General features: G+C 40.5%; 322 protein-coding genes, 3 tRNA genes, 4 pseudogenes and 5 riboswitches (1 of these 334 running past the window's edge). Of the genes and pseudogenes, 243 read left to right on the top strand and 86 right to left on the bottom strand.

What is annotated here, in order from left to right; all coding sequences use genetic code 11:
- Window positions 1–274: 274 nt before the first annotated feature.
- The 7 genes from gyrA to dnaA all read right to left on the bottom strand — a co-directional run bounded on the left by gyrA (window position 275) and on the right by dnaA (window position 9,348).
- Entirely contained in the window at window positions 275–2,854 is a 2,580-nt protein-coding gene (gyrA, locus tag H0185_RS12340) for a DNA gyrase subunit A (protein ID WP_221873783.1), read from the bottom strand.
- A gap of 48 nt (window positions 2,855–2,902) precedes the next feature.
- The gene (gyrB, locus tag H0185_RS12335; protein WP_221873805.1) at window positions 2,903–4,825 is read right to left on the bottom strand and encodes a DNA topoisomerase (ATP-hydrolyzing) subunit B; all 1,923 of its coding nucleotides are present in this window, start codon (window positions 4,823–4,825) and stop codon (window positions 2,903–2,905) included.
- Between the two features lie 61 nt (window positions 4,826–4,886).
- Window positions 4,887–5,141, bottom strand: a complete 255-nt coding sequence (remB, locus tag H0185_RS12330; RefSeq protein WP_221873782.1) for an extracellular matrix regulator RemB — start codon at window positions 5,139–5,141, stop codon at window positions 4,887–4,889.
- A gap of 10 nt (window positions 5,142–5,151) precedes the next feature.
- Window positions 5,152–6,270 (bottom strand): DNA replication/repair protein RecF, encoded by a 1,119-nt coding sequence (gene recF, locus H0185_RS12325; RefSeq protein WP_221873781.1) that lies wholly within the window; start codon window positions 6,268–6,270, stop codon window positions 5,152–5,154.
- A gap of 18 nt (window positions 6,271–6,288) precedes the next feature.
- Window positions 6,289–6,504, bottom strand: coding sequence for a S4 domain-containing protein YaaA (yaaA, locus tag H0185_RS12320; protein ID WP_221873780.1), 216 nt, complete (start codon window positions 6,502–6,504; stop codon window positions 6,289–6,291).
- A gap of 176 nt (window positions 6,505–6,680) precedes the next feature.
- Window positions 6,681–7,817, bottom strand: a complete 1,137-nt coding sequence (gene dnaN, locus H0185_RS12315; RefSeq protein WP_221873779.1) for a DNA polymerase III subunit beta — start codon at window positions 7,815–7,817, stop codon at window positions 6,681–6,683.
- Between the two features lie 184 nt (window positions 7,818–8,001).
- Window positions 8,002–9,348, bottom strand: a complete 1,347-nt coding sequence (gene dnaA / locus H0185_RS12310) for a chromosomal replication initiator protein DnaA (protein WP_221873778.1) — start codon at window positions 9,346–9,348, stop codon at window positions 8,002–8,004.
- Between the two features lie 719 nt (window positions 9,349–10,067).
- Between dnaA and rpmH the strand changes: the two genes are divergently transcribed.
- From rpmH to H0185_RS12255, 11 genes are all read left to right on the top strand, one after another.
- Window positions 10,068–10,202 carry a 50S ribosomal protein L34 gene (rpmH, locus tag H0185_RS12305; protein WP_101658869.1) on the top strand — a complete coding sequence of 45 codons (135 nt, stop codon included), beginning with the start codon at window positions 10,068–10,070 and terminating at the stop codon, window positions 10,200–10,202.
- Window positions 10,203–10,496: 294 nt separating this feature from the next.
- On the top strand, window positions 10,497–10,859 hold the full coding sequence (gene rnpA / locus H0185_RS12300) for a ribonuclease P protein component (protein WP_221873777.1): 363 nt from the start codon (window positions 10,497–10,499) through the stop codon (window positions 10,857–10,859).
- 193 nt (window positions 10,860–11,052) lie between these two features.
- Window positions 11,053–11,829, top strand: a complete 777-nt coding sequence (gene spoIIIJ / locus H0185_RS12295) for a YidC family membrane integrase SpoIIIJ (RefSeq protein ID WP_221873776.1) — start codon at window positions 11,053–11,055, stop codon at window positions 11,827–11,829.
- Window positions 11,829–12,452 carry an RNA-binding cell elongation regulator Jag/EloR gene (gene jag / locus H0185_RS12290; protein WP_221873775.1) on the top strand — a complete coding sequence of 208 codons (624 nt, stop codon included), beginning with the start codon at window positions 11,829–11,831 and terminating at the stop codon, window positions 12,450–12,452. The genes spoIIIJ and jag overlap by 1 nt, the downstream gene beginning before the upstream one ends.
- Window positions 12,453–12,816: 364 nt before the next feature.
- Window positions 12,817–14,202, top strand: a complete 1,386-nt coding sequence (mnmE, locus tag H0185_RS12285) for a tRNA uridine-5-carboxymethylaminomethyl(34) synthesis GTPase MnmE (RefSeq protein WP_221873774.1) — start codon at window positions 12,817–12,819, stop codon at window positions 14,200–14,202.
- Between the two features lie 194 nt (window positions 14,203–14,396).
- On the top strand, window positions 14,397–16,286 hold the full coding sequence (gene mnmG, locus H0185_RS12280; protein WP_221873773.1) for a tRNA uridine-5-carboxymethylaminomethyl(34) synthesis enzyme MnmG: 1,890 nt from the start codon (window positions 14,397–14,399) through the stop codon (window positions 16,284–16,286).
- Between the two features lie 172 nt (window positions 16,287–16,458).
- Window positions 16,459–17,175, top strand: coding sequence for a 16S rRNA (guanine(527)-N(7))-methyltransferase RsmG (rsmG, locus tag H0185_RS12275; RefSeq protein WP_221873772.1), 717 nt, complete (start codon window positions 16,459–16,461; stop codon window positions 17,173–17,175).
- A gap of 106 nt (window positions 17,176–17,281) precedes the next feature.
- Entirely contained in the window at window positions 17,282–18,151 is an 870-nt protein-coding gene (gene noc / locus H0185_RS12270) for a nucleoid occlusion protein (protein ID WP_221873771.1), read from the top strand.
- 475 nt (window positions 18,152–18,626) lie between these two features.
- On the top strand, window positions 18,627–19,388 hold the full coding sequence (locus H0185_RS12265) for a ParA family protein (RefSeq protein WP_221873770.1): 762 nt from the start codon (window positions 18,627–18,629) through the stop codon (window positions 19,386–19,388).
- Window positions 19,381–20,226: a ParB/RepB/Spo0J family partition protein gene (locus H0185_RS12260; protein WP_221873769.1), complete on the top strand. Its 846-nt coding sequence runs from the start codon at window positions 19,381–19,383 to the stop codon at window positions 20,224–20,226. Before H0185_RS12265 ends, H0185_RS12260 begins: the two co-directional genes overlap by 8 nt.
- A gap of 173 nt (window positions 20,227–20,399) precedes the next feature.
- Window positions 20,400–21,113 (top strand): DUF554 domain-containing protein, encoded by a 714-nt coding sequence (locus tag H0185_RS12255; protein WP_221873768.1) that lies wholly within the window; start codon window positions 20,400–20,402, stop codon window positions 21,111–21,113.
- An 81-nt stretch (window positions 21,114–21,194) separates the two neighbouring features.
- On the opposite strand, the gene yyaC is transcribed toward H0185_RS12255, so the two are convergent.
- The gene (gene yyaC, locus H0185_RS12250; protein ID WP_221873767.1) at window positions 21,195–21,812 is read right to left on the bottom strand and encodes a spore protease YyaC; all 618 of its coding nucleotides are present in this window, start codon (window positions 21,810–21,812) and stop codon (window positions 21,195–21,197) included.
- 250 nt (window positions 21,813–22,062) lie between these two features.
- On the opposite strand from yyaC, the gene H0185_RS12245 reads away from it, so the two are divergent.
- The 25 genes from H0185_RS12245 to H0185_RS12125 all read left to right on the top strand — a co-directional run bounded on the left by H0185_RS12245 (window position 22,063) and on the right by H0185_RS12125 (window position 47,028).
- Window positions 22,063–22,260, top strand: coding sequence for a DUF951 domain-containing protein (locus H0185_RS12245; RefSeq protein ID WP_221873766.1), 198 nt, complete (start codon window positions 22,063–22,065; stop codon window positions 22,258–22,260).
- 70 nt (window positions 22,261–22,330) lie between these two features.
- Complete coding sequence (locus tag H0185_RS12240; RefSeq protein WP_221873765.1) at window positions 22,331–24,340, top strand: molybdopterin-dependent oxidoreductase; 2,010 nt, start codon at window positions 22,331–22,333, stop codon at window positions 24,338–24,340.
- A 188-nt stretch (window positions 24,341–24,528) separates the two neighbouring features.
- A complete protein-coding gene (gene ychF, locus H0185_RS12235; protein WP_221873764.1) occupies window positions 24,529–25,629 on the top strand; it encodes a redox-regulated ATPase YchF in 1,101 nt (366 codons plus the stop codon).
- A gap of 310 nt (window positions 25,630–25,939) precedes the next feature.
- Window positions 25,940–26,227, top strand: a complete 288-nt coding sequence (rpsF, locus tag H0185_RS12230) for a 30S ribosomal protein S6 (protein WP_221873763.1) — start codon at window positions 25,940–25,942, stop codon at window positions 26,225–26,227.
- Between the two features lie 70 nt (window positions 26,228–26,297).
- Window positions 26,298–26,795: a single-stranded DNA-binding protein gene (ssb, locus tag H0185_RS12225; RefSeq protein ID WP_221873762.1), complete on the top strand. Its 498-nt coding sequence runs from the start codon at window positions 26,298–26,300 to the stop codon at window positions 26,793–26,795.
- Between the two features lie 50 nt (window positions 26,796–26,845).
- Window positions 26,846–27,082, top strand: coding sequence for a 30S ribosomal protein S18 (gene rpsR, locus H0185_RS12220; RefSeq protein ID WP_221873761.1), 237 nt, complete (start codon window positions 26,846–26,848; stop codon window positions 27,080–27,082).
- A 140-nt stretch (window positions 27,083–27,222) separates the two neighbouring features.
- The gene (locus H0185_RS12215; RefSeq protein ID WP_221873760.1) at window positions 27,223–28,167 is read left to right on the top strand and encodes a YybS family protein; all 945 of its coding nucleotides are present in this window, start codon (window positions 27,223–27,225) and stop codon (window positions 28,165–28,167) included.
- A 30-nt stretch (window positions 28,168–28,197) separates the two neighbouring features.
- Window positions 28,198–30,171 carry a DHH family phosphoesterase gene (locus H0185_RS12210; RefSeq protein WP_221873759.1) on the top strand — a complete coding sequence of 658 codons (1,974 nt, stop codon included), beginning with the start codon at window positions 28,198–28,200 and terminating at the stop codon, window positions 30,169–30,171.
- Window positions 30,168–30,617 (top strand): 50S ribosomal protein L9, encoded by a 450-nt coding sequence (gene rplI, locus H0185_RS12205; RefSeq protein WP_221873758.1) that lies wholly within the window; start codon window positions 30,168–30,170, stop codon window positions 30,615–30,617. Before H0185_RS12210 ends, rplI begins: the two co-directional genes overlap by 4 nt.
- Window positions 30,618–30,804: 187 nt before the next feature.
- Window positions 30,805–32,169, top strand: a complete 1,365-nt coding sequence (gene dnaB / locus H0185_RS12200; protein ID WP_221873757.1) for a replicative DNA helicase — start codon at window positions 30,805–30,807, stop codon at window positions 32,167–32,169.
- 211 nt (window positions 32,170–32,380) lie between these two features.
- A complete protein-coding gene (locus H0185_RS12195) occupies window positions 32,381–33,673 on the top strand; it encodes an adenylosuccinate synthase (protein WP_221873756.1) in 1,293 nt (430 codons plus the stop codon).
- Between the two features lie 300 nt (window positions 33,674–33,973).
- Window positions 33,974–34,049: transfer RNA gene (locus H0185_RS12190), tRNA-Lys, on the top strand.
- Between the two features lie 44 nt (window positions 34,050–34,093).
- A tRNA-Glu gene (locus H0185_RS12185) sits at window positions 34,094–34,165 on the top strand.
- A 119-nt stretch (window positions 34,166–34,284) separates the two neighbouring features.
- Window positions 34,285–34,566, top strand: a complete 282-nt coding sequence (locus H0185_RS12180; protein WP_221873755.1) for a hypothetical protein — start codon at window positions 34,285–34,287, stop codon at window positions 34,564–34,566.
- Between the two features lie 28 nt (window positions 34,567–34,594).
- A tRNA-Phe gene (locus H0185_RS12175) sits at window positions 34,595–34,667 on the top strand.
- A 411-nt stretch (window positions 34,668–35,078) separates the two neighbouring features.
- A complete protein-coding gene (locus H0185_RS12170; protein ID WP_221873754.1) occupies window positions 35,079–36,560 on the top strand; it encodes a peptidoglycan DD-metalloendopeptidase family protein in 1,482 nt (493 codons plus the stop codon).
- 220 nt (window positions 36,561–36,780) lie between these two features.
- On the top strand, window positions 36,781–37,491 hold the full coding sequence (yycF, locus tag H0185_RS12165) for a response regulator YycF (protein ID WP_221873753.1): 711 nt from the start codon (window positions 36,781–36,783) through the stop codon (window positions 37,489–37,491).
- An 8-nt stretch (window positions 37,492–37,499) separates the two neighbouring features.
- Window positions 37,500–39,332: a cell wall metabolism sensor histidine kinase WalK gene (walK, locus tag H0185_RS12160; RefSeq protein WP_221873752.1), complete on the top strand. Its 1,833-nt coding sequence runs from the start codon at window positions 37,500–37,502 to the stop codon at window positions 39,330–39,332.
- Window positions 39,329–40,651 (top strand): YycH family regulatory protein, encoded by a 1,323-nt coding sequence (locus tag H0185_RS12155; protein ID WP_221873751.1) that lies wholly within the window; start codon window positions 39,329–39,331, stop codon window positions 40,649–40,651. Before walK ends, H0185_RS12155 begins: the two co-directional genes overlap by 4 nt.
- Window positions 40,638–41,426, top strand: a complete 789-nt coding sequence (locus H0185_RS12150) for a two-component system regulatory protein YycI (protein WP_221873750.1) — start codon at window positions 40,638–40,640, stop codon at window positions 41,424–41,426. The genes H0185_RS12155 and H0185_RS12150 overlap by 14 nt, the downstream gene beginning before the upstream one ends.
- A gap of 6 nt (window positions 41,427–41,432) precedes the next feature.
- Complete coding sequence (locus tag H0185_RS12145) at window positions 41,433–42,227, top strand: MBL fold metallo-hydrolase (RefSeq protein ID WP_221873749.1); 795 nt, start codon at window positions 41,433–41,435, stop codon at window positions 42,225–42,227.
- A gap of 197 nt (window positions 42,228–42,424) precedes the next feature.
- Complete coding sequence (locus H0185_RS12140) at window positions 42,425–43,654, top strand: S1C family serine protease (protein ID WP_246629143.1); 1,230 nt, start codon at window positions 42,425–42,427, stop codon at window positions 43,652–43,654.
- A 166-nt stretch (window positions 43,655–43,820) separates the two neighbouring features.
- Window positions 43,821–43,982, top strand: coding sequence for a CxxH/CxxC protein (locus H0185_RS12135; protein WP_221873748.1), 162 nt, complete (start codon window positions 43,821–43,823; stop codon window positions 43,980–43,982).
- Between the two features lie 91 nt (window positions 43,983–44,073).
- Window positions 44,074–44,553 carry a 23S rRNA (pseudouridine(1915)-N(3))-methyltransferase RlmH gene (rlmH, locus tag H0185_RS12130; RefSeq protein ID WP_221873747.1) on the top strand — a complete coding sequence of 160 codons (480 nt, stop codon included), beginning with the start codon at window positions 44,074–44,076 and terminating at the stop codon, window positions 44,551–44,553.
- 666 nt (window positions 44,554–45,219) lie between these two features.
- Window positions 45,220–47,028 carry an endo-1,4-beta-xylanase gene (locus H0185_RS12125; RefSeq protein ID WP_221873746.1) on the top strand — a complete coding sequence of 603 codons (1,809 nt, stop codon included), beginning with the start codon at window positions 45,220–45,222 and terminating at the stop codon, window positions 47,026–47,028.
- A gap of 309 nt (window positions 47,029–47,337) precedes the next feature.
- Here the strand turns inward: H0185_RS12125 and H0185_RS12120 are convergent, their stop codons facing one another.
- Window positions 47,338–48,570 (bottom strand): EAL and HDOD domain-containing protein, encoded by a 1,233-nt coding sequence (locus H0185_RS12120; RefSeq protein WP_221873745.1) that lies wholly within the window; start codon window positions 48,568–48,570, stop codon window positions 47,338–47,340.
- Window positions 48,571–49,091: 521 nt separating this feature from the next.
- On the opposite strand from H0185_RS12120, the gene H0185_RS12115 reads away from it, so the two are divergent.
- Window positions 49,092–49,613: a DoxX family membrane protein gene (locus H0185_RS12115; protein WP_246629142.1), complete on the top strand. Its 522-nt coding sequence runs from the start codon at window positions 49,092–49,094 to the stop codon at window positions 49,611–49,613.
- Window positions 49,614–49,704: 91 nt separating this feature from the next.
- On the opposite strand, the gene rluF is transcribed toward H0185_RS12115, so the two are convergent.
- From rluF to H0185_RS12100, 3 genes are all read right to left on the bottom strand, one after another.
- Window positions 49,705–50,412 (bottom strand): 23S rRNA pseudouridine(2604) synthase RluF, encoded by a 708-nt coding sequence (gene rluF, locus H0185_RS12110; RefSeq protein ID WP_221873744.1) that lies wholly within the window; start codon window positions 50,410–50,412, stop codon window positions 49,705–49,707.
- A 315-nt stretch (window positions 50,413–50,727) separates the two neighbouring features.
- Window positions 50,728–51,513 (bottom strand): SDR family NAD(P)-dependent oxidoreductase, encoded by a 786-nt coding sequence (locus tag H0185_RS12105; RefSeq protein ID WP_221873743.1) that lies wholly within the window; start codon window positions 51,511–51,513, stop codon window positions 50,728–50,730.
- A 152-nt stretch (window positions 51,514–51,665) separates the two neighbouring features.
- The gene (locus tag H0185_RS12100) at window positions 51,666–52,856 is read right to left on the bottom strand and encodes a coenzyme F420-0:L-glutamate ligase (protein ID WP_221873742.1); all 1,191 of its coding nucleotides are present in this window, start codon (window positions 52,854–52,856) and stop codon (window positions 51,666–51,668) included.
- A 135-nt stretch (window positions 52,857–52,991) separates the two neighbouring features.
- Here H0185_RS12100 and H0185_RS12095 point away from each other — a divergent pair, with 135 nt between their 5' ends.
- Complete coding sequence (locus H0185_RS12095) at window positions 52,992–53,879, top strand: LysR family transcriptional regulator (protein ID WP_221873741.1); 888 nt, start codon at window positions 52,992–52,994, stop codon at window positions 53,877–53,879.
- 91 nt (window positions 53,880–53,970) lie between these two features.
- Here the strand turns inward: H0185_RS12095 and H0185_RS12090 are convergent, their stop codons facing one another.
- The 3 genes from H0185_RS12090 to H0185_RS12080 form a co-directional block, all read right to left on the bottom strand.
- Entirely contained in the window at window positions 53,971–55,389 is a 1,419-nt protein-coding gene (locus tag H0185_RS12090) for a peptide MFS transporter (RefSeq protein ID WP_221873740.1), read from the bottom strand.
- Window positions 55,390–55,693: 304 nt separating this feature from the next.
- Window positions 55,694–56,590: a sulfurtransferase gene (locus H0185_RS12085; RefSeq protein ID WP_221873739.1), complete on the bottom strand. Its 897-nt coding sequence runs from the start codon at window positions 56,588–56,590 to the stop codon at window positions 55,694–55,696.
- 1,040 nt (window positions 56,591–57,630) lie between these two features.
- Window positions 57,631–58,398 (bottom strand): nuclease-related domain-containing protein, encoded by a 768-nt coding sequence (locus tag H0185_RS12080; RefSeq protein WP_343223143.1) that lies wholly within the window; start codon window positions 58,396–58,398, stop codon window positions 57,631–57,633.
- A 266-nt stretch (window positions 58,399–58,664) separates the two neighbouring features.
- Here H0185_RS12080 and H0185_RS12075 point away from each other — a divergent pair, with 266 nt between their 5' ends.
- From H0185_RS12075 to H0185_RS12060, 4 genes are all read left to right on the top strand, one after another.
- Window positions 58,665–60,245, top strand: coding sequence for a BCCT family transporter (locus H0185_RS12075; RefSeq protein ID WP_221873738.1), 1,581 nt, complete (start codon window positions 58,665–58,667; stop codon window positions 60,243–60,245).
- Window positions 60,246–60,643: 398 nt separating this feature from the next.
- Entirely contained in the window at window positions 60,644–61,153 is a 510-nt protein-coding gene (ectA, locus tag H0185_RS12070) for a diaminobutyrate acetyltransferase (protein ID WP_221873737.1), read from the top strand.
- Window positions 61,154–61,228: 75 nt separating this feature from the next.
- Window positions 61,229–62,509, top strand: coding sequence for a diaminobutyrate--2-oxoglutarate transaminase (gene ectB, locus H0185_RS12065; RefSeq protein WP_221873736.1), 1,281 nt, complete (start codon window positions 61,229–61,231; stop codon window positions 62,507–62,509).
- Between the two features lie 13 nt (window positions 62,510–62,522).
- Window positions 62,523–62,924: an ectoine synthase gene (locus H0185_RS12060; protein WP_221873735.1), complete on the top strand. Its 402-nt coding sequence runs from the start codon at window positions 62,523–62,525 to the stop codon at window positions 62,922–62,924.
- A 103-nt stretch (window positions 62,925–63,027) separates the two neighbouring features.
- Here the strand turns inward: H0185_RS12060 and H0185_RS12055 are convergent, their stop codons facing one another.
- Complete coding sequence (locus H0185_RS12055) at window positions 63,028–63,396, bottom strand: DUF3899 domain-containing protein (RefSeq protein WP_221873734.1); 369 nt, start codon at window positions 63,394–63,396, stop codon at window positions 63,028–63,030.
- Window positions 63,397–63,739: 343 nt separating this feature from the next.
- Here H0185_RS12055 and H0185_RS12050 point away from each other — a divergent pair, with 343 nt between their 5' ends.
- The 5 genes from H0185_RS12050 to H0185_RS12030 all read left to right on the top strand — a co-directional run bounded on the left by H0185_RS12050 (window position 63,740) and on the right by H0185_RS12030 (window position 69,678).
- On the top strand, window positions 63,740–65,419 hold the full coding sequence (locus H0185_RS12050; protein WP_221873733.1) for a peptide ABC transporter substrate-binding protein: 1,680 nt from the start codon (window positions 63,740–63,742) through the stop codon (window positions 65,417–65,419).
- A 172-nt stretch (window positions 65,420–65,591) separates the two neighbouring features.
- Window positions 65,592–66,521, top strand: coding sequence for an oligopeptide ABC transporter permease (opp3b, locus tag H0185_RS12045; protein ID WP_221873732.1), 930 nt, complete (start codon window positions 65,592–65,594; stop codon window positions 66,519–66,521).
- A 1-nt stretch (window position 66,522) separates the two neighbouring features.
- Complete coding sequence (opp3C, locus tag H0185_RS12040; protein ID WP_221873731.1) at window positions 66,523–67,677, top strand: oligopeptide ABC transporter permease; 1,155 nt, start codon at window positions 66,523–66,525, stop codon at window positions 67,675–67,677.
- Window positions 67,678–67,693: 16 nt separating this feature from the next.
- A complete protein-coding gene (locus H0185_RS12035) occupies window positions 67,694–68,746 on the top strand; it encodes an ABC transporter ATP-binding protein (RefSeq protein ID WP_221873730.1) in 1,053 nt (350 codons plus the stop codon).
- Complete coding sequence (locus tag H0185_RS12030) at window positions 68,743–69,678, top strand: ABC transporter ATP-binding protein (RefSeq protein WP_221873729.1); 936 nt, start codon at window positions 68,743–68,745, stop codon at window positions 69,676–69,678. Before H0185_RS12035 ends, H0185_RS12030 begins: the two co-directional genes overlap by 4 nt.
- Before the next feature lie 52 nt (window positions 69,679–69,730).
- On the opposite strand, the gene H0185_RS12025 is transcribed toward H0185_RS12030, so the two are convergent.
- Window positions 69,731–72,118 carry an immune inhibitor A domain-containing protein gene (locus tag H0185_RS12025; protein ID WP_221873728.1) on the bottom strand — a complete coding sequence of 796 codons (2,388 nt, stop codon included), beginning with the start codon at window positions 72,116–72,118 and terminating at the stop codon, window positions 69,731–69,733.
- Window positions 72,119–72,423: 305 nt separating this feature from the next.
- Here H0185_RS12025 and H0185_RS12020 point away from each other — a divergent pair, with 305 nt between their 5' ends.
- Both H0185_RS12020 and H0185_RS12015 read left to right on the top strand, forming a co-directional pair.
- On the top strand, window positions 72,424–73,596 hold the full coding sequence (locus tag H0185_RS12020; RefSeq protein WP_221873727.1) for a TraB/GumN family protein: 1,173 nt from the start codon (window positions 72,424–72,426) through the stop codon (window positions 73,594–73,596).
- 345 nt (window positions 73,597–73,941) lie between these two features.
- Window positions 73,942–75,273 (top strand): hypothetical protein, encoded by a 1,332-nt coding sequence (locus H0185_RS12015; protein ID WP_221873726.1) that lies wholly within the window; start codon window positions 73,942–73,944, stop codon window positions 75,271–75,273.
- A gap of 28 nt (window positions 75,274–75,301) precedes the next feature.
- On the opposite strand, the gene H0185_RS12010 is transcribed toward H0185_RS12015, so the two are convergent.
- A complete protein-coding gene (locus H0185_RS12010; RefSeq protein WP_221873725.1) occupies window positions 75,302–76,474 on the bottom strand; it encodes an MFS transporter in 1,173 nt (390 codons plus the stop codon).
- 446 nt (window positions 76,475–76,920) lie between these two features.
- Here H0185_RS12010 and H0185_RS24285 point away from each other — a divergent pair, with 446 nt between their 5' ends.
- The 5 genes from H0185_RS24285 (at window position 76,921) to H0185_RS11985 (ending at window position 84,299) form a co-directional block, all read left to right on the top strand.
- Window positions 76,921–78,549, top strand: coding sequence for an LPXTG cell wall anchor domain-containing protein (locus H0185_RS24285; RefSeq protein WP_221873724.1), 1,629 nt, complete (start codon window positions 76,921–76,923; stop codon window positions 78,547–78,549).
- Window positions 78,550–78,786: 237 nt separating this feature from the next.
- Complete coding sequence (locus H0185_RS12000; RefSeq protein ID WP_221873723.1) at window positions 78,787–80,712, top strand: midas domain-containing protein; 1,926 nt, start codon at window positions 78,787–78,789, stop codon at window positions 80,710–80,712.
- 61 nt (window positions 80,713–80,773) lie between these two features.
- A complete protein-coding gene (locus H0185_RS11995; protein ID WP_221873722.1) occupies window positions 80,774–81,274 on the top strand; it encodes a hypothetical protein in 501 nt (166 codons plus the stop codon).
- 277 nt (window positions 81,275–81,551) lie between these two features.
- Window positions 81,552–81,663, top strand: a riboswitch (SAM riboswitch).
- Window positions 81,664–81,768: 105 nt separating this feature from the next.
- Window positions 81,769–83,094: a Na+/H+ antiporter NhaC family protein gene (locus H0185_RS11990; protein WP_221873721.1), complete on the top strand. Its 1,326-nt coding sequence runs from the start codon at window positions 81,769–81,771 to the stop codon at window positions 83,092–83,094.
- 482 nt (window positions 83,095–83,576) lie between these two features.
- Window positions 83,577–84,299 (top strand): Crp/Fnr family transcriptional regulator, encoded by a 723-nt coding sequence (locus H0185_RS11985; RefSeq protein ID WP_221873720.1) that lies wholly within the window; start codon window positions 83,577–83,579, stop codon window positions 84,297–84,299.
- 250 nt (window positions 84,300–84,549) lie between these two features.
- Here the strand turns inward: H0185_RS11985 and H0185_RS11980 are convergent, their stop codons facing one another.
- Both H0185_RS11980 and H0185_RS11975 read right to left on the bottom strand, forming a co-directional pair.
- Window positions 84,550–85,290: a DUF4230 domain-containing protein gene (locus tag H0185_RS11980; RefSeq protein ID WP_221873719.1), complete on the bottom strand. Its 741-nt coding sequence runs from the start codon at window positions 85,288–85,290 to the stop codon at window positions 84,550–84,552.
- Between the two features lie 132 nt (window positions 85,291–85,422).
- Window positions 85,423–86,913 (bottom strand): peptide MFS transporter, encoded by a 1,491-nt coding sequence (locus tag H0185_RS11975; RefSeq protein ID WP_221873718.1) that lies wholly within the window; start codon window positions 86,911–86,913, stop codon window positions 85,423–85,425.
- A gap of 421 nt (window positions 86,914–87,334) precedes the next feature.
- On the opposite strand from H0185_RS11975, the gene H0185_RS11970 reads away from it, so the two are divergent.
- The 3 genes from H0185_RS11970 to H0185_RS11960 all read left to right on the top strand — a co-directional run bounded on the left by H0185_RS11970 (window position 87,335) and on the right by H0185_RS11960 (window position 90,528).
- A complete protein-coding gene (locus H0185_RS11970) occupies window positions 87,335–88,525 on the top strand; it encodes a ParM/StbA family protein (RefSeq protein WP_221873717.1) in 1,191 nt (396 codons plus the stop codon).
- A gap of 17 nt (window positions 88,526–88,542) precedes the next feature.
- A complete protein-coding gene (locus tag H0185_RS11965) occupies window positions 88,543–89,136 on the top strand; it encodes a hypothetical protein (protein ID WP_221873716.1) in 594 nt (197 codons plus the stop codon).
- 201 nt (window positions 89,137–89,337) lie between these two features.
- Window positions 89,338–90,528 (top strand): class I SAM-dependent rRNA methyltransferase, encoded by a 1,191-nt coding sequence (locus H0185_RS11960; RefSeq protein WP_221873715.1) that lies wholly within the window; start codon window positions 89,338–89,340, stop codon window positions 90,526–90,528.
- Between the two features lie 51 nt (window positions 90,529–90,579).
- On the opposite strand, the gene gdhA is transcribed toward H0185_RS11960, so the two are convergent.
- Entirely contained in the window at window positions 90,580–91,965 is a 1,386-nt protein-coding gene (gene gdhA, locus H0185_RS11955) for an NADP-specific glutamate dehydrogenase (protein WP_246629140.1), read from the bottom strand.
- Between the two features lie 164 nt (window positions 91,966–92,129).
- Between gdhA and gltC the strand changes: the two genes are divergently transcribed.
- Complete coding sequence (gene gltC, locus H0185_RS11950; protein ID WP_221873714.1) at window positions 92,130–93,044, top strand: glutamate biosynthesis transcriptional regulator GltC; 915 nt, start codon at window positions 92,130–92,132, stop codon at window positions 93,042–93,044.
- Window positions 93,045–93,115: 71 nt separating this feature from the next.
- Here the strand turns inward: gltC and H0185_RS11945 are convergent, their stop codons facing one another.
- Window positions 93,116–94,126, bottom strand: coding sequence for a DUF1646 family protein (locus tag H0185_RS11945; RefSeq protein ID WP_221873713.1), 1,011 nt, complete (start codon window positions 94,124–94,126; stop codon window positions 93,116–93,118).
- A gap of 584 nt (window positions 94,127–94,710) precedes the next feature.
- Here H0185_RS11945 and H0185_RS11940 point away from each other — a divergent pair.
- Genes H0185_RS11940 through H0185_RS11930 form a run of 3 tightly spaced genes read left to right on the top strand, consistent with a single transcriptional unit; the run spans window position 94,711 to window position 98,465 of the window.
- Window positions 94,711–95,403 carry a response regulator transcription factor gene (locus H0185_RS11940; RefSeq protein WP_221873712.1) on the top strand — a complete coding sequence of 231 codons (693 nt, stop codon included), beginning with the start codon at window positions 94,711–94,713 and terminating at the stop codon, window positions 95,401–95,403.
- A complete protein-coding gene (locus H0185_RS11935) occupies window positions 95,381–97,600 on the top strand; it encodes a histidine kinase dimerization/phospho-acceptor domain-containing protein (protein ID WP_221873711.1) in 2,220 nt (739 codons plus the stop codon). The genes H0185_RS11940 and H0185_RS11935 overlap by 23 nt, the downstream gene beginning before the upstream one ends.
- Window positions 97,601–97,640: 40 nt before the next feature.
- Window positions 97,641–98,465, top strand: a complete 825-nt coding sequence (locus H0185_RS11930) for an undecaprenyl-diphosphate phosphatase (protein ID WP_221873710.1) — start codon at window positions 97,641–97,643, stop codon at window positions 98,463–98,465.
- Window positions 98,466–98,513: 48 nt separating this feature from the next.
- On the opposite strand, the gene pepT is transcribed toward H0185_RS11930, so the two are convergent.
- Window positions 98,514–99,746: a peptidase T gene (pepT, locus tag H0185_RS11925; protein ID WP_221873709.1), complete on the bottom strand. Its 1,233-nt coding sequence runs from the start codon at window positions 99,744–99,746 to the stop codon at window positions 98,514–98,516.
- A 353-nt stretch (window positions 99,747–100,099) separates the two neighbouring features.
- On the opposite strand from pepT, the gene H0185_RS11920 reads away from it, so the two are divergent.
- Window positions 100,100–102,268: a choice-of-anchor J domain-containing protein gene (locus tag H0185_RS11920; protein ID WP_221873708.1), complete on the top strand. Its 2,169-nt coding sequence runs from the start codon at window positions 100,100–100,102 to the stop codon at window positions 102,266–102,268.
- 208 nt (window positions 102,269–102,476) lie between these two features.
- On the top strand, window positions 102,477–103,397 hold the full coding sequence (locus H0185_RS11915; RefSeq protein ID WP_221873707.1) for an NAD(P)/FAD-dependent oxidoreductase: 921 nt from the start codon (window positions 102,477–102,479) through the stop codon (window positions 103,395–103,397).
- Window positions 103,398–103,948: 551 nt separating this feature from the next.
- Here the strand turns inward: H0185_RS11915 and H0185_RS11910 are convergent.
- Window positions 103,949–105,481 carry an FAD-dependent oxidoreductase gene (locus tag H0185_RS11910; protein WP_221873706.1) on the bottom strand — a complete coding sequence of 511 codons (1,533 nt, stop codon included), beginning with the start codon at window positions 105,479–105,481 and terminating at the stop codon, window positions 103,949–103,951.
- Between the two features lie 143 nt (window positions 105,482–105,624).
- On the opposite strand from H0185_RS11910, the gene ybaK reads away from it, so the two are divergent.
- Both ybaK and H0185_RS11900 read left to right on the top strand, forming a co-directional pair.
- Complete coding sequence (ybaK, locus tag H0185_RS11905; protein ID WP_221873705.1) at window positions 105,625–106,101, top strand: Cys-tRNA(Pro) deacylase; 477 nt, start codon at window positions 105,625–105,627, stop codon at window positions 106,099–106,101.
- Between the two features lie 138 nt (window positions 106,102–106,239).
- Window positions 106,240–107,331 carry a PRK06851 family protein gene (locus H0185_RS11900; protein ID WP_221873704.1) on the top strand — a complete coding sequence of 364 codons (1,092 nt, stop codon included), beginning with the start codon at window positions 106,240–106,242 and terminating at the stop codon, window positions 107,329–107,331.
- 75 nt (window positions 107,332–107,406) lie between these two features.
- On the opposite strand, the gene H0185_RS11895 is transcribed toward H0185_RS11900, so the two are convergent.
- Window positions 107,407–108,768, bottom strand: coding sequence for a YjiH family protein (locus H0185_RS11895; RefSeq protein ID WP_343223142.1), 1,362 nt, complete (start codon window positions 108,766–108,768; stop codon window positions 107,407–107,409).
- A 246-nt stretch (window positions 108,769–109,014) separates the two neighbouring features.
- On the opposite strand from H0185_RS11895, the gene H0185_RS11890 reads away from it, so the two are divergent.
- The 4 genes from H0185_RS11890 (at window position 109,015) to H0185_RS11875 (ending at window position 113,402) form a co-directional block, all read left to right on the top strand.
- Complete coding sequence (locus H0185_RS11890; RefSeq protein WP_221873703.1) at window positions 109,015–110,379, top strand: FAD-binding oxidoreductase; 1,365 nt, start codon at window positions 109,015–109,017, stop codon at window positions 110,377–110,379.
- A gap of 208 nt (window positions 110,380–110,587) precedes the next feature.
- Window positions 110,588–111,262: a DNA alkylation repair protein gene (locus H0185_RS11885; protein ID WP_221873702.1), complete on the top strand. Its 675-nt coding sequence runs from the start codon at window positions 110,588–110,590 to the stop codon at window positions 111,260–111,262.
- Window positions 111,263–111,394: 132 nt separating this feature from the next.
- On the top strand, window positions 111,395–112,249 hold the full coding sequence (locus H0185_RS11880) for a Cof-type HAD-IIB family hydrolase (RefSeq protein ID WP_221873701.1): 855 nt from the start codon (window positions 111,395–111,397) through the stop codon (window positions 112,247–112,249).
- Between the two features lie 43 nt (window positions 112,250–112,292).
- Window positions 112,293–113,402: a PQQ-dependent sugar dehydrogenase gene (locus H0185_RS11875; RefSeq protein ID WP_425515823.1), complete on the top strand. Its 1,110-nt coding sequence runs from the start codon at window positions 112,293–112,295 to the stop codon at window positions 113,400–113,402.
- A 40-nt stretch (window positions 113,403–113,442) separates the two neighbouring features.
- Here H0185_RS11875 and H0185_RS11870 read toward each other — a convergent pair whose 3' ends face one another.
- From H0185_RS11870 to pdxK, 10 genes are all read right to left on the bottom strand, one after another.
- Window positions 113,443–114,345 carry a FixH family protein gene (locus tag H0185_RS11870; RefSeq protein WP_221873700.1) on the bottom strand — a complete coding sequence of 301 codons (903 nt, stop codon included), beginning with the start codon at window positions 114,343–114,345 and terminating at the stop codon, window positions 113,443–113,445.
- 2 nt (window positions 114,346–114,347) lie between these two features.
- Window positions 114,348–115,016 (bottom strand): ABC transporter ATP-binding protein, encoded by a 669-nt coding sequence (locus H0185_RS11865; protein ID WP_221873699.1) that lies wholly within the window; start codon window positions 115,014–115,016, stop codon window positions 114,348–114,350.
- Window positions 115,017–115,811 carry an ABC transporter permease gene (locus tag H0185_RS11860; protein ID WP_221873698.1) on the bottom strand — a complete coding sequence of 265 codons (795 nt, stop codon included), beginning with the start codon at window positions 115,809–115,811 and terminating at the stop codon, window positions 115,017–115,019. It lies immediately after the preceding gene.
- Window positions 115,812–115,831: 20 nt separating this feature from the next.
- Window positions 115,832–117,139, bottom strand: coding sequence for a nitrous oxide reductase family maturation protein NosD (gene nosD, locus H0185_RS11855; protein ID WP_221873697.1), 1,308 nt, complete (start codon window positions 117,137–117,139; stop codon window positions 115,832–115,834).
- Window positions 117,136–117,702, bottom strand: a complete 567-nt coding sequence (locus H0185_RS11850; RefSeq protein ID WP_221873696.1) for a hypothetical protein — start codon at window positions 117,700–117,702, stop codon at window positions 117,136–117,138. The genes nosD and H0185_RS11850 overlap by 4 nt, the downstream gene beginning before the upstream one ends.
- A gap of 80 nt (window positions 117,703–117,782) precedes the next feature.
- Window positions 117,783–119,654, bottom strand: coding sequence for a Sec-dependent nitrous-oxide reductase (nosZ, locus tag H0185_RS11845; RefSeq protein WP_221873695.1), 1,872 nt, complete (start codon window positions 119,652–119,654; stop codon window positions 117,783–117,785).
- Window positions 119,655–119,709: 55 nt separating this feature from the next.
- Window positions 119,710–120,177, bottom strand: a complete 468-nt coding sequence (locus H0185_RS11840) for a c-type cytochrome (protein WP_221873694.1) — start codon at window positions 120,175–120,177, stop codon at window positions 119,710–119,712.
- A 186-nt stretch (window positions 120,178–120,363) separates the two neighbouring features.
- Window positions 120,364–121,029 carry a bacillithiol biosynthesis deacetylase BshB2 gene (bshB2, locus tag H0185_RS11835; RefSeq protein WP_221873693.1) on the bottom strand — a complete coding sequence of 222 codons (666 nt, stop codon included), beginning with the start codon at window positions 121,027–121,029 and terminating at the stop codon, window positions 120,364–120,366.
- A gap of 23 nt (window positions 121,030–121,052) precedes the next feature.
- Window positions 121,053–121,400, bottom strand: coding sequence for a YojF family protein (locus H0185_RS11830; RefSeq protein ID WP_221873692.1), 348 nt, complete (start codon window positions 121,398–121,400; stop codon window positions 121,053–121,055).
- 73 nt (window positions 121,401–121,473) lie between these two features.
- Window positions 121,474–122,295: a pyridoxine/pyridoxal/pyridoxamine kinase gene (pdxK, locus tag H0185_RS11825; RefSeq protein ID WP_221873691.1), complete on the bottom strand. Its 822-nt coding sequence runs from the start codon at window positions 122,293–122,295 to the stop codon at window positions 121,474–121,476.
- Between the two features lie 573 nt (window positions 122,296–122,868).
- On the opposite strand from pdxK, the gene fdhD reads away from it, so the two are divergent.
- The 15 genes from fdhD (at window position 122,869) to H0185_RS11750 (ending at window position 138,103) form a co-directional block, all read left to right on the top strand.
- Complete coding sequence (fdhD, locus tag H0185_RS11820) at window positions 122,869–123,663, top strand: formate dehydrogenase accessory sulfurtransferase FdhD (protein ID WP_221873690.1); 795 nt, start codon at window positions 122,869–122,871, stop codon at window positions 123,661–123,663.
- A 106-nt stretch (window positions 123,664–123,769) separates the two neighbouring features.
- Window positions 123,770–126,757: a formate dehydrogenase-N subunit alpha gene (gene fdnG, locus H0185_RS11815; RefSeq protein ID WP_221873689.1), complete on the top strand. Its 2,988-nt coding sequence runs from the start codon at window positions 123,770–123,772 to the stop codon at window positions 126,755–126,757.
- Window positions 126,757–127,587 (top strand): 4Fe-4S dicluster domain-containing protein, encoded by an 831-nt coding sequence (locus H0185_RS11810; RefSeq protein WP_221873688.1) that lies wholly within the window; start codon window positions 126,757–126,759, stop codon window positions 127,585–127,587. The genes fdnG and H0185_RS11810 overlap by 1 nt, the downstream gene beginning before the upstream one ends.
- On the top strand, window positions 127,580–128,290 hold the full coding sequence (locus tag H0185_RS11805) for a formate dehydrogenase subunit gamma (protein ID WP_343223141.1): 711 nt from the start codon (window positions 127,580–127,582) through the stop codon (window positions 128,288–128,290). Before H0185_RS11810 ends, H0185_RS11805 begins: the two co-directional genes overlap by 8 nt.
- 292 nt (window positions 128,291–128,582) lie before the next feature.
- Window positions 128,583–129,395: a formate dehydrogenase accessory protein FdhE gene (locus H0185_RS11800; protein ID WP_221873686.1), complete on the top strand. Its 813-nt coding sequence runs from the start codon at window positions 128,583–128,585 to the stop codon at window positions 129,393–129,395.
- A 171-nt stretch (window positions 129,396–129,566) separates the two neighbouring features.
- Window positions 129,567–130,166: a molybdenum cofactor guanylyltransferase gene (gene mobA, locus H0185_RS11795; RefSeq protein WP_221873685.1), complete on the top strand. Its 600-nt coding sequence runs from the start codon at window positions 129,567–129,569 to the stop codon at window positions 130,164–130,166.
- Window positions 130,167–130,210: 44 nt separating this feature from the next.
- Window positions 130,211–131,443, top strand: a complete 1,233-nt coding sequence (locus H0185_RS11790; RefSeq protein WP_221873684.1) for a molybdopterin molybdotransferase MoeA — start codon at window positions 130,211–130,213, stop codon at window positions 131,441–131,443.
- A gap of 15 nt (window positions 131,444–131,458) precedes the next feature.
- A complete protein-coding gene (locus H0185_RS11785; RefSeq protein ID WP_221873683.1) occupies window positions 131,459–133,378 on the top strand; it encodes a molybdopterin biosynthesis protein in 1,920 nt (639 codons plus the stop codon).
- A gap of 369 nt (window positions 133,379–133,747) precedes the next feature.
- Window positions 133,748–134,212, top strand: coding sequence for a molybdenum cofactor biosynthesis protein MoaE (locus tag H0185_RS11780; protein ID WP_221873682.1), 465 nt, complete (start codon window positions 133,748–133,750; stop codon window positions 134,210–134,212).
- The gene (moaD, locus tag H0185_RS11775; protein ID WP_221873681.1) at window positions 134,205–134,438 is read left to right on the top strand and encodes a molybdopterin converting factor subunit 1; all 234 of its coding nucleotides are present in this window, start codon (window positions 134,205–134,207) and stop codon (window positions 134,436–134,438) included. Before H0185_RS11780 ends, moaD begins: the two co-directional genes overlap by 8 nt.
- A gap of 61 nt (window positions 134,439–134,499) precedes the next feature.
- Window positions 134,500–135,519, top strand: a complete 1,020-nt coding sequence (locus H0185_RS11770) for a thiazole biosynthesis adenylyltransferase ThiF (RefSeq protein WP_221873680.1) — start codon at window positions 134,500–134,502, stop codon at window positions 135,517–135,519.
- A gap of 125 nt (window positions 135,520–135,644) precedes the next feature.
- On the top strand, window positions 135,645–136,271 hold the full coding sequence (locus H0185_RS11765; RefSeq protein WP_221873679.1) for a GyrI-like domain-containing protein: 627 nt from the start codon (window positions 135,645–135,647) through the stop codon (window positions 136,269–136,271).
- Window positions 136,272–136,464: 193 nt separating this feature from the next.
- Window positions 136,465–137,136: a uracil-DNA glycosylase gene (locus H0185_RS11760; protein WP_221873678.1), complete on the top strand. Its 672-nt coding sequence runs from the start codon at window positions 136,465–136,467 to the stop codon at window positions 137,134–137,136.
- 123 nt (window positions 137,137–137,259) lie between these two features.
- Window positions 137,260–137,577 (top strand): YwdI family protein, encoded by a 318-nt coding sequence (locus H0185_RS11755; protein ID WP_221873677.1) that lies wholly within the window; start codon window positions 137,260–137,262, stop codon window positions 137,575–137,577.
- A 154-nt stretch (window positions 137,578–137,731) separates the two neighbouring features.
- Window positions 137,732–138,103, top strand: coding sequence for a DUF423 domain-containing protein (locus H0185_RS11750; RefSeq protein ID WP_221873799.1), 372 nt, complete (start codon window positions 137,732–137,734; stop codon window positions 138,101–138,103).
- A 54-nt stretch (window positions 138,104–138,157) separates the two neighbouring features.
- On the opposite strand, the gene gerQ is transcribed toward H0185_RS11750, so the two are convergent.
- Complete coding sequence (gene gerQ / locus H0185_RS11745) at window positions 138,158–138,679, bottom strand: spore coat protein GerQ (protein WP_221873676.1); 522 nt, start codon at window positions 138,677–138,679, stop codon at window positions 138,158–138,160.
- A gap of 185 nt (window positions 138,680–138,864) precedes the next feature.
- The gene (gene hemQ / locus H0185_RS11740) at window positions 138,865–139,614 is read right to left on the bottom strand and encodes a hydrogen peroxide-dependent heme synthase (RefSeq protein WP_221873675.1); all 750 of its coding nucleotides are present in this window, start codon (window positions 139,612–139,614) and stop codon (window positions 138,865–138,867) included.
- A 274-nt stretch (window positions 139,615–139,888) separates the two neighbouring features.
- On the opposite strand from hemQ, the gene pta reads away from it, so the two are divergent.
- Window positions 139,889–140,863, top strand: a complete 975-nt coding sequence (pta, locus tag H0185_RS11735) for a phosphate acetyltransferase (protein ID WP_221873674.1) — start codon at window positions 139,889–139,891, stop codon at window positions 140,861–140,863.
- A 130-nt stretch (window positions 140,864–140,993) separates the two neighbouring features.
- Entirely contained in the window at window positions 140,994–141,830 is an 837-nt protein-coding gene (gene lipL, locus H0185_RS11730) for an octanoyl-[GcvH]:protein N-octanoyltransferase (protein WP_221873673.1), read from the top strand.
- A gap of 141 nt (window positions 141,831–141,971) precedes the next feature.
- On the opposite strand, the gene H0185_RS24280 is transcribed toward lipL, so the two are convergent.
- A complete protein-coding gene (locus H0185_RS24280) occupies window positions 141,972–142,952 on the bottom strand; it encodes an RsfA family transcriptional regulator (protein WP_221873672.1) in 981 nt (326 codons plus the stop codon).
- A gap of 444 nt (window positions 142,953–143,396) precedes the next feature.
- On the opposite strand from H0185_RS24280, the gene H0185_RS11720 reads away from it, so the two are divergent.
- From H0185_RS11720 to H0185_RS11710, 3 genes are all read left to right on the top strand, one after another.
- Window positions 143,397–143,618 carry a YuzB family protein gene (locus H0185_RS11720; protein WP_221873671.1) on the top strand — a complete coding sequence of 74 codons (222 nt, stop codon included), beginning with the start codon at window positions 143,397–143,399 and terminating at the stop codon, window positions 143,616–143,618.
- A 599-nt stretch (window positions 143,619–144,217) separates the two neighbouring features.
- Window positions 144,218–145,492: an HD domain-containing protein gene (locus tag H0185_RS11715; protein WP_221873670.1), complete on the top strand. Its 1,275-nt coding sequence runs from the start codon at window positions 144,218–144,220 to the stop codon at window positions 145,490–145,492.
- Window positions 145,493–145,537: 45 nt separating this feature from the next.
- The gene (locus tag H0185_RS11710) at window positions 145,538–146,047 is read left to right on the top strand and encodes a YwgA family protein (protein WP_221873669.1); all 510 of its coding nucleotides are present in this window, start codon (window positions 145,538–145,540) and stop codon (window positions 146,045–146,047) included.
- A 140-nt stretch (window positions 146,048–146,187) separates the two neighbouring features.
- Here the strand turns inward: H0185_RS11710 and H0185_RS11705 are convergent, their stop codons facing one another.
- Window positions 146,188–146,373, bottom strand: coding sequence for a 2-hydroxymuconate tautomerase (locus H0185_RS11705; protein ID WP_221873668.1), 186 nt, complete (start codon window positions 146,371–146,373; stop codon window positions 146,188–146,190).
- A gap of 187 nt (window positions 146,374–146,560) precedes the next feature.
- On the opposite strand from H0185_RS11705, the gene H0185_RS11700 reads away from it, so the two are divergent.
- Window positions 146,561–147,214, top strand: coding sequence for a site-2 protease family protein (locus H0185_RS11700; RefSeq protein WP_221873667.1), 654 nt, complete (start codon window positions 146,561–146,563; stop codon window positions 147,212–147,214).
- Between the two features lie 15 nt (window positions 147,215–147,229).
- Window positions 147,230–147,742 (top strand): YwhD family protein, encoded by a 513-nt coding sequence (locus H0185_RS11695; RefSeq protein ID WP_221873666.1) that lies wholly within the window; start codon window positions 147,230–147,232, stop codon window positions 147,740–147,742.
- 160 nt (window positions 147,743–147,902) lie between these two features.
- Here the strand turns inward: H0185_RS11695 and H0185_RS11690 are convergent, their stop codons facing one another.
- Complete coding sequence (locus H0185_RS11690) at window positions 147,903–149,975, bottom strand: transglycosylase domain-containing protein (RefSeq protein WP_221873665.1); 2,073 nt, start codon at window positions 149,973–149,975, stop codon at window positions 147,903–147,905.
- Between the two features lie 820 nt (window positions 149,976–150,795).
- On the opposite strand from H0185_RS11690, the gene speE reads away from it, so the two are divergent.
- From speE to argS, 4 genes are all read left to right on the top strand, one after another.
- Window positions 150,796–151,623 (top strand): spermidine synthase, encoded by an 828-nt coding sequence (speE, locus tag H0185_RS11685; RefSeq protein ID WP_221873664.1) that lies wholly within the window; start codon window positions 150,796–150,798, stop codon window positions 151,621–151,623.
- Between the two features lie 166 nt (window positions 151,624–151,789).
- A complete protein-coding gene (speB, locus tag H0185_RS11680) occupies window positions 151,790–152,662 on the top strand; it encodes an agmatinase (RefSeq protein WP_221873663.1) in 873 nt (290 codons plus the stop codon).
- 164 nt (window positions 152,663–152,826) lie between these two features.
- On the top strand, window positions 152,827–153,228 hold the full coding sequence (locus tag H0185_RS11675) for a YwiB family protein (protein ID WP_343223140.1): 402 nt from the start codon (window positions 152,827–152,829) through the stop codon (window positions 153,226–153,228).
- On the top strand, window positions 153,225–154,895 hold the full coding sequence (gene argS, locus H0185_RS11670) for an arginine--tRNA ligase (protein ID WP_221873662.1): 1,671 nt from the start codon (window positions 153,225–153,227) through the stop codon (window positions 154,893–154,895). Before H0185_RS11675 ends, argS begins: the two co-directional genes overlap by 4 nt.
- 408 nt (window positions 154,896–155,303) lie before the next feature.
- On the opposite strand, the gene uvsE is transcribed toward argS, so the two are convergent.
- Window positions 155,304–156,260: a UV DNA damage repair endonuclease UvsE gene (gene uvsE / locus H0185_RS11665; RefSeq protein WP_221873661.1), complete on the bottom strand. Its 957-nt coding sequence runs from the start codon at window positions 156,258–156,260 to the stop codon at window positions 155,304–155,306.
- A 12-nt stretch (window positions 156,261–156,272) separates the two neighbouring features.
- Window positions 156,273–157,472: a cardiolipin synthase gene (cls, locus tag H0185_RS11660; protein WP_343223139.1), complete on the bottom strand. Its 1,200-nt coding sequence runs from the start codon at window positions 157,470–157,472 to the stop codon at window positions 156,273–156,275.
- Window positions 157,473–157,748: 276 nt separating this feature from the next.
- Here cls and H0185_RS11655 point away from each other — a divergent pair, with 276 nt between their 5' ends.
- The 13 genes from H0185_RS11655 to H0185_RS24275 all read left to right on the top strand — a co-directional run bounded on the left by H0185_RS11655 (window position 157,749) and on the right by H0185_RS24275 (window position 173,603).
- Window positions 157,749–159,860, top strand: coding sequence for a (Fe-S)-binding protein (locus H0185_RS11655; RefSeq protein WP_221873659.1), 2,112 nt, complete (start codon window positions 157,749–157,751; stop codon window positions 159,858–159,860).
- 265 nt (window positions 159,861–160,125) lie between these two features.
- Window positions 160,126–161,310 (top strand): acetyl-CoA C-acetyltransferase, encoded by a 1,185-nt coding sequence (locus H0185_RS11650; RefSeq protein ID WP_221873658.1) that lies wholly within the window; start codon window positions 160,126–160,128, stop codon window positions 161,308–161,310.
- A gap of 377 nt (window positions 161,311–161,687) precedes the next feature.
- Window positions 161,688–162,533 (top strand): 3-hydroxybutyryl-CoA dehydrogenase, encoded by an 846-nt coding sequence (locus H0185_RS11645; protein ID WP_221873657.1) that lies wholly within the window; start codon window positions 161,688–161,690, stop codon window positions 162,531–162,533.
- A 31-nt stretch (window positions 162,534–162,564) separates the two neighbouring features.
- Complete coding sequence (locus H0185_RS11640) at window positions 162,565–163,695, top strand: acyl-CoA dehydrogenase (protein ID WP_221873656.1); 1,131 nt, start codon at window positions 162,565–162,567, stop codon at window positions 163,693–163,695.
- Between the two features lie 219 nt (window positions 163,696–163,914).
- Window positions 163,915–165,054, top strand: a complete 1,140-nt coding sequence (locus H0185_RS11635) for an acyl-CoA dehydrogenase (RefSeq protein ID WP_221873655.1) — start codon at window positions 163,915–163,917, stop codon at window positions 165,052–165,054.
- Window positions 165,055–165,618: 564 nt separating this feature from the next.
- The gene (locus tag H0185_RS11630; protein ID WP_221873654.1) at window positions 165,619–166,269 is read left to right on the top strand and encodes a TetR/AcrR family transcriptional regulator; all 651 of its coding nucleotides are present in this window, start codon (window positions 165,619–165,621) and stop codon (window positions 166,267–166,269) included.
- Window positions 166,266–169,547, top strand: a complete 3,282-nt coding sequence (gene icmF / locus H0185_RS11625) for a fused isobutyryl-CoA mutase/GTPase IcmF (protein ID WP_221873653.1) — start codon at window positions 166,266–166,268, stop codon at window positions 169,545–169,547. The genes H0185_RS11630 and icmF overlap by 4 nt, the downstream gene beginning before the upstream one ends.
- Window positions 169,548–169,864: 317 nt before the next feature.
- A complete protein-coding gene (locus tag H0185_RS11620; RefSeq protein WP_221873652.1) occupies window positions 169,865–170,047 on the top strand; it encodes a hypothetical protein in 183 nt (60 codons plus the stop codon).
- Between the two features lie 144 nt (window positions 170,048–170,191).
- Window positions 170,192–170,752: a DNA-directed RNA polymerase subunit delta gene (gene rpoE / locus H0185_RS11615; protein WP_221873651.1), complete on the top strand. Its 561-nt coding sequence runs from the start codon at window positions 170,192–170,194 to the stop codon at window positions 170,750–170,752.
- A 310-nt stretch (window positions 170,753–171,062) separates the two neighbouring features.
- Window positions 171,063–172,664, top strand: a complete 1,602-nt coding sequence (pyrG, locus tag H0185_RS11610; RefSeq protein WP_221873650.1) for a CTP synthase — start codon at window positions 171,063–171,065, stop codon at window positions 172,662–172,664.
- 346 nt (window positions 172,665–173,010) lie between these two features.
- Window positions 173,011–173,220: a hypothetical protein gene (locus H0185_RS11605; protein ID WP_221873649.1), complete on the top strand. Its 210-nt coding sequence runs from the start codon at window positions 173,011–173,013 to the stop codon at window positions 173,218–173,220.
- Entirely contained in the window at window positions 173,217–173,375 is a 159-nt protein-coding gene (locus H0185_RS11600) for a hypothetical protein (RefSeq protein ID WP_221873648.1), read from the top strand. Before H0185_RS11605 ends, H0185_RS11600 begins: the two co-directional genes overlap by 4 nt.
- A gap of 99 nt (window positions 173,376–173,474) precedes the next feature.
- Window positions 173,475–173,603 (top strand): hypothetical protein, encoded by a 129-nt coding sequence (locus H0185_RS24275; RefSeq protein WP_281427607.1) that lies wholly within the window; start codon window positions 173,475–173,477, stop codon window positions 173,601–173,603.
- 46 nt (window positions 173,604–173,649) lie between these two features.
- Here the strand turns inward: H0185_RS24275 and H0185_RS11595 are convergent, their stop codons facing one another.
- Entirely contained in the window at window positions 173,650–174,183 is a 534-nt protein-coding gene (locus tag H0185_RS11595; RefSeq protein WP_221873797.1) for a DUF2529 domain-containing protein, read from the bottom strand.
- A 170-nt stretch (window positions 174,184–174,353) separates the two neighbouring features.
- On the opposite strand from H0185_RS11595, the gene H0185_RS11590 reads away from it, so the two are divergent.
- The 11 genes from H0185_RS11590 to spoIIR all read left to right on the top strand — a co-directional run bounded on the left by H0185_RS11590 (window position 174,354) and on the right by spoIIR (window position 187,312).
- The gene (locus H0185_RS11590) at window positions 174,354–174,722 is read left to right on the top strand and encodes a response regulator (RefSeq protein WP_221873647.1); all 369 of its coding nucleotides are present in this window, start codon (window positions 174,354–174,356) and stop codon (window positions 174,720–174,722) included.
- 290 nt (window positions 174,723–175,012) lie between these two features.
- Window positions 175,013–175,870: a class II fructose-bisphosphate aldolase gene (locus H0185_RS11585; protein ID WP_221873646.1), complete on the top strand. Its 858-nt coding sequence runs from the start codon at window positions 175,013–175,015 to the stop codon at window positions 175,868–175,870.
- A 102-nt stretch (window positions 175,871–175,972) separates the two neighbouring features.
- The gene (gene fsa, locus H0185_RS11580) at window positions 175,973–176,617 is read left to right on the top strand and encodes a fructose-6-phosphate aldolase (protein ID WP_221873645.1); all 645 of its coding nucleotides are present in this window, start codon (window positions 175,973–175,975) and stop codon (window positions 176,615–176,617) included.
- Between the two features lie 384 nt (window positions 176,618–177,001).
- On the top strand, window positions 177,002–178,288 hold the full coding sequence (locus H0185_RS11575) for a UDP-N-acetylglucosamine 1-carboxyvinyltransferase (RefSeq protein WP_221873644.1): 1,287 nt from the start codon (window positions 177,002–177,004) through the stop codon (window positions 178,286–178,288).
- Between the two features lie 397 nt (window positions 178,289–178,685).
- Window positions 178,686–179,948, top strand: coding sequence for a transcription termination factor Rho (gene rho, locus H0185_RS11570; protein WP_221873643.1), 1,263 nt, complete (start codon window positions 178,686–178,688; stop codon window positions 179,946–179,948).
- A gap of 357 nt (window positions 179,949–180,305) precedes the next feature.
- On the top strand, window positions 180,306–180,515 hold the full coding sequence (gene rpmE, locus H0185_RS11565; RefSeq protein ID WP_221873642.1) for a 50S ribosomal protein L31: 210 nt from the start codon (window positions 180,306–180,308) through the stop codon (window positions 180,513–180,515).
- A gap of 135 nt (window positions 180,516–180,650) precedes the next feature.
- Complete coding sequence (locus tag H0185_RS11560; RefSeq protein ID WP_221873796.1) at window positions 180,651–181,271, top strand: thymidine kinase; 621 nt, start codon at window positions 180,651–180,653, stop codon at window positions 181,269–181,271.
- 605 nt (window positions 181,272–181,876) lie between these two features.
- Window positions 181,877–182,950 carry a peptide chain release factor 1 gene (gene prfA, locus H0185_RS11555; RefSeq protein WP_221873641.1) on the top strand — a complete coding sequence of 358 codons (1,074 nt, stop codon included), beginning with the start codon at window positions 181,877–181,879 and terminating at the stop codon, window positions 182,948–182,950.
- Window positions 182,943–183,803 (top strand): peptide chain release factor N(5)-glutamine methyltransferase, encoded by an 861-nt coding sequence (gene prmC / locus H0185_RS11550; protein WP_221873640.1) that lies wholly within the window; start codon window positions 182,943–182,945, stop codon window positions 183,801–183,803. Before prfA ends, prmC begins: the two co-directional genes overlap by 8 nt.
- Before the next feature lie 365 nt (window positions 183,804–184,168).
- Window positions 184,169–185,746, top strand: a complete 1,578-nt coding sequence (locus tag H0185_RS11545; protein ID WP_221873639.1) for a Vga family ABC-F type ribosomal protection protein — start codon at window positions 184,169–184,171, stop codon at window positions 185,744–185,746.
- Window positions 185,747–186,280: 534 nt separating this feature from the next.
- Window positions 186,281–187,312 carry a stage II sporulation protein R gene (gene spoIIR / locus H0185_RS24475; RefSeq protein ID WP_221873638.1) on the top strand — a complete coding sequence of 344 codons (1,032 nt, stop codon included), beginning with the start codon at window positions 186,281–186,283 and terminating at the stop codon, window positions 187,310–187,312.
- 182 nt (window positions 187,313–187,494) lie between these two features.
- Here the strand turns inward: spoIIR and H0185_RS11535 are convergent, their stop codons facing one another.
- A complete protein-coding gene (locus tag H0185_RS11535; protein ID WP_221873637.1) occupies window positions 187,495–187,836 on the bottom strand; it encodes a cupin domain-containing protein in 342 nt (113 codons plus the stop codon).
- A gap of 159 nt (window positions 187,837–187,995) precedes the next feature.
- On the opposite strand from H0185_RS11535, the gene H0185_RS11530 reads away from it, so the two are divergent.
- The 34 genes from H0185_RS11530 to spoIID all read left to right on the top strand — a co-directional run bounded on the left by H0185_RS11530 (window position 187,996) and on the right by spoIID (window position 221,508).
- Window positions 187,996–188,451: a hypothetical protein gene (locus tag H0185_RS11530; RefSeq protein WP_221873636.1), complete on the top strand. Its 456-nt coding sequence runs from the start codon at window positions 187,996–187,998 to the stop codon at window positions 188,449–188,451.
- 208 nt (window positions 188,452–188,659) lie between these two features.
- Window positions 188,660–189,697 (top strand): L-threonylcarbamoyladenylate synthase, encoded by a 1,038-nt coding sequence (locus H0185_RS11525; RefSeq protein ID WP_221873635.1) that lies wholly within the window; start codon window positions 188,660–188,662, stop codon window positions 189,695–189,697.
- 130 nt (window positions 189,698–189,827) lie between these two features.
- Entirely contained in the window at window positions 189,828–190,376 is a 549-nt protein-coding gene (locus H0185_RS11520) for a manganese efflux pump MntP (RefSeq protein ID WP_221873634.1), read from the top strand.
- Window positions 190,377–190,544: 168 nt separating this feature from the next.
- Window positions 190,545–190,982, top strand: a complete 438-nt coding sequence (locus tag H0185_RS11515) for a low molecular weight protein arginine phosphatase (RefSeq protein WP_221873633.1) — start codon at window positions 190,545–190,547, stop codon at window positions 190,980–190,982.
- Between the two features lie 90 nt (window positions 190,983–191,072).
- Window positions 191,073–191,513 (top strand): ribose 5-phosphate isomerase B, encoded by a 441-nt coding sequence (gene rpiB / locus H0185_RS11510; protein WP_221873795.1) that lies wholly within the window; start codon window positions 191,073–191,075, stop codon window positions 191,511–191,513.
- Window positions 191,514–191,549: 36 nt separating this feature from the next.
- Entirely contained in the window at window positions 191,550–192,125 is a 576-nt protein-coding gene (locus tag H0185_RS11505; RefSeq protein ID WP_221873632.1) for a TIGR01440 family protein, read from the top strand.
- 1,211 nt (window positions 192,126–193,336) lie between these two features.
- On the top strand, window positions 193,337–194,578 hold the full coding sequence (gene glyA, locus H0185_RS11500; RefSeq protein ID WP_221873631.1) for a serine hydroxymethyltransferase: 1,242 nt from the start codon (window positions 193,337–193,339) through the stop codon (window positions 194,576–194,578).
- Window positions 194,579–194,761: 183 nt separating this feature from the next.
- Complete coding sequence (gene upp / locus H0185_RS11495) at window positions 194,762–195,391, top strand: uracil phosphoribosyltransferase (protein WP_221873630.1); 630 nt, start codon at window positions 194,762–194,764, stop codon at window positions 195,389–195,391.
- A gap of 364 nt (window positions 195,392–195,755) precedes the next feature.
- Window positions 195,756–198,071, top strand: coding sequence for a S8 family serine peptidase (locus tag H0185_RS11490; protein WP_221873629.1), 2,316 nt, complete (start codon window positions 195,756–195,758; stop codon window positions 198,069–198,071).
- A gap of 238 nt (window positions 198,072–198,309) precedes the next feature.
- Window positions 198,310–198,531, top strand: coding sequence for an AtpZ/AtpI family protein (locus H0185_RS11485; RefSeq protein WP_221873628.1), 222 nt, complete (start codon window positions 198,310–198,312; stop codon window positions 198,529–198,531).
- A 24-nt stretch (window positions 198,532–198,555) separates the two neighbouring features.
- On the top strand, window positions 198,556–198,915 hold the full coding sequence (locus H0185_RS11480; RefSeq protein ID WP_425515822.1) for an ATP synthase subunit I: 360 nt from the start codon (window positions 198,556–198,558) through the stop codon (window positions 198,913–198,915).
- A gap of 22 nt (window positions 198,916–198,937) precedes the next feature.
- A complete protein-coding gene (atpB, locus tag H0185_RS11475; RefSeq protein WP_221873626.1) occupies window positions 198,938–199,648 on the top strand; it encodes a F0F1 ATP synthase subunit A in 711 nt (236 codons plus the stop codon).
- A 72-nt stretch (window positions 199,649–199,720) separates the two neighbouring features.
- Window positions 199,721–199,933, top strand: coding sequence for a F0F1 ATP synthase subunit C (gene atpE, locus H0185_RS11470; protein ID WP_221873625.1), 213 nt, complete (start codon window positions 199,721–199,723; stop codon window positions 199,931–199,933).
- Between the two features lie 138 nt (window positions 199,934–200,071).
- On the top strand, window positions 200,072–200,614 hold the full coding sequence (gene atpF, locus H0185_RS11465) for a F0F1 ATP synthase subunit B (RefSeq protein ID WP_221873624.1): 543 nt from the start codon (window positions 200,072–200,074) through the stop codon (window positions 200,612–200,614).
- On the top strand, window positions 200,611–201,147 hold the full coding sequence (locus H0185_RS11460) for a F0F1 ATP synthase subunit delta (RefSeq protein ID WP_221873623.1): 537 nt from the start codon (window positions 200,611–200,613) through the stop codon (window positions 201,145–201,147). Before atpF ends, H0185_RS11460 begins: the two co-directional genes overlap by 4 nt.
- 24 nt (window positions 201,148–201,171) lie before the next feature.
- Window positions 201,172–202,680, top strand: a complete 1,509-nt coding sequence (gene atpA, locus H0185_RS11455) for a F0F1 ATP synthase subunit alpha (RefSeq protein WP_221873622.1) — start codon at window positions 201,172–201,174, stop codon at window positions 202,678–202,680.
- Between the two features lie 199 nt (window positions 202,681–202,879).
- Entirely contained in the window at window positions 202,880–203,737 is an 858-nt protein-coding gene (gene atpG / locus H0185_RS11450; protein WP_221873621.1) for an ATP synthase F1 subunit gamma, read from the top strand.
- An 85-nt stretch (window positions 203,738–203,822) separates the two neighbouring features.
- On the top strand, window positions 203,823–205,244 hold the full coding sequence (gene atpD, locus H0185_RS11445; RefSeq protein WP_221873620.1) for a F0F1 ATP synthase subunit beta: 1,422 nt from the start codon (window positions 203,823–203,825) through the stop codon (window positions 205,242–205,244).
- Window positions 205,245–205,265: 21 nt separating this feature from the next.
- Window positions 205,266–205,673: a F0F1 ATP synthase subunit epsilon gene (locus H0185_RS11440; RefSeq protein ID WP_221873619.1), complete on the top strand. Its 408-nt coding sequence runs from the start codon at window positions 205,266–205,268 to the stop codon at window positions 205,671–205,673.
- A gap of 960 nt (window positions 205,674–206,633) precedes the next feature.
- Window positions 206,634–207,011: an NADH-quinone oxidoreductase subunit A gene (locus H0185_RS11435; RefSeq protein WP_221873618.1), complete on the top strand. Its 378-nt coding sequence runs from the start codon at window positions 206,634–206,636 to the stop codon at window positions 207,009–207,011.
- Window positions 207,002–207,514, top strand: coding sequence for a NuoB/complex I 20 kDa subunit family protein (locus H0185_RS11430; RefSeq protein WP_221873617.1), 513 nt, complete (start codon window positions 207,002–207,004; stop codon window positions 207,512–207,514). The genes H0185_RS11435 and H0185_RS11430 overlap by 10 nt, the downstream gene beginning before the upstream one ends.
- A gap of 3 nt (window positions 207,515–207,517) precedes the next feature.
- Entirely contained in the window at window positions 207,518–208,705 is a 1,188-nt protein-coding gene (locus tag H0185_RS11425) for an NADH-quinone oxidoreductase subunit C (RefSeq protein ID WP_221873616.1), read from the top strand.
- Between the two features lie 3 nt (window positions 208,706–208,708).
- The gene (locus H0185_RS11420; protein ID WP_221873615.1) at window positions 208,709–209,809 is read left to right on the top strand and encodes an NADH-quinone oxidoreductase subunit D; all 1,101 of its coding nucleotides are present in this window, start codon (window positions 208,709–208,711) and stop codon (window positions 209,807–209,809) included.
- A complete protein-coding gene (gene nuoH, locus H0185_RS11415) occupies window positions 209,809–210,822 on the top strand; it encodes an NADH-quinone oxidoreductase subunit NuoH (RefSeq protein ID WP_221873614.1) in 1,014 nt (337 codons plus the stop codon). The genes H0185_RS11420 and nuoH overlap by 1 nt, the downstream gene beginning before the upstream one ends.
- A 104-nt stretch (window positions 210,823–210,926) precedes the next feature.
- Window positions 210,927–211,346 carry an NADH-quinone oxidoreductase subunit NuoI gene (gene nuoI, locus H0185_RS11410; RefSeq protein WP_221873613.1) on the top strand — a complete coding sequence of 140 codons (420 nt, stop codon included), beginning with the start codon at window positions 210,927–210,929 and terminating at the stop codon, window positions 211,344–211,346.
- A complete protein-coding gene (locus H0185_RS11405; RefSeq protein WP_221873612.1) occupies window positions 211,343–211,870 on the top strand; it encodes an NADH-quinone oxidoreductase subunit J in 528 nt (175 codons plus the stop codon). Before nuoI ends, H0185_RS11405 begins: the two co-directional genes overlap by 4 nt.
- Window positions 211,867–212,181: an NADH-quinone oxidoreductase subunit NuoK gene (gene nuoK / locus H0185_RS11400; protein ID WP_221873611.1), complete on the top strand. Its 315-nt coding sequence runs from the start codon at window positions 211,867–211,869 to the stop codon at window positions 212,179–212,181. Before H0185_RS11405 ends, nuoK begins: the two co-directional genes overlap by 4 nt.
- Before the next feature lie 113 nt (window positions 212,182–212,294).
- Window positions 212,295–214,160 (top strand): NADH-quinone oxidoreductase subunit L, encoded by a 1,866-nt coding sequence (gene nuoL / locus H0185_RS11395; protein ID WP_221873794.1) that lies wholly within the window; start codon window positions 212,295–212,297, stop codon window positions 214,158–214,160.
- Window positions 214,160–215,662 (top strand): NADH-quinone oxidoreductase subunit M, encoded by a 1,503-nt coding sequence (locus tag H0185_RS11390; protein WP_221873610.1) that lies wholly within the window; start codon window positions 214,160–214,162, stop codon window positions 215,660–215,662. The genes nuoL and H0185_RS11390 overlap by 1 nt, the downstream gene beginning before the upstream one ends.
- Before the next feature lie 6 nt (window positions 215,663–215,668).
- Window positions 215,669–217,180, top strand: a complete 1,512-nt coding sequence (gene nuoN, locus H0185_RS11385; RefSeq protein ID WP_221873609.1) for an NADH-quinone oxidoreductase subunit NuoN — start codon at window positions 215,669–215,671, stop codon at window positions 217,178–217,180.
- Window positions 217,181–217,527: 347 nt separating this feature from the next.
- Window positions 217,528–217,764: a DUF1146 family protein gene (locus H0185_RS11380; RefSeq protein WP_221873608.1), complete on the top strand. Its 237-nt coding sequence runs from the start codon at window positions 217,528–217,530 to the stop codon at window positions 217,762–217,764.
- Between the two features lie 347 nt (window positions 217,765–218,111).
- Window positions 218,112–218,831, top strand: coding sequence for a YwmB family TATA-box binding protein (locus H0185_RS11375; RefSeq protein ID WP_221873607.1), 720 nt, complete (start codon window positions 218,112–218,114; stop codon window positions 218,829–218,831).
- A gap of 32 nt (window positions 218,832–218,863) precedes the next feature.
- Entirely contained in the window at window positions 218,864–220,171 is a 1,308-nt protein-coding gene (murA, locus tag H0185_RS11370) for a UDP-N-acetylglucosamine 1-carboxyvinyltransferase (protein WP_221873606.1), read from the top strand.
- A 302-nt stretch (window positions 220,172–220,473) separates the two neighbouring features.
- Window positions 220,474–221,508: a stage II sporulation protein D gene (gene spoIID / locus H0185_RS11365; protein WP_221873605.1), complete on the top strand. Its 1,035-nt coding sequence runs from the start codon at window positions 220,474–220,476 to the stop codon at window positions 221,506–221,508.
- 68 nt (window positions 221,509–221,576) lie between these two features.
- On the opposite strand, the gene H0185_RS11360 is transcribed toward spoIID, so the two are convergent.
- Together H0185_RS11360 and H0185_RS11355 are read right to left on the bottom strand one after the other, a co-directional pair.
- The gene (locus H0185_RS11360) at window positions 221,577–222,578 is read right to left on the bottom strand and encodes a nuclease-related domain-containing protein (RefSeq protein ID WP_221873604.1); all 1,002 of its coding nucleotides are present in this window, start codon (window positions 222,576–222,578) and stop codon (window positions 221,577–221,579) included.
- Window positions 222,579–222,864: 286 nt separating this feature from the next.
- A complete protein-coding gene (locus H0185_RS11355) occupies window positions 222,865–223,284 on the bottom strand; it encodes a VanZ family protein (RefSeq protein WP_221873603.1) in 420 nt (139 codons plus the stop codon).
- 136 nt (window positions 223,285–223,420) lie between these two features.
- Here H0185_RS11355 and spoIIQ point away from each other — a divergent pair, with 136 nt between their 5' ends.
- The 12 genes from spoIIQ to H0185_RS11295 all read left to right on the top strand — a co-directional run bounded on the left by spoIIQ (window position 223,421) and on the right by H0185_RS11295 (window position 236,095).
- Window positions 223,421–224,371 (top strand): stage II sporulation protein SpoIIQ, encoded by a 951-nt coding sequence (gene spoIIQ, locus H0185_RS11350; protein WP_221873602.1) that lies wholly within the window; start codon window positions 223,421–223,423, stop codon window positions 224,369–224,371.
- Window positions 224,372–224,473: 102 nt separating this feature from the next.
- Entirely contained in the window at window positions 224,474–226,465 is a 1,992-nt protein-coding gene (locus H0185_RS11345; RefSeq protein ID WP_221873601.1) for a penicillin-binding transpeptidase domain-containing protein, read from the top strand.
- 992 nt (window positions 226,466–227,457) lie between these two features.
- Window positions 227,458–227,640 (top strand): hypothetical protein, encoded by a 183-nt coding sequence (locus tag H0185_RS11340; RefSeq protein WP_221873600.1) that lies wholly within the window; start codon window positions 227,458–227,460, stop codon window positions 227,638–227,640.
- 75 nt (window positions 227,641–227,715) lie between these two features.
- Window positions 227,716–228,021, top strand: coding sequence for a DUF4212 domain-containing protein (locus H0185_RS11335; protein WP_221873599.1), 306 nt, complete (start codon window positions 227,716–227,718; stop codon window positions 228,019–228,021).
- A 28-nt stretch (window positions 228,022–228,049) separates the two neighbouring features.
- A complete protein-coding gene (locus tag H0185_RS11330) occupies window positions 228,050–229,720 on the top strand; it encodes a sodium:solute symporter family protein (RefSeq protein WP_221873598.1) in 1,671 nt (556 codons plus the stop codon).
- Complete coding sequence (locus H0185_RS11325) at window positions 229,701–231,581, top strand: DUF294 nucleotidyltransferase-like domain-containing protein (RefSeq protein ID WP_221873597.1); 1,881 nt, start codon at window positions 229,701–229,703, stop codon at window positions 231,579–231,581. The genes H0185_RS11330 and H0185_RS11325 overlap by 20 nt, the downstream gene beginning before the upstream one ends.
- 72 nt (window positions 231,582–231,653) lie before the next feature.
- Window positions 231,654–232,316, top strand: coding sequence for a 3'-5' exonuclease (locus H0185_RS11320; RefSeq protein ID WP_221873596.1), 663 nt, complete (start codon window positions 231,654–231,656; stop codon window positions 232,314–232,316).
- A 349-nt stretch (window positions 232,317–232,665) separates the two neighbouring features.
- Window positions 232,666–232,938 (top strand): sporulation transcriptional regulator SpoIIID, encoded by a 273-nt coding sequence (spoIIID, locus tag H0185_RS11315; RefSeq protein ID WP_046522783.1) that lies wholly within the window; start codon window positions 232,666–232,668, stop codon window positions 232,936–232,938.
- A gap of 419 nt (window positions 232,939–233,357) precedes the next feature.
- Window positions 233,358–234,359 carry a rod shape-determining protein gene (gene mreB / locus H0185_RS11310; RefSeq protein WP_221873595.1) on the top strand — a complete coding sequence of 334 codons (1,002 nt, stop codon included), beginning with the start codon at window positions 233,358–233,360 and terminating at the stop codon, window positions 234,357–234,359.
- Between the two features lie 292 nt (window positions 234,360–234,651).
- Entirely contained in the window at window positions 234,652–234,918 is a 267-nt protein-coding gene (locus tag H0185_RS11305; protein ID WP_221873594.1) for a DNA-directed RNA polymerase subunit beta, read from the top strand.
- A 99-nt stretch (window positions 234,919–235,017) separates the two neighbouring features.
- Window positions 235,018–235,440 (top strand): 3-hydroxyacyl-ACP dehydratase FabZ, encoded by a 423-nt coding sequence (gene fabZ, locus H0185_RS11300; protein WP_221873593.1) that lies wholly within the window; start codon window positions 235,018–235,020, stop codon window positions 235,438–235,440.
- Between the two features lie 238 nt (window positions 235,441–235,678).
- Window positions 235,679–236,095 (top strand): hypothetical protein, encoded by a 417-nt coding sequence (locus H0185_RS11295; RefSeq protein ID WP_221873592.1) that lies wholly within the window; start codon window positions 235,679–235,681, stop codon window positions 236,093–236,095.
- Between the two features lie 63 nt (window positions 236,096–236,158).
- Here H0185_RS11295 and H0185_RS11290 read toward each other — a convergent pair whose 3' ends face one another.
- Complete coding sequence (locus tag H0185_RS11290) at window positions 236,159–236,593, bottom strand: YwpF-like family protein (protein WP_221873591.1); 435 nt, start codon at window positions 236,591–236,593, stop codon at window positions 236,159–236,161.
- Window positions 236,594–236,851: 258 nt separating this feature from the next.
- Here H0185_RS11290 and ssb (H0185_RS11285) point away from each other — a divergent pair, with 258 nt between their 5' ends.
- The 9 genes from ssb (H0185_RS11285) to H0185_RS11245 all read left to right on the top strand — a co-directional run bounded on the left by ssb (H0185_RS11285) (window position 236,852) and on the right by H0185_RS11245 (window position 243,952).
- Entirely contained in the window at window positions 236,852–237,241 is a 390-nt protein-coding gene (gene ssb / locus H0185_RS11285; protein ID WP_221873590.1) for a single-stranded DNA-binding protein, read from the top strand.
- On the top strand, window positions 237,222–237,425 hold the full coding sequence (locus H0185_RS11280; protein ID WP_221873806.1) for a hypothetical protein: 204 nt from the start codon (window positions 237,222–237,224) through the stop codon (window positions 237,423–237,425). The genes ssb (H0185_RS11285) and H0185_RS11280 overlap by 20 nt, the downstream gene beginning before the upstream one ends.
- A gap of 444 nt (window positions 237,426–237,869) precedes the next feature.
- A complete protein-coding gene (locus H0185_RS11275; protein WP_221873589.1) occupies window positions 237,870–238,292 on the top strand; it encodes a VOC family protein in 423 nt (140 codons plus the stop codon).
- Between the two features lie 49 nt (window positions 238,293–238,341).
- Entirely contained in the window at window positions 238,342–239,196 is an 855-nt protein-coding gene (locus H0185_RS11270; protein WP_221873588.1) for an MBL fold metallo-hydrolase, read from the top strand.
- Between the two features lie 188 nt (window positions 239,197–239,384).
- Window positions 239,385–240,923: a glycine betaine uptake BCCT transporter gene (locus H0185_RS11265; RefSeq protein ID WP_221873587.1), complete on the top strand. Its 1,539-nt coding sequence runs from the start codon at window positions 239,385–239,387 to the stop codon at window positions 240,921–240,923.
- Between the two features lie 106 nt (window positions 240,924–241,029).
- Complete coding sequence (locus tag H0185_RS11260) at window positions 241,030–241,491, top strand: DUF2062 domain-containing protein (RefSeq protein ID WP_221873586.1); 462 nt, start codon at window positions 241,030–241,032, stop codon at window positions 241,489–241,491.
- A 105-nt stretch (window positions 241,492–241,596) separates the two neighbouring features.
- A complete protein-coding gene (locus H0185_RS11255) occupies window positions 241,597–242,061 on the top strand; it encodes an NUDIX hydrolase (protein ID WP_221873585.1) in 465 nt (154 codons plus the stop codon).
- 137 nt (window positions 242,062–242,198) lie between these two features.
- Window positions 242,199–243,194, top strand: coding sequence for a D-cysteate sulfo-lyase (gene cuyA / locus H0185_RS11250; protein ID WP_221873584.1), 996 nt, complete (start codon window positions 242,199–242,201; stop codon window positions 243,192–243,194).
- Between the two features lie 80 nt (window positions 243,195–243,274).
- Window positions 243,275–243,952 carry a YdeI/OmpD-associated family protein gene (locus tag H0185_RS11245; protein WP_221873583.1) on the top strand — a complete coding sequence of 226 codons (678 nt, stop codon included), beginning with the start codon at window positions 243,275–243,277 and terminating at the stop codon, window positions 243,950–243,952.
- A 532-nt stretch (window positions 243,953–244,484) separates the two neighbouring features.
- Here the strand turns inward: H0185_RS11245 and H0185_RS11240 are convergent.
- The gene (locus H0185_RS11240; RefSeq protein WP_221873582.1) at window positions 244,485–247,394 is read right to left on the bottom strand and encodes a DEAD/DEAH box helicase; all 2,910 of its coding nucleotides are present in this window, start codon (window positions 247,392–247,394) and stop codon (window positions 244,485–244,487) included.
- A gap of 73 nt (window positions 247,395–247,467) precedes the next feature.
- Entirely contained in the window at window positions 247,468–249,078 is a 1,611-nt protein-coding gene (locus H0185_RS11235; protein ID WP_246629153.1) for an SWIM zinc finger family protein, read from the bottom strand.
- A 596-nt stretch (window positions 249,079–249,674) separates the two neighbouring features.
- On the opposite strand from H0185_RS11235, the gene H0185_RS11230 reads away from it, so the two are divergent.
- Both H0185_RS11230 and H0185_RS11225 read left to right on the top strand, forming a co-directional pair.
- Window positions 249,675–250,337 carry a hypothetical protein gene (locus H0185_RS11230; RefSeq protein ID WP_221873580.1) on the top strand — a complete coding sequence of 221 codons (663 nt, stop codon included), beginning with the start codon at window positions 249,675–249,677 and terminating at the stop codon, window positions 250,335–250,337.
- Between the two features lie 17 nt (window positions 250,338–250,354).
- Window positions 250,355–251,731 (top strand): efflux RND transporter periplasmic adaptor subunit, encoded by a 1,377-nt coding sequence (locus tag H0185_RS11225; RefSeq protein ID WP_221873579.1) that lies wholly within the window; start codon window positions 250,355–250,357, stop codon window positions 251,729–251,731.
- A gap of 288 nt (window positions 251,732–252,019) precedes the next feature.
- Here the strand turns inward: H0185_RS11225 and H0185_RS11220 are convergent, their stop codons facing one another.
- The 4 genes from H0185_RS11220 to crcB (H0185_RS11205) all read right to left on the bottom strand — a co-directional run bounded on the left by H0185_RS11220 (window position 252,020) and on the right by crcB (H0185_RS11205) (window position 255,492).
- On the bottom strand, window positions 252,020–253,264 hold the full coding sequence (locus tag H0185_RS11220; RefSeq protein WP_221873578.1) for a cysteine desulfurase-like protein: 1,245 nt from the start codon (window positions 253,262–253,264) through the stop codon (window positions 252,020–252,022).
- A gap of 168 nt (window positions 253,265–253,432) precedes the next feature.
- Window positions 253,433–254,455, bottom strand: coding sequence for a DUF3231 family protein (locus H0185_RS11215; RefSeq protein WP_221873577.1), 1,023 nt, complete (start codon window positions 254,453–254,455; stop codon window positions 253,433–253,435).
- Window positions 254,456–254,764: 309 nt separating this feature from the next.
- The gene (crcB, locus tag H0185_RS11210; protein ID WP_221873576.1) at window positions 254,765–255,121 is read right to left on the bottom strand and encodes a fluoride efflux transporter CrcB; all 357 of its coding nucleotides are present in this window, start codon (window positions 255,119–255,121) and stop codon (window positions 254,765–254,767) included.
- The gene (gene crcB, locus H0185_RS11205) at window positions 255,118–255,492 is read right to left on the bottom strand and encodes a fluoride efflux transporter CrcB (protein ID WP_221873575.1); all 375 of its coding nucleotides are present in this window, start codon (window positions 255,490–255,492) and stop codon (window positions 255,118–255,120) included. Before crcB (H0185_RS11205) ends, crcB (H0185_RS11210) begins: the two co-directional genes overlap by 4 nt.
- A gap of 205 nt (window positions 255,493–255,697) precedes the next feature.
- Between crcB (H0185_RS11205) and H0185_RS11200 the strand changes: the two genes are divergently transcribed.
- Entirely contained in the window at window positions 255,698–256,348 is a 651-nt protein-coding gene (locus tag H0185_RS11200) for a hypothetical protein (protein ID WP_221873574.1), read from the top strand.
- Window positions 256,349–256,599: 251 nt separating this feature from the next.
- On the opposite strand, the gene H0185_RS11195 is transcribed toward H0185_RS11200, so the two are convergent.
- From H0185_RS11195 to H0185_RS11185, 3 genes are all read right to left on the bottom strand, one after another.
- Window positions 256,600–257,016, bottom strand: coding sequence for a hypothetical protein (locus H0185_RS11195; RefSeq protein ID WP_221873573.1), 417 nt, complete (start codon window positions 257,014–257,016; stop codon window positions 256,600–256,602).
- A 206-nt stretch (window positions 257,017–257,222) separates the two neighbouring features.
- Window positions 257,223–258,575, bottom strand: coding sequence for a TrkH family potassium uptake protein (locus H0185_RS11190; RefSeq protein WP_281427604.1), 1,353 nt, complete (start codon window positions 258,573–258,575; stop codon window positions 257,223–257,225).
- 576 nt (window positions 258,576–259,151) lie between these two features.
- Window positions 259,152–259,427, bottom strand: a complete 276-nt coding sequence (locus tag H0185_RS11185; protein WP_221873572.1) for a hypothetical protein — start codon at window positions 259,425–259,427, stop codon at window positions 259,152–259,154.
- Window positions 259,428–260,847: 1,420 nt separating this feature from the next.
- Here H0185_RS11185 and H0185_RS11180 point away from each other — a divergent pair.
- Window positions 260,848–261,558, top strand: a complete 711-nt coding sequence (locus H0185_RS11180) for a hypothetical protein (protein WP_221873571.1) — start codon at window positions 260,848–260,850, stop codon at window positions 261,556–261,558.
- A gap of 197 nt (window positions 261,559–261,755) precedes the next feature.
- On the opposite strand, the gene H0185_RS11175 is transcribed toward H0185_RS11180, so the two are convergent.
- The gene (locus H0185_RS11175) at window positions 261,756–262,127 is read right to left on the bottom strand and encodes a winged helix-turn-helix transcriptional regulator (RefSeq protein WP_221873570.1); all 372 of its coding nucleotides are present in this window, start codon (window positions 262,125–262,127) and stop codon (window positions 261,756–261,758) included.
- A 204-nt stretch (window positions 262,128–262,331) separates the two neighbouring features.
- On the opposite strand from H0185_RS11175, the gene H0185_RS11170 reads away from it, so the two are divergent.
- Window positions 262,332–263,528, top strand: a complete 1,197-nt coding sequence (locus H0185_RS11170) for an MFS transporter (protein WP_221873569.1) — start codon at window positions 262,332–262,334, stop codon at window positions 263,526–263,528.
- A 19-nt stretch (window positions 263,529–263,547) separates the two neighbouring features.
- Window positions 263,548–264,390: an aldo/keto reductase gene (locus tag H0185_RS11165; RefSeq protein ID WP_221873792.1), complete on the top strand. Its 843-nt coding sequence runs from the start codon at window positions 263,548–263,550 to the stop codon at window positions 264,388–264,390.
- Window positions 264,391–264,483: 93 nt separating this feature from the next.
- Here the strand turns inward: H0185_RS11165 and H0185_RS11160 are convergent.
- Window positions 264,484–264,807 (bottom strand): annotated as a pseudogene (locus tag H0185_RS11160) (organic hydroperoxide resistance protein); the annotation flags it as partial.
- Window positions 264,808–264,899: 92 nt separating this feature from the next.
- Between H0185_RS11160 and H0185_RS11155 the strand changes: the two are divergent.
- From H0185_RS11155 to H0185_RS11125, 7 genes are all read left to right on the top strand, one after another.
- A complete protein-coding gene (locus H0185_RS11155; protein ID WP_221873568.1) occupies window positions 264,900–265,349 on the top strand; it encodes a MarR family winged helix-turn-helix transcriptional regulator in 450 nt (149 codons plus the stop codon).
- A gap of 79 nt (window positions 265,350–265,428) precedes the next feature.
- Entirely contained in the window at window positions 265,429–265,704 is a 276-nt protein-coding gene (locus tag H0185_RS11150; protein ID WP_221873567.1) for a hypothetical protein, read from the top strand.
- A 3-nt stretch (window positions 265,705–265,707) separates the two neighbouring features.
- Entirely contained in the window at window positions 265,708–265,881 is a 174-nt protein-coding gene (locus H0185_RS11145; protein WP_221873566.1) for a hypothetical protein, read from the top strand.
- A 521-nt stretch (window positions 265,882–266,402) separates the two neighbouring features.
- Complete coding sequence (locus H0185_RS11140; RefSeq protein ID WP_221873565.1) at window positions 266,403–266,678, top strand: hypothetical protein; 276 nt, start codon at window positions 266,403–266,405, stop codon at window positions 266,676–266,678.
- A 160-nt stretch (window positions 266,679–266,838) separates the two neighbouring features.
- A complete protein-coding gene (locus H0185_RS11135) occupies window positions 266,839–267,354 on the top strand; it encodes a sigma-70 family RNA polymerase sigma factor (protein WP_425515825.1) in 516 nt (171 codons plus the stop codon).
- Window positions 267,351–268,820 carry a DUF4179 domain-containing protein gene (locus H0185_RS11130; protein WP_221873563.1) on the top strand — a complete coding sequence of 490 codons (1,470 nt, stop codon included), beginning with the start codon at window positions 267,351–267,353 and terminating at the stop codon, window positions 268,818–268,820. Before H0185_RS11135 ends, H0185_RS11130 begins: the two co-directional genes overlap by 4 nt.
- Window positions 268,821–268,843: 23 nt before the next feature.
- Window positions 268,844–269,251 (top strand): ribosomal maturation YjgA family protein, encoded by a 408-nt coding sequence (locus H0185_RS11125; RefSeq protein ID WP_221873562.1) that lies wholly within the window; start codon window positions 268,844–268,846, stop codon window positions 269,249–269,251.
- Between the two features lie 61 nt (window positions 269,252–269,312).
- On the opposite strand, the gene H0185_RS11120 is transcribed toward H0185_RS11125, so the two are convergent.
- From H0185_RS11120 to H0185_RS11105, 4 genes are all read right to left on the bottom strand, one after another.
- The gene (locus H0185_RS11120) at window positions 269,313–270,344 is read right to left on the bottom strand and encodes a hypothetical protein (protein ID WP_221873561.1); all 1,032 of its coding nucleotides are present in this window, start codon (window positions 270,342–270,344) and stop codon (window positions 269,313–269,315) included.
- Entirely contained in the window at window positions 270,337–271,572 is a 1,236-nt protein-coding gene (locus H0185_RS11115; RefSeq protein ID WP_221873560.1) for a glycosyltransferase family 2 protein, read from the bottom strand. Before H0185_RS11115 ends, H0185_RS11120 begins: the two co-directional genes overlap by 8 nt.
- A complete protein-coding gene (locus tag H0185_RS11110; protein WP_221873559.1) occupies window positions 271,569–272,354 on the bottom strand; it encodes a hypothetical protein in 786 nt (261 codons plus the stop codon). Before H0185_RS11110 ends, H0185_RS11115 begins: the two co-directional genes overlap by 4 nt.
- A 296-nt stretch (window positions 272,355–272,650) precedes the next feature.
- Window positions 272,651–273,694, bottom strand: a complete 1,044-nt coding sequence (locus H0185_RS11105; RefSeq protein ID WP_221873558.1) for a C40 family peptidase — start codon at window positions 273,692–273,694, stop codon at window positions 272,651–272,653.
- Window positions 273,695–273,882: 188 nt separating this feature from the next.
- Between H0185_RS11105 and H0185_RS11100 the strand changes: the two genes are divergently transcribed.
- Entirely contained in the window at window positions 273,883–274,038 is a 156-nt protein-coding gene (locus H0185_RS11100) for a YwzD family small protein (RefSeq protein WP_221873557.1), read from the top strand.
- A gap of 145 nt (window positions 274,039–274,183) precedes the next feature.
- Window positions 274,184–274,269: riboswitch (cyclic di-GMP riboswitch) on the top strand.
- 21 nt (window positions 274,270–274,290) lie between these two features.
- Complete coding sequence (locus H0185_RS11095) at window positions 274,291–274,431, top strand: hypothetical protein (RefSeq protein ID WP_221873556.1); 141 nt, start codon at window positions 274,291–274,293, stop codon at window positions 274,429–274,431.
- Window positions 274,432–274,483: 52 nt separating this feature from the next.
- On the opposite strand, the gene H0185_RS11090 is transcribed toward H0185_RS11095, so the two are convergent.
- Entirely contained in the window at window positions 274,484–275,269 is a 786-nt protein-coding gene (locus H0185_RS11090) for an SGNH/GDSL hydrolase family protein (RefSeq protein ID WP_221873555.1), read from the bottom strand.
- Window positions 275,270–275,470: 201 nt separating this feature from the next.
- Here H0185_RS11090 and H0185_RS11085 point away from each other — a divergent pair, with 201 nt between their 5' ends.
- The 21 genes from H0185_RS11085 to H0185_RS10990 all read left to right on the top strand — a co-directional run bounded on the left by H0185_RS11085 (window position 275,471) and on the right by H0185_RS10990 (window position 297,393).
- The gene (locus H0185_RS11085; RefSeq protein WP_221873554.1) at window positions 275,471–276,220 is read left to right on the top strand and encodes a YveK family protein; all 750 of its coding nucleotides are present in this window, start codon (window positions 275,471–275,473) and stop codon (window positions 276,218–276,220) included.
- The gene (locus H0185_RS11080) at window positions 276,210–276,911 is read left to right on the top strand and encodes a CpsD/CapB family tyrosine-protein kinase (RefSeq protein ID WP_221873553.1); all 702 of its coding nucleotides are present in this window, start codon (window positions 276,210–276,212) and stop codon (window positions 276,909–276,911) included. The genes H0185_RS11085 and H0185_RS11080 overlap by 11 nt, the downstream gene beginning before the upstream one ends.
- A 115-nt stretch (window positions 276,912–277,026) precedes the next feature.
- Window positions 277,027–277,791: a tyrosine-protein phosphatase gene (locus H0185_RS11075; RefSeq protein WP_221873552.1), complete on the top strand. Its 765-nt coding sequence runs from the start codon at window positions 277,027–277,029 to the stop codon at window positions 277,789–277,791.
- A 483-nt stretch (window positions 277,792–278,274) separates the two neighbouring features.
- Complete coding sequence (galU, locus tag H0185_RS11070) at window positions 278,275–279,159, top strand: UTP--glucose-1-phosphate uridylyltransferase GalU (protein WP_221873551.1); 885 nt, start codon at window positions 278,275–278,277, stop codon at window positions 279,157–279,159.
- 22 nt (window positions 279,160–279,181) lie between these two features.
- Window positions 279,182–279,850 carry a sugar transferase gene (locus H0185_RS11065; RefSeq protein WP_221873550.1) on the top strand — a complete coding sequence of 223 codons (669 nt, stop codon included), beginning with the start codon at window positions 279,182–279,184 and terminating at the stop codon, window positions 279,848–279,850.
- A gap of 9 nt (window positions 279,851–279,859) precedes the next feature.
- Window positions 279,860–280,966: a glycosyltransferase family 4 protein gene (locus tag H0185_RS11060; RefSeq protein WP_221873549.1), complete on the top strand. Its 1,107-nt coding sequence runs from the start codon at window positions 279,860–279,862 to the stop codon at window positions 280,964–280,966.
- Between the two features lie 680 nt (window positions 280,967–281,646).
- Window positions 281,647–282,678: an EpsG family protein gene (locus H0185_RS11055; protein ID WP_221873548.1), complete on the top strand. Its 1,032-nt coding sequence runs from the start codon at window positions 281,647–281,649 to the stop codon at window positions 282,676–282,678.
- Window positions 282,679–282,812: 134 nt separating this feature from the next.
- Entirely contained in the window at window positions 282,813–283,898 is a 1,086-nt protein-coding gene (locus H0185_RS11050; RefSeq protein WP_343223137.1) for a glycosyltransferase family 1 protein, read from the top strand.
- A gap of 4 nt (window positions 283,899–283,902) precedes the next feature.
- Entirely contained in the window at window positions 283,903–284,880 is a 978-nt protein-coding gene (locus H0185_RS11045; protein WP_221873547.1) for a glycosyltransferase family 8 protein, read from the top strand.
- Between the two features lie 73 nt (window positions 284,881–284,953).
- A complete protein-coding gene (locus H0185_RS11040) occupies window positions 284,954–285,886 on the top strand; it encodes a WaaS/CpsH family glycosyltransferase (RefSeq protein WP_221873546.1) in 933 nt (310 codons plus the stop codon).
- Between the two features lie 82 nt (window positions 285,887–285,968).
- Window positions 285,969–287,390 (top strand): MATE family efflux transporter, encoded by a 1,422-nt coding sequence (locus H0185_RS11035; RefSeq protein WP_221873545.1) that lies wholly within the window; start codon window positions 285,969–285,971, stop codon window positions 287,388–287,390.
- Window positions 287,391–287,506: 116 nt separating this feature from the next.
- Window positions 287,507–288,385: a glucose-1-phosphate thymidylyltransferase RfbA gene (gene rfbA, locus H0185_RS11030; protein WP_221873544.1), complete on the top strand. Its 879-nt coding sequence runs from the start codon at window positions 287,507–287,509 to the stop codon at window positions 288,383–288,385.
- 23 nt (window positions 288,386–288,408) lie between these two features.
- Entirely contained in the window at window positions 288,409–288,975 is a 567-nt protein-coding gene (gene rfbC / locus H0185_RS11025) for a dTDP-4-dehydrorhamnose 3,5-epimerase (protein WP_221873543.1), read from the top strand.
- Window positions 288,972–289,826 carry a dTDP-4-dehydrorhamnose reductase gene (gene rfbD, locus H0185_RS11020; RefSeq protein WP_221873542.1) on the top strand — a complete coding sequence of 285 codons (855 nt, stop codon included), beginning with the start codon at window positions 288,972–288,974 and terminating at the stop codon, window positions 289,824–289,826. Before rfbC ends, rfbD begins: the two co-directional genes overlap by 4 nt.
- Window positions 289,827–290,852, top strand: coding sequence for a dTDP-glucose 4,6-dehydratase (gene rfbB, locus H0185_RS11015; RefSeq protein WP_221873541.1), 1,026 nt, complete (start codon window positions 289,827–289,829; stop codon window positions 290,850–290,852). It abuts the gene before it with no gap.
- 205 nt (window positions 290,853–291,057) lie between these two features.
- Window positions 291,058–292,449, top strand: coding sequence for a UDP-glucose dehydrogenase family protein (locus tag H0185_RS11010; protein WP_221873540.1), 1,392 nt, complete (start codon window positions 291,058–291,060; stop codon window positions 292,447–292,449).
- Complete coding sequence (locus H0185_RS11005) at window positions 292,418–293,455, top strand: GDP-mannose 4,6-dehydratase (protein WP_246629137.1); 1,038 nt, start codon at window positions 292,418–292,420, stop codon at window positions 293,453–293,455. The genes H0185_RS11010 and H0185_RS11005 overlap by 32 nt, the downstream gene beginning before the upstream one ends.
- Before the next feature lie 1,153 nt (window positions 293,456–294,608).
- Window positions 294,609–295,172, top strand: coding sequence for a hypothetical protein (locus H0185_RS11000; RefSeq protein WP_221873539.1), 564 nt, complete (start codon window positions 294,609–294,611; stop codon window positions 295,170–295,172).
- A 502-nt stretch (window positions 295,173–295,674) separates the two neighbouring features.
- On the top strand, window positions 295,675–295,776 hold the full coding sequence (locus H0185_RS24470; RefSeq protein ID WP_343223136.1) for a putative holin-like toxin: 102 nt from the start codon (window positions 295,675–295,677) through the stop codon (window positions 295,774–295,776).
- Window positions 295,777–296,115: 339 nt separating this feature from the next.
- The gene (locus tag H0185_RS10995) at window positions 296,116–296,679 is read left to right on the top strand and encodes a DUF7713 domain-containing protein (RefSeq protein WP_221873538.1); all 564 of its coding nucleotides are present in this window, start codon (window positions 296,116–296,118) and stop codon (window positions 296,677–296,679) included.
- 156 nt (window positions 296,680–296,835) lie between these two features.
- The gene (locus H0185_RS10990; protein WP_221873537.1) at window positions 296,836–297,393 is read left to right on the top strand and encodes a transposase; all 558 of its coding nucleotides are present in this window, start codon (window positions 296,836–296,838) and stop codon (window positions 297,391–297,393) included.
- A 1,076-nt stretch (window positions 297,394–298,469) separates the two neighbouring features.
- On the opposite strand, the gene H0185_RS10985 is transcribed toward H0185_RS10990, so the two are convergent.
- The 3 genes and pseudogenes from H0185_RS10985 to H0185_RS10975 all read right to left on the bottom strand — a co-directional run.
- A complete protein-coding gene (locus H0185_RS10985) occupies window positions 298,470–299,534 on the bottom strand; it encodes a DUF6236 family protein (protein WP_221873536.1) in 1,065 nt (354 codons plus the stop codon).
- 607 nt (window positions 299,535–300,141) lie between these two features.
- Window positions 300,142–300,465, bottom strand: a complete 324-nt coding sequence (locus H0185_RS10980; protein ID WP_221873535.1) for a MerR family transcriptional regulator — start codon at window positions 300,463–300,465, stop codon at window positions 300,142–300,144.
- A gap of 81 nt (window positions 300,466–300,546) precedes the next feature.
- A pseudogene (locus H0185_RS10975) lies at window positions 300,547–300,666 on the bottom strand (ATP-binding protein); the annotation flags it as partial.
- Between the two features lie 327 nt (window positions 300,667–300,993).
- On the opposite strand from H0185_RS10975, the gene H0185_RS24015 reads away from it, so the two are divergent.
- From H0185_RS24015 to H0185_RS10965, 3 genes are read left to right on the top strand one after another with little or no spacing between them, the layout of a single operon-like run.
- A complete protein-coding gene (locus H0185_RS24015; RefSeq protein WP_343223134.1) occupies window positions 300,994–301,560 on the top strand; it encodes a magnesium chelatase domain-containing protein in 567 nt (188 codons plus the stop codon).
- Window positions 301,561–301,585: 25 nt separating this feature from the next.
- A complete protein-coding gene (locus H0185_RS24465; protein WP_343223133.1) occupies window positions 301,586–302,527 on the top strand; it encodes a YifB family Mg chelatase-like AAA ATPase in 942 nt (313 codons plus the stop codon).
- Window positions 302,527–303,087: an REP-associated tyrosine transposase gene (locus tag H0185_RS10965; protein WP_221873534.1), complete on the top strand. Its 561-nt coding sequence runs from the start codon at window positions 302,527–302,529 to the stop codon at window positions 303,085–303,087. The genes H0185_RS24465 and H0185_RS10965 overlap by 1 nt, the downstream gene beginning before the upstream one ends.
- A 108-nt stretch (window positions 303,088–303,195) precedes the next feature.
- Here H0185_RS10965 and H0185_RS10960 read toward each other — a convergent pair whose 3' ends face one another.
- The 7 genes from H0185_RS10960 to H0185_RS10930 all read right to left on the bottom strand — a co-directional run bounded on the left by H0185_RS10960 (window position 303,196) and on the right by H0185_RS10930 (window position 308,230).
- Window positions 303,196–304,074 (bottom strand): hypothetical protein, encoded by an 879-nt coding sequence (locus H0185_RS10960; protein ID WP_221873533.1) that lies wholly within the window; start codon window positions 304,072–304,074, stop codon window positions 303,196–303,198.
- A 122-nt stretch (window positions 304,075–304,196) separates the two neighbouring features.
- Window positions 304,197–304,715, bottom strand: a complete 519-nt coding sequence (locus tag H0185_RS10955) for a competence protein ComK (protein WP_221873532.1) — start codon at window positions 304,713–304,715, stop codon at window positions 304,197–304,199.
- A gap of 319 nt (window positions 304,716–305,034) precedes the next feature.
- Window positions 305,035–305,271: a helix-turn-helix domain-containing protein gene (locus H0185_RS10950; protein WP_221873531.1), complete on the bottom strand. Its 237-nt coding sequence runs from the start codon at window positions 305,269–305,271 to the stop codon at window positions 305,035–305,037.
- Window positions 305,272–305,674: 403 nt separating this feature from the next.
- A complete protein-coding gene (locus H0185_RS10945) occupies window positions 305,675–305,818 on the bottom strand; it encodes a YvrJ family protein (RefSeq protein ID WP_221873530.1) in 144 nt (47 codons plus the stop codon).
- A 67-nt stretch (window positions 305,819–305,885) separates the two neighbouring features.
- Window positions 305,886–306,104, bottom strand: coding sequence for a DUF2922 domain-containing protein (locus tag H0185_RS10940; RefSeq protein WP_221873529.1), 219 nt, complete (start codon window positions 306,102–306,104; stop codon window positions 305,886–305,888).
- A gap of 34 nt (window positions 306,105–306,138) precedes the next feature.
- Window positions 306,139–306,354, bottom strand: a complete 216-nt coding sequence (locus tag H0185_RS10935; RefSeq protein ID WP_221873528.1) for a DUF1659 domain-containing protein — start codon at window positions 306,352–306,354, stop codon at window positions 306,139–306,141.
- Window positions 306,355–307,285: 931 nt separating this feature from the next.
- Entirely contained in the window at window positions 307,286–308,230 is a 945-nt protein-coding gene (locus H0185_RS10930; protein ID WP_246629136.1) for a C40 family peptidase, read from the bottom strand.
- A gap of 584 nt (window positions 308,231–308,814) precedes the next feature.
- Between H0185_RS10930 and H0185_RS10925 the strand changes: the two genes are divergently transcribed.
- The 3 genes from H0185_RS10925 to H0185_RS10915 all read left to right on the top strand — a co-directional run bounded on the left by H0185_RS10925 (window position 308,815) and on the right by H0185_RS10915 (window position 313,529).
- Window positions 308,815–311,037 (top strand): competence protein CoiA family protein, encoded by a 2,223-nt coding sequence (locus tag H0185_RS10925; protein WP_221873527.1) that lies wholly within the window; start codon window positions 308,815–308,817, stop codon window positions 311,035–311,037.
- 173 nt (window positions 311,038–311,210) lie between these two features.
- Window positions 311,211–311,864 (top strand): hypothetical protein, encoded by a 654-nt coding sequence (locus H0185_RS10920; RefSeq protein ID WP_221873526.1) that lies wholly within the window; start codon window positions 311,211–311,213, stop codon window positions 311,862–311,864.
- Window positions 311,865–312,440: 576 nt separating this feature from the next.
- Complete coding sequence (locus H0185_RS10915) at window positions 312,441–313,529, top strand: YkvI family membrane protein (RefSeq protein WP_221873525.1); 1,089 nt, start codon at window positions 312,441–312,443, stop codon at window positions 313,527–313,529.
- A 726-nt stretch (window positions 313,530–314,255) separates the two neighbouring features.
- Here the strand turns inward: H0185_RS10915 and H0185_RS10910 are convergent.
- Window positions 314,256–315,857, bottom strand: a complete 1,602-nt coding sequence (locus H0185_RS10910) for an acetamidase/formamidase family protein (protein ID WP_221873524.1) — start codon at window positions 315,855–315,857, stop codon at window positions 314,256–314,258.
- A 634-nt stretch (window positions 315,858–316,491) separates the two neighbouring features.
- Window positions 316,492–316,575, top strand: a riboswitch (cyclic di-GMP riboswitch).
- A gap of 23 nt (window positions 316,576–316,598) precedes the next feature.
- On the opposite strand from H0185_RS10910, the gene H0185_RS10905 reads away from it, so the two are divergent.
- From H0185_RS10905 to H0185_RS10885, 5 genes are all read left to right on the top strand, one after another.
- A complete protein-coding gene (locus H0185_RS10905) occupies window positions 316,599–316,721 on the top strand; it encodes an anti-repressor SinI family protein (protein ID WP_425515821.1) in 123 nt (40 codons plus the stop codon).
- Between the two features lie 741 nt (window positions 316,722–317,462).
- Window positions 317,463–319,193: a carbon starvation CstA family protein gene (locus H0185_RS10900; RefSeq protein ID WP_221873523.1), complete on the top strand. Its 1,731-nt coding sequence runs from the start codon at window positions 317,463–317,465 to the stop codon at window positions 319,191–319,193.
- Between the two features lie 65 nt (window positions 319,194–319,258).
- A complete protein-coding gene (locus H0185_RS10895) occupies window positions 319,259–319,522 on the top strand; it encodes a cory-CC-star protein (RefSeq protein WP_221873522.1) in 264 nt (87 codons plus the stop codon).
- Window positions 319,523–319,542: 20 nt separating this feature from the next.
- Window positions 319,543–320,466 (top strand): ArsA family ATPase, encoded by a 924-nt coding sequence (locus H0185_RS10890; RefSeq protein WP_221873787.1) that lies wholly within the window; start codon window positions 319,543–319,545, stop codon window positions 320,464–320,466.
- Window positions 320,467–321,271: 805 nt separating this feature from the next.
- Window positions 321,272–321,375, top strand: a riboswitch (purine riboswitch).
- A gap of 109 nt (window positions 321,376–321,484) precedes the next feature.
- The gene (locus tag H0185_RS10885) at window positions 321,485–322,348 is read left to right on the top strand and encodes a 5'-methylthioadenosine/S-adenosylhomocysteine nucleosidase (RefSeq protein WP_221873521.1); all 864 of its coding nucleotides are present in this window, start codon (window positions 321,485–321,487) and stop codon (window positions 322,346–322,348) included.
- Window positions 322,349–322,514: 166 nt separating this feature from the next.
- Here the strand turns inward: H0185_RS10885 and H0185_RS24460 are convergent.
- The 8 genes and pseudogenes from H0185_RS24460 to glmS all read right to left on the bottom strand — a co-directional run.
- Window positions 322,515–323,006: pseudogene (locus H0185_RS24460) on the bottom strand (NUDIX hydrolase); the annotation flags it as partial.
- 87 nt (window positions 323,007–323,093) lie between these two features.
- Window positions 323,094–323,303: pseudogene (locus tag H0185_RS24455) on the bottom strand (NIPSNAP family protein); the annotation flags it as partial.
- Window positions 323,304–323,927: 624 nt separating this feature from the next.
- Window positions 323,928–324,071: a YvrJ family protein gene (locus H0185_RS10875; protein ID WP_221873519.1), complete on the bottom strand. Its 144-nt coding sequence runs from the start codon at window positions 324,069–324,071 to the stop codon at window positions 323,928–323,930.
- Between the two features lie 67 nt (window positions 324,072–324,138).
- The gene (locus H0185_RS10870; RefSeq protein WP_221873518.1) at window positions 324,139–324,357 is read right to left on the bottom strand and encodes a DUF2922 domain-containing protein; all 219 of its coding nucleotides are present in this window, start codon (window positions 324,355–324,357) and stop codon (window positions 324,139–324,141) included.
- Between the two features lie 32 nt (window positions 324,358–324,389).
- Window positions 324,390–324,605, bottom strand: coding sequence for a DUF1659 domain-containing protein (locus H0185_RS10865; RefSeq protein WP_221873517.1), 216 nt, complete (start codon window positions 324,603–324,605; stop codon window positions 324,390–324,392).
- A gap of 407 nt (window positions 324,606–325,012) precedes the next feature.
- The gene (locus H0185_RS10860) at window positions 325,013–326,173 is read right to left on the bottom strand and encodes a glycosyl hydrolase family 18 protein (protein WP_221873516.1); all 1,161 of its coding nucleotides are present in this window, start codon (window positions 326,171–326,173) and stop codon (window positions 325,013–325,015) included.
- 62 nt (window positions 326,174–326,235) lie between these two features.
- Window positions 326,236–329,520, bottom strand: coding sequence for a trifunctional glycoside hydrolase family 18/polysaccharide deacetylase/glycosyltransferase family 2 protein (locus tag H0185_RS10855; protein WP_221873515.1), 3,285 nt, complete (start codon window positions 329,518–329,520; stop codon window positions 326,236–326,238).
- Window positions 329,521–329,590: 70 nt separating this feature from the next.
- The gene (gene glmS, locus H0185_RS10850; protein ID WP_221873514.1) at window positions 329,591–331,393 is read right to left on the bottom strand and encodes a glutamine--fructose-6-phosphate transaminase (isomerizing); all 1,803 of its coding nucleotides are present in this window, start codon (window positions 331,391–331,393) and stop codon (window positions 329,591–329,593) included.
- 275 nt (window positions 331,394–331,668) lie between these two features.
- Between glmS and H0185_RS10845 the strand changes: the two genes are divergently transcribed.
- Window positions 331,669–331,923: a helix-turn-helix domain-containing protein gene (locus H0185_RS10845; protein ID WP_221873513.1), complete on the top strand. Its 255-nt coding sequence runs from the start codon at window positions 331,669–331,671 to the stop codon at window positions 331,921–331,923.
- Between the two features lie 227 nt (window positions 331,924–332,150).
- Entirely contained in the window at window positions 332,151–333,245 is a 1,095-nt protein-coding gene (locus H0185_RS10840) for an acyltransferase family protein (RefSeq protein ID WP_221873512.1), read from the top strand.
- 71 nt (window positions 333,246–333,316) lie between these two features.
- Here H0185_RS10840 and H0185_RS10835 read toward each other — a convergent pair whose 3' ends face one another.
- Window positions 333,317–333,490 carry a hypothetical protein gene (locus H0185_RS10835; protein ID WP_221873511.1) on the bottom strand — a complete coding sequence of 58 codons (174 nt, stop codon included), beginning with the start codon at window positions 333,488–333,490 and terminating at the stop codon, window positions 333,317–333,319.
- A 387-nt stretch (window positions 333,491–333,877) separates the two neighbouring features.
- Here H0185_RS10835 and H0185_RS10830 point away from each other — a divergent pair, with 387 nt between their 5' ends.
- The 9 genes from H0185_RS10830 (at window position 333,878) to H0185_RS10790 (ending at window position 349,916) form a co-directional block, all read left to right on the top strand.
- Complete coding sequence (locus H0185_RS10830; RefSeq protein ID WP_221873510.1) at window positions 333,878–335,797, top strand: LPXTG cell wall anchor domain-containing protein; 1,920 nt, start codon at window positions 333,878–333,880, stop codon at window positions 335,795–335,797.
- A gap of 480 nt (window positions 335,798–336,277) precedes the next feature.
- Window positions 336,278–336,363, top strand: a riboswitch (cyclic di-GMP riboswitch).
- Between the two features lie 23 nt (window positions 336,364–336,386).
- Window positions 336,387–341,321, top strand: a complete 4,935-nt coding sequence (locus tag H0185_RS24450; RefSeq protein WP_221873509.1) for a pectinesterase family protein — start codon at window positions 336,387–336,389, stop codon at window positions 341,319–341,321.
- 490 nt (window positions 341,322–341,811) lie between these two features.
- On the top strand, window positions 341,812–343,410 hold the full coding sequence (locus H0185_RS10820; protein WP_221873508.1) for a transglycosylase domain-containing protein: 1,599 nt from the start codon (window positions 341,812–341,814) through the stop codon (window positions 343,408–343,410).
- Between the two features lie 21 nt (window positions 343,411–343,431).
- Window positions 343,432–345,693 (top strand): O-antigen ligase family protein, encoded by a 2,262-nt coding sequence (locus H0185_RS10815; protein WP_221873507.1) that lies wholly within the window; start codon window positions 343,432–343,434, stop codon window positions 345,691–345,693.
- A 139-nt stretch (window positions 345,694–345,832) separates the two neighbouring features.
- Entirely contained in the window at window positions 345,833–346,864 is a 1,032-nt protein-coding gene (locus H0185_RS10810) for an LPXTG cell wall anchor domain-containing protein (protein WP_221873506.1), read from the top strand.
- Between the two features lie 85 nt (window positions 346,865–346,949).
- Window positions 346,950–347,531 (top strand): class D sortase, encoded by a 582-nt coding sequence (locus H0185_RS10805; protein WP_221873505.1) that lies wholly within the window; start codon window positions 346,950–346,952, stop codon window positions 347,529–347,531.
- Between the two features lie 112 nt (window positions 347,532–347,643).
- Window positions 347,644–347,838 (top strand): hypothetical protein, encoded by a 195-nt coding sequence (locus tag H0185_RS10800; protein ID WP_221873504.1) that lies wholly within the window; start codon window positions 347,644–347,646, stop codon window positions 347,836–347,838.
- A 56-nt stretch (window positions 347,839–347,894) separates the two neighbouring features.
- Entirely contained in the window at window positions 347,895–348,914 is a 1,020-nt protein-coding gene (locus H0185_RS10795; protein WP_221873503.1) for an acyltransferase, read from the top strand.
- 816 nt (window positions 348,915–349,730) lie between these two features.
- On the top strand, window positions 349,731–349,916 hold the full coding sequence (locus H0185_RS10790; RefSeq protein WP_221873502.1) for a hypothetical protein: 186 nt from the start codon (window positions 349,731–349,733) through the stop codon (window positions 349,914–349,916).
- Window positions 349,917–349,998: 82 nt separating this feature from the next.
- On the opposite strand, the gene H0185_RS10785 is transcribed toward H0185_RS10790, so the two are convergent.
- Window positions 349,999–350,184, bottom strand: coding sequence for a hypothetical protein (locus H0185_RS10785; protein WP_221873501.1), 186 nt, complete (start codon window positions 350,182–350,184; stop codon window positions 349,999–350,001).
- Window positions 350,185–350,533: 349 nt separating this feature from the next.
- Window positions 350,534–350,965, bottom strand: a complete 432-nt coding sequence (locus H0185_RS10780) for a cupredoxin domain-containing protein (protein WP_221873500.1) — start codon at window positions 350,963–350,965, stop codon at window positions 350,534–350,536.
- A gap of 618 nt (window positions 350,966–351,583) precedes the next feature.
- Between H0185_RS10780 and xylE the strand changes: the two genes are divergently transcribed.
- The 7 genes from xylE (at window position 351,584) to H0185_RS10745 (ending at window position 357,952) form a co-directional block, all read left to right on the top strand.
- Complete coding sequence (xylE, locus tag H0185_RS10775; protein ID WP_221873499.1) at window positions 351,584–353,005, top strand: D-xylose transporter XylE; 1,422 nt, start codon at window positions 351,584–351,586, stop codon at window positions 353,003–353,005.
- 273 nt (window positions 353,006–353,278) lie between these two features.
- The gene (locus H0185_RS10770) at window positions 353,279–353,539 is read left to right on the top strand and encodes a hypothetical protein (RefSeq protein WP_221873498.1); all 261 of its coding nucleotides are present in this window, start codon (window positions 353,279–353,281) and stop codon (window positions 353,537–353,539) included.
- A gap of 34 nt (window positions 353,540–353,573) precedes the next feature.
- Window positions 353,574–353,810 carry a hypothetical protein gene (locus H0185_RS10765; RefSeq protein WP_221873497.1) on the top strand — a complete coding sequence of 79 codons (237 nt, stop codon included), beginning with the start codon at window positions 353,574–353,576 and terminating at the stop codon, window positions 353,808–353,810.
- 70 nt (window positions 353,811–353,880) lie between these two features.
- On the top strand, window positions 353,881–354,408 hold the full coding sequence (locus H0185_RS10760; protein WP_221873496.1) for a stage II sporulation protein M: 528 nt from the start codon (window positions 353,881–353,883) through the stop codon (window positions 354,406–354,408).
- 5 nt (window positions 354,409–354,413) lie between these two features.
- Entirely contained in the window at window positions 354,414–355,004 is a 591-nt protein-coding gene (locus H0185_RS10755) for a YIP1 family protein (protein ID WP_221873495.1), read from the top strand.
- A 35-nt stretch (window positions 355,005–355,039) separates the two neighbouring features.
- Window positions 355,040–356,689 (top strand): M48 family metalloprotease, encoded by a 1,650-nt coding sequence (locus H0185_RS10750; RefSeq protein ID WP_221873494.1) that lies wholly within the window; start codon window positions 355,040–355,042, stop codon window positions 356,687–356,689.
- Window positions 356,690–356,830: 141 nt separating this feature from the next.
- Window positions 356,831–357,952: an efflux RND transporter periplasmic adaptor subunit gene (locus H0185_RS10745; RefSeq protein WP_221873493.1), complete on the top strand. Its 1,122-nt coding sequence runs from the start codon at window positions 356,831–356,833 to the stop codon at window positions 357,950–357,952.
- A 398-nt stretch (window positions 357,953–358,350) separates the two neighbouring features.
- Here the strand turns inward: H0185_RS10745 and H0185_RS10740 are convergent, their stop codons facing one another.
- Window positions 358,351–359,055, bottom strand: a complete 705-nt coding sequence (locus H0185_RS10740) for a toxin regulator (RefSeq protein WP_221873492.1) — start codon at window positions 359,053–359,055, stop codon at window positions 358,351–358,353.
- A 766-nt stretch (window positions 359,056–359,821) separates the two neighbouring features.
- Between H0185_RS10740 and H0185_RS10735 the strand changes: the two genes are divergently transcribed.
- The 4 genes from H0185_RS10735 to H0185_RS10720 form a co-directional block, all read left to right on the top strand.
- Complete coding sequence (locus H0185_RS10735; protein WP_221873491.1) at window positions 359,822–361,423, top strand: acyl CoA:acetate/3-ketoacid CoA transferase; 1,602 nt, start codon at window positions 359,822–359,824, stop codon at window positions 361,421–361,423.
- Window positions 361,424–361,495: 72 nt separating this feature from the next.
- The gene (locus H0185_RS10730; RefSeq protein ID WP_343223131.1) at window positions 361,496–362,734 is read left to right on the top strand and encodes an L-lactate MFS transporter; all 1,239 of its coding nucleotides are present in this window, start codon (window positions 361,496–361,498) and stop codon (window positions 362,732–362,734) included.
- Between the two features lie 14 nt (window positions 362,735–362,748).
- Window positions 362,749–363,708: a DUF561 domain-containing protein gene (locus tag H0185_RS10725; protein WP_221873489.1), complete on the top strand. Its 960-nt coding sequence runs from the start codon at window positions 362,749–362,751 to the stop codon at window positions 363,706–363,708.
- A 135-nt stretch (window positions 363,709–363,843) separates the two neighbouring features.
- Window positions 363,844–364,522, top strand: the beginning of a protein-coding gene (locus H0185_RS10720; RefSeq protein ID WP_221873488.1) for a sigma-54 interaction domain-containing protein. It continues 701 nt past the right edge of the window; the window shows 679 of its 1,380 coding nt (coding positions 1–679); the start codon lies at window positions 363,844–363,846; its stop codon lies beyond the right edge, outside the window.

Below are 364,522 nucleotides of genomic sequence, written 5' to 3'. Positions count from 1 at the left end.
TTTGTTTAGTTTTCAAAGAGCAATCATCGCTCATAAGCGACTATATTAATATAACATTTCACTATCTAATAGTCAACAACTTTTTTCACTTTTATAAGTGGTAAGTTGTTCCGTTGCTGACTTTGAAAAGTATATCAGCATTTCCCCAACTAAGCAAGGTTTTATGTGTGTTTTTAAAAAAAAAGATTATATGCATCAACAAAAACCTGTTCTAAAAACATTACTCAACAAAAGTAAAGAAAAAAAGGAACACAAATGTGCTCCTTTTTAAACATTACTCGTTATTATTTTCATCTGTATCATGATTTTCCGTTTCTTCAGTAACTGGTGTTTCTTCAGTATCTACAACTTCGCTAGCTTCTTGATCCTGAAGTGATTCTAGCTTAAGTTCGTTTTCATCTAACTCTTCGTCTTTTTCTTCTTCTTTATCAACTTGAGCGACGGTAGAAACAGATTCGTCCACATCTTTGTTGAGACTGATTAATTTAACACCTTGAGTGTTTCTTCCTGTAATTGAAATACCGCTCACAGGAATTCGAATGATAACTCCTCCAGTTGTAATGACCATTAAATCTTCTTCGCCATTAACTACCTTCATTGTTACAAGGTCTCCGTTTTTATCAGTGATATTACAAGTCTTGATTCCTTTACCACCACGACCTTGTCTTCTATATTCCGTCGCAGGTGTTCGTTTTCCAAACCCATTTTTCGTAACAACCAAAATATCTGCACTTTCTTCAAGTACTTCCATTCCAACTACTTCATCACTTTCATCAAGGGAGATTCCTTTAACCCCTGTAGCTGTACGCCCCATAGAACGAACGTCGGTTTCAGGGAATCGAATCATAAGACCATTTTTAGTACCAATAATGATTTCTTTATCGCCATCCGTTAGACGAACAGAAATTAGTTCATCTCCTTCACGGAGGTTAAGAGCGATAAGACCATTATTTCTAATATTAGCAAAGGATGTAAGTGGAGTACGCTTCGCAATTCCATCTTTTGTTGCAAAGAAGAGGCTCCAATCTTCATTGAACTCTTCAACATGGATAATTGCATTTACCCATTCCCCTTTTTCAACTCCTAGGAGATTGATGATTGGGATCCCTTTTGCTGTTCGACTAAATTCTGGTACTTCATAGCCTTTTGTTCGGTATACCTTCCCTTTATTTGTAAAGTAGAGAATTGTATCATGGGTGGATGTTGTGATTAAGTGTTCAACAAAATCATTTTCATTTGTACCCATTCCCTGAATGCCTCGTCCACCACGTTTTTGTGCACGGTAGGTAGATACAGGGAGGCGCTTGATATATCCATTATGCGTTAAGGTAATAACGACATTTTCTCTTGGAATTAAATCTTCGTCTTCAATCATTTCAATACCAGCCGTAACAATCTCTGTACGGCGCTTATCGTTGAATCGTTCTTTTACCTCAAGTAATTCTTCCCTAATGATTTCAAGAATCTTTTCCTCATCTGCTAGAATTGCTTTTAGCTCATTGATCAACTGTACAAGACTTTGGTATTCTTCCTCAATCTTTTCGCGCTCTAATCCAGTTAAACGCTGCAAACGCATGTCTAGAATTGCTTGTGCTTGTTTTTCTGACAAATTAAACTCAGTCATCAATCCTTCACGGGCAATGTCTGTTGTGCGTGAGCCGCGAATTAAAGCAATAATGGCATCCAAATTATCAAGTGCAATTCTTAACCCTTCAAGAATATGTGCACGTGCTTCTGCTTTTCGAAGTTCAAACTCTGTTCTGCGGCGAATAACCACTCTTTGATGGTCTAAGTAATAAACTAAGCATTGTTTCAGATTTAACACTTTCGGTTGTCCATCGACAAGAGCAAGTGTATTGATCCCAAAGCTTGTTTGAAGAGCTGTTTGTTTGTAAAGATTATTCAAAAGGACGTTTGCGTTTGCATCTTTGCGCACTTCAATGACAATACGAAGACCATCTCGGTCGGATTCATCGCGTAAGTCAGTAATTCCATCGATTTTTTTATCACGAACAAGCTCAGCAATCTTCTCAATTAATCGAGCTTTATTTACTTGGTATGGAATTTCATTAACAACAATAACTTCCTTACCGTTCGACTTTGTCTCAATCTCTACCTTAGACCGCATCGTAATTGAACCGCGACCTGTTTCATAAGCCTTTCTGATTCCACTTCTTCCGAGAATAAGCCCACCTGTTGGGAAATCTGGTCCTGGAATAATTTCCATCAACTCTGGAATTGTAATCTCTGGATCCTTACTAATCGCAAGGACACCATCAATGACTTCCCCTAACTGATGTGGTGGAATGTTAGTCGCCATTCCTACGGCAATTCCAGAAGTCCCGTTAACAAGCAAGTTAGGAAAACGCGCTGGAAGTACAATAGGCTCACGCTCTGAACCATCGTAGTTATCTTGATAATCAATCGTATCTTTATTGATATCACGCAATAATTCCATCGAGATTTTGGACATACGTGCTTCTGTGTAACGCATTGCTGCTGCCGAGTCACCATCAACAGAACCAAAGTTACCATGGCCATCAACAAGCATATAGCGATAGTTAAAGTCCTGTGCCATTCGGACCATTGTTTCATAAACAGCCGAATCACCATGAGGATGGTACTTACCAATTACTTCTCCGACAATACGTGCTGATTTTTTATAGGCTTTATCAGAGTGCATTCCGAGATCATGCATTGCATAAAGGATACGGCGGTGCACTGGTTTTAACCCATCACGAACATCTGGCAAGGCTCTAGCCACGATTACACTCATGGCATAGTCCAAGAAAGATGTTCTCATTTCAGTACTAATATTTATTTCTTTCACACGAGGATTAGGCGTCTCAGCCATTTGAAAACCTCCCTTAATAGAAAAGCAGGATAGACATCATCTACCCTGTTAAATGTCTAAATTTTTAACATAAACGGCATTTTCTTCGATAAATTGACGTCTTGGTTCAACTTTATCCCCCATCAACATTTCGAAAGTTTCATCTGCCTCAATTGCATCCTCTAGACTTACCTGAAGCAATAAACGATTATCTGGGGACATGGTTGTCTCCCAAAGTTGGGCTGGATTCATCTCTCCAAGACCCTTATAGCGCTGAATGCCTGGTTTTGGTTGCGCTGGAAGTGATGCTAAAGTTTCTTCAAGCTGTTTATCATTGTAGGCATATTCAACCCGTTTTCCTTGTTGAATTTTATATAAAGGTGGCTGCGCAATATAAATATAGCCCGCCTCAATAATTTGCCTCATATATCGATAAAAGAATGTTAATAATAAGGTTCGAATATGTGCACCATCGACATCCGCATCAGTCATGATAACAACTTTATGATAACGGGCCTTGGCAATATCAAAGTCCTCACCGATTCCAGTACCGATACCTGTAATCAAAGCTCTAACCTCATTGTTTGAAAGAATACGGTCAAGACGTGCCTTTTCTACGTTCAGAATTTTACCGCGAAGTGGCAAGATTGCTTGGAAGTGGCGATCACGTCCTTGTTTGGCTGAGCCACCGGCAGAGTCACCCTCTACGATATAGATTTCACTAATCGAAGGGTCCTTCGAAGAACAGTCTGCCAATTTCCCTGGTAAACTTGATACTTCTAATGCACTCTTCCGTCTAGTTAACTCACGTGCCTTTTTCGCTGCAAGTCTTGCTCTAGCAGCCATTAACCCCTTGTCAACAACTTTACGTGCTACTGAAGGATTCTCAAGCATAAAGCTTTCAAAGCGTTCCGAAAAAGTTGTGTCCGTAACGTTCCGAACCTCTGAATTACCGAGTTTCGTTTTCGTTTGTCCTTCGAACTGTGGGTCAGGGTGCTTCACCGAGATAATCGCGGTGATGCCTTCACGAACGTCTTCCCCAGAAAGGTTCGCATCATTTTCTTTAAAAATGCCATGCTTTCTAGCATAATCATTGATAACTCTTGTTAATGCAGTTTTAAAACCGGACTCATGGGTTCCACCTTCATAGGTGTGAATATTATTCGCAAAGGAATAAATATTCGTAGTAAATCCATCGTTATATTGTAAGGCGACTTCGACGTTAATCCCATCCTTTTCACCCTCAATATAGATAGGCTCCTCATGAAGAACATCTTTTGTACGGTTCAAGTGTTCTACATAAGACTTAATTCCACCTTCGTAATGATACTCATTCTTTTTCCCATCTGGTCGTTTGTCTTCAATGCCGATTTTCAATCCTCTGTTCAGAAACGCTAGCTCACGTAAACGTGTTGCAAGAATTTCATACTCGTACTCAAGAGTTTCTGTGAAGATTTCACCATCTGGGATAAAATGAACGGTTGTCCCAGTGTGGTCTGTATCCCCAATAACCTTCAATTCTGATTTGATCTTTCCTCGTTCAAAGGAGATATAATGAACCTTACCGTCCCTATGAACATATACCTCAAGAAGGGTTGATAAGGCATTTACTACAGAGGCACCCACTCCATGAAGGCCCCCTGATACCTTATAACCGCCTCCACCAAACTTTCCTCCAGCATGAAGGACAGTCATGATTACTTCAACGGCTGGTCGCCCCATTTTTTCATGCATCCCAACTGGAATTCCCCGGCCATTATCTTCGACAGTTATACTGTTATCTTTTTCAATAATCACCTTGATTTCATCACAATACCCGGCAAGTGCTTCATCAATACTATTATCAACAATCTCCCAAACGAGGTGGTGAAGGCCCCTTCCACTTGTTGAACCGATATACATCCCCGGACGTTTCCGAACTGCCTCTAATCCTTCGAGGACTTGTATTTGGTCCGCCTCATACGATTGTCCTTGCATGGCTTCCTGCTCCATTGCCATATCAATCACCATCACTTTCATTTTGCAAATCATTTTGAAACAAAATTAATAGAGACTATAAAATAAACTCCTGAACAGATATTTTCTGAGAACGTTTTTTTAGTGTTCCAGCTGCCAAAGGAGAGTAATAAACTTGATCTGTTGTGATAACAATAGATTTGTACTGTTTCTTGGATAAGTGCACAACATCTAAGTTTTGCCGCTTGAGAAACTCTTCAAGGACATCAGAAAATCCTGTGCTTTCCTTATCTAAAATCGCAATGATCTCACTTGTTCGAACTAAGGTATCTTCCCCAATATGCAGGTACATAAGTTTCACCTCATTGGATTTTTGTCATAACGCCAGATTCCACTCGGTAAGCAGCTGCTTCTTTTAACGTTTTATGATCAATTCCATCTACACTAGTTGTTGTAACAAAGGTTTGAACCTTCCCTTGGATCGTATTTAACAAATGTGACTGGCGATAGTCGTCCAGTTCTGACAGAACATCATCAAGAAGGAGAATAGGATATTCTCCAATTTCTTTATGAATTAATTCAATTTCAGCAAGCTTTACTGATAAGGCTGTTGTACGTTGCTGACCTTGGGAGCCAAAAGTTTGAACATCCCGATTATTTACGATAAATTCTAAGTCATCTCGGTGCGGGCCGAATAAGGTTGTCCCACGCTCAATTTCCCTAGTTTTAATTTTGTTGAATTTTTCTTCAAAGACTTTTATCATTTTCGACAAGTCTTGTTCTTCTGATACATCCACTGACGGTTTATACTCAATTTTCAAGGTTTCAAGTCCTCGAGAAATTCCTTGATGTATAGGCAATGCCCATTGTTCCAACATCCGGATAAACTCGTACCGTTTAGCAACAATTTTAGCTGCCATTTGGATAAACTGTTCCGTTAAAATATCAAGCATCGTTAGATTCGACTGTTTTTTTATCTGCAATTGTTTTAAATAGTGATTACGTTGTTGAAGAATCTTTTGATATTGGCTGATATCATGCAAATAGACAGGGGATACCTGTCCGATTTCCATATCAATAAAACGGCGCCTTACTTGTGGACTTCCTTTAACAAGGTTGAGGTCCTCAGGCGCAAACATGACAACATTCATATTTCCAACATACTGACTAAGTTTTTTCTGCTCAATATGATTATACTTTGCACGTTTCCCTTTTTTGGAAACAACAAGTTGCATAGGCACAGACCCATGATGTTTCACAATCCTACCTTCTATTTTAGCATAATCCATGTCCCAACGAATAAGTTCTTTATCATTTGATGTTCGATGAGATTTTGCCATTGCTAAAACAAAGATTGATTCCATGACATTGGTCTTTCCTTGGGCATTCTCACCAAGGATAACATTTACTTTATTTTCAAACTGCGCTTCTAGCTGTTCATAGTTACGATAATTCTTTAATTGTATTTCTTCAATATGCATGAATGGCCCATCCTTTGATCATTGACTGACTAGGAATTTGCCGAACCCAGGGATATCAATTTCATCACCGTTCCTGAGTTTCCTTCCTCTTCTTTGATCTTGTTCTCCGTTGACATAGACTTCATGTTCACTTAAAAACCACTTAGCCATTCCGCCGGACTGAATAATCTCTGCTAACTTAAGAAACTGGCCCATTGTAATGAACTCTGTGTCAATTTTAATTTCCTCGCTCATTTTTTTCACCATTTCTTTAAAAGGATTTAATACTTTATTTTACTAAATAAACGTTCAAGAGACAAGCAAAGAAAAAACCCTCGCCTGTTTGACAAGGGTTTTAGACGCAGAAACAAGCTAGGAAAGAGCTTTAACCTTGAGGTTTTTTCAAAACCTATTGCTTGTGCTTTTCTTTATTAGTAAGTTCTAACAGGTAAAATTAACTGAAGAATTGCTTCGTCATTTAGTGGACGAATAACAAAAGGTCTCATTGCACCTGTGAAAGAAATTTGAATTTCACTACCTTCTAGGGCTTTTAAAGCGTCCATCATGTATTTCGCACTAAAAGAAATCTTCAGTTCTTCCCCTTCAACAGATTGAGCCGGAATTTCTTCGACTACCTTCCCAATTTCAGGAGTGTTCGAAGAAACTTCAATCGTATTTCCCTCTAAAATTGCAAATTTTACAACGTTGTTTTTCCCTTCTCTTGCCAATAAAGAAGCACGGTCAATTGCTTGAAGGAATTCTTTTGTATTGACTACCACATCTGTCTTTCTCTCGTTCGGAATCAATCTTGCTGTATCAGGATAATTCCCTTCTAGAAGTCGGGAGAAGAATAATAAGTGCTTTGTTTTAAAGAGTACTTGATTTTCGGTTATAACAATGTCTACCATCGCTGCCGTATCATCGAGGATTTTGCTAAGCTCTGTCAAACTTTTACCAGGAATCACAACATTATGTTTCCCAACTGCTTCTGTTTCAAGTCTAGCCTTTCTTAAAGCTAAGCGATGGCTATCTGTTGCAATACAGATCAATTCATTGTCTTCTACCTTCCAGTTGACACCTGTCAAGATTGGACGTGTTTCTGAGGTGGACACTGCGAAAACAGTTTGGCGAATTAAAGCCTTTAGTAAATCCGTTGGAATTCGAAATACATTTTCTTCAGCAATTTGTGGTAAGTGAGGATACTCTTCCGCATCTAACCCGTTTAAATTGAATTCTGATTTTCCGGATCGAATTACAGTTTGTAAGTGGTTCTCAACTACAATTTCTACAGTATCAGTCGGTAATTTTCTAACAATCTCACTAAAGAATTTAGCTTGTAGAACAATAGAGCCTGTTTGTTTAATTTCAACAATTTCTTTATCGCCATCTTCTTTCGGAATAAACGATTCAATTGAAACGTCGGAGTCACTACCCGTTAGTGTTACCCCTTCTTCGGAGACAACAATTTTAATTCCAGTCAAAATTGGAATGGTTGTTCTGCTTGTTACTGCCTTCATCACATCTTGAACACTTTGTAATAAATAGTCCCTCTGGATGATAAACCTCATTTTAAAAATCCTCCAATTTGGTATTTATTTCGATTTTAAGGCATATATTTATATTTTAAAAATATAGTAAAAGTACTAATAGGCGCTGTGGATTTGTGGATAACCTATTTTTCGACAAGGAAACACAGCCTATCAACATGTGGACAGACTGTGTGTAAACTGGTTTGAGTTATTCACAATTTCCCTAAATTTTTAACTGCTCATGGATTTCTTTTAACTGCTTTTGAAGTGCAGAGTCGGTCGCAAGGAGCTTTGAAATCTTTTCATGAGCATGAATGACAGTTGTATGATCACGGCCTCCGAACTCTTCCCCAATTTTCGGAAGGGAGAAGTCAGTTAGTTCTCGAGAAAGATACATAGCGATTTGCCTTGGGAAAGCAACTGATTTCGTTCGTTTCTTTGCTTTAAAATCTTCAAGTTTAACATTGTAATGCTGACCAACAGTCCTTTGAATATCAAGGATTGTAATGACTTTTGGCTTTGAACTAGGAATAATGTCCTTCAATGCCTCTGCTGCAAGGTCAGCGTTAATGTCTTTATTAATAAGCGAAGAATATGCCACTACTCTTATTAATGCCCCTTCGAGCTCACGAATATTGGAATCGATCTGATTTGCAATGTACAACATGACCTCGTTCGGAATGTCTAGACCCTCTGCTTTTGCCTTTTTCTTAAGAATGGCCACCCGTGTTTCCAGGTCTGGAGGTGTAATATCAGTGATTAAGCCCCATTCGAAACGGGATCGTAGACGATCTTCTAGGGTTGGAATTTCCTTTGGTGGTCGATCACTAGAGATAATAATTTGCTTACTTTCCTCATGGAGAGTATTAAACGTATGGAAAAACTCTTCCTGAGTTGATTCTTTTCCAGCTAGAAACTGAATATCATCTATAAGAAGAACATCGACTTTACGATACTTGTTCCGAAACTCAACAGCTTTGTTGTCACGAATCGAGTTAATGAACTCGTTTGTAAACTTTTCAGAAGTTAGATAGACAACCTTGGCGGAAGGGTTATGCTCCTGAACATAATGACCAATCGCGTGCATGAGGTGAGTCTTTCCTAAACCGACACCACCATAAATAAAGAGTGGATTGTATGCTTTTGCGGGAGCTTCAGCGACTGCTAGTGAGGCAGCATGGGCAAAGCGGTTCCCCGAGCCAATAACAAAGCTATCGAAGATATATTTTGGGTTTAGCATATTATTCGGAAGGTCATGCGAATCGTCTTCCTTACTCATCTTCCTTGGTGGAACCGGTAAATTAATATCTTCCTCGCTTTGATTTTGCGGAATAATAAACTTTATAGCGAGGTTTTCTCCAGTCACCTCATAAAGAATCCCGCTTATTAGCTGAGAATACCGTTCTTCTAGCCAGTCGCGGGCGAACTCATTCGGGGCTGTAATGGTCAGTGTATCTCCCTGGAGTGAATGAGCCTTGGTTGCTTTTAACCATGTATCAAAACTTGGTTTACTTATTTTTTTCTCAATTTTCGACAAGGCCTGGTTCCAGAGGTCCGCGATATTTTCCAATCCATAACCCTCCTTTTAGCAAGATTTACTTCAAGTGCATAACCATTGCATAAGCCGAAAGTGGCGAAATTTATAATTATACAAGTCTATTAATGTGGAAAAATATATAATAGGAAATAATGCGGTTATTCGACAATATCCACTGATTGTGGACAAAGTGTAAATCACAGTCTTGGATAACCTATCCACAGGTTGTCCACAATTTGTGGATAACTAATATTTAGTGCACCAGTTGTTAAGAGTGAAAACACAAATATAATATCAAATAAATTAAGAAGGCGCAACGCTTTTTCATACTTTATCCACAATACCATGCCTATGTGGAAAATAATTGTCCACAGGACCATTTATTGTGCAAAAGGTGTGAATTGCTATTGTGGATAAAGAAAAACGTGTCGATTTTTGTCCACAAGCAGATGTAGAGGGGGTTCTTGTTTCTATACAATAGGCTGCTTTTACATTTATTTGTGTTCCAGAAAACAGATCTCTATTTGAGAAGACAGACAGAATGATCTATGTGAACTTCAAATAAAGTCTTTCCAGAATCAACACAGTGGTTTTTACTAATCTTTGAACAAGAGGGAGATTCTAAACTGGAAAAACTTATCTTAGTGGAGTCTTGCAGTTTTCTTCCGGTTACTATTGACATTTTACTGGTACCGTCCTTATAATTAGTAGGACTGTCTGATAGCAGCTAATTCCTCAGGGAGGTGTCATATATGAAAAGAACTTACCAACCAAATAAACGTAAGCATAGTAAAGTTCACGGCTTCCGTAGCCGCATGAGTACTGCAAACGGCCGCAAGGTTCTTGCTCGCCGTCGTCGTAAAGGAAGAAAAGTATTATCTGCTTAGGCCACTGAACTGTCAGTGGTCTTTTTTTCCTTTTATCAAGGGTCTTTTCCTATAACTTATGTTGCTTTTGGATATAAGTTATGATGGATTAAGCCTTGTTTCTCTGAAAAATTAACGAGAAAAGAGCTTACGAATAACTAGCAACAAACAAGACAGCTTGTTTTGGGGTAAGAATGGGTACTAGGGTTTTTGCTACATCCTTACGAATTTAGCTCAAATTTATTGAAAATAGGTTTGTAAGACCCAAAAAAAGCCCATTATAAGGTTCGTAACTCTGAGTGAAGGTGTGTTCGAATGAAAAAAGAATTGCGGATTAAAAAAAATAAAGAGTTTCAACAAGTTTTTCAGAACGGGAAATCCTTTGCAAATCGTCAATTTGTTGTGTATGTTTTAAAAAAGCAGGATCAGGAAACATTTCGAATTGGGTTATCTGTTAGCAAAAAGCTTGGGAACGCCGTTACGCGAAATCAAATTAAGAGATATATCCGCCAATCATTCCTTGAATTAAAGGAAGAGGTAAGACCGGGAAATGATTATGTGATTATTGCCAGGAAACCAGCCGCTGATATGGGGATGCAGGAGATAAAGAAGAGTCTTGAACATGTATTAAAAGTTGCACGCGTTTTGAAAAAAAGGAACAATGGTCATAATGTTTGAGGAAATTAATGATATTGTTCCTTTTTTTAAAGCGCTTTTTTATAAAAGATGATAAAATACATTTGGACTGACTATAGAAATGTTTTCTTGACCAGTGCGGGAATAGTACATACAAAGTGGAAAAATGCTCTAGGTCATTCAAATTATATGAATTATGCGAGATGTAAACATCACGGTTAGGAGGAAATAGGGATTGAAAAATAGAATGTTTCTTATCATTGGTCTATTGCTTCTGGTAACAGTTCTTTCTGGCTGTACAGAATATAATCAGGCCATCACATCTGAAAGCGAGGGCTTTTGGAATGAATATATTGTTTATCCACTATCATGGTTAATTGTGAGCATGGCAGGGTGGCTTGGTGGTAGCTTTGGACTTTCTCTAATTGCCGTTACGATTTTAATTCGTTTTGCAATTTTGCCACTTATGATTAAACAGACAAGAAGTTCAAAAGCAATGCAAGCTATTCAGCCTGAACTAAAAGAATTACAAGCAAAGTACAGCTCAAAGGACCAGAAAACACAGCAAAAATTGCAACAAGAAACGATGGCCTTATTTCAAAAGCATGGCGTCAATCCACTTGCTGGATGTATGCCAATCTTTGTGCAAATGCCAATCCTAATTGGTTTTTACCACGCAATCGTAAGAACAAGGGAAATAGCTGGGCATAATTTTCTTTGGTTTGATTTAGGTTCTCCAGATCCAATTTACCTGTTGCCAATATTAGCGGGGATCACCACTTTCACGCAGCAGAAAATTATGATGATGGGAATGCCAGATAATCCACAAATGAAAATGATGCTTTGGATGATGCCAATCATGATTCTTGTTTTCGCTATTTCACTTCCTTCAGCTTTATCCTTGTACTGGGTTGTGGGGAATATTTTTTCTATTATCCAAACAATACTTATTAAAGGGCCGGATTTGAAAAATCAACCAGCTACCGGCAATGCGGGAGGAGCTAAGAAGTAGTGAAACAGATAACTGCTACAGGACAAACAGTCGAAGAAGCAGTAAAATCGGCACTGGCTCAATTACAGACAACGAAGGACCGCACAGAAACTCAGGTGATTGATGAAGGGAAAAAAGGAATCTTTGGGATCTTTGGTTCTCGGCCAGCAATCGTCAAGGTAACAGTGAAGATTGATCCATTTGAAGAAGCAACCAACTACCTTAAGATGGTTGCAAACGGGCTCGGTGCTCCAGCAGAAGTGGAAGTAAAAAAAGAGGGAAGGCAAGTTCACTTTATATTGACTGGCGAAAAGATTGCTTTGTTGATTGGAAAAAGAGGACAAACGCTTAACTCACTCCAATATTTAACTCAACTTGTGATGAATCGTTACTCAACTCAATTCTATACTGTCTTGGTTGATGCGGAGGATTATCGCAAACGAAGAAATGACACGCTGGTCCAATTAGCAGAACGTCTTGCCCAAAAGGCACTTAAAACAGGAAAAGACGTTGCACTTGAACCAATGCCTTCTTATGAGCGGAAAGTTATTCATACCGCTTTGATGAAGAACAAAAAGGTAAAAACATTTTCAGATGGCAGTGAGCCACATCGTCACATTGTTATATCTCCTGCTGGAAAATAAAATATTTAGACAAAACCGGTCTGTTAAGCAGATCGGTTTTTTTAGTTTTCTAGGACTTGATTCTATTGGGATGGAATTGGCTAGCTTGTTTAGGTCTTTAATTTGCAGCATAGTACTATTAATTTTTGGTTGATTTGACGAAAAGCAACACCCAAGTCAAATGAAGGGGAAGAGATTTCTTGCAGTCCAGCGTTTGGATTTATTGTTATTCACATGTGGATAAGTTAAAATAATTTATGTTTAAATTTATTGTGGATAAGCCCTGATAGGATTCTATTTTTTTTATAGTAGGTGTGATATTCTATAATTTTGGTGAACAATAAGAATGAAATAGATGGACGGTTCAAAGTAATGAGGTGAAAAGATGGAGTTTGATACAATTGCTGCGATTTCCACCCCCATGGGAGAAGGCGCGATTGCGATTGTTCGCTTAAGCGGGGATGATGCTTTTAACATAGCGGACAGGCTTTTTAAGGGAGTCGGAAACAAAAGGTTGATGGATGTTTCTTCTCATACGATTCATTATGGACATATTGTTGACCCAAAGTCGAACGAGGTAGCAGAGGAAGTAATGGTTTCGGTGATGAAAGGGCCAAAAACGTTCACGAAGGAAGATGTAATCGAAATCAATTGCCACGGTGGTTTGGTGTCAGTAAATCGAGTGTTACAGTTGGTCCTTAATGAAGGTGCAAGGTTAGCAGAGCCAGGGGAGTTTACCAAGAGGGCTTTCTTGAACGGGCGTATCGATCTTTCACAGGCAGAAGCGGTGATTGATTTAATTCGTGCGAAAACGGATAGAGCAATGAATGTTGCTCTAGGACAAATGGATGGACGCCTATCACGCCTTATTCGTAAGCTTCGTCAGGAAATCCTTGAAATATTAGCACATGTAGAAGTGAATATAGATTATCCAGAGTATGATGATGTTGAAGAGATGACTCATCAGATGCTCCTTGAAAAATCAAGATATGTTCATCAGGAAATAGAAAAATTGCTGCAGACCTCGCAGCAGGGGAAAATTCTTCGCGAAGGGTTATCAACCGTGATTGTTGGTCGCCCAAATGTAGGGAAATCTTCGTTGTTAAATAGTCTGGTACAAGAGAATAAGGCGATTGTTACAGATATTCCTGGAACAACAAGAGATGTCATTGAAGAATATGTAAATGTAAGAGGGGTACCGTTACGATTATTAGATACAGCCGGTATTCGTGAAACCGAAGATATTGTTGAGCGAATTGGTGTTGAACGTTCGCGGCAGGTTCTAAAGGAAGCGGATCTAATTCTCTTGGTCCTTAACTACTCAGAAGAGTTTTCAGAAGAAGATCGGAACTTATTCAAAGCGGTGGAAGGCATGGATGTCATCGTGATTGTCAATAAGACAGATCTACCACAGCAGTTAGATCTGGGTGAGGTAAATACCCTTGCTAAGGATTACCGAATTGTCACAACGTCGCTAAAAGAAGATGAGGGAATCAATGAGCTTGAAGATGCAATTTCATCCTTGTTCTTTACGGGTGCGATTGAAGCAGGCGATATGACTTATGTATCGAATAGTCGCCATATTGCTCTTTTAAATCAAGCAAATCGTGCCATTGAGGAAGCAATTGATGGAGTAGAAATGGGCACGCCAATTGACATCGTCCAAATAGACTTAACTCGCTCATGGGAACTACTTGGAGAAATCATTGGAGACAGTGTACATGAAAGTCTAATTGACCAGTTATTTTCTCAATTCTGTTTAGGCAAATAGAATAGCAAAGGTGCTAAGGCACTGCAGCTGGACAAAGAAAAGCGGAATTGCCCTGTTCAGCTGCGTATTGCCTGGCGCTATAACCTCGTGAGCGAGGGCTACAAGCTAATTGAATGCTCCTGAACAATAATTCAAGAAAACTTATACTTACGCGTTAAATGAACAAAACTTAATAAGATAAAGGAGGCAGCCAAATGTCATATGAAGCCGGAAATTATGATGTCATCGTAATTGGGGCGGGTCATGCTGGTAGTGAAGCAAGCCTTGCGGCGGCACGCATGGGTGCCAAAACATTAATGATTACCATCAATCTTGATATGATTGCGTTTATGCCCTGCAATCCTTCAATTGGTGGGCCAGCTAAAGGGATTGTTGTGAGAGAAATTGACGCTCTTGGTGGCGAAATGGGTCGTAATATAGATAAAACGTATATCCAAATGAGGATGTTAAATACAGGAAAAGGGCCAGCAGTAAGGGCTTTGCGGGCACAAGCAGATAAATTTGCTTATCAACATGAAATGAAAAAGACAATGGAAGAAGAACCAAACTTAACGATGATTCAAGGAATGGTTGAACGTCTAATCGTAGAAGATGATGTTTGTAAAGGCGTTGTGACGATGACAGGAGCAGAGTACCGCTCCAAAACAGTAGTCATTACAACTGGTACATTCCTACGTGGGGAAGTTATTCTTGGAGAATTAAAATATTCAAGTGGGCCTAATAACCAACAACCTTCTATCAAGCTTTCAGAGCATCTTGAAGAGATTGGGCTAGACTTAGTTCGATTTAAAACAGGGACTCCTCCAAGAATTCATAGCAACACAATTGACTATTCGAAAACAGAGATACAACCAGGGGACGAAACCCCAAGAGCCTTTTCGTATGAGACAACAAAATACATTACTGAGCAATTGCCTTGTTGGCTAACGTACACAAATGAAAAAACGCATGAAATTATTGACCAAAATCTTCATCGCTCACCAATGTTCTCAGGAATGATCAAAGGAACAGGTCCGCGATATTGCCCGTCAATTGAAGACAAGGTTGTCCGTTTTAATGATAAGCCGCGGCATCAGATCTTTCTTGAGCCAGAAGGACGGCATACACAAGAAGTTTATGTACAGGGATTATCGACGAGCTTACCTGAGGAAGTTCAGCATCAAATAATAAAATCAATTCCAGCACTTGAACATGCAAAAATGATGCGTCCAGGTTATGCAATTGAGTATGATGCGGTTGTGCCAACACAATTATGGCCAACATTAGAAACAAAAGTTGTGAAAAACCTTTATACTGCTGGACAGATTAACGGGACATCTGGTTATGAAGAAGCAGCTGGGCAAGGGTTGATGGCAGGTATTAATGCAGGAAGAAGAGCCCTTGGAAAAGAGGAAGTGATCTTAAGTCGCTCTGATGCTTATATTGGGGTGATGATTGATGACCTTGTGACCAAGGGAACGAACGAACCGTACCGATTGCTTACATCAAGAGCGGAATATCGTTTGTTACTTCGCCATGATAATGCTGATTTACGACTAACCGAAAAAGGCTACGAACTCGGAATGATCTCCGATGAACGGTATGCTCGTTTTCTTCAGAAGAAAGAAGCAATTGAGGCAGAGGTTAAGAGATTACGCTCACTCATCATAAAGCCTTCCGAAAAAGTTCAGAGCCTTATTCGCTCATTAGGCGGAAGTGAACTGAAGGATGGTATTCGTGCTGCCGATTTCCTAAGACGTACGGAAATTTCCTATACCCATATTAAACAGCTTGTTCCTTCTGAGACAGCTTTAGATTCAGATGTTGAAGAGCAAGTGGAAATTCAAATTAAGTACGAAGGTTATATTGAAAAATCATTACAGCAAGTAGACCGTCTGAAAAAAATGGAAGATAAAAAGATCCCAGATAACATTGATTACGATGCTATTTCCGGGATTGCAACTGAGGCACGACAGAAGTTGAAAAATGTTCGCCCGCTGTCCATTGCCCAGGCTTCACGGATTTCTGGTGTTAATCCTGCCGATATTTCAATATTACTTGTTTATATTGAACAAGGAAGAATTGCCAAGGTTTCCAACGATTAATGCCATTTTTATAGAAGGACGTTAAAGAATGTTCTAAAATCTACAAGCTGATTTTTGCAAAAGAACAGTTTGTTATGAAGGTTTAAATATGTTTGCAAGCTCTTTTCTCATATTTTTTTGCTTGTTACAGCAATGAAGTTTGAGAAAAGAGCCTTGTAGAAAGGATTAGTCTATGAATCCAGAGCAGTTTCAAAAGGCCTTACTTGAAAAAGGAATTACTCTCTCAGAGAAACAGATGAAGCAATATGAAGTTTACTTCAACACGCTTGTTGAGTGGAATGAGAAAATGAATTTAACGGCGATAACAGAGCAGGAGGAAGTTTATCTTAAACACTTTTATGATTCTGTCTCGGCTGCTTTTTATTATGATTTTACCCAACCACTGACAATTTGCGATGTGGGCGCTGGAGCAGGATTTCCAAGCATCCCCTTGAAGATTGCCTTTCCAAGTTTACGAGTCACAATTGTTGATTCACTCAATAAGCGAATCAATTTTCTTGAACACTTAGCTCAAGAGCTCGGTCTTGAACATGTGCAGTTTGTCCATGACCGCGCAGAGACGTTTGGAAAGAACCCAAATCACCGTGAAAAGTACCAGCTTGTCATGGCGAGGGCAGTAGCAAGATTATCTGTTTTAAGTGAGCTTTGCCTTCCTTTAGCACAAGTTGGCGGCACATTTATTGCCATGAAGGGTGGACAGGCTGAGGACGAGTTACAGAGTGGGAAAAAAGCATTGACTGTTCTTGGTGGAAAATTAGCTAGTGCTCATGCTTTTAAATTGCCAGTAGAAGAAAGTGAACGAAATATCTTAATCATTCATAAAGAGAAAAAAACACCGAAGCAATATCCAAGAAAACCAGGTACCCCAAATAAAACTCCCATTGAATAGGGGGTACCTTCTACCCAAATTTAGTTTATAATAATAGGTAGATGCAGGAACTTGTCTTTAGATAGAGAATATGTTAAAGGGAGTTTCATAAAGGTGGTGCAGGGGAATGAAGCCTTCTTTTTCACGCTTTTTTGGTCTGGGTGAAAAGCAGGAACAGATAGAACAGATCGAACAAGTAGAAGTAGAGAAACCGGAAAATCGAGATGAAATTAAGAAAATCCCAATCGGTGATATCGTTCCGAACCAATTTCAGCCAAGAACGGTGTTTGACGATGAAAAAATTGAGGAGCTTGCCCGTACAATCCACACGCACGGAGTCATTCAGCCCATCGTCCTCAGGGAATTTGAAGATGGTAAATACGAGATCATCGCTGGAGAACGTCGTTGGCGGGCGATGAAATCCCTTGGCTGGGAAGAAGTTCCGGCTATTATTAATAATTTAAGTGATGCAGAAACAGCATCAGTCGCTTTAATTGAGAATCTTCAGCGCGAGGAACTATCCCCGATAGAGGAAGCGATTGCATACGGGAAACTATTAGAGATTCATAGTTTAACTCAAGAGGCATTAGCTCAACGTTTAGGCAAGGGACAATCCACTGTTGCAAATAAACTTCGACTACTCAAATTGCCTCAGGAGGTTCAGGATGCGTTATTAAATAAAACCATTTCTGAACGACACGCTCGGTCATTAATTCCTTTAAAAGATCCAGAAAAACAAGTTCAACTTTTAGCGGAGATCATTGAAAAGTCGCTAAATGTCAAACAAACAGAAATCAGGGTCGAGAAGCTACTAAACCAATCAGCTGAAAAGCCTAAACCAAAACGAAAAGCATTTAGCAAAGACATGCGGATAGCTGTTAATACGATCCGACAATCGTTATCGATGGTGACCGATTCAGGGATTAATTTAAAGTCAGAAGAAGAGGAATTTGACGATTTTTATCAAATCACGATTCAAATTCCGAAAAAGAAATAAGACAAAAAAGTGAGAAACAAGTACCGTTTCTCACTTTTTTTTGTAGAATTTTAGATTGCTAGAATCTGTTTATGATAAAATAAAAGACATAATTGTTTTTATATGATGCTATTGTAAAATTTGATGTGTGATTCCTTATAATAGGCTGTGTGTAAAAGTGAAAATTATTTTCACATCTTTGATTTTCGCGGAAGGCACGAAGACTCCTACTAGAGTGCAAGGCCAAGGGAGACCCTGCAGGAGCGAAGCGACGAGGAGATAGAAAAGCGGAAGCGCCTTGTTCAGCCCCGACAAGCGCTGGAGGTCCGGCAGATGAAGTCGTTCTTTGACTTCAACTGCCGGGCCGAAGCGACTAGAGGGGCTAGGCGCTGGAGCTGGCCAGGCTCCCGGATTGCCCGCGAATCGCTCGTGCCTGGGGCGGAAATCAACAGCCATTTTAAAAATTTGAGCTATAGGTTTGAAGGTAGGTGACAATGTGGGCAAAATCCTTGCAATTGCTAACCAAAAAGGAGGAGTTGGGAAAACGACAACTTCAGTTAATTTGGGGGCCTGCTTAGCATATATCGGTAAAAAAGTATTGTTAGTAGATATTGATCCACAGGGGAATGCCACAAGTGGCGTGGGAATAGAAAAAGCAGATGTGAATCAATGTATTTATGATGTACTGGTAGATGACGTTGATGCAAATGCAGTTATTCTCCCAACATCGGTGGACAAACTCTTTATTATTCCTGCTACCATTCAGTTAGCAGGAGCAGAAATTGAGTTGGTGCCAACTATTTCCCGGGAAGTTAGATTAAAAAGGGCTTTAGAAGAGGTTAAAGGGGACTTTGATTATATTCTAATTGATTGCCCACCTTCCCTTGGATTATTGACCCTTAATTCGTTGACAGCATCAGACGCTGTTTTGATTCCGGTACAGTGTGAATACTACGCCCTAGAAGGGTTGAGCCAGCTTTTAAACACTGTTCGTTTAGTGCAAAAACACTTAAATCATGAATTAAGGATTGAAGGTGTATTGCTTACAATGTTGGATGCCCGTACTAATTTAGGCATTCAGGTTATTGAGGAAGTAAAAAAATATTTTCAAGACAAGGTTTACAAAACGATAATTCCGCGCAATGTTCGTCTCAGTGAGGCTCCAAGTCATGGTGAGCCAATTATTATTTATGATCCAAGGTCGCGTGGCGCTGAGGTTTATTTAGATCTTGCAAAGGAAGTGCTTTCACATGGCTAAAGGGTTAGGAAAAGGGTTAAATGCATTCTTTAATATGGAAGTTGAAAAAGAGGAAATCGTTAAAGAAATAAGCATAAAGGAACTGCGGCCCAATCCTTATCAGCCCCGTAAAATCTTTCAAGAAAAAGCAATAGAAGAGCTGAAGGACTCCATCCTTGAGCATGGAATCCTTCAACCAATCATTGTTAGGAAAAGTATTAAGGGGTATGAAATTGTTGTTGGGGAGCGCCGCTTTCGTGCTGCCAAAGCAGCAAAGCTTCAAACCGTTCCAGCTGTTGTCCGTGAGCTAGATGAGAAACAAATGATGGAACTAGCTGTGCTCGAAAACTTGCAGCGTGAAGATTTGAACCCAATTGAAGAAGGGGCAGCATATCAAACCTTGATGGAAAAGCTCGGATTAACGCAAGAGGAGCTTGCTAAACGACTAGGAAAGAGCCGCCCTCATCTTGCCAACCATATAAGATTGTTGAGTTTACCCTCTAAGATTCAGACGTTGATTTCTGATGGGAAAATTTCAATGGGGCATGGTAGGGCTTTATTAGGATTGAGGCAAAAAGAGCAGCTTCAAGCTATTGCTGAGAAGATAGTAAGAGAAGGATTGAATGTTCGGCAACTTGAGTTATTGATTCAGCAACTAAACAATGCGGTTCCACGTGAAACGAAGAAAAAGCCAGAAAAAGATGTTTTTATTCGGGCTCAAGAAAGTCAGCTTCGTGAGCGTTTTGGCACAACGGTGACCATTAAACAGACAAAGAATAAAGGAAAGATTGAAATAGACTTCTTTTCTAAGGATGACCTTGAGCGCATTCTCGAGTTAATCGGTAAAAAACACTCGTAAGCTATCGTAAAGATGGCTTTTTTTTTGATAGGCTCTATTCTTAAACTAGGATAATTTTTTCAGAATAAAGTAGGATAGGTGGAGCAATGAGTGATTTAAAATAGCTTTAAATGCTTCTAGTGGTCGTTACAATTTTTATAGTTTTGAAATTTTACTTAAATTAGGTGAACAACATGTTTTTATTAGGAACTATTGTTAATGGATTACTCATTGTTATTGGAACTCTTCTCGGAAAGCTTTTGAACCGCATACCAGAGGGGATGAAAACAACGGTCATGTACGGAATTGGCCTTTCCGTTATTGTACTAGGTTTACAGATGGGGTTTAAAAGTGAGAACTTTTTAATTGTAATTATAAGTCTTGTCGTGGGTGCAGTAATTGGAGAGTACTTTGATTTAGATGGAAAGCTGAATTCCGTTGGGTATTGGTTAGAAACCAAGATTGGGAACACAGGCCAGGGAAGTATTTCGCAAGGGTTTGTCACAGCGACTTTAATTTTTGTGATTGGAGCCATGGCGATTATTGGTGCTCTTGACAGTGGAATACGGGGAGATCATGATGTCCTTTATACGAAATCCATCATTGATGGATTTACAGCGTTAATTTTAACAACAACACTGGGGATAGGTGTCATCTTTTCAGCTATTCCAGTTGTGCTGTACCAAGGATTGATTGCTACTTTTGCAACACAGATTGATCGTTTTATCCCAGCTGAATTAATGGATAGCTTCATCTTGGAACTAACAGCCTCAGGCGGAGTGATGATTTTTGCAATCGGGTTAAATCTACTAGGTTTGACAAAAATCAAAGTTGCGAACCTCTTACCTGGCATTCTCGTGACGGCCATGATTGTATCGGGAATCTATGGATATCAGTTATTAATGTAATTAGAGCGTAGCTTTGAGTGACAAGGTGGCATCGGTTGGAATTGAATAAATGAGAAGAGGAAGGCACTTGGCCTTCCTCTGTTAATTTGTATGTTCATGGTCTAAGTCCCATTTAAGATCAGACCAAGTTTGTTTTTTAGGCAAGAGGGTGCTGGTTTCATGGAGACCGTTTGCGATGGTTTTGGCCATATTCACCACAAGATTAAGTCTTGTATTTTGAAGAACAAAAAACTCCATAAAACCACTGACATTGACAATCCCTGTAATATGAATGTCGCCAACTTCCGGCAAGTCTTTATTTACGCCGGCACCTGGTTTAACGGGCCCTGTGGCTACTTGAATCGTTCCAACACTTTTCATCCGACCTAGACAAGCATCTATCCCAATAATAAAGGGATTAAAATGTGTTTCATTAATTTCTTTTAGCTTTTCTTCAAGATTGACTGCATGTATGGGGTGAGCTAATGTGCCGTAGACATGGATAGGCGAAATATCTTTTTCCTCAAGAAAGGTACCGATTAGTGGGCCTAATGAATCACCTGTAGACCGATCAGTTCCAATACAAACAATGACGATAGGACGGCTTGAAACAGTGGGCGTTATTGAAAGGATTTGTTTAGCAAGTTTAGTAGCAGCATGAGGATCTTCATGGTTAACCTTGAACTCACTACCTTTCCTATCAAAAAAATTCAGATTCATTGGCTCCACTCCCTTAAATTCATAATACCAGTATACGGAAATTTTCTGATTTCTATACATGAATGGAAAAAAGAAACAAACTGTATCTGTTTTTTGCTAAAAGATTCTTCATTTACTAAAATGATACATAAAGGAACAGAACCATTTTCTTTTGCATTAGGATGAAACTTGTTAAAATAAAGATAATTCTTGTTACCCAGTGCGAAAAGGGGTAGCATTTGAAACCTTGTTGCCAATAGGAGGTAAAGGTGTGGAACAAAAAGAATTTCAATTAAACGATATTGTTGAAATGAAAAAGCCTCATCCGTGTGGAACCAATAAGTGGAAGATTATTCGCCTTGGAATGGACATTCGGATTAAGTGTGAAGGCTGTGGACATAGTGTGTTGATCCCTAGAAGGGACTTCACCAGAAAAATGAAGAAGATACTCGTAAGGCAGGAAGATTAATCCTGCTTCTTTTTATCTTAAAATTGATTACGATCTAAACTAAATAGAAAAAAAGTGGGGATGAGAGCAGTTGGCTAAAGTATTTCATGCGGCATGCCCGCTAAATTGCTGGGATAGCTGTGGATTTAAGGTGGCGGTTGAAGACGGCAAAGTGGTAAAGGTGGAAGGGGACGAAGATCATCCCATTACAAAGGGGAAAATATGTGGCCGTGGGAGAATGCTTGAAAAACGGGTAAACTCTGGGGAGCGTCTGCTATACCCTTTGAAGAAAGTTGCTGGTGAATTTGAAAGGATTTCCTGGGAACAAGCTTTGGATGAAATTTCTGAGAAATTAAGAGAATATAAAAAGCAATATGGTTCAACGTCCGTCCTACATAGCCATGACTATGCGAATGGTGGGTTGTTAACCAATCTTGATGGGCGCTTTTTTAACAATTATGGTGGCGTAACAGAAATAACAGGATCGATTTGTTGGGGTTCAGGGATTGAAGCCCAAACTTGGGATTTTGGTGATGCCTATAGCCATGCTCCAGGTGACATTATGAATAGTAAGAGCATAGTGGTTTGGGGAAGAAATGTAGCAAGAACGAATATGCATTTATATGGCGAATTACAAAAGGCAAAAAAGTTAGGGGCAACCTTGTATGTTATTGATCCTATCTTCAATGCAACAGCAAAACTGGCTGATGAGTATATCTCAATTAAACCCGGGTTTGATGGGTTACTAGCAGCGGGGATAATGAAAGAAATACTTCGATTGGGCTTCGAACATCAAGAGTTTATCGAAAACCATTCAGTTGGTTTTGAGGATTTTAAAAGCTTATTAGATGAAGTTTCTCTTGAGTATATACAAACTGTTACAGAAGTTCCGGTAAAAATCATGACCATGCTTGCAAAAGTTTACTCACAAAGACCAGTTGCGACTCTACTTGGTTTAGGTATGCAACGCTATGCCAATGGGGGGAATACCATTCGCTTAATTGATGCTTTAGTTGCAATTAGTGGAAATATTGGCTTACCAGGTGGTGGAGCTAATTTTGCCAATAAGCATGTTGGTCAAAGTTTTGATATTGAAGCTTTAACAATGCCACATCGAAAAACAGAAAGCAGAACGTTTACGATGATGAAACAGGCAGAGGGAATCGTAAATGCTACAGAACCGGAAGTGAAAATGGCCATTGTAACTTGTGGGAATCCATTAACGCAGCTCCCTGACACAAATAAAGCAAGGAAAGCATTCTCCTCTTTAGAGACGCTTGTTGTAATTGATCAGTATATGACTGACACAGCTGAAGTAGCGGATTATGTATTGCCCGTGACGGCAGCATTTGAGACAGAGGATATCTATTATTCTTCTATGTATCATCATTATGTAAACCATGGACCAAAGCTTGTTGAACCACCAGGTGAGGCTAAGACGGATGAGTGGATTTGGACGGAGTTAGCAAATCGACTTGGCTTTGGAGAAGAATTTGCATATACAAGAGAAGACTATTTAAGAATGGGCCTTTCTTCTTTAGCACATGATGGAATCACGTTAGATTATTTACGAGAGAAGAAATTCGCAGAGTTGCCAGTCGCTCCTATTCCTTGGAAGGATTGGAAGTTTAAAACGCCTAGTGGGAAATATGAGTTTACTTCGAAAGCAGCTAGAAATGTAGGATTAAATGGGGAATTAAGTTTATCTCTTCCAACTGAGTCAAAGTGGACGAATCCATCACTTGCTGAAAAATACCCATATTCACTATTAAGCATTCATCCGCTTCGTTCTAATCATTCGCAATTCTATCACCTCCTGGGTGGGACTCCTGAAGTAAAGGTAGAGATTGCTGAAGATATTGCAAAGGAAAAGGAACTTGTGGAAGGCGAATTTGTACTTGTCTGGAATGAACGTGGCAAAATAAGAGGAAAAGTCTCCATTTTCAAAAAAGCCCATCCTGGAACGATTAATATCGATGAAGGGAATTGGCAAAAGTTTGGCGGCTCAGTCAATCAACTCACATCAGACCTAGAATCGGATAACCGCCAAGGAAGTACTTTGTATGATTGTCTCGTAAATATTAAAAAACTACCTTTCTAACAAGTTGTCTAAAGAAGATGGACTCAGGAATGATAGACTTTATTGGAGTCTACATATGCGAGGACATTTCTAGATGGCTTGTCTTTTTATTTCTTACTATCTATAATTGTGGGAGGAAAATTTGTTTCTGTCAGTTAAACTGCGAAATAAGTAAGTTAAAATAGATCTTTTTTAGAGGAGTGACAAGGATGGCCTTAACAGCAGGGATTGTCGGGCTTCCGAACGTAGGGAAATCGACCTTGTTTAATGCAATTACACAGGCTGGTGCTGAATCTGCAAACTACCCATTCTGTACGATTGATCCAAATGTGGGAATTGTTGAAGTACCAGATCATCGTTTAACAAAATTAACTGAATTGGTTCAACCGAAGAAAACCGTACCAACTGCATTCGAATTTACTGATATTGCGGGGATTGTAAAGGGTGCAAGTAAAGGAGAAGGGCTTGGAAACAAGTTTCTTGCTCATATTCGTGAAGTAGATGCAATCTGCCAAGTTGTTCGTTGTTTTGCAGATGATAATATCACCCATGTCTCTGGGAAGGTAGATCCAATATCTGATATTGAGATCATAAACTTAGAGCTTATTCTTGCTGACTTAGAATCGGTTGAAAAGCGAATTAGTCGTGTTGGGAAAATGGCTAAGCAAAAGGATAAAGAAGCAATGGTGGAGTTTCCAATCCTTGAAAGACTAAAGGAAGCGTTGGAAAATGACCAGCCTGCACGAGCAGTAGAGTTTACTCCTGAAGAAGCAAAGGTTGTTAAAGGACTTCATTTATTAACGGCTAAGCCAATGCTTTATGTTTCAAATGTTGGCGAAGATGATGTTCAGGACCCATCTACCAATGAATACGTACAAAAGGTCCGTGAATTTGCAGCGAAAGACAACGCAGAAGTAATTGTTGTCTGTGCAAAGATTGAGGAAGAAATCTCTGAGTTAGATGCCGAAGAGAAGGAAATGTTCTTATCTGAACTTGGTATTGAAGAATCAGGATTGGATCAATTAATCCGTGCAACCTATAATTTACTTGGTCTTGCAACCTACTTTACAGCAGGAGTTCAAGAAGTTCGTGCTTGGACTTTCCGTCAAGGAATGAAAGCTCCACAATGTGCGGGAATCATTCACTCAGACTTTGAAAGAGGCTTCATTCGAGCTGAAACTGTTTCTTATGATGATCTAGTGGCAGCAGGTTCAATGACTGCAGCCCGCGAAGCAGGAAAAGTACGATTAGAAGGAAAAGATTACGACGTAAAAGACGGAGATATTATTCACTTCCGTTTTAATGTTTAGATTTTGATAGAGGACATAGTAAGTAACCGTTGATTGGAGCGGAAATCAACTACTAGTTTATACAGGAATATCTAATGAACCCGGAGAAATACTACGGGTTCATTTTTCATATACATATTCAAGTTGGACAATAAACCGAACGTATGTTAGTATTTAGTTGTAGTTAAGTTAAGCAGCCTGAAAAATATTCCACATTTTTAGTGGAGTTGCTTTTGTTGAATTGCTATGCTATAATCTTACCTTGTGAGTAATGTATAATTGCTCCTTGCCCATCAAGGATGGGCCGTTAGACCAAAAGGAGGTGAAAGTGATGAGAAAGTACGAAATTATGTACATCATCCGCCCAAACATTGAAGATGAAGCGAAGAAAGCGCTAATCGAGCGTTTCAACGGCATCTTGACTGATAATGGTGCGGAGGTTACTGAAACGAAGGACTGGGGTAAGCGCCGTCTTGCATACGAAATCAATGATTTCCGCGATGGTTTCTACCAAATCCTTCAGGTGAATGCTGCTCCAGCTGCGGTTGATGAATTCTCCCGTCTTGCTAAAATCAGCGAAGATATCATTCGCCATATGGTAATTAAAGACGAAAAATAATTTTTAAATATAACCTTTCAGTAACTTTGTTCCACGTGGAACTTTCTGGAAGAAAAGGGGTTGATTACTGATGATGAATCGTGTAGTTCTTGTCGGCCGTTTAACCAAGGATCCAGAACTTCGATATACACCAAACGGAGTAGCAGTTGCCTCTTTTACTCTAGCTGTTAATCGTTCGTTTACGAACCAGCAAGGAGAAAGAGAAGCAGACTTCATTAACTGTGTGGTTTGGCGTCGTCCAGCTGAAAACGTTGCAAACTTCTTGAAAAAGGGGAGCTTAGCAGGCGTTGATGGACGCGTTCAAACTCGTAGTTATGAAGGTCAGGACGGTAAACGCGTTTATGTAACTGAAGTAATGGCTGAGAGTGTTCAGTTCCTTGAACCAAAAGGTCAAAGCCAGAACTCTGATAGAGGTGGAGACAATTTCACTTCTCGTCCGAGTGGTGGACAAGAGTACCCGTTTGGAAATCAGAATCAACGCCAACCACAAAGAAACACGAAAGTGGATGATGATCCATTTGCGGGTGGCGGTCAGATTGATATTTCCGATGATGACTTACCATTCTAGTGTTCCTTTTTAATAAAATATAATGGTAAAGGAGGGAAAACCTCATGGCAATGGGAGGACGTAGAGGCGGTCGCGCTAAGCGCCGTAAAGTTTGCTTTTTTACAGCTAACGGAATCACACACATCGATTATAAAGATGTTGATCTTCTAAAGAAATTTATCTCAGAACGTGGTAAAATTTTACCTCGTCGTGTAACTGGTACAAGCGCTAAATACCAACGTAAACTAACAGTTGCAATCAAACGTTCACGTCAAATGGCATTATTACCATACGTATCAGGAGAATAATGTTCAGAAATCAAAAGGCAGCGGGGATTCCCGCTGCCTTTTGTCATAATGTTAATCATCTGATACGCCAATTAGTTGAATCTATTGTGTGGACTAGATAAAATAGTTTTTGTGAAGATCTTTTTGTTAGAGGTGAAAAATTGAGGAAAATTACATATAGGTTGACAGAAGGGGCCATTCTGCTGGCCATTTTTACAGTATTATTGTTAATTACATTGTATATACCAGGATTAGGTCTTGTCGTCAATTTCTTCCTAGCAATGCCATTTATCATGTTTGCGGCAAAGCATGATTGGAAAAGTGCATCTGTGTTTACAATTGCAGCTACGCTCCTGGCTCTGATTGTAGGTAGCTTTTTAGCCATACCACTAGCGCTTACTTATGGAATCACTGGTAGTGTAATGGGGATATTGATTGGCAAAGGCAAGAGTAGGCTTGCAATTTTTGTAGCGGGATCTCTTGTATTTCTAGCGAACACTGTTCTTCAATATGCTGCGACAGTCGTGTTATTTAACATGAATATCATTGAAGAATTTATGGCAAGCTTCCAACAATCTATTTCTACTTCAGTTAAGATGTTAGAAGGTATGGGACAAACCGTTGATGAAAAGGTTCTTGAACAATTTGAGAGTTCTGTTTCCTTAATGGAGACATTGATGCCAAGTATGTTTGTTATGGCTTCATTTATGATTGTCTTTTTTATTCAATTAATCTGTTTCCCACTTCTGAAACGTTTTGGCGTTAACATCCCATCATGGATGCCATTAAGAAATATGTCTTTACCGAAAAGCTTGTTATGGTATTACCTTTTTTCACTTATTGCTACCATGTTTCTTCAACCTGAGGTTGGAAGCTACTGGCATTGGGCCTTAACAAATCTTGTGTTTGTTTTGCAATTCTTCATGTTACTACAGGGATATACCTTCATTGCTTATTATTCTCATCTTAAAGGGTATCCTAAAGCAGTCCTGATTGTGACCATTATTCTTTCGGTCTTAATTCCATTAATTCTTTATATTGTAAGGATATTAGGTATAATTGACTTAGGCTTCGATTTAAGGAAACGTCTTGAAGCGAAAAAATGAGTGTGAATTTACAACTTAGGAGCTGAGTACATGCCCTCTTACTTTGAAAGGCGGCAAATAAAATATCCTTTATATGGGTTAATAGCTGTGCTCCTTGTTCTTCTAGGGTTCTTGTCTTTTTATAATTGGCTGATTGGAGCTATTGGCTATTTACTTACTGGTATTCTTATTTTTTTCCTTTTTCATGTTTTTTTTCAAATAAAGAAGGAAACAAAAGAGTATATTTCAACATTATCCTATCGTGTAAAGAAAGTCGGGGAAGAAGCCCTGATGGAGATGCCGATTGGAATTATGTTAATTAATGATGATTATCTTATTGAATGGACAAATCCATTTATTGCGTCCTGCTTCAATGAGGATACCTTGGTTGGTCGCTCCCTCTATGATGTAGCCGATGTCATCATTCCTTTAATCAAACAAGAAGTTGAAACAGAAGTAGTTTCTCTCCATGAGCGCAAATTTAGGATTGTTCATAAAGCAGAAGAACGGTTGCTCTACTTTTTTGATGTAACGGAACAAGCAGAAATTGAAAAGCTTTATTATAATGAAAGAACGGTTATTTCATATATTTATTTAGATAATTATGATGAACTTACTCAGGGAATGGACGACCAGACGAGAAGCAGTTTAAATAACCTCGTTACATCGATCTTAAATACTTGGGCTACCAATAACGGAGTATTTCTAAAAAGAGTCTCTTCAGAACGCTTTATTGGTGTTTTTAATGAACATATTCTTCAGCTGTTAGAAAAAGGGAAGTTTTCGATACTCGATGAAGTACGTGACACCGCATTAAAACAGAATGTTCCACTCACGCTTAGTATAGGAGTGGGGACAGGGGTTTCATCTTTACCTGAGTTAGGGGTACAGGCTCAGTCTAGTTTGGACCTTGCACTCGGACGTGGTGGCGATCAGGTAGCGATTAAACAGCCAAATGGAAAGGTTAAGTTCTTTGGCGGTAAAACAAACCCTGTTGAAAAACGGACACGTGTCAGAGCAAGAGTTATCTCTCATGCATTAAGGGATTTAATTTCAGGAAGTGATAAAGTTTTAGTTATGGGTCATAAATATCCGGATATGGATGCGATTGGCTCAGCAATTGGAATTCTAAAAGTTGCTCAGATGAACAAACGTGAAGGCTATATAGTCGTGAATAAGCAGGAAATCGACGTAAGTGTTCAGCGAATGATGGGAGAGATTCAAAAAAACGAGGAGTTATATGCACGCTTTATTAGTCCTGAACAGGCCTATGAAATTGCAACGGATGATACGCTTTTAGTTGTAGTCGATACGCATAAACCATCGCTTGTCATTGATGACCGTCTGCTGAATCGAATTGAAAACACGGTTGTTATTGACCATCATCGTAGAGGAGAAGAATTTTTGAAGAATCCTTTACTTGTATATATGGAACCGTACGCTTCCTCTACAGCGGAATTGGTCACAGAACTTTTAGAGTACCAACCGAAAAATGGGAAAATCCAAATGCTTGAGGCGACAGCTCTGCTTGCGGGGATTATTGTAGATACGAAGAGCTTCACGTTACGAACCGGTTCACGGACATTTGATGCAGCATCCTATTTGCGAAGTCATGGAGCAGATACGATTCTAGTTCAAAAGTTTCTAAAGGAAGATGTCGATACGTACATCAAACGAGCACGGATTATTGAGAATGTATACTTCTATCATGAGGGGATTGTCATTGCTCGCGCAGAGGAAGAGGAGCTAAGCAATCAGGTGATTATTGCTCAAGCAGCAGACACATTGCTAACGATGGATGGCGTAAATGCATCCTTTGTGATTTCTCGAAGGGCTGACAACCTTATTGGTATTAGTGCTCGTTCACTTGGTGATGTGAACGTCCAGGTGATTATGGAGAGTCTACATGGCGGTGGACATCTGACCAATGCGGCGACACAGCTTCAAAATGTATCACTAAAAGAAGCGGAGGAAATGTTAACCGCTGCCATTACTGATTATTTAGAAGGGGGAAATAAAGAATGAAAGTAATCTTTTTGAAAGACGTTAAAGGCAAAGGGAAAAAAGGCGAAGTGAAAAATGTACCTGATGGCTATGCTCATAATTTTCTTTTCAAGCAAGGGCTTGCGGCTGAGGCAACAGCTTCAGCAATGAGCTCGCTTAATGCCCAAAAGAAAAAAGAGGAAAAGCAAGCCGAGGCTGAACTAGAAAATGCTAAAGAGTTAAAAGATAAAATTGAAAAGATCACAGTAGAACTTTTAGCCAAATCAGGTGAAGGTGGTCGCTTATTCGGATCTATTACGAGCAAACAAATTGCTGAAGAGCTACAAAAAAAGCATAAAATTAAGATTGATAAACGTAAAATTGAAATGGATGATGCCATTCGTTCTCTTGGAGTAACAAAGGTGCCAGTCAAGCTTCACACTGAAGTAACTGCTACCCTAAACGTCCATGTAAAAGAAACAAACTAAATTTGGCAGTTCTTTTACAGAAGAAACATGTTAAAATAAAAGAACCGACAGAAATGCGGACATGCTTTCTGTCCTTTCTATGTAATTCTTGTGATTAGTTGATAAGGCTGATCACTTTTTTCTTTTCAAAAAGAAAGATAGAGGAAGAGACTTTCCCTATATATCTTCTTAAATAGGAGGTTTTCAGATGAATGAATTATTAGCTGATCGGATGCCGCCGCAAAATATTGAAGCGGAACAGGCAGTTTTAGGTGCTATTTTCTTAGAGCCTTCATCTTTGACAGTTGCCTCTGAAGTCCTTATTCCTGACGACTTTTATCGAGCTGCACACCAGCAGATATTTAATGTCATGCTAAACCTAAACGACAAAGGAAAGGCAGTCGACTTGGTTACAGTGACAGAGGAACTTGCTGCAGCAAAGCTCCTTGAGGATACAGGTGGAGTTAGTTATTTGAGTGAACTAGCTGCATCGGTGCCAACAGCAGCCAATATCGAATATTATGCAAAAATTGTTGAAGAGAAGTCTCTACTAAGAAGGTTAATCCGAACAGCCACAACAATTGCTTCCGATGGATACTCTAGAGAAGATGAGGTTGAGTCACTATTAAGTGAGGCTGAAAAAAGTATACTAGAGGTTGCACAGCGAAAGAATGCTGGAGCCTTTCATAATATAAAAGATGTACTAGTGCGCACATACGACAACATTGAAACGATCGCTAATCGTGTTGGTGATGTAACAGGTATTCCAACAGGATTTGCAGAGCTTGATAGAATGACAGCAGGATTCCAGCGGAATGATTTAATCATTGTAGGAGCACGTCCTTCTGTAGGTAAAACAGCATTTGCTCTTAACATTGCTCAAAATGTTGCCACTAAAGCTCAAGAGAATGTGGCTATTTTTAGTCTCGAGATGGGTGCTGAGCAGCTGGTTATGCGTATGCTTTGTGCTGAGGGCAATATCAATGCTCAAAATTTAAGGACTGGTTCTTTAACGGATGAAGACTGGGGTAAGTTAACGATGGCAATGGGAAGCCTATCAAATTCTGGTATTTTCATAGATGATACCCCAGGGGTTAAAATCGGTGAGCTTCGCTCAAAATGCCGCCGCTTGAAACAAGAGCATGGATTAGGGATGATTCTAATTGACTATCTACAGCTTATTCTAGGGGATGGGCGGTCTGGAGAGAACCGACAACAAGAGGTTTCGGAGATTTCACGTTCTCTTAAAGCCCTTGCCAGAGAGTTAGAGGTCCCGGTTATTGCTTTGTCTCAGCTATCTCGTGGTGTGGAACAACGTCAAGATAAGCGCCCAATGATGTCAGATATCCGTGAATCAGGAAGTATTGAGCAGGATGCTGATATTGTTGCCTTCTTATATCGTGATGACTACTATGATAAGGAATCAGAAAACAAGGACATCATTGAAATTATTATTGCGAAGCAACGTAATGGTCCAGTAGGGACTGTACAGCTTGCATTCGTAAAAGAATATAATAAGTTCGTTAACCTGGAGACACGGTACGACTCGTCTGCCATTCCACCAGGTGCTTAAAAGATTAGCCTACTATAGGTTAATCTTTTTTTCTATTTAGGGAAGAATATGTTTTGGAATAAGTAGATCTCCTGACTATTACGAACGAATAAATAATTTAATTGTAAAACGTTCGTGTTTTACTGGAATTTTTTCTTTTTTTCTGTTAGAATTGTTTTGTTAAATAGGAAATAAGGATTTTACATAGACCAATTATGGAGGTGCTTTCTGTATGTCATCAGTTGTTGTAGTCGGAACGCAATGGGGAGACGAGGGAAAGGGGAAAATCACTGATTTTTTATCTGAAAATGCTGAAGTGGTTGCCCGTTATCAAGGTGGGAACAACGCAGGCCATACGATTAAATTTAATGGCGAAACGTATAAGCTTCACCTAATCCCATCTGGTATTTTTTATCAAGATAAAATCTGTGTGATTGGCAATGGAATGGTCGTTGATCCAAAAGCATTGGTACAAGAACTAGCGTACCTCCATGATAGAGGAGTTAAAACAGATAATTTACGTATTAGCAACCGAGCCCATGTTATTTTGCCGTATCACCTAAAGCAAGATGAGGTTGAAGAGGCAAGAAAAGGTGATAACAAAATTGGAACAACGAAAAAAGGAATCGGACCTGCTTATATGGATAAAGCTGCACGAGTGGGGATTAGAATTGCTGATCTACTTGATCGTGAGGTTTTTGAAGAGAAACTTACACGTAATCTTGAAGAGAAAAATCGCCTATTTGAACGTATGTATGAAACAGAAGGATTTAAGATAGAAGATATCCTAAATGAATATTATGAGTACGGACAACAGGTAGCGAAGTATGTTTGTGATACATCGGTGGTTTTAAATGACGCACTAGACGAAGGTCGTCGAGTTCTTTTTGAAGGGGCACAAGGGGTTATGCTTGATATTGACCAAGGGACATACCCATTTGTCACCTCTTCAAATCCAGTTGCCGGTGGGGTAACTATTGGTTCAGGAGTAGGACCAAGTAAAATCAATCATGTTGTAGGGGTATGTAAGGCCTATACAACCAGGGTAGGAGATGGACCTTTTCCGACGGAGTTAGACAACGAAATAGGGCATCAAATTCGTGAAGTTGGTCGTGAATATGGAACAACAACAGGGAGAGCACGTCGTGTTGGGTGGTTCGACAGCGTCGTTGTTCGCCATGCTCGCCGGGTAAGTGGACTTACTGATTTATCCTTAAATTCAATTGATGTTTTGACCGGAGTTGAAACACTTAAAATTTGTGTAGCATATCGTTATAAAGGTGAAGTAATTGAAGAGTTTCCAGCAAGTTTAAAAGCCTTAGCAGAATGTGAACCTGTTTATGAGGAACTCCCAGGTTGGACAGATGATATCACTTCTTGTAAAACACTTGGTGAGTTACCGGATAATGCTAGACATTATATTGAAAGAGTCTCACAGCTAACAGGTATCCCATTGTCTATCTTCTCTGTTGGACCTGATCGTAACCAAACAAACATCGTTCGTAGTCCATGGAGACAAATCTAAACCATCATTAAAACTCCCGCTTCGGGAGTTTTTTTCACTTTTTAAAAAAAATATTAAAAAAACCTTTTACAAAGAGATTTCATCATGATACTATAAAAAAGTCGTCGAAATCGGTGGAGAAAATTGTCGGATTTACGCGAATACATTTAGAGCCATTAGCTCAGTTGGTAGAGCAAGTTTCTCGCTTCATTGACTTAGCTTCTTCGGAAACTTGCGAGAAAGGCCGTGAGGTCTTTCGAGCAGCGTAGATGCGCTACCCGGTAATATAATGGAAGAAGTATCATGTAATCTAAACATTTAGAGCCATTAGCTCAGTTGGTAGAGCATCTGACTTTTAATCAGAGGGTCGAAGGTTCGAGTCCTTCATGGCTCACCAGATTTTTTACGATAGTCCTTATTCTAGGAAAATTTTTTTTACATGGCCCCTTGGTCAAGCGGTTAAGACACCGCCCTTTCACGGCGGTAACACGGGTTCGAATCCCGTAGGGGTCACTTTTACATATACATATCATTAGTATGGCTCAGTAGCTCAGTCGGTAGAGCAGGTTGCTCACATCACCGAAAAGGCATCTGCGGCAATCTGCGAGAAAAACCGGAAGGTTATTCGAGCAATGGACTCGCAAAAACAATGTAGAGAAATGAAATATTATTTTGGCTCAGTAGCACAGTCGGTAGAGCAGGTTGCTCACATCACCGAAAAGGCATCTGCGGCAATCTGCGAGAAAAACCGGGAGGTTATTCGAGCAATGGACTCGCAAAAACAATGTAGAGAAATGAAATATTATTTTGGCTCAGTAGCTCAGTCGGTAGAGCAGGTTGCTCACATCACCGAAAAAGCATCTGCGGCAACCTGCGAGAAAAACCGGGAGGTTATTCGAGCAATGGACCCGTAAAAACAACGTAGAGATTGAATATTAAAATGGCTCAGTAGCTCAGTCGGTAGAGCAATGGACTGAAAATCCATGTGTCGGCGGTTCGATTCCGTCCTGAGCCATCAAAAAGGGGAGCGTGTATAAACTACACGTTCCTTTTTTTATACTTTTATAGACATTTGTTACTTATGTTACAAAAATATTACAAAAATAGATTATATAATATTAACACTATATCTAGGTGTTTAAATAACACAAAGCAGTTTTATAGGACCTTTAACACCCCTCGTAATTCCTATATTTTCAGGGAGGATTCGACTTTTTTCGAGCAACTGCGGTCTTCTATATATACCTTTTGTTTTTTTTATGTATCAGAGACTAAAAGTAGTTAAATGTCAGTTATTATACATTTTTGTTACATTATGAATTCGATTAATATTTTTATATAAAGATATGGTAACCTATAAAAGGTTAATATAAAAATATATTTTAATGGTACTAGTTTCTCAGATTGTACCTTGCAGGAGGATAACATGGCAAAGAGGAGAAATACATTTTCTGGTCTTACTAGTAAATGGAATACTAAAGTAAAACCAGTAATGAAAAACGCAATCGTAGCCGCATTGACCGTTTCTGCGCTTACTTTCGGATCAGGGAATGCTATGGCAGCCCCCAATTTAGAACTATCGACTTTCTTTCATGTCTACATACAAGATGAGTTTGTCGGCACAGTTGAAGATAAAGAACAAATTGAGTCTTTCATTCAAAATAAATTAGCTTCAATGGAAGAGACATATAAGGATATAGATTTAGAAATAGGATCAGAAGTAACCTATATTCCAGAACAAGCTTTTCAATTTAATCCTTCAACAGAAGTGGAAGAAGTTTTAAATCAAGTAGATTCAAAACTTGATATTAAGGCAAATGCATCAGCACTTGTTCTTGATGGCCAAGAAGTTGCCTTTGTAAAAGATGAAGCTACAGCACAGGACGTAATGGATTCACTCATGCTAGAACATGTGAGTAAAGAGGATCTTGAACAAGTTGAGAAAAGACAAGATGATCCTAATCAATCATTACCCCAACTAAAAGAAAATCAAACTCGTATATTAGACGTTAAACTCTCTAAAGAAGTTTCATTTGCTGAAAAAAAAGTGAACCCTGATGAAGTCTTATCAGTAGAAGAGGTTGTTAAGCTCTTTAAAAAGGGAACTTTAGAAGAAAAGAAATACGAAGTGAAATCTGGCGACGTATTAGGGGAAATTGCTGATTCTCATGATTTAACTTTAGAGCAGCTATTATCCCTTAACTCTGAATTAAAAGCAGATACGGTTTTACGACCAGGAATGGAGTTAATCGTTACGTATCAAAAGCCACTTGCTATCGTGGAAGTTAACAAAGAAACCTATAAAACGGAGGAAGTTCCGTTTGAAAAGAAGGTAGAGGAAGATTCTTCTATGTTTAAAGGGGACACAAAGGTAAAGCAGGAAGGTAGCGATGGACTAAAGGGCGTAACTTATTCTGTAACAGAACAAAACGGACGAGAAGTTAAAAAGGAAGCAGTAAACACGAAAGTTCTTAAAGAAGCTGTTGAAGAAATCACAATCAAAGGAACGAAAGTTGTTCCTTCTCGTGGAACAGGCAGCTTTGCTTGGCCTACAAATGGTGGGTATGTTTCAAGTAATATGGGATATCGTTGGGGAAGAATGCATAAAGGAATGGATATTGCCAGACCTAGCGAGAGAAGTATTAAGAGCGTAGATAATGGTGTAGTTGTATCGACAGGTAATCGTGGTGATGGGTATGGAAACAAGGTAATTATCGATCATCAAAATGGATATCGTACGTTGTATGCACACTTATCTTCCATTTCAGTTGAACCAGGACAAACTGTACCTAGAGGTGCAAAAATCGGAGTTATGGGTTCTACTGGTGACTCAACTGGTGTTCATCTTCATATTGAAGTGACTAAAAATGGGAAACTCGTTGATCCACGTACAGTATTAGGGAAGTAATAATAAATAGAACGGAAGCCTCTAGAACATGCTAGAGGCTTTTGTTATTTTTAGGAAGTGGATTTTATGAATGGCTGAAAAGGATTTGAATTGCTATGGATTGGTGGAGAAAAATTTAGTTTTTCTCTAGAATAAAGTAGAATAGATAAGATAGAACCAATTATGAGTTTGGATAAAATTGAGTATAGACCTATTTCCCAGATAGAAAGGAGAATTGATTATGGAGAAAAAAATCCTTGTTGTGGATGATGAAAAGCCGATTGCAGATATTTTACAGTTTAATTTAAAAAAAGAGGGTTACGAGGTACATTGTGCTTATGATGGAAATACCGCTCTTGAAATGGTAGAGGAGATTCAACCAGATATAATCCTATTAGATATCATGCTTCCTTTAAAAGATGGAATGGAGGTTTGTAGGGAAGTACGTAAGAAATATGAAATGCCAATTATTATGTTAACTGCTAAGGATTCTGAAATCGATAAAGTCTTAGGCCTTGAATTAGGTGCTGATGATTATGTCACAAAACCATTTAGTACGCGAGAATTAATTGCACGAGTAAAGGCCAATTTACGCAGACATCAACAAGTCACATCTCAGGTTGAGGAGAAAGAGGAAACGAATGAAATTACGATTGGCTCGTTGACGATCCATCCTGATGCATATGTAGTCTCAAAAAGAGGAGAGACGATTGAGCTAACACATCGTGAGTTTGAGTTGCTTCACTACTTAGCCAAACATATCGGCCAAGTTATGACGAGAGAACATTTACTCCAAACCGTTTGGGGCTATGACTATTTTGGCGATGTCCGTACAGTCGATGTTACGGTAAGGCGTCTACGGGAAAAAATTGAAGACAACCCAAGCCATCCTACATGGATTGTTACACGCAGAGGGGTTGGCTATTATCTAAGAAACTCTGAACAGGAGTAAGAAGGTTCATGAAGAAGGTTGGTTTTTTTCGTTCGATTCACCTTAAGTTTGTCATTATCTATGTTCTCTTGATTTTGATTGCCATGCAAATCATTGGAGTTTATTTTGTCAGAACATTGGAAGATACACTGATGACAAACTTTCAAAATTCTCTTAAACAGCGGGTTAATATGCTTGTTTTTGATCTTCAAGAGGAAATGGTAAAAGAAAGAGGGAAAGAAGACCCGACGAAAGAAGAAGCAGTTCGACTTATATTAAAAGATTATAAAAATAAGAGTACTGATTTCTCTGAAGTCCAAGCAATTGACGGTGGAAGTCTCCGAATTATTGGAACATCGGACCAAAGCAGGCAAGGGGTTGTTGGTCAACGAACAACAGCGTTAAAGGTTAAGCGCTCCATTGTTACAAACCGTGATGAAGGGAGCATTCAGGTTGATAAACAGACAGGGAATAGAGTTTGGGTACAATCTACGCCTATTAGATCAAAAGGAGAAGTTATTGGTGCTGTTTACTTAGTTGCAAAAGTTGAAAATATCTTTTCGCAAATGAAGGATATCAATAAAATTCTCTTTACTGGTACAGGCATTGCACTAGTCTTTACAGCGTTGCTAGGGATTCTTCTTGCTAAGACCATTACCCGGCCAATTGCGGATATGAAAAAGCATGCCCTGGTCATGACTAGGGGGAACTTTACTAGAAAAGTTAAGGTTTATGATAATGATGAAATCGGTCAGCTTGCGATGACATTTAATGATTTAACGAGGAAGCTTCAGGAAGCAACTGCGACTACTGAAGGAGAGAAGCGAAAGCTTAGCTCAGTCATTTCAAATATGACAGATGGTGTCATCGCGACTGACCGTAAGGGAAGAGTGATTTTAATCAATGAACCTGCAACGAAGATGTTGGATGTTTCACGTGAAACAGTTTTATCCACTCCAATTGATGCTGTACTTGGTCTAGAGGAAGAGTATAGTTTCGATGATTTATTATTGGAGCAAGAATCCGTCATTTTGGACCTTAGTAATAAAAAGAAGCATCTAATTTTACGGGCAAACTTCTCAGTTATCCAAAAGGAAAGTGGTTTTGTGAATGGATTGATTGCTGTGCTTCATGATATTACAGAACAAGAGAAGATTGAAATGGAGCGTCGTGAATTTGTTGCAAACGTTTCGCATGAGCTTCGTACGCCTCTAACAACTATGAGGAGTTATTTAGAGGCATTAGCAGACGGTGCATGGAAAGATGATGAAATTGCACCGCAGTTCTTGCAGACGACGAGGACAGAAACTGAGAGAATGATTAGACTAGTGAATGATCTATTACAGCTCTCTAAAATGGACCGGGAGGATTATCGCTTATCCAAGGAATGGATTGACTTCTCTATCTATTTTAATAAAATTATTGACCGCTTTGAATTAACTAAAAACCAAAATGTCACCTTTATTCGCGAAATACCAGAAACGCCAATGTTTGTGGAAATTGATCAAGATAAAATAACACAAGTACTAGATAATATTATTTCAAATGCGATGAAGTATTCCCCAGAAGGTGGACGGATTACTTATCGAATTAAAGAAGAAGATACGCAAATTGTTGTCAGTATCTCTGATGAGGGAGTTGGGATCCCTTCAGAGAATGTGAATAAAATATTTGATCGTTTTTACCGAGTTGATAAAGCTAGAACGAGAAGGCTTGGAGGTACGGGACTAGGGCTTGCTATTGCAAAAGAAATGGTACAAGCACACCAAGGCGACATTTGGGCAGAAAGTGTGGAAGGTGAAGGAACGACAGTCTATTTCTCGCTTCCTTATGACCGAATGGCAGAGGATGATTGGTCATGAACTATGAAAAAGTAAAAACAATGATACTAACGATTTTAATTGTCCTTAGTTCAATTTTGACATGGAATATTTGGACGTTTCAGCCAAAATACGAAACAATGGAAATTGAAAAAACCGTGAATGAAGTGGCCATTGGCTCAAAGCAGGAGTTAAGAGATATTGTAAGGCCCCATCAAGTAATCTTTCACTCTGGAGCAAAACAGTATGGCAGTATTGAAAATGCTGAAATTGATAAAATCCTAAATATGATCGGAAAATGGAAATATTACAATGTAAGGAAATTGGCAGATAGTCGATCTGTATTGATACAATCCCTTTCCGAAGGACAATATACGGAGCTTATCTTCCCTGATAGAATACCGATTGAACTCTATAAGAAGGTTCTAAACTTTGAAGATCAAGATATCCCTAAGTTTGAATTTGATCGGATGATGATTAATGCTAAGGCTGGGGAGAGCCAAGAGGGGTATATTTACTTCTACTCTACGAAAAGTAATGAATCCTATATAAGCAATGTAAACCTGGCAGCCATAACTGAGTTCTCTGAAGCATTCTATAAGAAGGCCAATCTATATAACCCATATTTTGTTCATCAGTTAGAAAATAAAAAAACAATTTATCTCCCAACTTATAGAACTGAAATGAAAAGGTACACGTATTACCGTAATCCTATTGAACCAGAACAATTAAAAGACGCGTTGTTTAGGGACCCTAGTTTTGTACAAAAAAGCTTTGTACCGGAAGGCGAAGAATTTACAGATGAAGCCAGTAAAATGACAGTAAATCATAATACCAGTTTGATTATCTATGTGAATCCTTTTAGGGAAAGCGAAGCCGTAATTGGAACGGAAAATATCATTCAGAAAAGCATTGAACATATTAATGGTCATAGTGGCTGGACGGACCCTTTCCGCTTTGTCTATAAAGATGATTTTAACCAACAAGTCATTTTTAGAATGTACAGCGATGAAGGCTACCCTATTTTTAATGAGATTGGTTTATCAGAAATCATCCAAGAGTGGGGGCAAACAGAGATTAAGCACTATGTTCGGCCAAGCTTTAACTTAGAATTGCCTATTAATCCCGAAACTCAAACGGTAACTATGCCTTCTGGTGAAGAAATTGTAACGAAAATAAAGGATAAAAAGGAATTGAACCTTGAGCTTCTTGACGATATTTCATTAGGATATTATTTGGTTAAGGAAGGAAGAGATTCCTCTGTTATCTCGTTAGAACCAGGCTGGTTCTATCAGTATGATGGAATATGGTTTCAGTTTCCATTAGAAGAGGAAGAGAGGGTGTATAATGGATTGGAGTAGAATCAAAACCATTTTTATCATCAGCTTTCTTCTCCTAGATATCTATCTTATTTTTCAATTTATGAATACAAGAAGTGAAGCAAAGTTAGAATTTATTGAAGAAGCTTCCTTTGAAGAAAGGCTGAAAAATAACGACATTATTTACAATGAGCCGTCCCAAGAATTGAAAAAAGAGCGGTATATTAGTGTCAAACCGAAAATTTTCACTAAAAAGGATTTAGCGGCTAATCAAATTTTGAAAAGCAGTCCCGACGAGGAAGGATCTTCCACGATTATAGGGCAGTTAGACAAACCGATAAAAATTACCGATAAGTTTAACCCTGAGGAGTTTGCAACTGCCGTAAATGCATATGTCCAGTATGGGGAAAAATACCGTTTTTGGAAAATAGACAATACCACTAGAACCATCACGTTTTATCAACTATACGAAGGCAAAATGATGTATAATAATTTGAACGGTAAGCTGACTTTTTTTATTGATGAAAATAATGAAGTGATGCTTTTTGAGCAGACCTATATTGAAGAGGTCGAAGAATTATCAGATGAGCAAGAGATTTTAACCGCTTTGGCTGCAGTGGAGGTTTTATTTACTAAAGGTTATTTAAAGCCTAAGAGTGAGATTACCAAAGTCGAGTTAGGTTATTCTACTCTCATCCAACAAGTACTTGCACCGACATGGAGAATTGTAATAAACGGGGAAGAAAATCTGTTTGTTCATGGATTTGAGGGTCAAGTTATAGAGTTTAAAAACGATGAAAATAATATAACGGAGTGAATAGATATGAGTTTGCATTTTAGTGTTCTCGCGAGCGGGAGTACGGGAAATGCGATCTATGTGGAGACGGAGGACCAGAGATTTTTGGTCGATGCTGGCTTAAGCGGAAAGCAGATGGACGCTTTATTTCAGCAAATCGGTCGAGAAATGAAGAACCTCACAGGCTTATTAGTGACGCATGAACATAGCGATCATATTAAAGGCATAGGAATCGTTGCCCGTAAATATAAATTACCGATTTACGCAAATGAAAAGACATGGAAAGCGATGGATGGGTTAATTGGGGAAGTGCCAGTTGAGCAGAAATTTACGTTTGATATGGAAACCGTAAAAAGTTTTGGGTCCTTGGATATTGAATCCTTCGGTGTTTCCCATGATGCCGCTGAACCAATGTTCTATGTGTTTCACCATGAAGGAAAAAAGCTGGTCCTTATAACTGATACAGGGTATGTGAGTGATCGAATGAAGGGAATTATCTCAAATGCAGATGTATTCGTCTTTGAAAGCAATCATGATGTTCAGATGCTCCGAATGGGTAGATATCCTTGGAATATTAAAAGAAGGATATTGGGTGACTATGGACATGTTTCAAATGAAGATGCTGCGATTGCAATGAGTGAAGTTATTGGAGACAATACAAAGGAAATCTACCTCGCTCATTTAAGTTTGGATAATAACATGAAAGACCTTGCACGAATGGCAGTATCCCAGACACTTGAAGGACGTGGAATTAGGGTTGGAGAGCAATTTAATCTCCTAGATACAGACCCGAAAAAACCAACGTCACTAAAGGCAGTTTAAGATGGCAAGACACAAGAACAGGAATGGAGGCAATGTTGCCTTCATTCCTGTTTTGAATTCCTGAGTATGTAGCTGTAGGTGTTATTCGCCATATGTTTTGTAATTTGACGATTTCTATTAATTAAAATTTACGCAAACAACAGTTATAATGGATATAGAAAATATGATTTATAAGCTTTTTGAAAGGATTTGATATCATGGGCTATTACGATGATGATCAACATACCCGCTTTCAGCGTCAAAAAGGAAATAAAGGTGGTTTTCTATTTGCTAGTTTAGCGGGAGCTATTATTGGCGGTCTCATAGTGGTCTTTACCGTGCCAACGCTAGCTGAGTTGGGAGCTCTTCCATATGACGTAGAGCCAAAAAGTAATGAACAAATGGGGCAAAAACCAGAGAAAAGAGTTGGAGAATCAAAAAATGTTTCTGTGAACGTCCAAACAGCTATAACAGAAGCTGTTGAGAAAACAAGTGAAGCTGTGGTAGGGATTACGAATATCCAAAAGGGACGAGGCTTTTGGTTTGATACGGAGCAGAGTCAACAGGCTGGCACAGGATCAGGTGTTATTTATAAAGTAGATGGAGAAAAAGCCTATGTGGTATCGAATTACCATGTTATTGAAGGTGCATCAGACTTAGAGGTTACATTTAGTGATGGAAACAAGACTCCGGCAAAACTAGTAGGCGGGGATCAGTGGACCGACTTAGCTGTTCTTGAGATCCCTTCAGAAAATGTAAAAAAGACAGCAGAGTTTGGAGACTCAGATGAATTGCAAATTGGCGAACCTGCCATTGCGATTGGAAATCCACTAGGTTTAACCTTTTCTGGTTCCGTGACACAAGGGATTATATCTGGACTTGAACGTTCAATTCCTGTTGATATTAACCAAGATGGTAGCCCTGATTGGCAATCGGAGGTCCTGCAAACAGATGCAGCTATTAACCCAGGAAACAGCGGTGGAGCCCTCGTTAATATTGATGGTCAATTAATAGGAATTAATTCGATGAAAATTGCCCAGTCGTCCGTGGAAGGAATAGGGTTAGCTATACCAATTAATTATGCAATTCCAGTCATCGAAGACCTAGAGCAATATGGGGAAGTGAAACGACCTTATATGGGCGTCTCTTTAAGTTCAGTGAATGAAATTCCAGTACGTTATCAGCAAGATACATTAAAATTACCTGAAGATATTAATTATGGGGTAGCAATTCTTGAAATTGTACCGAATTCACCAGCCGATCAAGCCGGACTACAAGAATATGATGTAATTGTTGAAATGGATGGAGTCAAAATTAATGACTCAGTCGATTTACGTAAGCATTTGTACAATGAAAAAGAACCTGGCCAGGAATTAAGCATTAAATTCTATCGTAATGGAGAAGTAAAAGAAACAAGTATGACGCTCGTGGAAGAAAATCTTCAATAAGAATTATAGTTGATGTGACAGAAGGCAATATGCTTTCTGTCTTTTTGACTTTAGTATCAATAACCATCAATTTCACCTTTTTGCTGAATCTAAAACTAGTCTGTGGATAAATTAATAAAGGCTGATTATACTGATAAAGAAAAGGGAAGAGATTGGAGATGAAGAAATGATATATTGCTGTGAAGAACATGTAGAAAAAGCTTTAGATGAAGTTGTAGGTCAACACGAGACCGCTCCTACGTTTGAAAAGATAGAAAATGTGGAAAACCGCCTAGATTCCTGTGGATATTGTGGAAAACCTGCTGCATATATGGTGGGGAACGAATGATCTACATACTAAATGTGGATACCGCTGTGAATATGTGGATAACTCCTGTGAATAACTTGTTTGTAAACTGTTTGTAAAGTGGGGATGAACTGTGCATATCTCAATTGTAACGGTTGGGAAATTAAAAGAAAAGTACTTGAAACAAGGGATAGAGGAATATATAAAACGGCTAAATAGCTATGCTAAAATAGAAATTTTTGAAGTTCCAGATGAAAAGGCTCCTGAAGAATTAAGTGAAGTCGAGATGGAGCAGGTGAAACAAAAAGAAGGGGAGAGAATCTTAGCAAAGATTCACCAAGATACATATGTAATCGCCCTCGCGATTAATGGCAAACTAAAGACATCTGAAGGGCTAGCTGAAAACCTTGATAAACTGGCCACCTACGGGAAAAGCAAGGTGGCATTTGTAATCGGTGGTTCACTAGGACTAAGCAATGAAGTGTTAAAGCGGGCAGATGAGCAGTTGAGCTTCTCAAAAATGACGTTTCCGCATCAGTTAATGCGGCTTATTCTAGTCGAGCAGATTTATCGGGCATTTCGGATTAATCGTGGGGAACCGTATCATAAGTAAATGAAGTTTTAAAATTAGCGATTCCTAAAATAGGAGTCGCTTTTACTGTCATTAATCTTTTTCCAATAAGGATGTTAGGTAAGTGACAAAGCTTATTATTTTCTATTGTCTATTACCTTATAACTTGTATTACTAACGACCTATTATTTCGACATATTACTACATTAGCAATTGGTTATTCGGAGTTTAGTTTGATAGGAAGGGACTATGTTTCAGGTGGATTCTACAAGCGTGTGTCCTAATATGGGTTCTTTTGTCTGAAAATAACTAACATTAAATGTTTCCGGTTGGGAATTATTTATATACAATGATTCATAAGAATTGAATTTATATGAAAAGGAGGTTCCTCTTTTTATTGCTAGGTTAGCAAACTAGTAACTATAGTGTGGGAAAAAGTCTTTCTCTTAATACGATAAATTGGAATTTTTAATGTAAACCCTTCCATTAATGAAGCATGAGTCAGAAAATCTTAACCAGTGTTTACTATCTTGATGTGATTCAAGGTAAAGTAACAGCATAGATCATAGCAATGAATACTATTTCCTTTCTTCTTAAAACAGTAGCGAATCTCTATTGGGGTTTTAAATGCTACTTTGTTCGTTCGCTAGATGAACATAGTGAAATTCAAGAAGCAAATATTAATATTAAATGAAAGGACAAAAAATCATGAAAAATATGAGAAAGTTATTTTCTATTTGTTTGGTGCTTGCTCTCCTGGCTGGAGTTTTTACGATGCCAGCCTTGGCTAACACCAGTGATACCTCTCCACAGACGGCCTTGGACAAGTTCGAGGCTCTTGATGAGAATGTTTATACCCCGGCAACGTATCGGTTGGCCAAAATGGAATACGATAAGGTAAAGGGTCTTGTTGAGAATCAAAACGCCACGCAAGACGAAATTAATGAGGCAATCACTGCTTTAAACAAACGTATCGCATCACTGAGAGTCGCAAACGGCTCTGAGTCACTATGGAAAACCTATGAGGATTACTTCGAAATGGGCAACATTTATAGCGGCTCTGGAAATTTGGATTCGGGCAATACTCGAGGCTTGTTGACATCTAGCCATTTCAACATCCTCACCGCAGAAAATAACATGAAGCCTGAAAGCCTTTCCAGTGGAAACGCTGGACAGAAGGGTACTTTTAATATCTACAAGGGGTCGAATCACGCCTCTGACCAGTTAGTAAGAGAAGCACAGGAAAGCGGCAAGAAGGTGCATGGACACGTGCTGGTATGGCACAGTCAGACTCCGACCTGGGTCAACGGCGGTACTAGAGGCAACTACACGAGAGCACAGGCCAGAGAAAACATGGAGCACTATATCAAAACTGTAGTACAGCATTTTGACACCAATTATCCGGGTGTAGTCACAACTTGGGACGTCGTCAACGAGGCATTCATTGATGAATTGCCAAGCGTTCCTAATGACGCGAATTGGAAAGATTATCTTCGCGAAGGAGACCAGAGCGGCTGGTATAAGGCTTATAGCAACGGGATGGTAGAAGGGGAAGACCCGAGCGACTTCATTTATGATGCTTTCGTATTTGCACGTAAATATACGGACGCCAAGTTATTCTACAACGACTTTAATATGTACGAGGATGGAAAGTCAAAGATGGCCGCAATGATGGTGAAAGAACTCAACGAGCGGTACAAAAATGAGTATCCGAACGATTCTCGCCAGTTAATTGAGGGTGTGGGGATGCAGTCCCACAATTACATTATGGATACCCCACCATCCAAAGTGGAAAACGGCATCCTTAATCTTCTGTCCGCTGGAGTCGATCTGATGATCACTGAGCTTGATTTGTTCGCCTGGTATCCTTGGAACGCCGAGCCTACTGGTTCATCTACTGGTTACAGGGATTTGAGAGACCGTGGGATTGAACATATCATCGGTGCGACAGGCACAGAGGAACAGAGAAATTACTGGATTAATCGTGGAATCACCAACGGCTCTGAGATTGAGGTAATCCAGGCTGAGGTTTTTGCGGAATACTTAAGACTCTATAAAAATTACGCAGCGAGTATCGACCGCGTTACATTCTGGGGTCTGAACGACAGTCAAAGTTGGAGAAGAGGCCACAATCCGCTGCTTTGGAACAGTGATTTCTCTCCGAAGGACGCTTTCTACGCAGTATCCGATCCTGAAGGCTACTTGGGCGTTGACCCTATAGATGTTAAACCAATCCCTGCCTCCAAAGTGGCTGAGATCATTCTAGATTACAATAATCTGAAGCCTGCTTATAAAAATGGAAAAAAAGGTGGGAACTTAATCAGTGAGGTTGCTAGGGAGATGGGTCCTAAGGCATCTTTTAATAACGAGCCTCGTTCGATTAAGAAAGGAGAAAAGGAATTATCCAATCCTGCCTACAGGAAAGCAGTATTCAATTTTCTTGAATCCCATCCAGCGTTGGAAGAAAGAATTTTAATCATGCCTCCAGACACATTCTTTATTGATGGTAAGAAATAATTCACAAATTTTGTACAAAAGATAAAAGATATAGCTATATAAAGTAGTCCCCTTGGAGTTTTTCTCAAGGGGATCTTTTTATTCAAACGTAGTATACCCAGTGGACACGAACAAGCCCTCCAAGTGAATAGAAACTATTTAATTTAATAACTTATATAGATCTATTGAAGTGAACCGTATCATATGGAATTGAGGGTTTCTGGTGAACCTTCTATAAGGAAGAGTAGCTTGATCCTCTTTTAAAAAAGAAAGATGGGAAGCTTTAAAACTACCCATCTTTCCACCTCCGTTACCTGCAAATTAAGATTACTAGATATTTGCCAAACCTTTTGACCATTTAAAGGCTTCATTATGAAATGTAAGAGCTGTTCTTTCGTCAATCTGGAGATCCAGGCATTTAAGACTAACGTTAGTCCAATCTCCTTTTTCTACTGAAATACATAACTCCAGGATTTCTCTTAACTGATTTGGCTCCCCTAAAATTGCATCACATATTTCTTTTTGTAAAGGCATTAGATTTAATATTTTTTTCATTTCTATACCAATTATCGCATCCATTAGAGAAAACATACCTGTTAAAAAGTAGGACGGTGCTTCATGCTTAATTTTTTTATGAACGGCGATTCGTTCACACATCTTTGCTCTAGTTAGGCTGTTCATATATAACTCATTTGTCCATTCACTATTCTTAGTACTATTTCCACGGATAGCTAGGATATATAGCCATTTCTTAAGCTCCTTAAAGCCTAGGCGAATAATGGCCTGTTTAATGGAATTAATTTTATTTACTGGACGATAGGCTGGTGAATGAATTAATTTAAGTAATTTGTAAGATAGAGATAAGTCTTGTTCGATTAACTGAGTTATATAATTGAGATCAGGTTCATTCGTAGATAAATGATTGATTATTAGAAGATAGTTTTGAAAATAGTCAGGAACATCATTACTAGATACAATGGAGGGTTTAGAAAAAAAGTAACCCTGAAAGTACTCATAGCCATTTTTAGCCGCTAATTCATATTCCTCCAATGTCTCTACCTTTTCCGCTAGTAATTTAATCTTGTATCTTAAAGCGATTTCTTCAATTTCTTTTCTCATAGGTACGGTCGTTTCTCTAAAATCCACCTTAATAATATCTATGTATTCCATAATTTTTAATGTGAATGGGTTATCCAAATGTAAAACAAAATCATCAAGGGCAATTTTGTACCCTTGAGCTTTGAGTTCTTTACAAATATCTAAAAGGGTTAGATCTACTGCTACTGATTCTAATATTTCTACTACAATTTGGTTTGGCTTAAAATAGGTTGGAATTTTAGATTGTAGAAGGTTTTTTGTAAAATTGATAAAACAGGGTTTTCCATTAGCAAGTTCATCCATGCCTATATTAATAAAGCTATTGATAATGACATCAGCTGTGGCAACATCACCATCAATATTGGAAAAGCCATTATTGTTATCATTTCGATAGAGCAATTCATAAGAATAGATTTCTTTTGATTTTGTATAAATTGGTTGTCTAGCAACAAAAACCTCCATCATAATCCCCCTAGTTACAAAACGCAGTTTCCTGTTGTATTCTTCAATAATTATACATTTTTTTCTATTTTTGGGTATTTAAATTGGAAATTTTTTAGAAAATAGTAGAATGCTTTATAGATGGTTCCTGACCCCAATGGTGCACACTACTTTTTATTAGATTAAAGCCTCATTAGATTAAGGAACACAGTATTCACAAATTTTCTTAAGGGGATGTAACTTTTCATTGGTTAGCAACCGCTCTATGGCCAATACCTAGAATAGAAGTAGCTACTATGTGTTAGTGAATGAATAAAATTATTTCCTAGTAAATTGATTTAAATCAATGTCAATGATGGAATAACTCGTTAATATAATCATCATACAAGAATGAAAGGGGAAAGCTTGCTGATGAGAAACTTAGAAACTAGTAGATGTGTAGAGGGTTAAGTGAAATAATTCACAATTTTTTATAGTAGACTACATCGGATTTTAGGATTTTCAGTGGATCCTGTGGACTGATAGAGAACTAAAAGGAGAAAGTGATGATGAGAAAATTTTTAGGTACAAGAAAGTTGGCATTCTTGTTAGCTATATTACGAATTTGGTTAGGGCTTCAATGGCTAGATGCAGGTTATTCAAAAATTAGATCTGGATTTGATGTAAGTGGATTTTTACAAGGAGCAATTTCAAGTGCAAGGGGGGACCAACCTACAGTTCAAGGGTGGTATGCTTCTTTCCTTGAAGGATTTGCGCTCCCAAATCAAGAGTTTTTTAACATCCTTATCCCTTGGGGAGAATTTCTTGTTGGCTTAGGGTTAATCTTAGGGTTAGCGACTATTCCAGCTTTAATAGCGGGTGCCTTCATGAATATTAACTTTATACTGGCTGGAGTTGGTTTAGCTAGCCCAGATTCGAAGTTTTTCGTAGTAGCAATGATTCTATTATTTATTGGCAAAGGAAGGTATTACTACGGCCTTGACCATTTTGTTATCCCATATATCAAAAAGCAGTTTGATACAAAAAAGGTTGGAACGGAAATGAAAGAAGTTCGTATTCGGTTCTAGTGTTTCCTCGCTACCGTTTTTCAGAAGTGAAGAGAGTGAAGGGCATGCTTTGGATTGCATTGCCCTCCAATCTTACTAAAATATTTTCCCCTTACCATTCTTTTGGTTCATAGTTTAGTTCGTTAAATAATTGTGTACGTTCCTTTTTTGATAAATCTCTCCATTGTCCAGGAGGGAGGTTTCCCAAATGAATATTCATAATCCGAGTTCTTTGCAGTCTATAGACTTCATAGCCTAACTCTTCGCACATGCGGCGGATTTGCCGATTTAACCCCTGTGTTAAAATAATTTGAAAATCAAATTTTGATAACGGTCTTACTTCACAAGGAAGTGTTTTTGTACCTAGTATTTTAACTCCTTCAGACATTTTTTTTACAAACTCAGGAGTGATCGGCTTGTCTACTGAAACAATATATTCTTTTTCATGCTTATTTTCAGAGCGTAAAATTTCATTAACAATATCACCATCGTTTGTAAGGAGGATTAGGCCTTCTGAATCTTTATCTAGTCGTCCTATATTAAAAACTCTTAATGGATGATTCACTAAGTCAACAATATTTCCCTTTACTTTCTTTTCTGTGGTACTTGTAATCCCTACAGGTTTATTTAAGGCAAGATAGACATAATTTCTAGCTACCCGAACCGGTGCTCCATTTACTAGGACATCATCCCCAGGCTCGACTTGATCGCCTATTTGTGCACGTTTTCCATTGATTGTGACTCTTCCTTCGGTAATTAATTTGTCCGCACCTCGCCTAGATGCTTTTCCAGCTTCACTAATATATTTATTAACACGCATGTTTATCACGACCTTAGTTTAATAATTGTTTGGTGTAACAAATATACCTTAGTTTAAAGAGCGAATCAAAACCTCATTTAAATAATTACTTTGGTTCTTACCAATAGTAAATGAGATTTTGACTCGATGTATAGCATTCAAGAGGGGGATGGAATTTAGATATGTGCTAGAAGAGACACTTACCTTGGTGAACTTTTTGTAAAAGGTAGGTTGTAAGAGTCAAGTGGTATACATATTACAAGTTTGTTGAGAGGCATAGTTAGACGGTGGTCATATTTGAAAAAAACGATCATTATGAAACAATGATGTGTAGAGTTAAAGTGTTTTTATCTTTTTTGCAATGATGTCCGTTGCTTTTTTAGGATTTAAACGATATAAAAAATCCATTATTTTCGCATCATTGCCAGCTAATACTCGGTATTTATTATTTTCCATCCCATTAATAATGATTGCAGCTGCTTCATTTGGACTGAGCATCTTATATGAATGGCTCTCTACTCCACTTCTATCTATTCCAGAGTTTTGGACGAGGTTCGTGTCTACGCCACCAGGAAACACAACCGTAACGCCTACATTGGTACCTCTAAGCTCTAACTGTAGGCCTTCTGTTAACATTTTTACGGCTCCTTTTGAGGCTGAATACACCGATTGAAGCGGCACAGGTAGAAACCCACCCATGCTGGAAACATTAGAAATGTGGGCTTCTGGTCGTTTTAAAAGATAGGGTAAGAAGGATTTACACATATAAAGCGTACCGTAAAAGTTAACATCCATGACTTTTTGTATTTGTTCATAGTCAAGGTCGTTTAGACTGTGAAAATGTTGAACGATGCCTGCATTATTAATAATGGCATCTATGCACCCGTGAGCAGCAATAATATCCTCTGGAAGCTTTTCCACCTCAGCTCTGATTGCTAAATTAGCCTTATGTGTTGAAATCTTGTCGCCATAGGTGGATGCTAATCCCTGTATATCCTCAAGTCCGGATTTGTGAATAATTGCAGCCACTCTAGCTCCTTTTTCTAGAAGTTGTTTCACAAGTTCTTGCCCAATTCCACCACCAGCACCTGTTACGACAATGACTTTATTGAAGACTTTCATCCCATACCCCCATATATTTTTGTAATAAAAAATGAACTATTTAATATATATATGTGGTTTAAATGTCTGGCATTCTTTGTATTATGGTTTAAGCAGTAATTAAGCAGAACAGAAAGAGGATACCTATGCAGGCATCCTCTACTGTTTTAACATTACTTTGTATAGTTATCAAAATAACCTTGAATATAAATGAATGGTGTTCCTTTATCACCACTGCCAGAAGTTAAATCAGACAATGATCCGATCAAATCTGTTAGTTGGCGAGGGGTTGTCCCTTGCGCTTCCATAGCACCCACAAGGTCTTCATCTTTGTTTACGATGTATTCAGAGATGGCTTGTTTTAATTCTTCACCACGAAGATGAGCGAAGTTATTGTCAGCCAAGTATTTTAATTTCACTTCGTTTGGAGTACCTTCAAGTCCCGCTGTGTAAGCAGGGGAAACAACTGGGTCAGCGAGCTCCCAAATCTTTCCGACAGGGTCTTTAAACGCACCATCACCATAAACCATGACTTCAACTGTTTTTCCAGTCTTTTCCTTAATGGTCGCTTGAATAGCATCAACAAGTGGTTGGCAATTATTTGGGAATAATTTTACGCTTTCTTCTGTTGCTTTATTTGATCCAAGCAGACCATAAGCTTCATTAAAGCCACTATCATTGACTGACTCAGTTAGAATATCATCTAAGCCATAGACCTTCTCCGCACCATTGTTTGTGAGGATGCGCTTTGTACGGAAACGTGTGTGAATGTCACAAGTTAAGACACTCTTTGTATAATCTAAGATTGTCTTAGGGTTGTTTGAGAAGATCACTTCGCAGGTAGCGCCTTCAGCTTCCACTAAACTTTTGTAGTATTCGATATAGTCCACACCAGTAAAGGTATGTTTGTTAAAACCGAAATGCTCGCGGAATTCAGCTTCTGTTAATACATCTGTCCAAGGATTAATTCCTTTTTCGTCTAATTGATCGATACTGACTAGGTGGTTTCCAACTTCATCAGACGGATAGCTTAGCATTAAGACAACTTTTTTAGTTCCTTTGGCAATTCCACGTAGCAAAATAGAAAAGCGATTACGGCTAAGAATTGGGAAGATAACTCCAACGGTATCTTCGCCAAATTTACCTTGTACATCTGTAGCGATGTCGTCAATGGTCGCATAGTTTCCTTGTGCACGCCCTACAATGGACTCCGTTACAGTAATAATGTCGCGATCATTAATTGAAAAACCTTCGACTTTTGCAGCATTTAATACTGTATCTACAATAATCTCTTCTAAGTTATCACCTTTATTAATAATTGGTCCACGAAGACCTCTTACGGTTGTTCCAACGACTCTTTCCAATTGAATCTCTCCTCTAAAATCAATCAATATGTATAAAACTATTTATAATCTTTGTTAGCTCCATATTTACTATACCCTTATAACATGATATAAGTAAAATTAATAATTATAATATCTGCTATTAGGAGAATTAATGTGAAGGGGAAATTAGATTTATATCGGGTCTTTAATGTAGTTAGTCAAAAAAACAGTTTTTCAAAAGCAGCAGAGGAACTGTTTATGACACAGTCCGCTGTAAGCCAATCCATTTTGAAGCTTGAGAAGGAGTTGGACATTCAGCTTTTTTATCGAACATCAAAGGGCGTAGTCTTAACAAACGAAGGAAAAATACTAAATGATTATGTGAACTCCGCTCTAGGCATTATTCAAGCAGCTGAAGATAAACTGCTCGATTTTAAAATGTTGAAGAACGGGGAGTTGCGAATTGGTGTTGGCGATACCATCTCCCGCTATTTTTTATTACCATATTTAGAGGACTTTCGTTTCAAATATCCTGGGATTAAACTAAAAATTCTTAATGGAACGACTTCCGAAATTGTCACCTTTATCAAATCAGGTGCAGCAGATGTCGGGATATGTAATCTGCCTATCCATGATGAACATCTTGAGATTACTCCGTGTATGGAGATTCATGATATTTTTGTCTGTGGCACCAAGTATAAAAAAATAACAGCAAAACCAGTTCGTTTAGAGCGTTTAATGGAATTACCTTTAATATTTTTAGAGAAAAAAACAATTTCCCGAATGTACGTGGAACGTTTTATTAAGAAAAAGGGGTTACAGGTTTCGCCGGTTTTTGAGCTTGGGTCCTATGATTTAGTGATGGATTTTGCAAAAAACAACTTAGGTATTTCATGTGTGGTAAAGGAATTTGCAGAAGAGTATTTAAGTAAGGGCCTTTTATACGAAGTGGTATTAGAAGAGGAAATCCCAAGTCGGAGTATTGGGATCGTAAGCTTAAAATCAGTACCATTATCCCGTGCAGCAGAGAAATTTGTGGGGGGCATAAACGCTCTTAAATAAGTAAGTGTGGGGCGTACTTTACAAAAGCATTGTAACAAAAAAGTACAACTAGTTGAACCTAGTTGTACTTTTTTGTAGAAGCTGATTTCTCTTAATTTGCTTTTAATAAGACATCTTCAACTTGTTCTGCCTCTTTTTCGTCATCGCCTAACATTTTCACAAGCTTTTTGGATAGTGAAAGAAGGACGAGGCCAAGAACGATCGCAGCAAGGCCAATGACAGCAAACACTTCAAGATAGCCCATGCTTTCAGTAAAGGCTCCTAATTGACCAGCAAGGATATTTGCTACGAATGAGCTTGCCATCCATACGGCCATTAGTAAAGAAGCAAATTTAATTGGCGCATATTTACTTACAAATGAAAGACCTACAGGAGATAGGAACAATTCACCAATTGTATGGAAAAGATAGGTGAAAATGATAAACATGATGTTCGCTTTCGCTGTAATATTGCTTTCATCGCTACCTGTTTGCATAATCGCAAATAATAATACGATGAAACCAAATCCTAGCATAATCATTCCAAATGCCATTTTTGTAGGGACTGGTAGGTCGCCACGCTTTGTATTTGATAGTTTAGTCCATAGCATCGATACAAGCGGTGCTAGGAGAATAATGAATAATGGGTTAACGGATTGGAACCAAGATGTTGGTACTTCCCATCCAAAAAGAGTACGATCAATAAATTTATCTGTATAAATGCTTAGTGCACCGCCGGCTTGTTCAAACCCAGCCCAGAAGAAAACAACAAACGCTGCTAAGATAAAAATCACTTTCGTTCTGTTTTTCTCCACTTTTGTGAGTGTTTGTTTTTCTACTATACTAGTAGTTGAATCCTGTGGTTTTTCAACAGGTTTTTTACCAATATTGCCTAAGAAACGATTGCCTAACATATTAAATAGGATCTGACCAATGATCATACCGATTGCCGAAGCAAGGAATCCATATTTATAACCATATTCGATGATTCCGCTCGCCTGTACTGCGAACCACTTATCAGTAATAGCACCGATTATTAGCGGTGCGAAGAAGGCACCTGTATTAATCCCCATGTAGAAAATGGTGAACGCAGCATCCCGGCGTTTGTCGGTTGGACCGTAGAGCTCACCAACAATAGTAGAGATATTTGGTTTGAAAAACCCATTCCCAATAATGAGTAAGCCTAAACCGATATATACGGCAGTAAAGCTTTGATGAGCAAATAGCACAAAGTTTCCTGCTGCCATTGTGAACCCGCCAATTGTAATCGCTAAGCGTTGGCCTAAATATCTGTCGGCAAGAAAACCACCGATTAAGGGTGTAAAATAAACAGCTCCTGTAAAAAATCCATATAACATTAGAGCAGAACCTTCATTCATTCCTAATCCGCCACTTACCAAGGACTTGGTCAAATAAAGAATTAGAATGGCTCTCATCCCATAATAACTAAATCGTTCCCACATTTCTGTCATAAACAACAGATATAATCCAGGAGGATGCTTCTGTGTTTGCTTTGTCATGGTGGTATCCATGTTACGCCTCCAAATAAAATATTATTTTAGCATAATTATTCTAATTTTTTATTATAAATACGTCAATAGAAAAATTTAAGAATAATAGGAAGAAAACAACAGTTTCACAGAGAATTCGAAAATAGAGGAGGGATAAAAGGGGTGATAGCAGTTGTTGAAAAAAACTGAATATTTATTCTACTAGTATAGCAAGGGACGTACAAAAAAACTCTTGGAGTACTCTGACCTAGCAGCAGGGGAAAAGGGCGAAAAAAAGATGGAAAAGTCTTTGTGACCTTCCCATCCTATTATGTAAGTTTAGAGTTTAGCTACCTGTAATTAACGGGCAATCAGGGTCACTTGCCCACTCATTCATTGAACCGTCATATACAGCTACATTCTTTTGTCCTAGCATATTTAGAAGAAGCGCATTCCAGGTAGCGGCTATCCCACCACCGCAGTAGGTGATTACTTTTTTATTAGGGTCTAATGCTCCCACCTTTTCAAAGGTCTCTCGTATACTAGTTTCATCGTTGACCTTCCTGGTTTTCGGATCGCCATGACTACCAAAGAAAACATTGACGCTAGTAGGAATATGACCCTTTCGTGGATAAGTGTTTGTTTCGCCTCGGAAATCCTCGGGTGATAAGCTATTGATGAGAATAATACTTTCATCTTGCATTGCTCTTTTAACATCTTCTTTTGTAGCCAATAGCTCTGGACGGCGGCTACCGGTAAATTTCGCTCGTGAATAATGACCGGGCTCAGTTGTAATGGGGCGTCCTTCTTCTTTCCATTTTTGAAAACCACCTTCAAGGACAGAAATATCATCAAACCCTTCATAGCGCAGCTGCCAAGCTAATCGTGAAGCCCACTGAGCAGCAACCACTGGACTCCCTACTAATGCGCCTTGATCGTAAATAACTACATATGTTCCGTCTCCAACACCTAGTTCCTCTATTTTATTGACAAATTGCTCCCGTGGCGGAACCATCATGGGAAGAGGGGCTTCGGGGTCGGATAGTTCATGCATTAAATCGGCGTAAACTGCTCCAGGAATATGACCTTGATTATAGGCATCTCTCCCTGACCACATGCCCACCTCTTCATTTTCTTTATCTGGCATTTTTAAAAATGTAGTGGCATCTAGGATCCTTAAATTTGGATCTTCTAACCTCTCCGCTAACCACTCTGTATTCACTATCAATGGGTGCTTGTTCATCTTAATCCTCCGTTTCACTCAATCAAAACCTTCTAAATTAACCTTACCATATAAAAGAAAAATATGAGTATAATGACGGTTTCTTGAGGTTTAATGATGCGTTTTCTTAGCGATACACTCTGGTAATTTTAGGAGGAGTTTGATGCATAATCCTAATCGGAACAGCAAATTTGTAGGATGAAGTTGGTCTGGTCCAGTTTAAGATTGTTCGGACAGAGTAGGAGGAGAAAGAATAGTCAGAGTCCGAATAGAGGTGGAGTTCGGACAGAGGAGGCAGAGAAAGGGAGGTTTGGGTCCGAATAGAGGTAGAGTTCGGACAGAGGAGGGGGAGAAAGAGAGTTTTGAGTCCGAATAGAGGTAGAGTTCGGACAGAGGAGGCAGAGAAAGAGAGTTTTGAGTCCGAATAGAGGTGGAGTTCGGACAGAGTAGGCGGAGAAAGAAGAGTTTTGAGTCCGAATAGAGGTAGAGTTCGGACAGAGGAGGCAGAGAAAGAAGAGGTTTGAGTCCGAATAGAAATGCGGTTCGGACAGAGGGAAGGAGAAAGAAGAGGTTTGAGTCCGAATAGAGGTAGAGTTCGGACAGAGGAGGCGGAGAAAGAATAGTCAGAGTCCGAATAGAGGTAGAGTTCGGACAGAGGAGGGGGAGAAAGAGAGGTTTGAGTCCGAATAGAGGTAGAGTTCGGACAGAGGAGGCAGAGAAAGAGTTTTGAGTCCGAATAGAGGTGGAGTTCGAACAGAGGAGGCGGAGAAAGAAGAGGTTTGAGTCCGAATAGAGGTGGAGTTCGGACAGAGCAAGCGGAGAAATGAAAGTGCAAGTCCGAATAGGGGTGCTATTCGGACACTGGATCCTGCAAAAAGGTAAACTTAGTCCGAAGATAAGGGCTATTCCAAACTCAGGACTATGTATAATACGTATCACTTGTTTTTCCGTATGCAGTAAAATGTCTTTTTAGAATTCTATGAAATGTTTTGGTACTTAAATCTACGTTGCACCAATTCTTAATTTCTTTAGAGGTAACCTTTTTTTCAGGGAATAACAGCTTATACTCCTTCGACATTCCTTAAAACAGCTGGTGCAATCTCTTCATGGCAGCCGCAATGATTGCATACCAATTTGTTGTTTTCTACGGAAATCAAAAAGGAAAAACAATTTTTACAATAGACTCCTGGTTGCAGTTGCCCGTAAGAATAATTGGGTAAAACGGTGAATGGGTTGTGGTTTTTGTGCAGTGAAATTAACTTTTGTGCAAGTTTTTTGTGTCCATCATTTAATTTAGATGGGTTTCCATTTAAATCCTTTAAAAAGCGGTTTAGTTGAGTAGGAAGGATAATGGGGTAATTCATTGGAGCTTGGTATAAGGTGAATTCAGGGTTATTAAAAATTGCTACTGATTCAATCGGGTAACTTAGTTTTAAGTCACGGAGTAGTTGATGAAGTAGAGCTGTACTCCTTTTAAGCTGATCAATAGGATTTTTATATTCACGATTGTTAGCGACAGCATATAGCTTGTCTGATTCTAAGTAGAAATCACCTTGATAGTTTTTTATCTCCAAAAGGTGAATAGCCTCCTGTGAGATAATCATTGTATCTATTTGAAAATAGGAATTGTTTACTTCTAGCAGTAAGTCATTAATGATATATCTTTCTTCCGCAAGACCTTCTATTAGAAGATCAAACCTTCGTTCACCTTCATAGCCCTTTTCGAGGTTTAAATAATGAAATTTATCTTTTGTAGGTAAGTCCATTCGAGTATTTAAATAGCGCAAACCCAATAATTCTGTTGATTCCGTTCGACGTTTAAGTAACATTCGCCACTTCCTTTCTTGGTCTATAAGTCAATTTTATTATAAATAATGTATATACTTTTTTTCGGTTATGTATGTTCTGTTAACTTTTTAGGAAGGTCTACATAACTACAATGCTTATATAGTTTTGACTATGTTGGCAAGGAAACCAATTACCTTTAGCAAAGAGTTAGCCCTTGTAGCACCATTTTTTGGATAATCTGAATAGTTCCCCTTAATTCGTTAAAAACTGGGTAATAATATATAAGAGATTTGTTGGGGGGACTGACATGAATAACAATAGCTGGAAGAACACTGTATTTTTAGTGTCGGCCATAGTGATATCCATACTGGTTGTATTGGGAGCGGTGGTACCAAAAAAATTTGGTGATGTGGCAGGAAAGCTCTTTGATTTTACAACGATAAACTTTGGATGGTTTTACTTACTTGCCGTATTAATTTTAATTATTTTCCTAGTTGGCCTTGCTATCAGTAAATATGGGGCAATTCGTTTGGGAGGAGAAAAAGAACGCCCTGAATTCTCTTTCTTTACTTGGATTGGGATGTTGTTTTCAGCTGGCTTTGGGGCAGGGTTGGTTTTCTGGGGAGTTGCTGAGCCGATGAGCCACTTTTTCACGCCCCCCACACATGGAACGACTCCTCAAACAGAAGAGGCGGCACGTCTTGCAATGGGATATTCCTTTTTTCACTGGGGCGTTAGTCAGTGGTCGGTATTCGCAATCGTGGGACTTGTCATTGGATTTTTACAGTTTCGAAGACAGAAAGATGGACTGGTCTCCACTGCATTAGAACCAGTCACTGGGGATAAACCTGCAGTTAAAAAAACCATTGATTCTTTAGCTGTTATTGCAACCGTTATGGGGATTGCCACCTCGATTGGTCTAGGGGTTTTGCAGATGAATGGTGGTTTAAATGTGGTCTTTGGGATGAAGAATTCAGTCGCTGTCCAAATGATCATTATCATCGTTATATTCATTGCCTATATGCTATCTTCATCAACGGGTCTGGAAAAAGGTATAAAATACTTGAGTAATCTTAATTTAGGATTAGCCATAGTCCTTTTATTATTTGTTTTTTTTACTGGACCAACAGTGTTTATCTTAGAGTCCTTTACATTGGGGCTAGGTGATTATTTGACAAACTTTGTCCAGTATAGCCTAAGGTTACAGCCATATAGAGGCGGAACCTGGGTCCGAGATTGGACGATCTTTTATTGGGCTTGGGCTATTGCCTGGTCTCCTTATGTGGGTGCTTTTGTTGCGAGGGTTTCTAGAGGTAGGACGATACGTGAATACATCATAGGGGTTATGATCATTCCACCCCTGATTGCTTGTATTTGGATTGCGACATTTGGTGGTACTGGTTTGTGGAATGACTTAACTAATGGGACTAATATTGCTGGAGCCGTTAACGCTGATTTAACGAAAGCACTATTTGAAACCTATGAATATTTACCGTTTAAAACAATTCTATCTATATTGTCAATATTGCTCATTTTTACCTTTTTAGTTACATCAGCAGACTCTGCTACTTATATTCTTGCTAGTATGACGATGTTTGGTAGCTTGAACCCACCGCAATATGCAAAGGTAGTCTGGGGAGTGCTAATGTCAGCCATTGCAGCTGTTTTATTATATGCTGGAGGACTAGAAGCATTGCAAACCGCCTCATTGATTGCGGCTCTACCATTCACCATTATTTTAATGCTCCTTATGTTTGCTATTGGAAAACTGCTTGCAAAAGAACCATTGCCGATTAGAAAAGCGGATTTAAGGCGATTCCGCCGACTAGAGGAAGCAGCCAATAAGGCGCAAGAAACGGGAAAAAAGGAAAAAAAGAAAAATAAATAAGGGAAATGTAAAAGCCGAGTAGATCATTTGTTTAACAGATGATTACTCGGTCTTTTTGTTGTAATCAAAAGGTTTTTCCGATACAAAAAGGGCTTAAAGAGCGTTTGTTTAAAATTTGAAATATTTTGTCGATTCGGAGTATTTAAGAGGAAACAAGGGGATTTTGATATCTGAACAAGCTGAGCATACCTTATTACAATTCAGCCTTGATTATATACATTAACCGTAGAATAAGCGCTTTGACGCTATTTTTTATTCCCGTTATGATAATTAACGTTAGGGGATTTAGGAAATGCGGAGGCATCCGCCAGTGAATTCAATAGTCACTTGGTGCCAGGGCTAGACAATTTCCTAAATGAATTTCTATCTTTGATCAAAGGAGGATCCAAACACCATAAATGATAAAAACAACAGAGTTAGATAAACTTACCTCGTTTTCCTATCGAAATCCTACTAAAGAAGATGGGGCGAAAATGTGGGAACTGATTAAAAATACCAGTAATATGGATTTAAACTCAGCCTATTCTTATCTCATGTTTAGCAACTACTTTGGTGATACATGTGTAGTCGCAGAAGATAAGGATGAAATGATCGGCTTTGTGTCCGCTTTCCGTCCACCTGCATCTCCTGATACGATATTTGTTTGGCAAGTAGCTGTTAACCAAATGTATCGGGGGCAAGGAATAGGGAATAAGCTTTTAAATGAGTTATTGAGCAGAGATGCATGTGAAAATGTTCACTACCTAGAGGCAACTGTATCTCCTTCTAACCTGCCATCACAATCCCTCTTTAAAGGCCTAGCTAAGCGGATGAATTGTCCCTGTGAAATTTCAGATTGTTTTACTGAAGAGATGTTTCCGGAACCCGGACATGAAGCTGAGCAAACATATCGTATAGGTCCCTTTTAAACAGATAAGAAAAGCTCACTTGCTTTGGTAGTTTACAACTAAAAAAGACCGAATATTCCGAAAGGTTGTGTGTGGATGCAAGCTATAAAAGAATTAGATTCGCAATTAAGCGTTTTTGAAAGTCTGGAGTCTGAGGTACGCGGATATATACGGAGTTTTCCAACTACATTTGTTAAAGCCAAAGGATCCATGATGTGGGATGTGAATGAAAAAACGTATATTGATTTCTTTGCTGGTGCTGGGGCATTGAATTATGGACATAACAATTCAAAGATGAAAGAAAAGCTAATCAACTACATTGCAGAAGATGGAATTACCCATAGTTTAGATATGGGAACACAAGCAAAAGCAACCTTTCTAACTTGCTTCAACGAAGTGATTTTAAAACCTAGAAACCTTGAATATAAGGTCATGTTTCCGGGACCTACGGGAACAAATACAGTGGAAAGTGCCTTGAAGCTGGCTCGAAAGGTGACAGGACGTGAATTAGTCATTAGTTTCACCAACGGGTTTCATGGGATGACACTCGGTTCATTGGCTATCACAGGAAACTCCTTTAAGCGTCATGGTGCAGGTGTTTCACTAAATCATAGTGTAGCAATGCCGTTTGATAAGTATTTAGGTGAAGATGTGGATACGGTTGACTATTTAGAGCGTTTCTTAGAAGACAATGGAAGTGGTGTAGCTTTACCAGCAGCGATTATTCTTGAGACCGTTCAAGGAGAGGGTGGCTTAAATGTAGCGAACGCGGATTGGCTGAAGCGAGTAGAAGAGATCTGTCGTCGATGGGATATTTTGCTCATTGTTGATGATGTTCAGGCTGGTTGTGGACGAACTGGTACCTTCTTTAGCTTCGAACAAGCTGGCATTAACCCTGATATCGTTTGTTTATCTAAATCTATAAGTGGCTATGGAACTCCGATGGCGCTAACACTCATCAAGCCAGAGTACGATATTTGGGCAGCTGGCGAACATAATGGTACGTTCCGTGGACATAATTTGGCGTTCATTACAGCTACAGAGGCCTTAACCTATTGGGAAAATGACGATTTCACAAAAGAAATTATTGATAAAGGGTTACTAGTAGATGAATTTTTACATGAGCTAGTAAAAAAGTATCCGGAATTAGAAGGCGAAGTTCGTGGGAAAGGTCTTTTTAGAGGGATTGCTTGTGGGGTGGAAGGATTAGCTGATAAAATCTGTGCCCAAGCATTTGAAAGAGGTCTTATCATGGAAACGTCAGGCCCAAAGAGTGAAGTATTTAAAATCATGCCAGCCTTAACAATTGATTGTGAAACCTTAAAACAAGGTTTTGCCATAATAGAAGAAAGCGTAAAGAATAGTCTCACCAACTAAAGGAGGAATTATCGTGATTGTAAAAAATTTAGACGAAGTAATTGGATCAGAAGACCATGTAAAGGGAGAAACTTGGGAAAGTAGAAGAATCATTTTAAAAGATGCGGGAATGGGCTTTTCCGTTCACGATACGATTATTTATGAAGGAACAGAGTCTATGTTCTGGTATAAATATCACCAAGAAGCGGTTTATTGCATCGAAGGTGAAGGGGAAATTGAGGACCTAGGGACAGGAAAAATCCATCCGATTAAGCCGGGAACCTTGTATGCACTTGTAGGACATGAAAAACATCTACTGCGGGCAACGAAAGGGAATATGAGAATGGTTTGTGTGTTTAATCCTCCATGTACAGGAAAAGAAACACATGATGAAGAAGGAGCGTATGCACTTCCAAAAGAAGAAGCTAACTTATAATAGAAGATACTAGATTATAATAGAAGATACTAGTACCTAGTATGTATAAAAGGACTAAGTCGATAGAGAAGAAAGTGCCACCATTAGGGGCACTTTCTTGATGTCAAAGAACGAAGTAATATAAACCGAGTAAAAGGATTAAAACAAGGATTAAACTAATACTTTGAAAGATTATCATATGGTATACACTTGGTTGGATCTTTTCGGAAGGAAGAGGTTTATCACGCCATTCTTCCATATAATCATTTTTATTAAATAGTTTATGATGGAATCTTCTAAACCCAAATGTAATCCCATCAAAGAATCCGCCTTTCATAGTATATTGAATTAGAAAGATGATCACATATAGGAAACAGATATAAAAAACCATATTGATATAGTGTAGAAGGGTATACTCATCAGCAGAAATGAAAAAGAAAATAAATGATAATAATATATTGATTAAAAAAAGAGACCAATTCCTTTTGAACATGTTTTTCACCTTTATAGTTAAATTTTAAAGAAAGTGTAGGACCGTTCAAATTATACTATAAATAATTTAAACTAGATAGGAATCACAAATAAAGCTAAGAGTACATATTATTGCAATGTAATGGAATAATTATACATATTAAGGGAAAATAACCGGGGAGCTTTGTTGGAAATACTAGTAAATCTGAAGTTTTACTATTTTGGTTTTATTATAATATAGTATTTTTTGATTTTTTTATTAATTTAACCTTTACAAAAATACTAAAAACAAAGTATACTTTCTTTAGCTTCTACAAAATAGCTAGAATTGCCAGAAAATAAAAATAAATAAGGGGGCATAACAAATGAAGCGAAAATTTGCGTGGCTGTTATCACTAGGCCTTGTACTTAGTATGTTCTTAGCTGCATGTTCAGGCGGCGGAGAAGATACTAAAGAAGAACCAGCAGATGAAAAAGACCAAGCTGCTGAAGATACAGGAGAAAAGGTTCTAAACTTTGTTAATGGCGATACAATTCCATCTATGGACCCATCAATGGCAACTGATGAATACGGTTTCCAGTTCTTGGGTGCTACTATGGAAGGTCTATATCGTTTAGATGAAAATGCACAACCTGTTGAAGGTATTGCATTAAGCCATGAAACAAGTGAAGATGGTCTGACTTGGACTTTCAAATTACGTGAAGATGCTAAATGGGAAAATGGTGACCCTGTTACAGCAAACGATTTCGTTTATGCTTGGCAGCGTGCTGTAAACCCTGACACAGGATCAGAGTATGGTCCATACATGATGGCTGGCGTAATTAAAAACGCTGAAGCAGTTAGCAAAGGGGAAGCTGAGCTTTCTGAACTAGGTGTTAAGGCAGATGGCGACTATTCTTTAGTTGTTGAGCTTGAACATCCAACTCCTTATTTCCACTCTTTAACAACTTTCGGTACATTCTTACCATTAAATCAAAAGTTTGTTGAAGCACAAGGTGATAAGTTTGCAACAAGCACTGAGACTTTATTATCAAATGGACCATTTAAGCTAGCGAACTGGGAAAGTACTTCTAGTGAATGGGAACTAGTTAAAAATGATACTTATTGGGATGCAGATACTGTACAATTAGATAAAATGACTTATGTAGTTGTAAAGGATCCTCAAGTAGGTGTTGACTTATATGAAGAAGGTACTGTTGATCGTACTGGTCTTTCTTCTGACTTAGTTGACCAATATGCAACACATGATGATTATGCAGTAACTCCTGAAACTTCTGTTTTCTACTTTAAGATGAACCAAACAAGAAACGAAGCTCTTGCAAATGTTAATATCCGTGCTGCACTTAGCAGAGCGTTTAACAAAGAAGATCTAGTAAATGAAATCCTTAACAACGGTTCTATCGTTGCAAACGGTCTTATTCCAAAAGACTTTGTTACACTACCAGGCACTGAAGACGACTTCCGTGAAGTTAGTGGCGACCTTGTAACATATGATGTTGAAAAAGCAAAAGAATTCTGGGCAAAAGGTCTAGAAGAATTAGGCACAGATAAAGTTGAAGTTGAATTCCTAGGTGGAGACACTGAAACTTCTAAAGTAATGAATGAATACCTTAAGAACCAACTTGAAACAAACCTTCCAGGTTTAACAGTAACATTGAAGCAAGTTCCTTTCGAACAACGTCTTGACTTAGACACAAATCAGGATTATGACCTTCAGTTTGCTGGATGGGGTCCTGACTACCTAGATCCATACACCTTCTTAACTCTTTGGATTACTGATGGTGGAAACAACAAAATGGGTTACTCAAATGCTAAGTATGATGAGTTACTTAAAGAATCTGCGACAACACTAGCACAAGATAACGAAGCTCGTTATCAAAACTTCCTAGAAGCGGAAAAAATTCTTTTTGAAGATGCAGCAATTGCTCCTGTATACCAAAGTGCAATGGCACAATTGATTTCTCCAAAAGTTGAGGGTGTATTCGTTAACCCATTTGGAGCAACATATGAGTATAAGTGGGCTTCTGTTGGATCTGCAGAATAAGCCAAATCAGCTTTTTCTATAGAATATTCCTATTCTAGCAATAAGACCAAGAGAGTGTGTGCTTTTATGGCATATACTCTCTTTTCTCCTTTTTCAAGGAGAAAAGTCTGATAATAATAAAAATTATTTAGGGTACGTTAAAAAATACTGAAGTAAATTAGGGGGTGCAGGAATGACTCGCTATATTCTGCGTCGTTTATGGTACATGTTTATTACATTATTCATCATTGCCTCGGTTTCATTCTTCCTCATGAAGTTGCTACCAGGTAGTCCATTGAATGCTGAAGATAAATTAAGTGAAGAGCAAAAAGCTATTGTATTAGAGAAATATGGTCTTAATGAGCCTGTTCCAGTTCAGTATGTGAAGTATATTGGTGGGCTCGTTCAAGGTGACTTAGGGATTTCTTTTGCATTTGATAATACACCTGTTTCAAAAATTTTAGCCGATAGGATGGGGCCATCAGCTTTACTAGGATTCCAAGCATTAGTTATAGGAACAATAGTCGGTATCCTCTTAGGATTAACTGCCTCAATCTTCCGTAATGGGCCCCTTGACTACTCATCGACAATTATTGCTGTATTAGGAACCTCTATCCCATCCTTTGTTTTTGCCGGTTTATTGCAATATGTTTTTGCCGTAAAGTTAGGGTTATTCCCTGTAGCATTGTGGGGAAGTTTCGAACATACAATTCTTCCTACGATTGCATTAGCAATCCATCCTATGGCTACGGCTGCACGTTTTACACGTACTGAGATGGTGGAAGTTCTTCACTCAAATTACATTACAACTGCTCGTGCAAAAGGTGTGAACGAATCAGGAATCATCTGGAAGCACGGACTTCGAAATGCCTTAATTCCACTAGTTACAGTAATTGGCCCGATGGCTGTTAGTTTGATGACTGGTTCTATGGTAATTGAGCAAATCTTTGCGATTCCTGGAATTGGGGAACAGTTTGTCAAGTCTGTAATGGTGAATGACTATCCAATCATTATGGGTACTACGTTGATGTTTGCTTTCTTATTTGTTGCGATTATCTTAGTAGTCGACCTCCTTTATGGATTAATTGATCCTAGAATTAGACTTACAGGAGGAAATAAATAACATGGATAACAAAAATCAAAACAATATACCGAAGGAACTTTTTAAGCCACTTGTTCGTAAAGAGGATACAAGCGAAAAGATTTCAAGTCCTAGTCGGACTTTCGGTCAAGATGCAAGAAGAACTTTATTTGCTAATAAAATGGCAATGTTTAGTATATTCGTTCTAATTTTCATCATTATTATGAGTGTGGTTGCACCTATATTTAATGAATACGGAAATGATGATCAAGACTTATCAAGGGCAAAAATGCCACCGCGTGTTCCTGTGTTAGAAGATATCTCATGGTTAGGGTTTAATGGTACTCTTAAAGGAACTTATGAAGGTAAAGATGCAGAAGATGCTACTAGAAAGGCAATTGCTCGATATGACAATGCTGAAGACTTTATTGATATCGAGGTCCTTAACGAGGGTGATGGTAGTAAGAATTCAGCTAAAGTAAAAGCAACGTATCATATCTATGAAGCAAAAGGATTACAAGACACTTACTTCTGGATTGGAACAGATACACTAGGTCGTGACCAATGGACGCGTCTATGGTTAGGAACAAGGGTATCATTAATCATCGCTTTTGTTGCAGCAGTCATTGACCTTGTCATTGGTGTTGCTTATGGTGGTATTTCAGGATTCTATGGTGGGAAAGTAGATAACTACCTGCAACGTATTGTAGAAATTCTTGTTGGGATACCGAACTTAGTTATTATCCTCTTGATGATGTTGGTTTTACAGCCTGGTATTATTTCCATTGTAGTTGCCTTAACGATAACTGGATGGACAGGCATGGCCCGGATTGTCAGGGGTGAAGTGTTAAAGGTAAAGAGCCAAGAATTTGTACTTGCAGCGCGTACTTTAGGAACGCCAAATGGAACAATCATTCGAAAGCACTTGGTTCCGAATATTAGTGGGATCATTATCATCAACACAATGTTCACGATTCCAGGGGCGATTTTCTTTGAAGCCTTCTTGAGCTTTATCGGTTTAGGGATTGTTCCTCCAGATGCATCCCTAGGTTCATTAATAGATATTGGATTTGATAACTTAAGACTTTATCCATATCTACTTGTATTCCCTGCAATCTTAATCTCCGTTATTATGATTGCGTTCAATATTGTTGGTGACGGTCTGCGTGATGCATTTGACCCTAAAATGCATAAATAAAAGGTAGGTGTTTAGAATGAGTAAATTATTAGAAGTTAAAGATTTGAAAGTTTCATTTGACACCTACAACGGTGAAGTGCAGGCTGTTCGTGGTGTTAGCTTTGATTTAAATAAAGGTGAAACATTGGCGATTGTTGGGGAATCAGGTTCGGGTAAATCTGTTACATCAATGGCGTTAATGCAACTCCTTGCTGGTCAAGGATATATAAAGGATGGTCAGATCCTTCTTGAAGGCGACGATCTAGTAAAGAAATCTGTAAAAGAAATGCAAAAAATCCGCGGAAAAGATATTTCCATGGTGTTCCAAGATCCAATGTCATCACTAAATCCGACAATGAAAATTGGAAACCAAATCATGGAGGGTCTTATTAAGCACCAAAATATGAGCCGCGAGAATGCTAAGAAAAGAGCTCTTGAGCTTCTAAACCAGGTGGGAATTCCCCAACCTGAAGTTCGGATTAATCAATACCCACACCAATTCTCTGGTGGAATGCGACAGCGTGTTGTCATTGCGATTGCACTAGCGTGTAACCCAAAGGTTCTTATTGCCGATGAACCAACAACCGCTCTTGATGTTACGATTCAAGCGCAAATACTAGAATTGATGAAGGAAATTCAAAAAGAAACAGACAGTGCCATCATTTTTATTACTCATGACCTTGGTGTAGTAGCTAATATTGCCGATAAGGTAGCAGTTATGTATGCAGGGAAAATTGTTGAAATGGGTACTGTTGATGACATTTTCTATAATCCTAAGCATCCATACACATGGGGATTATTAGGTTCAATGCCTACATTAGATAGCACGGATGAAGAATTATATGCAATTCCTGGCACGCCTCCAAATATGCTTAAACCGCCAGTAGGAGATGCGTTTGCTCCAAGGAATGAATACGCTTTGGAAATTGATACACAGATGGAACCACCAATGTTTAAAGTTAGTGATACTCACTATGCAGCTACTTGGTTATTGCATCCTGATGCACCTAATATTGAACCGCCTGAATCTGTCAAACAGAGAATGCTAGGGTTTGCTAATACAGGTCGCAAGGATGGTGAAAAGCGATGACAAAAGAAAAAGTGTTAGAAGTAAAAGACTTAAAAAAACACTTTTCAGCTGGGAAAGACAAGGTCATTAAAGCGGTGGATGGAATCACCTTTGATATCTATAAAGGCGAAACCTTTGGATTGGTTGGAGAATCTGGTAGTGGAAAATCCACTGCAGGAAGAACCATCATTCGTCTTTACGATGCAACTAGTGGTGAAGTGAAGTTTAATGGCGAAGATGTTCATGGGTCGAAAAATCGCAGTCAATTACGGAAATTTAACCGTAAAATGCAAATGATTTTCCAGGATCCATCTTCATCATTAAATCCGAGAATGACTGTTCTGGACATTATCGCTGAAGGTATTGATGTTCATAAATTGGCGAAGAATGATGCAGAACGTAAAAAGAGAGTAGAAGAACTACTAGAAGTAGTTGGATTAAATAAAGAGCATGCTACTCGTTTTCCACATGAATTCAGTGGTGGTCAAAGACAAAGGATTGGGATTGCCCGTGCTCTTGCCGTTGAACCTGAATTTATCATTGCGGACGAGCCAATCTCTGCTCTAGACGTATCCATTCAAGCCCAAGTAGTCAACCTACTTAAAAAGTTGCAGAAAGAAATGGGTTTAACGTACTTATTCATTGCCCATGACCTTTCAATGGTTAAATACATCAGTGACCGAATTGGTGTAATGTATATGGGGAACCTAGTGGAACTAGCAGATAGTGACGAGCTATACAATAATCCGGTTCACCCTTATACAAAATCCTTACTATCTGCCATTCCATTGCCAGATCCACGCTATGAGCGTGAACGTCAACGGATTACCTATGACCCGATGGCCCATGATACAAGTGAAGAGCCTGAATTCAGGGAAATTAGACCAGATCACTGGGTTCGTTGTACAACGAAGGAATTCGAACAGTATAAAAAGGATCTTGCTAAAAAGTAACTTAAAAAAGCCTCATTGTTGTTCATGCAACAATGAGGCTTTTTCTGTTTATCTACTTAGAGATTAGGACCTTACCAACTGTACCATCAGCACTCTGACCTACAACACGGAATTTCAATCCGTAAGTTGGAACATTACGTCCAGCATCGACATGACCTGGATTTGAATAATCGGCACTGTCATCGAACAGTGGAGTACGTTTTGTAAAGTTGTCTTTTAGTGTGATTCCATTAATGGACGTATAATCTAAGAACATTTTGCTAGATTTCTCTAAACTAAACGCAGCATCATTCAGCTGATAACGTGTAGCCCCTACAGCTTTATCGCTCCAGTAATTTGTATGCTGGTCCGCATCCACAACACCTAGGAAGCCATCACCAGGGTGAACGCCTGTCCAGTTGTTGTCATAAGACTCATCTACATACCAAACCACAAGACCCGGGTCATACGACATTAGGCTTGCACCACGGCGGATGTTCTTTAAGCCTTTATCGATACCGTTTTGGGAACGCCATTCTAATAGATAATAGTGATTTGTCATATATTTTCCATCATGCTTTTCAAAGCCATCTAAAGTAAATTTCGGTTCTCCCTCAGCACCATCAAAGAATACTTCAGCACCATCTGCGGTTACTTTTACGTTGTCAGCAAAGAATCCATCTAGGTTTGTTGCCCAGTCAGTCATAGAGCGGAATTGTAATTGAATTTCTTGTCCAGCATATGCACTTAAATCGATAGTCTCATGTACCCATCCGTTACTTGAGCCAGTGTAGCCTGGTAGGTTTTCTTTTATCGCTGGGTAACCGCCAGGGTCTAGAGTGGTGCTTGTACGATCACTAGATAAGGATTCCCACGTTTTCCCGCCATCTGTAGAAACCTGAACCATTGCGTAATCCCAGTCTTGCTCGATATTATACCAAGCATCAAAGTCAAGTGTTGCACTCGATGCACCCTTTAAGTCAACAGTTGCCACCATTTTATGATCTGCTTCATCGCCTTTGCCACCATAGTATTCAAATGAGCCTTCTTTTGGAGAGTTAAGGACATTTTCCTTACTAGGTAAATCAATACGAACAGCATCATTATTGGTTCCTTTTGTAACTCCCTCGTCAAGAAGGATTGTTTCACCTTTAGTTGTAATATCATCGGCGTTAAGTGTTGTTCCACTTAACCAGTTACCACCATGGTTGCTTTGGAGCATCTCTTTTGCGTATGGGCTGAATCCTGTTGGTTCTGTACCAGCAATATTTCCTGCCCAGCTACCACTAGCCATGATTGACCAGTACGCAACGGCTTCACCAGTGCCTGTGTACTGTGTATCATATTCATCGGGTAGTCCAAGGTCATGACCATATTCGTGTGCGAATACGCCCATTGCGCCATCTTCAGGTTCAATAGTGTAGTCGTAGGCGCCTAATAATCCGCCGAAGCGGTCACTATTAGAAGTACCACCTGGAACAGCTGTCAGTGCACCTAGATCCCAACGGTGAGACCAAATTGCGTCGCCACCTAAAGATCCACCGCCTGCTTCTTCACCAACACCTGCATGAATCACCATTAAGTGGTCAATGATTCCGTCTGGCTCATTGTACACACCATCGCCATCATAATCATCGCGATCCCAAACATCGTACTCACTTAAATCAACATTGGGGTCTTGTCCAGCTTTTGTAAGGGCTTCATAGATTAACTCACGGGGACGGATGTCACTGCCATCTGGAGCTGGGTCGTTGGCTCCATAATATGCAGCTGGATGATCTGCTGTATACCAACCAGCAACAGTACCGTCGACGGTATAGCTGCCACCAGACTGCTGTTCATAATATTGCTTCATTGATAAGAGGTTTTCACCGTTTGGACCTTTATAGCCATCATCACCAAAGATCATGTCCTGAAAATGTTGATTAGGATATTCTTCATACCACATATCGGTTTCTTCTTTTGTAATAGAACTCTTTTCATAGTCTGGGAAATCAATGGCTAGAACGAGTACCTTATCGGAACGAACGTCACCATCATAGCCTTCTTTTACTACACTATCTACTTCGTTCTTCTTTGCTTGTCCTAGCTTATTCCCTTTGCCGTTTTGTAGCCCATTGTTCTCTGGCTTTTTAGCCTTAGGAGCTTCAGCTAATGGCTTTGGTAGTTTATCTTTTGTTTTACCCAACTGGGATTTCCCTTTTAAATACTTGTTTAAAGCTTTTTCAGCTTCAGCAGGGCTTGCGTCCTTGGCAATTTTTCCTTCCTTTTTCAACATATCTATTAATCTCTCATCATTGGCAATTGCCGCATCAAACGCTCCTACCTCTTTGTATGTAGGTGTTGCTGCTTCAGGAGTTTCAGCACTACCAACTAATGTTCCAGCAAATAGGCTGGTGGCTACAACCGTGCTTGCAGCAAAACTTGAAAAGACCTTTAAAGGCCAGTTTCCCTTTGACAAAATAACCCCTCCTTAAAACTATTTAGTGTTTCTAAATAATAATCTAGTAACAGAATTTGTTAAATAGGGACTTGTACCTATTTTTTGAATAGTTGAAATCCTTTAGTTCACTAAATTTTAGTGTTTGTAAAGAGTGCAACTAATTACTTACTCTTACTAATTATTTTCAAGTAATGGTGTTCATGTAATTAAAAGCGAAAGTAAACTTTCAGTTTAGGTTTCATAGACGAATATTGTATAATGAGAAGTAGAATGATTTTTTCGAAAACATACATTTAGACAGTTGATAAAAGGAAGGTACATATATGCCTCAGGAAAGTGATAATATTTCAAGGGTTCATTTGGATGGGAAAGAGTACATCTTGATTGGAACCGCCCATGTATCGAAGAAAAGTGCAGAGCTGGTCAAAGAAGTAATTGATGCTGAACAACCAGATTCTGTTTGTATTGAACTTGATCAACAAAGATATCAGTCCATTAGTGAGGGAAACAAGTGGAAGGAAATGGACATTTTTAAAGTGATAAAAGAAAAGAAGGCTTCATTGCTTTTGATGAACTTGGCCATCTCTTCCTTTCAAAAACGAATGGCTAAACAATTAGGTGTACAAGCAGGGCAGGAAATGATTCAAGGGATTGAATCAGCAAAAGAGAATGGAGCTGAACTTGTTTTAGCTGACCGAAATATTCAGGTAACCTTCTCACGCATTTGGGGTAACCTCGGGTTAAAAGGAAAGGCACTCCTCCTTAGTCAGATTGTCTATGGAATTTTTAGCAATGAGAGTATTTCAGAAGAAGAACTCGAAAAAATGAAATCTCAGGATATGCTAGATTCAATGCTCCAGGAATTTACCGAAAGCTTTCCGAGGTTGAAAAAGCCGTTAATAGATGAAAGAGATCAATATCTCGCTCAAAAAATTAAGGAAGCACCAGGACAAAAGGTTGTTGCTGTTTTAGGAGCAGCACATGTCCCGGGTATAAAAGAGGAAATTAAAAAAGACCATGACCTAGCAAGCTTAACCAAGCTGCCACCAAAGTCAAAAGCGCCTAAAATCATTGGGTGGTCGATACCCGCTTTGATTTTACTCATCATCGCCTATACGTTTATTGCAAATCCATCGGCTGGTTACCAACAGGCGATTAGCTGGGTAATCTGGAATGGTTCGTTATCAGCAATTGGCACGGCCATTGCCTTCGGTCATCCTTTAGCCATTCTAACGGCCTTCATCGCAGCGCCGATTACCTCATTAAACCCTTTGCTCGCAGCTGGTTGGTTTTCAGGTGCGGTTCAAGCTTATATGAGTCGTCCAAGTGTTAAAGATTTTGAAACCCTTACTGAAGATGTTTTTAGTGTAAAAGGGTTCTGGAAAAACAAAGTCACACGTGTGTTACTAGTTGTTGTACTTGCAAACCTTGGAAGTTCAGTAGGGACCTTTATTGGCGGAGCCGATGTTATTCGTCTGTTTTTCCAAAACTTATAATCAAAAATTAAGAATGCCTATCCGTAACGGAATAGGCATTCTTTTTTGTTCTAAAAAGAAAAATCCAAGAAGGAGGGGAAAGGAATGAGCAATATGAAGAAGGTATTAATAAACATCATGGTTATGAATAAAGCCGACAACGGGAGGTATATTCAAAATCTATGAGGCATTACCGGTTACCAGGTTTTCTGTGGTATTGGGTTGAAATTGAGGGTCTACGAGGTGTTTTTTGTTTATAACAATGGTTTACAAATACAGCCTTGTAAATAAATCAATTGAAAAGCTTAGGGTTAAGACTTACGATGGAAATAGGTAGGTTTTGGTGTTAGGTGGAGGAGAAATGAGATGAGAAGTTATTTAATTTTGGGGATGTGTGCGTTATTCATCATTCAATATTTTACTCAAGTGCAGTGGTTACAATATGTTGTGTTTACACTGGCAATGCTTGCCTTCGGTGGAAGTGCTACTAATGCAGACCGCTTTCCACGTTTATTAGGCATAATAATGATGACAACTGGGCTAATAATGGAATGGGCGAAAGGCACTGGGTTCGGTGGAATTATCCAAGGGATATTTTTAATTCTCCCATTAATTTGTTTAATTACATTAGCACCCCTTTTATCAATTCCGCTAAAAATGGGTGGGTATTTTGAGGCTGTCTCAAGTTTACTTCATAGATTTTTGAACCAACCAAGAAAATTATACGCTGGATTGACCGGGACATTGTTCTTTATAAGTCCTATTTTGAATCTAGCCTCTGTCAGAATCCTAAATGAGTTCATTGAAGAACTAAAACTTCCATCAGCAATGTCAGCAAAAGGGTACCTTGTGGGTTTTACCACTGCATTGACATGGTCACCTTATTTTGCCTCTGTCTCGTTGGTTCTGCATTATTTAGATGTCCCATTTAGTGAGTATATTTTATATGGGTTAGGATTATCAATCATGTCGTTAGTCGTCGGGAACCTCTTATTTGCCTTATGGGAGAAACGGAATCCGATACGATATGATGTGAATACCAGTGAGGCTTTCAATAGGCAACACCGGACTCGTTTGATGAAGCTTGGTTTCTTCGTTCTCCTCCTTATGAGCCTGTGTTTATCGATTGAAAAACTAACGAACTGGTCCATGATTATCATTGTGTGCCTCATTTCTATGACGATTCCACTTGTTTATGTATTTAAAACCAAGAATCGACAGAAAATGACTCCGCTATTCATAGATTTTCGTGATCGAACAGTTCCGATGATGAATAATGAAGTGACTCTCTTTATGAGTGCTGGGATGTTAGCATTTGCTTTACAAGGCACAACATTTGCGAATAAAATGAGTACCTTCCTTACGAGTCTAGCAAATGAGTCCTTTTTCTTATTCGCGAGTGCAGTCATGCTGATTGTGCTTAGCATAACGTACATTGGAATCCATCAGATTGCCGCAATTGGCGCTTTAGCGATGCAATTGAAGGCAGAGGAGCTAGGGGTGACGGATATAAGCTTAGTGATGCTTCTAATGCTAACCTGGGTCATATCCACTGCATTAAGTCCATTCTCAGGGTTAAACCTGATGATCAGCCGCTTTTCAGGAATATCTGGGTTTCGCTTAGGTATCAAGACGAATGGTCTTCATCTGTCCATTGTGGCCATTATTGGAATTGCGATTATTTCATTTGTTGCATAAAAAAAGGGAGCAGAATCTGCTCCCTTTTCTAATTCTCAACTTGAACATTTCTAAGACGGACTTTGTATATTTGGAAGACCATGAATGCAATAATGGATAAAAATAAACCGTACAAATATGGCATACCGATTGTAATCGAAAAGAGCAAGCCTCCAAGTGGCGGACCAATGATTCGACCAAGCGAATCAAAAGAGGATAACAGCCCTGTTACACTACCATGTCCTGAAGAGGATGTTTTGGTTAGAAGGGAAGACACTCCAGGTCGAATAAGTCCATTCCCTATTCCAAATATCGTTAAGAAAAGGGCAGCGGTAAAAAAGTTTTCGGTAAAGAGAATCAGACTAAACCCCACAGCTGAAATAAATATCCCAAGCTGAATGACAAAACCTTCACCAAACCTTTTTGTTAATTTCCCCACTAAACCTCCTTGTACAACTGCCTGTGCCAACCCCATAATCATGAAAATATACCCAAGCTGCACGGCTTCTAGTCCAGCTGTTGTAGCGGCAAAATAAGCATAAGTAGCTTCCAAACCTGCTAATGATAGAGTTACAAATAATTGGAGGAAAAATAAAATGGCATTAGGTCCCTTTAAGGCTGCCATGAAAGGTGCCTTTTTCTTTGTTTCCTGAGCCTTCCGCTGTTCGGAGGATAAGGATTCTTTTAACACGAACAATACAAAAATGAAGGTTAACAAGGAAAAGCCACCAGCAAGATAAAAGGGGATATGTAAACTTTGCTCCGAGAATACACCGCCAATTGCTGGCCCAAAAATAAATCCTAGCCCTGTTGCTGCTCCGATAATACCCATGCCTTTTCCACGGTCTTCTAGCGAGGTAATGTCGGCTACATAGGCCATGACCGTAGGCATATTTGCCGAAGATAAGATCCCACCAATAATCCTTGCGGCAAAAAGCATCCAAAGCTCTGTGGATAAAGCCATCATAAAGAAGGAAAGCGAAAGGCCTAATATCCCAATCATAATCACTGGCTTGCGCCCAATTTTATCAGAAATTCTCCCCCAAACAGGTGCAAAGAGAAGCTGCATAAATGAATACACCGCCATTAATAGACCTAATTGTGTTGGCGATGCCCCAATCTCCTCAGCATAGAATGGTAGGACAGGAATGATAATTCCAAACCCAACCATGACAAGGAACATAACCGCGAAAAGAATGGGCAATGTCTTTTTTGTTTCCATATGTACTTCACTCCTGTACTTCGTTGTTTCTATATTATAGGCTCTTTCCCATCTTTGTTACTTTTAAAGGGAAAAGGAAATTTATTTAAGTCTTTTCTAACCAATCAATAAAACTAACCTCAATTTTGAAAAAGAGACTGCAGCTTAAACCTAATAACTGGCTGTTAAAACGGTATAGGATATTAGCAACAATCTTTGCATAGACAAACCTTTTGTATGTGTCTATGCTACTAGTTCTATATGTGTTTCATTATACACAACAAACAGTAATAGATATCGGTTAATTTTACGAAAAAGTGAGAAATAACGAGGAAACAGGATTATAACGAACAAAAAGTGTTCTTTATAGTGAAATACGACAAAAAACGGTGATTTTCAATTGTTACTTTGTTCCATATAATGAACATTAAGTTCTATAAAAATAATACAGCGGAAGGAGGAATAGAATGTTCAAAAAGTTCTTAGTTACATTATTGTTGTTTCAGACCATCACAGTTGGTGCTAATGCAGCCTATGCTGCCGAGCCAAATGGTATTGAGCTGGATGAACAGTCCGTAAATCTTGTACAAACAGTACATGAAACTCAATTAGATGATGGAACGATTGAAGAGTCTGAAAATCCTGAGACGGTAAAGACAGATAGTGACAGTAACTTATCAGAATCGACAGAGGAAGTACCCGACAATAATCCTGAACTATCGACAAATGATCCAGAAGTAGATTTAAATCAGGACCAATCAAGTGACAGGAAGGTAAACCAGAATCAAGATGTTTCAACTGGTGTCACAATAGGTCAAGATCAAAAGGCAGATGAAGTTGTTTGTCAGGATCAAGTCTTTCAGGTTGGTGTTACTTGTGATGAAGAAAAAGCAACACCTGGACAGCTAGAACAAAATCAAACAGTGGAGTTGGAGGCAGTCCAAAGCCAACATGCACAGTCTGAAGAGCAACTTCAAGTCGACCAAAGTCAATCAGTGGAGGTAGACTCTGGCCAAACCCAGGGTGTAGATGTTTCACCTGGTGAAGAGGATAAGCAGTACCAAGAGACTGGTATTAAAACAAAGCAAGAACAGTCCGCTGAGGGAAAAAGTGGAGAAGTCACACAAGAACAAGGTACGAAGGTAACTCATAACCAAAGTCAAAAACTAGCAGCTAAAAAGGACGAGCAAAGTCAAGAAACAACGGTTGAAACAGTTCAATCCCAAGAATTGAAAACCAAGGATTCTGCAACCCTTAAACAGAAACAGGAGATAGAGGTTAGTGGCGAGGTTGTTGATACTTTTGGGAAAAAAGTTCAAGAGACTGTAAAAGTAACATCAGATAGTGTAATAAAGATTATTAAAAAAGCTAAGAAGACCATCTTGAAACTAGTTCAGAAAATCAAAGTGGGCGACGATGAAGAAATCAACCATAAACAAAGCTATGAGGTAAAAGGAACAGGCACTTTAATCCCATTAACCAGCCATATTCAGCAACAGTATGCTTATAGTTGGGGGCATGTCGCTGTAGACAATCTGGCCTCAGTTACTTATGATGAAGAATCACAAAGTTTCCTAGCAAAAATGGATAGTTTTTTCAAAGTTTTATTTAGATTAGAACAATCGGCCCCAAGAGATTCAGAGTTTCCTAAGGAAGACGTGATACCAGATTGCGGATGTAGTGATGACGAAGAGCCAGAAACTCCACCTACACCTGAAGAGCCAGAAACTCCGGAAGAACCTGAGATACCGGTAGATCCAGAGACTCCAGAAGTTCCAGAAACACCGGAACAACCAGAGACTCCAAAAGTTCCGGAAACTCCGGTGCAACCAGAGACTCCAGAGCAGCCTGAAGTTCCAACTCCAGAGGAAGAAGAACCTGAAGCTCCTGTGTTCGAAGATGAAGAACCAAAAGCACCGACTCCTGAAAAAGAAATAGTAACTCCAGTAAAGTATGTAGAACAGGTTACTCCAGTTACAAAAATAGAGAATGAACTACCTAACACAGCGACGAACACATTTAATTTTCTTCTACTTGGATTGCTTAGTGTACTAGCAGGAACAGTTCTTTTCTTCCGAAAAAAGCGGTTTAACTAAATAAATGAGTAATCGATAGAGCATTTATGATTTTAAATCATAGGTGCTCTTTCTTTTTTTTTCAAAATTAAAAAACTGAGAAAAACAGAGTAAATTCTTAATAGAGAACGATAAGCGTTCTATATATGGAAAATTTGCCCGAATTTGAGATTTTTCGAACCGTTCTTTAAAACGTATACTACGGGTAGGAAATGTTTATTACAATATTTTCAAAATGCCATTGGGAGGTAAGGATATTTGGAAAACGTAAAAGGATTTAGAAATGTACTAAACTGGAAAAAACTAATCGGAGCAGGATTGGCTGCGGGGCTTATAGTCGGTTCAGCTTCTGGAGCTTTTGCATCACATGGAAGTGTCAAACAGGAGCAAAAAAGAGATAAACAAGAATTCTCTGCTCAAGCTTATATTGGGACGTTGATTGGTCAAAACCAATCTACTAGTGAAACAACTGGTCAATTCCAAAGCGATACATTCTCTTGGGGCTCTAAGCAGTTCCAGAAAACTGCTAAAGGTTCTGTACAATTACAAGGTGGCCTAGGTGCATTGATTGGTCAAAACCAAAATGTGTTAAACGGATCCATTCAAACACAAAATGTAACATTTGACAAGAAGTCTAAGCAGGTACAGGTTACTGATGACAATTCTGCACAATTACAAGGTGCTTTAGGTTTGTTGATTGGTCAGAACCAAGATGCATTCAATGGTACACTGCAAACCCAAAACTCAACTGGAAAATACAATGATCAGGTTCAAGTAGGTGGCAACACAAACCTACAAGGCCAACTTGGTGCAGGGATTCTAGTTGGTCAAAACCAAGACGTAGCAAATGAAGCTATTCAAAATGCTGACGTTGTGGGTATAGGAAACGACCAAACTCAAAGCTACGACAATACAAATCTTCAGGGACAATTAGGTTTGGGTATTCTAGTTGGTCAAACACAAGGATCTACTAACAGTTCAAGCCAAGATGCAGCAGCAGGTGGATTGTTCAACGATCAGGACCAAGATGTTGATAACACTACTGCTCAAGGTCAGCTTGGGTTAGGTGTACTTATTGGTCAATCTCAAAATTCCTCAAATGAGTCTGTGCAACTTGCTGACACTGATGGGTTTGCAAATGAGCAAGATCAAGATGTAGAAACTGAAACAGCACAAGGAAAAATTGCAGTCGGTGCTCTTATTGGACAGTCGCAGGATTCCTATAATGGATCTGCACAAAGTGCAACTTCTGAAGGTGCTAAGAACGAGCAAAGCCAAGGTGTTGCTGATGCAACAGAGCAAGGTCAAGTTGCAGTAGGAGTAGGTGTATCTCAAGGTCAAACATCTGCAAACACAAATACCCAAACCTCTGACTTAGATGGCAAGTCAAATGAAGCTACTCAGGTAGGAGCGAATGTAACAGATCAAGGCCAATTAGGTGGATCCGGTACAGACCAAGCTCAAGCTTCTACTAATGATTCTACTCAATTAGCTAGTGCAGAAGGCAAATATAATGATTCTGTACAAGTAGGAGTGAATGTAACAGATCAAGGCCAAGAAGGTACAACTGGCGCTGACCAAGCTCAAAACTCTGATAACGATACTCTCCAAGGAACAGTGGCAGAAGGCAAGAACAATGATCAAGCACAAGTATCAGCAAATACTACTGAGCAAGGTCAATCCGGCTCAACTGGTGTAGACCAAGCTCAAAGTGCTTCTAATGATACAGAACAATATGCAGAAGCAGAAGGAAAGAATAACGACCAAGCACAAGTAGCTGTAACGGAAACTGCACAATCTCAGGGTGGAGAGTGTGATGCGGATCAAGACCAAAGCGCTGACACTACTACTACACAAGGAGCAGAGGCAGACGGCAAGAATAATGATCAAGCACAAGTAGCTGCAGCTACAACTGAACAGGCTCAAGTTGGTGGGGAAGATGCTAACCAAGGTCAACATTCTTCTACAACTGCTAGCCAAAGTGCAGTAGCAGTTGGTGCAAATAATGAACAAACACAAGTAGCTACTGCTGAAACACAACAAAATCAAGGTGCGGCTGGAGATGCGACTCAAAACCAAACTTCCAATAGCGTTTCATCCCAAGTATCTGCTGCATTTGGATCTAACTCTACACAAAGCCAGTCTTCTAGCTCTGTTGTAGTTCAATCACAAACAGCTAACTAATAGAATGTTTGACTAATTCAGCTCCATCTAGTCTTATGCTGGATGGAGTTTTTTATTCAAAATGACATTCTTTCTATTTACAATCATTCTAGTAATTATTGGAGGTCTATATATGTTGAAAAAAGGGATTGGGACTATAGTCGCTGTATCATTAGTTAGTTTAGGAATAGCAGGCGCTGCCTCGGCAAATCAAACAGGCCCTGCAACGATTAAAGCTGAGCAAGAGAGAACAAGTTATGTGCAATCCACTTTTGGAGGTGGAGGAACAGCTACTGCTTTTAAATTTCAAGGTGGAAGTGTGAAGGCTCCCGCAACATTTAGCCAAAAAAGTAACACCAATTTAAATTTATCTAATGGGGGATCAACCACGACGGTAACTGCTGGTTCGGAGCAAACAACTGAAACAACTGAACCAAGTCAAGTATCCCAAGCACAAGTTGAGAATACATCTGCCGTACAGGTCGACGCAACATTTAGTAACGGAAAAACCATGCAACACCAAGCAATTCAGCGCACTTCTGTTAATTATCAATTGTCACTTAAAACATATTTTGGTAGATAATAAAATAAGCAAGTGGGGCCCTGTCTTAATAGACAGGGCCTTTTCAAGAAGGATAGACACTGTTTTAAAATATATTTATATAGCAACAAATTAAGACAACAATCTTAAGCCTAATAGTGAAAAATACTCCAAGCTAGCATTATAGACCTTAGAAGTTCAATTAGTTGATTCAAGAATTGGAGGGATTTGGTGGGGTTTCCTGAAAAAGTAGTTGTATTAATACATAGAATAATATAAGATATGTCTAGTTCAGAAAAAAGTAATTAATTATATAATCTTCTTATCCAGAGAGATGGAGGGACTGGCCCTATGATATCTCGGCAGCGGAACTCAAAGTGTATGAGTTGCTGTGCCAAATCCAGCAGACAGAAATGTTTGAAAGATAAGAAGAGTGACTTATCGATATGTATAAGACCTCTTCTTATTTGTTTTAAGAAGGGGTCTTTTTGTTTTATTAAGGGGCGCTATCATTATATATTATGGGGGGAATCATCATGGGAGTGGAGAGAAAGGGAAATGCATGGGCTTTACTGCCGTTTGCGGTCTTTTTAATTTTATTTATTGGAACAGGATTCGTAACAGGCGATTTTTATGCGTTTCCGGTGATCGTGGCGATTGCAATTTCAGCAGCAGTTGCTTTAGCAATGAACCCGAAGGAGTCTTTTACGAAAAAAGTAGACATTTTCTGTCGTGGTGCTGGGAATGGCAGTGTGATGCTTATGGTTGTTATTTTCTTATTAGCTGGAGCTTTTTCAGCTACTGCAAAGGGAATGGGAGCAGTGGACTCAACGGTAAACCTAGCGTTATCAGTGGTTCCACAAAATCTCCTGATGGTTGGGATGTTCGTGATTGCCTGTTTTATTTCTTTATCAATGGGAACATCAATGGGGACGATTGTTGCCCTTGCTCCAATTGGTGTTGGGATTAGTGAACAAACAGATATATCTTTGGCGCTTTCGATGGCCGCAGTGATTGGGGGAGCGATGTTCGGAGATAATCTATCCTTTATCTCAGATACGACCATTTCGGCCGTTCGTTCTCAAAATACACAGATGAAAGATAAATTTAAGGTGAACTTTTGGATTGTCTTACCGGCAGCCATCATTACGTGCGTGCTATTAGGGATATTAACAATGGGTGAAAGTGCTCAGATTGAACAGTATGAATACAGCTTAGTGAAAATTTTGCCCTATTTATTGGTCATTGTGACAGCTCTTGTTGGGGTCAACGTCTTTCTTGTTCTTGCATTAGGAATCGTTTTTGCAGGAGGAGTTGGATTGGTAGATGGTAGCTATAATCTGATGGGCGTTGTTCAAAGTATTGGAGAAGGCATGGCGGGGATGTACGAGATTGCCTTTCTTGCGATTCTCATTGCTGGAATGGTTGAAATCATTAAGCATAATGGTGGAATTGATTTCTTGCTCCATCTTGCAACAAGTAAAATAAAAACCAAAAAAGGCGCAGAGTTCGGGATTGCTGGTTTAGTTGGGTTAACAGACTTATCTACGGCAAATAACACGATTGCGATTATTATTACAGGTCCATTAGCAAAGGATATTGCAGACAAGTACGAGATCGATCCACGTAAATCATCCAGTATTTTGGATATTTTCTCATGTTGTGTACAAGGTTTAATTCCTTATGGAGGTCAAATTCTCGCAGCAACAGCCGTTGCAGGGATTTCTCCAATTGCCGTTTTACAATATTCCTATTATCCTATTTTAATTGGAATTTGTGGAGTGATTGCCATTTCAATGGGGTATCCAAGGTTTACAAGTAAAACGAAACGAGCTGAATCTTTAAGTTCGCAAGCATCCTAACTAGAGTGCACCTGATCATCGGAAATGATGGTCAGGTGTTTTTGTTTTTCAGGTGTTAAAGTACATAGTAAATTTCCACCCAACTGTTGGTTGGAACGGAAGGCAGAAAGACTCCTGTAAAATGATATGGCCAAGCTACCACCAGCAGGTGAGTGATGAGTAGAAGAAAAACGGCAGCGTCTTGTTTAGCACCAACAAGCTGGTGGCCCGTCAGATGAATTGTTCTTTTATCTCCAGTGACGGGATAGAAGCATCTCTCGGAGGCTAATCGCTGAATGCTAGTACCAAGCCCCGAGGGCCCGCTTTAGAATGGTTTGTGAGATGCCTGGAGCGAAAATAAACAATGGTTTTAATCGGGTCTCTTTGAAAAAGCAGTGGTGTATAGGCTAGGTGATTTAAATCACACCAGATGGACGTAGCGAATGCTATATTTTAAGGTAGGAAACTCGTATTCAAAAAAAATTTCTTATTGGGTGATAAAAATGACAGAGCATAGTTGTACACGATGTGACCAATATAGTGATCATGGACCTTGTGCTAAGAAGGTTCCTATTTTTATTTCGTTATCTGATAAAGAAATTTTAAAAATAACAAGGATGATCAGCCACAAACAGTTTAAGAAGGGCCAAGCGCTTATTCATGAAGGGGAAAGATCAGACAAGCTATTTATCATTAATAAAGGTCAGGTAAAACGTTCAAAGTTTACCGTGAATGGAAAAGAACAAATTCTTGATATCATGACATGTGGGGAATTCTTCGGAGAACTGAATCTTTTCAATGCGGAGGAAGTAAATAATTTTACAGCTTATGCTATTGAAGATACAGAGATTTGTATGTTAACCAAAGATGATATCGATCGGATTATGGCTGCACATCCTGATATTGCAATTAAATTATTAAAAGAAGTAACAAAAAGACTAGCACATACAGAAAATTTGGCGCAAAATCTAGCTACAAAGGATCCAGAAGTCCGTATAGCTCAAATGATTTTAGAGTTTTGTCAAAAGTTTGGGGTAAACGAGAAGGACGGAGTACTGATTCAATTACCCATTACACGCGAAGAAATTGCAAGTTATGTAGGTGTTACGAGGGAAACAATTAGTCGTAAACTAAGCAAATTTGAAGACTTAGCGCTCATTTCGATACTAGGAAATAAACAAATTCTAGTTAAAGACCAGAGTTCTTTAGAGGAATATACCAAATAACTAGACTAAAAAAGACAAGTATCTCCTGTTTGAAACAGGTAAGACACTTGTCTTTTTTGGGGCTCTTTTCTCAAATTTTGTTGTATTTAAAGAGCAAAAACCATTGTTCTAGCACATTCTGAATTACAAAAAAGTTTACTAATGAGAAAAGAGCTTGAAAATGAATTTAAAACTTAATAACTAGCTGAACTTGCGCTAAAATCGGCTTTAGGATATTAGCAACAACCTTTACGAAAACAGCCTTTTTCGTCTATTCAAAGCTTATAGTAGAGCGATAACCGAGATGTTCAAAAAAGGAGCTAAGGACTTGAACTGCGCTTTCTTCTGCTTTAGATAAAATACCCAACTCAATTGCTTCGTGTTCTATTTGTTCTTTTGCCTTTACTGCAAGGTCAAACCCCTCGTCCCAATGAACTTCACTTCGAAAGAGGCCTTCCTCCGAGTATGTTTGAACTTTGTCCATCTGAATGGATGGCTCTTGAATTAGTTGTGCGTGTGGAATCGTTATTGAAATTTCTTTGGTTTCTTCATTTATCTCCATGTTCTCTGCTGAAACAAGCTGTAAATCCACTCCGGCTAGGACGGTAGCAGGAACGATGAGCAACAAAGTACGCTTTGTTCCAGGGAGGTTGACATTTATATCTTTATTAAAAAGTTTATGATCTTCTTCTTTAATGATTGTGGTAACAAAAGCCTCAGCAGTAGCAAGAGTAGCTAAGTCTTGTACACTTTCAACCATACTAAAGGATTCTGATTTATAGGTGGTACCAGCAAATAGATTTGTATAAGTAAAGATTCCTAACCCACTAATGAATAGGAGAATAAGAACAATGGTTAAGATTCGGACAGTCAATTTTAACTTTAGGAAAGGGAAAAGGCTATGGCGGTGCTGTCTACTTTTGTCAATTGCTAATGTTGCAGCCGACTCGTGTCTAGCAGACTGAATTTCTTCTTTAGAGAAATGCGCATGTTTCTTTTTCTTTGCGCTCATGTTGGATCCCCCTATATTTCGACTAGTATAGACATCATAACAGAATATCCTACTAATTTCTTAATAAAAAATAATGAACAATAAAAAAAACCAGAAGTTGGCCTTCTGGTTTCTAATACATTGTATCTTCTCCTAACGGACACCTTTCATAAATCCCTGAATCTTTGGTGCAAAGATAAAGAGAATAATGGAAAGAACGATGGATGCACCACCTATCATCCCAAAGTAAACCATTTCTGTTGCAGGAGAATAGAATTTTACTAACTGAGCGTTAATTGCTTGGGCTGCAGCATTGGATAGAAACCAAAGGCTCATGGTTTGGGCTGAGAATGCAGCTGGAGCTAACTTCGTTGTCGCTGATAATCCTACAGGTGATAAGCATAATTCCCCGAGTACAACAATGAAATAGCTTAGTACAAGCCATAATGGGTTAACCAATGAATCTGTGCCACCAAAGTAAGCAGGTAACAGGATGACTAGGAAGGATAAACCAGCAAACAATAAACCAATTGAAAACTTTTGTGGGATTGTTGGTTGGCGCTTTCCTAATTTCATCCAAAACCAAGCAAATACAGGGGCTAAGACAATAATAAACAGCGGATTTAGTGACTGGAACCAAGCAGGAGAGATTGAAAATCCTGCAAATTCGAGCTGCGTTCTTTTATCCGCATAACTAGCCAAGATAGTAGAACCTTGTTCTTGGATTGCCCAAAACATAACAGCTGCAATGAAAAGCGGGATATAAGCAATGAGTCGTGAACGCTCTTCGGCAGTTGTTTTAGGGCTACGATACATAGTGATAAAATAAGCAGTTGGAATTCCAATTCCTAATATCCCAACAAGGGCAATAAAGCTTTCAAAGGTCAAAAGTCCTGCTGGTATGGTGATAGCAACTAAAATAGCAATGAGAACAAGAGCAATTCCAAACGTTGTGAATACCTTCTTTCTTTCAGTAGGGGAGAGAGGATTCGCAACAATGGTTCCTGCTAAACCGAGATTTTTCTTCTTTGTCAACATAAATACAAGTAACCCGACGAACATTCCGACAGCAGCAATTCCAAAGCCTAAGTGGAAGCTTGTTTTCGCCACTTCACCGGTGATTAATGGAGAGATAAAAGCTCCTAGGTTAATACCCATATAGAAGATACTAAATCCTGCGTCACGGCGATTGTCTTCCATGCTGTAGATTTCTCCGACAACACTCGACACATTCGGCTTTAATAAACCTGTACCGAGGACGATCAGAACCATAGAGATAAAGAATGTTGCCAAACTTCCTGGTATCGCTAATACGATATGTCCAAACATAATCAAAATACCACCGTAGAACACGGCTTTTGATGTACCTAAGACACGGTCGGCTAACCAACCACCGATAATTCCTGACATATAAACCAAAGAACCGTATATTGACATGATGGAGAAGGCAAGGGATTCATCAAGACCGAGCCCACCTTTGGATACTTCATAATACATATAGAAGACGAGGATTGCTCGCATTCCATAATAGGAAAATCGCTCCCAGAATTCTGTAAAGAATAACGTGAATAATCCCTTAGGGTGTCCAAAGAAACCTGTTTGAGGAACACTATCCACAATTTTCTGTTTATTAAAGTCTGACATCATACAACCTCCTTGATATTCTAACATAATAATATGATAGCCAGTTTTAGTCAAAAACTATTTTTGGAAAATTAGGGATAGTATGTATGAACCTTATTAGCATGAAATAAATAGAATACAACTGAGAGTAGGGGAGGGTAGCCTATCTACATTATAACCAAATGACAGGAATTCTTTGCATGTATACAATAATGTATACATGTGTACAAAAATGTAAACTTAATGTATACAATTCCGTTTACATGTTTACAAATACGTATACATATTGAATTAAAGGGATGTGTACAGTTTTGTGTACTTGTGTACGTTTTTGTACATATTGTACACATAAAAGTATACAACTAAAGTAGGATTGACCAATGGGACATCTTGCAATATTATGTAATTAATAGAAATTAATTTTTTTGAGAGGATTGATAGAATGAGTACTAGTAGAATTTGTGCTGTTGACGTTGGAAATGATGCTGTAAAGGCAGTTTTTGGAAAGCTAGATTATGAACTTTACATACCGAATGTAATCGCGAGAGATACGGCAGACCGTCCTGTTATTGGAATTGAAGATTTAAATGAGAAGAATCCACTCAGCGGTATTCATATAAGAGTACACTCCCCTGCCCTTATGGATAACAATGTCATTTACCGTGTTGGGGACTTAGCGACGAAGAGTGATAATGCTAGTGAACTAGATCCAGGAAGCAGTAAATCTGAAGAAGATCAAACGCTTGTTATGCTTTTTGCAACTCTAGCATTGGATGCTGTTCGCGAGGAAAATGCTTCTATTTTTAAAAGAAATAATAATGTAGTAGATGCGAACTATACATTAGGTACAGGACTTCCATTGCGTGAAGTGAAAGAAGGAAAAGATGTCGGTTACCGTTCACAACTACTAGGTTCTGTTCATCAAGTTGAATTCCTAGTTACTCCTAAATATCAAGGTTTAAAGGTAAATATTAGGTTTGACCAAGTAAAAGTCTATCCAGAAGGCTTTGCAGCTTATATTAATCTAGTAATGGACAATGATTTAAACGTCATTAACCGTGATTTAATTGATAAAAATATCTTGATTCAGGATATTGGTGGATTATCTACAGATATCGCTGTCATTAAAAGTCGAAACGTGGATGACGATAAGGCACAGGGCTTTAACCTTGGAGTAGCGGAAGCTTTAGAGGCGATTCGAGAAGAAATTAGATCAAAGCACGGAGTGGAGTTAGATAGCCGACGTGATGTTGTAGACATTATTACTAGAAAAAATGATCGTAACCATATTATGGTGCGAGGTAGCCGTACAAGCGTTCATGACATTACGGACCGAATTTTAGTCGATTTGGCAAAGAAACAATACCGTCATCTGCGTAATGTTTGGCAAAAGAACTCACAAACAGAGATTTGCTACTTTGTTGGTGGTGGCTCCATGGTCCTTAAGGAGTATATTAAGACGCTTAATAATAATCTAGATGGCTACAATATTGAGTTCTTCGAAGACGAGAAGGAAAGTATCTGGATGATGGCAAATGCTTACTACAAATTAATCTCGGACTTTGTTCGTAAAACAGAGAAGGCAAACCACAAATCAGCTAAAGAACCTGTTAAGCAATCTTCAAATAAGTAAGATGATAAGGTGATTTCATGGACAAAAAGGGAATGACTCGCATCCAGAGGGGGCAGGCGATTACCTTCCGCCTCCCTTCCGATACCCCTGACCACATCTTAAAGCAGTTACAGAGGCTTAAGGAAACGGAGAAACGCAACTTTTCTAGTAAGATAGCTGAATTTGCTATTGAGGGTGTCGGAAACACCATTGCTAAGGAAAAGGAAACCGTTACAATCCCCCTTCCGAAGCAACTGAGCAAAGAACAGCGTAACTGGCTAAAGCATTCTCATTCTGAAGCGATGTTAGGAACAATTGTCTATCAATTGCTTGCTGATCCAGTTAGGGCAGCTGCCATTCTAGCTACTTTGAACAGTAAAGCCCTTGACATAGATGAGGCATTATATCTTCAGGAGGGGTTCCAGGAGGAGTCAATGCCTGCTAAGGTAGAAGAAGTATCCAATGCAGACGAGACGCAGCCAGACACCTTTGAGGACGATCTGATGGACTTTGATTGGGAATCGGCGTTACAAGAACAAGCATCGTCAGTGGATGAATCCGATTCAGAAGAGGCTGAAGACGAGGACCCCGATGATCTTCTTGGTGGTTTTTTAACATTAATGAATAAGTAAGGTTATTTAGAATTAAGTGATGACAGGCTACCTATTAAAAAATAGGTGGTCTTTTTTTAAGCTCATTATTCAAGCCTTGTACTAGCATTCGGAATCAAAAACAATGTTTACTTAAAAGTTTTTTAACCACTGCCGGAAGTTTTATATATACGTTTAAAACGGTATAATGGCAAATAAAACTCTATAGATTGGACGGAAAAAATGGAATATCGTTTAAAAGTGAAATCAAAGTATGTGAACAGGTTTAAAAGCGGATATCCGCTCATTTTTAAGGATGCAATACTGAATTTGAATGAAGTGAAAGAAGAAGGAGCGATTGTGAGGCTCGTAGATGAACGGAATCAGTTTCTTGCAAAAGGATATTACGGGAAGCAAAACAAAGGCTTTGGCTGGGTCTTAAGTAAAAATGAACAAGAGCAATTTAATCAGCCTTTTTTTAAACAAAAGCTTCATGAAGCTATTCAACGAAGACAGCATTTTTATGAAAATCCAGATACAACAGCTTTCCGGATTTTTAATGGTGAAGGCGATGGCGTTGGTGGGGTAACCATTGAATACTTCGCTGGCTATTACTTGATTCATTGGTACAGCCAAGGGATCTACACATTTAAGGACTATATCATTGGCGCATTAAAAGAATTGGTGGAATTCAAGGGGATTTATCAGAAAAAGCGCTTTGATACAAAGGGTCAATACATTGAAGAAGATGATTTTGTTATAGGTGAACGAGGAGAGTTCCCTTTGATTGTGAAGGAAAATGGAATGAACTACGCTGTTTATCTCAATGAAAGTGCCATGGTGGGTGTCTTCCTTGATCAGCGGGACGTACGGAGGACGATACGTGACCAATATGCTAAAGGGAAGACGGTACTGAATACCTTCTCTTATACAGGGGCTTTCTCGGTTGCTGCAGCCCTAGGGGGAGCCGCAAAGACGACCAGTGTCGACTTGGCAAATCGGAGCCTACCGAAAACACAAGAGCAATTTAGCATCAACCGTATCGATGCCGAGGAGCAAGATATCCTTGTCATGGATGTTTTTAAGTACTTTAAGTACGCAGTAAAGAAAAACCTTAAGTTTGATATGGTTATTCTTGATCCACCGAGCTTTGCACGATCAAAGAAATTTGTTTTTAGTGCTGAGAAGGATTATAAAGATTTGTTAAAAGAGGCTATTGCGATTACGGAGAAAAACGGTGTCATTGTTGCTTCTACCAACGCTAGCAACTTTGACATGAATAAGTTTAAGGGATTTATTAAAACGGCCTTTAAAGAAAGCAATGAAAAATATCATATTATTGAGGAGTTCTCATTACCGAAGGATTTTAGAACAATAAATGCCTTCCCAGAAGGTGATTATTTAAAGGTTTGTTTTATAAAAAAACTTGGGTAACGAAAGAATAAAAGGGTGAAATCCAAATGGATTTCACCCTTTTATTTTAAATTAAATCACTCCTTGAGCAATCATCGCGTCGGCTACTTTAATGAAACCAGCGATATTGGCACCCATGACAAGGTTATCAGGTTGACCAAACTCTTCTGCAGCTTCCACGCTGTTCTGGTAAATGTTTTTCATGATATTCTGTAGCTTTTGATCGACTTCTTCAAAAGTCCAAGTCAACCTCATGCTATTTTGTGACATTTCAAGTGCAGATACAGCTACACCACCTGCATTTGCAGCTTTGGCTGGTCCGAATAGAACCTTGTTTTCTAGGAATAATTCAATAGCCTCCAAAGTAGATGGCATATTAGCGCCTTCACCGATTGCTTTTACACCATTTTCTACTAATGTCTTAGCAGAAGCTTCATCAATTTCATTTTGAGTCGCACATGGTAAGGCGATATCACATGGAATGGACCAAATGCCTGTGCACCCTTCGTAGTACTCTGCTTGTGGATGCTCCAATACGTAGTCACTAATACGTCTTCTTTCAACTTCCTTTAAACGTTTAACCGTATCAAGGTTGATCCCGTTTGGATCGTACACATAGCCGTCAGAGTCGCTACAAGCGATTACTTGAGCTCCTAACTGGTAGGCCTTTTCAATCGCATAAATAGAAACGTTTCCTGACCCAGAAACAACCACGGTACTGTCCTTAAAGCCCATTCCTTTATCCGCAAGCATTTCTTCTACAAAATACACTGTTCCATAGCCTGTTGCTTCTGGTCGTGCTGGGCTACCGCCATAAATAGGTGCTTTCCCTGTTAGGATACCAGCTTCATAACCACCACGGATCTTTTTGTATTGACCAAATAGGTAGCCGATTTCTCGTGCGCCAACACCAATATCTCCTGCAGGAACATCAATATCTTGACCGATGTGACGATAGAGTTCACTCATAAAGCTTTGTGTAAAGCGCATCACTTCTCCATCTGATTTGCCCTTTGGATCAAAGTCAGAACCGCCTTTTCCGCCGCCAATTGGCAAGCCTGTTAAAGAGTTTTTAAAGACCTGTTCAAAACCAAGGAACTTAATAATACTTGCATTAACAGATGGGTGGAAGCGTAGTCCGCCTTTATAAGGTCCAATACTACTGCTGAATTGAACACGAAAACCACGGTTTACTTGAACGTTTCCTTGATCGTCAACCCATGGAACACGGAAAGTAATCATTCGCTCAGGTTCTGAAATTCTCTCTAAAATATTGTGTTCAATATATTTGGGGTATTTGGCAAAAATAGGGACAAGTGAATCGAAAATTTCCTTTGCTGCCTGGTGGAATTCATACTCGTGGGGGTTACGTTTTTTGACTGCTTCATATACTTCATTTACGTATTTTTTCGCTGCTTGCAACTCTGGTGTTGAGGTATTGTTGATCATCATTGCCATATCGTTCTTCCTCCCTTGTTTTATAAAAAGTATGTATAGGATCCATTAGGGAACTTTTTAGGTTTTCAATATGCAGAATTATAAAACTATTATCCGGTCTAATCAATATAAATAGTAGATGAAAACAATGCCAATGTGAGATGATAAACAGGGAGGTGGGACAAATGGAGCTAAGACAAATTGAATATTTTATCGAAGTTGCCAAGCGTGAACATGTAACGGAGGCCGCCCTAAATTTACATGTGGCGCAGTCTGCAGTGAGTAGACAAATTTTCAACCTAGAAGCAGAGCTTGGGGTAGAGCTGTTTATTAGAGAGGGGCGTAATGTTCGGTTAACTCCCATTGGTAGGAGCTTTTTAGAGCATATGGAACAAGTGAAAAAGGTGATTGAAAATGCCAAGGGTGAAATTTCAGACTACCTTGATCCTGAGCGGGGTACCGTTCGAATCGGTTTCCCGAGCAGTTTGGCTGCATATACACTTCCAACAACCGTTTCAGCTTTCCGTGAACAATTTCCAAATGTAAAATTTCAGTTGAATCAAGGTTCCTATCATGAGTTAGTTGAAGGTGTGGTTAAAGGTGAATTTGACTTAGCTTTAATAGGCCCAGTGCCAAAACACGAGAAAAAAGTCACGGGGAAAACGTTGTTTACGGAAAAAATTGTCGCCTTACTGCCCACTAATCACCCTTTAGCGGAGCTCCCATATATCGAGTTAAATCAGCTTCGGAATGATTCGTTTATTCTTTTTCCGAAGGGGTTTGTTTTACACGATATGATTGTGGATGCTTGTGAGCAGCACGGCTTTCAACCTACGGTAAACTTTGAAGGAAAAGATATTGATGCAATTAAAGGACTGGTTTCTGCTGGCCTAGGAATTGCCCTTATCCCGGAAATTACCTTAGTAGATAGTTTGCCAAGGTTAACGGTCAAAAAAAAGTTGGTGAAGCCCAATATTACTCGTACGGTTGGAATTATTATTCCGAGTGAACGAAAACTCCTTCCGACGGAAGTGATTTTTTATGAGTTTATTCAAGAGTTGTTTTCGAAAATTAACCAATTTCAAAATGACTTATTTTAATTGGTATGTAAAGCTCAGCTAAAGGTTTGTTGTGTTCCATAAAGCAGGATCAAAAACATGCTTAAGCTTGATTAATAAAAAACAAATAAAACAAGAAAGTAAATGGCCATGGTGTTTAAGCCAAGCGGTACAGCGAACTGGGCCCACTCTTTACTGGTAATATTCAACTTTCCAGCAGCAATGATATTCGGAATGTTCCCTGGAATCAGCATACCACCGCTTATGAGCAGACCAAGCAAAATGGCTTGAATGGTGTCTGCCTCCATTGCCGGGCTAATCTCGGCAGCAGCAAGCGTTGCATTGTCTAAGATGGCTGAAATCATATTGATCCAATATAAAGTGGTGGGATGCAAATCAAGAATATAGGTAGTAATGAAAGGCTCAAATCCATTCCCAAGTAACGTTAACCCCATCACAAATAGGTAAATTTTAACCGTTCGGATTAAAATGTGTTTGTAACTTTCTGGCCGCTGGTCTATATCCAACCCTTTTGCATTCTTCCGGGGATTCACAAAGAACATTGTTAAAATCCCAAATACAACGATTGCCGTGACAACTTCTGGGCCAATTAGCTTTAATAAATAAAAGAAGTCTTGATTTAATTTTCCAACAGTAATGGTCGATAACGGTTCCCCAATCGGCGTTAACGCCGCCCCAAGGCCAATAGAAAAACAGGCAATAATCGTAAAACGAACCCGAGATTCACGATTCAGCGGGAGCACATTTACGATAATCACGAGAATAATAGCCGCGATAATGGCTGTGATCAAACTCGAAACAAGTCCTAACACCATCACCGTCAAGCCTGCAAATATGCGTGGTGACAATGCTCTACTTAAGGTTTGAATTGTTCTTTCAAGCTGGACATGCAGCCATTTCGTGAGTAGCCCTGCCACCAATACAGCGATGGTAATCTTGATGGGGTCGACGAGTGCTTTTTTCATTAAGGTTGCATCCATAATCCCACTGACGGTTGCCGCCGCAAGCCCCATTACAAATAAAAAAACTTCTAAATTCCGCTCAACTTTTTGCACAGTAAACGGCAAAAATAAGACCAACACTAAAATAATCAATAACCCCATTTTGCTCCAAATCCTTTACATTTTGATGTATACCCTATCCTATTAATGACTTGTACAAAAAATCACTCAGTTGGGTGAAATTTAATCTATAGAACAGTTCAAGGCTGAAAAAGGTAGCTTGAGTCCGGGTGAGGGAAGGGTTCGGACAGTGCTGGGTTGAAAAATGGAAATGGAGTCCGAATGAGAGTTGAGTTCGGACAGCCCCAGGTAGAAAAACAGAAATGGAGTCCGAATGAGAGGTTGAGTTCGGACAGCACCAGGTAGAAAAACAGAAATGGAGTCCGAATGAAGGTTGAGTTCGGACAGTCACAGGGTGAAAAACGAAAATGGAGTCCGAATGAAGGTTGAGTTCGGACAGCCCCAGGTTGAAAAACAAATATGGAGTCCGAATAAGGGCTGAATTCACGGAAAGCCTCAACTAAAAAAAGGAAATTCTCAGTCCGAATGAATACATCCTACCCCTAAAAGAGTGAATTCCCCCAAAAACAATCCCCAATCTTAAGAAAGTCTTAAGAAAAATAGTCAGCTTTCATTAAGATTTGCTGTTTACAATAAAGACAAGGTTGATGACAGGAGAGTGGACCATGGCTACATATAAAGTTTTGGTAGTAGATGATGACAAGGAAATTCGTGATGCAATCGAGATTTACCTTAAGAATGAGGGAATCTCAGTTATGAAGGCAAAGGATGGAATTGAGGCAATTGAAATATTAAATGAGCAGACCATTCATTTGATCGTGCTCGATATTATGATGCCGCGTTTAGATGGAATCTCAACCGCTTTTAAAATTCGTGAAGAAAAGAACATCCCCATCATCATGCTAAGCGCTAAAAGTGAAGATACCGATAAAATCCTCGGTCTCCAGGTGGGCGCGGACGATTATGTGACTAAGCCTTTCAATCCACTTGAATTAATTGCCCGGGTAAAGTCACAGTTGAGACGGTATGTGACCTTAGGGACGTTCGAAGGGGGCAACAAGGTCATTGATTTACACGGGCTGACGATTGACCCTACTGCAAAGGAAGTTACCGTCAACGGGGACGTAGTCAAGCTAACCCCGATTGAATACCGTATCGTGGAACTGTTAATGAAAAATGCAGGCCGTGTATTTTCCATAGATGAAATTTATGAACGGGTGTGGAAAGAACCAGGCATCAATGCGGAAAACACGGTTGCGGTCCACATCCGAAAGATTCGTGAAAAGATAGAAATTGATCCGAAAAATCCAAGGTACTTAAAGGTGGTATGGGGAATTGGCTACAAAATCGAGAAATAAGTTAATCAAGTTATTTGTTTTTATTTTTTTACTCACATATGGCATAAGTGGTATTTTCATGACCATTACATCGGGTGGAAACTATATTAAAAATTATTATGAAACGGAAGAGTTTCGGCAGGAATATTATCAATTTGTCGACCTTTTAGGCATCTTTGAATTAAAGAATTTGTCAAAGGAAGAGGTAAAAAAAGCAATATCGGTTAGCGCCGAGGAAATTGAAGAACATCGTACGCACTATGGGGATTTAGCTAGCCAAATTGAGAATATTGAAGAACAATATCGCTATCGGATTGAGGAAGCAGAAGAGGCAAATAAAGAAATAGCAGATGTTTACCGAGAAGAGCGTGATAAGAAAATTGCAGACATCACCGAAAATTTTAAGAATGATGATCATGTGCGTGCGAAGATTGTGAAAGAGAAAGAAGAACAGCTAGATGATTATTTTCAACAAATTGAGGGATATCGAAGTCAATTTCTACTATACGAAGACTCATTTAAATATTATTTAAAAAATAAAAAGAGTGGAGAAGTGATTACAAATCTAGCGGGGGTAGAGGATAAGCCTGTTGAGGAGCTTTTAAATAAGCAAAATACGAATTTTATTCAGTATTACCCTAGCAAAGGTTCTGGATATCTAACAGGGAATGAGAACTTTGTGTATGGTGAGTATAATGATGTGATTTTAGAGGTGTATAAAGGACAGACCTTTGAGGGGGTCATTGGAGTCCCAAAAACAAAGACAGCAAACAATGTCGTGTCTGGTTGGGCTAAAGACTACGAGAAACGACAAATCATGATGCTGGTGTTTGTCTCTACTAGTTTAATTGCGCTCATACTTAGTTGGTTTCTTAGAAAATGGGCGAGTATTCCAATGGAGATAGAAAGGAAACTGGTAGACTTTTATGTACGGATTCCAATTGATGTTAGGGTAATTTTAATAGGAATTACCGCTATTTTCGTGTTAATTAGTTTCTTTTTTATCAGTGATAGTATGCTTTATTTTCAATTAGGTGATGAGGTAGTTGCCATCCTAATTGCTAGTATTTTGGTGTTCATATTACACTTCCAAGGAAAATGGCTTTTAAGGGATTGGCCAGAGGGTACAGACCCACAATGGAAAAACGGGGAACAGCTTCGGCATGAGTGGAAGCAAAGCTTAGTAAGTAAATTCTATTTGCTGTTGAAGGAGTTCTTCCTAAATCGTAGCATTGGGATGCAAATGACCATTCTCTTAAGCTTTGTCTTTTTATTAGGTGCAAGTATTGTGATTGTTGTCATTGAACCAGTATTTGTGTTGGTCCTTGGCGTACTTTTAGTAACTGGTGTAATCGCGTTAATTGTGATCATGAAATTCACTGGTTATTTTAATAAAATTGTTGCAAATACAGATGAACTTGCTTCAGGAAGATTAGGAGCAGATTTACCTGTAGAAGGGAAAAGCATTCTGGCTAGGCTAGCAGCGAATATCAATATCCTTAAACATGGGGTAAAACAATCGAAAAACGAACAAGCCAAAAGTGAACGGTTAAAATCAGAATTGATCACAAACGTTAGCCATGATTTGCGTACGCCGTTGACGTCGATTATCACGTATAGTGAGCTTTTAAAGACTCCTGATTTGTCTGAGGCCGACCGTGCGGCCTATATTGAAATCATTGATAGCAAGTCTAAGCGATTGAAGGTGTTGATCGATGATTTATTTGAAGCATCCAAAATGGCGAGTGGTAGTGTAGAACTAGTAAAGGAAAAAGTGGACCTTGTTCAGCTATTACAGCAGGCACTGGCTGAGCATAATGGAGCATTTGAGAACGCAGGATTACAGTTGCGTATTGTAACTCCTGAGAAGGCAGTTTATGCTATGGTAGATGGGCAGAAACTTTGGAGAGTGTTTGATAATCTGATTGGAAATATCCTTAAATATTCATTAGAAAACACACGGGTGTATATCACATTAAACCAAAATGATGGTGAGTCAATCATTACGTTTAAAAATGTCACTAAATACGAATTAAGTGAGAATGTGGACGAATTGTATGAACGGTTCAAGCGTGGCGATGAATCTAGGAATACAGATGGTTCTGGCCTGGGACTTGCAATTGCCAAGTCAATCATTGATCTCCATGAAGGGGAAATGAACATTGATGTAGATGGAGATTTGTTTAAAGTGACGATTACCTTAGATAGCCTTCAGTAGATTCCGCCATTAGAAAAATGCAAACGAGGTAAAACAAAAAATGATTGAGTTCTTTGATATTATAAAAGCCATTCTTCTTGGCATGGTAGAAGGGCTAACAGAGTTTGCTCCAGTGTCTTCAACAGGTCATATGATTATCGTTGACGATATGTGGCTCCAGTCCCAAGAATTCCTTGGGAAATATGCAGCCAACACCTTCAAGGTCGTCATCCAACTAGGTTCGATTTTGGCCGTTGTCATTATTTTTAGGAAACGGTTTGTGGAAATGTTAGGGTTAGGTAGAAAATCTGAGAGAACGGAAGGCCGTTTGAAGTTAACTCAAGTAATCGTTGGGTTGCTTCCGGCTGGGATTCTTGGGGTGCTTTTTGAGGATTATATCGATGAGCACTTGTTCTCACTTTCTACGGTCATCATTGGATTGGTCATTGGGGCAATTTTTATGATTTTTGCGGATCTATTCCGCAAGAAAACTCCTACGGTAGAAACAGTTGACCAAATTAGCTATAAACAGGCATTTACCGTTGGGCTCATTCAATGCTTCTCGCTATGGCCGGGCTTTTCCCGCTCAGGCTCCACCATTTCTGGAGGCGTTCTGCTTGGGATGAGTCACCGTGCCGCATCTGATTTTACCTTTATCATGGCGGTACCGATTATGGCAGGAGCAAGTCTGCTGTCGCTTGTGAAAAACTGGCAGTACTTTTCGATTGAGGCGTTGCCATTCTTTATTGCAGGTTTTATTACAGCCTTTGTTTTTGCGATCGTTTCGATTCGGTTCTTTTTAAAACTGATTAATAAAATAAAACTAATTCCCTTTGCGATTTATCGAATCCTATTAGCTTTCCTAATCTATGTTTTTTATTTTTAAAATGAAAAAGGCTGACTCCAATGGAATCCATTAGAGTCAGCCTTTTTCTTATGCCTTAGCTTCGTATAGCTTAGCAATTTCAAGAACAACATTTACCGCCTTTTCCATATTATCAACGGAAATATATTCGTAGCGTCCATGATAGTTTTCTCCACCTGTAAATACATTCGGTGTAGGTAGTCCCATATAACTTAGTTGAGAACCGTCTGTACCACCACGGATCGGCTTAACGATTGGTTGAATACCGAGGTTCATCATTGCTTCGTGGGCAAGGTCAACGATATGTTTTACTGGTTCAATTTTATCTTTCATATTGTAGTATTGATCATTCATTTCAAGAACGATGCGATCTTGGCCATAGACTTTTTGAAGATCATCTACGATTGAAGCAAGCATTGCTTTTCGATCTTCAAACTTTTCACGGTCATGGTCACGGATAATGTAAGCTAGTTTCGTTTCTTCCACATCCCCATTGAACGAGATGAGATGGTAGAACCCTTCATATCCCTCAGTATGTTCAGGTGCCTCTTCAGCAGGAAGGCGACTGTTTAACTCCATTGCAATTTTTGCAGAGTTCACCATTTTTCCTTTTGCTGTCCCAGGGTGAACGTTTTTCCCTTTGATGGTAATTTTAGCGGCAGCAGCATTGAAGCTTTCATATTCAAGCTCACCCAGCGGTCCGCCATCCATTGTATAAGCGTATGTAGCGTCGAAGGCTTTGACATCAAAGCGATGTGGTCCTCGGCCAATTTCCTCATCAGGAGTAAAGGCAACGCGAATGGTACCATGTTTGATCTCAGGATGCTGAATCAGGTGGTTCATCGCTGTCATGATTTCAGCAACCCCAGCTTTGTTGTCAGCTCCAAGAAGGGTGGTCCCATCTGTTGTAATCAAAGTATGCCCTTTGTATTGAGGAAGCTCTGGAAACTCTTTTGTTGAAAGAACAATTTGCTGACTTTCATTTAAGACAATGTCGTTTCCATCATAGTTTTCGACGATTTGTGGATTGACGTTTTTTCCGGTAAAATCAGTCGCCGTATCAACATGGGCAAGGAAGCCGATTGTTGGGACTTCTTTATCTGTGTTCGCAGGAAGCGTAGCCATCACGTAGCCATTTTCATCGATGGTCACATCTTCCATACCGATGGTTTTCAATTCTTCTACTAACTGGTTCGCTAACACCAATTGTCCTGGTGTTGAAGGACAGGTTTCGCTGCTTTCATCCGATTGTGTATCTACTTTTACATAGGAAATAAATCTTTCCATGATTTCTGATCTCATGCGTTATCCACTCCTATTGATTTAATAGAGATAGTTTATCACAAAATGGGGGATTTCTTATCATTTCTATATAGTAAGGATTTTTCAGGAGAAACCACCTTTAAAGGTTTTAGAAATATTTGAATTCATTTGTCGGGCGAATAGGTAGAAAAACCTATAAAATTAGCGTAATTTAACAAAGTTCAAATGAATCTCCCATGAATTGGGTCATTTAGCCTGCGTTTATTGAAGAAAGTATGGTTAATTTGTAGAAATTCAGAAAATTAATATAGTCATAACGTCACTGTTTTCTGAATATTGTATATGTTACGATTTATTTACTTTTATTTCGGAACTCGAAAGGGGACACAACCATGAAGAAAAAGAAATTATTATCGATTCTTTCCACAGGTGCACTAGCATTATCTTTGCTTGCACCTACAGTAGTGCCAACGCAAACAGCAGAGGCAGCAACAACTGCAAAATGGGATGTCGAGCGCTATGGCGATCGTGTGGATATTGATGGGCAGTTGAATCGACTTTCTCAAGATGAAAACTTTTTGAAGAAAGCTGAGGCTGATTTAAAAAAGCAGGCTGAGGGGATTAATTTTGATGAAAGTGTAAGTACTCAATCTTCAGCAGCTGATAGTACCTTTACATATGACGGTGGGACAAAGTTGTTCCTCGATAGAGATTTAGCTTTTAAGGAATTTACTTTACGTAGTGTGGGAGAGAATGTTGAGATTTGGGTTGCGGAAGATCTTAGCTTCCCGGATGAGCGACCTGCACATGTTGTCACACAAGAACAAGTAGATAAGCTTCGTGATGAATTCGATAGCAATATTTATCCGAAAGCAACGGAATTCTTTGGAACGCCAGACCCACTAGATGGCTCACATTCTCCGCTTCCAGGGATGGTAGGTTTACCTGAGGGATATTATGAAGGCAGCGATAAAGTCATTATGCTTGTTGATAATGTGAAGGATGAGGGATATTATGACCCATCTTATCCATTCTTCGTTGCTGGGTTCTTCTGGCAAACACTAGAAAACTATATCGATCGTAACATCATTACCATTGATACAAATAGCTGGGAAACACGTCTTGAGAGCACATTCTTTGGGACAACCATTCATGAGCTTCAACACTTGATTCATGCTGATAATGATGGGGATGAAGAAACTTGGTTAAATGAAGGGATGTCGACTTTCTCTGAGTATCTTGGTGGGTATGGACTTGATGCTAGCTCAATCAACTTTTATCTAGACCATCCTGAAAACTCTTTGACACTTTGGGATGATCATGTAGGGGCAGAAACAGGCCCAGAAACCATTGCTGATTATGGACAAGTTCAATTGTTTACAACTTATTTAAATGACAAGTTTGGACAGGAATTTATTCGTGATTTGGCAGTTAGTGAAACAAATAGTATTGATAGTATTGAAGAAACTTTTGCAAAGCATAATATTGATATGACGTTTACAGAGGTTTATCAAAACTTTATTACAGCTCTTGCAATCGATAGCGATCGCGTAGGCAAGGGAATCTACGATATTGATAGTGTTGACCTCCGTGCCTTACCAGTTGACAGTGAGGGTACAGAGCGTGGAAAAACAGTTGATTATGAAAAAGCGTTAACCTACGAAAAAGATGGCGTTCCAGCATGGGGTGGGGATTTCAAAAAACTTGAATTCCAAGATAAAATTAGTGGAATCTCTTTTGATGGTGTGGATTTCTTAGGAACACAGTGGGAGTCTGTTGCTGATCCTATAAATGCTGCAAATAAGGTGCTTTGGGGAAATGAAGGCGATGAAGCGGATAACCACTTAATTCTAGAGGCAGATTTAAGCAGTGTTGGTTCCGCTACACTTAACTTCGATCATTTCCTTGATATTGAAGAGCAATGGGACTTTGGGGCAGTTCAAGTTTCAACAGATAATGGCCAAACTTGGACAAGTCTAGAAAACGAAAATACTCGTTCCGATGTAGTTGACGAAGGCTATCCGAAGATTAAAGAGAATGTTCCAGGATTTACAGGAAATGTGAAAGAATGGAGTAGGGAAAGTTTTGATCTAAGTGAATACGCTGGCCAAAAGATATTGGTTTCATTCCGCTACTTAACGGACTGGGGTCATACTGACTCAGGTTGGTTCGTGGATAATATTGAAATCCCAGAAATCAGTTATAGCAATGACGGCAGCTCTATCGATGAGTTTAAGTCATTAAGTGAAGTTTTTGAAGACTATGTTGAGTACACGGTCACATTCATCAATGAAAGAGAAGTTGGCAACAAAAAAGGTGCGAAAACAAACTACAAGGTCATTACAGTAGACCCATTCAATGTAACTGAAGAAAACGCGCTTCAATTACGTCAGCTCTTCAAAGATGGCAATAACTACATGATTACTTCGTACGCAGCACCAGCTGATCAGAAGAATTCTGTTGATTTCACTTATGAGGTGAAATTAAAAGAGAATAACGGTAAGAAAAACTCAAATAAAGGTAACAACAAAAATAATAAAAACAAAAATAATAAAAACTAAGAAGAAAGCTGCGTATATTGGGGCGCAGCTTTTCTAGTTAAACAAAATGATTTCAAGTGTTGGAAAGTTGGCTGAGAGATAGAAAAAAGAGATTTTTGAAATCTAAAAACCCCCTAATTTCAGTATAAATCCCCCTACAAAGCGAATCATAATCAAAATATATAATATGATTTTTGTAATTAAAAGACAGAATAGGAAGGTGACGGGTTTGCTTTATGACTGCATCATTATCGGAGGAGGAATAGCTGGCTTGCAGGGGGCGATTCAGCTTGGTCGGTATAAGCATAAGGTTCTTGTCATTGATGCAAATGACGGACGGTCTACAATTTGTCAGAGCTACCATAACGTTCTGGGCTATCCAGATGGCGTCAGTGGACCTGAGCTACGAAGCATTGGGCAAAAGCATGCGAAAAGCCTAGGAGTACAGTTTGCGGCTGACCGCGCGGCGCTAGTTGAAAAGATTCCCAGTGGGTTTATGGTGAAAACGGAAAGTGGGGAGCACTTTAATGGGAGACGATTGCTTCTTTCAACTGGAATCGTTGATCGAATTCCACCTTTTCCTGAGCTTCTCCCTTGTCTCGGAATCAGTGTGTATGTGTGCCCTGATTGTGATGGATATGAGGTTTCTGACCGAAAGACAATTATAATGGGATCGGGGAATACCGGTGCTAATATGGCTTTAATGCTTAATTATTGGACGGACAAGATAGTCTATGTGAACCACGAACAAAAGGATGTAGACGAGGACTTACTTTTTAAGTTAAAGGAAAAGAAGATTGAGGTGATTCATTCACCAATTGTAGACGTCCTGACCGATGGTCCAGACTTCAAAGGTGTTACCCTAGAAGGTGGGGATCAGTTAAAGGCGGAACGCGGCTTTGTTGCCTTTGCTGGGAATGAAGTGAAATCACAGCTAGCACGGCAGCTTGGGGTTGAACTGCATGAGAATAAACATATTTTGGTGGATCCCCGCACTAAAATGACAAACGTTGAGCATGTCTGGGCGGCTGGTGATATCGTAGCTCATTCGGAACAGGTTACGATTGCAATGGGGGATGGCTCGCAAGCAGCAATTTGGATACATAAAACATTATTAGAAGAACAGGAAAAATCCCGTGGTCAGTTATGAACCACGGGATTTTTATTAGGTTGAAAACTCAATGAAAGGTGCCCAATTACTGGATGCCGAATCAATAAGCGATAACGGTGAAATTGCCTAATGGCCGTTCCGAAAGGTTGGGACAATAAAATTCTTACCGAGTTTGGGTTCGAGGGGCTCTGTTAGTTCCCATACTTAGAAATTATTAAGAAGTAAGGGAACTGAGAGCTTCAGTCAATGCCCATACTCAAGGTTTAATACCAAGTAAGGGAACAGAGAGCCCCCGTCAATGCCCATCCTCAGGGTTTAATAGCAAGTAAGGGAACAGAGAGCCCCCGTCAATGCCCATCCTCAAGGTTTAATACCAAGTAAGGGAACTGAGAGCCCTAGTCAATGCCCATCCTCAAGGTTTAATAGTAAGTATGGGCACTGAGGGACTCAGTCAATGCTCATACTCAGTAGATAATAGGAAGTAAGGGAACTGAGAGCTTCAGTCAATGCCCATCCTCAGGGTTTAATACCAAGTATGGGAACAATGAAGCTCTTTCCATGCTTATATTTAGAAAATAAGAGAGCTCCAATCACCCATTCTCCGAAAGCTGAGTTAACGGTGTTTCTGCTGGCCCTTCTAACACTTCTCCTTTATAGGAAAAACGGGAACCATGGCATGGGCAGTCCCAAGAGCGGTCGCCATTATTCCATTCAAGTTCACAGCCCATATGAGTGCAAGTTGTATCAACAAGGTGAAGCTCGCCATTTTCATCACGATAAGCACCAGCACGCTCTCCATTCACCATGACGGTGGCACCTTCATTGTTTCCTAATTCTTCTGGGCGTGTCGTTGGTTGCTCAAGCTTTCCTTCAACAAGCTCTTTTGCTACTTGTGCATTTGTTGATAAAAACTTCTTTACATCTGGATCGGCGTGGAAGCGGCTTGGATCAAACACCTCTTTGTAAGGGTTATCTCGTTCTAAAATCATATCGGTCATTAAGTGAGCGGCTACTGTACTATTGGTCATGCCCCATTTACGATAACCCGTTGCCACATAAATATTTGAAAGCGTTGCGGAATAGTTCCCAATATAAGGAATCTTATCTAAAGTAGCAGGATCCTGTGCAGACCAGCGGTAAGGAATTTCCTTGATTCCGAAGGTTTCTGCTGCAAAGGTTTCAAGCGCTTCATAATGCTGGTGAGTGTTTTTATCTTGACCAGTTTTATGGCGGTCACCACTGAAAAGGACAACTTTTTCCCCGTTAATTTTGGTATAGCGCAAAGAACGAGTTGGTTGTTCGATATTAATGTACATACCACCAGGAAATTCTTTTTCTGTCTTAACCGCAAGAATGTAGGAGCGGGAAATGGACAATCTCGAGAAGTAAAAGCCTTTCACATCATAGAAAGGATAATGGGTGCTGACGATCATATGCTGGCAGCTAACTTTAAATCCATCCCTTGTGGTGACGCGTGGCTCGTTTCCTTCCTCAATATCAACGCCAGTTGTATTCTCATAGATTTGTCCGCCTAGCTTTGTAAATTCCTCTACAAGGTGTTTTAAGTATTTTACTGGATGAAATTGAGCTTGATTCCGCATAACAATTGCTGCTTTATGCTCGACTGGAATCGGCATGGAACTCTTATACTCCCGCTCCTTGATATCTAGTTTTTCGTAGGCATCATATTCCTTAATTAATTTCTGCAAATCTTGCTGTGAATTTGTAAAAAGGTAAGCGTCCTCGTCTGAAAAATCACAGTCTATTTGTTGCTCTTGTACAAGGTTTCGAATAAATTCCAACGCTTCAGCATTCGCTTGGTAGTATGCTTGAGTCTGCTCTTTCCCAAAGTGGTTAAGGAGTTCATCATAAACAAGCCCATGCTGTGCGGTCACCTTGGCAGTCGTATGGCCAGTAGTCCCATTTAGAATGCGACCGGCCTCAAGGAGTACAACTTTTTTTCCTTCCTTGGCGAGGAGATACGCGGAAGTGATTCCTGTTATCCCGCCACCAATAACCGCAACCTCAGTACGAATATCCTCCTGTAATTTCGGAAAGGTTGGAAGCTCGGCACTTCCTAGCCAATATGCCTCTGGAAATTGGGGCATTGAGTTACTCGTCATATACAAATCCTCCTAAAAGTACATTAATAACCGTATTTTTCCCTTAAGGATAAAAATAATCCTGATTTTTAACACACCTGATTGATTGCCCGAGAGGAAGTCTTATCGGTAAAATAAAAGAAAGACCAAATGGAGGAAGTAAAATGGCAGGAATCAAAACGAATGCAATGCGGATTTTAGATCAAAAAAAGATTACGTATACCATGCATGCTTACGACAATAAGGACGGAAAAATTGATGGTGTCTCCGTTGCAGGAAAAATCAACAAAGACCCGAAAGAAGTGTACAAAACGCTAGTTGCTCAGGGAGCATCAAAGGAATTGTACGTGTTTATTATCGAGGTAGGAGCCGAGCTTGACTTGAAAAAGGCAGCAAAAGTAGCCGGAGAAAAGAAAGTCGAAATGCTACCTGTTAAGGATATTCAAAAATATACAGGCTATATCCGTGGTGGCTGCTCGCCTCTTGGTATGAAAAAACAGTATACAACGATTATTGATACTGAAGCGGAGCAGCTTGAAACAATCGTGGTAAGTGCCGGCAAAATTGGTTACCAAATTGAACTCTCCCCACAAGATTTACAACAAGTCATTGGTTCTCATTTTTACGATGTCCGAAAGTAATTCTTTCCTTGGCAGATATTGCCCAATAAACATGGGCTTGATTTTGTTTGTCCATTGAACATAGGCATTCACCCAAGATACATAAAAAGCATAGGCTATATGGAAAGCAAAAAGGTTGCAGCCGGAAGGAGTGTTTATATGGGAAAGGTGCTTAATTATTATGCTGGAGGGAACACAGCCCGCGGCTTTTATAGCTTATATGAATCGAACTTAGAAGGACTCTCACGTTTGTTTATTTTAAAAGGTGGGCCTGGTACTGGGAAATCCTCATTAATGAAAAAGCTCGGGAAAGAGTGGAATGAGAGAGGCTACGATATTGAATATCTACACTGTTCTTCGGATAACGATTCAATTGACGGTTTAATCATTCGCTCTCTTGGAGTGGGGATTGTGGACGGAACAGCCCCACATGTTATTGAGCCGAAATTACCGGGCGCAGTAGAGGAATACGTTAATCTAGGCGTAGCATGGGATTCTGCAAAGCTACAAGCCAAAAAAGCTGAGATTGAAAAAATCTCAACAGAAATGAGTGCGGCATTCACAGGAGCTTACACATTATTTGGTGAAGCACTTCGAGTTCATGATGAATGGGAGAAAATCTATATTGAAAATATGGATTTTGATAAAGCAAATGCTCTTACAGAAGAGTTGCTTGGAAAACTCTTTGAAGATAAGAAATTGAATAAAAAAGCAGATGTCAGACATCGCTACCTAGGTGCAGCAACTCCAAAGGGTGCTGTGGACTTTGTTCCAAACTTAACTTCAGGATTGGCCGTACGTTACTTAATAAAGGGACGACCGGGCTCAGGAAAATCCACCATGTTGAAAAAAATTGCTTCGGAAGCAGAAAGAAGAGGCTTTGACACAGAAGTGTATCATTGTGGGTTTGATCCGCACAGCCTCGATATGATTGTCGTCAGGGAATTAGGGTTTGCTATTTTTGACAGTACTGCTCCCCATGAATACTTTCCGGAGCGAGTCAATGACCGGGTCATTGACATGTATGGGACCATTATTGCCCCAGGAACTGATGAGAAATATGAAGCTGAAATTAAAGATGTTTCCAAGAGGTACCGTGAGTATATGAATCATGCAATCTCATCCCTTGCCCAAGCGAAAAACCTCCATGATGAACTAGAGAGCATTTACATTGAGGCAATGGACTATCAAAAAATTGATGAGATTACCGCAGAATTAAATGATGAAATCAAAAGGCTAGCGGAGAAATAAATAGACAAAAGAGAGCACTCAGCGGGGGAGTGCTCTCTTTATGTTTAAAGGGGATTACTAAAATCAAGAACGTTATTAAAAAATAATATGTGCTGCTAAAACAACAATTGGGAGAGTAACCAATGTTCTCTGTAAGAAAATGATAAATAGCTCCCAGAAGGAAACAGGGATCTTAGATCCTAACAGCAAACCACCCACTTCAGACATATAGATCAATTGAGTAACAGACACAGAAGCAATGATAAACCTTGTCATTTCGCTTTCAATATTAGCACCAATGACAGATGGTAAAAACATATCTGCAAAGCCTACAACAAGCGTCTCAGAGGCCGCTTTTGCTTCAGGAACCTGCATTAATTCAAGAAGTGGGATAAAAGGTACCCCAAGCCACTGAAAAACAGGCGTATATTCTGCAACGATAAGGGCAAGGGTCCCTAGGGCCATAACAATAGGGGCGACACCCATCCACATATCAAGAATGTTTTTTCCACCAGATACAAAGAAATCATTCACACCACGGTTACGACTGGCTTTGTCCATAGCTTGATGCATTCCCCATGTGAACGAGTTATACCCGGTCGGAATATCATCCTCATTGTAATCATCTGCTCGTTCAGTATGAAAGGTATCCGGTTTCCGTGAAAGGGGTGGAATCCTTGGGAGAATAATTGCTGCAATCAGACCAGCAACGGTAACCGTTAAGTAAAATGGAACAAACAGGTGAGCAAGTCCAACCTGAGAGATGATGACAAGGCTAAAGGTGATTGACACCACCGAAAAGGAAGTTCCAATTACAGCTGCTTCTCGTTTCGTAAACAAGCCTTGTTCATACTGTTTACTCGTTAACAATACTCCAATCGTTCCATCCCCAAGCCAGGAGGTCATACAGCCGACAGATGAAAGTCCTGGGAGGGTAAACACGGGTCTCATCACTTTGGTTAATAACGTACCAAAAAGCTCTAGTAGACCGAAATTTAATAGAAGCGGCAGGAATAATCCAGCGAATAAAAAAATCGCAAATAGAACGGGCAATAGATCGTATAAAAGAAGTCCTCCAGTATTTTCAGACCAAATCATTTCTGGTCCCCACTGAAAAAGGACAGCAACTGCAAACGCAGCACCAAGAATCCTAGCAATAAACCAAATCATTGGAACATTAAACAACGTTTTTAAGAAAAGGTTTCGTTCGATTATTTCAGGTCTTACGGTTTTTGCAAGAATCGTTCCAATCATAGTAAGGACAATGATAATGGTCATGATTTGCGGAAGGAAATCAGCTAGCCCTTCTTGAAGCCATCCCGAAAGAATGGCAATCGGGATGGTAATTTCATCTTTATATGAAATAGGGGTCATAAATAAAAACACCCCTAGTACGGAAGGCAACATGAAGGTAAAAAAGGTTTTTAGCGAGTGCTTTTTTTGTAGTACTTGTTCCACTTTTAACTCATCCTCAAATACATATTTATAAGACTTCGTTCATTTTAATGCGTTGTGATCTTTTTGCCAACCCTTTTTCCAGAACTGATTATTCCGTATATTATTTCCTGGGAGATTTGAAATAACCAAATTGAAGGCAGTATTTTTGCTGTATAACTTTTAAAATTTTCTAAATTTTAACATAAAATACAGTGGAATCCTTTATAATTTATATAGGCTCAACGAACTACGGGAGGGGTAGGTATTTTGTATCAATCGTTAAAAAAAGAACTTGATAATCGAGTTATCGTTTCTGGAGATGAAGGATATAATCAGAAGCGAAAAGTATGGAATGCAACCATTGATAAACATCCTGGAGCAATTATTGTTTGTAAATCAGAAGAAGATGTATTGAAAGCAGTACAGTTTGCGAACGAAAAGGGTTTACATATGACGGCACGTGCAGGTGGTCACCATGTGGGTGGATTTGCTACCTGTGATGAGGGCATTATGATTGACCTATCACAGATGAACACCGTTACAGTGGACCAAGGACGACAGGTTGCTCTTGTTGAAGGCGGAGCCAAATTAGGCGATATTGATGCCGAGACACAGAAATTTGGCCTAGCGACTCCAACAGGTACCATTTCTGAAACCGGCGTCGCTGGACTAGCGCTTAGTGGCGGACTAGGCTATCTTCGAGGAAAATATGGTCTGACATGTGACAATCTTGTCGGGGCAAACATCGTCACAATGGATGGACAGCTATTACATGTAAGTGACGAGGAACATCAGGACCTTTTTTGGGCGATCCGTGGTGGTGGCGGTAACTTTGGGATTGTCACTCAATTTGAATTTGCCTTATTCCCTGTTGGACCAGAAGTTCTAGCAGTTGATGTTATGTATGATTATCAAGATGCTAAGCAGGTCCTTTTAAAAGCTCAAGAATATATGAATCAGGCTCCTGATGAGGTATCCTTTAATTTAACCGTTACCATGCTTCCACCTGTCCCGTTTTTACCTGAATTTCTTCATAATAAAAAGGTTGTTATGTTGGGTGGAATGTATGCGGGCGATCCAGAAGTAGGGAAGGCAGTGGTGAAACCTTTGCAGGAGTTCGCTTACCCAATTGTCGACCAAACCGGGGTTATCCCGTATGTTGCTTTGCAGAAGAAATTAGATGCAATGGTTCCTGACCATGTTGCTGTACATGGAACCTCTTTGTATTTTTCAAAGCTTACTGAAGAAAGTATTGATCTATTATTAGCGAAGCTAGACAATGCACCAATGCCAACATACCTTGCCCAGCTATGGGCCTTGAGTGGGAAAATGAATCGGATTTCTCCTGAAGAAACGGCCTTTACAAATCGTGACTCTTCCTTTGTATTGTTACTAGATTACATGGACATGGGCGCAGGACCAGAGGTATGCAAGCAATGGGTTGACTCTGTTTATGATGGGTTATTGCCATTATCCAATAAGGGAACATCCTATTTAAATGGAATTGGAGCAAATGAAACAGTTGTTAAGAACACACTTGGCGTGAACTATCAAAGATTAGCAGAAATTAAGAAGAAATATGATCCAAATAATCGATTAAGACATAACCACAATATCCAACCAGCTGAATAATTTTAGGAAAGGGGAACTCATTTGTTGTGAGTTCCCCTTTTTTTGCATGTGAACCTGTTGGTCTATCAATGAAAACTCGGATAGTCTAATTCAAACAGCAAAGCACTCCAGTAGCTCTCTTTCTACATATAGCACTCATTTCTACTTTGAATACCATTAATGCTAAAATAAAAAAGGAACAAAAATGACCAGTTAGAGGAAGAGATAAATGAAAAAGCTTATAGATAGCTTAAGACAAAGATTGTCGGACAAGGCGAATAGGGATAATGCAGAGCAAATGAGTCGCTACTTGAAAAATCATTTTATTTTCTTTGGCATTAAAACGCCTGAGCGAAGAGAGATTAGCAAGCTGTTTTTTCAGGAAACGGGTATCTTGAAGGAACCTTATAATGAGGAGTTTGTATTAGCATTATGGGAGCAACCAGAAAGGGAATTTCAACTGCTGGGGTTAGATTATATAGCAAAGTTTCAAAAAAAATTGGCGAAGCATCATATTGCCCATATTGAAAAGCTAATCACGACTAAATCATGGTGGGACACGGTTGATATGCTTGCACAACATCCAGCTGGAACCATCATTGCAAAACATCCAGAGCTCATTGAGGAGCTGGTAGACAAGTGGGCAGTTTCAGAGGATATGTGGCTAAGACGAACCGCAATTATCCATCAGTTAAGATACAAAGAAAACACCAATGAAGACAGGCTGTACAAATACATAAAACTAAATGCCGACAGCAAGGAGTTTTTTATTCAAAAGGGGATTGGCTGGGCCCTTCGAGAGTATTCAAAAACCAATCCATATTCTGTAAAGCAATTTATTGAGTCGAATTCTCTTGCGCCATTAAGTGTGCGGGAGGGAAGCAAGTACATCCCAAAAGAGTAGTGTTAACCAAAAGCATACATTAGGACATATACCTACGCTGCTGAGCAGGCTGCTTGCACGTTCCTTAGAAATACATGGTAGAATGGCACATAATGAATCTATTAGATAGAAAACATGGACAGGGGTGGCGGAATGATTAAATGCATCGCATCCGATATGGATGGAACGTTATTAAATGCGTATCAAAAGATTACCGATGAAAATAAAGCAGCTATTTTAAAAGCACAGGAGCAGGGCGTGGAATTTGTCGTCGCGACTGGCCGGTCATACGAAGAAGCACAATTTGTGTTAGAGGAAGCAGAAATAAAATGCCCGGTCATCTGCGTGAATGGTGCCGAGGTGCGCTCAAAAGAAGGCGAATTAATTAGCTCTAATCCTTTATCAAAAGCCCAAGCGAGAGAAATAGCTCATATATTAAGAGACCAAGGAATCTACTTTGAAATCTATACCAATCAAGGAACGTATACGGATAACGAAGATAAAGGCATTTCCGCCATTATTGATATTTTTACGAGTGCCAATCCAGAGGCTTCTATGGAGTTAATTGTTAGTGGAGCAAAGGAAAGATTTGAGAAAGGGCTTGTTCATGTAGTGGGCAGCTATGATCGTGTCTTTGAAGATGATGATTATCAAATTTACAAGTTTTTAGCATTCTCTATGAGTGAAAAAGAACAAGCAAGTGGAAAAGAAGCTCTTAAAAAGATAGACGGACTAGCCGTTAGTTCATCAGGCTACATGAATATCGAGATTACTAGCGAGCAGGCCCAAAAAGGAGTAGCCCTCGAAGCGTTTACATCAAAAAGAGGCATTGAAATGTCTGAAACGATGGCAATTGGCGATAATGAAAATGATTTATCCATGTTTGCTCGTGCCGGCAGAGCGGTGGCAATGGGCAACGCTTCATTCGAAATCCAAATGGAATGCGATGTTGTGACGGCAACGAATGATGAAAATGGCGTAGCGCAGGCGATATTGGAAGTACTGTAACAGCAAAAGAGTAAACACCGTTCGCCTCTAAAGGGAGGAAAGGATGGTAGGAATAATGAAAAAGTGGCTAATGCTTTTTCTCGTCGCGGGGCTTCTTTTATATGGATGCTCCAATGAGGAAACTGAAAATACAAGCCGATCTCCGAAGAAACCAGAAACGGTAGAAGAAAAGGAAACAGTAGCTCGCCCTGTGGAACTTCAGGTACTAGCACAGGATCTAAGGATTCCTTGGGCAATCAATAAAACCAATGATACTTTTTACATCAGTGAACGAGAGGGAGCTGTTGTAAAAGTAGAAAATGGCAAGCAAACGAGGCAAGAGGTAGTATTTGAAAAACCACTTGCGAATGCGCCTGAGGCTGGATTCCTCGGGTTTATTTTGGCACCTGATTTTCACGAAACAGGAAAAGCGTTTGGCTATTATACCTATCAAGATCAAGGTCAGTTCAATCGAATCATTGAGTTAACCATAGAAGGAAATCAGTGGCGTGAAGCAAAGCTTTTGTTGGATAAAATCCCAAGCGGAAACATTCATCATGGTGGTCGATTAGCTCTTGGACCTGATGGGAAATTATATGCAACCGCCGGGGATGCGGCAGAAGCTGAGCTGGCGCAAGACTTGAATCATTTAAATGGGAAAATATTGCGGCTGAATCAGGATGGCACGGTTCCAAACGATAATCCATTTGAGAATTCGTATGTGTATAGCTATGGTCATCGGAATCCTCAGGGCCTTGTTTGGGCTGAAGATGGTACAATGTATGCAAGCGAGCATGGTCCGAATGCGCATGATGAAATCAATATCATTGAATCAGGAAAGAATTATGGCTGGCCAGTAATTGTTGGGGACGATAAGCAAGCTGAAATGGAGTCACCTTTATTTCATTCTGGTACGACAACATGGGCTCCATCAGGGATGGCGATTTCAGATGGGAAGCTTTATGTGGCAACTTTAAGAGGGAATGCAGTGCGCGAATTTAACCTGGAGACGAAGGAAACCAAGGAAGCTGTTTCTGGTTTAGGGCGAATTCGTGATGTACTTCTAGAGGGCGATCAGTTGTATTTTGTGAGCAATAATACCGATGGTCGTGGGATTCCTCAGGAGAATGATGATAAGCTGTATCAGATATCCCTTTCATCATTAGGCGAATAGTATAGCAAAAGAGCAGCTGTTTAAGGCTGCTCTTTGCGCGTTATAAAAGCTCAATTTCTAGCGAGTCGACTTGCGAAACTAGTAATTCTTCATACTTTTTTTCTGCTGTAAATCGAACTTCCTGGTCACTTGCTTCCGGGGAGTCTTTTTTCACTAACTCAATCACATCGGCTTGCACCTTTTGTGTTAGGACGATTTTTTGATATTGGGCTTCTTGATACTTCCAAAACTTGTCTTCACCGTATTCGGCAATTAACCTTTTTGCTGCTTTTGATTCTTCATACTGGCTACGTACCTTTTCAACCTCAGCTTGAACCTCTTCTTCTGTTGCTTGATGACCTTTTTCTTCACCAAGCATGGCCATCGCACGTAATCGGATAATTTGCGCAACCAGTGTGTTTTGATTGTTATTCATTTCTTCTTGCGAGTCCCAATAGTTCATTGCTTCCTCAAGTTCTTCACCTGAATATTTTTCCGAATCTGTTTCTCGCGCCATTTCAATATGAAGCGTATTAATAAACCGGTAAAAATCCACGTCTTCCTCTGTAATCCATTCTCCGTTAATGGAAGCAACACCTGCTGCCTTTTCTACGTCTAGCTCTATCACTTTTTCAACCTCTTGGCCGTCCTTTACTAGAAAAAAGACCGCTTCATACTTGCCTGCCATCGGGAACTCAGCATGACCTGCATATTTTCCATCTGCATCTTCTTCTAATGTGACCTCGAGTGTTCCGTGATCCATCTCGACCATGGTGAACTGTGCGGTTGCCTCTACACCGTTAACCGGCTTAGCATCTTCTGTTATCTCAATTTCAATGGTTGAAGTTTTGCCTTTTAAAAATGCGGGGTCCTTAGTGATTTCTACTTCCCAGCTTGGCTTGCTGCTACAGGCGGAAAGTAGGATGGTCAGCAAGATTACCCCCAATATTGACCACTTGTTCATGTTTATCTTCCTCCCAAATGCTGAAGCTGTACAAATTCTTCAACAGGATATTTTGTAATTTTCCCTTCATCCAAGTATGCGACATGGGTACAAAGCTGCTTAATCTCATCAAGGTGGTGAGAGGATAAGAGAATCGTTTTATTCGTAAGACCTTTTAGAATCTCAAGAATTTCATTCCGACCGATTGGGTCGATGCCGCTTGTGGGTTCATCAAGAATAATGATGTCTGAATCCTGATAAAGGGTAATACCGAGCCCCAACCGTTGGAGCATTCCTTTCGAATAGCCTTTGATCGGAGCATCTTTATCATCCCAGAGACGGACCGAGGTGAGTATCTCCTTCATTTTTGTTTCATCAAGTTGTTTTTTGCTTGTTTTAGCGAAAAACAGCATGTTTTCATAGCCAGTTAAGGAGGGGTAAAGCATAAATTTCTCTGGCAAATAGGCGATTTCATTCCGCCAGTGCTGTTTTTTACTACGTTCCTTGCCGTTTATTTTAATGGTACCTGTCTTTACAGGTAGTAGCCCTAGTAAGCTATTAATGAAGGTGGACTTACCGGCGCCGTTACGACCAACTAGTGCACACACTTCATTTTCTTTTACGGAGAGTGTTGCTTGGTTAAGGATCGTTTTTTTACCATAAGACTGTGTTAAGTTTTGAACGTCAATCATTCAGGAGCCCTCCTTACGATGGAGAAGTACTGCAAAAGCAAATGTTACGCCAATCCAAAATACTAGGTTCATCCCAAAGAAAACAGAAGGGGATAACCACATGAATGACTCTAGTAGCCGAGACATGTTTCCAAATGAATAGAGTCCAAGTCCGGATTCTAAAAACATTCTAACTGCCTGAATCGGGTTCAAAAAGTAGGCTACCGAGAATAGTTGGACATTGTCATGCGTAATGGTTGGAAGTACAGATAATAAGATAAAATCATGCAGAAAGAAGAAATAAAACCATACAACGACGGCGATTCCGGCTATTTGCATTCTCGAAGTGCTAATGCTACCGATGAACACACCAATTTGGGTGAATACTAGGATAAACCCAAGTAAGGCTACCAGAAATAAAAAATAATGACGAAGGTCAACAACAAAATTCATTTTTAAAGGGATCAAGTAGATAAAAAACCAGACAAAGGTAGGTGCAAGAAGGACTAGTTGAATGGCTAGACTCTTTTTACCTAAAAAGGAGAGCGTGCTTTCTTGTCTGGTTACCAACATCACAAGTGTTTTTTGCTCTTTCTCTTGAAAAATAGAAAAGGCTCCGAGAAAAAGGCAAAGGATTGGGACAAAATAGATGAGCCCTTCAAATAGGTTGATTAGTAACAGATAAAATCCTTGGTCTAAACTAAAGTCTGATGATCTTGAAAGCATGAGTAAGGAAACAATGATGATGATTCCCAACGAAAGCCATAGACCTTTGCTGCGGATACTTTCCTTCCATTCCTTCCAAATATAATTCATACTAAAATGTCTCCCTTGCATCATGTTTTAGAGGGGAAGAATTTCATTTTCATCATGACCACAACCCCTAGAACTAAAAGTACAACTATCCATAGAACCCCTTGTTTTTTAGGATGACTGACTAAAGGATGCTCATCTTCAAACATGATTTTGCTTTTATTAAGAAGTTCGTTCATTTTTTCATAGATAGATATTGCCGGGCTTTTTAGAAACAAATAAGTAAGTTCCTGGTCCTCAATCAGCTCGTAAAGGGAAGATTGGTAGATGGCTGAATGATCCCCGATTCTGTTTTGGTCAAGGTCGAGGATCGGGAAACTTCTTCCCCAATCGTTGCCAATAGCATCCTTGCTCCATGCATTATTCCCAGTGCCTCCAAGTGTAACGGCGGGGATTGTATTATCTGAGATGGTATTTTGGGTGAAAATTTGGTCCGTAGAGCTTGCCCAGAGTTCAATGCCAATTTGATTTTGATAAATGTGATTGTCACGAATGGTGTTTCTAGTTGCTTGATCTATATACAACCCTCTTTGGTTCATGTAGAAAGTGTTGTTTTCAATTTGATTATCGTTCGCGGATAAGAGCAAGAGTCCAAAGGAACGATGGCCATAATTAAAAATAAATTGATTATTTTCGAGTGTTAGTCCATTTGAATGCATGACGGCTGCTCCACCTGTATTAAAGGTGAATATGTTGTTTTTGAATTCATTTTCATTTGAATACATATAGTGTAGACCGTATCTAGTTTTCGTCATTTTATTGTTTAGTACTATATTGCCATCTGCATAATCGAAGAACATTCCATCACGGGTACCTTCGATTTCATTATTCGTTAAGGTGTTTTGATTAGAGTAATAGATGTGCAGTCCGTTCCCTTGACCGGCTATTTCCTCGTCGCCACTGCCTTGGACTTGAACCTGATCAATGGTGTTGTGATGCGCCTTGCTTAAGTAGATTCCATGAAAGGAGTCTTTTATCGAGAGCTTTCGCAAGGTATTGCCATTGGTATAAACCTTTACAGCTGCATATTCTTCAGAACTGTTGCGGTCCATGCTACTATTCTCAACAGCAATATTTTCTAGTGTCACGCCCTCAGCTCGTACAGAAATCACATTTCCTGTGCCGTCTCCTTTAATAGTGGTATCATCCTTGCCAATTAGGTGTATTGGCTTCTCTATGACAATGTTGCCTTCATAGGTTTTATTCTCAAGTTGAATGGTGGCTCCGTCAGAAGCCTCGTCAATCATCGATTGCAGGTTTTCTGTTGCTCCTGGCCTGCAGGGGCCAATAAATAGAACAAACAGAAATAGCAGGCTCAGGATTTTTTTCATCTTCTTCGATCCTTCCATAATGGAATCAGTAATAAAATAAAGGCTGCCACAACAAGAAAGGAACCTGTCTGTAATGAGCTATACGTCGTGAAATTGGCAACAATATTTTCTCCAAACATTGGCGGAACAAAGGGAGCCATATCAATTGGTGCCATGGGATCCAAGTTGGTACCAAAGTCTTTTAACCAGCGCTTTAAGTCCCAGACACCCAAAGTGCCGCCAATTGCAAATAGCCCTAGGACAATGTATAAGTATGATTTTTTTCTAATGAATGCGGCAGATAAAACAATGAGTGCCAAGCCGGCAATTAAAAATTTTAGATACTGCAATTCTGGGAAGTTTTCTTCACTAAAGTTTTTCATTCCAATATAGTGATTCAATGCATTGATATTATTGATGTCTCCCTCTAGCTTGTCAGGGTAGACAATGATATCTAGGCCTTCAGGATACTGTGGTGCCCAAAACTCCATTTTCCACCAGGGGAAAAGTAGGGAAGCGAAGATGAGTACAGCAGCGAGAATCATCAAGATGGAAGATACGATTGAAAGTTGTTTTCCTTTCATCCTTCTACACGCCTTTCATGAATAGGAAGAGGGCATCAAACGAATGGTTGATACCCTCCCTATATTTTTATCCGTGAACTTTAAGGCTTAACTAGGAAGTACCCGGACATTTCCTGGTGTAGTGCTGAGCAGAAGTTTGTACAGTAAAGTGGGAAGGTTCCTTCTTTATCTGCAGTGAATTCAATGGTATTTGTTTGACCAGGTTGTACTTCCATATTCAAATCATATTGATTGATGGCAAAACCATGGGTAATATCTTGGTCAAAGTCAATGTTGGTAAGGTGGATAAACACTTTATCTCCTTTATTGACTTCAATGACGTCAGGACGTTCTGCCTTAGCGTCAAAAATAAATTTAGATCTCATTGCTATACCGTATACGTGAACTTCATTGCCTTTGCGCTCAATCCTTGTTTCTTCTTGGTTGTAGACAGCGTTTGGATTCTTATCATCTTTGTCATAGACGGAGATGGTTTTAATTTTGTCTGCTTTCACCAACTGAGCATAGTGTGGCTCAGGGTTTACAGGTGCCGATTGAATGACTTCCATCTTGTCACCACGAAGGTCAATCAACTGCATCGACTCTGGGTGAGATGGTCCTACAGATAGATAACTATCTTTGGCAATTTTATTAAGGGCGATAATGTATTTTCCATCTGGTGCGACGGTATCACCTTCAGCAGCAACGGCATGGCCTGGAGAATACTGAACAGGTACGCGGTCTAATGTTTCACCAGAGTTCGGATCCCATTTGACAATTTCAGAAGAAATGAACATCGTTGTGTAGGCCATTCCTTTATCATCAAATTGGGTATGAAGCGGTCCAAGAGCATTTTCAGGGTTTACTTCGCGTTCCATAACAGATTCGTATTTTACAATCGGAATGCCATTACGTTCGCCAGCAAAATCTTGATTTTTAATCGCTTCAAATGCCTTTTCAAACGAGAACACCGTCATCGCAGGAGCTAGTTTTCCAGATGCGATAAAACGAGTTCCATCTGGGGTAACGTCCACACCATGTGGAGATTTGGCCACAGGAATGAGGTAGATGCCACCTTTATGCTTTTCAGGGAAAATCATTTTTTGTCCAGTAACCTCATCATAATCGCCATCTTTCACTTTTTGCTCAAGTTCTTTCCAGTTGATGAGGACGATGTAGTCACGGTCTGCCTGGGAAGCATTGATCTCTAAATTTGTTGTTGCTTCTTCCGTGTTATAGGTGGTAATAACGGCCCAGTCACCAGACATTCCTTTACCAGCATCTGATAAATCATAGGACCATGGTGGAAGAGCAACCTGATAAGCCACATTTAACTTTTCTTTTTCTTCATCAAACGTAACAGCAGACATAACGCCACGGTATTGTTCGCTATAATCGTCTAATGAAGCATATTCACTGCCAATTGGAACAGCGAAGCGAGTAGGTAAGAACATGTACTCGGTATTTTGCGTTACAAATGCGGCACAGTGAGGTCCACTTGTATTTGGAACATTAATGATGTCTTTCGTTGTAAAGGTTTCTAAGTTCATAACTGCGGCACGACTGTTCGCAACATCGGTAGCGAATAAGTATTTTCCATCATAATCGCCTTCCGTTTCAGATAGGGCAGGGTGGTGAAGGTCACCCCAAGTAAAATCACCCATCATTTCTTTTGTATGGTTGTCAAAACCATACCCTGTTGCAGAGTCAGGTGAGAAAACAGGGACAGTACGAATATGACGCATTGATGGAACACCGTAAATAAACATTTGACCAGAGTGTCCGCCAGAGGCCATCAAATAGTATTCATCTTTTTCCCCAAAAGGGACGTACACTTTTTCAGCATTGCTTTTGTTGCTGTTGTTGTCGGCTGTTACTTGTGTCGTTTTTTCCGGAGAAAAGTCAGCGAAAAAAACGGTTGCCGCAAGCAATCCGGTTACAATCCCGGCAACAGGAGGAATCCATTTCTTCATTAACTGCACCACCTTATTTGATTATTTATATAGATTTGAAAAGTCGTAGGAGTTCTTATTTAGAAGCCTCTTGAAGTGCATCAACCACTTGTTGAATTTCTTCGTCTGTTAATGGGTTTCCGCCAATGACAGTAGACATAACGGCTGAGGTTGGTTCTTTCAAAAACTCATTAAGCGGCTTGCCATGCTTTCCTTCAACTTCGGTGAAAGCTTTAGATAAGTCTGGTCCAGTTGCTCCGCCTTCTAAATTGAGTGAAGAAACAGAGTGGCAGGATAAGCATCCTTTCGTATTCAGGATTTCACTGTTGGCAGATGTTACAGACTCAGTAGTAGGTTGTTTTGCTTCCTCATTTGAACTGTCTTCAGCAGGTGTATTGTCTTCGTTGGACTCAGTATTGACTGCGGTTTCAGTTGGAGCATCGGTAGAAGCGACGTCATCTTTTCCAGCTATTTCAAAACCCGCAAAGCCAATACCAAACCCAAGAATCGCACAAATAATAAAACTAGCCACAGAGTTTGGCATTCTCTTTCCCCCTTTAGATGAATTTACAATTTCATCCTACCCCTTGGTACGGGAGTTGAAGTGTGATTTGACTCACACTTTTCCAGCGGTTTTGTGAAAGGTTTGTGAAGAGGAGAAGAACGGAGAAATAAAAAGGCCTGACCCTTTGTTGCGTTACTGCAATGCAACAAAAGATCAGGCTTTTTATTAATATTTGTAGGTCCAAAAGCGCTCGAAGTTTAGTCTAGCCATTACCTCAGGGTCTTGATTTTTTAAGCCTTCTGCCATGCCAGCCATCATGAGTTGAGTCTGGGATTGGTGGGCTTTTATAGAATCAAACTTTTGGTCAGCGACAGCACTGACATCAAAGACGATATCGGCTTCACCAAGTTCTTCAACACAATTATTTGAAAAGGCGACACAATGTAATGTTGGTCGCTTTTCTACCGGCAATTTTTCTACCGCACGGACAACGGCAGCACCGGTTGCATCGTGGTCAGGATGGACAGAGTATCCAGGGTAGAAAGTGATGATAAGCGAAGGATCAAGTTCTTTAATCATGCTAGATATTTCATTTGTAAGCTTATCAGGGTCTTCAAATTCAATGGTTTTGTCACGATAACCTAGCATGCGTAAATCGGAGATTCCTAGGACTCTAGCCGATTCTTTTAGTTCATACTTGCGAATGCTCGGAAGTGTTTCTCTATTTGCAAATGGCGGGTTACCCATATTGCGGCCCATCTCACCAAGAGTTAGGCAGGCATAGGTAACAGGTGTCCCCATATTGACGTGTGAGGCAATCGTGCCAGAAACGCCGAATGCCTCATCATCTGGATGAGGAAATACAACCAGTACTTGTCGTTCTTTTTTCAACTGCTTTCCACGCTCCTTTAAACCTATTCGAAAGGTGTAGTGCTAATTTGTAGTGCTACAGCTAACTTCCCGTCATAATCATGTCCGGCAAGCAATAATCGCCCTTTATCATCTTGTTCATAATGGGTAATTCCTTCTGCATAAACCCATCCGAACGGAATTTTTAATCCTACTCGATACGGTCCAGCACCTGTAATCTTAGCACGCTCATAGGTTAACTTGGCGTTTCGGATATAAGCACCAGCTGAAAAGAACTGTTCATTATGATGCGACGCATATGCTCCGTTTGTGGTTTCAAGATGGACATATACTTCTGTATCCAGAAAGCCTTCAAGAGCATCCTGGACACTCTTCATATTCACTGGATCCATCGTTCTCCTCCTCCTTCCGGCAACAATTTAGTAGCTTACGTATAATCTATCTGATGCTTTAATGTAGTAGTCCTTATTCTGCTTTGCGGCCGGCCCCAAAGCGGGTATAGGCCCCGTGCATAACTGGTCCAACATATTCATTTAGCTTAAAGCCATGCTTGATTGCTTCCGATACAAAATCTTTGGCAACTGCAAATGCTTCCTCTGCCGGCAGTCCTTTTCCTAGGCCTGCTGCAATTGCTGCAGCGAACGTACAGCCTGCCCCATGCGTGTAGTTGGTGTCAAATTTCTCTGATTCATATAAACGGAACTCTTTTCCGTCATACATCAAATCAACTGCTTTATCATGTTGCAATTTACGGCCACCTTTAATCATGACATACTTTGCACCAAGGTCATGAATTTTCGCAGCTGCTTCTTTCATATCATCAATGGTTTTAATTGGGCCAGTCTGTGCAAGTTGCCATGCTTCAAATAAATTTGGAGTGACAACCGTAGCGCGTGGAAGAAGAAGCTCTCTCATCGCATCTGTGTTTTCTGGTTGAAGTACTTCATCTTCGCCTTTGCATACCATTACGGGGTCGATGACTACTTGGTCTAAACGATGCTCATCTATTTTACGAGCCGTTAACTCAATAATATCGACGGATCCTAGCATCCCAGTTTTCATTGAATCGATGCCGACCGAAAGAATGGTTTCAAGTTGCTTTTCAACTAATTCTACTGGTTGAGGGAAGACACCATGATGCCAGCCTTTTGGGTCCATGGTCACAACGGTTGTCAAAGCGGTCATCCCATAGACACCAAGTTCCTGAAAGGTCTTGAGGTCAGCTTGGATGCCAGCTCCACCACTTGAGTCTGAACCTGCAATTGTTAGTACCTTTTTCATTGTCATGTTCGTTTTCCTCCTTGAAGTTCCTTCATATGTAGTGCCATTCATCTATTTTAAGATTATACCACTCGTTTAACTGTATACAAAGAAAGACGTTTAAGAGATTGAGTCACTAAACTACGCCTTATGTCAACCGGCTAAATTAAGTTTTTTTGGGGGCGAGTGGTGATAAATGTAACTGAAAACCTTTTTTATTTCCATTACCATAGAAAAAGTATCGCTAGACAACCTTCGTTATATCTAGGATTTATCTTTAAAAAACTACCAAAGATTCCCTACACAGAATAGACAAAGTTTTGAAAAGGGATTGTAACAATTCAGACAAGGGAACTAGTTGATTTTCCTGTAAATTGGAATTATAGAGTACCAGTTAACTAGTACCTTCGTTGGGTTTGTCGGTACTTGTACAAGGTTTGTTTTAAAACCCTTGATTGAAGCGAGAAGCAACAAGGGATTTTGGAACTGTGATAATTTTTACAGATTCTCTATTTTATTGTTTCTAAAATACAAAGGGAATGTAGGAACCTTGCTTGCAGATTCCTAGGAGGATTAGGCAAATCTTAAGGGGTGAAGAAAATGCTAAAGAAGGGGTGTCCTGATGAGTACCCGATTACACTCGTTGTGAATGGGTACGAAGTAGCTGTTTTTCAGCTAACAAACCAGGATTTAGAGGATTGGGCTTATGGTTATCTCTTTTCGGAGGGATTCATTGGTAGCCCTGAAGAAGTAGAAGAAGTTGAAGTGAATGAGGATACAGGAACGATACAAGTTTCTTTAAATAATGATTTTGAACCTGAACAGATGTTTTCAAAAAAGAAACATTACACCGCTGGTTGTGGCCGGGGAGTAACGTTCTTTTCAATGACGGATGTAAAAAACTTCCGAAAGGTAACGTCGCATGAGAAATTTGCGCTTAGTTATCTATTGAAAAAGCGGAGTGAGTTTGCGCAGAACACACCTTTATATATAGAAACGGGTGGGATGCATGGGGCATGTATTATTCACGAGGACGGAAGTATTTCTGTTCGTGAAGACATAGGTCGGCATAATGCAGTGGATAAAATAATTGGTCACGCACTCAGAAAGCGTTTGCAACCAGATCGTCTTGTACTGCTTACAACCGGTAGGGTCTCATATGAAATGCTCTCAAAAACAGCGAAATTTGGTTTTGCGGTAATAGGGTCTCGGACAGCAGCTACTAAGCAAGCAATCCAGTTAGCAAGGTTTCTTAATATTGAAGTGGTTGGGTACTTAAGAGGCAAAATGGCAACGGTCTATACATCATCAGGAAGAGTCTATGATGATGTCTCAAACTCAACTGTTGCAGCTAAACCAATTGAAAGGGGTGAGGTTCTCACTATTTTCAATTAAGGAACAAAATGAAAGTGTTAAAGAAAGCATGCGCTTTCATTGAGCAAGTAAAGGGATACCTAGGGATAAGGGCTGTTTTAGGTAAATTTGGGAAGGAGAGAGAGAAATGGTTGAAATCAATCTGAATCGCAGGCAGTTTTTGAAATTGACTGGGGCGGCGGCAGCGACATTAGCTGTTGTAGAACTGGGCTTCAATGAAAAAGAAGTCCATGCCTCAACAAAAGAGTTTAAAATTGCTAAATCAACTGTAACACCAACCATTTGTTGCTACTGTGGTGTAGGATGTGGCATCTTGGTTCATACAAAAGACGACACCGTGGTTTATACAGAAGGGGATCCAGATAACCCAATCAATGAGGGGAAACTGTGCAGTAAAGGGACCACATTAAGACAATTATATACGTCAGAAAAGCGTCTGACGAAGCCGCTATACCGTGCCCCAGGTAGTGATAAATGGGAAGAAAAGTCTTGGGATTGGATGTATGACACAATCGCTAAGCGTGTAAAAGAAACGCGTGATAAGACATTTGTTCATAAAGAAGATGGCATGATTGTGAATAAAACAGAGACCATCGCAAGTCTTGGTGGAGCAGCATTGGATAATGAAGAAACGTATCTGCTTGCAAAATTAATGAGAGGGCTTGGTGTCACTTATATTGAGCACCAGGCACGAATATGACACAGTTCAACGGTTGCCGGTCTGGCACCATCGTTTGGACGTGGAGCAATGACAAACCATTGGAACGACTTGCAGCATACAGATGTCTGCATGATCATCGGGGCAAACCCTGCTGAAAACCACCCAATCAGTTTCAGATGGTTGTTAAAAGCTAGGGAAAGAGGCGGAAAAATCATTTCCGTTGACCCGCGTTTTACTAGATCTTCCTCACAGGCGGATATTTATTCTCCATTACGTTCAGGAACAGATATCGCGTTTATTGGTGGAATGATCCATTATGCAATTGAAAATAACCTATTCCACAAGGAATATGTTGCTAAATATACAAATGCCTCATTTATCGTCAAAGAAAGTTTTAAATTCAATGACGGCTTATTCTCTGGATTTGATGAAGGTACAAGTTCTTATGATAAAACACAATGGGCTTTTGAAACAGATAAAGAGGGCAACCCTCTTAAGGATGAAAAGTTGGAAAACCCTCGTTCTGTCTTCCAGCTTATGAAAAAGCATTACTCTCGTTATGATGCCGACACTGTATCAACAGTAACAGGGGCACCAAAAGAAGATTATGTAAAGATTTGTGAGTTATTCTGTTCAACTGGACAGGTAGGCAAGGCCGGAACCATCATGTATGCAATGGGAACCACTCAACATACGGTTGGAACTCAAAATGTTCGTAGTTACGCAATGCTTCAATTGCTCCTTGGGAATATCGGATTACCAGGTGGTGGGGTAAACGCACTGCGTGGTGAATCCAATGTACAAGGCTCAACGGACTTTGCCTTACTTTGGGGTGATCTTCCAGGATATCTTGGTGCTCCTAAAGCAATACCAGAACATGCAACACTGAAGGCCTTTCTTGAAAAAGAAACTCCGAAGTCAGGTTATTGGATCAATAAGCCTAAATTTTACGTTAGCTTGTTAAAGGCCTGGTATGGTCCGAATGCAACGAAAAACAATGAATTTGCCTATCAAATGCTACCAAAAGGAAATAAAAACTATTCACATATTTCATTGTTCAATGCCATGTATAAAGGCGAACTTGAAGGTGCGTTCTTATTCGGACAAAACCCTGTAGTCGGTGGCCCGAATGCTGGAAAGGAAAAAGAGTCTTTATCTAACTTGAAGTGGATGGTTGCCGTTGACCTTTGGGAAACAGAAACCTCTTCCTTCTGGCAAAAAGAGGCTGGAAGTGATCCTTCAAAAATTGCCACAGAAGTGTTCTTACTTCCTGCTTCTGCTTCTTTTGAAAAGGAAGGAAGTATCACAAATAGTTCACGCTGGATGCAATATCGTTGGAAGGCGATCGATTCTAGAGGGGAAGCGAAAGCAGACCTAGAAATTATTCATGTTCTAGCCACAAAAATTAAAGCGTTATATAAAAATGAAAATACTCCGGCAGCCCAGCCAATAAAGGCATTACATTGGGAATATGGCCACGGAGACCATCCGGACATTGACATAGTTTGTAAGGAAATCAACGGCTACGATTACAACACAGGCAAACAGGTGGTTGGTTTCGGTGCTCTTATGGATGATGGAAGCACATGCAGCGGGAACTGGATTTATTCAGGGTTTTATCCTGAAGAAGGCAATAATCGATCAAAAGCACGCGATAGCAAAAATACGGACGGCGGAACCAACTTCTTAAACTGGTCTTATGCTTGGCCAGCAAATAGGCGGATTCTTTACAATCGTGCTTCTGCTGACCCAAGTGGAAAGCCTTGGAGTAGTGAGCGAGCTGTAATCAGTTGGGATAGAGCGCAGAAGAAGTGGGTAGGAAACGATATCCCTGACTTTGTCCCAACAAAAGCACCAACAGATGAGGGCGGAATAAATCCTTTCATCATGTTAGGTGATGGAGTCGGAGGGATGTATGCCCCAACTTTAAATGATGGTCCATTCCCTGAACATTATGAGCCATTTGAAAGTCCGATTCCGAATGTTTTCTCGAGTGTCGAGATGAATCCAACCGTAAAAGTTTGGGATGGAGAGTTTAATAAGAAAGGGAATAACAAAGATTTCCCAATTGTAGCAACAACCTATCGTGTCAGTGAACATTGGCAATCAGGATCTATGACTCGAAATCAGGAATGGTTATCTGAATTAGTTCCCCATATGTATGTTGAGATGAGTGAGGAGCTTGCTAAAGAAAAAGGCATTAAAAATAAGGATAAAATTGTTGTCAGTTCGGCACGTGGGGATGTTACAGCCTATGCAATGGTAACAAAACGTTTTAAACCATATAAGCTTAAGGGTGGTACGATTCACCACATTGGAATGCCATGGCACTTTGGCTATAAAGGATATGCAACAGGAGATACAGCCAATCGTTTAACACCTCATATTGGGGATGCAAATACGATGATACCTGAATACAAAGCATTCCTCTGTAATGTAAGGAGGGCAGATTAATGGCTACTGAATATGTAAAATATGTCGATGTAACCAAATGTGATGGTTGCCGTGCTTGTATGGTTGCTTGTAAGAACTGGAATGACTTACCTGCAGAACCACAGGACTTCCTTGGGACAATGCAATCTCATGCCAATGTAACGGCAGACACATGGAACGTCCTCACGTTTGTTGAACATGAAAATTCAAAAGGCAACTTAGACTATCTCTTCCGCCATTCTTCTTGCTTTCACTGTACAGATGCAGCTTGTGAAAAGGTTTGTCCAGAGAATGCAATCAGTTACACCGACAAAGGAATGGTCGTTGTCGATCAAGATACATGTGTTGGTTGTGGCTATTGCGTGCAAAACTGCCCATTTGATGTTATCCAGCTAAAGAATTATAAGGATGAAAACGGGAAGGAATATCGGAAAGCTCATAAATGTACAATGTGCACAGACCGCCTAGATGAAGGGTTGCAACCTGCTTGTGTGACCACATGCCATACTGGAGCAATGGAATTTGGCGAAAAGGATGACATAATCAGGAAGGCAGAAAAGCGTGTGAACGAAATAAAAGAACGCTATCCAAATGCCATGGTTTATAACCCCCAAGGAGTAGGTGGAACACACACAATCTATGTACTTGCTGAAAAGCCATCGGTTTATGGCTTACCTGAGAATCCCAAGGTTCCTACATCTGCTGTTCTATGGAAAGACTATGCACAGCCAATAGGGAAGGCAATGGTTGGTGGCGTTGCCATGGCACTAGCGGGTGCTTTCGTTGCCAATAAGTTCTTTGATAAGAAGAACGGAGGACATGAAGAGGATGGGGGTGGAAACCGTGAGTAAAACACAAAACTCTCAAGTGCAGGTAAAGCGTTTTTCGAAGGCCTTTGTAGTGGCACATGCTATTAATGGTATTGCATTTATCGGGCTATATATAACCGCATTACCAATGTATACAGAGTTTTTCGATTGGTTATATCCATTGCTGGGTGGGCCAGAGGGTGCTCGTCTCGCACACAGAGTTCTTGCAGTCGCGTTTATCCTGCCTACATTTATCTTCTTAATTTTTGATCCTAAAGGATTTATGAATTGGATGAGGGAATTGGTAACTTGGAAGAAAAGAGATCTTCAGTTTTTCTCAGAGTTTGTTAAGGAGTTATTTGGCTTTAAATCAAAGCATGTGAAACAAACGTTTTTTAATGCTGGTGAGAAGATTAACTCGATTCTACAGATTGTCTGTGCGATTCTATTAATTGCGTCAGGTTTCACGATGTGGTTTCCAGATCTATTCCCTACCGCTCTCGTTCAGTGGGGATATTTCCTTCATAATGTTGGGTTTGGTCTCGGTTTTGCCGTAGTCCTTGGTCATATTTATCTGAGTGTTATTCATAAACATTCGCGACCAGGATTTACTGGTGTCATAACAGGGAAAGTTCCAGCAGAGTGGGCAAAAAGCCACTATACAGAATGGTATGAGGAAGAAGTTAAAAAAGGCAACTTCCCTGACTTAGATGATCCAAAGAACAAAAAGAATAAAGGTGCATGATAAATAGAAAAGCGGAACCGCCTTGTTTAGCTCCGACAGGCATAAGATGCACCTGAATAGAAGGCGTTCTTTGCCTTCAATTCAGGGGTAGCTTATGACCCGAGGAGCTAGGCGGTGCAGCTAGACCATAGAAAAGCGGAACCGCCGTGTTCAGCTATAGCTTCACACTGAAAACTATATAGAGCAAGGAACAAAATGGCTGTCTGTAATAGGACAGCCATTCCTAAAAAAAGAATAAGTGTTTAATAGTGATAAATAGAAGAGTTTGTAAATTTGAAAGAGGTGTAGCAGGATGAAAAAATCCGTTGTTTCAAAGGAATACACAAACCTACAGAAAGAAATCGTTAAGCTACAGGAACAGTGGAAGCAAAGCCTCAATCCTGATAGGATAAAGCCGAACCTGGATAAGGCTGCACTGAACGCTGGAGTGCCAGTGGCGGCATTAACGGTTATTGATTTTGAAATTACCCTATTCATACAGTGGATAGATGAGATAAATAAACTTATTGCAAAGAATAATCCGGAATTAGAAGGAAAGTTAACTAAGGTTAGTGAATTACTTAATGAGGAAACTGCAATTCGTTGGATTGATGAAGCATTTGCTTTAAACCACATTTATTTTAATCGTTTTGCGCAGGAGAATGAAATCGAAGAATGGATTCCACAGTTTTTAGCAGAAACGGCATTAAGACCTTATTTACAGCTTACAGCAGAAAAGGTCCAGGTCGAAATCCATCAGGCTATTCCAGGCTCAGGATGTCCGGTATGTGGGGAACCTGTTCGTTTAGCGCAATTAGAGGGTGAAGGGAAAAAGGTCATCCACTGCCCACGCTGCTTAGCACATTGGGCAGAAAAACGTATTGCTTGTTCACACTGTGGGAATGACGATCACAAAACAATACAAAATATTACAATAGAGGAAGACCCTACCTCACAAATTCAGGTTTGTGAAAAATGCCATGGTTATGTGAAGGTAATCGATACAAGACAATATATTTCCAAGCCTTCTTCTGCTATCCTTGACCTAAACACCATTCATCTTGATTTTATCGCACAAGAAAATGGTTACAAAGCTGTAGTAGATTATAATGATTCAATTAGATAGAGAAAAAGATTTCTGATTAATAGGCTTTGTTAAAAGGCATTTTCGTTTTACTCTTGTTGATGGGAGCAAGGCGGCAGGATATTCCTTGGAACCCTGCGAAAAGCGAGTAGATGGAGTGGGAATCAATCTGCTTTTTAATTAACAAAGATAAATTTAGAAGAGGTGCTATTGATGAAAGCCGGGGCCATTATTTTAGCAGGCGGCAAATCAAGTAGAATGGGGAAGAATAAAGCGCTTCTTCCATTTAATGATAAGACAAATATAGAGAGAATCAGAAATGAACTTCAATCTCTGTTTGATGATATAATTTTAGTAACAAATAATCCAGAATCCTATGAATTTTTAAATCTTAAATCGATTTCAGATGAATTTACTGGCAAGGGACCTCTTGCCGGGATTCATGCTGGGTTAATGGCCTCTGACTATGAGGAAAATATCGTGGTCGCATGCGACATGCCTTTTGTTTCGGCTGAGCTTGCATCTACCCTTGTTCAAAACTTAAAGCATTTTGACGCGATTATCCCAGTTATCGGTGGGAAAAAGCATCCATTATTTGCAGCTTACCAAAAGCGGATTGTTCCTGAGATTCAAGCCTGTTTAATGGAAGACCGCTTACGAGTCATACATTTATTGGACAAACTCAATGTCCGCTATCTGGATGAAAATGATTTACAGGTTTATAGTGATGGAAGTTTAGAAGAAATCTTTTTCAATATGAATGTACCGGAAGAATACGAAGAAGCGAAACAACGAGTGGAAAAAGGGGAATAACCACAGAGACTACAAGGTTCGTCAGAAGAAAGGGTGGAGTGGAGATGCAATTCTTTAAAGTGAAAACCGTAGAGGAGACCTTTGCCTTAATACAGGAAAAAATAGCTAAGGTTGGGGAGGTGTCTGTCTGCGCTCTTGAAGAGGCTCTTCATTGCGTCCTTGCCGAACCTGTTGCAGCAGGTGAGAATGTTCCAGCTTTTGATCGGTCAACCGTTGATGGATACGCCGTTGTCGCGAAGGATACCTATGGTTCATCTGAGTCAATGCCTGGATTTTTAACTGTTTCAGGGGAAGTTAAAATGGGAGAGGCAGCAACGACACCTTTATCACGTGGGGAAGCCATTTATGTTCCGACAGGAGGAATGCTTCCTCCTGGTAGTGATAGTGTCTTAATGATTGAACATTGTGAGGAAATTAGCGGTTTATTAAATACATATAAACAAATTGCTCCAGGTGAAAATGTCATCCGCGCTGGGGAAGATATCAAGGCTGGAGAAATCTTGCTTGAAGCAGGTACTAAGCTTCGTCCCCAAGAAATTGGGGCGCTCGCCTCTCTGGGGATATCGAAAGTAAGCGTCTACCGTCCGATTAAGGCAGCCTATCTTTCAACAGGAGACGAAATTGTTCCATATGATACAGAGAAGTTGGAAATTGGACAAATTCGCGATATCAATTACTTGACTGTCTCTGGTCTTGCACGTGAATGGGGCGTTGAAGTGATCTATGGAGGAATTACCACTGATGATTACGATGTGTTCGCTTCGAAAGCCCGTGAACTTTATGAACAGGCGGACATTTTGATTTTATCAGGAGGCAGTTCAGTCGGAGCGAAGGATTATACGACTGAAGTGATTCAATCCCTTGGAGACCCGGGCGTGTTTGTTCATGGAATCAGTATCAAGCCTGGGAAACCGACAATTTTAGCTGTTGCAGAAGGAAAGCCTGTCATTGGGCTACCTGGACATCCGGCTTCTGCGATGATCATTTTTAGACTGTTTGGTGAAAAAATCATCAAGAAATTGCAAGGAGAACAAGCTCAACCAAAGCCTGAGCGAGTCTTTGCACGCATGACCAAGAATATTGCCTCTTCACCAGGACGTTCCGATTATATTCGCGTCCGTCTGTTTATGAAAGAAGGCGAATGGTGGGCAGAGCCAATCATCGGGAAGTCGGGGTTGATCACAACATTGGTAAAAAGCGATGGGATTGTTGAAATTAGTTCGGAAAAAGAAGGAATCTCACAGGGTGAATACGTACCTGTTTTAGCATCGAAATAAGGGGGAGCTTAAATCATGGATGAAAAGAGATACCAACGGAAAATTTACCTGGAGGACAAGCCAAGGGCTGAGGCGTTACGGGAAATTCTTGACTATGCCAGCTTGTCGCCTGAAACCGAACTCATCCCAATTAGCGATGCTTTAGGCAGGATTACGGCAGAACCAATCTTTGCAAATGTTTCAATGCCCCATTACCATGCTTCAGCAATGGATGGGATTGCTGTCAATGCGGAAGAAACGTATGAAGCACATGAACAGAGGCCGCTTCATTTAAAAAAAGGCGAACAATTTGTTTATGTTGATACAGGCAATGCGATCCCGCAACATTTTAATGCCGTCATTATGATTGAAAATGTTCAAATCCTCGATAACAATACGATTGAGATCATTGAACCGGCAACACCTTGGCAGCATATTCGTCCAATCGGTGAAGACATTGTTCAGGAAGAAATGCTTTTCCCACAAGGACATCAATTGCGCCCAGCGGATTTAGGGGCTTTATTAGCGGCGCAGATTACCATGGTACCGGTAGCGAAGAAACCATTGGTGACCATCATTCCAACTGGAAATGAATTAATTCAAGCAGATGCATCACTAGCTGCGGGGAAAATCATTGAATTTAATGGCACGGTATTTGCCAATTATATAAAAGAATGGGGCGGAAACCCAGATTTAAAAGAGATCGTTAGGGATGAGCCAGAAAATATAAAAAAGGCCCTTATTGATGCGGTTGAGACTTCGGACATTGTGGTTATAAATGCGGGGTCATCCGCAGGCTCAAAGGATTATACAGTCCATATTCTTGCAGAATTAGGTACAGTTTTTACCCACGGGGTCGCGACAAGGCCTGGAAAACCGGTCATCCTTGGCGAAATCAATGGGAAAATAGTTGTAGGTGTGCCTGGATATCCAGTGTCCGCTTATTTGGCACTAGAGTGGTTTGTTCGACCGCTTGTTTGTCAATATTTGCAAGTTCCTGTTCCGAAAAGACAAACACTTCAAGTGAAATTAGGACGTCGAATTGTCTCAACAATGGGTGCAGAGGACTTTATTCGAATGAATATCGGCTATGTGAATGGCCAATTTATTGCCAATCCGTTAACGAGAGCGGCAGGTGTAACAATGTCACTCGTACGAGCTGATGGTCTACTTGTCATTCCTCCGGAGTTGCTAGGATATGAACAAGGTGATACGGTTGAAATCGAATTGCTCCGTCCACTGGAGGAAATTAAAAGTGCAATTGTTTTTTCTGGAAGTCATGATCTGACGATTGATTTGCTTTCATCCCAACTTAAACGAGAGCGGACTGACATGAAAATTGTATCTTCCCATGTAGGAAGCATGGCTGGTGTCATGGCAATTAGAAAAGGGGAAGCCCATGTAGCGGGCATTCATTTGTTAGACCCTGAAACAAAGGAATATAATGTTTCCTATGTAAAGAAACTTTTGGCTGGACAAGAGGTTGTCCTGTATCCATTTTTAAAAAGAACTCAAGGGTGGATTGTGCCAAAGGGAAATCCATTAGAAGTGACTGGAGTTGCTGAATTAGCACAAACCCAAGCGGATTATGCCAACCGCCAAAAAGGTGCAGGAACGAGAATCCTATTTGATTTATTGTTAAAAGAACAAGGATTAACGCCAGAACAAATCAATGGGTATGACCGTGAGATGTTCTCTCATTTAAGTGTGGCAGCAGAAGTAAAAGGAAATGAACGGGCAGTGGGGCTAGGCATTTACCCAGCAGCGAAAGCAATGAACCTAGAGTTTATCCCAGTAGCCGACGAATCTTATGACCTGTTAATGACAAAGGCCTTTTTTGAAAGCGATAAAGGGCGTTGGCTGCAAACGGTTATTCAGTCAGATGCTTTTAAAGCAGAAGTCGATAAAATTGGCGGGTATAAAGTCGTAAGTCAGGCTGAGCCTGTGTTTTTGTAGGTTTTATGAGCAGAATGTTTATTTTATATAACGAGTGATTGGAGCGGAGGGCACGAAGACTCCTGCGGGAGTACGGGGCAGGGGAGACCTAGGTTGAATTGGTCCGCGTGAGGGACCAATTAACCCCACAGGCGCATAAGCGCCGAGGAGATAGAAAAGCGGAAGCGCCTTGTTCAGCCCCGACAAGCGCTGGAGGGCTGGCAGATGAAGTCGTTCTTTGACTTCAACTGACGGACCGAAGCGACTCGAGGGGCTAGGCGCTGGAGCTGGCCAGGCTCCCGGACTGCCCGCGAACCGTTCGTGCCTGGAGCGCAAATCAACCCACTTATAACAGAGCAATGTTTTTAACAGAACCTTGAGGTGAACAAAATGATGTATGAAATCGCAAAGGATCCGATTGACATTCAATCGGTTATTGATAAAGTGGTTCAGCGAGAAGCCGGTGCCATTAACACGTTCATTGGAACCGTTAGAGAGCTAACCAAGGGAAAGAAAACTCTCTATCTCATTTACGAAGCTTATGAACCAATGGCTGTTAAGAAGTTGGAGCAGATTGGCAATGAGATTAAGGAACGCTGGGAAGGGGCAGAAGTAGCCATCACGCACCGAGTGGGTAAACTTGATATTACCGATGTTGCTGTTGTGATTGCCGTATCAACACCCCACCGTGCGGATTCCTATGAAGCGAATCGATATGCAATTGAACGAATTAAAGAGATTGTGCCAATCTGGAAAAAAGAGCATTGGGAAGACGGACAAGAATGGATTGGAAACCAGCTTGAGACAGTCGCATACCCAAGTGGAAAGCCAGAGGAGGGTGATTTGAATGAATAAGATTTTGTTTTTCGCCCACTTAAGGGATGAAGTAGGGGAAGAATCAGTAACCATTGATGCATCGGGGAAAACCGTAGCTGAAGTAAAAGCGCTAGTGGCTGAACAATATAAGCTACAAAAACTTGACTCGGCGATGACGGCAATCAATGAAGAATTTGCTCCGAACGATGAAGTCATTAAGGATGGAGACGTCATAGCCTTTATTCCACCAGTAAGCGGAGGCTGATGTCTCCGTGTTTTTTTCTTATCAGGATCAAATAGATTATTTTAACTAGGAGGAATCTCCGATGTCAGAAAGATATTCACGCCAGACCCTATTTCCTCCAATTGGCAATGATGGTCAGGAAAAAATAAGACGTAAGCATGTATTGATTATTGGTGCTGGTGCCTTAGGTTCTGGTAACGCTGAAGTGATAACGCGGGCTGGAGTCGGTAAGTTGACAATAATAGACCGAGATTATGTTGAGGCAAGCAATCTGCAGCGACAACAACTATATACAGAAGAAGATGTAGCGGAAAAGCTACCGAAGGCTGCTGCTGCAGAAAAAAGGTTGAAGGCAATTAACTCAGAGGTTGAAATCCGCTCTATTATTGGGGATGCAACACCCGAAAAACTAGCTGAACTAGGTGCTGATGTAGATTTAATTCTCGACTCAACTGACAATTTTGAAACAAGAATGGCGATTAATGATATCTCTCAAAAGTTTGAAATCCCTTGGATTTATGGAGCTTGCGTGGCCAGCTTTGGGATGAGCTTTACGGTTGTTCCGGGGCAGACTCCATGTCTAAATTGTCTGTTAAAAACAATCCCAATTCAAGGAATGACCTGCGATACCGGCGGCATTATTGGGCCTGCTGTGCAAATGGTCATTGCTCATCAAACGGCGGAAGCATTGAAAATCCTTGTCGAAGATTGGGAAGCAGTGAGAACGTCATTCGTTAGCTTTGATTTATGGAGAAATCAATACTCGAGTATGAAGATGTCGCGTGCGAAGGACCCTGGATGCTTATCTTGTGGGGAACATCGGGAATACCCGTACCTCAATGCTGAAAACATGACCAAAACCAGCGTTCTATGTGGACGAGACACCGTTCAAATTCGCCCGCCACATTCTGAAGGGGTCGATTTAAGAGATATGGCTGGGAAACTTAAAGCACTAGGATATGAAGTGAAGGGAAATCCTTACCTACTATCTGCAGAGATGGACTCTAATCGTTTTGTCCTGTTTCAAGACGGACGAGCTCTCATTCATGGAACAAAAGACATTACGCAGGCTAAGAGCTTGTATAATCGATTGCTAGGCTAATAGTAAGTGACAACAGCTTCAATTTAAAGATTGAAACCAGTACTTCTCTAGTAAAACGTAATGATTTCTCCATATTGAAAAATCATTACGTTTTTTATTTTAGTTTGATAGGGATGTGTTATAAAATGAGTAAGTTTGAATGGAGAAAACAATTAAAGGAACTTTATCTACCAAAGAACCAGCCTGTTATTATTGAGGTCCCCACAATGAACTATCTCACTATAGAAGGCAGGGGAAATCCGAACGGTGAACGATTCAGGGAAAAGATCGAAACCCTATATTCTTTATCATATGGTATTAGAATGTTGCCTAAAAAAGGGATAACACCAGAGGGGTATTTTGAGTATACGGTATTTCCTCTTGAGGGAGTCTGGGATTTAGACGAAGAAGGTAGAAAATTGGATTATTTAAGCAAGGAACATTTCGTCTATAAATTAATGATTAGACAACCTGATTTTGTGACAAAAGAGTTATACGATTCTGTCTTGGAAATGGTAAAGAAAAAAAAGCCCGACCTCCAGTTAGACAATAGTAAATTTGAAAGGATTGGAGAGGGTTTATGTGTTCAAGCGATGCATAATGGAAGTTATGAGACTGAACCACAAACCTTTGCTTTAATGGAACAGTTTTGTAGCCAAAATAATCTTAAAAGAGTCGAAAAAACACATAAGGAAATATATATTACCGACGTTAGAAAAACAGCTCCAGAGAAACTAAAGACGGTTCTTAGATTTAAAGTAGCGGAAATATAACTTTTTTTTAGTTTTGGCCTTTGGGAACATCTCATTCTATTTGAGGTGTTTTTTTTAATACAAGTGCTTGTAAACGAATAGAAACCACACTCTTACATTAAAATTGGCTTTAATCTTTACTAAAGCAGCCTTGTTTAATCTGTTAAAATAGATAAGAGTCATTTGGTATTCATAGATTGAAAGGAAGATAGGAATGGACCAAGAACGAATAGATAACCGTTGGGGCGAGCTCCTAAAGGATGAATTCAACAAGGAGTATTTTTTACATTTAAATACGTTTCTTGACAAGGAGTATGAAGAGCAAACCATTTATCCCAAAAGAGAAGATATGTTCAATGCACTTAAGTATACAGATTTCGATGATGTAAAAGTGGTACTACTTGGACAAGACCCTTATCATGGACCAAATCAAGCACATGGCTTAAGCTTTTCGGTGAAGCCAGGAGTGAAAATTCCACCTTCATTAAGAAATGTGTTTAAAGAGCTTCAACATGATATGGGGTGTAGCATCCCGGATCATGGCTATTTAGCAAAGTGGGCAGATCAAGGTGTTTTGTTATTAAATACCGTTTTAACCGTACGTGAAGGGGAAGCACACTCCCATAAGGGGAAGGGGTGGGAAGTATTAACGGATAAAATCATTTCACTATTAAATGACCGTGAGAAACCAGTTGTTTTCTTGCTCTGGGGAAAACCAGCACAATCCAAAATGAACCTAATAAATCTACAAAAGCATTTCATTCTTACTTCAGTCCATCCTAGTCCACTTTCTGCGAGTAGAGGATTTTTTGGGAATCATCATTTTTCACGAATCAATGAGTATCTTCGCTCCAAAGGCGAAAAAGAAATAGATTGGCAGTTATAATGCATAGTACTTCGACATGTTCCACGTGGAACAGACAATTCTTGTTTCATGTTTCGTGTAAAAAACGTTGAATTAAGGTAGAATGGTATCGAGAAATGACAACTAGTAAAGCGTGGTGAAACTGTGAATATATCGCTACAAAAATTACTTTTAAAAATGGAGAAAGAATTAAAAAGTGCAAAAGAGGCTGGATCAGAGTCGACCATGAGAGAGCGAATTCATTCTCTTAAAACATTATGTGAGTTAGTGCTAGATGAACCAGGAACAGGCAGTACGGTACAACCAGTACTACCGCAGAGCCAGAAAATGTCTGCACCACCCATACATAATGCCATAGTCTCACCAACACATGTCCCTTATCAGCCCCAACAAGGAATAACTCAATCGAAAAAAATTGAAATGGATGATGAAGCGAACGGAGATTCTTTGTTAGACTTTTAATAAAAGGCTGTGTTAATTCGATCTGGTTTACGTTCATTCAGTTGATTCAAGCTGGCTAGGGTATCGGGCGTTCCTTATAGAGCAAGGTGCCTGGAGTGGAAAATGAACAACTAGTTTACAGAAATTTGAAATAAAACATGAGGGAGAGTAGATGATGAAACTCTTTATTATTATTGGAGCAGTTAATGCCTTTCTTGCTGTGGCACTAGGGGCTTTTGGTGCACATGGTTTAGAGGGAAAAGTACCTGCAAAGTATTTGGAAACCTGGCAAACAGGTGTGACCTATCAGATGTTTCATGCGGTGGGTATTTTAATTATTGGAATTTTACTAGGGAACCTACCAGCAACATCCTTATTAAGCTGGTCAGGATGGCTAATGTTAATCGGCATCATCCTTTTCTCTGGTAGTTTGTATGTATTAACTTTAACGCAAATTAGTGTTCTTGGTGCTATTACTCCATTAGGAGGCGTCTCTTTCCTCGTTGCCTGGGTATTGCTGATTATCGCGGCAGTTCGATATATGTAAACCTAAACAAAAAAGGAGCTCTGCAGGAGCTCCTTTTTGTGTGGAAAATGCGTTTTACCTTGGAGGATAGGCAGTTAACCCAGCTCCGCCAAATGGATAGTCGTACTCAATTTCTTCTTCAAAAGTGACATAATCTAAGTAAACCATCAATAGGAGATACCGCATACCTGTTTGTGGGTCACTAAGGATGATATGATCTCTTCCGGCAGCTTCAATAATGCCTTTGAAAATCTTGGAATTCCATTCTTGACTGGCATCAAAGCTCATATAAACTGTTGCGAGCTTTCCTTTATTTAGACGAAGGATGTTTTCAATATAAGATTGTTCAGCTGGCAGCATACCTGGTACTTGAATCCCTGTTCCACTAGATGATGGAAAAACTCCCTGTGGTGGTGGCGTCATCGGTTGTGCTCCCGCCATGCCACCGTTCATTTGTGGTTGTGCAGTTTGACTATAAGGATAGCCGTTGTTCGCTTGTGTTGGGTAACCTTGTTGACCCTGGCCATTTGACCCTCTAAAAGGTGTATAAGCCTGAGGATATGTCTGATTGTAATATGGATAATTCGATTGACTCATTCTTTTCCCTCCCGAATGAAAATAATAGTCACGAAAAATAAAGAAGCCTCACTATTTCAACTTTATGAGGAGAGACGGGATTTATGACAAAAAGAATTTGAGATAGGTCCACTGTAGCTGATTGTAATTGTAGGGGATAATGATAAAAAAATACCCTATAGAAGGCTCTATAGGGTAGGATTAAATTACTTTACATCAAGAAAGGACTGAACACGGTCAACATCAAGAAGGTTTCCAACAAAGAAAGACCCAAATTCACCATAACGTGCACTTACCTCATCAAAGCGCATTTCATAAACAAGCTTTTTAAATTGAAGAACATCGTCAGCAAACAAAGTGACGCCCCATTCGTAGTCGTCAAAGCCGACAGAACCAGTAATAATTTGCTTCACTTTGCCTGCATATTGACGGCCAATCATACCGTGGCTGTACATCATCTTTTTGCGATCTTCCATGGAAAGCATGTACCAGTTATCGTTTCCTTGACGACGCTTGTCCATTGGATAGAAGCATACATGGTTTGCTTTTGGAAGCTCAGGATATAGACGAGCCCGTACATGTGGATTTTGGTAAGGGTCGCCACCTTCACCAGCAAGATAGTTGCTTAATTCTACTACAGATACATAAGAATGAGCTGGAATTGTATATTCCGCTAGTTTTGATTTATTGAATTCGGTTTCAATTTCATTTAATTCTTCCATTGTTGGGCGAAGAATCATCATCATAAAATCTGCCTTTTGTCCGACAATGGTATAAAGGGCATGGCTACCTTGTTGCTCAGCTTGAGTCTTGTTCCATTTCTCAACAAGTCCTAAGAATTCATTAATGGCTGCCTGGCGCTCATCACTAGGCGTCATTTTCCAAGTAGTCCAATCGATTGTGCGGAAATCATGTAGGCAATACCAACCATCGAGCGTTTGTGCTGCTTCACTCATTTATCTCACTCCTAAAAATCGATAATTTACAACAATACTATATCACAGTTTTGCCATAGAATACTCGAATAACACCTTCCTGGACATTTGTTTTGGAATACACAAGGAAAAGTCGGATATTTTAGCAAGCAGATGTAAATAATGATGTTGGATATATCGTTTTCGTTTAAAAATTGGCAAAAAAGAAACTTTTTTGTCGAAAACGCTAACAACCTTGAATTTTTAATAGGGTAAAGTATGCTAGGAAAGTAAAGGTTAAAGAGGAGGATTCAGTATGAGTGATTTATTTACTGGCCTAAAAGAAAAACTAAGCGGACAAAATTTACGCATTGTTTTTCCAGAAGGATTAGATGAAAGAGTATTAACAGCAGCTGGTCGTTTAGCTGCCGATGGAGTACTTACCCCAATTTTAGTAGGGAATATTGAAGAAATTCAAGCAAAGGCAAGTGGACTTGGCGTAGCTCTTGATTCAGTAGAAATCTACGATCCAAACAGCTTTGCTGCGATGGATGAGCTTGTGGCTTCTTTCGTTGAAAGACGAAAAGGAAAAGCAACTGAAGAGCAAGCGCGTAAAATTCTACTTGATGAAAACTACTTTGGAACGATGCTTGTACATACAAACCGTGCGGACGGTCTAGTGAGCGGAGCCGCACATTCGACTGCAGACACAGTGAGACCGGCGTTACAAATCATTAAGACGAAGGAAGGCGTACGCAAAACTTCTGGTGTCTTCATTATGGTTCGCGAAGATGAAAAATATGTGTTTGCTGATTGTGCCATCAATATCGCACCAGATAGCCAAGACCTTGCTGAAATCGCGATTGAAAGTGCAAAAACGGCAAGAATGTTTGATATCGATCCGCGCGTTGCGATGCTAAGCTTCTCTACAAAAGGTTCAGCGGTTTCACCGGAAACAGACAAAGTTTCTACAGCAGTTGCTGCTGCGAAAGAGCGTGAACCTGAGCTTGTATTAGATGGAGAATTCCAATTTGACGCTGCCTTTGTTCCATCTGTAGCCGAAAAGAAGGCACCAGATTCAGTTCTTAAAGGCGATGCAAATGTATTTGTATTCCCAAGCTTAGAAGCAGGGAATATTGGTTATAAAATTGCCCAACGTTTAGGAAACTTCGATGCAGTGGGACCAATTCTTCAGGGCTTAAATCGTCCAGTAAACGATCTTTCCCGTGGTTGTAGCGAGGAAGATGTCTATAAACTGGCGATTATTACAGCAGCACAAGCTTTGGCCTAGTAAAAATTAAATCCTTGATTGAGCCGGTTTCAAAGGTGGGAACCGGTTTTTTCTATAGGTCAAGGAAGGGTAAGCTACGTAGAAAATGGTATACTATCCTAGTGAATACTAGCCAAAAAGGAGAATGACAATGGATGAGGCGCTTCATTTATTGCGTCAAAGTCGTTGGAGACTAATTGACCAATCAGCGATTGGACCGCATTTTCATGCTCTCCAATCGTTTGCAACGGATGATACATTATGCGAGTCGGTGGGGACAGGGAAATCGCCTGCGGTGGCAAGGTCTTGGGTTCATCATCAGACAGTGGTACTAGGAATACAGGATACAAAGCTCCCGTTTTTACAGGAAGGTTTAGATTACCTTAAGCAGCAAGGATATCAATACATTGTCCGTAACTCTGGTGGGTTAGCCGTCGTATTAGATGAGGGCGTGCTCAACCTTTCGTTAATTTTACCGGAAGTGGAAAAAGGAATAGATATTAACCGTGGCTACGATGCCATGTGGATGTTAGTTAAAAAGATGTTTTCCGATTTTGATATAGAAATAGATGCCCGAGAAATCGTTGGTTCTTATTGCCCAGGAAGTTATGATTTAAGTATCGGGGGCAAGAAGTTTGCGGGAATCTCACAGCGAAGGTTGAAAAAAGGGGTAGCCGTGCAAATTTACCTTTGTGTAACAGGCAGTGGCAGTGAACGCGCCGAGGTGATAAGGAATTTTTACGAACTGGCAAGAAATGGCGAGAAAACAAAATTCCTATATCCTGAGGTGAAGCCAGAAGTGATGTCGTCACTTTCTGAACTGCTGAGTACTCCGATGACCATTCAAGATGTAATGCTCCGGTTTATCACATTTTTACATCAAAATAGCGACGAAATCCTCACGGGACAATTACAACCAGAGGAGTTTGAACTATTTACTCATTATTATGATCGTATTATTGAGCGAAACAGTAAGTTTCTTGATTAAAAGCTCTGGCCAGTGGCGTATGGCTGAAGCTTAAGTTAAGACTGTTATCCTTTCTATCTATAAATAAAGATAAAAACAGGCCGTAAACTTTTATCCTAGTTTACGGCCTGCCTTGTGAAAGGATGTTGTTGCCCAATGCGATTATTCAGCGACTTTTTCAAGATTGCCGTTGCGGTCCATTTTGAACTTAGTAGCAGGACGTTCTTCATCTTCATCAAATAAAACGAGTTTACGTGCTCGGTTCATGATTTTCATGAGTGTCTCGTAATCTTCCTGCATGGTATTCGCATTGGCTTCGAGCTTTTTCACTTTCCCCTTAAGCTCTTCATTTTCTTTCCTTAATGTCACGATTTCACGCATTAATCTTTCATTCTCGCTCTTATAAATATCGGCGCTAAAATTTGTACTATTTAAATTTTGTAAATAGGCAATAACATGGCCAAGGGTTAGTCCACTTGCTGGTACAGAGTGCGTTGGCCTTGCCATCTGTGACTGTTGAACCGGTTGTGCTGGCATGTTCATTTGTGGCACCGGTTGTACTGGATTTGTTTGCTCTTCTTGGACAACTGTTTCAACTTCTGTAGCTTCTGTATCATCATTTTGATTACTCTCTTCGTTGAAATCAGGAGTTTCTGAGACTCCTTTAGACTCAGTGTTTTCAGTATCGGAATCTTGTAAAAGCAAATCATGTAATCCATCTAAACCATAGGTATCTTGCATTTCTAATGTGTTTAGAGTATTAAATGGTTGTGGGGAATCTCCTTGAGTTGTGTTTACCTCAGGTGTTAATTCACTAGACATTTCTGCGCTACCTTGGATTCCGAGTTCATCAAAAGATGGTACAGGTGGGGAATATAATAGTTTCTTCTTTCCACCTTGGTCTTTTCCAAGAATTCTTTGGCGTTGCTTACGCTGCTTTTTTGCAAGTTGTAACGCTTTTTCATATTGATGGCGGACAACCGCATTCCACCTAAACCCACATGCTGCTGATGTACGGTCGAGCTTGTCCCCAACCTCCTCAAAGGCATTCAGCTGTGTACTTCCTTCACGAACATGTCTTAATACGGTTTCGGCAAGCAATAAATCGTTTTCCTCCGTCCAGGCGTCCTGGCGAACTTTCATATTTCTTCAACTCCCTTTAAAAATCATTAAAATGATTGCACTTCTAGTCAAAGGATGTCCGATTTTTAAAAGGTTTATACATTCCTGATTAAAAGGATAGTAGATTTTTTCCATTTTTTCATAGAAACGGTTAAAAATTCCCAAGTTGCAATCGTGGGGTGGAAGAGGTAAAATACCTTTTAGTTAAAAAATAAGAAAAGCGGAAGTGCCATGTCCGCGGCGTATGGCCTGGAGCGCTCCAACTGAGATGAAGGAAACACGAAGAGCCGGAGGCGCATTCGTGCTTGACACAATCGGTGAGGCGGAGAGCGAAGGACACTAGCCGCTAGGGCGCTGGAGCTGGCCAATTCTCTAAGTTTAAACTTTTATACTTTCCTATTTTTATAAAAAAGATTCTTCAAATAACAGGAAAACGAACTTCTAATATAGAAAGGGTTGTCATCAATGGCAAACGAATTTCGAGTTTGCGACGATTGCCAGGCCGTAAACCTAAAAACACTTATCCCTCTATTAAAAGGGAAAGATCCAGAGGCAAAGATTGAAGTTGGGTGCCAATCTTATTGTGGCCCCGGCCGAAAGAAAACCTTTGCGTTTGTGAACAATCGTCCCGTCGCAGCACTCACTGAAGACGAACTTATGGAGAAAATTGATAAAAAATTAAAATGATGTTGGTTCACATCATAGAGTCATCTTTAGGGCAATTGCATAAAGGTGACTTTTTATTTTTCCTTTAGCTGCACAAATGTACATTGATAGTTTTCAACGGTTGATTGGAGCGGAAGGCACGAAGACTCCTCGAAAATGAACTGCACATTTTCTCGTGCGTGGGTCTATTCGAGGATGCTATTCAGTGTCCTGCGGGAGTACGGGGAAGGGGAGACACCGCAGGCGCTAAAAGAGCCGAGGAGATAGAAAAGCGGAAGCGCCTTGTTCAGCCCCGACAAGCGCTGGAGGGCCGACAGATGAAGTCGTTCTTTGACTTCAACTGACGGACCGAAGCGACTCGAGGGGCTAGGCGCTGGAGCTGGCCAGGCTCCTCGGCACGCCCGCGAACCGCTCGTGCCTGGAGCGGAAATCAACCCCCTTGTTAAGTATGAAATCTAGCAATTTTAGATTTTGGTAATTTTTATTTACCAGACAGTGTTAGCTAATGGTAGCTTGTCCAAAGAATGGAGAAATTTGTGAGATTTTGCAGGATTTTGGGATGATTTGACGATGGAAACGGGCTATAATAGAAACATGTTATTCGTGAGAGAAGGGAAGCAATGGACTATTCGGCCGAGAAACTAAACGAAGAAAAAGTGTTTAAAGACCCAGTCCACCGCTATATTCATGTCCAAGACCAGGTGATTTGGGACCTGGTTGGGACAAAGGAATTTCAGCGGTTACGGCGAATTAAGCAGTTAGGAACCACCTTTTTGACTTTCCATGGAGCTGAGCATAGTCGGTTCAACCACTCGCTTGGTGTCTATGAAATTGTCCGTCGAATCGTCGATACGGTGTTCGTTGGACGACCGGAATGGAATCAGGAGGATAGATTGCTGAGTCTTTGTGCAGCACTTCTCCATGATTTGGGCCATGGTCCGTATTCTCATTCCTTTGAAAAAGTATTTGAACTCGATCATGAATATTTTACAAAAGCGATTATCCTAGGGAAAACGGAAGTGAATCAAGTATTGTCACGGATTTCACCTGATTTTCCGAAGAAGGTGGCAGAGGTCATTGATAAGACCTATGAGAACAAGCTTGTTGTGAGTTTGATTTCTAGTCAAATTGATGCCGATCGTATGGATTACCTACAAAGGGACGCTTATTATACTGGAGTTAGTTATGGACATTTTGATATGGAGCGGATCCTACGTGTTATGCGGCCAAGAGAAGATCAGGTCGTTTTTAAGCACAGTGGCATGCACGCGGTTGAGGATTACATCATGAGTCGGTATCAGATGTATTGGCAAGTCTATTTCCACCCGGTCACTCGGAGTGCGGAAGTCATCTTGACAAAAATCCTTCACCGAGCAAAGCATCTCCATGAGCAAGGACATGCTTTCAAACATATGCCGCTCCATTTTTATTCCTTTTTTAAAGAGGATGTTAAGCTAGAAGACTATTTAAAATTGGATGAGGGAATCGTTCTCTATTATTTCCAAATGTGGCAAGAAGAAGACGATGAAGTCTTGAGAGATTTGTGTTCACGCTTCATTAACCGGAATCTTTTTAAATATGTCGAGTTTGACCCAGCTAAGGAATATAAAAAATTGGCGCGTTTGTCGCAGCTATTTGAAGAGGCGGGAATTGATCCGGAGTATTACTTGGTCGTCGATTCATCCTCTGATTTACCGTATGATTTTTACCGTCCAGGTGAGGAGGAAGAGCGCCTTCCGATTCATCTGTTAATGAAGAGTGGCGAGCTTCGGGAGCTATCAAGAGAATCAGATATCGTGGATAGCATCTCAGGCAAGCGACGCACGGACCATAAATTATATTATCCTGCCGATCTTATTGGAAAGAATGAGGAGATTCGAAAGCTTCTTGAATGATAGCCAATGGTAGAAAGGAACTTTTGAAACAGGAGTTGAAGCGTTTTGTTAAAAGATCATGCAAAAATCATTCACGCAATTGCACTTTCCGGGGAAGTCATTGGACGGAAGAAGCTGCAAAAGATGATTTATATTGCGAAAAAGATGAATTTTCCGTTTCAGGAAAGGTTTCAGTTCCATTTTTACGGGCCATATTCCGAGGAGCTGACGCTCAGGGTGGAAGAACTGTGCAATATGGGTTTTCTGAACGAAGTGAAAGAGAAGAAAGGCGGGTATTACCAGTACCGCTATACGTTAACAGAGGATGGCAAGGAGTTCCTTGGCGTTAACAATGTGGACATGCCTCAGCTTGGAGATTGCCTGAAGGACATCAACACACAAAATGCCAGATTCCTTGAACTCGTCTCGACGATTTTATATTTTGATAATCTACCAACAGACGAAGTGAAGGAAAAAGTCCAAACGGTAAAGAAAAGCCAAAAATTCACCGATGACGAATTTGCCAACGCCTATCAATATATTGAGATGTTAAAGAACAGGACCAGTCAGTGCTAAGTGCATGGCTGGTTTTTTTATGGGGGTGAGGAGGGGGTGTCAATGGAACCTAACCATAGAACACTAAGGCTGCTGATAGTCCAACCCAAACCAAAGTTCAAATAAAAAAGCTGACCCCGAGGCCAGCTTCATCCACTCATCTATTGATCGCTTAAGCGTTTTCCGCCGACGCCGTAATGGTCAGGGCGTAATTCTTCAATAAATACAACGATTTTTTCTTTTGGTGCGCCGGTTGTCTCACTAACAGCTTCTGTTACTTTTTCAACGAGGGCCTTTTTCTGTTCGTCGGTGCGTCCTGGTAGCATCTCTACTGTCACATAGGGCATAATTTTTCCTCCTACAAAATAGTCTTGTTTTGAGTTTTCCATATTTTCATTAAATGTGCAAGTACAGGGTTTTTAATTTTATGAAAGAATAAGGTATACTTGAAGCATCTATTTGAATCTATATGTAATCCATCAATGGGGAAAACCATTCATTTATGGGGAATCGCGAAAAAAGGGGTTAAAGAATGTGGGTCTTGCTTATTCATTAGATCAATTTATCTATGTTGCGATTACGTTGGTGATTGCGTTTACGCTGCACGAATTTGCTCATGCGTTTGTGGCTTATAAATTTGGCGATCAAACGGCGGCGAGGCAGGGACGGCTAACCTTGAATCCACTGAAGCATTTGGACCCACTAGGGACGATACTGATCTTTATTGCTGGATTTGGTTGGGCAAGGCCAGTACCTGTGAATCGATTCTTTTTTAAGAATCCACGTTTAGCAGGTGTTTTGGTGTCCGTTGCAGGGCCGCTAAGCAATTTGTTGTTGGTGATTCTAGCTTTAGCGATATGGTATGGACTTCTCGCAACAGGGTTAGGAGCAAGCATGCCAGATGTTGCTGTTGAGTTCATCAACATTTTTGTTGGGCTAAACACTGTGCTATTCGTGTTTAACTTGCTTCCATTTCCACCACTGGATGGGTACCGAATTATTGAGGATTTGGCACCTGCAGATGTTCGAGCAAAGCTCACGCAGTATGAACATTACGGGATTATCATCTTTTTAATCCTTGTGATTACACCGCTTGATCAGTATACGATTACGCCACTGTTTAATACGGTTATTCCCTTTATACTAAGTGGCTTGAGTGATTTCTTTTTACAATTGTTTTTAAGGTAGGAGGGTGTTTAGTTTATGGAAGAAAAGAAGAAGAAAAATATTGGCTTTAATATTATCAAGGCAGATCCGATGGACAATCATAAAGGCTTTGGCAAAGGAAGCTTGACCTTGGACAATGTATCGCCAGTTATTGTGGATGTTGAGGCAGGTGAGGCGACCGTCGATATTGGTGCAATGCATGCCCGCAGTGTGGTTGAGAAGGGAATTAAATTCTTGCCCAACCGCGACGAGGTGCCAGATGCAAAGCTTTATTGGCTAGTGTGGGTAACGATGGACCGGAGTGAAGAAGGTCCTTATTATGCGGGAGTGACAGCATGCGATATGACGGTGAATCGAGAAATTCGCCGTGGCTACAAGTCTTTGCCAGAGCATGTAAATCGTTTAGATAAATCAATCAAACGCCATATTATCGTTGACCATATGGATGACAAAGCAAAGCAAATCCTGGCTGACTTCTTGAAAAAGCATGACCCAGGCATGTGGGAGCGGTCTCCTGAGCAATTGAAAACAGGTCTGGAAACAGCCTAACATATGGGTTGCGTTCTTGATATTTCCAGTGTAAACTAGTAGTCAACGTGTACACACGTTGCTAGGACAGGAAAAACCCCGAATTCTCATTGAATTCGGGGTTTTTCTTTTTATCCTTGTTGAGATAGACATCATCACGTTAGTGGAGCGAAGCACACGCCTATAGGCCAAAGATCTTTTTATACCATGGTTTTTTATCAGGTTTTTTCTCGGTCTCATCCTTAGGTTTTTGCAACTGCTCGCCTTCATCAAGATGTTCGGTGCAGTATTCCTGAGGCTCGGTGCCGTCTTTAAAATAAGTCAGCCGCTTTACTGGGCAATTTGCCGTAGCAATTTTACCGTTCTCTGGATTGATAAACACTCCAACCGTTCCTTTGGCTGTTTTAAAATTGGTCGCTGGCACACCTTCATGGGCCTTTTCCATAAAATTCACCCAGACATTTTTACTAAAAGCTTTCTCATTAGACTTCTCGATTGGTTTCCCTTTATCGTAGCCTGTCCAAACGGCGGAAACGAGTTGTGGGGTATAGCCAATCATCCAACTATCGGTATTCGTGGAACCAGATTTCCCGGCATAAGGCCGACTAATTTCATCGGTCATGGTACTACCGGTTACGGAGGCATAGCCATTGAGTTTAGGATCAAACATCCCCGTCATCATATGGTTCATCACGGAAGCCAACTCAGGCTCGAGGATTTGTTCACCCTTTTCTTCATGTTCATAAATAACCTCACCATCATGGCTTTCCACCCGTTCAATCAGCACAGGCTCAACATATTTCCCACCGTTGGCAAACATACTATAAGCCGAAGCCATTTCAATAACGCTTACCCCAGATGTACCAAGTGCAAGGGAAGGGACCTGTGCCATTTTTGATGAAAGCCCAAACCTTTTTGCGGTATCAACTAGAACGTCCTGACCAAGAAACAAATGCGTTTTCACGGCAAAGACATTATCGGAAACTGCAAGAGCTTGTGCCATTGTAATTTCCTCGTTCGCATACTTATTATTAAAATTATGTGGCGTATACTCCGTTTTTCCATCTTCTAATCTGAAAGTGGTAAGTTCACTTTTCATTGTCGTTGTCGGTGTAAACCCGTGCTCAAGTGCGGCATAGTATAAAAGCGGCTTAATGGTAGAACCAGGCTGCCTTACCGCTTGAATGGCGCGGTTGAAGGGACTTTCCTCATAATCTCTGCCACCAACCATCGCTTTCACATGACCTGATTTTGGATCCATGCTAATAAATCCTGTTTGTATTTCTGAATCCTCGGTGATATGCTCTGTTACCATTTCTTCAGCCAATTCTTGTTGCTTCATGTCAAGGGTGGTATACACCTTTAACCCGCCAAGCTTAATGGTCCGCTCGTCTAGGTTGAGACTATACTTTAGCTCATTTTGAACGGCATCCTGAAAATAAGGGGCTTTCCCAAGCGATTCAGTTGGGTGTTTTCCAACTAACGTCAGTTTTTCTGCAGCTGCCGCTTTCGCTTCCTCCTGGTCGATATAACCCTTCGTTTCCATCGCTGTTAAAATCGTTTGCTGTCTGCTATTGGCTCTTTCTTCATTGGTTAATGGTGAATAATAGCTTGGCCCCTTCGGGATGCCAGCGAGCATGGATGCCTCGCCAAGGGTTAATTCGCGAGCATCTTTGCCAAAATAGTACTGGCTAGCCGTTTGAACACCATAAGCGCCACTGCCGTAGTAAATCGTATTTAAATAGCCTTCAAGAATTTCATTTTTACTATAATTCATTTCAAGTCGAAGCGTATAAAAGGCTTCAGTTAGTTTTCGCTTCCACGTTTTATCGTGACTGAGGTAAAGGTTTCGGGCATACTGCTGCGTGATGGTACTTGCTCCCTGCACCTTCGCCATTGCTTTTAAATCGGCAAGCAGTGCACCAGCAATTCGCTTGTAGTCAAATCCTCTATGCTCATAAAAATTTCGATCCTCAATGCTAATGGTCGCTTTGACAAGGTCAGGGGAGATATCCTTTAACGGAACCCAGTACCTTTTTTCACCGGTGTGACTTTCTCCGATAACAGTCCCATCATCAGCCATATAAATCGTCGACTGGGGCACAGCAAGCGGTGGGGGACCTAGAATCTTGGCGTAACCAATAATTGAAAAATAAACAAGAAAAAATAAGGCAGCTACAATCATGCCAATAAAAACAAACGCTCTAAAAACCTTCGCCGTCTTACGGAACCGTTGGTCAGTCATGATTTCCATCGCAAGTTCCCCCCTTAAAATATATCTTTGTAGGCCATCTAGTTTACCAGAAGAGCCCAAAATTACTCTATTAACCATTATGAAAACATTTCATTCATTTTAAACCTAGTGGAGAGACATTTATTTAAGTATAATCTATGATTTTCAACCCGTTGATTGGAGCGGAAGACAGGAAAACTCCTGTGGACATTGAACTCGCCAATGTGCCCGTATTCCTATTTCAGTTGAAGTTTAGTCACATTGGACCCGTCAAAGTGCCCGTAAATCCGATTACAGTAGAAGATTGGTCACGATGGACCTGCCAATGTGACTGTATTTCCTATTCAGTTGAGGTTTAGTCACATTGAGCCCGTCAAAGTGCCCGTAAATCCGATTACAGTTGAAGTTTGGTCACATTGGACCCGTCAAAGTGACTGTATTTCCTATTTCAGTTGAAGTTTAGTCACATTGAGCCCGTCAAAGTGCCCGAATTTCCTATTTCAGTGAAGTTTGGTCACATAGAACTCAAAGTTGGGGCGAATCGACGAGGAGATAGGGGGTGGCTTCCAGTACGCCCTAAGGTGCGTGGGAAACACCCGAAGCGCAAATAAACGCAATGTTTACACCAGCCACTTGTTTACTGGTAAGGTCCGGGGGATTTTACCAATTGGTCAAAAATAACATTGACAATCACACTATATAGTACAAGTTTTACTTGCATTTTTAGAAGATTCAACTATACTTTTCTGGTATTTGTGTTTTTTACAAGCTTCTTGGGGAACTATAAAAAATATTGTCTCGTTACGCTATTTTTTATTATCGAAAGGAAGGTTGAACCACAATGGGTATTTGGTTTACAGAAAAGCAAACAGATCACTTCGGGATTACAATGAAAGTGAATCGAACCTTACATACAGAACAAACTGATTTTCAAAAGCTTGATATGATTGAAACAGAAGAGTGGGGCAATATGCTGCTGCTTGATGACATGGTCATGACCTCGATTAAAGATGAGTTTGTGTACCATGAAATGGTTGCCCATGTACCGTTGTTTACTCATCCGAACCCTGAGAATGTTCTGGTTGTTGGTGGAGGAGATGGAGGCGTCATTCGTGAAGTTCTCAAGCATCCGCAGGTAAAAAAAGCGACATTGGTTGATATTGATGGCAAAGTGATTGAGTACTCAAAGAAATTCTTGCCTGAAATTGCCGGCAAATTAGACGACCCACGTGTGGATGTTCAAGTTGGCGATGGCTTTATGCATATCGCAGAAAGTGAAAACGAATATGATGTGATCATGGTTGATAGCACTGAGCCTGTAGGTCCAGCAGTAAACCTGTTTACAAAAGGCTTTTATGCAGGAATTTCAAAGGCGCTTAAAGAAGATGGCATCTTTGTTGCACAGTCAGACAACCCGTGGTTTAAGGCAGACCTTATCCGTAATGTACAAAAGGATGTAAAAGAAATTTTCCCAATTACTCGTTTATATGTGGCCAATATCCCAACCTACCCAAGTGGACTTTGGGCGTTCACAATTGGATCGAAGAAACATGACCCACTAGAAGTGAGTGACGACCGTTTCCATGAGATTGAAACAAAATATTATACAAAAGAGCTACATAAAGCTGCTTTCGTGCTGCCAAAGTTCGTTGGCGATTTAGTGAAATAAAGGCTGTTTGCGTAAGTATTTGTTGTTAAAATTGTAAAAATCCTAAAGCCGATTTTAACGCAAGATAAGCTGTTTTGTACGTAATAGTAAGTTTGCAAGCTCTTTTCTCAATAAAAGCAACAAGGATTGAGAAAAGAGCCTAGATAGAAGAAAAGAGGGGTTAAACATGCGTTTTGATGAAGCTTATTCGGGGAATGTGTTTATCGGGGCAAACCCGGATTATAATGAAAGCAAGGTGGTTCTTTACGGCATGCCGATGGACTGGACAGTAAGCTATCGTCCAGGATCTCGTTTTGGTCCGGCAAGAATTCGTGAAGTGTCAATTGGACTTGAAGAATACAGTCCGTACCTTGATCGTGAACTATTTGATTTGAACTACTATGATGCAGGCGATATTCCATTGCCGTTTGGGAATCCGCAAAAAAGCATCGATCTAATCGAAGACTATGTTGGCAAGCTGTTAGCGGAAGATAAGTTCCCGCTTGGTATGGGCGGCGAGCATTTGGTTTCTTGGCCAGTGATGAAAGCGATGGCGGCGAAGTATAAGGACCTTGCCATTATTCATATGGATGCCCACACTGATTTGCGTGAGCATTATGAAGGCGAGCCGCTTTCACATTCCACACCGATTCGTAAAATTGCTGAACATATCGGGCCAAAAAATGTCTATTCATTTGGTATTCGTTCGGGAATGAAGGAAGAGTTTGACTGGGCGAAGGAAAATGGGATGCATATCAGCAAATTTGAAGTACTAGAGCCGTTAAAGGAAATGCTTCCTAAGCTTGCAGGACGTCCGGTATATGTGACGATTGATATCGATGTTCTCGACCCAGCTCATGCACCAGGTACAGGAACTGTGGATGCAGGGGGAATTACGTCTAAAGAATTACTTGCATCCATTCATGAGATCGCTCGTTCAGAGGTGAACGTCGTGGGAGCCGACCTGGTCGAAGTTGCTCCGATTTACGATCATTCAGAGCAAACAGCCAATACAGCAAGCAAGCTGATTCGCGAAATGATGTTGGGGTTTGTAAAGTAAGCAATCTGACTAAAATAAGAAGAGAGCTGGCTAGCTTGGTCAGCTCTTTTTTGTTATTAAGAATAGAACAGGGTGCGGTGCGCTTTTCTCTTTAACTTCTTGCGATTTTCCCCTACAATATCTATACTTGAAAGTTATAATAGTATAAGTAAGGATGGGTGTCAGTGTCTGCGCAAATTCCTGTTAAGGTAAAAGTAAAAACAGTGATCAATAAAGAGCCTTTTGAGTTGACGGCATTTGGTCGTTATTCGGAAAAAGGAGATAGTACATATCTTCAATACGATGAAATGATGCCTGAGGGAACCATTCATACGACCATCAAGCTTAAAAATGGAGAAGTAGTAATTCTTCGAAAAGGTGCGGTCGATATGCGGCTACATTTTATCACCAATAAAAAAACACCTGGGACCTTTAATACAGAACTCGGCTTGATGCTGACAGAGGCTGATACGAAGAAAGTAGCCATCGGTGAAGGCCAAGTAGAGATTCACTACGATCTAGATATTCAAGGATCCTATGCAGGTACATATCATATGAACATCCAATACGAGGAGGTATCGGAATGAACGTCGTAGAACAAGTTCAAACCAAGTTAAAAGAAGAAATCAAAGCAGCGGTTATCAAAGCGGGCCTTGCAGAGGAAGCACAAATTCCTGATGCGGTTCTTGAGCTGCCGAAAGACAAGGCTCATGGTGACTACGCAACAAATATGGCGATGCAATTGGCACGTGTAGCTAAAAAGGCACCACGTAAAATTGCTGAGGAACTTGTTGAGAACTTTGATAAAAACAAAGCATCGATTGAAAAAATTGAAATTGCCGGACCAGGCTTTATCAATTTTTATATGAACAATAGTTATTTAACCGATTTAATTCCAGCGATTCTTAATGCCGGTGATCGTTATGGGGAGTCAACGGTTGGAAACGGCGAGAAAGTTCAGGTTGAGTTTGTTTCAGCGAATCCTACAGGTGATTTGCATCTTGGACATGCCCGTGGTGCAGCAGTAGGGGATTCATTGAGCAATGTTCTCGCAAAAGCAGGTTATGATGTTTCTCGTGAATACTACATTAACGATGCTGGGAACCAGATTAATAACTTAGCTCTATCAGTTGAAGCGCGTTATTTCCAAGCGCTTGGCGAAGAGCGTGAAATGCCTGCGGACGGATACCATGGTGTTGATATTATTGGCATCGGAAAAAAATTAGCGGAAGAGCATGGCGACAAGTATGCGAAAATGAGCGACAAAGAGCGCTTTGATGCATTCCGCCAATATGGGTTGGAATATGAACTAGAAAAGCTGAAAAAGGACTTAGAAGCGTTCCGTGTTGGCTTTGATGTGTGGTTCTCAGAAACCTCACTTTATCAAAATGGGAAAATTGAAAAGGCACTTGAGGTGTTGAAGGAGAAAGGTCATATCTATGAAGAAGACGGAGCAACTTGGTTCCGCTCAACTACTTTTGGCGATGACAAAGATCGGGTATTAATTAAGCAAGATGGTTCATTCACGTACTTGCTGCCGGATATTGCTTACCACCAAGACAAGCTTCAACGTGGCTTTGAAAAGCTAATTAACATTTGGGGTGCGGACCATCATGGCTATATTCCACGGATGAGAGCGGCGATTCAAGCGCTTGGTTATGAAGGCGAAACGCTTGAGGTTGAGATTATCCAAATGGTTCAGCTGTATAAAGATGGCGAGAAAATGAAGATGAGCAAACGGACAGGGAAAGCTGTGACGATGCGTGATCTGATTGATGAGGTCGGCCTCGACGCCACTCGCTACTTCTTTGCCATGAGAAGCTCTGATACGCATATGGACTTTGACCTTGATCTTGCTGTGTCTCAGTCGAATGAAAATCCAGTTTATTATGCGCAATATGCTCATGCACGGATTTGCAGTATCTTACGTCAGGCGGATGAACAAGGCTTTGCGGTCGACGTTAACGCCGACTTTAGCTTGGTTGCAGCTGAAAAGGAAATTGACTTATTGAAGAAATTAGGCGAGTTCCCACAAGCGGTGGCAGAAGCAGCACAAAAGCGTGTGCCACATCGTGTAACGAATTACATCTTTGATTTGGCATCCGCGTTCCACAGCTTCTATAATGCGGAAAAAGTATTAGATGCTGAGCAAAAAGAGCGTACAGCAGCACGTTTAGGATTGATCAAGTCAGTTCAAATCAGCTTAAAGAATGCGTTAGATTTAATTGGGGTATCTGCTCCGGAAAAAATGTAACAAAATAGTAGATGTGCCTGACCCCTGGTAATGAACAGGGGGATCAGGCACCTTTTTTTTACGGTGGATAAGGTGCCCCGTAGGGTATTTATTCCCGTGCGGGGAATAAAACGTCTCTAAGGGGGAATATAATGCTCTTAAGGGGGAATATAATTACCTGTTTCAGAAAAGGCGGCCTGGAGTGAGGGTATTATTAATAGGTTTTTAACGAAAACAGAGGTTTAGCGGTCAATCCAGGATAAAAATACCCACCCTACTAGTATAGGTCATTAGGTTTTGAAGGGAAAATGCGCTTTTTTGTAGGTTTTGAGTGCAAACTGGAGGATTATTTGATTGGAATTTCGCTATATACAATACGTAGTAGGGGTATTAAACGGCGAAGCGAAGCAAGAGAACCGCCCCCTTGCTTCACTTCCACTCCAACGTCGCTCCACCAATTCGTTTCACGCCTCTAATTTTACTTAAATCTTCGACCAAGGCTAATGCGGCTTGGTCTTTTCGTTTTGCCTCAATCATAAAATCAACATCTTGGCCGATCCCACGCAGTACGTCGATTAACGGCATAATAAACTCCGGGTCAACATGGTCAGCATGAGAACGAAAGGCTTTTTCCGTTTTAGGAGAAGAGATATGAATCTTTGGTCGAATTCCAATTCGTTCCCAGGTGGCAAAACCTGCTGGAAGTAGCTCTTCTAGTGGCCTCTCACAAAGGTTTGCCATGTGATGATGATAGTCAAACACAAGGGGAATGTCTTCCTTTTGACAAGTTACCAATGTTTCTTCCGCGTTGTACGTTTTGTCATCATTTTCAAGCGTCATCCGTTTTATAATAGGAAGAGGAAGTTTGCGCAAATTTTCATGGAAACGAACAATGGTTTCTTCCTTATTCCCATATGCACCGCCAATATGGATATTGATGACACCTTCTTCCTCCAAGCCCATTGCCTCGAGCATTCGATAATGGTACTCCATATCAATGACCGCATTATCGGATACCTCAGGGCGAGGCGAGGTGAACAACGTATATTGATTAGGATGAAAGCTTGTGCGCAATCCTTTTGCTTTCACAAGCCGGCCAATTTCTTCCCACTTCTCTTTAAAAGGCGTGACAAAGTCCCAAAGAACTTCGGGATGGGTGGCAAGGGGCGCAATGGAGCTCGAAAACCGGTACAGCGGAATTTCATGGGCAATATTATAATGAATCATTCTTGCTGTGCTTTCTAAATTGAGATACGTGAGGGACATTAACTTGTCCACTCGCTCTGATTCCGTCATTTTACTATACCGAGTAAACGTAAGGGTTCGCGACGGAGACGCTTCCCAAAGTGTAATAGCAGTTGAGACATACCCGAAACGAATTTTCATCTGTAGCTCCTTTCAAAGAAAGTAAGAAATTGTTTGGGCCGCCCGCTCTTTTAGACTTCTAAAGGGATTAAATCGATTTAAGTCTGAAAGGGAGACCTGCTCAGAATCAAGGAGATCTTGATACAAAATCGTTTTCACCTGGCGGATCACATCTTGGTTGTAAATTAAACAATTCAGTTCAAAGTTTAGAAACATGCTACGTTTATCAAAATTGGCGGTTCCTAAATCACAAAGCTTATCGTCGATGACGAGGACTTTCGCATGATAAAACCCTTTTTTATATTGGTGAACTTCTGCCCCCTTTTTTAGCAGTTTACGTAAATACGTATAAGACGCTTCTTTTACAAGCGGATGGTCGGCTGTAAATGGAACTAGGAGGGTTAGGGAGACACCTCGATCAATGGCCTTCAAAAGCTGTCTAAAGATGCTGTCACTTGGAATAAAGTAGGGCGTGCCGATGATGATCGCTTTCTCTGCTATGTTGATTAAATCATACAAAGTTTCTTCAAGGAGATTGCCTTCTGACGGAATGAACTGGTGCCGTATTTCCCCTTTAGGTAAGGAAGGGAAATAGAGTTGGTTTTGTAAAAGGTCAATTTTAGCGGCTTTTTTCCAATCTAAAAGAAATTCCTTCTGAAGATCCTGAACGCCTTCACCTGTAAGCTTTACATGATAATCACGCCAGGGAGACAATTTCTTATCTTGGTTGATGTATTCTTTCCCAATATTATATCCACCGGTATAACCAATTTCCCCATCAATTACTGTAATTTTTCGGTGATTTCTCACTTGCGATGTGTAAAACAAGAAGGGAAGCTTTGGAGCTTGACTTTGAACGAATGCGACCCCAGCTTCTTTTAACTTCTTCTTATATTTACGGGAAACCGTGCCTCCAACCCAGTCGACAAGAAGGCGAACCTCTACTCCGGTCTGTGCCTTTTTTATTAAAATTTCAAGAAACTCCTGACTAAACGAGTCATTCTTTACAATATAAAAGAGAACGTGAATGTGTTTTTTTGCTTGTTTTACCTCTGTAAAATAATCTTCAAACAAGTCGGGTCCATTGGTGAAGATCGCTAGCTGGCTATTTCTCAAAGGGAATGTTTGTTTATTGATTTGAGCTAAATGCCGTTTTCTCCCGATGGAAAAGTCGAGTGCCAGTAGAAGGGTAAGTCCGATGAACAGGATAATAATCCAATAAACAATCTCCACAACAAATCCGGCTCCTTTATGTAATTTTTTCGCGCTTTGCATAAAAGAGATAAACGCGAGTACCCGATAGTTTTTCCGAAAAAATGATTATCTATGACGTTTTTCCTAAATAGGCAAAGAAAGTAAAAAATTTGAGAAAAATCGTTGACTGAATGCTCATTCATAATATAATGGAGGTACAGGTATATTCAGAAAATTTTATCGGTTTAAAATTTTCTTCTTTTGAGCGGTCGCTCAATCACAAAAGAATTTTACAGAAGGGGGTAGAGGTAAAGTATGAACGGTCTATTATGGGTTAACCTGATTGCAACTGTAATTGTAATCGCTTACGCTGTCAGTTTGTTTCTGTATGTGGTCAAAACCAGGATTGAATACATCAAGCTTGGGAAGAAATCCGAGTTCAATGACCACGTAAAAGAACGTTGGGACAGAATTTGGGTCATGGTATTTGGCCAAAAGAAATTAATGAAAGACAAGAAGAGTGGGGCTATCCACGTCATGTTCTTCTACGGCTTTATCCTAGTTCAATTTGGGGCAATTGATTTTATTATTAAAGGAATTAAGCCGGGAGCACACCTTCCACTAGGTCCACTCTATCCTGGGTTCACATTCTTCCAGGAAATTGTAACCTTGACGATCCTTGTAGCGGTCGTTTGGGCTTATTATCGTCGTTATATTGAACAACTAGTTCGCCTAAAGCGCGGAATTAAAAATGGTCTTGTTCTTATTTTTATCGGAGGCTTAATGCTTTCTGTACTACTTGGAAATGGAATGAGCTTAATCTGGCATGATCACGCAGGAACTTGGACAGAGCCAGTTGCATCGCTCATTGCGGCTGCGTTTACGTGGCTACCTGAAACCGGGGCCATCGCAATCTTTTATATTGCATGGTGGGCTCACTTGCTATTCTTATTAACGTTCTTAGTCTATGTACCACAAGGAAAGCATGCTCACTTAATTGCTGGACCAGCGAACGTTTATTTTACCCGTGTAGGGCCAAATGCAAAGCCAAGTAAAATTGATTTTGAAGATGAAACACAAGAAAGCTTTGGGGTAGGAAAAATTACCGACTTCACGCAAGAGCAGATGATTGACTTCTATGCTTGTGTGGAATGTGGACGCTGTACGAATATGTGTCCAGCAACAGGCACTGGTAAAATGCTGTCACCAATGGATTTAATTCTAAAAATGCGTGATCACTTAACCAATCATGGAGCTGCTGTTACGTCAAAACAACCATGGGTACCAACTTTCGCATTTTCAAATACAACGGGGAATCAGCTTGCGCTTGCAGGAGCGGGTGCTGGAGCAGAGGAAGCTGCGGCTAGCCTTGCATACTCTCCAAGCTTGATTGGCGATGTGATCACTGAAGAAGAAATTTGGGCTTGTACGACTTGCCGTAACTGTGAAGATCAATGTCCAGTTATGAACGAGCATGTTGATAAAATTATTGACTTACGCCGTTATCTTGTTTTAACAGAAGGGAAAATGGATGCCGATGCACAGCGTGCGATGACAAACATCGAGCGTCAAGGAAATCCATGGGGCTTAAACCGTAAAGAAAAAGAAAAATGGCGCGAGCTTCGTGACGATGTGGTTGTACCTACTGTGAAAGAAATGAAGAAATCCGGCGAGGAATTTGAATACTTATTCTGGGTTGGTTCAATGGGTGCCTTTGACAACCGTAGCCAAAAGATCGCACTGAGCTTTGCCAAACTTTTAAATGAGGCAGGCGTTAAATTCGCAATTTTAGGAAACAAAGAAAAGAACTCTGGCGATACGCCAAGACGTCTTGGGAACGAGTTCTTATTCCAAGAGCTTGCCACCAATAATATTGCGGAATTCGAAAAGGCTGAAGTCAAGAAAATCGTCACAATTGATCCGCATGCCTACAATATCTTTAAAAATGAGTATCCTGACTTTGGCTTTGAAGCGGAAGTTTATCACCATACAGAGTTGCTGGCTGAGCTTGTAAAAGAAGGCAAGCTTGTACCGAAGTATTCTGTTGATGAAACCATCGCGTTCCATGATTCATGTTATCTTGGCCGATACAACGAAGTGTACGATGCGCCGCGTGATATCATGAAGGCCATTCCTGGGGTGAACCTGAAGGAAATTGAACGAAATCGTGAAGACGCAATGTGCTGTGGAGCCGGTGGAGGATTAATGTGGATGGAAGAAGAAACTGGCCACCGCATTAACGTTTCCCGTACAGAGCAAGCACTTGCGGTAAATCCAACCGTTATTTCTTCCGGCTGTCCTTACTGCTTGACGATGTTATCAGACGGTACAAAGGCGAAGGAAGTAGAAGAAACAGTTGGTACGTATGATGTAGCCGAACTCCTTGAAAAATCTGTGTTTGGTGAAACCGAGCAACAAGCATCTTAAAAAACTAGTAGGATAGAAGAAGATCATCGTAGATTATTCACTCACCTGTACAGCTTAGAATTCAGCGACGGAATGTTTCGTCGCTGAATCTCATAAAATTGTATGGGTGTTTGTTTTTATTATTGGATTTAAAGCGCTTACACCATGGGGATGGGAGTAAGTTTAGCGTGCAGTGACCTTGAGCGAGCGTTCGGTCAGTTGTCTTTATTATTCTTGAATAATGTTAAAAGGCTATTTTTCAACTTTTCATAAAGGGGCGAGAGATATGGGGAAGACAGTTATTTTGGCAGGAGCAAGAACTCCTTTCGGCAAATTAGGTGGAAGCTTAAGCAGCTTTACAGCATCTGAGCTTGGTGGTTTTGCGATAAAAGAAGCTTTGAAACGTGCAGATATTAAACCAAACGATGTCGGGGAGGTTATTCTCGGGAATGTTCTCCAAGGTGGTCAGGGACAGCTTCCTTCGCGTCAAGCCGCAAGGAATGCAGGAATTCCGTGGGAAGTAAAAACTGAACTTGTAAACAAGGTATGTGCTTCGGGAATGCGCAGTGTGACCTTGGCAGATATACTCATTCGCTCTGGTGAAGAAGAAGTCGTGGTTGCCGGGGGGATGGAGTCAATGAGCAATGCCCCGTATATGTTACCAAAAGCACGTTGGGGTTTGAGAATGGGCGATGGCCAAGTCAAAGACCTTATGGTTCATGATGGCTTAACTTGTTCGTTTACTGGTGTTCACATGGGAACGTACGGAAATGGTGTTGCGGCAGAAATGGAAATCAGCCGAGAAGAGCAGGATCAGTGGGCGTTAAGAAGTCACGAAAAGGCACTTGCGGCGATAGATTCTGGAACGTTGGCAGAGGAAATTGTTGCTGTAGAGGTTCCGCAGCGTAGAGGAAATCCAGTGGTGGTTGACCAGGATGAGGCACCTCGCCGGGATACTTCGATTGAAGGTCTTAGTAAATTAAAGCCTGTTTTTAATCATGACGGTACCATTACGGCCGGCAATGCCCCTGGCGTCAATGATGGAGCGGCAGCACTTGTGCTGATGAGTGAAGAACGTGCGGCCCGTGAAGGTAGAAAAGCAGATGCTGTAATTCTTGCTCATGCAGCGATTGCGACGGAAGCGAAGGATTTCCCGAAAACTCCTGGAATGGTCATTAATGAGTTGTTGAAGAAGTCTGGGAAATCGGTTGAGGAGATTGATCTATTTGAAATCAACGAGGCGTTTGCTGCGGTGGCACTAGCAAGTAGCCAAATTGCCGGTTTAGATGCCGATAAAATCAATGTCAATGGCGGTGCGGTCGCCCTCGGACATCCAATTGGCGCTAGCGGCACAAGAATTATTTTAACACTCATGCATGAACTCAAACGACGCGGAGGCGGAATCGGCATTGCAGCCATCTGCTCAGGCGGCGGTCAGGGAGATGCTGTGATGATTGAGGTTCCGCGGTAGTAGGGTAGGTTTTTGCTAATAGATTGGGAGTTTGGGTGGAGAGAATTAAAGATTATGTGAATAGATTGGTGGTTTGCAAATAGAAATTAGTTTTGTGCAAATAGACTGGTGATATCTGCAAATAGAGTTCAGATTCCTGCAATTAGAGTAGTGATATGCAAATAGAATTGAGTTTACTGCAAATAGCCTAGTAGTATTTGCAAATAGAAGAGTGTCATCTGCAAATAGAATGGTGATTTGCAAATAGAAATAGGTTTTCTACAAATAGATCAGTGAATTCTGCAAATAGGAACAGGTTTTCCGCAAATAGGACTTAGTTTCCTGCAAATACACGGCAGAAACTTATTAAAAATAGATCCAAAATTGGAGGTACGTACATGCAAAAAATTATGGTGATTGGTGCGGGGCAAATGGGCTCAGGGATTGCCCAGGTTTGCGCGCAGGCGGGGTACAGCATTGTGTTAAATGACTTGAAGACAGAATTTGTTGAGCGAGGGCTTGCTGTAATCAATAAAAATCTATCTCGTCAGGTAGATAAAAATAAATTAACAGCGGAGCAGAGGGATGAAATTCTTGCGAGAATCACGCCTTCCACCACACTTCAAGATGCAGAGGGTGTGGACCTTGTAATTGAGGCGGCGGTTGAGAATATGGAAATCAAAACAAAGATTTTTGCTCAGCTTGATGAGATTGCACCGAAGCAGACGATTCTTGCGTCTAACACTTCTTCGTTGCCAATTACGGAAATTGCTGCGGCAACAAATCGTCCGGAAAAGGTGATTGGCATGCATTTTATGAACCCTGTGCCGGTGATGAAGTTGGTTGAAATTATCCGCGGACTAGCGACGGCGGATGAAGTCTATCAAACGATTGAAGATATTACTAAAAAGATAGGAAAGGTTCCGGTAGAGGTCGAAGATTTTCCAGGCTTCGTTGCCAACCGAATCTTGATGCCAATGATCAATGAAGCTATTTACACCTTGTATGAGGGGGTTGCTACGAAAGAATCGATAGATGAAGTGATGAAGCTTGGCATGAACCATCCGATGGGGCCGTTGACACTGGCCGATTTTATCGGGCTTGATACTTGCCTTTACATCATGGAAACCTTATATGAAGGCTTTGGTGACCCGAAATACCGACCATGTCCATTGCTTCGTAAATATGTAAAAGCAGGCTGGCTCGGAAAGAAATCAGGTCGCGGCTTTTATGTTTATGAATAGCTGAACGTTGACATCAAGGAGGGGTTCCCTGATGAACCTGAGGTTTACTGAAGAGCAAGAGATGATGAGGAAAATGGTACGGGATTTTGCGGAGAAAGAAGTGGCTCCCTTTGTCGAACGAATGGAAGCAGGAGAGTTTCCTACTAGTATTCTTCAAAAAATGGGCGAGCTTGGCTTAATGGGCATTCCCATTCCTGAAGAATATGGTGGATCGGGAATGGATTTCACTTCTTATATTATTGCGATTGAAGAGATTTCTAAGGTAAGCGCTACGCTAGGCGTAATTTTATCGGTGCATATTTCGGTTGGCACGAGTCCCATTCTTTATTTCGGGACAGAAGAGCAGAAGCAGAGGTACGTTCCTAAGTTAGCATCAGGGGAGTACCTGGGGGCATTTTGCCTCACTGAACCTAGCGCTGGGTCAGATGCGGCTAGTTTGAAGACGCGCGCCGTCAAACAGGGTGAGAACTATATCCTTAATGGGTCGAAGGTGTTTATTACAAATGGAGGAGAAGCTGATACATATATCGTCTTTGCCTCCACAAATCCAGGAGCAGGCTCAAAGGGGATCAGTGCTTTTATTGTTGATAAAACTACCCCAGGTCTCGTGATTGGCAAAAACGAACATAAGATGGGACTTAATGGGTCAAAAACGGTTCAGCTCACGTTTGAGGATATGAAAATCCCCATCGAAAACAGGCTAGGAGCTGAAGGGGAAGGCTTTAAAATTGCCCTAGCAAATCTTGACGTTGGGCGGATTGGGATTGCTACACAGGCACTAGGGATTGCCGAAGCTGCTCTAGAAGCGGCCACAGCATATGCCAAGGAACGCCAACAATTTGGGAAACCAATTGCGATGCAACAAGGGGTCGGTTTTAAGTTAGCCGATATGGCCACGGCTGTGGAAGCGTCAAAACTATTAATCTATCAAGCTGCTCATTTACGTCAAAGTGGCGAGAAATGCAGCAAAGAAGCATCAATGGCAAAACTCTTTGCTACAAAAACAGCGGTTGACGTCACGACTGAGGCGATACAAGTCTTTGGTGGGTACGGATATACCAAAGACTATCCAGTAGAACGGTACTTCCGCGATGCAAAGGTGACTGAAATCTACGAAGGAACAAGCGAGATTCAGAGAATCGTTATTAGTAAGCAGTTATAGGTATATGGCCTCTTTTAAAAGGATTATAAGTTAATTAATTTGTCACAATGTTGATTGGAGCGGAAGGCACGAAGACACTTGCGGGAGTGCTAGGTCAAGGGAGACACCGCAGGAGCGAAGCGACGAGGAGGCTTCCGGACTGCCCGCGAACTGGAGCTCCAATCACCCCCTACATTAAAGCAGCCTAAAAAAATACAGACCAAACTGGAGGAACTAATCATGAATTTTAAACTATCAGAAGAGCATGAAATGATTCGTAAAATGGTACGTGACTTCGCAAAAAACGAGGTGGCTCCGACAGCAGCGGAGCGTGATGAGGAAGAGCGCTTTGACCGTGAGATTTTCGAAAAGATGGCGGAGCTTGGATTAACAGGGATTCCATGGCCAGAGCAATACGGCGGAATCGGCAGTGATTACCTTGCCTACTGTATCGCAGTTGAGGAGCTATCACGAGTATGTGCATCAACAGGTGTAACGTTGTCTGCCCACACTTCACTTGCAGGCTGGCCGATTTACACATTCGGAAATGAAGAACAAAAACAGAAATATTTAAAGCCTATGGCACAAGGGAAAAAAATGGGGGCTTACGGATTAACGGAGCCTGGTAGTGGTTCCGATGCAGGTGGAATGAGAACAACCGCGCGTCGTGATGGTGACGATTATGTGTTGAATGGCTCGAAGATTTTTATCACCAATGGTGGCGAAGCCGATATCTATGTAGTATTTGCGCTAACAGATCCTGAAAACAAGCATAAAGGAACAACTGCGTTTATCGTTGAAAGTGATTTCCCTGGATTCTCTGTGGGTAAGAAGGAAAAGAAAATGGGAATTCGTTCATCACCTACAACGGAGATCATTTTTGAAGATTGCCGTGTGCCGAAGGAAAATGTTCTTGGCAAAGAGGGCGAAGGTTTTAAAATTGCGATGATGACGCTTGATGGCGGACGGAATGGAATTGCTGCACAGGCAGTTGGAATTGCTCAAGGTGCTTTAGATGCGGCGGTTGATTATGCAAAGGAACGCGTTCAGTTTGGCAAGCCGATTGCTCAGCAGCAGGGAGTGGGCTTTAAACTAGCAGATATGGCTACACAAGTGGAAGCATCTAGACTTTTAACGTACCAAGCAGCATGGCTTGAATCTGAGGGGCTTCCATATGGAAAAGAATCGGCCATGTCAAAACTTCTTGCTGGAGATACGGCAATGAAGGTGACAACGGAAGCAGTTCAAGTCTTTGGTGGCTACGGTTATACAAAAGAATATCCAGTTGAACGATTCATGCGTGACGCCAAGATTACCCAAATCTATGAAGGCACACAGGAAATTCAACGTCTAGTTATTTCTAGAATGTTGACGAAGTAAAAACTGCTGATGATTTTGTAGGGTAATACGGTTTCATCTACTTTTAAAGAGGGTATGTGCTAATCCATTCCTTCCAATGTACCAAACTGTTATCGAAATCGAAGAAACGGTCACATTGAAGGATTCAAAGTACCAAAATGCAACAGGAATCGAAGAAACGGTCACATTGAAGGATTCAAAGTGACCAAACGTCAACAGGAATCGAAAAAACGGTCACATTGAAGGGTTCAAAGTGACCAAACGTCAACAGGAATCGAAGAAACGGTCACATTGAAGGGTTCAAAGTGACCAAAATGCAACAGGAATCAAAGAAACGGTCACATTGAAGGATTCAAAGTGACCAAACGTCAACAGGAATCGAAGAAACGGTCACATTGAAGGATTCAAAGTGACCAAACGTCAACAGGAATTGAAGAAACGGTCACATTGAAGGGTTCAAAGTGACCAAACGTCAACAGGAATCGAAGAAACGGTCACATTGACAGGCTAAAAGTGACCGATCCCTCCCATTCATGGGATCGGTAATTTGGCAAGGGGCAAGGTTGCAAGGCAAGGGGGGAGAAAATGGATAGGAGGGAAGTTCAGGCCTCTGTAAAAGATGAGCGCCTAGTGGAGAAGCGACGGGACCAGATGATCAAAGGGGCCATTACGCTTTTTAAACAAAAGGGCTTTCACCGGACGACAACGCGGGAGATTGCGCGTGCAGCTGGGTTTAGCATTGGCACGCTTTATGAATATATCCGCAAGAAGGAAGATATTCTCTATCTGGTTGTTGACAGGATGTATGACCAAATTCGCGAGCGCTTGCAAGAAGATCTTGTGACTAATCTAGGGACGGTTGAGAGCTTAAAACTGAGCATCGCATATTATTTCCGTGAAATGGCTGAAATGCAAGAAGAAGTGCTGGTCATGTATCAGGAGGCAAAATCACTCAGTAAGGATGCTCTTCCTTACGTGCTAAATAAGGAAATCCAAATGGTCGGTCTGTTTGAAAATGTCATTGAGAATTGTGTGCGAAATGGAGAGCTTGATTTAGATGAAAAGCAAATCAAGTTGTTTGCTCACAATCTATTTGTTGAAGGGCAGATGTGGGGGTTTCGGCGCTGGGCGTTACAAAAGGTTTATACGCTTGAGGAGTATATTGACCTACAGCTAGAGCTACTTTTTTATGGGGTCCAAGGAAAAGTCAATCAAGGAACAGGGGGAGAGAGATGAGTTTGCAACTGAAGAACCATATTCGCTTCGTTACAGCATCAAGCCTTTTTGATGGACATGATGCGTCCATCAATATTATGCGGCGTATTCTGCAAGCCAATGGCGCGGAAGTGATTCATCTGGGGCATAACCGCTCTGTGGAAGAAGTGGTGAATGCAGCCATTCAAGAGGATGTCCAAGGAATCGCGATTTCCTCTTACCAAGGTGGACATGTGGAGTATTTTAAATATATGCATGATCTTCTGCAGGAACGTGGTGCAGGCCATATCCGCATTTATGGCGGTGGGGGCGGCGTAATCATTCCTAAGGAAATAAAAGAACTACATCAATATGGGATTGCCCGGATCTTTTCTCCCGAAGACGGAAGATTACTTGGTCTAGAAGGCATGATTCAGCAGATGTTGAAAGAATGTGACTTTCCAACGGTCGGTCCTGAGATTGCTCAGGAGCTAGACAAATTGGCAAATGGCGATGTTTTAACTGTTTCAAAATTGATTACGTTAGCAGAGCAGCAGGTTGGCGTAAAGACAGGTTCGGTTCCTAATGGAGATAACAAGGAAACAGCCGCGTCGGTCGAGGCAGTACTTGAAAAGGTAAAATCCTTCAGCAAAGACGTACCGGTTGTGGGCATTACCGGAACAGGGGGTGCTGGAAAAAGCTCTCTTACAGATGAGCTAATCAGAAGGTTTCTGAATGAAATCCCTGAAAAAAAGGTGGCAATTTTATCCGTTGACCCAACGAAGCAAAAGACAGGTGGAGCTTTACTTGGCGACCGAATTCGCATGAATGCGATATTCTCGCCACGTGTTTATATGCGCAGCCTGGCAACGCGGAAAGCACGGTCGGAATTATCGCTCGCGATTCAGGATGCGATTCAGGTTGCGAAGGCTGCAGGCTTTGACTTAATCATTGTAGAAACAAGTGGCATCGGACAAGGGGATGCAGGGATTACCGATGTTTGTGATGTATCGATGTATGTGATGACAAGTGAATTTGGAGCGCCATCACAATTAGAGAAGATCGATATGATCGATTTTGCGGATTTGATTGTCATCAATAAGTTTGAGCGCAAAGGCTCTGAAGATGCATTGCGTCAAGTTCAAAAGCAATATCAGCGCAGTCATCTCTTATTCGATCAGGAACTCGACACGATGCCGGTTTACGGAACGATTGCTAGTCAGTTTAATGATCCAGGTACGAATGCCTTATTTGCCGCGCTCGTTGATAAAATCAATACTGCAGTCGGGACAGATTGGACAACGAGCTTCACAACGAAAGCAAAAGTAGAAAAGCAAAATATCATTATTCCAAATGACCGCCGCTATTATCTACGGGAAATCACAGAGGCGGTGCGTGGTCATCATCGCCATGCCACCGAGCAAGCTGAGATTGCACGCCGTTTGTTCCAAGTCGAAGGTGCCATTGAATCGGTGAAGGAGCAGGGCAATGAGGGGGAAGCAATTGCTTCACTTGAACAGATAAAAGCAGGACTTGAAGAGAAGCTAACAGCTGAATCGAAAAAGATTTTAAACGGATGGGCGGAGTTGAAAGAAAAGTATGCAGCCGATCGCTTTGTCACAAAGATCCGTGATACAGAGATTGTAACTGAGCTTCGTACGACCAGTCTCTCAGGGTTATCAATTCCGAAGGTAAGTCTGCCACGCTATAAAGATTATGGCGAGATCTTACGCTGGGTGTATCTTGAAAATGTTCCTGGTGCATTCCCGTATACTGCCGGAGTGTTTCCGTTTAAGCGTGAAGGCGAGGACCCGAAGCGTCAGTTTGCTGGGGAAGGAACACCAGAGAGAACGAATCGCCGGTTTCACTATCTTTCCAAAGATGATTCTGCGAAACGCTTGAGCACGGCCTTTGATTCAGTCACGCTTTACGGGGAAGACCCGGATCATCGTCCAGATATTTATGGCAAGGTTGGCGAAAGTGGCGTGAATGTGTGTACACTCGAAGATATGAAAAAGCTGTACGCTGGTTTTGATTTATGTGCACCGTCAACATCGGTCTCGATGACCATCAATGGACCAGCGCCGATTATTCTTGCGATGTTCATGAACACTGCCGTCCAACAGCAGGTTGATAAAAAGGAGGCCGAACTTGGTCGGAAGCTGACAGACAAGGAGTATGTCGAAGTCAAAGCTTGGACATTGAGCACCGTGCGTGGGACGGTTCAAGCGGATATTTTAAAAGAAGATCAAGGTCAAAATACGTGTATCTTCTCAACTGAGTTTGCGTTACGGATGATGGGGGATATCCAGCAATACTTTATTGACTATAAGGTTCGCAACTATTATTCAGTTTCCATTTCTGGCTATCATATCGCTGAAGCGGGGGCAAATCCGATTTCGCAGCTGGCGTTTACGTTGTCGAATGGATTTACGTATGTTGAGTATTACTTGAGCCGTGGCATGCATATTGATGATTTTGCGCCTAACTTAAGTTTCTTCTTCTCGAACGGACTTGATCCAGAGTATACCGTGATTGGCCGGGTGGCACGACGTATCTGGGCAATGGTGATGAAAAATAAATATGGTGCTAATGAGCGAAGTCAAAAGTTAAAATACCATGTTCAGACAAGTGGGCGTTCGCTGCATGCGCAGGAAATTGATTTTAATGATATTCGGACTACGCTACAGGCGTTAATGGCGCTGCATGATAACTGTAATTCGCTTCATACAAATGCGTATGATGAGGCGATCACCACGCCAACGGAAGAATCGGTACGTCGCGCGATGGCGATTCAAATGATTATTACAAAAGAGCATGGATTAACGAAGAACGAAAATCCTTTGCAAGGCTCGTTTATTATTGAGGAGCTGACGGACTTGGTGGAGGAAGCAGTCCTTCAGGAGTTTGAGCGAATTAATGATCGCGGCGGTGTGCTTGGGGCGATGGAAACACAGTATCAACGGGGCAAAATTCAAGATGAGTCAATGTTCTATGAAATGAAAAAGCATACTGGAGAACTTCCAATTATCGGGGTGAATACGTATTTGAACCCGAATCCTCCTTCCGAGGAAGCTGTAGATAATATGGAATTAGCACGTGCGACAAAAGAAGAGAAAGAGTTGCAAATTTCTAATTTAAATCAATTTAAAGCTAAAAATGAAGATCAAAGCGCAGAAGCACTCAAACGCTTAAAGCAAGCCGCTGTCAATGGAGGCAACGTCTTTGCTGAGTTAATGGAAACCGTACAATATGCTAGTCTTGGTCAAATTACGAGAGCTCTCTATGAAGTCGGCGGTCAATATCGTCGAAATATGTAAATTTTAGCTAATACAGGCTTGTAGATTCTTACAGGCCTTTTTTTTACGCTCCTTTCGTTTGCTCGGTAACATTTAGAAATAGATTTTGAACTATTCTCTGAAAAGTAGCCTTATTCTGCTAGAAAAGAGCCTACGAACTCTATTTTAAAAAAGAAAATAGCTTCTTCACTGTTAGAATCGGCAGTAGAAATTGTAACAACCATTTTTAACAGTCTTTTTTTCATACTTAGGGGGAAACTAGCTTAAATAAGTAGAATGAATCATATATAATAAAAGCGATACATATTCTTTTTGAATTCCTATTGGGAAGTGAAGTTGTGAGAGTCTTGTTAACCGTGATTGGAGCAATTGTGGCCATTGCAATCTTATATACCTTATATCAAATGCAACTAGGTGCGATCTCTTTCTTCTTATTGTCGATTTTTTGCTTCACTTTGTCTGCAATTCTTTTTAAAAAAAGGAAAGTCAAAGGGATAGACAGAAGAGATAAAAGGCTATGACTACAAAAAACCGCAAGGACAATAGATTTAGCTAGCATAAACAGGATGAATTTGTTTATAATGAAGAATATGCTTTTGGGAGATTTTCCATATTTCGGATTTCAAACTCTATAAGAGTATGAATAGAGAAAGGAAGTGCAAGTGTTGAGTGTAAATCAGTACTCAATGGAAGAATTAAAAGAAACAGCTTGGATTGAAATAGCATTTGAACTTTTGCAAGAAAAGAAACAAGCGGTTTCTTTCGAAGAATTAGTAGCAGATGTACTTAAAGTGCTAAAGCTGAATAAAAAAGAAACTAGCGAGAAAATGATTCAATTTTATACAGATCTAAATTTAGATGGTCGTTTCTTAGGAATAGGGGATAACCGTTGGGGTCTTCGTGTTTGGTATCCTGTGGACCAAGCGGAAGAGGATACAGTAACGCCTATTAAGCCACGTAAGAAAAAGGCGAAGAAAGCAGCTGTTGATGAGGTCGATGGCTTCGATGAAATCGATGAAGAAGATGTATTCGATGATTTTGATGAAGATGATGATGATCTTCTTGATGATGACGATGACTTTGATGACGACGATGATGAAGATGATGATGATGACGACTTCGATGATGACGACATCATTGAGGACGAAGACGAGCTTGAGTTAGACGAAGATGAGCTCGATGACGAGGACGAAGACGAAAGCCTTGATGAGGAAGAAGAGCTGTAAGGAACTGCTTGACATTTCATACAGGCGCAGGTAGAATCGTTTTTGGGCTCCTTAAAAAAGGAACGGTCTTATTAATTAAGCCAAGAAGCGCTCCCCATACTTATGTATGCGGGGCGTTTTTTTTTGTTTATCTGTGCTTGGGAATGATTTCGATCAGGTTGATTAGAGTAAAATCAACGGCCACGATAAAACAATAAGTGAGTTTATGCATATTTGCACTCATCCAATTTTTTTATAAGAAAGACAAGCTTGTAAAATCAATGAAATTGCTCCATATAGAGCAAGCTATATGGAAAAGAGGGGGACCATCATGACAAAGTATATTTTCGTAACAGGCGGGGTTGTCTCGTCACTAGGAAAAGGGATTACCGCAGCTTCCCTTGGCCGTTTGCTCAAAAACAGAGGATTAAAAGTAACGATTCAAAAGTTTGATCCATATATCAACGTGGATCCAGGAACAATGAGTCCTTATCAGCATGGAGAAGTATTCGTAACCGATGACGGTGCGGAAACGGACCTTGATTTAGGCCATTATGAGCGCTTTATTGATATCAACTTAAATAAATATTCCAACGTAACAACAGGAAAAGTGTATTCAACGGTTCTTAAGAAGGAACGTCGTGGGGATTATCTTGGTGGAACGGTTCAGGTTATTCCTCATATCACGAATGAAATCAAAGACAAAGTATTCCGTGCCGGCAAAGAAACGCATGCGGATGTTGTCATCACAGAAATTGGTGGAACGGTTGGGGACATCGAGTCACTTCCATTCCTTGAGGCAATTCGCCAAATCAAAAGTGATATCGGCAACCGCAATGTAATGTATATCCATTGTACGCTTGTTCCTTACATCAAGGCTGCTGGTGAGTTAAAAACAAAACCAACTCAGCACAGTGTAAAAGAACTTCGTAGCTTGGGTATTCAGCCAAATGCGATTGTTTTACGTACAGAAAGACCAATTTCTCAAGACATGAAAGACAAAATTGCTTTGTTCTGCGATATCGAGAAAGAAGCGGTAATCGAGTGTCAAGATGCGGAAACATTATACTCTATTCCGCTTGACTTACAGAGTCAAGGTTTAGACCAAATCGTGTGCAATCATTTGCAATTACAATGCACAGATGCCGATATGGAAGAATGGAAACAGCTAGTTGAGAAGGTAACGAATCTGAAGCACACAACAAAGATTGCCCTTGTAGGGAAATATGTTGAACTTCAAGATGCGTATATTTCTGTTGTAGAATCATTGCGCCATGCTGGTTACGCTTTTGATAGTGATATTGATATCAAATGGATAAACTCTGAAGATGTAACAGCTGAAAATGTAAATGACGTGCTGAAAGACGTTGACGGCATTCTTGTTCCTGGTGGTTTTGGTGACCGCGGAATTGATGGAAAAATATTGGCGATTCAATATGCTCGTGAGCAAAAGGTTCCATTCTTCGGGATTTGCCTTGGCATGCAGCTTGCGTCCATTGAGTTTGCGCGCAACGCAGTGAAATTGGCAGGAGCACACTCTGCTGAAATTCAACCAGAAACACCTTACCCAGTCATTGACCTTTTACCAGAACAAAAAGATGTTGAAGATCTTGGTGGTACATTGCGTCTAGGCTTATATCCATGTAAATTGACTGAAGGCTCAAAAGCAGCTCAAGCATACGGGGAAACGGTTGTTTACGAACGCCACCGTCACCGTTACGAGTTCAATAATGAATATCGTCAACAATTAGAAGAAGCTGGATTTACATTCTCAGGGACAAGCCCAGATGGCCGTCTCGTTGAGATTGTTGAAATTCAAGATCACCCTTGGTTCGTCGCTTGTCAATTCCACCCAGAATTCAAGTCAAGACCAACTCGTCCACAACCATTATTCAGAGATTTTGTGGAAGCTTCATTTAAAAATAGACACTAATATTGCTTAAAGAAGAATGACCGTGATGTGCGGTTGTTCTTCTTTTTTTATTTGCGGATGGGGAATGTGCCCGGGTGACTTAGGGAAAGAGTAAATTGGGACAATGGAAAACGCAACGTGCCCGAAGTGGGGTGGAGCAGGTGGAAAAGGGAACGCTGGAAGATCCAGCGTTCCCGAAGTGAGGTGGAGCAGTTGAAAAAGGGAACGGTGGAAGATCCAGCGTGCCCAAACAGGGTGGAGCAGTTGAAAAAGGGAACGGTGGAAGATCCAGCGTGCCCGAAGTGGGGTGGAGCAGGTGGAAAAGGGAACGGTGGAAGGTCCAGCGTTCCCAAACAGGGTGGAGTAGTTGAAAAAGGGAACGGTGGAAGATCCAGCGTGCCCGAAGTGGGGTGGAGCAGGTGGAAAAGGGAACGAAGGAAGTCCAGCGTGCCCGAAGTGGGGTGGAGCATTTGAAAAAGGGAACGGTGGAAGATCCAGCGTGCCCAAACAGGGTGGAGCAGTTGAAAAAGGGAACGGTGGAAGATCCAGCGTGCCCGAAATGGGGTGGAGCAGTTGAAAAAGGGAACGGTGGAAGATCCAGCGTGCCCGAAGTGGGGTGGAGCAGGTGGAAAAGGGAACGGTGGAAGGTCCAGCGTGCCCAAACAGGGTGGAGTAGTTGAAAAAGGGAACGGTGGAAGATCCAGCGTGCCCGAAGTGGGGTGGAGCAGGTGAAAAAGGGAACGGTGGAAGGTCCAGCGTGCCCAAACAGGGTGGAGTAGTTGAAAAAGGGAACGGCGGAAGATCCAGCGTGCCCGAAGTGGGGTGGAGCAGGTGGAAAAGGGAACGGTGGAAGATCCAGCGTGCCCAAACAGGGTGGAGCAGGTGAAAAAGGGAACGAAGGAAGATCCAGCGTGCCCGAATCAGGGTGGCACTGCTGAAAACGTAAACTTAGATGCTTAAACATCCCCAACCATAAGAAAAAACCTCCTAAAAAAGGAGGTAATCATCAATCTTCATATTCCGTCATGATCTCATCAATGGTAAACTTTAAGCCATAGTAGATAAATAATGCAGCCATTGAGGTCGGTTGACCGAAACGGTTGCCAAATTCATCAGGTAGCATGCCTTTGGTTATTTTAAGGTCTATATGGACATCCGCCAAGGTGTCGAGTCCAGGTGAATCGTCATTCGAAACCGCTGTCGAAATCGCAACAAAGGAATGTCCACTGTCAGTGAGTTCCTGGGCAAGTTTAACCGCTTCTGGGTCGTTTGAGTGACGCGTAACAATCAAGACCCGGTCGGCTGAAGTTACCTCAGATGCCTGCTCTAACTGTAATAAAGCGGCACCTTTTAATGGTTCAACGCCGTGTATTGCTTCTAGGGGAATCGCGCCCATCTCGCCAGCACCATAAAGATAGATAATCCCTTCGCCAGCGGCAGCCTGGGCAAGAAGTCTTGCACCGTCTTCAATGGAAAACTCTTCTTTTTCCTGAAGTCTCTTGAATAATCCGCTTAGCTGAGTTGAAAACATTTTTAACAAGAATATCGCCTCCAACTAGAGATTATAAGCTTAAAAACGAGGAAGGTAAAATCATCGTTTAAGAAAGTTTTAAGAGATAGAGAAGGATTTTCTGAAAAAAAAGCGAAATATACTTTAACTATCCTATTTATGTACACCATTAATTTAATAGAAATTTGGAGGAAAGCGGCATGAAACAAAAAATCTTGATTGTTGACGATCAGTTTGGAATACGCATCTTGCTTAACGAAGTGCTGCAAAAAGAGGGCTATGATACTTTTCAAGCGGCTAATGGAGTTCAAGCACTTGAAATTGTGAAGGAGCACTCACCAGATCTTGTTTTACTAGATATGAAAATTCCAGGCATGGACGGAATTGAAATTTTAAAAAGAATGAAGGTCATTGATGAAGAAATTCGTGTGATTATTATGACTGCCTATGGAGAATTGGATATGATTCAGCAAGCGATGGATCTAGGAGCGCTGACTCATTTTGCCAAACCATTCGACATTGATGATATTCGTGTAGCTGTAAAAAAATATGCACAGGTAGCACAATAAAGATTTCATACATAAAAACAGACCCGCTCAAGCAAAAATGAGCGGGTTTTTGAATAATTAACTCCATTGTCAGACTAGTAAAAATAATGGTAGCGCTTGCTTGTGTCTTTTTTGTAAAACCTGCAAAAACTGGGCTTGTTTCGTGGTATTTCTGAGGATGTTTTGGTATGATAACTAATGAATTCCACAAGATCTCGGGCTCATTCGACTCCATATACATAATCAAGTAGATAAAGGGTAACCTTAAAATGGTAGTCTAGTCAGACGATCTAATAAAGGAGGAAAATCATATGCCTTTAGTTTCAATGACAGAAATGCTAAAGAAAGCAAACGCAGAAGGTTATGCTGTTGGTCAATTCAACATCAATAACCTAGAGTATACTCAAGCAATCCTTCAAGCTGCTGAAGAAGAAAAATCTCCAGTAATCCTTGGAGTATCTGAGGGAGCTGCTCGTTATATCGGGGGCTTCAAAACAGTAGTGAAAATGGTTGAAGGACTTCTTGAAGACTATAAAATCAGTGTTCCAGTTGCCATTCACCTTGACCATGGTTCAAGCTTCGACAAGTGTAAAGAAGCAATTGACGCTGGATTTACTTCCGTTATGATCGACGCTTCTCACGATCCATTCGAGCAAAACATCGAAACAACGAAAAAAGTGGTTGAGTATGCTCATCCAAAAGGTGTTTCTGTTGAAGCAGAGCTTGGAACTGTTGGTGGCCAAGAAGATGACGTTATCGCTGAAGGTGTAATTTATGCAGACGTGAACGAATGTAAAGAGCTTGTTGAGCGCACAGGGATCGATACTCTAGCTCCAGCACTTGGTTCTGTACACGGACCTTACAAAGGTGAACCAAACCTAGGCTTCAAAGAAATGGAAGAAATCAACAAGGTTGCGGGTGTACCTCTAGTTCTTCATGGTGGTACTGGAATCCCAACACATGATATCCAAAAAGCAATTTCTTTTGGAACAGCAAAAATCAACGTAAACACTGAAAACCAAATCGCTTCTACGAAGACAGTTCGTGAAGTATTGGCTGCAGATACAGAAGTTTACGATCCACGTAAATTCTTAGGACCAATGCGCGAAACAATCAAGCAAACGGTTATTGGAAAAATGCGTGAATTTGGTTCTAACCAAAAAGCATAATCAAACAATCGAAACAGGTTACAGGTGAAACCGCCTTTCTAGAGGCGGTTTTCCTTCATTACAAACTAACTGAAAATTATGTCGAATGGAGGCGCTTTATTTATGAAGTTTTTTATTGACACAGCTAATTTTGATGAAATTAAAGAAGCATATGCACTGGGGCTCGTTGCTGGGGTGACGACCAATCCATCTTTAGTCGCAAAAGAAAAGAATGTCAGCTTCCATGATCGATTAAAAGAAATCACTGATTTGGTACCAGGTTCAGTTAGTGCAGAGGTGATTGCTCTTGATGCAGAGGGGATGATTAAAGAAGGCCGTGAATTGGCAGCGATTGCACCAAACATTACGGTAAAAGTACCAATGACTCCTGAAGGCTTAAAAGCAGTTTCAACCTTTGCAAAAGAGGGAATCAAGACAAATGTAACGCTTATTTTCAGCGCCAACCAAGCATTGCTTGCTGCAAGAGCAGGTGCTACATACGTATCTCCATTCCTAGGTAGACTTGATGATATCGGACATAACGGAATGGACTTAGTTTCAACGATTGCTGAAATCTTTGCTATTCACGGGATTGAAACAGAAATCATTGCGGCGTCTATTCGTCATCCACAACATGTAACAGATGCAGCCCTTAACGGAGCGCATATCGCAACCATTCCATACAAAGTATTAATGCAATTATTCAAACATCCTCTAACAGACAAAGGCATCGAGGCTTTCCTTGCGGATTGGGAAAAGCGCGCTTAGTTAACTGTTGTAAGAGATAGACTGTTGATTTTTATCCACCGTTGATTGGGGCAAAAGGCACGAAGACTTCTTCGGGGATCTCAACAGCCAGTAGAGCGCTTAGGTTCTAGGGCGTTGGTCAGGATTACCGGCAAAGCAGGTGCTAAGCCGAAAATCAAAACCCGTGCATAACAAAGCTTTTCCTTTTAAAAAAGTTTCATACACAGTAAACTTATAATATCGTGTAAGATAAAAGAATAGGAATCATCCGGACTATTATATTTTCATCTTTCTTTGTGAATAATGCATAATACAGGCTAAGAGGGCTTTGTTCTGTTTAGGACAAGCCCTCGTGCATGGAAGACTAGAACAGACAACTTGGTTTAGAATAGAAGGGAGTCAAAAATGGAAAAATTAAAGATTGCAGGTGGATACCCATTAAAGGGAACCGTTCGTATTAGTGGAGCCAAGAACAGTGCAGTTGCGTTGATTCCCGCAACAATTTTGGCTGAGTCACCTGTTTCAATTGAAGGTTTACCTGATATATCTGATGTTCATATTCTGAAAGACCTCTTGCAGGAAATCGGTGGCACAGCAACCTTTTCAGAGAATGAAATGACGGTTGATCCCTCATCGATGATCTCCATGCCTTTGCCAAATGGCAAAGTGAAAAAACTCCGTGCTTCCTATTACCTTATGGGTGCGATGCTTGGTCGCTTTAAAAAAGCGGTGATTGGGTTGCCAGGAGGCTGTCATTTAGGACCGAGACCCATTGATCAACATATTAAAGGCTTTGAAGCGCTTGGTGCTAAAATCACCAATGAGCAGGGAGCAATCTATCTTCGTGCCGATGAACTACGTGGTGCTCGGATTTATCTAGATGTCGTCAGCGTTGGGGCAACGATTAATATCATGCTTGCAGCCGTTCGAGCGAAAGGAAGAACGATTATTGAAAATGCTGCCAAGGAACCGGAAATTATTGATGTCGCGACGCTTTTATCCAATATGGGAGCGAAAATCAAAGGCGCCGGAACAGATGTGATTCGAATTGATGGAGTCGATAAGCTCCATGGTTGCCGTCATACTATTATTCCTGACCGTATTGAAGCAGGTACTTATATGATTTTAGCTGCTGCAGTTGGGGAAGGAATCCTCATTGACAATGTCATTCCACTTCATCTTGAATCCTTAATTGCAAAACTGAAAGAAATGGGTGTTCCGATTCAAAACAAGGATGATCAAGTCTATGTTGGTCCTGCAAAAGATTTTAAAGCGGTTGATATTAAAACCCTTGTCTATCCAGGCTTTCCAACAGATCTCCAACAGCCATTTACCTCTTTGTTAACAAAGGCAGAAGGCTCAAGTGTGGTTACAGACACCATTTACGGAGCCCGCTTTAAGCATATTGATGAACTAAGAAGAATGAATGCCACCATCAAGGTAGAGGGACGATCAGCCATCGTGAACGGACCAGTCCAGCTTCAAGGTGCAAAAGTGAAGGCGAGCGATTTGCGTGCTGGAGCCGCACTAGTCATTGCTGGTCTCATTGCCGAAGGAGTAACCGAAATCACCGGCCTTGAGCATATCGACCGTGGCTACAGCCATCTCGTTGAAAAACTAAATGGACTTGGAGCAACCGCATGGCGCGAAGAAATGACAAAAGAAGAACAAGAACAAATGAAAAACGCCTAATCTCGGACGGGTTTAGTCTAAGGGAAACATGGCAACGACACATTCCCAGGTATACTTGCAGTTTGTTTTATAGTAGGGGTGCATAGCCTCGAATCTAGTGATGAAGCAGAATTCCGTAGAGCATTCGATTAGTAACCCAATAGGAAGGCTCCTTTTTCTCCGCACAGTCTAAAGGGAGACCTTCCAATCTGTAAAATTTTGATTGATTCTATTGTATGAACAAGGTACAATTAAGATTATTTTTAAAAGGATCTTCGAACAACTGCTTTTCAATAAATCCTTCTTACATCCTTCAATGGAAACTCTTTTCTTCTTTTTCCATCCATAGTACATGAACTCATTTTTACTTATACAGGTTTATGGAGGAAATCGAAATACTTTTAAGTGTGGTGGCGAAATGGAAGTCAATATATCTAGTTTAGAAAATATGAAATTAAAAGAGCTGTATGAGTTAGCTCGAGAATATAAGGTGTCTTATTACAGCAAACTGTCGAAAAAAGAATTAATATTTGCAATTTTAAAAGCGCGAGCAGAGCGTCAAGGGTACTTTTTTATGGAAGGCGTTTTGGAAATTATTCAGTCAGAAGGCTTTGGTTTCTTACGTCCGATTAATTACTCGCCGAGCTCAGAGGATATTTATATCTCTGCTTCGCAAATCCGTCGTTTTGACCTCCGGAATGGAGACAAAGTCTCTGGTAAGGTTCGTCCACCAAAGGAAAATGAACGCTATTTTGGCTTGCTTCAGGTCGAGGCTGTAAACGGCGATGACCCAGAATCAGCAAAAGAGCGTGTTCACTTTCCTGGCCTAACGCCCCTTTACCCAGACCGTCAAATGAAGCTTGAAACAACGCCAAAGCATATTTCCACAAGAATTATGGACTTGTTGGCGCCAGTTGGTTTTGGACAACGTGGATTGATTGTCGCTCCACCTAAGGCTGGTAAAACAATGCTGCTAAAGGAAATTGCCAACAGTGTTACAACGAATCATCCTGAAGCTGAATTGATCGTGTTACTGATTGATGAACGCCCAGAGGAAGTAACCGATATCGAACGCTCTGTGGCCGGAGATGTGGTTAGCTCAACCTTTGATGAGGTGCCGGAAAACCATATTAAAGTAGCGGAACTTGTTTTAGAGCGGGCAATGCGTCTTGTTGAGCATAAGCGCGATGTTGTCATTCTCATGGACAGCATTACTCGTTTAGCGCGTGCCTATAACCTTGTAATTCCACCGAGTGGTCGTACGCTTTCGGGGGGGATTGACCCGGCGGCGTTCCACCGTCCAAAACGTTTCTTTGGTGCAGCCCGTAATATCGAAGAGGGCGGCAGCTTGACGATTTTAGCAACAGCGCTTGTTGATACAGGCTCACGGATGGATGACGTGATTTACGAGGAATTTAAAGGAACAGGGAATATGGAATTGCATCTAGACCGCTCACTTGCTGAACGTCGGATTTTCCCTGCACTCGACATTCGCCGCTCAGGAACGCGAAAAGAAGAGTTGCTTATTCCGAAAGAGCATCTGGATAAGCTATGGGCAATTCGTAAATCATTATCGGATTCACCGGATTTCGCTGAGAAATTCCTTCGCAGGCTGAAGCAAACGAAATCGAATGAAGAATTCTTTGAAATTTTGAATCAAGAAGCAAAGGCTCGTAAATAATTTTTCTTTTATAAAACTTGAAAGTATAAAAGTTTTAACCTAGAGAATTGTCTAGCTCCAGCGCCCTAGCGGCTAGTGTCCTTCGCTCTCCGCCCTACGATAAGTCAACATCGAATCGCTATCGCTCTTCGTGTTTCCTTTATCTCAGTTGGAGCGCTCCAGGCCATACGCCGCTGACCAGGGCGCTTGCGCTTTTCTGTTGGAAATTATTGTGGTCAAAACAAGCTTGATAAAATGGTATAGCCTTGCTATAATAACAACAGTGTGTTTTTGAAGTATTCACTAGGCACCATTCTCGTGCCCTACAATATAACTCTGTTTCAGCAAATGATTCAGGGCAAAAGGAGATGAAAAGGAATGAAAACAGGAATTCATCCAAACTACAAGACAATTACGGTGACTTGCGCATGTGGAAACACATTCGAAACTGGTTCTGTAAAGAATGAGCTTCGCGTTGAAACTTGCTCTGAGTGCCATCCATTCTATACTGGACGTCAAAAATTCGCTGAAGCTGGTGGACGTGTTGACCGCTTCAACAAAAAATACGGCCTTAAGAACGAACAGTAATTTAAAAATGAAAAAAACAGGCAAGAAGCAACATGACTTGCCTGTTTTTTATTGAGCAAAATAGATAAAAAACCACGCTTCGGGTACATAAACCGAGCTAATTTGATCTTAAGCAAGGAAGGGGAGGGCGTGCCTATGTATGTGATGAAGCACAGCGGCTGGATTGAAATTATTTGCGGCAGCATGTTTTCTGGCAAGTCAGAGGAATTGATTCGCAGGGTGAGAAGGACTCAGTTTGCTAAACAAAAGATTGCTGTTTTTAAACCGTTAATTGATAACCGTTATAGTGAAGAATCGGTCGTTTCGCATAACGGAACGTCTGTGATTGCCAGACCTGTGGCGAATTCCACAGACATTTTTCAGCATATCAGTCCTGAAATTGATGTCATCGCGATCGACGAAGTTCAGTTTTTTGATGAAGAAATCGTTCAGGTTGCTCAGCACCTGGCCAATAGTGGTCACCGAGTCATCCTTGCCGGTCTCGATCAAGACTTCAGAGGCGAACCCTTCGGTCAAATGCCTGCCTTAATGGCTGTTGCCGAACAAGTGACAAAACTCCAGGCTGTGTGTGCTGTCTGTGGTTCACCTGCAAGCAGAACCCAGCGTCTCATCAATGGGGAGCCTGCCTCTTTCTATGACCCCGTCATCCAAGTGGGTGCAGCCGAGTCGTACGAGCCTCGCTGCCGCCATCACCATGAGGTGCCAAAGGCGCCACGTGAACAGGAAGCCAATCCTAAAAGTGATCATGTAAAATAGGATGACGTTAAAAAACCAGCTTCTAGTGTAGAAGCTGGTTTTTTGATTGAGGTTCACAACACAAACTGGGATTTTTCGTTCTAAAATGGGTGTGGATACGGTACGGTGTTGGGTATTTATTCCTGTGCTGGGAATAAAACGTCTCTTAGGGGGAATATAATGCTCGAAACAGGGAATATAATGAGTTTTTTTCAATAAAGGCAGTCTAGATAAGGGTATTTTATGAGGTTTTTAACAGTATAGAGGTCAATTAACGATAAAAATACCCTTCTATAAGGCCCTTTTCTAGTATAGGTCATTAGGTTTTGTGCTTTTTCGGGTTAATGGAGCACAAATTATTAGCTAGCAGGATAAAATATAGGATAGATACCATACACGGTATTCCTTATGCTGAGACTAAAACGCTTAAAATCTCATAAACATCCGGGTTTATTTGCAAAACCTAATACCCACATATTATCATCAACACAATTTGATTTTGACGCAAATTTGTCCCTATACTATAATTAAGTAGTTATGGGTAAAAATGATAATATGAAAAAATCTACTTAATATATAGGCTTTGGTTTCCACAGCCAACATATAAAAATTTGAGGTGAATGACTTTGTTTGATCGTCTTCAAGCCGTAGAGGACCGCTATGAAAGACTAAATGAGCTTTTAAGTGATCCCGAAATTGTAAATGACCCAAAGAAACTTCGTGAATATTCGAAGGAACAGTCTGATATCCAAGAGACTGTCGAAGTTTATCGTGAATACAAAGTAGCAAAAGAACAGTTCCAAGACGCGAAAGCCATGCTTGAGGAAAAGCTAGATGCCGATATGCGCGAAATGGTAAAGGAAGAAATTTCTGAACTCGAGGAACAAATTGAAAATCTAGAAACTCGTCTAAAGATTCTTCTCGTACCAAAGGACCCGAATGATGATAAAAACGTTATTATGGAAATCCGTGGCGCAGCAGGTGGCGATGAAGCGGCGTTGTTTGCCGGTGATTTATACCGCATGTACAGCCGTTTTGCTGAAAGCCAAGGCTGGAAAGTTGAAGTCATGGAGGCTAGCACTACAGGAGTCGGCGGCTATAAAGAAATTATTTTTATGATTAATGGAGCCGGGGCTTATTCGAAAATGAAATTCGAAAACGGTGCTCACCGCGTTCAACGTGTTCCGGAAACAGAATCTGGTGGTCGAATTCATACGTCAACAGCGACAGTTGCCTGCCTTCCAGAGGCGGAAGAAGTTGAGATTGAACTTCATGATAAAGATATCCGTTTTGATGCCTTTGCTTCAAGTGGCGCGGGCGGACAGAGCGTTAACACGACCATGTCAGCTGTGCGTTTAACGCATATTCCTACTGGTATTGTCGTTTCTATCCAGGATGAGAAATCCCAACATAAAAATAAAGACAAAGCGATGAAGGTATTGCGTGCACGTGTTTATGATAAATTCCAGCAAGAAGCTCAAGCTGAATACGATTCTGTGCGTAAATCGGCTGTTGGAACGGGGGACCGTTCGGAGCGAATCCGTACGTATAACTTCCCGCAAAACCGTGTAACCGATCATCGAATTGGCCTAACCATTCAAAAGCTCGACCAAATCCTTCAAGGAAAAATGGATGAAATCATCGACGCTTTGATCATGGAAGACCAGTCTAGCCGTTTAGAGGCAGCATCCAATGAGTAAGAAACTATATGAAGCCCTCAACTGGGCTTCTTCTTTTTTAAAAGAAAAGCAGCGAGACGAGAACGTAGGTGAACTTCTGCTCCGCCATTTTACAGGGATGAGTCGCTCAAGACTATTTGCTGAGATGCGTGAGGATTTGCAGCCAGAAGTACTGGCGCAGTTTGAAGAAGCTGTTCGCCAGCATGAAAAAGGTGTACCTGTACAATATATTATCGGTTCAGAGGAATTTTACGGGCGCTCCTTCAACGTAAATCCAGCAGTACTCATCCCTCGTCCTGAAACAGAAGAATTGGTCTATGGCACGCTTAAACGCTTAGATTCGATGTTTGGCGCTGAGGGGGCTTTGGACCTCGCGGATGTTGGGACAGGCAGTGGGGCAATTTCGATTACGTTAAAATTGGAACAACCTCGCTTGAAGGTTACAGCAACGGACCTGTCTGATCAGGCGTTGGCAACAGCGCAAGAGAATGCAACAAGATTGGGTGCAGAAGTAGAGTTCATTCAAGGTAACTTGTTAGCGCCGTTTATTTCTTCTGGCAAAAAGCTTGATGCAGTGATATCAAACCCACCTTATATCCCAGTCGCAGATCAATTGACCATGTCTGAAATTGTCACCGAGCATGAGCCACATATGGCCCTATTTGCTGGTGACGACGGTCTAGATCTATACCGCAGATTTATGGTTGAATTGCCGCTTGTGTTAAAAGAAAAGGCGCTCGTCGGCTTTGAAATTGGAGCTGGTCAAGGAGAAGCTGTTTCAGACTTGTTAAAACAAACCTTCCCTGGGGCAAAGGTAGAAGTCGTGCTCGACATCAACAGAAAAGACCGAATGGTGTTTGCGGAAATTAGGTAGGGACGGTTCTCCTGTCTTTTTAACAATAAAAAGAACCGTCGGATTTCTCCCTGTTGACAATTCCTCCCATTCTGAGGTACCCTTAAGATAATTTCAAATAACGGAAGGGTGACCCAATAACGATGAAGTTCTAATCCTATTTTTACGAAAACAGATCATTTTAAAGGCATTGATTTAAAAGCAGATGGTTTCTGCGCTTATTTCGTGTTGCCTTTAAGAATTGTTTTCAGAATAGGATTGGATTTCAAGTGGTTGGGCTAAAGGGAGTGGTCTCTTTAGTTTTGTGCACCCATTTTTGACCTCCTATTCTGATTGTAGATAGGAGGCTTTTTATATGCCTCCGTAACAAAAATGGGGGCGATAGCTTGATTAGATTAGAAGCAAATTCATTGAGGTTATCAATAAAAGATCGGGTACTGTTGGATGTGGAAAGGCTGCAGGTAGGCAAAGAGGATCGAATTGGTCTTGTTGGTCGAAATGGAAGTGGAAAAACGACCTTGTTAGAGGTGTTTGCAGGGTTGCACTCACCTGAAGAGGGAACGGTCACCCATACTGGGAGTGTCGAGCTGTTACCGCAGTTAAAAAGGAATGATACTCATAAAAGTGGAGGCGAAGTGACCCAGGAATACATTAATAAAGCGTTGGTTCGAAAGGCTGACTTGTTGTTAGCAGACGAACCGACCACTCATTTGGATACAGAACATATTGAGTGGTTGGAAAAGAAGCTGAAGAGATGGCAGGGCGCACTTATTTTAGTCTCGCATGACCGGGTATTTTTAGATGCTATATGTACGAAAATCTGGGAAATCCACGAAGGAAAGGTAAAGGAGTACCCAGGAAATTACTCCGCTTACGCTGAACAAAAAGAAGTAGAGCGTCGTCAACACGAACAGGCGTATGAAAAATATGAGAAACAAAAGCAGCAGTTAGAGGACGCGATAAAATTAAAGGAAAAGAAAGCGGCAAGAGCCACGAAGGCACCCAAAAAGGTTAGTCCTTCAGAAGCGCGAATCACAGGTGCGAAGCCCTATTTTGCAAAGAAACAAAAGAAACTTGAAAAAACCGCCAGTGCGTTTAAAACAAGGTTAGAGAAGCTTGATAAGGTAGATAAGGTGAAAGAAGTGGAACCCGTTAAAATGAATCTACCAAATGAAGAAACGTTTAAAGGTCGAATCGTTCTTCGAGTCGAGAATGTTGGCGGGGTTGTTGGGAAACGTGTGTTGTGGAAGCCGGTTAGTTTTACCGTTAAAGGCGGCGAGAAGTTGGCGATTATTGGCCCGAATGGAAGTGGCAAAACGACGCTGGTGAAGAAAATCTTACAGAGAGAGGCAGGGATTACGGTTTCCCCAGCGGTCCAAATGGGGTATTTTAGTCAAACGATTGAGACCTTAGTTGTGGAAAAAAGTATCCTGGAGAACGTAAGCAGCACTTCGGTCCAGACGGAAACGTTTATCCGTACGGTATTGGCAAGACTTCACTTCTATCGGGAGGATGTCTATAAACCTGTTCAGGTACTGAGTGGCGGTGAGCGAATCAAGGTAGCCTTGGCAAAGTTGTTTGTGAGTGAGATCAACACGCTAATACTAGATGAACCAACAAACTTCCTTGATCTTGATTCTGTTGAGGCACTTGAGTCACTGCTGCAAGATTATGAAGGAACAATTATCTTTGTTTCGCACGACCGGCGGTTTATTGAGAAGGTAGGGACTAGAATATTGGTGATTGAGAATAAAGGTATTCACGTTTTTGAGGGTACTTATGAGGAATATAAAAACTATGAACCTCAAGAGCAGCGGGATCATACTGAAGATAAGCGAATGCTACTGGAAACAAAAATCACCGAAGTACTGAGCCGATTGAGTATCGCGCAATCTGAGGAGTTAGAGAAAGAATTTCAGACGTTGTTAGCGGAGAAGCGTGCGTTGAGGGCTAAGGGGGAGTAGGTTCTGGGGGTAATGGCGGTGAACAGTCCCACGTGCGGGAAAGAGGTCCATCGTGCCCAAAAGGAGGGGTGAACTATCTAAAAGGTAATGGAGGAAATTCCAGCGTGCCCAAAAAGAGTGTTCACTCATCCAAAAGGTAACGCAGGAGAATCCAGCGAGCCCAAAAGGGGTGTCTACTCATCCAAAAGGTAACGCAGGAGAATCCAGCATGCCCAAAAGGGTGCCCATCCAACAAAAAGGTAACGCAGGAGAATCCAGCATGTCCGAAAGGATGGGTGGACCGACCAAAAGGGAACGTAGGAAAGTCCAGCGTGCCCAAATGACTGTCCACCCAACAAAAAGGTAACGCAGGGAAATCCTTCGTGCCCAAAAAGGGTGTCCACCCACCAAAAAGGGAACGTAGAAAACCTAGGCTTGCTCAAAAAAGCATCCAATCAGTAATCTAAAAAAACAGATCAAAAAATCTTAAATTTACTAGTTTAAGAATCTAGCAATCTGTCCACACTGTGACTAGTGAAGGGATGGTGCTAGAAGATGAAAATCAAACAAAAGCGATTAGCTGAACTATATATTATGTTATTATGTGCTGCTACTATTTTAAATTTATATATGCCAACTACAGAGGCAACCTCACAAGATCCAATGGTGATTCCAAATGAAGCGATTCGGTTAAGAATCTTAGCGGACAGTGATTTGGAAAAGGATCAGGAAATCAAGCGTAAGGTTCGCGATGCGGTAAACGCGGAAATCACGAGTTGGGTAGAGAATCTAGTATCACTAGAAGAGGCTCGAAACGTGATTAAGGAAGGGATTCCTGAGTTACAGAAGATAGCGGAAGATGTCGTTGCTGAACATGGAAGCAATCAAACGGTGAAAACAGAGTTTAATAAAGTAAAGTTTCCGACCAAGCTATATGGTCAGTACTTGTACCCAGCAGGTGAATATGAAGCCGTTCTCATCACACTTGGAGAAGGGACCGGGTCCAACTGGTGGTGTGTCCTATTTCCACCACTATGCTTTCTAGACTTTTCAAATGGAGAAGCAACAAGTCCTGGGTTTGAAAACGGAAAAGCAGTTGAGGCCAGTTCAACGGAGAAAGTAGAATCAAAAGAAGCAGGAGAGCAAGTAGAAGAAGTAGAAGCAAACGAGGAAATAGAGGCAGAAGAGCAAGTAGAATCAAAAGGAACAGAAGAGCAGGTTGAAGAAGTAGAAGTCGTAAAGCAAGTTGCGGAGGTAGTAGTAGAAGAACAGCTTGAAGAAACGGTAGAAGAAAAGCAAGTTGAGAAAGGAGAAATCGAAGAACAGGTTGAAGAAATAGTAACCGAAGTGCAAGTAGAAGAAGTAGAAGCTGCTGAAAAGCTAGTTGAAGAAGATGTAGCTCCTACTGCAACTGCAGAAGAGCAAGAAGCTAATGAGTCCAAAAAGGAATCTAAAGTGCAACACGAAGAAAAAGAGGCAGACAACCTCGTAGCGGAAGAATCCGCACCGCTTTATGAAGACGAAGAGGAAGAGAAGGTTGAAGTGAAATTCTTCGTTGTGGAAATTTGGAATAAGATTTTTAGTTAAGGCTATCTTTCTTCAAATGCAATGGCACTATAGAAAAACACAATTTGAGAGAATAGAGCCAGTTAACATAAGATTTTTTTCAGCATTACCATCTCTATTAGGGTGTTAACTCAACCACCTTGAAACAAAACGAGCCTGAACTCAAAACAACAGTTTGAGTCAGGCTCGTTTCGTTTGAAAGCTTAAAGATCCTGCGCAAAACGCTCATCAGGGATCTTACTTAGCATTACATATAAAGAAACCGGTACAGATCCGGTGTTTTTGAACGCCATTTTTTCTTGGTTGCGGCAGTGAATCACTTCATTTTGTTGAACGACAGTGTCCTCACCGTCTACGTTAAACGTTCCTTCACCTTGCATCATTTGAATAAACACTTCACTGCCTGGATGGGCATGTGGTGGAAGCTCTTGTCCTGGTAAAAAGTTCAGTAAAAACACGGTACTATCGCCCTTTTTAAAGACAATACGTTTTGTGAATCGTTCTTCGCTAAACTCTTGATAGTGACTCAATGTTTGTTTTTCCATATAAATACCCTCCAAATAGTAGAATCTAGTATTAGTATATTCTTTCTACTGAAAAGAGTAGTGAAGCATATCACTACTTGAGAAAAAGATACGAAATGGTTCTATCTTTTCTACAATGCCCATACCTATATAGTAGAATTCAAAAAATGGGGTGGAAAAATGGAAGAGACCATTCGTAAGGCAGAGAAAAAGGATGTTAAAAGGTTAGAGTCGTTTTTATTAGAGGCTAACTTAAATACTGAAGGAGTAGCCGAAGCGATTGACTACTATTCGCTACTAGAAACAAAAAGTGGCGCCTTGAAGGCGTGCATCGGCATTGAGCCCGTGAATGGAGTGGGCATGCTGCGATCCTTTGTTGTTTCTGAGGGAACGTCCCAAGTGCAAATCCTCTTGTTATTTGACCGAGTAATTCGGATTGCGGAGGGGAATAATCTAAAGGCTCTCTATCTCGCAACCAATAAGGAAAGTGCCGTTTCCTTTTTTAATAAAATTGGATTTAATACGGTAAAAGATATTCCTGTGGCCCTTTACAACCATCCACATTTTGAGCAAGTATCCAATGTGGACAATACGATTATAATGGAAATGAAGGTAGGGATTGTGGATAACTCCTGATTTGTGGAGAAGTTTGGGGAAAATGTGGATATATCTAAAAAGTTATCCACTATTTTGACGATGTTATACACAATTTGTGGATAGAAACTTGTCATCGATTGTTTCTTCTTTTATACTTTCATAGAAATTGCATTCCTTAACCCCTAAAATATAGGGATAAAAGAACTAAACTGGGGACAATCGTCTCATTAATAAAAGGTGGACAAGTATGTTAACAAGTATGTGGAAAGTGGATAAAGATGTGGATAGGTTAATCACATATCCACAAATTGTCGAAGCGGCGCAAATTTTGACGAAAAATGAAGTAGTAGCTCTCCCGACTGAAACGGTTTATGGGCTAGGTGGAAATGCAGAAAGTGATGAGGCAGTTGCAAAAATTTTTGCTGCAAAAGGAAGGCCGAGTGATAATCCGCTGATTATTCATATCGCGAATCTCAACCAGCTAGGTGAAATTGTCAAAGAAATACCCGACATGGCGAAAAAGTTAATAGATGCGTTCTGGCCAGGACCTTTAACGCTTATTTTTAATAAAAAGATAGGCAAACTCTCAGAAAAGGCGACAGCGGGATTATCCACAGTTGCGGTCCGCATGCCGAATCATCCTGTTGCCTTGGCTCTAATCGAGGCTGCACAATTGCCAATTGCCGCACCAAGTGCCAATCTATCAGGTCGTCCAAGCCCTACCACAGCGCAACATGTCCATGATGATTTAAATGGAAGAATTGCAGGGATAATGGACGGAGGACCAACGGGTGTTGGAGTAGAATCCACTGTTGTGGACTGTACAGGGGATATCCCTGTGATTTTACGGCCAGGTGGAATTACGAAAGAACAGCTTGAAGGCGTGATCGGGGAAGTGTCAACGGACCCTGCTTTAACCGATCATACTCAAGCGCCAAAGTCGCCGGGAATGAAGTATCGCCACTATTCTCCGAATGCTCCATTGTATTTGGTTGCAGATGGTGTGAACAAAATCCAAGAGCTTGTAAATGAAAAACGAGCGGAAGGCATGAAGGTTGGTGTGATGACCACCGAAGAAAATGTCGAAAACTATCAAGCGGATGTGATCTTTCCATGTGGACGCCGAGTTCAGCTCGAAACCGTTGCGGAGGCCCTTTATGACACACTAAGAGCTTTTAATGAGGTTGATGTGGATATCATCTTCGGTGAGATATTCCCCGAAACAGGTGTCGGCGTTGCAATTATGAATCGATTAACAAAAGCATCGGGTTATCCGATTATCTAAACGTGGGAACGTACCCTTTATTTCCTTTACGGGGTGCATTTTCAAGGAACGGATAGAACTGGCTTCTAAACTCTGGAGGACGTGCATATGTTGAAATAGCAAGTCCACGTATGTCCAGGGAGGCTAGAAGATGGGAGCAATACTCGGAGAACTCGTAACACTATTGTTGATGGCCTTTGCGCTAGGAATGGATGCTTTTTCGGTTGGTTTAGGCATGGGGATGTTTAGGCTATCGTTAAGGCAAATTGCTAAAATAGGAATCATGATTGGAATCTTTCATGTTTGGATGCCTCTCGTTGGCATGATCGCCGGACGTTTTTTATCTGAACAATTCGGAGCAATCGCCAGCTATCTTGGTGGAGGATTGCTGATTTTATTAGGGATCCAAATGGTTCGGTCTAGTTTTAAGGAAGAGGAAGAAAGTTTAATTGCACCGGTTGGCAAAGGTTTACTATTTTTTGCCTTCGGAGTGAGTCTGGATAGCTTTTCAGCCGGATTGACACTTGGGATATACGGTGCAAAAACGATTCTCGTGCTGATTTGCTTTGGAGCAGTCGCAACAATGTTAACTTGGTTGGGCTTGTTGCTGGGGCGAAGAGTCCAGGGTTGGCTTGGACAGTATAGCGAAGCGTTAGGCGGCGGAATTCTCCTTGCTTTTGGTTTGAAATTGTTATTTTAAAATAAAGAAAACCTCATATAGGGGAAAGAACTATTTTTCAATTGTTTCATACATATAAAAATAGTGTAATATTTTGCTGGACACCTACATTTGGGTGTCTTTTTTTTCTGTTTTTCAACATTAAAACGTATAATAATTGTACAAGGTAAAAATAAAGGAGGCTGACGCATGAAAAAGGTTTTGTTTGTTTGTACAGGAAATACTTGTCGGAGTCCGATGGCAGAGGCAATTTTAAAAAGTAAAAACATCCCTGGTCTTGAGGTAAAATCAGCGGGGGTATTTGCCGCTGAAGGGAGCGCAGCCTCGGCGAATGCTGGAAAGGTGCTGACGGAAAATGAAATTGATTATAACCATCAGTCAACCCAGCTTTCGGCAAAGGAAATCGACTGGGCATCCATTGTTCTGACGATGACCACTAGTCATAAAGACGCGGTATTAAGTCACTTTCCACAAGCAAACGAGAAAACGTTCACTTTAAGTGAATTTGCTGGTCAGGAAGGGCGAAATATTGCAGATCCATATGGAGGTAGCATTGAAATCTATCGTGCTGCATTTAGAGAAATTAAAGATGCGATTGAAAAAGCAGAGGAAAAGTGGAAACAATAAGCTGTGATTTCAATAAGGAAATCTTTTTATTTTAATAGGTTTGTGAGAAAATAACGGTGGAATTAGGATGGAATGAGGAGGAATGTAAGGATGAAGGTTGCAATTGCGTCCGACCACGGCGGCTTAAATATCCGTGAAGAGATCAAACAGCAGATGGAAGAAATGGGCATTGAGTATGAAGATTTCGGGTGTGACTGCGACACATCAGTCGATTATCCCGATTATGCACTTCCAGTTGCAGAGAAAGTCGCAGCAGGAGAGTTCGATCGAGGAATTTTAATTTGTGGCACAGGAATCGGAATGAGCATTGCGGCGAACAAGGTTAAGGGCATTCGTTGTGCACTTGTTCATGATGTTTTTAGTGCAAAGGTGACTCGTCAGCATAATGACAGCAACATCATTGCGATGGGTGAGCGCGTTATCGGCCCAGGCCTGGCACGCGAGATCGCTAAAGCTTGGTTAACATCTGACTTCGAAGGCGGTCGACACGCTAACCGTGTTGGGAAGATTACCGAATACGAGAATAAGTAAGAGATCTGAGGGGAAAGCATCTTAAACACAGAAAGGATGTGGGTTGGATTGATTAATCAATGGGAAGAGGAATTCAATAGAGTCCTTTCTGAGTTCAAGGATCAGGTAAAGTTGAGCGAGCACCATGTGCTTGTGATTGGCTGCAGCACGAGTGAAATCATCGGTGAAAAAATCGGCACAGCAGGCTCAGAGGAAGTGGCATCATTTGTGTTTCGTCAGCTAAAACAGCTGCAGGTAGAAACAGGTGTTCAACTGGCGTTTCAGTGCTGTGAGCATTTGAACAGAGCACTTGTTGTGGAACGCAAAACCGCTTATGAGCGACAGTTAGAAGAGGTCACTGTCATTCCTGTCCGGACAGCTGGCGGAGCAATGGCTACGTATGCCTATGGAAACATGAGTGACCCGGTTGTGGTCGAGTTTATCAAAGCAGACTCAGGGATTGATATTGGCAGCACTCTTATTGGTATGCATCTGAAACATGTTGCCGTACCATTAAGAGTTTCGCAAAAGACCGTTGGACAAGCCTACGTGACGCTCGCTAAAACAAGAGCGAAGCTCATCGGTGGTAGTCGAGCAGTATATGAAAAAAATTACGAGAACGAGTCTTGCTAATAGAAGAAGCTCCATAGGTGGGGCTTTTTTCTTTTGGGGGTGGATTGGTTGAGGGGGAGAGCTGTTCCTAGAGGAGGTTAACTTTTAAATAAATTTCCTGTGCAAATAGGAGGCCAATATCTGCAAATAGAACCCGGAATTCCACAAATAGAAAAGGGATTGCTGCAAATAGAAGTTCGGTTTACGTAAATAAAAATACAGCTTGCAAATAGAAGGGTCATCTCAGCAAATAGGACCTCCATCTTTGCAAATGGACCCCGGAATTCCACAAATAGAAAAGGGATTTCTGCAAATAGAAGTTCGGTTTACGTAAATAAAAATACAGCTTGCAAATAGAAGGGTCATCTCTGCAAATAGGACCTCCATCTTTGCAAATGGACCCCGGAATTCCACAAATAGAAAAGGGATTTCTGCAAATAGAAGTTCGGTTTTATGTAAATAAAAGTACAGCTTGCAAATAGAAGGGTCATCTCTGCAAATAGGACCTTCATCTTTGCAAATAGAACCCCAAATTCCACAAATAGAAAAGGGATTTCTGCAAATAGAAGTTCGGTTTACGTAAATAAAAGTACAGCTTGCAAATAGAGGGTCATCTCTGCAAATAGGACCTCCGTCTTTGCAAATGGACCCCGGAATTCCACAAATAGAAAAGGGATTCCTGCAAATAGAAGTTCGGTTTTATGTAAATAAAAGTACAGCTTGCAAATAGAAGGGTCATTTCTGCAAATAGGACCTCCATCTCTGCAAATAGAACCCCAAATTCCACAAATAGAAAAGGGATTTATGCAAATAGAAGTTCGGTTTTATGTAAATAAAAGTACAGCTTGAAAATAGAAGGGTCATCTCTACAAATAGGACCTCCATCTTTGCAAATAGATCCCGGAATTCCACAAATAGAAAAGGGATTCCTGCAAATACAAACCCAAGTCCAACAACTACGACCAAGTTTTACACAACTACCAAAACAAAGTAAGCCGATTAGCCCCTCTGAAATAACTATCTAAAATCCCGCAAAAAACCCGAACATTATCATCCCATAATCAGGAAAGAATCGTATTTTACAAAAAAAGATGAAAAGCAACCGTTTACATGAAAAGAACCACCTTTCTTTTCCGCACAAGTTGGGCTACAATAAAAAAGAATTTTCACACTAATCATGAACAGATCTACATACTTTCTAAGACATCTGTCAATATAAAAGGGGGATAAACATGAAGCATCTTAAAGAGCAGGATAGCCAAGTATTCGAGGCAATCCAGAAGGAATTAGGACGTCAGCGTACAAAGATTGAATTGATTGCCTCAGAGAACTTTGTCAGTGAAGCAGTGATGGAAGCCCAAGGGTCTGTTTTAACCAATAAATATGCAGAAGGATACCCAGCGAAACGTTATTACGGTGGCTGTGAGTATGTGGATGTTGTTGAGAATATTGCGCGTGACCGTGCGAAAGAAATCTTTGGTGCGGAGCATGTAAATGTTCAGCCGCACTCAGGTGCACAGGCGAACATGGCGGTTTATTTTACAATTCTTGAACAAGGGGACACGGTTCTTGGGATGAATCTTTCTCATGGCGGTCACTTAACACATGGAAGCCCAGTTAACTTCAGCGGTATTCAATATAACTTCGTTGAATACGGTGTTGATGAGACAACGCACACAATCAACTACGAAGATGTTCGTCAAAAGGCAGTTGAGCATAAGCCGAAGCTGATCGTTGCAGGTGCGAGTGCGTATCCTCGTGAGATTGATTTTAAAAAGTTTAAAGAAATTGCCGACGAAGTAGGAGCTTACCTAATGGTCGATATGGCGCATATTGCGGGTTTAGTTGCAACTGGTCTTCATCAGAACCCAGTTCCTTATGCAGATTTCGTCACGACGACTACTCATAAAACGCTTCGCGGTCCACGTGGTGGCATGATTCTTTGCCGAGAAGAGTTTGCGAAGAAAATTGATAAATCCATCTTCCCTGGAATTCAGGGTGGTCCGTTGATGCATGTTATTTCTGCGAAGGCGGTTGCGTTTGGCGAAGCGCTACAAGCTGATTTTAAAGTGTATGCTGAGAATATTGTCGCGAACGCTAAGCGTCTTGCTGAAAGCCTTCAAAAAGAGGGGATTACACTTGTTTCAGGTGGAACAGATAATCACTTAGTACTCATCGATACGCGTTCTCTTGATCTTACAGGTAAAGTTGCCGAGAAGGTTCTTGATGAGGTCGGCATCACCGTGAATAAAAATACGATTCCATTTGATCCAGCAAGCCCATTTGTTACCAGCGGAATCCGAATTGGAACGGCTGCCGTTACAAGCCGTGGTTTCGGTCTTGAGGATATGGATGAGATTGCTGCGATTATCGCATTCACTCTTAAAAATCATGAAAATGAGGAAAAGCTGGCTGAGGCTAGCAAGCGCGTGGAAGCTTTATCAAGCAAGTACGTACTTTATCCTGAATATTAAAAGTCAACGTAGAAGCGGTTCTCAATGGGAGGACTGCTTCTTTTTGTGAGTTTTCTTTTTAAAACGAAAATTTCCTATACTAGGTTGTTGCTCTTACAAATGTTTTTCTGTAAAATTAGACGGAGTGTAAACAGAGATTATTTTACATAATAAGACAAAATTCTACTTTTAAGGAGAGATTCGATGGCAAAGGTATTTGTGTTTGACCACCCACTAATCCAACATAAGTTAACGTATATTCGTGATAAGAACACAGGAACGAAGGAGTTCCGTGAATTGGTTGATGAAGTAGGGACCCTGATGGCATTTGAAATTACTCGTGATATGCCGTTACAGGACATCGAAGTCGAAACTCCAGTCCAAGAAACAACTTCAAAAGTTCTCGCTGGTAAGAAACTTGGTCTTGTTCCAATTTTACGTGCGGGAATTGGCATGGTAGATGGAATTCTGAAATTGATTCCAGCGGCAAAAGTTGGACATGTCGGACTTTACCGTGATCCTAAAACGCTAAAGCCAGTTGAATATTACGTGAAGCTTCCAAGCGATGTGGAAGAGCGTGATTTCATCGTCATCGACCCAATGCTTGCAACAGGTGGCTCAGCCATTGAAGCGATTAACTCATTAAAAACGCGTGGCGCAAAGCATATCAAGTTTATGTGTCTGATTGCGGCTCCTGAAGGTGTTGAAGCTTTAAAGGAAGCTCATCCGGATGTTGATATCTATATCGCAGCCCTTGATGAAAAGCTCAATGACCATGGCTATATCGTGCCAGGTCTAGGTGACGCCGGCGACCGCCTATTCGGCACAAAATAAGAACCTACAAGGAACCTCCCTTTCAGCCAAAAGAAAGGGAGGTTTTTGCATTAGTGAAAGTACCACTAGTGATTGAATTGACATGTAAAAAGGTGACAATCTTCACATCCTAATTAGAGGTATTTCCGTAGAATAAAGAATGTTACATTACCTCTTCCAAAATAACTGTCTGAAAAAGCGACTTGTACCATCAAAACAATAGACCTTAGAAACACTATATAAATAGAAGAAAAGTGAATATTCAGTAAGATAAAACACTGTATAAAACGACAAACTACATAATATTCGCGATAAACAAGCTTGACTTCTATGCATAGTCCGCACGTACTTTGTTCACCATAAGAAGTAAAAAGTAGGTGTGCGCATGCGAAACTTCGTCTACATAACGGTATTAACAATTTTACTATTGGCTACAGTGACCCCAACGTGGACGAATGCGAAAGAGGATGTCACATGGGGAAGTGATCAACCGGAAAGTATAACCTCTAGGCTAGCAGATTCAAAGGTAACAAAGGATACACCTACGCAGAACCTACACCACCCACAAATACCAGCAGAAGATAAGCAAGTAAACAAGGTTGCCATTGTACTAACAGATGAATTCCAAACAGAAGCAAACATAAAAAAACAATTGGCTCAACTTCCTAATATAAAACTTCGGAGAGTGTTTAAATACGCATTACCCGGTTATTCGGTTGAGGGTCCACTTCACGAGTTAGAAAGGATTCAGGGAGCGAAGCAAGTGTCACCTGTTCAATCCTATAAGGCGGAGGCGACTGCAACCAACATTGAACTCATTGGCGGAGAAAGGGTTCGTGGAATTTTCGATGCCAACGGACAGCGCTTGTCAGGTAAAGGTATTAAAATTGGCGTTATTGATACCGGGATTGATTATGACCATCCAGATTTGCACCGCAACTATGGGGGTGGTCATGATTTGGTCGATGGGGACAAAGACCCGATGGAAACAAAGGGGACCATCGGCGGCAGTACTCTTCATGGCACCCATGTCGCAGGGATTATTGCAGCGAACGGAAGGATTACCGGCGTGGCCCCCGACGCCAAACTGATTGCCTATCGGGCACTAGGTCCTGGAGGGATGGGCACAACCGAACAGGTTCTTGCCGCCATTGACCAGGCGATAAAGGACAAAGTAGACGTACTCAACCTGTCGCTGGGCAATGATATTAATGGACCAGACCTCCCAATCTCGCTTGCCATTAATAAAGCAGTTGAACACGGAATTACCGCCGTCACGTCTTCAGGCAACTCTGGCCCGAATAAGTGGACAGTCGGCTCGCCAGGCACAGCAACAAAGGCGATTTCTGTGGGAGCCTCGACGCCACCGCTTCTCGTTCCTTATCTTAGTGTCACAGGTCTTACAGATAAAATAAGACTAGAACCACTGATGGGTTCAGAAGGCTGGAAGCTAGACAGAAGTATCGAAATAGTAGATGGCGGCATCGGCCGGAAAAGCCAGGTTAAAGGAGCAGAAGGAAAACTAGTTTTAATCAAAAGAGGCGAGCTTACGTTTACAGAAAAAGCAAAGAATGCGGCTAAGGCCGGGGCAAGAGGCGTGATTATTTTTAACAATACGAAAGGTGGTTTCCTTGGAAACCTTGAAGAGCCTCTCGATATTCCTGTCGCCTCCATCACGATGCAAGAAGGAGAAAAGCTGAAAAAGGCAATCAAAGAAGCAAAGGGATTTGCCAGAAAGGATCTTGTAGAAGAAAAGGATCTCTTAGCCGACTTTAGTTCGCGTGGTCCGGTAACGAACACTTGGGAAATCAAGCCGGATGTTGTTGCACCAGGGGTTGCAATTAATAGTACGATTCCCGGTGGATACCTTGCCTTGCAGGGGACGAGCATGGCGGCACCTCATGTTGCAGGTGCAAGTGCTCTGATTAAGCAGGCACACCCTGACTGGAGTCCAGAACAAATCAAAGCCGCTTTAATGAATACGTCCCTTCCGATTAAAAATCGAGAAGGCATTGGTTACCATACTTATGAACAAGGAGCTGGGCGGATTCAAGTAGAAAAAGCAGTAAATACGGAGTCGCTTGTCTTACCGGCATCGTTACAGTTTGGGAAATTCAGGCTTGCTGATCGCCTTCACAGGCATACCACTGTCATTGAAGTTCAAAACCACGGCGCTAAAACAAAAAAGTATTCTTTTACCTTACCGAAAAGAGAAGAAGGCATTGAGTGGGAGATGCCAATGAGCTTCGAAGTAGCACCAGGGAAAAAGAAGAAAGTGGAAATAAGCATGATTGTGGATCCTTCAGCCTTTAAAGGCAAAATTCACGACGGTTATCTTACCTTGAATGAGGCTTCAAATAAAATTAGCATTCCATACTTGTATGTTTTAGAAGAACCCGACTACCCACGCGTAATGGGCTTTGCGCTTGCTCCTGCTGATAAACCGGGTCATCTTCGCTATGAGGTTTATCTTCCGGGTGGGGCAGACGAATTTGGAATCGCTTTGTTTGATCCAGATGATTATCGATTTATCGGATTTCTTGATTCAAAAAGGAAAGTAAAGAAGGGAATGCTAGAGCAGGAGTTAAAGCCAGAAGACCTTCCTCCACCTGGAGGGTATATCGCCAAGGTTTTTGCTAAAAAAGCAGGTCAGGAAGATCGGATTGATATCCAATTCTTTATTCCGCCACGACCCGAATAAATGTCACCGGAGGGACACAAAATCCTCCGGTTTTTTTTGGAAAACATGGTATAATACTTCCTATGAATATTTTGCTAGTAATTTGAAAACTATGTGAACTTTTTAGCTATAATGGATTGACATTGACATAGTGCTATTGTATGCTTACAAAGGATATAATGATAAGGGTTTCAGTGACCAAATCTATCAATTTATTCAATCCCGTACCGCAATCGTTTCGGATGGGAGCTGTGGAAAAATGCGTCAAAATAACCGGCATCCATTACAGGCATACGCCCTAATGTCAGCGATTCTTGCTCAACTTGCAGGATCCGTGCTGATTGGTGTATTTGTAGGAAGGTGGCTGGACCGGGTATTCGGTGTTGAGCCATTTTTCTTAATATTAGGATTATTAATTTGCTTAGCCGCAGGTGTTTACGCGATGATCCGACTTGTCCAACATTTCTATTCAGGAGAATAAACAGCTATGCCGGAGATACGGGTAATGTTTGAACGTCAGCGAAAATACATATTGTTTCTATTATCTTTTTACTTTTTAGGGTGGGCTTTTTTTACAGATTATCAATCACTGTTTGCAGGTCTGATTGTTGGTACTGCCGTCAGTTTGTACAACCTATGGTTGCTGGCGAGAAGGACCTGGAACTTCGGAGACGCAGTCCTTCAAGGCAAGAAAATACGTTCCCTCGGTTCGTTTTCTCGTTTTGCTGCAGCGGGATTAGTGATTTTTATTGCTCTTGAGTATCCTGAGCATGTCCATCTTATTAGTGCTGTTTTGGGATTAGTGACATCCTATTTTGTCATTATGATAGATTTTTTGATCCAGTCTTTTCATATACGTCGATAGCGGGGAAGAGAGGTGAATACTGGTGCATCATGAAGCTCCTATAGTACCATTTTTAGGACTCTATTTTAATTTGGCAAACGTGTTAATGATAACGGTTGCCAGTCTAATTGTTTTTATTATTGCTGTTCTATCCACTCGTACTCTAGCAATGAAGCCATCCGGAATCCAGAATTTTATGGAATGGGTCATGGACTTCGTTAAAAACATTATTAACAGTGCGATGGATTGGAAGGATGGCGGAAGATTCCATGTACTTGGGATTACATTGATTATGTATATCTTTGTATCCAATATGTTGGGGCTTCCATTCTCAATTGTCATTGACGGAACGCTATGGTGGAAATCACCGACAGCAGACCCAGTCGTGACGATGACTCTTGCAACAATGGTTGTTTTACTTTCCCATTATTATGGGGTGAAGCTTAAGGGGACAGCCGCTTATGGAAGAGAATTCCTCAAGCCGTTCTCATTCATGTTTCCAATTAAGATTATTGAAGAATTTGCAAACACACTTACGCTTGGACTTCGTCTTTACGGTAACATCTACGCAGGTGAAATCCTGTTGACGTTGATTGCTGGAAGTTTAGCGACAGGGATAGGTGGTACTCTGGCCGCAATTGTCCCAATGCTTGCATGGCAAGGTTTCTCCATCTTTGTTGGAGCCATTCAATCATTTATCTTTGTTATGTTAACGATGGTCTATCTATCACATAAAGTTAGTGCCGACCATTAATATATTCACACCTGTTCATTTTTGAACAAAAACACATTTATCTTTCATACATTTAAAGGAGGAACACTTATAATGGGTCTATTAGCAGCAGCAATCGCAATTGGTTTAGCCGCACTAGGTGCTGGTATTGGTAACGGTCTTATCGTATCACGTACAGTTGAAGGAATCGCACGTCAGCCGGAAGCTCGTGGTATGCTTCAAACTACAATGTTCATCGGGGTTGCATTAGTCGAGGCGATTCCAATCATCGCGGTTGTTATCGCGTTCATGGTTGTTGGTCAATAATAATTAAAGTGTCGTTAACATGGCGAAGATCATTCCAAAGCGAACCTTCGCCATTCATTTATGTCCTTACTTGTTTTTAATAGAATGAAATGAAGAATCTTTTCGTATGAAGCGACTCTTGAAGGGAGTGAATCGAGGGTGTTAACAAACAGTTTAAATAGTTTGGTCCTAGGCGCAGCCGAAGGCACACACGATGCCTTTTTAAATACTGGGGATATCGTATTCCAGTTACTTATGTTCCTCATCCTTTTAGCATTGCTGAAAAAGTATGCATGGGGTCCATTAATGGGCATCATGAAACAGCGTGAAGAGCATATTGCTGGGGAAATAGATGCAGCAGAACAAAGTCGTAAAGAAGCAAGCAAGAACCTAGAAGAACAACGTGAGCTATTAAAGCAGGCTCGCTTAGAAGCGCAAAGCCTAATTGAAAATGCAAAGAAACAGGGCGATATTCAACGCGACGAAATTATTGCGTTAGCACGTACTGAATCTGATCGCATTAAAGAATCAGCTAAAGCTGAAATCGAGCGTGAAAAAGATCAGGCTGTTGAAGCGATTCGTGAGCAATTGGCTTCAATTTCAGTCATGATTGCTTCGAAGGTAATTGAAAAAGAACTAAGTGTAGCCGACCAAGAAAAGTTGGTTAATGACTATATTAAAGAGGCAGGAGAAGGTCGATGAGCAACCCGACAATCGCAAATCGTTATGCGCGGGCTCTTTTTCAAGTAGCCTCAGAGCAAAACCAACTTGATACTGTCGAAAGCGAACTGCGTGTTGTGAAAGAAGTCTTTCAAACCAATGCAGCACTGGCATCGGTTTTAGCTTCTCCTAAGGTTCCACTTGATAAGAAAAAAGAGCTTTTAACACAAGCCTTTGCATCAGCGAGTCCTTATGTTCTAAATACGTTGATGTTACTAGTTGATCGTCACCGTATAGGGTTAACTACAGAAATAGCAGACCAGTTCATAGAGCTTGTTAATGATACAAAAGGTGTTGCAGAAGCTACAGTTTACAGTGTCACGCAACTAACGGATGCCCAGAAAGAAGCCTTGTCCTTGGCTTTCGCACCAAAGGTTGGTAAAAAGGCACTTGATATTGAAAACATTACAGATTCCAATTTACTAGGTGGCGTCAAGCTACGTGTTGGGAACCGTATTTTTGACGGATCATTACGCGGGAAGCTCGATCGTCTTGAACGTAAATTGCTAGGCTAAGATTCGTAGATAGGGGTGAAACTCATGAGCATCAAAGCTGAAGAAATAAGTGCGCTGATAAAGTCGCAAATTGAAAACTATCAGTCGGAAATTCAAGTAAGTGATGTTGGTACAGTCATCTCCGTAGGTGATGGTATCGCTCGTGTTCATGGCCTGGATAATGCTATGGCTGGAGAACTTGTTGAATTTTCAAACGGCGTTATGGGTATGGCGCAAAACCTTGAAGAAAGTAACGTCGGTATTATCATCCTTGGACCTTTCACAGAAATCCGTGAAGGCGATGAGGTCCGCCGCACAGGCCGCATCATGGAGGTTCCTGTAGGTGAGGAACTAATCGGTCGTGTAGTAAACCCACTTGGACAACCAGTTGATGGCATGGGTCCAATTAATACAACAAAAAGTCGTCCAATCGAATACAATGCACCAGGCGTAATGGATCGTAAATCCGTTCATGAGCCATTGCAAACAGGTATTAAAGCGATTGACGCTCTTGTTCCAATCGGTCGTGGTCAGCGTGAGTTGATCATCGGAGACCGTCAAACAGGGAAAACATCTGTTGCAATCGATACAATCTTGAACCAAAAAGGTCAAGATATGATTTGTATTTACGTAGCAATCGGCCAGAAGGAATCAACGGTTCGTAACGCAGTTGAAACCCTTCGTAAGCACGGTGCACTAGAATACTCAATCGTTGTGACTGCGGCTGCTTCTCAGCCTGCACCACTTTTATACTTAGCTCCTTATGCTGGTGTATCTATGGCAGAAGAGTTTATGTACCAAGGCAAGCATGTTCTTGTAATCTATGATGACTTAACAAAACAAGCATCTGCATACCGTGAACTTTCCTTGCTCCTTCGTCGTCCTCCAGGTCGTGAAGCATATCCAGGGGATGTCTTCTACCTACATAGCCGCTTACTCGAGCGTGCTGCAAAATTGAGTGACGCAAAAGGTGCTGGTTCAATCACTGCGCTACCATTTATCGAAACACAAGCAGGGGACGTTTCGGCTTACATTCCGACAAACGTTATCTCCATCACTGACGGACAGATATTCTTACAATCTGACTTGTTCTTCTCCGGCGTACGTCCGGCGATCAACGCTGGTCTTTCTGTATCCCGTGTTGGTGGATCTGCACAGATTAAAGCAATGAAAAAGGTTGCCGGTACATTGCGTCTTGACCTAGCTTCTTATCGTGAGCTTGAGTCATTTGCACAGTTCGGTTCTGACCTTGATAAAGCAACTCAAGCGAAACTTAACCGTGGAGCGCGTACCGTTGAAGTTCTAAAGCAGGACTTGAACAAGCCGCTATCTGTTGAGAAGCAAGTTGCCATCCTATATGCACTAACGAAAGGATTCCTTGATGATATTCCATTAACGGACATCCGTCGTTTTGAAAGTGAATTCCATGCTTGGTTAGACGCCAACCGTAAAGAAGTGTTAGACCATATTCGTACAACGAAAGAACTTCCGAAGGACGAAGATATGGTTTCTGCAATCAACGACTTTAAAAAGACGTTTGCAGTATCTGAGTAAAACGAAAAGCGGAGCCGACTGGTCAGCCTCGACAAGCGCTGGAGGGCCAGCAGTTGAAGTCGTTCTTTGACTTCATCGGATGGACCGAAGCGACTCGAGAGGCTAGGAGCCGGAGCTGGACAACGAAAACGAGGTCCCCAGCCGCCGCGCGGCCGACCTCATCAGATTAACAATTTCTTTAAAAGGGTGGTGAGAACCTATGGCATCTTTACGTGATATAAAAAACCGGATCACTTCGACGAAAAAGACAAGCCAGATTACAAAAGCAATGGAAATGGTGTCTTCTTCTAAGTGGAACCGTGGAGTGATGAATGCAAAAGCTTTCGTCCCTTACATGGAAAAAATGCAGGAAGTGACAGCATCTATTGCGATGGGCAGTAAGGATGTAAATCATCCAATGCTTCAAAGTCGTCCGGTCAAAAAGACGGGTTATCTGGTCATCACATCGGACCGTGGGCTTGCTGGTGCATTTAACAGCAACGTCATCCGCCAAGTGTATCAGACAATCCAAGAACGTCATAAATCGAATGATGAGTTTGCCATCATCGCCATTGGCCGGGTTGGACGTGACTTCTTTGCGAAACAGGGAATGAACGTTGTCCTTGAAATCATTGGAGTAGCTGACCAGCCTTCTTTTAGCGAAATCCACGATATTACCAGCAGCACAGTTGGGATGTTCGAAGATGGTACATTCGACGAATTGTATGTTTATTACAATCATTATGTCAGTGCGATTTCACAGGAAGTAACGGAGAAGAAACTTCTGCCGTTAACGGATATTGAAGTTCCTACAAAAATGACTTCCTATGAATTCGAACCAAATGCGGAAGAAATTTTAGAGGTTCTCTTACCTCAATATGCTGAGAGCTTAATCTTCGGTTCATTACTGGACAGCAAAGCTAGTGAGCACGCTGCCCGTATGAACGCAATGAAGAATGCTACAGACAACGCAAATGAGCTGATTAAATCACTTAGCCTTAGCTATAACCGTGCCCGTCAGGCGGCAATTACCCAGGAAATTACTGAGATTGTTGGCGGTGCGGCGGCACTAGAGTAGAACTTTATTGGGATGTGGTTAAGTGTTACCCCACATCCCCTCATGATGTATATACATTGAAAGAAGCTAGTTAGGAGGGAACAAGATGAACAAAGGACGCGTTCTCCAAGTTATGGGTCCGGTCGTTGACGTTAAGTTCGAAAGCGGCAACCTTCCTGAGATCTATAACGCATTGAGGATCGAAACGAAACCGCAGAATGAAACAGAAGTTCAAATCAATTTGACTCTTGAAGTAGCCCTTCATTTAGGCGATGATACTGTTCGTACAATTGCGATGTCATCAACTGATGGACTTCAGCGTGGAGTCGAAGTAGTGGATACCGGTGCTGCTATCTCTGTACCAGTTGGGGATGCGACACTTGGTCGTGTATTCAACGTACTGGGTGAATCAATTGACCTTGATGAGCCAATTGCAGCAGATGTACGCCGTGATGCTATCCATAGGGAAGCTCCTACATTTGAACAATTATCAACAGAAGTTGAAATTCTTGAAACTGGAATTAAGGTTGTTGACCTTCTTGCTCCTTATATCAAAGGTGGTAAAATCGGTCTCTTCGGTGGTGCCGGTGTTGGTAAAACCGTATTAATCCAGGAATTGATCAATAACATCGCCCAAGAGCATAGCGGAATTTCCGTATTTGCTGGAGTTGGTGAGCGTACGCGTGAAGGAAATGACCTTTACCACGAGATGACTGACTCAGGCGTTATCAAGCAAACAGCGATGGTATTCGGACAGATGAACGAGCCACCAGGTGCACGTATGCGTGTTGCCCTAACTGGTTTGACAATGGCTGAATATTTCCGTGATGAGCAAGGACAGGACGTTCTTTTCTTCATGGATAACATTTTCCGATTCACACAAGCAGGTTCAGAGGTTTCTGCCCTTCTAGGCCGTATGCCATCTGCCGTTGGTTACCAGCCAACACTTGCGACTGAAATGGGTAAATTACAGGAACGTATCACATCTACTAACGTAGGTTCTGTTACTTCCATCCAAGCAATCTATGTACCAGCCGATGACTACACTGACCCGGCTCCGGCGACAACTTTCGCCCACTTAGATGCAACTACAAACCTTGAGCGTAAGCTTTCTGAAATGGGTATCTACCCTGCGGTGGATCCACTTGCCTCTACTTCTCGCGCGCTTTCTCCAGAAATCGTTGGCGAAGAGCATTATGAAGTAGCTCGTCAGGTTCAGTCTACGCTTCAGCGTTACCGCGAATTACAGGATATCATTGCCATCCTTGGTATGGATGAGCTAGGTGATGAGGACAAGCTTGTCGTACACCGTGCTCGTCGTATCCAGTTCTTCTTATCACAAAACTTCCACGTGGCCGAGCAGTTCACAGGACAGCCTGGTTCTTACGTGCCAGTTAAAGAAACAGTTAAAGGCTTCAAGGATATCCTTGCAGGCAAATATGACCACCTTCCAGAAGATGCATTCCGTCTTGTAGGTCGTATTGAAGACGTTATTGAAAGTGCGAAGAGCATGGGTGTAGAGGTTTAAAACGGACCAGGAGGGTAAAAAATGAAGACGATGAAAGTCAATGTTGTTACTCCTGATGGACCGGTTTATGAATCTGACGTTGAAATGGTCAGCACCAAAGCTCAAACTGGGGAGCTTGGAATTTTGCCAGGCCATATACCAATGGTAGCGCCTCTTGAAATTGGTGCAGTCCGTATGAAACATGACGGGAAGACCGAATTGGTTGCGGTCAGTGGTGGTTTCCTTGAAGTTCGCCCTGACACGGTTACGATTCTGGCTCAAACTGCTGAGACTTCAGACGAAATCGATGTTGAGCGCGCCATCCGTGCGAAAGAACGTGCGGAACAACGCCTGCGTGAAAGACAGCAGGAGAACGTTGATTTTAGACGTGCCGAGCTAGCGCTTCAACGCGCGATCAACCGGATCTCCATTTCCCAGGGAAAATTATAAAAATTGACATGTTAAGAGTGTCCTGAAATTATTTCAGGGCACTCTTTTTCGTTATATATAGAAACAGATTTAAGGGCAGATAATGGTTGGAGAAGAAGTTCATCACAGTGTAAAGAGTGCATTGTGTCTAGAATTAGAAGGGAAATAGTGGGGGCTGTCAGAGTTAATTATATAGAACTGAGGAATAGCGAGACGGTAGGAAACATGAAATCATCATAGAGCAGTATTAAGAGGAAAACAGTGAAAAAAGTGCTCCATGAAAGCATGATAGAGCAGTTTTAGAAGGATAGCAGTGAAAAAAGTGCTCCATGAAATCATCATAGAGCAGTTTAAAGAGGAAAACAGTGAAAAAAGTGCTCCATGAAAGCTTCATAAAGCAGTTTAAAGAGGAAAACAGTGAAAAAAGTGCTCCATGAAATCATCATAGAGCAGTTTTAGAAGGATAGCAGTGAAAAAAGTGCTCCATGAAATCATCATAGAGCAGTTTAAAGAGGAAAACAGTGAAAAAAGTGCTCCATGAAATCATCATAGAGCAGTTTAACGAGGAAAACAGAGAAAAAAGTGCTCCATGAAATCATCATAGAGCAGTTTAAAGAGGAAAACAGTGAAAAAAGAGCTCCATGAAATCATCATAAAGCAGTATTAAGAGGAAAACAGTGAAAAAAGTGCTCCATGAAAGCATGATAGAGCAGTTTTAAGAAAAACAGTGAAAAAAATACTCCTTGAAACACTACAGGCTATTATTATTCACGAAAATCCCTCATTTCTGCATACCACCATGTGGACAGGAATAATGTTTAGTACATAGGTCTTTCACCAAAAAAAGTAGTTTCAAAGATTTGGAATTTAATTTCTCAGATTATTAAGGCTTTATCGACACATTTTGGTAACAATGATATAATTGGTATCGATTACAATTTTAATAATCTGAATTTATTTTACAACAATGGGGGGTTAGGCATGGAACTTTTGAATTTATATCAAAATAATTATTTGATCGTTTTTGTGTTCCTATGTCTCGGTGTTTTGTTACCTGTAGTTGCTTTGTTTGCAGCGAAACTTCTTCGCCCGAAATACAAGGCGATTGACTCGAAGTACACTACATACGAGAGCGGAATCGAGCCATTCCACGATGCGCGGGTGCAATTCAATGTCCGCTATTATGTGTTTGCCCTAATGTTCGTTATTTTTGATGTGGAAACAGTTTTCTTGTACCCATGGGCGATTGCTTATGAAAAATTGGGCATCTTTGCTCTGATTGAAATGTTAATCTTTGTTGTGATGCTTCTGATTGGCCTCATCTATGCTTGGAAAAAGGGTGTGCTGAAATGGATTTAAATTTGGAGTTTTTATCACAAGAGGAGATCGAAGAAGTAAGAAGAAATGTGTTTTTTGGGAAACTTGAAGAGGTAAAAGGATGGGCTCGAAGTGCATCGCTATGGCCGATGACTTTCGGTCTTGCTTGTTGTGCCATCGAAATGATGGGAACAAGCTCAGCGCATTACGATATTGAGCGTTTCGGAACATTCTATAGAAACTCTCCGCGTCAATCCGATGTCATGATCGTTTCCGGAACCGTTACGAAAAAAATGGCTCCAACTGTTCGTAGACTGTATGACCAGATGGCAGAGCCAAAATGGGTGGTCGCAATGGGTTCTTGTGCAACAGCAGGTGGACCATATGTAAAATCCTACTCTGTTGTTAAAGGAGTCGACCAAATCGTCCCAGTAGATGTATACATACCAGGCTGTCCGCCAAATCCGGCAGCGCTAATTTACGGGATTAATAAATTAAAAGAGAAGATCCGTTATGAGGCGAAAACCGGGAAGAAGGTGATCTAACCGATGAGCGGGGAAAAAGATCTTGAACAATTGAAAAAGGAAGCAGTAGCGAAGGCAAAAGCGGCCGCAGCTGCAAAAAGAAAAGCGAAAGAACTAGCTGAAAGTGGAGCAAAGGAAGAAGAAGCAGCTCCAGCAGAAGCAACCGGCGATGACCTAGCAAAACAAAAGGCAGCAGCAGTAGCGAAGGCAAAAGCGGCCACGGCCGCAAAACGCAAAGCAAAAGAACTAGCTGAGAGTGGAGCTAGTGAAGAATCTCCATCAGCAGAAGATGATGATCTAGCGAAGAAAAAGGCAGCAGCAGTAGCAAAGGCAAAAGCAGCCGCAGCCGCAAAGCGAAAAGCGATGGGTCAAGCATCCGAAGGGGAAGAAGCATCTGCAGGCGGGGACGATGATCTAGCGAAGAAAAAGGCAGCAGCAGTGGCGAAAGCAAAAGCAGCCGCCGCCGCAAAGCGAAAAGCAATGGGTCAAGAAGCTGGAGGGGAAGAAACCTCAGGTGGAGATGACGACCTAGCGAAGAAAAAAGCTGCAGCGATCGCCAAAGCAAAGGCCGCAGCCGCTGCGAAAAAGAAAGCAGCTGAAGGTGGAGCAGCTTCCGGTGATGACGCAAAAGCGAAAGCGATTGCAGCCGCAAAGGCAAAAGCAGCCGCTGCAGCACGAGCAAAAGGTGGAAAAGCCTCAGCAGCCGATGAACCAGAAGCACCAAAAGCACCATCACCTAACCAAAAATATCTAGATAAGTATGTTGAAATCATTAAGAAACATCTAGGCGAAGATGTTTTAGAAGATTCCTATATTAACAATCTTTCGAAGGATGTTCCGACGCTTGTGGCAAAGAGAGACTCCTATTATAAAGTAGCTGAGTTCCTCAAGTTTAATGAGAGTCTTAGCTTTGACTATTTATCAGAGATTCATGGGTCTGATTTTGAAACACATATGGAAGTCTATGCTCACTTTTATTCTTATAAAAACCGTCAGTCTGTTGCCCTTAAAGTCAAACTTGACCGTGATCAACCTGAGATTGAATCACTAGCAAAACTTTGGGCCGGAGCCGAATGGCCAGAGTGCGAAGCTTATGATTTAGTAGGAATCCACTTTACTGGACATCCGAATTTGCGCCGCATCATGCTTGGTGAAGACTGGATCGGACACCCATTAAGAAAAGATTATGAACCGTATGATGTGGAGGTGTAGCCGGTGGTACGCACAGAAGAAATACTCTTGAACGTTGGCCCGCAGCATCCAAGTACTCACGGCGTGTTCCGTCTAGTTTTAACCCTTGACGGCGAAGTCATTACAGATGCCAAACCAGTAATCGGTTATTTGCACCGCGGGACAGAAAAAATTGCCGAAAATCTTCAATATACTCAAATCATTCCTTATACGGACCGAATGGATTATGTCTCAGCGATGACCAACAACTATGTTCTGGTTCATGCCGTTGAAACCATGATGGGGACGGAAATCCCAGAACGTGCCGAGTACTTACGCATCTTGGCAATGGAACTGAACAGGGTGGCGAGCCATCTGTTGTGGTGGGGGACCTTTATCCTTGATTTCGGGGCAACGAGTCCACTACTGTATGCGTTCCGTGAACGGGAAATGATTCTGAATCTATTAAATGAACTTTCAGGTGCACGTCTTACCTTCAACTATATGCGTGTTGGCGGCGTGAAATGGGATGCACCAGAAGGTTGGATTGAGAAGGTTCAAGAATTTGTTCCATATATGAGAAAACAGCTAAAAGGCTACCATGATTTAGTTTCAGGCAATGAAATCTTCCTCAGCCGTACAAAAAATATTGGTACCTATACGAAAGAGGATGCCCTTAACTATAGCTTAAGCGGTGTAAACCTTAGAAGTACCGGTGTAAAATGGGACTTGAGGAAAGATGAGTCATACTCCATTTATGATCGGTTTGATTTTGACGTCGTTACTCGCGACGCTGGCGATGCGTTTGCTCGTTATGAGTGCCGCCTTGAAGAAATCTTAGAATCTCTTAAAATCATTGAACAGGCATGTGAGCAATTCCCGCAAGATGGGCCGATTATGGCGAAAGTGCCAAAAATCATTAAAGCACCAAAAGGAGAAGCATTTGTCCGAATTGAAGGCTCTCGAGGAGAAATCGGATGTTATATTGCAAGTGATGGAAAGAAAGAACCATATCGCTTGAAGTTCAGAAGACCGTCTTTCTATAACCTACAAATCCTCCCTAAGCTATTAAAAGGGGAAAACATCTCGAACCTTATTTCGATTTTAGGAGCCATTGACATCGTTCTTGGGGAGGTTGACGGATAATGATTCAGGATTTGCTCCATTCGAGCCCTGGTATACTCAACTTTGGAATCTTCTTCGTGCTGGCTCTATTATTTTTATTTGTGATTCTTGGCTTTGTTACTTACGCCATCCTTGCTGAGCGAAAGGTGCTAGGTTTCATGCAAGGGCGGATTGGACCGAACCACCTCGGTGGTCGTTGGGGTCTCCTGCAGACAGTAGCGGACGTTTTGAAGCTTCTTGTAAAAGAAGACTTGATTCCAAAAGCAGCGGACCGGCCACTCTTTATTCTTGCACCAGTAATTGCGTTTGCGCCATCGTTTATCGTTGTCGCAACGATTCCGTTTACGGATAAGCTGCAATTTGCTGACCTGAATGTTGGCTTGCTCTATTATATCGCCATCTCGGGTATCTCAATTATTGGGACGCTAATGGCGGCATGGGCTTCGAACAATAAGTATTCCTTGATCGGTGGAATGCGTGCTGCGGCACAGATGGTTTCCTACGAAATTCCGCTTGTTATGAGTGGACTTGGAATTGTTCTTTTAACAGGCAGTTTAAACTTGAATGAGATTGTCGCACAACAACAAGAGGCAGGATGGTTTATCTTATGGCAACCAATTGCGTTTGTCGTCTTCTTTATCTCAGCAACCGCTGAGTTATACAGGGTTCCATTTGACCTTGCTGAAGCCGAAAACGAGCTTGTTGCCGGTTTCCATACCGAGTATTCAGGTTTCCGCTGGGCAATGTTCATGCTATCTGAATATGTGTACATGTTTGCAATGGCTTCGCTCATTTCCGTCCTATTCTTAGGAGGTTGGCTGCCACCATTTGAATTCTTAGGATTTATTCCTGGAGCTGTATGGTTTGCACTTAAATTCAGCCTTGTGGTTTATATCTTAATCTGGTTCCGAGCTACTTTCCCGAGATTAAGAGCCGACCAGTTAATGGAATTTGCTTGGAAGGTATTGCTGCCAGTTGCATTAGCAAACATCTTCTTAACCGCTTTATTAAAAGAATTGCTAAGTATTTTCTAAAAGGCTCTTTCTCTAGCTGAAAATAGCCATTTTACATTACGTCTAGCAGCAGCGCCTAGCCCTTATAGGGCGCTACCGCTTAACAAACAAGGGGTGAAAAAAACGTGCTAGGATGGACGAAAGGATTAGCTTATACCCTTAAAAACCTGAGCAAGGAAAAGGTTACGTACGATTATCCAAATGAGCCGTTGCCGCTTCCAGACCGGTTCAGGGGGATTCAGAAGTTTTATCCAGAAAAATGTATTGTCTGCAATCAGTGCGCCAATATTTGCCCAACAGACTGCATTCAATTAACCGGAAAAAAACACCCTGATCCAACTAAAAGAGGGAAAATCATCGATACCTATGATATTAACTTTGAAATTTGTATCCTTTGTGATCTATGTACAGAGGTCTGCCCGACAGAGGCCATTGTCATGACAAACGAATTTGAACTCGCAGAATACAGTCGGGATGATTTATTTAAAAACCTTGAGTGGCTCGATGAAAATGACGAGAACATACGGAAGGTGAATAAGGCATGACGTTTTCAGGCGAATTTTTAGCATTTATCCTGCTGGCTTTAGTAGCAATTAGCGGCGGCGTGCTTCTCTTGAACCTAACCAAAGTAGTTCATATGGTAGTGGCACTCGTCTTTACGTTTATCAGTATTGCTGGCATTTATATTCTGTTGTCGGCTGAATTCCTTGCTGTTGTCCAGGTATTGATCTACTCTGGGGCGATTTCAATCATCATGCTCTTTGGGATCATGTTAACCAAGCATAATGATGAGGAAGAGGCAACAGCTAAAGGTGGTAAGTGGCGAAAAGCCTTTCTACTATTAGGGGTCCTTGCCTTTGGTGCTGTCTTTTACGCTGGAATCTATAATCTTGACTTTGGCAGTACACCGGTTGCACTTCATGAAAACAATGCAGAGCAAATCGGGATTTCGCTGTTTAGTGATTATGTGATCCCATTTGAGTTAATGTCCGTCCTTCTGTTAGTAGCCTTTGTGGGTGCTATCGTTCTTTCTAAGAAGGATGAGGAAAAGGAGGGTGAGAAGGAATGAATGGTGTTCCGGTTTCAGCCTATCTCGCACTTGCCTTAATTTTATTTTGTATCGGACTTTATGGAGCACTAACGAAGAGAAACACGATCATCGTGTTGATTTCCATTGAATTGATGTTGAATGCCGTGAATATTAACTTAATCACCTTCAGTAAAATGGGAATCGCTCCATCGATTACGGGTCAAATATTTGCAGTCTTTGTTATTGCCGTTGCCGCTGCAGAAGTAGCCGTGGGAATTGCCATCTTACTGGCTTTATACCGCAACCGCAAGACAGTCAATATTGATGAAATGAACGAATTGAAACATTAATGAAGAAAACCGCTAAAAACGGTGCTTAAAAAAAGAACTATCGCCCCAAACTGGGCACAATCTGACGCGCAAAGACATGAAAGGTAGCGCGTTCAAAAAAAGGGGATTGTGATATCATGGAGAATGCTTGGCTCATTCCGCTCTTCCCGCTTTTATCATTTCTAGTTCTCCTTCTGTTCGGCAAAAGGCTGAAAGAAGCGAGTGCGTATGTAGGGATTTTGCTGACCCTTGCCTCTTTGGTCTTTTCAGTCATCGTGCTGGTGGCGCGTCTTACAGATGCTACCTTCAAAGCCGAAGCTGATTGGCTACAAATAGGAGATCTGCAATTAACAGTGGGATTTGAGGTAAATCAATTAAACGCATTGATGCTGGTGATTGTGTCACTAGTCAGCTTTCTAGTACATACTTATTCAAAGGGCTACATGCATGGGGACGAGCGCTTTCCGGTGTTTTATGCGTATCTTGGCCTATTCACATTTGCGATGCTCGGGCTTGTTCTCTCCCCAAACCTCTTGCAAACTTATATTTTCTGGGAGCTTGTAGGGGTAGGTTCCTTCCTGCTGATTGGTTTTTATTTTAATAAGGAAAGTGCCAAAGCTGCAGCGAAGAAAGCCTTTATCATGACTAGAATTGGGGATGTCGGTCTCTTGATTGGGATGATCCTATTATTCTGGCAAACTGGTAGCTTTGAATATGATGAAATCTTTGCAAGTGTTCACGCTGGCGAAGTTTCAGGAACAATGATTACACTAACTTCAATTTTAATTTTTATCGGAGCGGTCGGAAAATCCGGTCAGTTTCCGCTTCATACCTGGCTTCCTGATGCGATGGAAGGTCCAACGCCTGTATCGGCCTTGATCCACGCAGCGACGATGGTTGCCGCCGGTGTTTATTTAGTGGCGACAATGTTTCCACTGTTTGCAGCAAGTGATACGGCCATGTCCACTGTGGCCATTGTTGGTGCTTTTACAGCCATCTTTGCCGCAACCATTGGTCTTACGCAAACAGATATTAAAAGAGTACTAGCTTACTCTACAGTCAGTCAGCTAGGGTATATGATGCTTGCCCTCGGAGCAGCCGGTTATGTGGCGGGTGTATTCCATTTAATGACGCATGCCTTTTTCAAAGCGTTGCTGTTCTTGGCAGCAGGAAGTGTGATTCATGCGGTTCATACACAGGACATTGAAAAAATGGGTGGTCTTTGGAAGAAGCTTTCGTTTACGGCTCCATTATTTTTAATTGGAACGTTAGCAATCAGCGGGGTACCGTTGTTCTCCGGATTCTTTAGTAAAGATGAAATTCTGATTGCCGCTTGGGCAAATGGAAATTATGTGTTGTTCTGGCTAGCTGTCATCGCTGCTTTCTTTACTGCTTTTTATATGTTCCGATTGTTCTTCATGGTGTTTGCCGGCAAAGAGCGAAGCGATATGAAGAAGGTTCATGAATCGCCGTTCACAATGACAGGACCAATGATTGTTCTTGGAATTTTGGCCGTTGTCAGTGGGTATGTCAATACGCCATGGTTCGGTACATTCCTAGGAGATTGGCTTGTTGATGGAAATGAAGCATTAGGGCACGGTCATATTGAAGGGCCAGCCTGGATTATGATTGTTGCAACGGTTGTTTCATTAGCAGGAATTTACTTAGCTTATCTAATGTACAGCAAAAAGACGCTTGCACGTGATTGGTTCACAAGCCGTGCGCCAACATTGTACAGCATCGTCGTAAACAAATACTTTATTGATGAAATCTACAACAGTACGTTTGTATATGCAACAAAGGCTGTTAGTCTCTTCTTACGCTTTATCGAGCTCTTCCTTGTTGAAGGGTTAGTAAAAAGTGTTACTGGAATTGTAAAAGGTCTTGGGAAGACGGGCTCGAAGCTCCAAAGTGGTCAGGTTCAAACCTATAGTACCGTGGCGTTTGTTGGACTTGCGGTGCTGTTGATCATCTTCGCGTTAACAGGGGGGTATTTCTAATGGATAGTTTCTACTTAAGCCTACTCGTTTTCTCCCCGTTATTAGGCATTGTATTATTGGCATTTATGCCAAAGGCAAATGAAAATGGTTTGAAAATGCTTGGCGTGTTAGGCACAGTGCCTGCAGTCATCCTTGCATTAATGGCATACTTCTCGTATTTAGGTGGGAAGAGCCTTGAAAGCTTTGCTGAACAGGTGAACTGGATTCAGTTTGGCAGCTTCGGTGCCCTTGATCCAAACCTATTTACAGTCAAATATGAGCTAGGAATAGATGGTTTTGCACTGTTGATGATTGTGTTAACCTCGGTGCTAGCGTTGTTAGCGGCGATTGCCTCCTTTCATATTAAAAAAGAATGGAAAGGCTATTTCATGCTTTTCTTGCTTTTAGAAATAGGGATGCTAGGGGTATTCACCGCACAAAACTTAATTTTATTCTTTATCTTCTTTGAAGTGACGTTGATCCCAATGTTCTTCTTGATTGGAAAATGGGGTTATTTTGACAAAGAGAAAGCAGCCTACAGCTTCTTAATCTACAACGGATTAGGTTCAGCCGTTCTATTGATTGTCATCATGGTGTTATTTGCAAAAACAGGCACAACGAATATTGAAGCACTGAAGGTGTTAGTGAATTCACCTGAGCAAGTATTAACACCAATCTCAGAATCTTTAAAAATGGGCCTTTTCATTGCGTTATTAATCGCATTTGGGGTCAAACTGCCAATCTTCCCTTTGCATAGCTGGATGCTGCGTGTGCACGTTGAAGCACCGCCATCAATTGTTATGCTGCACTCTGGGATTCTCTTGAAAATTGGTGCATTTGGTCTCATCCGCTTTGGAATGGGGATTTTCCCAGAACAATTTCAACAGCTTGCTGTGTTAATCGCGGTTCTCGGGGTCGTGAATCTGCTCTACGGGGCATTTCTAGCCTTGATTCAAACAGACTTTAAAATGGTCCTAGCTTATTCCTCGATTTCTCATATGGGAATCGTCTTGATCGGCTTAGGAGCTTACAATGAAGCAGGGGTTCAGGGAGCAATTTTCCAAGTTGTCTCTCACGGGTTAATCTCAGCCCTATTATTTTTCTTGGTTAGCGTCTTGTATGAGCGGGTCCAGACAACGCATCTTAAAAATCTTGGTGGATTAGCGAAGGGCATGCCAATTGTTTCCGGCTTCTTGCTAGCGGGGGCGATGGCGTCACTTGGTTTACCCGGGATGTCTGGATTTGTTAGTGAATTTATGGCCTTCCTTGGCTTGTTTAAGGAAATGCCAATCTTAGCAGCAGTTGGAGCACTCGGCATTATTTTGACGGCGGTTTACTTGCTTCGTGCGGTTCTTGCGATCACGTACGGAAAATCGAACCGCGAATATGCCGGCATCCGTGACCTCCGTTCCTATGAATGGGCACCGGTCCTTGTCCTTATTGGACTAATCATCCTAATTGGCGTATATCCAGCTGTGTTAAGTCAGCCATTAGAAACATTAGTGCTAGGGATAGGAGGGTGATGAAGGATGGATTTAGAGAAATTACTATCATTTGACTGGGGTTTGATGGCACCAGAATTCATCATTCTCATCGCCACAGTGCTATTAACCTTGCTTGATTTATTTTTACCGAAAAAAGTCAACCGTAGGATTCTCGGCTGGATTGCGTTTGCCTCTGTCCTTGTTGCCATTGCGGCACTTGGTGGATTGCTTGGCGAGCAAGTCGGCTCGATTTTACATGATACCTTTAGGTTAGACTCATTTGCCAAAGCGTTCAAATTGCTCCTACTAGTCGGCTCCGCGCTTGTTCTATTGTTAGCGATTGATTATCAACCAAAAGAAGGCTTAAACGAGTACCGTGGCGAGTTTTATTACCTGTTCTTAACGGGTCTCCTCGGAACCATGATTATGTCTTCAAGCGGTGACTTGATCACACTATTTGTTGGACTCGAGTTGCTTTCAATTTCTTCCTATATACTAGCGGGCTTGAGAAAGAAAAACTTGAAGTCGAATGAATCGGCTATGAAGTATGTGATCAATGGAAGTATTTCCACGGCAATTACATTGTTCGGGATGAGTTATTTATATGGAATCACTGGTTCAACCAATTTGAAGGCAATGGCTGGGACGTTAACGACCTTGAACGACCCTCAGTACATTTACCTTCTGGGACTCTCGTTCTTCATGATTTTTGTTGGGTTGTCCTTTAAGCTTGCGTCCGTACCGTTTCATATGTGGGCACCAGATGTGTATGAAGGGGCACCAACACCGGTTACAGCATTCTTGAGTGTTGTTTCGAAAATCGCTGGATTTGTCATCTTGATTCGTGTCATGGTCTCGATTTACTCGGCGATTCCGATGGAAGATGGGACAACACCGATGTTGTTTGGCTTGCAGGACTTCATTGGCTTCCTTGCGGCTGTAACGATGATTGTCGGGAACTTGGTTGCTCTTAGGCAGCGAAATATCAAACGGTTATTTGCCTACTCAAGTATTGCGCATGCCGGGTATCTGCTTGTCGCGTTTACCGCGATGTCTTATGTGATGTTCGACAGCATTTGGTTCTATATGCTTGCCTATGTGTTTATGAACTTAGGGGCATTTGCCATCATCCAGCTCGTTACAACAAAAGTGGGATCAGAGGATATTGCTCATTTTGCTGGTCTATACCGCCGAGCGCCAATTTTAGCGGTGACGATGGCTGTATTTATCCTCTCACTTGCTGGAATTCCAGGAACAGCTGGGTTTATCGGAAAGCTAAACATTTTCCTTGGAGCTTTGATGGTAAGCCCATCGCATTATGTACTTGCATCCATCATGATTGCCACATCCGTGATCTCGTATTTCTACTATTTTGGCATCATGACACAAATGTTCTTCCGCCCTCGTGCAGAGGAAGGAAAGCTAAAGGTTCCAGCGGCAACAACCGCAGTGCTGATCATTTGTGCCGCGGCAACGATTCTTTTTGGAGTCATGCCACAATTGGCGTTTGATTTCTTGCAATCAAACTTCAATCAGTTCTTAGATTTTATGGGTTAATAACGGTCGTCCGAATTGGGGGATTTGGATGACGTGGTTTAACAAAGGGGTAAACATATAGTGTAAAAAAGAAGCTGGCCTTGGGGGAGGTCAGCTTCTTTTGTTAGGCCCATTCGAATCTGCCGATAAAAAACTGGATTTTTAAAACAAACTTAACGAAATCAACCAGATTCATGGTAATATAGAAAAAGGAAAGAAATTCGACAATATTCTACATTCGTTCACAAAATGTTCATAAATTAAAAGCAGTATTTTTTATAGGATTTAAATAATAAAATGAAACCTTTTTACGGGGGTTCCGTCATATAATTATGGAGTAGTTCGCTCTAAAAGGGGGGAAAGGATTTGTGATTTCAGATTTTGGCTCACAGTCTTTGCTTAGTATTATTTCACATCTTGCTTTTATTGCTTTAGCATGGTGGGCACTTCAGGCACTTCATTTTGACAAGCTGCTGCGAGCGCATCGCGTGATACAAGCTAGAGTACTGTACATACTGCTTTCCATTGTGATTGGGTCAACGGTAAGTAATTTCTTCCTTGATTATTTGTTATGGTCTCAGCAATTGCCAACTTTATTTCAGTAAAGTTTTCCTACCCAAATGGTAAAAAATTAGGTATTAATACATGTTTTCAAATCATGTATTATTGAGTAAGATTGTTTTTGGATTGATTTTATTGTGAAACGTGTAGCATGCGAATAGACTATTACTTATTCGCAGTACAACATGAATGACTTTATACAAACAGCAAACCACAGGGACTCATACAGCCTCACAATAAAAACAGTTTGATCTTGTAAGAGTCTTTTTATTATTAGGTGCACGCCTGGTTCGGTTGTCCCAAATTACTAAATGTCAAAAAGTGACGACAATTCCCTAGTATGCTCCTTCCCAAAACGGTAAAAATGGTAGTAAGGGGAGGAGAGATAGAGATGAAAAAGTGGTCATTTTATTTAGTAGTTATTGGCATTATTAGTTTTATCGTGTTCCAGGTAGGGAATAAAACCATCGTAGCAGACTCGGACCAAGATTTATTAACGCTGGTCTCTGTCTTACAAGACGAACATATTTTAATCAACGAGTGGTCTTTATATTCAAGGCAAATAGTGGAAAATGTAGAATCAGATCAAATCATTTCCGACTTAAAAGCCCAATTGGCTGGCTGGTCTTGGAGCGAGTCTAAAGAGGGCGATCAGCAGACCGTTACAGCCACTGCAGCTTCGTCAAACTACCATGAGAAAATAAAGATTGTGATGAACCAACCCCAAACTCATATCATGTATGAAGTGAAGGGCCAAAAATGGGATGAGCAATCTGAAGCGTTCATCACAAAAGAGTGGCAAGAACAACTTCTTACCATATTTGATGGTCAGGCTTCAACTTTTTCTTGTATAAAAGGCGAGTTCGGTGATAAGATGGATGAGGCTTTGCCGGTTTTTATGAATGAACTCTTAGAAGCTTTTGATGCGGAAGAAATTGAAGCATTAGATGAAGAGAACTTTTTATCTACATCGGCTTATTCTCCATTATTTACTGGAAGTATTAGCGAAGACCATGATATGAATTTACAACTTGGACTTAGAAAACCAGACGGAATGGGCGGAAATACTACCCTCGTAGTTGGCACACCCATCATAACGATTGAATATTAATATAGAGAAATTGGACGCGGAGGGGAATACATTTGGAAAAAATCATCGTCCGCGGCGGAAAAAGGCTTAGCGGCACAGTTAAAGTTGAGGGAGCAAAAAATGCCGTACTGCCCGTTATCGCTGCAACATTATTAGCAAGTGATGGAAAAAGTATAATTCGTGATGTGCCAACGCTCTCCGATGTATATACGATCAACCAGGTACTACGATCTTTAAACGCCGAAGTGGAGTTTAAAAATAATACAATAGTTGTCGATGCATCTCGAGAGTTGAAAATTGAGGCACCATTTGAATATGTTCGGAAAATGCGTGCTTCCGTTTTAGTAATGGGATCTTTGCTTGCCCGTAATGGCCGTGCTCGTGTGGCTCTGCCTGGAGGCTGTGCAATTGGTTCCCGTCCAATCGACCAGCACCTTAAAGGCTTTGAAGCAATGGGTGCAAAAGTAAAGGTTGGAAATGGATTTATTGAAGCAGAAGCACCAGAAGGTCTTCACGGTGCAAAGATTTATCTTGATTTCCCAAGTGTGGGAGCAACAGAAAACATCATGATGGCTGCAGTACTTGCAAATGGCCTAACAACGATTGAAAACGTAGCGAAAGAACCAGAAATTGTCGACCTTGCGAACTTCCTAAATAAAATGGGAGCGAAAGTAAAAGGAGCCGGCACTGGAACGATTAAAATTGAAGGCGTAAAAATGCTCTTTGGAGCAGATCATAACATCATCCCTGACCGCATTGAAGCTGGGACCTTTATGGTTGCTTCAGCGATTACAGGTGGGAACGTCCTTGTCAAAGGTGCTGTTCCAGAACATCTTTCTTCATTGATTGCCAAAATGCAAGAAATGGGTGTAATCATTGAAGAGGAAGCAGAAGGCATTCGTGTCATTGGACCTGATAAGCTTAAGGCTGTGGATATCAAAACGATGCCACATCCAGGATTTCCAACAGATATGCAATCGCAAATGATGGCGCTACTTCTTCGTGCTGAAGGCACAAGTATGATTACGGAGACAGTGTTTGAAAACCGTTTCATGCATGTTGAAGAATTCCGCCGAATGAATGCACAAATTAAAATTGATGGCCGCTCAGTGATCATGAATGGTCCTTCTAATTTACAAGGTGCAGAAGTAGCAGCAACAGACCTACGTGCAGCGGCGTCCCTTATTTTAACAGGATTAGTTGCTGATGGAATCACACGCGTTACGGAGCTAAAGCATTTAGACCGTGGATACGTAGATTTCCATGACAAACTCGCTGGATTAGGTGCAGATATCGAACGCGTAAAAGAAGTCGAGGAAATGGAAGAAACTCAAACCTTCATTTCCGATCTAAATGCGTAAGATAGGTAAACATGAGAATAAAATCCCCATTAAACCGGAGAATCCAGCGAGATTCTGCGGTTTTTTGCTGTTAATTCAAAATTGAATTTTTATATCCATATGGGGAAATAGGCAAATTCATTCGTAAAAGTATGGAATATGATGAAATTGTAAAAAAGTTACCGAAGTTGGATAAGTTGTAACCTAAATTTCATCTAATTTAGAAGGTAGGTTGATGACATAAATGCTTGTCCTGCACCATATGATTGAAGGGAGACGGGTACTTCTCCGTTTAAATAATTCAATCGTTATGGAGGCCATTCATGAAAAAAAAATTCAACCCAATCTTCGTCCTAGCAGCTCTTCTATTTACAGTTACCCTCCTAATTCCAACTGTCCTGGTGCTTCCCTTTAGTGGAGATCAGACAAGTGGTGAACTTAGTGAAGAGGTGAACACCACCACTGAAGTTGAGGTCTCTGCCGAACCATCCGCAGACTCAAGCGTCGAGGTCGCCGTCTTCCGTACCGCTCAGTCCCAAGTGGAGAAAGTGCCACTCAATGAATACTTAATTGGCGTCGTCGCAGCTGAAATGCCAGCCGAATTTGAATTGGAGGCATTAAAGGCACAAGCGCTTACGGCAAGAACATACTATGTGAAACAAATGATGGGATCAGGAACAAAGGGTTTACCAGATGGCGCCCATGTCACCGATACCCAAGCCCATCAGGTTTATAAAAATAAAGCGGAATTGCAGCAGCAATGGGGATCTGCTTTTACGCAAAAGTATGCAAAAGTGAAAGAGGCCGTTCAAGCAACCGATGGGCAGATATTAACCTATGATGGCGAGCCAATTGAGGCAACGTTCTTTTCAACCAGCAATGGCTTTACTGAAAACTCAGAAGATTATTGGTCAAATAATATCCCTTATCTCCGTAGTGTAAAGAGCCCTTGGGATAAAAATTCTCCTAAATATACAGAGCAAAAAATCATCCCTATTCGTGAGTTTGAAAATAAGCTTGGCGTTAAACTGTCAAATCGAAGCGAGGTTGGCACGATTACGCAAAAGACAGAAGGCAATCGCGTCGGAAAAGTGGAAATCGCCGGTAAAGTTTTAAGCGGAAAAGTGGTCCGTGAGACGCTCGGATTAAATTCTAGTGATTTTAAATGGTATGCCAAAGGCGACAACATCGTGATTGAAACAAAAGGTTACGGACACGGCGTCGGCATGAGCCAATACGGCGCAAATGGCATGGCCGCCGAAGGCAAGAACTATAAAGATATCGTCCAGCACTATTACCAAGGAGTCGAAATCGCCTCAGGCGAAAGCACCTTGGCCCAAGTAACGGCGAAGAAGTAAGGGTGAACCAGGGCTTATATGCTCTGGTTTTTTCTATTGAAGGTCATGGAGGTGTTGTCTATTATAAGTCATTTTTTCGTTAACCTATAGTATCGTGCTTCTAGTTGGTCAAGGAAATCGGTAGGAAGTTGGTAGATGCGCCCTTTTTTCTGGCCAGTGCTAGGTAAATCCAAGAATAACAAGAGCTTACTCGCTGTTTTTATGCAGTCGATTCCTAAATATTCTCTTAGTTCTTTGTTGGTGATGGTCTGTTTATTGAAAAGGAAGTAATCTAGTATCGCGTCATGGTATGCATCATAGGAATGGTTTAAACAATGAGGACATATCCAAGTGCGATCCTTCCTCACCATTTTGGAAGTAGGACAATTAGGACACCGCACCCCAGGGAGGATGTCTTGTGGTGAAATTGCGTAAGTTTTTTTGATTTCTGGGTAGAGAGGAGTGTCGTCTTGTAGGAGAAGTCTAGAGATTTTTTTAAACAACTTATCTGTCAGAACGTCCTTCGTATAATGATTAGTGAGATGGATGGTTTTACTTTTAAGATTCTCAACTTTACAAACCTGTTGAAGAATGACTGGATCATCACTTTTGATGATGGCCGACGGGTTGCTAAGAACGACAAGGGGGATTATCGGGATAGTTAAAGGGAGTTTATGAGTCTTTAGCCAATCTTGTAACTGCTCTTTATGACGGTTTACTTGTACAATCGGATTTTTATAACCCTTTTTTCCATAATAAGAGTTTTGGCTAAATTGCTCAGGACTAAAATCTAGTTCACCACCCATGTTTTTGGTTTCGAGAATGAGAATATACTTACGCGTGAGGATAGGTGTGTCCATTTGGAAGTAGTGCTGTTCGTGAGGGAGACGCAAACCACCGAATAGATGATGTTTTTTGTCATCTAGGAACGTTAAATGGTATTCAGTCGCCTTTTCACCACGATACCCTGACATATAACTGCGGATTTCTCTTTCTAATTGAGGTATTTTTGGATGGTCGGGCCTTAGTCTGGGGATTAGAGCATGGCAAAACAGCACATTTAGGGGGATTGGGCGAGGTTTTATATACAAATTGAGTCCTCCTTATTGGGTTTGATAGTAAAATACGGCACCGCGGGGCGGTTTCCTTCATGGAACTGCTTGATATTTGTGAAAGCTTTGTGACGATATAGGGGTGGGGGTAAATTATATTACCCTTAGGGAGAATATAATAAAGAGGTGCAAAATTATAATCCCCCTTAGAACAGATATATTCCCCCTTACGAGGCATATATTCGCCCTAGGGGGAATATACGTTTCAACATAATCGCCCTAGAGTGATTAAATAGGCGGGATATTCCCTCTAGGGGAATAAAAATCACCTCACCCGCTCAGCAAACTTCCTCAACCAATCCCCCAACACACCAAACTTCCCACTAAAATAAGCATGATGCATAAAATGAGAAGCAACCAACACCCCAATCGTATCTTTGACAAAGTCGATCACCGTCGCAGAACGATAAGGCACGAAGGATTGATGAATTTCATCGACAAGTCCATAGCTAATCGCGACTCCCATAAAAATAAAACTCATTAAGGGTTTAAAGTTTTTAAAGGTAAGCCCCGCTAAAAACAGCAAAACATACAAAATACCAAACTCAACAAGGTGAAGACTTTCTTTAATAAAAGCATCGATCCCCTTATCTGGTAACTCAACAACGGCGTCTGAGGGCATGCTTGAAAGAATCCAAATAAACACCATATAAACGACGGGCAAAATCCTGATGACGTATTTCATAAAAAGCCTCCAAATTAATTTTTAATAAAAAGTGTATAATTCTGCAAGGTTTGTCGAAAAATAAGCAGTAAAAAATTTTTAACTCAATGTATATATTTTTTGTAATCTGTTGAGAATGATTGCTGAGGTGATGAAAATGAGAGAGGAAAAATCTTCTCAAGAAAAGAGCTTTAAACGCTTTTTTAAGAAGCGGTGGGTGTACCCAGCAATTTATTTGGCAAGTGCCGCAATCATACTAACAGGTGTTCTTTACTTCCAAGGCAGCGGTGAACAACAAAGTACAGATGAACTAGCGACGGATAATCCGAGCAGACAGTTCAATGACGAACCAGCATTAGAAGTAAATACGTCTTTGGAAAATTTCACAATGCCAGTGGAAGATGTCGACAATGCTGTTGTCAAAATGCAATTCTATGACAACAACAGCGACAAAGCAGAGCAAGAAGCTGCACTAGTAGTTTACAATAACCAGTATCATCCAAACACAGGAATTGATATTGCCGATAAAGAAGGCAAAGAATTTGATGTTGTTGCATCTTTAAGCGGAGAAGTAACAATGGTTAAAGAAGATTCACTGCTAGGTAACGTAATCGAAATCGAACACGACAATGGAATTGTAACACAGTATCAGTCAATTAAAAATATGAAAGTAAAAGCAGGCGACACTGTTAAGCAAGGTGATCAAATCGCAACTGCTGGTACTAGCCAGTTTAATGAAAAAGCCGGTATTCATGTACACTTTGAGATCCGCAAAGACGGTACTCCTGTAAATCCACTTGACTATTTGGACAAGCCAGTAAGTGCCCTTGAGGATGCAAAGATTGAAACTGAAGGCGATGCAGGTAAAGCTGAAGCAGGCGAAGAATCGAATATGGATGAAGATACTTCAACTGAATCAAGCGGAACAAGTACTGATGAGGAATCTTCAACTGAAGAAGGTACTGATACAGAAGAAGGAGCTTCAACTGAGGAAGGTACTGACAAAGAAGAAGGCTCTTCAACTGAAGAAGGAACTGACACAGAAGAAGAAACTCCAGCTGATGACTCTAAAGAGGAAACAAACTCTACTGAATCTAGTAACTCTTAATGCCATGTGATTAATAGAATCAAGAAACCCACCATTTTGGTGGGTTTTTTTAGTGGAACATGCATAAATGTGGTAATATTTAGACCAAAGGGGGGAATCACATTGAAAAAAGCAATCATCCTGATCACCATTCTTTTAACGATTTTGATTGCCGGGTGCTCGAGCAAGGAGCCAACACCCGAAGAGAGATTTTCAGAGTATGTGAATCTCTGGAATGAACAAAAATTTGAAGAAATGTATGAACTACTTTCACAGCCAGCAAGAGATACCATCACAAAGGAAGATTTTGTCGGTCGCTATAATAAAATTTATCAGGACCTCGAAATTGGAGAGCTTGATGTTGAATTCAGTCCGCCTGAAGAAGAAACAGATGCGGAGGAACAAGCCAGTTTTGCTTATTCAGCAAGTATGGAAAGTGCAGCTGGACCAATAGAGTTTGATAATACTGCCGTTCTTGTAAAAGAAGAACGAGAGGAAACCAACAATTGGTATGTGAATTGGGATACCACCTACATATTCCCAGACCTGCAGGAAGGCGATAAAATTAGCTTTGATACCCAGCCTGCTGTGCGAGGAGACATTATTGACCGCAAAGGAAATGGACTAGCCATTAATGGAACGGCATTACAAATTGGCGTAGTTCCTGGGAAAATGTCTGAGAACTCCGTCAAGCAGCTGAGTGAAACGTTAAAAATGTCTGAAGAGCAAATCAATAAAGCAATAAATGCTTCTTGGGTAAAACCAGAGTTATTTGTGCCACTTAAAAATATTTCAAAAACAGATGAGGATTTGAAGGATAAAGTGTTCTCCATAGATGGCGTTACCAATACGGAAGTTGGGGCGCGGGAATACCCATATGGGGAGGCTGCATCTCATCTCGTTGGTTATGTATCAGAGGTAACAGCGGAGGATCTCGAGAAAAATGAGGGGAAAGGCTACACCGCCCAAGATTTTATCGGCAAACGCGGCCTCGAGCAGGTTTTTGAAGAGAAGTTAAAAGGAACAAACGGCGTTAAAATCTCGATTGTAAAAGAAGATGGGACTGAAAAAGTCCTAGCTGAAAAACCAGTAGAAAATGGAGAAAATGTTCAACTTACGATTGATATTGTGCTCCAACAGAAAATTTATGATCAACTAAAAGGCGACGCCGGAACAGCCGCAGCGATGAATTCAGTTACCGGGGAAACATTAGCTCTGGTAAGTGCTCCTGGTTTTGACCCGAATGCAGAAACGCTAGGAATTTCGGTTGCAGAACGGACGGCGCTAGAGGATGATCCTTTAAAACCGTACCTTAATCGTTTCAAGGTGACGTATGTTCCAGGATCTGTCATTAAGCCGATTACAGCAGCAATTGGATTGAATACCGGTAAAATCAATCTTGATACCGCATATGAAATCAATGATAAACAATGGCAGCCGGACGATTCATGGGGAGATTACAAAGTAACCCGTGTGACAAATTTGCCAGGTAAGGTGAACCTTGAGAAGGCGCTCATTTACTCAGATAATATTTATTTTGCTCGTACTGCATTGGAAATTGGCAAGGATGATCTTGCAGATGGGTTACGAAAATTTGGGTTTGAAAAGATGGAATATCCATATCCGCTAGAAGCTTCTCAAATAGGCGAGCTTGGTAGTGAAATGCTAGTGGCCGATTCTGGTTACGGTCAAGGACATGTGGAGATGAACATCCTGCACTTGGCAGCGGCCTACACGCCACTCGTCAATAACGGGAACTTAATCAAACCGATTTTATTATCAGAGGAAGAACAAAAGCAGGTGTGGGCAGAAGGGCTTGTGAGTGCGGAGAACGCTGCAGGACTCAACTCCATGCTGAAAAAGGTTGTTAGTGATCCAAATGGAACCGCACATATCGCTAGAATTGAAGGTCTCCCTCTTGCCGGTAAAACGGGAACGGCTGAAATCAAGGAGGAACAGGGAACAAAAGGCCGTGAACTCGGCTGGTTCGTCGGCTATAATCCCGATAACCCAAATCTATTGATTTCCATGATGCTTGAAGACGCACAAGACATCGACCGCTCAAAGTCAGCAACCGTTCGCGTTAAGAATGTGTTTGTTGCCGAAAAAGAATAAAGTTTTTTAGGAGTAGACCAGTGGGGTGCCCACTGGTCTTTCTTGTGTGGATTGCTCGCCTAGAATGGCTGGTGCAAGTTCATCGGTAGGTTGAGTTGATAGCCTAACTGAGTGAAGGAAAGGTAAACTAGTCACCAATACGTGTTGTTGGTGACCTATCTAGGTTGAAAGAAAGGCAGAAGGGTAACCAATGGGTGCAGTTGGATACCTAACTAGGTTGCAAGATATTCAGAAAGGTCGTCAATGGAGGTCGTTGGTGACCTAACTAGGGTGCAAGAAACTCAGAAAGGTCGTCAATGAAGGTTGTTGGTGACCTAACTGGGGTGCAAGAAACTCAGAAAGGTCGTCAATGGAGGTTGTTGGTGACCTAACTGGGGTGCAAGAAACTCAGAAAGGTCGTCAATGGAGGTCGTTGGTGACCTAACTAGGGTGCAAGAAACTCAGAAAGGTCGTCAATAGGTGTAGTTGGTAACCTATCTAGGTTGAAAGAAAGCTAGATAGGTCATCAATAGAGATGCTTTGCTCCTTAATAGGGTAAAGAGGAAGGCCAGTAAGGTCACCAATAAGGTGGTTGATGCCCTATCTCTATCTACGTTGAAAGCAAAGCAGCAGAGTAAACAACGCATCTAGCCAAACTAAATATTTCCGGAAAAGTATTCACCCTCACCCACTTAGCAAAGCGCTAAAATACAAAAAAGCTAGTTCATTAAAATACTAGTATCCAATCCCCTCAACCCCCCATTTTTTTTTCGACAAAGAGCAGAGTGGTGGAACCCTTTTCCTCATGGGGCTGAGGAAAAAATAGGTTGGACGTGTCGACAGGACTGTCCTAAATTTCGTCGTTTTTTTTTCTTGACCATGAGGTATGAAGCATGGATAATAAAAATTACAATTTTCTAAAAATTAAATAAACTGAACGTAGTGTGCAAAAGTAATTTGATTTGTTTCATTTATCAAACATATTTGGTAGCGCTTACAAGGAGGTGTCTATTATGTTCGTATTTATACTCTTAATCTTGATTACAGGAGTGTCTTTGGTGATGGCGTTACGTAAGAAGAAATCTTATTTCCTTGCGGTGCCTTTCATTAGCATCTTTTTATACTTTCTGATTGAAATCATTATGGTGCCAGAGCCATTTTTTGATACAGTCAAATTTATTTTCAGCTTAAGTTGATGGGTACCGTAGGGAGAGGAGGTGACGATACATAACAGGTAAAAACCAATTTTTATCATAAAAAGGGGTGGAAGTATGAAGAAAATTGATAAAGCAGTTGCGGACCAATATTTTCGTGAAAAGAACCGCTATATGGTGATTTATTTCATTATTTGGTTCATCGTCTCGTACGGATGCGTACTATTAGCTGAGCCACTCAGCAGTATTACGATTATGGGCGGATTTCCGTTCCACTATTTCATGGGTGCTCAAGGAGCGGTCGTCAGCTTCATTATTCTGTTGTTTATTAACGCCAAGGTTGGCGACATGATTGATAAAAAATACGGCATTGATGAAGAACAAAACATTAAGCTCAGTGCTGGGAAAAGTGTTGATCACTAAAAAGTAAGCCAGTAGAGGGGGAGAATACTTGGATACACAGTTTTTGGTCTCATTTTCAATTATTATCGCGACATTTGCACTCTATATTGGAATTGCGATTTACAATAAAGCCCGAGCAACATCGGATTTTTATGTAGCGAGCCGCGGTGTGCCACCTGTTTTTAACGGTATGGCCATCGGGGCTGACTGGATGAGCGCCGCTTCGTTCATCGGGATGGCCGGAACGATTATGTTGCTCGGGTATGACGGGCTTGCGTATATTATGGGCTGGACCGGTGGTTACCTGCTATTAACCTTCCTCCTTGCTCCGCAACTTCGAAAGTATGGACGCTATACGGTACCAGAATTTATCGGCGATCGCTTTGATAGCCATACAGCTCGTGTTATCGCAGCGATCTGTACGATTATCATTTCCTTTACGTATTCAATCGGTCAGCTGTCTGGATCAGGCGTCGTTATTGGTCGTTTGTTTGAAATTGATGCTAAGCTCGGCACGATGATTGGTGTGGTCCTCATTGCCTTCTACGCAGCCTTCGGTGGAATGAAGGGGATTACCTGGACACAGGTAGCACAGTATCTTGTATTAATCATTGCGTACTTAATCCCAGTTATTTTTATGAGCTTGCAGTTAACAAACAGTGCCCTCCCATGGCTTTCTTACGGAGAGCTAGTTGGAAAAATGGGAGAGCTTGATCGTGAGCTCGGCATCTCCGAATATTTTGCACCATTTACGAACGGCACGAAATGGCAGTTTCTCGCACTAATGTTTACGCTGATGTGTGGAACAGCTGGTTTGCCGCACGTAATTGTCCGTTTTTACACGGTATCAACCATGAAAGCGGCTCGTTGGTCTGGAGCTTGGGCATTACTCTTTATCGGACTTTTATATCTATCTGCGCCGGCTTATGCGGCGTTTTCAAGATTTATTTTAATGACAAAAATTGCTGGAAGTGCGATTACCGACCTTCCTGCCTGGACGAAATCATGGATTGATACCGGAAAGCTTCAGCTTGCTGATGGAAATGGCGATGGCGTCCTGCAATGGAGCGAGCTGATCATCTCGAATGACATTGTCGTTATGGCGACTCCGGAGATTGCGAACCTTGGTGTGTTCGTCATCGGGCTTGTTGCGGCGGGTGCAATGGCAGCGGCATTATCGACCGCTGGTGGGTTAATGATTTCAATTTCATCTTCTTTCGCTCATGATATTTTCTACCGTGTGTGGAAGCCGAATGCGACGGAAAAAACTCGTCTTTCTGTAGCGCGTTGGAGTATCGTCATAGCGACTTTATTTGCAGGTTTGATTGCGTTGAATCCTCCAGGGGCGATTACGCAAATTGTTGCCTGGGCGTTCGCACTTGCAACCGGAACCTTCTTCCCAGCACTTGTGCTTGGGGTTTGGTGGAAGCGTTCGAATGCACAAGGTGTTATTGCAGGACTTTTAGTTGGTTTGGCTGTGACGCTTGGCTACATTTTTGCGGCGAAATACGGCGGGTTCACCATTCTTGGCATCATTGACACTGGCGCGGGTGTCTTTGGAGCAGCGGCGGCGTTCTTAACGAACATCATTGTATCGCTTGCCACCCCAGCACCATCGCAAAAAATCCAAGAAGAAGTTCTCGACTTGCGTTATCCAGAGCAGATGGTCTACAAGGATGGCGAAGTGTGGATGAATGAAGATGGATCCACAAAAGCATAAAAACTTATATGAGGCTGTGCGACTTCACCCCCTTTTTCAGGGGCTGGAGCACCGTGCAGCTTTTTCCCTTGTCCAGAAGTGTGAGCAGCGGGATTTTAAAAAACAAGAAATCATTGAACCGCGCGAAGGTCTGTTGGTGATTTTATCAGGTTTAGCAGAGGTCTTTGTTGAAGAGGAGGTACTAGAAATCCTTCAAAAGGGGGAATTAATAGGATTCTCAAATTTAGCTGAAGTGGTAGGAAAAGAATTTCAGGTGCCGGAGATTCAGGCAATGGTCCAGGTACGGGCTGTGGAGGACATTAGAGCGTTATTTATTCCCATTGAGGTTGTGGAAAGCAGGTGGAAGGAACCGGGTGTAATGGAGTACTTGCTGGCGCAGGTGACGGTGCGGTTAAGGGATGTCTATGCTTCGCTTGCTGAACAAGTCAAATTAGCAAGTGATTTCGGTGAGAAAACTCCTTTTATGCTGAGAGTACAAGACATCATGATCGAGAGGCTTGTGACCGTCGACCCGGAGACAACCGTTCAAGAAGTTGCTCAAACGATGTCAGAGAATCACACGAGCTCTGTGCTGGTAATGGAGAAGGAACAGCTCGCAGGAATCATTACCGAGCGCGACATCGTCTCGCGGCTTGTTGCGAAGGGGAAGTCCTACCAGACCACCGCAAGTGAGTTGATGACCCCAAATCCAAGAACCATTTCTCGTTTTGCTTACTATTATGAGGCCATCTCAGAAATGCTGTTGAACGGTATTAAGCATTTGCCTGTTAAGGATGATAAAAAAACAATCGGCATCGTGACTTTATCTGACTTGTTTCGTAAAAAAAATGCCAGCGTTATGAGAAGGTTAAAAAGTATTGAGGAAGGTGACGAAGAGTCACTAGGTCAGATAAAGGAAGCAATTTATGAACTAACAGACACCTTGATAAAAGAAAAAGTCCCTGCGTTTACCTTATTAGAAGTTGTCACGACACTCTATGATCGCGTAGTGGTGCGCGTGGTTGAACTTGCAGAAGCGAAGGTATGGAAGGAAGAAGAGAATGGGACGGCCGACCGTCAAGGTAAACCACCATCATTTGCTTTCTTCCAAATGGGTTCTAGCGGTCGGGGAGAGCAGTTTATGCTGACCGACCAAGACCATTTTCTTGTTTATGAAGATACAGGTGACCCTATTTATTTTAAAAGGCTCGGAATGGAGATCACGAGATTGTTTGAAAAAGCAGGTTATGCGCGCTGTCCAGGCTTGATGATGGCGAGCGAATCTGCTTGGCGAAGTTCAGTTAGTCAGTGGCAGGAGCGCGTCCGGCAATGGATGCTAACATCAACAAATGAAAATCTGCTGTTGGCACAGAACTTCTTCTCCTACCGGTTTGTTGCCGGCGATGAGAGGGTTTCGCGAATGTTAGATGTTGGCTTGGAAGAGTTGGTTGGAAGGTCAAAAATCTTTCTCTATCAGCTTGCTCAGATTGAAAGAGTCCAAGGGAAAATCCCCGAATTGGACCAACCGATGATTTCATTGTTTAAAAAGAGTCGCAAGAGCATCGATATGAAAAAGGAAGTGCTGTTTCCTTATCATCATAGTCTGCAAATCTTAGCGCTCATGAATGGGATTTTAACAGGAACGCCATTAGAGAAAATTGAGCTATTGCAGGAAAAGGGTGTGTTTACGGCGGATTTTGCTGACAACTTAAAGTCTGGTATTGAGCAGATTCTTGCAATTTATATTCGGTTGAGATGGGGTGGTGCCGGGTCAATTCTAGCATTAAATACGCTTTCTACTAGGGAGAAAGATGAGTTAGCATTAAGCCTTCATACCCTAAGGGGGCTTCAAAGTATGGTATTTGCGAGATTTTCATCATAGAGTTGGCCACTATTTTAGGAAAGACCAACCCAATTACCTTTATAAAATCTAGCAATAAAAAAGGAGGTTTCGATGGTATTTCGTAAAAAAGCGATGATGTCTTGTCCGGTTTCGTATCAGTCTATTCCTCTTTCAACTCCAGTAGAGGATTTAACGTTTATCGTCTTTGATACAGAGACAACAGGCTTTAATGTGGGGGCCAATGACCGATTGATTGAGATTGGGGCCGTATGTATTCAAGGGTTAAAGGTTTTAGAAGAAGATACGTTCCAGACGTATGTGAACCCCAAACGACAAATTTCTCAGGAAATAACCCAACTAACGTCGATTACACAGGAAAAAGTCGAAACCGCACCAAAGGCACTTCAGGCAATTGAAAAATTTTTTCAATATGTAAAAATCCGTGAAGCCGTTTCGCTGGTGGGGCATTATGTTAGCTTTGACCATCTCGTTTTTACCAATGAATTAAAGCGGGCAAAGTTTACATTAAAAGAAATGCACACACTCGATACCCTCGACTTGATCGGGTATATTGCGCCATCTTATGATATGCGCGATCTTGAACGATACGCGAGGGCATTCGGGACGAGGATGTACGATCGCCACAGTGCGATTGGGGATGCCTTAACAACCGCGTTTCTTTTTACCGAGCTTCTTCATCTTTTTAGAATGAGGGGGGGCAATACCTGGGGTGAACTGATTCAGGCAGTAAGTAAGAGTAGTTCAAGCACTTAGTAAAAGTGGAACACGAAGCAATTTCTTCTAAAAAACACACAAATAATTATAATTTTCTGAAAAAATATAAGGTTTCCTCGTCCTTATTGTGTTTTTCGTGCATATTCCCGTATCCAAGCTAATAGAATGGTTACAAACCTGTCAAAGAGAGTGTTTGAGGTGAGGAGTCGTTTGCAGAATATGGGGATTTAGCCGGAGTCTTGATTATTTCCAGTAATGTCTAGAAGGCCAGGCCTTCTTGCCGCACAGTTTTTTTAAAAAAAACAGGTTTGTGCGGTTACAGTATACTATGAGGAAAAGCGAGTCTCATTTCACACTTCTCACATCCAATTTAGGGAGGGCGAGTGGTGTGCACGATTACATCAAAGAGAGAACCATCAAGATTGGAAAGTATATCGTGGAGACGAAAAAAACGGTTCGCGTAATCGCGAAGGAGTTTGGCGTATCCAAAAGTACAGTCCATAAAGACTTGACGGAAAGACTGCCTGAGATCAACCCGGAACTTGCGAATGAAGTAAAGGAAATTCTCGATTATCATAAATCGATTCGCCACTTAAGGGGTGGCGAAGCAACAAAGTTAAAGTACCGAAAAGAAGAGAGGGAAGGAGAGCCCGTGAAATAATCCAGAACCAAACCTTTCTGTCTCCAATCGATGGTGATGCTTTTAAAAGACTTACTTTTAACATGCAAAGGAGAATATGGCATGTCCGGAGGAATCAACTGGGCAGGACAAAAGGCGAGTTGCCCTCTAGGCAGTCGCCTTTTTGTGTGCCTATGATTAGGGATAAACCACCACCGAGTGGAGACAAATAGAATGTAAACCAAGTCCTCCACAACCAATTTTGCAAAAACTGTCGATTTTCTTCGATTAATATTACCCTTAATGCTAGAGGTGTGGTAAAATTGAAAATTAGGTGAATATGGTACGAAGGTAATGGCCGCGCGTCTGCTTAATAGATGAAGCAATCCTTGTCTAGTTGTTGGTAGAGGTGAGGATGAACCAGCCGCAGCCAGCCATTTGTCAAGGAGGTTAAGGAGTAAATGTTAGCAAGGGATATTGGAATTGACCTTGGTACAGCTAATGTGTTGATACACGTTAAAGGCCGTGGGATTGTTTTAAATGAGCCGTCTGTTGTGGCAATTGATAAAAATACAAACAAAGTTTTAGCAGTCGGTGAAGAAGCTCGTCAGATGGTAGGACGTACGCCAGGAAACATCGTTGCGATTCGTCCATTGAAGGATGGGGTCATCGCAGACTTTGATGTAACCGAAGCGATGCTAAAGCATTTTATTAACAAATTAAATGTAAAAGGTCTGCTTTCTAAGCCACGCATTTTGATATGCTGCCCAACGAATATTACAAGTGTTGAGCAAAAGGCAATCAAAGAAGCGGCAGAGAAAAGTGGCGGTAAGAAGATTTATCTTGAAGAAGAACCAAAAGTAGCGGCGATTGGTGCCGGAATGGACATCTTCCAACCTAGTGGGAACATGGTCGTTGACATCGGTGGTGGTACGACAGATGTGGCCGTTCTTTCCATGGGGGACATCGTTACGTCTTCTTCCATTAAAATGGCTGGGGACAAGTTTGACGCTGAGATTTTAAACTATATTAAGCGTGAGTACAAGCTATTGATTGGTGAGCGCACAGCGGAAAACATTAAGGTCAATATTGGGACATGCTTCCCAGGCTCACGGAATGAGGAAATGGATATCCGTGGCCGTGACATGGTATCTGGTTTGCCAAGAACGATTACGGTTCGTTCAGAAGAAATCGAAGGTGCACTTAGAGAATCTGTGGCTGTGATTGTTCATGCAGCGAAAACAGTCCTTGAAAAGACCCCACCTGAGCTTTCTGCAGATATTATTGACCGTGGAGTGATTTTAACTGGCGGTGGCGCATTGCTTCATGGCATTGATACGCTTCTTGCTGAAGAATTAAAAGTTCCTGTACTCGTTGCTGAGCAGCCAATGGAATGCGTAGCACTCGGAACAGGCATCATGCTTGATAATCTAGATAAGATTAGTCGCAGAAAGATTGTGTAATTTGTGAAAAAACTATGGTTCAGAAAGGCTGAGCCATAGTTTTTTTATTTTTAAAAAGGCTCCTTTCTCAAGACTAATGAAAAGAGCTTGCCAATTTAATTGAAAATATTATAAAACACGCTAAAATGAGCTTTATGATTTTACCAATAATCTATACAAAAACATCCTTTTTAAAAGAAAAATTGCAAATTTCTACAATTTACTAATGCTTCTTCTTGCATTTTTTTTTATAATAAGGGATAGTGAAAAATAATAATACCTGAATGAACTCTTTTAAAAGGGGAAGAGCAGTATGGCAATGGATGGCAAACAAGCGGTATTAACGCGGGAACAAGTGAAAAAGGAGAAGGTAAAGGGGCAACAACAAGAGCGGGAGAAAATTCGCGTTCGAGTGCGCCTTATTCCAATCTGGCTTCGGCTTCTAATGGTCATTGCATTATTTGCTCTTAGCATTGTGGTCGGTGCCATAGTAGGCTATGGTGTGCTAGGGAATGGAGATCCAATGGATGTTTTTGAAAAATCAACCTGGACACATGTAATGGACTTAATTCAAAAATAGATAAATTTTTTGAAGGAAGGGAGAATTCCCTTCCTTTTTATGTACCTCTTTTAGTACAATGGGGTAAGAACCTAATATTAGTAGGAGGTACTAATAAACATGTTAGATATAAATGAAATCAAAGAAATCATTCCTCATCGCTATCCTTTTTTATTAATTGATAAAATTATTGAGGTGGAAGACGGAAAACGCGCAATTGGCTTAAAAAACGTGACCGCAAATGAAGAATTTTTTAACGGCCATTTTCCTGACTATCCTGTCATGCCAGGCGTTTTGATTGTGGAAGCTCTCGCGCAAGTAGGCGCAGTCGCGATGTTAATACCAGAGGCAAACCGTGGAAAGCTGGCGTTTTTCGCAGGCATCGATAACTGCCGCTTTAAAAGACAAGTCAAGCCAGGCGACCAATTGCGCCTAGAAGTTGAAATGATCAAAGTTCGCGGACCAATGGGCAAAGGCAAAGGCATTGCCACTGTCGACGGAGAAATTGCTTGTGAAACAGAGATTATGTTTGCTCTGAAATAGAAGTGTAGGGATGTTTTATAGAAGTTTAGGACTAGCCTTGCTCCATTTTTAAAGGAGTAATTCGGTCCTAAGCTTTTTTTTATTTAAGAAATAACCTCGAATATGTCTAACAGAAAGGCGCTGGTGCCTTTCTTATAATATTTTCCTGCAAGTTCTCGTTTGCTCTCGGGCAATATAACATCAGGCCCTTGCTGGTCACCTTGTAACAAACATCAAAGGATAGAAAGGGGTTCATTACATGAATAACAAGCTGTTGAAAATAGTCGGGGGATCTGCCCTTGCTGCTATGCTACTTGCTGGATGTGGAGCTAACGATAATGATCCACCTCCAAATGATGGGGGTACAGGAACAGATGACGGTACTACAGAGATTAACGATTTAAATCGTAACGACCGTGATAACCGTATCTTCAACAACAACCGCAATACTGGCGACAATGATCTGTTTGATAACAACAATCGAAACAACGGCAACCTAAACAACTACAACAACGATGGCAACAATGGTGCTGGGTTGTTTAACGATAATAACAGAAGAACAAATGATACCAATACAGATAACGATTTAGATATGAGCAGAGATTTAAACACTCCTGATGAGGAAGGTCTAGAAGATAGATTAGACCTTAATGATAAGGACAACAAAGACCGTTAAGTAAAATCTATTGACCACAAAAGGGTCTAACTAGCAAGAGCAGGGATGCTGTCCCTGCTCTTTTTACACTTTCTTCGGCAAAAGAATTCGCGGCCGAGCAATGATTTTTTCTTTAAATTCAGATAATAAGGCGTCTCCTGTTAGTCCTTGGTCAAGCAGATGCTCGAGGAGCATGGCTGGATAGTCATTTTTTATTTTTGTCAGATGGCCCTCAAGTAAGATGCTAGCATAGCCATTCACTCTACTCACACTGCAAACCTTGGATTTAAAAGCAGCGGGGTCATTTTCTTTCTTTGTAATCACAACTTGAACAATAATTTCATTCTGACCGGAGCAGGCATGTTCAAAATACTCAATGTATTTTTCTTCCACAAACACTTCAATCAGCCAAGTACCGCTATCATCTTCCTTGTTAATAATTAAACCTTCAGTAAATTCAATATCCGTTAATTGGTCTTTATCGGCAATTTGCATGGAGATCAGCCTGAATGATTTCATGTGCGCCCTCCTATCCTTACTTTTAAAAAAATTATAACACACTGTGAAAAAGGATTGCGAATCAGCTATTTGTCGAAAATTCTTTCAAGTGGAGGTGAAATTTTTATATAAAAAATGTTCTGCAATTCAAATCATAAATTTCCACTCAGAAAACCATAGAAGGTGGGGATTTTTGTCATATTTTATTATATTTTGCGGATTTTACGCTAGTTTGATTCGGAGGTAAGATGAAATCATCTAAAAGAAAGGAGAAAGCAAATGATCAATCAGGTCATTCTAGTAGGGCGGTTGACGCGTGATCCTGAACTGAAACATACCAGTGACGGTCGAGCATATACCAATGTCACCATCGCTGTGACACGCCAATTTCGAAATGTAGATGGTGAGCATGATACCGATTTTGTTCAATGCATCCTCTGGCGAAAAACCGCAGAAAACACAGCCCTCTATTGCCGTAAAGGCTCCGTTGTTGGCGTGACAGGTAGAATCCAAACCCGTTTTTATGAAAACCAAGAACGGAAGCGGGTGTACGTCACCGAAGTCATGGCCGAACATGTCCAATTTCTTAGTAAAAAAACAACTGAAACCCGAGTAGTACAACCAGTAGCAGAAGCGGAGGTTATGCCGATTGAACCGCTCCCATTCTGAGTTGGATGGATTGGAAAAGCTACTAGAAAGCCTCATCAAAATGGTGGGGAGAACGAATGAAAAGGTAGATGGACTGTCCAAACGAGTCCATCAGCTCGAAGTAGCCGCGAGCGAGCAATCCTTTCCCAAGGTTTATTCCTTTATCGCGGACGCAGCCAAGCCTGAAGAATTGGAAAATGCATAACCCTCCCAATCCTTCAAAAACATTACGCTAATAGAGAAAATCAAACCCTATCTCCAATATCCCCCTCATTTAGCCGGCTAAGAAATTAGCCGGTTTTTTTGTGTGGGGGAGTATCCTTTGGGTTCAGGGGAAACTAGGGACGTACCAATAGTACTGAAAAAGAGTTCCGTTACATCGGGTGAATCCGTCTTTAAAGCAATCTACTTCGCTCTTCATATGATTTGTTTTTCAGTAGGATCATGTACTCTTTGTAGCTTCAATACCAGTGTGTAAGAAGTGGGAGGACTAAGATTAAGATACAAGAGGTCGGTGACCTAACCGCTGGAACGCATCAAGAAGAAATTTCTCTGACCCACAAATTTTTTATTAAGCTTAAAGGGACAGAGCTGCATGATGGAGAATGTAACGGAGGATAAGAATTGTATACCTAGGAGGAGAATAAGTATGGGAACAACTATAGTAAGGGTAGGGACTATTTACATACCGGTGAATGAAGTAAACTTATCGGCAGAGTGGTACGTTGAGAAGCTCGGAGCAGAGATAAGCTATCAAGACGAAGACAAAGCAATTATAAATTTTGCCAATCTAAGCTTTTTTTTAGTGAAGGCTGCTGAAAATCAAACTGCAAACTTCATGGATAGCCACGGCAAAGAGCGATTCTCGGTAACCTTTGAGGTCGATGGTCTAGAGGCGTTAACATCTCTTCATCAGGAATTGGCCGAAAAAGGAGTAAAGGTAGGGGAAATTGAGGATAGAGGTCATCCAGGAAACAATTTTGTTTTTTACGATTTTAATGGCAATATATTTGATGTATGGAGTGAATTGAGCCCAACGTTTAAGGACAAGGGGACAGGTTCACTGTCTTAGAGAATTGCCCCGCTACATAATAGACTGAACTTGGAAAAGGAGATTGAAGATGCAAACGCAAAGAATTGAAAGAATAGGGGAACGTTTTTGGTACCAAACACCTGTATCAGAAACGGACCGTCCGATACTAGGAATGGTGGTTGGGGGCAAGAAAACGCTGATGATTGATGCAGGAAATTCAGAGGCTCACACCCGTTATTTTTTAAAAGAATTGGCAGATAGGCAAGTACAGAAGCCTGGTCTTCTTGCTTTGACCCATTGGCATTGGGATCATATCTTTGGATTGTCTGCCTTAGACGGTGTCGTTTCGTTTGCCTATCACGAAACGAAAGAGGCCATGGAAAAACTCATACCGCTTTCTTGGTCGAATGAAGCGTTAGATGAGCGAGTTCAAGCAGGAACGGAGATTGAATTTTGTGCTACGGCGATTAAAAAAGAGTTTCCCGAGGAGCGGAATATTACGATTGCTTTGCCTACCGTCACATTTGAGGGGCGAATGGAAATGGACCTTGGCGGACTGACTTGTGTTTTGCAGCATGTTGGCGGAGACCATGCTTCTGATTCCGTGGTGATTTACATAAAAGAAGAAAAAATCCTCTTTTTAGGCGACTGCATTTATGCTGATATTTTTTCACCGAAAACGAACTATACGATAGAGAAAACACGTGAATTATTGAATCAGCTTGATACATTTGATGCAGAGACCTATATCCTTTCACACTCGGGAGCAATCTCGAGAGAAGAATACCAGCAAGAAGTAACACTTCTAAGAATGATGGCAAGTTTGACTGAAGAATTTCAAGGGGACTCAGTAAAAATCAAACAAGCTTATGAAGAGCAACTAGGACGAGAACTAAATGAAGATGAGCTTGAAACGATGCAATACTTTGTAAATGGTTGGTAAGGAACAATAGGTTCATCGACCTGGAGTGGGACACGGTGCCTGTCCCCTTTTCCCTTGAGCTGAACTAGCGACATAATTGGATGAAGCCCCCATCCAATTATTTGGAAATCCACATTCTTCATGGATTCTTTGTTTTCGGGAAAAATAACCTTGTCTTCATATAAATCTACAATAGGGAGCTGGCATATGTGAGCAAGGTTACGAATGTCTTTTGGATTTCCCTCGTGATTGCGAGTGCGTTTGTCATATGGGGTGTCGTCGCTCCGGTTCAGCTAGGCGAGATGATGGGTGTAGCGAAGGCTTTCTTTTTAGAAACGTTCGGATGGTTTTATCAGTTAGCAGCCTCATTCTTCCTACTTTTTGCGTTGTTCTTGATTTTTAGCAAGTATGGAAAAATAAAACTAGGAAAAGATGACGACCAACCACAATTTAAACGGCCAACTTGGTTTGCGATGCTATTTAGTGCCGGCATGGGGATCGGGTTGTTGTTTTACGGGGTATCAGAACCGATTTCTCACTTTGCGCTTCCTCCATTTGGAGAAGGTGGGACATCAGAAGCTGCATCGGTTGCCCTACGTTATACGTATTTACATTGGGGATTTCATGCATGGGCGATATATTCCGTCATCGCGCTGGTGATCGCCTACTATAAGTTTCGAAAGGATAAGCCAGGCTTGATGAGTGTGTCGCTGATTCCGCTGATTGGCGACCGAGCAAAGGGTCCGATTGGCACAGCGGTTGATGTTGTGGCCGTTTTTGCTACCATTTTTGGGGTTGCGGCTTCGCTCGGACTAGGGGCAGCGCAAATTAATGGAGGATTAAACTATGTGGCAGGAGTACCGAATAATTTTACCGTACAGTTAATCATTATTGCGGTGGTCACAGTGTTGTTTATTCTATCAGCCAGCACAGGGCTTCAAAAGGGAATCAAGTATTTGAGTAATACGAATCTCGTGCTAGCGGTCATTCTGTTGTTTACCTTTTTGTTTTTAGGACCAACAGGATTTGTACTCGATTTATTTGTCACCACATTAGGAAGCTATATTCAAAACCTGCCTAGTATGGGATTAAGGTTATCGCCATTCAATCAAGAGCGGGCGACTTGGATCCAAGACTGGACGATTTTCTACTGGGCCTGGTGGATTGCTTGGGCACCATTTGTTGGGACGTTTATCGCGCGGGTGTCGAGAGGAAGAACGGTTCGGGAATTTATGATTGCCGTACTCGTAATTCCAACCTTGGTTTGTGCCTTTTGGTTCGCGGTCTTTGGAGGGACAGCCATCTACTTTGACTTCTTTGAAGGAACAAATATCGCAGGAGAAAACCTCGAAACAGCGCTATTTGCTGTATTTAATCTCCTTCCGCTCTCAGGGGTATTAGTCGTGGTCACGCTGATTCTCATTTCTACCTTTTTCATTACATCAGCTGACTCTGCCACCTTTGTACTAGGCATCCAAACGACTCGCGGAGATATGGACCCACCGAACTTTGTAAAAGTAACATGGGGACTGTTTTTATCCGCATCGGCCATCGTGCTCATGCTCTCAGGTGGACTCGATGCAATGCAAACTGCAATCATTGTCAGTGCCTTTCCACTGACCTTCGTGCTCATCGCCATGTCCTTTTCTGTGTTAAAAGATTTCCGAAAAGAAATCCCACCCGTACCAGCAACAGAAAAGAAGCGGCGAAAAGCACCCAAACGAGAAGAAGAGCCAGACCCAGTCTAGGAGACAAGGGGACAGGCCCGTTGTCCCAGCATGGGACACGGTGCCTGTCCCCTTGTCTCTGTGGTAAAATAAAAGAAAAACCAGACAGTAGGTTAGGGGTCTTGAATTGAAACTGAAGCGTCGCACGAGATATTATGTTCTTCGATTTGTTCGCTTGAAGGCCAATCCCCATCAGGTTGCGTTAGGGGTAACGTTAGGTTTTATCCCAAATTGGTTTCCGACATTCGGTCTCGGTCCAATTCTTTCGATGGGATTAGCCAAACTAAGTAAAGGAAATGTTTTCGCTGCAGCGCTTGGGGGAATTGTTGGGGTTCCTCTTTGGCCAGTGTTATTTTGGCTTAATTATCAGATTGGCGGACTGTTCCATGATAAACCATCACAGGTAGATGAGATTGAAGAAGTAGAGTACATAGAAGCCATCAATGATACCGTAGAGAGCATTCAAACTGGGAGCGAACAATTTTTGACGGGAGCTATTATGAACATTTTGGTTTCCTCCGTCATTCTTTATATTCTCACTTTTGTGCTCTTTTCCAAATATCGCAGGAGACAGGGGCACAATCTCTAAAGGAATGGGCAGGCAATCCGGTTACCGGAATTGGTATTTGTCCAGTTCGCCATCAAGATTTTTACATAAAATAAAGTAGGACAAGAAAAAGGTTGGGGTGAAGGATTGGGGTATATTGAGGATTTGCGAAAAATAGTTGGACATCGCCCGTTAATTTTAGTGGGAGCTGTTGCCGTCATTGTCGATGACTCAGGTCGAATTCTCTTGGAGCAAAGAAGGTTTCCAAAAGAAACATGGGGTCTCCCGGGTGGCCTAATGGAGCTCGGGGAATCGACTGAAGAGGTGGCCAAGCGTGAGGTCCTAGAAGAGACCGGCTTAACCGTGAACGACTTAAAGCTCATCAATGTGTACTCAGGCGCCAATCACTTTGTGAAGGCAGAAAACGGCGATGAATTTTACGTTGTGACAGTGGCTTACTACACGGAAACCTTTGAGGGAAAGGTAAAAGTCGACAAGAAAGAATCTATTTCATTTGAGTTTTTTGAACCAGACAAGCTCCCGTCTAAAATGGTGAAAAGTCATAAACAGATGATCGATGAGTTTTTAATAAAACATGCGAACCATGGATAAGTGGAAAACCCTGGCACAACCCCGGGGTTTTTCCATTTTACGCTTCCATTTTGCTATACTGTAAATGATAGAAACTAAACCGACAAAAAGAAGCTAAAATCAATCTAATACATTGTTAAAAACAAAGGGGATGTAGCATGAACTTAGCGCAATTTCCAAGACGTCGATATACGCCAGGGTTTACACCGCTTGAATATTTGCCTCACCTTACAAAGGCGCTCGGCGGACCTTCGATCTATTTTAAAAGAGATGATCAGCTTGGTCTAACCGGAGGCGGCAATAAAACAAGAAAGTTGGAGTTTCTCGTTGCCGATGCCCTTAAAAAAGGGGCAGACACCATCATTACCAGTGGGGCGATTCAATCCAATCATTGCCGTCTGACACTTTCCGCCGCCGTAAAAGAAGATATGAAGTGCATTCTCGTGCTGGAAGAAGGCGTTACGCCCAATATGGATCCAGATTTCAATGGCAATTATTTTCTCTATCACCTGCTTGGGGCGGAGCAAATCAAGATTGTCCCGCATGGAACAGACTTGAACAAGGAAATGCAGAAGATTGCAGCGAATTTAAAAGAAGAAGGTCGTCAGCCATACATGATTCCAGTTGGCGGCAGCAATTTTATTGGCGCTAAGGGGTATGTGTCATGTGCCCATGAAATTCTTACCCAGACCTTTGAACAGGGAATCAATCTGAGTGCGGTCGTCTGTGTGAGCGGAAGCGGCGGGATGCATGCAGGATTGGTCACTGGATTGCAGGGGTTGCAAAGCAATATTCCGGTCATTGGCATTAATGTGAGCCGAGGAAAACCTGAACAAGAAGAGAAAGTGTTTAAACTGGTTAATGAAACCTCCGCTCATATGGGAATTCCGAATCCGGTTCAGCGGGAAGCCATCACTTGCTTTGAAGAATACGTCGGTCCAGGCTATGCCGAACCAACGCCAGAAATGATTGAGGCGGTAAAACTTGTGGCGAAAACAGAGGGCATTTTGCTAGACCCCGTTTATACGGGTAAAGCCGTAGCCGGCATGATGGACCTAATCCGCAAAGGCATCTTTAAAAAAGAAGATTCATTGTTATTCATCCATTCAGGCGGATCGCCATCGCTCTATGCGAATACAGAATTATTTCGATAGGTGAGAGACAAGGGGACAGGTCCTTTGTCCCAGCATGGGACACGGTGCCTGTCCCCTTGTCCCAGAAGGGAGTAAATAAAGTGATTTCACAAAAAGACGTAATTGAAAAACTGAGCCTCGCGAAATACCCAAAAAAGGTGATTCTAAACATCCCTGAGGATATCGAGGACTTTCGTGAATTAGACTATGATGTTGAATTTACGAAGGACCATTATGATCTCATCTTTGCGTTTGTTTTTACTATAGAGGAGTACGAGCAACACCTGAAAGAGGTCATCGATAAAAATCTGTTAAAGGAAAATGGCTATTTGTACTTTGCCTACCCGAAAAAAGGGAACAAAAAGTATGACCAGTACATAGAGCGTGATGTCATCTATACCGAAAAGTATTACAATGAGGAACGCTTTATTCATGGTAGTACATTGAAGTTTGCAAGAATGGCTAGCTTCAATGATGTGTTTACGGTCATCGGGATTAAAGCACAACCGGAGAAAAAGAAGGCAACCACGACCACTAAGGCGAGCCAATGTGTGGATGATTATATTGAGCATATTGACGACCTTAAGAAACACTTCGCAGACAATGAAGCTATCTTGAAGATCTACAATGAGTTAACCCCTGGCTATCAAAAGGATTGGGCGCGCTATGTGTATAGCGCAAAGCGACAGGCAACGCGGGAGAAGCGGTTGGGTGAGATGGAGACTGTGCTTGCAGCTGGGTATAAGACGATGGAACTTTATAGGCAGCGAGGGAAGTAGGACAAGGTCCTTGTCCCAACGGGGGACAAGGACCTTGTCTTATTTATGAGAAATCTATTGAAAAAAGTGCTGTATGAAGCGGTCATAGAGCATGTTTAGAAGAAATCCAGCGAAAAAAGTGCTGTATGAAGCGGTCATAGAGCATGTTTAGAAGAAATCCAGCGGAAAAAGTGCTGTATGAAGCGGTCATAGAGCATGTTTAGAAGGAATTCAGCGAAAAAAGTGCTGTATGAAGCGGTCATAGAGCACGTTTAGAAGAAATCCAGCGAAAAAAGTGCTGTATGAAGCGGTCATAGAGCATGTTTATGAGAAATCCAGCGAAAAAGGTGCTGTATGAAGTGGTCATAGAGCATGTTTAGGAGAAATTCAGCGAAAAAAGTGCTGTATGAAGTGGTCATAGAGCATGTTTAGAAGAAATCCAGCAAAGAAAGTGCTGTATGAAGCCCAAATAGACTAATTCACGCAAAAAGACCCTGCAAGTCACCTCACAGAGTCAATCCAGACAAGAGGACAATGGACCTGTCCCTCTGTCTTACCCCAACCTAACTAACTCTTCCAACTCACCGGTAGAAAGCTCGGTCATCCAGGTATCACTTTGTATGATTTGGTCATTTAGGGTTTGTTTCTTTTCAAGCATCGCGTCGATTTTCTCTTCAAGCGTGCCGGTGGCGATGAGCTTATGGACGTGAACGAACCGGCTTTGGCCAATCCGATACGCTCTGTCTGTCGCTTGGTTCTCGACCGCTGGATTCCACCAGCGATCATAATGGATCACGTGGTTGGCGGCCGTTAGGTTCAAGCCGGTTCCGCCAGCTTTTAACGACAGCAAGAAGAATGGAAACTCGCGGTTTTGGAATTGTTCAATCAACTGATCGCGCTTCGTTTTCGGCAAGCTTCCGTGTAAAAATGGAACGTCGACGCCGAATTCCTTCTGCAACACACTCTGAATCATTTCACCCATGCCAATATATTGGGTGAAAATCAAGCAGCTTTCATCCTGCTCGCGCACCGCACCAACCAGCTCCATCAACTTCTCTAACTTCGCCGAGCGCGTCACAAGCTGAGTTGGCTCGGGTTCTTTTAGATAAAGCGCAGGGTGGTTGCAGAGTTGCTTCAAGCGGCCAAGCATTTGTAGGATTAAGCCTTTGCGCTCAAACCCCGACAACTTTTCAATCTCACCAAAGGTGTCTTTCACCAATTGCTCATAAAGCGAGGCCTGTTCTGCGGTCAATGGACAATATTCTTTCTGCTCGATTTTATCCGGAAGATTCAAGGCCACATCTTCGTCCTTCTTCGTCCGGCGCAGCAAGAACGGTCGAATCAAGCCTTGAAGCTGGCGGATGCGCTCGGTCTCGCCGTCTTTCTCGATCGGTACAATAAACCGCTTCTGGAACTGGCCGGCACTTCCAAGATAGCCACGATTGGTAAAATCAAAAATCGACCATAGCTCTGACAGGCGGTTTTCCATTGGCGTCCCAGTCAAAGCAATATGATGGCGACCCTTCAACTTACGAACCGCACGCGACTGCTTTGTGTCGGCATTTTTAATATTCTGGGCTTCATCAATTGCGACCGCACTCCACTCAACATGTTCAAGCTCTTCAAAATCAAGATGAGTCAACCCGTAAGAAGTGAGAACCACATCGGCACTCCGCGTCCGCTCCAGCAATTCTTCTCCTTTAAGCCGGTTCGAGCCGTAATGCAACATCACGTCTAACTCAGGCGCAAAGCGTTCAATTTCCTTTTGCCAGTTTCCAAGAACGGAAGTCGGGCAGATAATCAACGCCGGACCGCTGTCAGCTTCTTGATCTTTGACGGCCAACAGATAGGAAATCAGCTGAATCGTTTTTCCAAGACCCATATCATCGGCTAACACCGCGCCAAATCCGTATTTTCGTAAAAATAACAACCAGTTCATTCCGAGTTTTTGATAAGGACGAAGCTCGCCTTGGAGCCCAGCAGGAACAGGTTGATCCGGAATCGACTTCGTTTCGGACAGCTGCTTCATCATCTGCTTCCAATGGCGATTCAACTCAATTTGGATTTTCGCAAATGCACGTGGATCCTCGAGCTGATCAGACGGTTCGTCGCCTTCTTCTTGTAGTTCTTGCTGCAGCAGGTCGCGAATATGCAAGCCTTCTTTATCTGCTTTTTTCATCAAATCCTGAATCTGACGGATAAACCCTTGGTCGAGCTTGATCCAACGCCCACGCACAAACACAAGTCGGCGCTTTTCATTCACTAAACGCTGGAATTCATCTTCATCAAGGTCGACGCCATTCATTGAGAAGCGCCAGTCATAATCAAGCAGGGCGTTGAGGCCAACAAACGAACGGCGGTACCCGCCCTGGCTCTTCAACTTCGCCTTCACTTTTAACTGCGAATTGCGAATCGCTTCCCACCAAGAAGGGAGGAGAATCTCAATCCCAAGGGCAATCAAGGTTTCGCTTGTCTCGGTTAAAAATTGCCATGCTTCTTCCTCGGTCAACGACCTTTTGAGGCGAATGTCATCTGCACCACGATCGCCTTCCTCAGATAACCATGGGAACACCTTAGCCAAGCGCTCTTCCTCAGCATCAATTTTATCGTAAAAGCCGTCCCAGTCAGCTGGATACTCAGCATAATTACCCGCGTCAATCACCATGCCATTATGGCCTCGTAAAAATAACCCAAGCTGCCAGTCGCCCTCGCCGTCTTCCGGCTCTTGCAAGCGGAGCCCAATATGATACGGAGCAGGGTTTTCTTTTATACCAATCCACTCAAGCCAGCGTGTCTCATCAAAATAGGCCGCAAGCTCTCTGCCTGAGAGCTCATTGTTGCGCAATAACTCGAGCTTTTCTCCAAGCAGGTATTTAAGCGATTCATTTTCATTAAAATAAGCATCTAGTGCGTAGTGAAACAAGTCGGAGATAAACTCTTCCACCTGCCAAGACTCTCCGTCCTGGTGGATGGTATCGTCCCAGAAATTATCACCAAACTCGTCTTTCACTTGTTCAGGAAGCATCCAACGGAACGCACGCGATTCGGTAATAGGGGCAGCGGTACGGCGACTAGTTTCCCCGGCGTCAAGCTCCTCATTTCCACCATCAAGCGCACGAAAATCCGGATGCCAATCTTTTTCATGGATCGCGTCATAGATCGCAAGGGCAGACGCGAGACAGAGATGGGAAAGTTCATCCCATTCCCACTCGACAATCCGGTTGAAGCCTTCCTCAGCAAAGAGCGTGACAAGCTGCCAGCCGCTGATGAACACACCAACCGCCCCGTTAAGCCGACCGTCCTCAAGCATCGTGCCATAATAGCTTTCCTTGTGACGGTTAAACAGCAGATGCCTCCATGTTGATAGCTCCAGATCACGCCCATCAGCATCCATGGCATAGAGGAAAAAGCTCCCATCCTCCAACGGCTTCATATGAATCGATATCAGTTTCATCTGCAGCATTCACAGCCGCTCCTTTCCTCAGGTCTTAGGTGACAGGCACCATCCAGTTTCTGGATGGTGCCTGTCACCCCCCTTAGTCATTCACAATCAATTTCCCACGCTCACACTCGGCGTGGAAGGCGCGTAGGCGTTTGTTGCGGTCGAGAAGTTTGGCGAAGAACGTTTCCCACTCGGGGACGCGCTTTAGTTTTTTATAAGCGGCCCGGAGTTTTTTCAGCAAGCGCACGGCTTGTTTATAGCTCGCTCGGTTCTTTTGTGCAATCAAACCATCAACGGCCTGATGAAGAATCGGTAGTAGCACTTCAGGATCTTCTTTCTGAAGGACTTTGATTTTATCGTTCGGCACACTTAACGACTCGAAGTTCGCATATGTAAACAGCTCGCCCCATTTGTCATACTGACCTTTTGTAAATAAAAAGTCTTCGTATTCAATAAAACTGTAGGGGAGGGACTGCGATAACATTTTTTCATAGAGGTCTTCACGTCCACCTGAACGAAAATACGGCATCGAGGTCCGTAGTGCATGGCGCGTAAAGTCTCGAGCTTGATGATACTGGTCCATTTGGACGACTGCTGTCCGCATATGCTGGGTCATGTATTCAATAAAAACGCCAGCGCGGTTAAAATCTCCTTGCGAATTCAGCTCTTCAATCCAATAAAACGTAAACGGCAGCGTATGGATGCCCATCTTTTTCAAATGGTCTAGTGTATCCCGGTCCTGGGTAGCTAGAAAATACTGATGAGCGAGGGCAATGTCCTCAGCTTGTGTTCGCTTGTCGTCGCCAAATGCCTCAAGCCGCTTGCGCTCGTCATCGCGCCAGCCTTTCTTTTTTAACAAATGGCTCCACAGCAACCGGTATAAATTCATGCGCTCAAAATTGAACTGGTCGTCGCGTTCCACCAAATCAGCGGTCTCTTGCTTCAACTCTTCCATAAACGGGTCAAAGTCAAACGGCAAGGAATGCACCGATAGCGATGCAACCAAGTCTTCAATATCTTCTTCTAATGTATCGAATAAATAGCGATAATAGCGGTCAACCGTTTCACCTGAGTGGCCAAGCTGCTCACTTAAAATCGTTAATTGCTTAAAAGCATAGATGTTCCCAACCAGCTCATACAACGCTTTCCACTCTTTCTGAAGCGGTGCTGAGGCCCGGAGCTTGCGCATATAAGCATGCAAAAGACTTGCAATCACGTATGGTGTCGGTTTGCCTTGACCGAGAACGATCTCCTCAAAGCTGTCAACGAACTCCTCGACCCAACGAGCATAATCATGACTGTCACTTTGCCTAGCCTTCATTAAATCCTTGGCCTTTTTCATGCCCCATTCCTCAGCTTGTTGACTTTCCTTTGCCGGCTTACGCCAATCTTCCACCCATTCGGCGACGTTATCAACCTGGCTATAAGCATGGAAAAACGCAGCCATGCGATGACGGCAAAATCCGTAGGCAGGACAGGTACATGTACTGTCCTCGGGACGCTCAAGACTCACATACACGCGAACCGGCGTCACATCCTGAACCGTCGCCCACACCGAGCCACCGATAAATTTCACATGATGAACAAGGCCCTGACGGTAAAGCATCAGTCCCTTCTGGACAACTTTTGCATCTTCTTCAGATTCCGGCCGCAGCAGCTTCCGTAGCTCACCAGCCGCCTGCCGCACCTCTCCCTCTGGAACCATCGTCACCGTCATTCCTCCTTTAAAAATAGCATGTTAAACGTAGGTTGAATTTTCTCCAGGCACATCGGATTCAGAGTGCTGTATACTCCAATCAACGAAATAAGAGTTATTCAACCATCTTTTATGTATGTAAAAACACCTTGTCGCAGGCTGTTTTCGGATAGATTATAAAGCCAAATGTAACGTACTGAACGTAGCTCTTTCGTACGTTCTAGTAAGTTCCAAGCTCTATTCTCATCTTATAAGGATGAAACACTTCAATTTCTACCTTACCCGTAAAAAACAATATTCCTTTATTATACCCTATAAATCCCAGTAAGAGGAGTCTTGAGCGAATTTGAAATCAATAGAGGATTTTCCTGTCTTGAAAAAGAATATCAATGTATATATGTTCACAATTAATTAGCCTTTCCATATAAAGCAATAGGCAGTCTTCGTAACAATGGTTTCTTAAATGTTAACGCAAGAGAGTACTTCAAATGAGCAAGCTCTCTTCTCGTAAATATCATTTATATTTTATCCGCAATTGCAACAAAGATTGAGAAAAGAACGATAAAAAACACCAACAAGTCCAACAAGCTGGGAGGGAATCCAACATGATGTTCCAAATTCGCCTGATGCGCGGATTAAAGCACCCAAATTATTTTACGTACGAGCTGAGTACAACCGAGAGTGTGGGGAAGGTGTGGCGGCATGTTCTAATCATGGCCCTCATCAGCGGGTTGGTGTTTGGAGTGAGCGGATACTTCGGGATAGGGTCAGAATACCTGGCAAAAAAATTTCTCATCCTTAGCCCAGAAGAATTTCAGCTTCAAAAAGCTTTGTTCGTTGCCGGGCAAATGCTTTGGGGGCTCTTTTATGGGATGGTCATCTTGTACATAAGTGCCTTCTGGTTTTGGAGCATGACCGACACAGAGCTGAATCGCTTTGTTGTGATGCAGCTTCTTGTCTTGATTGTTCTCTTGCTAGAGAGGGTAGTCTTGATTCCCGTCAGCCTTCTTCTCGGAGTCCCAGAGGTTAGCTCACCATTCTCACTTGGGCCGATTGCCCAAACGCTCACAGACAATAGCTTTGCGGTTAACTTTTTCGGAGGAGTTTCTCTCTTTAAAGGATGGGTGATCATCATTCAGTACCTTTATGTTCGGGCTTTGACAGGAAAGTCACGCATCATCGTCCTATCATTAGTCCTTAGTTTGAATCTCATCTATTGGTTATTATCTGCATTTTTTTCCATCATTCAGTTTGAGAAAGTCATATAGAACGGCAGGTGATGTTCATGAAAAAACATTCGGGATTACTCCTAGCTGCAGGAGCGTTATTGATTGCGACGAACGTGTTTCTCACTTTGCAGAACGACAGCAAGGTGAGCCGCACCAACTTTCTCACAGGCTGGTTTGTAGCGAAGACCGAGACTTTGACGGAAACGCTCCAAACTGCGGGCGTCGTGACACCGGTCGAGGAACATCCGGTTTATTTTAATGGAGAAGAAGGCGGTTTTCAGCAATTCTATGTAAAAAAAGGCGAAGCCGTCATAGCGGGAACGCCACTATATGAATATAAATCAGCGCAGGTTGATGCTGACCGGCAAAGGCTGGAGAATGAAATCAATCAGTTGAGCAGGGAAGTGGCGTTGATTGAGGACCAAATTCAGCAGCTAGAATACTTGCAGACTGTTTCTGCTAGAAGTTCGTCCACCAGTGTTCCAGTGAGTGGTGACGGACTAGTAACGCCGCCGGTGCCGGGGTTGCAATTAGAGACGCTCGTGGAAGTCACGATCGAAAAGGAAATTTACGACAAAGAAGGCGAGCTCCGTGACCTTGAGGATGAAATTCAGGAACATGAAGACAATCTAGCGGCACTTGTAGCCAACAACGAGCTGGACGTGAACAGCCAGGTGAATGGCACGGTAAAAGAGATCAATTTGGACCTGAAAAATCCGATTATGACGATCATCTCGGATGACCCAAAGGTTCAGGGGAATTTTACTGAGAGTGATTTGGCCGTTGTGACAGAGGGCATGGAGGCGTATATCACATCCGATCTCATCAAGGACAAGCTCCCAGGCAGGCTTTCGAAAATTGCTAGTCATTCTAAGGAAGACCCGGATGTTGATAAAGAGAGTGAGTTTAGCTTTGAAATTGAATTGGACCCACAGCCAGCCTACGATAGCGAGACGCTCATTGCTTCAAGCGAGGGTATGGAGGAATCAGAAATCGAAGTGCCTGAGGAAACCGACTTTCAAGACCCCACGGAAAATTCAGGCAGTGACCTAAAGACTGAAGAAGACTCCCAACCCACCAAGCTCGTCCATGGCCAACATGTCGACATCACCATCGTCACTGATCAAAGGGTAGGAGCTGTAACGGTCTCGAATGAGCAAATCCAAAGCGGCAGCTACGCGTATGTGCTCACTCGAACGGGGAAAGTGGAGCGCAGGTTCATTAAACAGGGCCTCGAGGTAGACGGTCGCATCGAAATCATTGACGGACTGCAAGAAGGCGAAACGGTCGTGGAACATTCCAGCCAAATTGCGCAAGCAGATACGCCGTTCATCACCAGGCTCGATTTCCTCCGACTCAACTTAAACTTACTAAAAAACGGCGAACCCATGGATTGGGTAAAAGCCATTGGCGTTGGGTTTTCGAAACAATAAAGAATCAGGCGTTACCCATGATCCAACAGAGCAAGGTCAAAGAGCGAGCCTCTCGATACCCATACTTCTCTCATTCAACAGAGAATGAGAGAAGAGAGGCCCCCCTCGGTACCCATACTCCTTTCATTCAACAGAGAAAGGTCAAAGAGCGAGCCTCTCGGTACCCATACTCCTTTCATTCAACAGAGAATGGTCAAAGAGAGGCCCCCTCGGTACCCAACCTGTACATTCTCAAACAATCAAATTTGTGGTCATACCCACCCATACTCCTTCCTTTTCTCAAAAAAGTCATACTCCAACCTTACTCGCCAACAACTCTAGCATTCCTTGCTTAAACACCTCAATCTCCTCGAGGGTGTTATAAGGGGCCAAGCCGACACGAATCCAACCGCCATCCTTATTCACCCCGAGCTTGTTTGCCATCGTGGAAGCATAGAAATCGCCATCTGCTATACAAAGCTGATGCTTGTCGGCAAACCACCGGCAAACTTCTCTGGAGTTGCGCCCTTCAATGGTAAACGCAAAGGTCGGTGTCCGCGGACCACTAAGTGCACGATAAAGCTTCACACCAGCCAACCCACGCAAAAAGCTCTCTATCTCTTGCCCTAGCATACTCTCATACATATCAATTGTCTCAACACCCGAAACCAACCGTTCACGCCGGGTCGCTCCCTCACCAAGACTCTCAATAAACTGAATCGCCCCAGCTAACCCGGCAATGCCTTCATGGTTCTGCGTTCCAGTTTCGAGTTTAAACGGAATCTCCCCAGGAGCGGGCTCAAGCTTATAGATAGGGAGTTTCTCAAATAGGTCCGCCCGTATTGCGGCAATGCCAACATGTGGGCCGAAAAACTTATACCCCGAGCACAGCAACACATCACAACCAATTTCTTTAAAATCGATCGGGATATGCGGCACGGCATGAACAGCATCTACGAACATCAGCGCCCCAACTTCTCGAGCTCGAGCGCTAATTTTCGCCACATCGCTCACCGTTCCCGTGACATTCGAACTCATCCCAGCGGCCACAAGCTTTGTTTTAGCTGTTATTACATTTTCTAAGTTTTCTAGATTCAACGTATAAGTCTCAGGGTTTACTTCAATAAACTTCACCTCGGCACCGCAATCCCGCGCGAGCGTCAACCAAGGATCGACATTGGCACGGTGGTCAAGCTCTGTCACGACAATCTCATCGCCTTCGTTGATAAGAGAAGCCAAAGACCGCGCAATCGCAAACGCAAGGGTCGTCATATTGGGGCCAAACGCGACTTCACGTGCCTCACATCCCAGCAGATCTGCAACAGCTGCGCGTGTGTCATCTAGCAACTGATCGGTCGCAATGCTTGTCGCAAACGTCCCGTGTAAGTTCGCCATCCCATTTGAGATATACATCATCATCCTGTTTGCCGCATCTTCCACCATTTGCGTTCCACCAGGTCCATCAAAGTAAATAAGCGGTGATCCATCAACGGTTCGATTTAACGCAGGAAACTTTGCGCGTATCTGTTCAATCGGAAATTGAGCTTGATTCAAGAAGAAACCCTCCTTTTAAAATATGTAATTATCTTAATTTTAAGTTAGTTAGGGAACACCAATCAATCTTTTTGTAAATAAAACAGGGAAGCTTCATGAAATATAAAAAAAGATCCACCGTAATCGGTGAATCTTCAATCGTTAAACTCATATCAAAATTGGACTGTATTATTTATGCTTCGCGCTCCTTTTCACTAACTCATCGCGGTCTGCGGCCATTGGAGGCTGTTCCATCCAGCCGTTTTTAATCATAATATTGGCCCCATCTTCGGAATACAATTGGACCTCGACAGATAATCGATTGTACATGACGCCAATATCGGCACGCGGACTTTGGGCAATGGCGGTTCCATAGTAGCCGACACTCAGACTAATCATCCCTGATGTAAGAAACATCATCAGTTTGTCCGAAAAGGTAGGAGAGGTACTCTCCGTGACTTCTGCGGCCCATGTTGTCGGGATTGGGAGCTTGCTTTCTCTTAGTTTTTCACCAAATAGCTTCGTATGCTTTTGCGCAATCTCAATCCCTTTCACAAGAAACTGCTTCACGTCCTTGGACTGAGCTACCTGACTAAACCCTGTTATGGTTGCTTCACCTAACGCATTTCGTTGGTGATTCGAGAACAGGTTCGCTACCTCAGCGGCAATTAAAGGTCGCTTTTCACCAATGACGTCTAGAATAAAGCCTTGTTTTTTGACATAATCAATTTCCGTTAAGTTTGGAAGGAAAGGGGACCGAATGTATAGACCTTTAGCTAAAAGCAGCTCCTTGGAGATCTTAAATAACTCCATGGTTTCAGTCATACATTCCATATAATAGTCCGTAATATCGGCCCTTGTCGTCCCAGCAACGGCGGCCGCATAGTTCGTTAGCCCAATTTTAGCCATCATATTGATAAAATAAATGACGTAGGTGTCTGAGTACAGCCTCGGTGCTTGGAGATTCACATCCGTTTCCACCTTAAACCCATCCGGTACGATATGCTTTTCTTCGTTAAAGATGCTTGTCAGCTTGTCAATATGATTTTTCGAAAGGGTTAAAGCGTGATCAATAATGGGTTTAATTTCTTCATCCTCAGCTTTTTCTAAAAAAAACGTAAGCAAACAGACGCTTCCGCTATCGTTCATATACTGTGCCCAAAGTTGGGAAATTTCAGAGGAAGTTAGCCGAACCTGACCTCCAGTACTCATATCATCACTCCAATTTTGAAGTCTCTAGTCCATCTTTTCCATTTTTGATACGCATTATGTATTTCCAGATAAGAAAACAGACCTTTCTCAGCGAGAGAGCAGTCTATTTTATTTATGGGGTATTTGAGTTAACCTAGGCCGTTGATTTCCGTTACAGGCACTTCGCTTTCCGCGGGCGTGACGGGGAGCCTCCAAGGCGCTATAGCGCCTTAGGAGTCTCCCCAGTCCCGTACTCCCGCAGGAGTCTTCGTGCCTTCCACTACAATCAACGGAGATGAAAAACTTAATGTTTACGGTAACAAAGAATAATTAAATCACCCATCCAAGCCAAGCGGCTGTGAGCGTGAGAAGGACAGAAGAGCCAACATACATCGCAGCCAGCTTAAGTTTGTTAGCCACGATCAACTGTACAGTCTCATTTCCAAAGGTGGAAAAGGTGGTATAGGCGCCACAAAAACCTACTCCGAAGAGTGACATAGCCCAATCTTGGATCAGTCCTTGAGTATGTAAGTTAAATAAAAGACCAAGTAAAAACGAACCAGTTATGTTGATAATCCACGTACCGCGTGGGAATGTATCCTGGTAATTACGCATAACCGCAAGCCCAAGGATATACCGACATATCGCCCCGAACGCACCACCAATGCCAATCAGAAGATAACTCATACAGTTTCATCTCCCTTATGGGCAAGCTTGAAGCCAAGAAACGAAAGTATTATCCCCACGAAAACGGAGAGGAGAACATAAAGCAGTGCAACCAGGATTCGTCCAGCAGTAAGAAGATTTACTGTTTCGACTGAAAACGTTGAAAATGTTGTAAACGAGCCTAAAAATCCTGTACCTATTAGTAGAACTGTTTCACCACGTAACCCTTTCTGCTTCGCAAAAGCTAAAAACCAGCCCAGTACCAAACAACCAAGCAAATTAACACCCAATGTTCCAAGTGGAAATCCGTTATCACTATGCAACCATTCCCCAATCATAAACCGTGAAATCGCTCCGAAAAAACCACCTAAACCTACTAAAAATAATTTCATGGTGACACCCCCCAGTAAGGAGAAAAATAAAGGACAGCTTTACTTTAGCATATACCTTCCCCTAGCGGACTGCCCATACTTTTTACAACGGCAAGGGAGGATATAAATATCTATACAATTGGGACAAAATAAAACGGCAGGGATTGTTGTTTCCTTAAGCAATCGGAACTATAATGAATCTATCAATTAAAGGAGGTGAAATTTTGTGGGGAAGGAAACGAGAAGAGTCATCCAAAAACTTGAAAATACGATGAATGAGAGACTCACCAAACAAGATGAAATGATGCAGCAACTCATTCATCTGGTAGCAAAAAATACAGAGCGAATAATCGCAATGGATGAGCGATTCGATGGTGTGGACCAGAGGTTTAACAAGGTAGACGAGCGCTTCGATGAAGTGAACCAGAGATTTATCAAGGTGGACGAGCGCTTCGATGAAGTGAATCAGAGATTTATCAAGGTAGACGAGCGCTTCGATGAAGTGAATCAGAGATTTATCAAGGTGGATGAGCGCTTCGATGAAGTGAACCAAAGATTTATCAAGGTGGACGAGCGCTTCGATGTAGTGGACCAAAGATTTATCAAGGTGGATGAGCACTTCGATGAAGTGAACCAGAGATTTATCACGGTGGATGAGCACTTCGGTGAAGTGAACCAGAGATTTAACGAGGTAGACAAGCGCCTAGGTCGGGTAGAAGCAGCGTTAACCAGAATTGAGGAAAATGAACCAGCGAATATGACAGCTATGCTAAAGCAAATAAACAGCAAGCTTGATGAAAGCAGAAGTGGGATCCAAGCTTTAAATGAACGATTATTAAAATCGGAATCAAAAATTGAGAGACTTTCGAAAAAGTAAAATTTACCCTTTCATGTTTAGGTACTCTATAGTTCTTTTCTACGTTTTTTTCAAAAGAAAACACTTTTTCCCATCAATGAAATTCAAACTTCAATATAATGTAATAAAATCCCTTTTTTTCGGTAGGATTGCAGAAGTAAATAGGTAAATTATACCTACGCAAGGCAATCATTTTACCTATTTACTTCAATCTCAGAGCCAACAAACCCTGATACATCAAGGCAAAATCAATCAAACGTTTGAAAGACCAATTACATTTCATATTCCTCCGCACATTTTCTCATCACTCGATTAATTGCCTGAACCAACTCAGGCTGACTCGAAAAAAACAACACGACTTCTTTAGAGTTCTCTTCACGATCAAGATGAATTTCTGCTTTGATGCGAATCCTTATTTTCTTTCCTCGGAATCGAACAGTATAGCAACCGAGCTCACCTACTTCATTGTCTTCATTCATTTGGTCAATCATCGATTGGATAGCGTGGACGTCGGCGACTTTGAAACCAGAATCAAAAATCGCAGATAACCGACAGAAAAAGGGCGGCACATCTTCAGAATTGAAATTCATCGTCGCTACTGCAGAATCACGAAAGTCCTTCTTAATTACCATCACAACCACAGCCGCAAGTAAAAGCAGTCCCCAAAGCACAAAACTAAAGTCAGGCATCCTCATACACACCTTCCAAGTTCGTACTATCTTCATAACCTGAATGAATCCATGCAGCTAAAGAAAATTTACAAAGTAAAAATAACTTCCTTATATGAGTATGATGAAAAGTCCCATTCCATGTTTTTACATTCATGAGAATCGCGTTTCATCATTTTGTAGGGAATAAAATTGAATTCGAATGAAACAAGAGAAACGTCCCTTGTTTACCCAATAATCACTTTCTCCCTAGGGAAATGATACAAATCGTCTGCCCCTGGTCTTGAGATAATCGTAATAAAGGACAGAATACCAATTCGACCGATGAACATGAGGAGAATAATAATCATCTTCCCAGTGGGACTTAGTTCAGGTGTGATGCCCATCGATAAACCAGTTGTCCCAAACGCCGAAGCGACCTCGAAGATCAGTTGCATCGTCGAGAACGGCTCAGTAATCGATAGAACGATGACAGCAATAAAGCACAACAGCAAAGCCGTCGACATCACGGCCATCGACTTTAAAATATCCTCTGGCTCGAATTCACGATTGAATACTTTCACCGACTTCCGCCCGCGAGCAAAGCTATATAAAAACAACAGGATAATCGCGACCGTCGTTGTCCGTACGCCTCCACCGACAGAGCTAGGAGAAGCACCAATGAACATCAATCCACTAATTACGAGTAGCGTAGGATTGGTAAACAAGCTCACATCCACCGTCGCCAAGCCTCCATTCCTCGTCGTCGACGATTGGAAGAAGGCATAGAAAAACGATTCATGCCAAGTTTTATCCGCGAAGAAATGATTGAATTCTAATAGTAAAATTGCAAGTGTCCCAAACAGCATCAAACCAAAAAAGGTGGTTGTCGTTAGTTTCGTATATAAAGAAAAATGGGCCCGTTTCCGCGTGTTTCTCGAGGCAAAGTAATCCTTTAACTCAATCAGGACCGGAAAACCAATCGCTCCTAAAGTGAGGAGGACAATGTTCACAGTTTGCACATAGTAATCATGCGCAAACGGGATCAACGATTGTCCGGTAATATCAAAGCCAGCATTGGTCGTAGCACTCACAGAGGCAAACATACCTTGTAAAAACGCCTCCTGCCAAGTAGGGAAATAGCCTAAAAAGTAAGTCCCCAACAGTAAACCTCCAACAAGTTCGATGACCACAATGATGATTAAAATATTTTTCATCAAAATGACAAGTCCGGATAGAGACGATTGATTCTGGTCAGTCTTAATCAGCTGTCGTTCTTTTAAGCCAATCTTTCTCCCTAAAATCAACCAGAAAAAGGTCCCCAACGTCATGATTCCGATGCCACCAAACTGGAGGATAAACATCAAAATAAAGATCCCCGTTGTACTAAATGTGTCTGGAGTGGAAACAACCGCCAAGCCCGTCACGCTAATCGCACTCACCGCCGTAAACAGCACATCAATAAACGACCACTCCACCCCCGGCTTTAAGGCAATCGGCAAGCTCAGTAAAGCGACCGAGATCAAGACAGCAAAAAAGTAAAACGAGACAATCAGTTGTGAAGGGGACAGCTTTTCAAACCGCATTCGCAAAGGTACCATGTTAGAAACTCCTTATGGAAAGACACTAGGTCCAGATGTAATAGATAATCACATTGTAAAGATTAGCGAAGGAGAAAGAAAGTTTTTTCTTGATTCAAAAGCAGATTTCCATTCTACTAAGGACAGAATATATTCCCCATACAGGGAATAAAAAGCTGTTACCCTTAATTATATTCCCCATACAGGGAATAAAAAGCTGTTACCCTTAATTATATTCCCCATACAGGGAATAAAAAGCTGTTAACCCTCAATTATATTCCCGTATAGGGAATATAACGTCTCTTAGGGGGAATAAAGGCCAAAGTCCCCTCAATATATTCTCCTAGGGGGAATATATATTACCCCTTACCGTATCTAATGACCTTTTTTCAGCTAAAACCCAACCCCAACACGCTAAAACTAAGCCTCAACACAAAAAAAGAGCTATAATCCTATATAAAAATTAGGGAAAAGCTCTTTCTTTTAGCATTTATCTTAGCAACCAAAGCACAATTAGCCCCCAAAAAGATGTAAATGCTCTGGGGTATGCCAGCCCCTGCTACGCAGTTGGTGCCTGACCCCCGTTACATTAAAGCGTCAAACCGCTCCAGCCCCAGCCACTTCTTTCCGTTCCTGCTGTTCCTTCGCAGCCTCATACATCGAGGAAAACCGCGCCTCAACCTTGGCAAAGATGGTCCCCTCAGGGTATTGGCCATCCTCACCACGCACATTTCCTGCCGGAACTCCGGTTAAAATCTCAATTCCTTCAGATATATGACCAATCTCCCATATATGAAATTCTCCACGTTCGACAGCAGCGACGACTTCTTTAGCCAGCATCAGGTTGCGGACATTCTGTTTCGGAATGATCACGCCTTGCTTCCCGGTTAAACCTTGCTCCACACAAATATGAAAAAAGCCTCCGCATCTTTTCATAAAAAGATGCGGAGGAGAGGATGGCTATGTTTTTCAGAAGGGAGACCGATGCAAAAACATATTTCAACGGATTGCGTGATTTTGAAAAAGACCCTATGTAGAAAAACAAAATAAAAAGTCGAAGATTGCATTTCCGAGGAAATATTTAGCTGATTTTGTATAGGGAGTCTATTAAATACCTGAATGTTCAGGGGTTCTATTAAATGATCAAGGGGGAACTTCTTTATGTGGATGGCGTATCGCAGGGCGATATAAGGAAGCTTTAATAAAATCCACATTCAATAAATGTAAGTGAGTATCAGGAAAAACATGAGGTATAGCCATTTTGGTGATGTATCGCTCAACCTAGAATCAAAGCGTCCATATTGCTATCCGATATGGACAGAAGACCTTCCGAAAGGGCTTTGATCCTTCTGAGGTTGTTGTAGCGCTATTCAATATGGTGATTGATGATAGGCTGTGCATCTTGAAGTTTCGAAGGAAATCGCGGGAGGGGCATATATATGTGTGTGGATGATTGAAATGGTGGAATACCAATCGTATACAAAATCTCTTGTATCGGTATGCGATACGGTAAACTCACCTTGAAGGACAATACAGGGTTGCATCGTGTGACCATTAACTGAATGAGAGTGAAATGTAGTGTGATATAATTCAGGGATGTGCAAGCTAAGAATGTACTAATGAAAATTGTCCGATACAACAGTACTTGAGAGTCATGCTTGACTTCTCGGAATCTTTGTATCGCCATGCAATACGGTAAGCTCACTTTTAGGAGTAAAACAATGCCGTTATCGTGGACCAATAACTGTATGGGGGTAGAATTTACTGGGAATCTATTTCAGAAATATGTAAGCTAAGGTAGTACTAATCTGATATGCTTGATACAAATGTACTTGAGAGTCCTGCTTGGACTCCTCAGATTGTTTGTATCGCAATGCGATATGACTAGTTACCTTGAAGAGCAAAGCAAGGCTGCATCGTGTAACCAATAACTGAATGGGAGTGTTGTGGCATCTAAGATATGTAGACTAGAATCTACTAATCTAAAAGTACTCTATACAACGTACTTGGGACTAATGATTGGCCTCCTCAGAATCTTTATATCGCTATACGATATGGGTAAGCTTCACCTTCTAGAGCAACCAATACTGCGTAGTGTACCAATAACTGAATGGGGGTATAGCGGCATCTAATTCAACGATATATAAGCTAAGAATGAACTAATTTAAAAGCGCTCGATACACCGTCCTTGAAATTATTGTTTGAAATCCTAAGAATATTTGTATCGCTAGGCGATATGTCTCTTGCAAATTCAATTGAAAACGTTCATATTTAATAGAAAAGGAGGCTCGATATGCGAAGCGATATTCAACCTTATGAACTATCTTTCTCTTCCAAGGAGGTTGCGGAAAAAGCAGGGATCGCGTCACCTACTGTTCGGAAGTATGCCCAGATCTTAGAGAGAAATGGCTATGAATTTTTAAAAGAGGGCGATCGGCGAGTCTTTGTTCAATCCGATATTGAAGTGCTTGTAGCGTTACGCGATACGGACAAGCCCCTAGAAGATGAAGCGAAAGAGCTTGCTTCTCAACAGAAAGCAAGATTAATAGGCTCAACTGAAATTGAAGTGGCTGTACCCGATACATACAACAATATGCTCCAAGACCCGAATCAGTTAAAAGAGATGTTCTCTTTTTTAGCCAATGAGCTTGCAGCAACACGGGAAATGAATGTCCAACTAACAAACGATATGTCCCAACTGAAAGTAACCGTTTCGCGGCTTCAGCAAGATCATCATGATTTGGGGGCAAATATTCGAAACTCTGCACAAAAAACCCAACTAAAAATTGAAAAACTAGCGGAACAAGAACGAACCCATTACGAAGAAATGTTGCAGCAAGAAAAAGAAAAAAATGACGTTTTACAAAGGGAACTCCAAACATTAAGGGAAGAACAGAGTAAAGTATGGCGTTCACAAAATGAGCTTAATAGAAAGATTGAAGAAGTGGTTCAAAAACAGCCCAAGGATCCATGGGGGAAACTTCTTTCCATCTTCCGTAAATAAGGTGCCTATTAAAGGCTCTTTTTTTTACATTCTTTTTTACCTATCATCCATCCATTTAAGAAAATTTCTTCTTTACTATCACCTCCACATGCTGAAAGTTTTCAAACCCTAATGAAAAAATAAAACAGCCGTTTTCACCTTCAAATTCAAAGGGATCGGCTGTTTTAACTGTCTTACCTAAATAATCCCCAAAAGACTCACTTAAGCTGTTCATTCAACACACTATTTTCTAGAACAGAAAATTTATCTCCATATACTTTCGTTAAATGGTTTTCGCCCCATGCACAAAGTGAATTTAGGATCCCTTCTAAGCTTCGTCCATATTCACTTAGCTCGTATTCTACTTTTGGTGGAACTTGATTATAGACGATTCGATTGATGACACCATCCTCTTCTAGCTCGCGCAGCTGTTGGGTAAGCATTTTTTGGGTGATATTTGGCATGAGGCGCTTTAATTCGCTGGTACGTTTTTTTCCATGAGTGAGATGGCAGAGAATCACACATTTCCACTTCCCACCGATGACTTCTAAGGTTGCTTCAACTGAAATATTGTATTTCTTCTTTTGCATTTTTAGCTTCCTCCCGATAGGCACTATAAAGTACCTATATTACTTTATGGTATCTATAGAACTTTAAAGTGCGTACTTTTCTTTATGGGTGATAGAGATCATAATAACATTTGCCGGCCGAATCACACTATACTTTCTTTCTGAATTTATTATTCGCTGAAAGATAAGTTTCGATTTATATAACAGAAAAAAGGAGGAAATAATATGGCTTTAAGTAAAAAGCAAAGTACGTTAGCATTGCTTGCTTTAGCAGTTAGTGCGTTTGCAATCGGAACGACTGAATTCATCAGTGTCGGGTTGCTGCCTATGATTGCAAAGGATTTAAGTATTCCAGTCACCACGGCAGGGTTAACGGTATCGTTATATGCTTTAGGGGTCACATTTGGAGCACCTATATTTACATCTGCGACATCGAGCATGTCACGTAAGACGTTGTTACTTTGGATTATGATTGTCTTCATTATAGGCAATACTCTTGCTGCCATCTCTTCGACAATTGGGGTGTTGCTAGTAGCACGTGTAATTTCAGCCTTTTCACATGGGGTGTTCATGTCAATCGGATCGACCATAGCGGCCGATTTAGTTCCAGAAAATCGCAGAGCTAGCGCGATTTCCATTATGTTTACAGGTCTTACAGTAGCGACGGTAACGGGTGTCCCATTTGGCACCTTTATTGGGCAGCAGCTAGGGTGGAGAACAGCCTTTATGACTATTGTCATCATTGGTGTCATTGCCTTGATTGCAAACAGCATTCTTGTCCCATCTAACTTACGAAAAGGAGTAAAAACAAGCTTTCATGATCAGCTTAAGCTTGTAACCAATGGCCGATTATTGCTTGTATTCATTATTACAGCCTTAGGGTATGGCGGAACATTTGTTGTGTTTACCTTCTTATCCCCATTGCTTCAAGAAATTACGGGGTTTAAAGAAGGAACTGTGGCTGTCATTTTATTAGCGTATGGCATTGCGATTGCGATTGGAAATATGATTGGAGGAAAGCTATCGAATCAAAATCCAATTCGTGCATTGTTTTATATGTTTATTGTACAGGCAGTCGTCTTATTTGTTTTGATGTTTACAGCACCATTTAAAATGGCAGGATTAATCACGATTCTGGTGATGGGGCTGTTCGCATTTATGAATGTGCCAGGATTACAAGTATATGTGGTGATGCTGGCAGAGCGCTTCGTTCCGAGTGCAGTGGATGTTGCATCGGCCATAAATATTGCGGCCTTTAATGCCGGGATTGCCATAGGCTCTTATTTGGGCGGCGTGATTACAGATTCAATTGGACTGATTCATACGTCCTGGATTGGAGCACTGATGGTTTTAATGGCTGCAGTGTTAACTGGATTTAGCAAAGCGATGGAACAAAAAGATCAAGTAAGGAAAGCAGCATAATATTTTAGGAGGAATCATGATGGTAAAAAATTTACAAGATACAACAACATTAAATAATGGTGTGAAAATGCCTTGGTTTGGACTAGGAGTTTTTAAAGTTGAAGAAGGTCCTGAATTGGTAAACGCAGTAAAAACAGCGATTCAACATGGATACCGCAGTGTGGATACAGCAGCGATTTATCAGAATGAAGAAGGTGTTGGCAAAGGGATCCAAGAAGGCTTAAAAGAAGCTGGTATTTCAAGAGAAGAGTTATTTGTCACTTCAAAGGTTTGGAACTCGGATTTAGGCTATGAGTCAACCCTTGCTGCTTATGAAACAAGCTTAAAGAAATTGGGCCTAGAGTATTTGGATTTATATTTGATTCATTGGCCGGTTGAAGGAAAATATAAAGATGCTTGGAGAGCGTTAGAAACTCTTTATAAAGAAGGCAAAGTAAAAGCAATCGGTGTAAGTAATTTCCAAATTCATCATTTGGAAGACCTAATGAAGGATGCTGAGATTAAGCCTATGGTCAATCAAGTCGAATACCATCCGCGCTTAACGCAAAAAGAGCTGCAAGCATTTTGCCGTGACAACGGAATTCAGCTTGAAGCATGGTCCCCATTAATGCAAGGTCAATTGCTAGACAACGAAGTGTTACAGGAAATTGCGGACAAACATCATAAGTCTGTTGCCCAAATTATTTTGCGTTGGGACTTGCAAAACGGAGTGGTTACCATTCCAAAATCAACAAAAGAGCATCGAATTGCTGAAAATGCGAATGTGTTTGATTTTGAATTATCGACAGAGGAAATGGAGATCGTTGATGGCTTAAATCAAAACCATCGTGTAGGGCCAGACCCAGATAATTTTGATTTTTAATATATGTAGAACTCAGAGTGTAGGGATTCTTTCTCTACACTCTTTTTTATAAAAAAAACAGTCTAAACCAATAGGCTGTTCATTCTCCTGATCTTATACGATCTTAAACGTAACCCCAATATTGCCTCTTGTTGCATTAGAGTATGGACATACTTGGTGAGCGGACTCAACAAGTTTTTGAGCTGTTTCCTTCGTTACTCCCTCGATTTCTACCTCTAGCTCTACCGCTAGTTTGAAGCCGTTATTTTCTTCCTTTAAGATGGAAACATGTGCAGTGACCGCTGTTGCTGATACATCTTTCACCTTTTCTGCACGAATCACAAGGTTTAAAGCAGAGTCAAAGCAAGCAGAATAGCCAGCTGCAAATAATTGCTCAGGGTTTGTTCCATAACCACCAGTCCCACCAAGCTCTTTTGGATAAGTTTTTTAAAAAGACAAAAAAACGGTATACTTTCACGGAAACAAGTAAAATAGAGAAAGTAGTAACTTTTGAAAAAAGGGTGAACAAATTGAAGGATTCTTTCATTTTAGAAAATCAACTGTGTTTCTCCGTTTATGAAGTAAATAGCCAGTTTAATAAATTGTACACAAAAGTTCTGCAGGATTTTGGTCTTACGTATCCTCAGTATTTAACCTTATTAGTTCTTTGGGAGAAGAACGGTCTTACTGTAAAAGAAATCGGGGAGCGGCTTAATTTAGGTACAGGAACTTTAACACCGATGATTAAAAGGATGGAAGCCAATGGCTGGGTGAAAAAAGAACGTTCTAGCGTTGATGAGCGCAAAGTCTCCACTTTTCTTCAACCAAAAGCAATAAAAGAAAAACAAGCAATTATAGAAAAAATTGCGGCGGAGGTTAATTCTTGCAACATTGAATTCCAAGAATACGCAAAATTAATGTCCCAATTAAATCTTCTTCATAAGAAGTTAGAGCAACAAAATAAATCTTTGAGTAAGTGATGATGATCGGTCACGTGTGGGATGGCCATTTACATGGTAGACTTGAACATAGAGGATAAAGAAAGTGGGGAAAGGGAAAATGGGAATTTCAATTTTCGATGGGATCTTTTTGATCATCATCATTTATATGCTGACGAAAATTAGCAAAATGGAACACCGCATCCAAGCGATGCAAAAGACCATTGACCAGCTCACCTCCAAGGTGAAACTTCCAGAACCAGCAATCAATAAGGAACTCCGGCAGCTCCTGAAAGATGGGAAAGATGTTGAAGCAATCAGGCAAGCACGCAACGAGTTCGGCCTTTCCCTATTGGAAGGAAAACAGTATGTGGATAAGCTGAAAAGTGGGAACTAGCATATGAAGAAAATCGCTGATAGAGCATTGTATATCTATTTGGTCGTGGTCTTTACGATGCTAATGAAGAGTTTCCTTCCTTTAGGGGAGACCATTCAAACGTTTCTTAGCTTCCTTGCTGTTGTGGTCGTGCTTTTTGTGTTTATTGTGGAGAAGAAGGTTCATAGGAAACGCTAATGCACTTTCTATTATCGTAATTGAGCTTTTACAGGTAGTTTTTGAGCATTATATTCTCTCTAGGAGAATATAACGCTCAAAAATATAAACTATATTCCCGATTAGGGAATATAACGTCCCCCAGGGGGAATATAACGTCCCCCAGGGGGAATATAACGTCCCCCAGGGGGAATAAAACGTCCCCCAGGGGGAATAAAACGTCTCTCAGGGGGAATATAAAATCCCTTAGAGGGAATAAAAGTGTAAGCACACCCAATATATTCCCCGTAGAGGAATAAAATATACCCCAAACCGTATTTTAATCACCTTTTTTCAGATAAACCCAACCCCAAACCCTATAAAATCTGCTAAAACCCCAAGAAAAAGAGCCAAATCCAGAGAAAAACAGCACCAAAGCTCTTTCTAGTACCGTAATTAAGGTTTTAACCCCACCACCACAGCACAATTAAAGTCTAAAACAGCCATATACCCCTCTCGAAATGAGGCGGACCATCGTCAATCGCCGGACCTCCCACCCCAACTTGAAAACAATCCCGAATAAAACAAGTTCTTCTCCGCATAAGGATGAACTAATCGTTGATCAGAAGCTTCGAAAGGGGCTGGTTGCTTCGAGAAGAAATCGAAACATGCCGATCATTTTGTTCATGGGTGCGTCCTTGCTGATCTTTCTACTTGTCAATCTCCTTAGCAGTCTTAGAATCTATGTCGTGTACAGTTCTGGGATCGGACCGTTTTTGTTCATTGGCTTCGTCCTTGTCGTCATGGTCATGCTTTATATAAAAGGAATGAGATTTTAAACAAGAAGGAGCGCTAATCCCCAGCGCTCCTTCTTTACATCTTCATAAAATGATAATCTTATAGAAAAAACGAAAGCCAAACACATAACATCTGCGTCTAATCTACGAGAAAGCAAAGGGAAAGGTGTCCCATTGCTTCAGACACAAGGGGGTGGCAGTGATTTTAGAACGAATACATAAAGCTCAAAACGGAGATGATGAGGCGTTTTTGGAGCTGTTTCAAAAATATGAGCAGGATTTATACCGCATGGCGTTTGTCTATGTAAAGAATCAGGACGATGCCCTGGATGTGCTCCAGGAGACTGCTTATAAGGCGTTTAAAAACATCGAAACCTTACGTGAACCACGATATCTAAAAACATGGCTAATCAAGATTGCTATTAGCTGTGCGACGGATTTAATCAGAAAACGGAAGAATGTCGTGTACCTCAACCAAACTGATATGGAGCTGGCAAGCAAAGACAGCACCGATGTCACGATGACCATTACCATGCAGCAAATTCTTGAAACATTGGACGAGCTTGAGAAATCAATCGTCTTTCTAAAATACTACAGTGAGTTGACATTTAAAGAAATCGCGGAATTGAAGGACCTGCCATTGGGGACGGTCAAAACCACGCTGTACAGGGCATTAGCCAAGCTACGGGTTGAAATGAAAGGGGCGGATCTTTTATGAGTAATAACATCAAAAGCGAATTAGAGAAAATAGAAATCCCAGCACAGCTTCATGACCGAGTCAAACTGGGCGTCAAGCAAGCAAAGCAAGAGAAGTTGCAAGAAAAGAAACAACCAGTAAAGAAGCTCCCACCTAAAAGAAACAAGTGGAAAGTCGGCGGCATTGCAGCGGCGGCAATCCTAACCATCACACTTTCATCCGGTTTTATCAACCCAAGCATGAATCAAGTATTAGCAAGTACACCATTACTCGGCGGAATCTACGAGCAGTTCGGCGATAAAATGGGCATGCATCTAGCCGAACAAAACCTCGTTACGCAAATAAACCAAGAGGTCACCAAGAACGGCGTCACCATAAAATTAACCAATGTGTATTTTGACGGCGATGTGGTCAGTGTCACTGGAGTGATAAGTGGCGACCTATCAAAAGGTCATAACGAACCTGGCGAAGTGAGCATGGACGTGAACTTTGAGAACAACAAAGGCGACAATGACCCATGGTTAAGAGGGATGTCTACCGACATGCAAAAATCAGACGGAAGCTACGAGTTCCAGTGGAAGATGAATTATCCATATAAGGAGATCAAAGAATCGTACAAGCTACCAATCACCATTCACAACATCAATGGAATAGAAGGTAGTTGGACCTTTAATGTCCCGGTAAACCAAGAGGCTAGCCTAGCAAGGACCCTTGGCCATTCACAGCACTACGAGAATGAAGGTGTCACAGTAAAGCTACAAGAACTAAAGCAATCCAAGGCTTCATCGTCCCTGACATTTGAAACCATCACCAGCTTTGAAGGAGATTACATTGAGCTTTATAAAGCAGAGGATGAAAACGGGAAGGTCTTGTTCCATTATGAAAATGATACGATCCTTACAAAGAGCAAAGAAGACGATGGCTATCATCACACCTTACGCAAAACGTTTGACCAAATCGCCGAAGGCACAAAGGCCATTACCTTCTATCCATCACTCACGATTGCCGACCCAACCGTCCAACAAAAGCTGGACCAGAATAGCTTCGCGTTAGAAAGCGAGCGAACGGACTTAGCCATTCAGGTCAACAAGGTCACACTGGAAGGCGACAAGCTAATTCTTGATTATGAGTTCCAAGGACTAGGGGAAAACGTAAGCAACCACAAGTTTGAAAACATTCATCATAACCTGTCTTATGCGTTTAATCTAATCGACAAAGACTTTATCGATAAAATCGACCCAGAAAACCCTTTCCCACCAAAAGGTCACAGCATCTCACGCAACGAGGTCAAGGTCATCGATAAAAACAACCACCAGTTCCAGTCTGTTTTTGATTTAAAAGGAGAAGAGAAGTTCGAGAACTTCTTACTAGAAGACACCGTGTTACAATTGGACTTTAATAGCTTTATTGGAAACAAAGAATTAGCGTCATTTACGGTGGAGCTACCAAGTCAAATGGGACTTAGGGACGGTTCTCTTGTCCCATAAACCAACAAAAAGAGTGATATTTAATGACTACATTTCAAACCAGAAGAAGATTATATGGGATAGCTCTCGTACTAACAATCCTACTAGGGCTAGCCTCAAGGAGATACGGGGAGTTCCTTCCAGTATTGGTTGCGGAAAATGCAGGAGACACGTTGTGGGCAATGATGGTTTACTTTGGATTCCGGTTCTTGTTAGTAGATAAAAGCTTATCCTACTCTTTCTGGCTAAGCATCTTGTTCAGCTTCGGCATCGAATTAAGCCAACTTTATCAGGCAGGCTGGATCAATCAGATTCGCGGTACAACAATCGGAGCATTGGTGCTAGGGAAGGGATTTCTGTTAGTAGACTTGCTCCGGTATACAATCGGGGTTTTCCTAGCCGCCAGTTTAGATAAAAAGGTCCAAACTAGTCATTCAAAAAAGCAAAAATAGAGGGAACGAAAAGGAGGCCAAGCACGCGAAAGCATGCTGACCTCCTTCTTTTAGATAAACCTTAATAAGAGCCGTCTCTTTGTTTCCATAACTCATCAGCGGTTTTTGAATACATATAATCAAAAAAATGGATGGTCTTGAAATCAGGATCCCTCTCAAAAGGTGGCTGCTTTAGGAGCAACTCGTGTAATACATCTGCATAGGATGGATCCCCAGTTTCAAAAAAATAGAGAACCCCCAAAGCATAAACAGCGCTTGATTCATAGGGTACCGCAGGTTCTAGGCTCCCTTTTTGATACGCTCCAAATAGTTTCCCTTTTGAGTCCAATTCCTTCTTCAGCCACTGATCAAATTCAGTGGGCACTTTCCCGGTCCATTTGTGATATTGGATGGCAATTAAGAGCTGGTCAATCATATTGACATTCTTTTGATCAGCGGCTTGATAAACCTTGTTTTCAACATCATAGATTTCATAAAAAAACGGAGAATCTACCGCACCTCGCAATAAGTGTAGGTATGCATCGGTCTTGGTGGATTCAAAGGCTTGCAAAACGTTGTGATTGAGATAACTTAAGTGCAAAGTGGTGGTTGCTTTTTCTAATTCCCAATCATAAAAATCAACCATCATCCCACTGATGGATTGTTTCAGTTCGATGGTCTTTTTCAATTTTGCAGCTAATTCGCTATAGCTAGGTTCCTGAAAAAGTTCTCCACCTTCCGATAAAGCCTCAATAATTCGCAAGTCATCCACCAAAGCGTTGGTCGCAGTACCCTCTGCCAATTGCCATTTGATATAAACCTGTCCATCTTTTTCAACCAGATAATTCTTTTTAAGAACATCTACCTGCTGGTTAAATTCAGCATGATCCTCGATGAGCAATAAGTAGGTCATGTATTGCCCGATACTTTCGGAAAGGTATTGAATGTCTTGGTCTTTCCCATAGCTTTTTATCCACTTTTGCTCATTCATATATTCGGACGAAACCACAGATTTTACCTCAGACTTTTTAAAATGATGGAATAAGAAGAAGCCAATGCCCCCGATACAGATCGTAAAAAATGCCAAGAATAAAACCACAAACCTCCTACTCACGAACATCATCCTTTTTAAACCGCTTTGTTTTATCCCAAGCGATGGTTGTATTCGTTATTCGGCTCCAAGTGTACGCAATGGCGCTGCGTAGCAGTAAAAGCAAAAACACCTGTGCATAGGTAAAGTACATGAGAAGTCCAACTAAAATATTGTAGGGAGAAATCGAATTCTCCAGCACCATGGCACTGATTACTTGCGCCGTATAGACCACATAGCTCATAAACCAGAACAACAATAACGGTGAATCAAAGTGTGGCAGTTGATATCCTAGGAGCCCAAGGATAAACCAACTATTCGAAAACAGCAGGAACACCACAAAAAAGAAATAGGTGAGAGCATGCTGAAGTGAATGAACAAAGGTTTTTCCCTTCCAAAAGCTCCACTCATGTAGAGATTTCTCCAGCAGATAGAGATTCCCAGTCAACCAACGGGTGCGCTGGCGGACAAACACCCCTAAATTCTCCGGCTCTTGTTCCCAAGTGACAGAGTAATGAACAACCGGCAAAGTTTTATTCATGGCCGTAATCCGCATTGTTAATTCTGCATCTTCTGCTAAGGCATAGAGGTCATAGCCACCGGCTTGATTTAAGACTTCGCGTTTTAGGAGCATATTGGTCCCGGCCAAGGAACCCGTTTTAAACGCGAGCCAGCGTCCACTTTGCATGAGCAACTGGAAAACTTGAAATTCAATCGCAATCATGCGCGTTAATAAATTTTGATCGGCGTTAATCGTCTTAACGTATCCAACCGCCCCAGCGGCATCCTGTGTCGTTTCCGCTGCATGGACCAGTTCGATGACGGCATACCTCTCAGGTTGGTTATCTGCGTCAAATACAAGGAAGTATTCAGACTGTGTAATGGATAAGCCGTAATTTAAAACACGGGATTTTCCCTTAGGAGAACCAGGTGGAACGTTAACATAATGAATACGTATGAACAGTTTGGCAAATTCCTTAACGATTTCAGGCGTATCGTCGCTTGAATCATCATCGAGTACGTAAACATTTAGTTCTCCAGGATAAGTCAGCTTGACCATGGCGTCCAATGTCTCTTTCATTACAAGCCCTTCATTATGGGCGGGAATCAAAACAGCTACAGAAGGATAGGTGTCCAGCTTAATCTTCTGTTTCCCCTTTAGTCGCTGAATGACCCCCGCAACCGTAAGAAAGGAATAATACATCAGCATGGTCCAGAAGAACAGCATAATGAAGATCAAAATGATTTTCATATCGCATCAGTCTCCATCATGAAGGATAGGGTATCAACCTTGTTAATTTCATCTTCCTTACTAATGGTAAAAGAAACAGGGAGTTCGCTCTGCTCCAAATTCTTTCTAAGAGATTGAAACAGCCGGTTCACAACAATCTGACATCCGTTTTCGTCTGTATTCTGTAGGAATAGAAGGTAGGACCCATCTTCTAGCTTGGTGACCAAGTCAAACTGTGCTCGAACGGTGTCTAATATCACTTGTGAAAATACGTGATCGAGGGCATCTTTTGTCACGTCATTCCTCGAGAGGGTAAACAAGACAAAATAGTTTTCCTCGCCTCTTCTCCTTGTACCAGTGGAAATGATTTGCACCCGGTTTTTAAACTCTTGCCTCGTCAATAAATGGAAGGATCCCTCATATTTCTCTAGTTCATTAATCCTCTTTTTTAGAACCGTTACATCCTCTTGTAATCCTTTAACGGTAGAAAACAGTAACCAAATAAGGATAAGAGAAGCCGTCTGCAAGATATGTTGTAGGATGTAATCAATCTGAGAAGATAGAGTCGCTCCTTTAAAGAACTGATAAAACAACAACACAAAACCTGTGGTTAACGTAATTGTCAAAACTAAAATGAAATTCTTAGAGGTAGACAACATATTCATCGCAACAATAGAAGCAAGAATAATGACTAGGTCAATGTATAAGATCATTCCATCAGCAAACAGGAACAAGCCAGTAAGAGTAAACAGTAGGAATGCAATCAATAGAGATAGCGAAGGCAAGGTTTTGGATAATGGCAAGAAAATCTCATCCTTTATGTGGAAAATAGAAGCTAAAATTAGTATGTACAAGATCATAAAAACTAACTACAGTAGTAGCATAAAGCGCTTTACTTCAATATTGGAGTAAAACAAAGAAGGTCCTTCACTTCTATATAAAAAGCATTAGCTCATTAATGACACTTATAAACACCTATATAATAGAAGAAACTAGGTAAGCGTTTACAAGAGTGTGAATAAGATTACAAGAAGAAATGCATAGAACAAACTATGCAAAAAAAGAAGCACCCAAAAAGGTGCTTCCCATAAGTCTTAGTTTAATAGAATCGCTTAAAGCTATCAAAATGCTTTTTATAATAGCTGTTGTTCAAGCTTGAAATTTCAACGGCATCATTGCCAGCGTGAATGAACTCGTTGTTTCCTAAATAGATACCCACATGTGAAATGCCTTTTTTGTAGGTATTTTCAAAGAATACCAGATCACCTGGTTGTGCCTTGTCCACATAATAGGAACGACTAAAGTATCCTTCAGCTGATGTACGAGCTAACCCTTTGCCTGACTTGTTATAGACATAATAGATAAAACCACTGCAATCAAAGCCTTTTGGTGAGCTGCCACCCCATGCATAAGGGGTACCAAGTAAGGCTTTCGCATCTTTAATCAGCTGGTCAGAGCTAGTTGAAGATGCCACCTCTTTAGCCGGCTCGCTACTAGTTGCTTGTCCAGAAACCTTTAGTGTTTTGCCTGCATAAATTAAATCTGAAGATAGATTATTTAATGCTTTTAGCTGTGCAACCGTCATATTGTGCTTTTGGGCAATCTTGCCTAATGTATCGCCAGACTGAATCTTATAAGTCGATGCCGTTCCATTCGATGGAGCTGTTGTTGTTGGTGCCTGTGGTGCGCTCGGTGCAGGCGCTGGTGTTGATGTGGAACCTTTGGCAGGGTCAGAGACAGAAAGCTTCTGTCCAGGGAAGATCAAGTCACTTGTCAGCTTGTTCCAGCTCTTAAGATTCGCGACAGATACCTTATGTTTAGATGCAATCGCACTCAAGGTGTCCCCGCTTTTAATGGTATATGTACTTGTTCCGGTAGTGGTCGTGGTGCTTGGCGTACTTGGTGCAGGGGTAGAAGGTTTTGCTTCAGTTGTTTTAGAGACTGTTAGCTTTTGATTTGGATAGATTAGGTCCGACTTCAATCCGTTCAGGTTTTTCAGATTGCTAACAGTTGTGGAGTAGTTTCTCGCAATATGGGAGAGTGTATCTCCTTTTTTGACGGTGTATGTATCAGCAAAGGCAGTTGAGGCGAATGCCGATGACAGAATCGCAGCCGTAGCGATGGTGGCGACTTTTTTCTTCATTTTTTGTAAATCACTCCTATGATTGTATTTATTTATCAATAGTTTACCATAGCGGAAGGGACGAGGACATAAAATTCTGTCAATATCCCCTATCGTTTCCTAGGAAAAGGAGTAATTTCTGGAAAAGGATTTACAAATGATCGGAATTTTAATAGAATGATGTCAGAAAACCACGGAGGATAAGACGATTGAATAGTGAAATGTCGGAATTGAGTGAAAAGCAAGACGAGTTTTTCGACTTGCTGAAACGCACGTATGAAAAAGGGATAACGGAGAAAGAAATGACCGTTGAACGGTTATTAGAAGATTTGAAGATTGATATTCGCAGGGTGATTGCGAAGTAAGAAAGGCGTGATGAACGCCTTTTTTCTATGCCTTTATCCTTCTATGGAACTATGAACAGCATGTGAACATGGTTCTAGATAAAAGAGGATTTCCATCTAAATCCCTCTGTTCTTCTCGGGCCTATGTCGATATAATGAAAACTATGTTTTTAAAAGGCAAAATCACTGAAAGGTGATGACGCAAAGCTATAGGGGCCTCCGCACGACCTGCAAGGCTAGCCAGTTGCCATCATAATCGAAAAGGAGATGAAAATGATGTCGAAAACGTATTTTATGACACCAGAAGAAAGAATGAGAAAAAAGGCACGGGATAAGAAGCTCCTGTATGCTTCACTCATTGTAGTGACAGTTTTTTTAAGCACAGCCGTGACATTCCTAGCGAATCAATTATAGATACAAGAAAAAGGAGCTGACCCATTCAGGAAGCTCCTTTTCTATTATTCCCTTACTCTTCAATAAAATAATCCACAATAAACTCTGCCCATACTTGATGTCCTTTTTCACTAGGGGTTGTGGATTCATCACCATCTGTTAAAAAAGCTTGAATGTCCTTGCTGTCAGGATCGGCCCAGGCAGTCCAGTGATTCAGATAAGGAATGTCCTCTTCGTCAGCATACTTTTGTAAGGCCTCTACTTGAACAGGGTAGTAGTTTGCTTGATAGAGAGGGTTTGGTGGTTGCAGCATCAAAACATGTTCAGGGTTTGCCTCTGCTAACGCAGACCTGATTTCCTCTATTGTTTGATGTGATTCGCTAATCATGACATTGCCATTGTCCATTAAAGTAAAAGGTTCGAGAAGCGTTACATCCGGCTGGACTGTAATGAGCTCGGCAAGTTTGTCTTCAGCTATAAACTGCCTCGAGGTAAGGTCATAGCTTTTGACAATGACTTGAATAGTTTCGCCGTAGGCTTGTTCAAGTTCTTTTTTTACGATAGTGCTCCAAGCTGTATCGTCTAATCCAAGAGCATTAGAAGAACCGGCAATTAAAATCGTAAAAGGTCTACCTTCTTTAAGAGCTAGTTGATAATTCTTTTTTGCTTGTTCTGGCCAGTTTGCAGCGAGCTTGATGAAAGCTTCTTCAGAATCTATTTCAGGCTCTTCTGTTTTCACCTTCACTTCTTGTTTGTTTCTCTCTGCTGCAACGAAGGTTTTCTCTTTCCAGTGTTTGTTTCCGGCAATGAGAACTGCGATGCAGCCAATCGCGAGGAGTGTGACAAGAAACCGTTTCATAAAGATTCACCTTCACTTCCAGTTAAATGTAAATTATGCCATGTTCTCAAAAGGACTTAAAATAATCATCAATCCATGTTTTAATATAGAAGTGTTAACAGCACATGACATATTTATTAAAATTATTACAAATAACGGCAATATTTACAAGTTCTTGTGATATAATACCAAAAGATTTGTAGAAAAAGAGCGGAGGATACCATGGAAGAAACAATTAGTTTAAAAGAGTTGCTGCAGACGTTGAAAAAACGTTTAGCCTTAATCTTAGCGATTACCTTAACAGCTGTCATTATCTCTGGAGTAGTCAGCTTTTTCTTTTTAACGCCGATTTATCAGGCCTCAACACAGCTTCTTGTTAACCAAAAGAAAAACGATCAGGCAATGCTGAATACGAATGAATTACAAACGAACTTACAATTGATTAATACTTATAATGTCATCATAAAGAGTCCTGCAATTCTTGATCTTGTTGCAAAAGAATTAGGCACTGGACTTACAGCACAGCAATTAAATGGCAAAATTACGGTCTCAAATGAATCAGAGTCTCAAGTTGTGAATATCTCCGTTCAGGATGAAGACCCTACTATGGCTGCGGATATTGCAAATACCGTTGCGACTGTTTTTTCAAAGGAAATTGTTGAGTTAATGAGTGTGGACAATGTGAGTATTCTCTCACCAGCCGTTGTAACAGATGGACAGGCACCAATTAAGCCACAACCATTGCTAAATATCGCGATTGCGTTAGTAGTTGGCTTAATGGCAGGTGTTGGACTTGCGTTCCTATTAGAGTACTTTGACAATACAGTTAAAAATGAGCAAGATGTTGAGAAAAACCTTGGGCTTCCTATCTTAGGTGTTATTTCAGTTATTGATGAAACGAAGATGGAAGAAGCAACTGCTAGACGTCAAGCACGTAAAACAAAAGCAAGAGGTGAGACAGTTGGGTCTTAAGAATAAAGGAAAAAAACTTACAACAGAACGACGTAAATTGATTACATCGATTGACCCTAAGTCACCGATATCAGAGCAATACCGTACAGTACGGACAAATATACAGTTTTCTGCAGTTGATGAAGAGATTCAAACGATTATGGTTACTTCTGCTGGACCAGCTGAAGGGAAATCAACAACGGCGGCGAACCTTGCTGTTACATTTGCGCAACAAGAGAAAAAGGTCCTAATTGTTGATGGGGATTTACGGAAACCGACGATGCACTACACGTTAAACCAAACGAATACATTTGGTTTAACAACAGTGTTAGCTGGTCAGATACCATTGGAAGAGGCAGTAAATCCAACAGATGTATTTAATTTATCTGTGCTAACAAGCGGTCCAATTCCACCAAACCCAGCAGAGCTGATGGGTTCCAAAAGCATGGAGCGGTTTTTAAAGGCGGCTAAGGAACGGTATGACATCATTATATTTGATACTCCGCCAATTCTAGCGGTGACAGATGCACAAGTACTTGCCAACTCATGTGATGGAACTGTTCTTGTTGTTTATAGTGGTAAAACGGAAATGGAAGAAGCAGCTAAGGCGAAAGAACTACTTTCCGCAACAAAAGGGAAATTGCTAGGAGCAGTATTGAATCATAAAAAGCTTGAGAACTCGGATTATTACTATTATTACGGAAATAAATAATCACTATACTACTTTTTTGACATGTTTCGACAAAATACCCCCTTTGACCAGTGTTTAGGTCGGTGGTACCATGTTAAAAGATGCAAATTTCGACAAATGGAAAGGGGGGATCGTGATGATAGACTTACATTGTCATATACTTCCAGGAATTGATGATGGTGCACAAAGTGATAAGGAAAGTCTTGCAATGGCAAGATTAGCCGTACAAGAAGGCATTACCACGATCATTGCGACCCCTCATCATAAAAATGGTCGATATTTTAATTCAAAACAAGATGTGTTGGTGAAGGTAGCAGAGTTAAATAAACTGCTGACAGAGGAAAAGATAGCTTTAAAAATCTTACCTGGACAAGAGTCGGCCATCAATGGTGAAATGATTGAAGATTTCAACAACGGTCAGATTATGACGCTGAATGATACGAATTATGTATTTGTAGAGTTGCCATCCGATCATGTGCCTAGATATACGGAGAAGATGCTATTTGATCTTCAATTGAAAGGTTTGATTCCAATCATTGTTCATCCAGAGCGGAATCGGGAAATTCATGAACGCCCGGAGATGTTGTATAAGCTTGTTGAGAAGGGCGCATTAGCTCAATTAACAGCAGGGAGCATATGTGGACGGTTTGGGAAAAAGATTAAGAGTTTCTCAGAGCAATTGATTGAAGCAAATCTAGTTCACTTCATTGCATCGGATGCTCATAACGTCACAAGTCGTGCATTTCATTTAGGACAGGCTAATGACCTCGTTGAAAAACAGTATGGGGTAGATATGGTTTATCTGTTTACTGAGAATGCTGAGTTGGTTGTTGAGGGATTGAATGTTTATAAAGAACAGCCTCAACGAGTGAAGCGCAAAAAGTTTTTGGGTATATTTTGATATTGAGATTTTAGGGGTCGGAACTTCCGTTCCGCGTATAGTAACAAAAACACATTATTAATAGCATGGTGGAACTTCGTTCCTTTATGGAACAATGAACTGGATTGTTGTTAGGGAATAGGTAGAAGATATTTGAATAATGAACATTGGCATTCTTGACAATACAACTTCAAATAGAAAAATCTAGCTTTGTAACAACTTCTTCAGGAGAAACTCTCCTGACCGGCGATGTCTCCTGCCCGTTATACCGGAGGCACTCGATTATGCTGTGGGATGCATTTGTGTAGGCCTTAGACGCGTTATGTCGTCAAGAGTATGATGTGAGGGTGGGTTCGATGCCCATTACTATAATAAGCCAAATGATAAATATCTAATGGAGGTACATATCTACTATTTATATGTACTTCCGTTAGGTATTTATTTTTGCGGATACCACTGTAAATATGTTGATATAGAAATAATTTAAATAATGGGGGAAGAAAAGTGAAAAAGGTTCGTAAAGCGATTATCCCTGCAGCGGGGTTAGGGACAAGGTTTTTACCGGCAACAAAAGCAATGCCGAAAGAAATGCTACCAATTGTGGATAAACCAACCATTCAGTACATTATAGAAGAGGCTGTTGCATCAGGAATTGAAGACATTATTATAGTAACGGGAAAAGGAAAAAGAGCAATTGAAGACCATTTTGATTATGCTCCGGAGCTTGAGCAAAACCTAGAATCAAAAGGGAAATACGACATTCTGGATAGAGTGCGTTATTCTACTAATCTAGCAGATATTCATTATATCCGCCAGAAAGAACCAATGGGATTAGGGCATGCTGTATGGTGTGCAAGGAACTTTATTGGGGACGAGCCATTTGCTGTTCTATTAGGTGATGATATTGTGCAAAGTGATACGCCATGCTTACGCCAACTTATTAATGAATTCGAAGAAACTTTATCTTCTGTTATTGGTGTGCAGACAGTTGGTGATAACGAAACACATCGTTATGGGATCATTGATCCTGCTACAAAAGATGGAAGAAGATATCAAGTGAGTAACTTTGTTGAAAAACCAGCTTCGGGTACTGCACCTTCTAACCTGGCTATCATGGGACGTTACGTGTTGACACCTGAAATATTTATGTTTCTTGAAAAGCAACAAACAGGTGCTGGTGGAGAAATTCAATTAACAGATGCGATTCAAAAATTAAATGAAATTCAGAGAGTTTTTGCATATGACTTTGTAGGTCAACGCTATGACGTAGGAGAAAAGTTTGGATTTGTGAAAACAACGATTGAATTTGCATTGCAAAACAGGGATATGAAAGATCAACTTCTGGAGTATTTACAACAATTAGTAGAAAATATAACTGTTAAGTCCTAATTGTCTGGAAGGGGTAATATTTATGAAAACAAAATATGAGAATATAGACTTTTTTCAAGAATACGCTTCAACACCAAAGGTATTAAACTATGAGAAACAAAGAAATATCTATACTGTGTATTTATTTATAAAAAGAATTACAGATATATTATTTTCCTTAGTAGGTCTAATTTTAACCTTTCCAATAATTCTTGTAGTTGGTTTATTAATAAGGTTAGAAACACCAGGTCCAGCTTTTTTTAAGCAAGAAAGGGTTGGTTTGAACGGGAAATATTTCAATGTTATAAAATTACGTTCTATGGGTGTAGATGCAGAAAAAAATGGTGCGATGTGGGCACAAAAAAACGACCCAAGGGTAACGAAAATTGGTAGTTTTATACGTAAAACTAGAATTGACGAACTTCCACAACTATGGAATGTTCTAATGGGAGATATGAGCCTAATCGGTCCAAGACCAGAAAGGCCAACTTTTACTGCACAGTTTAACCGTGATATCCCAGGTTTTATTGATCGGGTAACTGTCAAGCCAGGAATAACGGGTTGGGCACAAATAAACGGAGGTTATGACATAACTCCAAGGGAAAAACTCGAATATGATAGATACTATATAAAGAATATGAATATTTTCCTTGATATAAAAATTATACTAATTACAGTAAAAGTTTGTATTACTGGTAGTGGAGCTAGGTAGGGGGTTGACATGAAAAAGATAATGATATTGGTTAATAATGATATATGGTTGTATAAACTTAGGAAAGAAATAATTAAACGGTTACTTGAAGAAGGGTATGAAGTTTATATATCTGTACCTAATGGGGAATATGTACAGACTTTAGTTGAGTGGGGCTGTAAATTTGTTGAAACTGAAGTGGATCGAAGAGGAAAAAACCCATTAAACGATCTAAGTTTATTTATACATTATATAAAAATACTAAGGAAATTTAAACCTGATGTAATCCTTGCATATACTATTAAACCGAATCTATATGGTAGCCTTGCTGGACGAATACTAAACATACCGTATATTAATAATATAACAGGTTTAGGAAGTGGATTCATTAAAGAATCTTTGATGAAACGTACTTTAACAATATTATATAAGATAAGTTTAAAAAATTCATATTGTGTATTTTTCCAAAATGACTCAGATCGTAAACTTTTTGAAAGTGAAAAAATAGTACATGATAATAACTCTGAACTAATTCCTGGTTCTGGAGTCAACCTAAAAGAGTATAAATTTAAAAACTTTCCGGAAGAGGGGAAAATAACATTTAACTTTATTGGGAGAATTATGAAAGATAAAGGTATTGATGAATACCTTGAATGCGCAAAACAGATTAAGGAGAATTACCCCAATACACAGTTTAATGTACTTGGTTTTGTTGAGAAAACACAGTTTCATTATCAAGAAATTCTAAATAATTACCATGATAAGGGTTATATAAATTATCTAGGCTTTCAAACTGATGTGAAGCCTTTCATTGAGGACTCACATTGTCTCATTCAACCATCCCACGGTGGTGAGGGCATATCGAATGTATTACTAGAATCAGGCGCATTAGGCAGAGTACTAATAGCTTCTAATATACCAGGTTGTAGGGAAACGATTGTTTATGGGGAAAATGGATATACTTTTAATGCAAAAGATAGTGGTAGCTTAGTAGAAAAGATAGAAATGTTCATTAATCTACCATTGGATATAAAGGAGAAAATGGGAAAAAACTCTAGAGAATTAATAGAGCGCGAGTTCAATCGAGATTTTGTAGTTAGTGCATATATAAATAAGATAAGTCAACTAATAAATTAATAATTTGATTTTAACCTTTCAAAAAATCAGTTGTGACTAATTTACTCTAATAGGGGTTAAATATCGGACAATTACGCGCTACCTCTTCCAAATATAATGAGTATAAATTCAATGGCCTACTAGATTTTACTAAACCAAAATTAATCATGTTTTATCTTTTATTCAGGGATTGTCTTGACAGAAGTAAGGAACACCATATCATAAGCTTGTGAACTAAAAGCAAAATGTTTTTAACATTAGGTTTTCCAATATTACCCATGCTCAGTGAGGCTATTCAAGCTAAATAGCCTCTCAATAGGCAATACCCACTTAAAGAAATCTGATTCGGGTCACAAATAAAGTTAAGCGTCGATGATTAAGTAATATATTGTAAACAAATATGGTCTAGAAATAATAGAAAAGGTTGAGCATTAATTTAATAAGAAGATAGTATTAGACACTGTTATTAAAGGAAGTCCAAAAGAGGTTGTTGAGCTATAATAAATGTTTATTATAAGGATTCTGAATTAGGACCTTACTAAAATGGGGTTAGAGACTATTTTGCGGCTAAAGTCTGTATCAAGTACTTCTTTTTAACATTATAAGGGTTAAGATTATTTATTGGGGAAACATAGACGTTATATTATCATGGAATCAGATCTAAAATGATTAATTTTGTAAAAATTAAAGGTAGGAAAATTATGTTAATTTATTGGCTAAATTTACTGTTTTTACTGATTTGGTCCTTACTAGCAATACTAAGTAATAAGTTGTCGAGAGTTTTTTACTCTTTGATATTTTTACAGTTACTTTTATTATTAGTATTGAGATCAAACACCGTTGGTTCTGATACAAATGCTTATCTTGCTTTATTTGAAAAAGGTAAATCATTCCCTTTTTGGGACTTTGAATACAGTAGATCGGAAGTAGGATACTTATTTCTAAATAAATTACTATCTTTTGTGGAAAGTGGACAATTAGTTTTAATGGTGTTCGCAACAATTCCAATGTTGATTTTCTTTAGGTCCATTTTAAAGGAATCAAAGATCCCTTGGTTAAGTTTATATTTATTTATAACTATAGGTTTGTATGCTTTGGTATTTAATATACTTAGACAAGTTATTGCGATGGCAATGATTTTTGTTTCATTTAAATATTTAGTTAAAAATGACTTTAAGAGATTTTTTGTTTTGGTGGCAATTGCCTCATTGTTTCATGCTTCAGCATTAATATTTTTACTAACATATTTCTTTAGGAATATGAAATTGACGTTTAGAAATACGGTTATTTATGTTTTTTTAGCTATGGGTTTATATGTTTTCTCTCAACCAATTTTAGTGTTTTTAATAAATCGGTTTAGTACAGTGCAGTATGAACTTAATTCTGGAGGCGATTTACCCTTACTCCTTGTAATGTTGCTTACGCTAGTAGCAGGTTTGGTTTTTAGTAAATCTGTAATAAAAAGCAATCCAAGGGCAATTGTACTATATAATATTTTATATTTGGGAATATTATTTCAGATACTGGCTCTGGAATTTACAACATTTAGCAGAGTCACAACCTATTTTATGATGTTTATGGTAATCTTTATTCCGGAAGTTATTTCATCAATTAAAGATAGACAGTTGAAAATTGTAGGTTTTATTCTTGTAATAATATTAACCGGAATACAGTATTATATTACTCTTATTGTTGACCCTAATGGAATTGTACCCTATAGCTTTTTTAGGTAGATCATATATAGAGGTTTTTAGCTCATGTCGAAAATATTATTTTTAAAAATAGTATATAGGTATGGAAAAAATATTACTAGGGAAATGAAAAAAAATTCGAAAGGAAGTTGAAGATTTCTATGAGAGTGCTCCACGTGTTAGGAGGATTGGATAGAGGCGGTGCTGAAACAATGATTATGAACTTGTACCGTAATATTGACCGAGAAAACTTACAATTTGACTTCATTATTCATACCGACAAGAAATGTGACTATGAAGATGAAATAACCTCTTTGGGTGGGAACGTATATACTATTCCTAGGTATAAAGGTAAGAATCATTTACAATATATAAAAGCTTGGCATAACTTCTTTAGACAAAATACTCAATATAAAATTGTCCATGGGCATATGAGAAGTACAGCATATTTATATTTAAGCATCGCAAAAAAGTATGGGCTTAAAACTATCGCTCATAGTCACAACACTTCCTCTGGAAAAGGCTTCCCTTCATTAGTTAAGAGTATTTTACAGTACCCAATTAGGTATAATGCTGATTATTTATTAGCTTGTTCGAAATATGCAGGGTTATGGTTGTTTGGCAAAAAAGCTTGCGAAATGGGTAATTTTTATGTGCTAAACAATGCGATAGATACTAAAAAATTCAATTATAATGAAAAAGTACGAGAATATAAGCGGGAAGAGCTAGGAATTAAAGATAAATTTGTAATTGGGCATATTGGAAGATTTCATGAACAAAAAAATCATGAGTATCTAATTGATATTTTCTCATCAGTATATAAAAAAAATAAAGATGCGGTGTTAATTTTAGTTGGAGATGGGCCAAAAAAGAACGCAATAATGAAAAAGGTGGATATGTTAGGATTAACGGAAAATGTATTATTTACAGGGGTAAGAACGGATATTCCCGAATTATTTCAAACCATGGATATTTTTGTATTCCCATCATTATATGAAGGGTTACCTGTAACTCTAATTGAGGCCCAAGCAAGTGGTTTACAATGTATTATAGCTGATAATATTACTAAAGAGGTTAATATAACAGGCGCTATAAACTATATTTCTATAACAAAACCATCATCTTTTTGGGCAGAAGAGATTATTAATAGAAGTAGATATACAAGACAAAGTACATCAACAACCATTTCTGAAGCGGGGTATGATGTTAAACTTAATGCTAAATGGTTACAGAACTTTTATCAAGAGATACAAGGAGAATGAAGGAATGAGATTAAATATAGCATATTCCACGGATGAAAATTACGTAAGACATTTAGGGGTTTCAATGATCTCTCTTTTTGAAAATAATGTTGAATTTAGTGAAATATTTGTATATATAATTGAAAATGATATTAGCAACAAAAGTAAAAGAACTTTGGAGGAAATATCGGAGAGATATAATAGAAATCTAAAGTTTATATCCTTTAAAGGACTAGCTCAAAATTTAACTGTTGATGACTCTTTCTCTAAAATGTCGTATGGAAGACTTTTTTTAGGACAAATAAATGATATTGATAAAATTATTTATTTAGATTGTGATTCAATTGTGGCAGGTTCATTTTACGATTTATGGATGAAAGACATTTCAGATTATTATATTGCAGCTGTACAGGATACGGTAAATAGTTTTTATATAAAAAGTATTGGATTATCTAACTCTAATAGATATATTAATGCTGGCTTTTTATTAGTGAACTTAAAAAGGTGGAGGATGGATAATTTAGAAGACAGTTTTATAAATTTTATAAATGAATATAACGGGAGTGTTCCACATCATGACCAAGGCACATTAAATGCAATTTGTAAGGACAGAGTATTAATTTTAGAACCAAAATACAATTTGCAGTGCCCAATGTTTCACTTTAGCGCAAAACAGATAAAAAAATTAGATAATCTAAGGTTTTATTATACTCAGGAACAATTAAATGATGCTATAAGTGAACCAGTTTTTATACACTTTACTAATGGTTATTTTAATAGGCCTTGGAATAGAGGTTGTACACACCCGATGGCTCATATATACCTAGGATATCTTGATAAGTCACCTTGGAAAAACTCACTTCTTGAAGGTAAATTAAATAGAAATGCCAAAATTATGAAGTTTATTTATGAAAACTCTCCATTCTCAATTTATAGAATGGCCTCTAAATTAATAACATATAGAAAAGCAAGAAAGCTTCAAAAGCAATTTCAAACTAATTAGCAAGTTATAATATTCTTAGCATGTGGCAGACGGTAACTTGTAATAATATAGTTGAATGGGGGAGTACTGATAATTGAATAAAAATTGTGATGATTATAAACAAAAAACATTATTTCTATGGAATGATAAATCATTTATTCTATCAAGAGAGGCAATGAACAGAAATATTAACGTTGATGTAGTATATAAATTAAACACGAAGTTATTTGATTATATAAGAAATAGGTATGAAAGATTTAACCTACCGCTTTTGTCCCTTTTATATAATGGCTGGAAGAAGGATCTAGATAAATATACAACTATTATTGTTCATGATTTTATCTCCCCAAATGTCTTAAAATATATTAATAGACAGAATCCTAATATTAGGGTTATTGTTTGGTACTGGAATACAGTTAATAGGAGCATTAATATAAAGGAATATTTAAAATATAATTGTGAAATATGGTCTTTCGATGAAGATGACTGTAAAAAATATGGTTTATTCTATAACACACAATATTATTCAAAAAGTATTTATTTGAATAATAAAAAAATAGATACTGACATATTCTTCGTTGGTAAAGATAAAGGAAGATTAAAGTATATACTAGAATTGGAAAAAAAGGTTAATAAGATTGGGTTGAAAACAAACTTTCATATTACCAAAAGTGGACGTTCTTCGAATTCGAAAGATATAAACTATAAATATAAGGGTAAAATATCCTATGAGGAAATATTAGATTACATTGCGAAAAGTAAATGTATACTAGATATTGTATCTAAGGACCAATCGGGCCTGACATTACGACCTTTGGAGGCGTTATTTTTCTCAAAAAAACTCATTACCAATGACAAAAGTATATCTAAAAGGGATTTCTATCATAATGATAATATTTTTATTTTAGGAGTTGACAATCTTTCAGAACTCCCACGTTTTCTTGAAAAAGAGTATCATAAAATAGATGAAAGTATTTTATTAAAATACGATATTGATGTTTGGTTTAGTAGATTCTTTAAAATATAATTATTTACATTTATTTTGAAACTCGTGCTTAAAGAGGTTTAAGAAACTTATAATTCGGATTTTTTTATTAGAGGGGCTAGCATTGAATAATAAGGCTATTACTTTCATGAAAAACTTTTCATATACTCTCTCGTCAAATTTAATATCGATGATTATATCAACAATTGTAATTTTAGTCGTACCAAAGTTGATAGGGGTAGAGGAATATGGTTTTTGGCAAATATATTTATTTTATTCTGCTTATATTGGTTTTATGCATTTTGGTTGGAACGATGGCATTTACCTTAGGTATGGGGGAAAAGATTATAGTGATTTAAATAAGGATTTGTTTTTTTCCCAGTTTTGGATGTTATTTATTTTCCAGTTATTAATAGGTAGTGTTATAATTGGGGGTTCATATACCTTTAATATATCCGATAATAATATGCGATTTATTCTCCTGATGACTGTAATTTGCATGTTGATTGTAAATGTAAGACTAATGTTAATTTATATCTTACAGTGTACTAATAGAATCAAAGAATATGCACAAATAGTAATGATGGAAAAATTCCTGTATTGTTTCCTAATTGTACTTTTTTTATTAGTTGGTACCAGGGAATATAAAATTTTAATTATTGCAGATATTGCCGGAAAATTAATAACATTATTATACTCAGTATATTGCTGTAAGGATATAGTGTTTAAAAAGATATCAAATTTCTATTTTAATTATAGAGAAACTGCAAGAAATGTTAGTGTGGGACTCAAACTTATGCTTGCTAATATTGCCAGCATGCTTATTATAGGTATAGTTCGTTTTGGAATTGAACGGACATGGGATGTTTCAACTTTTGGCAAAGTATCATTAACTCTGAGTATTTCTAATCTTATGATGGTATTTGTGAACGCAATAGGTATTATAATGTTTCCGGTTTTAAGACGAACTAGTGAAGATAAACTTCCCAATGTATATATAACGATGAGAACATTGTTGATGGTCTTTTTGTTTGGTTTACTTATTTCGTACTATCCGTTGAAGGCTTTTTTATTAGCATGGTTACCGCAATATGCTGATAGTCTGCTTTATATGGCACTTCTTTTTCCTATGTGTGTATATGAAGGTAAGATGGCATTATTAATTAATACCTATATGAAAACTTTGCGCAAAGAGAGGTTGATGCTTCTTATTAATTTGGTATCTGTGTTGCTGAGTATCATACTTACTCTCTTGTTAGTTATTGTTTTTAAAAACCTATTATTATCTGTTGTATCAATTGTTGTACTATTAGCCTTTCGTAGTGCTTTAGCAGAGGTGTTTTTATCTAGGATAATTAACGTAACAGTATATAAAGACATTTTATTAGAATTTTTTATGTCTTTAATATTTATACTAATAGGTTGGTTTATGTATTCTTGGTTTGGAGCTGCTCTCTATTTACTTGCTCTCAGTTTTTATATATTTATAAAGAAAAAGGATATTAAAGAAATGTTTAAGAACATTAAACAATTAGTTATAGGTTAGATATATGTATATATTGGCCTTAAACTTTAAGTTATTGGAATTTGTAATTATTATTACCTTAATAACAAGAAGATTTTTAACATGTAGATAAACATATAGAAAGGGGCAATCAATAGATGAAAGGAATTATTCTAGCAGGAGGTAGTGGTACTAGGCTGTATCCTTTAACGATGGTCACTAGTAAACAATTACTCCCTGTTTATGATAAACCAATGGTTTTTTATCCGCTTTCAACTTTAATGCTTGCAGGAATAAAGGATATCTTAATTATTTCTACCCCAGAAGATACTCCGCGCTTTGAGGCACTATTGGGTAACGGTTCACAATTTGGGTTAAATCTAGAATACAAAGTTCAACCAAGCCCTGATGGATTAGCTCAGGCTTTTTTAATTGGTGAAGAGTTTATTGGAAATGAATCAGTTGCCATGATCTTAGGAGATAATATTTATTATGGTAATGGTATGAGGAAAATACTCCGTCGTGCTGCAGATAAGGTAAGTGGTGCGACTGTCTTTGGATATCATGTACAAGATCCACAACGGTTTGGAGTGGTAGAGTTTAATGAGAATGGTAAAGTAACTAGTGTTGAAGAAAAACCAGAAAAACCAAAGTCTAATTATGCTATTACTGGATTATATTTTTATGACAATCATGTAGTTGATATAGCTAAAAATGTCAAACCCTCTGTCCGAGGTGAACTAGAAATAACCTCAATAAATGAGGCTTATTTAAAAACAGGAGAATTAGAAGTGGAGTTATTAGGTAGAGGTTTTACGTGGTTAGATACTGGTACACATCAAAGTTTAGTTGAAGCAACAAATTTTGTTAAGACAGTTGAGGAACATCAAGGCATTAAGATTGCTGCCCCTGAGGAAATTGCTTTTATAAATGGTTGGATTACTAAGGAGCAATTATGGGAAAGTGGTGAAAAACTTGGTAAAACTGGTTATGGCCAATATTTAATGAAAGTTGCAAATGGTGAAATACAATATTAGTAAATGTAGAGGTGATTTGAAGGGTGAAATTTATTAAAACCCATTTGGATGGGGTTGTCGTTGTAGAACCAAAGGTTTTTGGGGATTATCGTGGTTGGTTTATGGAAACGCATAATGAGTCGAATTTTTTAAAAGCAGGAATAGATGTAAATTTTGTTCAGGATAATCAATCTTTTTCCGCGGCTAAAGGAACTCTAAGAGGATTGCATTATCAATTAAACCCGAGAGCACAGACTAAGTTAGTACGTTGTACTAAGGGAGCAATTTATGATGTTGCAATTGATATTAGAAAGGCTAGTTCAACATTTGGAAAGTGGTTTGGATTAGAATTAACTGCAGAAAATAAAAAACAATTATTAATTCCAAAAGGATTTGCACATGGATTTATGACTTTAACTGAAGATGTAGAAGTTCAATATAAAGTAGACGAGCTTTATGCACCTGAATGTGACAGAGGTATCATTTGGAATGATCCTGAAATTGGAATTGAATGGCCAATAAATATAAAGCCAATATTATCAGAAAAAGATGAAAAGGCGCCCCTACTAAAAGATGCTGAAAATAATTTCTTTTACGGGGAAGTGTTATGAAAGTTTTAGTAACAGGATACACAGGCCAACTTGGTTATGATGTTGTTCACCAAGGACTGCAACTAGGTTTAATTATGGTAGGAATAGGATCAAAGGATTTAGATATAACGAATAAAGAGGCAGTGTTTCAGTATGTTAAAAAAGAGAAACCAGATGCGATTATCCATTGCGCAGCATATACAGCTGTTGATAAGGCAGAAGAAAATAAGATTACATGCCAACGTGTCAATGTTAATGGTACAAGTAATTTAGCTGAAGTAGCTAGAGAAATAAATTCTAAATTTATGTATATTAGTACAGATTATGTATTTAATGGAGAAGGACAAACGCCATTTCAGGAAACTGATGAAACGAGTCCAATAGGATACTATGGGAGAACGAAGTTAGAAGGTGAAGATGCAGTAAAACAACTATTGGATAAATGGTTTATTATCCGTATATCTTGGGTTTTTGGAATCAATGGTAACAACTTTGTTAAAACAATGCTAAGGTTAGCAGAAACTAGGGATGAATTGAATGTTGTAGGTGATCAGTTTGGTTCACCTACATATACATCAGATTTAGCAAAATTACTAATTGATATGATTAAAACTGATAAATACGGAATCTACCATGCATCCAATGAAGGTTTTTGCAGTTGGGCAGATTTTGCTCAAGAGGTATTTAGACAAGCAAAAATTAAAGTGAAAGTGAATTCTATTTCAACAGAGGAATACCCTACACGAGCTGTGCGGCCAAAGAATTCACGAATGTCAAAACAAAAACTTGTTGAAAATGGCTTTAACTCATTACCTGAATGGCAAAATGCAGTAGAGCGATACCTGAAACAATTAACACAAGAGGTGAAATAGATGTCAAAGAAGAAAGTACTTGTAACGGGTGGCGCAGGATTTATTGGTGGAAATTTTGTCCAATATATGGTTTCGAAATATCCTGATTATGATATATATAATTTGGATTTATTAACATATGCTGGGGATTTAACCAAACATCGTGATAATGAAACAATGGAAAACTATCATTTTATTAAAGCAGATATTGCAAATCGTGATACAATAATACCTCTTTTTGAAAAAGTGAAGTTCGATTATGTAGTTCACTTTGCAGCAGAAAGCCACGTTGATCGTTCTATTACAGACCCGGGAGTATTCGTTCAAACTAATGTACTTGGAACTCAAGTGTTGTTAGACGCTTCAAAGCATGTAGGAGTTACAAAATTTGTCCATGTATCAACCGATGAAGTTTATGGTGAACTAGACTTTGACCCGACGACATTTTTTACTGAAGAAACTCCGCTACAACCCAACAGTCCATATAGTGCAAGTAAAGCAGCTTCTGATCTATTAGTCCGTGCTTATCATGAAACCTATAACTTGCCAATCAATATAACACGCTGCTCAAATAACTATGGTCCTTATCACTTTCCTGAAAAATTAATTCCATTAACGATATCACGTGTACTAAATGATGAAAAGGTTCCAGTATATGGTGATGGAAAGAACATTCGTGATTGGTTACATGTTATTGATCATTGTTCTGCAATTGATCTTGTACTACATGAGGGTTTGAACGGTGAGGTTTATAATGTTGGTGGACATAATGAACGGACAAATTTAGAGGTAGTAAAGACAATTATTAGTACATTAGGGAAGTCAGAGGATTTAATAGAGTTTGTAAAGGACCGTCTTGGGCATGATAAACGCTATGCTATAGACCCAGCTAAATTAGAACAATTAGGTTGGAAACCAACTTATACCTTTGAAACAGGAATAGCTCAAACAATTCAATGGTACCTTGATAACAAAGAATGGTGGGAGCAAATTATTAGCGGTGATTATCAAAATTATTTTGAAAACCAATATAAATTAAATAGGTAAGATATTATTATGAAGGATTCGGCTAACAAGACTTGTCGGGTCTTTTTTATTTGGAAATAAAATGGTACTACAATTTCAAAAGAAGTATTGTAAAATGATTATATTGGGCATTTAATTGTTTGAATAAAATTTGCTATTTTTGAATAGTAGAAAATAAATGGTGAGAGTTTATATATTGTAATTTAATAAAAGGGAAGTCGATACTATGTACAAAATAGCAGTAGCAGGAACAGGCTATGTAGGCTTAGTAGCAGGTGTATGTTTTGCTGAAAAAGGCCATCAAGTAACATGTGTTGATATTGATAGAAATAAAGTAAATGTAATGAAGTCTGGTATCTCTCCAATCTATGAAGAAGGATTAGAAGAGTTAATGCAAAAGAATTATGCGGAGGGCAGACTAGATTATACAATTGATTATCAATCAGCATATAAAGACGCAGACGCAATTTTCATCGGTGTAGGGACTCCAGAACAACCAGATGGTTCTGCCAACCTTTCATATATTGCAACGGTTGCTAGACAAATTGCGGAGTCCGTAGAGAAGGACTGTCTAGTTGTTGTTAAATCTACTGTTCCGGTTGGCACGAATGATAAAGTAGAACAGTTTATTAATGACTTCTTAGTCAATGATGTAAGAGTGGAAGTAGCCTCAAACCCTGAATTCCTAGCGCAGGGTTCTGCGGTACATGATACCTTGTATGCAGAAAGAGTCATCATCGGAACGGAAAGTAAGTGGGCAGAAGAACTGTTAATGAATATCTATGAACCCTTCCATTTACCAATCGTTTCTGTTAATAGAAGATCAGCAGAAATGATTAAGTATGCTTCTAATGATTTTCTTGCTCTAAAAATATCTTATATGAATGATATCGCGAACTTATGCGAATTAGTAGGTGCAGATATACAGGATGTCGCAAGAGGGATGAGCTTTGATGAACGGATTGGAAGAAAATTTTTAAATGCGGGAATTGGATATGGTGGTTCTTGCTTCCCTAAGGATACCAAGGCACTTGAATATATTGCTAAACAGAATGGGTATGAGCTTAAAACGGTTACAGCTGCAATTAATGTGAACAACGAACAAAAGACTTTGTTATATAAGAAAGCTAGTAAGAGATTAATCACTTTTAATGGCCTTAAAGTTGCCGTACTGGGATTAACCTTTAAGCCTGGTACAGATGATTTAAGGGAAGCTGCTTCTTTAGAAAATGTACCTTTATTATTAGAACAAGGTGCAGACATTTATGCTTTTGATCCAGTTGGTGCTGAAAACTTTGCTAAAGTTTATCCAGAAGGAAAGAATGGAAAAGGAAGCATTACCTATGTATCTAGTCCAGAAGATGCGTTAAAAAATGCGAATGTATGCTTTATCTTTACTGAATGGGGCGAAGTAAAAGCAGTTACTCCAGAGACTTATAAGAAGTTAATGAGAACTTCCTTGGTTTTTGATGGACGAAATATTTATAAAGTTGATGAGATGGGTGAAGCTGGTGTTGAATATCACTCTGTTGGAAGAAAAGTAGCTATCCCTACAAGTAAAAAGGAAGCAAAGGAGTTTGGCCATATTGACACAGACCTACAACCAGTTGGATACTAATAAAACCTACTTCATTACTGGAGCAGCAGGGTTTATCGGATTCTATTTATCTAAGAAGTTGCTAGAGCAAGGATGCAAGGTTATAGGAATTGATAATTTAAATGATTACTATGATGTGAATCTTAAGTATAATCGTCTAGATCAGTTGAAGCCTTTGGATAACTTTACTTTTATTGAAGGGGATATTTCAAATAAAGAGGCTGTCACGAATGTATTTGAAAAGTATAAGCCTAATATTGTAGTCAATCTAGCTGCACAAGCAGGTGTACGCTATTCCATTGAAAACCCAGATGTTTATATTCAAAGCAATGTAATTGGCTTCTATAATATCCTTGAAGCTTGTAGACATTACCCAGTCGATCACCTTGTTTATGCTTCATCTAGTTCGGTATATGGAGCAAATAAAAAAGTACCATTTGAAGAGTCCGACTTTGTTGATACGCCTGTGTCTTTATATGCTTCAACAAAGAAGTCCAATGAGTTAATGGCTTATACTTATAGTCATCTTTATAAGTTTCCAGCGACTGGTCTTCGCTTCTTTACGGTCTATGGACCAATGGGAAGACCAGATATGGCTTATTTCGGATTTACGGATAAGTACTTTAATAGGGAATCGATTAAGATTTTTAATAACGGCGATTTTGAGAACGACTTATACCGTGACTTCACTTATATTGATGACATCGTAGAGGGAATTGAACGCCTTCTGAGCAACCCTCCTACAGGAGGAAAGACGGTACCTCATAAGGTTTTTAACATAGGAAATAACAATCCTGAGAAGTTGATGGTATTTATTGAGACATTAGAGAAAGCCTTAAGTAATTCTTTAGGAAGAGAAGTACAGTTTGAGAAGGTATTTGAGCCGATTAAACCTGGTGATGTACCGGCTACTTATGCTTCGACAGATCAATTGCAAAAGGCAGTTGGATTTAAACCTACGACTTCTATTGAGGAAGGATTGCAGCAGTTTGCGGATTGGTATGTGGAGTATTATAAGGTGAAGTAAATAGCTTGAGGTTATCAAGGGACAAAATCTAAATGTTTTTGTCTCTTGTTTTTTTATGTTTATACAAATATGGGAATAGTAGAATTTCAATTTATCATAAAGAGTATAGCCCTATTAGAAGAGAAGCACCAAATTCAGACAGATCTAAAGGTATGGTTTAGGTAATCAATGTAGAAGGTATAAGGTTTATTTATACCAGAAGGGAGAGTCTTAGTCATAAGTAATGAGGCGACTACAATTTTTATTGGGGATACTTGGTGAAGGTCCTCATGTCCCATAATAGAGTGAAATCAGGGAAGGTGATTGTGGGGGTATATTGCATTATGAATCTTATTAATGCCTTAGCGGAATATCAGCAATAGGAAGAATTCATAAAAGGATAAAGGTTACTGAAAAGAGACATTACCAGGTAAGGCTTTGTACTAAAAGAAGTTTATTAATAACTTTATCCAACCAAATAATGCAATCCATAATGGTATACTCAAAGAAGTTCCCCACAAAAAACCGACTAGGATATTCTCCTGTTCCTCCAAAAAACATCCCTCCTCAAGTCTGATGACAATACTTCACATAAACGATTAAGGCACATATATTCAGATTTGGTATTTGGTTAAGGGTCTAATATTCAGCTTATTCAAGTACATAAAAATTATTAGAAAGATATGAATGGATTACTCTAATCATACTAAACATTTATTGAGAATAAAGAAGATGCTTGTCATACGCAAAATATTTTTCTTCGACAAAGGTAGCATGAATCCTCACCATCCGAAAAATTTGTAGAAGTTTGTTATTTCAATCACTGCTGAAAGAATCCTTTATCGTCCGGGGTTCGTGTGTAATGGGGTTTACGGAAAAATTTTATAAAGACTATGCAACTGATATAATGCAACTAATAAATCTTGATTTATCATGTGTATCTATACTGGATTTAAAACATTAACAGGAAATATTCAAGTGTTTTTTAGAACGGTACTTCATTCAGGTGCCTGTCACCACCCGATTTTTGTCGAGATTTGTAGAATGATATGTTAGATTGTGGGTGCAATCCACTGTCACCACCCGAAAGAAAGTAAACTTAAATATTTTTATTTTTGAATAAAAGGTTCTAAAAGCACATATTAATAGTGCTACTTTTTAGGAGGATACTATAATGAAGGCCCTAACTGTAATAATTCCTTTATTCATTACTTTAGCTGGTGTATTTATTCCAATTAATGCACTTAATTTAAAAAGTAAATTAGGGAGAACATTTTTTATAGATGAACAGAAGATAAAGGTTAGGTACTTTAATACATTCCTATTTTCATTTATAATGGCTGTCCTAGTTGCCTATTTTTATCTTTTTTTTATTTTGAATAGGTTCAACAATATTCAAATAGAGAGCACTGAGATAGGAGCTGCATTAGGGTTGGGAACTGTAGTCTTTTTCATTTTTCTTCTAATAACCTCTCCGTTATTCACATGGATAAACAATTTTTTTATCAAGGATCAAATTTTATATAAAGTGGTGCCGTCTATTGAGATTGGACCGGTTTATATCCTTAGGATGCATGACAAAGATACTTGTATATGTTCTGAAAATCCTAACGCTGAGTTCTCACAACACGCAGAGTATGTACTTGTTTCGATGGAAGAGATACTAGGTAAAACGCTAATAGAAGTGTATATCCCTAAACCTCCACGTTCATTTTTATCTAGACTTTTTGACTTGTAAATATCTATGGTGCCTGTGCGTTGCGATCTTGAAAGTAACAGTTATAAATTCGGAAATTTGGGGTCAGACCCCCACTCAGCTAAAGTGGAAAGCGTTAATGTGTTAAAGTACTGGTTTTAAAAAAAGGAAACAGCTGGGGAAATGGTGACTGTTTCCTTAGTTTTTTGTTTCTGATTTTCATAGAGTTTTCTTTACATATTACGCGCTAAATTTCAGGATAAATATTTAGAAAAAATAATTATTCATGGATTTGGTGTTCGTCTTCTAGAATTCCCAAATCTAGGCATTCAAGAAAAAGCCTGGTTGCCAGGCGCTATCCAGAAGAATGGTAGTTTAATGGTTTTAGCGTTGGTCTTTTCCGGGCTAGATTTTTTGTCAAAATATGTTGGGATTAAGATTGTATTTTAATAGATTTTTGCATATGTAGGCGCTACAATCATAGTAGCAACTACATAAAGCGGATGGGCGGTTGACCATCTCCCGAATGAAGGGAGGTGGGAATATGACAACGTATGAAGCAATGTCTGTAGCATTTCAATCTAATTTAGTGTTAATTGGAATGATAACAGTGATCATAATGATTGTTGCAAATAGAAAAAAGTAACCGCCCTAAGCCCGACCAAAGGATAAAGGGTTGTTACTTTTTTCAATACACTTTTTAGTTTTTCTAGGTCAGCCGCTCTTCCTGCGGCATGTAGTTGTGTTGACTGAGCATTACCGTGCTCGGTCAATTTCTATTTTATATACTTTCTGAGTTCATTATACACAAAAATATGGTCTAAATAAAGACTTGGGTTCCAGACCCCGCTCATGAATGAAATTGCTGTTTGTGGGTAGGCTTCTTTTTAAAAATTAGCAAGGAAAGCAAGACAGAATAAATGAAAACGATGTATTGAGCGGTCTGTAGCTATGATAAAATAGAAGAAAAAATGGAGGTGAATAGATGAACCGGTGTGAGCGTTGTGATTTGAATAAGGCGAAAGTTCGTTTCCAGATGGACGAGAAAAGCACGTATTTATGTATCCATTGTTATAATGAACTTATGGCAGAGGAGCTTGAAGTAGACCTAGAGCAGCTTATAGAAATCTTTTCTGTGAAGGATTATCAAGGCGTGAGTCGTACCTTTTATGTAGAAAGGCGGGTACATCCAAACGGGATTCTCTTGGAAGCCACGGAAAACGTAGAATTTGGCTATAAATTTGCTGTACATGGAGAATTGAACAGTAATCAGCAAGAAATGCTTTATAAATTAATAGAAAAAACAAGAAAAGGTACGGGAGAGCAACAGGTTGAAACAAAATTCTTCCCTAATGGACAAGCATACAATGACATTTTAAATGATCAAATCAAAGGTCTTATTGAGTATGACGAAACTTCTGATGGCACTCCAATTGTTATTATTGATGGAAAGCCATTTACATGGGAAGAAGTGGGGAAGATGCTTATGACGTACGAAGGTTTCCAGATGAAGCTAACCATTTATGATCCTACGGATGATGTGGAATGAGTAGTCGTGAGTCAGACCCCCGCTCGGTGTTTTTGTGGGAGTTTTCTGCTAATGAGCGGGTGTTTGTTTTAATAAAATTTTAGAAATAGGCAGGAGTAGGGCAGAATTTGTCGAATGGATTATAGTACAGATACCATAGAAAGGTGTGACATGGGATTGTCTAGAAAACACCGAATTTGGTACCCGGGTGCCAAATACCATATTACGAGCCGAGGAAATCGAAGGGCAGCAATTTTTTACGATGATTTTGATCATCAAGCTTATTTAGAAATATTGGAAGAAGTCCGCAACTACTTTCCATTTCAACTTCATTCTTATTGCCTCATGACAAACCACCTCCATCTTCAAATCGAAACCATCCATCACCATCCTAAAGAAATCATGAAGATGCTTAATTCTCAATATGCGATGCATTTTAATAAGCGTCATCACCTTGTTGGCCATGTGTTTCAAGGTCGGTATGGTGCTGAAATTATTGAAACAGCAGAATACTTTTTAGAAGTGAGTCGATATATTCATTTAAATCCTGTCGAAGCAAATATGGTCAAAAACCCTCATGATTACACATGGAGCAGTTATTCTGCTTATATCTCAAATGACTTAAATCCTCATATTACCACCAGTAAAATTCTATCTCATTTTCCTGAACCACAAAAAGAAAGTTACCGCAAATACGTTGAAGGGGCAGATGCTCCCTCAAAACATCATTCATGATCCGATTTTAAAATTTAATAGGGTTGGATGCTTTTATTATGACTGTTCAAGTTTCTAGCGTTGGTTTGAAAGGGCTTGAGGGCTATCTTGAGAAGGACCTGTGGACGGTTCTCAAGCCTCATCTTGGGGTCTAAATGAGGGAGAGAGATGTGTAGGGGGGACGGCTCTGTGCATCCTTTTAAGGCTCTGGTTCTGGATAACAAATCAAGGAGAAGTAAGAAAGAGCCGGGACAGTTACAGGTATTTTCCGATTTGGTATAATTTGCCTTGTTGTTTTCTAGGCAGGTGCCATGAAATTTGTAGAGATTTATATTAGTAGGGTGTTCTCTAGGTTTATATTAATCTTTGTCTTAGTTTGGGAACAGTGCCTTCTGTCACCACCCGAGTTTTGTCGAGATTTGTAGATGATATGTTGTTATATACCTGAGTCTTATTATAAGCTCAGGGTTGAATTATTAGAGGAGGGGTGCTTTTTGTTATTAGACAACGAGAAGCGCTCCTTTTTGTATTTCTTATTCTTTATCACGCGTCTTTTGTGGGGTGGGGACGCTAGCTGATTACAGCCACAAGAATGTACCATCTCTGCCATAGTTTGTACCATCAGTTGCAATGGAATTTACCACTTGCTGTCAACGCATTTAAAAATAGAAAAACCTTAGAGATATTGAATTGAAATAGCCTAACCATCCAATTTTACCGAGGAATTAGGCTTAGGGCTTTCCGCTTTATTTCTATACATAAATTTTCTGCTTTTTAAAAAGGACATGGAGACGGTTCTCAGGTCCCATTCCGGGGTCTAAATCAAGGGAGAGGGACGTGTAGGGGCATTGCTCTATGCATCTTTTAACCAAGTTTCGGTGGCTGTGCATCAATTTTGTTAAATTGCTGGGCTTACAGGTGTATCAAGTTATTTGAGCTAGAGTGATGCCTCAAAAGTGAGCGATTTCATTCTAAGTTACTTCCATATCTAGGGAAGTATTGGTAGTTTAGGGTAACTCACCCTTCAAGGCAAAGATACCCTAATCAACCGACTTATTGGACATCATACGGAAATGACCATTTAGATTTATCCCAAATTAGGAGTTGGAGACAATTCCTTGTTTGTTAGCATGATAGAGATATACAAAGGCATTATTTGAAAGTCTATCCATAAGGTTTTCTCTATTTTTTAAATATGCACCACCAATAACTATACTTCCTGTAAGACCAGCTCCAATTGTAGTTGTATCAATCGGTAGTTTAGTATCTAAAGGAGTTAGGAGGTCGGTTAACAAATTGGGTGTTTGTGTATTTACAAGCGAATAAAGGGAAGAAAATATAAATTTAATCTGTGATCCACGCAATGCTTTAGCTACTTCATTAGTTCCGAACTCAATCTTTTCTTTGTATGTAACAACCTTTTCTTTCACCTCATGAAAGGACTCTGATAGTCCAATTTCATTTTCAAATTCACTTATAATGGTTCGAAACTGTAATAATTCATCTCTATGCCTCTTTTTAAAGTCAACTATCTCTTCAAATGGGACATCTCCAACTGGTGTAGGTAAGATATTATTTAATTGGTTACTAAGAATTGGTGTACCTTTATGGTTTTCCGTGGAAGAACTTGATATTGTAGGGTATGTAAAATTATAATAGCCTGCTTGGTCGGTTCCAATAACAGTATGATTTTTATCTATCTTAGCTAAATATTTTGCTAAAAGTGACATATAAAGGTAACCAACTTGTTCCTCAACCGAGACCCATTCTTCCGAATTACCCTCAGATAGAACTCCTTCATTTTTTAATAACTGAATCATCTTGTAGGTAAGTTTATCCCTATAAATATGATAAGAACTTGAATGGTTAATCCAATTGTTTTTTTCTATCTTGATATTAGATAAATAATCTCTTAGCTTTGAGGTCAATTCAGTTTCAAACTCTTCTTTGAGTTTTTCTGTTTGGAGTAGCTTTCCAGGATTAAGCGGTCTGTATTCACCAACACTTAATAAATAATCAAGCTCCGGAGATAATGAATTATTACTATATTCAGGAGTTTCTGGAACAATGGAGCTGATGTCATCCCAATATAATAATGAATTTCTTAACCACTCACCATCTGGAATTTCAATTCTTGGAAAATAAAGAATCGTCCTTTTCAATGAGAACCACCTACCTAAATGAAATTTACATATGATACTTATCATCTTAACTTAAAAATCTATTTTTTATGTATGTTCTCAGTAAGTATAACACACCATTAAATGGCTATGAGTTCCAACTAGAGGGTTTTTTACCTTCTTTGACGGGCCTTTCCAGACCACTTCATAGGTGAGGACGTGGGGACGGTTCTTACGTCCCACTCACTGCCCTAATGCTACTTGGATATGGTGCCTGTCACGCCCCGGTTTTTCACCCCCCCGGTTTTTCTTGTTTCACAGGATGTTCCACAAGTGGATGATCGTTTGGGTTCTCGTGCCTGTGGGTTGCAATCTCGAAAGTAGACAGTTATAAATTCAGATTTACTCTTAGAAACCAGGTCTGATAAGGCTTGGTTCCTTTTTTTCTTCTCATCATTATGAAGTGTCTGAGGTTAGGGTGCCTAGTCCCCACCTGAATTTTGTCAAGAGGCTTAGGAGGGGTTATAAATCCTCCTGTAACCGTCAAGTAGTTTTGAACACTTTTTGCTAATTAATTTTGAACACTTTTGAGTTAAAAATCCCCCACCAAGCCAGCCTTAGGTAGGGAGGGGGAAACTGTTTTTCTAATTTAAAATGGTAATATCCCAAGCTGATCTACTAATTTTCCGTTTTCCTTTTTTAATTCACACACTTCTTGCCTTAGGTCGGCAATTTCCTCTAGTAATCTACTGATCTTTGTTATATCATCTATGCCCTGTTCATAAGCAGTTCCTTCCCACCTATATGCCTCTAAAAAGTTATAGACATCCTCCTCGCTTATGGTATACGTGCCTTTATATTCTTTACTATTAAGTTTACCTTCGCTTAACCATTCCTTTACCTTATTGATGTCGCACTTTATCCCATATGAATGCATGAGTTGGGCAGCCTCTTGTACTGTTAATATATTCATTGTTTGCTCTACCTCCGACTGTTAGTTGACGCTTTATATGCTACGATGCCAAGTACGATTGAACACCTTTTGCTATATCGTTTAAACAATATCATTTTCAAATATCGTGCTTCGATGTTTCATTCGATAACTGTCTTCATCAATATGAATAACTTCCACTCGATGGAGAAGTCTATCTAGAATCGCAGTAGTAATTCCCTTGGTTCGGGTGCCTGTCACCACCCGAGTTATGTCGAGATTTGTAGATTGATAATATATTTGTGTTGTTGGGAAAGGCAGAAGGGAATCCTACTGAGAGGGCCTCTTCTGTCTTTAACTTTTCTAAAAATATTTTTGGTGTTTGAAGGAACTTGATTGTTTCTGTCGAAATGTTACTTGGTAGATTCCTCTTTTCGCTTATAGTTTTTCTTCAATTTTTCTACCCATTGTAGTTTTACTTCTAAATTCTTCTGTTTTGAGCTACTGTTTTTTCCATTCTTTTAATTCCTTTTAAGTACTGAAAACTAAATAGGTTTGGAGGTTTTTTTTGTGACGGTTAAAGTGTCGAGTATTGGTCTTAAAGGGCTTGAGGGGTACCGTGTGCAGGTGGAGGTTCGGATATCACCTGGGACTGAGTCGATGACGATTGTGGGGTTGCTGGTTGCGTCGGTGAAGGAGTCGCGGGAGCGAGTGATTGCGGCATTGAGTCATTTTGGTGCTGATGTGACCGACCAGAAGGTGGTGGTGAACCTTTCTCCTTCTGAGCAAAAGAAAAACGGCCCACTGTTTGATTTAGCGATTGGGATTGCTGCTTTAAAAGAGCTGGGTATGATTGAGAGTGATATTCCTAGAGATACGGCTTTTATTGGGGCTTTATCTCTTGATGGAACGGTCGAGAAAGCGGAAGGAATGCTGCCAGCACTTGTTTCAGCTATGGGTCTTGGGATGAAGCAGGTCTACTTTCCGCACGATCCTTTTATTCCGATTCATATGCTAGAAGGTTTAGATTGTGTAGTTGTTAATCACATTGAAGAGGTGGTCAATCACTTAGAGGGCCAGAGTAGTCTTTCGTTTTTGCCATCTCTAACAATTAGACCCAAATCCTTCGAAGGTTGAACCTTATTCAAAAGACTTTCGCCATGTGATTGGCCATGAATATCCAAAGCGAGCGCTAGAAATTGCAGCTGCGGGGGAACATAATGTATTAATGACTGGTCCACCTGGGTGTGGAAAAAGCCTTCTCGCAGAAACCTTTCCATCTATTCTTCCGTCTCTAACGAGTAAGGCGCAGCTAGAAGTGATGAGTCTCTATCAATTAGCTGGAGAGAAAAGAGGGGTTCATCATCAAGTTCCTTTTCGGCACCCCCATCATTCGGCATCCGCCGTTGCCATTATTGGGGGAGGTTCCTCACCGAGACCAGGAGAAATCTCGCTTGCTCATCGTGGTGTTTTGTTCCTTGATGAAATGGCCGAGTTTACAAAGAAGACGCTAGATATGCTGCGTCAGCCTCTTGAAACCGGGACCGTTACGATTAGCAGAGTCCATTCCACTGTTACCTACCCATCTTCCTTTCTTTTAATTGGAGCCCTGAATCCATGTCCATGCGGATATCTAGGATCCAATCATCATTATTGTACTTGTTCAGAAAAACAAATTCTTTCCTACCGCAATCGAATATCTGGGCCGGTTTATGACCGTATTGATCTATTACTATCACTACAGTCTGTCAATTTGGATCAGGGCGGGAAAAGACAAGAAACTTCGGATGACATTCGTGCTAGAGTAGAGAAAGCACGTGAACTCCAGTATCAGCGCTATCAGGCAGAAATAGCGAATGCTAAGGTTCCATTTGAAAAGTTGACGGAAAGGAGTCCCTTGACGACCGACCAACAACGGTTGCTGCTGAAGGTAGCGGCAAAGCAGAATTGGAGCAATCGGGTCCAAATCAAAATCATTCGTTTGGCGCGTACCATCTCAGACCTGGCTGGGGAAGATACAATTAGCGACAGCTCTCTTTGGGAAGCGTTTAGTCTTAGACGATGGAGTCTCCAAAAACAACAGAGCGTGGCGAGGGAAACATAATGAGTAGACCAAAACGAATCTTCCTCCCTAATCGTTATTATCATGTTGTTTGCCGAGGAAACCGCCGAGATCCGCTTTTTCGAAATGTGACCGATTTTGAAGCCATGCTGTATATTCTTCATCAGCTTCATGAAAAATACCCTTTTGAAATCACGTCCTATTGTTTTATGACCAACCATTTTCACCTTCAAATTTGCAGCAAGGAAGCCTCTCTTTCAAAGCTAATGTCACTTGTGAATAAACGCTATGCAAACTACTATAATACAAAATACCGGATCACCGGACATGTCTTTGAAAAACGTTTTTACGACAAACTGATTGAGGATAAAGAGGGAATGCTTGAAGTTAGTCGCTATATTCATTTAAATCCCGTAGCAGCGAAAATGGTCAAGCAACCTGAACATTATCCGTGGAGTAGTTTTCATTATTATCTTAATCCCCACGTGGTTCCGCTTCGGTTTGTCCAGCTTAATAGAATACTTGACTATTATGAAGGAACCGATAGGGAAAAGCGGGGGAAGTATTGCAGGAGTGTCCTAAATAAATTGGAACATCTTTAGGTTGATTGGAAAATAACAGATTCATTCCTTCCTATTGCCCCTTGAGTTTGTACCATCATATTTCGAATAAAAGGGGAGGACCAACCATTCCTCCTCCTTTTGTGGTCATTATGTTCTAATTGGTTCTTCTTCTTCTGATGTTCCCTCAACCCAATTATAAAAAGGGACAGGTCGGGTAGGGATGATTTTATACATCTTTTTTCTGCCGTTTTTACAATCGAATGAATGAACCATGTTGCTAATGGCGGCATGGGCATAGGAAGGGATGTTATCGACTGGGATGTTTTTGAATCTTCCGGTTTTAACTGTTTCCTCTACAAAGGATTCAATCAAAGTTTGCCAGGCTTGTTTGCTCCATCTTCCTGGTGCGAACTTAGAGTAGAGCTCGTGACAGGCAGCTGTTAGTGCTTGTTTAAAATCATCTCCTTCAAGAAAAGCGCTAGTCTGTTGTAAATTAACAATGTTTCTTTGATTCTTGTTTATTTGTTTACTCTTTCTTTGTGGTTCTGTATTTAATAGCTGCTCGTTTTCAACAGTTGAACTTGAATTGTTGAGATTCGACTGTTGAGAATCGACATTTGAAGAAGTGCAGACATTTTCCGTTCTTTTACCAGGAAGCAAATGAAGAAAATGCTCACTAATGTTATTCACCCGAAAACCAGCTTCACAGAGTTCTTTAATCATGAGGGTAACTTCGGAGTCGGTAAAAGGCACATCTGAAATATGATAAGCATGGATATTCTTGCTCCCGTCACGAAAGGTAATGTGGACCCAATATTTATGCTCCTCGAGGACGCCGATTCCGTTCGTAACAGGTGCACGACCAAATTTGCTATAAAGATGCGTTTTGCGGATGACCCACTCGGTTGGCATGGACATTAAGTGAGCAATCAAGCCAATTGCTCGGATATCTGAAATGCTTTGTAAAACATGGTTGTGGATTTGAGCAAAATTCGTAGTTTTCCGGCGTTTAATAATTCCAGTCATGTTGTTTTCTCCTTTTGGTCTAGTAGATTCTCTATGCTCTGGGTCTTGTTTGTCTTATTTCTATGCGGGAAAGATTTTAGCCTGGTTCTTTTGATCTAACTGAGACAGTGAACCTGTCCCAGTTATTTATCTTCTTTCGCAGGTCTCTTCTTTGGGTCTAGAACAAAGGTAAAGGGTGGAAGGATAATACCTGCCGTCATCTTTTCTAATTGCTCAGCATTTTTAAGTTTGGTGTTGAAGGAGGCTAGGCGTATTGGAACCAATATGGTTGTGCCGTTATTAAATAGAATCATTGTTTTGCGGTTAAAGCTTAGTGTTCGTTTAATTTGTTGAGGGTTAAACCAGATGGTGTCTTCGTGGTGATGTGACCGTGTTGGAAATACGACTATTCGGTAGATTGGATTAATCATAATCGGATACATGTGGATTTCGCCAAGTAGCTTTTTGGATGTCTCGAGGGCGCCGCGATAATTAAATCCAATCTGTTGAATGCTCTCATTTAGAACTTGAACAGGTGACTGGTCGACGATAAAAGTTCCTTTTGTGCTTGTAACTTGCGCGCATGGATTCCCGCACCGGTCATAATGCGTCATCATAAACATAAACTTTGTGTCGATGAAGTAGTGATCCTTAATGAACAAGTAGTTCGACTCCTTTGTAGCAATCTGCTAGTTTATTTTATAAATCGTTATGGTCTGGTGTATAAACAGAGTCTCTAAATCGGGCTAATCAATCATATCTATTTTGATTCCACCTTTGAGATGAGAAGATTTACTTTTTTAATATCTATTGATAAAGAAAAAGTAGCGCATTGAAGGTCATTCTTAAGATCAGGAAAATCGAAAGGAGAGGACAAGTTTGTCGTTCTTGGTGAGAGTAAGGCAGAAGAAGAGAAGGGGACCCTCTAATCTTCTGGGTTGCTACAATTTAAAAAGGTAAGACTTTCAACGGGTCGGTTCTTTAACCATTTTTATAATCATTATAGATTAATCTCATTAAATCCATAAAATCAATGTCTAAACCAATGGCAAGTGCCAGGAGCGTACTCAAGGTTGGCTCGTGTTTATCTTGTTCAAGACTACCTATGTGTCCTCGATCAAGAGAACTTTGATTGGCTAAGTCATCCTGCGACATTTGCTTGCTCATTCTTAGTTTCTTCAATACCCTTCCAATATGAACAGGCTCATTATTCTTCATGGAAAATCCCCTTTTCCTTCATTACACATGAAGGGGAAAAGGTTATCCTCGGGGTATATCCTACAAAAGTTTGGGTAGGGCAAGAATGTTTACATAGAGCAATAATTTGTCGCTCAATGTGTATTTACAGGGTTGATAAAATGGCGTCCTTATAGGGTTTTAGAGTCATGTTTAGTGCAGAGAGGGAAAGCGGGGAAGCATGTTAAAATATGGCGAAATTTGGAGAATTTGTCGGGACAGAGGGACAGGTTCGTTGTCCCAGCTGAAAAGGGATGTGAAGTGCTAAAGGAATTGGTCGGAATTTGGGAATAGCGAAGATACTCATACGAAGGCTCACGAGTGAAGATAGGATGTGGAAGATTAAGAGGGAAAGGGACACGAGATAAACCCGTGTCCCTTAACATCAAGCTCGTTCTCTCATTCGTTCGGGCAGGCTCTGAATCGATTCTACGACATTGTCTAGCTTGGCTTCGATTCTGTTCAGCAAGTACAATGTGACGACGATTGGGAACCCTACTTCACTAATTAGTGGGATGAGCTCTTGCATGTCCAGTTCCTCCTTACCTATTTTCAGTAGAAAAGCCGGTTCCTATTGGAAACCGGCCTCATTCCTATTACACGATTTCATAGTCGGTGACGTTGCGTTCGACAACCCGAGCGCTGTTTACACCAACTAAATTCCCATAGCTTGAGAAAAAGGCATTGGAAGCAACAATGCTTTCCATCGCTAGCTTTACAGCAGTTGGATCAACAGGCTCAGTGGGATTATCGACCGTTAGACGAGCGACTCTGCCAAATTCGGTCACAAATTGTAATTCTAGTGTTTTAGCCATTCTAAGCACCTCCTTCCTTCAGCATTAAATAGGATTAAATAATGTCTTGATTGTCGGTACGTTCCACAGAGCTTAGTGGGTACGCACAGAGACCTCCAAGGGCCGTTGCGGCTTGATGAAGCTGATCCGCTGTTGCTTCTTTACGGACATTTGCATAAGACTTTCCTTTAAAGATGGGTTCGCCCTTTTCATTTAAGCCTGTTTCAAACAATAGTGTAAGGCGCGAATTCTTTAACATTGCTTGAGCCATGTTGCTCACCCCCTTTCACTCTTTATATAGTGTGGAAGGGGAAAAACGGACATGGTATGTTGCCTGTCACCACCCGGGTTTTGTCGAGATTTGTTCATATAGAGGTTGGGGTGTACCTTATGCATTGTCCCAATTAAAGATCATCATAACGTATTGGTAGTGGCAGCCACACAATTCACGAAATTATTAGAAAAGAAATTTAGGGAATACCGTCGTCGAACAGTACTTATATAGGATGAAAGGCCCCGGCAAGAAAAGCGCTTGCCGGGGTCTTTCAACTGTAGAGGGGATTTGTCGAAATATAAGAGGATAAAAATAAAAAGATAGGTTGATTTTTTTTTGAAATGTCAAAACTGTAATAGCTTTGATAGTATGTTCAGGTTTATGTACGTGGATAGAAATAAGAAGCTTTTAACTGAAGGGGAGTTAGCTGCCTTTGGGATCCTTCATCCAGAAGAGAAGGGGGAATTCTATCGAAAAATTTTACTTTGCGGAATTTGTTATAGCCAACTGAGTGGACAAGCGAACAGAGTACTCAAAGGGACTGTGCTATCTACATCCAAACCATTACCAAGAAAGAACCCCTCTAATAGGAAAATAGACCATTATTATAAATGCCCCTTCTGTAAAACCCATAAAGAACCCTTAAGGAATACTTGCCAAAAATGTGCACGTGTTTTATTTAGTACTGGATATGGAACCAAAATGGGTCTCTTCTACTGGTGTTAACTTGAGTGGAAAGAGTAAACAGAAAAGCCATAGCATTGATAGGAAAAAGGTATTTATCCTACTTGTTGTCCTTTTGGCGGTGAATTAGTAATGGATTAAACTACCCGAATTATTCCTGTTGTAAGAAGGAAGTTAATGTGCTGTAACAAGTAATATGTATTTATGTGGGACGGAGGAACCCTCCGTCCCTATGTTTTCCTACTTACAAATTGACTTTTTTAGCTCCTAAATAACGAGCCTTCCAGTAAGAATTGTTCATGTCTGTGATTGTTACACCTGTTGATGAACCCGCATGGATAAACTTGTTGTTGCCCATGTAAATTCCTGCATGACTTGGTCCTGCTTTATACGTTGTGAAGAATACGAGATCGCCCGCTTGTGGTGAAGATACTTTTGTAATTGCATTCCAAATTGTTTCAACGGTGCGTGGGATTGAAACTCCCGCTTTTGCATACACGTAATTCAAGAAACCAGAGCAGTCAAATCCCTTTGTAGTGGTCCCACCCCAAACATACGGAACACCAATATGTTTCTGTGCTTCTGAAAGTAACAAATCAACATTCAACGATTTCTTCACTTCCGGTGTTGGTGTTTGTCCTGCTGTTAGATTCAATACTTGTCCAACAGAAAGAATATCACTTTTTAATCCGTTGAATGATTTTAATTGATCAACCGTTAATCCGTTGTTTGTCGCAATTCTCCATAATGAGTCTCCTGGTTGAACTGTATATGTTTTTGCTTGTTGAGTTATATTAGGAGTTACTGATGATGATTGATTAGGAATTTGGAGGACTTGTCCAACTTTAATTAAGTCAGAAGTTAAGTTGTTCATGTGTTTGATGTCATTTACTGTTGTGTTGTGGATTTTAGCAATGAGCGATAAAGAATCTCCCGCTTTTACTGTGTAAGAAGTAGTTTGTGGTGCTTCGGATACAATAAGTGTTTGTCCAGCTTTAATAGTATCTGATGTTAATTGATTCCAAGACTTAATATCTACAACACTCACTTTATACTGTTGAGAGATTTTCCAAAGGGTATCACCAGATTGTACCGTATGTGAAAGGTCTGCTGCTTCAGCTTTATTGAAGAATGGTGAGGCCATGATCGAGGTTGCTAATGCAAACGTTACTATATATTTTTTATTCATGTTATTCCCCCTGTGATGTCGTTTTTGTTCTACAACAACGTTTAACCATGGACTATTATTACATGTGATTTTGAGTATTTACAATATGTATTATTTGCCAAGGACGTGGGGATGGTTCTCAAGTCCCAGTTAGGGGTCTAAATTAAGGGAGATGGATGTGTAGGGTGGAAGGCTCTATGCATCCTTTTTACTTATTCTTTTGGTATGAATTAGGGGGTGGCCAGTCACCACCCGAGTTTTATCGAGATTTGTAGAATTTGGGGTTGGAATTAGATGATATAATGGGTCGTCCATTTGCTATAGCAGATGGGCTATTTTTGTGATATTGATGTCCACTAATCTTTCCTAAAGAGATAGATTTGTATAAATAAATGGAAATTATCCAGTTCATAAGCACTAGAAGTGGTACTATTAGATTAGTGGGAATTGTTCGTTTCCTTTCTGATAAATTTTGCAGTTGGTAATGGGATATTTTAAATCCATAATTCTATGAGATTAAATTTAAAACAATCCAATTTTTTGATGTTCTTTAATACTTTATTGCAGATTAACAGACTGACTAACGCTTAGGAGGTGGATGTAATATGCCTAGGTTTGCATATATTCCATATATTGAAGAGTACCAACAAAAATTTCCTAATTCAATCAAGGATGACTTCCAAGACAAGTTTGTGTTAAAAGTCGATTCAACTACTTTTACAGATGAAGAAAATAAGATATTAAAGAATAAGTTAAAGGAAAGTATATATTGCTATTCTTGCGATTCTAGTATGTACTTCAGAAAACAAAATGGGCGCCATAATCACTTTGTTCATACTAATAAAAAGGAATGTTTCGAAGCTGAGAGTTTAGCTCATGCATCAGTAAAAAGAAACCTTTATGAAAGATTTAAAAGTAGAGGTTATGAGGTTTTTGCGGAGCGAGTATTTAAATCCAAAAGGAAACAGGTTCGTACAGATGTAGCAGTAATTAAGAACAAGGATGTCTTGGCCATAGAAGTACAAGCCAGTCCAACAATAAAGTGTTCTACAATAGCAGAAAGAACAAATACATATACTGAGGTAGGAATCCCTACAGCGTGGGTTATTGTCTTAGATTCATTTTTTGGAGAAGGGAATTTTACCTCTACTAAGGAGCAGGTATTAGTTCAATATGAGGATGGAACATCTAGTTATGAGGAAAGGGTACTGCCTTTTTCAGTTCCGTCACCATTTGTTGTTAAAGGGGCCATCCCTAAAAGCTTTTACTATATCATGGATACCTATAAATATGTGGTTGCGGTAAATCATGAGGGGCATTTCTTCATTATTAGAAAAACAGATGTTTTAGAAGAATCATTGGAGATTTTCCGAATGCAACAAGAATTAGTAGTGGATTCTTTATTAGCAACTGATATAAAAAGTATGGAATATGAAGCAGCAAAGAACAATGAAGAATATTCATATGAGTTAAAGCATACAGAGGGGATTCATACAATTGAAAAGGAATTCTCTGGGGAGGATATCCTAAAAGAGCTAGGAACTGAAATAGATTTTAAGACTGCACACGATGAAGAGCTTGAACAATTAAAGGATGAGCAACCTCTGGATATCCTTCAGATAATCGATGAGACGAAAAAAAGAGATAAACTATATGCCAAGAAGCAATATATTTTGAACAACATTGAGGAACAGTTAAGTGCCTTGATGGATGAAAAGAAAAAAGTAGATAAGACTTATGAAGAGTTAAATGAGTTGCTAAATGTTCTGAGAAATAAGTTATTAGAACCTCAAGAGGAATCGAAAGCAAAAGAGGAGCACCAGAACAATGTAGAAAACCATAATTATGGACATAAGCAACGTTATAGAAATCATAAGGCTTCGAAGGTTTATTCAGGTGGGGAAATACTAAAAAAACTGGGAGTTAATCTGAAGATTGCATCCGAAGAAGGGCACGTACAGTACGCGGAGCCTTTAGAGAATGTTCCGGGAATAAGTGAGACGGAAAAAAATGAAATCTTATATGCTAAGAAACATTTCATACTAGAAGGACTAGAGGATCAGCTAAATAGTTTGATGAAAGAAGTGCAGCGAGTAGATAAAATTTATGATGAGTTAAACGAATTGCAAATAAATCAATACGAAAAGATAGAACTTCATGAAAAGAAAAATAACGAAGTAGCGGGAATAAAGATAAGGGATGAAAATTTAACTCAAACAGGGACCTCCCAAGGGGATAGTATAGGAAGGGTAGAAGGAATCTTTCAGCACAATTTAAAAACTTTGAAACCTATGAAGCAAATTTTACTTTCCATGGTAAAGGAAATGCTATCTGAAAGGAAACTGGAGCAATTAAGTCCATATACAACAAAGGGTTCACCTTATTTGGCTGATTCTTTATTATCTTTTATATCTGAGAGGTTAAAGAAAAAGATTAAAGATTTAACGAGTATTGATATAAATGATATTTATGGCTCCTATAATATCGCCTCAATGGAAGTTGGTTTAATTTTAAATGAGGTAATCGATCTAAAGGTAAAAGAAGGTCGGGAAATAATGAAATTACACAACCAAGAGAAAAAGAAAAAGGAGGTTGAAACATTAGAGGAAAAAGCTTTAAAGAATATAAAACTTCAAGAAGAGTTATCACGTGAAAGTCAATTTAAGGATAATCTATGTGCAGAGATAGAAAAGATGCAAAGTGAGACCGGACTTAATATAGTTAAAGATGTAAATTTATTACGAAGGAGAAATATTCAAACGATAAAAAATGCCCATAAAAGTGTCAAAGTAGATTATGAAAGGATGACACAACTTTCTTTGTTTTAATTGTTTAGGTTTTGTCTTTGATTTACAATCCTCAAAAACTATCTTCTTCAATACTGAATATTAGTTTGAACGGAGTAAAATTTAGGATTGAAAGATAACGAGATGCATCAGGTACTTTCTTGTTTCACAGAAATGTTTTCACAGTGGGTATTAAATATTTTGGAGGAGATATAATGTCTCGCTTGTATCTATTAGGAACCTTTTTGTTGTTTTCTGTCCTTCAATTTGGGTGTTCACTAGATTCCTCTCCTGCCGAGGCTAATAATGGCAATGAACAGAAAAGTAGACTTTCAACTAATAAAAATCCCTCAAAAAGTATGGTGCTTACAGAAAAAGACATCAAAGAGGATCAAGGAGAAAATAGTAGAAATGATTCTGTAATAACGATACAAGAAAAGAAACAGGTCTCTCTCGAAGAAATGGAACCTTTAAAAGAAACGCTACGGACCTTTATATTTGATGAATATATGGGTAGCTCAGAGTATGTTTATGCAAAGGGAATAAATTGGTCTGAAAATTTTTTTGATAATCTAACTGCTGAAGAGGTTTGGACTATTATAGAGGAACATAAGGAAGAGAATAACGGAGAGACCGGAACATTATTTGAACAAGCTCATTATCTTTCAGTGCATGCACCCATAAAAAATAATTGGAAAGAACTATTTTTAGAGGAGTGGTATAGTGGCCCCTACTCTGAAGAAATAGAAACAATGATTGATAAAGGTGACTCCGTGTGGATCTTTACAGAAACGATACCCTATACGGGTGAGGAGGATAACTATCCAATCATTACATTATATAAGAATACTGGTAGTTGGAATGGATAGTACATCCGAGTTTGGTGGCTGTCGTGGACTTCTTGGTAAAATGATGTGCTAATCCAAAATTGGACGAAATTTAAATGAGAATATTAGTATATTTTGTGGAGGGGAAAATGAAATTAAATCCTATTATTCTTAGATTTGATGATTGTTTTCCTCTTGTATCTACTTTCTTTTCTTTCAAGCATTCTTCTTTTCAGTGTTGTTTTTTCATATCTTCCCATCATTTAGTCAGTCTCTTCTATTCTTTCTCTTTTCTGAATTTCCTTTATAAAAACCATAATTTTTATTTATTTGTTGCTTCCATTCCTTTTATTTTTTATCCATAAATTCTTCTATTTATTGTATCTAATTTGGGAAAACTGCCTACTTACCACCCGATTACTTTCGAAAATTCATAGAGTAGCTGTTTGTTAAAACCCTGAGACTTTAATCAAGCTCAGGGTTATTATTTTAGTAGGAAAGATGTATTTCTGTAGGATGGGAGAATCGTCCCTATTTTTCTTAATGTTTTCACGTCCTCGTGACCAGCATGAGTTTTTGCTATATACTGAACAAATGGACAACTTGAGGGGGATTCTTATGAAAAAAGTTCTTACAATTGGGAGTGCTTTTATTGGAGTAATTGTTGGCGCCGGATTTGCTTCGGGGCAGGAAGTTCTTCAATATTTTACTAGCTTTGGCCTGATGGGAATTTTGGGTTCAGTGGTTGCGACCGTTTTATTTTCCTTTGCTGGAATGACGCTTGTATGGCTGGGCAGCAGTATGAAAACCTCATCCCATAAAGATGTCCTCTATAAGATTAGCGGTAGATATTTAGGGGCCATTATTGATTATATTCTGATCTTTACTGTATTTGGTGTAGGCGTTGTGATGATAGCGGGTGCTGGGTCTAATTTGAATCAGCAATTTGGTTTGCCGGTTCTTGCGGGGACAATTCTTATGACGCTCCTTATCCTTCTGACTGGAATGTTGAAGGTTGACCGTGTTGTAGGAATCATTAGCGGAATAACGCCATTTTTGATTTTATTTGTAGCGATTATTTCGATCTATAGTTTCATGAATATGGATGGTTCATTCGCCTCTTTAGATCATATTGCCAAGGAGCAGCCGACTACTTTGCCAAATTGGTTTATTTCTGGCATCAATTATGTATCCTTTAACGTGGCGGTAGGTGCATCAATGGCCATTGTAATGGGTGGAGCGGAAACCAACAGAAGAACAGCAGCATTAGGTGGATTGGTCGGAGGAATCGGGCTTGGCATTCTCATTCTGGTGAGCCACCTGGCTATTTTTTCAAAAATTGAAAGTGTGGCAGGCATGGACATGCCGATGCTGAGGATTGTGAATAATCTTTCGCCTGTCCTTGGCACCATTATGTCGCTTGTTCTATTTGCAATGATTTTCAGCACAGCGATCAGCATGTTCTACTCCTTTGTGGCTCGTTTCGTTAAGGTGGGAACTCCTAGTTTTAAAAGGTTCTTCGTTGGAACCATGATTGTCGCGTTTGCCGCTAGTTTCGTCGGGTTCACCGATCTTGTTAGTTACTTCTACCCGCTAATTGGTTATCTAGGATTGGTTCTGATAGCTGTATTGATTTATGCACCAATTCGAATGAAGAAGATTCAAAAAGAAGAATACAACCAAAGCAAAGCAGTGTCCAAAAAATAGTGTAGAGCATGTGACCTAGGGAGGACGTGGGGACGGTTCTCATGTCCCATTTGACTTATGCTATTGAGTTGTAAAATGACATACTGGGATAACCCTGAGTCTCATAAGAAGCACATGGTTGTATTGATTAGAGGAGGGAGGCTATTTGTTATTAACTAACAAGAAGCGTTCCTTTTTGTTTTTGTATTTCGTTATCTCTTATCTTTTAGTAGGATAAAGCACTAATGTGAAAGGTTTATTGCTAATCCACGGTCATATCTCTTAACTGTTCAAGCGGTTTTTAGTTTTGTATTAGGATGCTAATCTTAATGGCAAGAGTGAGAGTGGAGTTGTTATGAAATGGGACGAGGGTCTTTCGATTGTTGCTGGTCGTTCTTCTTATCGGATATGGATTAGCCAAATGGTGTCTTCATGTTTAGGTAAAGGGGGAGGGAACAAGACGATTTGCTGTATGGGTTAAGAATTGCTATGTCTGTCACCACCGAGTTTTCTCGATATTTGTAGATTGAGAAGTTGATATAAATAGATATCATGCCCTTTTGCTTTGTAGGGAAAGGGTTCTTTTGTAAACACGGAAGCAATATTAGCCTTTCTTTATCCCGGGACATGGTACCTGTCCCTCTGTCTCTCGCTAGGACATTCCTAGTTCATCTCCAAAATCGATAAGGGTTGAGAAAAGTGCCAAAGGGAAAGACGGTTCTGGTGAAGGAACCGTCTAAATGTGGCTTATTTCTTTGTATCGAAACTAACGTTAGCAACTAAGGTCTTTCCTGTAGTTGTCCAGTTTACTTTTACTCCAAGCAGGTCATCAATAACGGAAATTGGAACGTGGAGCTCATCGTTGATGACGACTGGAATGGCGTCAAGCTGCAGTTCTTTTCCGTCCACTGTATAGATAACAGACTTTTCAACGAATGTTGTTTTTTGAGATCCTGTAGTTGTCGTAACATTGACAGCACCTTTTTTATGATTGGTTTTCGTTTTGCCTCCTAAGCTCTCAATTAGGGAATCAATCGAGACATAGAATTCATCGTTGGCTAGTTTAGAGTCAATTTTATTTTCATCGACATACACTTCTAATTCTAGATTATCAATGAAATGCCTTTTTTCAATTAATGCATGAATTCCTTTCGTTTTATCCACGACCTGGGACACTTCATAATCGGTTGTAGCACTCATATAGGCCATAGCCGTTGCGCGATCCATTCCAAGCTTTTCGTTTAAAAAGCCTACAGCTTCGCGGACGCTTTCTTTCATCGCTTCATCTAAATCCTCATCAAGGCCAATTGGAATCCAGTAATCTTCTGTTTCGGCAAATGGTTGAGTAAACTCACCGTTGTTCGGAAGGGAAGGGTCATCCTGCTTTACTACCGTTAAACGGAAGGTACCACGTAAAGATGCTTCCCAAGCAGTTAAGGCAACTTCGCCATCCCCCTGTGCAAAGTGAGGGTCTCCAGTGAAGAAGAGGGCATCTTTCACTTGGACTGGCAGGTATAAAGTGGATCCAACGCCTAGTTCATTGATATCAATATTGCCTCCAGTTTCAATAGGAGGAACAGAACTAAGCTTATCGCTTGTATTAGGAGCAACCCCCATCATTCCCATAAAAGGCTTTACAGGGAAGCGAACCTCTCCGCCTGTTTCAATTGGTAATACCCCATAGTATTTTCCGTTGATCTCTTCTAATGGGGTAAACTTCGAGACGTTGTTGTAAAGCTCAGGATGTTCAGCACTTGCGCCTTCTTGGCGGCCTTCGTTTTCAGGGAATTCACCTGGAAGTGCTCCTTTATAGTGGCGGTTCGAAATAACGCCATACGGGACCCTTGGTGCTAAGGATAAAACCTCTACCTTTAACACATCACCTGGTTCCGCCCCTTCCACTGCAACCGGGCCTGTAACGATATGGGGTCCATGAGCATCAAAATCATGTTCGATATCAGAACTAGTTATTTCAATCGCCTCTTCTAATATTTGCTCCTCGCTTATACCAAATTGACTAAAGTATTCAACTGGATCACGTCCTTGGTCTTCAAGGATTCCTTCATGTGATAGAGTGTCAACCGTGATGGTGCTTCCTGAAGGGATGCTCATAATAGGCTTGCTATCACGGTTTGGCAGATGCCCCCATTGCATCGTATCCAATGAAGTTGGAAGATAGTATTTTCCTTCCACCTTATCTGCCGTTGTTGTTTGAAGAATTTTAAAGGACTCCTCCTTTTGAGTCTTAGCTCCGCTTGTAGGGTTGTTTAATACTAGTGTTGCGGTTATGAGCGTAGCTGCAGTTACACCGATGATGCCGATTGTTTTTACCTTCTTTTTATTCCCCATTGTCATCTCCTCTTTCTTCCCTATGTCTTTTATTTTCTATATAAAAGGTAACAAAGGGAGGGAGATGGATTCTATAAGTGTGTGAGGTTTTATTACATAAAATGTGAAGGACGTGGGGACGGTTCTGGAGTTCCATTCGGGAAAAGATAGGTGTATTGAATAACCCACCAACCACTGATTGTGTTGTCAGTTACAGTCCACACACTATGAGGCATTAAGTAAATTGTAGTCCATAAAGATAAGAGGGCCTTATCCTTGGTGGATAAGGCCTTTTAGCAGAGAGAAGTTACTTCTTGAAATGATTCGATTCTTGAATGATATGCAAGAACCTTCCCTAAGTTTCATGCAAGTGAGGCCATTTGGGATGAACTGAAGACTCATAATTAGTAAAATTTAAGAATCAAAAGTAAGGATCATTATAGGGATCACTCTGTCTGGTGATGGGGGGATTTATTATTGGTTAAAACTCGGGAAGTATTAAAGGGGTATTTAAGGGGATTTGGTATTGGGTGACAATTTAATTGTCATAGGGTTTCAATGACTTTTATCAAATGTGGCAGAATTATGTCGAAGGAACACGAACGATTTTCCACTTTGAGTTGGGAATTTTATGGTAAAATACACCTACAAAAGGATTAGAAAAAGGCAAACTTCTCGAAAGATTAGGACGCAAAACTTCAGGTCTAAGGTGAATCACTAGGACGGCTGAGTTGCCTAAAATAGTACATATTTTAGGAGGTTATGATGGTTACAGCAGTGTCAGAACAGGAATTAACCCTAGACCTTGAATGGGTGGAACTCATCAAAGAGGCTTTAGACCTAGGAATTCCTATTGAGGATATCAGAGCTTTCCTTAATCAATGATAATTGGACCTTAAGGGGTCCTTTTTTCGTTCTATGAAGGAAATTTATGTCCTTGTCGACCATTTCCACTCATTGGAAATGCTTCCTTTGCTTTCTTGCTGCATATACCTGGTCGTACCCAATGTTACTCACTCTATATAGAAGAAAGTTGGAAAGAGGACAGGGGGGAGGGAAAGTTTTTTGGGAACATAGGGACTGTTTCGAGATGACTGAAAACAAATCAAATATGAAGACCGATATGTAGTGCTTAAGAAGGTGAAAATTGACGGAGGGGCTTGCTAGGGTGGATGAAGCCGAAATCTAGTTAGGAATTGCCAAGAAACCTTCTTCATAATGCGGATGAAGCCGAAATCTGGCTAGCAATCGGAAAGAAACCCGCTTCATAGAACCGATGAAGTCGAAATCTAGTTAGGAATCAACAAGAAACTAGCTTCATAAGGCAGATGAAGCTTAAATCTAGCTAGCAATTACTAAGAAACCCGCCTCATAGAACCAATGAAGCCGAAATCTAGTTAGGAATCATCAAGAAACAAGCTAACTTAACAGATGCTGAATCGACAGGTTCGATTGGGTTCTTTACTGAATATATAGGAAAGGACCCATGTAAGCGTACGATGTGTAATGAAAAAAGTAAGTTAAATTAACTGAATATTCTAATTCAATACAACGGCTAGTATACATACTAATAGCTCCACATAAACCACCTGTCTACAGAAACATCAAGAATAGGAGGGGATTGGAATGTCTGCCATTTGGTTGGCGGTAATTGGTACAGTTGTTTTTATATTAGGATATCGTTATTATTCAAAGTTTGTCGCAGAGAAGATTTATCGGCTTGACCCAAACTATGTGACGCCTGCACATGAATTCCGTGATGATGTTGATTTTGTTCCTACAAATAAAATCGTCTTATGGGGTCACCATTTTACATCGGTTGCTGGAGCTGCGCCGATTGTTGGACCAGCGATTGCTGTCTATTGGGGCTGGCTGCCTGCACTACTGTGGGTCGTGCTCGGTACGGTGTTTGCTGCCGGGGTTCATGACTTTGGCACCCTTGTCTTATCGGTAAGAAACAAAGGTCAGTCTGTTGGAACGCTCGCGCATAAGCTTATTGGCAAGCGGGCAAAGATCTTATTTTTATTTATCATCTTGATTCTTGTCCTCATGGTGAATGCAGTCTTTGCCTGGGTAATCTCCAATCTATTTGTAAAATTCCCAGCCAGTGTCATTCCGGTTTTTATTCAAATCCCATTGGCCGTTTGGATAGGGTATGCCGTCTATAAAAGGCAAAAGAAAATGCTTATTCCGTCACTGATTGCCTTGGCTGTCATGTACCTAGCTGCCATCGTCACAAGCCGAGTCCCTGCCTTGCAAATTGACTTGGTTTCTTATTTCGGTGGAGAGGAAGCGGTTACATTATTTGGGCTGAATGGTGTATCCATGGCCTTCTTCGTCTGGATTATCATTCTCATGGTTTATTGTTACATCGCTTCGACCTTGCCTGTATGGAAATTGCTTCAGCCGCGTGACTTTATCAACTCTCACCAACTTGTTGTGGGATTAGGAATTATGTATTTGGGTTTATTGTTTTTAAATCCAGATGTAACCGCGCCGGCGATCAATCCGGCGGCGACGGATAAGTCTTGGTTCCCATTGCTCTTTATTACGATTGCTTGTGGGGCCATCTCCGGTTTTCATGGTCTCGTGTCATCGGGAACGTCTTCGAAACAATTAAATAAAGAAACCGATGCGCGGTTTGTCGGCTATCTTGGTGCTGTCGGGGAAGGATTCCTTGCGCTGATTTCGATCATTGCGGTTGTCACCTTGTTTGCAAATGCCGGTGATTTTTCCGCAGCTTACTCAAGTTTCAGTGCTGCAAACGGCGGCGGCCTAGGGAATTTTATTAACGGAGGAGCAAACCTTGCTTCGGGAATTGGTATTCCGGCAGATATCGCGATGACGATTATTTCGGTTATCGTCGTCAGCTTTGCCGCTACGACTTTGGATTCGTCGGTCCGGTTAATGCGTTATATCATCACGGAGCTGGCAGATGAGTATAATTTTAAACCATTAACGAAACCACACGCTGCGACTAGCTTTGCGGTTATCGCAAGTGCCGCGTTAGTGTTGTTGCCAAAGGGGCCAAACGGATTTGGTTCTGGTGGCTATCTGTTATGGCCATTGTTCGGTACCGCCAACCAGCTGCTTGCAGCCATCAGTTTAATGCTCATCTCCATTTGGCTAAAGCGACTTGGTCGAAACTATTTAGTGACGTTTGTGCCAATGGTCTTTTTACTCGTCATGACGGTTTGGGCAATGATCCAACAGGTTGTCTTTGAATGGTCTGGTCTCGGGGCGACAGATATGAACTTGCTGCTGTTTGTCTTCGGTGCAATCATTCTCGTGTTTGCACTCTGGATTACATTGACGGCGATGTTGGAATTATCAAAACGAAGTAATCTCAATAAATAAAGGTATAGAAGGAACCTAGTTAGAGCTAGGTTTCCTTTTTCCTTTTATAAAAGTGGGGAAGGGTTATGAACGAAAAATTTAGCTTTAAAAAATTGATTCAGCTTTATGAAGAAATCATCTCGGTCAACCATCGAACTGAGATTGCCCGTGAATTGCGTGATGAAGATGATTTGTTTTTGTTTCTCTGTTTGTCAGAGACGCTAGGACTGCCGAATCCAGCGTACTACTACACATTAGAGCTTTATCCATACATGCTTGAAAAATTTCATGAGTGGCATTTGCGTATGGGGATGGATAAATCGCCATTAACTGGATTTCGTTGTTGTTAGCTGATAGAAAAGGAGTACTGATCATGATAGACCAGAAAAACGTACTATTTGTCGGTGGAAAAGGTGGTGTCGGGAAGTCAACAAGTGCAGCGGCGATTGCTCTAACGTTAGCCCAGAACAGCAAGAAGACATTGCTTGTTTCGACGGACCCCGCTCATAATGTTGGCGATCTTTTTCACCAGCCTTTAAAAAATAAAGCAGTTGAAGTGCGCCCGAATTTGGATGCAATTGAAATTGATCCTTCGATTGAGTCAAGGAACTATATTAATAATGTCAAAGAAAACATTAAAGGGGTCGTAAGTGCGCAAATGCAGCAGGAAGTGAACAGGCAAATTGATGCCGCCAGCTCTTCACCAGGTGCGGAGGAAGCGGCAATGTTCGACCGCATCGTTTCGTTAATTCTTGATGAGCGTGAGCGGTATGATTGCATCGTTTTTGATACAGCCCCGACCGGTCATACAATTAGGCTCTTAACACTTCCAGAAATTATGGGGGTCTGGATTGACGGGATGCTTGAAAGACGGAAGAAACGAAATGAAAACTATACTCAATTGTTGAACGATGGCGAGCCGATTGATGATCCGATTTATCAAGTACTCCAAACTCGAAAGTCACGCTTCGCTGCTGTCCGGGAAATTTTATTAGACGAAAAGCAGACAGGCTTTATCTTTGTCCTCAATCCCGAACGGCTCCCAATCATTGAAACATCAAAGGCCATTGATATGTTGAAGAAACATGAGTTAGCGGTCGATACACTAATTATCAATAAAGTTCTTTCTGACGAAGTCGATGGGGTGTTCTGGCAGAAACGCAAAGAAAACGAGAGAGGGTACCTAGCTTGGATTGAACAGAAGTTTCCGACCCAACAAAAACATTACATCCCATTATTTCCCACCGATATCCATTCCGTTCAGCTACTAGAGCAATACGCAAAGTATTTATGAGGGACAAGGGGACAGGCACCATGTCCCAGTAGATTCATAGAAGATCAGGGGCGGTCCGGAATGGATCGTCCCTATATTCGTGATTAGAAATCAATCCACATTTGTGATACGTTGCCTCCATTTAACTTAGATAGGTAGGATAGAAGGAAGAGTCTTTGAATAGATAGTGAAGTGTAAATAGAACCTGGTAAATTGCAAATAGAAGTGCTGAATGTGCAAATAGACAGGGGAATTCTGCAAATAGAGGTGAGAAGTCGTTAAATAGAAAGAGAAGTGCAAATAGATCCTGAAAAAGTGCAAATTGAAGTGCTGAATGTGCAAATAGACAGGGGAATTCTGCAAATAGAGGTGAGAAGTCGTTAAATAGAAAGAGAAGTGCAAATAGATCCTGAAAAAGTGCAAATAGACGTGCTGAATGTGCAAATAGACAGGGGAATTCTGCAAATAGAAGTGAGAAGTCGTTAAATAGAAAAAAGAAGTACAAATAGAACCTGGAAAAGTGCAAATAGAAGTGCTGAGTGTGCAAATAGACAAAGGAATTCTGCAAATAGAAGTGGGAAAACTGCAAATAGAACAAGGAACTTGGCATCTTATCCCAGATTCGTCCACATCATCCGTGCTTCATCGATAATTTTCGGACAATAAATCTGTTTCTGTGTATTTTGGTATTTTGTTTAATTTTACGGAAGTTACACCCGTTATTTCATGATTTTTAATACAAAACACGAATAATATGGTGGTTATTAAAATAAACGTTCATATAATTATTGATATTTCATTTCAAGTTTGTTATATTTGCATAGTAATTAAATTAAATAGCACGACTCGTATATGCTCGGTAATATGGTCTGAGCGTTTCTACCTGGTTCCCACTGAAAGAACTAGACTACGAGTTAAAGTATAAGGCTTATTTGCTATACTTTGACTTTCGTAGGTTTAGAGGGGTACCTGTCTAAACCTTTTTGTTTTGGCCAAATTCTCCGAGTGTAACAAACACATTTAAAAAGGAGAGATTTTTATGTTGAAAAAGTTCATTGCATTTGCAGCGATTGCTGTATTGTTGCTTTCAGGTTGCAGTGCTAATTCTCAAATGGAAACAGAAGTCGAAAGTGCACAGAGGCCAATCATTATTCAAGGTCCAATGCCAATCGAGGCGGAAAACTTTGCTGAAAGATTAGACAAAGTGAAAGTGGAAAAGTCAGGAACATTTGTCTTTTATAAAGGGAAGGTAAATAATTATCCAGTTATCGTGGTAAAGACAGGTAAGGGAATGGAAAATACAGCGGCAGCGACTGCTTTAGCGATTGAAAAATATGACCCAATTGCCATCATCAACCAAGGAACTTCTGGCGGACATGACCCAAGTTTGAACGTGTTTGATATTGTTTTAGGGAAAAAGGTAACAAACATCGGTTCATTGAAAACAGGGAGTTTGGGTGAAAATGAAGGAATCGAACCAACGAATTGGATTCCAATGGATTTAATGGCTTCCGAGGGAAGTGCCGGGGAAGATCCTGATGCGGAAAAAATCCGTTACTACGAAGGCGACAAAGAGTTACTTGCAGCTGCTCATGCAGTAAAGGATAAGTACACGAAGGGGAAAATCGTCGAGGGTACCATCGGTTCTGCAGACCTTTGGAATAATGAAGTTGATCGTATTAATTGGTTCCATGAGAAATATGGTACATCCGTAGAAGAAATGGAAGGCGCATCAGCTGCCCAAATCGCTACACAGTATGAGGTACCTTCATTGGTGATTAGAATTCTATCTAATAATAAAACGAATGGCGGTCAATATAACCCAGATACGGCAGCAGCAAACCAAGATTATGTGTACGAAGTAGTGAAACAGTATATATCACAGATTACGAACAAAAAGTAATTCTTCACCGTTAAAAGAGCTGTTTAAAGCAGCTCTTTTTTGTTTTCAGTTTGGTCAATCGAATACCAGAGGGACGCAGGGACTGGCCTTGTCCCTGATCAACATTTTCACGGAGTTTATTAGTGGTAAAAGGGATCCCTTTGGACAAGGAACCCAGCCCTTTTACTTAATGTTCATTCTCTAGTTCATCTCTCTTCTTTTCAACATCCTCATCATATCTTTTCACTAGCTTGTAAGGTCGAACTTGAAAGGCTTCGTATGGAATGCATTTTCCTTTCAATCCATCCAATACCCTAGGAATGAATTTCCCTCTTTTAATGTAGGTAGAAACATTACTAGGGTTGAGGCGAACGAATCGTACATCTTGGGTTTCTTCCGAGGTCGTAAGTTTCCCGCCCATCATTGTCCCTCGAAAAACAATGGCGATGGTCTTTCCGTTTGAATAAACACCTGTAATGCCGGATAGCCTCACCATAATCCCAGTTTCTTCTTTAATTTCGCGGCATAATGCTTGGTCAAGCGTTTCACCATCTTCTACTCCCCCTCCAGGAAGCTCCCATGTATCATTTCTCCAATAGGTTCGAACTAAAAGGACCTCTCCTACTTCATTGGTAATAAAACCACTAACTGTGACGTTTTGTTTTGAAGTTTCGTTATCTCCTAGCGCAGTTAAATCATCCTCGAAGGATTGTAAAAATGGTTTTCCAAAGCGATGTACTTGCTCCTGCATTTTCTTCATTATTTCATCCTTATGGACTCGCTGCAGTATTTTTTGATATTCCTCCGGGCTTGGATATTCCCAGATCACCATAATCTCCTCTGACTCCGTTAGCCACTTGCCAACTAATTTGGCCCCGTTTTTAACCTGAACCGGCAGGAGGAATTTCTCGAAGAATTGTTGAAACTCCTCTACCTTTTCAGGGAGAATTTTGTATGTTTCTCTTCTGTGATACATAACAACCCTCTCTTTACATATCTAAATTACTGCATTGTATGTAGATTACAACCAAGGGTTAACGAGAATGGGGTGCCAGGCACCATCCAGATAATTTCCAATTAGGTTGAATCTTAAGTCTGTTTTTCTAACATTTGATTTGTTGGTTTCTGGGCGTGCACGGGAAATTATATTGGAACAAAAACAGGTCTTATCGGTTCCAACAACAAACAACATGATAATAATTAAAACCTGAGACCTTGTTTATGAACTCAGGTTTTTTGTAACGGCCAGGAATTTGCTTTTACTAATTCATGCGTGAATCATTTTGTTGAGAAACGAGAAAAACAGAGGTCCTAAATACCGTTACGAATGACTTAGTCTGCATTTAACCCCTCATAAAAAAATACTGGAGGGATAGGAATGTTTATTTCCATTGTGGTCCTCTAAGGGGGGAGTAAAGTGCGTCTGGGATAAGGTAAGAGGTTCATTGTCCCAGCCGAAAGGGGATGACTAGAATCTAAGGAATTGTAGTGATTTGTTAGTAGAGTGATACTTATAGCTTACGAAACCTAGGAGTAAAGATAGGATAAGGAAGATTAAGAGGGAAAGGGACCCGGAATACACCCATGTCCCTTAACAACATCAAGCCCGTTCTTTCATTCGCTCGGGCAGGCTCTGGATTGACGCTACGACATTGTCAAGCTTAGCTTCAATTCTGTAAAGCAAGTACAATGTGACGACGACTGGGAACCCTACTTCACTAATCAGTGGGATGAGCTCTTGCATGCCTGTTTCCTCCATTCCCAGATATAATAGAAAAGCCGGTTCCTAGCGGATACCGGCTTTATTGCTATTACACAATTTCATATTCCGTTACATTGCGTTCAACAACGCGTGCGCCACTTACAGCAACCAAATCCCCATAGCTAGAGAAAAAGGCGTTTGACGCCACAATGCTTTCCATTGCCAGCTTAACAGCAGCTGAATCTACAGGTTCAATTGGGTTATCCACTGTAAGGCGAGCGATTCTTCCAAATTCAGTCGTAAATTGCAATTCCAATGTTTTTGCCATTCTATTCACCTCCTTCCTACATTAAAAGTAGATTAAATAATGTCGTGATTGTCAGTGCGTTCCACAGAGCTTACTGGGTACGCACAAAGACTTGCAAGGGCCGTTGCAGCTTGATGGAGCTGGTCAGCCGTTGCCTCTTTACGAACATTTGCATAAGATTTTCCCTTAAAGATGGGTTCTCCCTTCTCATTCATGCCTGTTTCAAACAAAAGTGTTATGCGTGAATTCTTTAACATCGCTTGTGCCATGTTGCTCACCTCCTTTCACTCTTTATATAGAGGGGAAGACGAAAAGAAGACAGGGCATAATGAAATTTTTTGGGACAGGGGGACAGGCACTGTGTCCCAATCAGCAGGCTATCAAAATGGAAAAATAGTAAAGGAGTTTTCAAAGTAATTGATAAGGATGGTAAAGGGGGTGAAGTGCCGTCATTCCCGAAGGAAAATTTTTTTAACGTGGTTCTCTTCTTAGGGACAACTCGTTTTTTTTCTGTTTATAGTAATCTATAAATCTTTCAATCTTCTCACTTAATGCGAGCAAAATGGACCGACATGAAAACCCGTCTAAAACTAAATGTTAGACGGGTTAATATGCATTTCAATATAAGGGTTTTACCTAATATTGGGGCCTGCTGTTAAAGGGATTGATAATCGTGCTACTCTGGTTTATATGGTGTATTTAACGATTCCTTATAATAATTCCACGTAGCTTCTGTTTCTTGTCCTAAGCTCCAGATTCCAGTCCCTTTTAAATTATATTTTTGTACTAAAGCTAATTTAGCTTTTATAGAATCTTTATTTTCGTACCATAATGTATAGGTTCCTGGTGTAAGTATTTTTTCCCACTTTTCTATTTCAGACCAATCATCATTTTCTTCAATGGTAAATGTAGCAACGGGGGATTGAAGTTCCTGATCATATTCTACATACCCATCGTATTTTTCTATTAATTCTTCAACGATTTTTAGCGAAACATCAAGTCCTAGGACGGTTCCATCGTCTTTCCAAATCCTCCCGTAAAAGGGAATCCCTAATAGGAGTTTTTCGGATGGGACGTTTTTTGATAGGGCGTACTGGATTGATCTTTCTACGAATGAAAGACTTGCGACAGGTCCAGGAGTTTCATGGGACTGAAAATGTTCATCATAGGCCATCAACATGAGCTCATCACTTGCTTGGGCTAAGGCAGAATAATCATAAGCCCCATGCCAGCCATCGGTCCATCCTTCAGGATTCGCAGCGACTGCTACTGAAACTTTCTTTTCTCCAGTCAGGCTCTCTCTTAAGCGTTTTACAAGGTCATTATAGTCGGCTCTATCTTCTTTTGTTACATGCTCAATATCCACATTAACCCCATCAAGATTATACTGTTCGATCATGTCCACAACTTGGGAGACTAGTTCTTCTTTGTTATCAAGTGCTGCCCGGGCTACTTCTTTATTCCATTGATCACTTAAAAACGGGACAACCTTGACCGATTCTTTATGCATGGCTTCAATAAATTCGTGACTGATTCTCCGCGTTTCATCCAATGTCCCTTCTGGAGTTAAGGTGAAATAAGCGGGAGACACTTCATCTAGCTCTTTTACCGTGTGTTTGATTTCTTCAGCATAGGCTTCAGGGGAAAGGGCAAGATTCTTATCATAAATATAAGACATGATAAATTTGTTGTCGGTGTTTTGATCCATCTCTTCTAAGCCTTCTTCCATTTTAGATATCCTACTGCTATCTTGATTTGAACAAGCCGTTAGCTGGGACAACAAGGCGATCAACAAAAAAACAAAGGGAACAATCAGGTGTTTCTTTTGAAATGCCATTTGATGGTACTTCACCTCCTAACAGGGTGCCTATATAGGCACCCTTCATGATTGAGCAAAGATTAAGCTCCTTTTTCTACGTTTTTCACAGGAAGCTGAACGTTTCCGGAACGTTTCAACTTGTTCCAGCCAACTAACACTCCTCTTGCAGCGAATGTGAATGACTTCCATACCGTAAAAGTTAAAAATTGACGGTAAACGAAGCGTTGGATAAAAAGTAATAAAAGTGGTCTTGTCTTGACCTTCTCTAGCCTAAAGGAATAGATGGAAACAAGTAAATCTAACGCAAGAAACGCAAAATAGAACGTAAGGATTTTTGGTGTATCTCCAAACAGGCCGATGATAAACACAATATCTGCTAGAGGTGCTAATGCCTGAAGAACATATTGGGCCCACATATTTGGAAGGCCGATGAATCCTAATGCTTTTTGTTTTGGATTAAACATGGCACCTCGGTGTTTCCATAAACATTGCAAGATTCCATAGGACCAGCGGAAGCGTTGTTTGATAAAGCTATTTAGATTTTCTGGGGCCTCCGTATAAGCATAGGCATTTGGTTCGAACGTGATCCGGTACCCTTTGCGTAGAAGCTTTAATGTAATATCCGTATCTTCCGCTAGTGTGTCTTCTTCAAAATAGCCTACTTCTGCAATAGCACTCTTGCGCCATGCACCGATGGCACCAGGAACAACCGTAATACTATTGATTTGGTCAAAGGCGCGTTTTTCCAGGTTAAACCCTGTTACATATTCTACATGCTGCCATAAGGTTAGAAGGTTCCGTACATTTCCAATTTTTACGTTCCCGGACACGGCTGCTACGCGTTCATCCGCAAAATAATCTGCAAGCAAGGAAATTGCGTTAGGAGCAATAGAAGTATCTGCATCCAAAATGATAATAACCTCACCGTCAGATTCAACGGATCCCTGATTAATGGCAGAGGACTTCCCGCCATTTACTTTTGTAATGAGGCGCACTCTTGGCTCTTCACTAAATGCCTTCGCCACAACACCGGACGTATTGTCGGTAGAGCCATCATCAACAACAATAACTTCAAAATTAGGATAGTCGCTTTTTAAAATCGAATGAACGGTTTTTTCGACTACTTTTTCCTCGTTGTATGCAGGGATAATCACGCTTACTAAAGGTGTAAAGCCAGTGTTTCTTTTCCGTTTTTGATGGTTTCGTTTATGTCTGTAACTAAGGAACAATAGTACCACAAGACGCAGGATCCCAAACCCTATCCCTACAGTGAAGAATACTAGACAAAACTTGGTAGCAAAGATATATAGAGAGTCTGCTATTTTATAAAAGAACATATAGCCACTTGCACTCTCGTTCACGGTAGTCATGACGTCACCCCGGCCTTTATCAACCAGGTCAGTAGCTCTGACAAACTTATACCCCTCAGCGCGTAGGGAATCAATTAACTTAGGAAGAGCTTCGACAGTAGTTGATCGATCGCCGCCAGAGTCATGGAGAAGGATGATATTTCCGTTCGAAACCCTTTCTGTGACGTGTTTAACAATTTCATCACTTGATCCACTTTGCCAGTCCCGAGTATCGATGAATGACCCAACCATCGTGTAGCCCATTTCCTGTGCTTTTATGATAGGTGTAATATCCTCTACGTTATTTTCAGCATCAGTCGTATAAGGGGGGCGGAACAAACTAGTTGAGTGGCCTGTTGCTTGTTGAATTAACCACTGAGTAGAATTCATCTCTAATTGTAAGGTCGTGGAGCTGTCTTTTACGATATTCGAATGGCTGAACGTATGGCTGCCAATTTCATGACCTTCTCTATGGATTCGTTCAACGATGTTAGGATAAAGGGCTGTTTGTTTCCCTAGAACGAAGAAAGTTGCCGGTACTTGCTTTTCACTTAAGATATCAAGAATTTCAGGCGTGTAAGCCGGATTTGGACCATCATCAAATGACAATACCACTTCTTTTTCAGCCGAGTCCCCATACTTTTTAATGTAATAAGGGAGTGGATATTTTTCGTATGTTTCTTGTTGAATGAACCCATTTTCATCTAACTCAATTTGACGAAGCCCTTCTTGAGAGTTTGATGTAATCTGGATGAACTCTCCAGATCCTATGCTGACAACAGGGATTGGGTTGTGCATTGATTGTAGTTTCTGAGCATGGCTTTCCATTTTCGCTGTGTTGCTGACAAATTTCCATAAACCAGGATCCTCGTAGCCAAGCTGGTGGACAGCCATTCCTTTTATCCCATGTTCGAGCGCTAGTTTTAGTTGGTTATAGGACGTTACAGCATCCAAAAACCAGATGATGTGCTGTTCCTCGCCTTTTTTGTATCGGATGTAAGGGCTTCTGCTAGCCTCATCCCAGTTTGCTTTCAGCTCTGATGAATGTGCTGTTTCCATCGTTTCATGAAAGGTAACGAATTGGCCAGCTTGTGTGCTGGTAGTAGTCCAATCGTACCCAAAGTTGCCCAGTGAGACGATTAACTTTTCAGCGGGAATCGGTAATTGTTTTAATGTTTCTTGAGTCCAGTGAACAGATGCAAGTGGACCTGGTCCAGTATTTTCGTGATGCTCATCAAAAAGCATGACAATCATTCGATCAACTATTTCTGAAAGAGCTGCATAATCATAGGGTCCGCCAACCGGTGTAACCGTTAATGTAACCTTCAGATTATTCGCGTGAAATTGTTGGGATAACTCAGACATAAAAGTCGTAAGCAATTCTTTATCTTCACCATTTATCCCTCGGAAGTCGATATTAATTCCAGTGTAACCATCATTTATTACTTGCTGATAAAGAGAATGAATCATTGCTTCACGGGATTGGGAAGAATTGAGCATTTTATGTAAAAGCTCTCCATTGTTTGGATCTTTTAAATAGAGACGCGGCATAATTTTTACATTGTTCTTTTTGGCAAAAGCATCAATACTTTGTTCCGAATCCTTTGTAATTTCCTTATCTGACTCCAAGTAATACCAGTTAGGGATCACAACACCGAGAGAATCAATGTTGTTTTCTAAAGATTCTTTGCTTAAATGGTCGTTGGAGATATAAAAGCCGTAAATCTCATCCTTACTTATTTGTGAAGGTGCCTTATGTTTATCGAAAATAAGCTCGGGCATCTCTTCAGCAGAAGCGGGTATTGGCTTATTTAATGGAAGTATATCCTTTGTCTCTTCTAACTCTAATGGCGACAAGGATGGAGTTCTAAAGAGACTTACAACAATTACTGAAACAACAACAGACAGACAGATAAAACTTAGAATGGAAATGAGCCTTACCACTGGCCAACGTTTACCAGAAGAATCTTGAAACACAAAATCTTTGTTCTTTTTTTCATGGGACCTTTTTAACAAAAATACCACTTCCTATTTTGTAAATGGCGTTGCAAATTACTCTAGCTATGCAAGAGGAGTTTAATTTTTATTATTCAACCGTTACACTTTTGGCTAGGTTTCTTGGTTTATCTACATCGTATCCTCTGTGCAAAGTGGCATAATAAGCTAGTAATTGAAGAGGAACAACCGAAACAAGAGGTGTTAGGTGTTCGTGTACCTCTGGAACTGTGAATTGATCGCTTTCGTTGTTTATCCCTTCCATGGATATCGTCAATACATTGGCACCGCGCGCGATGACCTCTTTCGCATTGCTGCGAATGCTGGCGCTGACGTGTTGCTGAGTGACTAAAGCAATGACAGGGGTTCGGTCCTCAATGAGTGCAATGGTTCCATGCTTTAGTTCCCCTCCGGCAAACCCTTCAGCTTGAATATAGGAGATTTCCTTTAGCTTCAAAGCTCCTTCTAGACAAACGAAATAATCTAAACCGCGGCCAATGTAGAAAGCATTTCGGGTCATACCTAAGAACTCCCATACAAGGTTTTCGATTTTCTCTTTTTGATTCACAATCACTTCCATGGCATTAGCAGCTAAACTTAGTTCCTTTAAAGGATTAAAGTCATTGTCCAAGCCTTTTAATTTCCCTATATCGCAAGCAAGTAAAGCGAAAACAGCCATTTGCGCAGTATAAGCTTTTGTGGAAGCAACAGCTATTTCAGGACCTGCATATGTATAAAGGGTAAAGTCTGCCTCGCGGGATAGCGTTGAGCTCGGCACATTGGTGATCGTTAATGTACGATGGCCCAGCTTTTTCATTTCAACTAATACACCACGGCAATCGGCCGTTTCTCCGCTTTGCGAAATAAAAATAAAGAGCGGGTTTTTCGATAATAACGGTAAATTATATAGAAATTCACTTGCAACATGGACTTCTACAGGGATTTGGCTGTACTTTTCAATCAGTTGTTTCCCCACTAATCCAGCGTGATAACTTGTTCCGCAAGCAATCATATAAATCCGGTCGGCTCCTATTACCGAGGAACGGATCTTTTCATCAATCGAAAGTTCACCGAACTCGTTTTGGTATTTGGAGAGAATAGTCCGAATTACAAGCGGCTGTTCATCAATTTCTTTTAACATGTAATGCGGGTACGTTCCCTTTTCAATATCACTTGCGTCTAATTCTGTTCGGTAGGGGCTTCGAGTGATGTTTTCGCCCTGTAAGTTCTTAATCGATAATGAATCTTGTTTTAATACCGCGATTTCCTTATCCATTAACTCAATAAATTGATCTGTCACTTGCAGCATGGCAATGGCATCACTTGAGACTACATGGAAACCTTCTCCAATCCCGATAAGCAGAGGACTTTTATTTTTTGCAATATAAATCGCTTCAGTATTTTCTTGATCTAAAAGAGCGAGAGCATAAGAGCCTTTTACTATTTTTAAGGTTTCCAGGAATGCTGGCTCCGTATCAAGTCCATCCTTAACAAAACGGTCCATTAAATGTGCGATTACCTCGGTATCTGTATCACTGACGTGTTCCACATCAGGTAAATATGTTTTCTTTATTTCCTCATAATTTTCAATAATGCCGTTATGAACGATTGTGAAACGCCCACTAGAGCTTTGGTGCGGATGAGCGTTCGTTCGACTTGGTTGACCATGAGTAGCCCATCGTGTATGACCGATACCTATGTCGGCCATAACATCTTGATTGATACAAGCTCGCAGTGCGGCAATTCTTCCTTTTTCTTTGAAAATCTGCAGGCCTTCATTGTTCATTAAGGCAATTCCAGCAGAGTCGTAGCCCCGGTATTCTAGCTTCTCTAACCCTTTGACAAGGATCTCCTTGGCATCCTCGTGACCAATATACCCAACAATTCCACACATTCCTTAAGTCCCCCCTAGATTATTTCTCCAATTCTCTTATTGTTCTTTATGTAGAATACGTACTTTATAGAGAACACAATTGAAGTATAAGGCAAAAGACTATGGGACTAAAATCCCATATTTATTCAAAAAACCGCATTTAGAGCGGTAAATCACCTGTTTCACTTCCTATTTCTCGGTTTTTCTTTCATTTACCGGGCTTTATAAAGAACTAAAACGTTTTATATAATGAACAAGCGTAGCTAGAAGTACTCGATAGGAGGGAAGCTTATTTAATGATTGGTAAACGAATTAGAGAGCAAAGGGTAAATAAGGGACTTTCGTTATCGCAGCTTGCGATACAAGCTGGGGTAGCGAAGTCTTACTTATCTAGTTTAGAAAGAGGACAGCAACAGAACCCGTCAATTGAGATTTTAAAAAAGATTTCTATCCAATTAAATGTGGACATAGATAGTTTGATCGGGGAGGGTGCTCTTGAACATGAACGGACAGGGAATGTAAAGGAGAAAGGGGAAGGGAATAAGGAATAAGAAGTTCGGGAGTTCGGCAAATTGATTGAACACTACAACTGTCACTCTAGTAAAGAATAACTACTAATCAAGGGATTGAACTTAGAGGAGGGAAGTAAAGGATTTCCCTTTCGTATCTAGAACCTATATGCTCAACTCCACAAAGATTGGTGGATAACGATATAACTGCTTATTCTTACCGTCAAATCAATACATGGAAAAATGAACACTAAGGAGTTGGAGTTGAGTTGAGAAAAAAACTAGTATTCATACAATTTTCTCGTGCGTTAGTCCCTATGATGGTTATGCTTTTTCATATATCAGAGAATATGAAGGATTATTTCCAATTTAATTTATTAGGAATTTCATATCTTCCCATATCAGGTGGTGTAAACTACTTTTTTGCTCTATCTGGTTTTATGCTCTACTACATATATCGAGGTAAAATTGGGGATAGTAACCATATTAAAGGATTTCTACTCAGTCGGTTTATCCGAATTTATCCACTCTATTGGGTTCTTACTTTAGTGGCTGTACCAGTTTTATTTCTTTTTCCTTCTCTCGGCACAGGACAGGCAATCACTTTCAAATCTATTATTTTTTCACTCCTGCTTTTTCCTAATGAACTTGATCCTATCCTTGATGTAGCTTGGTCATTAGTGCACACAGTCTATTTTTACTGGATTTTTTCTTTTTTATTTTTCCGAAGTGTCAAGCTTTCAAAATTGATCCTGGCTTTTTGGGGAATAACCTCTTTAGGATTTTTTATGGGGATATTCTGGTCAAATCATAAGATGATGTACTTTTTCTTTAACCAGTATAATTTAATTTTCTTGGCTGGGATTTTGTCTGCTTATTTGATTACAAGATATAAATTTAATTTTAAAATGTCTGTTATTCTTACCGTAATCGGTATGTTAGGATTCCCCTTAACATGGCTGAATTATGTTTATAAAGTTGTAAATATTGATTTCGACCTTGGTACTGGTTTATCTTCCATTCTTATTATTTTTGGATTAGCCTCTATAGATATACAAAAAAACATCAAAATTCCAAGGGTATTTAACTATTTGGGGAATGCGGCATTCGCCATTTACTTATCCCATAACCTATTTTTAAATGCTTTTTCTGAGCTGTTTAGCAGATTCTCTATTTTTGAGTCAATAGGCGGAGCGTTGACAAGTATTAGTTTCCTTGTATTAATCTTATGTACAGGATGTTTGGTACATTCTTTCATTGAGAAACCTCTTATTTCTAAAATGAAATGGATGATCCCGAAGAATAATACTGCGGTTACTAAAGTTAATGGTGCAGAAAATCCTTCAAGCCTGAACGTGTCATAAATGAGTTTCTAAAATTTAATCCAACATCCTGAAAAAGGCATGATTCCTGTAATATAGGAATCATGCCTTTTTCACTCAACCCATTTATTTACCAATCGTTTTTCTAATTCCCTTTTTGCCAGGTCTTTCTCCCACTGAGGATAGTCATGGTCGAGAATCCATTGTAGTTGATAACTGTCCATAATGGATAACAATTGATGAAAGAACATCACCTTCCATTTGTGCGGCCACATATTTTTTTCCATCCTCCTCTTATCGAAATCAGTATCTTCCTCTCCTGAGTATGAACGTAAAATCAGCTTATTATAAATTGTGTTTTTCAATACCCGTTTATATATACTTTTAAACCAAGTTTTGGGATATTTTCTGTTCAGGTATCTTCACTAGTCGCGGTTTGACGAGAGTAATGAAGAAATTTACTTGTATTTTACACTGAGGTGAGAGGGAAATTTGTAATCAATAATGTGGGTAAGCCAAGAATCCTTCCTGTGTTCCCTTAAATTATTATACTGGTATAATTTACCTTGAGGGAATAATTGGGTTCCCTGTTATAATTTATTGAGCAATGACTATCGTCATAGTTCTATTGTTCTAAAGGTCTATGCGTTTCTTAAAAGGGAGGAGTTTTTTTAATGTGGAAAGGTATTTTTGCATTCGTTTGCCTGATTCTCATACTTTCAACTATTTCTAGTGTGACTTTGGTTCAGGCAGAAGAGGAATATTTGGTTTATGATGATTTTGAATCATCCGAACTTACTCAATCTCCAGCTTCAACAGGTGCGATTGGAGATTATATGATAGAGCCCTATACGAATCAAGATGGTGTGGAATGGCTAAACAATGAAGAGGAAAACTTTGCTCAGATTGTCCAAGATCCTTTAAATGGAGGGAACACCGCCTTAATGCTTATGGATAAACAAGACAGCGATATAAGCAAGGGCGGGGCAACGAGAATTGTTCACGATCGTTTTTCAACGCAAGCAAAGGATTCAGCTGTAGTGGTAGAGTTCAATTTTATGGCAGAAGAAATTGGTTCTAACTCTCGATTCCGTTTGATGAATAAGGGTGGAAATCATGCCATGGTTTCTCTTGAAACAGATGGGGATACCCTAGTTTATCGTACAAAAGATGGAGGTAAGGCAACTCTCATTGAGAACCTTACGCCCAATACTTGGTACCATGTAAGTATCAAAGCGGATATGCCAACGATGAAGTATGATGTTGTCATTACTGGTGGGGGAAATGCAGAGGTACATAATCTTGATTTCTATCAATCTGTTTCTGATTATGGTCGGTTTGATGTTAATACTGGGAACAGCTCGACTTCTGTTTACTATCTAGACAATGTTCATATGTTTAATACTCCGACTACCCCAGTGGCACCAACTGAGGTGCCAGATGTCACTGCTCCTGGAGAATATCTGATTCAAGATGATTTTGAAGGAAGCTGGCCGACAGAACCAACCAATACCAAAACACATTCATTCGGAAATTATGACATCACCATTTCAAGTAATAAAGGCAGAAATTGGGTATATGACCCTAGTGAAAACTATGCCCAAATTGTCCAAACGCCAACTCTGGAAGAGAACCTAGCGTTGAAACTACATGATAGCAATGGCTCCTCCGCTACTGAGGGAGGGTTAACTCGTGCAATTCATCAGAACTTCCTTCCACAAACTTTGGACAAAGTGGTCGTAGTTGAATTTGATCTGTTGGGTGAAGCATTTGGTTCCAACAGCCGTGTTCGACTCATGAATAAAGGTGGAAGTAAGGCGTTAGTTTCTCTGGAAACTTCAAGAAATGGTTTAGAGTATCGTACAGCAGATGGGAAGAAAGAGTTAGTTGAGGATCTCCAAGAGAATACATGGTACCATTTTAAAATTGTTCTGGATATGCAGTTACAGAAGTATAACTTAATGATTACCGGTGGTAGTGAGGTTGAGCTTCGTAATCAACCATTCTATCAAAATGCAGCAGATCTAGGTAGACTCGATTTGAATACTGGACATAGTTCTATTTCCACGCTCTACTTTGACAATATCCAAATGTACGACCCTGCCCAAGCTCCTACCCAACCTACTGAAGAAGCTGGGGAAACACCAGTGGAACCGACGGAAGAGGAGCAACAACCAGCCGAACAGTTGGAAGAAGAAGAGCCGCAACCAGTTGATCAGGTGACAGAAGAAGCAGGCGAAAACAGTAATCATCCAGAAGAACCAATTGAGCAGCCAGACAAGGAACAATCAGATGTTGTAGTTCCTACTGATAAAGAGCAGAGTCATAAGGATAAAAATGTTGCATTAGAGCAGAAAAACGAAGAAACTGTTCAAGAGCAAACTGACAGAGAAACTTTGGAAAGCAACGAAAGAGTCGATGCTTCGGAGGTTACTCAAAGTACCGAGAATGTAGAAAATGTTGAAGACATCGGGAATAATGAACTTCCTAATACAGCTACGAACGCAGGTAATCTTCTAGCAATGGGGATCGTGCTTATTTTTGCTGGGGTGGGTTTATTCGCTTTAGGAAGAAAGCCTAGAAGAGAATTTTAATGATGTTGCCTGATATCACAGAAAGTATATCTGTATAATAATATATTGAGGGTCCTTTCGCGTTTAGCGGGAGGGCTATTTTTTAATTCCTCAGAAAGTGGATAATTTTATCGCTTCTTTGACAATTAAAAAACGAATGGAATTTGGCTAGGGGAAACAAATGACCTAATCTGCGCTTCTTGTAAATAGATATTGCTATATTGGTATAACTTACCACTGGAAAATTATTGTTATTTTGGTATAATTCAATTGTGATAAATATCACCTGAGTTCTGTAGCTATTCTATGGCTGTGGGGCTTTTTTTTACCTAATTCACAAGTCTATATACCTATAAAAATCCCGAAAAGTGGTTATAGGTAGGGGCTAATTGTACCAGATTTCCTAATAGGAAGAAGGAGGGATAGACAGGAATTAGATTGCACAAACCATAAACTGTTTTTATTCAGGAATGGTGGTGCAATAGGATTTACTACTAAAAAGTCGGAAAAAGGCAAACTATCTCGAAAGGGTAGGACGCAAAGCCGCGGGTCTAAGGTGCTAACGCTATGACAGCTGGGTTACCCGGCGAGGTGAAGGGGAGACTTTTTAGTGAAGAAATTTTTCAGGATATTTTTAAGTGTACTGATAGTCATGCAGGGACTTTTGGGTGTGGGGGTGTCTGTTAATGCGGCCACTCTGCCACAAAGTGGCGAAACCTACAATTATGACTTTTCAGATTTGAAGTCATACGGAAATGGTAATCCAATCGATCAGGTGATGTCATCGGATGGTTTGGTAACAATCAATAGTAATGGGGCCAAGATATATTATCACGGTGAAGAACATGGCCTCGCAGTGAGAAAAGGGAATAGTTTTGACATAAAAGTGGCAGGTAATGCAAAAATTTCTTTTATCTTATGTCAGTATAGTAAAGAAGGAACGATTGATGTTTCTGGCGGTGCTCCAGGGAGCCATTTATTTAATGAAAGCACTCCATTAAAAGTACCTACAGATGGTGAGAAAGTGAGTTTCACTTATTCCGGTGATGCAACGACGTTAACCTTCACAGTTAACAGTGGTGATGGTGAAAGCTATGTTCACGGAATCGAAGTCGAAAACCTACCAGAAGGAGTAGATATTACTCCATGGGTTCCTAAAGACTTTTCCCTTCAAATCGGACAAGAAACTTTAGCAATCAAAGGGGCGGCTTCAAAATCAGATGCTACAACAGCAAACATCACTTCTGGTTCTGTTTACAATACTACAAGTGAGAGTGCGTACATAAGTACTGATTTAAAAGGGAAAATTTTAAGTTCATCTGAGGTAAAGAACCTTAGCTCAGATGTTGTGAAGAATATAAAAGTGGAATCGGACGGGATTGTTGTTACGTTTGCCGACCAAGCTACAAATCCAAAAGAGTTTCGCATCAAGGTTCAAGATCGTGGTTCTTTTAAAACTCCAGATAAAGGAGAAGAATTCTCCTTTGATTTAGCTGGAGGAGACATTCCGACTGAGATCTTGCTTGATACCTATACAACAGACAATGGAATTTTAGCGTTTGGAAAAGGCAATGATAAGAGCCCTAAATGGCACGACAGTTCTCACGGGTTATCTGTGTTCAATGGGAACTATTTTGATGTAAAAGTAGCTGGAGATGCTGATATCACTTTTGTCATCTGTGCATATAGCAAAGAGGGACATTTAGAGGTGACGAATCTAGCAGCTGGCGGAGAAGGTTCTTTTGATAGGAATATCTTTAAGGCCGGTACAGACGGGGAAGAGATTACTTATTCTTATACTGGGGATGCTACGACACTACGCTTCACACTTCAAGGTGATACAGGGGAAAATTATCTTCATGCCATTAAGGTGAGTAACAAAGGCCAAGCAGAGGGTTCACCAGTAGTTGAGGAACAAGGCTCTATGCCATATGAAATTGATGAAAATGAATCATTAAATGTGATTCCGGATGGACATCGATTATATGTCAATCACACTGATTCTAATGCCAATATTGAGACATTAAGTAACATTGGATACTATGTCTTTGATGGTCGAACAGATGCTACGACAATCGAGGCAGATATCGAAATCCAAGAGGTTGGAAACACAAGTAAGAATGGTGTGTTCTTCGGATTGTTTGAGGATGCAGACCAGATTTCTACGATTGCTTCTGTGGGACTTCGCGGAGATAAAAAAATTAGAAATGTCTACAATAAAAAAGAAACACCAACTATCGCAACTGCTGGAAGCATGGATATCCAATATGCTGTTGGGGATGTGATTCACCTTGTTTCTACAAAAGGCCAAAATGGCTGGAATACAGAAGCTACAGTGAATGGGGAAACTAATAACGCAACAATTGCTTATTCTAAACTTGCTAATATCAGTGAGAATCAGAGCGTCAGACATGGTTTTGCTTTTGCGAACGTTCGTGCAGTTGTGACGAACTTACGTTTAAAGGATGAAAATGGCAAAGAGTTATATAGTCAAACGAAAGCCTATGAAGCAGTGGGGAGTGCACCGACTGTAACGTCTGTAGCAGAGCCTACGATTTCACCTGACCGAAAGACCGTTACTGTAAACTGGAGCGGAGATAAGGCTGAAGGCGATGGAGCCTACGTTGTCGAGCTATCCACTGATGGAGGAAAAACGTATTCCATATTAGACAACTATGTGATGGACAATACGTATAGTGTTGATGTTGTAAAAGATGGAACGTATCAGTTTAAAATCTATGGAAGTATTCGTGATGAAAAGACCCCTGCAATGGAGTCAGCTGCGATTGAGGTATTAGTTCCGCTTGCTAATCCTGAACTTAGCATTGAGAGTGGAGATGGAGTTTTAACTCTGAACTGGAAAGCCGTTGCTAAGGCAACAAGCTATGAAATTTACCGCAAATCATCGGAACAAGCTGATTATTCTTTGTTAGCTGAAGTCTCTGAGACAACCTATGAGGATACAGATGTAGTCAACGAGACACCGTATTCTTATTATCTCATTGCAAAATCAGCAACTAACTCAAGCGTTGCTTCCGAACCTACTCTGTCTGTTCCCTCGGCAGGCCGAGTTGGGAAATATGCGTACGAGGACGAAGCAACTGCCATCACCATTACGATGAAACCAAATGACACGGTTTACACCAATCAAGTTATGCTTCAAGGTAAGGTAGAAAAAGCCGGTACAATGGAATTGGTTGTAAATGGTGAAAAGCGTGAAGCTCTTCCTTTAGTAGCTGGTCAAATGTTTGGTTATGCGGTCAACCTAGACCAGGGTCGAAACGATGTTAATCTGTATTTTACAGATGAAGAGGGAAAGGTGACTAAAAAAACCTTTAACTTTGTTTATCTAACCAATTATGACATGGTGGTAGATTCAAGCTATACAGGTGAGGAAGGCGCGGTTTCTGCAGAACAACCTGGTGTTCAACAGTTTAGTACGGTTCAAGCAGCAGTTAATGCAGTACCAAGCGATAATCAAGAGAGAGTCGTCATTTTGGTAAAAGCCGGAACATATGTTGAGCATTTAAGAGTAACTTCACCATTTATTAGTTTAATTGGGGAAGATCGCGATCTAGTGAATATTCAGTTCTACGATCCAGTTTTATCACCAGAAGGTGGAGATACAGCTCTTCGTAATGCAGTGTATATAATGAAATCGGCAACAGGTTTCTCGGCGGAAAACCTAACAATTGAAAATACCTATGAATATCTTGGGGATGGCACAAAGTCAAATGAATCAGCCGATGCACTACGAGTAGATGCTGATCTAAGTACTTTTGTAAATGTTAAATTGGTCGGGTATCAAGATACTTTGTATGCAAGTTCAAATCGCCAGTATTACTACAAGAGCTATATTGTTGGAAACGTAGATTTCATCTACGGAGCAGCGCAAGCGCTGATTGATGATTCAGATGTTGTGTTCCGCTACAATGCGACTAAAAATAGTGGCTATGTAACGGCACCTAAAACAGATGCTGATAAAAAATATGGGTTTATTTTCAATAATAGTAGAATCACCGCAGAGGACGGGGCATCTGGTTCAAAATATTTATTAGCTCGTCCATGGGGACCAGACGGTGGGGCAACCTTTATTAACACTTATATGAGTGGAATTATCAACAAGGACACTCCTTATAATGACATGAGTGGAAATCTTGCTGAGAATGCACGATTCTATGAATATTACACGTACGGTGAAGGGTTCTCGATTCATAGTGGTCGCCCACAGATTTCTAAGAGTCAAGCTGAAGAAATGTTAACAACTTCTTTCTTAGGATGGGATCCATACACAACCATCAAGGATCTTTCAACTTTCTATGTGGGAGACATCCTAGCAGAAACTCCAGAAGAGGAGACGCCTGCTGAGGAAACTCCAGTGGAAACTCCGGCAGAAGAGACACCAGCTGAGGAAGTTCCAGTGGAGACACCAGGAGAAGAGACGCCAGTTGAGGAAGTTCCAGTCGAGACACCGGGGGAAGAGACACCGGTTGAGGAAGTTCCAGTCGAGACACCAGGAGAAGAGACACCAGTTGAGGAAACGCCAGTGGAGACTCCAGGAGAAGAGACACCAGTTGAGGAAACGCCAGTGGAAACTCCAGGAGAAGAGACGCCAGCAGAGGAAACTCCGGTTGAAACTCCGGCAGAAGAGACACCAGCTAAACAAGAGCAATCTGTTGTTGTTGCGGTAGCTGAAGTTACTAAAGGCAAGGCAACCATTTCGGATCGCGACGTTGCTAAAGTAACAACTAACGGAACTTTTAAAGTGAACCTTGAAGATGAAGAAATCGAAAAGGTTTCAGTTGTTTTAACTAAAGAGCAAGTAGAAGAGTTAATGGCTAAAGATGCTACCCTTTCTATTGAAAATAAAGGGGTGATGGTTGAATTGCCAATTAGCATCTTTGAAGAAGAAGGTATGAGTGTTTTATTAGAGAAACTGCCAGCTGTAAACCATGCACATAGTGATGTTTATGATTTCACTATCACACAAGGTGATCGCGTTGTCAGTGACTTCGGTGAGCCTGTCACATTATCATTTGATGTTAACCTTGATGGAGTAGAAGATCCTTCGAAACTAAAGGTATTCTATTTAAATGAAGAGACAGGGGAATGGGAGAAAATTGGTGGAAGCTATGAAAATGGCGTCGTTACCGCTCAAACGTATCATTTCAGTCGCTACACTGTATTTGAGGAATCTGACATAATTGTTGCGGACCAAGGTGAGCAGAGTCAAGAGGTAGTAACAAGTGAAACTCCACAACCTTCAGATGAGAAAACAGAAACAGAAGGAACAACTTCTGAAAAAACTAGTGATGAAGCTTCTGATAAAAATCGTGAATCTGCTCCAACCGTTGCGACAGACTCAGAGGCGACTCAAAGTGTTAAAGAAGCAGACGCAACTGGTAGTAGGAATGATGTTAACGAAAATAATGAACTACCAAACACAGCAACCAATACAGGTAACATTCTAGCTATGGGTATCTTATTCGCTGTCGCAGGTATTGTATTGTTCTTTATGAGAAGAAAAACTAGAAAAGAAGTTTAAAAGGGACAGAGGGACAGGTACCTTGTCCCAGAAGTTCAAAACAAGAAAAAGACCTCTTCGCTATCAAGCGAAAGGTCTTTTTTTGGGGACAGAGGGTCAGGCGCAGTGTCTAAGCGCTTTTGCTGGTATTAAACTTATATCCATGCATATTGGAATCTGGTCAAGTGTGCAAAAACTTTTTGCTCCTGAAATGGTGTATGGCAATAAAAATAATATTTAATAAGCGATTTCTATACTAAGATAATATTCGTTCTTGTGAGGTAGCCTCTTTGAACAAAACATACTTCTAAATCGGTATTATAAACGAAAATCTTTATATTTAAGGGTTTTAGCTACCTAAATAAGTGCGCAATCTTACATGTTTATTTTATAATGGGTGTTTTTATAAGTGAAATATTATTTTATTTGAATAATATTTACCGCATAATGGTATTTTTATAGTAAAATACACATGGTATAAAAGTAGTGGATAATTTTGGGGGATCTGACAGTGAAATTGAAAATCTTATCTTATATTTTAGGTTTGCTTCTTCTGAGTTCTTTGTTCTTTATTGGATTTCTCCTTAGTGTGAATAAGGAGATGTCTGAGGAGAGGCATACCACTCTTTACGATCAAAATGGGAATGAATTGTTCTCTAATAATCATTGGATTAGCATCGGGCAATTGCCATCCTTTATAGTAGAATATCTTGAAAACGAGATACTGGTGGACCGAACAGCAGAATTGCTTTATCCAAGCCAAGATATCAAGAAAATGCTAAGTAAAATGCTTTTGAAACATAGTTATACTGAAGAAGAGATATTTGAGATTTATGTAAATAAACTTTACTTTGGCAATGGTTTGGTTGGGTTTGAAAATGCATCCCAATATTATTTTGAAAGGCCAAGTAAAGATCTAAACGAATTGGAACAGATATTTTTATTATTTAAATCCCAGGTGGGAGAATCCATGAGTATGCAACAGGATTTAGAGGTATTCTTGGCTGAATTAATGGAAAAAGATTATCTATTAGATTATCGGGAATTTTCTACATTAAATTCAGAGGTCCCCGATCTTTTAGAAGGATTGAATCGTAGAAACACTAATTATCAGTCTTATGTTCAACAGGTGACCAAGGAATTGATTTCCACTTTTGATATAACAGAAGGCGAACTTTACAGAAGAGGTTTTGAAGTAAACACCCATTTGGACCGAGATATACAAAATAATATTTATGAAACATTCCAAGATAGAACGAGTTTTCTTGAACATGATCAAGCATTTGTAGAAGGTGGGATGGCGATTGTTGAACATCAAACTGGGAAGGTTATTGGTCTGATGGGTGGACGTGAATATTATAAGTCCACTTTTAATAGGGCTACAGAAACCACGAGACAACCAGCATCCACCTTCAAACCCTTAATGGTTTTTGGACCTGCCCTTGAAACCGGATGGAAACCGGATGATTTATTAAAAGATGTCCCGATGAAATTTGGAGATTTCAAGCCCAGAAACTACGATTATCGATATAGGGGAGAGGTTTCTATTAAGGACGCCTTGGTGAAGTCATATAATGTACCAACTACGTGGTTACTATACAAAATAGGGTTAGATAAAGGACTAGAGTATATTGATAAATTTAATCTATTTCAGATTGACCCAAAAGATGGGTATGGATTGGCACTAGGATTTACAAGTGTTGGAACCTCGCCGCTGTCAATTGCACAAGCATATACCGTTTTTCCTAATGAAGGAAAAATGCAGGAGATACACACCGTAGAATCCGTCAATTTCCAAGGGGAGGTTGCCTACAAGACAAAAGGAGAAGAAGAAAGGATATTCTCTAAACAGACTGCTGAAACTGTGACATCTTTGCTAAGGAGTGTAGTAACAGATGGAACGGGAAAAGCTGCCCAAATTAAGGGGAAACAAATTGCTGGTAAGACTGGTACCACCTCTTATGATGGTTGGTTTGTTGGATTCGATGATCGGTATATAGGAGCGGTATGGATGGGGCCAGATGAGGTTATCCCCGAGAACAGAATGAACTTGGATGAGGATAAATATGCCCCAAAATTATTCAAAGAGGTTTTTAAAAAGGTAGAGTAAAGAATGTCCGGAGGATTTTGTATGCAATGGTTTGTTTTTATTTTTTTGGCAGCTATTTTTATTTTTTCGCCCTATGAAAGAGGGTTGTATTTTACAGATGATTTCTACGGCTTAAGTATTTTGATTTCGGTGTTATATATCCTTTATTTTCTAAGTTCTCTCATAAGGAAAGAAGGGTTCGGTGCAAAAAGGACTTGGATTATTCTCCTTTTACCTTTATGTAATCTCATTTCAATTCCATTTGCTGAGACTCCGAGAGGGGCATGGGAGACTGCTTCTAAATGGATTACTTATGCTGTTTTTTTTCTCCTTCTTTACTGGGTCTCACATAATCATAAAATCAAGAAATGGATGCCTTTTGTCTTTCAACTAACGGGAATTTGGCTTTCCTTCTTTATGTTTGGTTGTTTTTACAGACTTTTTGATTTTCATCAATCGATGGTTGCAGGGAGGTTTGCAGGGGTTTTTCAATATCCAAATACCTTTGGCATGGTGATGGGCCTTTTCTTTATTTATTCTCTTGTCCACCTTACAAAGGAAAAACTGAAAATAAGAGATTTAATGCTCTATTCAGTCCCTCTCGTTCCATTTTTTGTTAGTTTTATCTACTCCTATTCCAGGGGGATGATGTTAGTTCTGCCAATTGTATGGTTTATCGGACTAATCTTGTTTTCAATGAAAAAACAGGTTGAATATATTGTGTATTCCCTCATTAGTATCGGAACTTCATATTTCGTTTACAGGTCTATTTTACAAGGAGTAGCGGAGAAGAAGGCTTCTCCTGGTTTGTGGGTTCTTGTTGGGATGATCCTACTATCGGCGTTTGCGATTTACCTGTTTAAATATACGATGGTAAAAAAAATATCAATGCTACCTTGGGTTAACAGGGAACAACTGCGTTTCCTTTTGCCTAGTTTGTTCGTTATTTTCGGGCTGGCTGGACTGGCCGACGTGACTAATCAAGGATTGATCTATCGCAGCTTACCTCATACTCTTCAAGAGAGAGTCGAGAGTATAAGTCTAACCACCTCAACAGCCGTAGAACGGATTACTTTTCTTGAAGACGCAATTGAAATGAGTAAGGAATCTCCACTATTTGGATTTGGAGGTGAGGGGTGGGCTGCGGGGTATAAGAATTATCAACAAAACCCGTATGTATCGAATAAAATTCATAACGGCTATGCCGAGTGGCTTATCAACACGGGTACTATTGGGGTTCTCTCCTATCTTGTTACATTTGGATTCTTGTTATATTCCGTATTTTGTCACTATAGAAAGTCAAAAGAACGTTCTCTCAATGTTGCTGTGATTTTAGGTTTATTATCTGTGATTTTTCATAGTTTTATTGATTTTAATTTTTCATATAGTACCGTTTGGTTTATTGTCTTATGGCTATTTGTCTTAGGACTACCAACTCCACTGCCGCAATTAAAAAGAGAGTTTAGTAGTTTTCCAACCAAAATAAATTTAAACCATTTTGTTCCGGTTATATTATGTTTGCTTTTACTTTTAAATATTGTCTTTTCATATCGATTTATGATTGCTGCTCAGTCTTATGAACAAGCAAAGCAAGCTAGAACGTATCCTGAGCGTATAGAGTTAGCGGAAAAGGCAACTAAATACCATCCTACCCAAACAAAATATAGATTCTTTCTTGCGGAAACCTATATTTCTGCTATGAAAAATACCCCAGAAAAAGATTATTATATGGAAATTCACCATTTGGTGAATAAAGTGACAGCGCTCGAGCCTAGAAACTCGTCTGTACTGCATAAGGCAGCTTTAATAGCAGGAAAGGCTGAGTTTACTTTGCAAACAATTGACCTATTCGATTCCGCCTTAATGGTAGATCACTATAATACAAAGCTTTATGAAGACAGTATTAAGACGAAGACTGGTTTTGCTGTTACACATCTAAAAGAAGATCAAAAATGGTCTAGGGAAATGGCGAAATCCGCTATACGAGATTACGAGCAAATGATTTATTGGCATAAAACAGTACTTGGTAAAAAATTAAGTAAGTCACAAAATAGTCGTGATTTTGTTGTCTCTAATGAAGTTTATTATCATGCAGCATTATCCTTTTACCTTTTAAATCAATACAGTGATAGTTTAGTGATTATAGACAAGATGGCTGAACCAGATATGAAAACAACTGCAATAGCCATATTATCTTTTGAGAAAATAGGAGAAGTGGAGAAAGCAAAGGAGTTATATGAAAAAAGTAATAATAGAAACGATTTAAAAAACCTAATTTATAAAATTAAGGGAATTACTGCATAATTTGGTAAAAAATATTAGACTTACTGGGAAAAATAAGTTATATTAATATAGGTGTTTAGGTAATTAGTACTATTACTATAATAATAGTAGTATTAACTTCCTAACATAAAAACATAATATAGGAGGAAATGGAAAGAAAATGAGAAAAAAACTATCATTTTTAAGCGGTATGGCAGCATTCACTCTTTTATTTGCTCCGATTGCTACCAACACAAGTGCAGCTGAACTGAATGCTCAAGATGAAGCGGCTGTAGAATTTGTAAGAGGGGACGTATACGATGTAAGAGAAGACGTATACGATGTAAGAGAAGACGTATACGGAGTAACAGAAGATGTATACGGAGTAACAGAAGATGTATACGGAGTAACAGAAGACGTATACGGAGTAACAGAAGACGTATACGGAGTAACAGAAGACGTATACGGAGTAACAGAAGACGTATACGGAGTAACAGAGGACGTATACGGAGTAACAGATGTCGTTTATTTCAGTGAAACTTATACTAGCGAACAACTAAATGATCTTCGCGAGTCTGGAAAACCTCTAGTGGTTACAGGAAACGTTGAAGTCACGATTCCTATTTCTCTACTAAAAGGTGCTGAAGAAGTAACAGTTAATGTAAATAAGATTACTGTTGATGGTTCTTTAGCTACATATGATTTTTCTATTTTAACAGCCGATGGGAAATACATCAGCAAATTCGACGAACCAGTAACCCTTAAATTTGTCATTGATCCATCTAAAGTAACAAATTGGAATGATTTGAAAGTTTATTATATTGTAGATGGTGAAAGAACAAACGAATATTACCAGCCTATTAAGTTTGACTCAACTACAGGTGAAGTATGGGTAGAGGTATCACATTTTAGTGCTTACGGAGTGTTTGAAGTAGCAATTGCTAATAATAATACTCAAGCTCCTGCGTCCACGAACAATCAAACTGACAAAGCAGGGTCTGGAGATAATGGCGCTTCTAACGAAACTAATTCTGGTAAGAATGGTTCGAATGTAGAAGCTACAGGTACTACAACTACTACAACTTCTGAAACAAGTGAAGGAAATGAATTACCTAATACAGCAACTAACAACTTTAATCTGTTAGCATTAGGTTTATTAGTAACTGTTATGGGTGGAGCACTATTGTTCATTTCAAGAACGAAAAGAGCTTAATACCTACTATATAAAACATGAATTCATCCCCCTTGGTGTTATGAGGGGGATTTTTTTATTTAATACTAGGGAGGAGAGGATGCACATGTACCAAAAACTTATCGCCACCCTTATTATCCTATTAGGTGTAGGAATCATAGGGTATGCTGGTTGGGAAATTTTCGATTCAATATCCCAGTCAGAAGAGTCCATTTTAAAAGCAAGGAAAGTAGTTGCTGAGGGAACTAAGACTAATGAAGAAGAGTCTGATAGGGAAGGGCAGGTATCAGCCAATAACGGGGAAGTTATCGGGGTATTGTCTATCCCTAGTGTATCTTCTGAACTTGCAGTAGTTGAAGGGACTAACCCTGATGACTTGGAAAAAGGAGTAGGGCATTATAAAGGGTCATCCTATCCAGGGGACAATGGCCAAATCGTTCTTTCAGGACATCGTGATACGGTTTTTCAAAGATTGGGAGAGTTGGAGTTTGGCGATGAATTAATTTTGGATCTTGCAAACGGTACCTTTAGCTATGAAATAGTGGACACAAAGATAGTTGATGCTGATGACAGGAGTATTATTACGCTACAAAAGGAAAAAGAGGAACTTATCCTCACAACTTGTTATCCTTTTGGATATATTGGCAATGCCCCACAAAGATATATTATCTATGCAGAGAAAAAGTGAATGTTTTTTTCCCTCCACTAGTTATATCAGTGGCCGCAGGGAAGGTCTAATGGTACAGCTGAATCTTAGTAGAACTAATTTTTGGAATAGACATTAAAGGTTGGGATTTTGATTGAGTCCAATGAATAAAATCATCCCTATTAAGATGGCGTTCTTTATTCCAAATGCCAACAGATGCTTGAACCATCCAATTCGTTCTTGCATGATTCTTCCCACTTTTGATACAGCAACGGGTGGTGGGTTTTATCAGGGCGAACAACAATATAGCATGAAGAAGTTTGACCTTTTTTCTCTTCTCATAACATAATGTTTCTTGTAAAAGGAAATAATAAAGAAAAGTCATAAAGGTACGAGGACCGAGTAATGAATCGAAACTATGCGGTTGATTTTATCAAGTTTTTTGCTATTTTGGCGGTTGTCATTATTCATACGTTTCCTGTAGATACAAAGTTTGGCTACTTTATGCTTGATAATCTTTCAAGATTTGCGGTTCCTTATTTTTTTGCCGCTTCTGGCTATTTGTTTGGGATTAAAGTGATCAATAATCCAACCTCTTACACCTATTTTAAAAAGTACGTCATTAAAATAGTAAAAATCTATGCAAGCTGGTTTCTGTTCTATTTTTTATATGATGTTTTGAGGATAGTCTTAGCGGGTGGAAACGTGAGAGCGGAACTTTCGAAATATCTTGGCCAATTCACACCTTTAGATTTGGTTTATTATGGTCAAGGAACAAGCGGGTATCAATTGTGGTTTGTGATCGCGCTAGTATGGAGCGTTTCGGTGCTTTATCTATTTTTCAGGATGAATAAAATTACGCTCTTATTAATCGCCGCTCTATGTTTCAATTTACTAGGTCTTTTTGGACAGTCTTATTCTATATTCTATGAATTGACAGTAAGGACAACACGGGATGCCTTCTTCATTGGCTTGTTTTACACCACCCTTGGATTCTGGTTTGCCCATGCATCTCCTTTCAAACAGTATCGAGATGTTTCGATGAAGACTTCCCTTTACCTGTTCTGCTTCTTCCTTGTTCTACAGGTCGCAGAAGGATACTTTCTCGAAAAAGGATTAGATGCCAAACATGGAGAATACTTTCTATCCACTATATTTCTAACGGTCTTTTTGTTTTCACTAACCATCCAGCATCCTCAGCTCGGGAAAGGGTTATGGATATCAAAAATTGGTGGAAACGCCTTAGGAATCTATGCGATTCATGTATTATTTATTGATCTAGTCGATTTAGCCGTTAACACTTTGGGACTGAAAAACATCGGTCATTTCCTTATTTGGAACATGACCGATACATTCCTTGTCTTTACACTGTCTTATCTATCCTATCGGTATATTCAGAAATTCAAGAAGGGTATGTTGGTTTAGCCCCGGGACAAGGGGACAGGCACCTTGTCCTGGTTGTTGATAGGGTGGAAATTTGGAGGAAACTTTTAATGCTGAAACTCTTTTTATTTCAAGGATAAGATATTTTAGGATGATAAAACCGGTAGGGCGAGCCTACGGGTTTTATTTTTACTTGGGGGTAGAGCTCTAGGAATGTGGTCATATCAAAGGGAAACTAATCAAACGTTTAATGAATAGATTGAGAGGAAGATATTCTAGGAGAATAGATAGGCCTAAAAGAGAGAGGGTCTACTTATACTGATGTAGGAGTATGTAAACTATAGGGGTAATTCCTTTTTAAAGCAAAATCATGGGAGAGAGGGTTAGAGTGGGCGTCAGATGACGCCCCTCAGCCATTAGTATATCACATGGTACATATGAGACGGTTCAAGACTACTGAATACGTTACTTCCAAGCAAGATATCGGCTTCATCGGCATGATGAAGCGAGTTTCTGGCGATTCCAAGCAAGATATCGGCTTCATCGGCATGATGAAGCAGGTTTCTTGGGGATTCCCAGCAGATTTCGGTTTCATAGGTATGATGATGCGGGTTTCATGGCGATTCCCAGCAAGATATCGGCTTCATAGGCATGATGAAGCAGGTTTCTTGGCAAATCCCAGTAAGATATCGGCTTCATCGGCATGATGAGTCGGGTTTCATGGCGATTCCCAGCAAGATTTCGGTTTCATAGGCATGATGAAACGGGTTTCTTGGCAATCCCAGTAAGATATCGGCTTCATCGGCATGATGAAGCGGGTTTCATGGCGATTCCCAGCAAGATTTCGGTTTCATAGGCATGATGAAGCGGGTTTCTTGGGGATTCCCAGCAAGATATCGGCTTCATCGGCATGATGAAGCGGGTTTCAGGCGATTCCAAGCAAGATATCGGTTTCATCGGCATGATGAAGCAGGTTTCTTGCGGATTCCAAGCAAGATATCGTGTTCATCCGCCCTAGCAAGACGAGTAGCCATACAGGCATAGCATCTTAAAAACTAAGGTTATTTGAAAGTATTAATGAAGGGATAGAAGATCAATTCTTTTCTTAGTTAAGGTGCCCGCTTAATTAAGCAATTTCTTCTCGATTGATAAGGTCGTTATAATGTTCTAATTGCTCTTGAAGAATGGCTATATATTCCATCATGGCGACTCTAACGATAGTAGGATAATAACGACTATTAAGCTCTAACTGGCACTCCTCTAAATCCATCTTTTTTATGGCCAAAATCTTATTCAATTCCTCTTTGCTCACAGTTAATCCTCCTTGTTATCAAATTACATTTCTCCTATATTCCAAAACTAGTAACATAGTTCAAGTATGGACAACATTTACATAGCTTATTCAAAAGTTTAATCTTTTAGTTCTTGCGGCATACTAGAGTGATTTCAATGTTTGGGTGTTGGCAACGCCTGAGTCTTAGGGATTTGTAGATCGGTAGAATAGTTATCTTTGTGGTAAGGTGAATAAGGGAAATCCTATGGAGTGCGACATATTCTAGAGGTAGGTGGAGAATACATCCAACCTTATTTAGTGAGGATATTGAAAAGAAAAAGCTAGCAGCCAAACTTCCAGAAAGGAAGGAGAACTGCTAGCTTTATTTTTATTCGACTACTTTAAGGGTAATCGTCATCGCTTCATGATCTTCCATCGCACCGCAAACGGTTGAACATATTAATTCGTATTCGCCTACGGCATCAGCTGTGAATTCTACAGGTGCGTCAGCGGTAAGTTCGATTCCTAATTCTTCATTTGCTATTGTATGAAAGCCTTCTTTGTTGACTAAGTTCAATTCAACCGTAGAGCCTTTCTTGATGACCAACTCATTATTGGAACTGAAATCCCAGTTTGTTGCCGTAATGGTAAATGAATCAGCATCAGAAGCTGTTGTTGCGGTGTCAGTGCTTGTTTCTTCTTGTTGCGTAGCGGGAGTTTCTTCGCTTGCTGGTGTACTCGCTTCTTCCTCTGTTCCGCCGCAAGCTGCTAATGCTAATGTTAATGCGCTAGTGATTAAAAATAATCCAAGCTTTTTCATTATGATCTGTCTCCTTTTTCCTATAGCTTTTTATGTGTGTACAAAAGGGGGTCTAATCCAGCCCCATTATGTTCCGATGGCTCTATAGTAAGCCAGATCCGCGATCTTTTCTGTGATTAGAATCAAAAATTCAAAATGGATGAGGAGGTGACTTCCTTCCAGATGTCGCCTTTTATAGAGAAGAGATAGGGTGTATTGTTCTTCTAAAGTTGATAGAAAAATAGTCCATTAAGATAAGGATGAAGTATCCAACTAGGGAGGCCCACCATACCTGAAATTTGGAGACTTTGGTAACGAACTAAAGATGGTGAATCCCAGTCCTAGCGCCGTTATTCCAACCTTTTACAGAACTGGTATTAAGCCCCGATGAGTCCTTAATTTAGTTAGTTAATTCAGTAGACAAACTAACAAGCTAGTGGTAAAATCATTAACAAGTAAATAAGCAAGCGTTTGCATAATGAATTTAAATAATAGAAATCGTGAGTACAAAATTGGAAGGAGGATAAAGACAGTTTTTCATTACAAGGATAAGGGATCCAAACACCTGTGAATGTAAGCGGATACTGGTCCCAATAATATGAAGATTCAATTCTATGAAAAACTGTTCTTTAGACAATCATGAAAAAACAACGTAATGGGCTTTATATTTTTGCACTTACTCTTGTTGCTGCTATTGGAGGATTGCTGTTTGGGTATGATACGGCTGTTATCTCTGGTGCAGAAGGTTCGATTGAAGAATATTTAATTAACAGCTTAGGCTTAGGATCTTTAGCGCATGGTGCCACTACATCTAGTGCCTTAATCGGATGTATTATTGGGGGCTTAATTTCAGGAGTATTCGCTTCGAAGTTTGGGCGTAAAAAATCCTTGATTGTGGCAGCGATTTTGTTTTTTGTATCCGCTTTAGGTTCAGCATTTCCGGAGTTCTTGTTCTTTACAAAGGGAGAACCAACCTTAGCACTGTTGCTAACGTTTAATGTATATCGTGTAATTGGTGGAATTGGGGTTGGATTAGCTTCTGCTGTTACACCAATGTATATTGGGGAAATTGCACCAGCGGATATTCGCGGAAAGATGGTTTCTTTTAACCAGTTTATGATTATTTTCGGGATGCTTGTCGTTTACTTTGTAAACTGGGGCATTGCCAATGGTCAAACCATTGAATGGATCAATGACATTGGTTGGAGATACATGTTTGCTTCAGAAGCGATTCCTGCTTTAATCTTTGGTTTGTTGTTGTTCCTTGTTCCAGAAACACCACGTTATTTAGCGATGCAAAATCAAGATCAGAAGGCATTAACTGTTTTAACTAAAATCAATGGTGCTTCAGAGGCGAAGTCGATTTTAGCTGAAATTAAGAATAACGTTCGTACAGCGGATCAGGCAAAGAAGGCAAAGTTATTTGCTTATGGAAAGCTTGTCATTGTGGTCGGAATCTTGCTTTCTATTTTCCAACAGTTTGTAGGAATTAACGTAGCACTTTATTATGCTCCACGTATTTTTGAAAGCATGGGAGCGGCAAAAGACGCTTCAATGCTACAGACGATTGTTATGGGTCTAGTTAATGTTGTTTTCACTGTTATAGCGATTTTCACAGTGGATAAATGGGGCCGAAAGCCGTTGTTGATTACAGGCTCCATCGGAATGGCTCTTGGAATGTTCGGAGTTGCAGGTCTAGCATTTGCCAACGTGATTGGAATCTCTACTCTAGTGTTTATCATTATTTATACCGCTTCATTCATGATGTCATGGGGACCAATTTGTTGGGTGTTGATTTCAGAAATCTTCCCTAATAAAATCCGCGGACAAGCCGTTGCGATTGCAGTAGCAGCACAATGGGCTGCCAACTATTTCATCTCCTCTACGTATCCAATGATGATGGAATACAGCGGAGGTATGACTTACGGATTTTATGGAGTCATGAGTGTTCTTTCCGCCATCTTCGTCTGGAAATGGGTACCTGAGACAAAAGGGAAAACACTTGAGCAAATGGAAACATTGTGGATGAAAAAGTCTGTACAGAAGCAAAAAGCATCATAATAGAAAGAGAGGCTACCCACATAGGGTAGTCTTTTTTTGCGTTGAGGGATTTCCGGCGTATAAAAACCTAAGTTCGTGAGGAAATCCAGCTATCCTCCTTTTGTGACACTTTTGTAAAATACAAGGTTCAAACCTCCTGGATTTATTTTACATTAAATGTAAGTAGTTTGAGCCTAAGTATTCATTATTTTTCAGTTTGACTGAATGTTGGAAAATTATATTGAAATAATGGAAATAATTGATACAATTGGAAATCGTTGAGGAGGTGAGAAGATGAACGCTTTAGGAATTCATTACTATAAGATTCAAAAATATGTCCTTTATACTGCATTGATAGCTACTATTACCCTATTGGCACTAGTTTTTATAGGAAACATGGCAGTGGGTGAAGCCGGCATAGGATTGAATTATTATATGAATACGCATGGTGCAACGCCATCAGAAGGATTAGTGGCAGGAGGCATCACTCTATATTCAAGCTATGTGATGGGCCTTGCATGGGGTGGTCCTGTTGGAGTGGCAGTAGGACTATAAAATAATTTGCAGCATTGGGAACAGGGGGATAAAAATGGTTAAAAAAATGAATCTATCAAACTTAAAACTTTATACGATAGCGTTATTATTACTTAATTTAGTAGTTTTTACTGGTTTAAAGGTTGCTAACGTATATCTAGCAGGTGGATATTATTTATCTAAAAGTGGTGCAAGTGCCGGCACAATGCTAGGTTACGATACAGCTGCATTAGTACATACTGCAATTTGGGGCGTCGTTAGTGGAGGAGCAGCTCTGGCACTAGGAGCTTAAAGAGATAGAGAAGGGAATAAATAGTAAACATGCCCCGTTTACTATTTATCCCTTTTATATTAGGGAGAAAATGATGCGGAAATTTTATATTATTTCTTTTCTTGTTTTTTTGACTTCATTTATTTTAGGAATCGTTTTTTATAGTCCTGACATCTTTATTCCAACGAACAAAACGGACTCTGAAGTGGTGGTCGGGATCAAGGATTTTTACCATATTGCATTGAATAACTTAACGGTCCTTTTATCTCTTTTTTTGGGCTTTTTTTCATTTGGTCTTCTTTCTTTAGGGATTCTGATTTATAACGGATTTATGTTTGGTGTGATTTTTACAAATTTACATGTCAACGGGATCCCTTTAAAAATCATTTTGAGTGGTTCTGTTGCTCATGGAGTGATTGAAATAACAGCATTTATCATCGCTGCTGCATGGGGGTTGAAGGGCTTTTTGTTACTCAGACAAATAGACAAAATGTTTGAGGAAGGGCGTTTCTTTAAGGAAACTAAGTTCCTGAAATCTATTACAGGCTGCACGGCTTTGATTATTTTGGCCGCAGCCATTGAGTATTTTATATCGTTTCGACTAATAGGATTATGGTGATTAAAATGGACTATATACAAGAGCATAAAAAGTTTGTACATATTGTTTCAATTATACCGGTTTTATTAATAGTACTTTTCAACTATTTAACTTTCGGTGAGTTATCAAATAAACTGGAGATAGACGAAAAATTCGGTGATACGGCGTTTTATAATTTTACCTCTATGATCAATCTAGTTGTCGGGATTGCCACAACCTTATTAATTTGGGTGTTATTCTCTCTGGCGGTCTTTATTGGGCTGAAATTATTCTCAAACCAAACCTCTACCTTTTCGCAAGTATTAAGGACGGTTGCCATTTCCTTTACCCCATTATTACTAACCACGATTGGGGTCTATATCATTACAAAACTTAGTCATTTCAATTTGGATTTGTCGAACATTCAAGACTTTCAAAATCAACTGGACCAATCAAATTATAAAAAAATAACAGCCGATACCCGTATGTTAGGATACATCTTTAGTTCGGTACTATGCTTTTTCCTTATTAAATGGAGATTCAAACTAAGCGTCTGGGCATCGTTGATTATTGTATATGTCCCCTTGCTGCTATTGGGAAGTACCTTTTTCATGGCGCAAATATTTATAGGTAGGTGATTGTCATTCTTACATCAAGAGCTGCAAAACTTATAATGGCTGTATGTATATGCCTTTCTTTCTTATATCCACTAAATGTGGATGCAACGGAAAAAAGTAGTGTCAAAATTGAGTTGCATGTAACCGGTGAAACCAATTTTGTTGTCTATAGAGTTCCGGATGAGGTCATAGAGACTTCGCAACAGGATTTAAAAAGTGAATTAATCCAGTCTATATCAAGAATGTGGAATGTTAAAAATGAAAGAAGCGAAAGTTATCATGGTGGGATCAAGTATACGATTTTTTTAAATGATTTCTTTACATCAAAACAAAAAACGAATCTTTCATTTGATATGGATCCAGGACTTTTAACAGAACCATTTCATCCAAATCAAACGATTCAGTTTGATTTGATTTCCAACAAGCTAATCGAGTGGGATGTAAATAATGCGTCTATTTTTTCTATTGGTTTTACTAAAGAGTTTTCGCCATTGAGTGAACAAAAGTACATGTACTCAGGTACCGTAGATTCTTTCAATTCCTTTGAAAATCAAAGCTATCTGGGAGCTATGAATACCCAGAAAGTAATCTCTCATACAATCATCTATTATTCTTTTACAATCATGGTCATATTTTGTGGATTTATAATGGCACAAAGATTTAAATACCACGTTTTAAAGCATCCGCATAAGAAGAACGAGTTGCGGAAAATTGGCCAGAAGTTTCAAGTGCCTGTCCTAATTACCATCATGATTCAATTCTTATTCACGATGACAACGGGCACCATTATTGTTTATGAATATTTTTATGGGTTATCTCTAGGGATATTATTGTCTTTCGCTCCTTTATTGATCAGTGCCTTCTCTATGATTATATTCTTCGTTAGAACTCAGCAGAAAATAGTAGTAGAACTAGAAGGTGACGAGAATACACATAAATCCTCAAAGGAACTTTGGAGTAACTTTGTACCGTTTGTCGTACCTTTAACGTTAACCATATTTTTAAATTTCCTTTTATATATTTTTCCTTGGGGTTTATTTAACTCTGATTCTAGTATGATGAATCTGACCATCGTCCATTTGATTGAACTGGTCATTATTTCACTGGCCTTTTTGTCTGCTCCACTCTTCTACAATCTGTTGCTGCCCAAAAAGGTTTTATCTGAGGAATTATTGAAAGAAAAGATAAATAAATTATGTGCTCAGCATCAGGTTAAATTTAACAAGATCTATATTATCCCATCAAGAGAATACAGAATGGCAAATGCCATGGTTTCTGGGTATTTTAATAAAAACTTATACATCTATGACTATTTATTAGACCAACTAGACGATGATGAATTGGAGGCTGTCATCCTCCATGAGATTGGACATGTGAAAAAGAGACATCTGACAAAAAACTTTGGCGTGATTTTAGCCATCCTGATTGTATTTCAAATGGTCTTTTATTTCATTCCAACCCTTGGATGGTATGGCCTGTTAATCTACTTTAGCACGCTTTCCTTAATCGTTACTGCTGTTATGAGAAGGTTTGAATTTCAAGCAGATGAATTTGCTGTAAAACATATGAATAATACAAATAAGATGATTGATGCCTTAAAGAAAATAACCACTGCCAACTACATGGAAAGTAAGGAAGGAAAGTATTCCAGAATCCTAAAAACACATCCGAGTGTGGAACAAAGAATTAGTAATTTGAAGAGTTGACTTAAAAAATTTGTATAAAAGGGAAAAGCACCTCGACCTATGGTGCGGTGAGAGGATTGGAAATCACTGCGGCTAGGAAGAGGTGTTTCCTTTGCCCGAGATGAAAGGGCAATACAAGGAATAATATAGCAGGTGTTTGATATGAAAAAGATAGTGATAGCGGCAGGAATACTACTTGTAGTCAGCGTTATGGTTGGGATAAATGTTGTTCGCTCTATCCAAACCGATCAATTTGAGGTAACAACGAGCACATTGCAGGTAAAAGAGTTAACAGAAACTGTAACGGTACCAGGGGCATTATCCATTGCAGAAGAACAATTCATCTTCTACTCACCTGAAAAAGGGGAAGTCTCTGAAATTTTAGTTGGAGAAGGGGAAAAGGTGGATGTAGGTACGCCTCTTGTAAAATATCGAAATGACCAGTTGGCCATTGAACGCAAAAAACATTCGTTAATGATCGAATCAGGATATATAAAGATTAATAACATTGAAGACCAAGAAGATCGTTTACAAGAGAAAGAAGAAGAATTAGCAAAACAAGTTGGTGAAGAGGAAGCAGCAAAACAAGTAGATCCGGAATATGATCAGCTAACAACAGAAAAAAGAATGGCGAACCTCGACGTACGACAATTGCTCCTACAACAAGAATTTTATGATAAGCAGGTAGAAGACATGGAAGTGAGAAGCGAGATAAAAGGAACTGTCATAAAGGTCGATGAAAATGTAGCTGGCCCGGATCCTACGAACATGAATTCTTTGCTTCATATTGCAGATTTAGATTCCTATTTTGTATCTGGTGTAATCTCAGAATATGATGCTCTGAAAATAAAAGCAGGAGATAATGTTGTGATTACGAGTGATACATGGCCAGAACGCACATGGAAGGGCAAAGTGGAATTCATTTCAATTTTACCCCAAAAACAAACTAATGGACTAGAAAACAACAGCACAGATTTTACCCAATACCCCATTAAGGTCTCGATCAATCAGCCAGAAAGTTTAAAGCCGGGTTTCCAGCTTATGATGGAAATAGAGACAAACAAACGCGAGGTTTCTGTCTTGCCTACTGAAGCAATAAAACAAGATGGTGATAAACAAACAGTATTTATCATAAAAGACGGCAAAGCGGTTCGCCGTGAAGTGAAGACGGGATTGAGTGAAGGGGAGCTTATTGAAGTTGTAGCAGGTTTAGGCCCTGATGACCAAGTGATTGTAAACCCTCCACAAGGTCTTAAAGAAGGGGCGGGTGTGACACTTAAATGATTAAGTGAGTCCATCAATAAAAGGTATGGCGATGGAAAAGAAGATGTTCAGGTTTTACAGGGTCTCAACCTCACCATAACTTCTTAAACCTTCAGCACCAATTTTTCCATATCCTTTTATCCAGCTGTCAACTACTGACTTTGACTTGATCCCGTGTTTGTTGGCTAGGGGTCTTTTCCCTAATTTTCCTTCTTGATCTCTCTGACCACCATTCGTTTCAACTCATCACTATCTTTCTTAGCCAACATAAACACCCCAAAGGATTAGATTTTGACCCTAACTTTTGGGGTGCACCTTAGAACAGTCCCCTGTGTCCCTATAAACGGCTGGCCTTGACCGATGCTTAGGGACTTGTTGATAAAGTTCCTATTAGACAGGAAGATGTACCCTGTCCAGGTTTATTGTTCTATTTTTTCAATCGATACGCCTGGAATGGATATTTCTCCACCCATTGTTGATTCGTAAGTAATGAGTCCGGCTGATACTCCCATAATGGTAATGACATCATCTTCTAAAACTCTTGAATCTAGAATGGAAGAATCAAATTCTCCGAAAAGAACCGTATCGTAATTGTCATTCACTGCTAATCTTATTTGAGTGGTACCGTCACCTTCCATTACCTGAACGACCTTGCCTTTAAATTTGACCTTTTCTGCAATGTAATCATCAGGTGTTCTTGCTAGTTGATCATAGGTGATTCCTGTCTCATACCCTTTCTTTTCTTTCTCCTCTGCCAAACGCTTTTCTTCAGCAGCTTTCGCTTCAGCTGCCTTCTGCTCAGCTTCTTCCTTTTCCTTTTCTTCAGCTAAACGTTTTTCTTCGGCAGCCTTCGCTTCAGCTTCTTTTTGCTTCCGTTCTTCTTCTTTCAATTTAAAGAAGGGCTCTGCTTCCTTCACTTTTGCTTCTAGTTCGGCAATTTTCGTTGCAGATTCACTGTTTAGTGATTCTAGTTCATCAATTTCCTCTGTCATGCCTTTGTTTACCTTTATTGCGGTATCCATTGCTGCTTGGGAGGGACCTACAGTTGAGCCAATCCATAGAGCAAGAAGGGCTACAAGAGTATATCTCCAATTCTTTTTAGCAAAAGATAAAATACGTTTCATCTTTAAAACTCCTTTTATAGTAAATTTGTGAATAGGATAATTTTACTATATTAAAAATTATTCAGAGATACTAAAGATGAAGGATATGTGAATTTTTAACATTTCTTAGTTGGTCATTCTTACTACTACTTTCTGACTCACACTGCAACAATTACTTTCTTTAAATTCAACCTTCACTCAACCAATGATAAAAAGGACAGGTAATCTAAAGAAGAGCTTATGATTTTCTAGCATAATGTTGCTGTTCCGGAAGGGGAGCGGTGGCCTTTGGGCCACTCGTGTTGTAAAAATGCGAATTTAATCATAAATGCTGTGAAGGAAAATTTTTTTAAATTTTTTGGGGTATGGTTCTACTAGTTTTATTCTATTTGAATAGTGTTATTGAGAAGGAAAAGGGAAGGATGGGGTAAATCTTGCTGGTTTTCTGCAACACTTCAAGCAAATGGCTGTTCATCAATACATATAGCACAGAATCATGCTACTTAAATGATTACATCTATAAACCTCCCCGTCTAAAATATGCCCCTGTTCCTTTTTGTTTTTCGCAAAAAAACAACAGAAAACAGCTCAATTCGGCACTTATTGTGCCGTGTTGACGGCTATTTGCTTTTGTCTTACGATGTTAGTGAAATAATTCACAAATGAAAAGGCATAAGGAAACCACACATCTTTATGTTGAAAAGTTCACATCGCTTTACATGATTTCCTTATTTTTTTCTTTATATATGTGAAGGTATTCACAAAAACAACTAAGGAGTGAATAGACATGACAAAAGTGATTTCAGCAGCGAAAGCGGCAGAGTTGATTAAGGATGGGGATACGGTTGCGGCTAGTGGGTTTGGATTATCGTGCTGGGCCGAAGAAATGGGGATTTCCATTGAAGAGCGTTTCTTGCAAACAGGGCATCCACAAAATTTGACTGTTATGCATTCAAGTGCCGTCGGAAACAGACGAGATAAAGGGATGAGCCATTTAGGCTATGAAGGCTTGGTGAAACGGTGGATTGGTGGGATTGCCATTGCCTCCCCGGGAATGGCGCGATTAATTGAAGAGGATAAATGTGAAGCTTACAATCTCCCGCAAGGTGTCATCACGCAACTCTACCGTGAAATTGCGGCGAAGCGCCCAGGTGTGATTACAAAGGTAGGGATGGGTACTTTTGTTGACCCTCGCGTTGAAGGGGGAAAGATGTCCCCGTCCACAAAAGAGGACATCGTGAAAGTCATTGAAATTGAAGGAGATGAATGGCTGTATTACAAGTCCTTCCCAATCCAAGTCGGGTTAATTCGCGGAACGACTGCAGATGAAAACGGAAATTTAACCCTTGAAAAAGAAGGTCTTCATATGGAGGTTCTCCCAATTGCTCAAGCTGTTCGCAACTCGGGTGGAATCGTGATTGCCCAAGTTGAGACGGTTGCAAAGAACGGAACGTTAAGTCCAAAGGATATTAAAGTACCAGGCATTTTAGTCGACTATGTTGTCGTCGCTAAACCGGAAAATCATTTCCAAACAGAGAACACGTATTATAATCCAGCTTTCTCTGGACAAGTAAAAATTCCAGTTGGCGGAATTGAGCCACTTCCACTCGATGAACGGAAAGTGATAGCACGTCGTTCGGCAGCGGAACTGTTGCCAAATACTATCTTAAATCTTGGTGTGGGGATTCCGGCAAGTGTCGGAACAATTGCGGCAGAAGAGGATGTGAGTGATCAACTCATGCTTACAACCGAAGCAGGCTCCATTGGTGGTGTACCTGCTGGCTTAAAGGATTTTGGTCATGCGTATAACTCTGAGGCAATCGTTGACCATGATTCCCAGTTTGATTTTTACGATGGTGGCGGAATTGATTTGTCTGTTCTTGGCTTGGCTCAAACGGACCAGTTTGGGAACGTAAACGTCAGTAAGTTTGGCTCTCGTGTCGCTGGATGTGGCGGTTTCATCAATATCTCTCAATCGGCGAAAAAGCTCGTCTTTGCGGGTACCTTTACAGCTGGTGGGTTACAGGTGAAAGTCGAAAATGGCAAATTGCAAATTGTCCAAGAAGGAAAGGCAAAGAAGTTTATTAAAAACGTTCAACAGATTACGTTTAGTGGTGCTTATGCGAGCGAGATTAAGCAACCTGTTGTCTACGTGACTGAGCGCGCGGTGTTTGAACTAGTGGAAGGGAAAATGACGCTAACTGAACTGGCACCAGGAGTGGACTTGCAAAAGGACATTCTTGATCAAATGGAATTTGCACCGGTGATTTCCCCTAATTTAAAAGAAATGGATGCGGGCATCTTCGAAGAGAGCTGGGGGAAATTAAGGTCCATTATTGAGGAAAACGCGCACGAGGCTAGTAAGCCAGAGCCAGTACTAGTAGGGTAAACATTCTATCAGCAAACAAAGGGGTGCAAATGCTCCTTTGTCTGCCACTTTAAAATAGAGAGGAACATGATTGTGAATATGGAGCTAAATCGGTGGAGAATCCTTATTGCCTCAACTTTGATTAATATTTGCGTTGGTGCGGTTTACGCATTCAGTATTTTTGCCCTGCCATTAACCAATGTTTTTAACGCAACCATGCCGGAAATCATGATGGCCTTTACCATTAATGCTGCCATTTCGCCTATTCCAATGATTTTAGGCGGGAAGTTGGTCGATAAAGGTGGCGCGAAAACCGCCATTATCCTTGGTGGATCGATGTTTGGCATTGGGTTTATTTTATCAGGCTTAGCAACTGCGCCTTGGATGCTTTACATTACGTACGGTTTAATTGCCGGTATCGGACAAGGAGTTGTCTATTCTGCTACGATTGGGAACACAGTTAAGCTCTTTCCTGATAAAAGGGGTCTTGGAACTGGAATTGTTACTGCAGGTTATGGTGGTGGGACAATCGTCATTGCCCCTATTGCGAACGCCTTAATTACAAATAACGGTGTTCAGTCAGCCCTTGTAACGCTTGGAATTGTTTTCTTGGTTGTTATTTTAGGCGCAAGCTTTTTCTTCCAAGCTGCTCCTGTTGGCTATGCTCCAAAAGGGTGGACACCGCCAGTGGTTGCAGGTGCCAAGAAAAATGGTGTGAATATCCCGTGGAATGAAATGCTGAAAAAGCCAATCTTTTACGTGATTGCTAGTTTGTTTTTAATCGGTGCTCTCTCTGGAATGATGGTTACATCGAATGCTTCAGTCATCGGACAGACCATGTTTGGACTTTCCGCAGCTACAGCGGCATTATATGTTAGTTTGTATTCTCTAAGCAACTGTCTTGGTCGGGTTTTCTGGGGAGCTATTTCCGATAAAATTGGCCGCACAAAATGTTTAATGGTCATCTACATCGTCATTGCGGCAATGATGTTAACGATCGCATTATCCACTTCGGTCCTTGGCTTTGCTGTTGCAATCGTTGGGATCGGGTTATGTTTCGGCGGAACCATGGGGATTTTCCCATCGATTGTTGGGGAGAAATTCGGGATGAAGTATTACGGTGTGAACTATGGGGTCACCTTTATCGGTTACTCCGGGGCGGCTTTCTTTGGACCAAGAATTGCGAATAGCGTGGCCGCTGCAAACAGTGGAAGCTTTACAAATGCCTTTTATATCGCGTTAGTTATTTCACTTATTGGTTTCGCTTTAACCTTTGTATTTAAAGCCATGGAAAACAAAAAATCAACAACGACAATCTCAAAAATAGCTTAGAGGAGGAAATGAACATGAATATAACAACATTACTAGGAATTAAATATCCAATTTTTCAAGGAGGGATGGCGCAAATTGCGTTACATCCACTCGTAGGAGCTGTTTCAAATGCTGGAGGTTTAGGACTTATCGGATCAGGAGGATTAACAGCAGACAGCCTTCGTGAGGAAATCCGTAAAACAAAAGAAATCACGGATAAGCCATTTGGTGTAAATCTAATGTTAATGATGAAGAATATCCCAGAATTGATTGAAGTCATCATAGAAGAAGGCGTTAAAATTGTCACAACTGGTGCTGGAACGCCTGCTCCTTATATGGCCACTTTTAAAGAGCATGGAATTAAAGTCATTCCGGTTGTCCCTTCTGTAAAAATTGCCAAGAAAATGGAAGCGTTAGGAGTCGATGCGATTGTAGCTGAAGGAACGGAAGCAGGAGGGCATGTGGGCGAAACAACAACGATGGCATTATTGCCACAGATTACAAGTGCTGTCTCCATTCCAGTTGTCGCAGCTGGTGGAATTGCCGATGGGCGCGGAATCGCTGCTGCCTTTGCGCTCGGTGCTCAAGGTGTCCAGGTTGGAACTCGCTTCCTTGCTACCGTTGAGTGCCCGACACATGAAAATTTTAAACTCGCAGTGGTTAATGCAGATGATACAAGTACAATCGTTACCGGCCGTAGCATAGGCGGTCCAGTGCGAAGCATTAAAAATAGTATGGTTGAAGAGTTTCTAAAGCTAGAAAAACAAAATGCCTCTCGTGATGAATTGGAACATATTTCTTTAGGCTCTCTGCGTAAGGCGGTGTTCGAAGGAGATACAGATCGAGGCTCCGTCATGGCTGGTCAAATCTGTGGGTTAGTCAAGGAGATTACCACGGTAGAAGAAATGATTACAACTATGTTTGCTGAAGCCCAGGAAGTTTTAAATAAACTAGGGAATACAACGATTGTTGAAAGAGAATTGGTACACGCATAATCGTTTGCAAGCCAAATGGAATGATCTATTCCATTTGGCTTTTTTTTAGGTAAAATGTCACATTCTATCCACGGTAATTCGATAGAATTGAACGTATAATGGATGAAGGAAGTGTAGGTAAGAGGAGGAAAAGGTATGGGGAAAAAGACTTCTGACAAAAATCACTTGGCCGTTAAAAATCATCATGATTTACCTTCAACTTTATTTGTAACGGACGCAAAGGGCAACATCCTCATTTCCAACGAATTCACCGCATTAACCCTTGGCTTAACTCTCGAAGAATTACTAAAAATGAATGTCGAGGACTTGGTCAAAGCTGGTTATTATAAACATTCAATTACGATCGAGGCCATTACAACCAAGCAAAAGGTATCCCGCACCGTGGACACCCATCGGGGCTTTCATATAAGATCGACCGCAATACCTATCTTCCAGAAGGATGGAGAGGTCCAGCTTGTCGTGACTACCTCAAATGAGTACAATGGAAAACAGCCATTTTTTGATGTCGACCCGAGTATCGTAAATCAATCGAATAAAAATAAAGAACAACTGCAGCAACCCGCAATACCCGGTATTGTTGCGGAGAGCTTAGCAATGAAGCAAATTGTAAAGGTATGCAACCAGATTGCTGCTTATGATAGCAAGATCTATATCCATGGCGAATCAGGAACAGGCAAAGAAGTGATTGCCCGGTATATTTACCAACGAAGCAACCGTACACAAGGTCCGTTCTTAACCATTAATTGCGCCTCGATTCCTTCAGCCATGTTTGAGCAGGAGTTGTTTGGCTATGAAAAGGGAGCTTTTGTCGGAG

This window comes from Mesobacillus maritimus (assembly GCF_019749255.1).
Lineage (GTDB): Bacteria > Bacillota > Bacilli > Bacillales > Cytobacillaceae > Mesobacillus_B > Mesobacillus_B maritimus_A.
The sequence above is the reverse complement of the archived record's forward strand: the minus strand, read 5'-3'. Positions and strand labels throughout refer to the sequence as shown.

Excerpts from the sequence above, each read along its gene's own strand:
- gyrA (WP_221873783.1), bottom strand. The coding sequence starts at position 2,854 with ATGGCTGAGACGCCTAATCCTCGTGTGAAAGAAATAAATATTAGTACT.
- gyrB (WP_221873805.1), bottom strand. The coding sequence starts at position 4,825 with ATGGAGCAGGAAGCCATGCAAGGACAATCGTATGAGGCGGACCAAATA.
- remB (WP_221873782.1), bottom strand. The coding sequence starts at position 5,141 with ATGTACCTGCATATTGGGGAAGATACCTTAGTTCGAACAAGTGAGATC.
- recF (WP_221873781.1), bottom strand. The coding sequence starts at position 6,270 with ATGCATATTGAAGAAATACAATTAAAGAATTATCGTAACTATGAACAG.
- yaaA (WP_221873780.1), bottom strand. The coding sequence starts at position 6,504 with ATGAGCGAGGAAATTAAAATTGACACAGAGTTCATTACAATGGGCCAG.
- dnaN (WP_221873779.1), bottom strand. The coding sequence starts at position 7,817 with ATGAGGTTTATCATCCAGAGGGACTATTTATTACAAAGTGTTCAAGAT.
- rpmH (WP_101658869.1), top strand. The coding sequence starts at position 10,068 with ATGAAAAGAACTTACCAACCAAATAAACGTAAGCATAGTAAAGTTCAC.
- rnpA (WP_221873777.1), top strand. The coding sequence starts at position 10,497 with ATGAAAAAAGAATTGCGGATTAAAAAAAATAAAGAGTTTCAACAAGTT.
- mnmE (WP_221873774.1), top strand. The coding sequence starts at position 12,817 with ATGGAGTTTGATACAATTGCTGCGATTTCCACCCCCATGGGAGAAGGC.
- mnmG (WP_221873773.1), top strand. The coding sequence starts at position 14,397 with ATGTCATATGAAGCCGGAAATTATGATGTCATCGTAATTGGGGCGGGT.
- rsmG (WP_221873772.1), top strand. The coding sequence starts at position 16,459 with ATGAATCCAGAGCAGTTTCAAAAGGCCTTACTTGAAAAAGGAATTACT.
- noc (WP_221873771.1), top strand. The coding sequence starts at position 17,282 with ATGAAGCCTTCTTTTTCACGCTTTTTTGGTCTGGGTGAAAAGCAGGAA.
- H0185_RS12260 (WP_221873769.1), top strand. The coding sequence starts at position 19,381 with ATGGCTAAAGGGTTAGGAAAAGGGTTAAATGCATTCTTTAATATGGAA.
- H0185_RS12255 (WP_221873768.1), top strand. The coding sequence starts at position 20,400 with ATGTTTTTATTAGGAACTATTGTTAATGGATTACTCATTGTTATTGGA.
- yyaC (WP_221873767.1), bottom strand. The coding sequence starts at position 21,812 with ATGAATCTGAATTTTTTTGATAGGAAAGGTAGTGAGTTCAAGGTTAAC.
- ychF (WP_221873764.1), top strand. The coding sequence starts at position 24,529 with ATGGCCTTAACAGCAGGGATTGTCGGGCTTCCGAACGTAGGGAAATCG.
- rpsF (WP_221873763.1), top strand. The coding sequence starts at position 25,940 with ATGAGAAAGTACGAAATTATGTACATCATCCGCCCAAACATTGAAGAT.
- ssb (WP_221873762.1), top strand. The coding sequence starts at position 26,298 with ATGATGAATCGTGTAGTTCTTGTCGGCCGTTTAACCAAGGATCCAGAA.
- rpsR (WP_221873761.1), top strand. The coding sequence starts at position 26,846 with ATGGGAGGACGTAGAGGCGGTCGCGCTAAGCGCCGTAAAGTTTGCTTT.
- H0185_RS12210 (WP_221873759.1), top strand. The coding sequence starts at position 28,198 with ATGCCCTCTTACTTTGAAAGGCGGCAAATAAAATATCCTTTATATGGG.
- rplI (WP_221873758.1), top strand. The coding sequence starts at position 30,168 with ATGAAAGTAATCTTTTTGAAAGACGTTAAAGGCAAAGGGAAAAAAGGC.
- dnaB (WP_221873757.1), top strand. The coding sequence starts at position 30,805 with ATGAATGAATTATTAGCTGATCGGATGCCGCCGCAAAATATTGAAGCG.
- H0185_RS12195 (WP_221873756.1), top strand. The coding sequence starts at position 32,381 with ATGTCATCAGTTGTTGTAGTCGGAACGCAATGGGGAGACGAGGGAAAG.
- H0185_RS12180 (WP_221873755.1), top strand. The coding sequence starts at position 34,285 with ATGGACTCGCAAAAACAATGTAGAGAAATGAAATATTATTTTGGCTCA.
- H0185_RS12170 (WP_221873754.1), top strand. The coding sequence starts at position 35,079 with ATGGCAAAGAGGAGAAATACATTTTCTGGTCTTACTAGTAAATGGAAT.
- yycF (WP_221873753.1), top strand. The coding sequence starts at position 36,781 with ATGGAGAAAAAAATCCTTGTTGTGGATGATGAAAAGCCGATTGCAGAT.
- walK (WP_221873752.1), top strand. The coding sequence starts at position 37,500 with ATGAAGAAGGTTGGTTTTTTTCGTTCGATTCACCTTAAGTTTGTCATT.
- H0185_RS12155 (WP_221873751.1), top strand. The coding sequence starts at position 39,329 with ATGAACTATGAAAAAGTAAAAACAATGATACTAACGATTTTAATTGTC.
- H0185_RS12150 (WP_221873750.1), top strand. The coding sequence starts at position 40,638 with ATGGATTGGAGTAGAATCAAAACCATTTTTATCATCAGCTTTCTTCTC.
- H0185_RS12145 (WP_221873749.1), top strand. The coding sequence starts at position 41,433 with ATGAGTTTGCATTTTAGTGTTCTCGCGAGCGGGAGTACGGGAAATGCG.
- H0185_RS12140 (WP_246629143.1), top strand. The coding sequence starts at position 42,425 with ATGGGCTATTACGATGATGATCAACATACCCGCTTTCAGCGTCAAAAA.
- H0185_RS12135 (WP_221873748.1), top strand. The coding sequence starts at position 43,821 with ATGATATATTGCTGTGAAGAACATGTAGAAAAAGCTTTAGATGAAGTT.
- H0185_RS12125 (WP_221873746.1), top strand. The coding sequence starts at position 45,220 with ATGAAAAATATGAGAAAGTTATTTTCTATTTGTTTGGTGCTTGCTCTC.
- H0185_RS12120 (WP_221873745.1), bottom strand. The coding sequence starts at position 48,570 with ATGATGGAGGTTTTTGTTGCTAGACAACCAATTTATACAAAATCAAAA.
- H0185_RS12115 (WP_246629142.1), top strand. The coding sequence starts at position 49,092 with ATGATGAGAAAATTTTTAGGTACAAGAAAGTTGGCATTCTTGTTAGCT.
- rluF (WP_221873744.1), bottom strand. The coding sequence starts at position 50,412 with ATGCGTGTTAATAAATATATTAGTGAAGCTGGAAAAGCATCTAGGCGA.
- H0185_RS12105 (WP_221873743.1), bottom strand. The coding sequence starts at position 51,513 with ATGAAAGTCTTCAATAAAGTCATTGTCGTAACAGGTGCTGGTGGTGGA.
- H0185_RS12090 (WP_221873740.1), bottom strand. The coding sequence starts at position 55,389 with ATGGATACCACCATGACAAAGCAAACACAGAAGCATCCTCCTGGATTA.
- H0185_RS12085 (WP_221873739.1), bottom strand. The coding sequence starts at position 56,590 with ATGAACAAGCACCCATTGATAGTGAATACAGAGTGGTTAGCGGAGAGG.
- H0185_RS12080 (WP_343223143.1), bottom strand. The coding sequence starts at position 58,398 with ATGTTACTTAAACGTCGAACGGAATCAACAGAATTATTGGGTTTGCGC.
- H0185_RS12075 (WP_221873738.1), top strand. The coding sequence starts at position 58,665 with ATGAATAACAATAGCTGGAAGAACACTGTATTTTTAGTGTCGGCCATA.
- ectA (WP_221873737.1), top strand. The coding sequence starts at position 60,644 with ATGATAAAAACAACAGAGTTAGATAAACTTACCTCGTTTTCCTATCGA.
- ectB (WP_221873736.1), top strand. The coding sequence starts at position 61,229 with ATGCAAGCTATAAAAGAATTAGATTCGCAATTAAGCGTTTTTGAAAGT.
- H0185_RS12055 (WP_221873734.1), bottom strand. The coding sequence starts at position 63,396 with ATGTTCAAAAGGAATTGGTCTCTTTTTTTAATCAATATATTATTATCA.
- H0185_RS12050 (WP_221873733.1), top strand. The coding sequence starts at position 63,740 with ATGAAGCGAAAATTTGCGTGGCTGTTATCACTAGGCCTTGTACTTAGT.
- opp3b (WP_221873732.1), top strand. The coding sequence starts at position 65,592 with ATGACTCGCTATATTCTGCGTCGTTTATGGTACATGTTTATTACATTA.
- opp3C (WP_221873731.1), top strand. The coding sequence starts at position 66,523 with ATGGATAACAAAAATCAAAACAATATACCGAAGGAACTTTTTAAGCCA.
- H0185_RS12035 (WP_221873730.1), top strand. The coding sequence starts at position 67,694 with ATGAGTAAATTATTAGAAGTTAAAGATTTGAAAGTTTCATTTGACACC.
- H0185_RS12030 (WP_221873729.1), top strand. The coding sequence starts at position 68,743 with ATGACAAAAGAAAAAGTGTTAGAAGTAAAAGACTTAAAAAAACACTTT.
- H0185_RS12020 (WP_221873727.1), top strand. The coding sequence starts at position 72,424 with ATGCCTCAGGAAAGTGATAATATTTCAAGGGTTCATTTGGATGGGAAA.
- H0185_RS12015 (WP_221873726.1), top strand. The coding sequence starts at position 73,942 with ATGAGAAGTTATTTAATTTTGGGGATGTGTGCGTTATTCATCATTCAA.
- H0185_RS12010 (WP_221873725.1), bottom strand. The coding sequence starts at position 76,474 with ATGGAAACAAAAAAGACATTGCCCATTCTTTTCGCGGTTATGTTCCTT.
- H0185_RS24285 (WP_221873724.1), top strand. The coding sequence starts at position 76,921 with ATGTTCAAAAAGTTCTTAGTTACATTATTGTTGTTTCAGACCATCACA.
- H0185_RS11995 (WP_221873722.1), top strand. The coding sequence starts at position 80,774 with ATGACATTCTTTCTATTTACAATCATTCTAGTAATTATTGGAGGTCTA.
- H0185_RS11990 (WP_221873721.1), top strand. The coding sequence starts at position 81,769 with ATGGGAGTGGAGAGAAAGGGAAATGCATGGGCTTTACTGCCGTTTGCG.
- H0185_RS11985 (WP_221873720.1), top strand. The coding sequence starts at position 83,577 with ATGACAGAGCATAGTTGTACACGATGTGACCAATATAGTGATCATGGA.
- H0185_RS11980 (WP_221873719.1), bottom strand. The coding sequence starts at position 85,290 with ATGAGCGCAAAGAAAAAGAAACATGCGCATTTCTCTAAAGAAGAAATT.
- H0185_RS11975 (WP_221873718.1), bottom strand. The coding sequence starts at position 86,913 with ATGTCAGACTTTAATAAACAGAAAATTGTGGATAGTGTTCCTCAAACA.
- H0185_RS11970 (WP_221873717.1), top strand. The coding sequence starts at position 87,335 with ATGAGTACTAGTAGAATTTGTGCTGTTGACGTTGGAAATGATGCTGTA.
- H0185_RS11965 (WP_221873716.1), top strand. The coding sequence starts at position 88,543 with ATGGACAAAAAGGGAATGACTCGCATCCAGAGGGGGCAGGCGATTACC.
- H0185_RS11960 (WP_221873715.1), top strand. The coding sequence starts at position 89,338 with ATGGAATATCGTTTAAAAGTGAAATCAAAGTATGTGAACAGGTTTAAA.
- gdhA (WP_246629140.1), bottom strand. The coding sequence starts at position 91,965 with ATGGCAATGATGATCAACAATACCTCAACACCAGAGTTGCAAGCAGCG.
- gltC (WP_221873714.1), top strand. The coding sequence starts at position 92,130 with ATGGAGCTAAGACAAATTGAATATTTTATCGAAGTTGCCAAGCGTGAA.
- H0185_RS11945 (WP_221873713.1), bottom strand. The coding sequence starts at position 94,126 with ATGGGGTTATTGATTATTTTAGTGTTGGTCTTATTTTTGCCGTTTACT.
- H0185_RS11940 (WP_221873712.1), top strand. The coding sequence starts at position 94,711 with ATGGCTACATATAAAGTTTTGGTAGTAGATGATGACAAGGAAATTCGT.
- H0185_RS11930 (WP_221873710.1), top strand. The coding sequence starts at position 97,641 with ATGATTGAGTTCTTTGATATTATAAAAGCCATTCTTCTTGGCATGGTA.
- pepT (WP_221873709.1), bottom strand. The coding sequence starts at position 99,746 with ATGAGATCAGAAATCATGGAAAGATTTATTTCCTATGTAAAAGTAGAT.
- H0185_RS11920 (WP_221873708.1), top strand. The coding sequence starts at position 100,100 with ATGAAGAAAAAGAAATTATTATCGATTCTTTCCACAGGTGCACTAGCA.
- H0185_RS11910 (WP_221873706.1), bottom strand. The coding sequence starts at position 105,481 with ATGACGAGTAACTCAATGCCCCAATTTCCAGAGGCATATTGGCTAGGA.
- ybaK (WP_221873705.1), top strand. The coding sequence starts at position 105,625 with ATGGCAGGAATCAAAACGAATGCAATGCGGATTTTAGATCAAAAAAAG.
- H0185_RS11900 (WP_221873704.1), top strand. The coding sequence starts at position 106,240 with ATGGGAAAGGTGCTTAATTATTATGCTGGAGGGAACACAGCCCGCGGC.
- H0185_RS11885 (WP_221873702.1), top strand. The coding sequence starts at position 110,588 with ATGAAAAAGCTTATAGATAGCTTAAGACAAAGATTGTCGGACAAGGCG.
- H0185_RS11880 (WP_221873701.1), top strand. The coding sequence starts at position 111,395 with ATGATTAAATGCATCGCATCCGATATGGATGGAACGTTATTAAATGCG.
- H0185_RS11875 (WP_425515823.1), top strand. The coding sequence starts at position 112,293 with ATGGTAGGAATAATGAAAAAGTGGCTAATGCTTTTTCTCGTCGCGGGG.
- H0185_RS11870 (WP_221873700.1), bottom strand. The coding sequence starts at position 114,345 with ATGAACAAGTGGTCAATATTGGGGGTAATCTTGCTGACCATCCTACTT.
- H0185_RS11865 (WP_221873699.1), bottom strand. The coding sequence starts at position 115,016 with ATGATTGACGTTCAAAACTTAACACAGTCTTATGGTAAAAAAACGATC.
- H0185_RS11860 (WP_221873698.1), bottom strand. The coding sequence starts at position 115,811 with ATGAATTATATTTGGAAGGAATGGAAGGAAAGTATCCGCAGCAAAGGT.
- nosD (WP_221873697.1), bottom strand. The coding sequence starts at position 117,139 with ATGAAAAAAATCCTGAGCCTGCTATTTCTGTTTGTTCTATTTATTGGC.
- H0185_RS11850 (WP_221873696.1), bottom strand. The coding sequence starts at position 117,702 with ATGAAAGGAAAACAACTTTCAATCGTATCTTCCATCTTGATGATTCTC.
- nosZ (WP_221873695.1), bottom strand. The coding sequence starts at position 119,654 with ATGAAGAAATGGATTCCTCCTGTTGCCGGGATTGTAACCGGATTGCTT.
- H0185_RS11840 (WP_221873694.1), bottom strand. The coding sequence starts at position 120,177 with ATGCCAAACTCTGTGGCTAGTTTTATTATTTGTGCGATTCTTGGGTTT.
- H0185_RS11830 (WP_221873692.1), bottom strand. The coding sequence starts at position 121,400 with ATGGATCCAGTGAATATGAAGAGTGTCCAGGATGCTCTTGAAGGCTTT.
- pdxK (WP_221873691.1), bottom strand. The coding sequence starts at position 122,295 with ATGACAATGAAAAAGGTACTAACAATTGCAGGTTCAGACTCAAGTGGT.
- fdhD (WP_221873690.1), top strand. The coding sequence starts at position 122,869 with ATGCTAAAGAAGGGGTGTCCTGATGAGTACCCGATTACACTCGTTGTG.
- H0185_RS11810 (WP_221873688.1), top strand. The coding sequence starts at position 126,757 with ATGGCTACTGAATATGTAAAATATGTCGATGTAACCAAATGTGATGGT.
- H0185_RS11800 (WP_221873686.1), top strand. The coding sequence starts at position 128,583 with ATGAAAAAATCCGTTGTTTCAAAGGAATACACAAACCTACAGAAAGAA.
- mobA (WP_221873685.1), top strand. The coding sequence starts at position 129,567 with ATGAAAGCCGGGGCCATTATTTTAGCAGGCGGCAAATCAAGTAGAATG.
- H0185_RS11790 (WP_221873684.1), top strand. The coding sequence starts at position 130,211 with ATGCAATTCTTTAAAGTGAAAACCGTAGAGGAGACCTTTGCCTTAATA.
- H0185_RS11785 (WP_221873683.1), top strand. The coding sequence starts at position 131,459 with ATGGATGAAAAGAGATACCAACGGAAAATTTACCTGGAGGACAAGCCA.
- H0185_RS11780 (WP_221873682.1), top strand. The coding sequence starts at position 133,748 with ATGATGTATGAAATCGCAAAGGATCCGATTGACATTCAATCGGTTATT.
- moaD (WP_221873681.1), top strand. The coding sequence starts at position 134,205 with ATGAATAAGATTTTGTTTTTCGCCCACTTAAGGGATGAAGTAGGGGAA.
- H0185_RS11770 (WP_221873680.1), top strand. The coding sequence starts at position 134,500 with ATGTCAGAAAGATATTCACGCCAGACCCTATTTCCTCCAATTGGCAAT.
- H0185_RS11765 (WP_221873679.1), top strand. The coding sequence starts at position 135,645 with ATGAGTAAGTTTGAATGGAGAAAACAATTAAAGGAACTTTATCTACCA.
- H0185_RS11760 (WP_221873678.1), top strand. The coding sequence starts at position 136,465 with ATGGACCAAGAACGAATAGATAACCGTTGGGGCGAGCTCCTAAAGGAT.
- H0185_RS11750 (WP_221873799.1), top strand. The coding sequence starts at position 137,732 with ATGAAACTCTTTATTATTATTGGAGCAGTTAATGCCTTTCTTGCTGTG.
- gerQ (WP_221873676.1), bottom strand. The coding sequence starts at position 138,679 with ATGAGTCAATCGAATTATCCATATTACAATCAGACATATCCTCAGGCT.
- hemQ (WP_221873675.1), bottom strand. The coding sequence starts at position 139,614 with ATGAGTGAAGCAGCACAAACGCTCGATGGTTGGTATTGCCTACATGAT.
- pta (WP_221873674.1), top strand. The coding sequence starts at position 139,889 with ATGAGTGATTTATTTACTGGCCTAAAAGAAAAACTAAGCGGACAAAAT.
- lipL (WP_221873673.1), top strand. The coding sequence starts at position 140,994 with ATGGATGAGGCGCTTCATTTATTGCGTCAAAGTCGTTGGAGACTAATT.
- H0185_RS24280 (WP_221873672.1), bottom strand. The coding sequence starts at position 142,952 with ATGAAAGTTCGCCAGGACGCCTGGACGGAGGAAAACGATTTATTGCTT.
- H0185_RS11720 (WP_221873671.1), top strand. The coding sequence starts at position 143,397 with ATGGCAAACGAATTTCGAGTTTGCGACGATTGCCAGGCCGTAAACCTA.
- H0185_RS11715 (WP_221873670.1), top strand. The coding sequence starts at position 144,218 with ATGGACTATTCGGCCGAGAAACTAAACGAAGAAAAAGTGTTTAAAGAC.
- H0185_RS11705 (WP_221873668.1), bottom strand. The coding sequence starts at position 146,373 with ATGCCCTATGTGACAGTAGAGATGCTACCAGGACGCACCGACGAACAG.
- H0185_RS11695 (WP_221873666.1), top strand. The coding sequence starts at position 147,230 with ATGGAAGAAAAGAAGAAGAAAAATATTGGCTTTAATATTATCAAGGCA.
- H0185_RS11690 (WP_221873665.1), bottom strand. The coding sequence starts at position 149,975 with ATGGAAATCATGACTGACCAACGGTTCCGTAAGACGGCGAAGGTTTTT.
- speE (WP_221873664.1), top strand. The coding sequence starts at position 150,796 with ATGGGTATTTGGTTTACAGAAAAGCAAACAGATCACTTCGGGATTACA.
- speB (WP_221873663.1), top strand. The coding sequence starts at position 151,790 with ATGCGTTTTGATGAAGCTTATTCGGGGAATGTGTTTATCGGGGCAAAC.
- argS (WP_221873662.1), top strand. The coding sequence starts at position 153,225 with ATGAACGTCGTAGAACAAGTTCAAACCAAGTTAAAAGAAGAAATCAAA.
- uvsE (WP_221873661.1), bottom strand. The coding sequence starts at position 156,260 with ATGAAAATTCGTTTCGGGTATGTCTCAACTGCTATTACACTTTGGGAA.
- H0185_RS11655 (WP_221873659.1), top strand. The coding sequence starts at position 157,749 with ATGAACGGTCTATTATGGGTTAACCTGATTGCAACTGTAATTGTAATC.
- H0185_RS11650 (WP_221873658.1), top strand. The coding sequence starts at position 160,126 with ATGGGGAAGACAGTTATTTTGGCAGGAGCAAGAACTCCTTTCGGCAAA.
- H0185_RS11645 (WP_221873657.1), top strand. The coding sequence starts at position 161,688 with ATGCAAAAAATTATGGTGATTGGTGCGGGGCAAATGGGCTCAGGGATT.
- H0185_RS11640 (WP_221873656.1), top strand. The coding sequence starts at position 162,565 with ATGAACCTGAGGTTTACTGAAGAGCAAGAGATGATGAGGAAAATGGTA.
- H0185_RS11635 (WP_221873655.1), top strand. The coding sequence starts at position 163,915 with ATGAATTTTAAACTATCAGAAGAGCATGAAATGATTCGTAAAATGGTA.
- H0185_RS11630 (WP_221873654.1), top strand. The coding sequence starts at position 165,619 with ATGGATAGGAGGGAAGTTCAGGCCTCTGTAAAAGATGAGCGCCTAGTG.
- icmF (WP_221873653.1), top strand. The coding sequence starts at position 166,266 with ATGAGTTTGCAACTGAAGAACCATATTCGCTTCGTTACAGCATCAAGC.
- pyrG (WP_221873650.1), top strand. The coding sequence starts at position 171,063 with ATGACAAAGTATATTTTCGTAACAGGCGGGGTTGTCTCGTCACTAGGA.
- H0185_RS11590 (WP_221873647.1), top strand. The coding sequence starts at position 174,354 with ATGAAACAAAAAATCTTGATTGTTGACGATCAGTTTGGAATACGCATC.
- H0185_RS11585 (WP_221873646.1), top strand. The coding sequence starts at position 175,013 with ATGCCTTTAGTTTCAATGACAGAAATGCTAAAGAAAGCAAACGCAGAA.
- fsa (WP_221873645.1), top strand. The coding sequence starts at position 175,973 with ATGAAGTTTTTTATTGACACAGCTAATTTTGATGAAATTAAAGAAGCA.
- H0185_RS11575 (WP_221873644.1), top strand. The coding sequence starts at position 177,002 with ATGGAAAAATTAAAGATTGCAGGTGGATACCCATTAAAGGGAACCGTT.
- rho (WP_221873643.1), top strand. The coding sequence starts at position 178,686 with ATGGAAGTCAATATATCTAGTTTAGAAAATATGAAATTAAAAGAGCTG.
- rpmE (WP_221873642.1), top strand. The coding sequence starts at position 180,306 with ATGAAAACAGGAATTCATCCAAACTACAAGACAATTACGGTGACTTGC.
- H0185_RS11560 (WP_221873796.1), top strand. The coding sequence starts at position 180,651 with ATGTATGTGATGAAGCACAGCGGCTGGATTGAAATTATTTGCGGCAGC.
- prmC (WP_221873640.1), top strand. The coding sequence starts at position 182,943 with ATGAGTAAGAAACTATATGAAGCCCTCAACTGGGCTTCTTCTTTTTTA.
- spoIIR (WP_221873638.1), top strand. The coding sequence starts at position 186,281 with ATGAAAATCAAACAAAAGCGATTAGCTGAACTATATATTATGTTATTA.
- H0185_RS11535 (WP_221873637.1), bottom strand. The coding sequence starts at position 187,836 with ATGGAAAAACAAACATTGAGTCACTATCAAGAGTTTAGCGAAGAACGA.
- H0185_RS11530 (WP_221873636.1), top strand. The coding sequence starts at position 187,996 with ATGGAAGAGACCATTCGTAAGGCAGAGAAAAAGGATGTTAAAAGGTTA.
- H0185_RS11525 (WP_221873635.1), top strand. The coding sequence starts at position 188,660 with ATGTTAACAAGTATGTGGAAAGTGGATAAAGATGTGGATAGGTTAATC.
- H0185_RS11520 (WP_221873634.1), top strand. The coding sequence starts at position 189,828 with ATGGGAGCAATACTCGGAGAACTCGTAACACTATTGTTGATGGCCTTT.
- H0185_RS11515 (WP_221873633.1), top strand. The coding sequence starts at position 190,545 with ATGAAAAAGGTTTTGTTTGTTTGTACAGGAAATACTTGTCGGAGTCCG.
- rpiB (WP_221873795.1), top strand. The coding sequence starts at position 191,073 with ATGAAGGTTGCAATTGCGTCCGACCACGGCGGCTTAAATATCCGTGAA.
- H0185_RS11505 (WP_221873632.1), top strand. The coding sequence starts at position 191,550 with ATGTGGGTTGGATTGATTAATCAATGGGAAGAGGAATTCAATAGAGTC.
- glyA (WP_221873631.1), top strand. The coding sequence starts at position 193,337 with ATGAAGCATCTTAAAGAGCAGGATAGCCAAGTATTCGAGGCAATCCAG.
- upp (WP_221873630.1), top strand. The coding sequence starts at position 194,762 with ATGGCAAAGGTATTTGTGTTTGACCACCCACTAATCCAACATAAGTTA.
- H0185_RS11490 (WP_221873629.1), top strand. The coding sequence starts at position 195,756 with ATGCGAAACTTCGTCTACATAACGGTATTAACAATTTTACTATTGGCT.
- H0185_RS11485 (WP_221873628.1), top strand. The coding sequence starts at position 198,310 with ATGCGTCAAAATAACCGGCATCCATTACAGGCATACGCCCTAATGTCA.
- H0185_RS11480 (WP_425515822.1), top strand. The coding sequence starts at position 198,556 with ATGTTTGAACGTCAGCGAAAATACATATTGTTTCTATTATCTTTTTAC.
- atpE (WP_221873625.1), top strand. The coding sequence starts at position 199,721 with ATGGGTCTATTAGCAGCAGCAATCGCAATTGGTTTAGCCGCACTAGGT.
- H0185_RS11460 (WP_221873623.1), top strand. The coding sequence starts at position 200,611 with ATGAGCAACCCGACAATCGCAAATCGTTATGCGCGGGCTCTTTTTCAA.
- atpA (WP_221873622.1), top strand. The coding sequence starts at position 201,172 with ATGAGCATCAAAGCTGAAGAAATAAGTGCGCTGATAAAGTCGCAAATT.
- atpG (WP_221873621.1), top strand. The coding sequence starts at position 202,880 with ATGGCATCTTTACGTGATATAAAAAACCGGATCACTTCGACGAAAAAG.
- atpD (WP_221873620.1), top strand. The coding sequence starts at position 203,823 with ATGAACAAAGGACGCGTTCTCCAAGTTATGGGTCCGGTCGTTGACGTT.
- H0185_RS11440 (WP_221873619.1), top strand. The coding sequence starts at position 205,266 with ATGAAGACGATGAAAGTCAATGTTGTTACTCCTGATGGACCGGTTTAT.
- H0185_RS11435 (WP_221873618.1), top strand. The coding sequence starts at position 206,634 with ATGGAACTTTTGAATTTATATCAAAATAATTATTTGATCGTTTTTGTG.
- H0185_RS11430 (WP_221873617.1), top strand. The coding sequence starts at position 207,002 with ATGGATTTAAATTTGGAGTTTTTATCACAAGAGGAGATCGAAGAAGTA.
- H0185_RS11425 (WP_221873616.1), top strand. The coding sequence starts at position 207,518 with ATGAGCGGGGAAAAAGATCTTGAACAATTGAAAAAGGAAGCAGTAGCG.
- nuoH (WP_221873614.1), top strand. The coding sequence starts at position 209,809 with ATGATTCAGGATTTGCTCCATTCGAGCCCTGGTATACTCAACTTTGGA.
- H0185_RS11405 (WP_221873612.1), top strand. The coding sequence starts at position 211,343 with ATGACGTTTTCAGGCGAATTTTTAGCATTTATCCTGCTGGCTTTAGTA.
- nuoK (WP_221873611.1), top strand. The coding sequence starts at position 211,867 with ATGAATGGTGTTCCGGTTTCAGCCTATCTCGCACTTGCCTTAATTTTA.
- H0185_RS11390 (WP_221873610.1), top strand. The coding sequence starts at position 214,160 with ATGGATAGTTTCTACTTAAGCCTACTCGTTTTCTCCCCGTTATTAGGC.
- nuoN (WP_221873609.1), top strand. The coding sequence starts at position 215,669 with ATGGATTTAGAGAAATTACTATCATTTGACTGGGGTTTGATGGCACCA.
- H0185_RS11375 (WP_221873607.1), top strand. The coding sequence starts at position 218,112 with ATGAAAAAGTGGTCATTTTATTTAGTAGTTATTGGCATTATTAGTTTT.
- spoIID (WP_221873605.1), top strand. The coding sequence starts at position 220,474 with ATGAAAAAAAAATTCAACCCAATCTTCGTCCTAGCAGCTCTTCTATTT.
- H0185_RS11355 (WP_221873603.1), bottom strand. The coding sequence starts at position 223,284 with ATGAAATACGTCATCAGGATTTTGCCCGTCGTTTATATGGTGTTTATT.
- spoIIQ (WP_221873602.1), top strand. The coding sequence starts at position 223,421 with ATGAGAGAGGAAAAATCTTCTCAAGAAAAGAGCTTTAAACGCTTTTTT.
- H0185_RS11340 (WP_221873600.1), top strand. The coding sequence starts at position 227,458 with ATGTTCGTATTTATACTCTTAATCTTGATTACAGGAGTGTCTTTGGTG.
- H0185_RS11335 (WP_221873599.1), top strand. The coding sequence starts at position 227,716 with ATGAAGAAAATTGATAAAGCAGTTGCGGACCAATATTTTCGTGAAAAG.
- H0185_RS11325 (WP_221873597.1), top strand. The coding sequence starts at position 229,701 with ATGGATCCACAAAAGCATAAAAACTTATATGAGGCTGTGCGACTTCAC.
- H0185_RS11320 (WP_221873596.1), top strand. The coding sequence starts at position 231,654 with ATGGTATTTCGTAAAAAAGCGATGATGTCTTGTCCGGTTTCGTATCAG.
- mreB (WP_221873595.1), top strand. The coding sequence starts at position 233,358 with ATGTTAGCAAGGGATATTGGAATTGACCTTGGTACAGCTAATGTGTTG.
- H0185_RS11305 (WP_221873594.1), top strand. The coding sequence starts at position 234,652 with ATGGCAATGGATGGCAAACAAGCGGTATTAACGCGGGAACAAGTGAAA.
- fabZ (WP_221873593.1), top strand. The coding sequence starts at position 235,018 with ATGTTAGATATAAATGAAATCAAAGAAATCATTCCTCATCGCTATCCT.
- H0185_RS11295 (WP_221873592.1), top strand. The coding sequence starts at position 235,679 with ATGAATAACAAGCTGTTGAAAATAGTCGGGGGATCTGCCCTTGCTGCT.
- H0185_RS11290 (WP_221873591.1), bottom strand. The coding sequence starts at position 236,593 with ATGAAATCATTCAGGCTGATCTCCATGCAAATTGCCGATAAAGACCAA.
- ssb (WP_221873590.1), top strand. The coding sequence starts at position 236,852 with ATGATCAATCAGGTCATTCTAGTAGGGCGGTTGACGCGTGATCCTGAA.
- H0185_RS11275 (WP_221873589.1), top strand. The coding sequence starts at position 237,870 with ATGGGAACAACTATAGTAAGGGTAGGGACTATTTACATACCGGTGAAT.
- H0185_RS11270 (WP_221873588.1), top strand. The coding sequence starts at position 238,342 with ATGCAAACGCAAAGAATTGAAAGAATAGGGGAACGTTTTTGGTACCAA.
- cuyA (WP_221873584.1), top strand. The coding sequence starts at position 242,199 with ATGAACTTAGCGCAATTTCCAAGACGTCGATATACGCCAGGGTTTACA.
- H0185_RS11240 (WP_221873582.1), bottom strand. The coding sequence starts at position 247,394 with ATGCTGCAGATGAAACTGATATCGATTCATATGAAGCCGTTGGAGGAT.
- H0185_RS11235 (WP_246629153.1), bottom strand. The coding sequence starts at position 249,078 with ATGGTTCCAGAGGGAGAGGTGCGGCAGGCGGCTGGTGAGCTACGGAAG.
- H0185_RS11230 (WP_221873580.1), top strand. The coding sequence starts at position 249,675 with ATGATGTTCCAAATTCGCCTGATGCGCGGATTAAAGCACCCAAATTAT.
- H0185_RS11225 (WP_221873579.1), top strand. The coding sequence starts at position 250,355 with ATGAAAAAACATTCGGGATTACTCCTAGCTGCAGGAGCGTTATTGATT.
- H0185_RS11215 (WP_221873577.1), bottom strand. The coding sequence starts at position 254,455 with ATGAGTACTGGAGGTCAGGTTCGGCTAACTTCCTCTGAAATTTCCCAA.
- crcB (WP_221873576.1), bottom strand. The coding sequence starts at position 255,121 with ATGAGTTATCTTCTGATTGGCATTGGTGGTGCGTTCGGGGCGATATGT.
- crcB (WP_221873575.1), bottom strand. The coding sequence starts at position 255,492 with ATGAAATTATTTTTAGTAGGTTTAGGTGGTTTTTTCGGAGCGATTTCA.
- H0185_RS11195 (WP_221873573.1), bottom strand. The coding sequence starts at position 257,016 with ATGCCTGACTTTAGTTTTGTGCTTTGGGGACTGCTTTTACTTGCGGCT.
- H0185_RS11190 (WP_281427604.1), bottom strand. The coding sequence starts at position 258,575 with ATGGTACCTTTGCGAATGCGGTTTGAAAAGCTGTCCCCTTCACAACTG.
- H0185_RS11180 (WP_221873571.1), top strand. The coding sequence starts at position 260,848 with ATGCGAAGCGATATTCAACCTTATGAACTATCTTTCTCTTCCAAGGAG.
- H0185_RS11175 (WP_221873570.1), bottom strand. The coding sequence starts at position 262,127 with ATGCAAAAGAAGAAATACAATATTTCAGTTGAAGCAACCTTAGAAGTC.
- H0185_RS11170 (WP_221873569.1), top strand. The coding sequence starts at position 262,332 with ATGGCTTTAAGTAAAAAGCAAAGTACGTTAGCATTGCTTGCTTTAGCA.
- H0185_RS11165 (WP_221873792.1), top strand. The coding sequence starts at position 263,548 with ATGGTAAAAAATTTACAAGATACAACAACATTAAATAATGGTGTGAAA.
- H0185_RS11150 (WP_221873567.1), top strand. The coding sequence starts at position 265,429 with ATGGGAATTTCAATTTTCGATGGGATCTTTTTGATCATCATCATTTAT.
- H0185_RS11145 (WP_221873566.1), top strand. The coding sequence starts at position 265,708 with ATGAAGAAAATCGCTGATAGAGCATTGTATATCTATTTGGTCGTGGTC.
- H0185_RS11130 (WP_221873563.1), top strand. The coding sequence starts at position 267,351 with ATGAGTAATAACATCAAAAGCGAATTAGAGAAAATAGAAATCCCAGCA.
- H0185_RS11125 (WP_221873562.1), top strand. The coding sequence starts at position 268,844 with ATGACTACATTTCAAACCAGAAGAAGATTATATGGGATAGCTCTCGTA.
- H0185_RS11115 (WP_221873560.1), bottom strand. The coding sequence starts at position 271,572 with ATGAAAATCATTTTGATCTTCATTATGCTGTTCTTCTGGACCATGCTG.
- H0185_RS11105 (WP_221873558.1), bottom strand. The coding sequence starts at position 273,694 with ATGAAGAAAAAAGTCGCCACCATCGCTACGGCTGCGATTCTGTCATCG.
- H0185_RS11095 (WP_221873556.1), top strand. The coding sequence starts at position 274,291 with ATGATGTCGAAAACGTATTTTATGACACCAGAAGAAAGAATGAGAAAA.
- H0185_RS11090 (WP_221873555.1), bottom strand. The coding sequence starts at position 275,269 with ATGAAACGGTTTCTTGTCACACTCCTCGCGATTGGCTGCATCGCAGTT.
- H0185_RS11085 (WP_221873554.1), top strand. The coding sequence starts at position 275,471 with ATGGAAGAAACAATTAGTTTAAAAGAGTTGCTGCAGACGTTGAAAAAA.
- H0185_RS11075 (WP_221873552.1), top strand. The coding sequence starts at position 277,027 with ATGATAGACTTACATTGTCATATACTTCCAGGAATTGATGATGGTGCA.
- H0185_RS11065 (WP_221873550.1), top strand. The coding sequence starts at position 279,182 with ATGAAAACAAAATATGAGAATATAGACTTTTTTCAAGAATACGCTTCA.
- H0185_RS11060 (WP_221873549.1), top strand. The coding sequence starts at position 279,860 with ATGAAAAAGATAATGATATTGGTTAATAATGATATATGGTTGTATAAA.
- H0185_RS11055 (WP_221873548.1), top strand. The coding sequence starts at position 281,647 with ATGTTAATTTATTGGCTAAATTTACTGTTTTTACTGATTTGGTCCTTA.
- H0185_RS11045 (WP_221873547.1), top strand. The coding sequence starts at position 283,903 with ATGAGATTAAATATAGCATATTCCACGGATGAAAATTACGTAAGACAT.
- rfbA (WP_221873544.1), top strand. The coding sequence starts at position 287,507 with ATGAAAGGAATTATTCTAGCAGGAGGTAGTGGTACTAGGCTGTATCCT.
- rfbD (WP_221873542.1), top strand. The coding sequence starts at position 288,972 with ATGAAAGTTTTAGTAACAGGATACACAGGCCAACTTGGTTATGATGTT.
- rfbB (WP_221873541.1), top strand. The coding sequence starts at position 289,827 with ATGTCAAAGAAGAAAGTACTTGTAACGGGTGGCGCAGGATTTATTGGT.
- H0185_RS11010 (WP_221873540.1), top strand. The coding sequence starts at position 291,058 with ATGTACAAAATAGCAGTAGCAGGAACAGGCTATGTAGGCTTAGTAGCA.
- H0185_RS11000 (WP_221873539.1), top strand. The coding sequence starts at position 294,609 with ATGAAGGCCCTAACTGTAATAATTCCTTTATTCATTACTTTAGCTGGT.
- H0185_RS24470 (WP_343223136.1), top strand. The coding sequence starts at position 295,675 with ATGACAACGTATGAAGCAATGTCTGTAGCATTTCAATCTAATTTAGTG.
- H0185_RS10995 (WP_221873538.1), top strand. The coding sequence starts at position 296,116 with ATGAACCGGTGTGAGCGTTGTGATTTGAATAAGGCGAAAGTTCGTTTC.
- H0185_RS10980 (WP_221873535.1), bottom strand. The coding sequence starts at position 300,465 with ATGAATATATTAACAGTACAAGAGGCTGCCCAACTCATGCATTCATAT.
- H0185_RS10965 (WP_221873534.1), top strand. The coding sequence starts at position 302,527 with ATGAGTAGACCAAAACGAATCTTCCTCCCTAATCGTTATTATCATGTT.
- H0185_RS10960 (WP_221873533.1), bottom strand. The coding sequence starts at position 304,074 with ATGACTGGAATTATTAAACGCCGGAAAACTACGAATTTTGCTCAAATC.
- H0185_RS10950 (WP_221873531.1), bottom strand. The coding sequence starts at position 305,271 with ATGAAGAATAATGAGCCTGTTCATATTGGAAGGGTATTGAAGAAACTA.
- H0185_RS10945 (WP_221873530.1), bottom strand. The coding sequence starts at position 305,818 with ATGCAAGAGCTCATCCCACTAATTAGTGAAGTAGGGTTCCCAATCGTC.
- H0185_RS10940 (WP_221873529.1), bottom strand. The coding sequence starts at position 306,104 with ATGGCTAAAACACTAGAATTACAATTTGTGACCGAATTTGGCAGAGTC.
- H0185_RS10935 (WP_221873528.1), bottom strand. The coding sequence starts at position 306,354 with ATGGCTCAAGCAATGTTAAAGAATTCGCGCCTTACACTATTGTTTGAA.
- H0185_RS10930 (WP_246629136.1), bottom strand. The coding sequence starts at position 308,230 with ATGAATAAAAAATATATAGTAACGTTTGCATTAGCAACCTCGATCATG.
- H0185_RS10925 (WP_221873527.1), top strand. The coding sequence starts at position 308,815 with ATGCCTAGGTTTGCATATATTCCATATATTGAAGAGTACCAACAAAAA.
- H0185_RS10920 (WP_221873526.1), top strand. The coding sequence starts at position 311,211 with ATGTCTCGCTTGTATCTATTAGGAACCTTTTTGTTGTTTTCTGTCCTT.
- H0185_RS10915 (WP_221873525.1), top strand. The coding sequence starts at position 312,441 with ATGAAAAAAGTTCTTACAATTGGGAGTGCTTTTATTGGAGTAATTGTT.
- H0185_RS10910 (WP_221873524.1), bottom strand. The coding sequence starts at position 315,857 with ATGGGGAATAAAAAGAAGGTAAAAACAATCGGCATCATCGGTGTAACT.
- H0185_RS10905 (WP_425515821.1), top strand. The coding sequence starts at position 316,599 with ATGATGGTTACAGCAGTGTCAGAACAGGAATTAACCCTAGACCTTGAA.
- H0185_RS10900 (WP_221873523.1), top strand. The coding sequence starts at position 317,463 with ATGTCTGCCATTTGGTTGGCGGTAATTGGTACAGTTGTTTTTATATTA.
- H0185_RS10895 (WP_221873522.1), top strand. The coding sequence starts at position 319,259 with ATGAACGAAAAATTTAGCTTTAAAAAATTGATTCAGCTTTATGAAGAA.
- H0185_RS10885 (WP_221873521.1), top strand. The coding sequence starts at position 321,485 with ATGTTGAAAAAGTTCATTGCATTTGCAGCGATTGCTGTATTGTTGCTT.
- H0185_RS10875 (WP_221873519.1), bottom strand. The coding sequence starts at position 324,071 with ATGCAAGAGCTCATCCCACTGATTAGTGAAGTAGGGTTCCCAGTCGTC.
- H0185_RS10870 (WP_221873518.1), bottom strand. The coding sequence starts at position 324,357 with ATGGCAAAAACATTGGAATTGCAATTTACGACTGAATTTGGAAGAATC.
- H0185_RS10865 (WP_221873517.1), bottom strand. The coding sequence starts at position 324,605 with ATGGCACAAGCGATGTTAAAGAATTCACGCATAACACTTTTGTTTGAA.
- H0185_RS10860 (WP_221873516.1), bottom strand. The coding sequence starts at position 326,173 with ATGGCATTTCAAAAGAAACACCTGATTGTTCCCTTTGTTTTTTTGTTG.
- glmS (WP_221873514.1), bottom strand. The coding sequence starts at position 331,393 with ATGTGTGGAATTGTTGGGTATATTGGTCACGAGGATGCCAAGGAGATC.
- H0185_RS10845 (WP_221873513.1), top strand. The coding sequence starts at position 331,669 with ATGATTGGTAAACGAATTAGAGAGCAAAGGGTAAATAAGGGACTTTCG.
- H0185_RS10835 (WP_221873511.1), bottom strand. The coding sequence starts at position 333,490 with ATGGAAAAAAATATGTGGCCGCACAAATGGAAGGTGATGTTCTTTCAT.
- H0185_RS10830 (WP_221873510.1), top strand. The coding sequence starts at position 333,878 with ATGTGGAAAGGTATTTTTGCATTCGTTTGCCTGATTCTCATACTTTCA.
- H0185_RS10815 (WP_221873507.1), top strand. The coding sequence starts at position 343,432 with ATGCAATGGTTTGTTTTTATTTTTTTGGCAGCTATTTTTATTTTTTCG.
- H0185_RS10810 (WP_221873506.1), top strand. The coding sequence starts at position 345,833 with ATGAGAAAAAAACTATCATTTTTAAGCGGTATGGCAGCATTCACTCTT.
- H0185_RS10805 (WP_221873505.1), top strand. The coding sequence starts at position 346,950 with ATGTACCAAAAACTTATCGCCACCCTTATTATCCTATTAGGTGTAGGA.
- H0185_RS10795 (WP_221873503.1), top strand. The coding sequence starts at position 347,895 with ATGAATCGAAACTATGCGGTTGATTTTATCAAGTTTTTTGCTATTTTG.
- H0185_RS10790 (WP_221873502.1), top strand. The coding sequence starts at position 349,731 with ATGATGAAGCGGGTTTCTTGGGGATTCCCAGCAAGATATCGGCTTCAT.
- H0185_RS10780 (WP_221873500.1), bottom strand. The coding sequence starts at position 350,965 with ATGAAAAAGCTTGGATTATTTTTAATCACTAGCGCATTAACATTAGCA.
- xylE (WP_221873499.1), top strand. The coding sequence starts at position 351,584 with ATGAAAAAACAACGTAATGGGCTTTATATTTTTGCACTTACTCTTGTT.
- H0185_RS10770 (WP_221873498.1), top strand. The coding sequence starts at position 353,279 with ATGAACGCTTTAGGAATTCATTACTATAAGATTCAAAAATATGTCCTT.
- H0185_RS10765 (WP_221873497.1), top strand. The coding sequence starts at position 353,574 with ATGGTTAAAAAAATGAATCTATCAAACTTAAAACTTTATACGATAGCG.
- H0185_RS10760 (WP_221873496.1), top strand. The coding sequence starts at position 353,881 with ATGATGCGGAAATTTTATATTATTTCTTTTCTTGTTTTTTTGACTTCA.
- H0185_RS10755 (WP_221873495.1), top strand. The coding sequence starts at position 354,414 with ATGGACTATATACAAGAGCATAAAAAGTTTGTACATATTGTTTCAATT.
- H0185_RS10750 (WP_221873494.1), top strand. The coding sequence starts at position 355,040 with ATGGCTGTATGTATATGCCTTTCTTTCTTATATCCACTAAATGTGGAT.
- H0185_RS10745 (WP_221873493.1), top strand. The coding sequence starts at position 356,831 with ATGAAAAAGATAGTGATAGCGGCAGGAATACTACTTGTAGTCAGCGTT.
- H0185_RS10740 (WP_221873492.1), bottom strand. The coding sequence starts at position 359,055 with ATGAAACGTATTTTATCTTTTGCTAAAAAGAATTGGAGATATACTCTT.
- H0185_RS10735 (WP_221873491.1), top strand. The coding sequence starts at position 359,822 with ATGACAAAAGTGATTTCAGCAGCGAAAGCGGCAGAGTTGATTAAGGAT.
- H0185_RS10725 (WP_221873489.1), top strand. The coding sequence starts at position 362,749 with ATGAATATAACAACATTACTAGGAATTAAATATCCAATTTTTCAAGGA.